Source organism: Streptomyces sp. NPDC004327, from assembly GCF_042873935.1.
Lineage (GTDB): Bacteria > Actinomycetota > Actinomycetes > Streptomycetales > Streptomycetaceae > Streptomyces.
Genome location: NZ_JBIAME010000009.1, coordinates 56,034 through 446,426, shown reverse-complemented (window position 1 = coordinate 446,426; position 390,393 = coordinate 56,034). Strand labels below are relative to the sequence as shown.

At 73.0% G+C, this 390,393-nt stretch carries 306 protein-coding genes, 3 tRNA genes, 1 rRNA gene and 2 riboswitches (1 of these 312 cut by a window edge); of the genes, 199 read left to right on the top strand and 111 right to left on the bottom strand.

Annotation, left to right across the window (positions count from 1 at the left end; genetic code table 11):
- Both rrf and ACFYU9_RS30065 read left to right on the top strand, forming a co-directional pair.
- A 5S ribosomal RNA gene (rrf, locus tag ACFYU9_RS30070) occupies positions 1–105 on the top strand; the annotation flags it as partial.
- A 5-nt stretch (positions 106–110) separates the two neighbouring features.
- Positions 111–183, top strand: a tRNA-Thr gene (locus ACFYU9_RS30065).
- Positions 184–335: 152 nt separating this feature from the next.
- Here ACFYU9_RS30065 and ACFYU9_RS30060 read toward each other — a convergent pair.
- The gene (locus ACFYU9_RS30060) at positions 336–2,990 is read right to left on the bottom strand and encodes a SpoIIE family protein phosphatase (RefSeq protein ID WP_389208019.1); all 2,655 of its coding nucleotides are present in this window, start codon (positions 2,988–2,990) and stop codon (positions 336–338) included.
- Positions 2,991–3,277: 287 nt separating this feature from the next.
- Between ACFYU9_RS30060 and ACFYU9_RS30055 the strand changes: the two genes are divergently transcribed.
- The 9 genes from ACFYU9_RS30055 (at position 3,278) to ACFYU9_RS30015 (ending at position 17,577) form a co-directional block, all read left to right on the top strand.
- Positions 3,278–8,779 carry a HAMP domain-containing protein gene (locus ACFYU9_RS30055; protein WP_389208017.1) on the top strand — a complete coding sequence of 1,834 codons (5,502 nt, stop codon included), beginning with the start codon at positions 3,278–3,280 and terminating at the stop codon, positions 8,777–8,779.
- A 293-nt stretch (positions 8,780–9,072) separates the two neighbouring features.
- A complete protein-coding gene (locus tag ACFYU9_RS30050) occupies positions 9,073–9,747 on the top strand; it encodes a two-component system response regulator (RefSeq protein ID WP_389208015.1) in 675 nt (224 codons plus the stop codon).
- A 117-nt stretch (positions 9,748–9,864) separates the two neighbouring features.
- On the top strand, positions 9,865–12,678 hold the full coding sequence (locus tag ACFYU9_RS30045) for a DNA translocase FtsK (protein WP_389346765.1): 2,814 nt from the start codon (positions 9,865–9,867) through the stop codon (positions 12,676–12,678).
- Positions 12,679–12,924: 246 nt separating this feature from the next.
- Entirely contained in the window at positions 12,925–13,773 is an 849-nt protein-coding gene (locus ACFYU9_RS30040) for a RodZ domain-containing protein (RefSeq protein WP_389208011.1), read from the top strand.
- Between the two features lie 94 nt (positions 13,774–13,867).
- Positions 13,868–15,373, top strand: coding sequence for a 30S ribosomal protein S12 methylthiotransferase RimO (rimO, locus tag ACFYU9_RS30035; RefSeq protein ID WP_389208010.1), 1,506 nt, complete (start codon positions 13,868–13,870; stop codon positions 15,371–15,373).
- Entirely contained in the window at positions 15,370–16,065 is a 696-nt protein-coding gene (pgsA, locus tag ACFYU9_RS30030) for a CDP-diacylglycerol--glycerol-3-phosphate 3-phosphatidyltransferase (RefSeq protein WP_389208008.1), read from the top strand. Before rimO ends, pgsA begins: the two co-directional genes overlap by 4 nt.
- A complete protein-coding gene (locus ACFYU9_RS30025; RefSeq protein ID WP_389208006.1) occupies positions 16,062–16,604 on the top strand; it encodes a CinA family protein in 543 nt (180 codons plus the stop codon). The genes pgsA and ACFYU9_RS30025 overlap by 4 nt, the downstream gene beginning before the upstream one ends.
- Positions 16,605–16,713: 109 nt before the next feature.
- Positions 16,714–17,097 (top strand): helix-turn-helix domain-containing protein, encoded by a 384-nt coding sequence (locus tag ACFYU9_RS30020; RefSeq protein ID WP_389208004.1) that lies wholly within the window; start codon positions 16,714–16,716, stop codon positions 17,095–17,097.
- Between the two features lie 225 nt (positions 17,098–17,322).
- Entirely contained in the window at positions 17,323–17,577 is a 255-nt protein-coding gene (locus ACFYU9_RS30015; RefSeq protein WP_389208003.1) for a hypothetical protein, read from the top strand.
- On the opposite strand, the gene ACFYU9_RS30010 is transcribed toward ACFYU9_RS30015, so the two are convergent.
- The 3 genes from ACFYU9_RS30010 to ACFYU9_RS30000 all read right to left on the bottom strand — a co-directional run bounded on the left by ACFYU9_RS30010 (position 17,525) and on the right by ACFYU9_RS30000 (position 23,844).
- Positions 17,525–18,298: an SDR family NAD(P)-dependent oxidoreductase gene (locus ACFYU9_RS30010; RefSeq protein ID WP_389346763.1), complete on the bottom strand. Its 774-nt coding sequence runs from the start codon at positions 18,296–18,298 to the stop codon at positions 17,525–17,527. The two genes, ACFYU9_RS30015 and ACFYU9_RS30010, sit on opposite strands and share 53 nt — an antisense overlap.
- Before the next feature lie 52 nt (positions 18,299–18,350).
- Positions 18,351–19,145 (bottom strand): DNA-formamidopyrimidine glycosylase family protein, encoded by a 795-nt coding sequence (locus tag ACFYU9_RS30005; RefSeq protein WP_389346761.1) that lies wholly within the window; start codon positions 19,143–19,145, stop codon positions 18,351–18,353.
- Positions 19,146–19,206: 61 nt separating this feature from the next.
- Positions 19,207–23,844, bottom strand: coding sequence for an ATP-dependent helicase (locus ACFYU9_RS30000; protein WP_389346759.1), 4,638 nt, complete (start codon positions 23,842–23,844; stop codon positions 19,207–19,209).
- A gap of 91 nt (positions 23,845–23,935) precedes the next feature.
- On the opposite strand from ACFYU9_RS30000, the gene ACFYU9_RS29995 reads away from it, so the two are divergent.
- From ACFYU9_RS29995 to ACFYU9_RS29985, 3 genes are all read left to right on the top strand, one after another.
- Positions 23,936–24,991, top strand: a complete 1,056-nt coding sequence (locus ACFYU9_RS29995; protein ID WP_389346757.1) for an AraC family transcriptional regulator — start codon at positions 23,936–23,938, stop codon at positions 24,989–24,991.
- Between the two features lie 248 nt (positions 24,992–25,239).
- On the top strand, positions 25,240–25,998 hold the full coding sequence (locus tag ACFYU9_RS29990) for an AzlC family ABC transporter permease (RefSeq protein WP_389346755.1): 759 nt from the start codon (positions 25,240–25,242) through the stop codon (positions 25,996–25,998).
- A complete protein-coding gene (locus ACFYU9_RS29985) occupies positions 25,995–26,303 on the top strand; it encodes an AzlD domain-containing protein (protein ID WP_389207992.1) in 309 nt (102 codons plus the stop codon). The genes ACFYU9_RS29990 and ACFYU9_RS29985 overlap by 4 nt, the downstream gene beginning before the upstream one ends.
- 41 nt (positions 26,304–26,344) lie before the next feature.
- On the opposite strand, the gene ACFYU9_RS29980 is transcribed toward ACFYU9_RS29985, so the two are convergent.
- A complete protein-coding gene (locus ACFYU9_RS29980; protein WP_389207990.1) occupies positions 26,345–27,280 on the bottom strand; it encodes a hypothetical protein in 936 nt (311 codons plus the stop codon).
- A 79-nt stretch (positions 27,281–27,359) separates the two neighbouring features.
- On the opposite strand from ACFYU9_RS29980, the gene ACFYU9_RS29975 reads away from it, so the two are divergent.
- The 4 genes from ACFYU9_RS29975 to recX all read left to right on the top strand — a co-directional run bounded on the left by ACFYU9_RS29975 (position 27,360) and on the right by recX (position 30,859).
- Positions 27,360–27,554 (top strand): DUF3046 domain-containing protein, encoded by a 195-nt coding sequence (locus tag ACFYU9_RS29975; protein WP_389207988.1) that lies wholly within the window; start codon positions 27,360–27,362, stop codon positions 27,552–27,554.
- Between the two features lie 264 nt (positions 27,555–27,818).
- Complete coding sequence (locus ACFYU9_RS29970; protein ID WP_389208077.1) at positions 27,819–28,934, top strand: AI-2E family transporter; 1,116 nt, start codon at positions 27,819–27,821, stop codon at positions 28,932–28,934.
- Between the two features lie 223 nt (positions 28,935–29,157).
- The gene (recA, locus tag ACFYU9_RS29965; protein WP_389207987.1) at positions 29,158–30,288 is read left to right on the top strand and encodes a recombinase RecA; all 1,131 of its coding nucleotides are present in this window, start codon (positions 29,158–29,160) and stop codon (positions 30,286–30,288) included.
- Between the two features lie 4 nt (positions 30,289–30,292).
- Complete coding sequence (recX, locus tag ACFYU9_RS29960; RefSeq protein WP_389207985.1) at positions 30,293–30,859, top strand: recombination regulator RecX; 567 nt, start codon at positions 30,293–30,295, stop codon at positions 30,857–30,859.
- Here recX and ACFYU9_RS29955 read toward each other — a convergent pair.
- The 8 genes from ACFYU9_RS29955 to ACFYU9_RS29920 form a co-directional block, all read right to left on the bottom strand.
- Positions 30,856–31,350 carry a rhodanese-like domain-containing protein gene (locus tag ACFYU9_RS29955; protein ID WP_389346753.1) on the bottom strand — a complete coding sequence of 165 codons (495 nt, stop codon included), beginning with the start codon at positions 31,348–31,350 and terminating at the stop codon, positions 30,856–30,858. The two genes, recX and ACFYU9_RS29955, sit on opposite strands and share 4 nt — an antisense overlap.
- The gene (locus tag ACFYU9_RS29950; protein WP_389346751.1) at positions 31,347–31,895 is read right to left on the bottom strand and encodes a cysteine dioxygenase; all 549 of its coding nucleotides are present in this window, start codon (positions 31,893–31,895) and stop codon (positions 31,347–31,349) included. Before ACFYU9_RS29950 ends, ACFYU9_RS29955 begins: the two co-directional genes overlap by 4 nt.
- Before the next feature lie 74 nt (positions 31,896–31,969).
- Positions 31,970–32,041 carry a putative leader peptide gene (locus tag ACFYU9_RS29945; RefSeq protein WP_372455820.1) on the bottom strand — a complete coding sequence of 24 codons (72 nt, stop codon included), beginning with the start codon at positions 32,039–32,041 and terminating at the stop codon, positions 31,970–31,972.
- A gap of 58 nt (positions 32,042–32,099) precedes the next feature.
- The gene (locus tag ACFYU9_RS29940) at positions 32,100–33,785 is read right to left on the bottom strand and encodes an FAD-dependent monooxygenase (RefSeq protein WP_389346749.1); all 1,686 of its coding nucleotides are present in this window, start codon (positions 33,783–33,785) and stop codon (positions 32,100–32,102) included.
- A 191-nt stretch (positions 33,786–33,976) separates the two neighbouring features.
- Positions 33,977–34,882 (bottom strand): amino acid ABC transporter permease, encoded by a 906-nt coding sequence (locus ACFYU9_RS29935; protein WP_389207978.1) that lies wholly within the window; start codon positions 34,880–34,882, stop codon positions 33,977–33,979.
- A complete protein-coding gene (locus ACFYU9_RS29930) occupies positions 34,879–35,526 on the bottom strand; it encodes an amino acid ABC transporter permease (protein ID WP_389346747.1) in 648 nt (215 codons plus the stop codon). The genes ACFYU9_RS29935 and ACFYU9_RS29930 overlap by 4 nt, the downstream gene beginning before the upstream one ends.
- A 127-nt stretch (positions 35,527–35,653) precedes the next feature.
- Entirely contained in the window at positions 35,654–36,571 is a 918-nt protein-coding gene (locus tag ACFYU9_RS29925; RefSeq protein ID WP_389207974.1) for a glutamate ABC transporter substrate-binding protein, read from the bottom strand.
- Positions 36,572–36,725: 154 nt separating this feature from the next.
- Complete coding sequence (locus ACFYU9_RS29920; protein WP_389346745.1) at positions 36,726–37,511, bottom strand: amino acid ABC transporter ATP-binding protein; 786 nt, start codon at positions 37,509–37,511, stop codon at positions 36,726–36,728.
- Positions 37,512–37,724: 213 nt separating this feature from the next.
- Here ACFYU9_RS29920 and ACFYU9_RS29915 point away from each other — a divergent pair, with 213 nt between their 5' ends.
- A complete protein-coding gene (locus tag ACFYU9_RS29915) occupies positions 37,725–38,432 on the top strand; it encodes a response regulator transcription factor (RefSeq protein WP_389207970.1) in 708 nt (235 codons plus the stop codon).
- Positions 38,433–38,449: 17 nt separating this feature from the next.
- Positions 38,450–39,883, top strand: a complete 1,434-nt coding sequence (locus tag ACFYU9_RS29910) for an ATP-binding protein (protein ID WP_389207968.1) — start codon at positions 38,450–38,452, stop codon at positions 39,881–39,883.
- Here ACFYU9_RS29910 and ACFYU9_RS29905 read toward each other — a convergent pair.
- The 4 genes from ACFYU9_RS29905 to ACFYU9_RS29890 all read right to left on the bottom strand — a co-directional run bounded on the left by ACFYU9_RS29905 (position 39,862) and on the right by ACFYU9_RS29890 (position 44,622).
- Entirely contained in the window at positions 39,862–40,860 is a 999-nt protein-coding gene (locus ACFYU9_RS29905) for a TAXI family TRAP transporter solute-binding subunit (RefSeq protein WP_389346743.1), read from the bottom strand. The two genes, ACFYU9_RS29910 and ACFYU9_RS29905, sit on opposite strands and share 22 nt — an antisense overlap.
- Positions 40,861–40,939: 79 nt before the next feature.
- Positions 40,940–42,154 carry an RCC1 domain-containing protein gene (locus tag ACFYU9_RS29900; protein ID WP_389346741.1) on the bottom strand — a complete coding sequence of 405 codons (1,215 nt, stop codon included), beginning with the start codon at positions 42,152–42,154 and terminating at the stop codon, positions 40,940–40,942.
- A gap of 40 nt (positions 42,155–42,194) precedes the next feature.
- The gene (locus tag ACFYU9_RS29895; protein WP_389346739.1) at positions 42,195–43,373 is read right to left on the bottom strand and encodes an RCC1 domain-containing protein; all 1,179 of its coding nucleotides are present in this window, start codon (positions 43,371–43,373) and stop codon (positions 42,195–42,197) included.
- A 16-nt stretch (positions 43,374–43,389) separates the two neighbouring features.
- Complete coding sequence (locus tag ACFYU9_RS29890; protein WP_389207960.1) at positions 43,390–44,622, bottom strand: RCC1-like domain-containing protein; 1,233 nt, start codon at positions 44,620–44,622, stop codon at positions 43,390–43,392.
- 648 nt (positions 44,623–45,270) lie between these two features.
- Here ACFYU9_RS29890 and ACFYU9_RS29885 point away from each other — a divergent pair.
- The 3 genes from ACFYU9_RS29885 (at position 45,271) to ACFYU9_RS29875 (ending at position 48,314) form a co-directional block, all read left to right on the top strand.
- A complete protein-coding gene (locus tag ACFYU9_RS29885; RefSeq protein WP_389207958.1) occupies positions 45,271–45,777 on the top strand; it encodes a hypothetical protein in 507 nt (168 codons plus the stop codon).
- A 45-nt stretch (positions 45,778–45,822) separates the two neighbouring features.
- The gene (locus tag ACFYU9_RS29880; protein ID WP_389207956.1) at positions 45,823–46,749 is read left to right on the top strand and encodes a hypothetical protein; all 927 of its coding nucleotides are present in this window, start codon (positions 45,823–45,825) and stop codon (positions 46,747–46,749) included.
- A 170-nt stretch (positions 46,750–46,919) separates the two neighbouring features.
- The gene (locus tag ACFYU9_RS29875) at positions 46,920–48,314 is read left to right on the top strand and encodes a hypothetical protein (protein ID WP_389346737.1); all 1,395 of its coding nucleotides are present in this window, start codon (positions 46,920–46,922) and stop codon (positions 48,312–48,314) included.
- Here the strand turns inward: ACFYU9_RS29875 and ACFYU9_RS29870 are convergent.
- Positions 48,307–49,209, bottom strand: coding sequence for a LysR substrate-binding domain-containing protein (locus tag ACFYU9_RS29870; protein ID WP_389346735.1), 903 nt, complete (start codon positions 49,207–49,209; stop codon positions 48,307–48,309). The genes ACFYU9_RS29875 and ACFYU9_RS29870 overlap by 8 nt on opposite strands.
- Positions 49,210–49,322: 113 nt before the next feature.
- Here ACFYU9_RS29870 and ACFYU9_RS29865 point away from each other — a divergent pair, with 113 nt between their 5' ends.
- The 6 genes from ACFYU9_RS29865 (at position 49,323) to ACFYU9_RS29840 (ending at position 55,179) form a co-directional block, all read left to right on the top strand.
- On the top strand, positions 49,323–50,408 hold the full coding sequence (locus ACFYU9_RS29865; protein ID WP_389346733.1) for a four-carbon acid sugar kinase family protein: 1,086 nt from the start codon (positions 49,323–49,325) through the stop codon (positions 50,406–50,408).
- A 166-nt stretch (positions 50,409–50,574) separates the two neighbouring features.
- The gene (gene pdxA / locus ACFYU9_RS29860) at positions 50,575–51,579 is read left to right on the top strand and encodes a 4-hydroxythreonine-4-phosphate dehydrogenase PdxA (protein ID WP_389346731.1); all 1,005 of its coding nucleotides are present in this window, start codon (positions 50,575–50,577) and stop codon (positions 51,577–51,579) included.
- Positions 51,579–52,283, top strand: coding sequence for a HisA/HisF-related TIM barrel protein (locus ACFYU9_RS29855; RefSeq protein WP_389346729.1), 705 nt, complete (start codon positions 51,579–51,581; stop codon positions 52,281–52,283). The genes pdxA and ACFYU9_RS29855 overlap by 1 nt, the downstream gene beginning before the upstream one ends.
- A 38-nt stretch (positions 52,284–52,321) precedes the next feature.
- On the top strand, positions 52,322–53,854 hold the full coding sequence (gene miaB, locus ACFYU9_RS29850) for a tRNA (N6-isopentenyl adenosine(37)-C2)-methylthiotransferase MiaB (RefSeq protein WP_389207944.1): 1,533 nt from the start codon (positions 52,322–52,324) through the stop codon (positions 53,852–53,854).
- Positions 53,855–53,884: 30 nt separating this feature from the next.
- Positions 53,885–54,370 carry a hypothetical protein gene (locus ACFYU9_RS29845; protein ID WP_389346727.1) on the top strand — a complete coding sequence of 162 codons (486 nt, stop codon included), beginning with the start codon at positions 53,885–53,887 and terminating at the stop codon, positions 54,368–54,370.
- A 101-nt stretch (positions 54,371–54,471) separates the two neighbouring features.
- Positions 54,472–55,179, top strand: a complete 708-nt coding sequence (locus ACFYU9_RS29840; protein ID WP_389207940.1) for a class III extradiol dioxygenase subunit B-like domain-containing protein — start codon at positions 54,472–54,474, stop codon at positions 55,177–55,179.
- 126 nt (positions 55,180–55,305) lie between these two features.
- Here ACFYU9_RS29840 and ACFYU9_RS29835 read toward each other — a convergent pair whose 3' ends face one another.
- Entirely contained in the window at positions 55,306–55,554 is a 249-nt protein-coding gene (locus ACFYU9_RS29835; protein ID WP_389207938.1) for an antitoxin, read from the bottom strand.
- Positions 55,555–55,623: 69 nt separating this feature from the next.
- A complete protein-coding gene (locus tag ACFYU9_RS29830; RefSeq protein ID WP_389207936.1) occupies positions 55,624–55,767 on the bottom strand; it encodes a gliding motility protein in 144 nt (47 codons plus the stop codon).
- Positions 55,768–56,000: 233 nt separating this feature from the next.
- Here ACFYU9_RS29830 and miaA point away from each other — a divergent pair, with 233 nt between their 5' ends.
- From miaA to hflX, 6 genes are all read left to right on the top strand, one after another.
- Entirely contained in the window at positions 56,001–56,939 is a 939-nt protein-coding gene (miaA, locus tag ACFYU9_RS29825; RefSeq protein ID WP_389207934.1) for a tRNA (adenosine(37)-N6)-dimethylallyltransferase MiaA, read from the top strand.
- Positions 56,940–57,050: 111 nt separating this feature from the next.
- The gene (locus ACFYU9_RS29820; RefSeq protein ID WP_389208075.1) at positions 57,051–57,515 is read left to right on the top strand and encodes a hypothetical protein; all 465 of its coding nucleotides are present in this window, start codon (positions 57,051–57,053) and stop codon (positions 57,513–57,515) included.
- 311 nt (positions 57,516–57,826) lie between these two features.
- Complete coding sequence (dapF, locus tag ACFYU9_RS29815; protein WP_389346725.1) at positions 57,827–58,723, top strand: diaminopimelate epimerase; 897 nt, start codon at positions 57,827–57,829, stop codon at positions 58,721–58,723.
- Between the two features lie 284 nt (positions 58,724–59,007).
- Positions 59,008–61,167: a RelA/SpoT family protein gene (locus ACFYU9_RS29810; protein ID WP_389346723.1), complete on the top strand. Its 2,160-nt coding sequence runs from the start codon at positions 59,008–59,010 to the stop codon at positions 61,165–61,167.
- A gap of 308 nt (positions 61,168–61,475) precedes the next feature.
- Positions 61,476–62,957, top strand: coding sequence for a M1 family metallopeptidase (locus ACFYU9_RS29805; protein ID WP_389346721.1), 1,482 nt, complete (start codon positions 61,476–61,478; stop codon positions 62,955–62,957).
- Positions 62,958–63,210: 253 nt separating this feature from the next.
- Positions 63,211–64,704 carry a GTPase HflX gene (gene hflX, locus ACFYU9_RS29800; RefSeq protein ID WP_389207926.1) on the top strand — a complete coding sequence of 498 codons (1,494 nt, stop codon included), beginning with the start codon at positions 63,211–63,213 and terminating at the stop codon, positions 64,702–64,704.
- 77 nt (positions 64,705–64,781) lie between these two features.
- Here the strand turns inward: hflX and ACFYU9_RS29795 are convergent, their stop codons facing one another.
- Complete coding sequence (locus tag ACFYU9_RS29795; protein WP_389207924.1) at positions 64,782–65,969, bottom strand: trypsin-like serine peptidase; 1,188 nt, start codon at positions 65,967–65,969, stop codon at positions 64,782–64,784.
- A gap of 185 nt (positions 65,970–66,154) precedes the next feature.
- Complete coding sequence (locus tag ACFYU9_RS29790; RefSeq protein WP_389207922.1) at positions 66,155–67,333, bottom strand: trypsin-like serine peptidase; 1,179 nt, start codon at positions 67,331–67,333, stop codon at positions 66,155–66,157.
- A 322-nt stretch (positions 67,334–67,655) separates the two neighbouring features.
- Between ACFYU9_RS29790 and ACFYU9_RS29785 the strand changes: the two genes are divergently transcribed.
- From ACFYU9_RS29785 to ACFYU9_RS29765, 5 genes are all read left to right on the top strand, one after another.
- Complete coding sequence (locus ACFYU9_RS29785; RefSeq protein WP_389346719.1) at positions 67,656–69,062, top strand: diaminobutyrate--2-oxoglutarate transaminase family protein; 1,407 nt, start codon at positions 67,656–67,658, stop codon at positions 69,060–69,062.
- Between the two features lie 49 nt (positions 69,063–69,111).
- Positions 69,112–71,022 carry an IucA/IucC family protein gene (locus ACFYU9_RS29780; RefSeq protein WP_389346717.1) on the top strand — a complete coding sequence of 637 codons (1,911 nt, stop codon included), beginning with the start codon at positions 69,112–69,114 and terminating at the stop codon, positions 71,020–71,022.
- Between the two features lie 77 nt (positions 71,023–71,099).
- Positions 71,100–71,813: a GNAT family N-acetyltransferase gene (locus ACFYU9_RS29775; protein ID WP_389207916.1), complete on the top strand. Its 714-nt coding sequence runs from the start codon at positions 71,100–71,102 to the stop codon at positions 71,811–71,813.
- Between the two features lie 354 nt (positions 71,814–72,167).
- On the top strand, positions 72,168–74,210 hold the full coding sequence (locus tag ACFYU9_RS29770; RefSeq protein WP_389346715.1) for an IucA/IucC family protein: 2,043 nt from the start codon (positions 72,168–72,170) through the stop codon (positions 74,208–74,210).
- Between the two features lie 86 nt (positions 74,211–74,296).
- Positions 74,297–76,270 (top strand): ATP-dependent DNA helicase, encoded by a 1,974-nt coding sequence (locus ACFYU9_RS29765; RefSeq protein WP_389346713.1) that lies wholly within the window; start codon positions 74,297–74,299, stop codon positions 76,268–76,270.
- 102 nt (positions 76,271–76,372) lie between these two features.
- On the opposite strand, the gene lexA is transcribed toward ACFYU9_RS29765, so the two are convergent.
- Entirely contained in the window at positions 76,373–77,164 is a 792-nt protein-coding gene (gene lexA, locus ACFYU9_RS29760) for a transcriptional repressor LexA (RefSeq protein ID WP_389207910.1), read from the bottom strand.
- A gap of 523 nt (positions 77,165–77,687) precedes the next feature.
- Here lexA and nrdR point away from each other — a divergent pair.
- Together nrdR and ACFYU9_RS29750 are read left to right on the top strand one after the other, a co-directional pair.
- A complete protein-coding gene (gene nrdR, locus ACFYU9_RS29755; protein WP_389207908.1) occupies positions 77,688–78,194 on the top strand; it encodes a transcriptional regulator NrdR in 507 nt (168 codons plus the stop codon).
- Between the two features lie 187 nt (positions 78,195–78,381).
- The gene (locus tag ACFYU9_RS29750; RefSeq protein ID WP_389346711.1) at positions 78,382–81,279 is read left to right on the top strand and encodes a vitamin B12-dependent ribonucleotide reductase; all 2,898 of its coding nucleotides are present in this window, start codon (positions 78,382–78,384) and stop codon (positions 81,277–81,279) included.
- Between the two features lie 87 nt (positions 81,280–81,366).
- Here ACFYU9_RS29750 and ACFYU9_RS29745 read toward each other — a convergent pair whose 3' ends face one another.
- Positions 81,367–81,891 carry a TerD family protein gene (locus ACFYU9_RS29745; RefSeq protein WP_389207904.1) on the bottom strand — a complete coding sequence of 175 codons (525 nt, stop codon included), beginning with the start codon at positions 81,889–81,891 and terminating at the stop codon, positions 81,367–81,369.
- A gap of 60 nt (positions 81,892–81,951) precedes the next feature.
- On the opposite strand from ACFYU9_RS29745, the gene ACFYU9_RS29740 reads away from it, so the two are divergent.
- Both ACFYU9_RS29740 and ACFYU9_RS29735 read left to right on the top strand, forming a co-directional pair.
- On the top strand, positions 81,952–82,794 hold the full coding sequence (locus tag ACFYU9_RS29740; RefSeq protein ID WP_389207903.1) for an arylamine N-acetyltransferase: 843 nt from the start codon (positions 81,952–81,954) through the stop codon (positions 82,792–82,794).
- Between the two features lie 32 nt (positions 82,795–82,826).
- Positions 82,827–83,432 carry a YdbC family protein gene (locus tag ACFYU9_RS29735; RefSeq protein WP_389207901.1) on the top strand — a complete coding sequence of 202 codons (606 nt, stop codon included), beginning with the start codon at positions 82,827–82,829 and terminating at the stop codon, positions 83,430–83,432.
- A gap of 205 nt (positions 83,433–83,637) precedes the next feature.
- On the opposite strand, the gene ACFYU9_RS29730 is transcribed toward ACFYU9_RS29735, so the two are convergent.
- Complete coding sequence (locus tag ACFYU9_RS29730; protein WP_389346709.1) at positions 83,638–84,315, bottom strand: TetR/AcrR family transcriptional regulator C-terminal ligand-binding domain-containing protein; 678 nt, start codon at positions 84,313–84,315, stop codon at positions 83,638–83,640.
- 104 nt (positions 84,316–84,419) lie between these two features.
- Between ACFYU9_RS29730 and ACFYU9_RS29725 the strand changes: the two genes are divergently transcribed.
- The 4 genes from ACFYU9_RS29725 to ACFYU9_RS29710 all read left to right on the top strand — a co-directional run bounded on the left by ACFYU9_RS29725 (position 84,420) and on the right by ACFYU9_RS29710 (position 89,475).
- Complete coding sequence (locus tag ACFYU9_RS29725) at positions 84,420–86,030, top strand: ABC-F family ATP-binding cassette domain-containing protein (protein WP_389346707.1); 1,611 nt, start codon at positions 84,420–84,422, stop codon at positions 86,028–86,030.
- A gap of 34 nt (positions 86,031–86,064) precedes the next feature.
- Positions 86,065–86,724, top strand: a complete 660-nt coding sequence (locus tag ACFYU9_RS29720) for a histidine phosphatase family protein (RefSeq protein ID WP_389207895.1) — start codon at positions 86,065–86,067, stop codon at positions 86,722–86,724.
- A gap of 12 nt (positions 86,725–86,736) precedes the next feature.
- Positions 86,737–87,648, top strand: coding sequence for an ADP-ribosylglycohydrolase family protein (locus tag ACFYU9_RS29715; RefSeq protein ID WP_389207893.1), 912 nt, complete (start codon positions 86,737–86,739; stop codon positions 87,646–87,648).
- 177 nt (positions 87,649–87,825) lie between these two features.
- The gene (locus ACFYU9_RS29710) at positions 87,826–89,475 is read left to right on the top strand and encodes a DUF4153 domain-containing protein (RefSeq protein WP_389346705.1); all 1,650 of its coding nucleotides are present in this window, start codon (positions 87,826–87,828) and stop codon (positions 89,473–89,475) included.
- 74 nt (positions 89,476–89,549) lie between these two features.
- Here the strand turns inward: ACFYU9_RS29710 and ACFYU9_RS29705 are convergent, their stop codons facing one another.
- Positions 89,550–91,103, bottom strand: coding sequence for an MFS transporter (locus ACFYU9_RS29705; protein WP_389346703.1), 1,554 nt, complete (start codon positions 91,101–91,103; stop codon positions 89,550–89,552).
- 171 nt (positions 91,104–91,274) lie between these two features.
- On the opposite strand from ACFYU9_RS29705, the gene ACFYU9_RS29700 reads away from it, so the two are divergent.
- From ACFYU9_RS29700 to ACFYU9_RS29690, 3 genes are all read left to right on the top strand, one after another.
- Positions 91,275–91,898, top strand: a complete 624-nt coding sequence (locus ACFYU9_RS29700; RefSeq protein WP_389346700.1) for a TetR/AcrR family transcriptional regulator — start codon at positions 91,275–91,277, stop codon at positions 91,896–91,898.
- Positions 91,899–92,107: 209 nt separating this feature from the next.
- Positions 92,108–92,818: a ribonuclease HII gene (locus ACFYU9_RS29695; protein WP_389346698.1), complete on the top strand. Its 711-nt coding sequence runs from the start codon at positions 92,108–92,110 to the stop codon at positions 92,816–92,818.
- Between the two features lie 178 nt (positions 92,819–92,996).
- On the top strand, positions 92,997–93,605 hold the full coding sequence (locus ACFYU9_RS29690) for a hypothetical protein (protein WP_389346697.1): 609 nt from the start codon (positions 92,997–92,999) through the stop codon (positions 93,603–93,605).
- Between the two features lie 97 nt (positions 93,606–93,702).
- Here ACFYU9_RS29690 and ACFYU9_RS29685 read toward each other — a convergent pair whose 3' ends face one another.
- On the bottom strand, positions 93,703–94,329 hold the full coding sequence (locus ACFYU9_RS29685; RefSeq protein WP_389207883.1) for a hypothetical protein: 627 nt from the start codon (positions 94,327–94,329) through the stop codon (positions 93,703–93,705).
- Between the two features lie 216 nt (positions 94,330–94,545).
- Positions 94,546–96,729 carry a RecQ family ATP-dependent DNA helicase gene (locus tag ACFYU9_RS29680; protein ID WP_389346695.1) on the bottom strand — a complete coding sequence of 728 codons (2,184 nt, stop codon included), beginning with the start codon at positions 96,727–96,729 and terminating at the stop codon, positions 94,546–94,548.
- Positions 96,730–96,862: 133 nt separating this feature from the next.
- On the opposite strand from ACFYU9_RS29680, the gene ACFYU9_RS29675 reads away from it, so the two are divergent.
- The 7 genes from ACFYU9_RS29675 (at position 96,863) to ACFYU9_RS29645 (ending at position 107,565) form a co-directional block, all read left to right on the top strand.
- Positions 96,863–98,296 (top strand): DUF4192 domain-containing protein, encoded by a 1,434-nt coding sequence (locus tag ACFYU9_RS29675; protein WP_389346693.1) that lies wholly within the window; start codon positions 96,863–96,865, stop codon positions 98,294–98,296.
- Between the two features lie 298 nt (positions 98,297–98,594).
- Positions 98,595–100,727 carry a glycogen debranching N-terminal domain-containing protein gene (locus ACFYU9_RS29670; protein ID WP_389346691.1) on the top strand — a complete coding sequence of 711 codons (2,133 nt, stop codon included), beginning with the start codon at positions 98,595–98,597 and terminating at the stop codon, positions 100,725–100,727.
- A gap of 139 nt (positions 100,728–100,866) precedes the next feature.
- Positions 100,867–101,637 (top strand): NUDIX domain-containing protein, encoded by a 771-nt coding sequence (locus ACFYU9_RS29665; RefSeq protein ID WP_389207876.1) that lies wholly within the window; start codon positions 100,867–100,869, stop codon positions 101,635–101,637.
- 167 nt (positions 101,638–101,804) lie between these two features.
- Positions 101,805–103,571 (top strand): ATP-binding cassette domain-containing protein, encoded by a 1,767-nt coding sequence (locus tag ACFYU9_RS29660; RefSeq protein ID WP_389346689.1) that lies wholly within the window; start codon positions 101,805–101,807, stop codon positions 103,569–103,571.
- A 106-nt stretch (positions 103,572–103,677) separates the two neighbouring features.
- On the top strand, positions 103,678–104,616 hold the full coding sequence (locus tag ACFYU9_RS29655; protein WP_389207872.1) for a FadR/GntR family transcriptional regulator: 939 nt from the start codon (positions 103,678–103,680) through the stop codon (positions 104,614–104,616).
- Positions 104,617–105,063: 447 nt separating this feature from the next.
- Entirely contained in the window at positions 105,064–106,608 is a 1,545-nt protein-coding gene (locus ACFYU9_RS29650; RefSeq protein ID WP_389207870.1) for an RNA polymerase sigma factor, read from the top strand.
- Between the two features lie 138 nt (positions 106,609–106,746).
- Positions 106,747–107,565, top strand: a complete 819-nt coding sequence (locus tag ACFYU9_RS29645; RefSeq protein WP_389346687.1) for a serine protease — start codon at positions 106,747–106,749, stop codon at positions 107,563–107,565.
- 157 nt (positions 107,566–107,722) lie between these two features.
- On the opposite strand, the gene ACFYU9_RS29640 is transcribed toward ACFYU9_RS29645, so the two are convergent.
- Positions 107,723–107,953, bottom strand: coding sequence for a hypothetical protein (locus ACFYU9_RS29640; protein ID WP_389207866.1), 231 nt, complete (start codon positions 107,951–107,953; stop codon positions 107,723–107,725).
- 433 nt (positions 107,954–108,386) lie between these two features.
- Between ACFYU9_RS29640 and ACFYU9_RS29635 the strand changes: the two genes are divergently transcribed.
- The 3 genes from ACFYU9_RS29635 (at position 108,387) to ACFYU9_RS29625 (ending at position 112,801) form a co-directional block, all read left to right on the top strand.
- Positions 108,387–110,504 carry a type IIA DNA topoisomerase subunit B gene (locus ACFYU9_RS29635; protein ID WP_389207864.1) on the top strand — a complete coding sequence of 706 codons (2,118 nt, stop codon included), beginning with the start codon at positions 108,387–108,389 and terminating at the stop codon, positions 110,502–110,504.
- Positions 110,505–110,684: 180 nt separating this feature from the next.
- Positions 110,685–111,197 (top strand): DUF485 domain-containing protein, encoded by a 513-nt coding sequence (locus ACFYU9_RS29630; RefSeq protein ID WP_389207862.1) that lies wholly within the window; start codon positions 110,685–110,687, stop codon positions 111,195–111,197.
- Positions 111,198–111,208: 11 nt separating this feature from the next.
- Positions 111,209–112,801, top strand: a complete 1,593-nt coding sequence (locus ACFYU9_RS29625) for a cation acetate symporter (RefSeq protein WP_389346782.1) — start codon at positions 111,209–111,211, stop codon at positions 112,799–112,801.
- A 22-nt stretch (positions 112,802–112,823) separates the two neighbouring features.
- Here the strand turns inward: ACFYU9_RS29625 and ACFYU9_RS29620 are convergent, their stop codons facing one another.
- Both ACFYU9_RS29620 and ACFYU9_RS29615 read right to left on the bottom strand, forming a co-directional pair.
- A complete protein-coding gene (locus ACFYU9_RS29620; RefSeq protein WP_389346685.1) occupies positions 112,824–113,570 on the bottom strand; it encodes a response regulator in 747 nt (248 codons plus the stop codon).
- On the bottom strand, positions 113,567–115,258 hold the full coding sequence (locus ACFYU9_RS29615) for an ATP-binding protein (protein WP_389207859.1): 1,692 nt from the start codon (positions 115,256–115,258) through the stop codon (positions 113,567–113,569). Before ACFYU9_RS29615 ends, ACFYU9_RS29620 begins: the two co-directional genes overlap by 4 nt.
- A gap of 143 nt (positions 115,259–115,401) precedes the next feature.
- On the opposite strand from ACFYU9_RS29615, the gene ACFYU9_RS29610 reads away from it, so the two are divergent.
- Positions 115,402–116,469: a CobW family GTP-binding protein gene (locus ACFYU9_RS29610; protein WP_389346683.1), complete on the top strand. Its 1,068-nt coding sequence runs from the start codon at positions 115,402–115,404 to the stop codon at positions 116,467–116,469.
- Here ACFYU9_RS29610 and ACFYU9_RS29605 read toward each other — a convergent pair.
- Positions 116,466–117,947, bottom strand: coding sequence for an FAD-dependent monooxygenase (locus ACFYU9_RS29605; protein WP_389346780.1), 1,482 nt, complete (start codon positions 117,945–117,947; stop codon positions 116,466–116,468). The genes ACFYU9_RS29610 and ACFYU9_RS29605 overlap by 4 nt on opposite strands.
- A 165-nt stretch (positions 117,948–118,112) precedes the next feature.
- Here ACFYU9_RS29605 and ACFYU9_RS29600 point away from each other — a divergent pair, with 165 nt between their 5' ends.
- Positions 118,113–118,775 carry a TetR/AcrR family transcriptional regulator C-terminal domain-containing protein gene (locus tag ACFYU9_RS29600; protein ID WP_389207855.1) on the top strand — a complete coding sequence of 221 codons (663 nt, stop codon included), beginning with the start codon at positions 118,113–118,115 and terminating at the stop codon, positions 118,773–118,775.
- A 99-nt stretch (positions 118,776–118,874) separates the two neighbouring features.
- Here ACFYU9_RS29600 and ACFYU9_RS29595 read toward each other — a convergent pair whose 3' ends face one another.
- Positions 118,875–121,331 (bottom strand): DNA topoisomerase (ATP-hydrolyzing) subunit A, encoded by a 2,457-nt coding sequence (locus ACFYU9_RS29595; protein ID WP_389346681.1) that lies wholly within the window; start codon positions 121,329–121,331, stop codon positions 118,875–118,877.
- A gap of 196 nt (positions 121,332–121,527) precedes the next feature.
- On the opposite strand from ACFYU9_RS29595, the gene ACFYU9_RS29590 reads away from it, so the two are divergent.
- The 4 genes from ACFYU9_RS29590 (at position 121,528) to ACFYU9_RS29575 (ending at position 126,271) form a co-directional block, all read left to right on the top strand.
- Entirely contained in the window at positions 121,528–122,889 is a 1,362-nt protein-coding gene (locus tag ACFYU9_RS29590; protein ID WP_389207851.1) for a M16 family metallopeptidase, read from the top strand.
- 26 nt (positions 122,890–122,915) lie between these two features.
- A complete protein-coding gene (locus tag ACFYU9_RS29585) occupies positions 122,916–124,283 on the top strand; it encodes a M16 family metallopeptidase (RefSeq protein ID WP_389208069.1) in 1,368 nt (455 codons plus the stop codon).
- A 195-nt stretch (positions 124,284–124,478) separates the two neighbouring features.
- Positions 124,479–124,643: riboswitch (cyclic di-AMP (ydaO/yuaA leader) on the top strand.
- A gap of 12 nt (positions 124,644–124,655) precedes the next feature.
- Positions 124,656–125,426, top strand: a complete 771-nt coding sequence (locus tag ACFYU9_RS29580) for a M23 family metallopeptidase (RefSeq protein ID WP_389207849.1) — start codon at positions 124,656–124,658, stop codon at positions 125,424–125,426.
- A 161-nt stretch (positions 125,427–125,587) separates the two neighbouring features.
- A complete protein-coding gene (locus ACFYU9_RS29575; protein ID WP_389346679.1) occupies positions 125,588–126,271 on the top strand; it encodes a GntR family transcriptional regulator in 684 nt (227 codons plus the stop codon).
- A 213-nt stretch (positions 126,272–126,484) separates the two neighbouring features.
- On the opposite strand, the gene ACFYU9_RS29570 is transcribed toward ACFYU9_RS29575, so the two are convergent.
- The gene (locus tag ACFYU9_RS29570; protein ID WP_389207845.1) at positions 126,485–126,766 is read right to left on the bottom strand and encodes an HPr family phosphocarrier protein; all 282 of its coding nucleotides are present in this window, start codon (positions 126,764–126,766) and stop codon (positions 126,485–126,487) included.
- Between the two features lie 91 nt (positions 126,767–126,857).
- On the opposite strand from ACFYU9_RS29570, the gene ACFYU9_RS29565 reads away from it, so the two are divergent.
- The 4 genes from ACFYU9_RS29565 to ACFYU9_RS29550 all read left to right on the top strand — a co-directional run bounded on the left by ACFYU9_RS29565 (position 126,858) and on the right by ACFYU9_RS29550 (position 132,438).
- Entirely contained in the window at positions 126,858–129,779 is a 2,922-nt protein-coding gene (locus ACFYU9_RS29565) for a GNAT family N-acetyltransferase (protein ID WP_389207843.1), read from the top strand.
- Between the two features lie 140 nt (positions 129,780–129,919).
- Positions 129,920–130,522: a DUF5998 family protein gene (locus ACFYU9_RS29560; RefSeq protein ID WP_389207841.1), complete on the top strand. Its 603-nt coding sequence runs from the start codon at positions 129,920–129,922 to the stop codon at positions 130,520–130,522.
- On the top strand, positions 130,522–131,727 hold the full coding sequence (locus tag ACFYU9_RS29555; protein ID WP_389207839.1) for an alkaline phosphatase family protein: 1,206 nt from the start codon (positions 130,522–130,524) through the stop codon (positions 131,725–131,727). The genes ACFYU9_RS29560 and ACFYU9_RS29555 overlap by 1 nt, the downstream gene beginning before the upstream one ends.
- A 63-nt stretch (positions 131,728–131,790) precedes the next feature.
- The gene (locus ACFYU9_RS29550) at positions 131,791–132,438 is read left to right on the top strand and encodes a thymidine kinase (RefSeq protein ID WP_389207837.1); all 648 of its coding nucleotides are present in this window, start codon (positions 131,791–131,793) and stop codon (positions 132,436–132,438) included.
- Here ACFYU9_RS29550 and ACFYU9_RS29545 read toward each other — a convergent pair.
- The gene (locus tag ACFYU9_RS29545; protein WP_389346677.1) at positions 132,379–133,422 is read right to left on the bottom strand and encodes a GlxA family transcriptional regulator; all 1,044 of its coding nucleotides are present in this window, start codon (positions 133,420–133,422) and stop codon (positions 132,379–132,381) included. The genes ACFYU9_RS29550 and ACFYU9_RS29545 overlap by 60 nt on opposite strands.
- 214 nt (positions 133,423–133,636) lie before the next feature.
- Between ACFYU9_RS29545 and ACFYU9_RS29540 the strand changes: the two genes are divergently transcribed.
- Genes ACFYU9_RS29540 through ACFYU9_RS29530 form a run of 3 tightly spaced genes read left to right on the top strand, consistent with a single transcriptional unit; the run spans position 133,637 to position 138,550 of the window.
- Positions 133,637–136,234, top strand: coding sequence for a YfhO family protein (locus ACFYU9_RS29540; protein ID WP_389207833.1), 2,598 nt, complete (start codon positions 133,637–133,639; stop codon positions 136,232–136,234).
- A 40-nt stretch (positions 136,235–136,274) separates the two neighbouring features.
- Positions 136,275–137,246, top strand: coding sequence for a glycosyltransferase family 2 protein (locus ACFYU9_RS29535; protein WP_389207831.1), 972 nt, complete (start codon positions 136,275–136,277; stop codon positions 137,244–137,246).
- A 2-nt stretch (positions 137,247–137,248) separates the two neighbouring features.
- Complete coding sequence (locus ACFYU9_RS29530) at positions 137,249–138,550, top strand: polysialyltransferase family glycosyltransferase (RefSeq protein WP_389207829.1); 1,302 nt, start codon at positions 137,249–137,251, stop codon at positions 138,548–138,550.
- Here ACFYU9_RS29530 and ACFYU9_RS29525 read toward each other — a convergent pair.
- Positions 138,547–139,332: a VOC family protein gene (locus tag ACFYU9_RS29525; RefSeq protein WP_389207827.1), complete on the bottom strand. Its 786-nt coding sequence runs from the start codon at positions 139,330–139,332 to the stop codon at positions 138,547–138,549. The genes ACFYU9_RS29530 and ACFYU9_RS29525 overlap by 4 nt on opposite strands.
- 180 nt (positions 139,333–139,512) lie before the next feature.
- Between ACFYU9_RS29525 and ACFYU9_RS29520 the strand changes: the two genes are divergently transcribed.
- Positions 139,513–140,346: a sulfurtransferase gene (locus ACFYU9_RS29520; protein WP_389207826.1), complete on the top strand. Its 834-nt coding sequence runs from the start codon at positions 139,513–139,515 to the stop codon at positions 140,344–140,346.
- A gap of 66 nt (positions 140,347–140,412) precedes the next feature.
- Here the strand turns inward: ACFYU9_RS29520 and sepH are convergent, their stop codons facing one another.
- A complete protein-coding gene (sepH, locus tag ACFYU9_RS29515) occupies positions 140,413–141,468 on the bottom strand; it encodes a septation protein SepH (RefSeq protein ID WP_389207824.1) in 1,056 nt (351 codons plus the stop codon).
- A gap of 474 nt (positions 141,469–141,942) precedes the next feature.
- Between sepH and ACFYU9_RS29510 the strand changes: the two genes are divergently transcribed.
- The gene (locus tag ACFYU9_RS29510) at positions 141,943–142,644 is read left to right on the top strand and encodes a hypothetical protein (protein ID WP_389207822.1); all 702 of its coding nucleotides are present in this window, start codon (positions 141,943–141,945) and stop codon (positions 142,642–142,644) included.
- Between the two features lie 4 nt (positions 142,645–142,648).
- Here ACFYU9_RS29510 and ACFYU9_RS29505 read toward each other — a convergent pair whose 3' ends face one another.
- Both ACFYU9_RS29505 and ACFYU9_RS29500 read right to left on the bottom strand, forming a co-directional pair.
- Complete coding sequence (locus tag ACFYU9_RS29505; RefSeq protein WP_389207820.1) at positions 142,649–143,998, bottom strand: D-arabinono-1,4-lactone oxidase; 1,350 nt, start codon at positions 143,996–143,998, stop codon at positions 142,649–142,651.
- Positions 143,937–145,199: an MFS transporter gene (locus ACFYU9_RS29500; protein WP_389207818.1), complete on the bottom strand. Its 1,263-nt coding sequence runs from the start codon at positions 145,197–145,199 to the stop codon at positions 143,937–143,939. The genes ACFYU9_RS29505 and ACFYU9_RS29500 overlap by 62 nt, the downstream gene beginning before the upstream one ends.
- 131 nt (positions 145,200–145,330) lie before the next feature.
- Between ACFYU9_RS29500 and ACFYU9_RS29495 the strand changes: the two genes are divergently transcribed.
- Positions 145,331–146,458, top strand: coding sequence for a ferrochelatase (locus tag ACFYU9_RS29495; protein WP_389207817.1), 1,128 nt, complete (start codon positions 145,331–145,333; stop codon positions 146,456–146,458).
- Between the two features lie 47 nt (positions 146,459–146,505).
- Complete coding sequence (locus ACFYU9_RS29490) at positions 146,506–147,306, top strand: inositol monophosphatase family protein (protein ID WP_389207815.1); 801 nt, start codon at positions 146,506–146,508, stop codon at positions 147,304–147,306.
- 111 nt (positions 147,307–147,417) lie between these two features.
- Here ACFYU9_RS29490 and ACFYU9_RS29485 read toward each other — a convergent pair whose 3' ends face one another.
- Positions 147,418–147,591: a hypothetical protein gene (locus tag ACFYU9_RS29485; RefSeq protein ID WP_389207813.1), complete on the bottom strand. Its 174-nt coding sequence runs from the start codon at positions 147,589–147,591 to the stop codon at positions 147,418–147,420.
- Positions 147,592–147,955: 364 nt separating this feature from the next.
- Between ACFYU9_RS29485 and ACFYU9_RS29480 the strand changes: the two genes are divergently transcribed.
- The 4 genes from ACFYU9_RS29480 (at position 147,956) to ACFYU9_RS29465 (ending at position 151,581) form a co-directional block, all read left to right on the top strand.
- Complete coding sequence (locus ACFYU9_RS29480) at positions 147,956–148,609, top strand: response regulator transcription factor (protein ID WP_389207811.1); 654 nt, start codon at positions 147,956–147,958, stop codon at positions 148,607–148,609.
- Between the two features lie 4 nt (positions 148,610–148,613).
- Positions 148,614–149,849: a sensor histidine kinase gene (locus tag ACFYU9_RS29475; protein WP_389207809.1), complete on the top strand. Its 1,236-nt coding sequence runs from the start codon at positions 148,614–148,616 to the stop codon at positions 149,847–149,849.
- A 397-nt stretch (positions 149,850–150,246) separates the two neighbouring features.
- Positions 150,247–150,543: a DUF4193 domain-containing protein gene (locus tag ACFYU9_RS29470; RefSeq protein WP_003955561.1), complete on the top strand. Its 297-nt coding sequence runs from the start codon at positions 150,247–150,249 to the stop codon at positions 150,541–150,543.
- A 12-nt stretch (positions 150,544–150,555) separates the two neighbouring features.
- Complete coding sequence (locus tag ACFYU9_RS29465) at positions 150,556–151,581, top strand: hypothetical protein (RefSeq protein ID WP_389207807.1); 1,026 nt, start codon at positions 150,556–150,558, stop codon at positions 151,579–151,581.
- Between the two features lie 78 nt (positions 151,582–151,659).
- Here ACFYU9_RS29465 and ACFYU9_RS29460 read toward each other — a convergent pair whose 3' ends face one another.
- Positions 151,660–152,187 carry a DUF3093 domain-containing protein gene (locus ACFYU9_RS29460; RefSeq protein ID WP_389346675.1) on the bottom strand — a complete coding sequence of 176 codons (528 nt, stop codon included), beginning with the start codon at positions 152,185–152,187 and terminating at the stop codon, positions 151,660–151,662.
- 58 nt (positions 152,188–152,245) lie between these two features.
- Here ACFYU9_RS29460 and ACFYU9_RS29455 point away from each other — a divergent pair, with 58 nt between their 5' ends.
- The 8 genes from ACFYU9_RS29455 to ACFYU9_RS29420 all read left to right on the top strand — a co-directional run bounded on the left by ACFYU9_RS29455 (position 152,246) and on the right by ACFYU9_RS29420 (position 159,844).
- Complete coding sequence (locus tag ACFYU9_RS29455) at positions 152,246–152,830, top strand: PaaI family thioesterase (protein ID WP_389207803.1); 585 nt, start codon at positions 152,246–152,248, stop codon at positions 152,828–152,830.
- Positions 152,830–153,342: a dUTP diphosphatase gene (gene dut / locus ACFYU9_RS29450; RefSeq protein WP_356691268.1), complete on the top strand. Its 513-nt coding sequence runs from the start codon at positions 152,830–152,832 to the stop codon at positions 153,340–153,342. The genes ACFYU9_RS29455 and dut overlap by 1 nt, the downstream gene beginning before the upstream one ends.
- A gap of 1 nt (position 153,343) precedes the next feature.
- Complete coding sequence (locus ACFYU9_RS29445) at positions 153,344–154,102, top strand: DUF3710 domain-containing protein (protein WP_389207801.1); 759 nt, start codon at positions 153,344–153,346, stop codon at positions 154,100–154,102.
- 258 nt (positions 154,103–154,360) lie between these two features.
- Positions 154,361–155,029, top strand: a complete 669-nt coding sequence (locus ACFYU9_RS29440; RefSeq protein WP_389346778.1) for an ABC transporter ATP-binding protein — start codon at positions 154,361–154,363, stop codon at positions 155,027–155,029.
- 157 nt (positions 155,030–155,186) lie between these two features.
- Positions 155,187–157,772, top strand: coding sequence for a DUF4118 domain-containing protein (locus ACFYU9_RS29435; RefSeq protein WP_389207799.1), 2,586 nt, complete (start codon positions 155,187–155,189; stop codon positions 157,770–157,772).
- Positions 157,773–157,863: 91 nt separating this feature from the next.
- A complete protein-coding gene (locus tag ACFYU9_RS29430; RefSeq protein WP_389207797.1) occupies positions 157,864–158,550 on the top strand; it encodes a response regulator in 687 nt (228 codons plus the stop codon).
- Between the two features lie 127 nt (positions 158,551–158,677).
- Positions 158,678–159,076, top strand: a complete 399-nt coding sequence (locus tag ACFYU9_RS29425) for an OB-fold nucleic acid binding domain-containing protein (RefSeq protein ID WP_389207795.1) — start codon at positions 158,678–158,680, stop codon at positions 159,074–159,076.
- 3 nt (positions 159,077–159,079) lie between these two features.
- The gene (locus tag ACFYU9_RS29420; RefSeq protein WP_389207793.1) at positions 159,080–159,844 is read left to right on the top strand and encodes a DUF3159 domain-containing protein; all 765 of its coding nucleotides are present in this window, start codon (positions 159,080–159,082) and stop codon (positions 159,842–159,844) included.
- A 247-nt stretch (positions 159,845–160,091) separates the two neighbouring features.
- Here ACFYU9_RS29420 and ACFYU9_RS29415 read toward each other — a convergent pair whose 3' ends face one another.
- On the bottom strand, positions 160,092–162,887 hold the full coding sequence (locus ACFYU9_RS29415; RefSeq protein ID WP_389346672.1) for a lysylphosphatidylglycerol synthase domain-containing protein: 2,796 nt from the start codon (positions 162,885–162,887) through the stop codon (positions 160,092–160,094).
- A gap of 171 nt (positions 162,888–163,058) precedes the next feature.
- Between ACFYU9_RS29415 and ACFYU9_RS29410 the strand changes: the two genes are divergently transcribed.
- The 7 genes from ACFYU9_RS29410 (at position 163,059) to nudC (ending at position 174,988) form a co-directional block, all read left to right on the top strand.
- On the top strand, positions 163,059–163,400 hold the full coding sequence (locus ACFYU9_RS29410; RefSeq protein WP_389208238.1) for an MGMT family protein: 342 nt from the start codon (positions 163,059–163,061) through the stop codon (positions 163,398–163,400).
- Positions 163,401–163,559: 159 nt separating this feature from the next.
- Positions 163,560–166,982: an ATP-dependent helicase gene (locus ACFYU9_RS29405; RefSeq protein ID WP_389346776.1), complete on the top strand. Its 3,423-nt coding sequence runs from the start codon at positions 163,560–163,562 to the stop codon at positions 166,980–166,982.
- Positions 166,983–167,104: 122 nt separating this feature from the next.
- Positions 167,105–167,914, top strand: a complete 810-nt coding sequence (locus tag ACFYU9_RS29400) for a hypothetical protein (RefSeq protein ID WP_389208240.1) — start codon at positions 167,105–167,107, stop codon at positions 167,912–167,914.
- A gap of 142 nt (positions 167,915–168,056) precedes the next feature.
- Positions 168,057–168,920 carry a hypothetical protein gene (locus ACFYU9_RS29395; RefSeq protein ID WP_389346669.1) on the top strand — a complete coding sequence of 288 codons (864 nt, stop codon included), beginning with the start codon at positions 168,057–168,059 and terminating at the stop codon, positions 168,918–168,920.
- Between the two features lie 151 nt (positions 168,921–169,071).
- Positions 169,072–172,545, top strand: a complete 3,474-nt coding sequence (locus ACFYU9_RS29390) for a UvrD-helicase domain-containing protein (RefSeq protein WP_389346667.1) — start codon at positions 169,072–169,074, stop codon at positions 172,543–172,545.
- 10 nt (positions 172,546–172,555) lie between these two features.
- A complete protein-coding gene (locus ACFYU9_RS29385; RefSeq protein WP_389208245.1) occupies positions 172,556–173,986 on the top strand; it encodes a dipeptidase in 1,431 nt (476 codons plus the stop codon).
- Between the two features lie 60 nt (positions 173,987–174,046).
- A complete protein-coding gene (gene nudC, locus ACFYU9_RS29380) occupies positions 174,047–174,988 on the top strand; it encodes an NAD(+) diphosphatase (protein WP_389208247.1) in 942 nt (313 codons plus the stop codon).
- 133 nt (positions 174,989–175,121) lie between these two features.
- On the opposite strand, the gene ACFYU9_RS29375 is transcribed toward nudC, so the two are convergent.
- Positions 175,122–175,379: a mycoredoxin gene (locus ACFYU9_RS29375; protein WP_389208249.1), complete on the bottom strand. Its 258-nt coding sequence runs from the start codon at positions 175,377–175,379 to the stop codon at positions 175,122–175,124.
- A gap of 171 nt (positions 175,380–175,550) precedes the next feature.
- On the opposite strand from ACFYU9_RS29375, the gene ACFYU9_RS29370 reads away from it, so the two are divergent.
- The 5 genes from ACFYU9_RS29370 (at position 175,551) to ACFYU9_RS29350 (ending at position 179,426) form a co-directional block, all read left to right on the top strand.
- Positions 175,551–177,746 carry an ATP-dependent DNA helicase UvrD2 gene (locus ACFYU9_RS29370; protein WP_389346664.1) on the top strand — a complete coding sequence of 732 codons (2,196 nt, stop codon included), beginning with the start codon at positions 175,551–175,553 and terminating at the stop codon, positions 177,744–177,746.
- A 188-nt stretch (positions 177,747–177,934) separates the two neighbouring features.
- Positions 177,935–178,282, top strand: a complete 348-nt coding sequence (locus ACFYU9_RS29365) for a hypothetical protein (protein ID WP_389208253.1) — start codon at positions 177,935–177,937, stop codon at positions 178,280–178,282.
- Positions 178,283–178,455: 173 nt separating this feature from the next.
- Complete coding sequence (locus ACFYU9_RS29360) at positions 178,456–178,824, top strand: WhiB family transcriptional regulator (protein ID WP_389208255.1); 369 nt, start codon at positions 178,456–178,458, stop codon at positions 178,822–178,824.
- A complete protein-coding gene (locus ACFYU9_RS29355; protein ID WP_389208257.1) occupies positions 178,821–179,144 on the top strand; it encodes a hypothetical protein in 324 nt (107 codons plus the stop codon). Before ACFYU9_RS29360 ends, ACFYU9_RS29355 begins: the two co-directional genes overlap by 4 nt.
- 99 nt (positions 179,145–179,243) lie before the next feature.
- On the top strand, positions 179,244–179,426 hold the full coding sequence (locus ACFYU9_RS29350; RefSeq protein ID WP_389208259.1) for a hypothetical protein: 183 nt from the start codon (positions 179,244–179,246) through the stop codon (positions 179,424–179,426).
- A gap of 27 nt (positions 179,427–179,453) precedes the next feature.
- On the opposite strand, the gene ACFYU9_RS29345 is transcribed toward ACFYU9_RS29350, so the two are convergent.
- Together ACFYU9_RS29345 and ACFYU9_RS29340 are read right to left on the bottom strand one after the other, a co-directional pair.
- Complete coding sequence (locus ACFYU9_RS29345; protein ID WP_389346662.1) at positions 179,454–180,815, bottom strand: ABC1 kinase family protein; 1,362 nt, start codon at positions 180,813–180,815, stop codon at positions 179,454–179,456.
- A 55-nt stretch (positions 180,816–180,870) separates the two neighbouring features.
- Entirely contained in the window at positions 180,871–182,028 is a 1,158-nt protein-coding gene (locus ACFYU9_RS29340) for a TOMM precursor leader peptide-binding protein (protein WP_389208263.1), read from the bottom strand.
- Positions 182,029–182,194: 166 nt separating this feature from the next.
- Here ACFYU9_RS29340 and ACFYU9_RS29335 point away from each other — a divergent pair, with 166 nt between their 5' ends.
- The 4 genes from ACFYU9_RS29335 (at position 182,195) to ACFYU9_RS29320 (ending at position 186,080) form a co-directional block, all read left to right on the top strand.
- Positions 182,195–182,770, top strand: a complete 576-nt coding sequence (locus ACFYU9_RS29335; RefSeq protein WP_389346660.1) for a M48 family metallopeptidase — start codon at positions 182,195–182,197, stop codon at positions 182,768–182,770.
- 153 nt (positions 182,771–182,923) lie between these two features.
- A complete protein-coding gene (locus ACFYU9_RS29330; protein WP_389346658.1) occupies positions 182,924–184,615 on the top strand; it encodes a TerD family protein in 1,692 nt (563 codons plus the stop codon).
- Positions 184,616–184,626: 11 nt separating this feature from the next.
- Entirely contained in the window at positions 184,627–185,307 is a 681-nt protein-coding gene (locus tag ACFYU9_RS29325) for an AIM24 family protein (protein WP_389208269.1), read from the top strand.
- Positions 185,308–185,324: 17 nt separating this feature from the next.
- Entirely contained in the window at positions 185,325–186,080 is a 756-nt protein-coding gene (locus ACFYU9_RS29320; RefSeq protein WP_389208271.1) for an AIM24 family protein, read from the top strand.
- 73 nt (positions 186,081–186,153) lie between these two features.
- Here ACFYU9_RS29320 and ACFYU9_RS29315 read toward each other — a convergent pair whose 3' ends face one another.
- A complete protein-coding gene (locus ACFYU9_RS29315) occupies positions 186,154–186,678 on the bottom strand; it encodes an NUDIX hydrolase (protein WP_389208273.1) in 525 nt (174 codons plus the stop codon).
- Complete coding sequence (locus tag ACFYU9_RS29310; RefSeq protein ID WP_389208275.1) at positions 186,675–188,108, bottom strand: zinc-dependent metalloprotease; 1,434 nt, start codon at positions 188,106–188,108, stop codon at positions 186,675–186,677. The genes ACFYU9_RS29315 and ACFYU9_RS29310 overlap by 4 nt, the downstream gene beginning before the upstream one ends.
- 232 nt (positions 188,109–188,340) lie before the next feature.
- Between ACFYU9_RS29310 and ACFYU9_RS29305 the strand changes: the two genes are divergently transcribed.
- The 4 genes from ACFYU9_RS29305 (at position 188,341) to ACFYU9_RS29290 (ending at position 191,755) form a co-directional block, all read left to right on the top strand.
- Positions 188,341–189,450: an SDR family oxidoreductase gene (locus tag ACFYU9_RS29305; protein WP_389208276.1), complete on the top strand. Its 1,110-nt coding sequence runs from the start codon at positions 188,341–188,343 to the stop codon at positions 189,448–189,450.
- A 109-nt stretch (positions 189,451–189,559) separates the two neighbouring features.
- Complete coding sequence (locus tag ACFYU9_RS29300; protein WP_389346656.1) at positions 189,560–190,036, top strand: molybdenum cofactor biosynthesis protein MoaE; 477 nt, start codon at positions 189,560–189,562, stop codon at positions 190,034–190,036.
- Positions 190,037–190,343: 307 nt separating this feature from the next.
- The gene (locus tag ACFYU9_RS29295; RefSeq protein ID WP_389209248.1) at positions 190,344–190,580 is read left to right on the top strand and encodes a hypothetical protein; all 237 of its coding nucleotides are present in this window, start codon (positions 190,344–190,346) and stop codon (positions 190,578–190,580) included.
- An 86-nt stretch (positions 190,581–190,666) separates the two neighbouring features.
- On the top strand, positions 190,667–191,755 hold the full coding sequence (locus ACFYU9_RS29290) for a PDZ domain-containing protein (RefSeq protein WP_389208278.1): 1,089 nt from the start codon (positions 190,667–190,669) through the stop codon (positions 191,753–191,755).
- A gap of 74 nt (positions 191,756–191,829) precedes the next feature.
- Here ACFYU9_RS29290 and ACFYU9_RS29285 read toward each other — a convergent pair whose 3' ends face one another.
- Complete coding sequence (locus ACFYU9_RS29285; protein ID WP_389208279.1) at positions 191,830–192,384, bottom strand: PPA1309 family protein; 555 nt, start codon at positions 192,382–192,384, stop codon at positions 191,830–191,832.
- A 189-nt stretch (positions 192,385–192,573) separates the two neighbouring features.
- Here ACFYU9_RS29285 and ACFYU9_RS29280 point away from each other — a divergent pair, with 189 nt between their 5' ends.
- The 4 genes from ACFYU9_RS29280 to ACFYU9_RS29265 all read left to right on the top strand — a co-directional run bounded on the left by ACFYU9_RS29280 (position 192,574) and on the right by ACFYU9_RS29265 (position 197,998).
- Positions 192,574–195,540, top strand: coding sequence for a UPF0182 family protein (locus ACFYU9_RS29280; RefSeq protein WP_389346654.1), 2,967 nt, complete (start codon positions 192,574–192,576; stop codon positions 195,538–195,540).
- 57 nt (positions 195,541–195,597) lie between these two features.
- Positions 195,598–195,671, top strand: a tRNA-Met gene (locus tag ACFYU9_RS29275).
- A 206-nt stretch (positions 195,672–195,877) separates the two neighbouring features.
- Positions 195,878–197,878, top strand: coding sequence for a tetratricopeptide repeat protein (locus tag ACFYU9_RS29270; protein ID WP_389346652.1), 2,001 nt, complete (start codon positions 195,878–195,880; stop codon positions 197,876–197,878).
- A 46-nt stretch (positions 197,879–197,924) separates the two neighbouring features.
- A tRNA-Met gene (locus ACFYU9_RS29265) sits at positions 197,925–197,998 on the top strand.
- A gap of 156 nt (positions 197,999–198,154) precedes the next feature.
- Here the strand turns inward: ACFYU9_RS29265 and ACFYU9_RS29260 are convergent.
- The 3 genes from ACFYU9_RS29260 to hisN form a co-directional block, all read right to left on the bottom strand.
- Positions 198,155–198,574 carry a Fur family transcriptional regulator gene (locus ACFYU9_RS29260; protein WP_389208282.1) on the bottom strand — a complete coding sequence of 140 codons (420 nt, stop codon included), beginning with the start codon at positions 198,572–198,574 and terminating at the stop codon, positions 198,155–198,157.
- Positions 198,575–198,739: 165 nt separating this feature from the next.
- Entirely contained in the window at positions 198,740–199,126 is a 387-nt protein-coding gene (locus ACFYU9_RS29255) for a cyclic nucleotide-binding/CBS domain-containing protein (RefSeq protein ID WP_389208283.1), read from the bottom strand.
- 189 nt (positions 199,127–199,315) lie between these two features.
- A complete protein-coding gene (hisN, locus tag ACFYU9_RS29250) occupies positions 199,316–200,128 on the bottom strand; it encodes a histidinol-phosphatase (protein ID WP_389208284.1) in 813 nt (270 codons plus the stop codon).
- A 146-nt stretch (positions 200,129–200,274) separates the two neighbouring features.
- Between hisN and ACFYU9_RS29245 the strand changes: the two genes are divergently transcribed.
- Complete coding sequence (locus ACFYU9_RS29245; RefSeq protein ID WP_389346650.1) at positions 200,275–200,913, top strand: TetR/AcrR family transcriptional regulator; 639 nt, start codon at positions 200,275–200,277, stop codon at positions 200,911–200,913.
- Here ACFYU9_RS29245 and ACFYU9_RS29240 read toward each other — a convergent pair.
- The 4 genes from ACFYU9_RS29240 to ACFYU9_RS29225 all read right to left on the bottom strand — a co-directional run bounded on the left by ACFYU9_RS29240 (position 200,805) and on the right by ACFYU9_RS29225 (position 204,286).
- Positions 200,805–201,128 (bottom strand): DMT family transporter, encoded by a 324-nt coding sequence (locus ACFYU9_RS29240; RefSeq protein ID WP_389208286.1) that lies wholly within the window; start codon positions 201,126–201,128, stop codon positions 200,805–200,807. The two genes, ACFYU9_RS29245 and ACFYU9_RS29240, sit on opposite strands and share 109 nt — an antisense overlap.
- A gap of 97 nt (positions 201,129–201,225) precedes the next feature.
- Positions 201,226–202,236, bottom strand: a complete 1,011-nt coding sequence (rsgA, locus tag ACFYU9_RS29235) for a ribosome small subunit-dependent GTPase A (protein WP_389208288.1) — start codon at positions 202,234–202,236, stop codon at positions 201,226–201,228.
- Between the two features lie 3 nt (positions 202,237–202,239).
- Positions 202,240–203,568: a 3-phosphoshikimate 1-carboxyvinyltransferase gene (gene aroA / locus ACFYU9_RS29230; RefSeq protein WP_389208289.1), complete on the bottom strand. Its 1,329-nt coding sequence runs from the start codon at positions 203,566–203,568 to the stop codon at positions 202,240–202,242.
- A gap of 31 nt (positions 203,569–203,599) precedes the next feature.
- On the bottom strand, positions 203,600–204,286 hold the full coding sequence (locus ACFYU9_RS29225) for a M50 family metallopeptidase (protein ID WP_389208291.1): 687 nt from the start codon (positions 204,284–204,286) through the stop codon (positions 203,600–203,602).
- A 219-nt stretch (positions 204,287–204,505) separates the two neighbouring features.
- Between ACFYU9_RS29225 and ACFYU9_RS29220 the strand changes: the two genes are divergently transcribed.
- On the top strand, positions 204,506–206,323 hold the full coding sequence (locus tag ACFYU9_RS29220) for an FAD-dependent monooxygenase (RefSeq protein WP_389346649.1): 1,818 nt from the start codon (positions 204,506–204,508) through the stop codon (positions 206,321–206,323).
- Positions 206,324–206,460: 137 nt separating this feature from the next.
- On the opposite strand, the gene ACFYU9_RS29215 is transcribed toward ACFYU9_RS29220, so the two are convergent.
- Positions 206,461–206,973 carry a hypothetical protein gene (locus ACFYU9_RS29215; RefSeq protein ID WP_389346647.1) on the bottom strand — a complete coding sequence of 171 codons (513 nt, stop codon included), beginning with the start codon at positions 206,971–206,973 and terminating at the stop codon, positions 206,461–206,463.
- A 265-nt stretch (positions 206,974–207,238) separates the two neighbouring features.
- Here ACFYU9_RS29215 and ACFYU9_RS29210 point away from each other — a divergent pair, with 265 nt between their 5' ends.
- From ACFYU9_RS29210 to ACFYU9_RS29135, 16 genes are all read left to right on the top strand, one after another.
- Positions 207,239–208,228: an alpha/beta hydrolase gene (locus ACFYU9_RS29210; protein WP_389346646.1), complete on the top strand. Its 990-nt coding sequence runs from the start codon at positions 207,239–207,241 to the stop codon at positions 208,226–208,228.
- Positions 208,221–209,567 carry an acyltransferase gene (locus tag ACFYU9_RS29205; RefSeq protein ID WP_389346645.1) on the top strand — a complete coding sequence of 449 codons (1,347 nt, stop codon included), beginning with the start codon at positions 208,221–208,223 and terminating at the stop codon, positions 209,565–209,567. Before ACFYU9_RS29210 ends, ACFYU9_RS29205 begins: the two co-directional genes overlap by 8 nt.
- Before the next feature lie 14 nt (positions 209,568–209,581).
- A complete protein-coding gene (locus ACFYU9_RS29200; protein ID WP_389208300.1) occupies positions 209,582–210,283 on the top strand; it encodes a class I SAM-dependent methyltransferase in 702 nt (233 codons plus the stop codon).
- A gap of 126 nt (positions 210,284–210,409) precedes the next feature.
- The gene (locus ACFYU9_RS29195; RefSeq protein WP_389208302.1) at positions 210,410–213,400 is read left to right on the top strand and encodes a BTAD domain-containing putative transcriptional regulator; all 2,991 of its coding nucleotides are present in this window, start codon (positions 210,410–210,412) and stop codon (positions 213,398–213,400) included.
- A 240-nt stretch (positions 213,401–213,640) separates the two neighbouring features.
- Positions 213,641–215,272: a 2-isopropylmalate synthase gene (locus ACFYU9_RS29190; protein WP_389208303.1), complete on the top strand. Its 1,632-nt coding sequence runs from the start codon at positions 213,641–213,643 to the stop codon at positions 215,270–215,272.
- Positions 215,269–216,678: a 3-isopropylmalate dehydratase large subunit gene (gene leuC / locus ACFYU9_RS29185; protein WP_389208305.1), complete on the top strand. Its 1,410-nt coding sequence runs from the start codon at positions 215,269–215,271 to the stop codon at positions 216,676–216,678. The genes ACFYU9_RS29190 and leuC overlap by 4 nt, the downstream gene beginning before the upstream one ends.
- Positions 216,679–216,688: 10 nt before the next feature.
- Positions 216,689–217,327 carry a 3-isopropylmalate dehydratase small subunit gene (gene leuD, locus ACFYU9_RS29180; protein WP_389208307.1) on the top strand — a complete coding sequence of 213 codons (639 nt, stop codon included), beginning with the start codon at positions 216,689–216,691 and terminating at the stop codon, positions 217,325–217,327.
- Complete coding sequence (locus ACFYU9_RS29175; protein WP_389208309.1) at positions 217,324–218,493, top strand: pyridoxal phosphate-dependent aminotransferase; 1,170 nt, start codon at positions 217,324–217,326, stop codon at positions 218,491–218,493. Before leuD ends, ACFYU9_RS29175 begins: the two co-directional genes overlap by 4 nt.
- Before the next feature lie 84 nt (positions 218,494–218,577).
- Positions 218,578–221,049: an amino acid adenylation domain-containing protein gene (locus ACFYU9_RS29170; protein WP_389346643.1), complete on the top strand. Its 2,472-nt coding sequence runs from the start codon at positions 218,578–218,580 to the stop codon at positions 221,047–221,049.
- Entirely contained in the window at positions 221,046–222,020 is a 975-nt protein-coding gene (locus tag ACFYU9_RS29165) for a TauD/TfdA family dioxygenase (RefSeq protein WP_389208313.1), read from the top strand. Before ACFYU9_RS29170 ends, ACFYU9_RS29165 begins: the two co-directional genes overlap by 4 nt.
- Positions 222,021–222,097: 77 nt before the next feature.
- Positions 222,098–223,135: a 2,3-diaminopropionate biosynthesis protein SbnB gene (gene sbnB / locus ACFYU9_RS29160; RefSeq protein WP_389208315.1), complete on the top strand. Its 1,038-nt coding sequence runs from the start codon at positions 222,098–222,100 to the stop codon at positions 223,133–223,135.
- Positions 223,136–223,185: 50 nt separating this feature from the next.
- Positions 223,186–224,184, top strand: a complete 999-nt coding sequence (gene sbnA, locus ACFYU9_RS29155) for a 2,3-diaminopropionate biosynthesis protein SbnA (RefSeq protein ID WP_389346641.1) — start codon at positions 223,186–223,188, stop codon at positions 224,182–224,184.
- 41 nt (positions 224,185–224,225) lie between these two features.
- Positions 224,226–224,441: an MbtH family protein gene (locus ACFYU9_RS29150; protein ID WP_389208318.1), complete on the top strand. Its 216-nt coding sequence runs from the start codon at positions 224,226–224,228 to the stop codon at positions 224,439–224,441.
- Between the two features lie 5 nt (positions 224,442–224,446).
- On the top strand, positions 224,447–225,433 hold the full coding sequence (locus ACFYU9_RS29145; protein ID WP_389346638.1) for a TauD/TfdA family dioxygenase: 987 nt from the start codon (positions 224,447–224,449) through the stop codon (positions 225,431–225,433).
- A 13-nt stretch (positions 225,434–225,446) separates the two neighbouring features.
- A complete protein-coding gene (locus ACFYU9_RS29140) occupies positions 225,447–226,436 on the top strand; it encodes an ATP-binding cassette domain-containing protein (protein ID WP_389208322.1) in 990 nt (329 codons plus the stop codon).
- The gene (locus ACFYU9_RS29135; RefSeq protein WP_389346636.1) at positions 226,433–227,257 is read left to right on the top strand and encodes an ABC transporter permease; all 825 of its coding nucleotides are present in this window, start codon (positions 226,433–226,435) and stop codon (positions 227,255–227,257) included. The genes ACFYU9_RS29140 and ACFYU9_RS29135 overlap by 4 nt, the downstream gene beginning before the upstream one ends.
- A 79-nt stretch (positions 227,258–227,336) precedes the next feature.
- On the opposite strand, the gene ACFYU9_RS29130 is transcribed toward ACFYU9_RS29135, so the two are convergent.
- Together ACFYU9_RS29130 and ACFYU9_RS29125 are read right to left on the bottom strand one after the other, a co-directional pair.
- Positions 227,337–227,999: a response regulator gene (locus ACFYU9_RS29130; protein ID WP_389208326.1), complete on the bottom strand. Its 663-nt coding sequence runs from the start codon at positions 227,997–227,999 to the stop codon at positions 227,337–227,339.
- Positions 227,996–229,258, bottom strand: coding sequence for a histidine kinase (locus tag ACFYU9_RS29125; RefSeq protein ID WP_389208328.1), 1,263 nt, complete (start codon positions 229,256–229,258; stop codon positions 227,996–227,998). Before ACFYU9_RS29125 ends, ACFYU9_RS29130 begins: the two co-directional genes overlap by 4 nt.
- A 224-nt stretch (positions 229,259–229,482) precedes the next feature.
- Here ACFYU9_RS29125 and ACFYU9_RS29120 point away from each other — a divergent pair, with 224 nt between their 5' ends.
- From ACFYU9_RS29120 to ACFYU9_RS29105, 4 genes are read left to right on the top strand one after another with little or no spacing between them, the layout of a single operon-like run.
- Complete coding sequence (locus tag ACFYU9_RS29120; RefSeq protein ID WP_389346634.1) at positions 229,483–237,750, top strand: amino acid adenylation domain-containing protein; 8,268 nt, start codon at positions 229,483–229,485, stop codon at positions 237,748–237,750.
- 55 nt (positions 237,751–237,805) lie between these two features.
- On the top strand, positions 237,806–245,725 hold the full coding sequence (locus ACFYU9_RS29115; RefSeq protein ID WP_389346774.1) for an amino acid adenylation domain-containing protein: 7,920 nt from the start codon (positions 237,806–237,808) through the stop codon (positions 245,723–245,725).
- Positions 245,725–251,298 carry an amino acid adenylation domain-containing protein gene (locus ACFYU9_RS29110; protein WP_389346632.1) on the top strand — a complete coding sequence of 1,858 codons (5,574 nt, stop codon included), beginning with the start codon at positions 245,725–245,727 and terminating at the stop codon, positions 251,296–251,298. Before ACFYU9_RS29115 ends, ACFYU9_RS29110 begins: the two co-directional genes overlap by 1 nt.
- Positions 251,295–252,011 carry an aspartate/glutamate racemase family protein gene (locus ACFYU9_RS29105; protein ID WP_389208333.1) on the top strand — a complete coding sequence of 239 codons (717 nt, stop codon included), beginning with the start codon at positions 251,295–251,297 and terminating at the stop codon, positions 252,009–252,011. Before ACFYU9_RS29110 ends, ACFYU9_RS29105 begins: the two co-directional genes overlap by 4 nt.
- Positions 252,012–252,075: 64 nt before the next feature.
- Here ACFYU9_RS29105 and ACFYU9_RS29100 read toward each other — a convergent pair whose 3' ends face one another.
- Positions 252,076–252,852, bottom strand: a complete 777-nt coding sequence (locus tag ACFYU9_RS29100; RefSeq protein WP_389208335.1) for a thioesterase II family protein — start codon at positions 252,850–252,852, stop codon at positions 252,076–252,078.
- A 165-nt stretch (positions 252,853–253,017) separates the two neighbouring features.
- Here ACFYU9_RS29100 and ACFYU9_RS29095 point away from each other — a divergent pair, with 165 nt between their 5' ends.
- Positions 253,018–254,196, top strand: a complete 1,179-nt coding sequence (locus ACFYU9_RS29095) for an NAD(P)/FAD-dependent oxidoreductase (RefSeq protein WP_389208337.1) — start codon at positions 253,018–253,020, stop codon at positions 254,194–254,196.
- 65 nt (positions 254,197–254,261) lie between these two features.
- Here the strand turns inward: ACFYU9_RS29095 and ACFYU9_RS29090 are convergent, their stop codons facing one another.
- The 7 genes from ACFYU9_RS29090 to ACFYU9_RS29060 all read right to left on the bottom strand — a co-directional run bounded on the left by ACFYU9_RS29090 (position 254,262) and on the right by ACFYU9_RS29060 (position 261,654).
- Entirely contained in the window at positions 254,262–255,452 is a 1,191-nt protein-coding gene (locus ACFYU9_RS29090; RefSeq protein ID WP_389346630.1) for a hypothetical protein, read from the bottom strand.
- Positions 255,449–256,447 carry a methyltransferase gene (locus tag ACFYU9_RS29085; protein ID WP_389346628.1) on the bottom strand — a complete coding sequence of 333 codons (999 nt, stop codon included), beginning with the start codon at positions 256,445–256,447 and terminating at the stop codon, positions 255,449–255,451. The genes ACFYU9_RS29090 and ACFYU9_RS29085 overlap by 4 nt, the downstream gene beginning before the upstream one ends.
- A gap of 4 nt (positions 256,448–256,451) precedes the next feature.
- Positions 256,452–256,628 carry a hypothetical protein gene (locus tag ACFYU9_RS29080; RefSeq protein WP_389208342.1) on the bottom strand — a complete coding sequence of 59 codons (177 nt, stop codon included), beginning with the start codon at positions 256,626–256,628 and terminating at the stop codon, positions 256,452–256,454.
- Positions 256,629–256,771: 143 nt separating this feature from the next.
- Complete coding sequence (locus ACFYU9_RS29075; protein WP_389346771.1) at positions 256,772–257,785, bottom strand: polyprenyl synthetase family protein; 1,014 nt, start codon at positions 257,783–257,785, stop codon at positions 256,772–256,774.
- Positions 257,786–257,907: 122 nt separating this feature from the next.
- A complete protein-coding gene (locus ACFYU9_RS29070) occupies positions 257,908–258,969 on the bottom strand; it encodes a terpene cyclase (RefSeq protein ID WP_389346626.1) in 1,062 nt (353 codons plus the stop codon).
- Positions 258,966–260,339: a cytochrome P450 gene (locus tag ACFYU9_RS29065; protein ID WP_389208345.1), complete on the bottom strand. Its 1,374-nt coding sequence runs from the start codon at positions 260,337–260,339 to the stop codon at positions 258,966–258,968. Before ACFYU9_RS29065 ends, ACFYU9_RS29070 begins: the two co-directional genes overlap by 4 nt.
- 22 nt (positions 260,340–260,361) lie before the next feature.
- A complete protein-coding gene (locus ACFYU9_RS29060; protein WP_389346624.1) occupies positions 260,362–261,654 on the bottom strand; it encodes a cytochrome P450 in 1,293 nt (430 codons plus the stop codon).
- 206 nt (positions 261,655–261,860) lie between these two features.
- Between ACFYU9_RS29060 and ACFYU9_RS29055 the strand changes: the two genes are divergently transcribed.
- From ACFYU9_RS29055 to def, 9 genes are all read left to right on the top strand, one after another.
- Entirely contained in the window at positions 261,861–263,111 is a 1,251-nt protein-coding gene (locus ACFYU9_RS29055; protein ID WP_389346622.1) for a glycosyltransferase, read from the top strand.
- Between the two features lie 116 nt (positions 263,112–263,227).
- Positions 263,228–264,043 (top strand): SOS response-associated peptidase, encoded by an 816-nt coding sequence (locus ACFYU9_RS29050; RefSeq protein WP_389346620.1) that lies wholly within the window; start codon positions 263,228–263,230, stop codon positions 264,041–264,043.
- A 38-nt stretch (positions 264,044–264,081) separates the two neighbouring features.
- A complete protein-coding gene (locus ACFYU9_RS29045; protein ID WP_389346618.1) occupies positions 264,082–264,738 on the top strand; it encodes an alpha/beta family hydrolase in 657 nt (218 codons plus the stop codon).
- Positions 264,739–265,048: 310 nt separating this feature from the next.
- Positions 265,049–265,705 carry a sigma-70 family RNA polymerase sigma factor gene (locus tag ACFYU9_RS29040; protein ID WP_389208353.1) on the top strand — a complete coding sequence of 219 codons (657 nt, stop codon included), beginning with the start codon at positions 265,049–265,051 and terminating at the stop codon, positions 265,703–265,705.
- On the top strand, positions 265,702–266,016 hold the full coding sequence (gene rsrA / locus ACFYU9_RS29035; RefSeq protein WP_389208355.1) for a mycothiol system anti-sigma-R factor: 315 nt from the start codon (positions 265,702–265,704) through the stop codon (positions 266,014–266,016). The genes ACFYU9_RS29040 and rsrA overlap by 4 nt, the downstream gene beginning before the upstream one ends.
- A 150-nt stretch (positions 266,017–266,166) precedes the next feature.
- A complete protein-coding gene (locus ACFYU9_RS29030) occupies positions 266,167–267,765 on the top strand; it encodes an HD-GYP domain-containing protein (protein ID WP_389346769.1) in 1,599 nt (532 codons plus the stop codon).
- Positions 267,762–269,009, top strand: a complete 1,248-nt coding sequence (locus ACFYU9_RS29025) for an HD-GYP domain-containing protein (protein ID WP_389346616.1) — start codon at positions 267,762–267,764, stop codon at positions 269,007–269,009. Before ACFYU9_RS29030 ends, ACFYU9_RS29025 begins: the two co-directional genes overlap by 4 nt.
- 79 nt (positions 269,010–269,088) lie before the next feature.
- Entirely contained in the window at positions 269,089–270,069 is a 981-nt protein-coding gene (locus ACFYU9_RS29020; RefSeq protein ID WP_132913622.1) for a hypothetical protein, read from the top strand.
- Positions 270,070–270,149: 80 nt separating this feature from the next.
- On the top strand, positions 270,150–270,800 hold the full coding sequence (gene def / locus ACFYU9_RS29015; protein WP_389346614.1) for a peptide deformylase: 651 nt from the start codon (positions 270,150–270,152) through the stop codon (positions 270,798–270,800).
- Positions 270,801–270,865: 65 nt separating this feature from the next.
- On the opposite strand, the gene ACFYU9_RS29010 is transcribed toward def, so the two are convergent.
- The 6 genes from ACFYU9_RS29010 to ACFYU9_RS28985 form a co-directional block, all read right to left on the bottom strand.
- Positions 270,866–271,882 carry a ribonucleotide-diphosphate reductase subunit beta gene (locus tag ACFYU9_RS29010; protein WP_389346612.1) on the bottom strand — a complete coding sequence of 339 codons (1,017 nt, stop codon included), beginning with the start codon at positions 271,880–271,882 and terminating at the stop codon, positions 270,866–270,868.
- Positions 271,882–274,245 carry a ribonucleoside-diphosphate reductase subunit alpha gene (locus tag ACFYU9_RS29005; RefSeq protein ID WP_389208362.1) on the bottom strand — a complete coding sequence of 788 codons (2,364 nt, stop codon included), beginning with the start codon at positions 274,243–274,245 and terminating at the stop codon, positions 271,882–271,884. Before ACFYU9_RS29005 ends, ACFYU9_RS29010 begins: the two co-directional genes overlap by 1 nt.
- A gap of 150 nt (positions 274,246–274,395) precedes the next feature.
- Positions 274,396–274,472: riboswitch (cobalamin riboswitch) on the bottom strand.
- Between the two features lie 72 nt (positions 274,473–274,544).
- A complete protein-coding gene (locus ACFYU9_RS29000; protein WP_389208364.1) occupies positions 274,545–275,063 on the bottom strand; it encodes a GNAT family N-acetyltransferase in 519 nt (172 codons plus the stop codon).
- An 80-nt stretch (positions 275,064–275,143) separates the two neighbouring features.
- The gene (gene mctP, locus ACFYU9_RS28995; protein ID WP_389208366.1) at positions 275,144–276,766 is read right to left on the bottom strand and encodes a monocarboxylate uptake permease MctP; all 1,623 of its coding nucleotides are present in this window, start codon (positions 276,764–276,766) and stop codon (positions 275,144–275,146) included.
- Entirely contained in the window at positions 276,763–277,017 is a 255-nt protein-coding gene (locus tag ACFYU9_RS28990) for a DUF3311 domain-containing protein (protein WP_389208368.1), read from the bottom strand. Before ACFYU9_RS28990 ends, mctP begins: the two co-directional genes overlap by 4 nt.
- Before the next feature lie 171 nt (positions 277,018–277,188).
- On the bottom strand, positions 277,189–277,962 hold the full coding sequence (locus tag ACFYU9_RS28985) for a GntR family transcriptional regulator (RefSeq protein ID WP_389209193.1): 774 nt from the start codon (positions 277,960–277,962) through the stop codon (positions 277,189–277,191).
- 304 nt (positions 277,963–278,266) lie between these two features.
- Between ACFYU9_RS28985 and ACFYU9_RS28980 the strand changes: the two genes are divergently transcribed.
- From ACFYU9_RS28980 to ACFYU9_RS28965, 4 genes are all read left to right on the top strand, one after another.
- The gene (locus ACFYU9_RS28980; RefSeq protein ID WP_389208370.1) at positions 278,267–279,550 is read left to right on the top strand and encodes an extracellular solute-binding protein; all 1,284 of its coding nucleotides are present in this window, start codon (positions 278,267–278,269) and stop codon (positions 279,548–279,550) included.
- Positions 279,551–279,628: 78 nt separating this feature from the next.
- A complete protein-coding gene (locus ACFYU9_RS28975; RefSeq protein WP_389208372.1) occupies positions 279,629–280,621 on the top strand; it encodes a carbohydrate ABC transporter permease in 993 nt (330 codons plus the stop codon).
- On the top strand, positions 280,618–281,457 hold the full coding sequence (locus ACFYU9_RS28970) for a carbohydrate ABC transporter permease (protein ID WP_389208374.1): 840 nt from the start codon (positions 280,618–280,620) through the stop codon (positions 281,455–281,457). The genes ACFYU9_RS28975 and ACFYU9_RS28970 overlap by 4 nt, the downstream gene beginning before the upstream one ends.
- Before the next feature lie 8 nt (positions 281,458–281,465).
- Positions 281,466–282,986 carry a glycoside hydrolase family 3 protein gene (locus tag ACFYU9_RS28965; protein ID WP_389346610.1) on the top strand — a complete coding sequence of 507 codons (1,521 nt, stop codon included), beginning with the start codon at positions 281,466–281,468 and terminating at the stop codon, positions 282,984–282,986.
- Positions 282,987–283,063: 77 nt separating this feature from the next.
- On the opposite strand, the gene nagB is transcribed toward ACFYU9_RS28965, so the two are convergent.
- Positions 283,064–283,849: a glucosamine-6-phosphate deaminase gene (nagB, locus tag ACFYU9_RS28960; RefSeq protein ID WP_389346608.1), complete on the bottom strand. Its 786-nt coding sequence runs from the start codon at positions 283,847–283,849 to the stop codon at positions 283,064–283,066.
- A 651-nt stretch (positions 283,850–284,500) separates the two neighbouring features.
- Here nagB and ACFYU9_RS28955 point away from each other — a divergent pair.
- A complete protein-coding gene (locus tag ACFYU9_RS28955) occupies positions 284,501–285,967 on the top strand; it encodes a sensor histidine kinase (protein ID WP_389209195.1) in 1,467 nt (488 codons plus the stop codon).
- 231 nt (positions 285,968–286,198) lie between these two features.
- Here the strand turns inward: ACFYU9_RS28955 and ACFYU9_RS28950 are convergent, their stop codons facing one another.
- Together ACFYU9_RS28950 and ACFYU9_RS28945 are read right to left on the bottom strand one after the other, a co-directional pair.
- Positions 286,199–286,456, bottom strand: a complete 258-nt coding sequence (locus ACFYU9_RS28950; RefSeq protein ID WP_004937597.1) for a WhiB family transcriptional regulator — start codon at positions 286,454–286,456, stop codon at positions 286,199–286,201.
- A gap of 319 nt (positions 286,457–286,775) precedes the next feature.
- Positions 286,776–287,744 (bottom strand): diacylglycerol/lipid kinase family protein, encoded by a 969-nt coding sequence (locus ACFYU9_RS28945; RefSeq protein WP_389208381.1) that lies wholly within the window; start codon positions 287,742–287,744, stop codon positions 286,776–286,778.
- Positions 287,745–287,832: 88 nt separating this feature from the next.
- Between ACFYU9_RS28945 and ACFYU9_RS28940 the strand changes: the two genes are divergently transcribed.
- The gene (locus tag ACFYU9_RS28940; protein WP_389346606.1) at positions 287,833–288,300 is read left to right on the top strand and encodes a hypothetical protein; all 468 of its coding nucleotides are present in this window, start codon (positions 287,833–287,835) and stop codon (positions 288,298–288,300) included.
- Between the two features lie 21 nt (positions 288,301–288,321).
- Here the strand turns inward: ACFYU9_RS28940 and ACFYU9_RS28935 are convergent, their stop codons facing one another.
- From ACFYU9_RS28935 to ACFYU9_RS28925, 3 genes are all read right to left on the bottom strand, one after another.
- Positions 288,322–289,302, bottom strand: coding sequence for an RNA polymerase sigma factor SigF (locus tag ACFYU9_RS28935; protein ID WP_389208385.1), 981 nt, complete (start codon positions 289,300–289,302; stop codon positions 288,322–288,324).
- Positions 289,299–289,712: an anti-sigma regulatory factor gene (locus tag ACFYU9_RS28930; protein ID WP_389208387.1), complete on the bottom strand. Its 414-nt coding sequence runs from the start codon at positions 289,710–289,712 to the stop codon at positions 289,299–289,301. The genes ACFYU9_RS28935 and ACFYU9_RS28930 overlap by 4 nt, the downstream gene beginning before the upstream one ends.
- 207 nt (positions 289,713–289,919) lie before the next feature.
- Positions 289,920–290,180 carry a UBP-type zinc finger domain-containing protein gene (locus ACFYU9_RS28925; protein WP_389208389.1) on the bottom strand — a complete coding sequence of 87 codons (261 nt, stop codon included), beginning with the start codon at positions 290,178–290,180 and terminating at the stop codon, positions 289,920–289,922.
- Between the two features lie 106 nt (positions 290,181–290,286).
- On the opposite strand from ACFYU9_RS28925, the gene ACFYU9_RS28920 reads away from it, so the two are divergent.
- Positions 290,287–291,885, top strand: coding sequence for a Na+/H+ antiporter (locus tag ACFYU9_RS28920; RefSeq protein WP_389208391.1), 1,599 nt, complete (start codon positions 290,287–290,289; stop codon positions 291,883–291,885).
- Here the strand turns inward: ACFYU9_RS28920 and ACFYU9_RS28915 are convergent.
- Both ACFYU9_RS28915 and ACFYU9_RS28910 read right to left on the bottom strand, forming a co-directional pair.
- Entirely contained in the window at positions 291,864–292,808 is a 945-nt protein-coding gene (locus tag ACFYU9_RS28915; RefSeq protein ID WP_389346604.1) for a 1-aminocyclopropane-1-carboxylate deaminase/D-cysteine desulfhydrase, read from the bottom strand. The two genes, ACFYU9_RS28920 and ACFYU9_RS28915, sit on opposite strands and share 22 nt — an antisense overlap.
- 43 nt (positions 292,809–292,851) lie before the next feature.
- Positions 292,852–293,442, bottom strand: coding sequence for an N-acetylmuramoyl-L-alanine amidase (locus ACFYU9_RS28910; RefSeq protein WP_389208395.1), 591 nt, complete (start codon positions 293,440–293,442; stop codon positions 292,852–292,854).
- A gap of 302 nt (positions 293,443–293,744) precedes the next feature.
- On the opposite strand from ACFYU9_RS28910, the gene ACFYU9_RS28905 reads away from it, so the two are divergent.
- The 5 genes from ACFYU9_RS28905 to ACFYU9_RS28885 all read left to right on the top strand — a co-directional run bounded on the left by ACFYU9_RS28905 (position 293,745) and on the right by ACFYU9_RS28885 (position 297,944).
- Positions 293,745–295,169 (top strand): family 2B encapsulin nanocompartment shell protein, encoded by a 1,425-nt coding sequence (locus tag ACFYU9_RS28905; RefSeq protein WP_389346602.1) that lies wholly within the window; start codon positions 293,745–293,747, stop codon positions 295,167–295,169.
- A gap of 85 nt (positions 295,170–295,254) precedes the next feature.
- Entirely contained in the window at positions 295,255–296,310 is a 1,056-nt protein-coding gene (locus tag ACFYU9_RS28900) for a family 2 encapsulin nanocompartment cargo protein polyprenyl transferase (RefSeq protein ID WP_389208399.1), read from the top strand.
- Between the two features lie 197 nt (positions 296,311–296,507).
- Positions 296,508–297,092 carry a dihydrofolate reductase family protein gene (locus tag ACFYU9_RS28895; protein ID WP_389346600.1) on the top strand — a complete coding sequence of 195 codons (585 nt, stop codon included), beginning with the start codon at positions 296,508–296,510 and terminating at the stop codon, positions 297,090–297,092.
- 39 nt (positions 297,093–297,131) lie between these two features.
- Positions 297,132–297,458, top strand: coding sequence for a hypothetical protein (locus ACFYU9_RS28890; protein WP_389346598.1), 327 nt, complete (start codon positions 297,132–297,134; stop codon positions 297,456–297,458).
- 42 nt (positions 297,459–297,500) lie between these two features.
- A complete protein-coding gene (locus tag ACFYU9_RS28885; protein WP_389346596.1) occupies positions 297,501–297,944 on the top strand; it encodes a DUF6304 family protein in 444 nt (147 codons plus the stop codon).
- A 65-nt stretch (positions 297,945–298,009) separates the two neighbouring features.
- Here ACFYU9_RS28885 and snpA read toward each other — a convergent pair whose 3' ends face one another.
- On the bottom strand, positions 298,010–298,639 hold the full coding sequence (gene snpA, locus ACFYU9_RS28880; protein WP_389208406.1) for a snapalysin: 630 nt from the start codon (positions 298,637–298,639) through the stop codon (positions 298,010–298,012).
- Between the two features lie 144 nt (positions 298,640–298,783).
- Here snpA and ACFYU9_RS28875 point away from each other — a divergent pair, with 144 nt between their 5' ends.
- From ACFYU9_RS28875 to ACFYU9_RS28865, 3 genes are read left to right on the top strand one after another with little or no spacing between them, the layout of a single operon-like run.
- The gene (locus ACFYU9_RS28875; RefSeq protein WP_389208408.1) at positions 298,784–299,734 is read left to right on the top strand and encodes a LysR family transcriptional regulator; all 951 of its coding nucleotides are present in this window, start codon (positions 298,784–298,786) and stop codon (positions 299,732–299,734) included.
- Positions 299,731–300,237 (top strand): GNAT family N-acetyltransferase, encoded by a 507-nt coding sequence (locus tag ACFYU9_RS28870; protein ID WP_389346594.1) that lies wholly within the window; start codon positions 299,731–299,733, stop codon positions 300,235–300,237. Before ACFYU9_RS28875 ends, ACFYU9_RS28870 begins: the two co-directional genes overlap by 4 nt.
- Entirely contained in the window at positions 300,234–300,752 is a 519-nt protein-coding gene (locus ACFYU9_RS28865; protein ID WP_389346592.1) for an SMI1/KNR4 family protein, read from the top strand. Before ACFYU9_RS28870 ends, ACFYU9_RS28865 begins: the two co-directional genes overlap by 4 nt.
- Positions 300,753–300,828: 76 nt before the next feature.
- Here ACFYU9_RS28865 and sodN read toward each other — a convergent pair whose 3' ends face one another.
- Positions 300,829–301,224: a superoxide dismutase, Ni gene (gene sodN, locus ACFYU9_RS28860; protein ID WP_389208412.1), complete on the bottom strand. Its 396-nt coding sequence runs from the start codon at positions 301,222–301,224 to the stop codon at positions 300,829–300,831.
- Between the two features lie 142 nt (positions 301,225–301,366).
- Between sodN and sodX the strand changes: the two genes are divergently transcribed.
- Positions 301,367–301,801, top strand: coding sequence for a nickel-type superoxide dismutase maturation protease (gene sodX / locus ACFYU9_RS28855; protein ID WP_389208414.1), 435 nt, complete (start codon positions 301,367–301,369; stop codon positions 301,799–301,801).
- Here sodX and ACFYU9_RS28850 read toward each other — a convergent pair.
- Positions 301,705–302,334, bottom strand: coding sequence for a CGNR zinc finger domain-containing protein (locus tag ACFYU9_RS28850; protein ID WP_389208415.1), 630 nt, complete (start codon positions 302,332–302,334; stop codon positions 301,705–301,707). The genes sodX and ACFYU9_RS28850 overlap by 97 nt on opposite strands.
- Before the next feature lie 95 nt (positions 302,335–302,429).
- Here ACFYU9_RS28850 and ACFYU9_RS28845 point away from each other — a divergent pair, with 95 nt between their 5' ends.
- Positions 302,430–303,188 carry a class I SAM-dependent methyltransferase gene (locus tag ACFYU9_RS28845; RefSeq protein WP_389208417.1) on the top strand — a complete coding sequence of 253 codons (759 nt, stop codon included), beginning with the start codon at positions 302,430–302,432 and terminating at the stop codon, positions 303,186–303,188.
- Between the two features lie 59 nt (positions 303,189–303,247).
- On the opposite strand, the gene ACFYU9_RS28840 is transcribed toward ACFYU9_RS28845, so the two are convergent.
- From ACFYU9_RS28840 to ACFYU9_RS28830, 3 genes are read right to left on the bottom strand one after another with little or no spacing between them, the layout of a single operon-like run.
- Positions 303,248–304,015, bottom strand: a complete 768-nt coding sequence (locus ACFYU9_RS28840) for an amino acid ABC transporter ATP-binding protein (protein ID WP_389208419.1) — start codon at positions 304,013–304,015, stop codon at positions 303,248–303,250.
- Positions 304,012–305,004: an amino acid ABC transporter permease gene (locus ACFYU9_RS28835; RefSeq protein WP_389208421.1), complete on the bottom strand. Its 993-nt coding sequence runs from the start codon at positions 305,002–305,004 to the stop codon at positions 304,012–304,014. Before ACFYU9_RS28835 ends, ACFYU9_RS28840 begins: the two co-directional genes overlap by 4 nt.
- Before the next feature lie 30 nt (positions 305,005–305,034).
- A complete protein-coding gene (locus ACFYU9_RS28830; RefSeq protein WP_389346590.1) occupies positions 305,035–306,000 on the bottom strand; it encodes an ABC transporter substrate-binding protein in 966 nt (321 codons plus the stop codon).
- A 544-nt stretch (positions 306,001–306,544) separates the two neighbouring features.
- On the opposite strand from ACFYU9_RS28830, the gene ACFYU9_RS28825 reads away from it, so the two are divergent.
- From ACFYU9_RS28825 to ACFYU9_RS28815, 3 genes are all read left to right on the top strand, one after another.
- The gene (locus ACFYU9_RS28825; protein WP_389208425.1) at positions 306,545–307,756 is read left to right on the top strand and encodes an NADP-dependent malic enzyme; all 1,212 of its coding nucleotides are present in this window, start codon (positions 306,545–306,547) and stop codon (positions 307,754–307,756) included.
- Positions 307,757–307,933: 177 nt separating this feature from the next.
- Entirely contained in the window at positions 307,934–308,899 is a 966-nt protein-coding gene (locus ACFYU9_RS28820) for a zinc-binding dehydrogenase (RefSeq protein ID WP_389208427.1), read from the top strand.
- 228 nt (positions 308,900–309,127) lie between these two features.
- Positions 309,128–310,492: a cellulase family glycosylhydrolase gene (locus ACFYU9_RS28815; protein WP_389346587.1), complete on the top strand. Its 1,365-nt coding sequence runs from the start codon at positions 309,128–309,130 to the stop codon at positions 310,490–310,492.
- A 50-nt stretch (positions 310,493–310,542) separates the two neighbouring features.
- Here ACFYU9_RS28815 and ACFYU9_RS28810 read toward each other — a convergent pair whose 3' ends face one another.
- Together ACFYU9_RS28810 and ACFYU9_RS28805 are read right to left on the bottom strand one after the other, a co-directional pair.
- Positions 310,543–311,433: a helix-turn-helix transcriptional regulator gene (locus tag ACFYU9_RS28810; RefSeq protein WP_389208431.1), complete on the bottom strand. Its 891-nt coding sequence runs from the start codon at positions 311,431–311,433 to the stop codon at positions 310,543–310,545.
- 1 nt (position 311,434) lies between these two features.
- Positions 311,435–312,313, bottom strand: a complete 879-nt coding sequence (locus ACFYU9_RS28805) for a DUF4097 domain-containing protein (protein WP_389208433.1) — start codon at positions 312,311–312,313, stop codon at positions 311,435–311,437.
- A 193-nt stretch (positions 312,314–312,506) separates the two neighbouring features.
- Between ACFYU9_RS28805 and ACFYU9_RS28800 the strand changes: the two genes are divergently transcribed.
- Positions 312,507–313,322 carry a hypothetical protein gene (locus ACFYU9_RS28800; protein WP_389346585.1) on the top strand — a complete coding sequence of 272 codons (816 nt, stop codon included), beginning with the start codon at positions 312,507–312,509 and terminating at the stop codon, positions 313,320–313,322.
- Positions 313,323–313,420: 98 nt separating this feature from the next.
- Here the strand turns inward: ACFYU9_RS28800 and ACFYU9_RS28795 are convergent, their stop codons facing one another.
- A complete protein-coding gene (locus ACFYU9_RS28795; RefSeq protein WP_389208437.1) occupies positions 313,421–313,603 on the bottom strand; it encodes a DUF6104 family protein in 183 nt (60 codons plus the stop codon).
- Positions 313,604–313,708: 105 nt separating this feature from the next.
- Here ACFYU9_RS28795 and ACFYU9_RS28790 point away from each other — a divergent pair, with 105 nt between their 5' ends.
- The 7 genes from ACFYU9_RS28790 to fxsT all read left to right on the top strand — a co-directional run bounded on the left by ACFYU9_RS28790 (position 313,709) and on the right by fxsT (position 325,369).
- Entirely contained in the window at positions 313,709–314,179 is a 471-nt protein-coding gene (locus tag ACFYU9_RS28790; protein ID WP_389346583.1) for a CU044_2847 family protein, read from the top strand.
- A complete protein-coding gene (locus ACFYU9_RS28785) occupies positions 314,176–316,257 on the top strand; it encodes a trypsin-like peptidase domain-containing protein (RefSeq protein ID WP_389346581.1) in 2,082 nt (693 codons plus the stop codon). The genes ACFYU9_RS28790 and ACFYU9_RS28785 overlap by 4 nt, the downstream gene beginning before the upstream one ends.
- A gap of 127 nt (positions 316,258–316,384) precedes the next feature.
- Positions 316,385–317,404, top strand: a complete 1,020-nt coding sequence (locus tag ACFYU9_RS28780; protein ID WP_389208443.1) for an AAA family ATPase — start codon at positions 316,385–316,387, stop codon at positions 317,402–317,404.
- Between the two features lie 25 nt (positions 317,405–317,429).
- Positions 317,430–320,639, top strand: a complete 3,210-nt coding sequence (locus tag ACFYU9_RS28775; RefSeq protein ID WP_389346579.1) for an SAV_2336 N-terminal domain-related protein — start codon at positions 317,430–317,432, stop codon at positions 320,637–320,639.
- Between the two features lie 90 nt (positions 320,640–320,729).
- Positions 320,730–320,936, top strand: coding sequence for a hypothetical protein (locus tag ACFYU9_RS28770; protein WP_389208447.1), 207 nt, complete (start codon positions 320,730–320,732; stop codon positions 320,934–320,936).
- A gap of 69 nt (positions 320,937–321,005) precedes the next feature.
- The gene (locus ACFYU9_RS28765; RefSeq protein ID WP_389208449.1) at positions 321,006–322,289 is read left to right on the top strand and encodes an aKG-HExxH-type peptide beta-hydroxylase; all 1,284 of its coding nucleotides are present in this window, start codon (positions 321,006–321,008) and stop codon (positions 322,287–322,289) included.
- Positions 322,290–322,348: 59 nt separating this feature from the next.
- Entirely contained in the window at positions 322,349–325,369 is a 3,021-nt protein-coding gene (gene fxsT / locus ACFYU9_RS28760; protein WP_389208451.1) for an FxSxx-COOH system tetratricopeptide repeat protein, read from the top strand.
- A gap of 100 nt (positions 325,370–325,469) precedes the next feature.
- Here fxsT and ACFYU9_RS28755 read toward each other — a convergent pair whose 3' ends face one another.
- From ACFYU9_RS28755 to surE, 5 genes are all read right to left on the bottom strand, one after another.
- The gene (locus tag ACFYU9_RS28755; protein WP_389346577.1) at positions 325,470–329,273 is read right to left on the bottom strand and encodes a multifunctional oxoglutarate decarboxylase/oxoglutarate dehydrogenase thiamine pyrophosphate-binding subunit/dihydrolipoyllysine-residue succinyltransferase subunit; all 3,804 of its coding nucleotides are present in this window, start codon (positions 329,271–329,273) and stop codon (positions 325,470–325,472) included.
- Between the two features lie 291 nt (positions 329,274–329,564).
- Positions 329,565–330,617, bottom strand: coding sequence for an ATP-binding protein (locus ACFYU9_RS28750; protein WP_389209197.1), 1,053 nt, complete (start codon positions 330,615–330,617; stop codon positions 329,565–329,567).
- Between the two features lie 89 nt (positions 330,618–330,706).
- Entirely contained in the window at positions 330,707–331,441 is a 735-nt protein-coding gene (locus ACFYU9_RS28745; protein WP_389208455.1) for a response regulator transcription factor, read from the bottom strand.
- 60 nt (positions 331,442–331,501) lie between these two features.
- Positions 331,502–332,203, bottom strand: a complete 702-nt coding sequence (locus tag ACFYU9_RS28740; RefSeq protein ID WP_389208457.1) for a spermidine synthase — start codon at positions 332,201–332,203, stop codon at positions 331,502–331,504.
- Between the two features lie 88 nt (positions 332,204–332,291).
- The gene (surE, locus tag ACFYU9_RS28735) at positions 332,292–333,377 is read right to left on the bottom strand and encodes a 5'/3'-nucleotidase SurE (RefSeq protein ID WP_389346575.1); all 1,086 of its coding nucleotides are present in this window, start codon (positions 333,375–333,377) and stop codon (positions 332,292–332,294) included.
- A 216-nt stretch (positions 333,378–333,593) separates the two neighbouring features.
- Between surE and ACFYU9_RS28730 the strand changes: the two genes are divergently transcribed.
- The gene (locus ACFYU9_RS28730) at positions 333,594–334,226 is read left to right on the top strand and encodes a TetR/AcrR family transcriptional regulator (RefSeq protein WP_389208461.1); all 633 of its coding nucleotides are present in this window, start codon (positions 333,594–333,596) and stop codon (positions 334,224–334,226) included.
- A gap of 33 nt (positions 334,227–334,259) precedes the next feature.
- Here the strand turns inward: ACFYU9_RS28730 and ACFYU9_RS28725 are convergent, their stop codons facing one another.
- Positions 334,260–334,763 carry a hypothetical protein gene (locus ACFYU9_RS28725; protein WP_389346573.1) on the bottom strand — a complete coding sequence of 168 codons (504 nt, stop codon included), beginning with the start codon at positions 334,761–334,763 and terminating at the stop codon, positions 334,260–334,262.
- A 221-nt stretch (positions 334,764–334,984) separates the two neighbouring features.
- Here ACFYU9_RS28725 and lon point away from each other — a divergent pair, with 221 nt between their 5' ends.
- Positions 334,985–337,396 (top strand): endopeptidase La, encoded by a 2,412-nt coding sequence (lon, locus tag ACFYU9_RS28720; protein ID WP_389346571.1) that lies wholly within the window; start codon positions 334,985–334,987, stop codon positions 337,394–337,396.
- A gap of 355 nt (positions 337,397–337,751) precedes the next feature.
- Here the strand turns inward: lon and ACFYU9_RS28715 are convergent, their stop codons facing one another.
- Positions 337,752–338,624, bottom strand: a complete 873-nt coding sequence (locus tag ACFYU9_RS28715) for a lytic polysaccharide monooxygenase (protein ID WP_389346569.1) — start codon at positions 338,622–338,624, stop codon at positions 337,752–337,754.
- 323 nt (positions 338,625–338,947) lie between these two features.
- On the bottom strand, positions 338,948–339,793 hold the full coding sequence (locus ACFYU9_RS28710; protein WP_389208470.1) for a lysozyme: 846 nt from the start codon (positions 339,791–339,793) through the stop codon (positions 338,948–338,950).
- Between the two features lie 221 nt (positions 339,794–340,014).
- Here ACFYU9_RS28710 and ACFYU9_RS28705 point away from each other — a divergent pair, with 221 nt between their 5' ends.
- A complete protein-coding gene (locus ACFYU9_RS28705; protein WP_384422350.1) occupies positions 340,015–340,500 on the top strand; it encodes a MarR family winged helix-turn-helix transcriptional regulator in 486 nt (161 codons plus the stop codon).
- Positions 340,501–340,519: 19 nt separating this feature from the next.
- On the opposite strand, the gene ACFYU9_RS28700 is transcribed toward ACFYU9_RS28705, so the two are convergent.
- Positions 340,520–341,305: a hypothetical protein gene (locus ACFYU9_RS28700; protein ID WP_389208472.1), complete on the bottom strand. Its 786-nt coding sequence runs from the start codon at positions 341,303–341,305 to the stop codon at positions 340,520–340,522.
- Between the two features lie 372 nt (positions 341,306–341,677).
- On the opposite strand from ACFYU9_RS28700, the gene ACFYU9_RS28695 reads away from it, so the two are divergent.
- The 5 genes from ACFYU9_RS28695 to ACFYU9_RS28675 are packed head-to-tail and all read left to right on the top strand — an operon-like array spanning position 341,678 to position 347,385.
- Positions 341,678–344,569 (top strand): nitrate- and nitrite sensing domain-containing protein, encoded by a 2,892-nt coding sequence (locus ACFYU9_RS28695; protein WP_389346566.1) that lies wholly within the window; start codon positions 341,678–341,680, stop codon positions 344,567–344,569.
- Positions 344,566–345,039 (top strand): roadblock/LC7 domain-containing protein, encoded by a 474-nt coding sequence (locus ACFYU9_RS28690; RefSeq protein ID WP_389208475.1) that lies wholly within the window; start codon positions 344,566–344,568, stop codon positions 345,037–345,039. Before ACFYU9_RS28695 ends, ACFYU9_RS28690 begins: the two co-directional genes overlap by 4 nt.
- Positions 345,036–345,458 carry a DUF742 domain-containing protein gene (locus ACFYU9_RS28685; protein ID WP_389346564.1) on the top strand — a complete coding sequence of 141 codons (423 nt, stop codon included), beginning with the start codon at positions 345,036–345,038 and terminating at the stop codon, positions 345,456–345,458. Before ACFYU9_RS28690 ends, ACFYU9_RS28685 begins: the two co-directional genes overlap by 4 nt.
- Positions 345,439–346,128, top strand: coding sequence for an ATP/GTP-binding protein (locus ACFYU9_RS28680; protein WP_389208479.1), 690 nt, complete (start codon positions 345,439–345,441; stop codon positions 346,126–346,128). The genes ACFYU9_RS28685 and ACFYU9_RS28680 overlap by 20 nt, the downstream gene beginning before the upstream one ends.
- A 21-nt stretch (positions 346,129–346,149) precedes the next feature.
- The gene (locus tag ACFYU9_RS28675; protein WP_389208481.1) at positions 346,150–347,385 is read left to right on the top strand and encodes a styrene monooxygenase/indole monooxygenase family protein; all 1,236 of its coding nucleotides are present in this window, start codon (positions 346,150–346,152) and stop codon (positions 347,383–347,385) included.
- On the opposite strand, the gene ACFYU9_RS28670 is transcribed toward ACFYU9_RS28675, so the two are convergent.
- From ACFYU9_RS28670 to ACFYU9_RS28655, 4 genes are all read right to left on the bottom strand, one after another.
- Positions 347,358–348,515, bottom strand: a complete 1,158-nt coding sequence (locus ACFYU9_RS28670) for an NlpC/P60 family protein (protein ID WP_389346562.1) — start codon at positions 348,513–348,515, stop codon at positions 347,358–347,360. The genes ACFYU9_RS28675 and ACFYU9_RS28670 overlap by 28 nt on opposite strands.
- Before the next feature lie 74 nt (positions 348,516–348,589).
- Complete coding sequence (locus tag ACFYU9_RS28665) at positions 348,590–348,901, bottom strand: hypothetical protein (RefSeq protein WP_389346560.1); 312 nt, start codon at positions 348,899–348,901, stop codon at positions 348,590–348,592.
- A gap of 25 nt (positions 348,902–348,926) precedes the next feature.
- Positions 348,927–349,649, bottom strand: a complete 723-nt coding sequence (locus tag ACFYU9_RS28660; protein WP_389208486.1) for a TetR/AcrR family transcriptional regulator — start codon at positions 349,647–349,649, stop codon at positions 348,927–348,929.
- Between the two features lie 29 nt (positions 349,650–349,678).
- Positions 349,679–350,614 carry a diiron oxygenase gene (locus ACFYU9_RS28655; RefSeq protein ID WP_389208488.1) on the bottom strand — a complete coding sequence of 312 codons (936 nt, stop codon included), beginning with the start codon at positions 350,612–350,614 and terminating at the stop codon, positions 349,679–349,681.
- 111 nt (positions 350,615–350,725) lie between these two features.
- On the opposite strand from ACFYU9_RS28655, the gene ACFYU9_RS28650 reads away from it, so the two are divergent.
- Complete coding sequence (locus tag ACFYU9_RS28650) at positions 350,726–351,841, top strand: ferritin-like domain-containing protein (RefSeq protein ID WP_389346558.1); 1,116 nt, start codon at positions 350,726–350,728, stop codon at positions 351,839–351,841.
- A 106-nt stretch (positions 351,842–351,947) separates the two neighbouring features.
- Here ACFYU9_RS28650 and ACFYU9_RS28645 read toward each other — a convergent pair whose 3' ends face one another.
- The gene (locus ACFYU9_RS28645) at positions 351,948–355,100 is read right to left on the bottom strand and encodes a DNRLRE domain-containing protein (RefSeq protein ID WP_389346556.1); all 3,153 of its coding nucleotides are present in this window, start codon (positions 355,098–355,100) and stop codon (positions 351,948–351,950) included.
- Positions 355,101–355,709: 609 nt separating this feature from the next.
- Here ACFYU9_RS28645 and ACFYU9_RS28640 point away from each other — a divergent pair.
- Positions 355,710–363,680, top strand: a complete 7,971-nt coding sequence (locus ACFYU9_RS28640; protein ID WP_389346554.1) for a ricin-type beta-trefoil lectin domain protein — start codon at positions 355,710–355,712, stop codon at positions 363,678–363,680.
- 73 nt (positions 363,681–363,753) lie between these two features.
- Complete coding sequence (locus ACFYU9_RS28635; RefSeq protein ID WP_389208496.1) at positions 363,754–364,317, top strand: hypothetical protein; 564 nt, start codon at positions 363,754–363,756, stop codon at positions 364,315–364,317.
- A gap of 57 nt (positions 364,318–364,374) precedes the next feature.
- On the opposite strand, the gene ACFYU9_RS28630 is transcribed toward ACFYU9_RS28635, so the two are convergent.
- The 7 genes from ACFYU9_RS28630 to ligD form a co-directional block, all read right to left on the bottom strand.
- Positions 364,375–365,856: a penicillin-binding transpeptidase domain-containing protein gene (locus ACFYU9_RS28630; RefSeq protein WP_389346552.1), complete on the bottom strand. Its 1,482-nt coding sequence runs from the start codon at positions 365,854–365,856 to the stop codon at positions 364,375–364,377.
- A gap of 10 nt (positions 365,857–365,866) precedes the next feature.
- Positions 365,867–367,231: an FtsW/RodA/SpoVE family cell cycle protein gene (locus ACFYU9_RS28625; RefSeq protein ID WP_389208500.1), complete on the bottom strand. Its 1,365-nt coding sequence runs from the start codon at positions 367,229–367,231 to the stop codon at positions 365,867–365,869.
- A 56-nt stretch (positions 367,232–367,287) separates the two neighbouring features.
- Positions 367,288–368,577, bottom strand: coding sequence for a histidine kinase dimerization/phospho-acceptor domain-containing protein (locus tag ACFYU9_RS28620; protein WP_389208502.1), 1,290 nt, complete (start codon positions 368,575–368,577; stop codon positions 367,288–367,290).
- Entirely contained in the window at positions 368,574–369,353 is a 780-nt protein-coding gene (locus tag ACFYU9_RS28615; RefSeq protein WP_389346549.1) for a hypothetical protein, read from the bottom strand. Before ACFYU9_RS28615 ends, ACFYU9_RS28620 begins: the two co-directional genes overlap by 4 nt.
- Before the next feature lie 69 nt (positions 369,354–369,422).
- A complete protein-coding gene (locus ACFYU9_RS28610; protein WP_389208506.1) occupies positions 369,423–371,513 on the bottom strand; it encodes a PBS lyase in 2,091 nt (696 codons plus the stop codon).
- Positions 371,514–371,931: 418 nt separating this feature from the next.
- A complete protein-coding gene (locus ACFYU9_RS28605) occupies positions 371,932–372,936 on the bottom strand; it encodes a DNA ligase (RefSeq protein ID WP_389346547.1) in 1,005 nt (334 codons plus the stop codon).
- On the bottom strand, positions 372,933–373,829 hold the full coding sequence (ligD, locus tag ACFYU9_RS28600) for a non-homologous end-joining DNA ligase (protein ID WP_389208510.1): 897 nt from the start codon (positions 373,827–373,829) through the stop codon (positions 372,933–372,935). The genes ACFYU9_RS28605 and ligD overlap by 4 nt, the downstream gene beginning before the upstream one ends.
- Before the next feature lie 42 nt (positions 373,830–373,871).
- Here ligD and ACFYU9_RS28595 point away from each other — a divergent pair, with 42 nt between their 5' ends.
- The 12 genes from ACFYU9_RS28595 to ACFYU9_RS28540 all read left to right on the top strand — a co-directional run bounded on the left by ACFYU9_RS28595 (position 373,872) and on the right by ACFYU9_RS28540 (position 388,430).
- Positions 373,872–374,969, top strand: a complete 1,098-nt coding sequence (locus ACFYU9_RS28595; RefSeq protein ID WP_389346545.1) for a Ku protein — start codon at positions 373,872–373,874, stop codon at positions 374,967–374,969.
- A gap of 530 nt (positions 374,970–375,499) precedes the next feature.
- Entirely contained in the window at positions 375,500–376,177 is a 678-nt protein-coding gene (locus tag ACFYU9_RS28590) for a response regulator transcription factor (RefSeq protein ID WP_389208514.1), read from the top strand.
- 118 nt (positions 376,178–376,295) lie between these two features.
- Positions 376,296–377,093, top strand: coding sequence for a hypothetical protein (locus ACFYU9_RS28585; RefSeq protein WP_389208516.1), 798 nt, complete (start codon positions 376,296–376,298; stop codon positions 377,091–377,093).
- 170 nt (positions 377,094–377,263) lie between these two features.
- A complete protein-coding gene (locus ACFYU9_RS28580; protein ID WP_389208518.1) occupies positions 377,264–378,019 on the top strand; it encodes a 4'-phosphopantetheinyl transferase family protein in 756 nt (251 codons plus the stop codon).
- Positions 378,020–378,347: 328 nt separating this feature from the next.
- Positions 378,348–381,113: an alpha/beta fold hydrolase gene (locus tag ACFYU9_RS28575; RefSeq protein WP_389208520.1), complete on the top strand. Its 2,766-nt coding sequence runs from the start codon at positions 378,348–378,350 to the stop codon at positions 381,111–381,113.
- Positions 381,114–381,235: 122 nt separating this feature from the next.
- A complete protein-coding gene (locus tag ACFYU9_RS28570; protein ID WP_389346542.1) occupies positions 381,236–382,162 on the top strand; it encodes an NAD-dependent epimerase/dehydratase family protein in 927 nt (308 codons plus the stop codon).
- A 12-nt stretch (positions 382,163–382,174) separates the two neighbouring features.
- Positions 382,175–382,624 (top strand): nuclear transport factor 2 family protein, encoded by a 450-nt coding sequence (locus ACFYU9_RS28565; protein WP_389208524.1) that lies wholly within the window; start codon positions 382,175–382,177, stop codon positions 382,622–382,624.
- Positions 382,625–382,638: 14 nt separating this feature from the next.
- A complete protein-coding gene (gene pheA / locus ACFYU9_RS28560; RefSeq protein WP_389208526.1) occupies positions 382,639–383,556 on the top strand; it encodes a prephenate dehydratase in 918 nt (305 codons plus the stop codon).
- Between the two features lie 521 nt (positions 383,557–384,077).
- Complete coding sequence (locus tag ACFYU9_RS28555; protein ID WP_389346540.1) at positions 384,078–384,752, top strand: FMN-dependent NADH-azoreductase; 675 nt, start codon at positions 384,078–384,080, stop codon at positions 384,750–384,752.
- A gap of 285 nt (positions 384,753–385,037) precedes the next feature.
- The gene (locus ACFYU9_RS28550) at positions 385,038–386,411 is read left to right on the top strand and encodes a class II 3-deoxy-7-phosphoheptulonate synthase (RefSeq protein ID WP_389346538.1); all 1,374 of its coding nucleotides are present in this window, start codon (positions 385,038–385,040) and stop codon (positions 386,409–386,411) included.
- Complete coding sequence (locus ACFYU9_RS28545; protein WP_389208532.1) at positions 386,408–386,716, top strand: chorismate mutase; 309 nt, start codon at positions 386,408–386,410, stop codon at positions 386,714–386,716. The genes ACFYU9_RS28550 and ACFYU9_RS28545 overlap by 4 nt, the downstream gene beginning before the upstream one ends.
- 250 nt (positions 386,717–386,966) lie before the next feature.
- Positions 386,967–388,430, top strand: coding sequence for a multicopper oxidase family protein (locus ACFYU9_RS28540; RefSeq protein ID WP_389208534.1), 1,464 nt, complete (start codon positions 386,967–386,969; stop codon positions 388,428–388,430).
- A 137-nt stretch (positions 388,431–388,567) separates the two neighbouring features.
- On the opposite strand, the gene ACFYU9_RS28535 is transcribed toward ACFYU9_RS28540, so the two are convergent.
- Positions 388,568–388,933: a winged helix-turn-helix transcriptional regulator gene (locus tag ACFYU9_RS28535; protein WP_389208536.1), complete on the bottom strand. Its 366-nt coding sequence runs from the start codon at positions 388,931–388,933 to the stop codon at positions 388,568–388,570.
- A gap of 137 nt (positions 388,934–389,070) precedes the next feature.
- Between ACFYU9_RS28535 and ACFYU9_RS28530 the strand changes: the two genes are divergently transcribed.
- Positions 389,071–389,538, top strand: a complete 468-nt coding sequence (locus ACFYU9_RS28530; RefSeq protein WP_389208538.1) for a luciferase family protein — start codon at positions 389,071–389,073, stop codon at positions 389,536–389,538.
- A 246-nt stretch (positions 389,539–389,784) separates the two neighbouring features.
- A protein-coding gene (locus ACFYU9_RS28525; protein WP_389208540.1) for an NADP-dependent oxidoreductase crosses the window boundary here: on the top strand, positions 389,785–390,393 show its 5' portion. Its footprint extends 321 nt past the window's final position; only the first 609 of its 930 coding nucleotides appear in the window; its start codon is at positions 389,785–389,787; its stop codon lies off the right edge, out of view.

The following is a 390,393-nucleotide window of genomic DNA, read 5'->3' as shown; positions in this document are numbered from 1 at the left end:
AGCGTTAGGGAAACGCCCGGTTACATTCCGAACCCGGAAGCTAAGCCTTTCAGCGCCGATGGTACTGCAGGGGGGACCCTGTGGGAGAGTAGGACACCGCCGAACAACCCGCCCTTTTAGCTCAGTCGGCAGAGCGTCTCCATGGTAAGGAGAAGGTCAACGGTTCGATTCCGTTAAAGGGCTCAGAGAAAAGGCCCCCGCCTGATGGCGGGGGCCTTTTTGCGTTCTCGGACAGCTGCCCGACGCCTCATCCGGCACGGGTGACAACGCAACGGCGACAAGGCGACAAGAAGAGGCCGGCCCCCGATTCGGGGGCCGGCCTTCCGGCTTCTCTCCTACTGGTGGTGCGGCTCCGGGATGCGCAGGGCGAGGATCGCCATGTCGTCGGAGGCCGGGGCCTGGGCGAAGCGCTCGACCGCCCGCAGGACCCGGGAGGCGACCGCGCCGGCCGTCAGGCCCGTACACGAGCGGAGGACCTCGGCGAGGCCGTCGTCGCCCAGCATCCTGGTGCCCTCGCGGCGCTCGGTGACGCCGTCCGTGACGCACAGGAGGACGTCGCCCGGGTCGAGGGTGACCGTCTGCTCGTACAGCTCCAGGTCGTCCATGACGCCGAGCAGCGGCTGCGGGTCGGCGGCCGGGCGGACCGTGCCGTCCTGGCTGAGGCGCAGCGGCAGCGGGTGGCCGGCGCAGACGACCTTGAGGACCGCCGAGCCGTCTTCCTGGGGGCGCATCTCGCCGTAGAGGAGGGTGAGGAAGCGGCTGCGGGCGCCCTCGTCGAGGATCGCCGCGTTGAGGCGCTCCAGGACGGCGGGGCCGCCGAAGCCCTCGCGGGCGAGCAGACGCAGGGCGTGCCGGGCCAGGCCGGTGACGGCGGCGGCCTCGGGGCCCGTACCGCAGACGTCGCCGATGGCGAAGCCGTACGCGCCGTCGCGGATGGGGAAGAGGTCGTAGAAGTCGCCGCCGACCTCGTTGCCCTCGCCGGCCGCGCGGTAGATGACGTCGACCTCGACACCGGGGACGTCCGGGAGGCCGGGCGGCAGCAGGCTGCGCTGGAGCGAGCGGCTGATGGCCATGCGCTCCGAGTACAGGCGGGCGTTGTCCAGGGCCAGGGCGGCTCGGCGGGAGAGGTCCTCGGCGAGCTCCAGGCTCTCCTGGCGGAAGTGGTCGTCGGTGGGCCGGCCGAGCGTCAGCATGCCGATGACGCGGTTGCGGGCCACCAGCGGCAGGACGACGGTCTCGCCGCCGACGGCGGCCGCCGTGGCGAGGGCCGTGTGGATGCCGGAGGAGACCGGGCCCGCGGGGCCGTCGAGTTCGCGCATCGAGGCGCTGAGCGCGGCGCGGTGGGCGGCGTCGCCCGGGGCGGTCCAGACGCGGGCGCCCGGGGTGGGCACCGGGTCCGGCGGGTCGATGGAGGAGAGCAGGGCCTTCAGACCGTCGATCAGGTCCTCGTCCTCGTGCAGGACGTAGGAGAGGTACGGGTCGGAGGCCTGGTCGGCGATGGTGTAGACGGCGCACCAGGTGGCCAGGGTGGGGACCGTCATCTGGGCCATGAGGGCCAGCGTCTGGTCCCGGTCGAGGGTGCCGGCCAGGAGGTCGGACGCCTCGACGAGGAAGCTGAGGGAGCCGCGGCGGAGCCGTTCGAGTTCGCCGAGGCGGGCGGACTCCACGGCCAGGGCGATGCGGTCGGCGGCGAACTGGAGGCGCAGGGCCTCCTCGTTGGAGTAGCGGTTGGCGCCCTCGGCCGCGACGCCGAGGGAGCCGGTGAGCCGGCCCTCGACCTTGAGCGGGACGGTGACGACCGAGCGCATGCCGGTGCCTTCGAGGAGCGGTACGGCGCCGGGGACGGCGGCCAGGTCCTCGTGGACGGCGGGCATGCGGGCGGAGCCGTAGCGGCTGGCGCCGGTCTCGACGGGGACGCGCGCGAAGCGCTGGCGGGCGGAGGGCAGGCCCGTGGTGGCCCGTACCTCCAGCTCGGTCTCGTCGTCGGTGGCGAGCAGGAGGAAGGCGGAGTCGCCGTCGAGCATGTCGCGGGCGCGCTCGACCGTGCGCTGCAGGAGCCCGTCGAGGTCGTCGGGGGCCGGGGAGCCGATGAAGACCTCGAAGGGGTCGGCGGCGTTGCCGCGGCTCTCGGCGCCGGCGTCGGCGCCCGCGGGGCGCTGCGGGGTCTGGAGGACGGCGCGCTCGTACTCGCGGACGAGGAGGCAGACGGTGGACGGCTCGCCCTGGGCGTCGCGGACGCGCAGGTGGGAGGCGTAGACGGGGATGACGCGGCCGTCGGCGCAGCGGATGCCGTAGCTGCCCTCCCAGCGGGAGAGGCGGAGGGCCTCGGCGAGGCCGGTGCCGATACCGGGGGTGTGCGGCCAGGCGGCGAGGTCGCCGAGGGGTTTGCCGGTGACCTGCTCGGAGCCGTAGCCGAAGAGTTCCTCGGCGTGCTCGTTCCAGGAGGTGATGGCGCCGCCGGCGTCGAGCTGGACGACGGCGACGCGGACCCGGCTGTCGGTGAGGGGCAGCAGCGCGTCGGGCAGGACGGGGCCCGCGGAGCGGGTGCCGACGGGGCGCTCGGGGAGGTCGAGGTGGAACCAGACGTGTTTGCGGGCGGGGCTGTAGTCGACGCCCCAGCGGGCGGCGAGCGCGGCGCACAGCAGCAGGCCGCGGCCGTTCTCGCGCTCGGGGCTGCTCGGGCCGCGGCTCTGCTGGACGGGGATCTCGCGTTCGGGGTAGCGGTCGGCGACCTCGATGCGGACGCCGTCGTCGCGGCGCAGGCAGAGCACGTCGGCGGCGGTGCCGGCGTGGATGACGGCGTTGGTGACGAGTTCGCTGGTGAGGACGACGGCGTCGTCGACGACCTCGGCGTATCCCCAGCCCTGGAGGGTGTCCCGGACGAAGGCGCGGGCGGTCGCCACGGACCTCCCGACGGGTTCGAAACTGGCAGCCGCCCGCGCGGTGATCACTGAACTCCTCGTACGCGTCTCGACGCCCGGCTCCGCCATGGTCGGTCTGCCCCTCCCGCTGTCCGTGCAATTTCGCGCCGTCCCGCCCCCGCCGGGCGGACCGGGGCGGTTGGACAGCCGGATGCCAGGTTACTTACCTTCGCTGTCCCGGCGGATGCCGGTCACGCACTTTGCGTCCCCGTTTGCGTCGCCGTCCGGGTCCCCCGGACGTGGGGACGTTGTGCGAAGCTGCCGATCTGTTATCGCCTGGTTCGGACCCGGTGAAACACTGGGCAGTCTGTAGCGAGTGACCGAACGGTCCGGTCGACCCCCTCGGGAGGGACACGGTGGAGTCTGGCACGACGACGCGGCGCGGTGGCGGTGCGCGGCCGAAGGGCGGCGGCCGGTCCCGGGGCGGGGGCACGGTGCAGGTGGACGCGGCGGCGCTGCAGCGGCTGCTGGCCGCTCTGGTGTCGATGCGCGACGGGAACTTCCGCAAGCGGCTCACGGTCTCCGGTGACGGGGTCATGACGGAGATCGCGGCCGTGTTCAACGAGGTCGCGGACCGGCAGACGCATCTGACCGGGGAGATCTCGCGGGTGCGCCGGGTGGTGGGCCGCGAGGGCAAGCTGTCGGAGCGCCTGGAGACGGGGGCCGGCGAGGGGGCGTGGGCCTCGGCGGTCGAGGCGGCGAACGCGCTGGTGGACGAGCTGGCGCGGCCGGTGTCCGAGGTGAGCCGGGTGCTCTCGGCGGTGGCCGAGGGTGATCTGGGGCAGCGGATGGAGCTGCGTTCGGAGGGTGCGGACGGGACGACGCGGCCGCTGCGCGGCGAGTTCCTGAAGGTCGCCCGTACGGTGAACAACCTGGTCGACCAGCTGTCGGTGTTCGCGGACGAGGTGACGCGTGTCGCCCTGGAGGTGGGCACCGAGGGCAAGCTGGGCGGTCAGGCCCAGGTGCGCGGGATGTCCGGTTCGTGGAAGGACCTGACGGACTCGGTCAACACGATGGCGAACCAGCTGACGGCGCAGGTGCGGGACATCGCCCTGGTGACGACGGCGGTGGCCAACGGCGATCTGTCGCAGAAGGTCACGGCGAACGTGGCCGGCGAGATGCTGGAGCTGAAGAACACCGTCAACACGATGGTGGACCAGCTGTCGTCGTTCTCGTCCGAGGTGACCCGGGTGGCCCGTGAGGTGGGCACGGAGGGCGAGCTGGGCGGTCAGGCCGAGGTGGCCGGGGTCGCGGGTGTGTGGAAGGACCTCACCGACTCCGTCAACACGATGGCGGGAAATCTCACCAATCAGGTGAGGGGGATCGCGGAGGTCACCACCGCGGTGGCCAACGGTGACCTGTCGCAGAAGGTACGGGTGTCGGCGCGCGGCGAGATCGCGCAGCTCGCGGACACCATCAACCAGATGACGGAGACGCTGCGGACCTTCGCGGACGAGGTGACGCGCGTGTCCGGCGAGGTCGGCGCGCAGGGTCTGCTGGGCGGTCAGGCGCAGGTGCCGGGCGCGGCGGGCACCTGGAAGGACCTCACGGACTCGGTCAACACGGTCTTCAGGAACATCACCACGCAGGTGCGGGACATCGCGCAGGTGACGACGGCGGTGGCCAACGGTGACCTGTCGCAGAAGGTCACCGTCGATGTGGCCGGTGAGATGCTGGAGTTGAAGAACACCGTCAACACGATGGTGGACCAGCTGTCCGCGTTCGGTTCCGAGGTGACCCGGGTGGCGCGGGAGGTCGGCGTCGAGGGTCTGCTCGGCGGGCAGGCCCATGTGCCGGGCGCGGCGGGCACCTGGAAGGACCTCACCGACTCCGTCAACACCGCGTTCCGCAACCTGACCGGTCAGGTGCGGGACATCGCGCAGGTGACGACGGCGGTGGCCAACGGTGACCTGTCGCAGAAGGTCACCGTCGATGTGGCCGGTGAGATGCTGGAGTTGAAGAACACCGTCAACACGATGGTGTCGCAGCTGTCGTCGTTCGCCGACCAGGTGACCCGGATGGCGCGGGACGTGGGCACCGAGGGCCGCCTCGGCGGCCAGGCGCGGGTGGACGGCGTGTCGGGGCGGTGGCGCGAGCTGACCGACTCGGTGAACTTCATGGCCGGCAACCTGACCTCGCAGGTGCGGCAGATCGCCCAGGTGACGACGGCCGTGGCGCGCGGTGACCTGTCGCAGAAGATCGACGTGGACGCGCGCGGCGAGATCCTGGAGCTGAAGAACACCATCAACACGATGGTCGACCAGCTGTCCGCGTTCGCGGACCAGGTGACCCGGGTGGCCCGTGAGGTGGGTACGGACGGCCGGCTCGGCGGCCAGGCGCAGGTGCCGGGCGTGGCCGGTGTGTGGCGGGACCTGACGGACTCCGTGAACGGCATGGCCGGGAACCTGACGGCTCAGGTGCGCAACATCGCGCAGGTCGCCACGGCGGTGGCCCGGGGCGACCTGTCGCAGAAGATCGACGTGGACGCGCGCGGCGAGATCCTGGAGCTGAAGAACACCCTCAACACGATGGTGGACCAGCTCTCCAGCTTCGCCGACCAGGTGACGCGGGTGGCCCGTGAGGTGGGCACCGAGGGCATCCTGGGCGGTCAGGCCGAGGTGCAGGGGGTCTCCGGCACCTGGAAGGACCTGACCCAGTCGGTGAACATGATGGCGAACAACCTGACCTTCCAGGTCCGGAACATCGCCGAGGTCACCACGGCGGTCGCGAAGGGCGACCTGTCGAAGAAGATCACCGTCGACGCCAAGGGCGAGATCCTGGAGCTGGTGACGACCGTCAACACGATGGTCGACCAGCTGTCGAACTTCGCCGACGAGGTGACCCGGGTCGCGCGCGAGGTGGGCACCGAGGGCATCCTCGGCGGCCAGGCCCGGGTGCGCGGGGTCACCGGCATCTGGAAGGACCTCAGCGACAACGTCAACCTGATGGCCAACAACCTGACCAACCAGGTGCGGAACATCTCCCGGGTCTCCGCGGCCGTCGCCAACGGCGATCTGACGAAGAAGGTCACGGTCGAGGCGCGCGGCGAGGTCGCCGAGCTCGCCGACACGGTCAACACGATGGTGACGACCCTGTCGTCGTTCGCCGACGAGGTGACCCGGGTCGCGCGCGAGGTGGGCACCGAGGGCGAGCTGGGCGGCCAGGCGCGGGTGCCCGGAGTGTCGGGCACCTGGAAGGACCTGACCGAGTCGGTGAACTCGATGGCCGACAACCTGACCGGTCAGGTGCGCCAGATCGCGGCCGTCACGACCGCCATCGCCAAGGGCGATCTCACCAAGAAGATCGACATCGACGCGCGCGGCGAGATCCTGGAGCTGAAGAGCACCATCAACACGATGGTCGACCAGCTGTCGAACTTCGCCGAGGAGGTCACCCGGGTGGCCCGTGAGGTGGGCACCGACGGCGTGCTCGGCGGCCAGGCCCGGGTCCGGGACGTCGAGGGCACCTGGTGGGACCTGACCGAGTCGGTGAACGAGATGGCCGGGAACCTGACGCGTCAGGTGCGGGCCATCGCCGCCGTCGCCACCGCGGTGACCCGCGGCGACCTCAACGTCAAGATCGACGGTGTGGACGCGGCCGGTGAGATCCAGGCCCTGCAGGACAACATCAACACGATGATCGCCAACCTGCGCGACACCACCCTCGCCAACGACGAGCAGGACTGGCTGAAGGGCAACCTGGCCCGGATCTCCGGCCTGATGCAGGGCCGGCGGGACCTGGAGGACGTCGCCTCGCTCATCATGAGCGAGCTGACGCCGGTCGTCTCCGCGCAGCACGGCGCCTTCTTCGTGGCGATGCCGACCGGCTCCGCCAACGGCGAGGCCGAACCGGTGGGGGAGGGCGAGGGCTCGTACGAGCTGCGGATGCGCGGCAGTTACGGGTACTCCGCCGGCTCCATGCCGACCTCGTTCCGGCCGGGCGAGACGCTCATCGGGACGGCCGCCGAGGAGAAGCGGACCATCCAGGTCAACGTGCCGCCGGGCTATCTGAAGATCTCCTCCGGTCTCGGCGAGGCCGCGCCGGCCCATGTGATCGTGCTGCCGGTGCTGTTCGAGGGCCGGGTCCTCGGCGTCATCGAGCTGGCGTCCTTCCAGCCGTTCACGCAGATCCAGCGCGACTTCCTCAACCAGATCGCCGAGCTGATCGCCACCACCGTCAACACCATCAGCGTCAACACCCGCACCGAGGTGCTGCTCAAGCAGTCGCAAGAGCTCACCGAGCAGCTGCGGGAGCGGTCGGCGGAGCTGGAGAACCGGCAGATGGAGCTGCAGAACTCCAACGACGAGCTGGAGGAGAAGGCCGAACTGCTGGCCCGGCAGAACCGGGACATCGAGGTGAAGAACACCGAGATCGAGGAGGCCCGGCAGGTCCTGGAGGAGCGCGCCGAGCAGCTCGCGGTCTCCATGCGCTACAAGTCCGAGTTCCTGGCCAACATGTCGCACGAGCTGCGCACCCCGCTCAACTCGCTGCTGATCCTCGCCAAGTTGCTGGCCGACAACGCCGACGCCAATCTGACGCCCAAGCAGGTCGAGTTCGCCGAGACGATCCACGGCGCGGGCTCCGACCTGCTCCAGCTGATCAACGACATCCTCGACCTGTCGAAGGTCGAGGCGGGCAAGATGGACGTCTCGCCCACCCGGATCGCGCTGGTGCAGCTCGTCGACTACGTCGAGGCCACCTTCCGTCCGCTCACCGCGGAGAAGGGGCTCGACTTCTCGGTGCGGGTCTCGCCCGAGCTGCCCGCCACGCTCCACACCGACGAGCAGCGTCTCCTCCAGGTCTTGCGCAACCTCCTGTCGAACGCGGTGAAGTTCACCGACACCGGCGCCGTCGAGCTGGTCATCCGGCCGGCCGGCGCGGACGTGCCGCAGTCGATCAGGGAGCAGCTCCTGGAGGCCGGGACGCTGCGCGACCCGGACGCCGACGTGATCGCCTTCTCGGTGACGGACACCGGCATCGGCATCGCGGCCGGCAAGATGCGGGTCATCTTCGAGGCGTTCAAGCAGGCCGACGGCACCACCAGCCGCAAGTACGGCGGTACGGGCCTGGGCCTGTCGATCAGCCGGGAGATCGCGCGGCTGCTGGGCGGCGAGATCTACGCGGCGAGCGAGCCGGGCCGCGGCTCGACGTTCACGCTCTACCTGCCGCTGAGCCCGAGCGAGCCCGCGCACCCCGGTTCCGGCCAGGACCCGCTGGAGGGGTACGAGGGTCCCGACGGCCAGGACGGCCGGTTCGGCTACGACGGCGGGGCCGGCCTCTCCGAGGGCCTGGTGCACTTCGCGCCGGCGCCCGCGCCCGCCGAGGTCCGGTCGGGGGCCGGCGCGCTGTTCCGGCACCGCCGCAAGACGGCCCCGCAGCGGGCGCAGCTGCCCGGGCAGTCCCCGCAGTCGGCGGGCGGCGAGCACGGCGTGGGCGACGAGCGGGCTGAGGCGCCGCGTCCGGTGTTCTCGTTCGCCGGCGAGAAGGTGCTGATCGTCGACGACGACATCCGCAACGTGTTCGCGCTGACCAGCGTCCTGGAGCAGAACGGGCTCGCGGTGCTGTACGCGGAGAACGGCCGGGAGGGCATTGAGGTCCTGGAGCAGCACGAGGACGTGTCCGTGGTGCTGATGGACATCATGATGCCGGAGATGGACGGGTACGCGACGACGACCGCGATCCGGCGGATGCCGCAGTTCGCCGGGCTGCCGATCATCGCGCTGACCGCGAAGGCGATGAAGGGCGACCGGGAGAAGGCCATCGACTCCGGCGCCTCGGACTACGTCACCAAGCCGGTCGACCCGGACCATCTGCTCACGGTCATGGAGCAGTGGATGCGCGGCGAGGGCCGCTCCTGAGGGCGGCGCCGGGGCCCGGCCCGCGGGCCCCGGCGGCGGCGGACCGCCGCCACCCGGGTGTGAGGGCCCGCGGGACGGGGAACCTTCTGGTCTCCCACCGCGTTCGACGTACCGGCAGGGCTTGTGTGCTCCGTGACAATGCGGTGACAGGGTGTGGCGACGGGTGGGGTGCGGCTACGATGACCGGCACAAGGACGGACGGCGCATGGGAGCCGTCAACTGGGGCGGCGCCCGGTGCTGTCCCCGGCTCACGGAGCCGGGGCGAGGCAGTGCCGGGACGAGGAGGACGGGGCATGGTGCAGAAGGCCAAGATCCTCCTGGTCGATGACCGGCCGGAGAATCTGCTGGCGCTGGAGGCCATTCTCTCCGCGCTCGATCAGACACTGGTGCGGGCATCGTCCGGGGAGGAAGCGCTCAAGGCGCTGCTGACCGACGATTTCGCGGTCATCCTGCTGGATGTCCAGATGCCCGGCATGGACGGATTCGAGACGGCCGCGCACATCAAGCGGCGCGAGCGGACCCGGGACATCCCGATCATCTTCCTCACCGCCATCAACCACGGCCCCCATCACACCTTCCGGGGGTACGCGGCGGGCGCGGTCGACTACATCTCCAAGCCGTTCGACCCGTGGGTGCTGCGCGCCAAGGTGTCGGTCTTCGTCGAGCTGTACATGAAGAACTGTCAGCTCCGCGAGCAGGCCGCGCTGCTCCGGCTCCAGCTGGAGGGCGGCGGCCCCGGCGGCCAGACCAAGGAGTCCGCGGGGCTGCTCGCCGAGCTGTCGGCGCGGCTCGCGGCCGTCGAGGAGCAGGCCGAGGCGCTGTCCAAGCAGCTCGACGACGACTCGGCCGACGCGGCCGCCGTCGCCACCGCCGCACACCTGGAGCGCAAGCTCACCGGGCTGCGCCGGGCACTGGACGCGCTGGAGCCGGGGGCGGGCGCGACGACGCCCCTGCCCTCGCAGAACTGACGCACGGTCACCTCGTGGGCGCCCGCCGTGAGCGGGCGTCAGTTTCGCGCCCCGGCAGGCACGACACGAACGGGTGAGCGTGTTTCCCCGGCGGCGTACACCGGTAACCTCAGCACCATGGCCTCACGTACGTCCGGCAAGGGTTCCCAGGGCACGGCGGGCACCGCGAAGCGAGCCGCCGGCCGTACGAGCGGCACCGCGAAGAAGGCGGCGCCCGCCAAGTCCCCCGCCAAGCCTCCCGCGAAGAAGGCGCCGGCCAGGAAGGCCGCGCCCGGCGGGCGGGCGCCCGCGCGCAAGACCGCCGCGAAGAAGCCCGCACCGCGCCCGGCGCCGTCCCCGACCGGCGGCGTCTACCGGCTGGCGCGTGGCCTCTGGCTCGGCCTCGCGCACGGCGTCGGCGCGATGTTCCGGGGGATAGGGCGTGGCGCCAAGGGCCTCGACCCGGCCCACCGCAAGGACGGCCTCGCGCTGCTGCTGTTCGGCATCGCCCTGATCGTCGCCGCCGGCACCTGGTCCAATCTGCGCGGCCCCGTCGGCGACCTGGTGGAGATGCTGGTCACCGGTGCCTTCGGCCGGCTCGACCTGCTCGTCCCGCTGCTGCTCGGCGCCATCGCCGTCCGGCTGATCCTCTACCCGGAGAAGCCGGAGGCCAACGGCCGGATCGTCATCGGCCTGTCCGCGCTCGTCGTCGGCGTGCTCGGGCAGGTCCACATCGCCTGCGGCTCGCCCGGCCGCGGCGACGGCACCCAGGCCATGCAGGACGCCGGCGGGCTCATCGGCTGGGCCGCCTCCAAGCCGCTCGAATTCATGACGGGCGAGGTCCTGGCCGTGCCGCTGCTCGTGCTGCTCACGATCTTCGGCCTGCTCGTCGTCACCGCCACCCCCGTCAACGCCATCCCGCGGCGGCTCCGCGCGCTCGGCGCCCGGCTCGGCATCGTCGAACCGGAGTACGAGCCCGAGGAGGCCGGCGGCTACGAGGAGTACGGCGACGACTGGCGCGACGACGCGCCGCGGGCCGCCCGCCCGCCCCGCCGCCGCGCCCCCGCGCCCGGGCCGGACTACGACCCGGACCGCGCGGAGTCCGACGCCCTGGAGCGGCGCGGCCGGCGCCGTACGCCGCCCGCGTCCGCGTTCGACACCGGCGGGCTCGACCCGGTCGACGTGGCCGCCGCCGCGGCCGCCGCGCTCGACGGCGCCGTGCTCAACGGCATGCCGCCGTCCCCGCTGGTCGCCGACCTCACCCGCGACGTCACCGCCGAGCGGGCCGCGGCGAAGGACGCGGCGAAGGCCGCGGCCGAGGCCGCGGAGGAGGCCGAAGCCCCGGTCGCTCCGGCCGCCGCGCCCGTGCCGACCGCGCGGGGCGCCGCCAAGGGCCGCTCCGAGGGCGGGGTGCCCGACCTGACGAAGCCGGCGCCCGAGCCGACCGACCTGCCGCCGCGCGCCGAGCAGCTCCAGCTCGCCGGCGACATCACGTACTCCCTGCCCTCCATGGACCTCCTGGAGCGCGGCGGCCCCGGCAAGACCCGCAGCGCCGCCAACGACGCCATCGTCCAGTCGCTGACCAACGTCTTCGCCGAGTTCAAGGTCGACGCGGCCGTCACCGGCTTCACCCGCGGCCCGACCGTCACCCGCTACGAGGTCGAGCTCGGCCCGGCCGTCAAGGTCGAGAAGATCACCGCGCTCACCAAGAACATCGCGTACGCCGTGGCCAGCCCCGACGTGCGGATCATCTCGCCGATCCCGGGCAAGTCCGCGGTCGGCATCGAGATCCCGAACACCGACCGCGAGATGGTCAACCTCGGCGACGTGCTGCGCCTGGCGGACGGCGACGACGACCACCCGATGCTGGTGGCGCTCGGCAAGGACGTCGAGGGCGGCTACGTGATGGCCAACCTGGCGAAGATGCCGCACATCCTGGTCGCCGGCGCCACCGGCTCCGGCAAGTCCTCGTGCATCAACTGCCTGATCACCTCGGTGATGATAAGAGCGACCCCGGAGGACGTCCGGATGGTCCTCGTCGACCCCAAGCGGGTCGAGCTCACCGCCTACGAGGGCATCCCGCACCTGATCACGCCGATCATCACCAACCCCAAGCGGGCCGCCGAGGCGCTGCAGTGGGTCGTGCGCGAGATGGACCTGCGCTACGACGACCTGGCCGCCTTCGGCTTCCGGCACATCGACGACTTCAACCAGGCGATCCGCGACGGCAAGGTGCAGCTGCCACCTGGCAGCGAGCGCGAGCTCAAGACCTACCCGTACCTCCTGGTGATCGTCGACGAGCTCGCCGACCTGATGATGGTCGCGCCCAGGGACGTCGAGGACGCGATCGTCCGCATCACCCAGTTGGCCCGCGCCGCCGGCATCCACCTGGTGCTCGCCACCCAGCGGCCGTCCGTGGACGTCGTCACCGGCCTGATCAAGGCGAACGTGCCGTCCCGGCTCGCCTTCGCCACCTCCTCGCTCGCCGACAGCCGGGTCATCCTCGACCAGCCGGGCGCCGAGAAGCTGATCGGCAAGGGCGACGGCCTCTACCTGCCCATGGGGCAGAACAAGCCGACTCGCATGCAGGGCGCCTTCGTCACCGAGGACGAGGTCGCCGCCGTCGTGCAGCACTGCAAGAACCAGATGACGCCCGTCTTCCGGGAGGACGTCACCGTCGGCACCAAGCAGAAGAAGGAGATCGACGAGGAGATCGGCGACGACCTCGACCTGCTGTGCCAGGCCGCCGAGCTGGTCGTCTCGACCCAGTTCGGCTCCACCTCGATGCTCCAGCGCAAGCTCCGGGTGGGCTTCGCGAAGGCCGGCCGGCTGATGGACCTGATGGAGTCGCGCAACATCGTCGGACCGAGCGAGGGTTCGAAGGCCCGGGACGTACTGGTCAAGCCGGACGAGCTGGACGGGGTACTCGCGCTGATCCGCGGCGGGGAGTGAGCGGCCGGGGGAGCGGGGCCGCGGCCCCGGTGCCGTAACGAGATCCGGCCGAGACTCACTCGTAAGGGAACGAGGGCAACCGTTTCCCTTGGCCGTACGTCAAGTTGGAGGGAGGGGGAACCCCCTGTCCCCGACGTCGGGCCGTACGAACGGCGTACAAACGACGCCCGCCCGGTTGCCCCACCCTTTCGTACCACCCATAGACTGAACATCCAGCAGGTGGCTACACGCTCGAAAGGCGCTCTCGTGTCCATCGGCAACTCCCCCGAATCCCCCGAGGACGACCGGAACTTCCCGGCAGATGACCGGGATTCGATCGGCCGTGCCCTCCAGCACGCCCGTGTCGCCGCCGGTCTCACCGTCGAAGAGGTCAGCGCCTCCACCCGCGTGCGCGTCCCGATCGTGCACGCGATCGAGGAGGACGACTTCTCGCGCTGCGGCGGCGACGTCTACGCCCGCGGACACGTCCGCACGCTCGCGCGCGCCGTAGGGCTCGATCCGGCCCCGCTGATCGAGCAGTACGACGCCGAGCACGGCGGCCGTCCCTCGCCCACCCCCGCCGCCCCGCTGTTCGAGGCGGAACGCATCCGCCCCGAGCCGCGCCGCCCCAACTGGACCGCCGCCATGGTCGCGGCCATCGTGGCCGTCGTCGGCTTCGTCGGCTTCACCATGTTCAACGGGACCGACGGGCCGGGCACCGGTGGCGCGGTCGCGGAGGGTCCGGCCCCGGCGACCAAGCCCGCCACCGCCCCGGCGCCCGCCAAGACCAAGCCGGCCCGGCCGGCCGACCCCAAGCCCGTGCCCTCCGAGAGCGCCATCGCGGCGGTCCCGGCGGACAAGGTCACGGTCAAGCTCACCGCGAACGGCGACAAGAGCTGGATCTCGGCCAAGGCCCACGACGGCAAGCTGCTCTTCGACGGGCTGCTCCAGGCGGGCGAGTCCAAGACCTTCCAGGACGACGAGCGCATCGATCTCATCCTCGGCAACGCCGGTCCGATCGAGCTCTACGTCAACGGCAAGAAGATCGGCGACACCTTCGAGTCCGGCCAGGTCGAGCGCCTGTCGTACACCAAGGGCGACCCCGAGGCGGGCTGAGCCCCGGCGGCTTCCCGCCACAGGATGTGACGGCCGTCGCGCAGGTGAACCCTGCGCGACGGAGTAACGGCCGGGACGAAGTAGTCTTGAGCCCATGCTTGAACGCCGTACCGTCGCCCTTGTCACTCTCGGCTGCGCCCGTAACGAGGTGGACTCGGAGGAGCTCGCAGGCCGCTTGGCAGCGGACGGCTGGGAGCTCGTCGAGAACGCCGAGGACGCAGACGTCGCCGTCGTCAACACCTGTGGCTTCGTCGAAGCCGCCAAGAAGGACTCGGTCGACGCCCTCCTCGAAGCCAATGATCTGAAGGACCACGGCCGCACCCAGGCCGTCGTCGCCGTCGGCTGCATGGCCGAGCGCTACGGCAAGGAGCTCGCCGACGCGCTGCCCGAGGCCGACGGAGTGCTCGGCTTCGACGACTACGCCGACATCTCCAACCGCCTCCAGGTCATCCTCAGCGGTGGCAGCGTCGAGGCGCACACCCCGCGCGACCGGCGCAAGCTGCTCCCGCTGTCGCCCGTCGAGCGCCAGGAGGCCGCGGCCGCCGTCGCCCTCCCGGGCCACGGGGACGCCGCCGAGGCACCCGAGGCCCCGCAGAACGTCCCCTCCGACCTCCCCGAGGGCCTCGCGCCCGCCTCCGGGCCGCGCGCGCCGCTCCGGCGCCGTCTGGACACCAGCCCCGTCGCCTCCGTGAAGCTGGCCTCCGGCTGCGACCGGCGCTGCTCCTTCTGCGCCATCCCGTCCTTCCGCGGCTCCTTCGTCTCGCGCCGGCCGTCCGACGTGCTCAACGAGACGCGCTGGCTCGCCGAGCAGGGCGTGAAGGAGATCATGCTGGTCTCCGAGAACAACACCTCGTACGGCAAGGACCTCGGCGACATCCGCCTCCTGGAGAGCCTGCTGCCCGAGCTGGCGGCCGTCGACGGCCTGGAGCGCGTCCGCGTCAGCTACCTGCAGCCCGCCGAGATGCGCCCCGGCCTGATCGACGTGCTCACCTCGACCGAGAAGGTCGTCCCGTACTTCGACCTGTCCTTCCAGCACAGCGCCCCGGACGTGCTGCGGGCGATGCGCCGCTTCGGCGACACCGACCGCTTCCTGGAGCTCCTGGAGACCATCCGCACCAAGGCCCCGACCGCCGGTGCCCGCTCCAACTTCATCGTCGGCTTCCCCGGCGAGACCGAGGCGGACTTCAAGGAGCTGGAGCGCTTCGTCACGAACGCCCGGCTCGATGCCATCGGCGTCTTCGGCTACTCCGACGAGGACGGCACCGAGGCCGCCACCTACGAGCACAAGCTGCCGCAGGACGTCGTCGACGAGCGCCTCGCCCACCTCTCCCGGCTCGCCGAGGAGCTCACCGCACAGCGTGCGGAGGAGCGGATCGGCGAGACCCTGGAAGTACTGGTCGAGTCCTTCGACGAGGAGGAGGACGGCTGGATCGGCCGCGCCGCCCACCAGGCGCCGGAGACCGACGGCCAGGTGCTGATCACGGCGGACTCGGCCGAGGGCCTCGGCCTCGCCCCGGGCCGCATGGTCAGGGCGGAGGTGGTCGCCACCGAGGGCGTCGACCTGGTGGCGGAGTGTCTCATCGAGGAGGCCGGCAGATGACCGGAGTCCCGGCATCCGCGACGGGCGGGACCGGAAGGCCCGCGCCCCGCGGGAAGCTGGGCGCTGCGGCCGTCAACCAGGCCAGCCTCTGGAACATCGCGAACATCCTCACCATGATCCGCCTGGTGCTCGTGCCCGGCTTCGTGGTGCTGCTGCTCATGGACGGCGGACACGATCCCGTCTGGCGGGCCTGGGCGTGGGCGGCGTTCGCGGTGGCCATGATCACGGACGTGTTCGACGGGCATCTGGCGCGGACGTACAACCTGGTCACGGACTTCGGGAAGATCGCCGACCCGATCGCCGACAAGGCGATCATGGCGGCCGGTCTGATCTGCCTGTCCTCGCTCGGCGACCTGCCGTGGTGGGTGACCGGGGTGATCCTCGCCCGGGAGCTCGGCATCACGCTGATGCGGTTCTGGGTGATCCGGCACGGGGTCATCCCGGCCAGCCGCGGCGGCAAGATGAAGACGCTCGCGCAGGGCACGGCGGTCGGCATGTACGTGCTCGCGCTCGTCGGTCCACTCGCCACCCTGCGCTGGTGGGTGATGGCGCTCGCCGTCGTGCTGACGGTCGTCACCGGTCTGGACTACGTCCGGCAGGCGGTCGTGCTGCGCCGCCGCGGACTCGCCGCGCAGCGCGCGGCGGCCGAGTCGGCCGCCGCGGGGACGTCCGGGGGGACGGAGACACGATGAGCCAGGCCGCCCGGGTGCTGGAGCTGCTCGCGGAGCGTGGTCACACGCTCGCCGTCGCGGAGTCCCTCACGGGTGGTCTGGTGGCCGCGGAGCTGACGGACGTGCCCGGGGCCTCGAAAAGCTTCCGCGGCTCCGTCACGGCCTACGCCACGCCCCTCAAGGAGCTGCTGCTCGGCGTGGACGGCACCCTACTGGCGGAGCGCGGCGCGGTGGACCCGGAGGTCGCCCTGCAGATGGCGGCCGGTGTGCGCGCCCGGCTCGGCGCCGACTGGGGCGTAGCGACGACCGGTGTGGCGGGGCCCGATCCGCAGGACGGACAGCCCGTGGGGACGGTCTACGTGGCCGTCGCGGGCCCGCAGGGCCGGGCCGCGGGCGCGGCCGCGGCGGGGAAGGTGGCCTCGTTGCGGTTGAACGGCGGTCGAGCGGAAATCCGTAGAGAGAGTGTACGGAGCGTGCTCGAATTGCTGTGTGAACTGCTCGCCGACGAACACTCGGAAAATGCGCGGGCACAGGATACGGAACAGAACGGGGGAGAATGATGTTTGCAGCCATGAGTGAACACGACATCGCTCCCCGCACGGCCGCGGCGCGAGGCGGTACGGTGGGGCGTGAAGGATGCGGCTACGCGGTCCGAGGAGGGAGCCACCGATGATTCTGCTCCGTCGCCTGCTGGGTGACGTGCTGCGTCGGCAGCGCCAGCGCCAGGGCCGTACTCTGCGCGAAGTCTCCTCGTCCGCCCGAGTCTCGCTCGGCTATCTCTCCGAGGTGGAGCGGGGGCAGAAGGAGGCTTCCTCCGAACTGCTCTCCGCTATCTGCGACGCGCTGGACGTACGGATGTCCGAGCTCATGCGTGAAGTGAGCGACGAGCTGTCACTGGCCGAACTGGCCCAGTCGGCGGCGGCCGGCGAGCCGATGAGGGCACCGGTGCGACCGATGCTCAATTCGGTGTCGGTGACGTCGGCGCTCGGCGTGCCCACCGAGCGGGTGACCATCAAGGCGCCCGCGGAGGCGGTCGACGTCGTCGCCGCCTGACGCCTGACGGCACAGCACGTGTGTGAAGCCCCGGTCGGTGCCCTGTGCGGGCGCCGGCCGGGGCTCTTCGCGTTGGAGATGCCGACTGAGGGCCTGCCGTGCCATGGTGGAGGACGTGCGCCTTGGAGGTGTGGGCCGCGATGCGGTCCGTGCGCCGGGCTTGCCTCTTGTGCGCCCTCCCGCCGGGTGATCCCGCGGGACTAGCGTCGACCGGAGGAGGCGGCCATGGTGCGGCGACGGGTTCCGCTGGTGACGCTCATGCTGGTCGCGGCCGGACTGGTGGCCGGCGGGCTCTGGTGGTGGGCGGTGCTGCGTCTGCTGCTGGTGCCGGGGGAGACGGGACCGGTCGAGGGGGCGGTGGCCGCGGGCGGCTGGGGGCTGAGCCTGTTGCCGGTGCACGTGGCCGCCTCTTCGGGGAAGCGCGGGGTCACCAGGGCATCGCGACGCCGCCGTTGGGGCGCAGGATCTGACCCGTCGTGAACGACGAGGCGTCACAGGCGAGATGGAGCACCGCGTGCGCGATGTCCGCCGGTTCGCCCACGCGGCCCAGCGGTGAGACGCGCACCATCGCCGCCTCGGCCTGCTCCTGCGCGGCCGGCTCGTGCCGGTCGGTCATGGGCGTACGGATCCAGCCCGGCGCGACCGCGTTGACCCGGATGCCGTGCCGCCCCACCTCGGCGGCGAGCGTCTTGGTCAGCTGCACCACGGCCGCCTTGGCGACGCTGTAGCAGAGCAGGCCCGGGCTCGCGGTGTCCATCGCGCCCGAGGCCATGGTGACGACGGAGCCGGGCACCCCGTGCTCGATCATCGAGCGGGCCGCTTCCTGGCAGGCGTGCAGCACGCCCTTGAAGTTCACCGCCAGGACCCGGTCCAGGTCCTCGTCGCGGGTGTCCAGGACCGTGCTGGTGTGCATGATCCCGGCGACGGCCGCCATCACGTGCAGCGGGCCCGCGGCGCGTACGGCGGCGGTGAGGGCGGCGCGGTCGGTGACGTCCAGGACATGGGCGTGCGCGGTGCCGCCCCGGCGGCCGATACGGGCCGCGGTCTCCTTCAGGCCGGGCTCGTCGAGGTCGGCGCAGTGCACGGTCGCCCCGGCCTCGGCGAGGAGTTCGGCGGTCGCGCGGCCGATGCCGCTCGCCGCGCCGGTGACGAACGCGGTGCGGCCGGTGAGGTCGTACGCCGTGCGGAAGTCGAGGGCCATGTCCGGACCGTACGACCGGATCTGACAGGTCGTCAATTGTGTTGCCCGGCTTTTACGGGGCCTGCCGCGGGCCGCGCTGGCAGCCCGGGCACCAGTACGTCACCCGGTCCGCGAGCTCGGCCTTGCGGACCGTACCCCCGCAGCGCGGACAGGGGCGGCCCTCGCGCCCGTACACGTACAGGCGCTCGCCGGAGCGGCGGGTGGTGGTCGTCCGGCGGTCGGGGCGGTCCTTGTTCGCCTCCAGGAGCCGGTGCGCCGTGGCCACCAGCCGCTCGGGGACACCCGGGTCCAGCTCGCCGACCGGGAGCCAGGGCGTCACACCGGCCAGGAACGCCAGCTCCGACTTGTAGACGTTGCCGATCCCGGCGAGATTGCGCTGGTCGAGCAGGGCCTCGCCGAGCGGGCGGGCCGGATCGGCGGCCAGCCGGCGCACCGCCTCCGCCGGATCCCAGTCCGGGCCGAGCAGATCGGGACCGAGATGGCCGACCGCCCGCCCCTCCTCGGCGGTGCGGATCAGCTCCAGGACGGGGAGCCGGTAGCCGTACGCCGTGAACTCCGCGTTCCCGAGGATGGCCCGGATCTGGTGCGCGGGGCCGCCGTGCGGGCGCTCGCCCGTGGCGTACACCCGCCAGACCCCGTCCATCCGCAGATGCGAGTGGAGCGTGAGCCCGCCCTCGACGCGGGCCAGCAGATGCTTGCCGCGCGGGGTGACGTCGAGGACCCGCCGGCCCGTGAGGTCGGCCGTCGCGAACCGGGGCACGCGCAGGTCCGAGCGGGTGAGGACCCGGCCGGCGAGCGCCGCGTCGAGCCGATGGGCCGCGTACCAGACGGTGTCTCCTTCGGGCATGGGCCCATCATGCCGCGCCGCCGGCCCCGGCCACGCAAGGAGCGGGCGCACGCCGCCCGGGTCAGGCGCGCAGCCGCAGGCCCCGGGGCGTGGCGTGGAAACCGGCGGCCTCCAGCGGGCGGGCGAGCGGCGAGGTCAGGGCCGTGGCGCCGTTGATCCGCTCCACCGTGACCGTGCCGAGCGAACCCGCCGAGGCCGCCGCCGCCAGGGCCTCGGCGGCCGCCCGCAGCGCCGGGGAGTCGGGCTCCACGGGCCACGAGAGCAGCGTCTTGCCACCGCGCTCCATGTAGAGCGTCAGCTCGCCGTCGACGAGGACCACCATCGCGCCGGCCTTGCGGCCCGGCTTGTGACCGGCGCCGGCCGGCGGCTCGGGCCAGGACAGCGCGGCCCCGTACGCGTTCGCCGGATCGGCCGCCGCGAGCACCACCCCGCGCGGGCCCGCGCCCTCCTCGGCGCCCCGGTCCCGGGCGTTCGCCGCCGCGCGCAGCCGGTCCACGGCCCCGTCCATGGCGAACTGGGCGGCGCCCAGACCCTCCACCACATAGCCTCGGCGGGCCTGCCCGCTGTCCTCGAAGGCCGACAGGATCCGGTACGTCGCCGAGAAGCCGCCCTCGACGCCCTCGGCGGCCACCGCGCCTCGGGTCACCACACCGTGCCGGTCCAGGAGCGTACGGGCCAGGGCGTGCGCGCGGTGGGTCGGCTCGGGCTCCAGGGGCGGCAGCAGCGACCAGCGGCCGCTCACCGTCGGCGGACCGGAGCGGGAGGCCGGGCGGGCGGCGGCGCTCAGCGTCCCGTACCGGCCGCGCGGGACCGTGCGGCGGGCCCGGTGGGCCGTCGAGCCGGCCGTGCGGCCCGAGCCCAGCAGGGAGCGCAGCGGGGCCAGGGTGTCGTTGGTGAGCCGCCCGGACCAGGCCAGGTCCCACACCGCGTCGGCGAGCTGCGGATCGGTGGCGTCCGGATGGGTGGTGGCCCGCACCTGGTCGGCGATCTGGCGGAAGAACAGCCCGTAACCGCCGGTGAGCGCGGTCAGCACCGACTCGTGGAGCCCGGTCTGCTCCAGCGGGTGCGGCGGCGGCAGGAGCAGCGGCGCGGCGTCGGCCAGATAGAGCGAGATCCAGCCGTCCTTGCCCGGCAGCGCCCCCGCGCCCGCCCAGACGACCTCGCCGGTCGTCGTCAGCTCGTCGAGCATGCCCGGCGCGTAGTCCCGCACCCGGGACGGCAGGATCAGCTTCTCCAGCGCGGAGGCGGGCACCGGCGCGCCCTGGAGCTGCTCGACCGCCCGGGCCAGGCCGTCGATCCCGCGCAGGCTGCTGCCGCCCAGATGCTGCCACTGGGGCAGGAAGGTGGCGAGCGCGGCCGGCGGGACCGGCTCCAGCTCGTGCCGCAGCGCGGCGAGGGAGCGGCGGCGCAGCCGGCGCAGGACGGTGGCGTCGCACCACTCCTGGCCGATCCCCGACGGATGGAACTCGCCCTGGACCACCCGGCCGGCGGCGGCCAGCCGCTGCAGGGCGCCGTCGGTGACCGCCGGGCCGAGGCCGAAGCGGGCGGCGGCCTGCGAGGAGGTGAACGGGCCGTGGGTGCGGGCGTGGCGGGCGAGGAGGTCGCCCAGCGGGTCCTTCACCGGCTCCGTGAACGCCTCCGGCACGCCCACCGGCAGCGCGGTGCCCAGCGCGTCGCGCAGCCGGCCCGCGTCCTCGATCGCCGCCCAGTGCCCGGCGCCCGCGATCCGCACCCGGATCGCCCGCCGGGACCGGCCCAGCTCCTCCGCCCAGCCGGCCTCCGCGCCGCGCTCGGCGAGCTCGGCGTCCGTCAGCGGCCCGAGGACCCGCAGCAGGTCCGCGACGCCCTCCGGATCCTTGATCCGCCGGTCCTCGGTGAGCCACTGGAGCTCCCGCTCCAGCTCGGCGAGCACGTCCGCGTCGAGCAGCTCGCGCAGCTCCGCCTGGCCGAGCAGCTCGGCGAGCAGCCGCGAGTCGAGCGAGAGCGCGGCCGCCCGCCGCTCGGCGAGCGGCGAGTCGCCCTCGTACAGGAACTGCGCCACGTACCCGAAGAGCAGCGAGCGGGCGAACGGGGACGGCTCCGGCGTGGTGACCTCCACCAGACGCACCCGGCGGGACTCCAGATCGCCCATCAGCTCGCGAAGGCCGGGCACGTCGAAGACGTCCTGGAGGCACTCGCGGACCGCCTCCAGGACGATCGGGAACGAGCCGAACTCGCTCGCCACCTGCAGCAGTTGCGCCGCCCGCTGCCGCTGCTGCCACAGCGGGGTGCGCTTGCCGGGATTGCGCTTGGGCAGCAGCAGGGCGCGCGCCGCGCACTCCCGGAACCGGGAGGCGAACAGGGCCGAGCCGCCGACCTGGTCGGTGACGACCTGCTCGATCTCGCCCTTGTCGAAGGCCACATCGGCCGCGCCGACGGGCGCCTGCTCGCTGTCGAAGGCGGTGTCGGCGAACCGGCCCGGGTCCACCGGCTCGCCGTCGAGCAGGTCCAGGCCCATCAGGTCGGCGTCCGGCAGGCGCAGCACGATGCCGTCGTCGGCGTGCATGACCTGCGCGTCCATCCCGTACCGCTCGGCGAGCCGGGCACTCAGGGCGAGCGCCCACGGGGCGTGCACCTGCGCGCCGAACGGGGAGTGGATGACGACCCGCCAGTCGCCCAGCTCGTCGCGGAACCGCTCGACCAGGATCGTCCGGTCGTCCGGCACATGGCCGCACGCCTCGCGCTGCTCGGCCAGATACGCGATCACGTTCTCCGCCGCCCAGGCGTCGAGCCCGGCGGCCAGCAGCCGCAACCGCGCGTCGTCCGGCGCCAGGGCGCCCACCTCGCGCAGGAACGCGCCGACCGCCCTGCCCAGTTCGAGCGGGCGGCCCAGCTGGTCGCCCTTCCAGAACGGCAGCCGGCCCGGCACGCCCGGCGCGGGCGAGACCAGCACCCGGTCGCGGGTGATGTCCTCGATGCGCCAGGACGTCGTGCCGAGCGTGAAGACGTCGCCGACCCGCGACTCGTACACCATCTCCTCGTCCAGCTCGCCGACCCGGCCGCCGCCCTTCTTCGGGTCGCTGCCGGCCAGGAACACCCCGAAGAGGCCCCGGTCGGGGATCGTGCCGCCCGAGGTGACGGCGAGCCGCTGCGCGCCCGGCCGGCCCGTGACCGTGCCCGCCACCCGGTCCCACACCACGCGCGGACGCAGCTCGGCGAAGGCGTCCGAGGGATAGCGGCCGGCCAGCATGTCCAGGACCGCCGTGAACGCCGACTCCGGCAGCGCCGCGAACGGCGCCGCCCGGCGGACCGTCGCGAGCAGGTCGTCCACCTGCCAGCTGTCCAGCGCGACCATCGCCACCAGTTGCTGCGCGAGCACGTCCAGCGGGTTCGCCGGCACCCGCAGCGACTCGATGGAGCCCACCCGCATCCGCTCGGTCACCACCGCCGACTGCACCAGGTCGCCCCGGTACTTCGGGAAGACCACGCCCGTGGACACCGCGCCCACCTGGTGCCCCGCGCGGCCCACGCGCTGCAGCCCGGAGGCCACCGACGGCGGCGACTCCACCTGCACGACCAGGTCCACCGCGCCCATGTCGATGCCCAGCTCCAGGCTGGACGTGGCCACCACGGCGGGCAGCCGGCCCGCCTTCAGGTCCTCCTCGACCTGGGCGCGCTGCTCCTTGGAGACCGAGCCGTGGTGCGCCCGGGCGAGCAGCGGCGGCGCGCCCTGCGCCGCTCCCGACTGCGCCATGATCTCGGCGGGCGGCGCGCCGTCCGGAAGGGCCTCGCCGGTCGCCCGCTCGTACGCGATCTCGTTCAGCCGGTTGCACAGCCGCTCGGCCAGGCGGCGCGAGTTGGCGAAGACGATCGTCGAGCGGTGCGCCTGCACCAGGTCGGCGATCCGCTCCTCCACATGCGGCCAGATCGACGGCCGGTCGCCGCCCTCCGCAGCGTCGGACGCGGGCGAGCCGCCCAGCTCGCCCATGTCCTCCACGGGCACGACCACGGAGAGGTCGAACTCCTTGCCCGACGGCGGCTGGACGATCTCCACCTTCCGCTGCGGCGACAGATAGCGCGCCACTTCCTCCACCGGCCGCACCGTCGCCGACAGGCCGATCCGCCGCGCCGGGCGCGGCAGCAGCTCGTCGAGCCGCTCCAGGGACAGTGCCAGATGCGCGCCGCGCTTCGTCCCGGCGACCGCGTGCACCTCGTCCAGGATCACCGTCTCCACGCCCGCGAGGGCGTCCCGGGTGGCCGACGTCAGCATCAGGAACAGCGACTCGGGCGTGGTGATCAGGATGTCCGGCGGCCGGGTCGCCAGCGCCCGCCGCTCGGCCGGCGGCGTGTCGCCCGAGCGGATGCCCACCTTGATGTCCGGCTCCGGCAGTCCGAGCCGCACCGACTCCTGGCGGATACCGGTGAGCGGCGAGCGCAGATTGCGCTCCACGTCGACGGCGAGCGCCTTCAGTGGCGACACGTACAGCACCCGGCAGCGCTTCTTCGCGTCGGCGGGCGGCGGTGTGGCCGCCAGCCGGTCGAGCGAGGCCAGGAACGCGGCCAGCGTCTTGCCGGAACCCGTCGGCGCCACGACGAGCACGTCGGCCCCCGCGCCGATGGCCCGCCAGGCGCCCTCCTGCGCGGCGGTGGGCGCGGTGAAGGCCCCGGTGAACCAGCTGCGGGTCGCGGGGGAGAACGCGTCGAGTGCGGACCTGACCATGTCCCCCATCGTGCACCCCGCCACTGACAACCGCCCGGACCTGGGGAAACCCGGCAGGAAACGGGTTGCGGAGGTGGCGCAGAATGAGGACATGGCGAGCGCTGACGCGGAGAACGGCGACGCGGGCGGAACCGGCCCGGCCGGAGCCCGCGGACGCCTGCCGGGCGCCGCGCCCTCGGGTGCCGGCCCCAAGGCCCGGGAGCCGATCGGTCGCGGTGACCCCGGGCGGGCCGGGCAGACCGCGAGGCGACCGCGCGGGCACTCCGTCGCCGAAGGCGACCGCAGTGGGGCGCCCGCTGACGGCGGCGGGGCCGGCGGCCCCGGCCGGGCCGGGGAGCGGGCGCGGTACTGGCAGCCGGCCGGGCTGCCCGGGGTGGACCTGCTGCACGCGCACTACGTGCGCAAGTCGTTCTCCCGGCACACGCACGAGAGCTTCGTCTTCGCGGCCATCACCGAGGGCGTCGAGGCCTTCCACTACGGCAGCGACCTCGTGCGGGCCGGGCCCGGGCAGATCGCGCTGGTCAACCCGGACACCCCGCACACCGGGCACGCGGGCGTGCCCGAGGGCTGGACGTACCGCACGATCTACCCCGACGCCGAGCTGATCCGCGCCATCGCCGACGACACGATCGCGCTGCGCGGCGACGTCGGCTTCACCACGCCCGTCGTGGACGACCCGTACGCGGCACGGCTCGTCGTCGGCGTGCACCGGGCCGCCGAGGAGGGCAACGCGCTGGCCGCCGACAGCCTGCTGCGCCTGGTCACCGCGCGGATGCTGCGCAGCCACGGCGGCCGGACCACCCCGCTGACCCCGCGCGCGGCCGGGGCTCGGGACGCGGCACGCGCGCGTGCCCTCCTGGAGGAGAGGATGGTCGAGCCGCCGACCCTGGAGCGGCTCGCCGCCGAACTCGGCACCAGCCCCTTCGCGCTGCTGCGGGCCTTCCGGGCCGCGTACGGGATGCCGCCGCACACCTGGCTGACCGACGCCCGGGTCCGGCGGGCCCGGGGCCTGCTGGACGCGGGGACGCCCCCGGCGGAGGCGGCCGTCATCGTCGGCTTCACCGACCAGTCGCACCTCAGCCGGCACTTCACACGGAGCGTCGGAGTGCCGCCGGGCGCGTACCAGCGGGCCCGCGCAGCACGCTGACCGGGCCGCGCAGCACGCTGACCGGGCCGCGTGGCGCGCTGACCGGGCCGCGCGGCGGGCGCGGGGTCTCGCCGGCCCGCCCCGAGGCAGGTCCCTGCCGGGCTCGTGCCAGGTCCGAGCCAGGTCCGCTCACGGCCCGCGCAAGAACGTACAAGACCGGTCGCCGGCCGCCTCGTAGCGTCGCTGACGTGGCCGAACAGACAGCACCTCCCGCAATACCCGCGCGCGGAGAGCCCCCCAAGCCCCCCGTGCCCGCCGCGCACGCGGCACCCGACGCGCACGCAGCGCCCTCCGCGCCCGCCGCCAAGAGCGACGCCGCCGTCGTCCGCGACGCCCTCGGGGTGGGCATCGCCGTCGGGCTCTCCGGCTTCGCCTTCGGCGTGACCTCGGCCGGCGCCGGACTCACCGTGCTCCAGACCTGTGTGCTGAGCCTGTTCGTCTTCACCGGCGCCTCGCAGTTCGCCCTGGTGGGCGCGCTCGCGGCGGGCGGGAACCCGTTCACCGCCGCCGCCGGGGCCTTCTTCCTCGGCACCCGCAACGCCTTCTACGGGCTGCGCCTGTCCCAGCTGCTCGCGCTGCGCCGCCTCGTCCGCCCGTTCGCCGCGCAGTGGGTCATCGACGAGACCACGGCCGTGGCCCTCGCCCAGCCCACCCGCCGGGCCGCCCGCATCGGCTTCACCGTCACCGGCCTCAGCCTGTACGTGCTGTGGAACGTCTCCACGCTGCTCGGCGCGCTCGGCGCGCAGGCCATCGGCGACACCGGCGCCTGGGGCCTGGACGCGGCCGGTCCCGCGGTCTTCCTCGCGCTGCTCGCGCCCATGCTCAAGACCGCCACCGAGCGGGCCACCGCCGCCCTCGCCGTACTGCTGGGCCTGGGCCTGCTGCCCGTGCTCCCGGCCGGCGTGCCGGTCCTGGCCGCCGCGCTCGCCGCACCCGCCGTGCTCTGGTTCCGGGGCCGCCACGACGGCCACGGCCACCGGGACCGCCGCAAGGAGACCGTCCGATGAACGTCTGGCTCGCCATCGCGCTGACCGCCGCCGGCTGCTACCTCGTCAAACTGCTCGGCCTGCTCGTCCCGGCCGGCACCCTGGAGCGCCCGCTGGTCCAGAAGCTCGCCGCACTGGTCCCGGTCGCCCTGCTCGCGGCCCTCACCGCCCAGCAGACCTTCAGCGCCCAGGGCGCCCTCACCATCGACGCCCGCGCCGCCGGCGTCGGCGCGGCGGCCGTCGCACTGCTCCTGAGGGCCCCGTTCCTGGTGGTCGTCGGCGCGGCCGTGCTCGTGACGGCCGGGGTGCGGGCGCTGAGCGGCTGACGGCGCGGCCGGCGGCCCCGCCGGGCACCCCGGCCGGCCGCTCAGCCGATCGTCCGGCCGTGCGCGCGCAGCGTCCGCAGCGCCTCCACCGTGACGATCGGGCGCCATTCCAGCGCCGAGCCCGGCGCCCACTGGCGCCAGCCGATCGGCCAGCCGCCGTCCTCGTCCTGAGTGGCCGCGAGGTGGTCGAGCGACCTGGACATCTCCTCCTCGGTGAACCAGCGGCGGGCGAGCGAGTCCGGTACGCGCGCGTAGTCGTGCGGATAGTGGTGCTCGCCCGGTGCGTAGCCCGCGGCGACCGGATAGTCCTCCGGCCGCCGCGGGTCGAGGACCGCGAGCCGCTGCTCGCGCACCATGCGGCCGAGCCGGTCGCTCGCCGCCTGCGCGCGGGCGCGGTCCGGGACGCCGTCGAGGAAGGCGACGGCGGCCTGGATCTCGTACGGATGGGACTTCTCCAGGCCGTCCACGGCGGCCCAGCAGAACTCGGTGGCCCGGAACAGCCAGGCGTGCCAGACCTGGTTGCGGTGCAGCAGGCCGACCACCGGGCCGGTGGCGAGCAGCTCGCTCGGCGGCGCGTCGACGACGGGCACGAACGGGGCCGCCGGATAACCGCGTTGCGAGGGGTGGACGGCGGGCAGCGCGCCGTCGTGGGTGGACACGTCGGTCAGATAGCGGCAGATCCGCTCGACCCGCAGCCCGCCGCACCGCCCGACGGAGTCGAGGACCCGCAGCGCGTGCGCGGTGTGCAGGGGCTGGCTGACCGGTCCGCGCAGATCGGGTTCGAGGGCGTGGCCGTAGCCGCCGTCCTCGTTGAGGTACGCGGTGAGCGCGGACTCGACCGGGTCGGCGCCGCCGCGCAGGAAGTGGTAGGCGAACCGGCGCTGTTCGAGCACGCGGGCGGTCAGCCAGACGAACCGCTCGGCCCGCGCGAGCGGTGACGCGGAAGGAGCGGGGATTTCTGGAGGATTTCCGGCCATGCTCCGACCGTAGGCGGGAAACCGCGTCTGACAAGGTCTTCGGCCCGGGCTGCACTCGTGAGGGCGGGATACTGGGGTCATGCGGTTGACGATTTTCTGGGAACGGATGGCCGACCACTTCGGTGCGGCCTACGCCGAGACCTTCGCCCGGGACCATGTGATGTCGGAGCTCGGCGGACGCACGGTGCACGAGGCGCTCGACGCGGGCTGGGAGGCCAAGGACGTCTGGCGGGCGGTCTGCGCCGCCGTCGGCGTGCCCGGCGAGAAGCGGTGATGTGACGGTCCGGGACGGATTGTCCGCGCGGTGCGCGAGACTGGCGGGGTGGCCCCGAATGACGCGAACGATGACGAGACCCGTGACGACACCCGCTCCGCACCCCGCTCCGACCTCCGGCCCGCCTCCGGCGGCGGCTCGACAGGGACGGTGACCGCCGACCCGGCCGCGACCGGCCCGGCCCCGGGCGGCTCCGCGACACCGGCGCCACCGGACCCGACCCCGGCCTCCGCCGATCCCGCCCCGGCCGGCGGCTCCGCGCGCATGCCGCGCTGGCTGCCCCGCGCCCTGATACTCGCGCTCGCCCTCTACGCCTGCTTCCAGCTCGGCAACTGGGCCTTCCACCAGCTCATCGGGCTGCTCGTCAACATCCTGCTCGCCTTCTTCCTGGCCCTCGCCATCGAGCCGGCCGTCGGGCGGATGGCGGCGCGCGGGATGCGCCGGGGGCTCGCCACCTTCCTGGTCTTCTTCGCCGTGCTGATCGCCGGCATCGGCTTCGTGGTGATGCTCGGCTCGATGCTCGCGGGCCAGATCGTCGACATGGTCGAGAACTTCCCCAAGTACCTCGACCTGCTGATCAACTGGATCAACCAGCACTTCCACACCGAGCTGTCCCGGGTCGCGGTCCAGGACAGCGTGCTGCGCTCGGGCTGGCTGCAGAAGTACGTGCAGAACAGCGCCTCCGGCGTGCTCGACGTCTCCGCGACCGTGCTCGGCGGCATGTTCAAGCTGCTGACGATCTTCCTCTTCGCGTTCTACTTCGCCGCCGACGGCCCGCGGCTGCGCCGGGCGCTGTGCTCCGTGCTGCCGCCGGCCAAGCAGACCGAGGTGCTGCGGGCCTGGGAGATCGCCGTCGACAAGACCGGCGGCTACCTCTACTCGCGCGGTCTGATGGCGCTGATCTCGGGCGTGGCGCACTTCGTGCTCTTCGAAATCCTGGGCGTGCCGTACGCGCCGGCGCTCGGCGTCTGGGTCGGCCTGGTCTCGCAGTTCATCCCGACCATCGGCACCTACCTCGCGGGCGCCCTGCCGATGCTGATCGCCTTCACCGTCGACCCCTGGTACGCGCTGTGGGTGCTGATCTTCGTCGTGGTCTACCAGCAGTTCGAGAACTACATGCTGCAGCCCAAGCTGACCTCGAAGACGGTGGACATCCATCCGGCCGTGGCCTTCGGCTCGGTCATCGCGGGCACGGCGCTGCTCGGCGCGGTCGGCGCCCTGATCGCGATCCCCGCCGTCGCCACCCTCCAGGCGTTCCTCGGCGCCTACGTGAAGCGGTACGACGTGACCGACGACCCGCGGGTGCACGGTCATCGGCGGTACGGGGAGGCGGTCGTCGCCCGGCTGCAGCGGGCGCTGCAGCAGCGCAGGGAGCAGTAGCCGCACGGCGGCCGTCCGGCCCTCGGGGGCGGGGCGCGCCACCTGGCGTGGTGCGCTTGACACCAAAATCGAACATCCATTCTTATGGGTCCACGGGCCTTGGAATCACCGGCTTGTCGCCGAGTTATCCACAGGCTGAGAGAGACGTCGGGGCCCATTGTCAGTGGCAGGGGTTAGCGTCTTTCACATGAAGCGATCGACTCAAGCAAACCGGGTGGAACCCATGGCAGGAACCGACCGCGAGAAGGCGCTCGACGCCGCGCTCGCACAGATTGAACGGCAATTCGGCAAGGGTGCCGTCATGCGCATGGGAGAGCGCTCGAAGGAGCCGATCGAGGTCATCCCGACCGGTTCGACCGCCCTCGACGTCGCGCTCGGCGTCGGTGGCCTGCCGCGCGGCCGTGTCGTGGAGATCTACGGCCCGGAGTCCTCCGGTAAGACGACCCTGACCCTGCACGCCGTGGCCAACGCGCAGAAGGCCGGCGGTCAGGTCGCCTTCGTGGACGCCGAGCACGCCCTCGACCCCGAGTACGCCCGCAAGCTGGGCGTCGACATCGACAACCTGATCCTGTCCCAGCCGGACAACGGCGAGCAGGCCCTCGAGATCGTCGACATGCTGGTCCGCTCCGGCGCCCTCGACCTGATCGTCATCGACTCCGTCGCCGCGCTCGTCCCGCGCGCGGAGATCGAGGGCGAGATGGGCGACTCCCACGTCGGTCTCCAGGCCCGACTGATGAGCCAGGCCCTCCGGAAGATCACCAGCGCGCTCAACCAGTCCAAGACCACCGCGATCTTCATCAACCAGCTCCGCGAGAAGATCGGTGTGATGTTCGGCTCGCCGGAGACCACGACCGGTGGCCGCGCCCTGAAGTTCTACGCTTCCGTGCGGCTCGACATCCGCCGCATCGAGACCCTCAAGGACGGCACGGAGGCGGTCGGCAACCGCACCCGCGTCAAGGTCGTCAAGAACAAGGTCGCGCCCCCCTTCAAGCAGGCCGAGTTCGACATCCTCTACGGCCAGGGCATCAGCCGCGAGGGCGGCCTGATCGACATGGGCGTGGAGCACGGCTTCGTCCGCAAGGCCGGTGCCTGGTACACCTACGAGGGCGACCAGCTCGGCCAGGGCAAGGAGAACGCCCGCAACTTCCTGAAGGACAACCCCGATCTCGCCAACGAGATCGAGAAGAAGATCAAGGAGAAGCTGGGCGTCGGCGTCCGGACCGAGGAGCCCTCGGCGGAGCCGGGCGCGGACGCCGCCAGCGGCACGGACGCGGCGGGCGACGAGGCGGGCAAGTCCGTCCCGGCCGCGGCCAAGGCCGCCAAGGTGACCAAGGCCACCACGGCCAAGAGCTGACCCGGTGACCGGTCGCACCGAATGGCCGGACGACAGCCCCGACTCGTCGAGGGCCGAGAAGGAGCTGTCGTCGCAGGACCCGGCTGAGCGGGCGCGGGCGATCTGCCTGCGCCTGCTCACCGGGACCCCCCGCACCCGCAAGCAGCTCGCCGACGCCCTGCGCAAGCGGGACATCCCGGACGAGATCGCCGAGGAGGTGCTGTCCCGCTTCGAGGACGTCGGGCTCATCGACGACGCCGCCTTCGCCGGCGCCTGGGTCGACTCCCGGCACCACGGCCGGGGCCTGGCCCGCCGCGCCCTCGCCCGCGAGCTGCGCACCAAGGGAGTCGACCCCACCCTGATCCAGGAGGCCGTCGACCGCCTCGACTCCGACCAGGAGGAGGAGCGGGCCCGCGAGCTCGTCGACCGCAAGCTGCGCGCCACCCGCGGCCTGGAGCGCGACCGGCGGCTGCGCAGGCTCGCCGGCATGCTCGCCCGCAAGGGATACCCCGAGGGCATGGCGCTGCGGGTGGTCCGCCAGGCCCTGGCGGAAGAGGGCGAGGACACCGAGGGCCTGGACGAACCCTTCTAGGGGGATTCCTCTCCAGCGGCCTCATGGGGCGGCGACGGCGGCACCGGCGGGGGCGGTGACGCAGGCGCCAGTACCGGCAGGCCCGCCGCCTTCCACGCCTGGAAGCCGCCGATGACGTCCGTCGCGCGGTGCAGGCCCAGCAGCCGCAGGGACGCGGCGGCGAGGGAGGAGGCGTAGCCCTCGTTGCAGAGGACCACGACCCGCAGATCGTGACTGCCGGCCTCGGGGAGGCGATGGCTGCCGAGCGGGTCGAGGCGCCACTCCAGCTCGTTGCGCTCGACGACCAGCGCGCCCGGGATCAGGCCGTCCCGCTCGCGCAGGGCCGCGTAGCGGGTGTCGACCAGGACCGCGTCACCCGCCCGGTGCGCCTCGTACGCCGTACGGGCGTCGATCCGGTCCAGACCGGCCCGCACCCGCTCCAGCAGCTCGTCGATGCCGATCGGCTCGGGAGCCCGTCCGGTGGTCCGTCCGCTGGTCCGCTCGTCGCTCACTGCCAGTCCTCCGGGCGCTCGATCTGCTCCAGGCTCAGGATCGCGCCGGTCCGGCTGAAGCGCCGGATCAGGGGGAGCGGCGGGTAGTAGGCGTGCACCGAGATCGCGTGCTCGTCCGGGGACTCGTTGAGCACCTCGTGCACATGGTGGCGGCCGAAGGCCCGGCCGCGGCCGGCCGGGAGGGCGCGGCTGCGGTCGACGTCGTCGGCGAGTTCGAGGTTCTTCCAGCCGTCCGCCGGGAGCCGCACGGCGAGGGAGTGCTCGCGCAGGGTGCCACGCGCGGTGGCGAAGGCGCCGAGCGACTCGGCGTGGTCGTGCCAGCCGGTGCCCGTGCCGGGCGGCCAGCCGATGAGCCATGCCTCGCTGCCGCCCGGTCCGTCGAGCCGTACCCAGGTACGGCCCTCGGGGTCGAGCGGGAGCGAGGCGATCAGCGCGGTGTCGGCGGCCGTGCGCCGGACGAAGTCGAGGAGCTCGGCCTGGGAAGGGGAGGGGGTGGGGGAGGGGGAGCCCGAAACGGGCGCGAGGGCGTGCGGGGGCTGGGGCACGGATGACCGTCCTGGAGGTTCGCGAAGCCGCGCACGACCGGTCCGGTGTGCGCGAGCGGGAAAGGGAGGCGAATTCAGCAGGACGGGCGACACACGCAGCCCGCGTAACGGATCAGGTCCACATGGACCCTCCGCCACAGGCGCACAGGGGTGTCGGTCACGCTCCGGAGTACACCATGCACGCCCGCGGCGGTCAATCGACCGTCAGTTTGCCTCGGCGCCCGCGTCCGCGCCGACCTCCTCGCCGGCCTCGTCCGCCTCGTCCTCCTCCGGCTCCTCGGCCCCCTCGCTCCCGCCCCGTACCGCGTCCGCCGCCGCGTGCAGCTCCTCCGGCCGCACCCCGGCGAAGGCGGCGGCCAGATGGCCGTCGGGGCGGACGAGCAGCACCGCGTGGGCCGGGGCGCCCGGGTAGGCCTCGGTGACCAGCAGTTCGGCCGGGGCGGGCAGCGCCTCCACGGCCTCGGCGAGCCGCGGCATCACGCCCGCGCTCACCCAGTGCCGGCGGTCCCACACCCCGGTGCCCGGGGCGACGAGCACGACGAGCAGCCGGCCCCGGCCGAGCCGGTCCCGGAGCCGCACGGTCGCGCCGTCGGGCGCGGTCACCCGCACATCCTCGACCGGAGCGCCGTCCGGCGTGCCCACCGGGATGCGGCCCTCGGCGGGCTCGGGCGCGAGCGGCGAGTGCGGATAGGCGGGCAGTGCGCCGAGCGGGCCGCGGCCCAGGTGCCCGTCGGTGAGCAGGGTGTCGTGGCTCCGTCCGCCGCCCGGCAGGATGGTGCGCAGCCCCCCGCCGCCGCGCAGCAGCGGCAGCGCCTGGTCGGCCGCGCGCAGCAGGCCGGCGACGGCGGCCCGGCGCTCGCTCTGGTAGCTGTCGAGCAGCACGGGCGAGGCATCCGGGTGGTGCCAGGTGTGGGCGAGCTTCCAGGCCAGGTTGTCGACGTCCCGCAGGCCCTCGTCGAGGCCCTGGGTGCCGACCGCGCCGAGCAGGTGCGCCGCGTCCCCGGCGAGCAGCACGCGGTCCACCCGCCAGCGCCGGGCGAGCCGGTGGTGCACGGTGTACACGCCGGTGTCGATCAGCTCGTACGCCGGGGTGGTGCCCTCGCACCAGCCGGCCAGGGTCTCGCGGATGCGGACGACGAGCGCGTCGGGGGTGACCAGGTCGCCGCGGGGCGGCAGCAGCCAGTCGATCCGCCACACCCCGTCCGGCAGCGGCCGGGCCGCGATCTCCTCGCCGACGCCCCGCCACGGCGGCTGACGGTGCAACAGGGCCTCGCCGGCCCAGGGGAGTTCGGTGCGCAGCGCGGCGACCGCGTGCCGTTCCACCGCCGTGCGGCCGGGGAAGCGGACGCCGAGCAGCTTGCGCACGATCGAGCGGGCTCCGTCGCAGCCGACCAGATGGCTGCCGCGCCACCAGCGGCCGGCCGGGCCCCGGGTGTGGGCGCGGACACCGAACGCGTCCTGCTCGATGGTGTCGACCCGGGAGTCGGTGACGAGGGTGACGAGCGGCTGCCGGGCGACGGCGTCGCGCAGGCCGCGGGCGAGCGCGTGCTGCGGGATGTGCAGCGGGGCGGCCGGGGCCTCCGGGCCGTCCCCGGCGCCGTCGTCGCCGGGCACGCCCAGACCCAGGTCGAGGGCGACGTACCGGGTCTGCTGCCGGCGGCGCCTCGCGCGCCAGCCGACCCAGCGCAGTCCCTCGTCACGCAGTGTGGCGCAGCCGAGCCGCTCCACCAGGGCGGCCATGTCGGCGCGCAGCACGACGGTGCGCGCGGGGCGGGGTTCCTCCTTGCCCGGGCTCTCGTCCAGGACGACGCTGGGCACGTCCTGGGCGGCCAGGGCGAGGGAGAGCGCGAGGCCTACGGGCCCCGCGCCCACGATGATCACCGGGTCCACGGTGCGGCTCCTGAACCTGAATGCGCGCAGGGCCGTACGGTGTCGGTCCGTACGGCCGCGCGGGAAGCACAGCAGAGGGTGGCGCGGGCCCGGAGCTTGATCACAGAACGTATGCAACCCACTGCGGGTGCGTGCGTCAAGTGACAAGGGCAGCGGCGGTCGCCACTGCCCCCGGATGATGTCACATGCCGTCAGTTCTTCGTGATGTCAGGTCCCCCGGCAGCGGCGCCGGCCGCGGCGTCGGCCGTCTCCGCCCCGGCGGCCGGGGCCTCGGCCGGCGCGGCCTTGATGCCGGTCTTCGCCCGCCGGCCGCGCTTCTCGATCCAGGTCGCGAGCGCGGACAGGGCGAGGCAGAGCGCGATGTAGAGGGCGCCGAAGACCACGATCACGGACACGTACGGGTACTGGCCGTTGACGAGGGTGTTCGAGGCGATCAGGCGGGCCGAGTAGAGCAGCTCGGGGTAGAGGATGACGAAACCGAGCGAGGTGTCCTTGAGGGTGACCACCAGCTGGCTGATGATCGTCGGCAGCATGGCCCGGACCGCCTGCGGCAGCAGGACGCTCGTCATCACCTGGGTCTTGGTCATGCCGAGTGCGTACGCCGCCTCGCGCTGGCCGCGCGGCACCGCGTTGACGCCGGCGCGCAGCACCTCGGCCTGGACGCAGCCGTTGTAGACCGACAGACCGAGGGCGAGCGCCCACATCGAGTAGTCGGTGAGGAAGCCGACCCACACCGCGAAGATCGTGATGAGCAGCGGGATGGAGCGGAAGACCTCGATGAAGGCGGTGGCCGCCCAGCGGACCGCCTTGTGGTCGGAGAGCCGGCCGACGGCGAGCAGCACGCCGAGGACGAGGGAGCCGACGGCGGCGAGGCCGAACGCCTTCAGGGTGGCGAGCAGCGCGTCGGCGATGTTCTGCCGGATGCCCGCGTAGTTGAAGATGTCCCACATCGCGTAGTCCAGATGGCCCTTGTCGCTCAGCCGCATGATGCTGACGGCGAGCAGGGCGAGGATGGCGAGGCTGCCGACGACGGCGTAGATCCGGTTGCGGACCTTGGCCTTGGGGCCGGGGGCGTCGAAGAGAACGCTGGCGCTCATCGGGCGACCTCCAGGTTGCGCTCAAGGAGACGGAAGAGTCCGCTGATGGCGAAGGTGATGACGAGGTAGGCGAGGGCGACCCAGATGAAGATCGGGACGATCGCGTAGCCCTGCTCGCTCATCAGGGTCTGCCAGCCGAAGAGTTCGGTGACGCTGAAGGCGCCGGCGATGGCCGAGTTCTTGGTCAGCGCGATGAAGATCGAGCTCAGCGGGGGCAGCACGGTGCGGGTGGCCTGCGGCAGCACGATCAGCCGCAGCGTCTGCGTGAAGCTCAGGCCGAGCGAGCGGGCGGCCTCGGCCTGGCCCAGCGGCACGGTGTTGATGCCGGAGCGGACGGCCTCGCAGACGAACGAGGAGGTGTAGAAGCCGAGCGCGAGCGAGGCGAGCACGAAGGAGCTCATACCCGGGAAGAGGATCTCCGGGACGACGAAGAAGAAGACCAGGAAGAGCAGCGTGAGCGGGGTGTTGCGCAGCAGCGTCACCCAGGCGGTGCCGAAGAAGCGCAACGGGGGGACGGGGGAGACCCGGAAGCCGGCGATGACGATGCCGAGGAGCAGCGCGATGACCGAGCTCACGGCGGTGATCTCCACGGTTCCTATGAAACCGTTGCGGAACTCCGCGAAATTGTCGAGCAGTACGTTCATGAGGACTCCGCGTCGGCGGCAGGCTTACGGGCGGGGGGCGTGCGGGCAGAGGTGGGGCGCCCCGTGGCACCGAGGGGAGGGGACGGTGCCACGAGGCGCTCACTCGGAGGTGGTTCGCAGGGGCCGCTCAGTAGCGGACGACCGCCGGCGGCTCGGTGTAGTCCGAGCCGGACAGGCCGAGGGTGGCCGCGTAGATCTTCTTGTAGGTGCCGTCCTTCTCGTGCGCCTCGAGGATGTCGTTCACCTTGTCGCGCAGCACCTTGTCGTCCTTGTTCATGCCGATGCCGTAGGGCTCCTCGGTGAACGGCTTGCCGACGACCTTGAGCTTGCCGGCGTTGGCGGCGGCGTAGCCCTTGAGGATCGAGTCGTCGGTGGTGACGGCGTCGACCTGCTTGGTGAGCAGCTGCTGGACGCAGTCGGAGTACTTGCCGAGCTCGACGGTCTCCGCGCCGTACTGCGGCTTCTTGATCTCCTGCAGCGGGGTCGAGCCCGTGATCGAGCAGACCTTCTTGCCCTTCAGGGCCGTCGGGCCGGTGATCGCGGTCTCGTCCTTGCGGACCAGGAGGTCGGCGCCGGCCTTGTAGTACGGGCCCGCGAAGCCGACCTGCGCCTTGCGCTTGTCGTTGATCGTGTAGGTGCCGACGTAGTAGTCGACCTGACCCGTGGCGATCGCCGTCTCACGGAGCTTGGAGTCGACCGTCTTCCACTCGATCTTGTCCTCGGAGAAGCCCAGGTCGGCGGCGATCATCTTGGCGATCTCGATGTCGAAGCCGGAGCGCTTCTTCGTGGCCTGGTCCTCGAAGCCGAGGTAAGGCTGGTCGGCCTTGGAGCCGATGATCAGCTTGCCGCGCTCCTTGGCCTTCTTGAAGACCGGGGAGTTCAGGTCGACACCGCTCGCGACGGTGTACGACGGGAGCTGCGGGGCGCCGGAGTCACCGGGCTTGGTGGCGGGCTTGTCGCCGGCCGAGCCCTCCTTGCCGCCACAGGCGGTCGCGGTCAGCGCGAGCACGGCAACGGCCACGGCCGCGGTCTTGCGGAGCTTCATCGTGAACATCCCTCAGGTCGTGGGTTGTTGATCGTCAGCGATCGACGGTGATCGTCAGTGTGCAGCACGTCGCGTGCCGTGACGAAGGAGTTCCGGACGCGTCGCGCCGGCGGGTGACAGCAGGTGACCGCAGATGACTGCGGGTGGAGCGAGGTCAGTGGTGCAGGATCTTGGAGAGGAAGTCCTTGGCGCGGTCGCTGCGCGGGTTGCTGAAGAACTCGTCCGGGGTGGCCTGTTCGACGATCCGGCCGTCCGCCATGAACACCACGCGGTTGGCCGCCGAGCGGGCGAAGCCCATCTCGTGGGTGACGACCACCATCGTCATGCCCTCCGCGGCCAGCTGCTGCATGACGTCGAGGACCTCGTTGATCATCTCCGGGTCGAGCGCCGAGGTCGGCTCGTCGAACAGGATGACCTTCGGGTCCATGGCGAGCGCGCGGGCGATGGCCACGCGCTGCTGCTGGCCGCCGGAGAGCTGCGCCGGGTACTTGTCGGCCTGCGTGCCCACGCCGACCCGGTCGAGCAGCGCGCGGGCCTTGGTCTCCGCCGTCTTCTTCTCCACGCCGCGGACCTTGATCTGGCCCAGCATCACGTTCTCGAGCACGGTCTTGTGCGCGAAGAGGTTGAAGGACTGGAAGACCATGCCGACGTCGGACCGCAGCCGCGCCAGCTCCCTGCCCTCCTGGGGCAGCGGCTTCCCGTCGATGGTGATGCTGCCGGAGTCGATCGTCTCCAGCCGGTTGATCGTGCGGCACAGCGTGGACTTGCCGGACCCGGACGGACCGATGACCACCACGACCTCGCCGCGCTGGATCGTCAGGTCGATGTCCTGGAGCACGTGCAGCGCGCCGAAGTGCTTGTTGACGGCGGACAGCACGACCAGGTCGTCCGTCGCCCGCACGGCGTCCTGCGAACCCTTGGTCACTGACACTCCGCTCATCGGCTTCTCGCTCCGTCCTGCTCGGTTGGGTTGGACACTAGAGATCGGGCGGGATGACCGTCATCACATCTGAGCGAAGTTTGAGCATAACGATAGGGTCGCGGGCGGATACTCTGCGTGAACGGTATGGCCCGTGACCTCCGCACCCTGATACACAGATAGTCATCACCCGCGTGGTGCGCACCCCCTGCCGAGACCGAAAGAGGAGGGCCCATGAGACTGCTGCTCGTCGAGGACGACGACCACGTCGCCGCCGCGCTCTCCGCGATCCTCGCCAAGCACGGCTTCTCCGTCACCCACGCCCGCAACGGCGAGGAGGCGCTGCAGGCCGTGCTGCCCGCCGCGCACGGCGAGCGCCCCTCGTTCGGGGTGATCCTGCTCGACCTCGGCCTGCCGGACCTGGACGGATACCAGGTCTGCGGCCGCATCCGTAAGCTCACCAGCACCCCCGTGATCATGGTGACCGCGCGCTCCGACGTGCGCTCCCGGATCCACGGCCTCAATCTCGGCGCCGACGACTACGTCGTCAAGCCCTACGACCCCGGTGAGCTGCTCGCCCGCATCCACGCCGTCAGCCGGCGCAGCGCCGCCGGCGAGGAGACCACCGGCACCGGCGAGGACAGCAGCGTCCTGCGGCTCGGCTCCGTCACCGTCGAGCTGCCCACCCGCCGCGTCAGCGTCGACGGCGAGGTCGTCCCGCTCACCCGCAAGGAGTTCGACCTCCTCGCCCTGCTCGCCCAGCGGCCCGGCGTGGTGTTCCGCCGCGAGCAGATCATCAGCGAGGTCTGGCAGACCAACTGGGAGGGCACCGGCCGCACCCTGGAGGTCCACGTCGCCTCGCTGCGCTCGAAGTTGCGCATGCCCGCCCTGATCGAGACCGTGCGGGGCGTCGGCTACCGCCTGGTCGCACCGGCCGCGTAACCCCGCCCCGCCCGACCGTGCGCACCCGTCTCCTCCCGCTCCTCATCGTCCTGATGGCCGGCGTCCTGCTCGCCCTCGGCTTCCCGCTGGCCGCCAGCATCGCCGCCTCCGAGCAGCAGCGGGTCGTCGTCGACCGGCTCGACGACGCCGCCCGCTTCGCCGCGCTCGCGCAGTTCGTCAGCGAGAGCCACTTCGCGCCCGACGAGCGCCGCACCACCCTCAGCGGCGAACTCGCCAGCTACCACGAGGTGTACGGGATCCGGGCCGGCATCTTCTACCGCGACAACCGGTCCATGGCCGCCGCGCCCGAGGACTGGGTCGTCCCGTACGACGGCGAGGCCCGGCGCGCCTTCAACGAGGCCCTGCTCGGCCGCCGCAGCCACGACCCCTCGCAGGTCTGGCCCTGGCAGGGCGGCGCCCGGCTGATCGTCGCCTCACCGGTGGTACGGGACGGGGACGTCGTCGCCGTCGTCGTCACCGACTCGCCCACCGGCGGGCTGCGCTCCCGCATCCTGCACGGCTGGCTGCTGGTCTTCGCCGGCGAGGCCGCCGCCATGCTGCTCGCCGTCGGCGCCGCCTTCCGGCTCACCGGCTGGGTGCTGCGGCCCGTACGGATCCTGGACGCCGCCACCCACGACATCGCCACCGGCCGGCTGAAGTCCCGCGTCGCCGCCGCCGGCGGACCGCCCGAACTGCGGCGGCTCGCCGACTCGTTCAACGAGATGGCCGACCACGTCGAGGACGTCCTCGAACAGCAGCGGGCCTTCGTCGCCGACGCCTCCCACCAGCTGCGCAACCCGCTCTCCGCACTGCTCCTGCGCATCGAGCTGCTCGCCCTCGAACTCCCCGAGGGCAACGAGGAGATCGCCTCCGTGCGCACCGAGGGCAAGCGGCTCGCGCGGGTCCTCGACGACCTGCTCGACCTCGCGCTCGCCGAGCACACCGCCGCCGACCTCAGACTCACCGACATCGGCGCGCTCACCGCCGAGCGGGTCGCGTCCTGGCGGCCGGTCGCCGAGGAGAAGGGCGTGGCGATCGTCGCCGACACCGCCGCCCTGACCGCCTGGGCCGATCCGGTGGCGCTGTCCAGCGCGCTCGACGCGGTGATCGACAACGCGCTGAAGTTCACCCCGGAGGGAGAGGCCGTCGACGTCGCCGTCCGCCTCACCCAGGGCGGCCGCGTCGTGGAGATCGAGATCGCCGACCACGGGCCCGGGCTCACCGACGAGGAGCTGGAGCGGGTCGGCGACCGCTTCTGGCGCTCGGGCCGCCACCAGAACGTCAAGGGCTCGGGCCTCGGCCTGTCCATCGCCCGGGTGCTGCTCGCGGCCGGCCACGCCACGATCACGTACGGGCGGAACGAGCCGCACGGCCTGAAGGTGACCGTCCGCGTGCCGCGCGACGACCCGCGCGACGCACGCCAGACGGCTCAGGGCTTCAGGGAGCGGTAGTACCGCCGGGCGCCCTCGTGCAGCGGGATCGGGTCGGTGTAGATCGCGGTCCGCAGGTCCACCAGCTGCGCCGGGTGCACCTGGCCGCCGATCCGGTCCCGGCTGCCGATCACCGTACGCGTGATCCCCTCCACCAGGTCGGGGTCGGCGGTGTCCATGGTGACCAGGATGTTCGCCACCGCCAGCGTCTCCACCGAGTTGCCGTCCTGGGCGAGCGAGTAGGCGTCGGCCGGGATCACCGCGGAGCGGTAGAAGCGGGTCGACTCGCCCACGTCGTGCAGGCTGTTCATCAACTTGGCGTCCAGCGGTACGAGCCGGATCGGCAGCCGCTCGGACAGAGACTGCACGGCCTGCGTGGGCAGCCCGCCCGACCAGAAGAAGGCGTCCAGCTTCCCCCGCTCCATGAGCCCCGGCATGGTGTCGATGCCCGCCGAGACGGGCTTCACGTCCACGTCCGGCGTGATCCCGGCGGCGGCCAGCACCCGGTCGGCGATCAGCCGCACGCCCGATCCGGGCTGGCCGACGCCGACGCGCAGCCCGCGCAGATCGGCCACCGACTGGATGGCCGAGCCCTTGCGGACGACGAGCTGGACGTAGTCGTCGTAGAGCCGTGCGCTGCCGCGCAGGTGCTCGAAGCCGGGCTTGCGGTCCCGCTGGTACTGGGCCACCGCGTCCGCCGTCGCCACCGTGAAGTCGGCCTCGCCCGAGGCGAGCCGGGCGAGGTTCTGCTGCGAGCCCTCGCTGTCCTTCAGCGTTATCGAGACGTCCGGCAGGTCCTTGGCCAGGGCGTTCTTGAGCAGCACCCCGTACTTCTGGTAGACGCCCGTCGGCACGCCGGTGCTGAAGGTGATGTGCCCGCTCGGCGTCTTCACGCCGAACGGAACCAGCCACCACACGAGCACGCCCGCGACCACGAGAAGCGCCGCCGAGACCTGGAGGAGGCGGCGGCGGACGAGGCGGGAGAACACGGGGGACATGGCGCGATCCTGCCAGCTCGGTCCCCGTCCTGGCCAGGACGGACCCTGGCCGGGACGGGGGGTGAGCCGCGGGTCGCGCTCAGTAGGCGAAGCTGGACTTGCCGGTCATCGTGGTCGTGACGTGCGTGACCTGGCTGCCCGGCGGCAGCGCCGTCACCGTGGACGTGCCGGTGGTCCCGGTCGTCGTGCCGTCGCCGAGCTGGGCGACGTCGTTGGCGCCCCAGCCGATCACCGAGCCGTTGTCGAGCGCGGCGATGGTGTAGTTCAGCCCGCCCGCGATGTCCTGCACGCCGACGAGCTGGTCGAGCACGACGGCGGTGGTGCGGTTGGCGGCCGTGCCGTCGCCGAGCTGCCGGTCGGTGTTCTTGCCCCAGGCGGACACGCTGCCGTCGTCCAGGACGGCGAAGCTCGTCGCGTTGGTCGCGAAGACCTTGGCGACGGCGTCGAGGTAGGAGACGTCCACGGGCTTGTTGCTGTCGACGAGGGTGTCGTTGCCGAGTTGGCCCTCGGTGCCCTTGCCCCAGGACTTGACCGTGCCGTCGGCGGTCAGCGCGAGGACGTACTCGCAGCCCACCGAGATCGACTCGATGTCGGTCAGGTCCGGCACCCGCTGCGGGGTGTCGCGGTTGGTGTTGGCGGGCAGGGGGCCGGTGCCGAGCCGCCCGTTGTCGCCCTTGCCCCAGGTCCAGACGGTGCCGTCCTGGCGCAGTGCCACGCTGAAGTCGCAGCCCGCGCCGACGTCCTTCACCTTGTCCAGGCTCTGCACCGGCAGCGGCGTCTTGGCCGGGTTGGTGGGGTCCTGGCCCGTGCCGAGCTGCTTGGAGGCGTTGCTGCCCCAGGAGAGGATCCGGCCGCCCTTCACCGCGAGGACGTGGTTGAGGCCGGCCGAGATCGCGCTGACGCCGGAGAGGCCGGCGACCGTGCCGGGGAAGCTCTGGCTGGTGAGGGTCCCGTTGCCGAGCTGGCCGGTGGCGTTGGAGCCCCAGGACTTCACCGTGCCGTCCTTGAGGAGCGCGACGGCGAAGCCGTTCGCCGCGGCGGCGGCCCCGCCTCCGCCGCCGGAGAGCTTGCGCACGTCGTCCCGTGCGATGCCGGTGACGGCCGCCGGGGTCTGCTGGGCGAGGACGGAGCCGTTGCCGAGCTGGCCCTGCGCGTTCTCGCCCCAGGCGCGCACCCAGGGGTCGGTGCCGCGAGCGGATGAGGAGGCGTGGGCGGGGGCAGTGAGGGAGGTGAGCGCGCCGGTGACGGCGAGCGCGGCGAGCAGGGTGGTGGTGCGGCGCAGTGGTGGGGTCATCTGCGTGCCTTTCGGTTCGGACGCGGGAGTGACCGTCGCGTCAGTAGGCGAAGTTCGTCCGCCAGGGGATGACGGCGGGGGCGCGGGTGGTGCCGCTGCCGGGCGGCAGGGCGGTGACGGGGGTCAGTGAGGCCGTGGTGGTGCCGTCGCCGAGCTGGCCGACGGTGTTGTCGCCCCAGGCGACGACGGACTGGTCGTCCAGGACGGCCACGGTGTGCCGCCAGCCCAGGGACAGGGCCTGGACGCCGGTGAGGCCGGGGACGGGGACGGGGGTGGCGCGGTCGGCCGTCGAGCCGTCGCCGAGCTGCCCGTCCGCGTTCCAGCCCCAGGCGCGGACACCGCCGTCGGCGAGCACCGCGAAGCTCTCGAGCCAGCCGCCGTAGACCGCCCTGACCTCGTCGAGCAGTTTCACGTCCACGGGCGACGGGCTCTGGTCGGTGCTGTCGTTGCCCAGCTGCCCCTTGGTGTTCTGCCCCCACGCCTTGACCGTGCCGTCGGCCGTCAGGGCCAGCGAGTGGTAGCAGCCGGCGGACACGGCCACGACGTCCGTGAGCCCCGGCACCCGCTGCGGGGTGTTCTTGTTGTCGAGACTGCCGGTCCCGAGCTGGCCCTCGCTGTTGCGACCCCAGCTCCAGACGGTGCCGTCCTCGCGCAGGGCGACGGTGTGGAAGCAGCCGAGGGCGATGTCCTTCACCTTGTTCAGGCTCTGGACGGGAACGGGCAGTGTCGCGGCAGTGTCCGAGGTCGCGCCGTTGCCGAGCTGACCGGCCCCGTTGGCGCCCCAGGCCCACACGCGTCCGCCGCGCACGGCGGTCGCGAAGTTGAGTCCGGCGCCGACCTCCGCGACCCCGGAGAGTCCGGCCACCGTCACGGCCACGGACCGGTTGGTGGTGGTGCCGTCGCCAAGCTGGCCGTTGCCGTTGCCGCCCCAGGACTTGACCGTGCCGTCCCGGAGGAGGGCGACGGCGAAGTTCTGGTTCTCGCCGCTGCCGCCGTTGGCCGCCAGCTGGCGCACGTCGTCGCGCCGGATGCCCCGGACGGAAGACGGTGTCTGCTGGTCCAGCGTGGTGCCGTTGCCGAGCTGGCCGGCGCTGTTCAGGCCCCAGGCCCGCACCCACGGATCGCTCGGCGCGGACGCCGCGTTCGCGGGCCCCGCGACTCCCAGGGCGAGTACGGCGGCCAGGGCGGCCGCCGCGCGTACGAAGGAGGAGTGCGTCATCGCGTACGCATCCCGCTCAGTACGCGTACGTCGTATTGCCGCCCAGCGACGCCACGACGTCCTTGATCTTCGAGCCCTCGTCGAGGACCTGCACCGGCGAGAAGCGGGACACGGTCGTGCCGTTGCCGAGCTGGCCCTCGCTGTTGTTGCCCCAGGTGTCGACCGCGGCCCCGATGATCGCGACGCCGTGGCGCGCGCCGGCCGCGAGGTGCTGGACGCCCTCCAGGCGCGGGATCTCGACGGGGGCGGTGCGGTTGGTCAGCGAGATGTCCGAGTCGGTGGCCTCGTCGGACTCCAGGAGCTGGCCGTACTGGTTGTTGCCCCAGCCCCAGACGTGGCTGTCGCTCATGATCGCGTAGTTGTGGAAGGCGCCCGCCTCGATGCGGGCGACGCCCTCCAGCCAGTCGACGTCGACCGGAACGGTGGAGGACTGGGTGCTGGAGTTGCCCAGCTGGCCGTAGAGGTTGTAGCCCCAGGACTTCACGGTGTCGTCGGAGGTCAGCGCGAGGGCGTGGTAGCAGCCGGCGTCGATGGAGACGATGTTCTCCAGGCCCTGCACCAGCCGGGGCACGGAGCTGGTGGCCCGGTTGCCGGTGCCGAGCTGGCCGTAGATGCCGCGGCCCCACGCGTAGACCTTGCCGTTCTCCAGGAGCGCGAGGCTGAAGTCGCAGCCGGCCGAGATCTGCTTGACCTTCGGCATGCCCTGGACCCGGTCGGGGTAGACGCGGCTGTCGCCGGTGCGGTTGTTGCCGAGCTGGCCGTAGGAGTTGTCGCCCCAGGAGTAGACCTGGCCGCTGGTGTCGAGCGCGAGGGCGTGTTTGCCGCCGGCCGCGATGTCCTTGATGTTGTTCAGGCGCGGGACGGTGACCGGCACGGTCTGGTTGTCGTTGCCGCCGTTGCCGAGCTGGCCCGAGGAGTTGTGGCCCCAGGCCTTCACGGTCTTGTCGGTGCGGGCGAGCACGAATCCGTCCGTCGACGAGGTGCCGCCGGCCGACATCTGGTCGACGTCGCCGCGGAACAGGCTGGTGACGGAGGCGGGGGAGAGGCTGTCGTTCAGGGTGCCGTTGCCGAGCTGGCCGGTGCGCCCGGCGCCCCAGGCGAGGACGGTCGGCGAGGCCTCGTTGGCCGTGGCGGCCGGGGCGAGGGCCGGAAGCGCGGTGAGCGCGGCGACCCCGGTGACGGCGGCCAGGCTCCAGCGGAGCCGGCCGCGCAGGGGAACGCGTCGGGACCGGGACGGTGATCGGGACATGGTTCTGCTCTCCTTCGTGGGGCCGTACGCGGGCGCACGGGCCGTGCGGGGGCGCACGGCATCGCACGGGAGGCGTACGGGGAGGGCTCGGCCCGCGGACATGGCGCGCCCGGGGCCGTCCGGACGGCCGGGAACGGGCCGTCGGACACACCAGCAGCCTTGCTGAGGGCGAACACCGGCGCGAACCGGGAGCAACGAAACAGCCGTATGGCGGACGACTGTTCGAGAGTGTGCGCGGGAGTGCGAATTCACCGGATCGTGGCGGCGCGCGCCGGGCCCGCGCGCCGTTCCGGCACCGCCGCCGATCGGCGGCGGCCGGGCGGGTGAACGGCCGGGGACGGGCGCTCCGCAGCCGTATCCGATCGGTCCGGAAACCATCCGGACGGGTTCCGCCCGGCCCGTCGGGCCGCTGCTCCGGGCGGGCGGGTCGCCGGGCCGTCCGGCGGACCGGGAGTGCGCTCCGCCGATGCGGTGAGCGGGGTGCGGGGCGGCCGCCGCGCCGTGTGTCCTGCCGGGGCGCCGGGACCGGTCCGATTAACGTCGGAACGGGCCTGGCGATCTTGAGGGCAGTCCGTGCCGCGATCGCCCCGCCCGTTCCCGCACCGCTGCACGTACCGCTCAATTCGCCTTTGCTTCCAGGGAGTTGCCATGCCTGCGACAGCCCGTATCCACCGTCACGGGTCCGTACGGAGAGTCCTCGGCGCCGCCGTCCTCGCCTCCGCCCTGCTCCTGTCCGGCGCCTCGGTCGCCGCCGCCGAGGAGTGCAAGCCCGACGACCAGGCGTGCATCGACAAGGAGACCAACGACAACGAGGCCAAGGAGATCGCGGCCGACAAGAAGAAGACCAAGGAGTCCGCCGACAAGGCCGACAAGGGCATCAAGGACATCGGCAAGGACCTGGAGAAGTGCAAGCCGGGCGAGTCGAGCGGGGACACCTGCATGTCCGGGCTCGCCAAGGGCAACAACGGCGAGCAGAAGGGCATGGACGACATGACGCAGACCGTCGGCAACTTCCAGCCCGACCCGAAGGACAACGCCCAGTCCGCCGTCACCACCACCTGCCACGACTTCCCGGCCTCCCTGCCCGCGGGCTCGACCGACCCGGGCACGTCCCCCTTCCCGGTGTCCCAGCTCTGCTCCCTCCTCGGTTCCTGACTCCCCCCTTCATTCCCTCCCCACCCCGTCCCGAAGGGATGTCCCATGCCCTCGCGCCGTCCCGCGCTGTTCCTCCTCCCCGCCCTGGCACTCGGCCTCGCCGTGCCCCTCGCCCCGCCCGCCGCCGGCGCGGACGAGGGGCCCGGTGAGCTGCCGACCCCGCGTGCCGTCACCGCCGACGGCCGCCCGGCGAAGATCGCCGACGTCCTCGAGCAGTGCGAGGCCAAGGCCGACGCCTGCCGCTTCGTCATCGACCCCAAGCAGGGCCGGGAGTTCGCGACCGCCGTACGCTCCCTCGGCAACGCGGTCGTCAACTGCACCGAAAGCGACATGAACGTCGACCGCACCGTCACCCTGCGCTCCTCCAGCACCGACAACATCGGCGGCGAGATCTCCGGCCAGATCACCGCCGAGGGCACCATCTCCGCCTCAGGCGAGGTCACCACCAACCTCACCAACGACATCACCAGCGAGCACAAGACGCCGAACCTCAAGGACGGCCCCACGTCCACCAACGGCAGCAAGACCAGCGTCGCGGCCGGCGGCAAGGTGGCCGGCTCGCTGAGCGCCCGACTCGCCTTCCAGGCCGCCTTCAAGGCCACGTACTCGAAGTCGTGGACGGTCGAGAACACCGAGGCGACGACCTACAAGACCACCGTCAAGGCCTACGACATGCTGGTGTTCGGGGCCAGCGCCGCCATGCGCCGGGTCGTCGGCAGCCTCGTCGCCAACTCCGGTTCGCAGATCTCCGGCATCGCCGTGGACAGCCCCTCCATGGTCAACTCCAGCACCTTCGTCGCCCAGACCTACGCCGCCCCGGCCAACCTCTGCGGCCGCACCCGCCCCACGGGCAACACGGCAGGCGGCAACCAGCCGCAGCCTGGCCCGCCGGCGGCCCCGCGCTCGATGCCCGCCCGTGACGCGCTCGCCCCCGGCGCCGAACCGAAGCGGACCGAAGTCATCAACCCCTGAGCATCCCTGAGCATCCCTGAGGATCCCTGAGCACCCCTGAGCAGCCCCCCCGGGGGCTGCTTGCGCCGCGGAGTCGCTCCACCCCGGAAGCCGCCCCGCACCCGCGCCGCTCACCTCCCCGTCCCGCCCCTGGCACGCACCACCTCCCCCCACACGAGGAGTCCGTCCCCATGTCTTCCTCTCTCCGCGCACTCGCCGCCGCGAGCCTGCTGCTCCCGGCCGCCCTCGCCGGCTCGCAGGCCGCAGCCGCCCAAGCCGCGGCCGCCTCCCAGCCCGTCGACGTCCTCAACGGTGACTTCATCTACCCCGCCACGACCCAGGCCGGCCCCACCACCGTCGGCCTCGACTTCTGGGACGGCCTCAACCAGCGCTTCTCGCCGGCCGCTTCCGGCCGCACCGACGACTCCTACGGCGTCGGCCTCGACAAGGGCGGCAACACCCTCAGCCAGCGGCTCAGAGGAGTCCGCAAAGGCGCCCAGGTGACGGTCAGTTACGAGGACAGCCCGTCCGTCTCCAAGGACTGCACCGGCGAAATGGTCGTCAACGGCCAGCCGTACAGCGTCCAGGGCTCCGGCGGCGCCGTCACCGAGATCACCACCGCCGGCGACCCGGACCGCGTCAAGGGCAAGCCGGGGTCCGGCGTCTGGACCAAGCGGACCTACGCCTTCACCGCCAACGCCAACGAGCCGATGCTCACCTTCACCTCCAGGCTCGCCGACGCCAAGACCCCGCCCGCGTGCAGCCCGATGATCGCCCACGTCAGCGCCGTCGAGGTCCCCGTCCCGCTCGACAAGACCGTCGACAAGACCGACCTCGGGCGGGCGGAGGCGTTCAAGGGCAACGAGCGCGAGGCCACCCTGTCCAACGCCGCCAAGGCGTGTTACGGCGAGAACGCCTGCGTCTTCCGCCCCGACTTCCGCACGTCCTTCCGCTACTACGACCGCGCCCGCGTCGTCGGCGAGGCGTTCGTCAACTGCACCCGCAACACCCTTCAGCACACCCGGGTCGTCTCCTTCTCCGAGCGCTCCTACGACAGCATTTCCCAGACGTACGCCGCCGACGGCATCGCCCTCGTCGACGCGGCCAAGCTGCCCACCACGGGCGACCGCACCGAGGACGAGAAGCGCATCAAGGCCACGCCGATCGCCGCCCAGTTCTCGCTCGCGTACGAGAAGGGCTGGCAGCGCGCCTGGCAGTGGTTCAGCGGCGAGCAGCGCAACGTCGTCGAGCAGATCCAGCCGGGCGAGGTCAGCTGGATCGAGCTCCAGCCGAGCCGGGAGCGCGTCGAGGGCTGGTTCCTCAGCAAGAAGGACGACTACCGGCTGCACGCCGTCATCGACGGCCCCTCGCGCGGGGTACCGGACCGGCTGCTCCAGCGCACCGGCCCCATGGCCGAGGCGGAGAAGCAGCGGTGCGCCGCCGAGCGGCCCATGACCACGACACCGGTCGGCGCCGGCGCGGCCGCCTACTCCACGGACAAGGGCACGCGCAGCCTCGTGCCCGTCCCGGTGCCCGCCGGCGGCCGGACGGAGGCGCGGGCCATCCGCACCGTCCCGCTCAGCTGATCACCAGATCGCGGGGCGGGACCAGGTCCGCCGCCTGCTCGCGCAGCCAGCCGAGCAGCGCCGCCGTCCGCGCGTCCCGCTCCGGCGGGCGCGGGCTGAGCAGCCCATAGCCCGTGCCGTCCGCGACGAAGCCGTACGGGGCCGCCAGCTGGCCCCGTACGAGATCGTCGCGGACGAGTGCGTACGGGCCGACGGCGACGCCCACGCCGGCGACGGCGGCCTGGAGCGCGAGGTAGAAGTGCTCGAAGCCCTGCTCGGCCCCGGCGGCCGGGTCGTGGCCGGTCAGGCGCCGCCAGTCGGCCCAGGCGGCCGGCCGGGTGCCGGTGTGCAGCAGGGTCACGGGCTCGCCCGCCCGGAGCCGGTCCGCGAGCTCCGGCCGGCAGACCGGGCCGATCCACTCGTCGAAGAGCGGCACCCGGCTCACCCCGTCCGGCACCGGGAAGTCGTCCCGGCGCAGCGCCGCGTCGACCGTGTCCCGCCCGAACGCCACCGGGCCGCCGCCCGCCGACAGGTGCACGGTCAGCTCCGGGTGCGCGGCGGCGAGTTCCGGCAGACGCGGGATCAACCAGCGCATGAGCAGCGTCGGTTCACAGGACAGCGCCAGCGGACCCGAGTCCCGCGCCCGCCCCGAGACCTCCCGGGCCGCCGTCTCGATCACGTCGAGCGCGTCCCGGACGGCGGCGGCGAGCCGGCGGGCCTGCGGAGTGGGCCGCAGCGAGCGCGGACCGCGCTCGAACAGCTCGGTGCCGAGGGCCTTCTCCAGGTTCCGCACCTGCCGGCTGACCGCGCCGTGGGTGACGTGGAGTTCCTCGGCGGCCCGGGTCATGCTCGCGTGGCGCACGGTCGCCTCGAAGGGCAGCAGGGTGGTCAGCGGGGGCAGCTCCGGCCGGCTCATGTGTGCAATCTAGTCACAGGTGGAGTGAGAAGGAATCGCTTGTCCTGCGGGTTCGTGCGACGTGATGGTTGATCCCGTCACGCACGCCCCGCCGAACGAGGGATCCTCCAGCGATGCCGCCCTCCACCGTCGTCGTCCTCGCCGACGACCTCACCAGCGCCGCCGACGGCGCCGCCCCCTTCCGCAGGTCGGGCCACCGCGCCCGCGTCCTCCTCGACCCGACGCCCGCCCCAGGGGAGGGCGTCACGGCCGTCGACCTCGGCACCCGGATCACCGGCGCGACCGAGGCCGCCGCCCGGACGCGGCGCGCGGCCCGCGCGTACGCCGGCGCCGACCTCCTGCTCAAGACGGTCGACTCGACCCTGCGCGGCCACGTCGCGGCCGAACTGCGCGCCGCGCTCGCCGGCTCCGGCCGTCGCGCCGCCATCCTGGCCCCCGCCTTCCCGGCCGAGGGCCGTACGACGGTCGGCGGCGTGCAGTACGTGCGGGGCGTACGGGTCGACGCGAGCGAGTTCGCCCGCGACCCGGCCCACCCGGTGCGCAGCGCCGACCTCGCCCGCGTCCTGCCGGAGGCCGTACTCCTCGAACCCGGCGCCCTCGCCGACCTGCCCCAACTGGTCGAGAGGGGCGGCGTGTTCGTCTGCTCGGCCGCCACCGACGCCGACCTCGACGCGCTCGTCGCCGCCCTGCCCCGCCCCGGGGACGCCCTCTGGGCCGGCTCCCCGGGCCTCGCCGACGCCCTGGCCCGCGCCTGCCCCCGCGACCCCGCCGCGCCCCTCCCGGAACTCCCGCCCGTACACCGGCCCCTGGCCGTCGTCGGCAGCGCCAACCCGGCCAGCAGGCGCCAGCTCGCCGCGCTGCGGCCCGTGGGCGCCGCGGCCGTGCACACCCCCGAGGAGCGCGCCGCCGACCCCGCCGCACTCCTCGGCCGGCTCACCGAGGAGGCACGGGAACGGGTGCGCGACGGGCACGCCGACGGGCTCGTCCTCACCGGAGGCGAGACCGCCGCCGCCGTCCTCGGCGCGCTCGGCGCCACCGGCATCGAGCTGTACGACGAGCCCGAACCCGGCATCGCCCGCGGCACCCTGCACGGGCCCGGCGTGCCCCGCCTCCCCGTCCTGGTCAAGGCGGGCGGCTTCGGCGACGACGGCACCCTCGTCCGCCTCCGCGCCCTCCTCACGCGAGGAGAGGCCCGGTGACCGACCCGTCCCTCGCGGTTCCTCAGCGGAGGAGAGCCCCGATGCCCGGCCGCCGCGCCGCCTCCTCGTACGAGGAGCGATGCGCTGAGCCGTCCCGTCACCGCTCCTGCGGCGAGGAGCGCCCGATGACCCGTCCCGTCACCGCTCCTGCGGCGAGGAGCGCCCGATGACCCGTCCCCTCGCCGTCACCATGGGCGACCCGCACGGCATCGGCCCCGAGATCACCGTCCGCGCCTGCGCCGACCCGCGCCGCCCCGCCCCCGTCCTCGTCATCGGCGACCCCGGCGCCCTCGCCCGCGCCTGCCGCACCACCGGCAGCCGCCTCCGCGTCCGTACGGTCGACCGCCCCGCGGGCGCCGGCCGCACCCCCGGCGTCCTCGACGTCCTCCCCGCCGGCCCGGCCCTGCCCGCCCGCCTCGCCCTCGGCACCGTCGCCGCCGACGCGGGCGAGGCCTCCTTCGCGTACGTCCGCGAGGGCATCGCACGCGCCCTCGCCGGGCAGGTGCGCGCGCTCGTCACCGCCCCCGTCAACAAGGAGGCCCTCCGGCTCGCCGGACTGCCCTACCCCGGCCACACCGAGATCCTGGCCGAGCTCACCGGCACCGAGCGCTACGCGATGATGATGGCCAACGAGGAGCTGAAGGTCGTCCTCGTCACCGTCCACCAGTCGCTGCGCGGCGCGCTCGACGCGCTCACCGTCGAGCGCGAACTGGACATCGTCCGGCTCACGCACGAGACCCTCGGCGGCCGCCCCCGGATCGCCGTCGCCGCCCTCAACCCGCACGCGGGCGAGAACGGCCTCTTCGGAACCGAGGACCGCGACGTCATCGCCCCCGCCGTGCGCGCGGCCCGCGCCGAGGGCATCGACGCGAGCGGCCCCTGGCCGGCCGACACCGTCTTCATGCGGGCCCGCGCGGGCGAGTTCGACGCCGTCGTCGCCCAGTACCACGACCAGGGGCTCATCCCGGTGAAGTACCTGGGCCTGGAACACGGCGTCAACATCACCCTCGGCCTGCCCTTCGTCCGCACCAGCGTCGACCACGGCACCGCCTTCGACCTCGCGGGCAAGGGCACCGCCGACCACACCAGCCTGCTGACCGCCCTGCGCCACGCCCACGAGCTGGCCCCCGAGCCCGCTGCCGAGCCTGCCCCCGAGAGGGATGACCTCTGATGGACTTCGTCTTCATGCTCACCCGGGACGACCGGACCGTCACCGACTGCCTCCACGTCCTCGACTCGATCCGCGAGCTCGGCATCACCCACATCGGCTTCAAGGACGTCGGCGTCGACCCGGCCACCCTGCGCCGGCTCCACGAACAGATCAGGGCGCTCGGCGCCACCAGCCACCTGGAGGTCGTCGCCACCGGCCGCGACCAGGCCCTCGACTCCGTCCGCGCCGCCGCCGACCTCGGCGTCGACTGGCTCATGGGCGGCACCTGGGTCGAGGAGACCCTCGACCTGCTCGCCGGGACGCAGGTCCGCTACCTGCCCTTCGTCGGCGAGCCCCAGGGCCACCCGACCCGCCTCGCCGGCGGCCCCGCCCGGATCGCCGCCGACTGCCGCAGCGCCGAGGCCGCCGGCTGCGCGGGCGTCGACCTGCTCGCCCACCGCGCCACCGAGGCCGAACCGCTCGACCTGGTCCGCGCCGCCCGCGCGGCGACCACCGGCCGGCTCGTCGTCGCGGGCTCCATCGACAGCCCGGCCCGCATCCGGGCCCTGGCCGAAGCGGGCGCGGACGCCTTCACCGTCGGCTCGGCGGCCTTCGCGGGCACGCTCCGGCCGGCCGCGGGCGGGCTGGCCGCCCAGCTCACGGCGGTGCTCGAGGCGAGCGGGATCCCGGCCCGGGCGAGGCCCTCGGGTGCCGGCCGGCCGTAGCGAGCGGGGCAGTCTCCGGGCCCCCTTACCCTTGTCAGGTGACCAGCAGCAAAGACGGGACCGGAGCCGTGACCGAGCAGGGCGTGACGCGAACCTACGAAGTACGCACCTACGGGTGCCAGATGAACGTCCACGACTCCGAGCGGCTCTCCGGCCTCCTGGAGGACGCCGGCTACGTACGCGCCCCGGAGGGCTCCAACGGCGACGCCGACGTCGTGGTCTTCAACACCTGCGCGGTCCGCGAGAACGCCGACAACAAGCTCTACGGCAACCTCGGCCACCTCGCGCCGATGAAGACCGCCCGCCCCGGCATGCAGATCGCCGTCGGCGGCTGCCTGGCGCAGAAGGACCGCGACACCATCGTCAAGCGGGCCCCCTGGGTCGACGTCGTCTTCGGCACCCACAACATCGGCAAGCTGCCGGTCCTCCTGGAGCGCGCCCGCGTCCAGGAGGAGGCGCAGGTCGAGATCGCGGAGTCCCTGGAGGCGTTCCCGTCGACGCTGCCGACCCGCCGCGAGTCCGCGTACGCCGCCTGGGTCTCCATCTCCGTCGGCTGCAACAACACCTGCACCTTCTGCATCGTCCCGGCGCTGCGCGGCAAGGAGGAGGACCGCCGTCCCGGCGACATCCTCGCCGAGATCGAGGCGCTGGTCGGCGAGGGCGTCTCCGAGATCACCCTGCTCGGCCAGAACGTCAACGCGTACGGCTCCGACCTGGGCGACCGCGAGGCGTTCAGCAAGCTGCTGCGCGCCTGCGGCGACATCGAGGGCCTGGAGCGCGTCCGCTTCACCTCGCCGCACCCGCGCGACTTCACCGACGACGTCATCGCCGCCATGGCCGAGACGCCGAACGTGATGCCGCAGCTGCACATGCCGCTGCAGTCCGGCTCGGACACCGTCCTGAAGGCGATGCGCCGCTCGTACCGGCAGGAGCGTTTCCTCGGGATCATCGAGAAGGTGCGCGCCGCCATCCCGCACGCCGCCATCTCCACCGACATCATCGTGGGCTTCCCCGGCGAGACCGAGGAGGACTTCGAGCAGACCATGCACGTCGTCCGCGAGGCCCGCTTCGCGAACGCCTTCACCTTCCAGTACTCCAAGCGCCCCGGCACCCCCGCGGCCACCATGGAGGGCCAGATCCCCAAGGAGGTCGTGCAGGCGCGCTACGAGCGCCTCGTCGCCCTCCAGGAGGAGATCTCCTGGGAGGAGAACAAGAAGCAGGTCGGCCGCACCCTGGAGGTCATGGTCGCCGAGGGCGAGGGCCGCAAGGACGGCGAGACCCACCGCCTCTCCGGCCGCGCCCCCGACAACCGCCTCGTCCACTTCACCAAGCCGGACGAGGACGTCCGCCCCGGCGACGTCGTGACCGTCGAGATCACCTACGCCGCCCCGCACCACCTCCTCGCCGAGGGCCCCACCACCGCCGTCCGCCGCACCCGCGCCGGCGACGCCTGGGAGAAGCGCACGGCCGAACCGGCGGCGAAGCCGGCGGGCGTGCTCCTCGGCCTGCCGAAGATCGGCGTGCCGGAACCGCTTCCGGTGGCGGACGCGCCGGCCTGCGGGAGCCACTGACACACGGAGCACCACCAACGGGGGGACCGCATGGGGAAGTGGGCCGTCGTCGCGCAGTACGGGCTCAGGCAGGTGTACGTCACGGAGATCCTCTCCCGGGTGGAAGGCACCCGGGAGGAGGCACGGGAGGCGCTGCTGGAGGCGACGCGTCGCTACCACCCGCCGAGGCGGGAGCATCGGCGCCAGGTCTACCGCCTCCCCGGCGGTGACAGCTACCTCCTCGTCGTCGAGGGCGCCGTGTCGAGGAGAGAGATCACTCTGAGTCTCGCCGAGCTCGTGTACGACTCCGCCGCCCCCTCCGCCGTGGACGTCCACGGCCCGGAGCAGGAGCCGGCATCGGCAACGGTCGCGCCCGAAGCGGAGCCCGAGGCCGCCGCGTCCGAGCAGGAGCAGGAGCCGGAGCCGCTGCCGGAAGGGGCTCGGCCCGCACCCGCACCCGAGCCGCGCGCCTGGGACGCCGACGTGCCGGAGCGGCCGGCCTGGTGGGGCCGCACGGACCTGCCGGAAAGCGGCTGACGAAGCGCCTGACGAAGCGCCTGACGAAGCGCCTGACGAAGCGCCTGACGAAGCGGCTGACACCGGGCGGCGGCCCGCCCGGTCCGGCTAGGCTGCGGATCATGCTTGTCGCCGCCGCCGTCTGTCCCTGCCCCCCGCTGCTCGTGCCCGCCGTCGCGGCCGGAGCCGCGGCCGAGCTCGCCGAGGCGCGCACGGCCTGCTCCGACGCCCTCGGGGTGCTCGCCGCCTCCCGCCCCGACCGGCTCGTGGTGGTCGGGCCCGCCGCCGAAGGGGCGCGCGGGGTGTTCGCGGCCGGATCCGCCGGGTCGTTCTCCGGGTTCGGGGTGGATCTGACCGTACGGCTGGGCAGCGGGCCCGGCGGGGAGCGGCCGCTGCCCGCGTCGCTGGCGGTGGCCGCCTGGCTCCTGGAGGCCACCGACTGGGCCGCCGCGCCCGTCGAGGGCCTCGGGGTCGGGGAGCGCCTGGAGGCGGACCGGTGCGCGGCGGCCGGGCGGGAGATCGCCGGGTCGGCGGAGCGGGTCGCGGTGCTCGTGATGGGCGACGGCAGCGCCTGCCGCACGGTGAAGGCGCCCGGCTACCTCGACGAGCGCGCCGAGGGCTTCGACGCGGCGACCGCGCGGGCGCTGGGCGAGGCCGACACGGCCGCGCTGCTGGCGCTGGACGAGCGGCTCGCGTACGAGCTGAAGGCGGCCGGACGGGCCCCGTGGCAGGTGCTCGCGGGCGCCGCCGAGGGCGCGGACCTGGCGGGCCGGCTGCTGTACGAGGACGCGCCCTACGGGGTCGGCTACTTCGTCGCCGCCTGGAGCTGACCCGCCGTAGCCCGGCCCCGTGGTCGACCCGTAGCTCCACCCCGTAGCCGACCCGCGGTCGACCCGTGACGGCGGACGGCCGCGGAGCGCGCTGCTCCGCGGCCGTCCGCCGTGGCGGAGGGGTGTTCAGGCGGCCGGCGGCGGCGTCGGGCCACTCGGACCCTCGTCCTTGTGGGCGAGCCGCTCGATGGCCTCCTTGGCCTTCCCGGTGCCGGACTCGATCTTGTCGCTGTACTTGCCCTTGGTCTTCTCGTCGACCATCCGGGCGGCCTTCTCCAGGCCGTGCCCGACCTTGTCCCCGTGCTGGGCGGCCAGGTCGGAGACCTTGCCCTTGGCGGGGCCGAGCTTGGCCTTCAGTGAATCCAGGAGACCCATGGGGTCACCGTCCCTCCGCGGGACCCTTGCCGGGTCCGTGCCGTGCCGTTCCGTGCCGTGCGGCCCTGCCTACGGGCGGGCGCCTTCGCCGGCCGGCTCGTTGTCCGCGGCCGCCTCGGCCGACTGCTGCCGGGGGATCTCGACCGCCTCGGCCGCGCCGTCGACGGCCTCGGCGGCCGCGGGAGCGTCCTCCTGCGGCGCCTCGTCCGTCACGGCCGCCGTTCCCCCAGCCTCGGCATCCGCCTCGGTACCGGCCTCGGCCGGGGTCACCGTCCCGGTCCCGGCCTCGACAGTGGCCGCACTCTTCCGGCGAAACAGCGCAAACACGCCCATATCTGCTCCTAGCGTACTCAGGGTCGTCATTCCGCAACAGGCAACGAACCCCGGACGAGGGCCGTCACGTAGCTCATTCGGGGACGCGCCGGGAGGTTTGGGAGACTGGGCTCGTGAGAAGTGCAGCTCCCGCTCCGCGGGTCATCGCCGTCGTCGGTCCCACCGCGGCCGGAAAGTCCGATCTGGGCGTCTACCTCGCCCAGCAGCTCGGCGGCGAGGTCGTCAACGCCGACTCCATGCAGCTCTACCGCGGGATGGACATCGGCACCGCCAAACTGACGCTGGAGGAGCGCGGCGGCGTCCCGCACCACCTCCTCGACATCTGGGAGGTGACCGAGGCCGCCAGCGTCGCCGAGTACCAGCGCCTCGCCCGCGCCGAGATCGACCGGCTGCTCGCCGAGGGCCGCACCCCGATCCTCGTGGGCGGCTCCGGCCTGTACGTACGCGGCGCCATCGACGTCCTCGACTTCCCCGGCACCGACCCGGAGGTCCGGGCCCGCCTGGAGGCCGAGCTGGAGGAGCACGGCTCCGGCGCGCTGCACGCCCGCCTGGCGGCCGCCGACCCCGAGGCCGGCCGCGCGATCCTGCCCAGCAACGGCCGCCGCATCGTGCGCGCCCTGGAGGTCATCGAGATCACCGGCAAGCCGTTCACGGCCAACCTCCCCGGCCACGACTCCGTCTACGACACCGTCCAGATCGGCGTCGACGTCGCCCGCCCCGAGCTCGACGAGCGCATCGCCACCCGGGTCGACCGCATGTGGGAGGCCGGGCTCGTCGACGAGGTCCGCACCCTGGAGGCGCGCGGCCTGCGCGAGGGGCGCACGGCCGCCCGCGCGCTCGGCTACCAGCAGGTGCTCGCGGCGCTCGCCGGGGAGTGCACCGAGGACGAGGCCCGCGCCGAGACCGTGCGCGCCACCAAGCGCTTCGCCCGCCGCCAGGACTCGTGGTTCCGCCGCGACCCCCGGGTGCACTGGCTCAGCGGCGCCGTCGCGGACCGCGGGGAACTCCCGCGGCAGGCCCTGACGTTGGTCGAACGAGCGGTTACAGCCTGATCACGTGATGGCATCGGGACGTCATGCCCGTCATTCGGAGGGCCGGGGGCGTGCCATCATCGAGCATCGTCGAACGACCAAGTGGAATCCGAGTGGGGAGGGCGCGTGGCGATGGAGGCCGGCCCTCGCGACACGGAACAGCAGGCCGCCGTCCGGGGTGAAGTCCCCGGTACGGCGCCCGGCCTGACGCCGGACGGACCCGACCAGGCCGAGGGCAGCGCCGTCGAGGTGGACCCGACGGAGGTCGAGGTGGAACTGCGCCCGCAGCGCCGCCTGCGGATCTGGCAGCTCGCCCCGATCGTCGCGCTCGCCGCCGTCGGCTCGCTGATGTTCGCCTTCCCGCTCGCCTTCGGCTCGGGCGACGGCGGCGCCGTCGTCGCCATGCTCGGCCTGCTGATCAGCTCCTGCGCGGCCGGCTGGGGCATGATGGCCGCCCGCCGCGTCGGCCACACCTGGCCGGGCCTCCCGGCCCGCGGCTCCGGCGAGCGCCCCAACTGGCGCGCCCTCGCCCTGTACGTCTCGCTGAGCGCCCTCCTGGTCGCGCTGGCGGTCTGGCGCGTCGCCCGCCTGCGCTGACCGCGCGGCCACGCGCCCCGGCCGGTGCGGGCCGGCCGCAGGGCGCTGCGGGCCGGCCGCAGGGCGCTGCGGGAGCGCCGTACCGCTTCTGGCGGCGCCTCGTACCGCCCTCGCCTGGACCCGTACCGCTCCCGCCAGGGACCCGTACCGCTCCCGCCGGGGCCTCCTACCGCCCCCGCCAGGGATTCGTACGCTCCCGCCGGGGCCTCCTACCGCTCCCGCCAGGGACCCGTACCGCTCCCCGCCGGGGCCCCGTACCGCTCCGTGGACCGTCGCGCCCGCCCGCGTACCCGACCCGTACAGTTGATCCCGTGACCAGCGCGCAGACCTCGCCCCACTCCTTCCCGGCGCCCCTCGGCTTCCTGAAGGGGCACGGCACCGAGAACGACTTCGTGATCGTCCCCGACGCCGACAACGACGTGGACCTGCCCCCGGCCCTCGTCGCGCGGCTCTGCGACCGGCGCGCCGGCATCGGCGGCGACGGGGTGCTGCACGTGGTGCGCAGCGCCGCCCACCCGGACGCGCGGCACCTGGCCGCCGAGGCCGAGTGGTTCATGGACTACCGGAACGCGGACGGCTCGGTCGCCGAGATGTGCGGCAACGGGGTGCGCGTCTTCGCCCGCTACCTGCAGCACGCCGGGCACGTCACCGCCGGCGAGGTCGCCGTCGCCACGCGCGGCGGGGTCAAGCGGGTGCACCTGGACAAGGACGGCTCCGTGACCGTCCGCATGGGCCGCGCCGTGCTCCCGGAGGACGGCGTCACCGTCACCGTGGACGGCCGCAGCTGGCCCGCGCGCAACGTGAACATGGGCAACCCGCACGCCGTCGCCTTCGTCGAGGACCTCGCCCACGCGGGCAACCTGTACGACGAGCCGCCCTACGAGCCGGCCGCGGTCTACCCGGACGGCGTCAACATCGAGTTCGTCGCCGACCGCGGCCCTCGCCACGTCGCCATGCGCGTGCACGAGCGCGGCGCCTCCGAGACCCGCTCCTGCGGCACGGGCGCCTGCGCCGTCGCCGTCGCCGCCGCCCGCCGGGACGGCGCCGACCCGGCCGCGTCCGGCGAGCCCGTCACGTACACCGTGGACGTCCTCGGCGGCACGCTCGTCATCACCGAGCACCCCGACGGCGAGATCGAGATGACCGGCCCCGCCGTCATCGTCGGCGAGGGCACCGTCGACCAGGCCTGGCTCACCGACCACGCCTGAGGACACCGGCCCGGCTCCCGGCTCCCGCCGACCGGGCCGTCCGTTACGGGCCAGGGCCGTCCGGTACGGGCCCCCGGTCCGGGCCTAGCGTGACGGGCCGGGAGACTGTCCGCGGGTGCCGGAATCGAAACCGTCAACGAGGGATTCATCCCTCGAATGGGTGATCCGGTTCACGCTCGGCGAGAGCGGGACTGCGCCACGTGGTGGGCTCGGTAGCATCAAGCACCGGCCCGCCGGGCACGCCTGCCCGGCTCTCCGCCGGTCGACGCCGCCGGAGGTGCCCCATGAGCGCAGAGGCCACCAACCCCGTGAGCGAGGCCGGGTCCGCCACCGGATCCGACGCTCCCGGCCGCAGACGAGGCCGCCCCAGGATCGATCTGCGCAGGCTCGGCCGTGCCGCCCTGCTCGGCGCGACCGCCGGGCCCGGCCCGCGCGACCGGCTGCCCGACGCCATCGGGCACGTCGCCGAGGCCCACCGCGCCCACCACCCGGACGCCGACCTCGCCGTGCTGCGCCGTGCCTACGTCCTCGCCGAGTCGTCCCACCGCGGCCAGATGCGCAAGAGCGGCGAGCCCTACATCACCCACCCGCTCGCGGTCACCCTGATCCTCGCCGAACTCGGCGCCGAGACCACGACGCTGACCGCCGCGCTGCTCCACGACACCGTCGAGGACACCGAGGTGACGCTCGAACAGGTGCACCGCGAGTTCGGCGACGAGGTCGCCTATCTCGTCGACGGCGTCACCAAACTGGAGAAGGTCGACTACGGCGCCGCCGCCGAGCCCGAGACCTTCCGCAAGATGCTCGTCGCCACCGGCAACGACGTCCGCGTCATGTCGATCAAACTCGCCGACCGGCTGCACAACATGCGCACCCTCGGCGTGATGCGCCCCGAGAAACAGGCCCGCATCGCCAAGGTCACCCGGGACGTCCTCATCCCGCTCGCCGAACGCCTCGGTGTCCAGGCCCTCAAGACCGAACTGGAGGACCTCGTCTTCGCGATCCTCCACCCCGAGGAGTACGAGGCCACCCGCGCGCTCATCGCCCGCAACGCGGGCGCCGGCGACACCCTCGCCGGCATCGCCGAACAGGTCTCCGCCGTGCTGCGCGAGGCCGGCATCACCGCCGAAGTCCTCGTCAGGCCCCGTCACTTCGTCTCCGTCCACCGGGTCCGGCTCAAGCGCGGCGAACTGCGCGGCCCCGACTTCGGCCGGCTCCTCGTCCTCGTCGGCGAGGACGCCGACTGCTACGCGGTCCTCGGCGAACTCCACACCTGCTTCACCCCGGTGGTCTCCGAGTTCAAGGACTTCATCGCCGCGCCCAAGTTCAACCTCTACCAGTCGCTGCACACCGCCGTCGCCGCGCCCGACGGCGCCGTCGCCGAGGTCCTCATCCGCACCCACCGGATGCACACCGTCGCCGAGGCCGGCGTGGTCGCCCTCGGCAACCCGTACGCGACCCCCGACGGCCCCGAGGGCCTCTCCGCCACCTCGCCCGACCCGTCCGCCGCCGAGGACGGCGAGCGGATCGACCCCACCCGGCCCGGCTGGCTCTCCCGGCTGCTCGACTGGCAGCAGTCCACCCCCGATGCCGACACCTTCTGGACCTCGCTCCACGCCGACCTCGCCCAGGACCAGGAGATCACCGTCTTCCGCGTCGACGGCGGCACCCTGGGCCTGCCCGCCGGCGCCAGCTGCGTCGACGCCGCCTACGCCGAACACGGCGAGGCCGCCCACAGCTGTCTCGGGGCGCGGGTCAACGGCCGGCTCGCGCCGCTCAGCACCGTGCTCCACGACGGCGACACCGTGCAGATCCTCCTCGCCCAGGACTCCACCTCCGGGCCCTCTCCGCAGTGGCTCGACCACGCCCGCACCCCCGCCGCCCGGATCGCCATCACCGCCTGGCTCCAGGCCCACCCCGAGGCCGCCAAGCCCCCGGCCGCCGCCCCCCGGCCACCCGCCAGCCACACCGCCGACCGCCGCTCCGGCGCCAAGCTCCACACCGAACTCCCCGAAGGGCCCTACGTACGGCCCGCCGGCTGCTGCACCCCCGTACCCACCGACGCCATCACCGGCTTCGTCGTCCGCGGCGGCTCCGTCACCGCCCACCGCACCGGCTGCGCCACCGCCGCCACCATGCGCCGGCTCGGCCGCGAACCCGTCACCGTCCACTGGGGCGACACCGCCGAATGCCGCGTCACCCTCCGCGCCGAGTCCTTCGGCCGCCCCGGCCTCCTCGCCGACCTCACCGAGGCCATCGCCGCCGAGGGCGCCGCCGTCGTCTCCGCCACCGTCGAACCGCCGAGCGAGCAGCGGGTCCGCCACACCTACACCCTCCAACTCCCGGACGCGGCGGGGCTGCCCGCGCTGATGAAGGCGATGCGGGACGTGCCGGGGGTGTACGACGTGAGCCGGGCGCGGCAGGCGACGCAGCCGGGCGGCTGAGCGGGCGGGGGAGCGGATCCAGCATCCGAACTCCCGGACCGTGGATCCAACCTCCAGGGTGGTGGATCCAACCTCCGGGATCTCGGATCCAGCATCCGAACTCTCCCGGACCGTGGATCCAAGCTCCGGGATGGTGGACCCAACCTCCGCCTCCGGCCTCCGGGATTTCGGATCCAGAACATCGGATGTCGGATCCAGGATCCCGGGCATCGGATGTTGGATCCAAGCTCCAGGATCCCGTGACCCCTTCGGGTGGCCGGCGTGCGCGCCGCCCCGGCCCGGCGGCCCCGTCCTGGTAGCCGTAGCCCATGCCGCACCCCTCCCGCTCCTCCCGCCCTTCCCGGTCGCCCCGCGCGCGCGTGCTGCGCGCCGCCGTCCTCGTGGCCCTCTCCGCCGGGCTCGTCGCCGCCGCCCTGCCCCCGCCCCCGCCGCTGGGCATCGGCGACCCGCTCTTCCCGCACCTGGGCAACCCCGGCTACGACGTCCTGTCGTACGACATCGACCTGACCTACCCCGGCCGCGACACCCAGCCGCTCGCGGGCGTGACCCACCTCCAGGCCCTGGCCACCGCCGACCTGGAGCGGATCAACCTCGACTTCACCCACGGCAAGGTCTCCGCCGTCACCGTCGACGGCGAGCCGGCCCGGTACGTCACCAGCGACGAGGACCTGGTGATCACCCCGGCCCAGGCGGTCGAACGGGGCGACACGCTCGACATCACCGTCACGCACACCAGCGACCCGAGCGGCCCGGCCGACTCCGGGGGCTGGGTGCGCACCGGAGACGGGCTGGCCATGGCCAACCAGGCCGACGCGGCCCACCGGGTGTTCCCGTCCAACGACCACCCGGCGGACAAGGCGTACTTCACCTTCCGGATCACCGCGCCCGACAACCTCACCGCCGTCGCCAACGGTCTGCCCGCCGGCCGCGAGCGGCACGACGGCGGCACCACCACCTGGACCTACAAGACCGTCCACCCCATGGCCACCGAGCTGGCCCAGGTCTCCATCGGCGACTCGGCCGTCGTGCGCCGCGAGGGCCCGCACGGCCTGCCCGTACGCGACGTCGTGCGCACCGCCGACCGGGAGCTCCTGGAGCCCTGGCTGCGCCGCACGCCCGGCCACCTGGAGTGGATGGAGGGCCGCGTGGGCCCGTACCCCTTCGAGACGTACGGGATCCTCGTCGCGGACGCCGACACCGGCTTCGAGCTGGAGACCCAGACGCTCTCCCTCTTCGAGCGGGGCATCTTCACCGAGCCCGGCTACCCCGAGTGGTACGTCGACTCCGTCCTGGTCCACGAGCTCTCGCACCAGTGGTTCGGCGACAGCGTCTCGCCGCGCGCCTGGTCCGACCTGTGGCTGAACGAGGGGCACGCCACCTGGTACGAGGCGACGTACGCCGAGGAGCACGGCGGTCCGACCCTGGAGCGGCGGATGAAGGCCGCGTACGAGGCCTCGGACCAGTGGCGCGAGGACGGCGGCCCGCCCGCCGCGCCGAAGCCGCCGGCGCCCGGAGAGAAGATCAGCCTGTTCCGGCCGGTGGTCTACGACGGCGCCGCCCTCGCGCTCTACGCGCTGCGCCACGAGATCGGCGACGAGGCCTTCGGGCAGCTCGAGCGCCGCTGGGTGGCCGAGCACCGGGACGGCACGGCGACCACCGCCGACTTCGTCGCCCTCGCCGGCGAGGTGTCCGGGCACGACCAGACCGCGTTCCTGCACGACTGGCTGTACGCGGCGAAGACCCCGCCCATGCCCGGCCACCCCGACTGGAAGAGCCGGACCCCGAGGTGAACCCGACGGCGAGTCCCCCAGCAAGTCCCCCAGCAAGTCCCCCAGCAAGTCCCGCGGGGAGCCCCCGCGGGGAGCCCGGGGTGAAACCCGCGTGACGGGCCGTGCCCGGCCGTGTCACCATCTTCAGGTCGGCGGCGCGGCCGGGCCCGGGAATTCCCCTACGGGAAACCTCGGGGACCAGCACCGGGAATTCTTTTCCGGCGTCACGCGTTGTGACCGGCGTAACGGAATTCTCTTCGACGTTAAGGATCCAATGACCTCCTCTTCATCCCCTTCCCAGGACGAGCAGAGCTTCGCGGACAACCGCCGCACCGAGAGCCTTCGGGCCGATGCCCTGATGGAAGAGGACGTCGCCTGGAGCCACGAGATCGACGGAGCGCGGGACGGCGACCAGTTCGACCGCTCCGAGCGCGCGGCCCTGCGCCGTGTCGCGGGCCTCTCCACCGAGCTCGAGGACGTCACCGAGGTCGAGTACCGGCAGCTGCGCCTGGAGCGCGTCGTGCTGGTCGGTGTGTGGACCTCGGGGACGGTGCAGGACGCGGAGAACTCGCTCGCGGAGCTCGCGGCCCTCGCCGAGACGGCGGGTGCCCTGGTGCTCGACGGCGTGATCCAGCGCCGCGACAAGCCGGACCCGGCCACGTTCATCGGCTCGGGCAAGGCGCAGGAGCTGCGGGACATCGTGCTCGAGACCGGCGCCGACACCGTCGTGTGCGACGGTGAGCTCAGCCCCGGCCAGCTCATCGCCCTCGAGGACGTCGTCAAGGTCAAGGTGGTCGACCGGACCGCCCTGATCCTCGACATCTTCGCCCAGCACGCCAAGTCCCGAGAGGGCAAGGCGCAGGTCGCCCTCGCGCAGATGCAGTACATGCTGCCGCGACTGCGCGGCTGGGGTCAGTCGCTCTCCCGGCAGATGGGTGGCGGCGGCGGTGGCGGCATGGCCACCCGTGGTCCCGGTGAGACCAAGATCGAGACCGACCGGCGCCGGATTCGCGAGAAGATGGCGAAGATGCGCCGCGAGATCGCGGAGATGAAGACCGGCCGCGACATCAAGCGGCAGGAGCGGCGCCGTCACAAGGTGCCGTCGGTCGCCATCGCCGGGTACACCAACGCCGGCAAGTCGTCCCTGCTCAACCGCCTCACGGGCGCCGGCGTCCTGGTGGAGAACGCGCTGTTCGCCACCCTGGACCCGACCGTCCGGCGGGCCGAGACGCCCTCCGGTCGGCTCTACACCCTGGCGGACACCGTCGGCTTCGTCCGGCACCTGCCCCACCACCTGGTCGAGGCGTTCCGCTCCACCATGGAGGAGGTCGCCGACGCCGACCTGATCCTGCACGTGGTGGACGGCTCGCACCCGGCTCCGGAGGAGCAGCTGGCGGCGGTGCGCGAGGTGTTCCGCGAGGTCGGCGCGGTGGACGTGCCGGAGATCGTCATCGTCAACAAGGCGGACGCGGCCGACCCGCTGGTGCTCCAGCGGCTGCTGCGGATCGAGAAGCACTCGCTCGCCGTCTCCGCCCGTTCGGGCGAGGGCATCGAGCAGCTGCTCGCCCTGATCGACGCCGAGCTGCCGCGGCCGCAGGTCGAGATCGAGGTCCTCGTGCCGTACACGCAGGGCGGTCTCGTCTCGCGGGCGCACGCCGAGGGCGAGGTGATCTCCGAGGAGCACACCCCGGAGGGCACCCTGCTCAAGGCCCGGGTGCACGAGGACCTGGCGGCGCTCTTCGCGCCGTACGTCCCCGCCGCGCACTGACCCGCGCGCAAGCGACACAAGGGCGCCGGCCGCCTCCCGCGAGGGAGACGGCCGGCGCCTTCGTCATACGCGCCCGGTCAGTGGGCGAACTTCTTGCTGATCATCTCGTGGGCCGCCTTGGCGCCCTGACCCAGCTGCGGTCCGGCCAGCCAGCCGCGGCTTCCGGCCGGGCCGATCGAGGTGTTCGACACCAGCGCCGTCTTGCCGTTCGCCATCACGTGGAACCAGCCGCCGCCCGACGAACCACCGGTCATGGTGCAGCCGATCCGGTACATCGTCGGCGTCGCCGGAGCCGTGGTCAGCCGCGCCGGACGGTCCAGGCACTTGTGCATGATCATGCCGTTGTACGGAGGCGCCGCCGGGTAGCCCCAGGCGCCGACCGTGCCGGCCCGCGCGGCCGACGGAGCGGAGAAGTCGACCGGCAGCGCCGCGCCCACCGTCTCCTCCAGCGACTTGCGGCCCTTCTGCGGCTGCACGTGCAGGATGGCGTAGTCGTACGGCCACGCCTGGTTGGTGCCGCCGCTCTGGAGCCACTCGCCGGAGGTCACGGCCCAGTCGGCCCAGTACTGGCCGTACGGGTAGACCTCGTACGGCTGCGCGTTGCGCAGCTGCGCCGGGGACTTGCCGAGGTCGTTGAAGGCCGGGACGAACATGATGTTGCGGTACCAGCCGCCGCGCTTGCCGGCGTGCACGCAGTGGCCGGCCGTCCACACCAGGTTGGACTTGCCGGGCCGGCGCGGGTCCTTCACGATCGTGCCGGAGCAGACCATGGAGCCCTCGGGCGAGTCGAAGAAGATCTTGCCGACCGGGGCCGCGTAGCGGTGGTACGGGGTCTTCTCACGCTGCGCGGTCACCGGCCGCGGCACGGGGTCGGTGCCCCCGGTGGCCGCCTGCGCGGTGATCGTCGGGTCGGGGCTCTTCGCGGACTGCATCCGCGTCGGGTCCCACAGGCCGTCGATGACCGGGTTGACGAAGTCGTCCGCCTCGCGCAGCCACTTGTCCTTGTCCCAGTTCTTCCACTCACCGCCCCGCCACTTGTCGACGTCGACGCCGTGCTTCTTCAGCTTGTCGGCGACGCCCTTGGCGAGATCGGACGCGGAATCGGAGCCGGCGTCGCCGGGAGCGGCGCTCACGGAGGCCGTCGTGCCGGCGGGCTTGTCGGAGGCCGGGGTGTCGGTGGGGCCGCAGGCGGTGGCGGTCAGCGCGAGCGCCGCCGCCAGGGCCGTGAAGGCCGGCAGGAGTCGTATGGAACGCTTGGAACGCATGGCAGTCGTTGTCCCCCTGGGATTCTGTCGCGCGTCCGGCCGGCCCGGGCACGGCCGCCACGGAGGGCCACCGCCGAACATTGCCATGGACGCGTCACTTGCAGTTGCACAGTATGCCCGCAACGGCCGGGCGGGATCCCCGGGGGGACCCCGCCCGGCGCATCACGGACGCACCGTCATCGGCCTTACTTGTTCGCGTACTTCTTGCTCATGCCGTCGTAGAGCGCCTTCGCCTCGGCGCCGAGCCGCGGGCCGGCCAGCCAGCCCGCCGACACCGGACCGATCGAGGTGTTCGACACGAGGGCCGGCTTGCCGTCCTGGCCCGCGGCCACCCAGCCGCCGCCGGACGAACCACCGGTCATGGTGCAGCCGATCCGGTACATCGTCGGCTGATCGGTCTTCACCGACAGCCGGCCCGGCTTGTCCGCGCACTGGTACATCAGCTGCCCGTCGAAGGGCTTGGCCGCCGGGAAGCCGGTCGCCGTCATGCTCGCGATCTTCGGCACGGCAGGCGCGTTGAACTGCACCGGAAGCGCCGAACCGACCGTCTCCTCCAGCGACTTGCCCGAGCCGCCCTTCTCCGGCGTCACGTGCAGCACCGCGAAGTCGTACGGAGCGCCCTGGCCGCCGGTCTGGCCGCCCTGGTCGATCCACTGCTGCGAGGTCTGCGCCCAGTCGCTCCACCACACGCCGTACGGAGCGATCTCGTCACGGCTCGCCTGCTCGAGGGCAGAGGTCGACTTGGCGTTGTTGTTGTACGAGGGGACGAAGGCGATGTTGCGGTACCAGCCGCCCTTCTTGCCGGCGTGCACGCAGTGGCCGGCCGTCCAGACCATGTTCGACTTGCCCGGGTGCGCCGGGTCCTGCACGACCGTCGCCGAGCAGACCATCGAGCCCTCGGGGCTGTCGAAGAAGACCTTGCCGGAGGCCGGCGCCGTCTCGTGGTACGGCGCCTGCACGGCCGTCGCCTTCACCGGCGCCGGCGTCGGGTCCGTCACGCCCTTGTCACCGGAGATGTCCTCCGGGTCGACCGGCTTGTCCGGACGCTGGGCGTCGCGCATGCGGTCCTTGTCCCACAGGCCCTCGATGATCGGGTTGACGTAGTCCTTGGCCTCGCGCAGCCACTTGTCCTTGTCCCAGTTCTTCCACTCACCGCCCCGCCACTTGTCCATGTCGATCCCGTGCTCCTTCAGACGCTTCTTCAGGTCGTCCGGAATGTGGATCTTGCCGTCAGTGGACGGGTTCGCGGAGGCGCTGGGCTGCTCACCGCCCGCGTTGTCCTCGGTCGGACCGCAGGCAGTCGCCGTCAGCGTCAGCGCCGCGACGGCGGATGCCGCTGCCAGCAGCGGACGAATCGATCGCATCTCGTGATCCCCCTGGGACTACGTCAACTTGTGCATCAGTGAACGGCGTGGGCACGCGAGGCCCCACGCCAGGTGAAGCCCCCACTATGCCGGTGCCGGACGAGACGGTACGACCCAGGTCCGCGGTTCCCGTCACCCGCGGCCGTTGCCATGCCGTGACCCCGTGTCCCGCAAGGATCTTGGCTCTCGCCCGTGATCCCGGGCAGGTGACGTCGTTGGTACGTACGGGGGACACAACGGCCGCTGTCGGGACGCGCCTTCGGGGCGCGCCCGCAACGTACCGATGTGCAACGCAACCGTTACAGCGGGAGGACACCGAGCAGTGGCCGTGACCGAACCAGCTCCGGCCGCAGGGCCGGGCGCGCGGAAGCGTGAGGAGCACCGTCCGCCCGGAGAGGGGGCCGCGCACGAGGGCATCCTGCGCCGGCAGGCGCAGCGCGAGTCCGCCGCGCGCACCTACGCGCGCTCGCTGCCGATCGTCCCGGTCCGGGCCCGCGGACTCACCATCGAGGGCGCCGACGGCCGCCGTTACCTGGACTGCCTGTCCGGCGCCGGTACGCTGGCCCTCGGACACAACCACCCCGTCGTCCTCGAAGCGATCCGCAAGGTCCTCGACTCCGGCGCGCCGCTCCACGTCCTGGACCTCGCCACCCCGGTCAAGGACGCCTTCACCACCGAGCTGTTCGCCACCCTGCCCGGCAAGCTCGCCGACGACGCCCGCATCCAGTTCTGCGGACCGGCCGGCACCGACGCCGTCGAGGCCGCCCTCAAACTCGTCCGCACCGCCACCGGCAGGCGCGGCGTGCTCGCCTTCAGCGGCGCCTACCACGGCATGACCGCCGGCGCCCTCGACGCCTCCGGCGGCGCCGGAGACGTCCGCGTCGCCCGGCTGCCGTACCCGCGGGACTACCGCTGCCCGTTCGGCGTCGGCGGCGAGCGCGGCGCCGAACTCGCCGCCCGCTGGACCGAGAACGTCGTCGACGACCCCAAGAGCGGCGTCCCCACCCCCGCCGGGATGATCCTCGAACCCGTCCAGGGCGAGGGCGGCGTCATCCCCGCCCCGGACAGCTGGCTGCGCCGGATGCGCGCGCTCACCGAGGCCCGCGGCATCCCGCTGATCGCCGACGAGGTCCAGACCGGCGTCGGCCGCACCGGCACCTTCTGGGCCGTCGAACACAGCGGCGTCGTCCCCGACGTGATGGTCCTGTCCAAGGCCATCGGCGGCTCCCTGCCGCTCGCCGTCGTCGTCTACCGCAGCGAACTCGACGCCTGGGAGCCCGGCGCCCACGCGGGCACGTTCCGCGGCAACCAGCTCGCCATGGCCGCCGGCGCCGCCACCCTCGCCTACGTACGGGAGAACGGGCTCGCCGCGCGGGCCGGTGTCCTCGGCGCCCGCATGCTCGGGCAGCTGCAGGGCCTCGCCGCCGCCCACCCCTGCGTCGGCGACGTGCGCGGCCGCGGCCTGATGATCGGCGTCGAGCTCGTCGACCCCGAGGGCGCGGGCCCGGACGACCTCGCCCCGCCACCCGACCCCGGGCTGGCGAGCGCCGTCCAGCGCCAGTGCCTCGACCGCGGCCTCATCGTCGAACTCGGCGGCCGTCACAACGCGGTGGTCCGTCTGCTGCCGCCGCTCACCCTCACCGACGAGCAGGCGGCCGCCGTCCTCGACCGCTTCGCCGACGCGCTGGCCGCCGCCGAACGGACCCACCGGACCCGGCCCGCCGGCTGATCCGTCACCGGACCCCGCCCGGCCCCTTCCCCCCTCCCAAGGAAGCCCCGTGAACCCCACCCCCACCCCCACCCCCACCGCCACGTCCGTCGCCGATGCGGCCGGCATCCGCACCGCCGCCACGTCCGTCGCCGACGCGGCCGGCATCCGCACCGCCGCCGAGCCCGCCGCCGCGCCCGTCGTCGAGACCGCCGACGACCCCACCGTCCCCCGGCAGTACGAGCACCGCTCCGCCGACCCGCTGGACGACCCCGACCCGGCGCGCGCCGCCGACGCCGCCGCCGTGGAGAACCTGCTGCGCTGCTGGGTACGCGAGACGAACCTCCCGGCCCCCGACGGCGCCACCCTGCGCGTCCCGCTCGACGCCTGCGGAACCGCCCTCCTCGTACCCGTCCGCCACTGGTCCCGCACCGGCTGGCACCGCTTCGGCACCCCCGCCCTCGAAGGACTCCCCGCCACCGCCCCGGCCGTCGACGCCGTCACCCTCGCCGCCCTGCTCAGCCGCGAGACCGGCGGCTCGGGCGGTGCCGAGGCCACCGAACTGGTCGGCCGGGTCGCCGACTCCGCCCGCCGCACCGCCGAGTTCATCGCCGTCCGCCGCCGCGACCCGCGGCCCCGCCCCGAGGCCGACCTCTTCCTCACCGCCGAGCAGTCCCTGCTGCTCGGCCACCCCCTGCACCCCACCCCCAAGAGCCGCGAGGGCCTCTCCGAGTCCGAGGCCCGGCTCTACTCACCCGAGGTGCACGGCTCCTTCCCGCTCCACTGGATGGCCGTCGACACCACCGTCCTCGCCACCGACTCGGCCTGGACCGAACAGGGCCGCCCTGTCGCCGCCGCCCAGCTCACCGCCGGCCTCGCCGAAGGCCTCGAACTCCCCGCCGGCACCACCGCCCTGCCCCTGCACCCCTGGCAGGCCCGCGAACTGCGCCACCGCCCCGCCGTCGCCGCCCTGCTCGACGCCGGGCTCCTCCACGACCTCGGCCCGCACGGCAGCGACTGGCACCCCACCTCCTCCGTGCGCACCGTGCACCGCCCCGGCGCGCGGGCCATGCTCAAGCTCTCCCTCGGCGTCCGCATCACCAACTCCCGCCGCGAGAACCTGCGCAAGGAACTCCACCGCGGCGTCGAGGTGCACCGGCTCCTCCGTACCGGCCTCGTCGACCGGTGGCAGGCCGCCCACCCGGGCTTCGACATCGTCCGCGACCCCGCCTGGCTCGCCGTCGACACCCCCGACGGCGCCCCCGTGACCGGCCTCGACGTCATGATCCGGCACAACCCCTTCGCCGCCGGCGACGACGCCGTCTGCCTCGCCGCGCTCACCGCCCCGCGCCCCTGGCCCGGTTCGGCCCGGATGCGCTCCCGGCTCGCCGACCTCGTGCTGCGGCTCGCCGCCCGCACCGGCCGCTCCACCACCGCCGTCGCCGCCGAGTGGTTCCTGCGCTACCTCGACGTCGTCGTCCGCCCGATCCTGTGGCTGGACGGCCAGGCCGGCATCGCCCTGGAGGCCCACCAGCAGAACACCCTCGTGCTGCTCGACCCCGACGGCTGGCCCGTCGGCGGCCGCTACCGCGACAACCAGGGCTACTACTTCCGCGAGTCCCGCCGCGAGGAACTGGAGCGCCGCCTGCCCGGCATCGGCTCCGTCAGCGACACCTTCGTCTCCGACCAGGTCACCGACGAGCGCTTCGCCTACTACCTCGGCATCAACAACGTCCTCGGCATGATCGGCGCCTTCGGCTCCCAGCAGCTCGCCGACGAGCGCGTCCTGCTCGCCGCCCTGCGCAGCTTCCTCACCGGCGCGACCACGCTCGGTTCCCCGCTGCCGCACCGGCTCCTGGAGGCCGCGACCCTGCGCTGCAAGGCCAATCTGCTCACCCGGCTGCACGGCCTGGACGAGCTGGTCGGCCCCGTCGACACCCAGTCCGTCTACGTCACCATCGGCAACCCCCTGCGCGGCTGAACCCGCGCCGCCCGCGCCGCCGACTCCCTCCGCCCCGTCCCCCGTCCCCGTCCACCCACCGAGAGGAGCGCACCTCCGTGCCTCCCACCGAAGCGCCGCACCCGGCACGCACCGGCGCCGACCTCGCCGCCGACGACACCCTGGACCTCCACCTGCCCGGGGACCTCATCGCCCTCCTGGCCGCCGGCGAACGGCCCCCCAGCGGCCCCGGCGACGGCGGCGACCTGCTCGACGGCCTCGCCGGCTGGGCACCCGCCGACACCCCGGCCGGCCGCTTTCGGCTCGTGCCCGTCCGGCTCGACCACGATCTGGCGCTCGTCGCCCGCTGGATGAACGACCCCGCCGTCGCCGCCTTCTGGGAACTCCAAGGCCCCGACAGCGTCACCGCCGACCACATCCGGGCCCAGCTCGACGGCGACGGCCGCAGCGTGCCCTGCCTCGGCGTCCTCGACGGTACGCCCATGAGCTACTTCGAGATCTACCGCGCCGACCTCGACCCGCTCGCCCGCCACTACCCGGCCCGCCCGCACGACACCGGCGTCCACCTCCTCGTCGGCGGCGTCGCCGACCGGGGCCGCGGCCTCGGTACGACGCTGCTGCGCGCCGTCGCCGACCTCGTCCTCGACCACCGGCCCCGCTGCACCCGCGTCCTCGCCGAGCCCGACCTGCGCAACACCCCGTCCGTGGCCGCCTTCCTCGGCGCCGGTTTCCGCCTCTCCGCGGAGGTCGACCTGCCCGACAAGCGCGCCGCGCTCATGGTCCGCGACCGCGCCCTGCGCCACCTCCTCTGAGCCCCGCCCGCGCCCCTGACCCAGCCCCGACGTGGCCCCCTGACCCAGCCCGACGTGGCCCCCTGACCCAGCCCCGACGTGGCCCCCGATCTCGCCCCGACATAGCCCTCGACCTCGCCGCGACGTGGCCCCCGACCCCGCCCCGACGCGGCTCCTGAGCCAGTGCCGCCTCGGCTTCGACCTCGCCCCGACCCGGTTCCTGACCCAGTCCCGACTCGGCCCCTGACCTCACCCCGACGCCGGATCCCCCTCCGGCTTCGGATCCCACTCCAGCCCGACCTCACCCCCGACTCTGCACACCCACACCTCACCTTCCACCGCCCACCCACAGCGGTCCCACCCCGAGGAGTCCCCGTGTCGACGTCCCCTGCACCGCTCGACTCCACCGCGCCCACCCCGACCGCCCCCTACGGCCCGCCCGAACTCAACCCGGACACCTGGGCCCGGGCCGGCGCCCGGCTGCTCGCCAAGGCCGTCGCCGAGTTCGCGTACGAGGAGATCATCCAGCCCCAGCCGCAGCCGGCCGACGGCCCGGGCCCCGCCACCCCCACCGCGGCCAACCCGGCCGACGGCCCCTCCGCAGCCTCCCCGACCGCCGCCAACCCGGCCGACGGCCCGGGCCCCGCCACCCCAGCCGACGACCCCTCCGCCGCCTCCTACCCGGCCGACGGCCCCTCCGCCGCCACCCCGACCGCCGCCACCCCAGCCGACGACCCCTCCGCCGCCACCCCGGCCGACGGCGCCCTCACACCCCCGGCGGCCGGACCCGGCCGCTACACGCTCACCCTCGACGACGGCGGCATCCTCGCCTTCACCGCCCGCCGCGGCGCCTACGGCCACTGGCGCGTCGCCGCCGACTCGCTCACCCTCGACGGCCGGCCCGCCACCGACCCGCTCGACTTCCTGGTCCGCGCCCGCCGTCTGCTCGGCATCGACGGCGCCACCCTCGGCCACCTGGTCCGCGAACTGACCACCACCCTGGCCGCCGACGCCCGCCTCGACCACACCGCCCTGCCCGCCTCCCGTCTCGCCGACCTCGGCTACGCCGAGCTCGAAGGCCACCAGACCGGCCACCCCTGGCTCGTCCTCAACAAGGGCCGGATCGGTTTTTCCGCCACCGACACCGCCCGGTGGGCACCCGAGGCCCGCCGCCCGGCCCGGCTGCCGTGGATCGCCGTCAGCAGCCGCATCGCCGCCTACCGGGGCGTGACCGGACTCGCCACCCCCGACCGGCTCTACGCGGGCGAACTCGACCCCGAGGTCCTCACGCGCTTCCACGCCGAGCTGCGGGGCCGCGGTCTCGACCCCGACGCCTACCTCCTGCTGCCCGTCCACCCCTGGCAGTGGGACGAGATCCTCCTCCCGCTCTACGCCCCCGCCGTCGCCGCCGGAGAGATCGTCCCGCTCCCCGAGGACGGCGACCTGCGCCTGCCGCAGCAGTCCATCCGCACCTTCCTCAACACCAGCCGCCCCGACCGGCACACCGTCAAACTGCCCCTCTCCGTCCTCAACACCCTGGTGTGGCGGGGTCTTCCCACCGAGCGCACCCTCGCCGCCCCCGCGGTCACCGCCTGGGTGCACGGGCTGCGCGACGCCGACCCCTTCCTGCGTGACGAGTGCGGGGTGATCCTGCTCGGCGAGGTCGCCTCCGTGACCGTCGAGCACCCGCTGTACGACCGGCTGCCGGAAGTCCCGTACCAGTACAAGGAACTCCTCGGCGCGATCTGGCGCGAGCCGCTGCGGCTGCCCCCGGGCGAACGCGCCCGCACCCTCGCCTCGCTGCTGCACACCGACCCGGCCGGCCGCGCCTTCGCCGCCGAGCTCGTCGAACGCTCCGGGCTCACCCCCCGGGCCTGGCTCCAGCGCCTCTTCGCCGCCCTGCTGCCGCCGCTGCTGCACTTCCTCTACCGGTACGGCACGGTCTTCTCCCCGCACGGCGAGAACGCCATCGTCGTCTACGACGACCGGGACGTGCCCGTCCGCCTGGCGATCAAGGACTTCGTGGACGACGTGAACATCAGCGCCGTACCGCTGCCCGAGCACGCCACCATGCCGGACGACGTGCGGGCCGTACTCCTCACGGAGGCGCCCGACTTCCTCACCCAGTTCATCCATTCGGGTCTGTTCGTGGGCGTCTTCCGCTACCTCGCGCCGCTGTGCGAGGAGCAACTGGACGTGCCGGAGGAGGAGTTCTGGGGCCTGGTACGCGCCGAGATCCTCCGCCACCAGTCGCGCTTCCCGGAGCTGAAGGAGCGCTTCGAGCTGTTCGACCTGCTCGTGCCGCGGATCGACCGGCTCTGTCTCAACCGCAACCGGCTGCACCTCGACGGCTACCGAGACCGCGCCGAGCGGCCCCACGCGGCCGTCCACGGGACCGTGCCGAACCCGCTCGCCTGACCCGCCCGCCCGGCCGCCCGTGTGATCCGCCCGGGACGGCCGAGGCGGCTCCGGGTGTCAGTGCCGACCCGTAGGCTGGGAGGGCTATGACGAAGCCATCCCTCCCCGATCTCCTCCACGCCGCCGTCTCCGCCGTCGGCGGTGTGGAGCGCCCCGGCCAGGTCACCATGGCCGAGGCAGTCGCCGAGGCCATCGACGACGGTTCGCACCTGCTCGTCCAGGCCGGCACCGGCACCGGTAAGTCCCTCGGCTATCTCGTGCCCGCCCTGGCGCACGGGGAGAGAGTGGTGGTCGCGACGGCGACGCTGGCGCTCCAGCGCCAGCTCGTCGAGCGCGACCTGCCGCGCACGGTCGACTCGCTCCACCCGCAGCTGCGCCGCCGCCCGGAGTTCGCCATGCTCAAGGGCCGGTCGAACTATCTGTGTCTCCACCGGCTCCACGAGGGCGTGCCGCAGGACGAGGAGGAAGGCCTCTTCGACCCCTTCGAGGCGGCGGCTCCCACCAGCAAGCTCGGCCAGGACCTGCTGCGGCTGCGGGACTGGTCCGACGAGACGGAGACCGGCGACCGCGACGACCTCACGCCGGGCGTGTCCGACCGCGCCTGGGCCCAGGTCTCGGTCTCCTCGCGCGAGTGCCTGGGCGCGAGCAAGTGCGCGTACGGTCCGGAGTGCTTCGCCGAGGCGGCCCGCGAGCGCGCCAAGCTCGCCGAGGTCGTCGTCACCAACCACGCGCTGCTCGCCATCGACGCGATCGAGGGCGCCCCGGTGCTCCCGCATCACGAGGTGCTGATCGTCGACGAGGCCCATGAGCTGGTCTCCCGGGTCACCGGTGTCGCCACCGGCGAGCTCACCCCGGGCCAGGTCAACCGGGCGGTGCGGCGCGCGGCGAAGCTGGTCGACGAGAAGGTGGCCGACGAGCTGCAGACCGCGGCCGAGGGCTTCGAGAAGCTGATGGAGCTGGCGCTGCCGGGCCGCCTGGAGGAGATCCCCGAGGACCTCGGCTACGCGCTGATGGCCCTGCGCGACGCCTCCCGCGCGGTGATCACCGCGCTCGGCTCCACCCGCGACCGCTCCGTGCAGGACGAGGACGCGGTGCGCAAGCAGGCCCTGGCCTCCGTGGAGACGGTGCACGGGGTCGCCGAGCGGATCACCCAGGGCTCGGAGTGGGACGTCGTCTGGTACGAGCGGCACGACCGCTTCGGCGCCTCGCTGCGGGTCGCGCCGATGAGCGTCTCGGGCCTGCTGCGCGAGAAGCTCTTCGCGGACCGCTCCGTCGTGCTGACCTCCGCCACCCTGAAGCTGGGCGGCGACTTCAACGGCGTGGGCGCCTCGCTGGGCCTGGCGCCGGAGGGCACCCAGGGCGACGACCTGCCGGTGTGGAAGGGCATCGACGTCGGCTCGCCCTTCGACTATCCGAAGCAGGGCATCCTCTATGTCGCCAAACATCTGAACCGGCCCGCCCGGGACGGCGAGCGCGGCGACATGATGGACGAGCTGGCCGAGCTGATGCAGGCGGCCGGCGGCCGCACGCTCGGCCTCTTCTCCTCGATGCGGGCCGCCCAGCAGGCGGCCGAGGAGCTTCGCGGCCGGATCCCCGAGCTGCCGATCCTGCTCCAGGGCGAGGACACCCTCGGCGAGCTGATCAAGAACTTCGCCGCCGACCCGAAGACCTGTCTGTTCGGCACGCTCTCGCTCTGGCAGGGCGTGGACGTCCCCGGGCCGAACTGCCAGCTCGTCGTCATGGACAAGATCCCGTTCCCGCGCCCTGACGACCCGCTGATGAGCGCCCGGCAGAAGGCGGTCGAGGAGGCCGGCGGCAACGGCTTCATGGCGGTCGCGGCGACGCACGCGGCGCTGCTGATGGCACAGGGCGCCGGCCGTCTCGTACGGGCGACGGGGGACCGCGGTGTGGTCGCCGTCCTCGACCCGCGGCTGGCCACGGCCCGGTACGGCAGCTATCTGAAGGCCTCGCTGCCGGACTTCTGGTACACGACGGACCGCAACCAGGTGCGGAAGTCGCTGTCGGCGATCGACGCGGCCGCCAGGGCCGCGGAGGGGTAGCCGGGGCGGAGAGGCGGCCGGCGCGGGGTCCTGGGGACACGGCAGGGCCCCGGGACCGGCGCAGTGGGTCCCGGGGCCCGGTTCAGGGCCGACGAGGTGCTGTCACACCCGTCGCAGCACGGCGACGACCTTGCCGAGGATGGTGGCCTCGTCGCCGGGGATCGGCTGGTACGCCGCGTTGTGCGGCAGCAGCCAGACGTGGCCGTCCTCGCGCTTGAAGCGCTTGACCGTGGCCTCGCCGTCGAGCATGGCGGCCACGATGTCACCGTTCTCGGCGACGGGCTGGCGGCGGACCGTCACCCAGTCCCCGTCGCAGATGGCGGCCTCGATCATGGAGTCGCCGACCACCTTGAGGACGAACAGCTCGCCGTCGCCGACCAGCTGCCGGGGGAGCGGGAAGACGTCCTCGACGGACTCCTCGGCCAGGATGGGGCCACCGGCCGCGATCCGGCCGACCAGGGGAACGTAGGACGCGGCGGGCTTGCCGGTGGTGTCGGTCGGCTGCGTGCTGGGCTGGTCGGAGCCGCGAACCTCGTACGCCCGGGGCCGGTGCGGGTCGCGACGGAGGAAGCCCTTGCGCTCGAGGGCCATCAGCTGGTGTGCCACGGAGGAGGTGCTGGAGAGGCCGACGGCCTGGCCGATCTCGCGCATGGACGGCGGGTACCCGCGGCGCTGCACGGAGTCGCGGATGACCTCGATCACCCGGCGCTGGCGGTCGGTGAGGCCGGAACTGTCGGCCCTGATGCCGGGAGGTCGTCCGGGGAGGGAGCGCGCGGGGCGGCCGGGCTCCCCCTCCCCGTTCATGACGGTGTCGTTCATCGCGTGTACCGGCTCGAATCGGCCCTGGGAGCGGTCCTGGGCGGTGATGGTGGCACTGTCTGCGGTGGTGGTCACGTCGGCGGCCCCTCTCGAATGGTCTCCCTGGCTGGCACAACGGTAGTAGCTTTCGAAAGGTTGCGCCAAACACACGTTCGAGTGAAAATTCGCAGTTCGCCTTACGTGTGTGCGCACGTAGGTGTATGGGCACTCACAGGCCGTCATCAGCCCCGCATCGGTCCGCATCGGCCGGACATCGCAAATCGGTCATTACGGTAGTCTTCGGCGTCGGCCCGAGGCGGTTCCGGCCGCCGTTCCAGTGTCGCACCGACGACCCCGGCGTCCGCGTCGCCGCGCCCTTCCCGTAGCTTTGTGGGCGGCTTCCAGGCCGGGCGGAGGCGCGACACGCGCAAGGCCCCCCAAATGCCGCCACCCCCAAGATCTAGTGGTTGTATGGCGTCAGCCACCTACCAGTAGTGGTCTCGGGTGTGGTCCTGGTCTGCCGAGGGTCTCCGAATCGCCTATGCTGGTGGTCGCTTCGAGGGGCCTTCACGGGCCCGCCGGGGCTATTCAGTCGTGCCATGAGGAGGGTCGGAAACACATGCACTGCCCCTTCTGCAGGCACCCCGACAGCCGTGTCGTCGACAGTCGCACCACCGACGACGGGACGTCGATCCGACGCCGCCGCCAGTGCCCCGACTGCTCCCGTCGTTTCACGACGGTCGAGACGTGCTCGCTCATGGTCGTGAAGCGCTCCGGAGTCACCGAGCCCTTCAGCCGTACCAAGGTCATCTCCGGCGTGCGCAAGGCGTGTCAGGGACGGCCCGTCACCGAGGACGCCCTCGCCAAGCTCGGCCAGCGGGTCGAGGAGGCGGTGCGTGCCACCGGGAGTGCCGAGCTGACCACCCACGACGTGGGTCTGGCCATCCTCGGCCCGCTGCAGGAGCTCGACCTCGTCGCGTACCTGCGTTTCGCGTCCGTTTACAAGGCTTTCGACAGCCTCGAAGACTTCGAGGCCGCCATCGCGGAGCTCCGCGTGCGGCCTCCCGCCGGTGGCGGGAGCGGAGCGGCCCCCGAGGTCCCCGTCCCCGCCACCGCCGCCGACTGAGCGGCGGTCCGGACCGGTCACGGTCCGGCGACCGGCCGCCGCGCGGCCGGAACAAGACGTGCCCCGAGCGGCCCCACGGGTCCGTGAGGCGTTCGTGGCAACAGCAGTAACCGACAGCAGTACAGAAACCAGAGCCCTGGGATTTTCCAGGCGCTCCACGGTGTTTTGCCCTTATATGGGAGGCGGCATGACAGAGACGGCGAGCGGTCCGGCACGTGGTTCCCGCGCCAAGGGAGCCAAGGCGGCGAGCAAGGGCCTGCGTATCGAGCGCATCCACACCACCCCCGGCGTGCATCCGTACGACGAGGTGGTCTGGGAGCGCCGTGACGTCGTCATGACCAACTGGCGCGACGGCTCGATCAACTTCGAGCAGCGCGGCGTCGAGTTCCCCGACTTCTGGTCGGTGAACGCGGTCAACATCGTCACCAGCAAGTACTTCCGCGGGGCCGTCGGCACCCCGCAGCGCGAGACCGGTCTCAAGCAGCTGATCGACCGGATCGTGAAGACCTACACGAAGGCCGGCGAGGAGCACGGCTACTTCTCGTCGCCCGCGGACGCCGAGATCTTCGAGCACGAGCTGACCTACGCCCTCCTGCACCAGATCTTCAGCTTCAACTCCCCGGTCTGGTTCAACGTCGGCACCCCGCAGCCCCAGCAGGTCTCCGCCTGCTTCATCCTGTCCGTCGACGACTCCATGGAGTCGATCCTCGACTGGTACAAGGAAGAGGGCATGATCTTCAAGGGCGGCTCCGGCGCCGGCCTGAACCTCTCCCGCATCCGCTCCTCCAAGGAGCTCCTCTCCTCCGGCGGCAACGCCTCCGGCCCGGTCTCCTTCATGCGCGGCGCGGACGCCTCCGCCGGCACGATCAAGTCGGGCGGCGCCACCCGCCGCGCGGCCAAGATGGTCGTGCTCGACGTGGACCACCCGGACGTCGAGGACTTCATCGCCACCAAGGTGAAGGAGGAGGAGAAGATCCGCGCCCTGCGTGACGCGGGCTTCGACATGGACCTGGGCGGCGACGACATCACGTCCGTCCAGTACCAGAACGCCAACAACTCGGTCCGCGTGAACGACGAGTTCATGACCGCCGTCGAGAACGGCACCGAGTTCGGCCTGCGTGCCCGCATGACCGGCGAGGTCATCGAGAAGGTCGACGCCAAGGCGCTCTTCCGCAAGCTGGCCGAGGCCGCGTGGGCCTGCGCCGACCCGGGCATCCAGTACGACGGTGTGATCAACAACTGGCACACCTGCCCGGAGTCCGGCCGCATCACCGCGTCCAACCCGTGCAGCGAGTACATGCACCTGGACAACACGTCCTGCAACCTCGCCTCGCTGAACCTGATGAAGTTCCTCAAGGACGACGGCAAGGGCAACCAGTCCTTCGAGGTCGAGCGCTTCGCCAAGGTCGTCGAGCTCGTCATCACCGCGATGGACATCTCCATCTGCTTCGCCGACTTCCCGACCCAGAAGATCGGCGAGAACACCCGCGCCTTCCGCCAGCTCGGCATCGGCTACGCCAACCTCGGCGCCCTGCTGATGGCGACCGGCCACGCGTACGACTCCAACGGCGGCCGCGCGCTCGCCGCGTCGATCACCTCGCTGATGACCGGCACCGCGTACAAGCGCTCCGCCGAACTGGCCGGCGTCGTCGGCCCGTACGACGGCTACGCCCGCAACGCCGAGCCGCACCAGCGCGTCATGAAGCAGCACGCCGACGCCAACGCCGCCGCCGTCCGCATGGACGACCTCGACACCCCGGTGTGGGCCGCGGCCACCGAGGCGTGGCAGGACGTCGTCCGGCTCGGCGAGAAGAACGGCTTCCGCAACGCCCAGGCGTCCGTCCTCGCCCCGACCGGCACCATCGGTCTGGCGATGTCCTGCGACACCACCGGTGTCGAGCCGGACCTGGCCCTGGTCAAGTTCAAGAAGCTCGTCGGCGGCGGCTCGATGCAGATCGTCAACGGCACCGTCCCGCAGGCCCTGCGCCGCCTGGGTTACCAGGAGGAGCAGATCGAGGCGATCGTCGCGCACATCTCCGAGCACGGCAACGTCGTCGACGCGCCCGGCCTGAAGACCGAGCACTACGAGGTCTTCGACTGCGCGATGGGCGAGCGCTCCATCTCCCCGATGGGCCACGTCCGCATGATGGCCGCGATCCAGCCGTGGATCTCCGGCGCCATCTCCAAGACGGTCAACATGCCGGAGACGGCGACCGTCGAGGAGGTCGAGGAGATCTACTTCGAGGCCTGGAAGCTCGGCGTCAAGGCGCTCGCGATCTACCGCGACAACTGCAAGGTCGGCCAGCCGCTCTCCGCCAAGAAGAAGGAGGACGAGAAGGCCGAGGTCACCTCGAAGTCCGAGGCGACGATCCGCGAGGCCGTCGAGAAGGTCATCGAGTACCGCCCGGTCCGCAAGCGCCTCCCGAAGGGCCGCCCGGGGATCACCACCTCCTTCACGGTCGGCGGTGCCGAGGGCTACATGACCGCCAACTCCTACCCGGACGACGGTCTCGGCGAGGTCTTCCTGAAGATGTCCAAGCAGGGCTCGACCCTCGCCGGCATGATGGACGCCTTCTCCATCGCGGTCTCCGTCGGTCTGCAGTACGGCGTGCCGCTGGAGACGTACGTCTCCAAGTTCACCAACATGCGCTTCGAGCCGGCCGGCATGACCGACGACCCGGACGTGCGGATGGCGCAGTCGATCGTCGACTACATCTTCCGCCGCCTGGCGCTGGACTTCCTGCCCTTCGAGACCCGCTCCGCCCTCGGCATCCACTCCGCCGAGGAGCGCCAGCGCCACCTGGAGACCGGTTCGTACGAGCCGGCCGACGACGAGGTCGACGTCGAGGGTCTGGCCCAGTCCGCCCCGCGCGCCCAGGAGCTGAAGGCGGTCGCCGCGCCCAAGGTCGAGGCCGAGGAGACGAAGCCCGCCCCGATGCAGGCGCACACCAACGCCGAGCTCGTCGAGATGCAGCTCGGTGTCAGCGCCGACGCCCCGCTGTGCTTCTCCTGCGGCACGAAGATGCAGCGCGCCGGCTCCTGCTACATCTGCGAGGGCTGCGGCTCGACCAGCGGTTGCAGCTGAGCGGCTGAAGGCTGAATGAGGGAAGGGGACCGGCCCGTGGGCCGGTCCCCTTCTCGCTGTGTCCGTTCTGCTCGCCGTGCGCGTTTCCTACGCGGCGCCCATCACGGTGCCGAAGGAGCCCGGGTCCGTGTCGAAGCCGCGGAGCAGGGGCTGCCAGCTCCAGTCCCCGGCGGGGTCCCGGGTGAACTCGACGACCGTCGCGGCGGTCGCCTGCGCCAGCACGCCGAAGTCGTCGACCAGCAGATCCGTGTAGCCCTCGCGGACCCGGACGCCGGTCCCGCCGACCTGGCCGAAGGCGATCCGCCCGCCGCCCTGCTGTATCGCCACGCCCACCACCACGCGCGCGTACACGGGCGCGAGCCGGGTCAGCTCAAGGACCATCGACTCGTCGAAGCCGAGGCCCTGGCCCGTGCGGCTGTCGCGCTGGAGGGTGATGGTGCCGTCGGGCGAACGGCTGTCGAAGTGCACGAGATAGGCCGGGGGGCCGAACGGGCCGTCCGCCGGGTAGACCCCCGCGACCAGGTCCAGGTCGTGCGCGGGGCTGCCTGCCGGGCTGGGGTCCCACTTGAGCGACACCTCGACCTTGCCGACCCCCTTGTTGAGTCCGCTCATCGCGAACCCCCTCTCTGTGGACGGTTCCTGACGGGGTGTTCATGGTGTCATGTGATCAACATGGCATCGTACGAGGGGGACTGGCGTATGTGGGGCGCGGAAGAGCTGGATCTGGACGCATATCTGGCGCGGATCGGACACTCGGGGGAGGTCGCGGCCGATCTCGCGACCCTGCGCGCCCTGCACCGGGCGCATGTGGCGGCCATCCCGTTCGAGAACCTGGACGTGGCACTCGGCCGCCGGATCTCTCTGGAGCCCAAGAGCCTGCAGGCCAAGCTCGTCGGGCGGCGGCGCGGCGGCTACTGCTACGAGCAGAACAGCCTCTTCGCCGCCGTCCTGGAGCGGATCGGCTTCCAGGTCTCGGGGCGCGGCGCCCGCGTCCGCGCGGGCGACGAGATCAGGCCCATAACCCACGCGGTCCTGGTCGTCACGGTGGAGGGCCGACCCTGGCTCGCCGACACGGGGTTCGGCTACCAGGGGATCATCGAGCCGGTGCCGCTGGCCGACGGATCGCGGGCCGAGCAGGACGGCTGGACCTTCGGCATCGGCGTGGACGCGTCGGGCGTCCACGCGCTGCGCTCGCTTCGCCCGGAGGGGTGGACCCAGCTGTACACGTTCGCGCCGCAGCCGCTGTACCCCGTCGACTTCGAATTGATGAACCACTACAGCTCCAGCCACCCCCGCTCGCGGTTCGTCGGCCAGATCGTGGCCCAGCAGCCCGGCCCGGAGGCGGGCAGGTCGCTGCTCCGTGACACGCTGACCGTCGTGCGGCCGGACGGCACGAGCGAGGAACGGAAGGTGGGGCCAGAGGAATTGGCCGCGACCCTCACCGAGGTCTTCGGAATCGAACTGGACGACGAGGAGGCCGCCGGACTGCTCAGGGTGCATCCGGTGGAGGTCTGACGGCGCGTCGCTTCGCCCCGTACCATGGCGCGGTGCTGGTCAAGTGGATTCGCTGCACCGTGGTGGACCGTCGAGGGTTCGAGCGGGGGCAGCGGAAGTGGGCGGGGCTGCTCGGTGAGCCGGGGTTCCGGGGGCAGGGCGGTGGGTGGAGCCGGCGGAGGCCGGACGTCGCCCACGTCTTCGCGTTCTGGGAGAGCCGGGCGTTCTACGACTCGTTCATGGCGCGCTCGCACGACCGGCTCGCCGCCGCGCAGGTCGGCACCTTCCGCAATCCGCAGGTCAAGCTGTTCGACCACCGCTTCGACGTGAAGACCGGCTTCGAGCCCCGGTTCGGCGACGCCGACGTGGCCCGGGTCGCCCACTGCCGGGTGCACGAGGAGCGGGTGGAGCACTTCGCCCTGATGCAGGAGAAGGTCTGGAACCCGGCGATGGCCGGGTCCCCCGGCATGCTGCGCGGCCTGTTCGGCGAGGCGCCGGGGAACGAGTTCGTCGTCCTGTCGATGTGGAACTCGGCCGCCGAGCACGGGAAGTACCGGGTCGAGCGGATCGAACGGCTGGGCCTGCGGGCGCAGACGATGGCCGATGTGGCGTCGATGACGGGCGATGTGGTGCAGCTCGAATCGGCCTGGACGGTGTGAGGGGTACGGGCCCGGGGCGGACGCCCTCCTGAAGCGTGGCCGGCGGCGGTGGCGACGGGAGCGGCCGGCGGGGAGGACCCGACCGGTCGGGGGCGCGCTCGGTAGCGCGCCCGGGCCCGGGCATCGGCCCGACCCGGCCTGGGTCCTCGCTCCCGGCGTGGCCCCGGGCCCGGTGTCCCGGCTCGCCGGTCGGCGCGGTCGCCGATCAGACGGCCGGGCCCGCCGCCGTGTCCGCTCTCTCCTCCTCGCGCCCGAACGCGCCTGCCCGCACCGCCGCCAGGACCGTCCGCGCCGCCTGGTCCGCGAGGGCCGTGTCCACCGGCTCGCGGGTGACGAACAACCGCAGGAACAGCGGGGCGGAGACCGCACGTACCACCGCGCCCGCGTCCGTCCCTGCGGGCGCCTCGCCACGGGCCACCGCCCGGTCGACCACGCTCTCGCAGCGCCGGAAGCGCTCCTCGTAGAACGCCCGCAGCGAGTCCGCCGCCTCGCGCGACTGGAACGCGGCCGCCACGAACGCCGTCGGCGCCGCCGCCCGTGCCGGATCGGCGAAGGAGTCCACCACCTCGCGGGCCAGCGCCCGCAGGTCACCGCCGAGGCTGCCGGTGTCCGGCGCCTCCCACCGGTCCTCGCCCGCGAGCGCGAGCGCGTCCGCGAGCATCCCCTCGACGCTGCCCCAGCGGCGGTAGAGCGTCGTCTTGTGCACCCCCGAGTGCTCCGCCACGTACTCGACGGTGAGAGCCGGATAACCGTGCTCGGTCAGGCCGGTCAGGACGGCGTCGCGCACGGCGGCGCGGGTGCGGGCGGTACGGCCGCCCGGGCGCCGGCTGCCGGGGGCGGGGGCGGTCTCGTCCGGGGCGGGCGGGTTCTGCGACGCGTTCAATTGCTACTCCCGTTGCGTTAGTGGCTCCGAGTGTGCCACACTCAACGTAACGCGACAACGGTTGCGTTAGTTCGATCCCTGATGCCGCCCGCCGGAGGTGCCCCATGCCCACGCAGATCGCTCTTCACGACGTGACCGTGACCCGCGGCGAACGGCTGCTGCTCGACCAGGTCTCGCTCACCGTGCGTCCCGGCGAGCGGATAGGCGTCGTGGGGGAGAACGGCGCGGGCAAGTCCACCCTGTTACGCGTGCTCGCCGGGCTCGACGCACCCGACTCCGGCGAGGTCGTCACCGAGACGGACGGCGGCGCCCGGCTCCTCGCCCAGACACCCGAACTGCCCGCGGACGCCACCGTCGCCGCGGCGATCGACGCCGCCCTCGCCGACCTGCGCGCCATGGAGCGCCGGCTGCGCAGCCTGGAGGCGGAGCTCGCCACGGCGGACGCGCCGGCGCTCGCCGCGTACGGGGAGCTGCTCACCGCCTTCGAGCTGCGCGGCGGGTACGAGGCCGACGCCCGGGTCGACAAGGCCATGCACGGCCTCGGGCTCGCCCGCATAGAGCGCGAGCGCCCGCTCGGCAGCCTCTCCGGCGGCGAGCAGGCCCGCCTCGGCATCGCCTGCGTGCTCGCCGCCGCCCCCGAGGTGCTGTTCCTCGACGAGCCCACGAACCATCTCGACGGCACCGCCCTCGACTGGCTGGAGGACACCCTCCTCGCCCACCGGGGCACGGTCGTCGCCGTCTCGCACGACCGCGTCTTCCTGGAGCGGGTGGCCACCGCGATCCTGGAGGTCGACGCCGACCGCCGCACGGTCGTGCGCCACGGCGACGGGTACGCGGGCTTCCGCGCCGAGCGGGCCGCCGCCCGGCGGCGCTGGGAGCAGGAGCACGCTCAGTGGCGCGCGGAGATCGCCGGCCTTGAGGAGTACGCCCGGACCACCGCGCACGGCGTCGCCGCCGGACGGGTCATCAAGGACAACAACAAGATGGCCTACGACCGCGCGGCCGGCCGGGTGCAGGCATCGGTCTCGGGCCGCGTCCGGGCCGCCAGGGAGCGACTGCGCCGGCTCCACGACGAGCCCGTGCCCGAACCGCCCAAGCCCCTCGCCTTCACCGCCCGGCCGGTGACGGGACGCGCCGAGGGCACCCTGGTCGCGCTCGGCGGTGTACGGATCGGGGGCCGGCTCGCCGTCGACGAGCTGACCGTCGCGGCGGGCGAGCGGCTGCTCGTCCACGGCGGCAACGGCGCCGGCAAGTCCACCCTGCTCCGGGTCATGGCCGGGCTCGTCGAGCCCGACGCCGGACAGGTCCTGCGCCGGGGCCGGATCGGCTTCCTCGCCCAGGAGATACCGTCCCACCGCCCCGCCGAGCGGGTCCTCGCCGCGTTCGGCCGCGGCCTCGCCCTCACCGACGACGAGCAGACCGAACTGCTCCTCTCGTACGGACTGTTCCGCCCCGCCGACCTCACCGTCCCGGTCGGCGCCCTCTCCGCCGGCCAGCGCCGTCGCCTCGCCCTCGCCCGGCTGCTCGCCCGCCCCGCCGACCTGCTGCTGCTCGACGAGCCGGCCAACCACCTGGCCCTCGGCCTCGTCGAGGACCTCGAGCAGGCCCTGGAGCAGTGGGACGGGGCCGTGGTCGTCGTCTCGCACGACCGGGAGCTGCGCCGCCGGTTCACCGGCCGCATACGCCGGATGGACTCCGGACGCCTGCTCGACTGAGCCGGCCGGCGGGCGGCCGACTAGGGTCATGGGCATGGCACGACCGCGGCGCATCGTCCTCGTACGACACGGAGAGTCCGAGGGCAATGTCGATGACACGGTGTACGAGCGGGAGCCCGACCACGCGCTCCGGCTGACCGAGACCGGGTGGCGGCAGGCCGAGGCGACGGGGGAGCGGCTGCGGGAGCTGTTCGGCGAGGAGCGCGTCAGCGTCTACGTCTCGCCCTACCGGCGCACCCACGAGACGCTGGGGGCCTTCCGGCTCGACCCGCGTCTGGTCCGGGTCCGGGAGGAGCCCCGGCTGCGCGAGCAGGACTGGGGCAACTGGCAGGAGCGGGAGGACGTGCGCCTCCAGAAGGTGTACCGGGACGCCTACGGGCACTTCTTCTACCGCTTCGCCCAGGGCGAGTCGGGCGCCGACGTGTACGACCGGGTCGGCGCCTTCCTGGAGAGCCTCTACCGCAGCTTCGAGGCGCCCGACCACCCGCCCAACGTCCTGCTCGTCACCCACGGGCTGACCATGCGCCTGTTCTGCATGCGCTGGTTCCACTGGACGGTCGCCGAGTTCGAGTCGCTGTCCAACCCGGACAACGCCGAGACCCGGATGCTGCTGCTCGGCGAGGACGGCAAGTACCGGCTCGACCGGCCCTTCGCGCACTGGCGTACTCCGGAACCGTACGGCCCCACCGGATAGAGTGGCAGGGCGATGACCGCTGACTCCTCTCTCGACCGGCGCTTCGACCGCGCCCTGGCCAGCCTGCGCGGGCTGTCCGTGGGAGACGCCCTGGGCTCCCAGTACTTCGTTCCCGCCAACTACCCCCTGCTGAAGCGCCACGAGCCGCCGGCCGGTCCCTGGCAGTGGACCGACGACACGGAGATGGCCTGCTCCGTGCTCGCCGTCCTGGTCGCCCACGACCGGATCGACCAGGACGCGCTCGCCCTGTCGTTCGCCCACCACCACGACTTCGACCGCGGCTACGGCCCCGCCGTCAACCGCATGCTCCGGCTGATCCGCGAGGGCGGTGACTGGCGGCAGCTCGCCGCCGCGCTGTTCAACGGGCAGGGCTCGTGGGGCAACGGCGCCGCGATGCGCATCGCCCCGCTCGGCGCCTGGTACGCCGACGACCCGGAGCAGGCCACCCATCAGGCCGAGATCTCCGCGTACACCACCCACCAGCACCGCGAGGCCGTCGTCGGCGCGATGGCCGTCGCCGCCGCCGCGGCGCTCGCCGCCGCGCCCTCGGGTCCGCCCACGCCCGAGGCGCTGCTCGACGGCGTCGTCGCGCTCGTCCCGCGCAGCGCCGTCGGTGCCGGACTGCGCCGGGCCCGCGACATGCTCGACTACGGCGACGCGGCGACGGTCGCGGCCGTCCTCGGCAGCGGCCGGCGCACCAGCGCGCACGACACCGTGCCGTTCGCGCTCTGGTCGGCGGCCCGGTCGCTCGGGGACTTCGAGCGGATGTTCTGGACCACCGCCGAGGTCGGCGGCGACGTCGACACCACCTGCGCCATCGCCGGCGGCGTCGTCGCCGCGAGCCCGGCCGGCGCGCCGCCCGCGGCCTGGCTGGAGCAGACCGAGGAACTGCCCGGCTGGGTGCCCACGGGAGCCCGCCCTTAGTCGTCGGGCAGTGTCACGGTCCTGCCACAGCTGCGGACGGGACGGTTCAGCGCGTCGAAGCGCAATTAAAGTCGGCCACTCCGCAGCGCTGATCATGGCATCAGCGTGTCGACGAGACACCCGGGACCGCCGCCGGAGCCGTTACGGCCGGGCGCGACCGGGTCGGGAGGGGGTCCCGTGACCGACACACCGTCCGCCGAACAGCCCCAGAGCGGCGCGCCGCCACAGGACGCCGTACCGGCGGCACCGGCCGCACCAGCGGCACCGGCCGTGGTGCCACCGCTCCGGGCGACGGCGGGAGCGTACTACCCGCCGCACCCGGCGTGGGCGGCACCGAGAAAGCCCCAGCCGAGCAAGCTGCGGCCGCCCGAGCCGGCGCGGCCGACCGCGGCGACGCTCGGGGCGATCGCGGCCACCGCTGTGCTCGCCTCCCTGCTGCTCGGCTCGGGCGCGGGGGCGAACCTGCTGCTCATCGCCGTGCCCGCGACCGCCGCCGGGGCGCTCGCCGCCCGCGCCGCGGGCCGCCGGCCGCGGCCGTGGACCGTGGCCTGGGCCGTCGGCGGCGCGGCCCTGCTGGCCGTGCCGATCGTCAGCGACGCCGGCTGGCCCACCTTCCTCGCGGTCGTCGCGAGCCTCGGGCTCACCGGCTTCGCCCTGCACGGCGGCCGCGGCTGGCCCAGCATGCTGTTCGGCCCGCTCGGCCTGTTCGACTCCATGGTCACCGGCGTGGTGTGGGCCGGGCGCGGGGTGCGCGAACGCGCGGACGCCTCGCAGGGCCGCTGGGGGCCCGCCCTGCGGACCGGCCTGATCGCCATCGGCCTGCTCGTCGTGTTCGGCGCGCTGTTCGCCGGCGCGGACGCCGCCTTCGCCGACCTGCTCGGCTCGCTCATGCCCGACGTCTCGCTCGCCCAGTCGCCCTGGCGGACGCTCTGCTTCCTGCTCGGTCTCTTCGGCGCCGCCGCCATCGCCCGCACCGCCGCGGCCCCGCTGCGCTGGGACCGGCTGAGCTTCGGCGCCGGAAAGGCCCGCGGCCGGGTGGAGTGGGCGCTGCCGCTCGTCGTGCTCGACCTGCTCTTCGCCGCCTTCAACACCATCCAGCTCACCGTGCTCTTCGGCGGCTACGACAAGGTGCTGCGCGAGACCGGCCTCACCTACGCCGAGTACGCCCGCCAGGGCTTCTGGCAGCTCCTCATGGCCACCCTGCTCACCCTCGTCGTGATCGGCCTGGCCCTGCGCTGGGCGCCCCGCGGTGACGCCCGCGACCGGCGGCTCGTCCGCGCCGTGCTCGGCACGCTGTGCGTGCTGACGCTGGTCGTGGTCGCCTCGGCGCTGCGCAGGATGGACCTGTACGTGGACGCGTACGGGCTCACCCGGCTGCGGATCTCCGTCGCCGCGATGGAGATCTGGCTCGGCGTGGCCATCGTGCTGATCATGGCCGCCGGGATCTGGGGCGCCCGGCTGCTGCCCCGCGCGCTCGCCGCGAGCGCCGCCGGGTTCGTGCTCGCCTTCGGCCTGATCCAGCCGGACGCCGTCATCGCCCAGCAGAACGTCGACCGCTACGAACGGCTCCACAAGATCGACGTGGACTATCTCTCCGGGCTCTCCGCCGACGCGGTGCCCGCCCTCGACCGGCTCCCCGGCACCCTGCGCTCGTGCGCGCTGTGGGACATCGAGCGGCGGCTGCGCGAGGACGACGACTCCTGGTACACGACGAGCCTCGCCGAGGTGCGGGCCCGGGACATCCTCGCCGCGCGCGGCTCGGGCCGCGGTGGCATGCCGTGCGACGGCCCGTCGCGCGAGGAGGACTACGACCCGTACGCGCCCTGACCCGCATCCGTACGGCGGCCGTACCGTGAGGTGGGCGCGCACCCTTCCCGTACGGGAGAGTGCGCGCCCACCGGTCATGCGGCCGGTCCCGTGACCTCCGCAGGGCCGCCGAGCGCGGCCAGGTCGCTCCTGCGGACCCGGATCACGACGGCGGCCGTGACGAGTGCGACGAGCGCCATCACCGTGGCGGCCGTGAAGGCGGCCGTGATGCCGGCCGTGAGCACGTCGTGCGACCACGGCGCGGGCAGCTGCCGGTCCTCGGCGAACGCGGCCCGCTGTTCCGGGCTCGCGTGGGCGAGGAAGTCCGGGGTCTGCCGCTTCCCCTCGTCCCTGCTGGCCGTGCCGTAGACCGTGACGAGGATCGACAGGCCGAGCGAACCGCCCACCTGCTGGGTGGCGTTGAGCAGCCCGGAGGCGGCGCCGGCCTCGTGCGCGGCGACCCCGGAGACCGCGGTCAGGGTGACGGTGACGAAGTTGAGGCCCATGCCGAAGCCGAAGGTGACCATGGGGCCGAGGACGCCGCCGAGGTAGGAGCTGTCCGGGGTGAGGAGGGTCAGCCAGAACAGCCCGGTGCCGGTGATCGTCGCGCCCGCCACCATGAACGGCTTCGGGCCGAGGACCGGCAGGAGCCGCTGCGCGATCCCCGAGGCCACGCCGATGGCGGCGGTGGCCGGCAGGAAGGCGAGGCCCGCCGCCATCGGGCTGAAGCCGAGCACGTTCTGCGCGAACAGGACCATGAAGAAGAACATGCCGAGCATGGCCGCGGCCAGGCTGAGCATGAACACGTACGTGCCCCAGCGGTTGCGGTCGGCGAACATCCGCAGGGGCGTGATGGGTTCGCGCGCCCGGGACTCCACGGCGGCGAACGCGGCGAGCAGCACCACGGCCGCGACGAACGCCCCGACGGCCGCCGCGTCCGTCCAGCTCTTCTCGGAGGCCCGGATGAAGCCGTAGACGAGCGCGGACATGCCGACGGTGGAGGTGAGCGCGCCGGCCAGGTCGAAGCGGCCCGGATGCCGCGCCGACTCGTCGAGGAAACGCGGCGTCAGAAAGGCGATGGCCAGGCCGATCGGGACGTTCACGAACAGCACCCAGCGCCAGTCGAGCCATCCGGTGAGCAGGCCGCCGGCCAGCAGTCCGATCGCGCCGCCGCCGGCCGAGACGGCCGCGAAGACGCCGAACGCCCGGTTTCGCCGCGGGCCTTCGGGGAACGTCGTGGTGATCAGCGCGAGCGCGGTCGGTGACGCGATCGCGCCGCCGGCGCCCTGGACGGCGCGTGCGGCGAGGAGCTGCCACGACTCCTGCGCGAGACCGCCGAGCAGCGAGGCGAGGGTGAAGACGAGGACGCCGGTCAGGAACACCCGCCGCCGGCCCAGGATGTCGCCGGCCCGTCCGCCGAGCAGCAGCAGACCGCCGAAGGTGAGGGTGTACGCGCTGAGCACCCACGACAGGCCGGTGGTGGAGAAGGAGAGGGCGTCCTGGATGTGCGGGAGCGCGATGTTCACGATCGTCGCGTCGAGGATGACCATCAACTGGCAGGCGGCGATGACGGCGAGGGCGATTCCCGGGCGGCCTGGACGGCGGGCGGTGCCGGGATCCGGCCGGGGGGCCGGCTGAGTCGTTGTCACGGTGTCTCCCCACGGGGAAGAATGCAGTGAACGCACACGTTCACTGTCCTTCACGGTAGTGAGTCCCACTCAAGGAACGCAACCGTTCACTGCGTGCTGCCGGAAGAGAACCGATTCGCCTCCTCGGTGGCCCCGCGCGAGGTCCGACGGAGAGTCAACAGAGAGGTCCGGATGCTTACTTCGCACCCCCCGGAGGCCACCGCGCGGCCGCAGGGCGCGCCGGCGCGCCGGCACGGTCCGGTACTGGAACGCGCCATCCTCGACGCGGCCCTGGAGCAGCTCGGCGCGGTCGGCTGGAACGCGCTGACGATGGAGGGCATCGCGGCCGCCGCCCGGACCGGCAAGGCCGCCGTGTACCGCCGGTGGTCCTCCAAGGAGGACCTCGTCGCCGAAGCGCTCAGGACCGGGCTGCCCGCGCTCGGCGAGGCGCCGGACCACGGCAGCGTCCGCGAGGACCTGCTCCGGCTGTGCCGCCGGGTGCGGTCCGCGATGTACTCGAAGCCCGGCACCGCCCTGCGCGCCGTGCTTCACGAGTGCGACAGCGAAGCCGCCGCCGAGCGCTTCCACGGGCTGATCGTCGACCGGGTCGTCGAGCCCTCGCAGCGGCTGCTGCGCGAGGTGGTGGAGCGCGGCATCGCACGCGGCGAGGTGCGCGCGGAAGCGGCCGACGAGATGGTCTACGACGTGGTCCCGGCGATGATGATGTACCGCGCGAAGGTGTGCGGCAGCGAATGGACCGAAAGCGAGATCACCGGGTTGATCGACCTGGTCATGGTGCCGCTTCTGCGAGCCTGAGCCGCCCCCCGGGCTCCCGCCGGAAGAGGGCCCCTGAGCCGGTTCCGGGCCCGTGAGCCGGCTTTGGCGAGGGTCCGGGCGGCGGTTCGCGGTGGGTGTGCGGGGCGGTCCTCGGTCGCGGTTCCCGGGCCGGTTTCGGCCGGTCGTGAACGGTCCCGGGGAAACCGGGTACCCAGGGAGGTATCCATCGGCGTAACCTGTCAGGCGCCATGCCGTACGAACCACCCACCCACAGCGTCGAACGATCGATCCGGGCCACCACCGGCGCCAGGATCGTCGCCGGGGTCGACGAGGTCGGGCGCGGGGCCTGGGCCGGTCCCGTCACGGTGTGCGCCGCCGTCACCGGCCTGCGCCGCCCGCCCGCCGGGCTCACCGACTCCAAGCTGCTCACCCCCAAGCGCCGCACCGCGCTCGCCGCGGAACTCGAGGGGTGGGTCACGGCGTACGCGCTGGGCGACGCCTCGCCCGCCGAGATCGACGACCTGGGCATGACCGCCGCGCTCCGGCTGGCCGCCGTCCGCGCCCTGGAGGGCCTGCCGGTCCGCCCCGACGCCGTGATCCTGGACGGCAAGCACGACTACCTGGGCAGCCCCTGGCAGGTCCGTACGGTGATCAAGGGCGACCAGTCCTGCATCGCCGTCGCCGCCGCCTCCGTGCTCGCCAAGGTCCGGCGCGACGCGATGATGGCCGAGCTGGAGGCCGACGCGGAGGAGTACGCCGCCTACGCCTTCGCGGCCAACGCGGGCTACCCTTCCCCGGTCCACAAGGCCGCGCTGGAGGAGCTCGGGCCCACCCCGTACCACCGGCTCTCCTGGTCGTACCTCGATGCCATGCCCCGATGGCGCCACCTCAAGAAGGTGCGCCTGTCCGCCGAGGCGGCCGCGCTCGAAAGCGGGGGCCAGCTCGGCTTCGACTTCTGACGTGCGGCCGACCACGGCCGACCCCTGAACTTCCGGCCTAAGGGCCCGGTTCCTGCGGTGGACGACGTACGGGGCGACCCGTGCGGAAGGCCTCCGCGGGCACCGTCCAGTGGCCGGGGCGCCCCTGTGCGCCCACCCGCCGGAGCCCCGTGCGACGGCGTTTGATAGACATCAGTCCATGCCTCTCATCCCCGAGGAGCCTCAGATTCACGAGAGTGCCCAGGGTCCCCGCGCGACCGCGGCCGCCGGCCGCCCCGTGCCGACCCCTCGACCCGTACCCGGACCGCGTTCCGCTGCGTCGCCCCGACCCGGGAGTCCCGGCCCCGGTCCGGCTCGGCCCGCGCCGCCGGCGCCGCGCCCGCCCGTCCGTGCGGAGAATCGTTCCGGCCAGCAGTCCGGACCGCAGATCCAGCTGATCCCCGCTCCCGCCGACGGTGCCGTCGACGCCGCCGAGGAGGCCGTGGACCTGCTGCTCGACTCCGGCCGCGCCCCCGGCGACGTGCTGGTGCTCACCACCGGCGAGCAGCACCCGTGGGCAGCGCACGAGCTGTCCTTCGGTGAGACCGCCTATTGGGCGCAGCAGGACGCCGGCGAGGACGTGTTCTTCGCGGACGCCGCCGCCGTGTCCCGGGCCGCCACCCGGCCCGTGGTGGTCGTCGCCGTCAACGGCGGCTCCGCCGAGGACGTCGCGCTCCGGCTGCCCGAGGCGATGAAGCGGGCGTCCGCCCTGCTGATCGTCTGCGGCGACCCCGAGCGCGTCAGCGCCGCCCTCGGCGCCGGCGTCTGACCCATCGTCCGCATCCCGGCCGCCTTCGGGCGGCCGGGCGGACGACCGGGGCCGGTGCGACCCGGTGCCACGCCGCCGGCGCGGCCGGACCGCCCGCTCAGCGGGCGGCGGCGCGGCGCAGCGGCTCGGGAGCACCGCTGGCGATGCGCGGCACCAGCTGTTCGACTGCGGAGTCCTCACCCAGCGGCGCCGGGCTCGTCTCGGAGCCGGGGCTCCGTCCGCCGCGTCCCTCGCCGAGTACCTGCCAGCCGCCGCGGGTCAGCGTGATGTACGCACCGCAGCGCAGACCGTGCAGCGTGCAGGCGTCCCGCAGCCCCCACATCCAGGCCCCGTCCTCCTCGGTCCACCGCTCGTCGCCCTCGCGGCAGTAGAGCAGCACCGCCGTGCGGACCGGGGCGCGCCGCCGCAGATCGTGCGGGATGACGCGGCGCAGGTGCGCGAGGAGCGCGTTGCGGAACTCCCAGCCGTCCGCGGGCGCGGGCCGGCGGACGAACGAGGCGCTCGCGATCAGCCGTTCCTCGTGGTCGAGCACGGCGAGGACCGCGGTCGAGGGCGTGGGCGTGTGACGGGAATGCAGGCCGCTGACGACCTCACGCGGACTGCGCAGCAGCGGGATCCCCGCGGCCGCCCACTCGGCCGGTTCGAGTATCCGGGCGAGGCGGCTTGCCGACCCGGACGACGGGGCGGACGGTACGGTCGAGGACGGAGCGAATCCGAGGGTCACGATCCTCCCTTCGGATACGCGCCCGCTCCGCGGGCAGGGTCGGACGAGGGTGCACCACGGCGCGGTCCCATAGGACCGCGTACGAACCGTGCGGGGTGGATTCCCAATTCTTCCTGGCGCGTGCGCGGGCGGCAACGAGCAATTGAGGCCGCTGACTGGAATGAACCGGTATGACTCTCATATCCCTGCCCAGTTACCCATTATTCACTCCCCGTTTCACGCTTGGACGGCAAGCACCAGCGGGAAGACCCCTTCGGCCCCCGCCCGGCGCAGCAGCCTCGCCGCCACCGCCAGCGTCCAGCCGGTGTCGGACAGGTCGTCCACGAGCAGCACCGGCCCGCCCGCGGCGGCCAGACGCTCCGTCAGACCGTCCGGCACGACCAGGGTCCGCTGCAGCCCGACCACCCGCTGCGCGCTGTTCGTACGGGAGAGCCGCAGGTCCTCCGTCTCCGGCGCGTACTCCACGGAACCGAGCAGCGGCATCCGGCCGATCTCGGCGATGCGCCGGCCGAGCGAGCCCACGAGCCGCGGCTTGCGGTGCGAGGCGACCGTCACCACACCGGCCGGCCGGGGCAGGGCGTCCGCGCCGCCCGAGGCCCAACCCCCGGGCCCCTTCGCCCAGTCGGCGAGCACCGTCACGACCGCCTGCACCACGTCGTCCGGCACCTCGGTGTCCGGCGCGGTGTCGGCGAGCAGCGGCCGCAGCCGGTTGCCCCAGCCGATGTCCGAAAGCCGCCCGAGCGCCCGGCCCGGGTACGACAGCTCGCCCGCGGGGATACGCCCCTTCAGATCCACGCCCACGGCCGCGAGTCCGGTCGGCCACATCTTCCGCGGCTCCACCTCCACGCCTGCCCGGCCCAGCTCGCCCCGGGCCGCGTCGAGCGCCGCGTCCGACACCTTCTCGTCGAACCTGACGCCCGCGCAGTTGTCGCAGCGGCCGCAGGGCGCCGCCGCCTCGTCGTCGAGCTGACGGCGCAGGAACTCCATCCGGCAGCCGCGCGTCGTCGCGTACTCCCGCATGGCCTGCTGCTCGCTGTCCCGCTGCCGGGCCACCCACGCGTACCGCTCCGTGTCGTACGCCCACGGCCGGCCCGTGCTCTCCCAGCCACCCTTCACCCGCTTGACGGCCCCGTCCACGTCGAGCACCTTCAGCATCGTCTCCAGCCGGGTCCGGCGCAGCTCGACCAGCGGCTCCAGAGCGGGCAGCGACAGCGGCCGGCCGGCCGCCGCGAGCACGTCGAGGGTGCGCCGCACCTGCTCCTCCGGCGGGAACGCCACCGAGGCGAAGTACTTCCAGATCGCCTCGTCCTCCTTGCCCGGCAGCAGCAGCACCTCCGCGTGCTCCACCCCGCGCCCGGCACGGCCCACCTGCTGGTAGTAGGCGATGGGGGAGGAGGGCGAGCCGAGGTGCACGACGAAGCCCAGATCCGGCTTGTCGAAGCCCATGCCCAGCGCGGAGGTCGCCACCAGCGCCTTCACCCGGTTCGCGAGCAGGTCCTCCTCGGCCTGCTGCCGGTCGGCGTTCTCCGTCCGGCCCGTGTACGAGGAGACCCTGTGCCCGCACTGGCGCAGATGGGCCGTCACCTCCTCCGCCGCGGCCACCGTCAGCGTGTAGATGATCCCGGACCCGGGCAGCTCGTCGAGATGGTCGGCCAGCCAGGCCAGCCGGTGCGCCGCGTCCGACAGCCGCACCACACCGAGGCTCAGGCTCTCCCGGTCCAGCGGCCCGCGCAGCACCAGCGCGTCCGTGCCCGCGCCGGTCCCCAGCTGCTCGGCGACGTCCGCCGTCACCCGGGCGTTCGCCGTCGCCGTCGTCGCGAGCACCGGCACGCCGCCCGGCAGCTCCGCGAGCATCGTCCGCAGCCGCCGGTAGTCGGGCCGGAAGTCATGGCCCCAGTCCGAGATGCAGTGCGCCTCGTCGACCACGAGAAGACCCGTCGCGGCCGCCAGCCGGGGCAGCACGGAATCGCGGAAGTCGGGGTTGTTGAGGCGCTCGGGGGAGACGAGGAGCACATCGACCTCGCCCGCCGCCACCTCCTGCTGGACCGTGTCCCACTCCTCGGTGTTCGAGGAGTTGATCGTGCGCGCGCGGATTCCCGCCCGCGCGGCCGCCTCCACCTGGTTGCGCATCAGAGCGAGCAGTGGCGAGACGATCACGGTCGGGCCCGCGCCGCGCTCGCGCAGCAGCGAGGTCGCCACGAAGTACACCGCCGACTTGCCCCAGCCCGTCCGCTGCACGACCAGGGCCCGGCGTCTGTCCGCCACCAGCGCCTCGATGGCGCGCCACTGGTCCTCGCGGAGTCTCGCCGTTCCTGTCGGGTCCGAGACGAGACGGGCGAGCACGGCGTCGGCGGCCGCGCGAAGGGCGGCGCGGTCCTCGGGGCGATCTGCGTGGGTCATGCCCCCATGCAACCCGATCGCTCGGACAATGCGCGAACGAGCCGCCCAGTCTGTGGATAACTCCGGCGAGCTCGGCGCGGGAGTTATCCACAGGGGTTTCGCGATCGGCGGTGGTCGCGGGACCGTCGTGACCATGAACACGAACCACCACGAATCCCACGGATCGTCCGCAGCCCAGCAGATCACCCTGCGCGGGCCCGCCGAGCTGGCCGACGCGCTGCCGTTCATGCTCGGCTTCCACCCCAGCGACTCCGTCGTCCTCGTCGCGCTCCACGGCGAGCGCGGCCGCTTCGGCGGCCGGGTCCGCGTCGGCATCCCGGCCTCGCCCCACGAATGGCCGGCCATCGCCGACCACCTGGCCGAATGCCTCGTCGAGGGCTGCACCCGGCGCGGCGACCGACCCGACGCCATCGTCGTCTTCCTCTGCCAGGACCCCAGGCCCGGCGAGAGCGGCCGCCAGGTGAGGGAGCGGCTGCGCCCCTTCGCCCAGCGCCTGCGCACCGCCTGCGGCGCGCTCGACATCCCCGTCCTCGAAGCCCTCTGCATCTCCGACGGCCTCTACTTCTCCTACGTCTGCCCCGACCCCGGCTGCTGCCCGCCCGACGGCACCCCGCTCTCCCTGTCCGGTACGTCGGTGATGGCGGCGTCCGCGGCCTACGCGGGCATCCAGGTACGCGGCACGCTCAAGGAGATGGAGGCCCGCCTGAAGCCCCGGGGCGCCGCGAACGACGCGGCGCAGCGCGCGGCGCTGAACGACGCCGCCACCGTCATCGTGCCCAGGATCCTCGACGGCTCCATCGGCACCCTCGCCCGCCAGGAGACCCGCGACACCACCATCGGCCTCATCCGCCGGCTCATCGAGCGGTACGCCGCACCGCCCACGACGCCTTCCGGCCCTGCGAACACCGCAGCCGCCCGCCGCGGCACCCTCCCGCCCGCCACGGCAGCGGCCGACGACAGGGACGACGAACTGCTCGGCGCCGACGAGGCCGCCACCCTCATCCTCGGACTGCAGGACCGCGAGACCCGCGACCAGGCCGCCGAATGGATGGAGGGCCCCGAAGCCGCCCCGGCCCTGCGCCTCTGGCGCGCCCTGGCCCGGCGCTGCGTCGCCCCCTACCAGGAGTACGCGGCGGCCCCGCTCACGCTGGCCGGCTGGGTCGCCTGGTCCATCGGCGACGAGCCCTCCGCCCGGGTCGCCCTCGGCCTCGCCCTGGAAGCCGACTCCCACTACCTCTTCGCACGCCTGCTCCACCAGGCGTGCAACGAGGGCCTCGACCCCGAGTCGCTCCGCGAGTGCCTGCGCACGGAGCGCGCCGCCCGCCTCGCCGCCGAACAGGAGACCCCCGGCGAGCCCGCGGGCCCCGAGCCCGAGCCCGAGCCCGACACAACCCCCTCCCGCCACCGGCGACGAGCCCGCACGCTCGCCCGACGGGCCGCACGGCAGGCCGGTCTGCGACCGGCCCCGACGGGCCCACGGGCCCCGCGCGCCCAGACGCGGCCCGCGCGGCCCGGAAGCACGGCGGAGCGCAGGGCCGGCAGGCGGGACGCGAGGAGCGGCGAATGACGGCCCTGATCAGCCGGACCGCGGCGGTGTTCGTCCTGCCCGTGCGGCCGGCCGCCGGCCGCTCGCCCCGGAACCACGGCCGTGCGCATGACCGGCCGGCGCGACGCAGGGGCGGGCGAGTGACGGCCGTGACCCGTCGGGCCGTGGCGGCGTTCACTTCTGTGGCGCTACCGCGGGAGTGGTGGCGCCCCACGGCCGGATCCGCGGACCGCCGGGACCGCCCGCGCGGACCCGAGCCCGGTCTTTGCCGGGCCCGGCCGAGCAGCCCGGACCGCACAGAGAGCGCCGCACACGCGACATGGCCCCCAGCTCCGCACAGGCCCCCGGACCCGCCGCCGGACCCCCGGCCCACCCGGGAGCCCCGCTCCAGGGACCGGGCCCCGGGGCGGCCCGTCCCGTCGAACTGCCCGCCGCGCACGACACGCTCGTCTGCGTCGCCCTGCCCGCCCTCGCCGTCAGTCCCCGGCACGGCCAGCTCACCGGCACCGGCCTCGACGGGGTGTTCCTCGGCGGGCGCCGGCTCCTCGCCCGCTGCGTCCTGCGGATCGCCGGGCGCGAGCCCGTACCGCTCCACGGCCGGACGACCGCGGCGGACCGCGCCGACTTCCTGGGCGTCCTGCGCACGCCCGGGGACACCGGGCCCGACCCCGGACTCGTCGTCGAGCGGACCCGCGAGGCGGACGGCACCGAGCGGATCACCCTGCGCAGCTCCGCCACCCGCCCGCTGCGGCTCCCCGTGGAGCTCGCTCTGGGCACGGATCTCGCGGACCTGGGCGCGGTGGCGGCCGGGCGGCCCGGGCCCGAACTCGCCGCCAGCGTCCACGGCACCGGGCTCCGCTGGACGGCAGGTGACGGCAGCGCCGTCGCCGTGGCGGCCGACCCGCCGCCCAGAGAATCCCTCGCGGCCGCCGGACTGCTCCGCTGGGAGGCCGTACTGGCCGCCGGGGGCAGCTTCGTCCTCACTCTCCGCATCCGGTCCGAGCGGGCCGGCCGCGCCCCCGGTGCCGGCACCGACTCCCGTCCCGGCTCCGGCCGCACCCACGGACCGGGACCCGGACTCGGACCTGGCTCCGGTCCCGGCTCCGGCGGCGGTCGGCCCGGCGGGCACGTCCTCGCCGACGCCGTCGCCGAGGGGGACGACCCGCGGCTCGGACCGCTGCTGCGGTCCTCCCTCGCCGACCTGCGCGCACTGCTCCAGCGCGACCCCGCACACCCCGCCGACGTCCATCTCGCCGCCGGAGTGCCCTGGCGCTGCGGACCCGTCACCGCCGAGGCCCTCTGGGCCGCCCGCATGGCCCTTCCCCTCGGCACCCGGCTCGCCGTCACCACCCTGCGTGCCCTGGCCCGCACCCAACTGCGCGGCCCGGGGCCCGAGTCAGGGCTCATTCCCGGGCCGCTCCGGGACGCGGGCCCCCACCTGCCACCCCGCTGCACCGGAATCGAAGCCACCCTCGCCTTCCCCGTCGTGCTCGCCGAGGCCCACCGCTGGGGGCTGCCCGAGCCGGACCTCGCGGAGCTGCTCCCGGTCGCCGAGCGCTGCCTCGACTGGCTGCGGCGGGCGCTGGACGGCGGCGGCTTCGTGCCGGACCCGTGGCCCGCCGGGCCGGCCCGTGCCGAGACCCAGGCCCACGCGCACCGCGCGGCCCTGCTCGGCGCCGATCTGCTCGACGCCGGCGGATGGCCCGGCGGGGACGCGTGGCGGGAGCGGGCACGGGCGCTGCGCGCGCGGTTCCGTGACCGCTTCTGGCTCGACGATCCGGCCGGCGGCAGGCCCGCGCTCGCCCACACGGCGGACGGCCGCCCGCTGCCCCAGCTCGGCGGCTGGGCCGCGCACCTGCTCGACACCGGGCTCGCCGGCGCGGGCCGGCCGGCGCCCGGACTCCTCGACAAGGCGCAGACCGAGCGGCTCGCCCGGCTGCTCGCGGCCCCGGGCCTCGACTCGGGCTGGGGGCTGCGCGGCCTCGGCGAGAAGGAACCCGGCTACAACCCGTTCGGCCACCGGTCGGGGACGGTCCGGCCGCACGAGACCGCCGTCGCGGTCGCCGGTCTCGCCGCCGCGGGGTACGAGCGTGAAGCGGCCGCGCTGCTGCGCGGGATGGTCGACGCCGCGGACGCCTTCGGCCACCGGCTGCCCGAGATGTTCGCGGGGGAGCGTCGGACGCCCGGGGCCGTACCGGCGCCGCACCCGGCGGCCTGCCGGCCCGCTGCCGTCGCCGCCGCGGCCGGGGTGCAGCTGCTGACCGCGCTCGTCGGCGTCCGCCCGGACGCACCCGGCCGCACCGTCGCCCTGCACCCGCTGCGCTCGGCGCCGCTCGGCGAGGTCCGGCTCTCCGGACTGCGGGTCGCCGGAGAGCCGTTCGCCGCCCGCGTCGGCCGGCTCGGCCTCGGCATGGTCGAGGAGGCCGCGCCCGGCCTCCAGCTGGGCGTCTGACCCGGCACGGGCGATGCCGTTGGCCGCGAGCGGAGCGCAACGAAGGGGCGGGGGAGGGGCGGGGCGGGGGAAGGAAGAAGTGGTGGCCGATCCTCCGCACGGGAGTGTTTATCGTCAGGGAGACGACTATGATCGCCGCATGCCTCCCTACGACCCGTCGGCCTTTCCGCCCTTTGCCGTCACCGTGGATCTGGTCGTGCTCACGGTGCGGCGCCACTCCCTGTGCGCCCTCGTCGTGAAACGGGGCGAGCCCCCCTTCCAGGGAAGCTGGGCGCTGCCGGGCGGCTTCGTCCGGGCCGACGAGGACCTCGACGCCGCCGCCGCGCGCGAGCTCGTCGAGGAGACCGGGCTCTGCGTCCACGACCCGGGCACCCCCGCGCCCGTTCCCGGGCACGGGGCGCACCTGGAACAGCTGGCGACGTACGGCGCGCCCGACCGTGATCCGCGGATGCGGGTGGTGAGCGTGGCCCACCTCGCGCTCGCCCCGGACCTGCCCGCGCCGCGCGCGGGCGGCGACGCCAACAGCGCGCGCTGGGCACCGGTCGAGGAACTTCTCGGCCGGGACGGGGCGGCAGAGCCGGCGGGCGAGCAGCCATCGCCGCTCGCCTTCGACCACACCCGGATCCTCTCCGACGGTGTGGAGCGCGCCCGTTCGAAGATCGAGTACTCCTCGCTGGCCACCGCCTTCTGCCCGCCCGAGTTCACGGTCGGCGAGCTGCGCCGGGTCTACGAGGCGGTGTGGGGTGTGGCGCTCGACCCGCGCAACTTCCACCGCAAGGTGACCGGCACGCCCGGCTTCCTGGTGCCGGCGGGTGGCACCACGACCCGTCAGGGCGGCCGTCCCGCCCAGCTGTTCCGTGCCGGCGGGGCCACGCTGCTGAACCCGCCCATGCTGCGGCCCGAGGTCTAGGAGGCGTCTCGCCGACCGGGCCGGATCCGATCGGCGGGAGAGCCCCGACGCTCGTTCTCCGGCGGACCCGAGTCGCCAACCATGCACCAAAAGTCCGAAATGGGACGTTATCTTGCTGGGACAGCCGCCCTGCCGCGGAGCGGTCTCACCTACCCGCGAGAGAAGCGATGCTCCAGGCCATCGGACTCACCAGCACCCCCCGCCGGGACCTTCCGCCCGCCGTGGACGATCTCACCTTCGAGGCCCGGCCGGGCACCGTCACGGCCCTGCTGGGGCCGGCCGGCGCCGGCAAGACCACCGCCCTGCGGCTGATGCTCCAGCTCGAACCGGGCCGTGGCGTCACCTACTTCCGGGGGCGCCCGCTGCACCGCGTCGCCCAGCCCGCGCGGGAGGTCGGCGTGCTGCTCGGCGACGTGCCGGGCCATCCGTCCCGCACCCTGCGCAGCCAGCTGCGCATGCTCTGCGCCGCCGCCGGGGTTCCCGGTGCCCGCGCCGACGACATCCTCCGGACCGTCGGGCTCACCGGCGTGCACGACCAGCGGATCGGCACCCTCCCACTCGGCATGGACCGCCGACTGGGCCTCGCCTCGGCCCTGTTGGGCGACCCGCACACCCTGCTCCTCGACGAGCCGGGTGCCGGGCTCTCCGTACGCGAGAGCGGCTGGCTGTACGAACTCCTGCGCACCCACGCCGACGAGGGCGGCACCGTTCTCTACACCACCGCCGACCCCAGGGACGCCGCCCGCAACGCCGACCGGGTCGTCACCCTCGACCGGGGGCGGCTCGTGGCCGACCAGGACGTCACCGAGTTCGCCCGCACCCGGCTGCGCCCCCGGGTCGCCGTGCGCAGCCCGCACGCGGCCCGGCTCGCCGCCGTCCTCGCCCAGGAGTCCCGCGCCGCCCGCCGCCCGGTGGAGGTGGTGGCGGAGGGCGGCAACCGGATCTCGGTGTACGGCAGCGACTGTGCCACCGTCGGGGAGACGGCGTTCCGCAACGGCGTACTCCTGCACCGGCTCGCCGACGAGACCGGAGAGGCGCGCCCACCGGCCTCCACCCCCGCCGCCGCAGGACCCCCCACCGCCGTCGACGTCCCCGCACGCCCCGACCCTCAGACCCCGGCCGTCCCCGCCCCCCGCTCGCGCGCCCCGCGCCGTGCGCCCCGCCGCTCCCCGCTCCGCCCGGTGCGCTACGAGATCCGCCGCCTGCTCGGCGTGCCGTCCACACCGCTGGTGGCCGCCGGAGTGCTGCTGGTCTCCGTGGTGCTCGCCGTGCTCCTCGCGCGCAGCGGGCGCACCCCGCTGCCCGCGGTCCTGGCCGGCTGGCCCGGGCTCTCCCCGCTCCCGCCCGCGGCGCTGGGGGCCGGGCTGCTCGGCGCGTTCTCGTTCGGCGAGGAGTACCGCTACCCGGCGCTCACCACCGGACGCGGCGCCGTCCCGCGCCGGCTCGGCCTGCTGCTGGCCAAGCTCGCCGTCGCGGCGGCCGTCGGCGCGGTGCTCGCGGTGCTCGTCGTGGTGGCCGATCTGGAGGCCCTGCGTCTCGTCTACGGCGGCGAGTTGATCCCCGTACCGCACAATTGGCCCACCCTGTGCGCCAATTGGTTCGGCCTGGTGGTCGGCTGCGCCTGGGCCGGGGTGCTCGGGGCGGGCGTCTTCCGGGCCGCGGCCGCCGGAGTCGCCGCGGTCCTCGCCGTACCGGTGATCTTCGCGCCGCCACTGCGGCAGCTGCTCTCCGGGGTGCCAGGCCGTTCGGTCGCCGGACTTCCGGCGCGGCTGCGCGAGTTCGCGCGCGTGGAGTGGTCGACGGCCGCGGACCGCTGGGTGATGGGGGCGGTGCGGGTGGTCGGGCAGCCCGTGGGAGTGGCCCTGGCCCTGACGTTGACGGTCCTGCTCTGCGCCTATGTGCTCACCGGGCTGCGCGGGAGGGCCCGTTGGTGATCACATTCGGATCAGAAGATTCCACTTCGTCGGCAACTGCCTTGAAAAATGCCGCCTATGCCCCATTAATCGTCAATTGTGTAGCAGGTGCCGATCACCCTTTCGTGTGCTTTTCACCAAAGACCTCAAGGGGCACGGGAGCCACGCCGACAAAGGATGCGTGACTACCCTTGCGCATACGATGATGTCCGCCGCCCGCCCCGTCGAGTCCGGCCTCGGCGCCACGGGCGATCTCGACCGCTACCCCTACGCGGAGGCCCCCGCCCCCGAGCGTGTGGGTCCGCCCTCCTGGGAGGGGGCGGACGACCTCGGCCGGGTCGGCCGCAGGGCCGCCGGCAGCCGCGGCCGCGGACTGCACGGGCAGCTCGTCCAGCAGCTCGGCCAGATGATCGTCTCCGGCGACCTCGGCGCCGACCGTCCCCTCGTACCGGAGGAGATCGGCCAGCGTTTCGAGGTCTCCCGCACCGTCGTCCGCGAGTCGCTGCGCGTCCTGGAGGCCAAAGGCCTGGTCAGTGCCCGCCCCAATGTCGGCACCCGGGTCCGGCCGGTCAGCGACTGGAACCTGCTCGACCCCGACATCATCGAGTGGCGCGCCTTCGGCCCGCAGCGCGACGACCAGCGGCGCGAGCTGAACGAGCTGCGCTGGATCATCGAGCCGCTCGCCGCCCGGCTCGCCGCCGGCCACGGCCGCGAGGACGTCCAGCAGCGTCTCGCCGACATGGTCGAGATCATGGGGCACGCGTACGCCCAGGGTGACGCGATCACCTTCTCCCGCGCCGACACCGAGTTCCACGCGCTGCTCATCCAGCTCGCCGGCAACCGCATGCTGGAGCACCTCTCCGGCATCGTCGGCGCCGCCCTCCAGGTCTCCGGGGCCCCCGCGACGGCCTGCGACCGCCCCAGTGAGGGCTGCCTCTCGCACCACGCCCGGATCGTCGACGCCCTCGCCGCCGGCGACGCCCTCGGCGCCGAGACCGCCATGCGCCAGCTGCTGACCGTCCACCCCGAGGTGGAGCGTGTCGTGCCGGCTCCCCGCGAGCACTGATCCACGCCGTGCCCGACAGCGCCGCGACGCCCGCATCGCGTGCCGCCGTAGCCGAGCGGAGCCCGGGGGCCCGATGCCGCCCCCGGGTGCCGGGGCCGGCGGCGCGGAGGCGCGCCCGCCGGGTGCGCCGGGCGGTGCGCAAGGGCGCGGGGCGGGGTGCGCAGGGCAGGCAGGGCGGGGTGATCATGCCGCTTCCGGATGTTTCCTGGCGGATTCGCCACAATTGAGGTGTGACTCGGGCCACGCGGATTGGGCGTAACGCTCCTCGAAGCCGCGCGATGACCTAAGAGGTGACAGCCGAGGAAGGAATACAGCAGCCGCTCACGGTGCTGTGCAGTTCCCCGGCCCAGCCCGCGCCGTCGGCTCATTCCCCGTCGACGGTCGTCGGCTCCAGCCTGATCCAGGGCGGGGCCGGAAGCCGTTTTCCATCGTTCCGAGAGGTTGTTCGTGTCGGCCAGCACATCCCGTACGCTCCCGCCGGAGATCGCCGAGTCCGCATCTGTGATGGCGCTCATCGAGCGGGGAAAGGCTGATGGGCAGATCGCCGGCGATGACGTGCGTCGGGCCTTCGAGGCTGACCAGATTCCGCCAACCCAGTGGAAGAATGTTCTGCGCAGCCTCAATCAGATCCTCGAGGAAGAGGGTGTGACGCTGATGGTCAGTGCAGCGGAGTCGCCGAAGCGCACCCGCAAGAGCGTCGCAGCGAAGAGCCCGGCCAAGCGCACCGCCACCAAGACCGTCACCGCCAGGACGACCGTGACGAAGACCGTCTCGGCCGCCACCGCGGCCTCGGCGGCCGAGAGCGCGGACCCGGCCGACGAGGCCGGCTCCCCGGCCAAGAAGGCCGCGGCGAAGAAGACCGTCGCCAAGAAGGCGGTGGCCAAGAAGACCGTCGCCAAGAAGACGGCCGCGAAGAAGACCACGGGCAAGAAGGACGACGAGGAGCTCCTCGAGGCCGAGGACCTGCTGGAAGACGTCGCGCCCGGCAAGGACGAGGAAGAGACCGAGGGCGAGAACAAGGGCTTCGTCCTGTCCGACGAGGACGAGGACGACGCGCCGGCCCAGCAGGTCGCCGTGGCCGGTGCCACCGCCGACCCGGTCAAGGACTACCTCAAGCAGATCGGCAAGGTCCCGCTGCTCAACGCCGAGCAGGAGGTCGAGCTCGCCAAGCGCATCGAGGCCGGTCTGTTCGCCGAGGACAAGCTGGCGAACTCCGACAAGATCGCCCCGAAGCTCAAGCGCGAGCTGGAGATCATCGCCGAGGACGGCCGCCGCGCCAAGAACCACCTCCTGGAGGCCAACCTCCGTCTGGTGGTCTCGCTGGCCAAGCGCTACACCGGCCGCGGCATGCTCTTCCTGGACCTGATCCAGGAGGGCAACCTCGGTCTGATCCGCGCGGTCGAGAAGTTCGACTACACCAAGGGCTACAAGTTCTCGACGTACGCCACCTGGTGGATCCGTCAGGCGATCACCCGCGCCATGGCCGACCAGGCCCGCACCATCCGTATCCCGGTGCACATGGTCGAGGTCATCAACAAGCTCGCCCGCGTGCAGCGCCAGATGCTCCAGGACCTGGGCCGCGAGCCCACCCCGGAGGAGCTGGCCAAGGAGCTCGACATGACCCCGGAGAAGGTCATCGAGGTCCAGAAGTACGGTCGCGAGCCGATCTCGCTGCACACCCCGCTGGGCGAGGACGGCGACAGCGAGTTCGGTGACCTCATCGAGGACTCCGAGGCCGTCGTCCCGGCCGACGCGGTCAGCTTCACGCTGCTCCAGGAGCAGCTGCACTCCGTGCTCGACACGCTCTCCGAGCGTGAGGCGGGCGTCGTCTCCATGCGCTTCGGTCTCACCGACGGCCAGCCGAAGACGCTCGACGAGATCGGCAAGGTCTACGGCGTGACGCGTGAGCGCATCCGCCAGATCGAGTCGAAGACGATGTCCAAGCTGCGTCACCCGTCGCGCTCGCAGGTGCTGCGCGACTACCTCGACTGATCGAGGACTGATCGAGGCACGCACGAGGGCCCGGTTCCCCGTTCGGGGGCCGGGCCCTTCGGCGTGCGCGCGTGTGCGCGGAGGGCGCGCCTGGACGACGCTGGGTGAAACGACATCACCGGAGAGTCAGGAGGCTCCATGCGTCGTCCCATCGCCCGAGCATTGACCGGTGCCGCGGCCCTGTTCGCCGCGGCCGTGGCACCACTCACCACCACGGCTCCCGCGTCCGCCGACAGCGTCGTGGTCGGCGGCACGCCGATCGACATCACGGAGGCGCCGTGGGTCGTGGCGCTGTCCAGCCGTGACCGGTTCGGTGGTACGCGGGCGGGGCAGTTCTGCGGCGGTGTGCTCGTCGCCCCCACCAAGGTGCTCACCGCCGCGCACTGTCTGGGGCGCGAGGCCCTGGGCGGCCGGCCGTGGCAGGTGCGCGACTTCGCGGTCATCGCGGGCCGCACCTCGCTGCGCGGAGAGGGCGGCCAGGAGGTCAGGGTCGCCGACACCTGGGTGAACCCCGACTACGACCCCTCGACCAACTCCGGGGACGTGGGCGTCCTCACGCTGGAGAAGGCGCTGCCCTCGTCGTGGGTGATCGAGGTCGCCGCACGTGACGATCCGGCGCTTACCGCGGGTACGCCGGCGGACGTGTACGGCTGGGGCGACACCACCGGCGACGGCGCGTACGCGACGTCGCTGCGCACGGCGCGGGTGCAGGTGCTGCCCGACGCGTCCTGTGAGCGGGCGTACTCGGGCGGCTTGGGAGTCGCGTACCGGGGCGACACGATGCTGTGCGCGGGCGATCCGCACGGAGGCAAGGACGCGTGCCAGGGCGACAGCGGCGGGCCGCTGGTCGCGGCGGGGCGGCTGATCGGCCTGGTGTCGTGGGGGAGCGGCTGCGGGCAGGCGGAGAACCCCGGCGTCTACACGCGGGTCTCCGCGGTGCTGCCGAAGCGTCTCTGACCCGCTGTCGCGAGCCGGCCCCGTCCCGTCACGGGTGACTCGCCGTCAGGACGGGGTCACGGCGCGAGAACGGGCGGCCACCCCCTGGTGCAGCGGGGGTGGCCGCCCGTCGGCCGGTCGTCAGGAACCGGCCCGTAGCTCGTCGGGATGCGAGGCGTCAGTGGTCGTCGCCCTGGGTGCGGGCCGGCACGTCGGTGAGCCGGTCCGTCTCATCCTGTATATCCGCGGCGATCTTCTTGAGTTCCGGCTCGAACTTGCGCCCGTGGTGGGCGCAGAAGAGCAAGTCACCGCCGCTGGTCAGAACGACGCGCAGGTATGCCTGGGCGCCGCAGCGGTCGCATCGGTCAGCGGCCGTCAGGGGGGTCGCGGGGGTCAGAACAGTAGTCACGTCGCCTCTTCTCTAGCTCGACGAGCTGTCGTACCAGGGTCAACATCCAACCAGGCCGAAAACGTTCCCGCTCGTGGCTTTTCCTCGAAACTTTTTCCCGAGGTGGCTGTCTGCTGCCGGTTGGCGGCGAATGAGCCGTATTGCGCTTGCTCTACGGGTTTCGCATTGCTGTGTGTGGTCGTGCCCTCCCGGCGGGTTGCCGGTTGTTCATGAGGACGTGCCCGGAGCCTAAATGGTTCATGCCTGGAAGGGAACGTGATGTTTGCGTCACCCCATCGAGGGATCGAACACCCATACGACTCTGGACTAGCATGAGTCATCAGGAGGGTGGCGTGACAACGGCTCTACCAGGCATCGGTACCCTCTGACCGGTGACCGACGCCGGGCCTTACCCCACTGGGCCAGATTTCAAATTCAGCGAGGAGCGAACCGCGTGACCGCCGAGACGTCCGTGCCGTCCAGTGCGCTGCTGACCGCAGACCGTGACGGTTCCAACTACACCGCGCGGCACCTGCTCGTCCTCGAAGGGCTCGAAGCCGTCCGCAAGCGCCCCGGTATGTACATCGGGTCGACGGACAGCCGCGGCCTGATGCACTGCCTCTGGGAGATCATCGACAACTCCGTCGACGAAGCCCTCGGTGGCTACTGCGACCACATCGACGTCGTGCTGCACGACGACGGCTCCGTCGAGGTCCGCGACAACGGCCGCGGCATCCCCGTCGACGTCGAGCCCAAGACCGGCCTGTCCGGCGTCGAGGTCGTCATGACCAAGCTGCACGCCGGCGGCAAGTTCGGCGGCGGCTCGTACGCGGCCTCCGGCGGTCTGCACGGCGTCGGCGCCTCCGTGGTGAACGCGCTCTCCGCCCGCCTCGACGTCGAGGTGGACCGCAACGGCGCGACGCACGCGATCAGCTTCCGCCGCGGCGTCCCGGGCATCTTCACCGAGGCCGGCCCGGAGAGCCCCTTCGATCCGACCGGCGGCCTCCTCAAGGGCAAGCGCGTCCCCAAGACCCGCACCGGCACCCGCGTGCGGTACTGGGCGGACCGCCAGATCTTCCTCAAGGACGCCAAGCTCTCCCTGGAGACGCTGCACCAGCGCGCCCGTCAGACCGCCTTCCTCGTCCCCGGCCTCACCATCGTCGTCCGCGACGAGCGCGACCTGCAGGGTGTGGGCAAGAGCGAGGAGACCTTCCGCTTCGACGGCGGCATCAGCGAGTTCTGCGAGTTCCTTGCCCAGGACAAGGCCGTCTGCGACGTGCTGCGCCTCACCGGCCAGGGCACGTTCAAGGAGACCGTCCCGGTCCTCGACGACCGCGGCCACATGACCCCGACCGAGGTCACCCGTGAGCTGGGCGTCGACGTCGCCCTGCGCTGGGGCACCGGCTACGACTCGACGGTCCGCTCCTTCGTCAACATCATCGCCACGCCCAAGGGCGGCACCCACGTCTCCGGCTTCGAGCAGGCGATCACCAAGACGGTCAACGAGGTGCTGCGCGCCAGCAAGCTGCTGCGCGTCGCCGAGGACGACATCGTCAAGGACGATGCCCTCGAAGGCCTCACCGCCGTCGTCACCGTCCGGCTCGCCGAGCCGCAGTTCGAAGGCCAGACCAAGGAGGTGCTCGGCACCTCCGCGGCCCGCCGGATCGTCGCCAACGTGGTCGCCCGGGAGCTCAAGGCGTTCCTGACCTCCACCAAGCGCGATGCCAAGGCGCAGGCCCGCGCAGTCCTGGACAAGGCCGTCGCCGCCGCCCGTACCCGGATCGCGGCCCGCCAGCACAAGGAGGCGCAGCGCAGGAAGACCGCGCTGGAGTCCTCCTCGCTGCCCGCCAAGCTCGCCGACTGCCGCAGCGACGACGTCGAGCGCAGCGAGCTCTTCATCGTCGAGGGAGACTCCGCGCTCGGCACCGCCAAGCTCGCCCGCAACAGCGAGTTCCAGGCCCTGCTCCCGATCCGCGGCAAGATCCTCAACGTCCAGAAGTCCTCCGTCTCGGACATGCTGAAGAACGCCGAGTGCGGAGCGATCATCCAGGTCATAGGAGCCGGCTCGGGCCGCACCTTCGACATCGACGCGGCGCGGTACGGAAAGGTCATCATGATGACCGACGCCGACGTCGACGGCTCCCACATCCGCACGCTGCTGCTGACCCTGTTCCAGCGCTACATGCGGCCCATGGTCGAGCAGGGCCGCGTCTTCGCCGCCGTGCCGCCGCTGCACCGCATCGAGCTGGTCCAGCCCAAGAAGGGCCAGGACAAGTACGTGTACACGTACTCGGACAACGAGCTGCGCCAGACCCTGCTGGAGCTCCAGCGCAAGGGCGTCCGTTACAAGGACGCCATCCAGCGCTACAAGGGCCTCGGCGAGATGGACGCCGATCAGCTGGCCGAGACGACCATGGACCCGCGCCACCGCACCCTGCGCCGGATCAACATCGGCGACCTGGACGCGGCGGAGCAGGTCTTCGACCTCCTCATGGGCAACGACGTGGCCCCGCGCAAGGAGTTCATCACCAGCTCCGCGGCGACCCTGGACCGCTCGCGCATCGACGCCTGACCTCCGCACGCTCCGGCCGACCGGCCCGCCCGATACGACTGTCGGACGGGTCGGTCCGTCATTCCCGGGATCCCGTCACCTGATGGGGTGAAGAAGGCGGGAGAAGAGTCCGAAATCCGCCCAGTCTGTCCATCCTTGGGCACGCGGCCGAAACGGTTCGCTGACAAGGAGAGTTCACCGGTGGAGAAGCAGGACGGGCGCGATCCCGCGACGGTGCGGATCGACGACCCCTGGTACGACGAGCTCGCCGCCGGCTGGGGCGAGCATGACGGGGAGGGGCCGGCGGCCGGCGCCGTCCCCCGCCAGCAGGCCCCGGCCGCCCAGCCCCCGGCCGCCTACGCCCCGGCCGCGCGGGCCCGGGTGCACACCGCGGCGGACATCTATCTGGAGGTCCAGCGGAGCCCCGCCTTCCAGGAAGTGCGCCGCCGCTACCGCCGCTTCGCCTTCCCGGCCTCGCTCGCCTTCCTGCTCTGGTACCTGGCGTACGTCGTCGCCGCCACCGCCGCCCCCGGCCTGATGGCCCGGCCGGTCGTGGGCGCGGTCAACGTCGCCATGGTCGCCGGGCTCGGCCAGTTCGCGACCACCTTCCTGCTCACCTGGGCCTACGCCCGGCACGCCCGGCTGCGCCGGGACCAGGCCGCTCTCGAACTGCGCTGGGACACCCAGGAGATGACCCGGGGGGTGCGGCGATGACCGGAGACCACATGACCGGCGGACACCAGACGCTGGCGCTCGTCCTGTTCAGCGTCTTCATCGCGGTCACCCTGGCGATCACCACCTGGGTCAGCCGCGACCGGCACGGCTCCGCCGAGGAGTTCTACGCCGGCGGCCGGCTCTTCTCCCCCATGGAGAACGGCTTCGCCATCGCGGGCGACTACATGTCCGCCGCCTCCTTCCTCGGCATCTCCGGCCTGATCGCCCTCTTCGGCTACGACGGCATGCTCTATTCCGTCGGCTTCCTGGTCGCCTGGCTCGTCGTGCTGATGCTGGTCGCCGAACTCGTCCGCAACTGCGGCCGCTTCACCCTCGCCGACGTCGTCGCGGCACGGATGGCCGAGCGGCCCGTCCGGATCGCCGCCGGCGCCTCCTCCGTGACCGTCTCGGTGCTCTACCTGGTGGCCCAGATGGTCGGCGCGGGCAGCCTGGTCGCCCTGCTGCTCGGCGGCACCAGCGGAGCCGCCCGCGCCTGGACCGTGATCGGGGTCGGCGCGCTCATGGTCGTCTACGTGTCGCTCGGCGGCATGCGGGCCACCACCTGGATCCAGATCGTCAAGGCCGTGCTCCTCATGGCCGGCACGATCGCGCTCACCGTGCTCGTCCTGATCCGCTTCCACGGCGACTTCGGACAGTTGCTCACCACCGCGGCCGAACGCAGCGGCCACGGCGCGGACTTCCTCGCCCCCGGGCTGCGCTACGGCGGCGACTGGACCGCCCGCCTCGACTTCGTGAGCCTCGGCATCGCCCTCGTGCTCGGCACCGCGGGACTCCCGCACATCCTGTCCCGCTTCTACACGGTGCCCACCGCGCGGGCCGCGCGCCGCTCCGTCGTCTGGTCCATCGGCCTCATCGGCGGCTTCTACCTGATGACGATCGTCCTCGGCTTCGGCGCCGCGGCCCTCGTCGGCCCCGACACCGTCCGCGCCTCCAACGCCGCCGGCAACACCGCCGTGCCGCTGCTCGCCCTCGACCTCGGCGGCGGCGCGGGCTCCACCGGCGGCACCGTCCTCTTCGCCGTCGTCGCGGCCGTCGCCTTCGCCACCATCCTCGCCGTGGTCGCCGGCATCACGCTCGCCTCCTCCGCGTCGGTCGCCCACGACCTCTACGCCACGCTGCGCCGCGGCCACACCAAGCAGTACAGCGAGGTGACGGTCGCCCGGGTCGCCGCCGCCGGCATCGGCGTCGCCGCGATCGGCCTCGGACTGCTCGCCCGCGACCTCAACGTGGCCTTCCTCGTCGGCCTCGCCTTCGCCGTGGCGGCCTCCGCGAACCTGCCGGTGCTGCTCTACTCGCTGTTCTGGAGGCGGTTCACCACCAAGGGCGCGGTCTGGTCTGTGTACGGCGGACTGATCCCCGCCGTGCTGCTCGTGCTGGTCTCGCCGGTGGTCTCCGGCAGCCCCGAATCGCTGTTCCCCGGCGTCGACTTCCAGGTGTTCCCATTGCAGAACCCGGGCGTGGTCTCCATCCCGCTCGGCTTCCTCGCGGGCTGGATCGGTACGGTCACCTCGACCGAGCCGCCGGACGAGGCCAAGCATGCCGAGACCGAGGTCCGGGCGCTCACCGGCGCGGGCGCGGTCTGACCACAGGCCGTGGCCGGGCGCGTCAGCGCGTGGCCGAGGAGGCCCACACGTACCGGTGCTCGGGGCGGCCCGTCTCGCCGTACTTCAGCGAGAGCCGCACTCGGCCGGTCCGCTCCAGGAGCTTGAGATAGCGCTGGGCGGTCTGCCGGCTCACGCCGGCCCGCTCGGCGATCTCCTGCGCCGACAGCGGCCCCCCGGCCGCGAGCAGCACCTGGCGCACCAGCTCGGCCGTGGTGGGGGAGTGGCCCTTCGGCAGCTCCGGTGCGACGGCGACGGCGGACAGCGCGCCGAAGATCCGGTCCACCTCGGCCTGTTCCGCCTCGCCGCCGCCGTCGAGCGTGCGGCGCAGGGCCGCGTACGCTTCCAGCTTGGCGCGCAGCCCGGCGAAGCTGAACGGCTTCACCAGGTACTGCAGCGCCCCGTGCCGCATCGCCGCCTGGACGGTCGCCACGTCACGGGCGGCGGTCACCATGATCACGTCGCACGGCCGGCCGAGGGCGCGCAGCTCGCGTACCACCCCGAGACCGTTGCCGTCCGGGAGGTAGTGGTCGAGCAGGATCAGATCCACCGGGGTGCCGGCCTCGGCGAGTGCGGCGATCCGGGCCAGGGCCTCGGCCGCCGAGTGGGCGACGCCCGCCACCCGGAAACCGGGCACCTTCTCCACGTACGCGGCGTTGATCCGCGCCACGTGCACGTCGTCGTCGACGACCAGGACCCTGATGACGCCGCTCGCGCCGGTCCCACCGCTCCCACCGGTCACGCCGTTCATCGTGCCTCCTCCGTGCCGGTCACGGGCGCGAGCGGCCCCTCGTGCCCGTGCGCGGGAGCGGCGGTGTCGCTCAGGGCCTCGGGCAGCAGCACGGTGAACTCCGCGCCGCCGTCCGCGCCGGTGCCGACCACGGCGCTGCCGCCCTGACGCTGCGCGAGCCGGCGGACCAGGGCGAGCCCGAGCCCGCGCTTGCCGTGCGCCGGCGGCTCCTTGGTGCTCCACCCCTCCGTGAAGATCAGCTCGCGCCGCTCGTCGGGCACGCCGGCTCCGCTGTCGGCGACCCGGAGGACGACCGTCCGCCCCTCGGTGCGCAGATCGACCTCCACGCGCGCGTGAGGCGTGCCGGAGGCGGCGTCCAGGGCGTTGTCGACCAGGTTGCCGACGACGGTGACCAGCTCGCGCGGATCGACGAGCCGGTCGGGGAGCAGCGAGCCGGGCGCGACGCGCAACGAGACACCCCGCTCGGCCGCGACGGTGGCCTTGCCGACGAGGAGCGCGGCGAGCAGCGGGTCGTGGACCTTCTCGGTGACCTGCTCGGCCGTCGCGCGGTGCACACCGACCACCTCGTTGACGTACTCCACCGCCTCCTCGTGCATCTCCAGCTCCAGGAGCCCGAGGAGGGTGTGCATCCGGTTGGCGTGCTCGTGGTCCTGGGCGCGCAGCGCGTCGATCAGGCCATGGGTCGAGTCCAGCTCGCGTCCGAGCCGTTCCAGCTCGGTGCGGTCGCGGAGGGTGGCGACGGCGCCGCCGTCGTCCGTGGGCATGCGGTTGGCGATCAGCACCCGGCCGCCGCGCACGGTCACCAGGTCCTCGCCGGTGGCCCGGCCGGCGAGCACGTCTGCGGTACGGCCCGCGCCCAGCGCCTCCTCCAGGGGCTGCCCGGTGGCCTCGGGGCCGAGTCCGAGCAGCCGCTGTGCCTCGTCGTTCATCAGCCGGATCCGGCCGGCCCGGTCGAGCGCCACGACGCCCTCGCGGATGCCGTGCAGCATCGCCTCGCGTTCGGCGAGCAGCGCCGAGATGTCGGAGAAGGCCAGGTCATGGGTCTGCCGCTGGAGGCGGCGGGAGATCAGGTACGCGGCGAGCGCGCCGGCCGCCAGGGCTCCGCCGGCGTACCGGAGCAGCCCGGGGATCGCGGCCACGAGCCGGTCGCGGACGCTGTCGTACTCGATGCCGACCGACACCGCGCCGACGATCTCGCCGCGCCCGTCGCGCAGCGGCGCCTTGCCCCGGGCGGAACGGCCCAGGGTGCCGCTGTCGATCTCCATCACCTCGTGGCCGGCGAGCACGTCGCTCGGGTCGGTGGAGACCACCTCGCCGATCCGGCCGGCGTCCGGGTGCGACCAGCGCACCCCGCGCGTGTCCATGACCACCACGTACTCGGCGCCGGTGGAGCGCCGTATCCGCTCGGCCTCGGTCTGCACCGGGCCCGCCGCCGTGGGCGGCGTGCCCGTCACGCCGGCGGCGATCCGCGGTGAGGCGGTCGTCTGCGCGATGGCGAGGGCCCGGCGCATGGCCTGATCGTCGAGCTGGGCGCTGAGCGGGGCCAGGAACAGGCCGGTCGCGAGCACCGTCACCCCGGTCGCGATGGCCAGCTGCATCAGCAGGACCTGCGAGAACATCCGCCGCGGCCACCCGAACCTGCGCCGGCGGACGGGTGGCCGCGCGGCCGTGGACGATGCGGGGCTCATGGCGCAAACCGTACGGCCACGAGCGCGCCGACCGGAAACGGTAGCCCCCGGCCCGGGGCGACGCCGCTGCCCGGATCCCCGCTGGGCCCTGCCTATCCTGGAGGCTTCGCACGCCCACCACCGACCGTCCGGAGGCATGACCCTTGAGCACCCAGCAGATTCCCGTCGTCGTCCTGGCGGGGTTTCTCGGGGCCGGGAAGACCACCCTGCTCAACCAGCTGCTGCGCAGCGCGCGCGGGACGCGGATCGGGGTCATGGTCAACGACTTCGGCGACATCGGCATCGACGCCATGACGGTGGCCGGCCAGGTCGGCTCGACCGTCTCGCTCGGCAACGGCTGCCTGTGCTGCGCGGTGGACGCCGGCGAGCTCGACGAGTACCTGGAGGTGCTGACCCGCCCCGAACTCCGGCTCGACGTGATCGTCATCGAGGCCAGCGGACTCGCCGAGCCGCAGGAGCTCGTCCGCATGATCCTCGCCAGCGACAACGCGCGGACCGTCTACGGCGGCCTGGTCGAGGTGGTCGACGCGGCCGAGTTCGCCGCCACGCGCACCCGCCACCCCGAGACCGACCGGCACCTGGCCGTCGCCGACCTCGTCGTCGTCAACAAGGCCGACCGGGTGGCGGCGGAGGAGCTGCGGGCCGTACGCGAGACGGTCACCGGGCTCGCGCCGAGGGCGGCGGTCGTGGAGGCGGCGCACGGGCGGATCGACCCGGAGCTGCTCTTCGACCGGGTGGTGCCGGACGGCGAGATCGCCGGGCAGATGTCCATCGAGGACGTCCTCTACGGTGACGACGACCCCCACGCCCACCCGCACGCCCACTACGACACCGTCTCTCTCGGCACGTCGGTGCCGCTGCACCCGCGCCGCCTGATGGCCTTCCTGGACTCGCGCCCCGAGGGCCTCTACCGCCTCAAGGGCTTCGTCGACTTCGGCGCCGCCGACCCGGACCACCGCTACGCCGTCCACGCCGTCGGCCGCTTCCTGCGCTTCTACCCCGAGCCCTGGCCGGCCGGCGAGGAGAGGCTCACCCAGCTCGTCCTCATCGGCAGCGGTGTCGACGCCGCCGCCCTGCGCAAGGAACTCGCCGCCTGCGAGCAGAACGGCCCCGAGGACATTCCCGAGGAGCACAGCATGTGGGGCGTGCTGCGGTACGTGCAGCAGCCGGAAGTGGACGGCGCGGAGCCGGACGAGGCCCCCTCGGTCTAGGCCGGCGCCGTCACCGGCGCGGGCGCGGCGCCGACCGCGGCCAGGTAGGCGTCCAGGCCGTCGGCGGTCGCGCCGGCCCAGCCGACGTAGCCGTCCGGGCGGATCAGGAAGAGCCCGGTGCCGTACGGCTCGTACGCGGCGATCCGGGCCGTGCGTATGCACGTGGGCGCCCCGGGCAGGCCGGGGAGTGCCGTGCCGACCGCGAGCAGGGTGAAGTGCGGTCCGCGGAAGAGGTCGAAGAGGCGGCGGCCGTCGCCGCACGGGCCGTCCGGCGCCCGGTCGCCCGCGCGCAGCGCGTCCTCGGCGAGCCCGGTGCGCGTCTCCGCGGCGAGCGCGGAGTCCCGGTAGCCGAGGCCGAGCTGCTGCACCTCCTCGCCGCGCTGGGTGCTCTCGCCCTCCGCGCTCGCCCGGTGGATGCGGGTGCTGATGCCGAGGACGTCGGCGGCGACGGGCAGCCGCTCGGCCTCGTACGAGTCGAGCAGCGCGGCCGGGGCGCCGTGCCGCAGTACCTGGCCGAGCTTCCAGCCCAGGTTGTAGGCGTCCTGGATTCCGGTGTTGAGGCCCTGGCCGCCGGCCGGGGAGTGGACGTGGGCCGCGTCGCCCGCGAGGAAGACCCGGCCCGCGCGGAAGCGGTCCGCCATCGCCGCCCGGGCGCGGAAGCCCGAGGCCCACACCACCTCGACGACGTCCTTCGCGGCGAGCGGAGTGCGCGCGGCGAGCAGATCGCGGACCGCCTCGGGCGCGGTGTCCACGACGGCCGCCGCGTCCTCGAAGGAGGCGATCAGCTGGAACACGTCCCCGCCGGGGAGCGGGCACAGCGCCACGCCGCCGCCCGGCGCCGTGGGCCAGACGTGCCAGTTGCCCCGGTCGACGCCGGCCTCGGGCGCGAGCCGGACGTCGGCGACGAGCATCGGGCGCGGGTCGACCGTCTCGCCCGTCATGCCGATGCCGAGCGCCCTGCGGACCGTGGAGCGCCCGCCGTCGGCCGCGACGAGGAAGGCTGCCCGCACGGTCTCGCAGGCCGCTCCGTCCCTGGAGAGCTCCGCCTCGACCCCGTCGGCGTACTCGCGGAATCCGGTGAGCTCCGCGCCGAAGCGGACCTCGCCGCCCAGCTCGACGAGGCGGGCGCGGAGCAGCTCCTGGGTGCGTGACTGGGGGATGAGCAGCGTGTTCGCGTAGGGGATCCGCGCGGTCGGCTCCGCGCGCTTCATCATGTCCCACTCGCCCCGCCGCTCGGTGCCCTCCCAGCGCAGCATCCGCGGATAGAGCGAGCCCGCCGCCTGGATCGCGGGCAGCACGCCGAGGTCGTCGAGCACCTCCTGGCTGCGCGGCTGGAGCCCCTTGCCGCGCGAGCCGGGAAACAGCCGGTCCGCCTTCTCGACAAGGAGCGCGCGCACGCCGCGGCGGGCCAGGTCGATCGCGAGCACCAGTCCGGTGGGCCCCGCTCCGGCGATCAGCACGTCCGCGTCCCGGCGCATGTCACTGCTCGTGCTCGTGCTCGTGCTCGTGCCCGTGAACCTGCCCGTGGCCGTGCTCGTGTCTGTGTCCGTGCTCATGACAGCCTCTCGTTCCTTAACGTCGTTAAGTTCCTACTCCGAGGGTTCCTTAACGCCGTTAAGCTGTCAAGGGGATAACGTGGCGGCGTGGCGACCAAGAAGACGACCCGGCTGGAACCCGAGACGGTGGCGGAGACGGCCCTGCGCCTGCTGAACGAGCGCGGCCTCGACGGGCTGACCCTGCGCGCGATCGCCCAGGAGCTGAACGTCCAGGCGCCCGCGCTCTACTGGCACTTCAAGAACAAACAGGCGCTGCTCGACGAGATGGCGACCGTGATGTACCGGCGGATGGTCGCCGACCCGGCGGCCCGGCCCGACGGCGAACTCACCTGGCAGGAACGGCTCCTCGCCGCCAACCGGGGCCTGCGCGCCGGGCTGCTGAGCTACCGCGACGGCGCCAAGGTCTACAGCGGCGCCCGCTTCACCGGCACCGACTTCGCCGCCGACATGGAGCAGCAGCTCGGGGCGCTCGTCGACGCGGGCTTCTCGCTGCGCGAGGCGGTGCGGGCCAGCACCACCGCGTACATGTTCACGCTGGGCTTCGTCACGGAGGAGCAGGGCACCGAGCCGGTGCCCGGAGAGCCACGCGAGGGCTTCGACGTCGACCAGCGCGCCCAGCGGCTCGCGGACTACCCGCTCGCGGCCGCGGCCGGAGCGGAACTCTTCACCGACTACGACGACCGCTTCGAGGAGGGGCTGCGGCTGATCGTCGCCGGGATCGAGGCGACGTACGCGCCTGGCCCCGCCTGACCGGCCGGCCCGGACGCGTACCGCGCTCGCGGCCCCGGAACGGCGAACGCCCCTGTCCCGTGCGGGACAGGGGCGTTCGTACGCGAACGGGCGGGCGGGTCAGCCGATCGGGCCCGCCAGGACCTCCACCGGCTGCGCCAGCGGCGTGCCCGAGCCGTCACGGCGCGGGTCCGGCTCCGGGAGCTCCACCGGGGTGCCGTTCTTCTGCGCGGCACGGGCCGGCATGGCACCCGCCCAGGCCAGGATCAGGACGTCCTCGCCCTTCAGGAAGCGCTGACAGCGCACGCCGCCGGTCGCGCGGCCCTTGCGCGGGTACTGGTCGAAGGGGGTCAGCTTGGCCGAGGTGGCCGCGCCGGCGTCCAGCGTGCCCGTCGAGCCGGCCACCGTGAACACCACCGCCTCCGCCGCCGGGTCCACCGCCGTGAAGGAGAGGACCTCGGCGCCCGCGGTCAGCTTGATGCCCGCCATGCCGCCGGCCGGACGGCCCTGCGGCCGGACCTGCGAAGCCGGGTAGCGCAGCAGCTGGGCGTCGGAGGTGATGAAGACCAGGTCCTCCTCGCCGGTGCGCAGCTCGGTCGCGCCGACGATCCGGTCACCGTCCTTGAGGGTGATGACCTCCAGCTCGTCCTTGTTCGCCGGATAGTCCGGGACCACGCGCTTGACCACGCCCTGCAGGGTGCCGAGCGCCAGGCCAGGCGACTCCTCGTCCAGGGTGGTCAGGCACAGCACCGTCTCGTCCGTCTCCAGGGACACGAACTCCGACAGCGGCGCGCCGCCCGCCAGGTTCGGCGCGGCGGCCGTGTCCGGCAGCTGGGGCAGGTCGATCACGGCGACCCGCAGCAGCCGGCCGGACGAGGTCACCACGCCGATGTCGCCGCGCTGGGTGGCCGCCACCGCGGAGACGATCACGTCGTGCTTGGCCCGCTTGCCGTCGTGCACGGCCGGCAGGGCCTCCGTCACCGTACGGGCGAGCAGGCCCGTGGAGGACAGCAGCACCCGGCACGGGTCGTCCGCGACCTCCAGGGCCGCGGCCGCGACCGGCGCGCCCGCCGACTCCAGGAGGACCGTGCGCCGGTCGGTGCCGAACTTCTTCGCCACCGCCGCCAGCTCCGCCGACACCAGCTTGCGCAGCTCCGCGTCGGACTCCAGGATCCGGGTCAGCTCCTCGATCTCCCCGGTGAGCCGGTCGCGCTCGCTCTCCAGCTCCAGGCGGTCGAACTTGGTGAGCCGGCGCAGCGGGGTGTCCAGGATGTACTGCGTCTGGATCTCGCTCAGCGAGAAGCGCTCCATCAGGCGCGCCTTGGCGTCCGCCGAGTTCTCGCTCTCCCGGATCAGCCGGATGACCTCGTCGATGTCGAGGAGCGCGACGAGCAGGCCCTCCACCAGGTGGAGGCGGTCGCGCCGCTTGGTGCGGCGGAACTCGGAGCGGCGCCGGACGACCTCGAAGCGGTGGTCGAGATAGACCTCCAGGAGCTCCTTGAGGCCCAGCGTGAGCGGCTGGCCGTCGACCAGCGCCACGTTGTTGATGCCGAAGGACTCCTCCATGGGCGTCAGCTTGTAGAGCTGCTCCAGGACGGCTTCCGGCACGAAGCCGTTCTTCACCTCGATGACCAGGCGCAGGCCGTGGTTGCGGTCGGTCAGGTCCTTGACGTCGGCGATGCCCTGGAGCTTCTTCGAGCCCACCAGGTCCTTGATCTTGGAGATGACCTTCTCGGGGCCGACGGTGAAGGGCAGTTCGGTCACGACGATGCCCTTGCGGCGGGCCGTGACCGTCTCGATGGTGGTCGTCGCGCGGATCTTGAAGGTGCCGCGGCCCGACTCGTACGCGTCGCGGATGCCGGACAGGCCGACGATCCGGCCGCCGGTCGGCAGGTCGGGGCCGGGCACGAAGCGCATCAGCGCTTCCAGGTCCGCGTTCGGGTGGCGGATAAGGTGGCGGGCGGCCGCGACGACCTCGCCGAGGTTGTGCGGCGGCATGTTGGTCGCCATGCCGACCGCGATCCCGGAGGCGCCGTTGACCAGCAGGTTCGGGTACGCGGCGGGCAGCGCGACCGGCTCCTGCTCCTGGCCGTCGTAGTTCGGCGCGAAGTCGACGGTGTCCTCGTCGATGGACTCCGTCATGAGGAGCGCGGCCGGGGCCATCTTCGACTCCGTGTACCGCATGGCGGCCGGCGGGTCGTCGTTGCCGAGCGAGCCGAAGTTGCCGTGGCCGTCGACCAGCGGCAGACGCATGGAGAACGGCTGCGCCATGCGCACCATCGCGTCGTAGATCGACGCGTCGCCGTGCGGGTGCAGCTTGCCCATCACCTCGCCGACGACGCGGGCGCACTTGACGAAGCCGCGCTCGGGGCGCAGACCCATCTCGCTCATCTGGTAGACGATGCGGCGCTGTACGGGCTTCATGCCGTCGCGGGCGTCGGGCAGGGCGCGCGAGTAGATCACCGAGTACGCGTACTCGAGGAAGGAGCCCTGCATCTCGTCGACGACGTCGATGTCGAGGATTCGCTCCTCGAACGAGTCGTCCGGCGGCGTGGTCTTCGTGCTGCGGCGGGCCATCGCGGCTGCGGCTCCTTCACCAACAAGGGTTGATCTGACGCCGACCATTGTGGACCGTGCCACCGACAACGCCGACCGCGACCCGGACGAGGGACATCCGAAGCGATCGGGAACTTCGCCAGGTGGTGGCGCGCTTGCATACAGTGGCAGGACTTTTCCGCACCGCACTTTCCGCACAGCGATCGAAGGGACGTACATGCCCATGGGTCACACGGCCACGGCCTCGGCCGGCTCCGGCGGCCTGACAGCGACCGAGCACCGGCTGTCCAACGGCCTGCGCGTCGTGCTCTCCGAGGACCACCTGACCCCGGTCGCCGCGGTCTGCCTCTGGTACGACGTCGGCTCGCGCCACGAAGTCAAGGGCCGCACCGGCCTCGCCCACCTCTTCGAGCACCTGATGTTCCAGGGCTCGAAGCAGGTCCACGGCAACGGACACTTCGAGCTGGTGCAGGGTGCCGGCGGCTCGCTCAACGGCACCACGAGCTTCGAGCGCACCAACTACTTCGAGACCATGCCCGCCCACCAGCTGGAGCTCGCGCTCTGGCTGGAGGCGGACCGCATGGGCTCGCTGCTCGCCGCTCTGGACGACGAGTCCATGGAGAACCAGCGCGACGTCGTCAAGAACGAGCGCCGCCAGCGCTACGACAACGTGCCGTACGGCACCGCGTTCGAGCGCCTCACCGCCCTCGCCTACCCCGACGGCCACCCGTACCACCACACGCCGATCGGCTCGATGGCCGACCTCGACGCCGCCACGCTCGAGGACGCGCGGAACTTCTTCCGCACGTACTACGCGCCCAACAACGCGGTGCTCTCGGTCGTCGGCGACATCGACCCGGAGCAGACCCTCGCCTGGATCGAGAAGTACTTCGGCTCGATCCCCGGCCACGACGGCAAGCCCGAGCCGCGCTCCGGCGAGCTGCCCGAGGTCATCGGCGAGCAGCTGCGCGAGGTCGTCGAGGAGGAGGTCCCGGCCCGCGCGATGATGGCCGCCTACCGGCTGCCGCACGACGGCACGCGCGCGTGCGACGCGGCCGACCTGGCCCTGACCGTCCTCGGCGGCGGCGAGTCCTCCCGGCTGCACAACCGGCTGGTCCGCCGCGACCGCACGGCCGTCACCGCCGGCTTCGGCCTGCTGCGGCTGTCCGGCGCGCCCTCGCTCGGCTGGCTGGACGTCAAGACGTCCGGCGGCGTCGAGGTGCCGGAGATCGAGGCGGCCGTCGACGAGGAGCTGGCCCGGTTCGCCGCCGAGGGCCCGACGCCCGAGGAGATGGAGCGCGCCCAGGCCCAGTTGGAGCGCGAGTGGCTGGACCGGCTCGGCACCGTCGCCGGCCGCGCCGACGAACTGTGCCGGTACGCGGTGCTGTTCGGCGACCCGCAGCTGGCGCTGACCGCCGTCGACCGGGTCCTCGACATCACCGCCGAGGAGGTGCAGGAGGTCGCCAAGACCCGCCTGCGCCCGGACAACCGCGCCGTCCTGGTCTACGAGCCCGTGAGCCAGGCCGACGACGCCGACGACGCCGACGACAGCGACGAGGAAGAGGGAGCGGAGCAGTGACCGACGCTGCCGCGTCTTTGACGAGCATGGACTTCCACCCGCAGCCCCAGCCGGGCATCGCCAAGCCCTGGGCCTTCCCGGCCCCGGAGCGCGGCGCGCTCGACAACGGCCTGACCGTGCTGCGCTGCCACCGTCCCGGCCAGCAGGTGGTGGCCGTCGAGATCTTCCTCGACGCCCCGCTGGACGCCGAGCCCGAGGGCCTCGACGGCGTCGCCACGATCATGGCCCGGGCGCTGTCCGAGGGCACCGACCGGCACTCCGCCGAGGAGTACGCCGCCGAGCTGGAGCGCTGCGGCGCCACGCTCGACGCGCACGCCGACCACCCCGGCGTCCGGGTCTCCCTGGAGGTCCCGGTCTCCCGGCTGCCCAAGGGCCTCGGCCTGCTCGCCGAGGCGCTGATCGCCCCGGCGTTCGCCGAGTCCGAGGTCGAGCGCCTGGTCAACAACCGGCTCGACGAGATCCCGCACGAGACGGCCAACCCGGGCCGCCGCGCCGCCAAGCAGCTCTCCAAGGAGCTCTTCCCGGCCTCCGCGCGGATGTCCCGGCCGCGCCAGGGCACCGAGGAGACCGTCCGGGCGATCGACGCCGCCGCCGTCCGCGCCTTCTACGACGCGCACGTGCGGCCGGCCGCGGCCACCGTCGTGGTCGTCGGCGACCTCACCGACGTCGACCTGGACAAGGTGCTCGCCGAGACCCTCGGCGCCTGGAGCGGCGCGCCCGCCGCGCCCCGCCCCATGCCGCCCATCACGGCCGACGACACCGGCCGGGTCGTCATCGTGGACCGCCCGGGGGCGGTCCAGACGCAGCTGCTCATCGGCCGCGTCGGCGCCGACCGCCACGACCGCGTCTGGCCGGCCCAGGTGCTCGGCACGTACTGCCTCGGCGGCACCCTCACCTCCCGCCTGGACCGCGTCCTGCGCGAGGAGAAGGGCTACACGTACGGCGTGCGCGCGTTCAGCCAGGTGCTGCGCTCGGACGGCGCGGGCCACGGTGCCTCGATGCTCGCCATCAGCGGCTCGGTGGACACGCCCAACACCGGCCCGGCGCTCGACGACCTGTGGAAGGTGCTGCGCACCCTCGCCGCCGACGGCCTGGACGACGCCGAGCGCGACGTGGCCGTGCAGAACCTGGTGGGCGTCGCCCCGCTGAAGTACGAGACCGCGGCCTCCGTCGCGGCCACGCTGGCGGACCAGGTCGAGCAGCACCTCCCGGACGACTTCCAGGGGCACTTGTACGCGCGCCTGGCCGAGACCGGCACGGTGGAGGCGACCGCGGCCGTGGTCAACGCCTTCCCGGTGGACCGGCTGGTCACCGTCCTGGTCGGCGACGCGTCGCAGATCGAGGAGCCGGTGCGGGCGCTCGGCATCGGTGAAGTGACCGTGGTCACCGGCTGATTGAGCCGCTGTCACGAGGACCCTGGCGACCTGGTTCGTCAGGGTCCTTGCCATTTGTCCGTATTACGGCTAATGATCTTGAATGCCCTGTGGCATGTCTTACAAACTCACGAGTCTGTTTGGTGATTGACGGAAGATCCGCCTAGCGTCGACGCGACTGTTCGCCCGTTGCACGACGCCGCGCCCGCGGCAAACGGACAGTCATCGCCGAGTCCCCGCAAGGCGCGAGCCTGGGGAGCCGGGGACCCATACGCAGTCCCTGGGGTGAATCGGACGCCTTCGCGCACGCGGAGGGGCCCGTAGGAGACCTTCCTGCTCCGAACCCGTCAGCTAACCCGGTAGGCGAGAGGGAAGGAAAGGATCAGCCACTACATGGCGTTCACCCGTGCCACCGGGAAGCATCGTGCTCCGAGTCGTCTGACGCGCCGTGGCGCGGGCATCGCCGGCGTGGCGACCCTCGCGACCACCGGCGTCATCGGCACCCTCGCCTCCCCGGCGCTCGCCGCCGACACGGAGAGCACTTCCCTGGAGGACACCGGTCTCACCCAGGTGATCACCGAGGAGTCCCTCGCCGAGCACGTCGACGCCCAGGCGGCCGCGCAGGAGAAGGAGGCCTACGAGGCCGCCGCCCGCGTGAAGGCCGCCGCCGAGGCGAAGCGCAAGGCCGAGGCCCGCGCCAAGGAGATCCGCGAGGCCAAGGAGCGTGCCGCCCGTGAGGCCGAGCGCAAGCGCCTGAACTCCTTCCAGGCCCCCGTCGCCCACTCGTACGTGTCCACCGGCTACAACACCGGCGGCTCGCTCTGGTCCTCCGGCCACCACTCCGGCATCGACTTCCACGCCGCCTACGGCACCACGGTCGTCTCCGTCGGCTCCGGCACCGTCGTCGAGGCCGGCTGGGGCGGGGCGTACGGCAACAACATCGTCATCCGGATGAACGACGGCACGTACACCCAGTACGGCCACCTCTCCGCCATCCGCGTGTACGTCGGCCAGAAGGTCACCCCGGGCGAGCAGATCGGCGTCTCCGGCTCCTCCGGCAACTCCACGGGCCCGCACCTCCACTTCGAGGCCCGCACCAGCCCCGAGTACGGCTCGGACATCAACCCGATCACGTACCTGCGCGCCCGCGGCGTCGACGTCTGACGTCCCCCGGCCCAGCGTGAGGAAGCCCCGGCTCGAACGAGCCGGGGCTTTTTTCGTCCCCGAATTACCGGCCGGCATCGGAAATTCCCGCGTCCTGCAATAGAGTCGCCGGACAGGCGCCACCCGACGGGGTTTCGCGCGGAGAAAAGCGGAGGTCGGACATGCGCATTCCCGCGCACTCGGTATGCACGGCGATCCGGGACGACATCGTGTCCGGGGTGTACGCGCGGGGAGCCAGACTGACGGAGGAACAACTCGCCCGCCGCTACGGCGTCTCCCGCGTCCCGGTCCGCGAGGCGCTGCGCACCCTGGAGTCCGAGGGCTTCGTCGTCACCCGCAGGCACGCCGGTGCCCAGGTCGCCGAACCCGGCGAGCAGGAGGCCGCCGACCTCCTCGACATGCGCTCCCTACTCGAACCCCTGGGCGCCGCCCGGGCCGCCCAGCGCCGCACCGACGCCCACCTCAAGGTGCTGCGCGGCCTGGTCAGGCTGGGGCAGGAGCGGGCCCGGCACGGCCGGAGCGAGGACCTGCGTGCGCTCGACGGCTGGTTCCACGAGACCCTGGCGCAGGCGTCCGGCAGCCCGCCGCTCACCGCGCTGCTCACCCAGCTGCGGCACAAGATCGCCTGGATGTACGCGGCCGAGCCGGCCGACCGGCCCGCGGACTCCTGGGCCGAGCACGGCGCCATCGTGGACGCCGTCGCGCGCGGCGACGCCGAACGTGCCCGGGCCCTCACCGCGCTGCACGTGGAGCGCGCGGCGCCGCGGCTCCGTCTGAAACGCCCGGAGCGGGCGCGTGTGAGGGTTTCGCAACATGCCGTAAACAATGCGGGAGCACGGAATTAACGAGCCCACCGTATACAAAGAGGCGGGCAATTCGGCAGGCCCTTTTTCATGCTGCCCGAAACCGCCAGAATGAATTCCGTGCGGCGAATCCGGATTCCCGGATTTCCGTGGCGGCGTCCGCGGCGCTGAAAAAGAGCCGCGCCCGCCGGATGACCGGGGGCGCGGCTCTCTGTGATCCGTCGTCGGGGAGGCGACGAGGCGGACGGTGACGGGTCAGACGGTCTCGGGGAGCTCGTCGAGACCCTCGGCGACCAGCTTCGCGAGGCGGTCCAGCGCCACCTCGGCGCCGTCGGCGTCGGACGCCAGCACGATCTCCTCGCCGCCCTGCGCGCCCAGGCCCAGCACCGCGAGCATCGACGCGGCGTTGACCGGGTTGCCGTCGGCCTTGGCGATCGTCACGGGGACGCCGGAGGCCGTGGCGGCACGGACGAAGATGGAGGCGGGGCGGGCGTGCAGGCCCTCGGCCCAGCCGACGTTGACGCGGCGCTCAGCCATGGTGGTAGCCCTTCAACATTCAGCGGTTGTCTAGACCAGTCTCTCACACACGACCGGTGCCACTGTCGTACCCCGGCCGTACGCTTTCCCCATGCAGAGCGCGTCGGAACAGCCCGAACAGCCGGAGCACGCGTACCCCGACCACTGGGAAGCGGACGTGGTCCTGCGCGACGGCGGCACCGCGCGCATCCGCCCCATCACCTCCGACGACGCCGAGCGTCTGGTCAGCTTCTACGAGCAGGTGTCGGACGAGTCGAAGTACTACCGCTTCTTCGCGCCCTACCCGCGGCTGTCCGCCAAGGACGTCCACCGCTTCACCCACCACGACTTCGTGGACCGGGTCGGCCTCGCCGCGACCGTCGGCGGCGAGTTCATCGCCACCGTGCGCTACGACCGGATCAGCCCCGACGGCCGCCCGGCCTCCTTCCCCGCCGACGAGGCCGAGGTCGCCTTCCTGGTCCAGGACGCGCACCAGGGGCGCGGGGTCGCCTCCGCCCTGCTGGAGCACATCGCGGCCGTCGCGCGCGAGCGCGGGATCCGGCGGTTCGCCGCCGAGGTGCTGCCCGCCAACACCAAGATGATCAAGGTGTTCACGGACGCCGGCTACACCCAGAAGCGCAGCTTCGAGGACGGCGCCGTCCGCCTCCACCTCGACCTGGAGCCCACCGACCGCTCCCTCGCCGTCCAGCGCGCCCGCGAACAGCGCGCCGAGGCCCGCTCCGTGCAGCGCCTCCTCACCCCCGGGTCCGTCGCCGTGATCGGCGCCGGCCGCGCCCCCGGCGGCGTCGGCCGGACCGTGCTGCGCAACCTCCTCGACAGCGGCTTCACCGGCCGCGTCCACGCCGTCAACGCCGCCCTGGGGGACGGGCGGCACGAGCTGGAGGGCGTGCCCGCCTTCCGGTCCGTCGCCGACATCGGCGAGCCGGTCGACCTCGCCGTCGTCGCCGTCCCCGCCGAGCGGGTCCCCGACGCCGTGGCCGACTGCGGTGAGCACGGCGTGCGCGGCCTCGTCGTGCTCTCGGCCGGATATGCGGAGAGCGGCGCGGAGGGCCGCGAGCGCCAGCGCGCGCTGGTGCGCCAGGCCCGCTCGTACGGCATGCGGATCATCGGCCCCAACGCCTTCGGGATCATCAACACGGCCGACGCCGTCCGGCTGAACGCCTCCCTCGCCCCGCAGATGCCGGCCGCCGGGCGCATCGGGCTCTTCGCCCAGTCCGGCGCCATCGGCATCGCCCTGCTCGCCGGCCTGCACCGGCACGGCGCCGGGGTCTCCTCCTTCATCTCCGCCGGCAACCGCGCCGACGTCTCCGGCAACGACCTCCTCCAGCACTGGTACGACGACCCCGCCACCGACGTCGTCCTGCTCTACCTGGAGTCGATCGGCAACCCGCGGAAGTTCACCCGGCTGGCCCGCCGCACCGCCGCGGTCAAGCCCGTCGTGGTCGTCAAGGGCGCCCGCCACAGCGGCAGCGCCCCGCCCGGACACCGCGTCCCCGTCACCCGTATCCCGTACGCCACGGTCTCCGCGCTGCTGCGGGAGGCCGGGGTCATCCGCGTCGACACCATCACCGAGCTCGTCGACGCCGGACTGCTCCTCGCCGACCAGCCGCTGCCCGAAGGGCCCCGGGTCGCCATCCTCGGCAACTCCGAGTCCCTCGGCCTGCTCGCCTACGACGCCTGCCTCACCGAGGGCCTGCGCCCGCTCCGCCCCCTCGACCTGACCACCGGCGCCACCCCCGACGACTTCCGCGCCGCGCTCGCCGCGGCCCTCGCCGACGACGCCTGCGACGCCGTCGTCGTCACCGCCATCCCCTGGGTGGGGGAGAACGGGGCCACCGAGTCCGGCGACGGCCAGGTCCTCGCCGCGGCCCTGCGCTCCGCCGTCGCGGCCGCACCCGGACCGGCCAAGCCCGTCGTCGTCGTCCACGTCGAGATGGGCGCCCTCGCCGAGGCGCTGTCCGCCGCCACCCGCACCCGCCCGCCGAGAGCCACGAGACCGGCAGCGGCAGCCGAGCCCACCCCCGTGGCTCCCGACGCCCCGGCCGCCCCCGATGCCCCGGCCGCCCCGGAACCGGCCCATGCCCCGGCCGCCCCTCCCGCCCCGGAACCGGCCGAGGTCCCGGCGGCGCCCGCGCCCCGCGCCATCCCCGCCTATCCCGCCGCCGAGCGCGCCGTCCGCGCCCTCGCCGAAGCCGTCCGCTACGCCCAGTGGCGCCGCCAGTCCGCCGCCGACCCCGGCCGGGTGCCCGAGTTCGAGCGGATCGACGAGGCCGGGGCCGCCGCCCTGATCGAACGGGTCCTCGCCGAGCGCGCCGCCGACGCCCGCGGCGTCACCCTCGGCGCCGACGAGACCGCCGAGCTGCTCGGCCGGTACGGGATCGAGGTCCGCCCCACCCTGCCCGCGCCCACCCCCGACGACGCCGTCCGCGCCGCCGCCCGCCTCGGCTTCCCGGTCGCCCTCAAGACGACCGCGCCCCATCTGCGCCACCGCCCCGACCTCGGCGGCGTACGCCTCGACCTCGCGACCGAGGGACAGCTGCGCACCGCCTACGCCGAGCTCACCGAAGCCCTCGGCAAGCCCGAGGAGCTCCAGCCGGTCGTCCAGGCGATGGTGCCGCGCGGTGTCGACACCGTCGTGCGCGCCGCGATCGACCCGGCGGTCGGCGCCGTGCTCTCCTTCGGCCTGGCCGGAGCCGCCTCCGAACTCCTCGGCGACATGGCCCACCGGCTCGTCCCCGCCACCGACCGGGACGCGGCCGAGCTCGTCCGCTCCATCCGCACCGCGCCGCTCCTCTTCGGCTGGCGCGGCTCCGCCCCCGTCGACACCCCCGCCCTCGAAGAGCTGCTGCTCCGCGTCTCCCGGCTGGTCGACGACCACCCCGAAGTCGTCGCCGTCTCCTTCGAACCCGTCGTCGTCGCCCCCCGCGGCCTCTCCGTCCTCGGCGCGACCCTCCGCCTCGCCCCGCCCGCGCCCACCACCGACCTCGGCCCGCGCCGCCTGCCCAGCTACTGACGGGCCGGGCTCCCGACGGAACCACCGATCGACCGAACCGCCGATCGACCGAACCGCCGATCGACGGAACCGCCGATCGACGGAACCACCTCTTGACGGGCAGGCCGGAAGGGGCCCCAAGGCCCCGTAGGATGGAGTCCATGGCGAAGACCGGTACGACGACCCAGGGGCTGCGCGCGGCGATCGAGCGCAGCGGCTATTACCCGGCCCTCGTGGCCGAGGCGGTGGAGGCCGCCGTCGGTGGCGAGGCCGTCTCGTCGTACGTGGTCCACCAGGAGACCACCTTCGATGCCAACGAGGTGCGGCGTCACGTCACCGTGCTCGTCCTGACGGCCAACCGGTTCATCGTCAGCCACACCGACGAGCAGGCCGCCGACGGCAGCTCGCCGACGCCGTACGCCACGACCTCCACCGAGTCCGTGAACCTCGACCGGATCTCCTCGATCGTGGTCAGCCGGGTCGTCGCCAACCCGGAGTCGTACACCCCCGGCACCCTGCCCCGCGAGGTCGTCCTCACCATCGGCTGGGGCGCGGTCTCCCGCATCGACCTGGAGCCGGCCGCCTGCGGCGACCCCAACTGCGACGCCGACCACGGCTACACCGGCAGTTCCACCGCCGACGACCTGAGCCTGCGGGTCAGTGACGCCGGTGACGGCCCGGACACCGTCCGGCAGACCCTCGCCTTCGCCCAGGCCCTGTCCGCGGCCACCGCCGCGGGCCCGTCCAACCCCGCCACCCGCTGATGGTGCAGCCCACCACCTTCGCGCAGGGCTGGCCGGACGAACCGGTTCCGCTCGATCCCGCCACCGCACCGCTGCCCGCGTACGGCTCCGGCGCCCTCGGCGACCTGCTGCCGACGCTCGTCGCCGGTCAGGGTGTGCCCGGCTTCGACGCCCGGATCACCGAGCTCACGCCCGCCGACCGCAACTGCGTCTTCCTCATCGACGGGCTCGGCTGGGAGCAGATCAAGGCCCATCCCGACGAGGCGCCCTATCTGACCTCGCTGCTCGCCGGCTCGCGCGGCGGCACCGGAGCGCCCCTCACCGCGGGCTTCCCCGCCACCACCGCGACGTCGCTCGCCTCGGTCGGCACCGGTCTGCACCCCGGCGTCCACGGCCTGCCCGGTTACACCGTGCGCAACCCGGAGACCGGCGAGCTGATGAACCAGCTCCGCTGGAAGCCCTGGACCGCGCCGCGCGTCTGGCAGCCGTACCCCACCGTCTTCCAGCTCGCCCACGAGGCCGGCATCCACACCGCCCAGGTGTCCTCGCCGATATTCCAGGACACCCCGCTCACCAAGATCGCGCTGAGCGGCGGCAGCTTCCACGGCCGCCTCTCGGGCGAGGAGCGGATGGACTTCGCCGCCGAGCAGCTCGCCGCCGGCGACCGCTCGCTCGTCTACACGTACTACAGCGAGCTCGACGGCGCCGGACACCGCTTCGGCATCGACTCCGACGCCTGGCGCGGCCAGCTGATGTTCGTCGACCGGCTGGTGCAGCGCCTCGCCGAACAGCTCCCGCCGCAGGCGGCGCTCTACGTCACCGCCGACCACGGCATGGTCGACATCCCGTTCGACGAGGACCACCGGATCGACTTCGACGAGGACTGGGAGCTGCGCGCCGGCGTCGCCCTGCTCGGCGGCGAGGGCCGTGCCCGGCACGTCTACGCCGTCCCCGGCGCCGAGGCCGACGTCCTCACCTGCTGGCGCGAGGTCCTCGGCGACCGCTTCTGGGTGGCCGGCCGCGACGAGGCCATCGCGCTCGGCTGGTTCGGCGAGCACGTCGACGACCGGGTCTACGGCCGGATCGGCGACGTGGTCGCCGCGGCCCAGGACGACCTCGCCATCACGGCCTCCGTCAACGAGCCGAACGAGTCCGCCATGGTGGGCATGCACGGGTCGATGACCCCCGCGGAGCAGCTGGTACCGCTCCTCGAAGTCCGCTCCTGAGCCCTTCCCGCGCCTTCCCGCCCTTCCCCTTCCTCCCTCTTTTCGAAAGGTCCTCGACCTCCCATGCCCGAGCTGGTGTTCTTCTCCGGAACGATGGACTGCGGAAAGAGCACTTTGGCGCTCCAAATCACCCACAACCGCTCGGCCCGCGGCCTCCAGAGCGTGATCTTCACGCGCCAGGACCGGGCCGGCGAGGGCAAGCTCTCCTCCCGTCTGGGTCTGGTGACCGACGCGGTCGAGGTGACGGACGAGATGGACCTGTACGCGTACCTGGTCGGCGAGCTGTCCGGAGGCGGGAAAGCGGACTACGTGATCGTGGACGAGGCCCAGTTCCTGGCGTCGGAGCAGATCGACCAGCTGGCGCGGATCGTGGACGACCTCGACATGGACGTCTTCGCCTTCGGGATCACGACGGACTTCCGCACGAAGCTCTTCCCGGGCTCGCAGCGCCTGATCGAACTCGCTGACCGTATCGAGCAGCTGCAGGTGGAGGCGCTGTGCTGGTGCGGCGCACGGGCCACCCACAACGCCCGCACCGTCGACGGGGAGATGGTCGTCGAGGGCGAGCAGGTCGTCGTGGGCGACGTCAACCGCCCCGTGGAGGTCGGCTACGAGGTCCTGTGCCGACGACACCACCGCCGCCGGATGACCTCAGCCTCCGCCCGCGCCGCCGCCCTCTCCCCTGACGTCCTCCCCGTCACCCCCGCCTGACCCGGTCCGGAAGCGCCGCCGGTACTCCATCGGGGTCGTGTCGAGCCGCCGCCGGAACGCCCGGAGGAGCGTGTCGGTCGTGCCGAAACCGCAGACCGTGGTGATCCGCTCCAGGGTCGCGTCCGTGGACTCCAGCAGGTGGCGGGCGCGTTCGACGCGTGCCGACTCGACGTACGCGCTCGGGGTCGTGCCGAGTTCCGCCTTGAAGACGCGGGTGAGCTGGCGCTCGCTGACGTGCGCGCTCGCGGCGAGCTCCGCGAGGGTGAGCGGGCCGGCGAGGTGGCGCGTGATGTAGTGGCGCAGGTCCTCGACCCGCCGGGTCGTCGAGACCGGCTCCAGCGGCACGCTGAACTGGCTTTGACCGCTGGGCCGCTTCAGGTACATCACCAGCTGCCGGGCCACCCGCAGCGCCGTGGGCTCGCCGAAGTCCTCGGCGACCAGGGCGAGGGACAGGTCCAGACAGGAGCTGATCCCGGCGCCGGTCCACACGTCGCCGTCCCGGATGAAGATCGGGTCGGCGTCGACCTCGACTTTTGGGTGCTCGTCGGCGAGTTGCCGCGCCGTCGACCAGTGGGTGGTGGCCCGCCTGCCGTCGAGCAGCCCGGCGGCGGCCAGGATGTGCGCGCCGACGCAGACGGAGGTGACCCGCCGGGTCCGCCCGGCGAGCGTCCGCACCCAGCGGACCACCCCGGGATCGACCACGGCCCGCACCCGGCGCTCGGCGTCCGTCTCGACGGAGCCGGGCACCAGCAGGGTGTCGATGCGCCGCGCCGCCGCCTCCGCGAAGGTCAGGTCGGGCAGCACGCGCACCCCGGCGGAGGTGGTGACCGGCGCCATCGACTCTGCGGCGAGCACGACCTCGTAGCCGTCCGCGTCGTCCGTCTCGCGCCGCAGCAGGGCGAACACCTCGGGCGGCCCGGTGACGTCGAGGAGGTCGACGCCCTCGAAGAGGACGATGACGAGGAGCCGTCCGACGGTGGTCACTGGCTTCTCCTCCTGGTTGCCGGCGCGACGGCCGCCGATGTGATGTCCGGATCGGCATGTTAGATGACGATGCCGACACGCCAAGACGGCGCCGGACACCGGCTGTTCACCTCCGGTGAACCCCCGGACCTCCTGCTGATCGGTCGCGGGTCGCACGGCTCGGAGGTAATGCGTCAATACGCCGATCACCGAGCAGAGCAGTCCTGGAGGACGTGTGCCACCCGCAGCCGAGACCGAGCCCTCCCCGTCCCGGCCGTCCCGGCCGCGACTGCGGGCGGCGGCCGGCGCGGCCGCGCTCACCGGCCTGCTGTTCTGTCTCGCCGGCCGGCTCGCCGGGAGCTACCCGTTCGGCCCCCGGACCCGGAACATCGTCGACCTGGGCCAGCAGTACCTCCCGTACCACGCCTACTGGCGCAAGCTGCTCCTCGGACAGGCCCACGGCGATCTCTTCCTCAACTGGACATCGGGTTTTGGATCCAACTTCCTGGGCGACTTCGGCACATATCTGAGCAGCCCCTTCGACCTGCTCGTCGTCCTCTTCCCGGCCGACCGCACCGAACTCGCGCTGTACGTGATCACCGCCGCCAAGATCTCCACCGCGGGCGCGGCGATGGCGGCCCTGCTGCTCACGCTGCGGCGCGGGCCCTGGCCGGTCGCGGCCGTGCTCGGCACCGCGTACGCCCTGTCCGGCTGGACCTTCAACTACGGGGCCACCGTGCCGATGTGGCTCGACGGGCTGGTCGCCTTCCCGCTGCTCTGCCTGGTGGGGGAGTGGGCCCGGAAGGGACGCCGGCCGGTCCTCGGGCCGCTGGTCGTCGCCTTCGCCTGGTTCGCCAACTTCTACACCGCGTACATGGCGACCCTCGGCGCCGCCGCCGTCCTCGTCGTCCGCCTCCTCACGGCCGACGACACCGGCAGCGGCATCGAGCACGCCCCCGGGCGACGCCCGCGCCTGGCCGGGCTGCTGCGCGCCGCCCGTACCGTCCTCATCGGCATCGGGCTCGCCGCCCCGCTGGTCACCGTCATCTTCCTGGCCACCAAGGTCGCCGACCCGACGCCGCCGACCGCGTTCGAGCCGGCCGTCTGGACCGACGTCCTCGCTCGCTTCCTGCCGGCCACCGCGAGCGTGGCCACCCCCGCCCTCTTCATCGGCACGCCCGCGCTCGCCCTCGCGCTCACCCTGCCGTTCAACAGCGCGGTGGCCGTCCGGGTCCGGGCCGGCTGGACCGCGGCCGTAGTCCTGGTCGCGCTCTCCCTCCAGTGGGAGCCGACCCATCTCCTCTGGCACGCCGGGGCCTCTCCCAACGGCATCCCCTACCGTCAGACCTTCGTGCTGTGCGGGCTGCTGCTGATGGCCGCCTGGCTCTCCGTCGCCCGGGGCCTGCCCGGGATCTGCGCGCTGCTCGGCGGCGCCGGACTGGTCGCGTTCGTCTCGCGGGCGGCCGAGGACAGCGTCGACATCGACCGCTGGACCTACCCCGCCGTCGCCGCGGCCGCCGTCCTGGCCGTGCTCGCCGCGCTCTTCGCCGCTCTCGGCCGGCGCCGCGGCGGCCGGCTGCTCCCGCTCCTCGCCGTCGTGCTCCTCCTCGCCGCCCAGGCCGGCGAGACCCTGGTCACCGGCAAGCGCATCGAGGAACAGCAGCTCGGCGAGGTCTCCTGGGCACCCCGGATCGGCCCCTGGCACACCGACATGACCCGCGAGGTCGCCGCCAAGGACGCCTGGCCGCGCCACCGCACCGACCCCGGCGAGGTCCCCGGCGGCAACGACGTGCTCCTCGTCGGCGGCGAGGGCGCCGACTACTACAGCAGCCTCACCGCGGACACGTACTCCCGCCTCCTCGCCGACCTCGGCTTCGGCTACTACGCCAAGGGCCGGCACCCGGTCAGCCTGGACAACCCGGTCACCGACGCGATCTTCTCCATCGGCACCCGGATGCGCTCCACGCCCACGGCCCCGCTCGCCCCGGACCGGCTGCCCGAGGCCGCCATCACCGTCTCCGACACCCCCGTACCGCCGCTCGTCACGGTCCGTCCGCAGGGCGACGAGCGGCCCGCCGACTCGGCCTTCACCCGCCAGGAACAGCTCCTCGGCCACCACGTGTACGACGTCCCGGCCGCCCCGCGCCGTACCGGCGCCGCCGACGGCACCGCCACCCTCACCGCCGCCTGCCCGGCCGGCTCCCAGGTGTGGCTGTGGGCGCCCGAGTACCAGGGCACCGCCGCCCTCCACGGACGGACCGCAACCGGCTTCACCGGCAAGCTGCCCGCCGTCCTCGGCCCCATGCAGCCGCTCGGCACCACCCCGGCCGACGGCACCGTCCGCATCGACCTGCGCCCCGAGCCCAAGGCCCTGCCCCGGCTCAGGCTCCCCGAGCACCCGGTCGGCTGCCTGGTCACCGCCCGCCTCACCGCCGCCGTCGCGCAGCTCACCGCCACCGGCGCCACCGACGTCCGCACCACCGGCCACACGATCACCGCGCAGCTGCCCCCGGGCAGCACCGGCACCGCCGTCGTCGCCGTCCCGCGGATCTCCGGCTGGCGCTGCGCGGCCGGCGACGCGCCCCTCGCGCCCGCGCGCGACCGCCTCGGCCTGCTCGCCGTCCCCCTCGACGGCAAGGCCACCTCCGTGACCTGCTCCTTCCGGCCGCCGGGCGTCGAGCTCGGTGGCGCGGCCGGCGCGGCCGCCCTCGTGGCGCTGCTCGCCACCGCGGCGCTCCACCGACGCCGCCGCCACTCCCGTGAACCCGCAGGACGGCAAGAGTTCACCGTTCGTGCAGCCGCGGCTCGTTCAACGGAGAAGAGCGCTGTCTAGTCTGCCCGCCAGTACCCGTATGCGAGTTGGGGATTTCCGAGTGCCGAAACTGTCCGTCATCGTGCCCTTCCACAATGTCGGGCCCTACGCCCCCGACACCCTGCGCAGCCTCGCCGACAACGCGGACCCGGACACGGACATCGAGTTCCTGCTGGTCGACGACCACTCCACGGACGACACCCCGGACTTCCTGGACCGCTGGAAGGACCGCATCCCGCAGGCCACGGTGATCCGCCACGAGACCAACCTCGGCGTCGCCCAGGCCCGTAACACCGGCATCGACGCGGCGACCGGCGACTACCTCACCTTCCTCGACGGCGACGACTGGTACGCACCCGGTCATCTGCGCGCAATGGTCGACGGCATCCACCGCCTGGGCTGCGACTTCGCGCGCACCGACCACGTCCTGTCGACCGACCGGAACCGGCAGATCCGCTACGCCCCGGCGAAGGAACGCGACACCGTCATGGACCCCCGGGACGGCATCGCCCCGGCCAGCATGGTGACGATGGTCGACTACCCCTTCGTCCCCTTCGGCATCTACAGCGCCCGGCTCTTCGAGAACGGCGCCTCGCGCTTCGAGACGAAGCTGCGCACCGCCGAGGACCGGCTCTGGATCTGGCGTCTGCACCTCAACGCCCGCTCCTACGCCGCGCTCTCCCTGCACGGCGTCTTCTACCGGCGCGGTGTCACCACCTCGCTGACGCAGATCACCGACAACCGGCAGCTGGACTTCATCCCCTCCTACGACCTGCTGCTCGACGAGGTCTCCCGGGACCGCGACGCCGACCGCTTCCTGCCCAAGGCCGTCCGCACCTACTGCGCCATGATCGCCTTCCACATGGCGAAGGCCGACCAGTACGAGCCGGCCGTGGCCAAGCGGCTGCGGCGCGACGTCGCCGACGCGCTGCGCCGGATGCCGCAGGCCGTCCTCGACGAGACCCTCGCGACCATGGACACCACCCGCAGCACCCTCCTGAAGAGCCTGCGCGACACCGGAAAGGCCGCCTGAGCATGCCGACCACGGAACGCGAGCGCGTCCAGATCTTCCAGGTGTCGACGCTCTACGGAGCCGCCACCGCGGCCGCCGCGATCGACGCGGGACAGTTCGGCGGCCCCGGCCACGCCCGCCGCCTCCTCCTCGTCTCGAACAACGCCGAGATCCCCGAGACCGCCGTCCGCCTCGCCTCGATGACCGGCTACGACCGGATCGCGCGCCGCTTCGACCAGGTCGTCGACTGGAACGAGGCCGTCCACCCGCACCACCCCAGCTCCTGGTCGCCCCGCCCGGAGGAGGCGCCGCTCTGGCAGCGGGTCTTCCGCACCGCCTGGGGCCTCGGCACCGCCACCGTCGAGGTGGTCGTCGAGTCCATCCAGGTCAACCCCGCCAAGGCGCTGGCCGCCGTCTTCGCCGAGAGCGCCGTCCACGTCTACGCCGACGGCCTGATGAGCTACGGCCCCACCCGCGACGAGCTGCCCCAGTCGATCGCCTGCCGGGTCCGCCGCGTCCTCCACCTCGACCTGGTGCCCGGACTGCGCCCGATGCTGCTCACCGAGTACGGCGTCGGCGCCGAACTCGTCCCCGACGACGCCTTCCGCGCGGTGCTGCGCGAGATCGCCGACGCCGCGGCCGACTCGGCGCAGGCGGCGCTGCTCGATCAGGCGGCCGCCACCGCGCCCGGCGCGCTGCTGCTCGGCCAGTACCTCGCCGTCCTCGGCATCCTCACCGTCGAGGAGGAAGAGGATCTGCACGTCAGGATGTTGCGCGGGGCCGCAGCGGCCGGTCACACCTCGATCGTCTTCAAGCCGCACCCGACCGCGCCGGCCAGCTACTCGACCGCGCTGCACGAGGAGGCCGCCCGGGCCGGCGTCACGCTCACCGTCCTGGACGGGCCGCTGCTCGCCGAGACCTTCTACGAGCGCTGCCGTCCCGAGCTCGTCGTCGGCTGCTTCTCCACCGCCATGCTCACGGCCGCCGTCTACTTCGGCGTGCCCATCGCGCGCGTCGGCACCGGCACCGTCCTCGCCCGCCTCACCCCGTACGAGAACAGCAACCGCGTCCCGCTCACCGTCGTCGACCACCTCGTGCCCGACCTGGAGGGCGACGCGGAGCCCCGCGTCCCCGGCGCCGCGCCCGACACCCTGGCGCCGCTGCTCCGGGCGGTCGGCTACTGCATGCGGCCGACCGCGCACCCGGGACTGCGGGCCGAGACGCTGCGGTACGTCACGGAGCACGCCACCGGCCCGGCGGCCGCGCTCCACTTCCCTGAAGAGCGCCTCGCGGAGCTGGAGCTTCCCGTTCCGGTGCGGTCCTAGGAGCCGCCGCCGCGGTTGACCGACCGTACGAGGGTGAAGACAGCGCCCTCCGGGTCCGACACCAGGGCGAGCCGCCCCGCCGTGCCCTCGCGCGGCGGGCGGACCACCTGGCCGCCGAGGTCCGTGACCAGGCGGGCGGACGCGTCCACGTCGTCGACCTCGAAGTACGTCATCCAGTGCGCGCCCCGGTCCCGGGGCAGCGCGGTGCCCACCCCGTGCAGGGAGGCGACCGGGCGGCCGTCGAGGTGCAGGGTCAGGTAGTCGAAGTCGGCGGAGACGAGGGGCTCCACCGCGTAGTCGAAGACCGACCCGTAGAACTTGCCGACCGAGGCCGTCTCGTACGTCAGCAGTTCGTTCCAGACGGGCGTCCCGGCCGGTCCGGCGGCCGCCGTGCCGTGGTGGGCCTCGGCCTGCCAGACGCCGAAGACGGCGCCGGCCGGGTCCGCGCAGATCACCAGGCGGCCGGCCTCGCCCGCGTCCAGCGGGCCGACCGCGACCGTGCCGCCGCAGCAGCGGATGGTCTCCGCCGTCTCGTCGGCGTCGCCGGTCGCGAGATAGGGGGTCCAGGCGATCGGCAGGTGCCGGTCCGGCGGCAGCTGGCCGATCCCGGCCACCTCCTCGCCGTCGAGCAGCGCGCGGACGTAGGGGCCGAGCTGCTGCGGGCCCGGCTCGAACTCCCAGCCGAACAGCTCCGCGTAGAACTCCCGCGTCGCGTCAAGTCCATGCACCATCAAGCTCACCCAACAGGGTGTGCCCGGTGTACGCCGAGTCGCCTCGGTCATCGTCACTCTCTCCTCGCCAGTGGCCGTACGAGGTGGGGCCGGCGGGCCGTACGAAGCTCCCCGGCCGGTCACTGCCCGCCGCGGGCCCTCCGTACACATGCGGTGGTGGTTCGCCCCTCGCCGATGTTCGCACCCCGAAGCCGGCCACGCGCCCCCGGGCGCTGAGCGAGGATGGCACCTATGAAGCCCATCATCTCCGCAACCGAACTCTTGAGCGAGTCGGCAGGGGTGGCGCCCCCGGTCCTGCTGGACGTCCGCTGGACCCTCGGCGGCCCGCCCGGCGGCCCCGAGTACGCGGCCGGACACCTTCCCGGCGCCGTCTACGTCGACCTGGACACCGAGCTGGCGGGCCCGCCCGGGAAGGGCGGCCGGCACCCGCTGCCCGACCCGGAGGCCTTCGGCGCGGCGATGCGCCGTGCCGGTGTCCGCGCGGACACCCCGGTCGTCGTCTACGACGGCGGCCTCGGCTGGGGCGCGGCCCGCGCGTGGTGGCTGCTGCGCTGGGCGGGTCACCCGAACGTGCGGGTCCTCGACGGCGGTCTCGCCGCCTGGACGGGTGAGCTGTCCCGGGAAACGCCGGCGCCCGCGCCGGGCGACTTCACGCCGGAGCCGGACGCCGGCCCCCTCGCACTGCTCGACGCGGACGGCGCGGCCGCCCTGGCCCGCTCGGGCCTGCTCCTGGACGCGCGGGCCGCGGAGCGCTACCGCGGTGACGTGGAGCCCATCGACCCGGTCGGCGGCCACATCCCGGGCGCGGTCTCGGCGCCGACGACCGAGAACGTGGGCCCGGACGGGCGCTTCCTGCCGGCCGCGGAGCTGACCGGCCGTTTCACCGCCCTGGGCGCGGCCGAGGCGCCCGAGGTCGCGGTCTACTGCGGCTCCGGCGTCTCCGGCGCCCACGAGGTGCTCGCCCTGGAGCTCGCCGGCTTCCCCGCCGCCCTCTACGCGGGCTCCTGGTCCGAGTGGTCCGCCGACCCCGGCCGCCCGGTGGCCAAGGGGCCGGACCGGGGATAGCCGGACACGACGGAGGGGCCCGCGCCACCGGTGTGGCGCGGGCCCCTCCTCGTACGGCTGCCGGGGCTACTCCTGCTTCTTGCGGCGCGTGCCGAAGACGATCTCGTCCCAGCTGGGGACCGCCGCGCGGCGGCCCGGTCGGACGCCGTCCGCCTCGGCCTGGCGGTCGGTGGCACCGTGCAGCCGGTCGCGGTGGCCCGAGACCGCGCGCGGCATGAGGACGTCCGCGTACGCGGAGCCCGCGCCCGCCGAGGCCGCCGGGGCCGGGGGCTCCTCGGCCTCGACCTCGTCGGAGGGCTCGCCGCCGGGCTGCTCCGGCACGACCATGTCGCCGCGGAAGCTCGGCACGGCCTCCAGGAGGCTGGTGAGCGAGTCGCGCTCCTCCTCGGGCTCGGGCGCCGGGGCGGGTGTCCGGTCGATCTGGCGGTCGAGCGCGCGGTCCAGCGGCCGGTCGCGGGGGAGCCGGGCGATCCGCGGGACGAAGGGGAAGCTCGGCTCCGGCACGGCGGCCAGCGTGTCGTCGGTCTCGCCGATCAGCGCGCGGGCCTCGTCGTCGACGGCCTGGACGAGCCGCCGCGGCGGGTCGTACGTCCAGCTCGCCGTGTGCACCTCGCCGGCCACCCGGTAGACGAGCAGCACCTCCCAGGTGCCGTCGTCCCGGCGCCAGGAGTCCCACTGCACGGTGTCCTTCTCGGCGCCGCGCAGCAGCAGTCGCTCCTGCACCGCCTCGCCGAGCTGCGGACCGGTGTTCTCGCCCGGCCGGCGCACGGGGGTCTTCCGGGCGCGCTCGGCCATGAACGCGCGCTCCGCGAGCACCGGGCCCTCGAAGCGGCGCACCCGGTCGACGGGGATGCCGGCGAGCTGCGCGACCTCCTCGGCGGAGGCACCGGCACGTATCCGGGCCTGGATGTCGCGGGGGCGGAGGTGGCTCTCCACCTCGATCTCGATCTGGCCGAGCCGGGCGCGGTCGTTGCGCACCGCTGCCCGCAGCCGCTCGTCGATCGGAAGCGTGTACTCCGTGCTGTCCGCAGCCTTCAGCACCAGTCGTGTGCCGTCGTTCGAGACGGCCACGACACGCAGTTCGGGCATGGGAACCTCCCGGGTGGTGCCTGCCGACGTCACGTGCGTCGCTGCTTCCGCTAGTCGAGTGTGGCCTGCCCGGGTGCAGCCTGCCACAACCCTGCCGAGTTGCCCGGCGTGTCGGGCCTGGACCCTGGAACGCCGTTATGGCACGGTTACCAGTTCACGACGCAGAGTGACGGATCGTCACGCTGAGTCGCGGGTCGCCGTGCGGTGCCGCGGCGCCGCCGGTTCGAGTGCCACCTTCGGCCCCCTTCCGTCGATTCCGGACACCCGTGAGGGGATCCGGACCCAGGGCTCGCCACAGTACTCCATTCGGGCCACCTGGGTGGACCGGCGCGCCGCCCAACTTCTCGGGACGTACGGGAGTTGAGTCTGGGAGTTCTCGCCCGCCGAGTGTCGCTCTTCACAGAACCACCGGAAACGGAACTAATCCCTTCGCCTATTTGTCCCTTCTGGGTGCACGTGGGAACACACGTGGGAACAGATGGACAAGCAGGGGCTGGAGACACGGAAGTGAAGAAACGGTTCGACCTGAGCGTCCCTCAAGTCGCGGGCAGCGCGGTCGCCGCCGTGGCCGCCGCCAAGCTCGCCTCCAGCCTCGGCGTCTACGGCACCATCCTCGGCGCCGGCGTGATCAGTGTCATCGCCACCTGTGGCGGCCCGGTCCTCCAGCACCTCTTCAAGCGCACCGGCGAGCAGATGCGCGAGGTCGCCGCGCAGCCGAAGCAGCCGGCCCGCCCCCAGGCGGTCGGGGAGTTCGGCGAGGCCACCACCCACGGCACCCGGATGCGCGGCTGGAAGCGCCCCGCCCTCGGCGCCGCCGCGGTCTTCCTCCTCGCGATGGGCGGCATCACCGCGTACGAGCTGACCTCCGGTCAGGACTTCAGCGGCACGCAGGGCAGTACGACCTTCGGGTCGGCGGTCCGCGGCGGCGACCGTGCCGCCGACGAGCCCGCGACGCCCCAGCGCGAACGCGGCGGCGCGGCGACGCCGACCCCGGGCGACTCCCCGGGCGGCGGTGGCACCGGCACGGCCACCCCCGACCCCACCCGCACCGGCACCGGCACCGCGACGCCCGCGCCCACGGGCTCCGCCGACCCCACCGACGACCCCGGCGGCACTCCGACGGCCGAGCCCCCGGCCACCCCGCCGGCCACGCCGCCCGCCACCGCGCCCGTGTCGCCGCCCGCCGCGGGCGGCGCGAGCGCCGGATGACCCGTCAGTCGCCCAGTACCCGCCGCAGATAGTCGTTGCCGAAGCGCCGCTCCGGGTCCAGCCGGTCCCGCAGCGCCGTGAACTCGGCGAAGCGCGGGTAGACCTTCGCGAAGTAGCCCGCGTCCCTGGTGTGCACCTTGCCCCAGTGCGGCCGCCCGCCGTGCCCGGTCATGATCCGCTCGACCGCGGTGAAGTAGCCGTGGTGGGGCGTGCCCCTGTAGAGGTGCACCGCGATGTACGCGGTCTCCCGCTCCGAGGCCGTGGACAGCGTGATGTCGTCGGCCGGCGCCGTGCGCACCTCCACCGGGAAGCTCACCTTCAGCGGCGAGCGTTCGATCATCGCCTTGAGCTCGCGCAGCGCCGGGACCGCCGCCGCCCGCGGCAGCGCGTACTCCATCTCCAGGAAGCGCACCCGGCGCGGCGAGGTGAAGACCTTGTACGCGATGTCCGTGTACGTACGGGCCGACAGCGCCCGGCTGGAGATCCTGGCCAGCGACGGGACGACCGGCGGCACCGCGCGGCCGAGCGCGCAGGCGACCCGGAAGACGCCGTTGGAGAGGAACTCGTCCTCGAACCAGCCGCCGATCCTGCCGACCGGGGCGGCGGGGCCCTGGCTGCGGTTGTTGCGCTTGGTGTTGCAGTTGTCGGTGTGCGGGAACCAGTAGAACTCGAAGTGCTCGTTCTCCGCGTGCAGCGCGTCGAACTCCGAGGTCACCCGGTCGAAGGACATCGGCTCCTCGCGCGCGGTGAGCAGGAAGACCGGTTCGACGGCGAAGGTGATCGCGGTGACCACGCCGAGCGCGCCCAGGCCGATCCGGGCCGCGGCGAAGACCGCGCGTTCCTCTTCGGTCCCCGTCTTCGAGCAGGTCATCAGGCGGCCGTCGGCGGTGACCAGTTCCAGCGCGCGGATCTGGGCGGCGATGGAGGCCGAGTCGCGGCCGGTGCCGTGGGTGCCCGTGGAGGTGGCGCCGGCGACCGTCTGCTCCATGATGTCGCCCATGTTCGTGAGCGAGAGGCCCTCGCGGGCCAGCGCCACGTTGAGCCGCTTGAGCGGGGTGCCGGACTCCACGGTCACGGTCATCGCCTCGCGGTCGATCCGGCGGATGCCGGTGAGCAGTCCCGGCCGGATGAGCACGCCGTCCGTGGCGGCGATCGAGGTGAAGGAGTGTCCGGTGCCCACCGTCTTCACCGGGAGGCCGTCCTCGGCGGCCCTGCGCACCGCGTCGGCCACCTCCTCGGCGGACGCCGGGCTGACCTCCCGCACCGGGCGGGAGGTGACGTTCCCCGCCCAGTTACGCCACGGGCTGCCCGTCGTCCCGGCGCTCCCCGACCCCTGTGTGCTCGTCCTGCTCACGCTGCCCCTCCCGCGTCGGCGCCGGCGCGCTCAGCCGGCGGTGGCCGAGGAGGGCCACCGCGACCGCGAGCGCACCCGACAGCACGGGCACCACGTACCCCGACTCCGCCCCGGACGCGTCGACCACCCAGCCGGCGGCCGAGGAGCCGAGCGCCACACCGATCGCCAGCCCGGTACCCGTCCAGGTCATGCCCTCGGTCAGCTTGGTCTGCGGTACGTGCGCTTCGACGAGGGCCATCGTGGTCACCATCGTCGGCGCGATGGACAGGCCCGCGACAAAGAGCGCCACGGCCAGCAACGGCAGGTTCCCGGCCAGTAGGAGGGGGATCATACTCACGGCCATCGCGCAGACCCCCACGAGCCAGCGCCGCGACGGCTCGCCCTTGAGGTGCAGCAGCCCGAAGACGGCGCCGGCGACACAGGAACCGAGCGCGTAGACGGCCAGAACCAGGCTTGCCGCGGCCTTGTGGCCCTGCTCCTCGGCGAAGGCGACCGTCACGACGTCGACCGAGCCGAAGACGGCGCCGGTGGCCACGAAGGCGAGGGTGAGGATCTGCAGGCCGGGGGAGCGCAGCGCGGAGCCGCCCGCCTGCGCCGCGTGCGGGTGCGGGGCGGGCTCGGTGGCGCGCTGCGCGGTCAGCCAGAAGACGCCGATGGCGAGGAAGACGCCGGCCAGCAGCGGACCGGCCTCCGGGAACCAGACGGTGGACAGGCCGATGGAGATGATCGGGCCGAAGATGAAGCACACCTCGTCGACGATCGACTCCCACGAATACGCGGTGTGCAGCTGCCGGGCCTCGCCCCGGTAGATGTTCGCCCAGCGGGCGCGGGTCATCGCGCCGAGGCTCGGCACGCAGCCGACGAAGGCCGTGAACACGAACAGCGTCCAGTCCGGTGCCTCGAACTTCACGCACAGGAGCAGGCCGGCGGCGGCCACCAGCGAGATCAGCGTCGCCGGGCGCAGCACCCGGCGCTGGCCGTGCCGGTCGACCAGTCGGGATATCTGCGGGCCGAGCACGGCGGCGGACATGGCGAGGGTCGCGGAGAGCGCGCCGGCCAGCCCGTACCGCCCGGTGACCTGGGAGATCATCGTGACGATGCCGATGCCCATCATGGACAGCGGCATCCGGCCGAGGAAGCCGGCGACGGAGAAGGACCGGGTGCCGGGTGCCGCGAAGATCGCGCGATAGGGACTGGGCAAGTGGATCTCCGGGCTTCCGTGGCTCGTGTAATTAATAGCTAAAGCCTACGGTGTTGAACTGATTTGGTCACTCGCCTTTTTCGGTCGGGCCGCGCCCCCGGCCGTCAGAGCCGGGTGGGAGGATCGGTGCCATGTCCGACGAGCTCGATCCCGCCCCGTACGACGCCCTGCTGCTGCTCTCCTTCGGCGGCCCCGAGGGCCCCGACGACGTGGTCCCGTTCCTGGAGAACGTGACCCGCGGCCGCGGCATCCCCAAGGAACGGCTGAAGGAAGTGGGCCGGCACTACTTCCTCTTCGGCGGCGTCAGCCCCATCAACGGCCAGAACCGAGCCCTGCTCGACGCGCTGCGCGCCGACTTCGCCGCGGCCGGCCTCGACCTGCCGGTCTACTGGGGCAACCGGAACTGGGCGCCGTACCTCACCGACACCCTGCGCGAGATGGTCACCGACGGCCGCCGCCACATCGCCGTCCTCGCCACCAGCGCGTACGCCTCCTACTCCGGCTGCCGGCAGTACCGCGAGAACCTGGCCGACTCCCTCGCCGAGCTGGAGGCGGAGGGGCTGCCGCTGCCGCGCGTCGACAAGCTGCGGCACTACTTCAACCACCCCGGCTTCGTCCGGCCCATGGTCGAGGGCGTCCTCGCCTCCCTCGCCGAGCTCGACGAGTCCGTCCGGGACGGCGCCCACCTGGCCTTCACCACGCACTCCATCCCCGAGTCCGCCGCCGACGCCTCCGGGCCCCTCGCCGACCACGGCGAGGGCGGCGCCTACGTGAAGCAGCACCTCGACGTCGCCCGGCTGATCGCCGACGCGGTCCGCGAGGAGACCGGCGCCGACCACCCCTGGCAGCTCGTCTACCAGTCCCGCAGCGGCGCCCCGCACATCCCGTGGCTGGAACCCGACATCTGCGACCACCTGGAGGAGCTGCACGGCGCCGGGGCACCGGCCGTCGTCATGGTGCCGATCGGCTTCGTCTCGGACCACATGGAGGTCCTGTACGACCTCGACACCGAGGCCACCGCCAAGGCGGCCGAACTCGGGCTCCCGGTACGGCGCTCGGCCACCGTCGGGGCCGACCCGCGGTTCGCCGCGGCCGTGCGCGAGCTCGTCCTGGAGCGCGCCGCCGGCGAGCGCGGGCAGCGGGTCGAGCGCTGCGCACTCGGCGCGCTCGGGCCCTCCCACGACCTCTGCCCGATCGGCTGCTGCCCGGCCCGCGCGGAGCGCCCGGCCGCGGCCGGCGCCGACAGCCCGTACGCCTGATCCGCCCCCCCCCTGATCCGCAGGTTCCGTACGCCCAAGGAGACCTCGTGACCGATCCCCTGCTGCAGGAACTCCTCGACCTGGCCCTGGCGGCCGGGCGCCACGCCGGCGCGCTGCTGCGCGACGGGCGGCCCGACGACCTGGCCGTGGCCAAGACCAAGTCGAGCGCCATCGACGTGGTCACCGAGATGGACATCGCCGCCGAGAAGCTCATCACGGGCTTCCTCGCCGAGCGCCGCCCGCACGACGGCTTCCTCGGCGAGGAGGGCGCGGCCACCGAGGGCACCAGCGGGGTGCGCTGGGTGATCGACCCGCTCGACGGCACCGTGAACTACCTCTACGGGCTGCCGACCTGGTCCGTCTCCATCGCCGCCGAGCGGGACGGCGAGACCGTCGTCGGCGTCGTCGAGGTGCCGATGCGCGGCGAGACCTTCCACGCGGTCCTCGGCGGCGGCGCCTGGCTCGGCGACCGCCGGCTGGCCACGCGCCCCTCGCCGGAGCTCGGCCAGGCCCTCGTCGCCACCGGCTTCGGCTACATCCAGGCCCGTCGTGCCCACCAGGCCGACGTCGCCCAGCGCCTGCTCCCGCAGGTCCGCGACATCCGCCGGGCCGGCTCGGCCGCCATCGACCTCTGCGACGTCGCGGCGGGCCGCCTCGACGCCTACTACGAGCGCGGCCTCAACCCCTGGGACCTCGCGGCGGGCGACCTGATCGCCCGCGAGGCCGGCGGCCTGACCGGCGGCCGCCCCGGCGAGCCGCCGTCGGGCGAGCTGGCGCTCGCCGCCTCCGCGGGCCTGTTCGGGGTGCTGCAGGAGTTCCTGGAGGAAGCCGGGGCCTGGCACGACTGAGCGGGCGCGAGGGCCGCAGCGCGGCCCTCAGGGCCGGGAAGCGCACGGAACGCGGGCGGGCCCCGGGAGTCTCGGTGACTCCCGGGGCCCGCCCGCGTGCGTTGCGGTGGGTCAGGCGCTGGCCGCGCCGACCTCCACGCCGTGTTCGGCGGCCAGGCGGTGCAGGTCGTCAAGCTCGGCCAGCTCGACCTCCACCAGGAAGTCGTCGCCCGCCTCACGAGCGCGCGTGAGGTCGGACTGCGTGGTCCTGATGCGGTGCAGCAGCCCTGCGGTGAAAGCGTCCATCGTGCGCCCCCTCGTCGTGGGTCGTGGCACGAAGAGTGCCCGGGGTGGGTGGACCACGCACCGCAACCTCTGGGGGACAGAGAGTGGTGGACGGCAGGCCGTCCACGGGGCGTGATCGCGGGGTTGCTAGTCGTCCTCCCCAACGCCTTTCGCGGGGAAACCTCAACTGGCCCGCGAATCAGGTGAATTCTTCGGAGCGCGCCCCCGGCCGCCTGTCCCGCGGCCGCTCGCGGAAGCCGTACACCGCCGTCTTACAGCCGGTTTACGCGCGTTCGGGGCAGGATGGACACGCACAGTCAGTGCGTGAAACCGCCCGTCCGCGTCCAGACCTCAAGGACCGGGGCCCAGGAAAGGATCTACAGACGTGCGCGTACTCGTCGTCGAGGACGAGCAGCTGCTCGCGGATGCGGTGGCGACCGGCCTGCGCCGTGAGGCCATGGCGGTCGACGTCGTGTACGACGGCGCCGCCGCCCTGGAGCGCGTCGGGGTGAACGACTACGACGTCGTCGTCCTCGACCGTGACCTCCCGCTGGTCCACGGCGACGACGTCTGCCGCAAGATCGTCGAGCTCGGCATGCCCACCCGGGTCCTGATGCTCACGGCCTCCGGCGACGTCAGCGACCGCGTCGAGGGCCTGGAACTGGGCGCCGACGACTACCTCCCCAAGCCCTTCGCCTTCACCGAGCTCATCGCGCGCGTCCGCGCCCTGGGCCGGCGCACCAGCGTCCCGCTCCCGCCCGTCCTGGAGCGTGCCGGCATCAAGCTCGACCCCAACCGCCGCGAGGTCTTCCGCGACGGCAAGGAGGTGCAGCTGGCGCCCAAGGAGTTCGCCGTCCTGGAGGTCCTGATGCGCAGCGAGGGCGCGGTCGTCTCGGCCGAGCAGCTCCTGGAGAAGGCGTGGGACGAGAACACCGACCCGTTCACCAACGTGGTCCGCGTCACCGTGATGACGCTGCGCCGCAAGCTGGGCGAGCCCCCGGTCATCGTCACCGTCCCCGGCTCGGGATACCGGATCTGACCCGATGGCCCAGTCCCCGGCGCCCCTGCACGCGCCCCCGAAACCGACCTGGGACCCCCGTGACCCGGTCCGCCCGCTGCTGCGTCCGACCATCCGGATAAGGCTCACGCTGCTCTACGGCGGGATGTTCCTGATCGCCGGCATCCTGCTGCTCGCGATCATCTACCTGTTCACCGCGCAGGCCCTGCGGGAGAGCACCTCCGAGCTGCCCTTCAAGGTGGTCAGCGGCACGGTCACGGCCACCACCGACTGGTGCAACCTGCCCGACAAGTCCACCGGCGAGCAGATCAACAACGCCGCCTCGATATGTCTGCGGCACCAGAGCGACCTCGCCCTGGACGACCTGCTGCGCCGCTCGCTGTTCGCCCTGCTAGGCCTGAGCATCATCGCCTTCGCCTTCGGTTACGCGATGGCCGGCCGGGTGCTCTCCCCGCTCGGCCGGATCACCCGGACCGCCCGCCAGGTGGCCGGTTCCGATCTGTCCCGGCGGATCGAGCTGGACGGCCCGGACGACGAGCTCAAGGAGCTCGCGGACACCTTCGACGAGATGCTGGAGCGCCTGGAGCGAGCCTTCAGCGCCCAGCAGCGGTTCGTCGCGAACGCCTCGCACGAGCTGCGCACGCCGCTGGCGATCAACCGCACGCTCCTGGAGGTCCAGCTGTCGGACCCCGGGGCGCCGATGGAGCTCCAGCAGCTCGGCAAGACCCTGCTCGCCACCAACGAGCGCAGCGAGCAGCTCGTCGAGGGCCTGCTGCTCCTCGCCCGCAGCGACAACGAGATCGTCGAGCGAAAACCGGTCGACCTCGCCGAGGTCGCCTCCCGGGCCGTGGACCAGGTGCACGCCGAGGCCGACGCCAAGGGCGTGGAGTTCCGCGGCGAGCGGGCCCCCGCCGTGGTCCAGGGCAACGGTGTGCTGCTCGAACGGATCGCGCTGAACCTCGTGCAGAACGCCGTCCGGTACAACGTCCCGGAGGGCGGCTGGGTCGAGGTCCTCACCTCGACGGAGAACGGCCAGGCCGTCCTGGAGGTGTCCAACACCGGGCCCGTGGTCCCCGCGTACGAGATCGACAACCTTTTCGAGCCATTCCGGCGTCTCCGCCAGGAGCGCACCGGCAGTGACAAGGGCGTCGGCCTCGGACTCTCGATCGCGCGCTCCGTCGCGCGCGCCCACGGCGGCCGTATCATCGCCGAGCCCCGTGAGGGTGGAGGCCTCGTGATGAGGGTCACCCTGCCCGTCTAGCTACACTGCATGTGCCGACCGGATTTGTTCGCCTTGGGCTAAATTTCCGGTTCTCATTCCTGAGACGATCCTGTGTGATCGATCACAGGATTGAGTGTCCGGTCCTCCACTCTCCGTGATCGCGAATTCTCTAGGAAAAGCCGGAAAAGTCCGGGTTTCCGGGGGTCCGAATGACGGGAAGTACACGGGGTGGCACCCGCGAAGGAGGGCCGACGGACCGTGTACGGTCCGGTTCGTCACCCAAAGCCGATCACTCGTGAGAGGGCGGATTGGGTGTCGATTGAGTAACAGACCTTGATGTGAGGCAAAATCTCCGCCTCGGGTCGGGCACAAGTCCGGCCTCTCACGCGTTACGTGCGCTGGAGACACCGCAAACCACCCAGAGGGGGAGAGCGACATGGCAACGGATTACGACACCCCACGCAAGACCGACGACGACGTCGACTCGGACAGCCTTGAAGAACTGAAGGCCCGGCGCAACGACAAGTCGACCTCGACCGTCGACGTCGACGAGTTCGAGGCCGCCGAGGGCCTGGAGCTCCCGGGCGCCGATCTCTCGAACGAGGAGCTGGCGGTCCGAGTGCTGCCCAAGCAGGCTGACGAGTTCACCTGCATGAGCTGCTTCCTCGTGCACCACCGCAGCCAGCTGGCTCGGGAGAAGAACGGCCAGCCGATCTGCCGCGACTGCGACTGAGATCGAGCGGCCGTGGCAGGCGACACACCGTCTCGACCGTCTCGGAAGCGACGGCTCCGGCTCCCCGGGAGGCCGGAGACGTACCAGGGCGGCTCAGGCTCGGCAGAGGACGTCCAGGACGCACCCTCCGCCGAGTACTCCGCCCACCTGCCCACACCTGGCGCACGTGACGACGAGCGAGGCCATCCGGCCTCGCTCGAAGCAGCGGACGCCGTCGACCGGGCCGACCCGTGGCCCGTCCCGGACCGTCCGGACGACGCCCCTGAGGCCCCCAAGGCCCGCAAGGGCGGTGTCCTGAGGCGCGTGGCCAACCCCGCGCGCGTCCAGCTCGACCGCATCAAGCTCGACAACGCCCGCATCGAAGCAGTGCGGCGCGGGGTCAAGCGCGGCGGTCAGGGCGCCAGGGCCGGCCTCGGCTATCTCGCGGACCGGCTCATCGAGCTCGCCCCGCGCGTGCCCGTACGGGACCTGCCCACCCTGCGCCGGCAGTTCCCCGGGCTCGGCCCGGAACAGCTCGCCGACAAGCTCGTCCTCGGCGCGGCCAACGCCAGCGCCACCGTCGGTGCCGGCATCGGCGCCGCCGCGATGCTGCCCGTACCGCCCGCGATGCCCGCCGAGCTGGCCGCGGAGATCACCGGCGTCGCCGCAGTCGAGCTCAAGCTCATCGCCGAGCTGCACGAGGTCTACGGCCTCCGGCCGCCCGGCACGCTGGCCCAGCGCTCGACCGCGTACCTGACCTCCTGGGCGGAGGAACGCGGCATCGACCCCACCAGGCCCACCACCGTCAACGCGGCCCTCGGCGGCCAGCTCAAGCGCGAACTGCGCCAGCAGATCATGAAGCGCATGGTGCGCAACCTGCCGAACCTCACCCCGTTCATGGTGGGCGCGGCCGTCGGCGCCGTCATGAACCGGCGCGACACCAGGAAGGTCGCCGGACACATCCGCAAGGACCTGCGCGCCCGCCAGATCCCCTGGGACGCCCTTCCGGAGCTGCCCCCGCTGGAGCAGCCGCAGAACCCCAAGGAGATCGACTTCTAGCCCCTGAAGGGCCCCTGAGGGCCCTCACGGGGCTGACGCGCGCCGCGGGCAGGTCCCGGCGGGATCCCGGCGGGGCCCTTACGCGTTCTCGGCGCGGGCCGACTCCAGGGCCGTCACGAGGCCCTCCGGGTTCCGGCTGGACAGATAGACGTACGGCGTCGGGTCCGCCGGGTCCGTCACCTCGATCCGTACCGCCTGCGGCACATAGCTGCGCATCAGCATGAAGGCGCGCGGATCGGCCTTGTACGTGCGCCAGGCGCGCGCCTCCTCGGCGTCGAGCACCTCCGGCGCCCCGAGCGCCGACACCGGAATCCGCGCGTCCCCGGCGACCAGCGAGCCGGCCACCACCCGCACACGGGCCGAGCCGTACGAGGAGACCGCCGCCGAGGCCAGCGCCGCCACCACGATGAAACCGGCCAGCGTCGGCACCGGACCCAGCGGGAACATGACCAGGGCCCCGGACAGGCCGAACAGACCCGCGATCAGCCACCACGAGCGTGGCGCGGTCAGGCGCTCGTCGAAGCTCGGCGCGGCGGACTGTGCGGCGGACTGTGCGGCGGACTGTGCGGCGGGCTGTTCGGGGGACGGTGCGGAAGGCTGCTGCATGCGTCCAAGCTTGGCACGGCGCGACCCGCGCCCGGCCGCGCGGGTAAGGTCTGCGCCTGTGACAGGAACATCCCCCGCTCTCACCCCGCCGGCCGACGCCATAGCGCCGGTACGCCACCCCGACGCGCCCGCCCCCGGCGAGCTCCTCGGCGCTCACTACGCGTACTGCTTCGGGTGCGGCGGCGGGCAGCCCCACGGCCTCCACCTGGAGGCCCGCGCGGGCGAGGGCGTGACCGTCACCGCCGAGTTCACCGTGACCGCCGACCACCAGGGCGCGCCCGGTCTCGCCCACGGCGGCGTCCTCGCCACCGCGCTCGACGAGACCATCGGCTCCCTGAACTGGCTGCTCCGCGTCATCGCCGTGACCGGACGCCTGGAGACCGACTTCGCCCGGCCCGTCCCGGTCGGCACCGTGCTCCACCTGGAGGCCGAGGTCACCGCCGTGCACGGCCGCAAGATCTACTCGACCGCCGTCGGCCGGATCGGCGGGCCCGAGGGCCCCGTCGCCGTCCGCGCCGACGCCCTCTTCATCGAGGTCAAGGTCGACCACTTCATCGACAACGGCCGCCCGGAGGAGATCCAGGCCGCCATGTCCGACCCCGACCAGGTCAGGCGCGCCCGCGCCTTCGAGGTGAACCCCTGATGCGCAATCCCGTCGACGTACTCATCCGCCGGCTCGACCCGGACGTGCCGATCCCGGCCTACGGCCACCCCGGCGACGCCGGCGCCGACCTGGTGACCACCGAGGCCGCCGAGCTCGCCCCGGGAGAGCGGGCCGTGCTGCCCACCGGGGTCTCCATCGCCCTCCCCGACGGCTACGCCGCCTTCGTCCACCCGCGCTCGGGCCTCGCCGCCCGCTGCGGCGTCGCCCTCGTGAATGCCCCGGGGACGGTCGATGCCGGGTACCGTGGAGAGATCAAGGTGATCGTGGTCAATCTCGACCCGCGCGAGAGCGTGCGGTTCGAACGATTCGACCGGATTGCCCAGCTGGTCGTCCAGCAGGTCGAGAAGGTGCGCTTCCACGAGGTGGCGGAGCTTCCCGGCTCCGCGCGGGCCGAGGGGGGCTTCGGGTCCACCGGCGGCCATGCCGCCGTGGACGGCACAACGGGTGGGAATCGATACGCTTCGGTCGTATCCGACCGGGAAGGACAGTGACGTGTTCGGACGTCGCAAGAAGAGCGGTACCGCTGACGCAGCGGGCGAGGCCGAGCAGGTCGTCGATGCCGTCGACACCGATGACGCGGCCGATGAGTCGCGCCGGGTGAACCTTCCGCCGGCGCCGCGGCCCGACGGGCCCTGGGACATCTCCGAGGTCGGCAAGCCGGAGGAGGGCCGAGTGGACCTCGGCGGCCTCTACGTGCCCGGCGTCGAGGGCATGGAGCTGCGCGTGGAGGTGGCGGGCGACGCGATCGTCGCGGCCACCGTCGTGCTCCGCGACAGCGCCGTCCAGCTGCAGGCGTTCGCCGCGCCCAAGAAGGAAGGCATCTGGGGCGAGGTCCGCGACGAGATCGCCGAGGGCATCACCCAGCAGGGCGGCGTCATCGAGGAGATCGAGGGCCCGCTGGGCTGGGAGCTGCGCGCGCAGGTCCCGGTGCAGCTGCCCGACGGCAACCGGGGCGTCCAGCTGGTGCGCTTCGTGGGTGTCGACGGCCCGCGCTGGTTCCTGCGCGGTGTGATCTCCGGGCAGGGCGCCGTGCAGCCCGAGGCCGCCGGCCTCCTGGAGCAGATCGTGCGCGACACCGTGGTCGTCCGCGGCGAGGGCCCGATGGCCCCGCGCGACCCGATCGTCCTCAAGCTGCCCAACGACGCCCAGATGGTGCCGGACGGCGTGCAGCAGGAGGACCAGGCCGGCTCCCGGTTCTCCGGCGGCATGGGCCAGCTCCAGCGCGGACCGGAGATCTCCGAGATCCGCTGACCTGCTGACCTCCGGCTGAGCTCGGCCGGGTTCCGTCGAGTTCCGCCGAGTTCTCAGAACCTCGACAGATGGGCCGCTTCCCGATCGGGAAGCGGCCCATCGCGCGTTGTCCACAGGTGCTCGTCCACAGGTCTGGCACAGGTCCTGGTGATCGGCACATACTGGCGGCGCACACGTTCGAACCAGGGGGGTTTCACGGTGAGTGAGAGCAATGCGCGGACCGGCACGGCCGTCATCGAGGACCCGGCGGGCACGCCGATGGTCCGGGTGGAGGACCTGCGCCGCTCGTACGGGACGGGCGACGCCGCCGTGCACGCCCTGCGCGGGGTCTCCTTCGGCATCCCGCGCGGCGAGCTGATCGCCCTCAAGGGCCGCTCCGGCTCCGGCAAGACCACGCTGCTCAACCTGGTCGGCGGCCTCGACAGCGCCGACGGGGGCCGCATCGTCATCGACGGCGTCGACCTCGCCGAGCTGGGCGAGGAAGGACTCCTGGAGCTGCGCCGCGACAAGATCGGCTTCATCTTCCAGTCCTTCGGACTGATACCGATCCTGTCCGCCGCCGAGAACGTCGGCGTGCCGATGCGGCTGCGCAAGGCCGACCCCAAGGAGCGCGAGGAGCGCGTCGCCCTGCTGCTCGCCCTGGTGGGACTCGCCGACCACGCCGCCCAGCGCCCCGGCGAGCTCTCCGGCGGCCAGCAGCAGCGGGTCGCCATCGCCCGCGCCCTCGCCAACCGTCCCGCGCTGCTGATAGCCGACGAGCCGACCGGACAGCTGGACGCCGAGACCGGCCTCGCGGTCATGCAGCTGCTGCGCGCCGTGGTCCGCAGCGAGGGCTGCACGGCCCTGGTCGCCACCCACGACTCCCAGCTCCTCGGCCTGGCCGACCGCGTCCTCGAACTGAGCGACGGCGAGATCATCGAGCACTAGGACGTGTCCGGCCGATCAGAGCGGCGGAGGCCCTGGGGGCCGGGAGAAGGCGTCCGGCCGCCGCTCCTCGGCCGCGCGCATCAGGATCACGTCAATACGGCGCCCGGCCTCCCACACCCGTGCGGAATGTCCGTTTCGCTGGACGTAAGGTCGAGCCATGGGACGCGGCAGACTACGCATCTACCTGGGAGCGGCACCGGGCGTCGGCAAGACGTACGCGATGCTCTCCGAGGCGCACCGGCGCGTGGAGCGCGGTACGGACTGCGTGGTCGCGTTCGTGGAGCACCACAGCCGGCCGCGTACGGAGGTGATGCTGCACGGCCTGGAGACGGTGCCGCGGCGGGAGCTCACGTACCGGGGTGCCGGCTTCACCGAGATGGACGTCGACGCGGTCCTGGCCCGCAGGCCGGCCGTCGCGCTCGTCGACGAGCTCGCCCACACCAACGTGCCCGGTTCGCGCAACGCCAAGCGCTGGCAGGACGTGGAGGAGCTGCTCGCCGCCGGGATCGATGTCGTCTCGACCGTCAACATCCAGCACCTGGAGTCGCTCGGTGACGTGGTCGAGTCGATCACGGGTGTGCGGCAGCGGGAGACGGTGCCGGACGAGGTCGTGCGCCGGGCGGACCAGATAGAGCTGGTCGACATGTCGCCGCAGGCGCTGCGGCGGCGCATGGCGCACGGGAACGTCTATCAGCCCGACAAGGTCGACGCGGCCCTGTCCAACTACTTCCGCCCGGGCAACCTGACCGCGCTGCGGGAGCTGGCGCTGCTGTGGACGGCGGACCGGGTCGACGAGTACCTGCGGCAGTACCGCGGCGAGCACAACATCCGGTCCACCTGGCAGGCACGCGAGCGGATCGTCGTCGGGCTCACCGGGGGCCCCGAGGGCCGCACGCTCATCCGCCGGGCCACCAGGCTCGCCGAGAAGGGCGCCGGCGGCGAGGTGCTCGCCGTCTACATCTCCCGCAGCGACGGCCTCACCGCCGCCTCGCCGAAGGAACTCGCCGTCCAGCGCACCCTCGTCGAGGACCTCGGCGGCACCTTCCACCACGTCATAGGCGACGACGTGCCCGCCGCCCTCCTGGAGTTCGCCCGCGGCGTCAACGCCACCCAGATCGTCCTCGGCTCCAGCCGCCGCCGCTCCTGGCAGTACGTCCTCGGGCCGGGCGTCGGCCAGACCGTCGCCCGCGACTGCGGGCCCGACCTCGACGTCCACATCGTGACCCACGAGGAGGCGGCCAAGGGCCGCGGCCTGCCCGTCGCCCGCGGCGCCCGGCTCGGCCGCGCCCGCATCGTCTGGGGCTGGCTGGTCGGCGTCGGCGGACCCGCGCTGCTGACCCTGCTGCTCACCCATGTCGACGCGCAGCTCGGGCTCGCCAACGACATGCTGCTCTTCCTCGCCATGACCGTCGGCGCCGCCCTCCTCGGCGGATTCCTGCCGGCCCTCGCCTCGGCGGCCTTCGGCTCGCTGCTCCTCAACTGGTTCTTCACCCCGCCGCTGCACCGGATCACCATCGCCGACCCCAAGAACATCGTGGCCATCGCCGTGTTCTTCGGCGTCGGCATGTCCGTGGCCTCCGTCGTCGACCTGGCCGCCCGCCGCACCCAGCAGGCCGCCCGGCTGCGCGCCGAGTCCGAGGTGCTGTCGTACCTCGCCGGCAGCGTGCTGCGCGGCGAGTCCAGCCTGGAGGCCCTGCTCGAACGGCTCCGGGAGACCTTCTCCATGGAGTCCGTCGCGCTCCTGGAGCGCTCCGGCGACCTCGAACCCTGGAGCTGCGCCGCCGCCGTCGGTTCCCGGCCGGTGACCCGGCCCGAGGACGCCGACGTCGACATGCCGGTCGGCGACCACCTGGCGCTCGCCCTCACCGGCCGCGTCCTGCCCGCCGAGGACCGCCGCGTCCTCGGCGCCTTCGCCGCGCAGGCCGCCGTCGTCCTCGACCGCCAGCGGCTCGTCGACGAGGCCGAGGTGGCCCGCAAGCTCGCCGAGGGCAACAAGATCCGCACCTCGCTGCTCGCCGCGGTCAGCCACGACCTGCGCACCCCGCTCGCCGGCATCAAGGCGTCCGTCTCCTCGCTCCGCTCCGACGACGTCGAGTGGTCCGAGGAGGACCAGGCGCTCCTCCTCGAAGGCATCGAGGAGGGCGCCGACCGGCTCGACCACCTCGTCGGCAACCTCCTCGACATGTCCCGGCTCCAGACCGGCACCGTCACCCCGCTCATCCGCCCCACGGACCTCGACGAGGTCGTGCCCATGGCCCTCGGCGGCGTCCCCGACGGCAGCGTCGACCTCGACATCCCCGAGACGCTGCCCATGGTCGCCGTCGACCGCGGCCTCCTGGAGCGCGCCGTCGCGAACATCGTCGAGAACGCCGTCAAGTACAGCCCGCCCGGCATGCCCGTCACCGTCGGCGCCAGCGTCCTCGGCGAGCGCCTCGAACTACGGGTCACCGACCGCGGCCCCGGCGTCCCCGAGGACAGCCGGGACGGCATCTTCGAGCCCTTCCAGCGCCTCGGCGACGCCCCGCGCGGCTCCGGCGTCGGCCTCGGCCTCGCGGTCGCCCGCGGCTTCGTCGAGGCCATGGGCGGCACCATCACCGCCGAGGACACCCCCGGCGGCGGCCTCACCATGGTGCTCACCCTCAGCACCGCCCCGAGCCCCGAAGCCGCCCCCGCCCCGGACCCCGAAGCCGCCCCGGCCCCGGAACCCGGCGCCGCGACGACGAGTGTGCACACCTTCACGTAGCGCGCCGAGGTCACCTCACGCACCGCACCCGGAACCCGCCCGCACGGGATCCCGTCCCACAGAACGCCCCAACGACAAGGAAGGCCCCTCCATGACCCGGGTCCTCGTGGTCGACGACGAGCCACAGATCGTCCGCGCCCTGGTGATCAACCTCAAGGCGCGGAAGTACGAGGTCGACGCGGCGCCCGACGGTGCCACCGCCCTCCGGCTCGCCGCCGAGCGCCATCCCGACGTCGTCGTGCTCGACCTCGGGCTGCCCGACATGGACGGCGTCGAGGTGATCAGGGGCCTGCGCGGCTGGACCCGGGTCCCGATCCTGGTGCTCTCCGCCCGGCAGACCTCCGACGAGAAGGTCGAGGCCCTCGACGCCGGCGCCGACGACTACGTCACCAAGCCCTTCGGCATGGACGAGCTGCTCGCCCGGCTGCGCGCCGCGGTCCGCCGCGCCGAGCCGGTCGGCGGCGCCGAGGACGGCGCGGTGGTCGTCGAGACGAACGGCTTCACCGTCGACCTCGCGGCGAAGAAGGTCCACCGCGACGGCAAGGACGTCCGGCTCACGCCCACCGAGTGGCACCTCCTGGAGGTCCTGGTCCGCAACAGCGGCCGCCTGGTCAGCCAGAAGCAGCTGCTCCAGGAGGTCTGGGGGCCCTCGTACGGCACCGAGACCAACTACCTGCGCGTGTACATGGCGCAGCTGCGGCGGAAGCTGGAGCGCGACCCCTCGCACCCGCGCCACTTCGTCACCGAACCGGGCATGGGCTACCGCTTCGAACACTGACTCAGGTGCCGGCCGACCATGGGTTCGGTGCCCGGCCGGCCAGGGTTTCGGTGCCGGGTTCAGCACCACGTTCGGCGCCGTGTTCAGCGCCGGGTTCGGTGTCGGCAGGGGCCGGTACGCTTTCTGTATGAGTGCTGCACCGCGTACAGAGAAGCCGGCCGGTCGCTTCCGCCGTATGCTCGACCGCCTTTCCACCTCGCAGGAGGAGCTGGAGTCGGTGGAGCTCCAGGAGGACACGGCCGCGTCGGGGTGCACGCGCATCTCCGACTGTTCCGACCGCCAGATAGTCAAGGTGACTGGTACGTTGCGCACGGTCACCCTGCGCCCCCGGGCGGGTGTGCCCGCGCTGGAGGCTGAGCTGTTCGACGGCACGGCACCGCTGGACGTCGTCTGGCTGGGCCGCCGGTCCATCGTGGGCATCGAGCCGGGCCGCAAGCTGATCGCCTCCGGCCGGATCTCCATGAGCCACGGCCGGCGGGTCCTCTTCAACCCCAAATACGAGCTGCGACCGCTCGGACAGGAGTAGCCGGTGACCTCAGTCGACAAGCCGACCACCGACCAGTCGACCCACGGCCGGCACGCCCGGGTCCAGGACCCGCAGGCCCAGGCCGACAAGGCGGTGACCGAGGCGGCCCTCTTCGAGGCGTTCGGCGGAGTGCGCGGCATGGTGGAGACGGTCCTGCCGGGGCTGCTCTTCGTCACGATCTACACGATCAACAAGAACCTGCACTCCTCGGCGATCGCCGCGCTCGCGGTCTCCCTCGTGCTCGTGCTCGTCCGGCTGGTCCGCCGCGACACCGTGAAGCACGCCTTCAGCGGCGTCTTCGGCGTCGCCTTCGGTGTCGTCTTCGCGATGATGACGGGCAACGCCAAGGACTTCTATCTGCCGGGCATGCTCTACACGCTCGGCATGGCCGTCGCCTACATCGTCACGACCCTCGCCGGCGTGCCCCTGATCGGCCTGATCCTCGGCCCGATCTTCAAGGAGAACCTCTCCTGGCGCACCCGTAACCCGGGCCGCAAGAAGGCGTACGCCAAGGCCAGCTGGGCCTGGGGCCTGATCCTGCTCGCCAAGTGCGCGATCCTCTTCCCGCTGTACTGGTGGGCCGACACCACACAGCTCGGCTGGGTCCTGGTCGCCCTGAAGATCCCGCCGTTCCTGCTCGCGGTCTATCTGACCTGGGTCTTCCTCGCCAAGGCGCCGCCGCCGATCGACGTCTTCGCCGAGATGGAGGCCGAGGAGAAGGCCGAGAAGGAGCGCAAGGCCGCGGCCGAGGGCCGTACCGAAGCCTGACCCGGCGCACCGGGCGAAGGCTGATCCGACACCGGCGAAGGCTGATCCGGCACCGGCGAAGCCTGATCCGGCACCGGCGAAGCCTGATCAGGCAGCGGCGAGGGCCGTACCGAAGCCTGACCGTGCACCGCGCCGAAGCCTGGTCCGACACCGCCGAAGCCCGATCCGGCACCCCTGACGCGGGGGGGGGGGGGGGGGGGGGGGGGGGCGGGGCCCGCGCCCCCCCCCCCCCCCCCCCCCCCGACCGCTACAGGGCTTCCCGCTTCGTCAGCCAGTTGAAGGCCAGCCAGCCCGGCAGCACGGGCAGCCACAGCGTCAGAAGGCGGTAGAGCAGCACCGCCGGCGTGGCGACCTCCAGGGGGAGGCCCACCGCCACCAGGCCGAAGGTGAGCGCGCCCTCGACCGCGCCGACGCCGCCCGGGGTCGGGGCCGCCGAGCCGAGCGCGTTGCCGGCGAGGAAGACGACGGCCACGCTCGCGTAGCTGAGCGTCGTGTCGCCGTGCCCGAAGGCGCGGATGGAGGCGTCCAGGCAGAAGACGAAGCAGGCGGTGAGCAGCAGCATGCCGCCGATGCCCGTGACCAGCTTCATCGGCCGCTGGAGCACGTCCAGCATGCGCGGCACCACGCCCGCGAAGAGCGACCGCAGCCGGGTCGAGACGAACTTCCGCATGAACGGGATGGCCGTCACGACGAGCACGAGCACCGCGACCGTCAGCAGGCCGGCGATCACCGTCCTCGACGGGGTGAACGACTGCGACCGCTCCGTCCCGGTGAGATAGCCGAAGGACAGCAGGAGCAGGATGTGCGCGCCGAGGCCGAAGAGCTGGGAGGCGCCGACGCTCGCCACGGCGAGCCCCGGGCGCACGCCCGCGCGCTGGAGGAAGCGGGTGTTCAGGGCGACACCGCCGACCGCCGCCGGAGCGACGATCTTCACGAAGGAGCCGGCGACCTGCGCCACCACCGTGCGCCAGAAGCCGACCCGCTCCGGCACGAAGCCGAGCAGGGCCATCGCCGCGGCGACGTAGCTGAGCGCGGAGAAGACGACGGCGGCCGACACCCAGGCCCAGTCGGCCTGGCTGATCGTGGACATCGGGGTGCGGGCGATCTGCGAGAGCAGGAAGTACGCGGCGACCGCGCCGGCGATGAGCGAGACGAGGGTGCGCGGCTTGATGCGTTCGAGCCGGACCGGCTCCACCGGGGCCTGCGGCCGGATCAGCAGCACCTGCTGCCGGATCTGGGCGAGCAGGTCCTCCTCGCGGGCCTCGTCCAGGGCGGTGTCGAGGGCCCGCTTCTCGGCCTTCTTGTCGGCCTGCTTCTCAGCCCGGGCCGCCTTGCGGTCGGTCTCCAGGTTGGCCTGGGCCCGCGCCTCCGCCCGGGCCTGCTTGGCCGCCTCGGAGGCCGCGAGGACCGCCTCGCGCTCGCGCGCGGAGCGCTCGCGGGCGAGCCGGCGCAGTTCGGCGCGGGTCGACCGGCTGAGCGCGATGGGCTGGAGCAGCGGCAGGCAGTCGGCGATCGCGTCCGGGCCGAGCACCTCCACGGCCGCGGCGACGGCCCGCTCGGCGCCGACCCGCAGGCCGAGCGTGGTGAGCAGCTGCGCGATGTCCATCCGCAGGACCAGGTCGCCGGCCGCGATCTCGCCGCCGCGCAGGTCCGTGAGGATCACCTTGCCGGAACGATCCACCACGATCGCGTCGCCGGCGAGCCTGCGGTGCGCGATCCGGCGCGACTGGAGCGCCTTCACCTGCTCGTACGCGCTGCGCACGAGGTCGTCGGTGATCTCCTTGTCGTCGAGCGAGTCCAGGGTCCGGCCGCCCAGGTGCTCGTACACGAGCATCACGGCGTCGGGGCCGAGTTCGGAGGTGGCGATGAGCTTCGGCGCGTTCGCGCCCGCCGCGATCGCCGCGTACGCGAGCAGCGCCTCCTGCTCCAGGGCCTGGCGCAGGGAGACGATCGAGCGGCGGGTGGTGATGGTGCGCAGGGTGAGGCGCCGCCAGGCCCGGTAGAAGAAGCCGTGCGCCTGCTGCTCGCGGTCGACGACGGTGACGTCGAGCGGCGGCCCGTCCTCCAGGGTCACGATGTAGCGGCGGCCGCGATCCCCGCTGTCCTTGTCGCGGTCCTTGTCCGCGGACTCCGGCACGCCCTCGGCGCGCAGCGCCGTCACCGGCCGGAAGCCGACGCGGCGGAGCCCGGCGAGCAGCGTCTGGCCGGTCGGCCGGACGTTCGGCGAGCCGACCGCGTAGAGCGTGCCGTACGCCACCGTCCAGCCGATCAGCACGGTGAGGATGATCGAGAAGGCGGTGGTGTAGCCGGCGACCAGCATGGTGAAGGCGTCGAGCAGCAGCACGCCCCACAGCGCCACCCGCCAGCGCGGTCTGCGGGCCATGCCGACGGCGGTCATGTACGCGATGACCGGCGCGAGGTAGTTGTGCACGGGGTCGGTCAGGCCGCCGCCGGACTGCGGCTGGGTCAGCGCGTCCTGGATGGTGCCGGGTGCCGCGTTCGCCACCCACAGGTCCGTGGCGAGGGTCACGCCGTGCGCGAGCACCGCGGCGAGGACGCCGTCGGCGATCCGCAGCCCGTCCCGTTTGACCAGGCGCTCGATCGCGAAGGCGACCGGCACGAGCAGGACGGCGATCGACGACACCAGGCCGGCGATCTTGACGAAGACGTCGGGGGCGCCGCCGGCGCCCTTGTTGATGTCCTGCTCCAGGCCGGAGGTGGTGCCGTGGGCGAAGGCGGCGATGGCGAGGACGAGGGCGATGGCCAGGACGCCGACGAGCAGCCGCATCAGGTCGGACGGTCGGTGCACGCGTGCGGCCAGGAGCGGCTCGTCGCCGGAGACGCGCTCCGGGGTGCCGTCCGGGGCCGGGCCGGCGTTCCGCCCGGGGTCCTGCGCGGGGGCGTGCCCGGGCTCCTGCCCGGTGCCGTGCCCGGTGCCGTGCACGGGTTCCTGCCCGGGGCCCTGCTCCGGATCAGGCTGAGGACCACGCTCCCGAGCGGGCTCGGGCCCTGGCCCGCCCTCGGGCGGGCTGTCGTGCGTCATCACCATGTCCGTCTCTGCGTGCTGTGCCGTGGCCGTCCTGGCCGTCGTCTCCATCGTGGTCTCTTGTTCTTGTTCTCGTATCACCAGTCACCGCCCGGACGATGGTGGCACGAAGCGGGGCCGAACGGAGGCATCAGGGGGTTGTCGGTCGGGTGAGGCAGGATGACCCGAATGGAGACACAGGAGCTGCCCGAGCTGCCCGAGTACGCGGAACGGGTCCTTCAGGTCGCCGAGGAGATCCCGCCCGGCCGGGTGATGACCTACGGCGACGTCGCCGAGTGGCTGGGCGAGGGCGGGCCGCGGCAGGTCGGCCGGGTCATGGCACTGTACGGGGGCTCCGTGCCGTGGTGGCGCGTGGTGCGGTCGGACGGGGCGCTGCTGCCCGGACACGAGCGACGTGCGCTCGGTCACTACCGGGCGGAGGGCACGCCGCTGCGCGAGGCCAAGGGAGGCCCGGTCAAGCTGGACATGCGGGCCGCGCGGTGGGACGGCGGAGCCGGCACGGAGGGGTGAGGCACGGCGTGAGGTACGGGGTCCGGGCGCGCCGAATCGCGTAACGTCGAGGTTCGCGTTTCCACGCGCCCTCACTCCGCAGACCCAGCAGGACCGGCTACCCACGTGACTTCCTCCTCCACCCTCGCGTCGACGCGGGGCCCCGGTGCGTACCGGCTGGTGCGGGCCGTCCCGGCGCAGACCCGGCCCCCTGTGCTTGACGCAGGCCAGCGGGCGGTGGTTGAGCACGCGGAGGGACCGCTTCTGGTCCTCGCCGGACCCGGCACCGGGAAGACGGCGACGCTGGTCGAGGCGGTCGCCGCGCGCCTGGAGCGGGGCGCCGACCCGGAACGGCTCCTCGTCCTCACCTTCAGCCGCAAGGCCGCCGTCGAACTCCGCGACCGGATGGCGGCCCGGCTCGGCGGCCGCCGCCCGCCGCAGGCCACCACCTTCCACTCGTACTGCTACGCCCTCGTCCGCGCCCACCAGGACGCCGACCTCTTCGCCGAACCGCTGCGGCTGCTCTCCGGACCCGAGCAGGACCTGGCCGTGCGCGAGCTGCTCGCCGGGCAGATCGACCTGGAGAAGGCCGGGCTCGGCAAGGTCGGCTGGCCCGACGAACTGCGGGCCTGCCTGACCACGCGCGGCTTCGCCGACGAGGTCCGCGCCGTCATCGCCCGCTCCCGCGAGCTGGGCCTCGGCCCCCGCGCCCTGGACGCCTTCGCCCGCCGGGTCGGCCGGCCCGACTGGCGGGCCGCGGCCGGCTTCCTCGCCGAGTACCTGGACGTCATGGACCTCCAGGGCGTCGTCGACTACACCGAGCTGGTGCACCGCGCGGTGCTCCTCACCGAGTCCGCCGCGCCCGGCAGCCTGCCCGCCTACGACGCGATCTTCGTCGACGAGTACCAGGACACCGACCCGGCCCAGGTCCGGCTGCTGCGCGGGCTCACCGCCCCGACGGTCGTCGCGTTCGGCGACCCCGACCAGTCGATCTACGCCTTCCGCGGCGCCGACGTGAACGGCATCCTCGACTTCCCCGCCACCTTCGGCGGCCGCGTGCACGTCCTCGGCACCTCCCGCCGCTCCGGCGAGGACCTCCTCGCCGCCACCCGCCTGCTCGCCGCCCGCATGCCGCTGCCCCGCCTCCCCGCCGACCGCGTCCGCGCCCACCGCGCGCTCGCCCCGGTACGGGACGGCGGCCGCGCCGAGGCCTACACGTATCCCACGCCCTCCACCGAGACCGACAACATCGCCGACCTCCTCCGCCGCGCCCACCTCGAAGACGGCCTCCCCTGGCACGCCATGGCCGTCCTCACCCGCTCCGCCACCCCCCTGCCGACCCTCCGCCGCGCCCTGACCTCGGCCGGCGTCCCGGTCGAGACGGACGCGGCGGACATCCCCCTGCGCCACGAGCCCGCGGTCGCGGCCCTGCTGCTCGCACTGCGCGCGGTGGCGGGGGGAGCGGCGGCGGGCCCGGTTGGTGCGTCCGGTGCGTCCGGTGTCGACGCGCCCCGTGCCGATGCGCCCGGTGCCGACGCGCCCGGCGCGGGCAGCGCCGTATCCGGCACCGAGGACGAGGCCCCGGTCGGCGACGTGCCCGGTGTCGACGCGTCCGATGCCGATGCGCCCGGTGCCGATGCGCCCGATGCCGATGCGCCCCGCGCCGACGCGTCCGGCGCCGGTGCCGGCGCCCCGGTGGGCCCCGGCGGCGGGGCTCCCGCGCTCAGCTGGCTCGACACCGAGACCGCCGTCGCGCTGCTCGCCTCGCCGCTCGCCGGGATGGACCCCGCCGATCTGCGGCGGCTCGGGCGGGCGCTGCGGGACGAGGAGCGGGCCGGGGGGAACAAGGTGCCGGCGCCGTCGGACGTGCTGCTCGCTCGGGCGGTGGCCGAGCCGGAGCGGCTGGTGGCGCACGATCAGGCGTACGCGCGCGGGGCGCGGCGGCTCGGGGAGCTGCTGCGGGCGGCGCGGAACAAGCTGGCCGGCGGCGGCACCGCCGAGGAGGCGCTGTGGCTGCTGTGGGACGGCACGCCGTGGCCCGGGCGGCTGGAGCGGGCCTCGCTGCGCGGCGGTCCGGCGGGCCGGAACGCCGACCGGGACCTCGACGCCGTGTGCGCGCTGTTCGAGACGGCCGCCCGCGCGGAGGACCGGGTCGGCGGCCGGGGCGCGCTGAACTTCCTGGAGGAGCTCGACGCGCAGGACATCGCGGCGGACACGCTGACCCGCCGTCACACCCGCCCCGACGCCGTACGCCTGATGACCGCGCACCGGGCCAAGGGCCTGGAGTGGGACCTGGTCGTCGTCGCGGGCGTGCAGGAAGGCGTCTGGCCCGACCTGCGCCGGCGCGGTTCGCTCCTCGAAGCCGACCGGATCGGACGGGACGGGCTCGCCGAGCCGCTCACGCCCGGCGCGCTGCTCGCCGAGGAGCGCCGGCTGTTCTACGTCGCGGCCACCCGGGCCCGCGAGCGCCTCGTCGTCACCGCCGTGAAGGCCCCGGCCGAGGACGGTGACCAGCCCTCCCGCTTCCTCGCCGAACTCGGCGTCGAGCCGAAGGAGGTCACCGGCCGGCCCCGCCGCCCGCTCGCCGTCTCCGCGCTCGTCGCCGAACTGCGCGCCACCACCGTCGACCCGGACGCCTCGCCGGAACTGCGCGCAGCCGCCGCCGAGCGGCTCGCCGCGCTCGCCGGGCTCACGGACGACGACGGCAACCCGCTCGTCCCGGCGGCCCACCCCGACCGCTGGTGGGGCCTCGCCGAGCCGACCCGCAGCGAGGCACCGCTGCGCGAGCGCGACCGCCCGGTCGCGCTGTCCGGCTCCGCGCTCGACCAGCTGGTCAACACCTGCGCGCTCCAGTGGTTCCTGGGCCGCGAGGTCAAGGCGGACGCCCCGGCGACCGCCGCCCAGGGCTTCGGCAACGTCGTCCACGTCCTCGCCGACGAGGTCGCCTCCGGCCGTACGCCCGCCGACCTCGGCGTCCTGATGGCCCGCCTGGACTCCGTCTGGGACGCGCTCGCCTTCGACGCGCCCTGGAAGTCCGCGCAGGAGAAGGAGAACGCCCGGATCGCCCTGGAGCGCTTCCTCCACTGGCACGTCATGAACCGCGGCGCGGGCCGCACGCCCGCCGCGACCGAGCACGAGTTCGACGTGACGCTGGAGGCAGGCGCGTACCAGGTGCGCATCCGCGGCTCCATGGACCGCGTCGAGGCCGACGAGCACGGCCGCGCCTACGTCGTCGACTTCAAGACCGGCAAGTCCGCGCCCACCAGGGACGAGGTCGCCCACCACCCGCAGCTCGCCGTCTACCAGCTCGCCGTCCGCGAGGGCGCCGTCGACGAGGTCTTCGGCGGCCGCACCCCCGAGCCCGGCGGCGCCGAACTCGTCCACCTCCGCCAGGCCGCGGCCAAGAAGGAGGGCGGCGACGCGCTGCCGAAGGTCCAGGCCCAGGAGCCGCTCTCCGGCGAGTGGGTCGGCGACCTGCTCGCCAGTGCCGCCGGCCGTGTCCTCGACGAGCGCTTCACCCCGACGACCGGTCAGCACTGCACCACGTGCGCCTTCCGCGCCTCGTGCAGCGCCCGCCCGGAGGGCCGTCACATCGTCGACTGATCGGGCACCAGTTCGTACGCGAGGGCGCCCGGACGTGACGCGCGCCCTTTCCTCGTACACCTCCTGTCGCATATGACTTAACCCTTCTGTAAAGAAAGCCTGCGAGGAGTACGGGAGTACGCATGGCCACCAGCCGAAAGTCCTGGATCACGGCACTGGTCTGCGCCACCGCCGCCACCGTCGGTGTGACCGGCTGCGCCACGGGCGCCGCCACCGGGTCGAAGGGCCACCGCGGCGCCCCGGCCGCGGCCCCGGACCCGCGCACCGGAACCGACGCCGACGCGATCGCCGAAGAGGCCGTCCGGGTCACGAAGGAGGCCATCGGGCTGCGCGTCACCGGGGGTCCCGACGACGCCCTGCAGGAGGGCCTGCGGATCGACGTCGCCGCCGACGAGCGCGGCGCCTGCGCCGGCACGATGGACCGGCAGGGCACCAGCGCCGACCTGATCGGCGCGGACGGCGCCCTGTTCGTCCGGGCCGAGGAGCCCTTCTGGCGGGCCGCCGTCACCGCCGGCAAGCACGGCTCCGACGCGGCCGAGACCGAGGCCATGGTCGGCTACCTCAGCCTTCCGGGCCGCTGGCTGTACGTCGCCGCCGCCGACCGCACCCGCGACCTCGACCTCGGCACTGTCTGCGACTTCGACACCCTGCGCGACCACGTCGACCAGGACCGTGCCGCGCGCACCGGCCTGACCCGGGTCGCCGACAGCAAGGTGAACGGGCAGAAGGCCATCGTGCTCAAGAACAGGACGCTCACCCTGTACGTGGCGAAGGACGGCGCGCCCTACCTCCTCAAGTCCGTCCGGGCCGACGCCGCCGACCCGGCCTCCACCAGCACGTACACCTTCAGCGACCACGGCAAGCCGGTCAACGCCGACCGGCCGGCCGAGCGCGACGTCGTCAACCTGCAGTCGCTGGACGCGGGCTTCTGACACGGGCCTCCCACGCGCGCGTGGTCAGGCGCCTCGCGACGCGCGCGTGGTGACGTGCGCCGCGTGACGTGCGGTCGCGGGGCACGGCCCGCTCCGGCACGCTGGAAGACCGGGGGTACGGGAGAACCGCGAGGAGGCTCGCATGGCGTCCCACACCAAGCCGCCCGTCAAGCCGTCCGCCGGACCGTCCACCGGGCCGTCCACGAGGCCGCGCGTCCGGCTGCCCCGGCTCCGCGTCGCCGCCGTCACCGGCACCCTGTGCGCCGCGCTGGTCGCCGGAGCCGGGCCCGCCGCCCTGGCCGCCCACGCGGCGCCGACGCCCCCGCCCGACCCCTTCAAGGGCCTGACCGCCGACCAGATCGCCGACAAGGCCGTCACCGCCACCCAGTCCGCGACCTCGCTCCGCCTGGCAGGCCGGGTCGTCTCCGGCGGCCAGCCGCTGGACGTCGACTTCTCCGTGAACGACCACCACCAGTGCACCGGCGTGGTCCGGCTGAGCGGCGGCGCCGCCGAGCTGCGGCAGACCGGCACCGTCACGTACATGAAGGGCGACGAGGCGTTCTGGCGCGCCTCCATGACCTCCCAGGGCATGCCCGAACCGCAGATCGAGGCCACGATCGAGCTGCTCAAGGGCCGCTGGCTGAAGATCCCGCAGGGCCAGCCCGGTACGGAGGACCTGACCGGCGTCTGCGACCTCAAGGCCCTCCTCGCCGACCTCGGCCGGAACAAGGCCGAGCGCACCGGACTCACCCGCGGCCCGGACGGCCAGGTCAAGGGCACCCCCGTCGCCACGGTCGTGAAGCGGAAGACCACCGGCGAGACCACCACCGTGTCCGTGTCGCAGCGCGGCAAGCCGTACATCCTCCGGATGGTCAAGCGCGGCGGCAGCGAGCCCGGCGTCGTGGTCCTCTCGGACTACGACAAGCCCGTGAAGGTCGTCGCCCCGCCCGCCGACCAGACCGTCGACCTCTCCAAGCTGGAGCAGGGCAACAGCACCCCGGCCTGACGCGGGCCCGGCGGCGACGCCCCCGCCGGCCGCAGGCGGGGGCCGGCCGGGCGACCGGCTCCCGCGCGGGCCCGGCGGGCCGGACCGGTGTGTCGGGCCCGGCGGGCCGGACCGGCCGGGATTGTCAGCGCGTCCGGTTAGCCTTTTTCGAGTGACCGCACGCATCACCGACCCCGAGCAGCTCAAGGAGCTGCTCGGCATCCCGTTCACCCCGGAGCAGACGGCCTGCATCACCGCGCCGCCCGCCCCGCAGGTCATCGTGGCCGGAGCCGGTTCCGGCAAGACGACGGTGATGGCCGCCCGGGTGGTCTGGCTGGTCGGCACGGGCCAGGTGGCCCCCGAGCAGGTCCTCGGCCTGACCTTCACCAACAAGGCCGCCGGCGAGCTCGCCGAGCGCGTGCGCACCGCCCTCGTCCGCGCCGGCGTCACCGACCCGGACCCCGTCCCGGAGCCCGGCGGCGCCCCCGACGACCTGCCCGGCGAGCCGCGCATCTCCACGTACCACGCCTTCGCCGGCCAGCTCCTTACCGACCACGGCCTGCGCATCGGCCTGGAGCCCACCTCGCGCCTGCTCGCCGACGCCACCCGCTACCAGCTCGCCGCCCGCGTGCTGCGCGAGGCCCCCGGCCCGTACCCCGCGCTCACCCGCTCCTTCCCGACCCTCGTCGGCGACCTCCTCGCGCTCGACGCCGAGCTCGCCGAGCACCTCGTCCCGCCCGAGCGCCTGCTCGCCCACGACACCGAGCTGCTCACCGACCTCGCCGGCGCCAAGCTCACCAACGCCGACCTGCGCAAACTCCCCGAGGCCGGCGCCGCGCGCCGCGAGCTGCTCGACCTCGTCGTCCGCTACCGCGCGGCCAAGCGCTCCCGCGACCTGCTCGACTTCGGCGACCAGATCGCGCTCTCCGCCGAGCTCGCCACCACCCGCCCCGAGGTCGGCGCGATCCTCCGCGACGAGTTCCGGGTCGTGCTGCTCGACGAGTACCAGGACACCTCCGTCGCCCAGCGGCTGCTCCTGTCCGGCCTCTTCGGGCAGGGCACCGGGCACGCCGTCACCGCCGTCGGCGACCCCTGCCAGGCCATCTACGGCTGGCGCGGCGCCTCCGTCGCCAACCTCGACGACTTCCCCGAGCACTTCCCGTACGAGGACGGCAGCCCCGCCACCCGCTTCGCGCTCTCCGAGAACCGGCGCAGCGGCGGCCGCCTCCTCGACCTCGCCAACGGCCTCGCCGCCCCGCTGCGGGCCATGCACGAGGGCGTCGAGGCGCTGCGGCCCGCGCCGGGCGCCGAGCGGGACGGCAGCGTGCGGATCGCGCTCCTGCCCACGCACGCCGAGGAGCTCGACTGGCTGGCCGGCTCCCTCGCCCACCTCGTCCGCACCGGCACCCCGCCCGGCGAGATCGCCGTCCTGTGCCGCACCGCCACCGACTTCCCCGCGATCCAGGCCGCCCTCGTCGCCCGCGACGTCCCCGTCGAGGTCGTCGGCCTCTCCGGGCTGCTCCACCTGCCCGAGATCGCCGACCTCGTCGCCGTCTGCGAGGTCCTCCAGGACCCGGGCGCCAACGCCTCCCTGGTCCGCCTCCTCACCGGCCCCCGCTGGCGCATCGGCCCCCGCGACCTCGCCCTCCTCGGCCGCCGCGCCCGGCTCCTCGTGCACCGGCCCGGCGAGCGGGCCGACGCCGACCAGCGGCTCGCCGCCGCCGTCGAGGGCGTCGACCCGGCCGAGGTGATCTCGCTGGCCGACGCGCTCGACACCTTCCTCGACCCGGGCGGCGAGGACGACGGCCTGCCGTTCTCCGCCGAGGCCCGCGTCCGCTTCGCCCGCCTCGCCGCCGAGCTGCGCGCGCTGCGCACCTCGCTCGCCGACCCGCTGATGGACGTGCTGCACCGGGTGCTCGCCGCCACCGGCCTGGAGGTCGAGCTGTCGGCCTCCCCGCACGCCCTGGCCGCCCGCCGCCGCGAGACCCTCGGCAACTTCCTCGACATCGCCGCAGGCTTCGCCTCCCTCGACGGCGAGGCCACCCTGCTCGCCTTCCTCGGCTTCCTGCGCACGGCCGCGCAGTACGAGAAGGGCCTGGACAACGCGCTCCCCGGCGGCGAGGACACGGTCAAGGTGATGACCGCCCACAAGTCCAAGGGCCTGGAGTGGGACGTCGTCGCGGTGCCCGGTCTGGTCACCGGCCAGTTCCCGTCCACCCGCGCCCGCGAGTCCTGGACCGCCCAGCCCCAGGTCCTCCCGCACGCCCTGCGCGGCGACGCGGCGACCCTGCCGGCCCTCGACGTATGGACCCCGGCCGCCATGAAGGCCTTCAAGGAGGAACTCCGCGACCACCAGCACACCGAGGAGCTCCGCCTCGGCTACGTGACCTTCACCCGCCCCCGCTCCCTCCTCCTCGGCTCCGCCCACTGGTGGGGTCCCTCCCAGAAGAAGCCGCGCGGCCCGTCGGACTTCCTGACGGCCCTTCACGACCACTGCGCGGCCGGCCACGGCGAGATCGAGGCATGGGCGGACGAGCCGGCGGAGGGCGAGGAGAACCCGGTCCTTGCGGCGGAGACGAGGGACCAGGCATGGCCGCTGCCGCTGGACAAGGAGAGCCTGGAGCGGCGGCGGGCGGCGGCGGAGGCCGTCCTGACCCGGCTGTGGGCGCGGGAAGCGCCCACCCCCGCCCCCGTCCCGGAGGACCCGGACGGCCTCTGGTTTCCCGACGACCTGACGGACCCGCACGAGCCGCCGAACGACCCGGAGTGGGACGAGCCCGCCCCGCACGAGCCCGCCCCGCACTCGCCGGCCCCGCGCGCGCCCGCCCCGCACGCGGACGTCCCGCACGCGGACGTCCCGCACGCGGACGTCCCCGCGCCCCGCGCCGAGGCCCGGCCCGCCCTCACGCCCGAAGACGCCCGCACCATCGCCTCCTGGGACCGCGACCTCACCTCGCTCACCGCCGAGCTCCACCGCTCCCGCGCCACCACGCGTGACGTCCTGCTGCCCGCGTACCTGTCCGCCTCGCAGGTGCTGCGGCTCGCCGCCGACCCCGACGGCTTCGCCAAGGAGCTGGCGCGGCCGATGCCGAAGCCGCCGCAGCCGGCGGCCCGGCGCGGCACCCGCTTCCACGCGTGGGTGGAGTCGCGGTTCGACGAGCTGCCGCTGCCGATGCTGGGCCCGGAGGAGCTGCCCGGCGGCGAGGAGTTCGCCGGGGAGCCGGAGATCCTGGACGAGCGGGACCTGGAGACGCTGAAGGAGGCGTTCGGCCGCACGCCGTACGCCCGCCGCAGCCCGTACAAGGTCGAGATACCGGTCCACCTCTCGCTCGCCGGCCGGGTGGTGCGGGGCCGGATCGACGCCGTCTACCGGGACGCGGACACCGGCGCGTACGAGATCGTCGACTGGAAGACGAGCAGGCTGCGCAACGCGGACCCGCTCCAGCTGGCGATCTACCGCCTCGCCTGGGCCGAGCAGCACGGGCTCGACCCGGAGGAGGTGGCCGCCGCGTTCGTCTACGTGCGGACCGGCGAGGTCGTGCGGCCCCGGCGGCTGCCCGGCCGGGCTGAGCTGGAGGCGATCCTGCGCGGGGAGCCCGGTGAAGGTGACCCGGCCGGGGACGGAGCGCCGTTCGGCGCCGGATAGGCTCGGTGCCATGAGCGAGACCCCGGACAACGCCGTCCACGCCGTATCGACCGACGCCGTGCGCGCGTACATCGCGCGGCACCGCACCGCCTTCCTCGACGACCTCGCCGAGTGGCTGCGGATCCCGTCCGTGTCGGCGCAGCCCGAGCGGGCCGGCGACGTGCGGCGCAGCGCCGAGTGGCTCGCCGCCAAGCTGACGGACACCGGGTTCGCGACGGTCGAGGTGTGGGAGACGGACGGTGCTCCGGCCGTCTTCGCCGACTGGCCGTCCGGCGAGCCCGACGCGCCGACCGTCCTGGTCTACGGACACCACGACGTGCAGCCCGCCGCCCGCGAGGACGGCTGGCACACCGAGCCGTTCGAGCCCACGGTCGTCGACGGCCGGATGTACGCGCGGGGCGCGGCCGACGACAAGGGCCAGGTCTTCTTCCACACGCTCGGCGTGCGCGCGCATCTCGCCGCGACCGGCCGCACCGCGCCCGCCGTCAACCTCAAGCTGCTCGTGGAGGGTGAGGAGGAGTCGGGTTCGCCGCACTTCCGCGCCCTGGTGGAGAAGCACGCGGACCGGCTCGCCGCCGATCTGGTGATCGTCTCCGACACCGGCATGTGGTCGGAGACCACGCCCACGGTGTGCACCGGCATGCGCGGCGTCGCGGACTGCGAGATCGACCTGTTCGGACCCGACCAGGACATCCACTCCGGTTCCTTCGGCGGCGCCGTGCCCAACCCGGCGACCGTCGCCGGCCGGATCGTCGCCGCGCTGCACGACGCCGACGAGCGGGTCGCGATCCCCGGTTTCTACGAGGGTGTCACCGAGCTGTCCGAGGCGGAGCGGGCGCTCGTCGCCGAGCTGCCCTTCGACGAGGCCGGCTGGCTGACCACGGCCAAGTCGCACGGCACCCTCGGCGAGGCCGGCTACTCCACCCTGGAGCGCGTCTGGGCCCGCCCGACGGCGGAGGTCAACGGCATCGGCGGCGGCTACCAGGGCCCCGGCGGCAAGACGATCGTCCCCGCCTCCGCCCATCTGAAGCTGTCGTTCCGGCTCGTCTCGGGCCAGGACCCGGCGCGGATCGAGACGCTCGTCCGCGCGTGGCTGGCCGGACTGGTCCCGGCGGGCGTCCGGTACGAGATCGTCTTCGGCGCCCCGACCCGGCCCTGCCTCACCCCGCTCGACCACCCGGCCCTCAAGGCCGTGGCCGGCGCGATGAGCCGGGCCTTCGACGGCGCCAAGGTCCGCTACACCCGTGAGGGCGGCTCGGGACCGGCCGCCGACCTCCAGGAGGTGCTCGGCACGCCGGTGCTGTTCCTGGGCATCTCGGTCCCGTCCGACGGCTGGCACGCCCCCAACGAGAAGATCGAGCTGGATCTCCTCATGAAGGGCGTCGAGACGACCGCCCATCTGTGGGGCGAGCTGCCCGCCGCCGTCCGCCCGGTCCACTGACCGCCCAGTCCACTGACCGCTGAGCCCACTGCACATGATCCGGGGGAGTTGGAAGCACCTGTGAGCACCTTGAACAACGCGTTCGCGGACCGCCCGATCTCGCTGACCGCCCCGAGCGGGATCGACCGGGCCGCTCACCACCGCCTCGACGAGGCGTGGCTCGCGGCCGCCTGGAGCCACCCGACGACCAGGGTCTTCGTGGTCTCGGGCGGCCAGGTGCTGATCGACGACACGCCGGACGGCCGGACCGAGCTGGTCATGACCCCGGCCTTCGAGGCCCCGCCGACCGAGACGCACCGCTACTTCCTCGGCACGGACGAGGACGGCGTCTCCTACTTCGCGCTGCAGAAGGACAGCCTGCCGGGCCGCATGGACCAGTCCGCGCGGCCGGCCGGGCTGCGCGAGGCGGGGCTGCTGCTCTCGGCGCGGGACGCCGGCCTGATGACGCACGCGGTGGCGCTGGAGAACTGGCAGCGGCTGCACCGCTTCTGTTCGCGCTGCGGCGAGCGCACGGTGGTCGCGGCCGCCGGGCACATCCGGCGCTGCCAGGCCTGCGGCGCGGAGCACTACCCGCGTACCGACCCGGCGGTGATAATGCTGGTCACCGACGACCAGGACCGGGCGCTGCTCGGCCGCCAGGTGCACTGGCCGGAGGGCCGCTTCTCGACGCTCGCGGGCTTCGTCGAGCCGGGCGAGTCCATCGAGCAGTCCGTGGCGCGCGAGGTCTTCGAGGAGGCGGGCGTCACGGTCGGCGAGGTCGAGTACGTGGCGAGCCAGCCGTGGCCGTTCCCGTCCAGCCTGATGCTGGGCTTCTTCGCCAAGGCGACCTCCTCGGAGATACACGTGGACGGCGAGGAGATCCACGAGGCCCGCTGGTTCTCCCGCGAGGACCTGGCCGCGTGCTTCGAGTCGGGCGAGGTGCTGGCGCCGTACGGGATCTCGATCGCCTCGCGACTGATCGAGCTCTGGTACGGCAAGCCGCTGCCGAAGCCGGGCGTGTGAGCGCGGTTCCTGCCTGAGCGGAAGCCCGAGTGGAAGCCCGAGCGGAAGCCCGAGCGGAAGCCCGAGTGGAAGCGGAACAGCCCCCTCCCGGCCTGCCGGGAGGGGGCTGTTTTCAGTCAGCGGGCGCCGTCGGTCAGACGGCCAGGGCCTGCTTGACCTGCGCCAGGCTCGGGTTCGGCATGGCGACCTGCTCGGCGCCGGAGGCCGGGACCACGACCACGGTCGGAACGAGCTGGTTGCCGCCGTTGACGCTCTCGACGAACTTCGCCGACTCCGGGTCCTGCTCGATGTTGATCTCGGTGTACGCGATGCCCTCGCGGTCCAGCTGGCTCTTCAGCCGGCGGCAGTAGCCGCACCACGTCGTGCTGTACATCGTCACAGTGCCCTGCATGGCCTGGCGCTCCTCGTGTCGGGGTTGCTCGGGGTCGGTGCCGAGAAGAAGAACGTACGTCGTCACCCGGCCATTCCCGGAACGCGACTGCCCCGGATTCGTATGACCAAAGCCTCACACCTGTGGACAACGCGCCGCACCGACCCCGTGCGACCTGGCAGCATTGACCGGGTGACAGCAGCAACGCACTCCACTCTCTTCCCGCAGGTCCCGGACACGGCCGACGCGGTGCTCGACGGGCTCGACCCGGAGCAGCGCGAGGTCGCCCTGGCGCTGAGCGGCCCGGTGTGCGTCCTCGCCGGTGCCGGCACGGGCAAGACGCGGGCCATCACCCACCGCATCGCCTACGGGGTCCGGGCGGGCGTGCTCGCGCCCGCCAGTGTGCTCGCCGTCACGTTCACCAACCGCGCCGCCGGCGAGATGCGCGGCCGGCTGCGGCAGCTCGGCGCGGGCGGCGTGCAGGCCCGCACCTTCCACTCGGCCGCCCTCCGCCAGCTCCAGTACTTCTGGCCGAAAGCCGTCGGTGGCGAGCTGCCCCGGCTCCTGGAGCGGAAGGTCCAGCTGGTCGCCGAGGCCGCCGCGCGCTGCCGGGTCCGGCTCGACCGCAACGAGCTGCGGGACGTCACGAGCGAGATCGAGTGGGCCAAGGTCACCCAGACCGTCCCCGCCGACTATCCGGCAGCCGTCGCCAAGTCGGTGCGCGACGCCCCGCGCGACCCCGCGGAGATCGGGCAGATCTACGCGATGTACGAGCAGCTGAAGCGCGAGCGCGACGTCATCGACTTCGAGGACGTGCTGCTGCTCACGGTCGGCATCCTCCAGGACCGGCACGACATCGCCGACCAGATCCGCCGCCAGTACCAGCACTTCGTGGTCGACGAGTACCAGGACGTCTCGCCGCTCCAGCAGCGGCTGCTCGACCTGTGGCTCGGCGACCGGGACAACCTGTGCGTGGTCGGCGACGCCAGCCAGACGATCTACTCCTTCACCGGCGCCACCCCCGACCACCTGCTGAACTTCCGCACCCGTCACCCGGGCGCGACCGTGGTCAAGCTGGTGCGGGACTACCGCTCCACCCCGCAGGTCGTGCACCTGGCCAACGGGCTGCTCGGCCAGGCCCGCGGCCGGGCCGCCGAGCACCGCCTGGAGCTGGTCTCCCAGCGCGAGTCCGGCCCCGAGCCCGTCTACACCGAGTACGCGGACGAGCCCGCCGAGGCCGAGGGCACCGCCCGCCGGATCCGCGACCTCATCGCCGCCGGCGTGCCGGCCGGCGAGATCGCCGTGCTCTACCGGGTCAACGCCCAGTCGGAGGTCTACGAGCAGGCCCTCGCCGACGCCGGCGTGCCCTACCAGCTGCGCGGCGCCGAGCGCTTCTTCGAGCGCCAGGAGGTGCGCGAGGCGGGTGCCGCGCTGCGCGGCGCCGCCCGCTTCGGGGCCAACGACTCCCTCCTCGACGGCGTCGAGGAGCTGCCGTCCCAGGTCCGGGCCGTGCTCTCCGGCAAGGGCTGGACCAGCGAGCCGCCGGCCGGCTCCGGAGCCGTGCGCGACCGCTGGGAGTCGCTGGCCGCGCTGGTCCGGCTCGCCGAGGACTTCGCCCGGGCCAAGCCCGGCGCCACCCTCTCCGACCTGGTCGCCGAGCTCGACGAGCGGGCCGCCGCCCAGCACGCCCCCACCGTCCAGGGCGTCACGCTCGCCTCGCTGCACGCCGCCAAGGGCCTGGAGTGGGACGCCGTGTTCCTGGTCGGCCTCACCGAGGGCATGATGCCGATCACGTACGCCAAGACCGACGAGCAGGTCGAGGAGGAGCGCCGGCTGCTCTACGTGGGCGTGACCCGGGCCCGGGTCCACCTCCGGCTGTCGTGGGCGCTGTCCCGCTCCCCGGGCGGCCGCGCCAACCGGCGACCCACCCGCTTCCTCAAGGGCCTGCGGCCCGGCTCGGGCCCGCTGGGCGCGGCCGGCGGGGCCGGTGCCGGTGGCGGGGGAGTCGAGCGGGGCGCCGGCGCCGGCGCCGCCGCCGGGCGGCGCAAGCGGCGCGGGCCGGTGCTCTGCCGGGTCTGCGGCGCCACGCTCACCGAGGCCGGCGAGATGAAGCTGATGCGCTGCGAGGACTGCCCCTCGGACATGGACGAGGCGCTGTACGAGCGGCTGCGGGAGTGGCGCGCGGTGCAGGCCCGCGCACTGGGCCAGCCCGCCTATTGCGTGTTCACCGACAAGACGCTCATGGCGATCGCCGAGCAGCTGCCGGGCTCCGGCGGAGAGCTCGCGGCGATCCCCGGAGTGGGCGCCCGCAAGCTGGACCGCTTCGGCGTCGATGTTCTCGCCATCTGCGCAGGTGAGGAGCCCGGAGGAAGCGACGACGAGGGCTGAGGAAAACTCGTCGGAAAAATAGTTTGCGCCCGCCCCGTCAAGCCCCATAGGTTCTTAACCACGGGAACAGCGGCTTCTTTGAAGCCCTGTCTTCGTGCTGTACTTGTCCAAGTGGCTGTACATGTCCTAAAAGCATGAGGGTCCGGCTCACCCCGAGCCCTCCGAGACGCCGAAGGGAGGCGATTCCAGTGATCAGCATCATCAACATCAAGACCAGCACCGCCAAAATGACCGATCTCTCGGTCGTCGCCTCCGCATGCTCGCTCGGCCTCTCCGCCTTTACGTCCTCCAGCCTCCGTGGCACCGGTCTGTCCGGCGCCGGACTGCCTCTCGGCATGTCCGGTCTGCTGATGGATCGCCCGGAGCGCAATGAGCGACCGACCAAGGCACTGGAAGCAGGAGTAGTGGGCAAGGCCCAGGCCACGGCCTATGGCATTGCGGCCACCGCGACCGGTGCCGGTATCCAGCAGCAGACGACGCAGCACCACACGATGTGGGCCTTCCGTGGGCTCGAACCCTGGAGTGATCCAGCCTGATCGACGATCAGGCCGGCGCCTTCAGGGCCGCGGAACCCCATCAGGGATCCGCGGCCCTTCTGTTTGTCCCCGAACGGGGCTGACGGAGCGAAGGGGCCTCGGGACCAGCAGCGACCGGTACCACCGAGAACCCGGCCCACCAGGCCGGAACGACCAGACGAGGAAGAAAACCCGTGCAACTCGAAGCGCACGCCCCGTCCGTACCGCCTTCCGAAACGATCCCCCCGCCCGGCCTCACGGAGGACTTCGCCTTGACCCCCCTCACCTCGCTCACCGCGCTCGACGACGCCATCGAGAACCTCGGCGTACCCGTCCCCTGCCGCGCATTCGACCCCGAGGTCTTCTTCGCCGAGTCCCCGGCCGACGTCGAGTACGCCAAGTCGCTCTGCAAGACCTGTCCGCTCATGGAGGCGTGCCTCGCGGGCGCCAAGGAGCGGCGCGAGCCGTGGGGCGTCTGGGGTGGCGAGCTCTTCGTCCAGGGCGTGGTCGTGGCCCGCAAGCGGCCCCGTGGCCGTCCGCGCAAGAACCCGGTCGCGGCATGAACGCCATCGGAACCATCGACCGCCCCCTCACGCACGATCCCCAGAAGCAGGCCCCGATGACCTCGTCCGCCCCCGAGCCGGCCGGCTCCGCGACCCCCGAACTTTCGATGAACGGCGCGATGCGCTCGCGTCAGAACAGGACCCGTGAGATGCAACTCATTCCAGAAGCCCTGGCTCGTGCCCATATGCATGAGCGCCTGCGGGAAGTCGAGGCGGAACGCCAGGCCGTGCGCCTGGTCGCCGCCCGGCGGATGCAGCGGCGCGCCGAGCGCGTGTCGATGCGCGCCCGCCGCGCGCTCGCCATGGCCGTCATGCACTGATCCAGGCAGCCACCCGATCCGCGGGGGCCGGTCCGAACGGACCGGCCCCCGCGGTGCGTTGCACCGGCCGCGGCTGCCCGCCGGGTTATCGTCACCAAGGTGAACGACGACCCCGCCGCCGAGCCCCGCTTCGTCTGTGACCGCTGCGGCAAGACCGCCCGGGAACTCCCCGTCACCTGGACCTGTTCGGTGGAGAACGGCTCCCGCCGCTACTTCTGCGAGGACTGCGCCCGCGCCAACATCAGGGCCATCGAGGGCCGCCTCGACTCCTCCTGGTGGTGACCGGGCGCCGGCCCGGACCCCGGCGCCTCAGGCCTCCGCCGCCTGCGGCTCCGTGAACCCGGGCAGCCACCGGGCCAGCTCGTCCCGCAGCCGTACGGTCGCGCCCAGCTGGCACAGCACCCCGATCGTGCTCAACGTCACACGGTGTATCAGCAGATACGAGGGCGGCAGATTCATCTGCTTGCCCAACTGGTGCGCGGGCGAGCGGGGATCGGCGATCCGGGCCGCCTGGGAGCGCATCCAGCCGCGGGTGAAACCGAACGCGTCCACCTCGGCCGGCTCGATGATCGGCAGCAGGTACTCCAGGACCGCGTCCGGGTCCAGCGCGATGGACTTCTTCACGAAGCCCTCCGCGCACAGCAGCTCGTACACCGTCTCCGCCTCACCGGCCAGCGTCATCCGCAGACAGGTGCCGATCGTCTCCGGCAGCCCGCCCGGCAGCCGGTCCACCGTGCCGAAGTCCAGCACGCCCAGCCGCCACGAGCCGGCCCCGGCCTCGTCGTCGCCGGCCGGGCCGGGCAGCAGCCGGAAGTTGCCCGGGTGCGGATCGGCGTGGAGCAGCCCGGTGCGTGCGGGACCCGAGAAGAGGAACCGGGCGAGGAGCTGCCCGGCCCGGTCGCGCTGCTCCGGCGTGCCGTCCGCGATCACCTCCGACAGCGGCACCCCGTCCATCCACTCCGTCACCAGGACCTGCTCCGACTGGTGCACCACGTCCGGCACCACCACGTCCGGGTCGCCCGCGAACTCCTGCGCGTGCCGCCGCTGTGCCTCGGCCTCGAGCCCGTAGTCCAGCTCCTCCGCGACCCGGTCCCGCAGCTCCGTGATCAGCGGCTTGAGGTCCATGCCGGGGATCAGCGGGCCGAGCAGCCGCGCGAACCGGCTGAGCTGCGTCAGATCCGAGAGCAGCGCCGCCCCGGCCCCCGGGTACTGCACCTTGACCGCGACCTCGCGGCCGTCGTGCCACACCGCGCGGTGCACCTGACCGATCGAGGCCGCGGCCGACGGCTTGTCCTCGAACTCCAGGAACAGCTCCCGCCACTCCTTGCCGAGCCGCTCCGCGAGCACCCCGTGCACCGTGCCCGCAGGCAGCGGCGGCGCGGCCTCCTGAAGCCTGGTCAGCGCCGCCCGGTAGGGCCCGGCGACCTCCTCGGGCAGCGCCGACTCGAAGACCGACAGGGCCTGCCCGAGCTTCATCGCCCCGCCCTTCAACTCGCCCAGCACCTTGAACAGCTGATCGGCCGTCCGCTGCTGGAGCTCCCGCGTCACCAGCTCCGCGGACTTCCCGCCGATCCGCTTGCCCAGGCCCCAGGTGGCCCGGCCGGCGAAGCCGAGCGGCAACGCGGCCAGCTTGGCGGTCCGGGTGACCGCCTTCCGGGGAAGATCAGACATGCGCCCTCCAGGTCCCGAGTACGTGAAGTCCCAGCTGTCGTGCTGCACAGGCTCGTTACCCCGCCATTGTGTCCCGCGCGGCTTTCCGGGGTGCCACCGCCGCCGGGGCATGCTCTCCCCGCGGGGCGAGCCGCGCCCCGCACGGACACGCCGGGTGCGGCCGGACCGGCGCCGAGCGCCACTCCAGCAGCGGCAGCGACACCTCCCAGCGCGCCCCGGTGCTCGACGGCAGATCGCCGTCCAGGAACGCCAGGGCGTGCGCCGCGGCGAGCCCCGCGACCGCGGCCGCCAGCGACACGTCACAGGCGGGCAGCGGATGCGGCGCGCCCGAGCGCCACTGGGCCGGCAGCCGCGGCCAGACCGGCTCCCGGTCGGCCTGCTCCCGCTGTATGCAGCCCGCGCAGGCCGTGCCGCCGGGCAGCACGAGCGGACCCACCACACCGGTCGCCTCCAGCACCCCGGCGTACAGGTGCGGGATGCCCGCGGCGAGCCAGCTCTCGGCCGGCAGCGGGTCCGGCACATAGGCGCCGAGCCCGTCCCTGGGCGTCACCACCACGAGCGAGAGCCCCGGCTCCGCGCCGCCGTCCGCGCTTCCCGGCGGCCGCCCGCCCGGCGCCGCCCGGCCCACGAGCCGCCGCGCCGCCACCGCCCGGCGCTCGCCGACCGCCTCGGCCGGCACCCCGCCCGGCGCCACCTCCCACGGCGCGACCGTCCCGGAGTCCAGGACCTCCACCCGGCCCACCCCCGCCGCCGACAGCAGCGCCGCCACCGCCGCGCCCACCCGGCCCGTGCCCCGCACCTGCACCCGCAGCGCCCGGCGCGCGGCCATCGCCCGCGCCGCCCCGTCCGGCGCCCGGTGCACCACGGAGAGTGAGGCCAGGTCCGCCCGCAGCGGATCGAGCTCCGGGTCCGCCCGCCCCGCCGGCGCGCCCGGAGGCCCGCCGCCCGGTGGCCGCACGGACGCGTCGGCGATCAGCCCGGCCGCCTCGAGCCGCCCGAGCAGCGCCTCCAGATGCCCCTCCGGCAGCCCGAGCCGCCGGGCCTCCGCCCGCAGCAGCTCCGTCCCGCGCGTCCCGTCGAGGAGCCCGATCAGACTGCCCGTCGCCGGATCCACCGGTCCGAGCACCACCGCGTGCGCGGGCGTCACCCCGAACTGCACGCACCGCAGATTGCGCCAGGCGCGCCGCAGCGCCGGCTTCACCATCGGATGCACGACCCACCCCCGTGAACCACGTGAACGATCTCGGTTCGCCGTTCCCGGATCCAGGTTGCCCGGGCCGCGCCGGCGGTGCGCCGAGTTGTCCACAGGGTGCGGCCGATAATCATCCGAATGCGGGGGTGCGGGACTTCCGCCGCGCACAGCGGGTAACGTCGGGGCCGTGCCGGCCGACCCGAAGCCCAGCGTGACCAGCGGACCGCCCCACGGCTCGGGGACGAGCGCGGTCGAGGTGCGCAGAAGTTCCCGCCGCAGCAGGACGGTCTCGGCCTACCGCGAGGGCGACCGGACCGTGGTGCTCATCCCGGCCCGGATGTCGGAGGCGGAGGAGCGCCGCTGGGTCACCGTCATGCTGGACAAGCTGGCGGCCCAGGAGAGCAGGAAGGTCCCCGGCGACCGGGAGCTGACCGAGCGCGCCGAGCGGCTGTCGGAGCAGTACTTCGGCGGCCGGGCCCGGCCCGCGTCCGTGCGCTGGGTGACCAACCAGAACAGCCGCTGGGGCTCCTGCACCCCCGCCGAGGGCAGCATCCGGCTCTCCCACCGGCTCCAGGGCATGCCCGAGTACGTCGTCGACTACGTGCTCTGCCACGAGCTCGCCCATCTCCTGGTGCCCGGTCACGGGCCGCGGTTCTGGCGGCTCCTGGACGCGTATCCGCGCACCGAGCGGGCCCGCGGCTACCTGGAGGGCGTGGCCGCCGCGGCCCGTCTGCCGCGGCTGCCGCACGCGCGCGAGGAGTGACCCCGGCCGGGCACCGCTGCGAGGGCCGGTCCGCGTCGCGGTCCGCGTGCCGGTTTCGTACCGATCGCGTACGCGCCTGCCGCGATGTCACGGCCAGCCGTTAGCCTGGCGCGACGCACTCGTACGTTTCGGGATGGGGGACGGTCGTCACACATGGCCAGGGAATTCCAACGCGGCCACAAGGCCAAGATCAGTGATCTCACGGCGGGGACCGATCTGTACGTGGGCGTGCAGATCGCGGCGCCCGGCCTGACCTTCGACATCAGCTGCTTCGGCCTCGACGCGGACGAGCGGCTCTCCGACGACCGCTACTTCGTCTTCTTCAACCAGCCGAAGTCGCCCGAGGAGTCCGTCCAGCTGCTCGGCGCGCAGGCCGGTGACACCGAGTCCTTCCGCATCACCCTGGACCGCGTGCCCGCGCACATCCACAAGCTGTCGTTCACCGCGACGATCGACGGCGCCGGACAGATGTCGCAGGTCGGCCCCGGCTGGATCCGGATCGTCGCGGGCGGCGAGGAGGTCGCCCGCTACGCCTTCACCGGCACGGAGTTCTCCACCGAACGCGCGGTCATGCTCGGCGACTTCTACCTGAAGGACGTGTGGCGCTTCGCCGCCGTCGGCCAGGGCTTCGACGGCGGGCTCGAGGCGCTGCTGAAGAACTTCGGCGGCGAGGTCGTCGAGGAGGAGCAGGCCCCGCAGCAGCAGCCGGCCGACGCGCCGGGCTTCGCCCCGCCGGCCCAGGCCGCCGCGCCGCCCGCGTTCGCCCCGCCCGCCGCGCCCCAGGCCCCGGCGCCCGCGCCGGCGTTCGGCGCACCGCCCGCCCCCGCCCCCGCCCCGGCCCCCGCCCCGGTCCACGCGGCGCCGACGATGGTCGGTCCCCTGGTGCCGCCGGCCCCGCACGCGCCGACGCCGCCGCCGGCTCCGCACGCGCCGACGCCGCCGCCGGCTCATCACGCCCCGACTCCGCCGCCCGCGCCGTACGGACAGCAGCCCCAGCAGCCCGCTCCGTACGGGCAGCAGCCCCAGCAGCCCGCGCCGTACGGGCAGCAGCCGCAGCAGGCCCCGCAGTACGGGCAGCCCGCCCCGGCCCCGTACGGCCAGCCGCAGTTCGGCCAGCAGCCCGCTCCGTACGGGCAGGTACCGGGACAGCAGCCCTATGGCGCGCCGCAGGGCTCACCCCAGGGCCCCGGCGTGACGGCCGCGCTCCAGGTGTTCAAGGAGACTCCGACCGGGCAGCGTTGGACGCCACAGAACGCCAAGCTCGTCCGCGTCGACCTCGGCGTCGGCGGCCAGCCGGTGCTCGCCAGGCAGGGCAGCATGGTGCTCTACCAGGGCAAGGTCGACTTCAGCTACAAGGGAGCCGGCTTCGCCGGCCGCATCGTCGGCAGCGCCACCGGCCAGGAGATGCAGCTGATGCGCTGCACCGGCCACGGCCAGGTGTTCCTCGCCGAGGGGGCCACCCATCTGCACCCGGTCGAGCTCCAGGGCGACGCCATCTGCGTGTCCGCCGAGAACGTGCTCGCCTTCGACGAGTCGTTGCAGTACGAGGTCCGCCGCATCGAGGGACACGGCATTCCCGGCGGCGCCCTGTTCACCATGCAGTTCCAGGGCGTGGGTACGGTCGTCGTGAAGACCCACGGCGTGCCCGTGGTCCTGCCCGTCACACCGACTACGTTCGCCGACTCCAACGCGGTGGTCGCCTGGTCGGCCGCCTCCCAGGTCATCGTCTCCAGCCAGGTGCGGATGCGCCGCAACGCCTATCCCGGCGACACGGGAGAAGGCGTCAACCTCCAGTTCCGGGGCGCACCCGGCAACTTCATCGTCGTCCAGCCGTACGAGGTCTGAGGGAGCCCGTCATGAACCAGTCGATCGCGGGATACGCCCCCGCCCCCGTCACCGCTCGCATGGAGAACCACGGCAACCACATGCTCAAGGTCGCCCTGCAGAGCGGGCACGACCTCCTCGCCCGCGTCGGCTCGATGGTCGCCTACGAGGGCTTCATCCAGTACGAACCCAACCCGCCGGCCGTGCGCCAGATCGCCCGTGACTGGATCACCGGCGAGGGCGCGCCCCTCATGAAGTGCACGGGCGACGGTCTGCTGTACCTCGCCGACTACGGCGCCAACGTCGTCGTCATCCAGCTCAACGGCGACGGCATCTCCGTCAACGCCACCAACCTGCTCGCCTTCGACGCCCATCTGACCTGGGGCGTCGAGCGGGTGAAGGGTCTGGCGAAGTTCGCCGGACAAGGGCTGTGGAACACCACCATCTCCGGACAGGGCTGGGTCGCGCTGACCTCCCGGGGCAAGCCGATCGTCGTCGACTGCGGCGGCGGGGAGGACGAGACGTACGTCGACCCGGACGCGCTCGTCGCCTGGTCCCCGAACCTCAAGGTGAAGGGCAAGCGCAGCTTCAAGGCCCAGTCTCTGATCGGCCGCGGCAGCGGTGAGGCGTTCCAGATGGCCTTCTCCGGCCAGGGCATCGTCGTCGTCCAGCCGAGCGAGGACAGCACCGACCGTCTCCGCGTCCGGGGCTGAAGGAGAGTCAGAGGATCATGCAGAGCCCGATTTTCGCCTTCAACGACCAGCAGACCCAGGAGCGCTGGAGTCTGCAGAACAAGCAGATGCTGCGCGTCACCCTGCAGGGCCACGACGACGTGCTCGCCCGCAAGGGCACGATGATCGCCTACCAGGGGCTCGTCGAGTTCGACGCCGAGTACCGCAGCAACAGCCAGGCGCGCGCACGCGCGCGCACGGGCGAGGGCCTGGACCTCATGCGCTGCCATGGGCAGGGCACCGTCTACCTCGCCAACCTCGCCCAGCACGTCCATGTGATGGACGTGGAGCCCGAGGGGCTGACCGTGGACAGCAGCTACGTGCTTGCCATGGACTCCTCGCTGCACCACGAGGTCATCGCCGTCGACAGCCTGTACGGCATCTCCGGCTCGGGGAAGTACCAGCTGAACATCACCGGCCAGGGCAAGGTCGCCCTCATGACCTCCGGCGCGCCGCTGCTCATGCGGGTCACGCCGGACCGGTACGTGAACTGCGACGCCGACGCCATCGTCGCCTGGTCCACCGGGCTGCGCGTGCAGATGCAGGCACAGACGCACTCCTCCGGAGTGTGGCGGCGGCGCGGCAACACGGGCGAGGGCTGGGAGCTCAGCTTCATGGGCACCGGCTTCGCCCTCGTCCAGCCCAGCGAGCTGCTGCCGCCGCAGCACGCGGTGATCGGGCAGGGCATCGCCGCCCAGTACGGCGTGGGCCAGCACGGTGCGCACGGCCAGAACCAGGGCAACGTCTGGAGCTGACGCGTCCGGACACACATGCGTAAGGGGCGGTCTCCAAGGGAGACCGCCCCTTACCGCTGCCGCACCGGCCGGGTTACCCGAGCCGCGCCAGCGTGCGCTCCACGAGCTGCACCACCGACGTGTCCGCCACGCCGGCCACCTCGTCGTACGCGAACCAGCGCAGGTCCAGCGACTCGTCGCTGATCTCCGCCGCCGCGCCCGCCGGGGCGAGCGCCGCGTACTGCACGTCCAGGTGCCAGTTGCAGGGCGCCGGGATCGGATGCCGGTCGAGGCGCACCGGGCCGCCCGGAAGCAGCGTCAGGCCCGCGATGCCGGACTCCTCCGTCGCCTCGCGCAGCGCCGCCGCCTCGACCGTCGCGTCGCCCGGCTCGCAGTGGCCGCCCATCTGCAGCCACATGTTCAGCTTCTTGTGCAGGGTCAGCAGCACCTGCCCGCGCGAGGGGTCGATCACCAGCGCGCTGCTGGTGAGGTGACCGGCCGTGCAGGGCTTGTACATGCCGTCCTCGTGCTCCGCGAGGTGCGCCAGATAGGCGTCACGAAGCTCCGGCTGGTCCTCGTACCGCTTCAGCACCGAGGCCGCGTCGTCGTACAGGCTCACTTCTCGGTGTCGTCCTTGCCCTCGTCGTCCTTGGCTTGCGGGGAGCGGCCCTCGGCCGCCTCGCCGAGCATCTTGTCCAGCTCGGAGAAGTCCAGGTGCTCGCGGTGGACGAAGCCGTCCGGGTCGTCCAGGTCCGTCGCCGTCGGCAGCATGTCCGGGTGCTCCCACAGACCGTCGCGGCCGTCCACGCCGCGCGCGTCGGTGAGCGAGGCCCACAGGCGCGAGGCGTCCCGCAGCCGGCGCGGCCGCAGCTGGAGGCCGATCAGGGTGGCGAAGGTCTGCTCGGCGGGGCCACCGGTCGCCCGGCGCCGGCGCAGCGTCTCGCGCAGCGCGTCCGCCGAGGTCAGCCGGGCCTTCGCGGCCTCGTGCACCACCGCGTCGACCCAGCCCTCGACGAGCGCGAGCGCCGTCTCCAGACGGGCCAGGGCGGCCTTCTGCTCGGCCGTGTCCTCCGGCTGGAACATGCCCTGCTGGAGCGCCTCCTGCAGCTGCTCCGGATGCGTCGGGTCGAGCTGGCCCACGGCCTCCTCCAGCTTGGAGGTGTCGACCTTGATGCCACGGGCGTAGCCCTCGACGGCGCCGAACAGGTGCGAGCGCAGCCACGGCACGTGCGCGAAGAGCCGCTGGTGGGCGGCCTCGCGCAGGGCCAGGTACAGCCGGACCTCGTCGGCGGGGACGCCCAGGTCCTTGCCGAAGGCCGCGACGTTCAGCGGCAGCAGGGCGGCCTTGCCGGCCGGGCCGAGCGGCAGGCCGACGTCGGTCGAGCCGACGACCTCGCCCGCGAGCACGCCCACGGCCTGCCCGATCTGCTGGCCGAACATGGCGCCGCCCATGGAGCGCATCATGCCGATCAGCGGACCCGCCATGGCCTGCATCTCCTGCGGCAGCACCTCGCCCATCGCCGCGCCGACCCGCTCGGCGACCGGGTCCACGAGCTGCTTCCAGGCCGGCAGGGTCGCCTCGACCCACTCGGCGCGGCTCCACGCCACGGCCGTGTTCGCGCCCGAGGGCAGCGAGGTCACCTGGTCGAGCCACAGGTCGGCCAGGCGCACCGCCTCCTCGACCGCGGCCTTCTCGGCGGCGCCGACGCTCGCGTCCTTGGTGCCGTCGGCAGTGCCCTGCGCCACCACCTGGCGGGCGATCTGCTTGGCCATGTCCCAGTTGACCGGCCCGCCCTCGTAGCTGAGCATCTGGCCGAGCTGCTGGAAGGCCGCGCCCAGGTCCTGGGGGTTCAGCGAACCGAACATCGCGGCGAACGGATTGTCCGCGCCGCCCGGTCCGCCCATGCCGGGCAGCCCGCCGAAACCGAACGGGTTGCCGCCCTGTCCTCCGGACCCCTGGCCACCTCCGGCGGGGTCCTTCTTCTTGCCTTCGTCGCCGTTCTCCGGCTCCTCCGGCGGAAGGCCGAATCCGAATGGGGTGTCACTCACAGGTTTCCTCGGCTCGTAGGGCCGCCGGCTTGCTGCCGACAGCGGACTCTCACCACCAGCGTAGGCGGTGGCCCGCCGGTCAGGCCGGGCCGACCGGCGGGCCGCCGCCCCGACATCCGCACAGGATCCGGGCTCGGTGCTCCGCCGGGCCGTGGCCTGGGGCAGGATGGACGCCACCTGGTACGTACGCGTCATTCGGGTACGTACTGAAGACAACCGCTGGAGACGCCCGGTGAGTTCCCCAGATCCTCAGGTTCGCGCAGCGCGAAACCCGTCAACCCGCCCCGCCGCGCGCGGACCCGTCGTCGCGGTCACCGGTGCCGCGTCCGGCGTCGGTGACCTGCTGACCCGGCGGCTCGCCGAGTCCGAGGAGATCAAGCAGGTCATCGCGATCGACGAGCGCCGGGGGGAGGTGCCCGAGGCGCAGTGGCACATCCTCGACGTGCGCGACCCGGCCATCGCCGAGAAGCTGCGCGGCGCGGACGTCGTCGTGCACCTCGCGGTCGACCTCGACCTGGAGACCGACCCGGCCGCGCGCACCGCGTACAACGTGCGCGGCACCCAGACCGTGCTCACCGCCGCCGCGGCGGCCGGGGTGCACCGGGTCGTGCTGTGCACCTCCGCCATGGTCTACGGGGCGCTGCCCGACAACGACATCCCGCTCTCCGAGGACGCCGAGCTGCGCGCCACGGCCGAGGCGACCGGCGTCGGCGACCTCCTGGAGATCGAGCGCCTGGCCCGCCGCGCGCCGCGCGCCCACCCCGGGCTCAACGTCACCGTGGTCCGGCCGGCGGTCCTGGTCGGCGGCACGGACACGGCGCTGACCCGCTACTTCGAGTCGCCGCGGCTGCTGGTCGTCGCCGGATCGCGCCCGACCTGGCAGTTCTGCCACGTCGAGGACCTGGTCAGCGCGCTGGAGTACGCGGCCCTCGAGAAGGTCGACGGGGAGTTCGCGGTGGGCTGCGCGGGCTGGCTGGAGCAGGAGGAGGTCGAGGAGCTGTCGGGCATCCGGCGCATGGAGCTGCCCTCGGCGGTCGCCCTGGGCGCGGCGGCCCGGCTGCACCGGATCGGGCTCACCCCGTCGCCGGCCGGTGACCTCGCGTACACGATGCACCCCTGGGTGGTCAGCGTCGGGCGCCTGCACGACGCGGGCTGGCGGCCGAAGTGGACCAACGAGGAGGTGCTGGCCGCGCTCCTGGAGGAGGCCGCGGGCCGGCACACCGTCGCCGGGCGCCGGCTCGGCCGCAAGGACGCGACGGCGGCGGGCGCGGCCGGTGCGACCGTGGCGCTGCTCGGCACGGCGGCGCTGGTCCGGCAGATGCGCAAGCGGCGCGGCCTGTAGGACGCACGCCCTGTGGGACGCGCGCCCTGTAGGACCCTCCTACGGAGGGTCCGTCTCGCCGGGCGAAACCGCTATTCCGGCTGTCGGTGCCGTACGGCACGATGGGTCCATGGCAGAGAACCACGCCCACCCGGCCAGCGACCACCCCGGCGAGCGGGCCGCGGCAGACCCGATCAAGCTCCTCGCGATCCGGGACACGCCGCTCTCGGTCGACGAGGTCTTCCGCGCGGTCGGCGACGACGCGGCGGGCGGCACGACCCTCTTCGTCGGCACGGTCCGCAACCACGACGGCGGCGCGGACGTCGACGCGCTCGGCTACTCCTGCCACCCCACCGCCGAGGCGGAGCTGCGCCGCGTCGCCGAGAAGGTCGTCGCGAACTACCCGGTCCGCGCCCTCGCGGCCGTCCACCGGGTGGGTGACCTCCATGTGGGTGACCTCGCGGTCGTCGTCGCGGTCTCCTGCCCGCACCGGGGCGAGGCCTTCGAGGCCTGCCGGAAGCTGATCGACGACCTCAAGCACGAGGTGCCGATCTGGAAGCACCAGACGTTCTCGGACGGCGCCGAGGAGTGGGTGGGGGCCTGCTGAGACGTCTGCCCCGAGTCTGGGGGTCCCCCCGGCCGAAGGCTGGGGGAGGGTGGGCGCCTGCTGAGACGTCTGCCCCGAGTCTGGGGGTCCCCCCGGCCGAAGGCTGGGGGAGGGTGGGCGCCTGCTGAGACGTCTGCCCCGACTCTGAGGGCTTGCCGAGACTCTTGCCTCTGGCAAGGCGCCACGCCGACGACTCGTAGTCGAACGCCCCGATTTGCGTAACCGCCCCCCAGGCGTGAGCGTTGATTCCGCGGATGAATAATCTGCTGATCGACTCACTGGGGATCATTGGGGATGGGAGGTCGGGATGGCAGCGCTGGCCTGGTTGCTGATTCCGGTTTTCGCTGTCGTCGGCGCGGCGATATGGGCGAGCTGGGCTTCACGGAACAAGACCATCGGGGACGTCGCCGAGCTCGCGGGCTACGCGCGGTTCCGGGACGCCATGGAGCGGGCCCACCCCACAGCCTCTCCGCAGCCCTCCGCTTCCGCGCGGACGGAGCGCGAGACGGCGCCCGCGACCGCCGCGACGACCAGCACCGGCTGATCGCTCGGGTCGCTCCGATCATCGGCTGATCCTCGTACGGACCGCCCCGGGGGTGCACTCACAGGCCGGTCCCGTACTGTCGTTCCATGCCACGCCGCACCGCGACGATGCTCGCCTCCACCCTGGTCCTGATCACGCTGCTCTGTGTCGGCGTCCTCATTCCGGTGCCGTACGCGGAGATGAGCCCGGGGCCGACGGTGAACACCCTCGGCGAGGCGCGCGGCGAGCCGGTCCTGAGCATCTCGGGACACCAGACGTACCCGACCACCGGCAACCTCAACATGACGACGGTCCGGGTCACCAGCGCGGACTACAAGATGAACGCGGTCGAGGCCGTCTACGGCTGGCTGGCCCACGACAGCGTGATCGTCCCGCACGAGACCCTGTACCCGGACGGCAAGACCGAGGAGCAGTCCAGCCAGGAGAACGCCGAGGAGTTCAGCCAGTCGCAGGAGAGCGCCAAGGTCTCCGCGCTGGACGAGCTCGGCATCCCGGTGACCACCCGGGTCGTCGTGGCCACCGTCGTCAAGGGCACCCCCGCCGAGGGCCGGCTGCACGCCGGCGACGTGATCCGGGCGGTGGACGGCACGGCCGTGAAGCAGCCCGGCGACGTGGCCAAGCTGGTCACCAAGCACAAGCCGGGCGAGAAGGTGACCTTCACGATCGTCCCGGCCAAGGCGGCCGCCGCCGCGGAGAAGGCGCACAAGGACACCACCGTGTCCGAGGACGTCGTCCTCACCACGACGAAGTCGCAGGAGGGCGACCGGGCCATCGTCGGCATCCAGGCCGGCACCGACCACGTCTTCCCGTTCACCATCGACATCAAGCTCGCCGACGTCGGCGGCCCCAGCGCCGGTCTGATGTTCTCGCTCGGCATCGTCGACAAGCTCACCCCGGGCTCGCTCACCGGCGGCAAGTTCATCGCCGGCACCGGCACCATCGACGACGACGGCAAGGTCGGCCCGATCGGCGGCATCGAGATGAAGCTGGTCGGCGCGCGCAACGCCGGCGCCGAGTACTTCCTCACCCCGGCCGAGAACTGCGCGGCCGCCGCGGCCGACACCCCCGACGGCCTCACCCTGATCAAGGTGAACACCATCGACGACGCCACGAAGTCGCTGGAGAAGCTCCGCACGGGCGACACCGCGTCCCTGCCGAGCTGCTCCAAGAGCTGACCGGCCGCCGGCACGACGAGGCACGGCGAACGGGGCGCCCCGCGGGGCGCCCCGTTCGCCGTGTCAGCGGGAACTCACGAGGCGAACGTCGCCGCCAGCGCCTCCGCGAGACCCGGCACCAGGTCCGGGCCGGTGAGGACCTCGTTCGGCGAGTCCTTCTCGCGCAGCCGGATCGCCGCCTCGCGCTTGCCGTTGCGCAGCACCGCGACCGTCATCCGGACCTCCTGGCGGTCCGGGTGCGCGGCCACCCACTTGGCGAGCGCGGCCTCGTTCAGGCCCTTCGGCACGGACGCCTCCGCCGACGGCGGCAGCATCAGCCGCTCCACGGTGAGCGCGCAGCCCGCGACCGCCTTGGGCCAGGCGATGGTGCCGAGGAACTCGTCCAGCGGCTTGCCGGCCGGCAGCTGGTCCTGCTCGATCGGGGTGTAGCCGGGGGCTTCGTCGCTCTTGCCGCCGAGCTGGCCGGCGAGGGACGGCGCGGTCTTGCGCAGCTTGGCGGTCTCGACCAGGGCGAAGAGCCGGGCCGGCCGGTCCCAGCCGAGGCCCGAGGCGTACTCGTCGATCTCCAGCACGGCGCGGGTGAGGGGGCTCGCGGCCATCGGGGGACCGGAGGGGGAAAAGTTGGACATGGGCAATATCCTGCCTCCTCTTCACCGGAAGTCGGGAACTAGGTAAACCCTCAGTAAGTTGCATCAGTGGGCTCTACGATCGCGGACACGGTCATGGTCACGATCGCCGAGCCCGCCCATGGACGCGTCGATCGGCTTGACCGACGCATCTCGGCTTTCAACCACGAGGGGCGCACGTTGGCTTTCCAGATGCCGGACCGCGGAGGCGGCACGGGTCCGTCCGGACCGAGGGCGAGAGTCGGCCGGCCGTCCCGCCGTGCCCGCACGCTGCTGATGACGCTGGGTGTCCTGGCCGTCCTCGGCATGGTGTTCGTCATGTTCGCCGGCTTCTGGACGGACTGGCTCTGGTTCCGCTCGGTCCACTACTCGTCGGTGTTCACCACGACGCTGTGGACCAAGATCGGCCTCTTCCTGGTCTTCGGCCTGCTGATGGCGCTGGCCGTGGGGCTGAACGTCTGGCTGGCGTACCGGCTGCGGCCGCCGCTCAGCGCGATGTCCGTGGAGCAGCAGAGCCTCGACCGGTACCGGATGGGGATCGCGCCCTTCAAGAAGTGGCTGCTGCTCGGCATCACCGTCCTGGTCGGCCTGATCTCCGGAGCCTCCGCCTCCGGCCAGTGGCGCACCTGGCTGATGTGGGTGAACGGGGTCTCCTTCGGTGAGAAGGACCCGCAGTTCCACCTGGACGTGTCGTTCTACGCCTTCGACCTGCCCTGGTACCGCTTCCTGCTGGCCTTCGGCTTCGCCGCCACGGTCCTGTCGCTGATCGCCGCCGCCCTCACGCACTACCTGTACGGCGGACTGCGCATCACCAGCCCGGGCGCCCGCGCGACCGCCGCCGCGACCGGACACCTCTCCGTCCTGCTCGGCGTCTTCGTGTCGCTGAAGGCCGTGGCGTACTGGCTCGACCGGTACGGGCTCGCGGTGAAGTCCAGCGACTTCAAGGCGACGGGCAACTGGACGGGTCTGCGGTACGTGGACGCCAACGCCTTCCTGCCCGCCAAGACGATCCTGTTCTGCATCGCCGTGATCTGCGCGCTGCTGTTCTTCGCGACGCTGTGGCGGCGCACCTGGCAGCTGCCGGTGATCGGCTTCGGCCTGATGGTGCTCTCGGCGATCCTGATCGGCGGCCTGTACCCGGCCATCGTCCAGAAGTTCCAGGTCCAGCCGAACGAGCAGGCCAAGGAAGCGCCGTACATCCAGAAGAACATCGACGCGACCCGCAGGGCGTACGCCATCGACTCCACCGATCCGGAGGAGTACTCGGGCAAGTCGACGGTCAAGGACAAGAGCCGGCTGCGCGCCGACGCCGACACGGCCGCCGCCTACCGCCTGATCGACCCGAACATCGTCTCGCCGACGTTCCAGCAGCTGGAGCAGAAGCGGAAGTACTACCAGTTCCCGCTCACCCTCGACGTCGACCGCTACCAGGGCAAGGACACGGTCGTCGGTCTGCGTGAGCTCAACATCCGGGGCATCCCGAAGCGGAACTGGATCAACGACCACTTCACCTACACCCACGGCTACGGCGCCATCATGGCGGCCGGCACCCAGACGGACGCCAACGGCTCGCCGGTCTTCACCGAGTCCGGGCTGCCGACGACCGGCATGCTCCCGAAGTACGAGCAGCGGGTCTACTACGGCGAGAAGACCGACCAGTACTCGATCGTGGGCGGGCCCCAGAAGGAGCTCGACTACGAGGAGAACGGCGAGAAGACCACCAGCTACGCGGGCAAGAGCGGCGTCAGCCTCTCCAGCGCCTTCAACCGGGCCGCGTACGCGGTCGCGTTCAGCGAGCCGCAGATCCTCTACTCGGGGGCCATCGGCGACGGCTCGCGGATCCTCTACAACCGCACCCCCAAGGAGCGGGTCGAGGCCGTCGCGCCCTGGCTGACCATCGACGGCGACGCCTACCCGGCGGTCGTCGACGGCCGCATCCAGTGGATCGTCGACGCGTACACCACCACCAACGGCTACCCGTACGCCTCGCGCACGACGCTCGGCGAGACCACGGCCGACGCGCTGACGGTCGGCAACCAGCAGCGCGCGGTGGTCGCCCAGCAGAACCAGGTCAACTACATCCGCAACTCGGTGAAGGCCACCGTCGACGCCTACGACGGCACGGTGAACCTCTACCAGTGGGACACGAAGGACCCGGTCCTCAAGACCTGGATGAAGGCGTTCCCCGGCACGGTCAAGGAGAAGGCGCAGATCAAGCCGGAGCTGCTCGCGCACCTGCGCTACCCGCAGGACATGTTCAAGGTCCAGCGCGAGCTGCTGACCCGCTACCACGTGACCGACCCGGCGCAGTTCTACAGCGGCTCGGACGCCTGGCAGGTGCCGGACGACCCGACCAACAAGGACGGCAACGCGGTCCCGCCGTACTACCTGAGCATGAAGATGCCCGGCGACCCGGCGGAGCGCTTCTCGCTGACGACGACGTTCACGCCGAACGGCCGGCCCAACCTGGGCGGGTTCATGGCGGTGGACGCCGACGCCACCAGCAAGGAGTACGGCCGGATAAGGCTGCTGCGGGTCGGCGAGGACGTGCCGGGGCCCGAGCAGGTGCAGAACAAGCTGAACGGTCTGCCGGAGGTCGCGACCTTCGTCCGGGACATGAAGGGCGCCGACTCCGACATCGAGTACGGCAACCTGCTCACCGTCCCGCTGGACGGCGGCTTCCTGTACGTGGAGCCGGTGTACGCCCAGGGCCGCAACGCGCACTACCCGCTCCTGAAGAAGGTCGCGGTGTCGTACGTGGACGCGGACCAGCCGAAGGGTGACACCACCAAGGACGTCACGGTCTTCGAGGACACCCTCGCGCAGGCGCTGAACAAGGTCTTCGGCGTCGAGGGCACCACCCCGCCGCCGGTCCAGCCGCCGGGCACCACGACGCCGCCGCAGCCGACGACCACCGACGCCGCGCTGAAGCAGGCCATCGCGGACGCCCAGAAGGCGTACGACGACGGCCAGGAGGCGCTGAAGAAGGGCGACTGGGACGCCTACGGCAAGGCGCAGTCGGACCTGCAGAGCGCGCTCCAGCGGGCGGCCGACGAGGGGGCGAAGCTCAAGAGCCCGGCCCCGGCCCCGTCGGCCAAGCCGTCCGCGCCGCCGGCGGCCAAGCCGTCCACGCCGCCGTCCCCGGGCACCGGCGGCTGACCCCGCTGGACCGTCGGCAAAGTTCCCCTCCGCGTCGTGATACGGTTGTTTCACCGACGCGGGGTGGAGCAGCTCGGTAGCTCGCTGGGCTCATAACCCAGAGGTCGCAGGTTCAAATCCTGTCCCCGCTACTGAAGTTCGAGGGCCCGAATCCATAAGGATTCGGGCCCTCGGCGTGTTCCGGGACACGGCACGCCCTCCGAAGGCAGCCTTGGATGGGGCGAGTTGGGGCGAGACGTGTTTGACTTATCTCTCTGTGGGCATGTCGACAAAACGCTGAAGTGACCTCACTGGGTTGCGGTATACCAGGTGTACGCGGGTTGCAGGTGGTGCGACGATGGTATTTATGGGGGACAGGGCAACTCTGTTGGAGACAGGGCGGTTTGTGCAGCGGCATTCCAAGAGCGCCGCGGACGAGATCATCGAGGCCGGACCGGCCGTCGGTGCAGCTGTCGACACCACCACCGCCGAGCAGGAGACCGAGGCCGAGACCGAGGCCCGCCACCGCCTCGCCGCCGAGAAGGGTGACGCCGGCTCCATGAGCGTCCTCGGCGCGCTGCTGCTGCGCCGCGGCGACCTGGACGGCGCCGAGCGCTGGCTGCGCGCGGCCTCCGCGCACGGCGACCGCGCCGCCGCCAACAACCTGGGCGTCCTGCTGCACCAGCGCGGCTACCCGGACGAGGCCGCCGGCTGGTGGCGGGTCGCCGCCGTCGCGGGTTCCGCGCCGGCCGCGCACGCCCTCGGCCGGCACCACCGGGAGCGCGGCGACGAGCCCGCCGCCGAGTACTGGCTGCGCCAGTCCGCCGAGCAGGGCCACGCCCTCGGCGCCTACGCGCTCGCCGACCTCCTGGAGCACCGCAGCGACGTCGGCGCCGAGCGCTGGCTGCGCGCCGCCGCCGAGCAGGGCCACCGCGAGGCCGCGTACCGCCTCGCCCTCGCCGTGGAGCGGCGCGCCACGGCCCCGGTCCGCGGCCCGCACGCCTACGACACCGGCACCGGCCTGCGCACCTCCCTGGCCGGCACGGAGCCGGGCGCCGGCCCCGCCACCGGCACCGGCCTTCGCACGGCCGCCGCGCTCGCCGGCGCCGCCGGCCCCGGCCCCGGCGAGCGGCCGGCCGCGGCCACGGACGGGCTGGGCGAGGCCGAGCAGTGGTTCCGGCAGGCCGCCGCGCGCGGACACCGCCGGGCCGCCCTGCACCTGGGCGCGATCCTGGAGAAGCGCGGCGACCTCAAGGAGGCCGGCCGCTGGTATCTGATGTCCGCCAAGGACGGCGAGGCCAAGGCCGCCTGCGCGCTCGCCTTCCTGCTGCGCGACGCCGGTGACGAGGAGAGCGCCGCCGTGTGGTGGCTGCGCGCCGCCCAGGACGGCGACGGCAACGCCGCCAACGCGCTCGGCGCGCTGCACGCGGCCCGCGGCGAGCAGCAGACCGCCGAGCGCTGGTACCGCGCCGCCATGGACGCCGGCGACGTGAACGGCGCCTACAACCTCGGGCTGCTCTGCGCCGCCCAGGAGCGCACCGCGCAGGCCGAGCAGTGGTACCGCCGGGCCGCCTACGCCGGCCACCGCGAGGCCGCCAACGCGCTCGCCGTGCTGCTGCTCCAGGCCGGCGACGCCGGCGGCGCCGAGCCCTGGTTCTCCAAGGCCGCCGAGGCCGGCAGCGTCGACGCCGCCTTCAACCTCGGCATCCTGCACGCCGGCCGCGACGACGACCGCACCGCGCTCACCTGGTACGAGCGGGCCGCCGCCGCCGGGCACACCGAGGCCGCCCTCCAGGTCGGCATCGCCTACCTGCGCGACGGTGACGAGCAGGCCGCCGAGCGTCATCTGCGGTGCGCGGCGGGCGGCGGCAGCGCCGAGGCCGCGTACCGGCTCGCCACCGTCCTCGACGCCCGCCGCCCGGACCCCGGCCCGCCGGTGCTCGGCGCCCCGCGCGCCGAGAAGAGCGAGTGCGAGGAGTGGTACGAGCGCGCCGCCCAGCAGGGGCACCGCCGTGCCCAGGTGCGGGTCGGGATGCTCGCCGCCGCACGCGGCGACGTCGCCGAGGCGGCCCGCTGGTACCGCGAGGCGGCCGAGGCCGGCTCGCGCAACGGCGCCTTCAACCTCGGGCTGCTGCTCGCCCGCGAGGGCGGCGAGCGCGAGGCCGCGCTGTGGTGGACCCGCGCCGCCCACGCCGGCCACGGCCGCGCGGCGCTCCGGCTCGCGCTGCTCGCCGCGCGCCGCGGTGAGCTCACCGAGGGGCGCCGCTGGTGCGCCCGCGCGGTCGAGCTCGGCCCGGCGGAGGTCGCGGAGCGGGCGGCGCGGCTGAGCGAGGCGCTGCACCAGGAGCTCACCGCTTAACGAATTTGCGCTGGTGGGGGCGGTCCCGTAAGGTTGGGTTCACCGACGCGGGGTGGAGCAGCTCGGTAGCTCGCTGGGCTCATAACCCAGAGGTCGCAGGTTCAAATCCTGTCCCCGCTACTCAGTAGCACGAAGGCCCGGATCGTCTCGACGATCCGGGCCTTCGTCGTACCCGGGCGCAGTGCCGGGGCAATGCCCGGGGCCCGGGGCAGCGCGCGGGAGCATACGGAAAAGGCCCCCGCCCGGTGGGCAGGGGCCTTCTCGTCAGGCACGGGGTCAGGCGGTGGCCGCGCAGCCCGGGCAGACGCCCCGGTAGGTGACCTCGACGTTCGAGATCGTGAAGCCGAAGCGCTCCGAGGCCGGCAGGTCCGCCAGCGGGTCGCCCGCCGGGTGGACGTCACGGATCGCGCCGCAGCGGGCGCAGACCAGGTGCTGGTGCGGGCGGTGCGCGTTCGGGTCGTACCGCTTGGCGCGGCCGTCCGTCGCGACCTCGATCACCTCGCCGAGGGTGACCATCTCGCCCAGCGTGTTGTAGACGGTCGCCCGCGAGATCTCCGGCAGGCGGGACACCGCCCGGGCGTGGACCTCGTCGGCGGTCAGGTGTACATGGTCTCCGTCGAGCACCTCGGCCACGACACGACGCTGCGCGGTCATCCGCCAGCCGCGGCCGCGCAGTCGTTCCAACAGGTCACTCATGGGGGTCAGCCTAACAGTCGGCGCAAGAGTGTCCCGAATCGGTGTGAGTTAGGACATGGGTCAAACCTGGATGGCAGATCGATCTGGAACGGATCCAATACGAGGTGGGGCGAGGGCCGGAGCCCCTTGTCCTTACGGGGCTCCGGCCCTCCCGTAGCCGGCCGGTCAGGCCGCCAGCCGGGCCGGGACCCAGCAGCGGATGATGTCGCGCACGGACACGATGCCGACCGGCCCGTGGTCGTCCAGGACCACGAGGTGGCGGAAGCCGCCGCGGGTCATCGCCTCGGCGGCCTCCTCCAGGGTCCAGGTCGGGGCGGCGAAGACGACGTCCCGGGTGGTGTGGGCGTCGGCCGTCTCGAGGTCGGGGTCCCGGTCGAGACCGATGGCGTCGAGGATGTCGCGTTCGGTGAGGATGCCGAAACCGCCGGAGTCGCCGTCCTGGACGACGGCGGCGCCGACGCGGCGCGCCGACATGAGGCGGGCGGCCTGGCGGAGGGTGTGGGCCGGGCCGATGGTCACGGTCACGGTGCTCATGGCGTCACGGACGAGCATGGAGGAGACCACCTCCTGTTCGAGGCTTCGAGGCTTCGATGACTTCGAGAGCCGGGAGGACTTCGTGAACCGAGGAGGACTTCGAGAACGAATTCACAAGTTCACAAAGTGGGGGAGTCTCAGAGTGGCATCGGGGGAAGGGGACGACAAGGGGGCGCGCGGAGCGCCCCCGGGAGCGCTGAGGGGCGGTCAGGCCTCGGTGGTGGTCCGCTGGTTGAGGTAGCTGAGCAGCTCGCCGTGGAGCAGACCGTTGGACGCCGCCGCGTTCCCGCCGTGCGGGCCGTGCCGCCCGTCCAGGCCGGTGAAGGTGCCGCCGGCCTCCTGCACCACGATCGCCGTGGCCGCCATGTCCCACAGCGACAGCTCCGGCTCCGCGCACATGTCCACCGAGCCCTCGGCGACCATCATGTACGGCCAGAAGTCGCCGTACGCGCGCGTCCGCCAGACCGCCCGGCTGAGGTCGAGGAAGCCGTCGAGCCGACCCCGCTCCTCCCAGCCGCTCAGGCTGGAGTACGCGAACGAGGCGTCCTCCAGCCGGCCGACCTTGGACACCCCGATCCGGGTCGCCGACGCCAGGCTGCGGCCGGTGTACGCGCCGAGCCCCTTCGCCGCCCACCAGCGGCGGCCCAGCGCGGGCGCCGACACCACGCCCACCACCGGCTGGAAACCGGTCTCCCCGGCCTCCATCAGCGCGATCAGGGTCGCCCACACCGGCACCCCGCGCACATAGTTCTTGGTGCCGTCGATCGGGTCGATCACCCAGCGGCGCGGGCCCGAGCCCTCGACCCCGAACTCCTCGCCGAGGATGGCGTCCCGCGGCCGGGCGCGCTGCAGCTGCCCGCGGATCAGCTCCTCGGCGGCCTTGTCGGCCTCGCTCACCGGAGTCATGTCGGGCTTCGTCTCGACCTTCAGGTCGAGCGCCTGGAACCGGTCCATCGTGGCCGCGTCCGCGGCATCCGCGAGGACATGGGCGAGACGCAGATCGTCGTGGTAATCGGCCATGGTCGAAACTCTATCCCCCGAAGGTGCCCCGCCCGGCGGCGGGCCTTGACAGTGCGTGGCCGGCTGCCGACGCTGAGCACAGGCCCACTGCACACCTGAACACCTGCACACCTGCACACCGTTCCGTACGGTCCGGGGAGGCGCCCATGCCGACCGCCCGCGACGCGCTGCTCGACGCCGCGCTCACCGCCCTCGCGCACGACCCCTGGTCCGGTGTGCGGATGGTCGACGTGGCGAAGGCCGCCCGGGTCTCCCGGCAGACCCTCTACAACGAGTTCGGCAGCAAGGAGGGGCTCGCCCGCGCGCTGGCCCGCCGCGAGGCCGACGCCTATCTCCAGGGCGTACGGCGGATGCTCGCGGCCGACGCGCCGCCCGCGCGGAAGCTGGCCGCCGTCGCCGAGTGGACCGTCACCCGGGCCGCCGAGCGCCCGGTGCTCCGGGCCCTGCTCACCGACGCCTGGAGCGAGCGGCTGCCCCGGCCGCGGCCCGCCCGGCCGGGCTCCCGGCTCGCGCCCGTACCGGCGCAGCGGCGCGCCGACGCCGGGCCGCCCGCGCCCGGCGAGCTGGTCGCCGAGACCGCGGCCTGCGCGGGGGAGCGGTGGGCGGCCTGCTGCGAACTGGCCGTACGGCTCGCCCTCAGCCATGTCGTGGCGCCGCCCGTGGGCTGGGCGGGCGGTCAGTGCGCGGAGCCGGAGAGCTGGAGGCCGATGACGCCGGCGATCACCAGGGTGATCGAGACGATCTTGAGCGTGGAGACCACGTCACCGAGGAACACCATGCCGTAGATCGCCGTCCCGGCCGCCCCGATGCCCGTCCACACCGCGTACGCCGGGCCCACGTCGAGCTTCTTCAGCGCGAGGGTCAGCAGACCGAAGCTGCCGAGGGCGAAGGCGGCGAACGCGATCGTGGGCCAGAGGCGGGTGAAGCCGTGCGAGAGCTTGAGACACACGGCGAAGCCCGTCTCAAGGAGGCCGGCGACCACCACGAGCAGCCACGCCATCGTCAGTGCCTCCCACGCCTCGACTGACCGCTCCGCACTCGGTGCGATTATGCACTTACCAGTCGTGTCGGGCCGTAAACGCGCGCGACGCGCGCGATCAGTCGCCCTCGCGCCGCTCCCGCGTCGCCAGCAGCCGCCGCAGCGAGTACAGCCGCGCCGGATCGGCGTGCCCCTCGGCGACCCAGGCGTCGAGCGCGCACTCCGGCTCGTCGTGCGAGCAGGCCCGCGGGCAGTTCTCGGTGCCCGGCTCCAGGTCGGGGAAGGCGTGGATGACCCGGGACGGGTCGACGTGGTGCAGGCCGAAGGAGCGCACGCCCGGCGTGTCGACGACCCAGCCGTCGGCCTTGTCGAGCGGCAGCGCGAGCGCCGAGGTGGTGGTGTGCCGGCCGCGGCCGGTCACCGCGTTCACATGACCGGTGATCCGCCGCCGGTCCTCCGGGACCAGCGCGTTCACCAGCGTCGTCTTGCCGACGCCCGAATGGCCGACGAACGCCGTCACCCGGCCGTCCAGGTGCTCCCGCACCCGGTCCGCCGCCCCGCCGTCGTACAGCTCGTCGCGGTTCACGACGACGTACGGGATGTCCAGGGCGCCGTACAGCTCCAGCAGCTTCTCCGGCGGGGCCAGGTCCGACTTGGTCAGGACGAGGAAGGGTTCGAGGCCGCCGTCGTAGGCCGCGACCAGACAGCGGTCGATGAGGCGCGGGCGCGGCTCGGGGTCGGCGAGCGCCGTCACGATCGCCAGCTGGTCGGCGTTGGCGACGACCACGCGCTCGTACGGGTCGTCGTCGTCGGCCGTGCGGCGCAGCACCGAGCTGCGCTCGCCGATCCGCACGATCCGCGCCAGGGTGTCCTTCTCGCCGGACAGGTCGCCCACCAGGGAGACCCGGTCGCCGACCACGGCGGCCTTGCGGCCCAGCTCGCGGGCCTTCATCGCGACCACGGTCCGGTCGTCGACCAGACAGGTCAGCCGGCCCCGGTCGACGGTGAGGACCAGGCCCTCGACGGCGTCCTCGTGCTTGGGGCGGATGTTCGTACGGGGGCGGCTGCCCTTGCGGTTGGGCCGCTGGCGGATGTCGTCCGCGTCCGTGTGCTTGCCGTAACGCCGCATGGCTCAGGCTCCGAGCATTTCGGTCCACATCCTCGGGAAGTCGGGCAAGGTCTTCTCCGTCGTCCGCACGTTCTCGATCTCCACGCCCTTGACCGCCAGGCCGATCAGCGCGCCCGCGGTCGCCATCCGGTGGTCGTGGTACGTGTGGAAGACGCCGCCGCGCAGCGGGCGCGGGCGGATGCGCAGTCCGTCCTCGGTCTCGGTGACGTCACCGCCGAGCCCGTTGATCTCCTTGGTGAGCGCGGCCAGCCGGTCGGTCTCGTGCAGCCGCAGGTGGGCCACGCCGCGCAGGGTGGACGGGGAGTCGGCGAGCGCGGCGACGGCCGCGATGCCCGGGGTCAGCTCGCCGACCTCGCTCAGGTCCACGTCGATGCCGTGGATCGCGCCGGTGCCGGTGAAGGTCAGGCCCCGGTCGGTCAGCTCGCAGGAGCCACCCATCTCGGTGAAGATCTCCCGCAGCGCGTCACCGGGCTGGGTGGTCCTGGACGGCCAGTCCGGCACGGTGACCCGGCCACCGGTGACCAGGGCCGCCGCCAGGAACGGCTGGGCGTTCGACAGGTCCGGCTCCACCACCAGGTCGCGGCCGAGCAGCGCGGACGGGGCGACCCGCCACACGTCGGGCCGGCCGCCGTGCTCCGGCTCGTCGATCTGGGCGCCGACCGCGCGCAGCATGTCGACCGTCATCCGGATGTGCGGCATGGACGGCAGCCGGCCGCCGACGTGCCGCACCTCCACGCCCTGGTTGAAGCGCGCGCCCGACAGCAGCAGGGCGCTGACGAACTGGGACGAGGAGGAGGCGTCGATCTCCACGACCCCGCCCTCCAGACCGCCGCCGCCGTGCACGGTCATCGGCAGCGCGCCGCGGCCGTCGTCGTCGATCCGGGCGCCGAGCGCGCGCAGCGCGTCGATGACGCCGTGCAGCGGGCGCTCGTGCGAGCGCGGGTCGCCGTCGAAGCGGACCGGGCCGTCGGCGAGGGCCGCGACCGGCGGCAGGAAGCGCATGACCGTACCGGCGTTGCCGACGTCCACGGTCGCGCCGCCGCGCAGCCCGGCCGGGATGATCCGCCAGGCCTCGCCGGTGCCGTCCGGGCCCACGCCCTCCTCGATCCGTACGCCCAGGGTGCGCAGGCCCTCCGCCATCAGCAGGGTGTCGCGCGAGCGCAGCGGGCGGCGGATCCAGCCCGGCTCGGCGGCCAGCGCGGCGAGCACGAGGGCGCGGTTGGTGACCGACTTCGATCCGGGCACGGTGACGGTGGCGTCGACGGCGCCGCCCGCGTACGGGGCGGGCCAGAGGCCGGTGAGCGGATCGGTGGACGCGGAGCTTTCGGTCATGCCCTCACTTTACGGGGGCGAACAGCGGCCGCTACACGCCGAGCAGCCAGCGTCCGCCGCCGATCAGGCAGCAGATCGACACCGCGTGGAAGAAGAGCAGCCACAGCGTCGGGGGTACGTGGGTGAGCCGGCCGAGCTGGTCCGCGTCGGAGTCCCCGGCCCCCTCGCGGCGGCGCCTGGCCTGGAGCTCGAAGGCCGGGCGGACGCCGCCGAGGAGCAGGAACCAGACGGCCGCGTACGCGAACACGGACTGCACGTCCGGGCCGGTCAGCCAGGACACCAGGACGAACAGGCCGCCGGTCAGCACCACGGTGAAGATCCCGTAGACGTTGCGGACCATCACCAGGAGCGCGAGGAGCAGGGCGGTGGCCACCCAGAGCAGCAGGGTGACGTGGTGGGCGGCGAGCAGCGCGGCGCCGCCGAGGCCGAGCAGCGGGGCGGCGGGGTAGCCGGCGGCGGCCGTGAGGATCATGCCGAGGCCGGTGGGGCGGCCGCGCGAGACGGTGAGCCCGCTGGTGTCCGAGTGCAGCCGGATCGACTGGAGGCGGCGGTTGGTGGCGACGGCGACGAGGCCGTGGCCGCCCTCGTGCGCGATGGTGATCGCGTTCCGGGACAGCCGCCATATCGGGCGGGGCAGCACCGCCACGAGGGCGGCGATCGCCGTGGCGATCACGATCCACCGCTCGGGCGCGGGCTGGGTGCCGAGGAGCTCAGTCATGTCGGGCAGTGTGGCACTCCTGTGCGGACCGGAGTCCGGGGCGGAGGGGAAGCGGCGGCCGGTCCCGTGGCCGGTCCGGCTGCCGGCGCGCCGGCCGATCCGTAGGGCGTGGGCCCGATTTCACCGTTTGTAAAAAGGCGTACCGCGACTTCGGCCCTTCATTTCGGCCTGCTACGTTGACGATTGAATCGGACCTGGATCGACGGGGGTTGTACAGGGATGCCGGACCGGACTGCCGCGAAGGTCGATATCTGCGTCGTGGGTTCCGGCCCGCCCGGACTGGCGCTGGCGAAGGCAATGGCCGACGCCGGCCGGAATGTCGCCGTCGTCGGCGGCGACGACATCGGAGAAACCGGCGCGCTCGCGATGACGGTGCTTCAGCCGGGCGCTTTGCAGGCGCTCGACGCGCTCGGTCTCCGGCGGGGCGTGGAGGCGAGAGCGCAGCGGCTCGATGGCTATGACACGTATGTCAATGGTGAGCGGATCGCCGCGCTGCGTTACGCGGACCTGAGCGAAAGCCCGGCGCCGTACGGCCTGGGCGCCACCGGTGAGATGCTGCGGCGGGTCTTCCTGGAGGAGCTGGCGGACAACCCGCGCTTCACGTGGTTCGAGGGCTCCCGGGTGCGCTCGCTGCTGCGGAGAGCGGACGGCGGACTCGACGGCATCGCGCTGACCTCGAAGGACGGCGAGCCGTTCGTCGTCGGCTGCCGGGTCGTGGTGATCACGGAGGGGGACTGCGCGGCGGCCGGGGCGCTCGCCGGCATCGCGACCCACCCGGTGGAACGCGGCGACGAGGCGCTGACGTTCAGCGTGCCGCGGCCGGCGGGCTGGCCGGACGTGCTCAGCAACCATTACCGCGACGACAACCGATATCTGAGCATTGCCCCGTCCGGTCCGGACCGGTTGAGTGTGCTGTGGGGAATCCGCAGTGGAACATTCGACGAAGTCAGGGATCGGGGTTTCGAAGCGCTGAGGAAGCGCATTCTTTCGGTCGAGCCGCGCCTTGAGCAGGTATTCGACGAAATTCGGGGCTGTGAGGACGCGGAACACCACGCGCTCACCGGTTACCTCGCCGACCGCTGGGTGGCAGACGGCCTGTTGTTGGCCGGAAACGCCGCGTACAGTCTGCCCGCATTCGGCGGACAGGATCACAATCTTCCGTTGCACGACGCCGTTTCCGCGGCCCGGGTGATCGAGAAGGCGCTGCGCGGCAACGATGTTTCGGCCACATCGCTGGGCGAGTTCGAGCGGGAGCGCCGGCCGCTGGTGGAGAACATCGCGGCCTTCTGGGGGCGCGGCAGCGGCGCCGGCACCGCGCTGCCGTCCGGTCCGGTCAGCGGGGCGGTCGTGGCGGCCCTGAACCGGATGTTCCGGTCCATGGCGCTCGGTCCGGAGGCGTGGCGGAGCTCCGCCGCCCCGGCGGCCGCGGCCCCGCTCGCGGCGGAGCCGGGCCGGGATCCGTCGCTCGACCGGCCGGCGTTCCCCCGGACCGCGAGCCTCGACCAGGCGGCCACCCTCGACCTGGCCTGGCTGGGCTCACCGCAGGACGACGCCCCGGGCATCGGGCGGCTGCTGTGGCAGCTCGCCAAGGTGTCCGGCACCCACCGGGTCTTCGACTTCGGCTCCGCGAGCGGCTCCTCGACCGTCTGGCTGGCGCGCGCCGCCGGTCCCGAGGGCAGGGTCTACCGCAGCGAGCCGGACGCGGTGTCGGCCGCGAAGGCGCGCGAGCTGGTCGACCGGGCCGGCGTCGGCGGCCAGGTGGAGATCCTGGTGGCGGACGCGGCGGCGAACCTCCGGGCGGTCGAGGGCGCGTTCGACCTCATGCTGTGCGACGTGGCCCGCGAACCGCGCCCGGGCCTGCTCGCCGAAGCGCTGCGGCGACTGCGCCCCGGCGGGCTGTTCATCGCCGACAACGCGCTCCTGGGCCGGGGCCGGGCCCGGCACGGCGGCATCCTGGACGAGATGTTCGCCGAGCGCTCGCTGTTCACCACCCTCATCCCGCTCGACGCCGGGCTGGCCGTGGGCGTCAAGCAGTAGGCCCCGCCGCGAACGGGGCGCGGCACGGCGAGCGGTGGACGCCCCCTCGGGGTGTCCGCCAGGTCCTGTCCGGCGGATCATGGCCGGGGTCGCGACGCCTGGCACGGCCTGTCCGGCCCTGATCCGCCGGACAGGACCTAGACCTGCCGGAACCAGGCGGCGACGAGCACCACCACGCCGATCCCGAGCAGGACCGACAGCGGGACCGGCCACCAGCGGCGCCGCCCGCCGGACAGCGACTGCTCGTTGGCCCGGTCGACGGCGGCCACCCCGCGCAGCACGAGCAGCGTGGCCACGGCGAGGGCCAGCGCGCCCGCGGCGTGCACCAGCCAGGCGCCCGCAAGCGTGGGTCCGCCCCACGAGTGCTGGTAGTCGTGCGCGTCGACCAGCGGATACAGCAGTCCGTTGACCAGTCCCTGGGCGGCGAGCAGCACCACCGTCCAGCCGAAGAGGCCCAGCGCGATCCCGCATCCGGCCCGCACCACGTCCGCGGAGCGGGACCGTCTGACCCCCATCGCCAGCCGCCGGGCCGAGGCGGGGACGAGGAGGATCCCCGTCGCCGCCTCCGTCCAGGCGGAGGCGCCCACCAGGTGGCCCGGGAGCGCGGCCAGACCGTTCCTCCGCGCACCGTTGCGTCGATTCGTACCCATATCTCCCCAATCGAGCGGGATGTGCAGTGGGACTCCATCACGCCGGGAGCGGGTCCGCACGCGCTTCGCCGGCACAGTCACCGATCGGGTGACGGGCGGGCGGACCGAGGACGCCGCCCCCGTGCCGGTCCGGACCGGGAGGGCAGCCTTCTCATACTTGAGAGCTACGCGCCGGAAGCCCTCCTGAGAGCGATGTGTGCCAGGGGCACCGAGATCTACCGTCCTTCCTGGATCGCTCGAAACGGGGGAAGGGAGACCGTCCGTGATGACGGAACGGCTGAGGCGCTGGTCGACGGTTGTCGTCGCCGGAGCCATCGTCCTGTCGGTCACCGCCGCCGCCCGGTCCGCGGTGCCCGGCGCCCCCGCGGCACCCCGGCTGCCCGCCGTCCGGGCCGCCACGCTCCACGAGCGCTACGAGGCCAACCGCCGCTTCCTCGCCGAATCGCGCGATGCGGCGCAGCGCCTCGACGACACCTCCCGGAGCCAGGTCCTCGACCGGCTCGCCGCGCCGGACCGGCAGTTCCTCACCGTCAGCACGGAGGGGGACGGACTGGCCGTGGAGGTCTTCGGCGATCTCGCCGGGGCCGACCGGATCGCCGTCGTGGTGCCGGGCTCCGACACCACCATCGACACCTTCGACGAACTCGGCACCAAGAGCGCCTCGCTGAACGGCGGAGCCCGCGCGCTCTACGCCGAGATGCGCCGCACGGCGCCCGGCACCCCGGTGGCCGTGGTCGCCTGGCTCGGCTACCACGCGCCCCGGACGATGAGCCGGGACGTCGCCGAGAACGGCCGCGCCGCCGCCGGCGGCAGCGAACTGCGCGAGTTCCTCGCCCAGCTGAGGTCGGCCAACGCGACCGCCCCCGTCGCCCTGGTCTGCCACTCCTACGGCTCCGTGGTCTGCGGCAGCGCCGTGCGGGACCTGGACCGCGCGAGCCGGCGGCAGCTCTCCGGCGTCGCCGTCGTCGGCAGCCCGGGCATGGGCGTGGCCTCGGCCGCCGAGCTGCGCACCGACGTGCCGCTCTGGGCGGGCCGCGGCGCGCAGGACTGGATCACCGACGTCCCCCACGTCGAGGTGAACATCCTCGGCCGCACCTTCGGCTTCGGCGCCGACCCGGTGGCGCCCTCCTTCGGCGCCCGCCACTTCGCCACCGGAGCCGGCGGCCACAGCGACTACTTCCTCCCGGGCAGCGTCCCGCTGCACAACCTCGCGCTGATCGGCCTCGGCCGGGACGGGCAGGTCTCCCATGACTGAGCGCCCCGCCCGCGCCGGCGGCCGGATCCACGCCGCGGTCCTGCGGATCGACGCCGCGACCCCGGCCGGCCGGGACCGTTCGATCGACGCGCTGCGCGCGCTGGCCGTCCTCGGCGTCGTCCTCGGCCACTGGCTGGTGACCGGCGTGGTCCTGCGGGCCAGCGGCCACCTGATGGGCGACAGCCCGCTCGCCCACATGTCCGGCTTCACCCCGCTGTCCTGGGTGCTGCAGCCGCTCGCCGTCTTCTTCTTCATCGGCGGCCGGGTGGCGGCCCAGGGCTACGCCACGGCACGCTCCCGCGGCGACGGCTACGGCACCTGGCTCGGCCGGCGGATGCGCCGGCTGCTGCAGCCGGTGGCCGCCCTGCTCGTCGTGTGGACGCTGGTGACGCTCGGCCTCGTCGCGGCCGGCATCGCCCACGAGACCATCCGCACCCTGCTCAACCTGGTGCTCTCGCCGCTCTGGTTCATCCTGGTGTTCGCCGCGATCACCGCCGTCACGCCGCTCGTGTACCGGGTGGGCGGCCGGGTGGCCCTCGCGGCGGGTCTCGTCGTGGCCGTCCTCGACGTGACGTACTTCGCCTCCGGCGGCAGCGACTGGGCCGCGACGCTCCGCTACGCGAACGTCCTCGCGGGCTGGCTGGTCCCGTACTGCCTCGGCGCCTTCTGGGCCGCCGGCGGACTCGCCCGCCGCCGGCACGCGGCGGCGCTGCTCGCGGCCGGAGCCGCCGGCATGGCGGCGCTGATCCTCTGGGGCGGCTACCCCGCCAGCATGGTGGGCGTGCCCGGGCAGGAGCTGTCCAACCTCGACCCGCCCAGCCTCGCCGCCCTCGCCTTCGGCTCCGCCCAGTGCGGTGCGGCGCTGCTCCTGCGCGGACCGCTGCGCCGGATCACCGGCGGCGATCCGGCGGCGGCCGGGGCGGCCGCCCGTCGGCCGGGCCGGGCCGCTCCCGCGCAGTTCGTGTGGGCGGGCGTCGCGCTGATCAACCTGTCGGCGGTCACGGTGTTCCTCTGGCACCAGACCGCGATGCTGGAGACCACGGTGGCCCTCCTCGGCTTCGACGAGCCGCTGTTCGGACTGCACACCAGCCCCGACCATCCCGCCTGGGCGCTCGCGCGCCTCGGCTGGCTCCCCGTCTTCGCCCTGATGCTGCTCGTGCTGTGCGCCGTCTTCCGCGGTCTGGAGAGCAGCTCCCGGACCCGCCCCGCCTCCCGGACCCGCCCCGCCTCCCGGACCCGCCGGGTCGCCGAGGGGCGCCCGGCCGCCGGGAACCCTCCCGCCCAGGCGGAACCGGCGTCCGTCCGGACCCCCAGTAGTTCCCCGTCGTCCTCGATATAGCCCCCGGAGGGGTCGTGCACTCCATAACCGTCGACTCGCTGACCGCCCTGTACGTCAAGTACGCGTCCGACCTGGGCGCGGTCAGGGACGCCCAGCGGAAGTTCCTCCAGGACCGGGGGAAGACGATGAAGGCCCAACTGGACGACCTGGAAGCCGAGATCACGTACCTGCTGCTGCGCGACCGCTGCCCCGAGGTGGTCGTCGAGATCGGCACGTTCTACGGCTGGTCGACCATGTGGATCCTCAGCGCCCTGCGCGACAACGGCACCGGCCGGCTCCACTCGTACGACATCGTGGACCGGGTGGTGAGCAACGTTCCGGAGGAACTGTCCTGCGGGCGCTGGCAGTTCACCAAGGGCGACGTCCGCGAGAGCCTCGCCGGCATGCCCATCGCGAAGACCGACTACCTCTTCATCGACGCGGACCACGGCGCCCGCTTCGCCCGCTGGTACATCGAGAACCTCTTCCCCGAGGTCCCCGCCGGCACGCCGACCAGCGTCCACGACGTCTACCACGGCCGCTGGCCGAAGCCCCTCAGTGAGGGCTCCGTCATCGTCAAGTGGCTGCGCGACAACGGCATCGAGTTCTTCACGCCGTCCCCGGCCAAGGCGCCCGAGGTCCGGGAGCGGCTGACCGCCGTGAAGCAGGAGCTGGGACTCGGCGAACCGGTGCGCGCCAAGGGCGACAACCCGATGATCTTCTTCACTCTCACGTAGCGCTCACCACCGCCGACGGACCGCACACGGGCCGGTCCGGGCACGTCGAAACGGGCTGGTGACCCTCCTCAGCGCATGCCTATAGTGATCGACTGATCATGCATGTGGCTGAGTACGGGGGACTCGATGACGGGCATGACTTGCGGCGGTGCGACGTCCGGCTGGCTGAGGCTCACCATCCTCGGCTCGTTATCGGCGACCGTCGACGGCAAGGCCGTGGCCATCGGCGGTCCCCGCCAGCGGACCATCCTGGCGATGCTCACGCTGGCCTGGGGACAGGTCGTCTCGGTCGACAGCCTGGTCGACGCCGTCTGGGGCGAGCGGCCGCCGAACACCGCGCGGACCCAGGTCGCCATCTGCATCGGCGGCTTACGCAAGGCGTTCTCGGCGGCGGGCATGGACGACGACTTCATCGTCACCGTCCATCCGGGCTACCGGCTCGGCACGGACCAGGGCCGGCTGGACGCGGCCGAGTTCGCGCGCCTCGTGAAGGACGCCGGCCAGCAGGCCACGCGCGGGAACCTGCTGGAGGCCTCGAAGCTGTACAAGGAGGCGCTGGACGTCTGGCGCGGCCCCGCCCTGGCCGGCGTGGTGGGCCAGCCGATCGCGGACGAGGCCACCCGCCTGGAGGAGCAGCGGCTGGTCGCCTACGAGGCCTGGACCGAGGTGGAGCTCGCCCTCGGCCGTCACCACGAACTGATCCCCGAGCTCTCCGTCATGGTCCGCGACCACCCGCTGCACGAGCATCTGCGCTACAGCCTGATGCTCGCCCAGTACCGGGCCGGCCGCCGCATCGAGGCGGCCGAGGGCTACCGGATGTGGCGCAAGGAGTTCGTCGACGAACTCGGCCTGGAACCCAGCCCGGCGATCCAGCAGCTCCACCAGGCGATCCTGCGCGACGACCCCACGCTCGCCCTGCCCGGCGCCGGCCGCTCGCCCGAGCCGCGCGCGGTGCCCGCCGAACTCCCTTCCGACATGGCTGACTTCACCGGCCGGGAGACCGCGCTCGCGGCCCTGGACCGGCTCCTCGACCCGAGCCCCGAGGGCTCGCCGCCGATGACCACGGCCTTCGTGACGGGCGTGGCCGGCGGCGGCAAGACCAGCCTCGCCGTGCACTGGGCGCACCGGGTGGCCGGGGAGTTCCCCGACGGCCAGCTCTACGTCGACTTCTCCGCCTACGACTGGAAGGAGGAGTCGGCGACCGTCCACGCCCTGCTCGGCCGCTTCCTGCGGGCCCTCGGCACGCCTGCCGAGCGGATCCCGGAGGACCTGGCCGACCGCATGGCGCTGTACCGCAGCGTGCTCGTCGACCGCCGGCTCCTCGTGGTGCTCGACAACGTTCGCATACCGGCCCACGTCATGCAGCTGCTGCCGGGCAGCGGGCGCTGCCGGGTGGTGGTGACCAGCCGTGAGCAGCCCAGCCACCCGACCGTCGGCCCGGGCACGCTCCGCATCAACCTCGACCTGCTGCCCGCCCGGCAGGCCGCGGAGCTGATCGGCCGGATCGTCGGCCGCGACCGGATCGCCGCCGACCCGGCGGCGGTGGAGGAGCTGTGCCGGCTGTGCGACGGGCTGCCGCTGGCGCTGCGGATCGCCGCCGCGCGGCTGGCCTCCAAGCCGCACTGGTCCGTCCGCCACCTGGTGCACCGGCTCTCCGACGAACGGCACCGGCTCGACGAACTCAGCACCGGCGGCGTCGAGGTGCGCGCCAGCTTCGCGCTGAGCTACCACGGCCTGACCGAGAGCGCCGCCCGCATGTACCGCAGGCTGGGGCTGCTCGACGTGCCCGACTTCGCCGCCTGGGTCGGCGGCACCCTGCTCGACGTGGGCTCGGCCGAGGCCGAGGACCTGATGGAGCAGCTGGTCGACGCCCACCTGCTGACGGTGGTCGGCAGCGACGCCACCGGCCACCTGCGCTACCGCTTCCACGACCTGCTGCGGCTGTACGCCAGGGAGTGCGCCGACTCGGAGGAGCCGGAGTCCGCGCTCGGCGCGGCCCGGGACCGGGCGCTGCGCACCTGGCTGACCCTGGCCGAGGAGGCGCACCGCCGCGAGTACGGCGGCGACTTCGCGATCATCCACGGCACCACTCCCAGACGGCCCCTGGAGCGGCGGCTGACCGACGAACTCCTCGCCGCGCCGCTCAGCTGGCTGGAGTCCGAGCGGATGAACATCGCCGCGCTCATCGTCCAGGCGTGCCGGCTGGGCAAGGACGAACTGGCGTGGGACCTGATGATGTCCAGCGTCGTGCTGTTCGAGACCCGGAACTACTACGAGGACTGGCGGCGCCTGAGCGAAACGTGCCTGCAGGCGACCCGCAGGGCGGGCAACGTCCGCGGCGAGGCCGCCATGTGCTTCGAGCTGGGCTCCGTCGACATGTTCCAGCGCCGCTTCGAGCAGGCGATGCCGCTCTTCGCCACCTCCCTGCGGCTCTTCGGCGACGTCGGCGAGATGCACGGGCGGGCCCTGACGCTGCGGAACATGGCCATCGCCGACCGGGTCAGAGGCCAGCTCAGCTCCTCGCTGCGCCGCCTGTCCGAGGCGCGGCGGACCTTCCGGGCGATCGGGGACTCGTCCTCGGAGGCCCACACGCTCAGCCAGCTGGCGCAGATCGAGCTGGACCGGGAGCGCCCCGACGCGGCCGTCCGGCTCTCGCTGGAGGCGCTCCAGATCATGACCGGCGTCGGCGAGACCCGCGGCATGGCCCAGACGCTGTACCGGCTGGCCGCCTCGTACGCGCAGCAGGGCCGGTTCGACGCCGCCGAGGAGACGTACCGGCGGGTGCTGCGCGCGGTCCGCGCCAAGGGCGACGCCCCCGGCGAGGCGCACGCCCTGCTGGGCATCGGCGAGCTGCGCATCGCCTCCGGCCGGCCGGCCGAGGCGGAGACGGCCATCCTGCAGTCGCTGCCCATCGCCCGGCGGATCGGCGACCGTCTTCTCGTGGCGCGGATCGGGCTCGGGCTCGGCCGGTGCTACCAGGGCCTGAACCGCCCGGCCCAGGCACACCAGTACCTGACCGCGGCCCGCGACCTGTTCCGCGAGCTGGGCTCGGCGACGGGGGAGCGGCAGGCCGAGGCCGAGCTCGCCGCCCTCGTCATCGGCTGGAGCGTGCTCTGAGGAGACGGCGGCGGTGACCTCGGCGCGTGGCTCCCCGGGACGGCTTCCCCGGGGAGCCACTCGCTTGCCTGCGGCCGTCCGCCGGGCCGGGCGGTGTCGAAGTGATATCCCGTCAATAAGGCCGCTCTCTAGCGTGCTGCGTATCAGGAATCAATGACTCGCAGCGATGAGCCAAGAACAGCAACGGTCTTGGAGTGGCGGAGAAACATGGCGGATCGAGGAATCCAGCAGGGAAGTCCGATGCCGTTCGCGAAGTATCCCCCTTATCGGCCCATCGGGCTGACCGGGCGGACCTGGCCGGGGCGGGTGCAGCGGCAGGCGCCGCTGTGGTGCAGCGTCGACCTGCGGGACGGCAACCAGGCGCTGATCGACCCCATGGACGTCGGCCGCAAGCGGCGGATGTTCGACCTCCTGGTCGCCATGGGATTCAAGGAGATCGAGGTCGGATATCCGACGGCTTCCCGGGACGACTACGAATTCGTCCGCCATCTCATCCAGAGCGACGCGATTCCCGATGACGTCGTCATCCAGGTGATGACGCCGATTCGCGGTGAATTCATCGAGCGCACGGTGAAATCCCTCGAGGGCGCCCGGCAGGCGGTGCTCCAGATCTTCAACCCGACCTCGGAGATCCAGCGCCGGCTGGTGTTCCGCAAGAGCCGCGAGGAGACCCTCGCGCTCGCGATGGCCGGCGCGGAGCAGGGACTCCGGCTCCAGGACTCGCTCCCCGGCACCGAGATCTACCTCCAGTACGCCCCCGAGTCCTTCACCCAGACCGAACCGGACTTCGCGCTGGAGATCTGCAACTCCGTACTGGACTTCTGGGCCCCCCGTGCCCGGCACACCCTGCGGGTCAACCTGCCGGCGACCGTCGAGGTCTTCCCGCCCAACGAGTTCGCCGACCGCATCGAGTACATGAGCCGGAACCTCGCCCACCGCGAGCGCACCCTGCTCGGCGTCCACCCCCACAACGACCGCGGCAGCGGCGTCGCCGCCGCCGAGATGGCGGTGCTCGCCGGCGCCGACCGGGTCGAGGGCACGCTCTTCGGCAACGGCGAACGGACCGGCAACGTCTGCCTCGTCACGCTGGCGATGAACCTCTTCTCCCAGGGCGTCGACCCGATGCTCGACCTCACCGACATCGACGGGATCCGCCGGGTCGTCGAGAGCTGCAACCAGCTGCCGGTCGGCAGCCGCCACCCCTGGGCCGGCGACTTCGTCTACACCTCGTTCGCCGGGGCCCACCAGGACGCCATCGCCAAGGGACTCAAGGCCCGCCGCGAGACGGACGACGACACCTGGGACGTGCCGTACCTGCCCATCGACCCGCGCGACATCGGCCGCGACTACCAGGCGCTGATCCGCATCAACACCCAGTCCGGCAAGGGCGGCATCGCGCACCTGCTGCGCGCCGAGTACGGCGTCGAGCTGCCCCGCCGCCTCCAGATCCACTTCGCCGCGGCGATGCAGCAGGAGTGCGAGCGCACCGGCGGCGAGATCACCGCCGCGCAGCTGTGGCTCGCCTTCGAGGAGCGCTACGTCCGGCCCGGCCTCGCGGACGAGGTGCGCGAGGAGCCCGCGCCGGCCGCGGGCGGCGCCGAGCAGTGGACGGCCTACGCGGCCGACGTGCTCGCCGCGCACGGCGACGCGCTGGTGCAGGAGATCACCGTCACCGGCGGCGGCGAGACGGCGGAGACCGTCACGGCCTTCTGCGAGGTCGTCACCGAGACCGGGACGCTGTGGGGCGTCGGCATCGACGAGACCCGGCGCGACGCCGTACGCGCGGCCGTGCACTCGGCGGCCCGGCAGGTCCGCCGCACGGACGCCGCCCGAAGAGACAGCCTGGTCGGCCAGGGAAGCGGTGCGCGATGACCGGGCCCGCCACCCTCGCCGACAAGCTCTGGTCCGCCCATGTCGTCGCCGCCGCCCCCGGCGACCCGGACCTGCTCTACGTCGACCTGCACCTGACGCACGAGGCCACCTCCCCGCAGGCCTTCGCCGGCCTCGAACAGGCCGGGCGGGCCGTGCGGCGCCCCGGACTGACCCTCGCCCTGGAGGACCACAACGTCCCCACCGACTCGCCGGTCATCGAGGACCCCGTCGGGCGCGCCCAGATCGGCGCGCTGCGCGCCAACTGCGAGCGGTTCGGCATCGAGCTGTACTCGCTGGGTCACCGGCGCCAGGGCATCGTCCACGTCGTCGGCCCCCAGCTCGGCCTCGTCCAGCCCGGCATGACCGTGGTGTGCGGCGACAGCCACACCTCCACCCACGGCGCCTTCGGCGCCCTGGCCTTCGGCATCGGCACCAGCGACGTGGAACACGTCATGGCCACCCAGTGCCTGGAGGTCCGGCGGCCCAAGACCATGGCCGTGGAGTTCGAGGGCACCCTGCGGCCGGGCGTCGAGGCCAAGGACCTGGCCCTGGCGCTGATCGCCGAGATCGGGGCCAACGGCGCCCAGGGGCACATGGTCGAGTACCGCGGCGAGGCCGTCCGGGGGCTGTCCATGGAAGCCCGCATGACGCTGTGCAACATGAGCATCGAGGCGGGCGCCCGCGCCGGTCTCGTCGCCCCCGACGAGACCACCTTCCGCTACCTCGCCGGCCGCCCGCACGCCCCCGCCGGCGCGGCCTGGGACGAGGCGGTCGCCCACTGGCGCACGCTGTCCACCGACCCCGGAGCCGTCTTCGACCGCACCGTACGGCTCGACGTGTCGGAGCTGACCCCGTTCGTCACCTGGGGCACCAACCCGGGACAGGCCGTGCCGCTCGGCGAGCGGGTGCCCGACCCGGACGACACGGACACCTTCGCCGGCCCGCAGGAGCAGGCCGCCGCGCGCCGCGCACTCGCGTACATGGACCTCGCGCCCGGCACCCCGCTGCGCGACGTCCCCATCGACGTGGTCTTCCTCGGCTCCTGCACCAACGGCCGGATCGAGGACCTGCGGTCCGCCGCCGAGGTGCTGCGCGGCCGCCGGGTGGCCGGCTCCACCCGGATGCTCGTCGTACCGGGATCCATGCAGGTGCGCGAGGAGGCCGAACGGGAGGGCCTGCACGAGGTCTTCGCCGCCGCCGGCGCCGAATGGCGGCTGCCCGGCTGCTCGATGTGCCTGGGCATGAACGCCGACCGGCTGGCCGGCGCCCAGCGCACCGCCTCCACGTCCAACCGCAACTACGAGGGCCGGCAGGGCGACCGCACCCGCACCCACCTCGTGTCACCCCAGGTCGCCGCCGCGACCGCGGTGACCGGACGACTCGCCGCCCCCGCCGACCTCTCCTGAGGGAACTCCCATGGAACCCCTGATCAGACACACCGGCCGGGCGGTGGCGCTGCGACGCGACGACATCGACACCGACCAGATCGTGCCCGCCGAGTTCTGCAAGCGGATCACCAGGACCGGCTACCACGACGCCCTGTTCGCGAACTGGCGCGCCGAGGGCGGCTTCGTCCTCGACCGCCCGGAACACGCCGGCGCCACCGTCCTGCTGACCGGCCGGAACTTCGGCATCGGCAGCTCGCGCGAGCACGCCGTCTGGGCGCTGCGGGACGGCGGCTTCACCGTCGTCGTCGCGAGCGGCTTCGGCGACATCTTCCGCCGCAACGCCCTGAACAACGGCCTGCTCCCGGTCGACCTGCCGCATCCGCTGGTCCGCGAACTGATGGACCTGGCCGACGCCGACCCCGCCCTGGAGGTCACCGTCGACCTGGAGCAGCGCCGGCTGTCCTGCGCGGGACACGAGGCCCCCTTCCCGATCGACGACCGGGCCCGCCGCCAGCTGCTCGACGGGCACGACGCGATCCAGGCGACGCTGCTGCGCGACGACCTCATCACCGCCTACGAGCAGCGCCGCGCGCCCTGGCTGCCCACCATCCCCCGCGGGGCCTTCGCCGAGGCCGCCCCGCTGACCGTCCCGGAGGACCGCCGATGAGCCGCCCAGCGGAACGGGTCCGGCACCTGCCCGGCGGCGGCCTCGCCGCGCTGCTCGTCGGCGGCCGCACCGACCTGGTCAACCTGGCGGTGGGCACCCCGGCCTACCCGCCGACCCCGCCGGAGCTCGTCGAACGGGCCTGCGCCGCGCTGCGCGGCGGCGCCAACCAGTACGCCGACCCGGTCGGCGACCCCGTACTGCGCGAACGCATCGCCGCGTCCCTGCCCGGCGCCCCCGACCCGGCCACCGAGCTCACCATCACGGTCGGCGGCAGCGAGGGGCTGTGCGTGGCCCTGCTGACGACCGTGGACCCCGGCGACGAGGTCATCGTCCTGGAGCCCTTCTACGAGAACTTCGTCAGCGCCATCGCCATGGCCGGCGGCCGCCCCCGCTTCGTGAAGCTGCGCGAACCGGACTGGTCGCTCGACGAGGACGAACTGGCCGCCGCCTTCAACGAGCGCACCCGGGCCGTCGTCATCAACAGCCCGAGCAACCCGACGGGCGCCCTGCTCGACCGCGCCCAGCTGGAGTTCCTCGGCGAGCTGTGCGCGCGCTGGGACGTCACCGTCATCTCCGACGAGGTGTACGCCCCCTACGTCTACGACGGCCGCGCGCACTGCTCGGCCGCCGAGATCCCGGCCCTCGCCGACCGCAGCATCGTCGTCGGCAGCCTGTCGAAGACCCACACCGTCAGCGGCTGGCGCCTCGGCTATCTGCGGGCCCGGCCGCACTGGACGAGCCTGCTGCGGCAGGTGCACGTGGCCACCACGGCCGGCGCGCCGGCCCCGCTGCAGCGCGCGGCGGCCGACGCCGGCCTCTTCGGCCCGGCCGCCTGGGACCCGGCGCCGCTGCTCGGCGCGCAGCGCGACCGCACGGTCCGGATGCTGCGGGAAGCGGGCTTCGACTGCGCCTTCCCGGCCGGCGGCTGCTACGTGATGGCCGGCATCCGCGGCCTCACCGACGAGGACAGCCCCGACTTCACCCGCGCCCTCGCGGCCGACGCCGGTCTGCTGCTCGCGCCCGGCACCGTCTTCTTCGCCGATCCGGCGCGCGGAGCGGCGTACGTGCGGGTGGCCTTCAACCGGCCGCCGGACGTCCTCGACCAGGCGGAACAGCGGCTGCGCGACTTCGCGCGCGACCGGACGGCCCAGCCCGTCACCCGGTGATACCCCCCCAATAATGCGCCCCTCTAGCGTCCCTCGGGGCGCTTGAGAAGTGCGGCATCCGCGAAACGGAAGGTAGTTCTCGTGATGGCTAGGCAGGAAGGCCGTGGCGGCCGGCGGGGCGTGCTCGCAGCCGGTACACCCCTGCCGGGATGGTCACGGCAGACCCCGGCCACGGCCGGGACCGCCGGCCGTCGGGCGGCGCTGTCCCCGGCGACCGCGGCCGCGCTGCGCGGCCGGGCCGGCGAGCTGTCGCTGAGCCTCGACGCGCTCGCGCTCGGCGCGTACGCCAGGGTGCTGGCCGCGCTCACCGGCGACGGCGACGTGACCACCGGCTATCTGCCGGACGGCGCCGCCGATCCGCTGCCGTGCCGCATCGCCGTCCCCGACGCCCCCTGGACGGCGCTGCTCGCCCGCGCCGCCGACGCCGCCGCGGACGCCGTACGGCAGCCGCCCGCGGAGCCCGTCGCCTTCCACACCGTCTACGCCGCGGGCCGCACACCGCGCGAGCCCGGCCTGCCCGAGGGCACCGTGCTCGCCGTCGCCCTCACGGCCGGCCCGGACGACGGCCTCGAACTCGCCCTCACCCACCGCACCGACGCGCTGGACGAGGAGCAGGCCGGACGGATCGCCGGCTACCTCCTCGGCGCCCTGGACACGATCGCCCGCACGCCCGAAGCCGACCACACCGACTGGCACCCGGTCTCCGACGAGGAAGCCGCCTGCCAGCGCGAGGAGTTCGCCGGACCGCGGCGGGAACTGCCGGACCGGCGCGTCCACGAGCTCTTCGAGGAGCAGGCCCGGCTGCGCCCCTCGGACGTCGCCGCCGTGCACCGCGACGCCTCGCTCACCTACGGCGAGCTGAACCGGCTCGCCAACCGCGCCGCCCACGCCCTGCGCGCCCGCGGCATACGCGACGAGAGCACCGTCGCCGTGGTCATGGAACGCCACCTGGACTGGCTCGTCGCCGTCCTCGCGATCTTCAAGGCCGGCGGCGTCTACGTCCCCGTCGAACCGCAACTGCCCGCCGACCGCGTCGCGTACATGATGGAGAAGGCGGACTGCGTCCTCGCCCTCACCGACCGCACGGCGCAGGGCCCGGCCGGGACCGCGACCGAGACCCTGGACGCCCTCCTCGCCGAGGACCGGCCGGACACCGACCCGGGCCTGCCGGTCGCGGCCGGCCAGGGCGCCTACATCTACTTCACCTCCGGATCGACCGGCCTGCCCAAGGGCGTGCTGTGCGAGCACGAGGGGTTCCTCAACCACCTGCTCGCCAAGATCGAGGACCTGGACGTCACCGAGGGCCGGGTCGTGGCGCAGACCGCGCCGCAGTGCTTCGACATCTCCCTGTGGCAGCTGGTCGCCGCGCTCGCCGTCGGCGGCCGCACGCTGATCGTCGGACAGGACGAGATCCTCGACGTGGCGCGCTTCGCCCGGACCGTCGACGAGGGCCGGGTCGAGGTGCTCCAGGTCGTGCCCTCCTACCTGGAGGTCCTGCTCACCGAACTGGACGCGAACCCGCGGGCGCTCTCCGCGCTCCGCCACGTCTCGGTGACCGGCGAGGCCCTGAAGCGGGAGCTGGCCGAGCGCTGGTTCGCCGCCTTCCCGGACATCGCGCTGGTCAACGCGTACGGACTCACCGAGACCTCCGACGACACCAACCACGAGGTCATGCGCCGCCCTCCCGAGGGCACGTCGGTGCCGCTCGGCCGGCCCGTCCGCAACGTCCACGTGTACCTGGTCGACGAGCGGCTGCGGCAGGTGCCGCTCGGCGCGCCCGGCGAGATCGTCTTCTCCGGCGTCTGCGTGGGCCGCGGCTACGTCGGCGACGAGGAGCGCACCCGGGCCGCCTTCCTGGCCGACCCCCACCGGCCGGGCAACCGCCTCTACCGCTCCGGCGACTTCGGCCGCTGGCAGCCCGACGGCCGGCTCGAGTTCCTCGGCCGCCGCGACGCCCAGGTGAAGATCCGCGGCTTCCGGATCGAGATCGGCGAGGTGGAGAACCGCCTCCTGGAGGTGGCGGGCGTCCGCGACAGCGCCGTCGTCGTGACCGGCGAGGGCGAGAACCGGCAGCTGGCCGCGTTCTTCACCGGCCCCGCGGCACCCGCCGACATCCTGGCCGCGCTCCACGGGACGCTGCCCGACTACATGGTGCCCCAGCGCCTCGACCACCTGCCGGCCCTGCCGCTCACCCCCAACGGCAAGACCGACCGCAAGGCGCTGACCCGGCTCGCGGCCGGGAGCGGCGACGGTGAGCACCGGGCCGCGCCGCCGCTCACCGCCACCGAACGCGACCTGGCCAGGCTGTGGACCGAGGTGCTCAAGGTGCCGGCCGGACGGATCGGCCGGGACACGGACTTCTTCGCGGTCGGCGGCACCTCCCTGACCATGCTCCGGCTGGCCGTCGCCCTCGACGGACTCGTCCCCCCGGCCGAGCTGAAGCGCACCCCGGTCCTCGCCGACCTGGCGACCCTGCTCGACCGCCGCCGCACCACTCCCACCCCCACCCCCACCCCCACCTCCTCCCCGTCGGAATCCAGGAAGGCAGCCCGATGACAGCCACAGTCGAGGGAGCGCCGGGCGGCGCGCCGGTGCTCGCCGACGGCCGGATCCCCCTGATCGCCCTGCCCGGCGGGGCCGGCGGCGACCTGCCGGCCGACACCGTGCGCACGCTCGTCGAGCGGCACGGCGCGGTGCTGGTGCGCGGCCTCGGACTGAAGGTCCCCGCCGACCTGGCCGCCGCCGCGCGCGCCCTCGGCGTCACCGGCGTCCCCGAGCGGGAGGGCTTCACCTCCCGCGGCGACCTCGGCGGCGGTGTGTACACCTCCTCCGAATGGCCCTCCGACGAACCGATGTGCATGCACCACGAGCTGAGCTACGCGGCCGAGGTGCCCCGCGTCGCCCTGTTCGGCTGCCTCACCGCGCCCCCGAGCGGCGGGGCGACCGGCGTCGCCGACGCCGAGGAGGTCCTCGCGGCACTCCCCGCCGACGTCGTCGACCGCTTCGCACGCGAGGGATGGCTGCTGACCCGCACCTACCGCGAGGTGGGCATCAGCTGGGTCGAGTCCTTCGGCACCGAGGACCCCGAAGAGGTCGACGCGTACTGCGCGGCGCACGGCATCGAGCGCGAGTGGCTGCCCGACGGGTCGCTGCGCACCGTGCAGCGCCGCGCCGCGGTGATCCGCCACCCGCGGACCGGGCGGCGCCTGTGGTTCAACCAGGTCGCGTTCCTCAACCAGCTGACCCTGGACCCGATGGTGCGCGAGTACCTGACGGACCTGTACGGCCCGGACTCGCTGCCCTTCGACACCCGCTACGGCGACGGCGAACCCATCCCGGAGCCGGTGATCCAGACCATCAACGACGCGTACACGGCGGCCACCCGGCGCGAGCCGTGGCAGGCGGGCGACCTCCTCGTCGTCGACAACCTCCGCGCGGCGCACAGCCGGGAGGCGTACGAGGGCGACCGCCGGGTGGTGACGCTGTTCGGCGACCCGGTGCGCCTCGAAGGCCACCTGCCCTCCTGAGGGGCTCCCGCCCCTCCAGCCCACGCGCCCCGGCGCCCACCGCGCCGCCCACCGCCCCCATCGTCACGGAGCCCAGCATGTCCCAGCCGCACGAGGTGCCCACCTTCGCCGTCGTGCCCGGTGCCCAGGTGCACCGGGTGCTCGACGGCCAGTACAAGGAGGTGGTCGACATCGTCGAGACCGCCTACCGCCTGCACGGTGAGGGAGACACGGTCAACCCGGCCTCCTACTTCCTGCGATTCCCCGACCGGCCCTCGTCCCGGATCATCGCGCTGCCCGCGTCGATCGGCGGCGAGATCCGCACCGACGGCCTGAAGTGGATCTCCAGCTTCCCGGAGAACGTCGAGGCCGGCATCCCGCGGGCGTCCGCCGTCCTGATCCTCAACGACCAGGCCACCGGATACCCGCTCGCCTGCCTGGAGAGCTCCATCATCAGCGCCGCCCGCACCGCCGCCTCCGCGGCCCTCGCGGCCGACCGGCTCAGCGCCGGCCGGGGCGAACGGCCCACCCGGGTCGGGTTCGTCGGCGTCGGCCTGATCGCCCGGTACATCCACGACTACCTGGCGGGCACCGGCTGGACCTTCGACGCCATCGGCGTGCACGACCTGTCCGCCGAACACGCGGCCGGCTTCGCCGACTACCTCGGCCAGGCCGGCGCGAGCGGCCGGGTCACCGTCCACGACACCGCCGAGGAACTGATCCGCTCCTGCGACCTGGTCGTCTTCGCCACCGTCGCCGGCACCCCGCACGTCACCGACCCCGGCTGGTTCGCCCACAACCCGCTGGTCCTCCACGTGTCGCTGCGGGACCTGGCCCCCGAGGTCGTCCTCGACGCGTTCAACATCGTCGACGACGTCGAGCACTGCCTGAAGGCGAACACCTCGCTGCACCTCGCCGAACAGCTCACCGGCCACCGCGAGTTCGTGAACGGAACGCTGCACGAGGTGCTCTCCGGCCAGGTGCGCCCGCCCGCCGACCGCCCGGTGGTGTTCTCCCCGTTCGGCCTCGGCGTGCTCGACCTGGCGGTCGGCCGGCACGTCTACGACACGGTCCGCGCGTCCGACGACCTCGCGGTCGTCGACGGCTTCTTCCACGAGCTGCGCCGCTACGGCTGACCTGCCGCGCGGCCGACAACACCAGCGTCTTCAACGGCGGGAGGTCCACGGTGCCGATCATCTCGGCCCCCTACGAGTTCAACGAGGAAGACCTGTACGTCGACCTCGAGTCCGTGCTCGGCAGCCCCCTCTACCTCAAGTGCGAGGGGTTCAACTTCACCGGCTCCATCAAGCAGAAGGCCGCCGTGGAGATGGTGGAGGCCGCCGAACGCTCCGGGGCGCTCGCGCCGGGCAGCGTCCTGGTGGAGTCATCCTCCGGCAACCTCGGCGTCGCGCTCAGCGCCATCGCCGCCAGCAAGGGCTACCGGTTCGTGTGCGTCACCGACTCCCGGTGCAACCTCGCCTCCCGGCGGCTGATGGAGGCGCTCGGCGCCACCGTCCACACCGTGACCGAACCGCTCGTGGACGGCGGCTTCCTCGCCGCCCGGCTCGGCTACGTACGGTCGCTGTGCGCCTCCGACGAGCGGTACGTCTGGCTCAACCAGTACACCAACGACGCCAACTGGCACGCCCACTACCGGACCACCGCGCCCGCCGTCGACCGCGCCTTCCCCCACCTCGACGTGCTGTTCGTCGGCGCCGGCACCACCGGCACGCTGATGGGCTGCGCCCGCTGGTACAAGGCGCACCGGCCCGGCGTGCGGATCGTCGCGGTGGACAGCGTCGGCTCGGTCGCCTTCGGGCATCCGCCCGCGCCCCGCATGATCCCCGGCCTCGGCTCCGGCGTCCGGCCGCCGCTCCTGGACGAGAGCTACGTCGACGACGTGGTCCTCGTGCCCGAGCCGGCCACCGTCAACACCTGCCGGCGCCTCGCGGCGCGCGGCTTCCTGTTCGGCGGCTCCACCGGGACGGTCGTCAGCGGCGCCGCCCGCTGGCTCGCCGAACACGCCGACGGCGAGCGCCCCACCGCCGTCGCCGTCTCGCCGGACCTGGGCGAGCGCTACCTCGACACCGTCTACCACGCCAACTGGGTGCAGGGCGTCTACGGCGCCGACGCCCTCGACCCGGAGCACCCGCCGATGGTCCTGCCCCTGCCGTCCGGCAGCTGAGCAGCAGACACCGCGACCCGACACCGAAGAGAGGCACGACCATGACCAACCCCTTCGAGGACACCGAGGCCCGCTACCTGGCCCTGGTCAACGACGAGGGCCAGTACTCCCTGTGGCCGGCCTTCGCCGAGGTCCCGGCCGGCTGGCACGTCGCCCTCGGCGACGCCAGCCGCGCGGAGGCCCTCGACCACATCAACGGCGAGTGGACCGACATGCGCCCGAAGAGCCTGGTCCGCGCGATGAACGGTGAGGACTGATCACGGTGTCCGTGACACTGGAGACCGGCGCGCGCGTGCCGGTGACGGCACTCGGCCACGACGACGCCCTGCTCACGGAGCTCGTCGCCCGCCGCCTGGTCGGCACGGCCGGCGGCCGGGTGGACGACGCCGGCTGGGTCGCGGCCGCCCGCGACAGCTGGTCCCGGCTGCCCGCCGGGCTGCGCGGCGCCCTGCACGACTTCCGCCGGGACTCCGGCCCCACCGGGGCGCTGCTCGTCCGCGGGCTGCCGGTCGACGAGGGCACGCTGCCCGACACCCCCGCCGTCGCCGGCTCCGTGCAGCGCGAGACCAGCGTCCCGGCCGCGGTCCTCACGATGATCGCCTGCGGCCTCGGCGACCCCGCCGCGTTCCGCGCGGAGAAGGACGGCGCGCTCGTCCAGGACGTGGTGCCGGTGCCCGGCCGGGAGGAGTTCCAGGGCAACGCCGGCTCGGTGCTGCTCACCTTCCACAACGAGAACGCCTTCCACCCGCACCGGCCCGACTTCGTGATGCTCTTCTGCCTGCGGGCCGACCACGAGGGAGTCGCCGGACTGCGCACGGCGGGGATCCGTCAGGCGCTGCCGCTCCTCGACGAGACGACCGTCGAGGCGCTGCGCGCCCCGGAGTTCGTCACCGCGCCGCCGCCGTCCTTCGGCGCGGGCGCGGACGCCACCCCGGCACCGCACCCGGTGCTCTTCGGCGCCCCGCACGACCCCGACCTGCGCGTCGACATGGCGGCCACCGAGCCGCTCACCCCGCGCGCCGGACGCGCGCTGACCGAGCTGAACACGGTCTTCGAGCGGATCGCGCAGAGCACCGTGCTCCTCCCCGGAGACCTGGCCGTCGTCGACAACCGGGTCACCACTCACGGCCGCAGCGCCTTCCGCCCGCGGTACGACGGCCGGGACCGGTGGCTCCAGCGCACCTTCGTCCTCGCCGACCTGCGCCGCTCCCGCGCCAGCCGGCCCGGCGACGGCTATGTGATCGACTGAGGTGACGGACCAGATGACCCCTGCCATCCGGATCGAGGGTCTGGAGAAGAGCTACGCCGGCGTCCCGGCCGTCCGCGGCGTCCACCTGGAGGTGGCGGCCGGGTCCGTGCTCGGCCTGCTCGGTCCGAACGGCGCCGGCAAGACCACCCTCGTGCGCATGCTGGCCACCCTGGTCAGGCCGGACGCCGGCCGGGCCCGGATCCACGGGTACGACCTGGTCCGCCAGGCCGCGAAGGTCCGCCGGCTGATCGGCCTCACCGGGCAGTACGCGGCGGTGGACGAGGACCTGTCGGGCCGCGAGAACCTGTACCTGATCGCCCGGCTGTTCGGCCGCTCCGGCCGCGCCGCCCGGACCGCGGCCGACGACATGCTGGAACGCTTCGGCCTCACCGAGCCCGGCGGCCGGGCGGTGGGCACCTACTCCGGCGGCATGCGGCGGCGCCTCGACCTGGCCGCCAGCCTCGTCGGCGAGCCACGGGTGCTCTTCCTCGACGAGCCCACCACCGGCCTCGACCCGCACAGCCGCAACAGCCTGTGGGCCGAGGTGCGGCGGCTCGCCGACGCGGGCACCAGCGTGCTGCTCACCACGCAGTACATGGAGGAGGCCGAGGCGCTCGCCGACTCCGTCGTGGTGATCGACCGGGGCCGGGTGATCGACTCCGGGACCAGCGCCGAACTGCGCGAGCGCATCGGCGGCCAGGTGCTGCGGGTCCGGCCGGAGCCGCCGTACGGGCCGGCCGCGCTCGCCCGGGCCCTGGCCGCGACGGGCCACGCGGTCACCGTCGACGAGGCGGCGGGCTGCCTCACCCTTCCGCTGCCCGGCGGCGGCGACGGGCTCACGACGCTCCTGCGGGAGCTGGGCGGCGCCGGCGTCCCGATCGCCGCCGTGGAGACCCATGTACCCAGCCTCGACGAGGTGTTCCTGATGCTCACCGGCACCGCGGCCCGGGAGCCGCGCGAACCGGCGGCGGCGGGATCGAACGCGACAGGGAGTGCGATGTGAGTACGGTTCCCACCGTGCCGGCCGGAGTGCCGGGCGCCTTGGAGCCGGCCGTGGGGGCGAGGGTGCGGGAGGTGCTGCGGCACGTCCTGGTGCTCACCCGCCGCAACCTGCGCAGGTCCGTGGCGAGCCCCGGCCAGATCATCGACGCCACCCTGATGCCGGTGACGCTCGCGGTGATCTTCCTGTACGCCTTCGGCGGCGCCATCGCGGGCGACAGCGCGCAGTACCGCCAGTACCTGATCCCCGGCATCATGGCGCTGACCATCACCATCACCTGCCGGACCGCGGGCCTCGCCCTCCACGGGGACTTCGCCTCCGGCATGATGGACCGCTACCGGTCGATGCCGGTGGCCCGCTCCGCGGCGCTGGCCGCCCGGATCCTCGCCGACGCCGTCCGGATGCTCGCCAGCCAGCTGATCATCCTGGCCTTCGGCCTCCTGATCGGGTTCCGGGTGCACACCGGCGTGCTCGCCGCGCTGGCGGCGGTCGGGATCGTGCTGCTCTACGGCATGGCGCTGTGCTGCCTGCAGGCGTTCATCGGGCTCGCCGCGCGCGGCATCGAGACCGTGCAGAGCGTCAGCACCCTGGTCATGGTGCCGTTCCAGTTCGGCAGTTCCATCTTCGTGGCCCCGGCCACCATGCCGGGCTGGCTGCGGCTGTTCGTCGAGAACAACCCGATGACCGCCGTCGTGGACTCTGCCCGCGCCCTGCTGACCGGCGGCCCCGTCGCGTCGAGCGCCGCCCTCGCCGTCGCCTGGAGCGTGGGCCTGATCGCGGTCTTCGCGCCGCTCAGCGTCTGGAAGTACCGCACCCACCGCTGAGCCCGGCGCCCCACCGCTGAGCCCGGCGCCCCACCGCTGAGCCCGGCGCCCCGCCGGGGAGCGGCGGGGCGGCTCCCGTTCAGTCGCCCGCGACGACCAGCCCCGTCTCGTACGCGAAGACGGCGGCCTGCGTCCGGTCGCGCAGCCCCAGCTTCACCAGGATGCGGCTGACGTGCGACTTCACCGTGTGCTCGGCGATGGTGAGCTGGGCGGCGAGCTCGGCGTTGGAGTAGCCCTGGGCGATCAGGCAGAGCACCTCCGTCTCCCGCTCCGTCAGGTCCGCGACCTGCTTGCGGCGCGGGGCGCGGGGCGCCACCTCAAGCCGCGAGAACTCCTCGATGAGCCGCTTGGTCACGGTCGGCGCGAGCAGCGCCCCGCCCGAGGACACGGTCCTGATGGCGTCGGCCAGTTGGTGGGCCGAGGAGTCCTTCAGGAGGAAGCCGCTCGCGCCGGCGCGCAGCGCCTCGTAGACGTACTCGTCCAGGTCGAACGTGGTCAGCACGACGATCTTCGTGCCGAGGTCGCTGCCGGTGATCCGGCGGGTGGCCTCCAGGCCGTCGAGCACCGGCATCCTGATGTCCATCAGCATCACGTCCGGACGCAGCTCGCCGGCCTTGCGGACGGCGTCCTCGCCGTGCACCGCCTGGCCGACGACCTCGATGTCCGGCTGTGCGTTGAGGACGATCGAGAAGCTCTCCCGGATCATCGTCTGGTCGTCCGCGATCACGACTCGGATCGTCATCGGTTCTCGCTCCCGTGCTCGTCGATGGGTAGGTGCGCCGTCACCTCGAACCAGCCGCCCCGGCCCGGGCCGGCCCGCAGCGTCCCGCCGAGACTGGCCGCCCGCTCCCGCATGCCCACCAGGCCGTGCCCCGACCCCTCCTGCGGCCCGACCGCGTCCGGCACCGGGCTGTTGGCCACGAGGACGCCGACCTCTTCGGCGCCGTAGCTCAGCCCGACCCTGACCTCGCAACCGGGCGCGTGGCGCACCGCGTTGCTCAGTGCCTCCTGCAGGATCCGGTACGCCGACAGCTCGACGCGCTGCGGCAGCGGCCGCGGCGTGCCGGACAGCTCCGTCTCGACCCGCAGCCCCGCCGCGCGGACGTTCGCCACCAGTTCGTCGAGGTTCTCCAGTGTGGGCTGCGGCGCGTACCGGCCCTCCGCGCTCTGGTCCACCGAGCGCAGCATGCCGAGGATGTGCCGCAGTTCGGTGAGGGCCGCGACCGCGTTCTCGCGGATGCGCGCGAAGCTCTCCGTCAGCTCCTGTGGCGGGTCGGCGACCCGGTACGGGGCGGCCTCGGCCTGGACGGCGACGAGCGACATGTGGTGGGCGACGACGTCGTGCAGCTCGCGGGCGATCCGGGTGCGCTCCTCCAGGAGGGTGCGCCGCGAACGTTCGATCTCCGTCAGGTTCTCCTGCCGCCGCAGCTTGCGCTGCGCCTCCCGGCGCCCGCGCACCGTGGCGAGCACCACGAGGCCGACGGCGGAGAGCACGGCGACGGCCGGCAGGGTGGTGTCGGTGAGCGGCGGGCGCAGCCACGCCGTCAGCAGGGCGCCGGTCAGCAGGACGACGAGCCACTGCGCCGCGTACACCACCGGCTCGGCCCACGCCGCCACCAGCAGCATGACCGTCACCTGGGCCAGCGACCCCGACTCCGTCCACGGCCACGGCGTGCCCGGGGCCGGCGTCACGGATCCGGTGCCGACGATCAGCGCGTACGGCAGTGCCGACAGCAGGGACAGCCACCAGGCGGCCACCGGCCGGGCCAGCGCCAGCGGCACCGGCACCGCCTGGGCGAGGGCGAGGCCCGCGCAGGCCCACAGCGGCAGCGGCAGCCGCTCCTCGAATAACGACGTTCCGGTGAAGGCGAGATAGGCCGCCAGCGCGACCGCGCCGATCAACGGCAGCCGGCGGGGCAGCGGATGACGGAAGCGCGACAGGTGCGGCACCGACCGGCGGGCCGAAAGGCCGAACAGGCCCTGCCGCAGCGGCCGGAACATGGATAAGGAGTCATGTCGCGTGCGATCAGGGCTACTTGTCACCGGGCCATCGTAGGTCGTCAGAGCCCGTGAGCGCGGGGCTCCCGTCCCTGGTGGACGGCCGGCATCCCTCGTATCCGGTATCCGAAAACACGCCGATAACGCATTGAAGTCCGGCCCGGCTACTTTCCGCAGCGGTGCTGGCCGGGTTTCTGATGCATATGGATCCACGAGGAGTCGGAAGAATGAACCGTCCGAGGACAGTCGATTCGGTGGAGACCGGCTTCCAGGCGGAATCCCCGGGGATTCCGGCGCAATGGCAGGGCCGGACGACCCCCGCCGATCCGATGGCGCCGGAGCCCGCCGGACTGCTTCCCGGACTCTTCGAGACCCAGGCCCGGCTCACCCCCGGCGCGCCCGCGCTGAGCCTGCGCGCCGACCACCTCGACTACCGGGAACTGAACGAGCGCGCCAACCGCCTCGCCCGCCTCCTGGTGTCCCGGGGAATCGGCGCCGAGCAGATCGTCGGCGTGCTGCTGCCCCGCTCCGTCGACCAGGTCGTGGCGCTCCTCGCGGTGGCGAAGACCGGTGCCGCCTATCTGCCGCTGGACGTCGAGTACCCGGCGGACCGCATCGCCTTCATGCTCGCCGACGCCCGCCCGGTCTGCCTGCTCACGACGAGCGCCGCCGACCGCTCCGCCCAGGACGGCACCGCCGTACACCTCGACGACCCGGCCGTGGCCGCCGCGCTCGCCGCGCTGCCGGCCGGCGACCTGACCGACGACGAGCGCGTCGCCCCGCTGCGCGCGGCGCACCCGGCGTACGTCATCTACACCTCGGGCTCCACCGGGACGCCGAAGGCGGTGGTGATCGAGCACCACGCCCTCGCCGACTACCTCGGCTGGGCGTCGCGCACCTACCCCGGCGTCCGCGGCACCTCGCTGTGGCACTCCTCCGTCTCCTTCGACATGACCGTCACCTCGCTCTTCGCCCCGCTGACGACGGGCGGCCGGGTGTGGGCCGGAGCGCTGGAGAACGACGAGTCCACCGCCTCGGAGAAGTGCACCTTCCTGAAGGCGACCCCGAGCCACCTCCCGCTGCTCGGCGTGCTCCCGGAGGGCTTCTCGCCCACCGCGGAGCTGATGCTGGGCGGCGAGGCGCTGCTCGGCGCGGCCCTCGACGAGTGGCGCCGCGAGCACCCGGCGGTCACCGTGCTCAACGTCTACGGCCCCACCGAGGCGACCGTGAACGTGGCCGAGTTCCGCCTGGAGCCCGGCGAGCCCACGCCCGACGGCGTGCTGCCGCTGGGCCGGCTGATGGACAACGCGCGCGGCTACGTGCTCGACGCGGAACTGCGCCCGGTCGAGCCGGGCACCCCCGGCGAGCTGTACCTGGCCGGCCCCGGCCTCGCGCGCGGCTATCTGAACCGCCCCGGGCTCTCCGCCGAGCGGTTCGTCGCCGACCCGTTCGGCGCGCCCGGCGGCCGGATGTACCGCACCGGCGACCTGGTGCGGTGGAGCGAGGACGGCCGGCTGGAGTTCCTCGGGCGCACCGACCACCAGGTGAAGGTCCGCGGCCACCGGATCGAGCCCGGCGAGATCGAAGCGGCGCTGACCCGGCACGAGCGGGTGTCCCGGGCGATGGTGCTGGTCCGCGAGGACCGCCCCGGCGACCAGCGGATCGTCGCCTACCTGAGCGCCCCGGACGGCACCACCGTGCCCGAGGCGGCGGCGCTGCGCACCCACCTGGCGGCCGTGCTGCCCGACTACATGACGCCCTCGGCCTTCGTCGCCCTCGACCGCTGGCCGCTCACCCCCAACGGCAAGGTCGACCGCGCCGCGCTGCCCGTCCCCGACTACGCCACGGCCGGCGGCTCCGGCGGCCGCGCTCCCCGTACCCCCGACGAGGAGACCCTGTGCCGGCTGGTCGCCGAGGTCCTCGGCGTGCCGTCGGTGACCGTCGACGACGACTTCTTCGCGCTCGGCGGGCACTCGCTGCTCGCCACCCGGCTGCTGAGCCGGGTGCGGAAGGCGTTCGGCGTGGAGCTGTCGGTGCGCGCGGTGTTCGAGGCGCCGACGGTGGCGGGCCTGGCCGTCCTGGTGGCCCGCGCCGGTGCGGCGCGCGCGCCGCTGGTGCGTGCCGAGGCCCGTCCCGCGTCGCTGCCGCTGTCGCCGGCGCAGCGCGGACTGTGGTTCGCCTTCCGCCTGGAGGGCCCGAGCCCGACGTACAACGTGCCGCTCGCGGTGCGGCTTTCGGGTGAGCTGGACCGGGACGCGCTGGCGGCGGCGGTGGACGACGTGGTGGCGCGGCACGAGGTGCTGCGGACCCGCTTCGCCGAGGTCGGCGGCGAGCCCGTCCAGGTCGTCGAGGACGGTGCCTCGGCCGCGGTCGAGTACGTGGAGCTGCCGGAGAGCGAGCTGCCGCGGGCGCTGGCCGAGCGGGCCGCGTACGCCTTCGACCTCGCCGCCGAGATCCCGCTGCGCGTGACGCTGCTGCGCGTCGCGGAGCAGGAGCACGTCCTGCTGCTCCTGGTGCACCACATCGCGGGCGACGGCTGGTCCATGGGCCCGCTGGCCCGGGACCTGTCGGTGGCCTACACGGCCCGCTGCCGGGGCGCGGCCCCGGACTGGGCGCCGCTGCCGGTGCAGTACGCCGACTACGTGCTGTGGCAGGAGGGCGTGCTGGGCGCGGCGGACGACCCGTCGAGCGTGCTGGCCGAGCAACTCGACTTCTGGCGCCGGGAACTGGCGGGCACGCCCGAACTCCTGGAGCTGCCCCTCGACCGGCCGCGTCCCGCCGTCGCCAGCCACCAGGGCGACACGGTCCGCTTCACGATCGACGCCGCCGCGCACAACGCGCTGCTCTCGCTGGCCCGCGAGACGGACGCCACCCCCTTCATGGTCGTCCAGTCGGCGCTCGCGGTGCTGCTGTCCCGGCTCGGCGCGGGCACGGACATCCCCCTCGGCACGGCGGTCGCGGGCCGCACGGACGAGGCGCTCGACGACCTCGTGGGCTTCTTCGTCAACACGCTCGTGCTGCGTACGGACGTGTCCGGGGATCCGACCTTCCGCGAACTCCTGGCCCGCGTACGGGAGACGGACCTGGCGGCCTACGCCCACCAGGACGTGCCCTTCGAGCGCGTCGTCGAGGCGGTCAACCCCGGCCGCTCCCTCTCCCACGCCCCGCTCTACCAGACGATGCTCACCTCCCAGAACATCCCGGCCCACGCCACGGCCCTGCCCGGCCTCGGCGCCGCCGACGAGGACGTCCCCAAGGGCACGGCCCGGCACGACCTGTCGTTCCACACCTGGGAGCGGACCGCCGAGGACGGCAGCGGCGCGGGCATCGACGGACGGCTGGAGTACGCCACCGACCTGTTCGACGCGGCCACCGCCGAGGCGCTCGCCGCCCGCCTGGTCCGGCTGCTCGGCGAGGCCTGCGCCACGCCGGACCTGCCCGTCGGCGACCTGGAGATCCTGAGCCCCGAGGAGCGCCGCCTCCTGCTGTCCGACTGGCAGGGCGAGCAGCACGCGCCCTCCGGCGAGCTGCTGCACGACCTGATCCAGGCGCAGGCCGCCCGCACCCCGGACGCCCCGGCCGTCGAGGCCGGTGACACGGTCCTGAGCTACCGGGAGCTCAACGAGCGGGCCAACCGGCTCGCCCGGCTCCTCGTCGACCGCGGCGCCGGCCCCGAGCAGTACGTGGCCGTCGCCCTGCCCCGCTCGGCGGACCTGGTGGTCGCCCTGCTGGCCGTGGTCAAGTCCGGTGCCGCGTACCTTCCGCTGGACCCCGCCTACCCGGCCGACCGGCTCGCCTTCATGCTCGACGACGTGGCGCCGGTCCTGCTCCTCACCGATCGGGAACTCCTCGCCGGCCTCCCGGCGGGCCGCCCCGCGCTCTGCCTCGACGAGCCCGAGACCGCCGCCGAGCTGCTCGGCCGCTCCGGCGCGGACCTCACCGACGCCGAGCGCGCGCTGCCGGTGCGCCCCGACAACGCCGTCTTCGTGATCTTCACGTCGGGCTCCACCGGCCGCCCCAAGGGCGTCACCGTGCAGCACCGCTCCCTCGACGGCTACCTCTCCTGGACCCGCGCCGCCTACCCCGGAGTCGCGGGCCGGGCACTCGTGCACTCCCCGGTCGCCTTCGACCTCACCGCCACCGGCCTGTTCGCGCCCCTGACCTCCGGCGGCTGCGTCGAACTCGTCGAACTCGACGAGACCGGCCGGGCGGCGGCCGACGGCGCCCGGCCCACCTTCGTGAAGGCCACCCCCAGCCATCTGCCGCTCCTCATCGGCCTCCCGGACCGCTTCTCGCCCACGGAGCAACTGGTGCTCGGCGGCGAGTCGCTGATGGGCGAGGTCCTCGACGAATGGCGGGCCCGGCACCCGCGGGCGACCGTGATCAACGAGTACGGCCCCACCGAGACCACCGTCGGCTGCTCGGAGTACCGCATCGAGCCCGGGGACGTCGTCCCGGCCGGCGTGGTCACCATCGGCCGGCCGGTCTGGAACACCCGCATGTACGTCCTCGACGCCCGGCTGCGCCCGGTCCCGGTCGGCAGCCCCGGCGAGCTGTACATCGCCGGTGACCTGGTGACGCGCGGCTACCACCGCCGCCCGGACCTCACCGCCGGACGCTTCGTCGCCGACCCCTTCGGCCCGCCCGGCAGCCGCATGTACCGCTCCGGCGACCTCGGCCGCCGGCGCGCCGACGGCCGCCTCGAGTTCATCGCCCGCGTCGACGACCAGGTCAAGCTGCGCGGCTTCCGGATCGAGCTCGGCGAGATCGAGGGCGTCATGGGCGCCCACCCGGACCTCGCCCAGACCGCCGTCGTGGTCCGCGAGGACCAGCCGGGCGACAAGCGCCTGGTCGGCTACGTGGTGCCCGCGCCGGGCAGCGACCCCGACCCCGCCGAGCTGCGCCGGTACGCCGCCGAGCGGCTGCCCGACTACATGGTGCCCGCCGTCTTCGTACCGCTCGCCGAACTGCCGCTCACCGCCAACCGGAAGCTCGACCGCAAGGCGCTGCCCGTGCCCGACTACGGCTCGGCGGCCGCCGCCGGCCGCGGACCGCGCAACGCCCGCGAGGAGATCCTCTGCGGTGCCTTCGCCGCCACCCTCGGCGTCGACCGGGTCGGCGTCGACGACAACTTCTTCGACCTCGGCGGCCACTCGCTGCTCGTCACCCGGCTCATCGGCGGACTGCGCACCGCGCTCGACGTCGAACTGCCGATCCGCGCCGTCTTCGAGACCCCCACACCGGCCGGCCTCGCCGCCCGGCTCGCCGAGGCCGAGACCGCCCGCCCGCCGCTGCTCGCCGCCGAGCGCCCGGACCGGGTGCCGCTCTCCTTCGCCCAGCGCCGGCTGTGGTTCCTGCACAAGCTGCAGGGCTCCAGCGTCACCTACAACATCCCCACCTGGATCCGGCTCACCGGTGAACTGGACCGGGACGCCCTGGCCGAGGCCGTGGCCGACGTCGTCGAGCGGCACGAGACGCTGCGCACCGTCTACCCGGAGGAGGCCGGCGAGCCGTACCAGCTCGTGCTGCCCGCGGGCGAGCTGCGGCCCGAGACCGCCTTCCACCGGGTGGCCGACGAGGCCGCGCTGACCGAGGCGCTGGCGCGGGCCGCGAAGCACTCCTTCGCCCTGACCGGCGAACTGCCCCTGCGCGTCGCCGTCTACTCGCTGTCCGACCGGGACCACGTGCTGTCGATCGTGAAGCACCACATCGCCAGCGACGGCTGGTCGATGGCGCCGCTGGCCCGGGACCTGTCGGTGGCGTACGGGGCGCGGTGCGCCGGACACGCGCCGGACTGGGAGCCGCTGCCGGTGCAGTACGCCGACTACGCGCTGTGGCAGCGCGCCATGCTCGGCTCCGAGGACGACCCGGACAGCATGCTCGCGGGCCAGCTCGCCTTCTGGGAGCGCGAACTGGCGGGCGTGCCCGAACTGCTCCAGCTGCCGACGGACCGGCCGCGCCCGGCCGTCGCCAGCCACCGGGGCGGCACCGTCGGGCTTACCCTCGACGGCGCCCTGCACCGCTCGCTGACCGCCCTCGCCCAGCAGGCGGACGTCACGCTCTTCATGGTGCTCCAGGCCGCGCTCGCCGCCCTGCTGTCCCGGCTCGGCGCGGGCACGGACATCCCGCTCGGCACGGTCGCCGCCGGCCGCACCGACGAGGCCCTCGACGACCTCGTGGGCTTCTTCGTCAACGCGCTCGTGCTGCGCACCGACGTCTCCGGCGACCCGACCTTCCGCGAGCTGCTCGCCCGGGTGCGGACCACCGACCTGGCCGCCTACGACCACCAGGACGTGCCGTTCGAGCGGGTCGTGGAGGCGGTCAACCCCGACCGGGTCCTCTCCCACTCGCCGGTCGTCCAGGTGATGCTGACGCTGCAGAACTACGACCGCCGCGGCCTGGACTTCCCCGGCATCCGCGCGACCGCGCCCAAGGTCACCAACGAGGTCGCCAAGTTCGACCTGATCTTCTTCTGGGAGGAGCGGCACGACGAGCGGCTCCGCCCCGAAGGGATCGACCTGGAACTGAAGTACGCGACCGACCTGTTCGACCACGACACCGTCCGCACGCTCGCCGAGCGGCTGGTCCGGGTCCTGCGCGAGGTCGCCGCCGACCCCGACCGCCCGCTCGGCCGGGCCGAGATCCTCGCCCCGGCCGAGCGCCGGGAGCTCATCGAGGGCCGCAACGACACCGCCCGTGACCTTCCCGCCCTGACGCTGCCGGAGCTGTTCGAGGCGCAGGCGGACGCGCGGTCGGACGCGCCGGCGGTGGCGTCCGGCGACGTGGTCCTGTCGTACGGCGAGGTGGAGGAGCGGGCGAACCGTCTGGCGCGCCTCCTGGTCGCTCGCGGCGCGGGAGCCGAGCGCGTGGTGGCGCTGGCGTTGCCGCGGTCGATCGACGCGGTGGTGGCGGCGCTGGCGGTGCAGAAGGCCGGCGGCGCGTACGTGCCGGTGGACCCGGAGTACCCCGTCGACCGGATCGGGTTCATGCTCGCGGACGCGGCTCCGGTGTGCGTGGTGACCTCGTCGGGCGTGGTGCTGCCGGAGGTGGACTGTCCTTCGGTGGTGCTGGACGATCCGGAGGTCGTGCGGGAGCTGGCGGACCTGCCGTCGGCGCGGCTCTCGGACGCCGAGCGGGGGAGCGCGCCGGACGTGCGGCATCCCGCGTACGTGATCTACACGTCGGGTTCGACCGGCCGGCCCAAGGGCGTGGTCGTCAGCCACACCGGCATCGCCTCCCTGTCCGCCTCGGCGACCGAGCACTACACCGTCGACCGCGACAGCAGGATCCTCCAGCTCTCCTCGCCCAGCTTCGACATCTCCGTCCTGGAGACCTGCATGGCCTTCACCAACGGCGCCACGCTCGTCGTACCGGACGCCCAGCCGCTCGCCGGCGACGCGCTCGCCGCGGTCCTCGCCGGCGAACGGATCACCCACGCCATCATCCCGCCGGCCACCCTCGCCACCGTCCCCGCCGACGGCCTCCCGCACCTGCGCACCCTGGTCACCGGCGCGGACACGGTCAGCGCCGAACTCGCCACGCGCTGGTCCGGACGGGTCCGCTTCAGCAACTCGTACGGCCCCACCGAGGTCACCGTCGCCACGACCATGGGCCGCCCGCCGGCCGACGACGGCGTGCCGCCCATCGGCGGCCCGATCCTCAACCTCTCCGTGTACGTGCTCGACGCGGCCCTGCGCCCGGTGCCGGCCGGCGTGGCGGGCGACCTCTACGTGTCGGGTCTCAGCCTGGCCCGCGGCTACCTGAACCGGGCCGACCTGACCGCCGAGCGGTTCGTCGCCGACCCGTTCGGCGCGCCCGGCGGCCGCATGTACCGCACCGGCGACCTGGTGCGCTGGCGGAGCGACGGCCAGCTCGAGTTCGCCGGCCGCGCCGACACCCAGGTGAAGGTGCGCGGCTTCCGCATCGAGCTCAGCGAGATCGAGACCGTGCTCGACGCCCATGAGCAGGTCCGGGCGAGCGCGGTGATCGTCCGCGAGGACCAGCCCGGCGACAAGCGCATCGTCGCCTACGTCGAGGCGCTGCCCGGCGCCCCGGAGGCGGAGCGGCTCGCCGAGGACCTGACCGGGCGGTGCACGGACCGGCTGCCCGCCTACATGGTGCCGTCCCACGTCGTCGTCCTCGACGAGTGGCCGATGACGCCCAACGGCAAGGTCGACCGCAAGAAGCTGCCCGCCCCCGGGCAGCCGGCCACGGCGAGCGACGGCCGGCCGCCCCGCAATCCCCGGGAGGAGAAGCTCTGCGAGATCTTCGCGGAACTCCTGGGCGTCCCCCGGGTCACCATCGACGACAACTTCTTCAAGCTCGGCGGCCACTCGCTGCTCGCCACCCGGCTGATCAGCCGGGTCCGCACGGACCTGGGCGCCGAGATCACGGTCCGGACGATCTTCGAGAACCCGACCGTCGCCGCCCTGGCCGAGCAGTCCGGCAGCGCCCGCCCGGCCCGCCGCTCGCTGCGGTCCATGCGCCGCTCCTGACCCGCCGCCTCCGGTTCCCTTGCGCACACCCCAAGAGGAGTTCCCTGTGTACCCCATGTCGTTCGCGCAGCGTCGGCTGTGGTTCGCGTTCCAGATGGAGGGCCCCAGCCCGACGTACAACGCCCCGCTGTACGTCCGGTTGTCGGGTGCGCTGGACCGGGCCGCGCTGCTGACGGCGGTGGACGACGTGGTGGGACGCCACGAGGTGCTGCGCACCCGGTTCGCCGAGGTCGACGGCGAGCCGGTGCAGGTGGTGGAGCCGGCGGGCCCGGTCGCGGTCGAGTGCGTCGAGGTCGACGGCGAGCTGGACGAGGCGCTGGCCGAGCGGGCGGCGTACGGCTTCGACCTGGCGAGCGAGATCCCGCTGCGCGTGACCCTGTTCCAGCTGGCCGAGCGGGAACACGTCCTGCTGTTCATGCTGCACCACATCGCGGGCGACGGCTGGTCCATGGGCCCGCTGGCCCGGGACCTGTCGGTGGCGTACGGGGCGCGGTGCGCCGGACGCGCGCCGGACTGGGAGCCGCTGCCGGTGCAGTACGCCGACTACGTGCTCTGGCAGGAGGAGGTGCTGGGCTCGGCGGACGACCCGTCGAGCGTGATGGCCGAGCAGCTCTCCTTCTGGCAGAAGGAGTTGGCGGGCGCCCCGGAGCTCCTTGAGCTGCCCCTCGACCGGCCGCGCCCCGCCGTCGCCGGCCACCGGGGCGACACGGTCCGCTTCACGGTGGACGCCGGCGTGCACGACGCGCTGGTGTCGCTGGCCCGTGAGGCGGACGCGACCCCCTTCATGGTGGTGCAGGCGGCCCTGGCCGTCCTGCTCTCCCGGCTCGGGGCCGGCACGGACATCCCGCTCGGCACGGCGGTCGCGGGCCGCACCGACGAGGCGCTCGACGACCTCGTGGGCTTCTTCGTCAACACCCTCGTCCTGCGCACCGACGTCTCCGGCGACCCGACCTTCCGCGAACTCCTCGCCCGGGCACGGGAGACGGCCCTGGCCGCCTACGCCCACCAGGACGTGCCGTTCGAGCGCGTCGTCGAGGCGGTCAACCCCGGCCGCTCCCTCTCCCACGCGCCCCTGTTCCAGGTGCTGCTGACCCTCCAGAACAACGCCGCCGGCGAGTTCTCCATCCCCGGCGTCGACGCCTCCTTCGGCGAGGTGGAGACCGGTGTCGCCAAGGTCGACCTCACCTTCTACCTGGAGGAACGCCACACCCCCGACCGCGCTCCCGCGGGCCTCGCCGGCGAGATCCAGTACGCCGTCGACCTGTTCGAGCGAGACAGCGCGCAGGACATGGCCGCCCGCTTCGTCCGCGTGCTCGGGGCCCTCGTGGCCGCGCCCGACCGCGCCGTGAGCGCCGTGGACGCCCTGTCGGCCGACGAGCGCCGGACCCTGCTGCGGAGCCGCAACGACACCGCCCGTGACGTTCCCGCCCTGACGCTGCCGGAGCTGTTCGAGGCGCAGGCGCAGGCGCGGTCGGACGCGCCGGCGGTGGTGTCCGGCGACGTGGTGGTGTCGTACGGCGAGGTGGAGGAGCGGGCGAACCGTCTGGCGCGCCTCCTGGTCGCTCGCGGGGTGGGGGCCGAGCGGGTGGTGGCGCTGGCGTTGCCGCGGTCGATCGACGCGGTGGTGGCGGCGCTGGCGGTGCAGAAGGCCGGCGGCGCGTACGTGCCGGTGGACCCGGACTACCCGGCCGACCGGATCGGGTACATGCTGGCCGACGCCGGCCCGGTGTGCGTGGTGACCACGTCGGGCGTGGTGCTGCCGGAGGTGGACTGTCCTTCGGTGGTGCTCGATGACCCGGAGGTCGTGCGGGAGCTGGCGGACCTGCCGTCGGCGCGGCTGTCGGACGCCGAGCGGGGCTCCGCGCCGGACGTGCGGCACCCGGCCTATGTGATCTACACGTCGGGTTCGACCGGCCGGCCCAAGGGCGTGGTCGTCAGCCACACCGGCATCGCCTCCCTCTCCGCCGCCCAGCAGGACCTCTTCGCCGTCGGCCCCGGCGCCCGCGTGCTCCAGTTCGCCTCGCCCAGCTTCGACGCCGCGGCCTGGGAAATGATCATGGCGCTCACCACCGGCGCCGCGCTCGTCGTCGCGCCCCCCTCCCACCTCGCCGCCGGCGAACCCCTCGCGCAGCTCCTCGCCGCGCAGCGGGTGACCCACGCGACCCTGCCCCCGGCGCTCCTCGGCGAGCTGCCGTCCGGCGCCCTCCCGCCCGGGATGACCCTGGTCGTGGCCGGCGAGGCGTGCGCCCCGGAACAGGTGGGCCGCTGGTCGGCGGGCCGCCGGATGATCAACGCCTACGGGCCGACCGAGACCACCGTCTGCGCCACCGCCGGCCGGCCGCTGTCGGGCGCGGTGACCCCGCCCATCGGCGGACCCATCGCCAACGCCCGGGTGTACGTCCTCGACGCGGGCCTGCGCCCCGTGCCCGCGGGCGTGGCCGGCGAGCTGTACGTGTCGGGCCACGGCCTGGCCCGCGGCTATCTGAACCGGGCCGGGCTCACCGCCGAGCGGTTCGTCGCCGACCCATTCGGCGCGCCCGGCGGCCGCATGTACCGCACCGGCGACCTCGTGCGCTGGCGGGGCGACGGCCAGCTGGAGTTCCTCGGGCGCACCGACCACCAGGTGAAGGTCCGCGGCCACCGGATCGAGCCGGGCGAGATCGAGGCGGCGCTGACCGCCGCCCCGGACGTCGCCGAAGCCCTGGTGACCGTACGCGAGGACGGCCCCGCGGGACCCGGCCTGGTGGCGTACGTGACGCCGTCCGGCGACCGCGGCCCGGACCCGGCCGAGCTGCGCGCCCGCGTCGCCTCCGCCCTGCCCGGCTACATGGTGCCGTCCGCCGTCGTCGTCCTGGACCGCTGGCCGCTCACCCCCAACGGCAAGGTCGACCGCAAGGCGCTGCCCGCCCCCCGCTTCGAGGGCGCCGGCGCGACGGGCCGGGCCCCGCGCACCTCGCGCGAGGAGATCCTGGCCCGGGTCTTCGCCGACGTCCTCGGCGTGGACGCGGTCGGCGTCGACGACAACTTCTTCGACCTCGGCGGCCACTCCCTGCTCGCCACCCGCCTCGTCAGCCGCGTCCGCGGCGTCCTGGGCACCGAACTCACCGTCCGCGCGGTGTTCGAGGCGCCCACGCCGGCCCGTCTGCTGGCCCTCCTCGACGCAGGACCGGGGCCCGTGCGCGCGCCGCTGGTCGCGGCCGCCCGCCCGCAGGCGCTGCCGCTGTCGCCGTCGCAGCGCGCGCTGTGGTTCGCCTTCCGCCTGGAGGGCCCGAGCCCGACGTACAACGTGCCGCTCGCGGTGCGCCTCTCGGGCGCGCTCGACCGGCCGGCGCTTGCGGCCGCCGTGAACGACGTGGTGGCGCGGCACGAGGTGCTGCGGACGCGCTTCGCCGAGGTCGGCGGCGAGCCCGTCCAGGTCGTCCAGGCCGAGGCACCGGTCACCGTCGAGTACGTGGAGCCGGAGGAGAACGGGCCCGCGGAGGGCGGGCTCTCGCGGGCGCTGGCCGAGCGGGCCGCGTACGGCTTCGACCTGACGGCCGAGTTCCCGCTGCGCGTGACCCTCTTCAAGGCGGCCGGGGACGAGCACGTCCTGCTGCTCCTGCTGCACCACATCGCCGGCGACGGCTGGTCGATGGGCCCGTTCCTGCGGGACCTGTCGGTCGCCTACGCGGCCCGCTGCGAGGACGCCGCCCCGTTGTGGGCGCCGCTGCCGGTGCAGTACGCCGACTACGTGCTGTGGCAGCGCGAGCTGCTGGGCTCGGCGGACGACCCCGACAGCCTGCTCGCGGGCCAGCTCGCCTTCTGGCAGCGGACGCTGGCGGGCGCCCCGGAACTCCTGGAGCTGCCGCTCGACCGGCCGCGCCCCGCCGTCGCGAGCCACCGCGGCGCCGCCGTCGGCCTGGACCTGGACGCCGAGCTGCACCGGCGCCTCGTGTCGCTGGCCCGCGACGCGGACGTCACCCTCTTCATGGTGCTCCAGGCGGCGCTCGCCGTGCTGCTGTCCCGGCTCGGCGCGGGCACGGACGTCCCGCTCGGCACGGCGGTGGCGGGCCGCACGGACGAGGCGCTCGACGACCTCGTGGGCTTCTTCGTCAACACCCTGGTCCTGCGTACGGACGTGTCCGGGGATCCGACCTTCCGCGAACTCCTCGCCCGGGTACGGGAGACGGACCTCGCGGCCTACGCCCACCAGGACGTGCCCTTCGAGCGCGTCGTCGAGGCCGCCGGGGTGACCAGGGCGCTCTCGCACATCCCGCTCGCCCAGGTGATGCTGCACCTCCAGAACAACGCCGAGGGCCGGCTCGCCCTGCCCGGCGTCACCGTGACCGCCGAGCCCGCCGAGGCCGGCGTCGCCAAGACGGACCTCTCCTTCGGCTTCCGCGAGCGGTTCACCGCCGACGGCGCGCCCGCCGGACTCACCGGCTCCCTGGAGTACGCGACCGACCTGTTCGAGCCCGCCGGAGCGCGGACGCTGACGGAGCGGCTGCTGCGCGTGCTGCGGGCCGTCGCCGAGGATCCCGACAGCGCCGTGGCCGGGATCGAGATCCTGGACCCGGCCGAGCGCGCGCGCATCCTGCACGAGTGGAGCGGCACCGCCGGCGGCGACGAGGTCACGGCCACGCTCCCGGAACTCTTCGAGGCCGCGGCCGCCCGTACGCCGTCCGCGCCCGCCGTCACCTTCGAGGACACCACGCTCTCGTACGGGGAGCTCAACGACCGCGCCAACCGGCTCGCCCGGCTGCTCCTCGCCCACGGCACCGGCCCGGAACGGCTCGTCGCCCTCGCCCTGCCGCGCACCGCCGACCTCGTGGTGGCCGTGCTCGCCGTGGTGAAGGCCGGCGCCGCGTACGTGCCGGTCGACCCGCGCTCGCCCCGCGACCGCACGGCGTACCTGCTCGACGACGCCCGGCCCACGCTGCTGCTGACCACCTCCGAGGTGGCCGCCGGGCTGCCCGCCACCGAGGTGGACACGCTCCTGCTCGACGCCCCCGGCACCCTGACCCGGCTCGCCGGCCGGCCCGCCGGCGACGTGACCGACGCGGAGCGCGCCGGCACCCTGCGGCCCGGCAGCCCCGCGTACGTCATCTACACCTCGGGCTCCACGGGACGGCCCAAGGGCGTCGTCGTGCCGCACCGCAACGTCGTGCGGCTGTTCGACGCCACCGAGCCGTGGTTCGGCTTCGGCCCGGACGACGTGTGGACGCTGTTCCACTCCTACGCGTTCGACTTCTCCGTCTGGGAGCTGTGGGGCCCGCTGCTCAGCGGCGGCCGCCTGGTCGTCGTGCCGTACGAGGTGAGCCGCTCGCCCGGCGAGTTCCTGCGGCTGCTGGCGAAGGAGGGCGTCACCGTCCTCAACCAGACGCCGTCGGCCTTCTACCAGCTGATCCACGCCGACGCCGAGGACCCGGAGACGGGGCGCGCACTGGCGCTGCGCCAGGTGGTGTTCGGCGGCGAGGCGCTCGACCTCGGCAAGCTCGCCGACTGGTACGCCCGGCACGCCGACGACGCCCCGCTCCTGGTCAACATGTACGGGATCACCGAGACCACCGTGCACGTCAGCCACCTGCCGCTCGACGCGTCGGCGGCCGCCGCCGCGCAGCAGCGCAGCCCTATCGGCCGGGGCATCCCCGACCTGCGGATGTACGTGCTCGACCAGCGGCTGCGGCCCGTGCCGCCCGGCGTGTCCGGCGAGATGTACGTGGCCGGAGCGGGCCTGGCCCGCGGCTACCTCGACCGGGCCGCGCTCACCTCCGAGCGCTTCGTCGCCGACCCGTTCGGCGCGCCGGGCACCCGGATGTACCGCACCGGAGACCTCGCGCGCTGGACCCCCGAAGGCACGCTCGACTACCTCGGCCGCGCCGACCACCAGGTGAAGATCCGCGGCTTCCGCATCGAACTCGGCGAGATCGAGGCGGCCCTGGAGTCGCACGCGGCGGTGGCGCAGGCCAGGGTCGTCGTCCGCGAGGACCGGCCCGGCGACCGGCGGCTCGTCGCCTACGTGGTGCCGGCCCGCCCCGGGACGGAGGCGGAGCCGTCGGCGCTGCGCGAGCACGCCGGCGCGATCCTCCCCGAGTACATGGTGCCCACGGCCGTCGTCACCCTGCCGGAGCTGCCGCTGACCACCAACGGCAAGCTCGACCACCGCGCCCTGCCCGCCCCCGACCACTCCGGCCGCCCGGCCGGCCGGACGGCGCGCACCGACCGGGAGCGGACGCTGTGCGCGGTCTTCGCCGAGGTCCTGGGCGTGGACGGGCCCGGCATCGACGACAGCTTCTTCGAACTGGGCGGCGACAGCATCAGCTCCATCAGGCTGGTGTCGCAGGCCCGCGCCGCGGGCCTCGCCCTCACCGTCCAGCAGGTCTTCCAGCTCCGCACCGTCGCCGCGCTCGCCGCCGCCGCGGCCGAGGCCGACGTGCGGACGGCGCCCGACTCCGCGGACGGCACGGGCGGCTTCCCGATGACGCCCGTCATGCACTGGCTGCGGGAACTGGACGGCCCCACCGCCGGGTTCAACCAGAGCGTCGTCCTGCACGTGCCGGCGGACCTGGGGGAGGCCCGGCTGACCGGGGCGGCGGCCGCCTGGCTGGACCGGCACGACTCCCTGCGGCTGCGGATCGCCACCGGTGAGGACGGCTCCTGGCAGCCCGTCGTGGACCCGCCCGGATCGGTGCCGGCCGACGCGGTGGTCCACCGCGTCGACGTCGCCGGGCTGACGCCCGAGGCCCGCGACGAGGCCCTCGCCGAGCACGGCGAGAAGGCCCGCCTGCGGCTCTCCCCGGCCGACGGCTCGATGGTGCAGCTGGTCTGGTACGACGCCGGGCCGGACCGCAGCGGCCTGCTCCAGGTCCTCGTCCACCACCTGGCCGTGGACGGCGTGTCCTGGCACATCCTGCTGCCCGACCTGCGCGCCGTCTGGGAAGCCGCCGCCACCGGGCAGGGCCCCGGCCCCGCTCCCGCGCACACCTCCCTCCGCGCGTGGGCGCACCGGCTGGACGAGGCCGCCCGCGAGCCGGTCTGGGAGGCCGGACTGCCGCTGTGGACCGGCATCCTGGCCGGCCCGCCCGGCACGGCCGAACCGACCCTGGGCAGCCGGCCGCTCGATCCCCGCCGGGACACCGCCCGCACCGCCCGGGAACTGAGCCTCGACCTCCCGCCCGCGCAGGCCGAACCCCTCCTCACCACGGTGCCGGCGGCCTACAGCGCCGGTGTGCAGGACGTCCTGCTGACCGCGTTCGCCCTCGCCTGCCGCGAGTGGCGCCGGCGGCGCGGGCAGGGCCCGGCGGACAGCGTCCTCGTCGAGCTGGAGGGCCACGGCCGGGAGGACATCGTGCCGGGCGCCGATCTCTCCGGCACCGCCGGCTGGTTCACCAGCCTCCACCCGGTCCGGCTGACCCCCGCCCCGCTCGGCTGGGACGAGGTCCGCGCGGCCGGCCCGGGCGTGGGCGACTCGCTCAAGCGCGTCAAGGAACAGCTGCGCGCGCTGCCCGGCAACGGCGTGGGCTACGGCATGCTCCGCCACCTCAACCCGCGCACCGCCGCACAGCTGGCGCCCCTGGCCCCGCCGCAGCTGGGGTTCAACTACCTGGGCCGCTTCACCAAGGCGGCCGACGCGCCCGCCGGCGCGCCCGGGAACCTCCCGGCCGGCGCCGCCGACGCGCTGTGGACCTGGGCCAGTGGTCTGCCCACGCCCGCCCCGCGGGACGCCGACATGCCCGTCAGCCACGCCCTGGAGGTCAACGCCATGACCGAGGACCGGCCCGACGGGCCCTGGCTGCGCGCCACCTGGTCCTGGCCCGGCGAGCTGCTGACCGAGCCCGACGTCCGGGAGCTGGGCGAGCTGTGGTTCACCGCGCTCGACGCCCTCGCCGCCCACGCCGGGAGCGCCGGCGCCGGTGGCCACACCCCGTCCGACCTCGTCCTCGGGCTGTCCCAGGAAGAGATCGACGAACTTGAAGCCGAACTGAGGTCGCTGTGATGAACCAGTCCGCGTTCGAAGACGTCCTTCCGCTGACGCCGCTCCAGGAAGGCATGTACTTCCACTCCCACTACGACGACCAGGCGGTCGACGTCTACAACGTCCAGGTGGTCCTCGCCCTGGAGGGACCGCTGCGGGCCGACGTGCTCAAGTCGTCCCTGGAGGCCCTGATCAGGCGCCACCCCAACCTGCGGGCCGGCTTCCGGCAGCGCGGCAACGGCCAGCCGTTCCAGGTCGTCCACCGCACGGTGCCGCTCCCGTGGGAGGAGACCGAGCAGACCGCCGAGGAGTTCGAGCGGTTCCTCGCCGACGACCGGGTACGGCGCTTCCCGCTGGAGCGGCCGCCGCTCGCGCGGTTCACCCTGGTGCGGCTCGGCCCGGACCGCCACCGCCTGGTGATGACCAGCCACCACCTGCTGCTCGACGGCTGGTCCAACCCGGTGCTCGTGCGGGAGCTGTTCACGCTCTACGAGAACGGCGGCGACGACGCCACGCTGCCGCCGCACGTCCCCAACCGGCGCTACTTCGAATGGCTCGCCGCACAGGACGACGCCGCCACCGAGCAGGCCTGGCGGCGCGCCCTCGACGGACTGCCCGGCCCCAGTCTGGTGGCTCCGGCGGACCACGGCCGGGCCCCGGTCCTGCCCCGCCGGGTGACCGCCGCGGTCCCCGCCGGATTCGGCGCGGAGCTGGTCCGGCTGGTCCGCGGGACCGGACTGACCGTGAACACCCTGGTGCAGGGCGCCTGGGGCATCGTGCTCGGCCGGCTCACCGGCCGTGACGACGTGGTCTTCGGCACCGTCGTCTCGGGCCGGCCGGCCGAACTGCCCGGCATCGAGACGATGATCGGGATGTTCATCAACACCATCCCGGTGCGCGTCCGCCTCGACCCCCGACGGTCCGTCCTGGACGACCTCGCCCGGCTCGGCGGCGAGCAGAGCGCGCTGCTCGGCCACCACCACATGAGCTTCGGCCGGCTCCAGCGCATGGCCGGCCCGGGCGACCTCTTCGACACCTTCGCGGTCTTCGAGAACTACCCCGGCGACGCGGCGGCCCGGCCCTCGTACGCCGGTGTCCGGGTGGAGGTGGAGCAGGGCCACGACGCCGCCCACTACCCGCTCCGGCTCATCGCCGCGCAGACCGGCGAGCGCTTCGAGGCCGAACTCGAGTACCGTCCGGACCTCTTCGACGAGGACGAGGCGGGCGCCGTGCTGGCCGCCGTCGTCCAGGTGCTGTCCGGCATCATCGCCGACCCCGGCCGCCCCGCGTCCGCCGTCGAGTGCGTGCTGCCGGACGGCTTCCGCCGGTTCGCCCCGCTCGGGGACGCCGGCCCGGCGGCCGAGCCCGTCGCCGCCGCGAGGGCGCCGCAGACGCCGGTCGAGGACATCCTGTGCGGCCTGTTCGAGCAGATCACCGGCCGCCCCTGCCGCAGCGTCGACGACGACTTCTTCACGCTCGGCGGCCAGTCGCTCACCGCGATCCGGCTGCTGAGCCGGGTGCGCAAGGTGTTCGGCGTGGAGCTGTCGGTGCGTGCCGTGTTCGAGGCGCCGACGGTGGCCGGCCTGGCGGCGCTCGTGGCCCGCGCGGGTGCGGCGCGCGCACCGCTGGTGCCGGCCGAGCGCCCGGAGGCGCTGCCGCTGTCGCCGTCGCAGCGCGGCCTGTGGTTCGCGTTCCGGCTCGACGGCCCGAGCCCGACGTACAACGTGCCGCTCGCGGTGCGCCTTTCGGGCACGCTGGACCGGGACGCGCTGGTCGCGGCGGTGAACGACGTGGTCGGGCGGCACGAGGTGCTGCGGACCCGCTTCGCCGAGGCCGACGGCGAGCCCGTGCAGATCGTGGAGCCCGAGGCCCGGGTCGCGGTGGAGTTCGCCGACCTGACGGGCGACGTGGAGCGGGCGCTGGCCGAGCGGGCCGCGTACGGCTTCGACCTCGCCGCCGAGATCCCGCTGCGCGTGACCCTGCTCAGGGCCGCCGAGGACGAGCACGTCCTGTCGGTGGTGATGCACCACATCATGAGCGACGGCTGGTCGATGGGCCCGTTCCTGCGGGACCTGTCGGTCGCCTACGCGGCCCGCTGCCGGGGCGCGGCCCCGGACTGGGCGCCGCTGCCGGTGCAGTACGCCGACTACGTGCTGTGGCAGCGCGAGGTCCTCGGCTCGGCCGACGACCCCGACAGCCTCCTCGAAACCCAGCTCGCGTTCTGGCAGCAGACGCTGGCGGGCGCCCCGGAGCTCCTGGAGCTGCCGCTCGTCCGGCCGCGTCCCGCCGTCGCCAGCCACCACGGCGACACGGTCCGCTTCACGATCGACGCCCCGGTCCACCGGGCGCTGCTGTCGCTGGCCCGCGACGCGGACGCCACGCTGTTCATGGTGCTCCAGGCGGCGCTCGCGGTGCTGCTCTCCCGGCTCGGCGCGGGCACGGACATCCCCCTCGGCACGGCGGTCGCGGGCCGCACGGACGAGGCGCTCGACGACCTCGTGGGCTTCTTCGTCAACACCCTGGTCCTGCGTACGGACGTGTCCGGGGATCCGACGTTCCGCGAACTCCTCGCCCGGGTACGGGAGACGGACCTGGCGGCCTACGCCCACCAGGACGTGCCCTTCGAGCGCGTCGTCGAGGCGGTCAACCCCGGCCGCTCCCTTTCCCACGGACCCCTCTACCAGGTCTCCCTCATCCTGCAGAACACCGCGGGCGGGACGCTCAGCCTGCCCGGCCTGACCGCCGGATTCGTGGGCGACCCGAGCAACGGCGCCAAGGTGGACCTCGCGTTCAGCCTCCGCGAGACCCGCACCGACGAGGGCGAGCCGGGCGGACTGGAGGGCATGCTCGAATTCGCCACCGACCTCTTCGAGCCCGGGACCGCCCGGGCGCTCGCCGAGCGCCTGACCCGGGTGATCACCCAGGTGGCCGAGGACGGGCAGCAGCCGGTCGGACGGCTGGAGATCCTCGCCCCCGACGAGCGCCGCGAACTCCTCGGGACCGGCCCCGGCACCCGGAAGCCCGTGCCCGCCGCGCCCTTCCCCGACCTCTTCCAGGCCCAGGTCGCCCGTACGCCCGACCTCCCGGCCGTCGAGGCCGGTGACGTGACCCTGACCTACCGGGAGCTCAACGAGCGGGCCAACCGGCTCGCCCGGCTCCTCGTCGACCGCGGCGCCGGCCCCGAGACGTACGTGGCCGTCGCCCTGCCGCGCTCCGAGCAGCTGATCGAGACCGTCGTCGCCGTCCTGAAGGCCGGCGCCGTCCACCTGCCGCTCGACACCGAGTACCCGGCGGAACGGCTCGCCGCCATGCTGGCGGACGCCCGCCCCGCCCTGCTCGTCACCACCACCGCCCTGGCCGCCGGACTGCCGGGCACGCCCGGCGCCGACGACGTCCCGCTGCTCCTCCTCGACGACCCGGCCGTCCGCGCCCGGTGCGCCGCCGAGGACGGCACCGACCTCGACGACACGGCACGCCTCGCGCCGCTGAGCGTGACCAATCCGGCCTACGCGATCTTCACCTCGGGCTCCACCGGCCGCCCCAAGGGCGTCGTGGTCACCCACACCGGCCTCGCCGCGCTCGCCGCCCACCAGGCCGCGGACTACGGCGCGGGCGCCGGAAGCCGGGTGCTGCAGTTCTCCTCCCCGAGCTTCGACGTCTCCATGGCGGAACTGTGCGTCTCCGTGCTGACCGGCGGCTGCCTGGTCGTCCCGGAACGCACCCCGGCCGGGCCCGAGCTCGGCGGGCTGCTGGCCGCCCGGCGCATCTCCCACCTGCTCATCGCGCCCTCCGTGCTGGCCGAGATCCCCCGCGTACCCCTGCCCGACCTGCGCACGGTGATCACCGGCGCCGAGACCTGCTCGCCGGAACTGGCCGCCTTCTGGGGCCGCGACCGGACGCTGATCAACGCCTACGGCCCCACCGAGGCCACCTGCGACGTGTCCTTCACCCCGCACGACGGGGCCACCGCCACCGGCCCCACGCTCATCGGCCGCCCCATCGACGGCGTGCGGACCTACGTCCTCGACCGCGAACTGCGGCCCGTGGCGCCCGGCGTCACCGGCGAGCTGTACGTCTCCGGCACCGGCGTGGCCCGCGGCTACCTCGACCGCGGGCTGACCGCGCAGCGCTTCGTCGCCGACCCCTACGGCCCGCCCGGCGGCCGCATGTACCGCACCGGCGACCTCGCCCAGTGGGACGCCGAGGGACGGCTGCGCTTCTGCGGCCGCGCCGACACCCAGGTCAAGGTGCGCGGCTTCCGCGTCGAGACGGGAGAGGTCGAGGCGGTCCTGACCCGGCACGCCGGCGTCGCCCGCGCCCTGGTGATGGTCCGCGAGGACCGGCCCGGCGACCAGCGCCTGGTGGCCTACGTCCAGCAGGACCCCACGGACCCCAGCCCGCCGAGCCCCGCGGCGCTGCGCGCGCAGGCCGCCGAGTGGCTGCCGGCGTACATGGTCCCCAGTGCCTTCGTCGTCGTCACCGACTGGCCGCTCACGCCCAACGGCAAACTCGACCGCCGCGCGCTGCCCGCCCCCGCCCCGGCCGCCGGCCGGTCCACCAGGCCGCCGCGCTCCCCGCAGGAGGAGCTGCTCTGCCGCCTCTTCGCCGAGGCGCTCGGCGCCCGGGACGTCGGCGTGGACGACAACTTCTTCGAACTGGGCGGCCACTCGCTGCTCGCCGCCCGGCTGGTCAGCCGGATCGGCGCCGTCCTCGGCCGCACCCCGGCGCTGCGCGACGTCTTCGCCGCGCCCACCCCGGCCCGGCTCGCCGCCCAGCTGACCGACGGGGCCGACAGCGCCTTCGAGGTGCTGCTGCCGCTGCGCACCGAGGGCGCCGCCCGCCCGCTGTTCTGCGTCCACCCGGTCGCCGGCCTCGGCTGGCGCTACGCCTCCCTGCTCACCGGACTCGACGCCGACCACCCGGTCTACGGCCTGCAGGCCCGGGGCCTGCGCGGCACCGAGCCGCTCGCCGCCTCGCTCGGCGAACTCGCCGAGGACTACGTGCGCGAGATCCGCCGGGTGCAGCCCGAGGGCCCGTACCACCTGCTCGGCTGGTCCCTCGGCGGGATCCTCGCGCAGGCCGTCGCCACCACCCTGCAGGACCAGGGCCACGAGGTGGCCCTGCTCGCCCTGCTCGACGCCTATCCGGCCGCGCCCGGCGCGGCGGGGACCGGCACCCCGGAGCAGATCCTCACGCAGATGCACGACGGCTACGCCGAGGTGTACGGACTCCCCGAGGGCGCCTGCCGGCAGCCGGCCGACCTCGCCGAGGCGCGGGCCCGGATCGTCGGCTGGCTCGGCCGCGGCGAGAGCGAACTGCGCCACCTCGACGACGCGCAGCGGGCCGCCGCGCTCGACGTCATGGTCAACACCGTGGCGATCACGAGCGACCACGTGCCGCGGAGCTTCCGCGGCACCCTGACCCTGGTCGTCGCGGGACGCAGGCGGGGGGAGTGGGCGCAGCCGGAGGCGTGGAAGCAGCACCTCGACGGCGAACTGGAGATCCACGAGGTCGACTGCGAGCACCACCGGATGCTCGACCCGGTGCCCGCGGCCCGGATCGGCGGCATCCTCGCTCCCCGGATCGCCCGATGAGGACGCTTCCGAGCGGCGGCGTGCTCGGTGTGCTCGGCGGCATGGGGCCGCTGTCCTCGGCCGAGTTCCTGCGCACGGTCTACGCCTCCCGGTGGGCGGGTCCCGAACAGACCCGCCCGAGGGTGCTGCTCGACTCCGACCCGGCCTTCCCCGACCGCACCGAGGCCATCCGGCTCGGCCGGGTGCGGGAGATGACCGAACGCCTGGAGGCCCGGCTGCGCGACCTGCTGGCGCAGGGCGCCGACCAGGTCGTCGTCATCTGCTTCACCGCCCACCACTTCCTGCGGCTGATCGATCCGGCCCTGCGCGAGCGCGTGGTGTCCCTGGTGGACCTCACGGTCGCCGAACTGGCCGCCTCCCCGGGCCGGTTCCTGCTGCTCTCGACCGAGGGCAGCAGGCTCGCAGGCGTCTTCGAGCGGGCGCCGGGCTGGGACGAGGTCGCCCACCGGGTGGTCCGGCCCGACCCGGAGGACCAGGCGCTCGTGCACCGGCTCATCTACCGGATGAAGCACGAGGGCCCGCTCCCCGACGAGGTGCTGCCGCCGGTGGACCGGCTGCTGCGGCGCTACGCCTGCTCGGGAACGGTCCTCGGCTGCACCGAGTTCCACCTGGTCTCGCGGGAACTGACGGCCCGCTACGGCCCGGACCGCACGGTCGACGCGCTGCGCACCCTGGCCCTCGGCCTGGCCGCCGAACCGGCCGTCACCGGCTAGACGGCCCTGACGGCCCTGACACCGAGCCGCCGTACGGCGCCAATCCGCCGTACGGCGCCGGTCGTCAGACGGCGGCCAGCAGCTTCGTCAGCTCGCCGGCCAGCCGCTGGACCTCGGGGATCAGATAGAAGTGGTCGCCCGGCAGGACCGACAGCGTGAAGCCGCCCGTGGTCGACTCGGCCCACGGGCCCATGCTCTCCGCGGTCACCTGCGGATCCCCGTCGCCGATGTACCCCACCACCGGCGCGGCGAGCCGCGGCAGCTCACCGGGCCGGTACGCGTCGAGCATCCGGTAGTCGGCGCGGATCACCGGCAGCATCAGCTCGCGCAGCTCCGGGATGTCGAGCGCGGCGGCGAACGTGCCGCCGAGCTCGGCCACGTCGCGCAGCAGCGCCTCGTCGTCCTCCGGCGAGACCTTGCGGCCGCCCGGGTACGCCGGCGCGGTCCGGCTGGAGACCACGAGCCCGCCGAGGACCGGCCCGTACCGCCGCTCGATCCGCAGCGCCACCTCGTGCGCGACGGAAGCGCCCATGCTGTGCCCGAAGAGCACCACCGGGCGGTCGAGCAGCGGCGCCAGCGCCTCGGTCACCCGGTCGGCGAGCTCGTCCAGGTCCTCGGCGCAGTCCTCCATGATCCGGTCCTCCCGGCCCGGGTAGCAGACCGCCTGCACCTCGACGTCGGCCGGCAGCAGACGCGGCCAGTCACGGAAGAAGCTGGCGGCGCCCCCGGCGTGCGGGAAGCAGATCAGCCGGGCACGCGGGCTCGCCACGGGCCTGGGCCTGCGCAGCCAGGTCTCCTGCAGGTCGGCGGCCGGCAGCGGATGGGGCCTGGGACCGGTCATGGGCACACTCCTCGGGTATACGGATCGGGCCGGGACCGTACCGGCCCGCCTTATCGGCGCCGTATCGGCTCCGGCCCCGCCGCCGCCCCGGGGATAACGGCTCAATGGCGGCCGCTCCTAGCCTGCGGGAAGCCATCACTCGCCCAGAGGGACAAGGAGCCCCCCGTGTACGACGTCATCGTGGTCGGAGCGCGCTGCGCAGGCGCCCCCACCGCCATGCTCTTCGCCCGCGCCGGATACCGGGTGCTGATGCTGGACCGGGCCGAATTCCCCAGGGACACCCTCAGCACCCTCTACATCCATCAGCCCGGCGTCGCGCTGCTGCGCCGCTGGGGGGTGCTCGACAAGGTGATCGCCACCGGCTGCCCGCCGGTGGACCGGGCGGTGTACGAGGTCGCGGACATCCGGATGGAGGGCTGCTCGGTCCCGGTCGACGGCTTCCGCACCGCCTACGCGCCGCGCCGGCACCTCCTGGACGCGGTCCTCGCCGACGCGGCGGTCGCCGCCGGGGCCGAGTTCCGCCAGGGCTGCGCCGTCGACGCGGTGCTGTCCGACGGCGACCGCGTCGCCGGGGTCCGCTACCGCACCGCGGACGGCAGGCACCACGAGGAGCGGGCCCGGCTGGTGGTCGGCGCCGACGGCATGCGGTCCCGGTTCGCCACCCTCGTCGACGCCGAGGTGATGACCGAACACCCGCCGCTGACCTGCGCCTACTACACCTTCTACGAGCCCTTCACCGACCGCTTCGAGCTGCACCAGGCACCCGGCCGCTGGGTGGGCACCATCCCCACCAACGACGCCACCCTGGTCGCCGCGTACTTCCCGCAGTCCGAGTTCGAGCGGGTGCGCCGGGACGCCACGAGCGCCTACCGGGAGGCGCTGCGCGACACGTCCCCGGAGCTGTTCGGGCGGATGGAGGCGCTGACCCCGCTGGAGCGGCTGCGCGGCACCGGCGACCAGCAGAACTTCTTCCGCGAGCCCGTCGGACCCGGATGGGCCCTCGTCGGCGACTCCGGCCACCACAAGGACTCCATCACCGCGCGCGGCATCACCGACGCCTTCCGGCAGGCGCAGCTGCTCGTCGACACGATCGGCGACGGCCTGGAGGACCCGGAGGAGCTCGACCAGTCGCTGGCCGAGTACGCGGACCTGCGCGACGAGATGCTGTTCGACCCGTACTACGCCACGCTCTCGGTGGCCGAACTCCAGGTCCCCGCCGACCGCTTGGACGTGCTCCGGGTGATCGCGGGAAGCCAGGAGCTCACCGACCGCTACTTCGGGACCCTGGCCGGCGTGCTGAGCGTCGAAGAGCTGTACTCGGAGGACCTGCTCGCCCTGCTGTGAAGCCGGGGCCGGCCCCCGGTCCACCTGGGGGCGGCCCCGGCCGCGCAGCCTTCGCCGGGAGGGGATCAGCGGAAGAGGAAGCCCGACAGCAGTTCCCGGGCACTGACCGGGTCCTGCCCGGGCAGGCAGGCGTCCTTCTTGACGAACTTCTTCACGTAGGCGGCGCCCTCGGTGCCGCCGGACGCCTCGACCCCGGACGGCAGATAGGTCCGGGCGAAGCGGTAGTGCGAGCCGCGCCACCGGGACAGGCTGCGGTCCAGCCGCGTCCAGCCCTCCGCGAGCGCCGGGTCCCCGGTGCCGGCGACGACGGCGGACAGCGCCCGGTATCCGGTGACGGCCGGCGAGTTGAGGACGTCGAGGTGGCCGATGGAGTCGTACACCTCGCCCTTGCGCGGGTCGAAGCCGTAGACCGCGATCTCCATCGAGTTGTAGCCGAGCGACTGCACGGCACTGGCCTGCCCGGTCTGCTCCCGGAAGGTCATGAACCCCTCGGGGGACAGGGTGAGCAGGACCCGGAAGATCCCGTTGAGCAGCTCCGCGCAGTCCGCCGCCTGCGCCAGCCGGCGGGCCGCGCCGGCCGGGTCCTCGCCGGCCGCGTCGGCGACCTCCACGGCGAGGTGCCGGACCAGGAAGAACACCGACTCGCACGCCTGGACCGCGCGCAGGAACACGTGCTCCTCGTGCCGGTCGGAGCGGGGGAAGCGGGTGCACTCGGCGAGCAGCGCGACCCGCCGCGCCGACTCCGGGTCGAGCGCCGCCCGGTCCACCAGCTCCCCGGCCGGGGTCAGCGAGAACGGGTCGGCGGTCGTCCCGCGCACGGTCCCGATGAGGCTCTCCAGGAGGGCGACGCGCTCGGCGACGTGGTCCGGCCGCGGCACCGGCCCGCCGACCGGCCAGACCGCCCGCTCGACGTCGAGCAGGTCCACCAGCGTGGTGTGCAGGGCGAGGAGCCCGGCGCCGACCGGGTCCTTCGGCCAGTGCTCCAGGAACCAGGCGTACACGTGCATGCAGGTGTACTGGTAGTACTCCGGGACGGTCACCTCCCGGCTGAACGGGCGGGTGAGCAGCCGCAGCACCTCGCCCTCGTCCCCGGCCGCGTCCGCCGGAGTGCCGTCGTACAGCGAACCGAGGGCCTCCCGCTCGGCCGGTTCGAGACCGGAGCGGCCGCGGACCCGCTGCATCAGGGCTATCTCCCGGTGCCGCGCCGTGAGGGGGGCGACGCCGGGCGGGAGCGCGCCGGACGGGTTCGCGCTCATGGCCGGCTCCCGATGACGAGGTGCTTGTCCCAGCTCGACCGGCGGGTGACGCAGTCGGTGAAGCCCGCCTCCTCCAGGAGCGCGGTGTACTCCGCCGCGGTGCGGTGCCGCCCGCGCGTCTCCACGTGCATCGACAGGTTCATGGCCGCGGTCGGCAGCGGACCGCCGTCCTCGTCGAACAGCCGCTCCATGATGAGGACCCGGCCGCCGCTCGCACACGCCTTGTGGGCCTTGCGGAGCAGTTCGAGACAGAAGTCGTCCTCCCAGTCCGAGAGGATGTAGCCGAAGGACACGCAGTCCGCCGCGGGCAGCGGGTCCCGGAAGAAGTCGCCCGCCGCGAAACCGAGCCGGTCGCCGAGGCCCCGGGCGTCGCGGGTGCGTTCCAGGTGCGTCCCGACCTCCGGCAGGTCGAAGACCGTGACGCGCAGCTCGGGGTACCGGTCGAGGGCGGCGACGGCGAAGGCTCCGCTGGCGCCGCCGACGTCCACCAGGCGGCGCGTGCCGTCCAGTCCGGCGAGGCCGGCCAGCTCCTTCGAGGGCTCGAAGCTCAGCTGCCACATCGCCCGGAGGAAGGACTCGGTGGCCTCCTCGTCCCGGTAGATCGTCTCGAACGGCGACGGAAGAGCCGCGTCGACGGCTTCCTTTCCGCGCTCCAGATAATGGTGCAGCCGGGTCAGCTGACCGGTCGTATTGGTCACCAGATGGTCGACGAATCCCCCGAGATAACGGGGATCGCGGGAGTCGAGAAAGGGTGCGGTCTCCTCCGCCACGCGGTATCTGCCGTCCGCGTCACGCTCGACGACCGACACGGCGGCCAGGACCAGCAGCAGCCGCTCCAGGGTCTCCGCGTCGATCGTCAGCGCCGCCGCCGTCTCGGCGGCCGAGGACGGTCCCCGCTCGATCAGATGGGCGAGGACGCCGTGTCTGTCCGCCAGATGCAGGGCGTGGGTCGAGAACAGCCCGTAGACGACGTTGTCGAGAGTGCCCGGGGCCATCGACTCAGGTCCAGTCCTGGTTGTCCGCGTGCACGGCGATCTCCGTGGTCGTCGTGACGGCGTCGAGCCGGCCGGTGGCCCGCACGTCCGATTCGGCCGCCGCCATTCCGCCGGCCAGGGTCATCAGAATGAATGAGGCAACGAACGTCCGGAATATATTGCGCCCGGTGATGAGTTTCATGCGTCCTTCTCGGCGTAGTCCCTTGTCCCTTTTCCTCGGAAGAGGCTATGCCGAAGCGAATTCAAATCATTATTGCCTCGATTTCGCGTGCGGATCGGGGGCCCGGACCGGGACCGCGGGCCGGGGCCGCCCGGGGCCGCGGATCAGGAGTCGCGACGGGTGATCAGGTCGGCGAGCAGGCTCAGCGCCCGCGCCCCCTCCCGGTCCGGGCCCGCCACCGTCAGGCAGTCCAGCGCCGCCCGGCGTTGCCGCGCCGCCTCCCGCGACGCCCAGCCGCGGCCCCCCGCCTCCTCGACGAGCCAGGTCGCCTCGGCCACCTCGTCGTCGGTCAGCGGCTCCGGCCGGTGGTACAGCGCCGCGAGCCGGGCGCCGGCCTCGGTGCCGCTGGAGAGCGCGGCGACCACCGGAAGGGACTTCTTGCGCGAGCGGATGTCCGAACCGACCGGCTTGCCGGTCACCACGGTGTCGCCCCACAGGCCGAGCACGTCGTCGACGAGCTGGAACGCGAGCCCGAGATGCCGGCCGAACGCCCGCATCGCGTCCACCCGTTCCGGTGCCACGTCCGCCACCAGCGCGCCGAGCGCGCAGGCCCGGGCGAGCAGGCCGGCGGTCTTCCCGTCCGCCATCGCCAGGCACTCCTCCAGACCGACGTCCCGCCGCGCCTCGAAGGACACGTCGGCGGCCTGGCCGGCGACCAGTTCGAGCAGCGCCCCGCACAGTTCCCGCAGCGTGGCCGCGCTCCGGTCCGGACACCTGCGGGCGATCACGTCCAGGGCCAGGGCCAGCAGGGCGTCCCCGGTCAGCACCGCCTGGGAGCTGCCGAAGACCGACCAGACCGTACGGATCCCGCGGCGGGTGACGTCACCGTCCATCAGGTCGTCGTGGACGAGCGAGAAGTTGTGCACCAGCTCCACGGCCGCGGCGGTGGCCACGGCCTGCTCGGCCGGGGCGCCGAGGGCCCGGGCGGTCGACAGGACCAGGGCGGCCCGCACCCCCTTGCCCCAGCCGGTGTCCGCCGGCCGGCCGGCCTCGTCCGCCCAGCCGAAGTGGTAGCCGGCCACCGAACGGACCGGTTCGGCGAGCCGGCCGACGGCGTCGCGCAGCTCGGGACCGACCAGGGCGCGGGCCCGGCCGAGCAGCTCCCGGCTCTCCCGGATCCGGTCCGCGGCGGACTCGTCCGCCGGACCGCCCGGCGCACCGGGCCCGTCCCAGGCGATGCCGGCCCGCTCGGTCCCGGACCGGCCCGCGGCCGGCGGGACCGCGGTGCGTGGCGTCGTGGTCACCGGTCGACCCCCATCACGGCCGTCTCCAGATACTCCTGCGGCCGCTCCCGTACGGAGGCGTCCGACGACTGATAACGCTTGGTGGCCCGGGACCAGTCCAGGTTCCCGCGCATCCAGCTCCGCATGCCCGCGAGATAGGGCCGCAGGACCGCGGCGTGGCCGGGGAAGGCCCGCAGCAGCTCCCGCTCCTTGACCAGGAAGCGCTCCGTCTCGGCGTCGACGGCGTCGCGCACCCGCACCAGGGCCGGGTCCCGGTCGAGCGCGTGGTGGTGCCGGACGATGTGGACCAGGTTGTGGACCTCGCCCAGCGAGCGCTCCTTCTCGTACGAGTAGAGGTCGTTGGTCCAGCAGACGACGTCGCAGGCGGCGTTCAGCGCGTCCGTGAACGGCCCGGAGCCGTAGAGGTCCTCCGGGACGTCGAGCCGCTCGACGACGTCGATGAAGTCCATGCACACGTAGATGGCGCCCGTGTGCCGGCGCCTCGGTATGTACTCCGCCTCGTCCGGCACGATGCCGGCGAGCCGGTTCCCGGCCTCCCAGACCGCCGCCGTCGCGAGGCAGTCCTCCAGGTGCCGGACGAACCGGCGGCGCCAGGCGGCGGTGGTGTCCGGGGCGGTGCGCGACCACAGGTCGGCCAGCGAGGAGACGGCCACCGGGAGTTCCCCGCCCGGGGCGGCCGCGGACGCCCCGAAGTCGTCGCTGCCGAGGACCGCGCGCATGCCGTCCACCACGGCCCCGAAGTGCTCCGGGTCCCGCCCGACCGCGCCGTCGTCCAGCTGGTCGTCGACGAGGAAGAGCCAGGCGAACCAGTCCGCCATCAGGTCCACGTGGGCCGGGCTCGCGGTGGGGTACACCATCGCCGCGAACCAGCCGAAGTCGGCGCGCTCGAAGCGCTCGCGGGCCCGCTCCTGCCGGACCAGACCGGTCCGCCCGGTCCACTCGGTGAGGTGCGCGCGGGCCTGCTCCACCCGGGGGCTGACCCGGTACGGGAAGGGGCTGGACGGCTCCGGCACGGGCGGGTGCGCGCGGTCCGTCAGGGCGTGGGGGGCGTTGTTCATCGGCGCCTTTCGGGACGCAGGCGGATGCCGCCCTTGGGGTGCAGGGTGATGAGGGCCTCGGGGTGCACCTCGGGCGCGCCGGCCGGCAGGACGAGCCGGTGCGTGCGGGCGACGGTGGCCAGCACCAGGACCAGTTCGGTGAGGGCGAAGTGCTTGCCCACGCAGATCCGGTGGCCGCTGCCGAAGGGGATGTAGACGTGCTTGGGGCGCTTCGCCACCTCCTCCGGGGCGAATCGCTCGGGCACGAAGCTCTCGGGGTCGTCCCAGAAGTCCGGGTGCCGGTGCAGCAGGTAGCTGTTGATCAGGACGTTGCTGCCGGCGGGCATCCGGAAACCGCCGATGTCGTCGTCCTCCTTCGCCCGGCGCATGAACTGGTAGGCGGGGGAGTAGATGCGCAGGGTCTCCTCGGCGATCATGCGGGTGTACGCCAGCTTCGGCAGGTCCGCGAACTCCGGGACCCGGCCGCCGAGCACCTCGTCGACCTCGGCGTGCAGCTTCGCCTCGACCTCGGGATGCCGGGCCAGCAGGTAGAAGGCCCACGACAGGGTGTTGGTCGTCGTCTCGTAGGCGCCGATGCAGATGTTGAGGACCTCGTGGTGCAGCTGCTCCAGGTCCATCCCCTTGCCGTCCTCCTCGTCCACGGAGGTCAGCAGCAGCGTCAGCAGGTCGGTCGCGTCGTCCGCGGACACCTCTTCGGCCAGCCGCTTCTTGATGAAGCCGGAGACGAAGTCGTCCATGTCGTCGATCGCCCTGCGCAGCCGCCGGTGGCGCGGGATCGGCACGTCGAGCGGCGGGAAGGGGAAGCGGAAGAAGGCGCCCAGGATGCTGTTCGCCTCGCCGAAGGCGCGCTCGAAGGCCTGGGCGGACTCGCTCACGTCGGCGCTGAACAGCGACCTGTTGACGATCCGGAGGGCCAGCTGGCCGATCTCGTCGGTGACGTCGAGGGTGCCGCCGGGCCCGCTCGGGGCCGGGCCGGACTCCCAGCGCCCCAGCATCTGCTCGGTCTCGTCCGTCATGTTGCGGGCGAACCGGGCGACCGTACGGGGCGTGAAGTGCGGGGCCATCATGCGGCGCTGGCGGCGCCACAGCTCCATGTCGGCGTTGGCGATGAGCCCCTTGCGCAGCACCGGGCGGACGATCCGGAAGAGCGCCGCGTCCTTGTCGTACCCGTCGCTGTTGTCCACCAGGACGTGCTTGATGTGATCGGGGTGGTTGACGAGCACCATCGGGATGCCGAGCGGCCTGAAGCGGAAGATGTCGCCGTGCTGCCGGATGCCGTCGTCCAGGAAGCGCAGCTGGTCGCGCTTGAAGGCGAGCGTTCCGCCGACGCCGCCCAGCGCTCCGACGGTGGGGATCTCTGTCAGGGTCATGCGGGACCTCGTTCGTCGGGCGTCAGCGACGCGTGAACCGCAGATGGATGCCGCCCTTGGGATGCAGGGTGACCAGGGGGGCGAAACCCGCCGGGGGCTGGCCGGGCGGCCGGGTGGCGTGCAGCGTCTGCGCGAGCATGGCCGTGATGATGTGCAGTTCGGTCAGCGCGAAATGCTTGCCGAGGCAGTGCCGGGGCCCGCTGCCGAAAGGCTGGTACACGTTCCGGGGGCGCTTGGCGACCTCCTCCGGGCGGAAACGCTCGGGGTCGTAGCGGTCCGGTTCCGGCCAGAATTCCGGATGGCGGTGGAACGTGAACATGTTGAGATAGACATCCGTGCCGCGCGGGATGTGATATCCGCCGATCACGTCGTCGTCGATCGCGTGCCGCATCGTCTGCCACGCCGGCGTGAACATCCGCAGCGTCTCGTCGATCACCATGCGGGTGTACGTCAGTTTCGGCAGGTCCTCGAACGTCGGCACCCGCCCCGCGAGGACGCCGTCCACCTCCTCCTGCACCCGGCGCTGGACGTCCTGGTGCGCGGCGAGCTGGTAGAAGATCCAGGCGATGGAATTGCTGGAGGTCTCGTAACCCGCGATGATCATCGAAAGGATCTCGCTCGCGAGCTGGTCGTGGGTCAGCCCGGTGCCCGTCTCCTCGTCCATCGCGTTCAGCAGCAGCGTGAACAGGTCGACCTCGTCGGAATCGCTGTTCATCCGCTGGTCGATCAGATCGGCGATGAAGGCGTCCAGGCTGCGGATCAGCGCGCGCAGCCGGTTCCGCTTGGGCGAGTACCAGGACAGCGGGGGGAACGGGAAGCGGAAGAAGTCACCCGCGATGGAGTTGACCTCGACGAAGTCCTCGGCGAAGCGCCGGCCCCGGTCCGGGGAGACGATCCCGAACAGCGAGCGCAGCACGATCTGCAGGGCCAGATCGGCGGTCTCGGTGCTCACGTCCACGACGGTGCCGTCGCCGAACCGCGTCTCCCACCGCCGCAGCATGTCACCGGTCAGGTCGCTGATGTTGGTGGAGAAGGACGCGACGCTGCCATGCTGGAAGGACGGCTGCATGAGCCGGCGGTGCCGGCGCCATTCCGCGCCGCCCTTGTTGGCGACCAGACCCTCCCGCAGCACCGTGCGGGTCGCCCGGTAGAGGAAATTGTCCTTGTCGTAGTTCTGGTGACGGTCGACCAGGACGTGCTGAAGGTAATCCGGATGGTTGACCATCACCGTCGGCAGACCGCCGAGGCGCATGTGGAAGATATCGCCCTTGTCACGGACCGTGCGGATCAGGAATCCGAGCTGATCGCGGCGCATGGCGGCGATTCCCGCGAGATTCTCCCGAAAACTCAGTCGGGGTACGGGAGTCGCTTCGGGCGTCGCGGACGGTCGGTGCGATGCTAATTCGGACATCAGACCCCTCTGAAGTGTTCCGCTGTCGCTCGAACGAGGCTATGCACCGCGGATTTCAAAGCGTTATCAGCGCATGGTCTTCGGACACCGGGTCCGATTACCATGCCGCCATGACCGTGCTGATCCTGACGACGGGCACCCATGGCGATATCGCACCGTTCATCGGCCTGGGAAGACGCCTCAAGGAATCCGGATACGACGTCGCCATCGCGACCTATGAAGCCTTTTCCGAGCAGGTGCGCGCCGGCGGCTGCGAGTTCCGCCGGCTGACCGGCGACCCGAGCCGGCTCGGCGTCGCCGAACAGGGCCGGTTGAAGAAGCCGGGACCCGGCGACACCCTGCGCACCGCGCGCTGGCTCAAGGACATCGCCCGGCACGTGGACGAGCTCAGCGGCGACCTCGTCGCCGCCGCCCGCCAGGGCGCCGACATCCTGCTGTGCTGCGGCCTGACCACCTTCTACGGCTACCACCTGGCCAAGGCGCTCGGCATACCGAGCATGGGGCTCGCCCTGCAACCGCTGCACCCCACCGGCGAGTTCCCGCCCCCGCTCGGCACGCCCTCCCTGGGCCGCCGCGGCAACCACGCCCTCGGCCGGCTCATGTTCACCACCGGACTCCACCCGTGGCGCAGCTCGCCGCGCTTCTGCCGCGAGCTCGGGGTGCCCGCGCTGACCACCGCCCAGACCCTCCGGCAGACCGCCCGCGAACGCTGGCCGGTGCACTACGGCTTCAGCCCCACGGTCGCCCCCCGCCCCGCGGACTGGCGGCCCGGCATCGAGGTCGTCGGCTACTGGTGGCCGCACGAGGAACCCGGCTGGCGGCCGCCCCGGGAACTCGCCGACTTCCTGGACGCGGGCCCCGCGCCGGTGCGGGTCGGCCTCGGCAGCGGCGGGGACCCGCGCGACCGCGAGGAGATCAGCGCGCTCCTCGCCGCCGCGCTGCGCAAGGCCGGTGTGCGCGGCATCGTGCAGTCCGGCTGGGCCGGCCTCCACGCCACCGGGGACGACCTCCTCACCATCGGCGAGGCCCCGCACCACTGGCTCTTCCCGCGCACCGCCGCCGTCGTGCACCACGTGGGCGCCGGCACCACCGCGGCCGCGCTGCGGGCCGGCGTGCCCGCCGTCACGCTGCCCACCTTCGGCGACGCGCCGTTCTGGGCCCGCCGGCTGGTCGCCCTGGGCGCCAGCCCCGGCTACGTACCGCTCAACCAGGCGGATCCCGACCGGCTCGCCCGGCTGATCCGGGCCGCCGTCGACCAGCCCCGCTACCGCGAGCGCAGCCGCGGCCTGGCGACCGCCCTCGCCGCCGAGGACGGCGCCGCCCGCACCGTCGAGACCGTGCGGCGCCTCCTCGGCGGCTGACCGGACCGCCCGGCGCCGCCGCGCCCCGCGGCGGTCTGCCACCCTTGGAAAGCAGCAGTGGAGACAGCGGCACGGACACGGGACGCACGCGTCGCGGGTCGGAGGGGCGGATTCGGATGTGCGGACGGTACGCGTCGAGCAGGCGCCCCGAGGACCTCGTGGACGTCTTCGAGGTGGAGAAGTGGGAGCCCGAGGAGACCCTGGCCCCCGACTGGAACGTGGCCCCCACCAAGGAGGTCTACGCGATCCTGGAGCGCCCGCTGAAGGACGCGGAGTCCCGGCGGCCGGTGCGCCAGATGCGCGTCCTGAAGTGGGGCCTCGTGCCCTCCTGGGCGAAGAACCCGGAGGGCGCCGCCCGGATGATCAACGCCCGCTCGGAGACCCTGCACGAGAAGCCCTCCTTCAAGCGGGCCTTCGCCCAGCGCCGCTGCATCCTGCCCGCCGACGGCTACTACGAGTGGGTGACCGGCTCCGACGAGCGCGACCTGGAGGTCGAGGGCAAGAAGAAGCGGCCCCGCAAGCAGCCGTACTTCGTGAGCCCGGCCGACGGCTCCGTCTTCGCCATGGCCGGTCTCTACGAGTTCTGGCGCGACCGGACCCTGCCCGACGACCATCCGCAGGCCTGGTGGGTGACCTGCTCGGTCGTCACCACGGAGGCGGAGAGCGGCCCGCTGGGCGTCGCGCCCGCCGAGGGCCCGCGCACGCTCGCCGACATCCACCCGCGGATGCCGCTGATGCTCACCCCGGACCGCTGGGACGCCTGGCTCGACCCGGCCCGCACCGGGCTCGACGAGCTGCGCCCGCTGCTCGCGCCGCCGCCGGAGGGCCTGATGCGCGCCTACCCGGTGCCGACGGCGGTCAGCAACGTCCGCAACAACGGGCCCGAACTCCTGACGGAGCTGTCCGGCCCGGAGGTCGCCACGCTCTTCTGAACGCTCCCGTGATCCTCTCCGGAGGAGAGGATGGAGACGTGACGAAGAGCGAGACGAAGAGCGAGACGAAGAGCGAGACCGTTCCGACCGGGGCCGGCGACGCCCGGATCACCTGGTGCGCCGCCGGGAAGCCGCGCACCGTGCTCGCCGTGAGCCACGGCGCCGGCGGCGGCATCGAGGCCCGCGACCTCCAGGCGCTCGCCGCGGCGCTGCCCGGCCAGGGCGTGACCGTGGCGCTGGTCGAGCAGCCCTGGCGGGTCGCCGGCAAGAAGGTGGCACCCGCCCCCAAGACCCTCGACACCGGCTGGCGCGGCCTGTGGCCCGCGCTCGCCGCGCCCGGCCTCCCGGTGATCGCCGGCGGGCGCAGCGCCGGCGCCCGGGTGGCCTGCCGCACCGGGCACGAGCTCGGCGCGAGCGCCGTGCTCGCGCTGAGCTTCCCGCTGCACCCGCCGGGCAGGCCGGAGCGCTCCCGGGCCGACGAGCTGCTCGGCACCGGCCTGCCCACGCTCGTCGTGCAGGGCGGCAACGACCCCTTCGGCAGGCCCGACGAGTTCCCCGCCGGCGACCACGCCCTCGTCGAGGTCCCGTACGGCGACCACGGCTTCGCCGTGCCCAAGCGCGCCCCGGTCACCCAGGAGGAGACGCTCGACGCGATCGTCCGCGCGGTCTCGGCGTGGATCACGTCCCTGAAGTGACCGCGCGGAGCGGCCCCGTACGGCCTGAAGACGGTCCGGAGACGGCCTGAAGACGGTCCGGAGACGGCCCGGGAATGTTGTGGGCGGGGCCGCTGTTGTGTCGGACGTCGGTGCGTGAAGAGCGAAGGAAGAGGGAGTCCGTCGAATGGGTTCGATCATCTGCCCGCAGCGCCCGCAGGCGGCTGACCTGGACTGGACGGTGCTGCCCGCGCCCAGGACCAGCCCTATTCGGGCGGCGGGCGAAGCGGTTCCTCGTCTATCCTCCGAAGCGAGCGGGTCCGCCTTCGGATTCGCCGCAGCGCTGGAGGAGGTGGGTCCGGTCACTGGGACCGACACAGGGACCGACGACGGCCCCGAGGAGACGACCGCGGAGCGCAACGCGCGCTTCGAGCGGGACGCCCTCGGATACCTCGACCAGATGTACTCGGCCGCGCTGCGCATGACGCGCAACCCCGCGGACGCGGAGGACCTGGTGCAGGAGACCTACGCGAAGGCGTACGGCTCCTTCCACCAGTTCCGCGAGGGCACCAACCTCAAGGCGTGGCTGTACCGGATCCTGACGAACACGTTCATCAACTCGTACCGCAAGAAGCAGCGCGAGCCCCAGCGCTCCGCGGCCGACGAGATCGAGGACTGGCAGCTCGCCCGCGCCGAGTCGCACATGTCGACCGGCCTGCGGTCCGCCGAGTCCCAGGCGCTCGACCACCTGCCGGACTCCGACGTCAAGGAAGCGCTGCAGGCGATTCCCGAGGAGTTCCGCATCGCCGTCTACCTCGCGGACGTCGAGGGCTTTGCGTACAAGGAGATCGCCGACATCATGGGTACTCCCATCGGTACGGTGATGTCCCGACTGCACCGGGGCCGCCGCCAGCTGCGCGGCATGCTGGAGGACTACGCCCGCGACCGCGGGCTGGTCCCCGCGGGCGCCGGTGAGTCGTCGCACGATCTGAAAGGTTCGGGCTCATGAGCTGCGGAGAGCCGCACGAGACGGACTGCTCGGAGATCCTGGACCATCTCTACGAGTTCCTCGACCACGAGATGCCGGACAACGACTGCAGCAAGTTCGAGGTGCACTTCGAGGAGTGCTCCCCGTGCCTGGAGAAGTACGGCCTGGAGCAGGCCGTGAAGAAGCTCGTCAAGCGCTGCTGCGGCAGTGACGACGTGCCGGTCGACCTGCGCGCCAAGGTCATCGGCCGGATCGAGCTGATCCGCTCGGGCCACCTCGTGCCCGAGCAGGACCCCGTGGCCGAGCAGGCCGCCACCCCGCAGGAGCAGTAGCCCCGCACGCGGAGCAGGGCCGGGCGACACGCGTCGCCCGGCCTTTCGCGTGTCCATTCGTGTGCCCATCGGCTTGTATCACCCGATGGTGCGAATCGGGCCCCGCCACGCCGGAGCGCACCATCCCAACTCGCTAGCGTGGCGGGCGTGATGGGCGTGAAGGTCATTCCGCGCGGACGGGGCGTGCCGCGCGCGGCACGCGGATTCGTCGCCTGTGCCGTGCTCGCCGCCGCGGCGCTCGCCCTGCCCGCGGCCCGCCCCGGCGCGGCCACACCCTGGCCGACCGTGCTGCTCCTCGCCGTCCTCTACGCGCTGTGCGAGCTGCCCGCCCTCTCCCGGGCCCGCCTCCGCCCGCCCGGGGGCCTGCTCGCCCGGTTCGCCGGCCGCGCCCTCGCCGGCCCGGTGCACCGCGCCGACGCGCCCCGCGGCGCCGGCTCCTTCTTCCCGGTGCTGCTCGCCGCCGCGCTGCTGCTGCCACCGGCCGCCGCCGCGCTCACCGCCGTGCCCGGCGCCCTCCTCGCCCGCGCCGACGAGCCGCCCGCCGCACTGCGCCGGGCCTGGCGGGCCGCCTCCCTCGCCCTCGCCGTCTGGGCCGCCGCCGCCACCGGCCGGCTCCTCGAATGCCCGGGCGCCCTCGGCCGCGGCCAGGTCCTCCCCGACTTCCCGTACGTCCTGCTGCCGGCCGCGGCCGGCGCGCTCGCCTTCTGCCTGGTGCTCACCGCCCTCGACGGCGCCATCCGCGCCACCGCCGAACAGCTCCCGCTCCGCAGCGCCTGGCGCGGACTGCTCGGCCGCTCCCTCGCCCCGCACGCCGTGCACGGCCTCGCCGGGCTGATGATGGCCGTGCTCTGGCGCAGCGACTACGGCCCGGTCGCGGCGCTCTTCGTGCTGCTGCCCATGTACATCTCCTCCTGGGGCTTCGCCCAGTACCACCGCGAGCGGGCCGGCCACCAGGCCACCATCCGGGCCCTCGTCCAGGCCGTCGACATCAAGGACCGCTACACCCGCGGCCACAGCGAACGCGTCGGCCGCGCCTCGCTCCTGATCGCGGCGGAACTCGGCATGGCCGAGCCCCGCCTGGAGGTCGTCCGCTTCGCCGGCATCCTCCACGACGTCGGCAAGCTCGGCGTGCCGACCCGGGTGCTGCGCAAGGACGGCCCGCTCACCCCCGAGGAGCGCAGGATCATCGAGCTGCACCCCGAGTACGGGCACGAGATGGTCCGCGGCATCGGCTTCCTCGGCGAGGCCCGCAGCGCGATCCTCCACCACCACGAGCGGATGGACGGCACCGGCTATCCGTACGGCCTCAGGGGCCACCAGATCCCCGAGTACGCGCGGGTGGTCGCCGTCGCCGACGCCTTCGACGCCATGACCTCCACCCGCTCCTACAGCCGCGCCCGCCCGGTCGGCACGGCCCTGGCCGAACTGGAACGGTGCGCCGGCAGCCACTTCGACCCGCGCATGGTCGCCGCGCTCGTCCGCGCGCTGGACCGCCACGGCTGGCAGACCGAGGTCACCGCCGACGAGACCGCCGTCCCCGCGCCCCGCCCTCCGGCACCGGGAGCGGCGCCCGCGCCCGTGCCGGAACCCGCACCCGCGCCCGCGCCCGGCAGCGCCGCGCCCGTGCCGGGACCCGCCTCCGCGCCCGGCACCCCCGCGCCCGTGCCGGCCACCGCACCGGAACCCGCCCCCGCGCCCGCCCCCGCACGCGCGCCCGCCCCCGAAGCCGTGCCCCAGGAGCAGACGTGAGCCCCGCGCGCGCCACCGTCGCCACCGTGCGCGCGGCCGCCCTGCTGCTCACCCTCGGCGGCCTCGGCGCCACCCTCTGGTACGGCCTCGCCGACCCGGCCGCCGCCGTCGCCTTCGGCACCCTCATCGCGCTCGGCGAACTCACCCGGCGCGGCGCCGCGCCCGAGGAGAGGGAACCCGCGCCGCTCGCCGCCGCCGGAGCGCTCGCCTACGCCCTGTTCGGGCAGAACGGCGGCCACGCCACCACCCACGGCGTGCTCCAGACCGTCGCCGTCGTCGTCGCGGCCGGCCTCGCCGGCACCGTGCCCCACGTGGCCCGGGGCAACGGCCCCGACCTCGACCAGCTCGCCCGGCGCATCCTCACCGTCGGCTTCGCCGCCGCCTGCTTCCAGCCCCTCTACAACCGCGGCACCCTCACCGCCCACCTCGGCCAGGGCCCCTCGTACGCCCTCTTCCTCGCCGTGCTGCTGCTCCTCACCGCCCTGTGCGACGCCGTCCTCGCCGCCGTGCTGCACCGCGCCCGCACCGGCCATCCCTTCGGCCCGCTGCTGCGCGACGAACTGCGCGCCCTGCTCGGCATCGGCTCCGCCGTCGGCGCCACCGGCGCCGTCATGGCACTCGGCGTGGCCGCCGCCGGACTGTGGGCGCTGCCCGTCTTCGCCGTACCGCTGCTGCTCACCCAGGTCTCCTTCCGCCGCTACGCGGCCGTGCGCACCACCAACCGGGAGACCATCGCCTCGCTCGCCCGCGCCACCGAGATCGCCGGCTGCACCCCGCCGGGCCACGCCCACCGGGTCGCCGCGCTCAGCCGGGCGGTCGGCCGGGAGCTGGGCCTGTCCGGGTCCGAGCTGACCGTCCTCGAATACGCGGCGCTCATGCACGACATCGGTCAGCTCTCCCTCGTCGACCCGGTCGACGGCGGCGCCACCGCGCTGCTGCCCGCCGCCGAGCAGCGCCGGATCGCCCTGCTCGGCGCGGCCGTGGTCCGCCAGACCGGCGTCCCGGCGGCCGTCGCCGTGGTCGTCGAGCGGCAGGCCGACCCGTACCGCGAGCAGCCGCTGCCCGCCCGGATCGTCCGCGCCGTCAACGCCTACGACGACCTCGCCGCCGGCAGCGCGTGCGGCGGCCTCGGCGCTCTCGAACGCCTCCGGCTCGGCACCGCCCGCGACTACCACCCGGACGTGGTGGAGTCGCTCGCCAGGGTTCTCGCGAGGGGCGGCGTCGCCCCAGCTCCTTCGGGGTAACCCACGGGTAATGAGCGCGCGTCCGACCGGGCATGGTTGGATGCGAACAAGAGGGTGAAGCGACCGGCAGGCGGGAATCGTGAGGATCTTCGGGAAGGTACGGCATCGGCCCTCCGCCTCGTGGCGGCAGGCCACCGACCGCGCGTTCACGCTGATCGGCGACGGCCGGTACGAGGACGCGGGCGCGCTCCTGACGCGCGCGGCGGACCTGGAGCCCTGGCTCTCCGAGTCCTGGTTCAACCTGGCCCTGCTGCACAAGTTCCGGCACGACTGGGAGCAGGCCCGGGCCGCCGGCCTGCGGGCCGTCGCGCTGCTCGACAAGGAGACCGGCGCCCCCGACTGGTGGAACGTGGGCATCGCCGCCACCGCCCTGCAGGACTGGCCGCTGGCCCGCCGCGCCTGGCAGGCCTACGGGCTGAAGGTGCCCGGAGCCTCCGCCGGCACCGGCGAACCGGCCGGCATGGAGCTGGGCAGCGCGGCCGTGCGGCTCTCCCCGGAGGGCGAGGCCGAGGTCGTCTGGGGCCGCCGGCTCGACCCGGCGCGGATAGAGGTCCTCTCCATCCCGCTGCCCTCGTCCGGGCGCCGCTGGGGCGAGGTCGTCCTCCACGACGGCGTGCCCAACGGCGAGCGCACCACCAGCGCCGGCCCCTCCTACCCGGTCTTCGACGAGATCGAGCTCTGGGCGCCCTCGCCCGTGCCCACCTGGGTGGTCCTCCTGGAGGCCGCCACCGAGGCCGACCGGGACGCCCTGGAGCAGCTCGCCGCCGACGCCGGCTTCGCCGCCGAGGACTGGTCGTCCTCCGTGCGGCTGCTCTGCCGCGCCTGCTCCGAGTCGACCATGCCCAGCGCCGAGGGCGAGGGCGAGCACCTCGACCCGCACGACCACAGCGAGCCGGGGCACCCCGGTCCGCTCGGCCACCGCTCGCCGGGCGAGCTGTGGGTGCCCGAGCGGGAGTGCGGCATAGCGGCCCCGGCGGGGCTGGTCCGCGGGCTGCTCGACGGCTGGGTGGCGGACAGCCCGGACAGCCGGGAATGGCGTGATCTGGAAGAAGTCTGCTGACCGCTGCCCGTAGGCTGTACTCCCACCCCCGTATCGACCGTCGGGGTGTACCGGTTCGAGGAAGAAGGCGTACGGCGGACATGTCGCAGCAGGGCACTGAGCAGGAGCAGACGGGCGTGTACGCCGTGGACGACGAGGGCTACATCGTCGACACCGAGGACACCGAGGCCCGCGAGGCCGCCCACCGCGAGCGCGGCACCTCGCGCCCCATCACGGTCGTGGGCAACCCCGTCCTGCACCGGGAGTGCAAGGACGTCACCGACTTCGACGACGAGCTGGCCCGGCTGATCGACGACATGTTCGCCAGCCAGCGCACCGCCGAGGGCGTCGGCCTCGCCGCCAACCAGATCGGCGTCGACCTCAAGGTCTTCGTCTACGACTGCATGGACGACGAGGGCAAGCGCCACGTCGGCCACGTCGTCAACCCCCTCCTCGTCGAGCTGCCGGCCGAGCTCCGCGTCCTCGACGAGTCCAACGAGGGCTGCCTGTCGGTCCCGACCGCCTATGCCGAGCTGGCCCGCCCTGACTACGCCGAGGTCACCGGCCAGGACCTGAAGGGCAACCCGATCAAGGTCCGCGGCACCGGCTACTTCGCCCGCTGCCTCCAGCACGAGACCGACCACCTCTACGGCTTCCTGTACATCGACAAGCTGTCGAAGCGGGACCGCAAGGACGCCCTGCGCCAGATGGCCGAGGGCACCCCGCGCTACCCGGTCGTCCCGAACGAGTGACGTCTCTCGCAGAGACGTGAAAGGGCCCCGCACTCCGAGGAGTGCGGGGCCCTTTCACGTACCGGCTAGAAGTCCTCGTCGAGGTCCACCGAGCCCTCGACCGCCACCTGGTAGGCGGACGGCCGGCGCTCGAAGAAGTTGGTCAGCTCCTGGACGCCCTGGAGCTCCATGAACGCGAACGGGTTCTCCGAGCCGAACACCGGGGCGAAGCCCAGGCGGGTGAGCCGCTGGTCGGCGACGCACTGGAGGTACGCGCGCATCGACTCGGTGTTCATGCCCGGCAGGCCGTCGCCGCACAGGTCGCGGCCGAACTGCAGCTCCGCCTCGACGGCCTCCTTCAGCATGTCCGTGACCTGCTGGCGGAGCTCGTCGTCGAAGAGCTCCGGCTCCTCCTTGCGGACGGTGTCCACGACCTCGAAGGCGAAGTTCATGTGCATCGTCTCGTCGCGGAAGACCCAGTTGGTGCCGGTCGCCAGGCCGTGGAGCAGGCCGCGGGAGCGGAACCAGTAGACGTACGCGAAGGCACCGTAGAAGAACAGGCCCTCGATGCACGCGGCGAAGCAGATCAGGTTCAGCAGGAAGCGGCGGCGGTCGGCGGCCGTCTCCAGCTTGTCGATCTTCTCGACCGAGTCCATCCACTTGAAGCAGAACTGCGCCTTCTCGCGGATGGAGGGGATGTTCTCGACGGCGTCGAACGCGGCGGCGCGGTCGTCCGGGTCGGGAAGGTAGGTGTCCAGGAGCGTCAGATAGAACTGGACGTGCACGGCCTCCTCGAAGAGCTGGCGCGAGAGGTACAGGCGCGCTTCCGGGGAGTTGATGTGCTTGTAGAGCGTCAGGACCAGGTTGTTCGCCACGATCGAGTCGCCCGTCGCGAAGAAGGCGACGAGGCGGCCGATCATGTGCTGCTCACCGGGGGTGAGCTTGGCGAGGTCGGCGACGTCCGAGTGGAGGTCGACCTCTTCCACGGTCCAGGTGTTCTTGATGGCGTCCCGGTAGCGCTCGTAGAAGTCCGGGTAGCGCATCGGACGGAGCGTGAGCTCGAAGCCCGGGTCCAGGAGGTTCTTCTTCTCGGTCGAGCTCATTACTGGCAGGCCTCGCAGGACTCGGGGTTCTCAAGGGAGCAGGCGACGGCGTCCGCGTCGGGGGCGGCCTGCTGGACGGGGATCGTGGCGGCCTGGGCGGCGCGGGCGATCCGGGTCGCCGGGCGCGAGCGCAGGTAGTACGTGGTCTTCAGGCCCTGCTTCCAGGCGTACGCGTACATCGACGACAGCTTGCCGATGGTCGGCGTCTCCATGAACAGGTTCAGCGACTGCGCCTGGTCCAGGAACGGGGTGCGGGCGGCGGCCATGTCGATCAGGCCGCGCTGCGGGATCTCCCAGGCCGTGCGGTACAGCTCGCGCACCTCGGCCGGCACCCAGCCGAAGTCCGCGACCGAGCCGTTGGCCTCGCGCAGCGCCTCACGGGTCTGCGCGTCCCACACGCCGAGCTCCTTGAGCTCCGCCACCAGGTACGAGTTGACCTGGAGGAACTCGCCGGACAGCGTCTCGCGCTTGAACAGGTTGGAGACCTGCGGCTCGATGCACTCGTAGACGCCCGCGATCGAGGCGATCGTCGCGGTCGGGGCGATGGCGAGCAGCAGGCTGTTGCGCATGCCGACGGCGGCGATCCGCTCGCGCAGCGCGGCCCAGCGCTCCGGCCAGTTCAGCTCGACGTCGTAGTGGTCGGGGTGCAGCACACCACGGGCCGTACGGGTCTTGTCCCAGGCCGGCAGCGGGCCGTTGCGCTCGGCGAGGTCGGCGGACGCCTCGTACGCGGCGAGCATGATCCGCTCGGCGATGCGCGTGGACAGGGCGCGCGCCTCGGCCGAGTCGAAGGGCAGCCGCAGCTTGAAGAAGACGTCCTGGAGGCCCATCGCGCCCAGGCCCACCGGGCGCCACTTGGCGTTGGAGCGGCCGGCCTGCTCGGTCGGGTAGAAGTTGATGTCGACGACCCGGTCGAGGAAGGTGACCGCGGTGCGCACGGTCTCGTCGAGCCGGTCCCAGTCGATCTCCGAACCGACCACGAAGGCGCCGAGGTTGACCGAGCCGAGGTTGCAGACGGCGGTCTCGCCGTCGTTGGTGACCTCGATGATCTCGGTGCAGAGGTTGGAGGAGTGGACGACCGTGCCGGGCTCGGCGGTCTGGTTCGCGGTGCGGTTGGACGCGTCCTTGAAGGTCATCCAGCCGTTGCCGGTCTGCGCGAGGGTGCGCATCATCCGGCCGTACAGGTCGCGGGCCGGCATGGTCTTGCGGGCCAGGCCCGCCGCCTCGGCCTTGCGGTAGGCGGCGTCGAACTCCTCGCCGTACAGGTCGACGAGCTCGGGCACGTCGGCCGGCGAGAACAGCGACCACTCGGCGTCCGCGTTGACCCGGCGCATGAACTCGTCCGGGATCCAGTGGGCCAGGTTGAGGTTGTGCGTGCGGCGGGCGTCCTCGCCGGTGTTGTCGCGGAGCTCCAGGAACTCCTCGAGGTCCGCGTGCCAGGTCTCCAGGTAGACCGCGGCGGCGCCCTTGCGACGGCCGCCCTGGTTGACGGCGGCGACGGAGGCGTCGAGCGTCTTCAGGAACGGCACGATGCCGTTGGAGTGGCCGTTGGTGCCGCGGATCAGCGAGCCGCGGGCGCGGATGCGGGAGTACGACAGGCCGATGCCGCCCGCGTGCTTCGACAGCCGCGCGACCTGGTGGTAGCGGTCGTAGATGGAGTCCAGCTCGTCCTGGGGGGAGTCCAGGAGGTAGCAGGAGGACATCTGCGGGTGGCGGGTGCCGGAGTTGAAGAGCGTGGGGGAGGACGGCAGGTAGTCGAGCCGGCTCATCAGCCCGTACAGCGCCGTCACCTCGTCGAGCGCGCGCACCGAGTCGTCCTCGGCGAGGCCGGCGGCGACGCGCAGCATGAAGTGCTGCGGGGTCTCGACGACCTTGCGGGTGATCGGGTGGCGCAGCAGGTAGCGCGAGTAGAGGGTGCGCAGGCCGAAGTAGCCGAAGCGGTCGTCGGCCGCCGCGTCGATCGTGGCGTCGAGCCGCTCGGCGTGCCGGGCGACGAACTCGGCGGTGCGGTCGGCGATCAGGCCCTCGCGGTGGCCGACGGCGACGGAGGCGGAGAAGGAGACGGCGCCCTGCCCGGCCGCCTCGCGGGCGATCGTGATCGTCAGGAGCCGGGCGGCGAGCCGGGAGTACGCCGGGTCCTCGGCGATCAGACCGGCGGCGGCCTCCGTGGCCAGCTCGCGCAGCTCCGCCTCGTCCGAACCGGGATGCCGGCCGCGCAGGGCGGCGGCGGCGACCCGGCCGGGGTCGGTGTCCGGGAGGTCGGCGGTGAGGTCGGTCAGGGTGCGCAGCAGCGCGGTCCCGGGGCCGTCGGTCTCGACCGCGGAAGCCTCGGCGGAAGCCGGATCGGCGGGCGCGATGGTCACGTGGGGGCTCTCCCTCGCTCGGCACGGGGCCAGGACGGGGAGGCGGGCAACGGGCGCCGTACGCACGGCGGCGCCGCGTCCACCGGCCCACTCCGCGAGGCCCGGACGTCAGTGGCACCCGGGCCGGACGGACCGGGCGCGCTGTCGGCAGGTCCTCGGACTCACGTCGTACGGAAACGCACTTAGTACACCGTTGCGGGACAGTTCCGGATTTTCACCGGATTCCCCTGCGGCGACAGCGAGGACGAGCATACATGTGGGGGGCGCCCCTCTGAGCACCCCCCACATGTTGTGTGTCGTCAGCTCGCGTTCAACTCCAGGGAGTAGCAGAGCAGGAGGAAGTCGGGCAGTTCGGGGATCGGGGCCCAGTCCCGCTCCGGGGCGCGGTGGAAGCCCAGACGCTCGTAGATGCGGTGCGCCGTGGTCATGTCGGGCTGGGTGGAAAGGACGATCCGCAGGCAGCCCGGGACGGCCCGTGCGCGCTCGATACAGGCCCGGACGAGCGCCTCGCCGACGCCGCGGCCGCGGGCCGCGCGGCCGACGGCCAGCATCCGGATCTCGGTCTCGCCCTCGGTGGCGCGGTCGCCCATCACGCCGGGGGCCGGGACGAAGGTCACGCCGCCGAGGACGGTGCCGTCCTCGGCGACGGCCACCAGCACCTCGGCCAGCTCGGCCCGCCCGGCCACGTTCTTCAGGTGGCCGAAGTACCAGTCGTCCTCGCCCTGGAGGAGGTGGCCGTCGTCGAGGTAGACCCGGGCGGTGAGCTCGCCGAGGGCCTCGTACTCCTCCGGCCGTACGTCTCTGATCATGAAGTCCATGCCCGGCAGTCTGCCGTGCGCACGACCGCGCCCGCCGCCGGGATCCCGGCGGCGGGCGCGGTCGTGCGGCGCGGGGCGGGTCAGTGGCCCGTGCCGACCTTCGGCAGTTCGGTGACGACGCCGGCGTCGCCCGCGTCGGCCGTGTAGTCCTCCGGCGAGGTCTCGTCGACCCCGTCCGGCGTGCCGACGGCGCGCAGCACCAGGGTGAGCACGACGGTGACGAGGACGTTGAGGACGAAGGCGGTGAGGCCGATGTAGCCGATCTCGCCGATGCCGGGGATCTCGGCCGCGGAGCCGCCGAAGTGCTTCTGGGTGGGGCTCGCGACCCCGTACGCGGCGGCCGTGCCGTAGACCATGCCGACGGCCCAGCCGGCGAGCAGCGCCCAGCGGTGCATCCAGCGCGTGAACAGGCCGCCGACCAGGGCCGGGAAGGTCTGCAGGATCCAGATGCCGCCGAGCAGCTGGAAGTTGATGGCGACGGTCTTGTCCATGGTGAGGACGAAGACCAGGGCGCCGACCTTCACCAGGAGCGAGACCAGCTTGGAGACCTTGGTCTCCTGTGCGGCGGTCGCGTCCGGCTTGATGAAGTCCTTGTAGATGTTCCTCGTGAAGAGGTTGGCCGCGGCGATCGACATGATCGCGGCCGGCACCAGCGCGCCGATGCCGATGGCGGCGAAGGCCACGCCCGCGAACCAGTCCGGGAACATGTCCTCGAAGAGCTGCGGGATGGCGAGCTGGCCGTTGGTCACCTTCACCCCGGCGGCGATCGCCATGAAGCCGAGCAGCGCGAGCAGGCCCAGCATCAGGGAGTACAGCGGCAGGATCGTGGTGTTGCGGCGGATCACCTCGCGGCTCTTGGAGGAGAGCGTCGCGGTGATCGAGTGCGGGTACATGAACAGCGCGAGCGCCGAGCCGAGGGCGAGCGTCGCGTAGGTCCACTGGCCGGCCTCGCCGGGCACCAGGGCGCCCTTGGGCTTGCCGGTCTTCGGGTTGAGTGCCTCGTAGGCGTGGGCCGCCTTGCCGAAGATCTCGTCGAAGCCGCCGAGCTTGATCGGGATGTAGATGATCGCCACCGCGATGACGATGTAGATCAGCGCGTCCTTGACGAACGCGATGAGCGCGGGCGCGCGCAGACCGGACGAGTAGGTGTACGCGGCGAGCACGCCGAAGGCGATGAGCAGCGGCAGGTCCTTCACGAACCAGTTGGTGTTCTCGCCGCCGCCGACGCCCATCACGTCCAGGACGGCCTGGATGCCGACCAGCTGGAGCGCGATGTACGGCATGGTGGCGAGGATGCCGGTGACGGCGACCGCGAGCGACAGGCCCTTGGAGCCGAAGCGGCCGCGGACGAAGTCCGAGGTCGTCACGTACCCGTGCTTGTGCGACACCGACCACAGGCGGGGCAGGAAGGTGAAGATCAGCGGGTAGACCAGGATCGTGTACGGCACGGCGAAGAAGCCGGCCGCGCCCGCCGCGTAGATCGCCGCCGGGACGGCGACGAAGGTGTACGCGGTGTAGAGGTCGCCGCCCAGCAGGAACCAGGTGATCCAGGTGCCGAACGAGCGGCCGCCGAGACCCCATTCGTCGAGGCTGTGCTCGTTCTCGGCCCGGCGCCACTTGGCGGCCAGGAAGCCCATGACCGTGACGGCCAGGAAGAAGAAGACGAAGACGCCGAGCGCGACGCCGTTCACGCCGTCCTTCATCGCGCGTCACCTCCCTTGCGGGCGCGCTGGTCGCGCTTCCAGAGCTGGTGGGCCAGCACGGTGAGCGCGGTGGAGACGAGCACCCAGAGCATCTGGTACCAGTAGAAGAACGGGATCCCGATGAAGGTGGGGTCCACCTTCGCGTAGGAGCTCACCCAGAGCATCGCGACGAACGGCGCGAAGAGGCAGAGCGCGATCACCACCCTCACGGGTGTGACGACCGGTTGTTTCCCTTGTGCGGCTTGTGACATGGCAAAACCGTCCCCTCGTGATCACCTCGTCGTGCCGAGGAAATCTAGGGGACGGTTTCGGTTCTCGGAACCCCCGTCCGTATAACGGATCGGGTTGTCGTGGTCCTGCCAGTCTTTCGGGCCGGTTTCGCCCCGGCCGTTCGGGTCAGCCGTTCGGGCCGGCCGTTCGGGTCAGCCGTTCGGGCGCTGGAGGCGGGCCACGAACTTGTAGCGGTCGCCGCGGTACACCGAGCGGACCCACTCGACCGGTTCGCCCTGGGCGTCGAGCGAGTGCCGGGAGAGCATCAGCATCGGCAGGCCGACGTCCGTGCCGAGCAGGCCGGCCTCGCGCGGGGTGGCGAGCGAGGTCTCGATGGTCTCCTCGGCCTCGGCGAGGTGCACGTCGTACACCTCGGCCAGCGCCGTGTAGAGCGAGGTGTACTTCACCAGCGAGCGCCGCAGCGCGGGGAAGCGCTTGGCGGACAGGTGGGTGGTCTCGATGGCCATCGGCTCGCCGCTCGCCAGGCGCAGCCGCTCGATGCGCAGCACCCGGCCGCCGGGGGAGATGTCGAGCAGGCCGGCGAGGGTGTCGTCGGCCGTCACGTACCCGATGTCGAGGAGCTGCGAGGTGGGCTCCAGGCCCTGGGCCCGCATGTCCTCGGTGTACGAGGTGAGCTGCAGGGCCTGTGAGACCTTGGGCTTGGCCACGAAGGTGCCCTTGCCCTGGATCCGCTCCAGGCGGCCCTCGACGACCAGTTCCTGCAGGGCCTGGCGCACCGTGGTGCGCGAGGTGTCGAACTCCGCGGCGAGCGTGCGCTCCGGCGGGACCGGCGTGCCGGGCGGCAGGGTCTCCGTCATGTCGAGCAGATGCCGCTTCAGCCGGTAGTACTTGGGCACGCGCGCGGTACGGGTGGCCGGGCCCCCCTCTGTCTCCGTGCTGCCCGCGCTGCCCGCGTCCGTGGCCATGGCCTGCCTTCCCGACTCCTGTGCTGCTGCCGTCACCGGCTCCTCCGTCTGTCGCGGCTCACATGGTGGCACGGACCGCTCACAGGTCGTCGTCCCCCCTCAGGTGTCGGTCCGATAACGGACCCGACTGCCCTTCTTATACACCCTTGACACCCCTAAAGGTCTAGGCCAAGCTCCGGGTACTGGTCTACACCATTAAAGACCAGGTCCCAGCCCCACAGCATTACTCGACGTATGACTCGACGTAAGTCTTCGCGTCTTCGCGCGGTGGGAGGGGGGAGCGAGCATCCCTGAGGAGGGTGGCGTGAAGCGCAAGCTCATCGCGGCGATCGGCGTCGCGGGCATGATGGTCTCTATCGCTGCGTGTGGTTCCGACAGCGGTGACAAGGGCGGGGCGAAGGGCGGCGACGCCAAGGAGATCACCGTCTGGCTGACGGTCGACGCCCAGAACAACTGGCCCGAGCTGGTCAAGGCCGCCGACGACGCGGTCGCCAAGAAGCACCCGGGCATCAAGGTCAAGCACGAGTACTACGGCTGGCCGGACAAGAACACCAAGCTCGACGCGGTGCTCGCCACCGACAAGGCCCCGGACGTTGTCGAGATGGGCAACTCCGAGATGATCAGCTACATGGCCAAGGGCGCCTTCGCCGAGGTCGACCCGTCGAAGTTCGACAACTCCGACAAGTGGCTGGACGCCCTCAAGGACTCGGTCACCTACAACGGCAAGACCTACGGCGTCCCCTACTACGCCGGTGGCCGCGTCGGCACCTGGCGCAAGGACATCGCCGCCGAGGCGGGCGTCAAGGCCGCCCCGAAGACCTGGGCCGAGCTGACCGCCGCGCTCGACGCCATCCAGAAGAAGAAGGGCGACAAGTTCAGCGCCTGGTACCAGCCGTCGCCGGACTGGTACGCCGCGATGTCCTTCGTCTACGAGCAGGGCGGCTCCATCGCCAAGCAGGACGGCGAGACCTGGAAGGCGAACCTCTCCTCGCCGGAGTCCCTCAAGGGCCTCACCGAGTACAAGAACATCGTCGACAAGTACATGCACGGCGACAAGACGAAGGACGAGTCCGACCGTCCCGTCGTCTTCGGCCAGGGCAAGTCCGCGACGATCTTCGCCGCCGGCTGGGAGGGCGCCACCTCCGCCGACCCGAAGAACGACAAGGTCGGCGGGCTCAAGGACAAGCTCGAGAACTTCGTCATGCCCGGCCCGACGGGCAAGAACCTCCCCGTCTTCCTCGGCGGCTCCGACCTGGCCGTCCCGGTCAAGTCCAAGGCGCAGGACGTCGCGGCCGAGTGGATCGCCGCCTTCACCGGCGCCGAGGGCCAGAAGGGCCTCATCGCCAAGGGCAACCTGCCCAACAACAAGGCGGACCTCGCCCCGCTGAAGAACGACCCGGCCACCGCCGTCCCGGCGACCGCCGCCGAGTCCAGCTGGTTCGTCCCGACCGCCCCCGGCTGGGGCCAGGTCGAGAAGGCCCAGACCCTCAAGACGATGCTCATCGAGATCGCCAACGGCAAGAAGTCGGTCGAGCAGGCGGCCAAGGACGCCGACGCCGCGATCGACAAGGTCATCAACACCAAGTGACCTGACGCGCAGGGCCCCGTCGTCACGTGACGGGGCCCTGCCGCCCGTACCACGAGAGGGATCGCTGAGGAGCACGGGATGAGTGCCGCAGACACAACCACCGCGAAGGTGCCGCCGGCGCGGCAATCGCCACCATCCGGCTCCACGGCCGGTATGCCCGCCCCACGCGGCGGGAAGTCCAAAGGCGGGGCCGGGGTTCCCTGGCTGCTGCTCGCACCATGCCTGCTCGTCCTGCTCCTGGTGCTCGGCTACCCGCTCGTCCGCCTGGTCACCCTCTCGTTCCAGCACTTCGGCCAGCCACAGCTGTGGGGCTTCCAGGAACCCGAGTCGGCGGGCCTCGGCAACTTCACCAAGATCCTCGGTGACGGCGAGTTCTGGGCCGTCGTCCTGCGCACCGTGATCTTCGCGGCCGGCGCCGTGATCGTCACCATGGTCGTCGGCATGCTGATCGCGCTGCTCCTCCAGCGCGTCTCCGGCTGGGTCAAGGTGCTGATCAACATCGTGCTCGTGGCGAGCTGGGGCATGCCCATCATCGTCGCCACCGCCATCTTCAAGTGGCTCTTCGACGCCGACTACGGCGTCCTCAACTGGCTGCTCAGCCGGCTGCCCGGCGTCGACATGATCGGCCACAACTGGTTCGCCAGCGGCCCCCAGGGCCTGGCCGTCATCATGCTCCTGGTGGTCTGGGGCGCCGTGCCCTTCGTGGTGATCACCCTGACCGCCGGCCTCACCCAGGTGCCCAAGGAGCTGGAGGAGGCCGCCCGCCTCGACGGCGCCGGCGCGTGGAAGGTCTTCCGCTACGTCACCCTGCCGATCCTCAAGCCGGTCCTCGTCATGCTGACGACGCTCTCGGTGATCTGGGACATGGGTGTCTTCCCGCAGGTCTACGTGATGCGCAACGGCCACCCCGAGGCCGAGTTCCAGCTGCTCACCACCTACTCCTTCGACCGGGCGTTCGTCGTCAACGACTACGGCACCGGATCGGCCATCGCACTCGTCACGGTCCTGCTGCTGCTCGGCGTCGTGGCGGTCTACATGCGCCAGATGCTCAAGATCGGAGACGTCGAGTGAGCGCCGTGACCCCTCGCCCGCGCAAGTCCAGGCTCGGCTGGAACCTGCTCGGCCTGCTCGTCTTCGTCACCGCCGGCTTCCCGGTCTACTGGATGCTCAACACGGCCTTCAAGCCGGCCAAGGACGCCATCGACCCGGACCCGCACTTCTTCCCGACCACCTTCACGCTGGAGAACTTCAAGCGCGCCCTGGACATCGCGGACTTCTGGGGCCCGGTCGCCCGCAGCCTCGTCGTCTCGGCCGTCGTGGTCGTCATCGGCATCGCGGTCGGCCTGCTCGCCGCCCTCGCCATCTCCCGCTTCGCCTTCCGCGGCCGCAAGATCGTCATCGTCGGCATCCTCGCCGTCCAGATGGTCCCGCTCGTCGCGATGATCATCCCGGTCTTCCTGCTGCTCAACGACCTCGGGCAGTACGACAAGCTCAGCGGCCTGATCATCACCTACCTGACCTTCATCCTGCCCTTCACGGTGTGGACGCTGCGCGGCTTCATCGTCAACATCCCCAAGGAGCTGGAGGAGGCCGCCCAGGTCGACGGCTGCACCCCGACCGGCGCCTTCCTGCGGGTCGTCTTCCCGCTGCTCGCGCCGGGCATGGTCGCCACCTCGGTCTACGGCTTCATCCAGGCCTGGAACGAGTACCTGTACGCCCTCATGCTGATGAGCCAGCAGAACCAGACCGCGACCGTCTGGCTCTCCAACTTCATCACCAAGAACGGCACCGAGTACGCCCCGATGATGGCCGGCTCGACCATGATGGCCGTCCCCATCGTCATCCTCTTCCTCCTCGTCCAGCGAAAGATGGCCGCGGGCCTGACGGCCGGCGCGGTGAAGGGATAACGGCGCCCATGACCACGCTCGCAACCGGCACGGACACCCTGACCCGGGACGCGCTCACCGTCCTGCAGCCCGGGTTCGTCGGCACCACCGCCCCCGACTGGCTGCTCCGCCGGATCGGCGAGGGCCTCTCCTCCGTCGGCCTCTTCGGCCGCAACGTCGTCAGCCCCGCCCAGCTCGCCGCGCTCACCGCGCGGCTGCGCGCCGAGCGGGACGACGTCCTGGTCGCCATCGACGAGGAGGGCGGCGACGTCACCCGCCTGGAGGTCAACGAGGGCTCCTCGTTCCCCGGCAACTACGCCCTCGGCCACGTCGACGACGTCGAGCTCACCCGGGCCGTCGCCCGCGAACTGGGCCGCCGGCTCGTCGCCTGCGGCGTCGACCTCAACTGGGCGCCCTCCGCCGACGTCAACTCCAACGCCGAGAACCCGGTCATCGGCGTCCGCTCCTTCGGCGCCGACCCCGGCCTGGTCGCCCGGCACACCGTGGCCTACGTCGACGGCCTCCAGGCCGTGGGCGTCGCCGCCTGCACCAAGCACTTCCCCGGCCACGGCGACACCAACGTCGACTCGCACGACGCGCTGCCCCGCATCGATGTGGACCTCGCCACACTGCACGCCCGTGAGCTGGTGCCTTTCCGCGCCGCCATCGCCGCGGGTTCCAAAGCCGTGATGAGCGCGCATATCCTGCTCTCCGCGCTCGACCGGGACGCTCCGGCCACCCTGAGCCCGCGGATCCTCACCGGTCTGCTGCGCCAGGAGCTGGGCTTCGAGGGCCTGATCGTCACCGACGGCATGGAGATGCAGGCCGTGGCGGCGACCTACGGCATCGAGCGCGGATCCGTCCTCGCGATCGCCGCGGGCGCCGACGCCATCTGCGTCGGCGGCGGGCTGGCCGACGAGGAGACCGTACTGCGGCTGCGCGACGCGCTGGTGACGGCGGTACGGACCGGTGAACTGCCCGAGGAACGGCTGGCCGACGCCGCCGAGCGCGTCCGCGCGCTGGCGGCCTGGACCCAGGCGCACCGGGCCAGGGGGGCTGGATCGGGGCCGGGCGCGGCGACACAGGAGGGGACCGCGCCCGGCACCGACGTCGGACTCGTCGCGGCCCGCCGGGCCCTCACGGTCACCCCGGACGGGCGGCCCTTCACCCCGGTGACCGGCGCTCCGTACGTGGCCTCCTTCACGCCCGCCGCCAACTTCGCGGTCGGCGACGAGACCCCGTGGGGCATCGGCGCCGAGCTGGAGCGGCTGCTGCCCGGCACCCGCACCGGCTCGTACGGGGCGGACGCCTCGGCCGGGGCGGTCCTGGCCGCCGCGGGGGAGCGGCGGGTGGTCGCGGTCGTCCGCGACGCCCACCGGCACCCGTGGATGGCCGGCACCCTGGATGCCCTGCTCGCCGCCCGCCCGGACACCGTGGTGGTCGAGATGGGCCTCGCCATGTCGGAGCCCCGCGGCGCCCTGCACATCGCCACCCACGGCGCCGCCCGCGTCTGCGGACAGGCGGCGGCCGAGGTGATCGCGGGCCGCTGAGCCCGCTCCCGCACGGCGAAGGGGCCCGGCACCTGGATCAGGTGCCGGGCCCCTTCGCCGCAAGGGTCTCGCTGCCCTCAGATGCCCTGCCAGGCGGGCTTGTTCGCGTAGGTGTGGCGGAAGTAGCCGGCCAGCTTCAGCTTGGACGCGGCGGCCTCGTCGACGACCACGGTGGCGTGCGGGTGCAGCTGCAGCGCGGAGGCCGGGACGAGCGCGGCGACCGGGCCCTCGACGGTCTGCGCCACGGCCTCGGCCTTGCCCTCGCCGGTGGCGAGCAGCACCAGGTGGCGGGCCTCCAGGATGGTGCCGATGCCCTGGGTGATGACGTGGTGCGGCACCTGCTCGATGTCGTCGTCGAAGAAGCGCGCGTTGTCGATCCGGGTCTGCTCGGTGAGCGTCTTGATCCGGGTGCGGGAGGCGAGCGAGGAGCACGGCTCGTTGAAGCCGATGTGCCCGTCGGTGCCGATGCCGAGGATCTGCAGGTCGACCCCGCCGGCCTCGCCGAGCGCGCGGTCGTACGCCTCACAGGCCGCCTGGACGTCCTCGGCCGAGCCGTCGGGGCCCATGAAGGCGTCCTGGGAGAGCCCGAGCGGCTCCACGACCTGGCGCAGCACCGTCGAGCGGTACGACTCCGGGTGCCCGGCCGGCAGCCCCACGTACTCGTCGAGCTGCGCGATCCGGGCCCGCGAGGCGTCCACCTCGCCCGCGCCCACCTTGGCGATCAGCGCGTCGTAGATGGGCAGCGGGGTCGAGCCGGTGGCCACGCCGAGCAGCGCGTCGGGCTTGCGGCGCAGGAGGCCGGCGATGCCGTCCGCGATGAGCTCGCCGCCCGCCTTGGCGTCCTTGACGATGACAACTTCCACGCTGTGCCTGCCGATCTGGTGAGGGGCTGGTGGTATAGACCAATCTAGTGCCAAATCTAGCAGAGCGCAGGCCCTCGGCCCATGCCGATCCGCCCCGCGGACGGGCTCTTCTCATGGTCTTCCGGGCCGTACCGGGCGGCCACCCGGAGCGCGCCCGGTCCCGGCCTTGGGCGCCCCGTGGCAGGGCGCACGGGGAGGGGGAAGGGGGGAAGGGGGGAAGGGGGATGGAGGGGAGGCGGGTGCGCGGGGCGCGACGGCGGCGACGCGGGGCGGGAGACGCCGGACGCGGCTCGGGAGGCCCTTGGGGGCGAGCGGCGCAAGGGGGAGGGGGTACCCGCGGGCCGCGGCGCCGGGACGGGACCCTCAACCCGTCCGGCACCGCAGCCCGGAGTTGCCCGGCCGGGGGTGTGCGGTCCCGCGGCCGTGTGGGAGGTCTCGGCGCAGTCAGGGCAGAGAGCGCCGGGTACCTCGTCCATCCTCCTGTGCGGGGAGGATGGAGGCTCTGATGTCAACAGCATTGTGGACTAGACCATTCTCGTCTGTCCATCCGCGTGCACGCGGTCGCCGCGCGCCCATCCTCCACCACGGACGCCCGGAGATCCAGGTTCACCGGCCGTTAATTCCACGGGTACGCTCGCACACGTGCCCTCCATGAACGACCTCGTGCGCCAGCACACCGCCCTGAGCGAGTCCGACCTCGACTGGCTCCACCTGCTGGTGTCGGAGTGGCAGCTGCTCTCCGACCTCTCCTTCGCCGACCTCGTCCTGTGGGTGCCCACCCTCGACGGCGCCCGCTACGTCTCGGTCGCCCAGATGCGGCCGAACACCGGCCCCACCTCCTACCAGGACGACATGGTCGGCCACCTGGTCCCGCGCGGCCGCCGGCCGCTGCTCGACGCCGCGCTCGACGAGGGCCGGATCGTGCGCGAGGGCGACCCCGAGTGGCGCGAGGAGGTCCCGGTCAGGGTCGAGTCCATCCCCGTCCGCCGGGAGGGCCGCGTCCTCGGCGTCATCGCCCGCAACACCAACCTGCTCACCGTGCGCACCCCCTCCCGGCTGGAGCTCACCTACCTCCAGTCCGCCTCCGACCTCGCCCAGATGATCGCCGCCGGCTCCTTCCCCTTTCCCGGCGAGCAGGTCGACATGGACTCCTCGCCGCGGGCCGGCGACGGGCTGATGCGCCTCGACGCCGACGGCATCGTCCAGTACGCCTCGCCCAACGCCCTCTCCGCCTACCACCGCCTCGGCCTCGCCGCCGACCTGGTCGGCCAGCACCTCGGACAGATCACCGCCGAGCTCGCCCCCTCCCGCGGCCCGGTGGACGAGGCCCTGGTGACGATGGCCTCCGGCTACGCCCCGCGCGAGTTCGAGGTCGAGGGCAACGGCGGCGTGATCCAGCTGCGCGCGATCCCGCTCAAGCCCAAGGGCACCCGCATCGGCTCGCTCGTGCTGCTGCGCGACGTCACCGAACTCCGCCGCCGCGAGCGCGAGTTGATCACCAAGGACGCCACCATCCGGGAGATCCACCACCGGGTGAAGAACAACCTCCAGACGGTGGCCGCCCTGCTGCGGTTGCAGGCCCGCCGGATGGACTCCGACCGCGGCCGCGAGGCCCTCAACGAGGCCGTCCGGCGCGTCGGTTCGATCGCCATCGTCCATGAGACGCTGTCCCAGAACCTGGACGAGCGGGTCGAGTTCGACGACATCGCCGACCGCGTGATCGCGATGGTCGCCGAGATCTCCCCGGGCAAGGTCACCTGCCGGCGCAACGGCCGCTTCGGCATCCTCGACGCCGAGGTCGCCACCCCGCTCTCCATGGTGCTCACCGAGATCCTGCAGAACGCCCTGGAGCACGCCTTCGCGCCGGGCGAGACGGGCACCGTCGAGGTCACCGCCGTCCGCGGCGAACCCCGTGCCGACGCCCGGCTGCTGATCACGGTCAAGGACGACGGCCGCGGGCTGCCCGAGGGCTTCGACCCGCAGCGGGCCGGCAACCTCGGCCTCCAGATCGTCCGCACCCTCGTCGAGGGCGAGCTCGGCGGCAGCTTCGACATGCAGCCGGGCGCGGAGCGCGGCACCCGGGTCGTGCTCGACATCCCGGTCCACCCCCAGAAGTGACTCCCTCAGAAGCAACTCCCTCAGCAGTAACTCCCTCAGAAGTGACCCCCCAGAAGTAACTCCCGCATAAGCAACTCCCGTCGACTGAGAGGGAGTTCACAGCAGCGAGCCCCGGACCGAAGGAAATCGGTCCGGGGCTCGAATGCTGTGGGTTACTGCGCGCGCTGCGGCTCGGGGGCGGTGAGTGCGTACACGACGTACGCGCCGCGTGCCTCAGGCTGTGCAGGTGGCTCAGGCGGTCGCGTTGCGCGCCCGGTTGCGGGCGGCGCGGCGCTTCATCGCGCGGCGCTCGTCCTCGCTGAGGCCACCCCAGACGCCGGAGTCCTGGCCGGACTCGAGCGCCCACTGCAGGCACTGCTCCATGACGGGGCAGCGGCGGCAGACGGCCTTGGCTTCCTCGATCTGCAGCAGCGCAGGACCGGTGTTGCCGATGGGGAAGAAGAGCTCGGGGTCTTCCTCGCGGCAAACGGCGTTGTGACGCCAGTCCATGGCTGCTACCTCTCTCAGGTGTTACGTGCAAGTTGCTTGTGAATGTGAACGCTTTCACGAATCCCCCCGCAAGGGAAGGGCCGACTGCCAGGTGAACTGGTGTGGTCCTTGTTACAGAGGAGGGGTTCTGGCTCTCAGTGGAGGCCGGTCCTGCGGGCCGTCCCGATCGCCAAGAAGAGACTCCCAAACCCCAGCAACGGATACAACCCCTTCCGGAAAGTTTTTTTTGATTCCTCGGTGTCGGCTCGGTCACAGCCGTACTTCTGGGGGGTGGAGGGCAGCCTAAACGTTCGAGTAGAAGGACTTTCGGTCCTTCTGGTCACACAATCACACGCAGTGCACGGCGTACGCCTGTGAACGTCACGCTCGTACGCAGTCCCAGGTGGTCTCCGTCCATCTGCAGGGGGAGCGGGACCTTCGAATGCAAGGTGAAGTCGGTCAGATCGTGCAGGGTCAGCGCGTGCTTGCCGTGCGGCCCGCGTTCGGGCGTCGACGTCAGCAGCTGGGTGGCGTAGCGGGCCACCGCCGGGGTCGACAGACGGGTCAGTCCGAGCACGTCGAGCGCCGTCTCGAAGGACGCCTCCGGTGACGCGTACACCGGACGATTGCCCAGGTAGGTCCAGGGAGACGTGTTGCAGATTATGGAGAGGACAAGATCCTCCACAGGATCCTCACCCGGGCGCTCCAGGGAGATCGTCCCGTGCCGCCGGTTCCGCTCGCCCAGGAACTGGCGCACCACCTGGCGCAGATAAAGGGCGTGCGTCGAACGCTTGCCCATCTCGCGCTGCTGTTCGACCCGGCCGATGACGCTCGCGTCGAAGCCGAAGCCGGCGCAGAAGGTGAACCAGCGTTCGGGAACCGCTTCGTCGTCCGTGCCCGGCGTCCCGGACGCGAGCCCGAGGCTCACCGTCCGTGTCCGGCGCTCGCGCAGCGCGTCGAGCAGGACGCCCGTCGCCTCCACGGCGTCGTTCGGCAGTCCGAGGGCCCGCGCGAAGACATTGGTCGAGCCGCCCGGCACCACCGCGAGCCGCGGCAGCCGCTCCGGGTCGGGCCCCGCGTGCAGCAGCCCGTTCACCACCTCGTTGACGGTGCCGTCGCCGCCGAGTGCCACCACGAGATCGATGTCGTCCGACTCCGCAGCCTGGCGCCCCAGGTCGCGGGCGTGCCCGCGGTACTCCGTGGTCACCGCCTCCAGCTTCATCTCGCTGGCGAGCGCGTGGATCAGCACATCCCGGGTGCGGGCACTGGTGGTGGTGGCTGCCGGGTTGACCACGAGAAGCGCGCGCATGGTCGCCAGCGTACCTACCCGGCGGTACCGAGCGCGTCCCGGTCCAGGGGCCGGGCACCTCCCGGCGGCCCCCCGCTACCCTTCCAGCATGAGCAGTGCGAGCAGTGCCGACACGAGCAGTACGGAGCAGGGAGCGGAACCGGCCGCGGAGCCGGGCGCCCGGCGCGGGCGGCTCACCGCCGCCGCGGTGGTGGCCGGCGTCGAGGGCCTCGCCCTGGTGGCGGGCGGCCTCTACCTCCTGGTGACCAGCCTCACCCACACGTCCGGCGACCTCACCTCGGCGCTGATGGGCGGGGCCACCCTGATCGCGCTCGGGCTCATCCCGCTCGCCGCCGCGCGCGGGCTGCTGCGCCGCCGCTCCTGGAGCCGCGGCCCCGCGGTGATCACCCAGATCCTCGCGCTGCCGGTCGCCTGGCAGCTGCTCCAGGCGAACAGCGTCATGATCCCGGCGGGCATCGCCCTCGCGGCCCTCGCCGTGACCGGCCTCGTGGTCCTGGTGAACCCGGCCACGACCGAGGCGCTCGGCATCAAGCGCCCCGGCCAGGGCAACGCCTGAGCCTCCGCTTCCGGGCGGCCGTCACTCCTCGACGAGGAGCTTCTCGCGCAGCTGCGCCAGTGTGCGCGCCAGCAGCCGGGAGACGTGCATCTGCGAGATGCCGACCTCCTGCGCGATCTGCGACTGCGTCATGTTCCCGAAGAAGCGAAGCAGCAGGATCCGCTTCTCCCGCGGCGGCAGGTCCTCCAGGAGCGGCTTGAGCGACTCCCGGTACTCGACGCCCTCCAGGGCCTCGTCCTCCGCGCCCAGCGTGTCCGCGACCGCCGGCGACTCGTCGTCCGTGTCCGGCACGTCCAGCGAGAGCGTCGAATAGGCGTTCGCCGACTCCAGACCCTCCAGGACCTCCTCCTCGGAGATCCCGAGCCGCTCCGCCAGCTCGTGCACGGTCGGCGAGCGCCCGTGCTGCTGGGAGAGCTCCGCCGTCGCCGTCGTCAGCGACAGCCGCAGCTCCTGGAGCCGGCGGGGCACCCGTACCGCCCAGCCCTTGTCCCGGAAGTGGCGCTTGATCTCGCCGACCACCGTCGGGGTCGCGTACGTGGAGAACTCCACCCCGCGGTCCGGGTCGAACCGGTCCACCGACTTGATCAGGCCGATCGTCGCCACCTGCGTCAGGTCGTCGAGCGGCTCGCCGCGGTTGCGGAACCGCCGGGCCAGGTGCTCCACCAGCGGCAGGTGCATCCGGACCAGCCGGTCGCGCAGCGCCGCCCGCTCCGGCGAACCCTCCGGCAGGGTGCGCAGCTCGACGAAGAGGGCCCGCGCCCCGCTGCGGTCGTGCGGGTCGGGAGCCTTCTGTGGCCCGGCCGCCCCGGCGGCCTCTTCGTGTTGCCCGTGCTCGCTCATCTGGTCCGCCTGCTCCGCGTGATCCGTAGCGACCTCGATCTCGGCCCCGGCCTCGACCTCTGCGTCGATGCCGGTCCCCGGAGCTCCCGGGGTTTCCGGAGCCTCCGGATGCGGCCGGGCCTGCTGCTCAGGGATGCCGGCCGTCGCGTCCCCGCGCCTCACGCCGGGCCTGGCCCCGCGCCGCGCTGTTTGTACAGGCTGATGGAGACCGTCTTGTCGTCCGCCACGGACGACTCCACCTTCCCGGCCAGCGCCGACAGCACCGTCCACGCGAAGGTGTCGCGCTCGGGTGCCCGGCCGTCGGTCGTCGGCGCCGACACCGTGACGTCGAGCGAGTCGTCGACCAGGCGGAACACACAGCTCAGCACCGACCCCGGCACCGCCTGCTGGAGCAGGATCGCGCACGCCTCGTCGACGGCGATCCGCAGGTCCTCGATCTCGTCGAGGGTGAAGTCCAAGCGCGCCGCGAGGCCGGCCGTGGCCGTACGCAGCACGGACAGGTAGGCACCCGCAGCGGGCAGCCGGACTTCCACGAAGTCCTGGGTCCCGGGCTCGCCTGCGATCTGGGACACCCTCACCTCCAAGGTGGCACATGCTCTTTCGGGGCCCGGAGGGAAGGCCCCCCGAACCAGGCGGTACGCAGTGGTTGCGCAGTCCGCCGAGACGCTATCGCGATCCGTCCCGCCGTGTCGCCGGGGGCCTGGTAGGACCGCCCCCGCCCGGCGGCCGCGGAGAACCCGCGGAGGGGTGACGTACCCAGCCGCCGGGCGGTCGAACCGTCAGACGATCGAAGCGTCCACGAAGCACCAGCGCCAGCGCTCGTTCGGCTCGAAGGTCCGCATCACCGGGTGACCGCTCGTCGAGAAGTGCGCCGTCGCGTGCCGTCCCGCCGACGAGTCGCAGCAGCCCACGTGCCCACAGCTCAGGCAGAGCCGCAGCTGGACCGGGTTCGTCCCGTCCGCCAGACACTCCGGACAGGTGGCGTGCAGCGGCACCGGTTCGGGGCGCGGCAGTTCGGCAACGTGCGGGCACTCGCTCATGATGGCCAGGTTACGACGTGGCACCGACAGCGCCGACCAGGACGGCCGCGGCCGGGGCGGACGGCCACGGCGGCCGCGACGAAGGACGACAGGGGACGGGACGGGCATGGACGCACTGCAGCTGGTGGCACTGGTGGCGGCGAGCACCGCCGTGGCGGGCTTCGCCCGCAGGACCCCGGTGCCCGCGCCGCTGCTCCTGGTCGCGGTCGGCCTGATCGCCTCGTACGTGCCGAGGGTGCCGGACTACACCCTCGACCCGCACATCGTGCTGCCGCTGGTCCTGCCGCCGCTGCTCTACACGGCCGCCGTCGAATCCTCGTACCTCGACCTGCGCGCCAACCTCAGGCCCGTCGCCCTGCTCTCCGTCGGCTACGTCCTCTTCGCGACCGTCGCGGTGGGCTGGCTCGCCTACGTCCTCGTGCCCGACCTGCCGCTGACCGCCGCCCTGGTCCTCGGCGCGGTCGTCGCGCCGCCGGACGCGGTCGCCGCCACCGCCATCGCCCGCCGGCTCGGCCTGCCGAACCGGATCACCACGATCCTCCAGGGCGAGTCGCTGGTGAACGACGCCACCGCGATCACCGCCTACAAGGTCGCCCTCGCCGCCGCCGTGGGGGAGGGCATCAGCTGGGCCGGCGGTTTCGGGGAGTTCCTGCTCGCCGCGGCCGGCGGCATCGGCGTCGGCCTGGTCCTGATGGTGCCCATCCACTGGATCCGCACCCATCTGACCGAGGCGCTGCTCCAGAACACCCTCTCCCTCCTCATCCCCTTCGTCGCCTACGCGGCCGCCGAGGAGGTCGGCGCCTCCGGAGTGCTCGCGGTGGTCGTGGTCGGCCTGCACCTCGGGCACAAGGCGAGCCAGTCGGTGGACTTCGCGACCCGGCTCCAGGAGGAGGCCGTGTGGAAGATGGTCGCCTTCGTCCTGGAGTCCGCCGTCTTCGCGCTGATCGGCCTCCAGCTGCCCTTCGTCATCCGGGGGCTCGGGCCGTACGGAATGGGCGAAGCGGCCTGGTACGCGGTCGGGGTCTTCGTCTTCGTGGTCGTCGTCCGCTTCGTCTGGGTCTTCCCCGCGACCTTCCTGCCCCGCTGGCTCTCCGCCCGGATCCGGGAGCGCGAACCCGGTGTGGACTGGCGGGCGCCGGTGGTGATCGGCTGGGCCGGCATGCGCGGGGTGGTCTCGCTCGCCATCGCCTTCTCCATCCCCGAGTTCGCCGGCGGCGCCCCGTTCCCCTCCCGCAACCTGATCCTCTTCCTCACCTTCACCACCGTCATCGGCACCCTCGTCGTCCAGGGCCTCACCCTGCCGCCGCTCATCCGGGTCCTGAAGCTGCCCGGCCGCGACCGCTACCAGGAGACCCTCGCCGAGGCGCAGGCCCAGAGCGAGGCGTCCCGGGCCGCCGAGGAACGCCTCGACGTCCTCCTCGCCGACCCGCGCAACGCCCTGCCCGAGCCGATCGCCGACCGGCTGCGCACCGTCATGGAGCGGCGCCGCAACGCGGTCTGGGAGCGGCTCGGCGCGGTCAACGAGCTGACCGGGGAGACGGCGGACGACACCTACCGGCGCCTCGCGCGCGAGATGATCGACGCGGAGCGCGAGGTCTTCGTGAAGCTGCGCGACGCCCGGAAGATCGACGACGAGATGATGCGCTCGCTGCTGCGCCGGCTGGACCTGGAGGAGGCGGCGGCCTACCGGGAGGAGGTCGTCTGAGGCCCTTGCCGGGGTTCGGGAGCGCCCGTGATCACGGCGGCGATCCTGGTGCCGGACGGGAACGCGCCCTCCTCCGCGAGCGTCAGCACGCCGAGGAGCATTTTGGCGACATACAGTCGCTCGATGGCGAGTCCGTGCCAGGAACCGTGCCGCGCCTCGAAATCCTGTGCGAAGGCGTCGAGCTCGGGCGTCGTCCGGGCGTAGCCGCCGCCGTGGAAGCGCTCGTCCAGCCACCAGTCGCCGCGCCGGCCGCCGAACGCGTCCTCCTGCAGGGCCAGCACCTCCGCGCCCAGGAAGCCGCCCTTGAGGACCGGGACGCCGAGGGCCCGCCGCCCGGGCCCGAGCCCGGCCGCGAGGCCCGCCAGGGTGCCGCCGGTGCCGACCGCGACCGCCGCCACGTCGGCCTCGCCGGCGAGCTCGCGCCCGAGCTCCACGCAGCCCTGGACGGCGAGCGCGTTGCTGCCGCCCTCGGGGACCACGTACACGTCACCGGGCGCCCCGGCCCGCGCCAGGATCCGCGCCAGCACCGCGGGCTCGTGCTTCGCCCGGTACGTGGCGCGGTCCACGAACACCAGCCGCATCCCGTCCGCCGCGCAGCGCGCCAGCGAGGGGTTCGGCGGGCGGCCGGCCAGCTCCTCGCCGCGCACGACGCCGATCGTGGCGAAGCCGAGCAGCCGGCCGGCGGCGGCCGTCGCCCGCAGGTGGTTGGAGTAGGCGCCGCCGAAGGTGAGCACCGGGCGCCCGGCGGCCGCCCGCAGGTTGAGCGCCAGCTTGCGCCACTTGTTGCCCGGCAGGCCGGGGTGGATCAGGTCGTCCCGCTTGATCAGCAGCGTCAGGCCGTGCCGGGTGAAGCGCTCGTCCTCGACCGGCTGGAGGGGGGAAGGGAGCCGGGGCCGCAGGAGGGCGGGATCGAACGCGTTCACCCGGCCATTGTCGCCGGTCAGGAGGACGGCTGTGAGTGCGCGGTCACCTCAGCCGGTCGGCGATCTGCTCCCGCAGCCACCCCATGGTGAAGCCGCGCGGGTCCACCTTGCCCGGTTGCCACTCCTTGTGGCCGATGACCGAGCGCTGGGTCCAGCCGTGCACCCGGCACACCGCCGCCGCGGCCTTGGCGATGGCCTCCAGCTGCACCTTGGGCCACGGGTCGGCGCCGTCGCCCAGGTTCTCGCACTCGAAGCCGTAGAAGTGCCGGTTGCCGTCCGTGGTGGCCTGGTCGTCGACCGGCAGCCGCTGTTCGGCGATCACCGCCCGCAGTACGTCGGGGTCGCCGAGGCCCGCGTGGTTCGCCCGGCCGTAGCCGACCAGGTGGACCGTGCCGTCCTTGGCGATGACGCCGTGGCAGAGCGGCCCGGGCAGCGACTCGTAGCCGTCCCGGCAGATGCGGACGGTGGCGTCGGTGCCGCGGGTGACGGTGTGGTGGATCATCACGCCGTTGACGGGACCCCAGGGGCCCTTGTGGTTGCGGTTGTGGGTGCGCCAGTCGCCGACCTCGACGACCGTCAGACCCTCGCCGCGCAGTGCGTCGAGGAAGCGGCTCGCGGACATGGGTGGGGACATGACCGGCTCCTTTCGGACACGCGAAGTGCGGTGGTTCCGCAGGGGATTCGGCGTGCCTTCGCAGTGCTTCCGGAGTACCGGAGGCACCTGCTCCGCTGCCATCCCTTCGTACGGTGTGCGAGCCGATCCGGACAGCGCGCCGGCCGGAGGCCGGATCCGTCCGGGTCGGCTTCCCGGAGACAGGGGAGCGCGCGCGATGCCCAGTCCGGCGCGATCCACACCCACTCTTTTGTGTAATGGCGCGAGCACGCTCCGTGCTGAAAGGCTTCCTCTCGCAGCTTTGTCGTACGAGAGGGAGTTCCATGTCCGTTGGTTCGGTCGGCTCGGCCGGCGGCGAGGTCCGTGCGGATCAGGCACCACCGCAGCAGAGCCTCGGCACCGATGCCGCGCGGAACCTGTCGACCACCACCAAGTCGGCCCCGCAGATGCAGGAGATCACCTCCCGGTGGCTCCTGCGGGCGCTGCCGTGGGTGCAGGTCCAGGGCGGCACCTACCGGCTGAACCGGCGCCTCAGTCATGCCGTGGGCGACGGCCGCGTCACCTTCGTGCAGACCGGTGAGCGGGTCGCCGTCATCCCCGCGGAGCTCGGCGAGCTCCCGGCCCTGCGCGGGTTCGACGACGAGGACGTCCTGACCGAGCTGGCCGCCCGCTGCCACCAGCGCCACTACGCGCCGGGCGAGGCCGTCGCCACCCGCGGCGCCGCCACCGACCGGGTCCACCTGCTCGCCCACGGCAAGGTGGAGAAGATCGGCGAGGGGCCCTACGGCGACGAGACCGTCCTCGGCGTCCTCGCCGACGGCGCCTACTTCGGCGAGGCCGCCCTCGTCGACCCGGACGCGAGCTGGGAGTGGACCGCCCGCGCCGCCACCGCCTGCACGGTCCTGGAGCTCACTCGCGCCGACGTACTGGCCCTCGCCGCGCGGGCCGGGGCGCTGGCCGGCCATCTCGCCGAGTTCGCGGCGCTGCCCGAGCGCCCCACCAACACCTTCGGCGAGGCGGCCATCGACCTCTCGGCCGGCCATGTCGGCGAGGCCGTCATCCCGCACACCTACGTGGACTACGAGGCCTCCCCGCGCGAGTACGGGCTGAGCATCGCCCAGACCGTCCTCAAGGTCCACACGCGCGTGGCCGACCTCTACAACCAGCCGATGAACCAGACCGAGCAGCAGTTGCGGCTCACCGTCGAGGCGCTGCGCGAGCGCCAGGAGCACGAGCTGGTCAACAACCGGGAGTTCGGCCTCCTCGCCAACTGCGACTACGGCCAGCGGATCCAGTCCCACGACGGCGCCCCCGGCCCCGACGACCTGGACGAGCTGCTGTCGATGCGCCGCGACTCCCGGCTCTTCCTGGCCCACCCGCGGGCCATCGCCGCCTTCGGCCGCGAGCTCAGCCGGCGCGGCCTGGTCCCCGACACCGTCGACGTCGACGGCACCCGGGTCACGACCTGGCGCGGACTGCCGATCTACCCGTGCGACAAGATCCCGGTCTCCGACACCGGCTCCACCTCGATCCTCTGCATGCGCACGGGCGAGGCCGACCAGGGCGTGATCGGCCTCAACCAGACCGGCCTGCCGGACGAGATCGAGCCCGGCATGTCCTGCCGCTTCATGGGCATGGACGAGCAGGCGATCATCTCCTACCTGGTCACCGCCTACTTCTCGGCGGCCGTCCTGGTCCCCGACGCCCTCGGCGTCCTGGAGAACGTGGAGCTCGGCCGCCGGCGATAGGACCTGTCCGGGTGCGGGGCCACGCCGACAGGCCCCGCCCCCGGACGTCCGACTCTCCAGGGCCATCGGGAAGGTGACTGTGAACATGACCACGACCAGCGTGGACGCCGGGACCGGGACCGAGGGGCAGAGCGCCGTGCTGCTCCTGGACCGGACGCGCGGCGTCGTCGAACCCCAACTGCGCACGACCGTGGCGTCCCTGCCCGGTTCCATACGGCGTATCGCCGCGTACCACTTCGGCTGGGAGGAGGCCGACGGCAGCCCTGCCGGCGGGCAGGGCGGCAAGGCCATCCGGCCGGCCCTGGTGCTCGCCGCGACCCGCGCGTTCGGCGCGGACCCGGCCCCGGCCGTGAAGGCCGCGGCGGCGGTGGAGCTGGCCCACAACTTCACCCTGCTCCACGACGACATCGTCGACGAGGACCCGACCCGCCGTCACCGGCCCACCGCCTGGGCCGTGTTCGGCATCCCGGACGCGCTGCTCGCGGGCGACGCCATGAACGCGCTCGCGCTGCGGCTGCTCGCCGAGGACCCGCACCCGGCCGCCATGGCCGCCTCCGCCCGGCTCGCCGCCTGCGTCATCGAGCTGTGCGCGGGCCAGCAGGCCGACTGCGCCTTCGAGCAGCGCGGCCCGCACGAGGTCACCCTGGACGAGGTGGTGGCGATGGCCACCGCCAAGACCGGCGCCCTGCTCGGCTGCGCGTGCGCGCTCGGCGCGCTGTACGCGGGGGCGGGGGAGGAGGCCGTCGCGGCGATGGACGCCTTCGGCCGGGAGGCCGGGCTCGCGTTCCAGCTGATCGACGACCTCATCGGCATCTGGGGCGACCCGGGCCGCACCGGCAAGCCGGCCGGCGCCGACCTCGTCGCCCACAAGAAGTCGCTCCCGGTCGTCGCCGCCCTCACCTCCGGCACCCCGGCGGGCGAGGAGCTGGCCGCGCTGTACGCCCGCCCGGTGCTCGACGCCGACGCGGTCCGCGCGGCCACGGACGCGGTCGAGCGGGCCGGCGGCCGGGACTGGGCGCAGAACCAGGCGGCCGAGCGGATGGCCCGCGCGGTGGAGCAACTCTCCCGGGCGGTGCCGGACTTGTCGGCGGCCGGGGATCTGCTGGCGCTGGCGGAGTTCGTGACGCGGCGCAGCCGCTGAGCGGAGCCGGGCCGGCGCACGGGGCCGGAGGGGCGGGCGGCACGGCACACGAGGAGCCATGCGGAGGGGCGTGCGAAGACGCGTACGCAGAGGATGCGAAGGGGTGTGCGAGAAGGGCTTGCGCTGACCACTACATGTGAAGCACTATGGGCGCAGTGGTCAACGGACCGCATCCGCCTACGGAAAGAGATTCCGGCTTGCGCAAGCTCACGTACTACGTCGCCTGCTCCCTCGACGGCTTCATCGGCGACCCCCACGGCGACGCCTCGTCCATGTTCACGTTCATGGACGAGGAGTACGCCGCCTTCATGAACGCCGAGTACCCGGACACGATCCCGACCGCCTTCCGCGCGGCCTTCGGCGTCGACGGCGTGCCCAACAAGCGCTTCGACACGGTCATCCAGGGCCTCGGCTCCTACCGCCTCGCCCTGGACTCCGGCGTCACCAGCCCGTACGCCCACCTCCGGGAGATCGTCGCGAGCAGCTCGCTCACCGAGTCGCCCGACCCGAACGTCGAGCTCGTCGCCGGCGACCTCGCCGCCCGGGTCCGCGAGCTCAAGGCCGAGGACGGCTCGCTGGGCATCTGGCTCTGCGGCGGCGCCCGGGTCGCCGGGCAGCTCGTCGACGAGATCGACGAGCTGGTCATCAAGTCGTACCCGCAGGTGTACGGCTCCGGCATGCCGATGTTCGGCGCGGACTTCGACGTGCGGGACTTCGCGCTCGAGGGCGTACGGAGCTTCGGCAACGGGGTCGTCGTGCGCACGTACACCAGGAAGCGGTGACGGGAAGCGCCCCCGGGCGCCGGGTCCTACGCTGGAGGCGTGAGCGAGGAGCCTTACCGGACCACCCGGGACCCGCGGGCCGAGCATCCCTGCCCGGCCTGCGGACAGCCACGCCAGGTGGTGGCGCGCCGGCACAAGGTCCTCGGGGCCTGGGTGCCGGAGTGGGAGGTGCAGCCGTGCCGCAACCCGGAGTGCGAGCTGTACGAGCCGGGTGACGAGGGTCCCGCGCAGACCCTGCCCGAGGCCGCGCCGGGGAGCTCGCCGGAGGCCTCGGCCGCGGCCGCTTCCGAAGTCGCCGCGGAAGCCGCGACACCGCACGTGACCGGCAAGAACGGCGAGACCGGGAGAAGTCCGGCCGCCGGGTGACCGGCCGCGCGCCGGAGCCGGTCATACCGCTACAGTCCGCCCATGTCATCGGAGTCGACAGAAGTCTGGACCGGTTGGTACCGGGACCGCCGTGGTGCGGAAGCGATCGTCATCACGGCCGACGGGGGCCATGTGGCCACCCGCATCAGGGGAATCGAGTACAGGGGCGCGAGCTTCGCCACGCTCAGCGCCGTGGGCGCGGGTGAGGGCGACGGCGACGGCGACGGCGGCCAGACCCTCGGCGGGTGCGTCCTGGAATGGGACCTGCCGCTCCCCGTCGTCACGGACGGCGTCAGCCGGCCGGCCACCCTCAGCTGCCTGCTGACCCTCGGCGACCGCGCCGACCTCAGCCTCACGCTGCACTACGCCGGCGCGGCCTTCGAATCGGGCATCGCGGGCGGTGACTTCGAGGAGGCACTGGTCCGGGTCCGGCGCCAGCTGCCGCCGGGCACCGAGTTCGGCCGCCGGCTGCCGCAGGCGGCCTGACCCGTCGTACCCGGGGAACGGGGCGGCCCTCCCGGGCCGCCCCGCAGGTGTGCTCGGGGAAGGGATCAGGGGTTCTTCAGGGCCGAGGCGAGGCCGTAGCGCCACAACTGGTCGACGCGGGACCGCTCCTGGCTGTTCGGGTAGGCGTTCTGGCACGACGTACCGGGCCCGCCGCCGGACATCAGCTCGCTGCACGGACCGCTGTAGTGGTCGGGGAGACCGAGGACGTGACCGGTCTCGTGGGCGGTGACGCGGGTGGAGTTGTACTGCTGGTTCTGCTGGTAGTCGAGGAAGATGTAGCCGTTGCCGTGCCCGTCGGTGCTCGCGTACGAGCCCCGGGAGTCGCTGCCCTCGTAGTAGGCGAAGTCCGCGTTGGACCCCTCCACCAGGCGGACGTTGACCACCGAGCCGTTCCATATCTGCGCCGAGCGGGCTATCTGCGTGCGGAAACTGGGTGCGTTGGCGGTGCTGTAGACCACGGTGACGGCGGTGGCACCAGGCGTGGCGGCCCGCTTCTTCGCGACCGACTTCATGACGGCGTCGAAGAACGCCTGGTTGGCCTTGGCCTCCGCGGACGAACCGGCGTACGCCACCGAGGGGGCGGAGGCGGCGGCCGGAGCGGCGGAGAGGGAGAGCGTGAGGCCGGCGCCGAGGGCGGCCGTCAGTAACGAGGTGAGCAACTTCGGGTGTCGCATGTGGGGGCTCCTCCTGTGGGGTTGAGGAGAGTGTCGGGGGAGCCGGGACGCCGGGGGAATGATGCCAATCCCCGATAACACGGCTCAATCACCGGCCGATCGACGCTCTGGTGCGCACGTGGGGACCGGCCCTAACCTCGTCCCATGGAGCTGGAGGTGAGGCACCTGCGGGCGCTGTGCGCCATCGCCGACACCGGCAGCCTGCACAAGGCCGCCCGCCAACTCGGCGTCAGCCAGCCCTCCCTGACCACCCAGCTGCGCCGCATCGAGAACGCGCTCGGCGCCGAGCTCTTCTCCCGCGGCCGCACCGGCTGCCACCCCACCCCGCTCGGCCGCTCCGTGCTCAGCCGGGCCCGTCCGCTCGTCGACGGCATGGCCGCGCTGATCACCGACACCCGGGCCGCCGCCGCCCGCACCGGCGGCCCGGCCCTGCGCGTCGGCTCCACGGCCAGCCGCGCCCTGCCCGGCTGGCTGCGCCGGCTGCGCCGCGACATCGCCCCCGAGATCGCGCTGCGCGTCGACGTCTCCGCCCACACCCTGCTGCGCTCGGTCGCCGCGGGCCAGCTCGACGTCGCCTTCGTCCACGAGGTCGAGGGCTGCCCGCTGCGGGTGCCGGACGGACTGCGGGCGCGCGTCCTCGTCGAGCGCGAGCCCCAGTTCGTCTCCATGGCCCCCGACCATCCGGCCGCCGCGCAGGAGGTCGTGGACCTCGCCGACCTGGCCGACGACCGCTGGACCGTCGACCCGGCCGTCGACGGGGAATGGGACGGCCTGCGGCGCGTCCTGACCGCCGCCGGCCTCGACCCGCCGGTGCTGCACGCCGACTACCACACGGCCTCCTCCCTCATCGCCCTCGGCGAGGCCGTCGCCCCCTGCCAGCCCACCTCCGGCCCCCGCGACGACATGGCCGTCCGCCCCCTCCGCGGCGACCCCCTCGCCGTCCGCCTCCTGCTCTTCGCCGCGCCCGGCACCGCCCTCGACCGGCCCTACGCCGCCCTCGCCGCGGCCTACCGCGAGGTGGCGCTGCGCGCGGCGCCGTACCGGAGGTGGCTGCGGGGAGGGGGGACGGCGGGGCCGTGCATCATGACGGCATGAACGATCACGCGGAGCGGCGGGACGCGGTACGGGCGGCAGCCCCGCCCCTGGCCCGTCACGCCCACCCCGAGGACCTGCCCCGGGTCGCCGAACTGGCCGCCGAACACGCCGCCTACGAACAGGCCGCGCCCCCGCCCGGCGACCTGGCCGCCCGCCTCCACCGCCTCCTCTTCGCCGCCGAGGCCCCCCGCCTGCGCTGCCTGGTCGCCGAACTCCCCGACGGCACCCTCGCGGGCTACGCGACCTGCGCCCCCGAACTCTCCACCTGGGACGCCGCCGAGTACCTCCACATGGACTGCCTCTACCTCACCGCCGAGGCCCGCGGCCACGGCCTCGGCGCCCTCCTGATGGCCGCCGTCCGCCGCGAGGCCCGCGCCCTCGGCCTCACCGAGATCCAGTGGCAGACCCCCACCTGGAACGACGGCGCCATCCGCTTCTACGACCGCCTGGGCGCGACCTCGAAGGAGAAGCGCCGCTACTCCCTCCCGTCCGGCCAGGAATGAACGCCGACGGCCCGGCCCGGCTGAGGGCACTGCTGGGGGAACCGGAGACCTGGGGCTGGGCCCGCCCGTCCCTCTGGCAGGCCGCGGAAGCCCATCTGGGCCTGTCGCTCCCCTCCGACTACAAGACATTCCTCGACCTCTACGGACCCGGCGCCCTCGACGGAGTCCTCCACCTTGAGCGCCCCGTGCACGGAACCCCGGAAGAGGCCCAAGACCTCTGGCCCCCGCACCCTGCGCAGTCCCCCGGCACCGACCCATGGCCGCACCACCCCGAGCCCGGCGGCCTCCTCGCATGGGGCCACGACGAGCACGGCAACACGTACTACTTCCTGCCCCTGGAACCGGACCCCGACGACTGGCGCATCGTCGTCCACACCGAATCAGCCGACTGGTTCGAAACCGGCGGCACCTTCACCGACTTCCTCCTCCGCTGCCACGACGGCATCGACCTCCCGCCGGGACTGCCACGGGGTTGGCCCACCTGCTACGACCAGAGGCCCCCGGACACCTGGTGACCGGCGGCCGCCCGACACGCCGAAGGGGCCCGGCCGCCGAGCGGTCGGGCCCCTTCGGGGCACGTGGGGAGGAAGGTCAGGCCTTCTTGGTCTCCCAGAAAATGCGGTCGATCTCGGCGATGAGCTCCAGCGCCTTCTCGCCCGTCTTCGGGTCCGTCGACGCCTTGGCGGCCGAGAGGGCCTTCAGGGTGTCGTTGACCAGCTGGTTGAGCTCGGGGTACTTCTCGAAGTGCGGGGCCTTGAAGTAGTCGCTCCACAGCACCGAGACGTGGTGCTTGGCGAGCTCCGCGCGCTGCTCCTTGATGACCGTGGCACGGGCCTGGAAGTGCGGGTCCTCGTTCGCGGACATCTTCTCCTGGACGGCCTTGACCGACTCGGCCTCGATGCGGGCCTGGGCCGGGTCGTACACGCCGCAGGGGAGGTCGCAGTGGGCGCTGACCTTGACCTTGGGGGCAAACAGGCGGGAGAGCATGCTGCTGTCCTTCCTCGTGATCGTCTTCTCAGGTGGGACATTACTCGGTGAGAAGCGGGTTTTCGCGAGCGCCCCCAGGGGCTTAGGACAAAAGTCCAGGGTCACCATGGGACTCGTGGACGATCGGACCGGGAGGTACCGAATGGTGGAATCGGGGCAGCAGCCGGGGCGGGAGCCCGGGGCCCCGTTCGGGATCGCCGAGGTCACGGGGGTGTCGATGGTGCCCACGCTGCTCCACGGGGACCGGTTGTTCGTGCACTACGGGGCGCGGCTGCGGCCCGGGCAGGTGGCCGTGCTGCGGCATCCGCTGCAGCAGGATCTGCTCATCGTGAAGCGGCTGGTGGAGCGGCGGGACGACGGCTGGTGGGTGCTCGGGGACAACCCGGACACGGAGGGCGACAGCCGGGTGTTCGGGGTCGTGCCGGAGCAGCTGGTGCTCGGGCGGGTGCGGGTCCGGTACCGGCCCGTCACCCCCGGGCGTCAGCGGTCGGCCGGTGTGGTGCTCTCCTGGCTGCTCACGGCCGTGCGGCCGGTGCGCTCGGCCTCCGCGGCCTCCTGGCGCTTGCGGGCCCGGTAGGCGGCCACGTTGGCCCGGGTCGCGCAGCGGTCGGAGCAGTAGCGGCGGGAGCGGTTGGTCGAGGTGTCGAGGTAGGCGTTGCGGCAGGGCGCGGCCTGGCACAGGCCGAGCCGGTCCGCGCCGAACTCCGTCAGGTGGAAGGCGAGGCCCATCGCGGCGATGGCGGCGAAGCCCGCGGTCGCGTTCGACGGGTGATCGGCGAGGTGCATGTGCCAGCGCGGCCGGCCCTCGTCGTCGAGGTAGTCGTGGCCCGAGATCTGCGGGCTGACCGGGAACTCCAGGAGCAGCGAGTTCAGCAGGTCCACGGCGCCGGTGTGGTCGCCCTCGTCGGCCGCCGTGAAGACCGCGCGCAGCCGGGCCCGTACCGAGCGGAAGCGGGTCACGTCGGCGTCGGTCACCCGCCGCGCCATCTGGGACGCCTCGCCGAAGAGTTCGCGGACCGCCTCCACGGAGGTGAGGGAGTCCTTGTTGCGGGCCGGCTCCTCGGTGTTGACCAGACGCACGGCGTAGTCCGAGTAATAGGCCAGTTCCACTTGTAGTCCTTACGCCGGCGGGCTAGGGTCAAGGCGGGGAAGGGTAAGCGACGCTTTCCCTTCGAGGGTATTACGAACCGAGTGGAGGCAGAAGCATGACCGACACGACCCGCACCGACTGGACGGCCTGGCAGCAGAGCTGGGACCGCCAGCAGGAGTGGTACATGCCGGACCGCGAAGAACGCTTCCGCGTGATGCTCGACATGGTCGAGGCGGTCGTGGGACCGGAGCCCCGCGTGCTCGACCTCGCCTGCGGTACGGGAAGTATCACGGACCGGCTGCTCCAAAGGTTCCCGAAGGCGACCAGCACCGGCGTCGACCTCGACCCGGCCCTGCTCGCGATCGCCGAGGGCCACTTCGCCGGCGACGAGCGCGTCACCTTCGTCACCGCCGACCTCAAGGACCCCGCCTGGGCGCGCGAGCTGCCCCATGACTCGTACGACGCCGTCCTGACCGCCACCGCCCTCCACTGGCTGCACAGCGAGCCCCTGGCGGCCCTCTACGGGCAGCTGGCCGGCCTCGTCCGCGACGGCGGCGTCTTCATGAACGCCGACCACATGATCGACGAGACCACCCCGCGCATCAACGCCGCCGAGCGCGCGCAGCGGCACGCCCGGATGGACGCCGAGAAGGCCGCCGGCGTCCTCGACTGGGCCGACTGGTGGGCGCTCGCCGCCAAGGACCCGGTCCTCGCCGGGCCCACCGCCCGCCGCTTCGAGATCTACGGCGAGCACGCCGACGGCGACATGCCCTCGCCCCGCTGGCACGCCGACACCCTGCGCGCCGCCGGCTTCGCCGAGGCCCGCGCCGTATGGGCCTCCCCCTCGGACACCCTCCTCCTCGCCGTGAAGTAGGCGGGGAAGCGAAAGGGCGGTACGGGTCTTCCCGTACCGCCCTTTCGCGTGCGTACGCGCTACAGGACCTTCGAAAGGAACGCCTTCGTCCGGTCGTGCTGCGGGTTCGTCAGGACGTCCCTCGGGTGGCCCGACTCGACCACCACGCCGCCGTCCATGAACACCAGGGAGTCGCCCACCTCGCGGGCGAAGCCCATCTCGTGCGTGACGACCACCATCGTCATGCCCGACTCGGCCAGGTCCCGCATGACGTCGAGGACGTCACCCACGAGCTCCGGGTCGAGCGCCGAGGTCGGCTCGTCGAAGAGCATCAGCTTCGGCTCCATGGCCAGCGCGCGGGCGATCGCCACGCGCTGCTGCTGGCCGCCGGAGAGCTGCGAGGGGTAGTTCCCCATCTTGTCGCCGAGGCCGACCCGCTCCAGCAGGCTCGCGGCCCGCTCGCGGGCCACGGACTTGGACTCGCCCTTCACCTGGATCGGCGCCTCCATGACATTGCCCAGGGCCGTCATGTGCGGGAACAGGTTGAAGCGCTGGAAGACCATGCCGATGTCGCGGCGCTGGAGCGCGACCTCGCTGTCCTTCAGCTCGTAGAGCTTCTCGCCCTTCTGGCGGTAGCCCACCAGGTGGCCGTCGACCGAGAGCCGGCCGCCGTCGATGCGCTCCAGGTGGTTGATGCAGCGCAGGAAGGTCGACTTGCCGGAGCCGGACGGGCCGACCAGGCAGAACACCTCGCCGTTCTGGACCTCCAGGTCGATGCCCCGGAGGATGTGCGCCGCGCCGTAGGACTTGTGGACGCCTTCGGCCTTGACCATGGGCTGACCGGTCATCGGGTCGCCTCCGGGGAACGCTTGAACGTGACGAGGTTCTTCTTGACGCGCTGCCACGGCGTGGCCGGCAGGTTGCGCGTGGAGCCGCGGGCGAAGCGGCGCTCCAGGTAGTACTGGCCGACGCTGAACACGCTGGTGAGCGCGAGGTACCAGATGGAGGCCACGAAGAGCATCTCCATCACGGCGCCCGCCGTGGTGCCGATGTTGGACGAGGCGCGCAGTAGTTCTGTGTACTGCACGGCCGAGACCAGGGACGAGGTCTTCAGCATGTTGATGAACTCGTTGCCGGTCGGCGGCACGATCACGCGCATGGCCTGCGGCAGCACGATGCGCCACATGGTCTTCGTCTGGGACATGCCGAGCGCGTGCGCGGCCTCGGTCTGGCCCTCGTCGACGGACTGGATGCCGGCGCGGACGATCTCCGCCATGTACGCGCCCTCGTTGAGGCCGAGGCCGAGCAGCGCGACCATGAACGGCGTCATGACGTCGACGGTCTCGTTCTTGTAGATCGGCCCGAGGTTGATGTACTCGAAGATCAGCGACAGGTTGAACCACACCAGCAGCTGCACGTACACCGGGGTGCCGCGGAAGAACCAGATGTACAGCCAGGCGACCGCGCCCGTGACCGGGTTCTTCGACAGGCGCATCACGGCGAAGAGGATGCCGAGGACGAGGCCCAGCGCCATCGAGGCGACGGAGATGACGACCGTGCTCCACAGGCCGTGGAGCACCGACGGGTCGAACAGCTTGTCCCAGACGGTGTTCCAGATGATGTTGCCCTGCGAGAAGGCGTACAGCAGCCAGCCGAGGAGCGCGACGACCACGACGGCGCTGATCCAGCGGCCGTAATGGCGGACCGGGATGGCCTTGATCGCCTCGTAGGGGACGCCCGACGGGGTGCCGGCCGGCGTGGCCGGCGGGTTGTCCGTGGGGCCGGAGCCGGAACCGGCCGGAGCGGCGGCCGGTTCCTTGCGGATCTTGTCAGTCATGACGACTGCCCTTCAGGTGGAGCGGGGAGGTCACTTGCCGGCGTTGACGGTCGCCTGCTTCACGGCGCTGTCCTCGACGTTCCACGTCTTGAGGGCCTGGGCGTAGGTCCCGTCCTTGATGGCCGCGTCGAGTGCTTCCTTGATGGCGTCGCGCAGCTGGGTCTTGTCCTTGGAGACGCCGATGCCGAAGAGGCCGACGTCGCTCTGGTTGCCCGTGACCTCGAAGTCGTTGCCGCCGCCGGAGGTCTTCGCGATGTACGAGGCGACCGGGTAGTCGTTGAGGTCGGCGACCGCACCGCCGGCCTTGACGCGGGTCTGGGCCTCGGCGTCGGTGTCGAACGCCTGGATGGTCAGCTTCTTGTCGCCACACTTGGCGGCCTGTGCCTTGAAGGTGTCCTCGTAGATCGTGCCGCGCTGGACGGCCACGGTCTTGCCGCACAGGTCGTCGAGGGAGTTGACGCCCTGCGGGTTGCCCTTCTTGACGAGCAGGGAGACGCCGGAGCTGAAGTAGTCGACGAAGTCGATGCCCTTGCCGATCTTCTTCCCGCTGTCGTCCAGGCCCTCCTGGCGCTTCTTGTTGTCGGTCATCGAGGACATGATCAGGTCCTGGCGGCCGGTGTAGATCGAGGTGATCAGGCCGTCGAAGGTGCCCGAGGTGAACTTGAAGTCGACGCCGAGCTGCTTGCTCAGGGCCTTGGCGATGTCGGGGTCGACACCGACGATCTTCTCGCCCTCGGTGAACTCCATCGGGGCGTACGAGGCGTCCGTGCCGACCTTGATGACGCCGGCCTTCTGGATGTCGGCCGGGAGCTTGGAGAACAGCGGCGCCTTGGTGGAGACGCCGGAGGACTGGCCGCCCTCGGGCTTCGTGCTGTTCGTCTGGTCGCCGCAGGCGGTCAGCAGCATCGAGCCGGCGACCGCGACGGCGGCGACCGCGGCAAGACGGAACGTGCGGGTCTTGGCGGCGGTCGTACCGAGCGTGGAGCGTGCGGTCATGGTCGGGTTCCTCCGGCGTGTGAGGGGAGTTGCCTACGTTGCCTAGGGGTCGCGTACGCAGCTTCGAGTGCCGCGACCTCGTGTGATTTGGCATCTTGCCATTCGGACTGCCCGAATCCGACGGCCAAGGATGTCAAAATCGGATAACGGGTGGCCTGGGATGGGGCTCGCCCAGTCGCCCCTAGCGAAATCTTCTGCGGGCGGGGGGTGCCTCCACCGCAAATTCTTCCGTCCATCTCGCCATTCGGACGACATGAAGACCGCTATTCGGGTCGGGAAAGTATGTTTCCGGACATGGAGTGACGTGTCGTTCTCCTCCGCGTCCGGTAGCGCTCGGTATGAGTCGCGTCACCGCGGCGGTATCGACTCGTCTCCGGACCCGTCCGTCCGGTAAGAAGGATCCTTACACCCCTCATCCGGGGCTCAGGGCGCGTTGTGCGGCGCGCCCGCGCGGCTACCAGACAGGGCGGCCGCGGGACCCGCCCACCCCTCCTTACCAGGGAGTGGCAACCCTCAAATGAAGAAGACTTAAGGGGTCAACCCAATGGCAGCGGAGATCGTCAATCCTCGCAGCGAGAGCGGTACGGAAGGGGCTCCCGGCGAGCCCTTCGATCCGGCCTTCGCGCTGCACCGCGGCGGCAAGATGGCCATCACGGCCACGGTGCCGCTGCGTGACAAGGACGACCTGTCCCTCGCGTACACGCCCGGCGTCGCCAAGGTGTGCACGGCAATCGCGGAGCAGCCCGAGCTGGTCAACGACTACACCTGGAAGTCCCAGGTCGTGGCCGTCGTGACCGACGGCACGGCGGTGCTCGGCCTCGGCGACATCGGCCCGGAGGCGTCGCTTCCGGTCATGGAGGGGAAGGCCATCCTCTTCAAGCAGTTCGGCGGCGTGGACGCGGTTCCGATCGCCCTCGCCACCACCGACACCGACGAGATCGTCGAGACCGTCGTCCGGCTCGCCCCGTCCTTCGGTGGCGTGAACCTGGAGGACATCTCGGCGCCCCGGTGCTTCGAGATCGAGCGCAAGCTCCAGGAGCGCCTGGACATCCCGGTCTTCCACGACGACCAGCACGGCACGGCGATCGTCACCCTCGCCGCCCTGCGCAACGCCGCGAAGCTGACCGGCCGGACCCTCGGCGACCTGCGCGCGGTCATCTCCGGCGCCGGCGCGGCCGGTGTGGCCATCGCCAAGTTCCTGCTGTCGGCGGGCATCGGCGACGTCGCCGTGGCCGACCGCAAGGGCATCGTCAGCCAGGACCGCGAGGACCTGACGGACGTCAAGCGCGAGATCGCCGGGCTGACGAACAAGGCCGGCCTCTCCGGCTCCCTGGAGACCGCCCTCGCCGGCGCCGACGTCTTCATCGGCGTCTCCGGCGGCACGGTCCCCGAGGAGGCCGTCGCCGCCATGGCGCCGAAGGCCTTCGTCTTCGCCATGGCCAACCCGAACCCCGAGGTGCACCCGGACGTCGCGCACAAGTACGCGGCGGTCGTGGCCACCGGCCGTTCGGACTACCCGAACCAGATCAACAACGTCCTCGCGTTCCCCGGCATCTTCGCCGGCGCGCTCCAGGTCCGGGCCTCCCGGATCACCGAGGGCATGAAGATCGCCGCGGCCGACGCCATCGCCGGCGTCGTCGGTGACGAGCTGTCCGCCGACTGCGTCATCCCGTCGCCGTTCGACGAGCGGGTCGCCCCGGCCGTCGCGGCCGCGGTCGCCGCCGCCGCGCGCGCGGAGGGCGTCGCCCGCCGCTGAGGCCGGGACCGGTACACCTTCTGGGGCCCCGTCAGGTTCGTTCGCGCGAACCGGGCGGGGCCCCCGTGCGTGCGCGGCGGGGTCCCGCGGGCGCCGGACGCAAGATCGCCGCGAGGGACGCGCGTCACACCCGGGCGTGGTTCCGCGAGCTCCCCGTCCGCCCCTAGGGTCGGGGACATGTTCGCTGCCTACGCCGCCCGAATCGACCGCGACCAGCCCCTGAACGGCCTCGAACTGGGCGAACGGCCCGAGCCCGAGGTCCGGCCCGGCTGGACGACCGTCACCGTCAAGGCCGCCTCGCTCAACCACCACGACCTGTGGTCGCTGCGCGGGGTCGGACTGTCCGAGGACAAGCTGCCGATGATCCTCGGCTGCGACGCCGCGGGCGTCGACGAGCACGGCAACGAGGTCGTGCTGCACTCCGTCATCGGCCAGACCGGCCACGGCGTCGGCCCCGACGAGCCGCGCTCGATCCTGACCGAGCGCTACCAGGGCACCTTCGCCGAGCGGGTCTCCGTGCCCTCGTGGAACGTGCTGCCCAAGCCCAGGGAGCTCTCCTTCGAGGAGGCCGCCTGCCTGCCGACCGCCTGGCTCACCGCGTACCGGATGCTCTTCACCAACGCCGGTGTGCGGCCCGGCGACTCGATCCTCGTGCAGGGCGCGGGCGGCGGTGTCGCCACCGCCGCGATCGTCCTCGGCAAGGCGGCCGGCCTGCGGGTCTTCGCCACCAGCCGCGACGAGGCCAAGCGGAAGCGGGCCGTCGAGCTCGGCGCCGTGGAGGCGTACGAGCCCGGGGCGCGGCTGCCGCAGCGGGTGGACGCGGTCATCGAGACCGTCGGCGCCGCCACCTGGTCGCACTCGGTCAAGTCGCTGCGGCCCGGCGGCACGCTGGTCATCTCCGGCGCCACCAGCGGTGACCGGCCCTCGCACGCCGAGCTGACCCGGATCTTCTTCCTGGAGCTGAAGGTCGTCGGCTCGACCATGGGCTCCAAGGACGAGCTGGAGGACCTGCTGTCCTTCTGCGCCGCGACCGGTGTGCGGCCGGTGATCGACGAGGTGCTGCCGCTGGACCGGGCGCGCGAGGGCTTCGCGAAGATGGCGTCCGGCGAGCTCTTCGGCAAGATCGTCCTGACGAACCCCTGACGAACCGCCGAGGAGCTCCTGACGAGCTCCTCGCGACATCCCGGCCGGCCCGTGAAGGGCCGGCCGGGCCTGTTTCCGGGCCTGTTTCCCGGCCGGCTCCCGGCCGGCTCCCGGCTGGTTTCCCGGATGACTTTTCTCCCGGCCTCTTGAAGTAGGTCGGGTGACCTGATGGGATCTCCGGCACGCGAAACGTGAACAACGCTCACCTCGTCGTGCCGGAGGCCCTCCTTGTTGCGAACCACCCTTACGGCGACCGCCGTCGTCGCCGCGCTCCTCGCCCCGACCGCCGCCCACGCCGACACGTATGAGGCGATACCAGCGCTCACCGACGCCAGGGGCCGCGCCCTGACGCTGCGCGGCTGGAACCTCGCGGACAAGTCCCACCGGGGCGACCAGGCCCTCTCGGCGATCACCGAGAAGAGCATCCGCGACATGCGCGCCAAGGGCTTCAACTTCGCCCGGCTGCTCGTCTTCTGGGACGACCTGGAGCCCAGGCCCGGCCAGTACAGCAAGGACTACCTCCGCAGGATCGAACGGGTCCTGGACTGGGCCGAGAAGTACGACGTGAAGGTCGTCCTCGACGCCCACCAGGACGTCTTCGGGCCGGCGTTCGGCTCCCGGGGCATTCCGGCCTGGGCGACCAGGACCGACGGGCTGCCCTTCACCCCGCACCCCGAGGACTGGTTCTCCGAGTACTTCGAGCCCGCCGTGCAGCGCGCCTTCACCCACCTCTACGAGGACGCCGACCTGCGCCGCTCCCAGGCCCGGATGTGGCGGGTGCTGGCCGAGCGCTTCCGCGACCACCCGGCCGTCCTCGGCTACGACCCCATCAACGAGCCCATGGGCGAGATGCGCGAGGGCGAGGACCTGCCGTCCGCCGCCCGCCGGATCGAGAGCGAGCAGCTCACCCCGATGTACAACCGGATCGCGGACGCGATCCGCGCCGTCGACCGGGACGGCTGGATCTTCGTCGAGCCCACCCCGATCGTCGGCGAGGGCGTGCCCACCGGCCTCGGCCGGATCGACGACCCGAAGATCGTGTACGCCCCGCACTTCTACAACTCCGGCATGGAGGCGGGCGCCGACTACGACCCGTCGGCCGGCTGGATCGAGAACTACGAGGCCGCCGTCACCCAGTACCCCAAGGAGTACAAGGTCCCCGTGGTCGTGGGGGAGTGGGGCCCGCTCAACAACTCCCTGCCGAACATGAACCGCTTCTTCCGCGAGGCCATGGCCTCGCTCGGCCGCTACAGCTCCGGCTGGGCGGGCTGGGAGTGGTGCTACGGCGGCGGCTACTGCGCGGTGGACGCCGACGGCGCCTTCCGTACGAACAAGGAGCTCACCGCCGAGCCCTACGCCGAGGCCGTCGCCGGCAACGTCCGCTCCGCCGCCTACGACTCCGGAGCCGGCGCCTACCGCCTGGAGTACGACGCCGCCCGCCGCGGCCCCCGCGCCACCGAGCTGTCCCTGCCCCCGGGCGCGTGGCAGGTCGCGGCCCGGGGCAGGGCGATCGTGCTGCGCCCGCAGCCGGGCCGCGCCCTGGTCCTGGCCGCCCCGGGCGCGCGGGTGACGGTCACGGTCACGCGCCGCTGAGGCGGGCTGGCGAGACGGGGCGGGGTGGGCCCGCGGGCCCACTCCTACCGCTACCGCTTCTTCGCCGGCCTGCCCAGGAGCGACAGGATGCTCTCCGCCGCCGCGCCCAGGTGGCGGCGGGTCTCGGTGAGCTGGGCGGAGGTCACGCCGTGGTCGCGGGCCGCGTCGCGCACGTCGTCGCGGAAGCGGTCGAGGAGGCGGTCGAGTTCGCGGGCGGGGTCGGCCGGGTCGGCTATGTCGGCGGCCCAGTCGGAGACGGCCTGCTCCGGGGTGGCGGGGCGGGCGTGGGAACTGCCCGAGATCAGGTCGCCCAGCTGGGCCGTGATCCCCGAGATGCCCTCCCAGACGGCCTTCGGCCCCTCACCGCGGCTCATCCCGTCCAGGATCTGCTGCTGCACCTGCTCCTGGACCCGCTTGGCGATCCGCTGGTACTCCTTCGCCTCGCGCTTGGCCGACTGGGCCTCGGCGCGCGCCTGGCGGGCCTGCTCCTTCCACTCCTGCTTCGACTTGCGCAGCTCCTCCCTGGCCTCGGCGAACGACGAGGCCCCGGTGGAGCGCGAGGCGGTCGCCGCCGCCCGCATCTCGCTGCGCAGCTTGCCGGCGGCGCCGCGCACGTCGTCCCGTATCTCGGCGGCCAGCTCGGAGACGGACTCGCGGATCTCCACCTCCAGGTCGGCGAGTTCGCCGCCGCGCCCGGCCAGCTCGGCCCGGCCGGCGTCGGTGATCGAGTAGACCTTGCGGCCGCCCTCGGTGGCGTGGGTGACCAGGCCCTCGGCCTCCAGCTTGGCGAGCCGCGGGTAGACCGTGCCCGCCGACGGGGCGTAGAGGCCCTGGAAGCGCTCCTCCAGGAGGCGGATCACCTCGTACCCGTGGCGGGGGGCTTCGTCGAGCAGCTTGAGCAGGTACAGACGGAGGCGGCCGTGGGCGAAGACGGGCGGCATGTCAGAGGACCTTTCCGGACGGGGAGGAGGGGGTCGTCCAGTCGTCGCCACCGGGCTCGGGGTCGGCGTCGGGGCGGCGCAGCAGGGCGATGGAGCCGGTGACCGTGGTGGCCTTCAGCGTGCCGCGTCCGGCACCGAGGGTGCCGGTGATGGACTTGGTGCCCCACTGGCCGCCGACCCGCAGGTCCTCGAAGGCGTTGGAGACCGCGCCGCTGGTGGTGCTCGCCTCGACCGTGGCGTCCGCCGGGTGCGGCAGCCGGATGGCGACCTCGCCGGAGACGCTGGCGAGCCGGATGTCCGCGGGCAGGCCGTCCAGGCCGGCGGCCGGGTCGAGGTCGACGAGCAGGTCCCCGCTGACCGTCTCGGCCTTCACCGCCGTGCCGGCGTCGACGACGGTCACGTCGCCGGTCACCGAGTTGATCTGCAGCGCGCCGGTGACCGTCTGGGCCTCCAGGGCGCCGGAGACGGTCTCGGCCCGGACCGGTCCGGCGAGGCCGACGAGCGTGGTGTCGCCCGTGACACCGCGGACGGCCGTGCGGCCCTTGATGCCGGAGATCACGGTCTCGGCGGCGACCGCGCCCACCTCGACGTCGGCCCCGGCCGGGACGACGACGGAGACGACCGCCCGGCGCTTGTGGCCCTTGGGGTCGAGCCACTTGAGGAAGCCCTTCCAGTGCAGGTCCTCATAGGTCACGGTGAGGGTCGAGCCCTCCTGGGTGACGATGAGCGGCGGGCCGTCGATCTCGGTGATCTCCAGGCGCGCGGAACTGTCGGCGGTGCCCACCACGTTCACCACACCGTTGACCACGCGGATCTGAAGCCGGGTCACGGGGTCGGTCAGTGGGATCTTCCTGGGCTCGGTGACGGACCACTCTGTCATGGTGCTGGCCTCCCCTGTCGTCGGCGCGCGCCGGCGGTCTGCGCCGTCGCAACATATCGCGTCTCTCGATAGACACGATATATCGCGGTCCGGTCAAGTCAACCCTGATTCACCCCTGACAGGGCCGCCTCAGGGTGGCGACGGAAGGGCAGATTTCACTACTTACTGGGGCGAATTGCCCTAGCGTGGGGCCATGAACGCGACACCCGGACCCCGCTCCACCGGGGCGCTGCTGCTCTGCCGTGCCGACGCGGAGGCGGTCCGCCCGCCGGCCGGGCTGCTCCGCGAGCAGCTGCTGCTCGCCCCGGCAGGACCCGACTGGAGCGTCCTCGTGCCCGAGGGCAAGCCGTGGCTCGACGACGGCGAGCCCGTCGACCGGGTGGTCACCGGCTGGGCCACCGCCCTCGCCGTCGCCGCCGCGGGCTGGCCCGTCCTCGCGCTGTGGTGGGACCGGGACCGCGCCGGGTTCACGCTGGCCGCGGGCTTCCGCCGTACGGTCGGCTACGTCTGGCTCGCCGACGGCACCCCGGCCGGCGAGGACGAGGCCATGCGGACCTTCGCCGCCCGCCTCGCGCTCGACCCGGTGCTCGACGTCCAGGCCCTGGAACCGCTCACCCGACCCGATCCGGACGCCGACGCGCACGCCCGGCTCGTCGGCCTCACCGCCGTCCTCGCCCGCACCGGACTCGCCCTGCCCGCGGGGCTCGCGCCCGGCGAGAGTGCCGACCGGCTGCGGTCCGTGGCCCGCGCCCAGGGCGCCGAACCCCTCGAACGGGCCGGCTGGCGGGACGCCGTGCGCGCCGAGCTCGACGCGGTCGAGGGCGGCCGGCTCGGCCCGTACCTCCGCGGCCCGCGGGCCCGGCTGATCGGCGCCGTCCAGCTCGCGGCCGGCGTGCCGCTGCTCGTCTGGGGCATCGCCAGGCGCAGCGGCGGCTGGACGACGGCGGGCGCGCTCCTCGTCGCCGACGGGGCGCTCGGACTCGCCTACGACCGGCTGCGCGGCGCCTGATCCGAAGCCGGCCGTCCTACGCGGCCCGGGCTGCTCCGGTCGTCCTGGCTGCTCCGGCTGCTCCGGCTGCTCCGGCCGCCCCAGTCGCCCCGGTCGTGCTACTCGTCCTCGTCCTCGTCGTCCAGGCGTGCCAGCCAGGTCGCGAGGCGCTCGACCGGCACCTCGAAGTCGGGGTTGAGGTCGACGAAGGTCCGCAGCTGCTCGGCGAGCTCACCGAAGGTGATCTCCTCCTCGCCGCGCCTCTTGTCCAGTTCCTCGATGCCACGGTCCGTGAAGTACATGCGATCAGAATAGGCCGTGGTCGCGGACCGGGGCCGCGTCCCCTGTTCCTCTCCGGCACCACGGTCTAGCCTCGTTCATCATCGTTTCGGGGAGCGGGGGCCGCTGTGACGCATGGGATCGCACGCATTCGGCTGGACGACGGCACGCCCGTCTGGGCCCGGATCAGCGAGCCGGAGGAACTGGACCGCGGCAGCGGCTTCCAGGACACCGGCTTCGGCGACCGGGTCGTGTCGATGGCCGGAGGCCTGACCGACGTGGTGCGCGGGGTGGTCGGCTCGCTGCGCGCCGGGCTCGACCCGGAGGGCTCGGTCGAGGTCGCCGTCAGCTTCGGCATCGAACTGTCCGCGCAGGCGGGCAAGGTGATCGGCGTCCTCGCGGACGGCGGCGGCACGGCGTCCGTCAACGTCTCGCTGACCTGGACCGAGCCCGGCCGCCGGCCCGCCGCCGCGCCCGCCCCGGCCGCCGCGCCCCCCGCCGTGCCGCCGGCTCCGCCCCTCCCGCCCGCCGCCGTGCCGCCCGCCCCCACCCTGCCGCCACCCGCCGTCTCCCCGGAGAACGGCCCGCGCGCCGTATGAGCGCCTTCGACGCGCTGGTGCGCCCCGCGCTCGTGCGCATCACGGCGCCCGGTGACGGGTATGACCCGCACGGCGACCGGTTCTGGGGCACCGGCTTCTTCATCGCCCCCGGCTGGGTGCTGACCTGCGCCCATGTCGTGGCCAAAGGGGGAAGCGCGGTGTGGAGGAGGGAAGCGGCCGTCGGCATCACCTGGGCGGGCGGCGAGACCGTCGGCCGGGTCGCGCTGGCCAAGCCGCGTCCCGCCACGCCCGAGGACCGGCTCGACACCTGGCACTTCCCCGACCTGGCCCTCGTCCGGGTCGAGGGCGCCGACCACGCCCCGTGCGTACGCATCGGCGACCGCCCGCCGGTCACCGAGGCCCCCGTCCGGCTGTACGGCTACGCCCACCAGACCGGCGAGCTGGGCCTGCGGATCGAGACGGGGGAGACGAGCGGCTTCTCGAACAAGGCCCTGCTGCTGCGCTGGTCCCTGCCCGTCGAGGGCTGCTCCGGCGGCCCCGTCGTCGACGTGCGGCGCGGCGCCGTCATCGGCGTGAGCAAGGGCAGCAACGCGCGCGAGGGCGCCGCCGCCCCGCTGACCCTGCTGCGCGAGCTCTTCGACCAGCCGGGCGGCGAGCTGCTGCACGAGGTGCTGCGGGCCCACGACCGCCACCACTTCACCGCGCAGACCGGCTCCGGGAACACCTGGGTCGACGCCGAGACGCGGGCCTGGCCCGCCACCGCGCGCGGGGTCAACCCCGTCCAGCGCAACCAGCTCTACGGACACCTCGCCGAACTCCCGCCGCCCACCAGCTCCGGCGAGGTCATGGCCCTCGTCGACGAGGTCAAGGACCGGGTCACGGAGGACGAGTTCCAGGACGTCCTGGAGACCGAGGCGAAGGCCTGGACGGACGGAGTGGTCCGGCTCCACCAGCTGCACGCCACCCAGCAGCCGAGCGGTGCCGAGGCCGGCGACCTCGGGATCGACGCCGTCCTGCTCTACGCGGCCCACCTCGCGCGCCACCTCACCGAACGCTACGGGGCCGACCCCGACGTCGCCCCCGCCGTCCGCGCCCTGAGCGACTGGACCCGCAACGAGTCCGGCCACGCGCGAGCCCGCATCCGCAAGGACATCGTCGCCCTGCTCGATCCGGCCGCCCCGCGTCCCGGCGCCCGCCCCGGGGGAGAGCCGCGCGCCCGCGCCGACGTCCGCATCGAGATCGACGCCGTGCCCTACAGCGACCCGCCGCGCTACACCTGGCAGGTGCTGCTGCTCTTCGACGGCCGCACCATGAACGCGGTGCGGGCCGGCACCGAGGGCCTGCGCCCCGCCGAGCTGGAGCAGGCGCTGCGCGGCCCGCTCGCCCAGGCCCTCGGCCTCGGCGACAAGGGCGAGCACCTCGCCGGCGTCGAGGCCGTGCTGCCGCGCGAGCTGTTCGACCTGCCCATCGACACCTGGCGGCTCGCACCCGACGACGAACCCTTCGGCGAGGGCTCGCTGCCGCTCGGCCGACGGCGCACGGTCGTCATCCGCGACCGCCACCGCGGCCACCGCGGGCCCTTCCCGGAATGGCGCCAGCGCTGGCGCGGCTGCCAGTCGGGGCCGCTGCGGGCGGTGCCGCTGCGCGCCGAGGTGCTCGCCCCCGGCACGGAGGACGGACACGCCCCGAACCGGCGCAAGGAGAGCCAGAACGCGGTGTACGCGCGGCTGCGCGAGGTCGAGGGCGGCAGCGTGCCGGTCTACTGCGGGCCGGTCGGCAGCGGCGACGGCCAGCGCGCGATGGAGGCCGCGCTCGCCGCCGGGCACCCCGTCGCGCTGTGGCGGCACTCGGCCCGCGAGCACGCCGACTGCGCCGAGTTCCACAAGCGGGCCGGCGAGCTCTTCGCCGTCGTCGACGCCGCCGATGGCCTGCACGGCCCGGTGCGCGCGCTGCGGCTGCGCGCCGGCGACACCGAGGCCGATCCGCGCGACCGGGCCGAGCACGCCTGGGCCGAGGGCCTCGCCGTCCTCTACGACCCGCCCGACCGGCCGCCGCACGACGCGCCCCTGCAGGGCCCGCTGCTCCTCGGCGAGGACGACCCGGGCGGTGACCGGTGACCCGCGCCTCGTACGCAAGTCCCCCACAAACGGACCGGTTTGAGCGTCGGCAGACCGGTGCGGCGAGCGGTACGGTCGACGCGCCCGGCGAAGTCACCCGTGTGTCAGCGGCCAGGAGGGGTCAGGCGTGAACGATTGGCGGATCTACCGTGGTGCCGGCCATCCGCACGACGAGATAAGGCGGTTGCCCCCGCCGCCGCCCTGGCGCGACTTCTCCGCCGGCGGCGCCGACGACACCCTGGCCGGCTCCGACCGGCGGCTCGGGGTGCGCCGCCGGCTGGTGCAGAACCACCACCCCAGGCCCGCCGAGACCGACGCCGTCAACGCCGCCCTGTATCTGCGCCGGCCGCTCCTGGTCACCGGCAATCCCGGGACCGGCAAGTCCACCCTCGCCCATGCCGTCGCCCACGAGCTGGGCCTGGGCCGGGTGCTCCGCTGGCCCATCGTCAGCCGCTCCACCCTGCAGGACGGGCTCTACCGCTACGACGCCATCGGCCGCCTCCAGGACGTGCAGCTGGAGCGGGCCCGCGCCGACGCCGGGGCCGACGCCCAGGGCACGGCGGCGAGCCCGGCCGGCATCGGCTCGTACCTGCGCCTCGGCCCGCTCGGCACCGCCCTGCTGCCCTCCGAGCTGCCCCGGGTGCTGCTCATCGACGAGCTCGACAAGAGCGACCTCGACCTGCCCAACGACCTGCTGAACGCCCTGGAGGAGGGCGAGTTCGCGATCCCCGAGCTGGAGCGGCTCGCCGACCGCGAACCGGTGGTGGAGGTGCTCACCGACGACGGCCGCAAGGTGCCCGTGTACGGGGGCCGGATCCGCTGCACCACCTTCCCGTTCATCGTGCTCACCTCCAACGGCGAGCGGGACTTCCCGGCCGCCCTGCTGCGCCGCTGCATCCGCCTGGAGCTCGAACCGCCCGGCGAGGAACAGCTCTCGGCCATGATCGAGGCCCATCTGGGGCCGGACGCGGCGGCCGCCGAGCCCGGTCTCGTCGACCGCTTCCTCGACCGCGAGCCCGGCGAGGTGATCGCCACCGACCAGCTGCTCAACGCGCTCTATCTGACCCGGCACGCCCCCCGCACCGAGCGGGTGACCCGGGAACGCATCGCGGACATGCTCATGCAGCCACTCGATCAGCCGAGGTGATGGCCGGATGCACCGGAGCCGCCGGATGCAGCTGGAAGAACTCACCCGCAGACTGCGGGCCGCCGGGCAGGACCTGACGGCCGAGGAGGTCGCGGACGCCGTCTGGCTCGCCCGGTGGCTGCCGCGCGCCGAACCGGAGGACCGGGCGGGGGAGGGGCGGCCGGGCCCGCCGCCGTCCGCGGACCCCGGCCGGTCCGGCGACCTGGGCGGTGCGGACGGCTCCGACGGCCCCGGCGCCGCCGGCCACCGTCGAGATCCGGCCATCGGCGACACCGCCCCGCCCGACGCTCCCGACCCGGCCGCCGCACCGGCCCGGCGCGCCGAGTCCGTCGACCTCCGGCTGCCCGGCGGCGCACGCCCGCGCACCGGCGCCGGCCTCGGCGCCGCCCTGCCCGTCCGGGCGCCCGGCGCGAACGCCCTGCCCGGACTCCTCGGCCTGCAGAAGGCGCTCCGCCCGCTGCGCCGCTACGCCACCGGGCTGCCCGTCCGGCCCGGCGAGGGCCGCCTGGACGAGGAGGCCACCGCCGAGCACAGCGCCGCGTCCGGCATCCTCACCCCCGTGCTGCGCCCCGCCGCCGCCCCGCGCCCCGACATCCAGCTGCTCATGGACACCGGGCCCGCCATGGTCGTCTGGCAGCGGATGGTCGAGGAGCTGCGCCAGGCGTGCCAGCAGTCCGGCGCCTTCCGCGACGTCCAGGTCCACCGGCTGCACGACGCCGGCGAGGGCCCGCCGCTGGTCACCACCACCTCGGGCCCCGACGGCCACCCCCGGCTCCGCCCCGCCGACCAGCTGCACGACCCCACCGGCCGCCGCCTCACCCTCGTCGTCAGCGACTGCGTCGGCCCGCTCTGGCAGCGCGGCGCCGCCCAGATGCTCATCACCCAGTGGCCCCGCCACTCACCACTCGCCCTGGTCCAGCCGCTGCCGCCGCGCCTGTGGGCCCGTACGGCGCTGCCGGCCGAGCCCGGCACCCTGCTGCGGCCCGCCACCCCCGGCGGCCACGTCCGCTTCGAGCCCGACGAGGAGGTGTGGGAGCCCGTCACCGCCGAGCCCCGGGCCGTGCCCGTGCTCACCCCCACCCCCGAAGCCTTCGCCTCCTGGGCCCGGCTGCTCACCGGCCACGGCGGCGGAACGGTCCGCGGCTGGGCCGCCCGCGTCGGCCCCGCCCCGGTCCGGCCGCCCGCCCCCGCCCGCACCCCCGGTACCACCGGAGCCGCCCGGCGCGGCGGCGACGACGACCTCCTGCGCGCCTTCCGCGCCGGAGCCTCCCCCGGCGCGGTCCGGCTCGCGGTCCATCTCGCCGCCGCCCCGCTCGCCCTGCCCGTGATGCAGCTCGTGCAGCGCGCGATGCTCCCCGACACCGGCCCCATGGAGCTGGCCGAGGTGCTGCTCAGCGGTCTGCTGCGACGACTGCCCGGCCCCACCCCGTACCCCTGCTACAGCTATCCGCCGGCCGTGCAGGAGCACCTCCTCGGCTCGCTCGACCGGGGCGCGGCCGCGCTCGTGCTCAAGCACTGCTCCGAGTTCGTCGAGCGCCACTTCGGGCAGGGCATGCGCAACTTCCCGGCCCTCGCCGCCGCCCGCCTCGCCGGGCACGGACCCGACGACACCGCCGAACAGGAGACGGCCGCGACCGGACCCGGCGAGGAGCCCGACCAGCCGGCCGGCGCCGCCTCCGAGCTGTTCGCCCGCATCCCCTCCCGGGTGCTGCGCTTCTACCAGCCCGACCTCGTCACGCCCGAACCGCTCGCCGCCGCCCGCCGCCTGCTCGCCCAGTGGCGCGGCCAGTCCGACCCGTCGCTGCTCACCACCGCCCGTGAGATGGCCGAGGCCGCGCTCGCCGGCCAGGGCCCGGGCGGCCCGCCCGGCGGTCCCGACGACACCGCCGGCGCCCGGCTCGTCCTCGGCCAGGTGCTCCACGCGCAGGCCGGCACCGCCGCCGTACGGGACCGGGGACAGCGCCAGGAGCTGCTCACCCTGGCCCTCGCCGAACTCGTGCGGGCCGCCGGGGCCGCCGAGCCCGGCAGCCCCGAGTGGGCCGAGGCCCGGCTCGAACAGGCCGCCGCCCTGCACGCCCTGTGGCAGCACACCGGCGACCGGGCCCGCCTCGACGCGGCCGTCGCCGCGCTCGCGGGGGACCCGGCCGACTGGCCCGGGTCCCGGCGCCACGCCCTGTTCGTGAGGCGCGGGCGCCTGCTGCTGGCCCGCGGCGGGCACGGCGACGGACCCGAGGCGGTGGCCGCGTTCACCGCCGCGCTCGCCCTCGGCGAGACCGGGCCCGTGCTGCTCGACCTCGCCGACGCCCTGTACCTCGCCGCGGCCGCCCCCGGGGCGATCGCCGACGCCCTCGACCGGGCCGAGCCGCTGCTCGGCGACTCCACCGCGCTCCGGCTGCGCTGGACCAGCGCCCGGGCCCGGCTCTACGACGCCGTCGGCGACGGGCCCTCCGCCGACGCCGCGTACGAGATCGCCACCCTGCTCGCCCCGGCCGACGGCGAGAAGCGCGGCCTGCTGCTGCTCACCTGGGGCGAGTCACTGCTGCGGCGGGCGGCGGCGGGCAGCGGCACCGAGCCCGTCGACCGCGCCGAGTCCGTGCTGCGCGAGGCCTTCACCTGCCTGCCCGTCGACGCCCGGGCCCGCGACCGGGCCCGGGTGCTGATCGGCAGCGTGCTCGCCCTGCGCTACGGCCGGGCCGGCTTCCTGCCCGACCTCTTCGAGAGCCGCCACCTGCTCGACCAGGCCGTCCGCACGGCCGACGGGCCCGCCGAGCGCGCCGAGGTGTGGCTGCAACTGGGCTGGGTCCGGCTCCAGCTGAGCGAATCGGCCCGGGACGGGCGGCTCGGCGACGCGCTCACCGCGTACCAGCGCGCCGCCGAGGACAGCCACACCGCGCACGGCGACACCCCGGGCACCGTCACCCTGGCCCGCGCGCTGCACGCGCAGGGCGCGGTGCTGCGCCTGATGGGCCGGACCTTCGGCGCCAGGACCGCCCTCGCCGCCGCCGCCGAGCAGTGGCGGCGGCTCGACGGCGCGCTGGTGCCGCTGGACCGGGCGGACCAGGAACGGACCCGGTCCCTGCTCGCCGAGGTGAGCGCCGGCTCCCGTCCGCAGCCGGACGGCCTCCTGCGCGAACCCTCCCGCGAGGAGCGCCGGCGGATCGCGCCGCCCTGGTGGGAGTGGCGCGACCCGGATGCGGAACGGCCGGATAACGGGGGCGCACATGGGCGCAGTTGAGTCGAACGGGTTTCTGACTTTCGGCCGTCGGGAAGAACCGCTCCGCCGCTACGACCGTGGGGGACAAGGGTCGGTGAGGAGGAGCCGAGGGTGTTGGAGCACATGGAGTGGGTGGCCGGCGTCGACAGGGCCGACGGGCGGCCGCGCCGGCTGCCGGATCTCACCGGCGTGGACCTGCGGACCTTGCGCTTCATGGACGATCCGGACCTGGCCGCGGCCGTCGAGCGGGTGCTCTGGCAGCCGCGGGACCTGTCCGACTCCTGGCTGGAGGAGGCCGGGGAGAAGGCACGCGACTGAACCGCGGGCCGGCGGCCGCGCCGACCGGTCGTTTCCGGCCAGATGGCCCGGGCGGACAAGGGGACGGGAGTGAGCGCCGTGCCCCTGTCCGCCGCCGTCTTCGCGCGGCTGGCCCGGACCAGCCCCGATCCGGCCGGGCTCACCTTCCTGAACACCGCCCTGCACCACCGGCGGCTGCTGCTCCTCAAGGCGCTCCTGGTCCGCGTCCACCGGCACCGCGCGTCCGTCGAACCGGGCGCGCTCGCCGGCTTCGAGCGCTCATGGGAGCTGCTCGAACGGGTCGAGCGGCGCCGTCCCGGCGCGGTCCGCGACGTCCTCGACTACCCGACCACCGGCGCCTGGCTGGCCGGCGCGCTCACCGCGCCCGCCGGGCCGGCCCTCGACCGGCACCTCGCCCGCCTCGACGCCCTCGCGGCCACCGCCGCCCTGCGCTGCGGCGGCCCGCTCGACCTGACCGTGCGCACCCCGGACGGCCTGCTCTCGCTGCCCGGCACGGGCCGGCTGCGGGTGGCCGCCGAACGCGTCCGGTTCGTCGCGGACGACCGGACCGTACGCTTCCACCCGTCGGGCGCCGGCCCGGCCGCGCCCGCCGCCCTCACCCTCGCCCGCCGGCCCGGCGGCGCCCTCGCCGACCGCGGCCACGGGCCCGGCTGGAGCGCGGTGCGCGCGCTGCCCCGCGGCACCGCCCGGCTCGACGACCTCGACCCGTACCGGGTGCCGGCCGACGCCGGCGGCGCCTTCGTCGGCACCGCGGCCGAGCACGCCGACACCGACCACGCCGCCTGGTCCGCCCGCTGGAGCGCCGCCCGGGACCTGCTGCTGCGCACCGACCCCGGCCGGGCGGCCGAGGTCGCCCGCGCGGTCCGGGTCCTCGTCCCGCTCGTCGGCCGCGGCCCCCGGCACCTCGGCGCCACCCTGAGCGCCGCCCCCGGAGCCGTACTGACCTCGCTGCCCGCCGACGGGCGCGGGATGGCCGGCACGCTCGTGCACGAGCTGCACCACAGCAAACTGGCCACGCTGCACGAGATCGTGCCGCTGTACGGCCCCGGCCGGGACGCCGTGCACCAGGTCGGCTGGCGGCCGGACCCGCGTCCGCTGGCCGGCGTGCTGCACGGCGCCTACGCGCATCTGGCCCTCGCCGACCTGTGGCGGCGCACCGCCACCGCCGACGGAGTGCCGGGCAGCTGGCGGTCCGCCGCCGGGCAACAGTTCGACGACATCCACGATCAGGTGGGTGAAGCGCTGGCGATCCTGCTTGAATCCGATGAACTGACTGCGGAGGGCCGGGAGTTCGCGGACCAAATGAGGCAGCACCATGCGAGCCTCGGCGCGGCTCCCCTCGCCGCTGGGTAACACTGTGCCCACGGCATATCACACTGCGTTGCGCGGGAGCGGGACGGGAGACACGACAGATGGCGGAACAGCGGTCGGGCCTTGCGGCGGACCTCGGAGCCAGGAGAGCGCCGGAACACGTCCTCGTGGTCTTCCCCGGCTATCACCGGCCGTGGGCGACCTGGATCAACCAGCGACTCGACGCCCACGGCGTGCGCGCCAGCCTCCAGCGCTGGGACCCACCGCGCGAGGTGGCCCTGGAGGACTCCCTCGGCGACCTGCTGCTCGCCCGCGGCCAGGTGCTGCTCGTCCTGGACGACTGGTTCTTCCAGCTCGGCCCGCGCGCGGCCGGCGAGTGGAACGACGTGCTGCGCGGCTTCGTCGCCGCCCACGCCGAGCGCTTCGCCGCGGTCAACCTCACCAACCGGACCCTGCTCCCGGCCACCGCCGTCCTCGAACCCGTCAGCCTGTGGGGCGTCGGCGAGGAGGAGGCCGAGGCCCGGCTGCTCAGCCGGCTCGGCGTCGACCCGGCACGCGTCACCGGCCGCCGGCTGCCCGCCGGCGCACTCGTCCGCTTCCCGGACACCCCGCCCGACATCTGGGGCGAGATCCCGCGCCGCAACCCGCGCTTCACCGGCCGGGACGACCTGCTCACCACGCTCCAGACCCGGCTCATGGACGCCGAACGCGGCAGCGCCGCCTGCACCCTCCTCGGCATGTCCGGCATCGGCAAGACGCAGATCGCCGCCGAGTACGCCCACCGCTTCAGCTCCGACTACGACGTCGTCTGGTGGGTCAGCTCCGACGACCGCAACGTCCAGCGCGACCGCTTCGGCGAACTCGCCGCCCAGCTCGGCCTCACCACCGGCAACGAGCCCGGCGAACGCATCCGCGCCGTCCGCGAGGCGCTGCGCCGCGGCGACCCGCACTCCCGCTGGCTCGTCGTCTTCGACGGCTGGGACGACACCGACGGCGCGAACATCATGCTGCCCCAGGGCCCCGGCCACGTCCTCGTCACCTCCCGCAACCGCGGCTGGGGCGACTACACCGACATCCTCGACGTCCCCGGCTTCGACCGGGCCGAGTCCACCGCCTACCTGATGCGGCGCGCCCCGCACATCACCGCGTCCGAGGCCGACGAGGTCGCCGCCGAGTTCGGCGACGTGCCGCTGCCGCTCGTCCAGGCCGCCGCCTGGCTCGGCGAGTCCCGCATGGAGGTCCCCGAGTACCTGCGGATGGTCCGCGACGGACGCATCTCCGCCGTGGACGAGCCGTCCGGCGACGGCATCCCCAACGCCTCCCTCACCTCCTGGTCGATACTGATCAACCGGCTCCGACGCTCCCAGCCGCAGGCCATCGACGTGCTCAGCCTGTGCGCCTCCTTCGCCCCCGGCCGCATCCCGCTCGGCATCGTCCGCGCCTACCCGCAGGCCGACCTCCCCGAGGACCTCCGCTGGATGGTCACCGACCTCGCCGCCTGGTCCCGGGCCCTGGACACCCTCGTCAACTACTCCGTGCTCAGCCGCGAGTCCCGCGGACCGGTCACCAGCGGGGACGTGGTGCCCCACCAGGAGTCCGTCCAGATGCACCGGCTCGTCCACGACATCGTGTCCCGGCTCACCGACGGCGAACACCGCGAGGCGCACCGCAAGGCCGTCCGCACCCTGCTCGCCGAGGCCGACCCCGGCAACCCCCTGGACAGCCGCAACTGGCCCCGCTACGCCGAACTCCTGCCGCACCTGGAGCCCTCCGGCGCCCTGGCCAGCCGCAACCCGCGCGTGCAGACCGCCGTGCTCAACTGCCTGCGCTACTGCTTCCGCAGCGGCGAGTTCAGGGCCGGCATCCGGCTCGCGGAACGGATCCGCGAGAACTGGTCCGGCTTCATGGACCCGGTCAGCCCCGAGATGCAGGAACTCACCAGCCAGGAGAGCTACATCCTGCGCCGCTACGGCCGCTTCCGCGACGCCCACCAGCTCGATCTCGCGCTGCGCGCCCGCCTCGACGAGGCCGAGAACCCCGACCCGCTCGCCATCCTCCGCTCGTCCGTCTCCATCGCCAGCGACCTGCGCTACCTCGGGCAGTACCAGGACGCCGAACGGATGCAGCGCGACGTGCTCGCCGAGGCCCAACGACTGCTCGGCGACAACGAGTTCCTCACCCTCGTCGCCGGGAACAACCTCGGCATCGCGCTCCGGCTGCTCGGCCGCTACAAGGAGGCGTACGAGCAGGACATCGCCTGCCTCGCCCGCTCCGAGAACGTCCTCGGCGCCCGGCACTCGCAGACCCTCGTCATCGGCAACAACGTCGCCCAGGACCTGCGCCTGCTCGGCAACTACCGGGAGGCGCTGGCCCGCCAGGAGGCCAGCGTCCGCGTACACGTCAGGATCCTCGGCCCCCAGCACCTGCAGACCCTGTACGCCCGCACCCAGCTGGCCCTGTGCCGGCGCCGCGAGGGCGGCTTCCAGCAGGACCTCGGCGCCACCATGGCCAGCCTCCTCGAACAGCTGGAGCAGGTGCACGGCCGCACCCACTACGTGACCCTCGCCTCCATCAACAACTACGCCAACTACCTGCGCGAACACGGCGACCTCGACCACGCCAGGGAACTCAGCCACGAGGCCGAGGTCGCCTACCGCACCCTCCTCGGCCCCGCCCACCCCGTCGCCACCGGCGTCCTCGCCAACACCGCCCTCGTCCTGCAGGCGTCCGGCGAACGCGCCGACGCCCTCGCCATCCTGGAGGCCGCGCTCGCCGGCCTCACCGCCTCCCTCGGAGCCGACCACCCCTGGGTCCTCGGCTGCGCCCTCAACGCTTCCGCCGCGCGCAACTTCAACGGCCGGGTGGCCGACGCGGCCGAGCTCAGCCGGGACACCCTGCGCCGGGCCCGGCACACCCTCGGCCACGAGCACCCGCTCACCCTGTCCTGCCAGGTGGCGCTCGCCACCGACCTGCGCGGCCTGAGGGAGAACGAGGAGGCGGGCAAGCTGGAGGAGGACGCCCTGCTGACCCTCACCCGGACGCTGGGCGCCCAGCACCCGCACACCCTGTCGGCGCGCCAGCGCAACCGGCCCTACTGGGACTTCGAGGCGAACCTGGGCTGACGGCCCGGACGACCGCGGGACGTCCGCGAAAAGGCCGGAGGCCCGGCACCCCGAGTGGGGTGCCGGGCCTCCGTACGCACAGAGCCTTCCTCACGCCGGATCAGGCGTCGAAGACCTCCGCGACCAGCTGCGCCTGCTCCGCCTGGTGGCGCTTGGCCGAGCCGACCGCCGGGGAGGAGGAGTGCGGCCGGGAGATCCGGCGCAGTCGCTCGCTCGCCGGGATGTCCGCGCCGACCGCCAGGTCCAGGTGGTCGATCAGGTTGAGCGCGATGAACGGCCAGGCACCCTGGTTCGCCGGCTCCTCCTGGGCCCAGATGTACTTCGCGGCGTTCGGGTACTTGGAGATCTCGGCCTGGAGCTCGGCACCCGGCAGCGGGTACAGGCGCTCCAGACGGATGATCGCGGTCTCCGTGTCGCCGCGCTTCTGCCGCTCGGCCTCCAGGTCGTAGTAGACCTTGCCGGCGCAGAAGACGACCTTGCGGACGTCGGCCGCGTTGACCGTCGTGTCGCCGATCACCGGGCGGAAGCCGCCGGTGGTGAACTCCTCCACCTTCGACGCCGCGGCCTTCAGACGCAGCATCGACTTCGGGGTGAAGACGATGAGCGGCTTGTGGTGCGGGTTGTGGACCTGCCAGCGCAGCAGGTGGAAGTAGTTCGACGGCAGCGTCGGCATGGCGACCGTCATGTTGTCCTGCGCGCACATCTGCAGGAAGCGCTCCGGACGGGCGGACGAGTGGTCCGGGCCCTGGCCCTCGTAGCCGTGCGGCAGGAGCAGGGTGACGCCGGAGGTCTGGCCCCACTTCTGCTCGGCCGAGGAGATGAACTCGTCGACGACGGTCTGCGCGCCGTTGACGAAGTCACCGAACTGGGCCTCCCAGATGACCAGAGCGTCCGGGCGCTCCAGCGAGTAGCCGTACTCGAAGCCCATCGCCGCGTACTCGCTGAGCATCGAGTCGTAGACGTTGTAGTGGGCCTGGTCCTCGGCGAGGTACAGCAGCGGGGTGTAGTCCTCGCCGGTCTCCTGGTCGACGAGCACCGCGTGGCGCTGGCCGAAGGTGCCGCGGCGGGAGTCCTGGCCCGACAGGCGGACCGGGGTGCCCTCCATCAGCAGGGAGCCGATGGCGAGGGTCTCGCCGAAGCCCCAGTCGATGGTGCCGTCGTCGATCGAGGCCGCGCGGCGCTGCATCTGCGGCAGCAGACGCGGGTGGACCGTGATCTGCTCCGGGATGTTGACCTGGGACTCGGCGATCCGCTTCACGACCTCCTGGGAGACCGCGGTGGTGACGGCGACCGGGAACTCGGGCCGGGCGTCCGGGACGAGCGTCGGAGCCGGCGCCGCGGTGGCCTCGCGGACCTCCGCGAAGACCTTCTCCAGCTGGCCCTGGAAGTCCTGGAGCGCCTGCTCGGCCTCTTCCAGGGTGATGTCGCCGCGACCGATGAGCGACTCGGTGTAGAGCTTGCGCACCGAACGCTTCTTGTCGATCAGCGTGTACATCTGCGGGTTGGTGAACTGCGGGTTGTCGCCCTCGTTGTGACCGCGGCGGCGGTAGCAGATGAGGTCGATCACGACGTCCTTGTTGAACGTCTGGCGGAACTCGAAGGCGAGCCGCGCCACGCGGACGCACGCCTCCGGGTCGTCGCCGTTCACGTGGAAGATCGGCGCCTCGATCATGCGGGCCACGTCCGTGGCGTACATGGAGGAACGCGAGGCCTCGGGGGCCGCGGTGAAGCCGACCTGGTTGTTGATGACGACGTGGACCGTGCCGCCCGTGCGGTAGCCGCGCAGCTGCGACATGTTGAGCGTCTCGGCCACGACGCCCTGGCCCGCGAAGGCCGCGTCGCCGTGCAGGGCGATCGGCAGGACGGTGAAGTCCGTGCCGCCCTTGTTGATGACGTCCTGCTTGGCGCGGACGACACCCTCGACGACCGGGTCGACGGCCTCCAGGTGGGAGGGGTTGGCGACCAGGGAGACCTTGATCTGCTCGCCGTCGAGACCGGTGAAGGTGCCCTCGGCGCCCAGGTGGTACTTGACGTCGCCGGAGCCGTGCATCGACTTCGGGTCGAGGTTGCCCTCGAACTCGCGGAAGATCTGCGCGTACGACTTGCCGACGATGTTCGCGAGGACGTTCAGACGGCCGCGGTGGGCCATGCCGATGACGACCTCGTCGAGGCGGGACTCCGCCGCGGAGTCGATGACCGCGTCGAGCAGCGGGATGACCGACTCGCCGCCCTCGAGCGAGAAGCGCTTCTGGCCGACGTACTTGGTCTGCAGGAAGGTCTCGAACGCCTCGGCCGAGTTCAGCCGGCGCAGGATGCGCAGCTGCTCCTCGCGCTCCACACGGGCGTGCGGGCGCTCCACGCGGTCCTGGATCCACTTGCGCTGCTTCGGGTCCTGGATGTGCATGAACTCGATGCCGGTGGTGCGGCAGTACGAGTCGCGGAGCACGCCGAGGATGTCGCGGAGCTTCATCATCGACTTGCCGGCGAAGCCGCCGACGGCGAACTCGCGCTCCAGGTCCCACAGGGTGAGGCCGTGCTCGGTGATGTCCAGGTCGGGGTGCTTGCGCTGCTTGTACTCCAGCGGGTCGGTGTCGGCCATGACGTGGCCGCGGACCCGGTAGGAGTGGATCAGCTCGAAGACACGGGCGGCCTTGGTGACGTCGTCGTCGTGCGAGGCGTCGATGTCCTTGAGCCAGCGGACCGGCTCGTAGGGGATGCGCAGCGACTTGAAGACGTCGTCGTAGAAGCCCTCCTCGCCGAGGAGGAAGTTGGCGACGATGCGCAGGAACTCGCCGGAGGCCGCGCCCTGGATGACCCGGTGGTCGTAGGTCGAGGTCAGGGTCATGACCTTGGAGATGCCCAGCTTGTTCAGGGTGTCCTGGGAGGTGCCCTGGAACTCGGCCGGGTAGTCCATCGAGCCGACGCCCATGATGACCGACTGCCCGGGCATCAGACGCGGCACGGAGTGGACGGTGCCGAGGCCACCGGGGTTGGTCAGGGAGACCGTAACGCCGGTGAAGTCCTCCATCGTCAGCTTGCCGACGCGGGCCCGCTTGACGATGTCCTCGTACGCCTGCCAGAACTCGAAGAAGGTGAGCGTCTCGGCCTTCTTGATGCCGGCGACGACGAGCTGGCGGTCGCCGTTCGGCTTCACCAGGTCGATGGCCAGACCGAAGTTGACGTGCTCCGGCTTCACCAGGGTCGGCTTGCCGTCCTTCTCCGCGAAGGAGTGGTTCATCGTCGGCATGGCCTTGATCGCCTGCACCATCGCGTAGCCGATGAGGTGCGTGAAGGAGATCTTCCCGCCCCGGGCGCGCTTCAGGTGGTTGTTGATGACGATCCGGTTGTCGAAGAGCAGCTTCACCGGGACGGCGCGGACGGACGTGGCCGTCGGCATCTCCAGCGAGGCGTTCATGTTCTTCGCGACCGCGGCGGCCGGGCCGCGCAGGGTGATGAACTCGGGGCCGGCGGGGGCCTCGGTGGCCGGGGCGGCGGCCGGCTTCGCGGCGGCGGGCTTGGCCGGAGCGGCCTTCACCGGAGCCGGAGCGGCGGCGGCGGGCTTCGCCGGGGCCGGGGCGGCCGGGGCGGCCGGAGCAGCCGGGGCGGCCGGAGCGGGCACGGCGGCGGCAGGCGCGGCCTGTGCGGGGCCCGCCTGCGGCGCGGCCGGCGCGCTCGGAGTGCTCGGGGTGGTGGCGGCCGGGGCGGCCGGGGTCTCCGGTGCGCCGGGCTTGTAGTCGGCGAAGAAGTCCCACCAGGCACGATCGACCGAATTCGGGTCCTGGAGGTACTGCTGGTAGATCTCGTCGACGAGCCACTCATTGGCACCGAAGGCGGCTGCGGGGCTCACGCCCTGCCCGTCTTGGTCGGCCGGGGAGCTCGGGGTACTGGGGGACTGAGACGACACGGCGGCAACCGCCCTCTTCCGCTTCGCAAGGTGATGGACAGCGGAAATAAAGGCTACGCCTCCCTGGCCTGGAGGTGCAGGCCAGGCACTCCAACGTCGCGCAAGTCACACTTGACGCGGTGTTTCGGTGCCATGAATGGCGGGAAACAACCGTGGTTCCGCCTTGTGAGGGTACGAGAAAGTACAGGCTGCGGCCCTGTTCGGCCGCATCCCTGACCACGTCACGTGCGGTTCTTCCGGATCTCTCCTGAAGAGACACGCAGAACGTGTGCTTCCGGTTCGAACCCTACGTCAATCCCGCGGCGGAAGGCTGCCCGGAAGAGTGAGCCTGATGCGGCACCCGCGTGACGATTCGGCCACACCGATGTGACCGCCGTGCAGATCCACCGCCCAGCGGGCGATCGCGAGCCCCAGACCGGTGCCGCCGTCGCTCCCCGGGCCCTGCTGCGCCGGGACCGTGCCCCGGTTGAAGCGCTCGAAGACCTTGTGCCGCTCCGCCTCCGGAATGCCCGGGCCCTCGTCCTCGACCTCCAGCTCCACGCTGTCCGGGTGCGGACCCCGGCGCGCCCGCACGGTCACGCGGCCGTGCGGCGGCGAGTGCTTCACCGCGTTGTCGATCAGGTTCGCCATCACCTGGTGCAGCCGCTCCGCGTCCGCGTGCGCGGTCAGCTCGGGCGGCGACACGTCCAGGTGCAGGTGCACGTCCGTGCGGCGGTGCAGGCCCGAGGTGGAGGACAGGCCGCGCTGGGACGCGGCCAGGTTCGCCTCGCGCAGGATCCCGGAGAGGTACGGCCACACCTCGAAGCGGCCGCGCCGCAGGGACACGACACCGTTGTCGAGCCGCGACAGGTCCAGCAGCGTCTCCACCAGCCGGCCGAGCCGCTCGGTCTGCTTCAGGGCCGTCCGCATGGTCTCCGGATCGGCCTGCGAGACGCCGTCCACGACGTTCTCCAGGAGCGCGCGCAGCGCCGCGATCGGCGTGCGCAGCTCGTGCGAGACGTTCGCGACCAGCTCCTTGCGGTGCCGGTCCACGGCCTCCAGGTCGTCCGCCATGCGGTTGATCGTGGAGGCCAGGTCGCCCAGCTCGTCGCGGCGGTCCGCGCCGCGCACCCGGCGGCTGAAGTCGCCGCGCGAGATCGAGCCGGCGACGTGGTTCATCTCGTCCAGCGGGGCGGTCAGGGACTGGGCCACGAACTGGGTGATCAGCAGCGTGGCGATCATCGCGAAGATCGTGATGTAGCGGAACTCGGTCGAGGTCCGGATCGCCACGAGCGCGAGGCCCGAGGTCAGCAGCACGGCGCCGACGACCAGGGTGCCCAGCTTGGTCTTGATCGAGATCGCTATCCGGCGCCGGCCGTCACTCCGGCCGCCGGACCCGGCGCCGCCCCGGCCGCCCTGCCGCACGTTCCCCCGGGCCTCCCGCCCCGCCCGGCTCACGGCGCCGGGGTCTCCAGCGCGTATCCGACGCCGTGGACCGTGCGGATCCGCTCGGCCCCGATCTTCCGGCGCAGCGCCTTGATGTGGCTGTCCACGGTCCGGGTGCCGGAGGCGTCCGCCCAGTCCCACACCTCGGCGAGCAGCTGCTCGCGCGAGAGCACGGCCCGCGGGGTGTTCGCCAGGCAGACCAGGAGGTCGAACTCGGTCGGCGTCAGGTGCACGTCCTCCGCGCGGACCCGGACCCGCCGCTGCGCGTGGTCGATCTCCAGCTCGCCGAGGCGCAGGATCCCGCTGCGCGGGGTCGCCGCCGCGAGCGTGGCCCGCTCGACCCGGCGCAGCAGCACGTGCACCCGGGCGGCCAGCTCGCGCATCGAGAACGGCTTCGTCATGTAATCGTCGGCGCCGACGCCGAGGCCCACCAGCATGTCCGTCTCGTCGTCACGCGCGGTGAGCATCAGCACCGGCACCGGCCGCTGGGCCTGCACCCGGCGGCACACCTCCAGGCCGTCGAAGCCCGGCAGCATCACGTCGAGCACCATCAGGTCCGGCTGCCACGCCTCGGCGGCGTCCACGGCCGCCGGGCCGTCGCCCGCCGTCTGCACGAGGAAGCCCTCGGCGCGCAGCCGGGCGGCGATCGCGTCCACGATCGTGGCGTCGTCCTCGACCACGAGCACTCTGCGCTGGGCCCCTGGAGTCGTCGCACCGTTGTTCGTGGTGTGTGTCTGCTCCATTGCCCCGCCTCGCGTCGCCGATGTCGGTGCAGCAGCCTAGAGGTACCTGCGGCGTCAAGGCTACGCAGGCGGGGAGCCGGGCCGGACGGCGAGGTGGACCACGTCGGGGACGCCCCGGGCAACCGTGACCTCTTCGGTCCGTACCCCGCTGAATCCGGCATTCCGCAACGACTCTTCGAAATCGGCGGACGGCCGGGCCGACCAGACGGCGAGGATTCCGCCCGGGTTGAGGCGGGCCGCGCAGGTGGCCAAACCCTCGCCGGAATAAAGGGATTCGTTGTCCTCGGTGACCGTCCAGTCGGGCCCGTTGTCGATGTCCAGGCAGAGGGCGTCGTAGGTGTCGGTCGTGGTGCGCAGGTAGGTCACGAGGTCCGTGTGCAGGATCACGGTGCGCGAATCGGCGAGCGCCGCACCGGAGATGGCCGAGAGTGGACCCTTGCGGTGCCAGTCGATGATCGCGTCCTCACGCTCCGCGACCACGATCCGGCCCCAGCGGTCGTCGGCGGCGGCGTGCGCGAGCGAGAAGCCGACGCCGAGCCCGCCGATCAGGACGGAAGCGCGGGCGCGGGGCGGCCGCAGGGCGTCCATGGCCGCGTCGACGAGGAGGCGCTCGGAGCGGCCGTCGGAGGTGTCCATCAGGAAGGTGCCGTTGGCGATGATCTCGTAGTGCGTGGTGCCGTCTGTGCCGTCTGTGTCCCGCCGTCGCAGGACGACTTCTCCGTGCGGGCCCTCGCGGCGGTCGAGGGTGACGGGGCTGCTCATTGCTCACTCCCTTGCTCGCGTGGACGTACGTGGCCGTACGTGCCTGTCCCGGCCATCCTCGGAGGGTGCGGGCGGCCGGGACAACCGCTTAACGAGCCTCGTTCGTGACGTAGCGCTCGATCGCCCGGAGCGTGTTCCGGGCGCCGATGGGCGTGCCGTAGGTGCGGTCCCAGGTGATCGGGGCGACCGTGACGTGACCCCGGCCGAGCAGCCAGGTCGAGTCGGCGTCCGCGCGGCCCTCGGCGCACTCGCCCTCGCCGGTGCCGTCCACCGGGCACAGCCCGGTCGTGATGTCGAACGCGTCGCCGTCGCCGCGCTGTTCGTACGCGTGGTAGACCACGGCCCCGTCGCCGACCCGGGTCCACACCGGGGCCTTGGCGCGCTGCCCGGCGCTGACGTCCGGGTAGTCGACCTTGAGCGCGAAGGCCGAGGTCAGCAGTCCGCGGGTGCGCAGCCCGGCGACGAGGCGGGCGCCGAACTCGGCGCCCGCGCGGTAGTTCTCGCGCGGGAAGTACGTGTTGCTCTCGTCGCCCGCGGAGGAGAAGGCGAGCGCCGGCACGTCCTGGTCGATCGCGGCGACGGCCGCGCCCACGGTGCCGGAGTCGTTGACGTTCGCCGAGACGTTCGGGCCCGAGTTGATGCCGGTGAGCACCAGGTCGGGGCCGTCCTGCCAGCCAGCCTTCGCTCTCAGTCCGCCGCGCAGCGCGAGCTTGACCGTGTCGGCGGGCGTGGCGCTCGGGGTGTCCTTGCCGCACGGCCCGGCCGACAGGCACACGCCGAACACGGCGCCCCGCGCGGGCGCGTCCGCGCAGTCGCCCTCGTACCCGGAGGGCAGTTCGGCGGCGGTGCGGCGCTGCGCGGTCAGCACGCCGCCGTTGGTGACGGCCGTGCCCTTGCCGGACTGCACCTGCCACGGCGCCATGACGACGACGTCGGCGCCGGCGGCGCACATCGCGCGGCGGAGCTCGTAGAGGCCGAGGCCGTCGGAGTTGCCGGGCTTGGCCGCCTGCATGGAGTCGTCGTTGGAGATCAGGACGCGCAGGCCGGCGAGGGGCCGCGCGGGGGAGGTGGGCGTGGCGGGAGTGGTGGGCGAGCCGGGCGAGGTGGCGTAGGCGGTGGCGCCGAGGCCGGCGAGCAGTGCGGCGGCCGTGGAGAGGGCGAGGTACGTGCGCATGGCGGTGCGTCCCTTCAGGTACCTGACGCAGGGGAGGAAGAGGCGGTCCGGGGCCCGGCCCCCCACGGGCAGGCCCCGGACCGGGCGCGGGACGCGTCAGGGCGACCCGTCCGGCCGAAGGCTAGGGGTGAAAACCGAGTGGGTACTAGGTTTGTGCGATGTGACCTGGGTCACGGAGCGGAGAAGGGGCCGGAAGGGCGCGGTTAGGGTGGGCCCATGCCGGAGAAGAAGGTCACCGCCAGCGGGAAGGCCGCAGGCCGGGGCGGCTACGCGGTCGGCGACGCGCGGCGCAGGAAGATCCTCGACACCGCCGTCGAGCACTTCGGGCAGTGGGGCTTCCACGCCTCCTCGCTCGCCCGGATCGCGCACGACTGCGGCATCACCCAGGGCGGGCTGCTCCACCACTTCCGCAGCAAGGAGGACCTGCTGCTCTCGGTCCTCGCGCAGAGCGAACGGCACGACATGGAGCGGCTCTTCGCGGACGAGCCGGACTCCTACGCCGGCTATCTCGACACCCTCGTCGCCCTGATCGAGGACAACACCCGGCGGCCCGGCATCGTCCGCATGTTCAACGTCCTCGTCGGCGAGTCCGGCAACCTCGGCCACCCCGCCCACGCGTACTTCAAGGAGCGCTACGCGCGCGTGCTGCGCGACACGGTCGCCCTCCTGGAGCGGGCCGTGGAACGCGGCGAACTGCGGGCCGACACCGACTGCCTGGCCGTCGCGCAGGAACAGCTGGCCGTGATGGACGGCCTGCAGATCCAGTGGGCGCTCGACCCGGAGTCGATGGACATGCCGGCCCGGGTGCGCGACTTCCTGCGGCGACGGTACGAGGAGATCCGCGCCTAGAGGGTGTCTTGCCGATCGGGCCCGGTCGGGGCGCTACGGCGCCGTCGGCGGGCCGCCGCCGGGCAGGGCGTCGAAGACCCGCTGGAGCGCGGGCGGGCGCGCGGCGCCGTCCTGGGTGACGACGAGCCGGTGGCCGTACGTGACCTCGTACGTGAACCCGTCCCTGACCGAGTCGCCGGTGGACCGCTCGGGGACCTTGGCATAGGCCGGGTCCTCCAGGGCGGCGCGCAGCTCGGCGGCCTGCGCCGGTGTCAGCCGGCCCGGGACGGGCGGCTTGGTGCCGTGGCGGACGGTGTAGGCGCCGTCGTAATGGACCACCAGCTTGTTGCCGACCCCGGCGAAGCCGCCGCTGACGCCGACCTCGACCAGCACGTCCTGGGGTGCGGGCTCCCGGGTCGCGCCGGTGGCGGCGCCGCTGGTGGCCGGGCTCGCGTCCGGGGGTGCCGCCGGGGCCTGGCCGCAGCCGCTCACGGCGACGGCCGCGGCGAGGACGGCCGCGGCGCCGAACCTGCGCCCGTACCGCTTCACGTACTCCATGGCCCGAGCATGCCCGCTCGTACGGGGTGCGCGCAGCCCGAAACGCGTGTCCGGTGGTTCGCGTCACCGCATCCGCACCTCCTTTGTTCGCGATCCGCAGGCGGGTGATCGCTCAGAGCGAACAAGCGACGGGGAACAATCCTGGGCTCACATGCATTGAGTCGGCATAGCTCAAGTTGCTTGACTGCGAGATTCCGCGAATGACTGCCGAAGGGGAGATCATGGCTTCCGAGTCCATGGCGTCCGCGCCGCTCACTCTGCCTGTGCTGCCGCTCGACGACGAGGTCGTGCTGCCCGGAATGGTCGTGCCGCTGGACCTGTCCGACAACGACGTGCGGGCCGCGGTCGAGGCCGCGCAGGCCGCCGCGCGCGGTGGCACCGGGAAGCCCCGGGTGCTGCTCGTGCCCCGGGTGGACGGGACGTACGCGGGCACCGGTGTGCTCGGCACGGTCGAGCAGGTCGGCCGCCTGTCCGACGGTGATCCCGGTGCGCTGATCCGCGGCCGCGGCCGGGTGCGCATCGGCGCCGGGACGACCGGGCCCGGCGGGGCCCTGTGGGTCGAGGGCACCGCCGTCGACGAGGCGCTGCCGGAGCCGGTGCCCGGCGCGGTGACCGAGCTCGTCAAGGAGTACAAGGCGCTGGCCACCAGCTGGCTGAAGAAGCGCGGCGCCTGGCAGGTCGTCGACCGCGTGCAGCAGATCGACGGCGTGGGCGCGCTCGCCGACAACGCGGGCTACTCGCCGTTCCTGACCGTCGAGCAGAAGCTCGCGCTCCTGGAGACCGCCGACCCGGTCGCCCGCCTGAAGCTCGCCACCGCGCAGCTGCGCGACCACCTCGCCGAGCAGGACGTCGCCGAGACCATCGCCAAGGACGTCCAGGAGGGCGTCGACAAGCAGCAGCGCGAGTTCCTGCTGCGCCGCCAGCTCGAAGCGGTCCGCAAGGAGCTGCGCGAGCTCAACGGCGAGGCCGAGGGCGACGAGTCCGACGACTACCGCGCCCGCGTCGAAGCCGCCGACCTGCCCGAGAAGGTCCGCGAGGCGGCCCTCAAGGAGGTCGAGAAGCTGGAGCGGGCCAGCGACCAGTCCCCGGAGGGCGCCTGGATCCGCACCTGGCTCGACACCGTGCTCGAACTGCCGTGGAACGAGCGGACCGAGGACGCCTACGACATCCAGGGCGCCAAGGCCGTCCTCGACGCCGAGCACGCGGGCCTGGAGGACGTGAAGGAGCGCATCACCGAGTACCTGGCCGTGCGCAAGCGGCGCGCCGAGCGCGGCCTCGGTGTCGTGGGCGGCCGGCGCGGCGGCGCCGTCCTCGCGCTCGTCGGCCCGCCCGGCGTCGGCAAGACCTCGCTCGGCGAGTCCGTCGCGCACGCGATGGGCCGGAAGTTCGTCCGCGTCGCCCTCGGCGGCGTCCGGGACGAGGCCGAGATCCGCGGCCACCGGCGCACGTACGTCGGCGCGCTGCCCGGCCGGATCGTCCGCGCGATCAAGGAGGCCGGGTCGATGAACCCGGTGGTGCTGCTCGACGAGATCGACAAGGTCGGCTCCGACTACCGGGGCGACCCGGCGGCGGCGCTGCTCGAAGTCCTCGACCCGGCGCAGAACCACACCTTCCGCGACCACTACCTGGAGGTCGAACTCGACCTGAGCGACGTCGTCTTCCTCGCGACGGCGAACGTCCTGGAGGCCATCCCGGAGGCCCTGCTCGACCGCATGGAGCTGGTCCGCCTCGACGGCTACACCGAGGACGAGAAGGTCGTCATCGCCCGGGACCACCTGCTGCCCCGGCAGCTGGAGAAGGCCGGCCTGGAGAAGGGCGAGGTCGTCCTGGAGGAGACGGCGCTGCGCAGGCTCGCCGGCGAGTACACCCGGGAGGCGGGCGTCCGCACCCTGGAGCGCTCGATCGCCCGGCTGCTGCGCAAGGTGGCCGCCCAGCACGAACTGGGCCAGCGGGAGCTGCCGTTCACCATCGGCGAGGGCGAGCTGCGCGGCCTGATCGGCCGTCCGCACCACGTGCCCGAGTCCGCCCAGGACCCGGCCGAGCGCCGCACGTCCGTGCCCGGTGTCGCCACCGGCCTGGCGGTGACCGGCGCGGGCGGTGACGTCCTCTTCGTGGAGGCGTCGCTCGCCGACCCGGAGACGGGCGCGGCGGGGCTGACCCTCACCGGTCAGCTCGGCGACGTGATGAAGGAGTCCGCGCAGATCGCGCTCTCCTTCCTCCGCTCGCACGGCGCGGAGCTGGAGCTGCCCGTCACCGGTCTGAAGGACCGCGGCGTGCACATCCACTTCCCGGCGGGCGCGGTCCCGAAGGACGGCCCGAGCGCCGGCATCACGATGACGACGGCCCTGGCCTCGCTCCTGTCGGGCCGGCTGGTCCGCACGGACGTCGCCATGACCGGCGAGGTCTCCCTCACCGGCCGGGTGCTGCCGATCGGCGGCCTGAAGCAGAAGCTCCTCGCCGCCCACCGCGCGGGCATCACGACCGTCGTGATCCCCAAGCGGAACGAGGCCGACCTCGACGACGTCCCCGCCGAGATCCTGGAGAAGCTGGAGGTCCACCCGGTCACGGACGTCCGCCAGGTCCTGGAGATCGCCCTGACCCCGGCGGCGGTGGCGGTGAGCGCGGCGGCGTGACGCGCGCGTAGTACGGCGGTGGGCGCCCTCCGTTGAGGAGGGCGCCCACCGCCGTCCCGGACGCTTCGGCCTCCTGAACCCCGTTCGGGGGAATTTCCGGCTTCCGCGTACCCGGGCCGCGAGTGGACCGTACAGCCCGGAGAGCTACTGGGGTGGCAACTGAACCGGTGGGTTGGGGAGTTGGGCCACGACTCAGGCCAAGCGGCAGGAAGCGTGGGAGTTCTCCGGCGAGCTGCTGAAGGAGCTCCGGGAGGCGACGGGGGCGTCTTTCGTGAGCGCGCTCAAGGCCTGAGAGAAGCGCACGGAGGCGGGGTGTCCCCCGGGGCACCCCGCCTCCGTCATGTCAGGACTCGCGTCAGGACTGGTTGCCGCGGCGGCGGGCCAGCAGCACGCTGCCCGCGCCGAACGCGGCCAGTGCGCCCGCGCCCGCGAGGGCCAGCGGGAGCGGGGAGTCGGGCGCCTCGGCGGTGTCGGCGGAGAGGGCCGGCGGCTGCTCGTCGCCGCCGTGGCCCGCGTGGCTGACCGTGGACAGGGTGGCGCCCGCGGCGATCTTGGCCTCGGTCGGGGCCTGCGCGGTCGTGGCCGCAGCGGCGCCGAAGGTGACGTCCGAGCAGCTGTAGAACGCCTCGGGGCTGTCGTTGCGCTGCCACACCATGTAGACGATGTGGCGGCCGGTGCGGGCCGGGAGGCTGCCGTCGAAGGCGTAGTAGCCGTCGGTGGAGGTGCGGGTGGTGTTGTAGACGGCGACCGGGGTGGCGTCGAGGTCGGACCACTTGAGCGGCTGGGTCGGGTCGAAGCCCGGCTTGGTGATGTACATGGTCATCGTGCCGGAGTGCGGGGCGGTGACCCGGATCTTGAAGCCGAAGGTGCCGGACTTCACGGCGGTGGCCGGCCAGTCGGTGCGGGCCCAGTCGAGCGCGCGGTACTTGTCGCGGTTCGCCGAGCAGAGCTTGCCGTCCGGGATGAGGGTCCGGCTGTTGCCGTCGGCGTTGGCGATGTTGACCTCGTTCCAGTCGTACAGCGGCTGGGTGCCCGAGTCGGCGACGAGGTCCTTGCACACCTGTGACTTGGGGGTCTCCGGCCCCTCCGCGTAACAGGCGGCGATCCGGCTGACCGGGTTGAACACGGCGCCGTGGGCCTGCGCGACGGTGGGCGTGAGGGCGGTGAGCGCCGCCGCCGCGGACGCTGCTGCGGCGACGAGGGCGGGGATGCGGCGGGAGGACGGCATGCGGGGGCTCTCTCTCGTGCGTGGGGGAGTACGGGGCGAGCAACACATGTGCGGCGCACGGCAGTTGCGGTTGCCGGCGCCACCAGAGGGTCGCATTGGTCCATACCAATGGGCAAGAGGGAGGGCGGAAGCTACCTCGGAGTACGGATCGGGAGGCCACGGGCTCCGGTCGAGGCGTGCGGATCGGGCGTGCGGGCCGGGAGCGCGGGCCGGGCCTGCGGGCCGGGCGTGCGGGCCGGGCGTGCGGGCCGGGCGTGCGGGCCGGGAGCGCGAAGAGGCCGGCGGGACCCCCGGCCCGCCGGCCTCTCGTCGTGTGCGTCGCGTCAGCCGTTCGCGAGCGCCTGCACCCGCGAGTAGTCGCCGTTGAAGTGGTTGTGGTCGCCCACCGTCGGGCCCGTGGAGGTGTACTGCCACATCGTGTAGTACGGCCAGCCGGCCGGCAGCGTGCCGACGTCCGAGGCGTAGCGCGCGATCCACAGCGGGTTGGTGGAGGCGAAGCCGCCGTAGTTGCCGGTGCACTGGGTCCACCAGCTCGTCGCCGTGTAGATCACCGCGTCCCGGCCGGTGCGGTACTTGTACTGGTTGAGGAAGTCCCGGATCCAGGCCACCATCCCGGCCTGGGTCTTGCCGTAGCAGGTGTCGCCGTACGGGTTCCACTCGATGTCGAGCGCGCCCGGCAGCGTCCGGCCGTCCTGGGACCAGCCGCCGCCGTTGTTCACGAAGTAGTCCGCCTGCGCGGCGCCGGTCGTCGTGTCGGGCGTCGCGAAGTGGTACGAGCCGCGGATCATGCCGACGTTGTACGAGCCGTTGTACTGCTGGGCGAACGAGGTGTTCTTGTAGTACGTGCCTTCCGTCGCCTTGACGTAGGCCCACTTCACTCCGCTGTTCCACAGCGTCGACCAGGCCACGTTGCCGTTGTGGCTGGAGACGTCGACGCCCTCGGTGGCCGCGAGCAGCGAGTCGGTGTCGGTGTTCTCGCCCTGCCCGTCGTGGGCGATGACGCCCATGCCCATCCAGGCGGTGCCGCGCGCGGGGACCTTCTTGGCGGCGGGGGCGGCGGCCGGGTCCTGGGCGGCGTCGGCCGCGCCGGCGAGGGAGAGGGGGAGGAGGAGGGCCAGGGCCGCGAGGGCGGCGCCGGCGAGGGTCGTTCCCGATCTGTGCACACGCATCGCGTGCCTCCGGAAGGCTCGGTGGGGGGAGCGAGATGACATGTTGTGAACATGTCAGGCGGGGTCGCCGACAACGACGCTACGCACGTAGACCGCCCGGCGGAAGGGGGTCTGGATGCTGCCGATGGTCTACGCCTGCGAAATACTGCAACGAGCTGCGGCGATGGCCGTGGCGCTGGAAGAAACTTTCAGCGAGCGGAAAGCGCGCGAGGGGTGCTGACGTGCACGGAAGCGGTACGGGGAGTGAATCCGGACCCAAGGGCGGGAGTGGTGTGGACCAGGAATTCCTCGCCCTGGAGCGCGAGCTGGCGGTCTTTCTGCGCCGCGCCCGCGCCCAGTCCGGAGAGATGGCCCGCGAGGTCCACCCCGAACTGGAGCCCGCGGCCTACGGACTCTTCGTGCGGCTCGACGAGGCCGGGCCCCAGCGCGCCACCGACCTGGCCGGCTGGTTCGGCGTCGGCAAGGCCACGATGAGCCGCCAGCTGCGCGCCCTGGAGGATCTCGGCCTGGTCGCCCGCGACCCCGACCCCGCCGACGGCCGCGCCTCCCTGGTCCGGCTCACCGAGGAGGGCCAGGGCCGCTTCCGGCACGTCCGGGACGCCCGGCGCGAGCGGTACGTGCGCAAGCTCGCCGACTGGGACCGCGCCGAGGTCGCGGAACTGGCCCGGCTGCTCCACCACTTCAACGTCCGCTCCGCCGAGGGCTGACCCGCTCCCGACCGGGCGCTCACAGCTCCGCGTACACCGCCGTCGCGTCGTCGTGGAGCTTCCACCGCCGGGCGGGACCCCCGGCCCCGGCGTCGGCCGCCTCCAGCGCCCGCACCCGCCCGAGCAGCCCGTGCGGGCCCTCCTTCGCGAGCACGGCGAACAGGTCCGCCCAGTCGCCCGCCCCGAACAGCTCCACCCACCGGGTCGCGCCGTCCGAGAGCGCCGCGAGGGCCCGCACCCGGGACCTCGGGGTGGTGCCGGTCACCGCCCGGGCCGCCACGGACGGGTCGGCGGCGGCCGTGAAGAAGCCGCCCTCGCGGTTGCGCAGCCGGTCGGTGGCCTCCAGGGAGCGCAGCACCTCGTCCGGGACGCGGTCCAGCCGGTCGTCGAGGACCGCCCGGACCGCACCGTCCGGGGAGCACAGGAGCAGGGCCGCGTCGGACAGCACGAGGTGTTCCACCGTCAGCTCGTCCCAGCGGGCCATGGCAACCGTCGCCTGCGGAGTGCGCACGTGAGAAAGGTCACAGGTGTCCCGGTGGGCGTCCGCGGTGCGCCGGATTGCCAGCGACAGAATCTCGGACAGCGTCAGATCGGCGCGCGAAGCGGACAGTTCCGTCAAAGCGCCGCCGAGCCGGGCCGTGAACCAGGGCACTCCGTGCACACAACCGTCATCGCCCTCCGGGGGCGTCACCCCGTCCAGGACGACCACCGTGCCGCCCGCCCCCGAGGCGGGCAGGGCCGTGGCCGACCAGTCCTCGTTGGGGCGTTCGGGACTGCCGGGGAGGGTCGCCGCTTCCGTCCGCATGATCCCCAGTCTGCCCCCGCCCGCGCCCGCTCTGCATCACTCCTTCACAACGCCTCCAAACGGCCGAATCTGGCCTGTACCAAAGGAGCGTGAAGGGTGCGGACGGCCGGAAGGGGGACCTCCGGGAAGCTGCGGGCGGGCATCCTGCCAAAGCCCGCGCGGAAGATCCAACCGGCGGTAAGCCCGGCGCCCCGGCCGTCGCCGGGGAGAGTTGTTCGCCAACTACTGAGTGTTGTTCACTCGTTCGGGTGGCGCAACGGCCGATGCCAGTCCCCCGACCAGAACCGCTGAAATGGTCGGAAGACACACCAGGGGTGGGGGCTCTTACATGTGACCGGTCGTCACCTCTGCTTCATGGGCGGACGATCAAGAATGCGAGCACCGGTGCAGAACAAGCGGCCTCGGAGCAACAACGGCGCGCGGAGCCAGACGACCGGTGACCCGCAGGCCACCGGCCTGCCCGCGCAGCCCCCGATGCCGGTGGCCGCCGAGCCCCCGGCCCCGGCCGGCCGTCCCAAGCGGGTCCGCAACCGGCTCGTCGCCGGTGTCGCCCTGGTCGGCGTCACCGTCCTCGCCGCCGGCGCGCCCGCCGTCCTCGCCGCCTCCGGCGACCTCGACGAGTCCGTCAACCTGGTCGCCCTCGCCGAACTCGACCAGCAGGCCGTCACCCTCGCCCACTCGCTCTCCGACGAGCGCGACGAGGTCGTCGCGTACATCGCCGCCGGCCGCGACGACCAGCAGAGCCGGGGCAGCGGGCAGGGCGGCGACGAGCGCGCGGACAAGAAGCGGATCACCGCCGCCAAGTCCGCCCGCGTCGACCGCCAGATCGACGAGATCCGCGCCGACGCCCCCGCCGACCTGCGCCGCGAGCTCGCCGCGCTGCCCTCCATCCGGCGCACCGCGCTGACCGGCAAGGGCACCGCCCTGGAGGCGCACAAGGCGTACACCGACATCATCGGCAAGCTCCAGGCGCTCTCCGACCAGCTCGCCGAGCGCACCCCGGCCCGCGCCGCCGAGGCCGTCCGGGCCCCCGCCGCCCTCGGCCGGGCCACCGAACAGGCGTCCGCCGAGCGCGGGCTGCTGCTCGCCGCGCTCGCCGTGCCCCGCCCCGAGTCCACCGGCACCACCACTCACTACGACCCGGCCACCGGCACCTACGTCACCGAGCGGGCCGAGGGCGCCGACGAGGCCGACCGCGAGCGCAACGCGCTCACCGCCGCCGCCTCGCAGGCCCGCATCCGCGAGCTCGCCGCCCTCGCCGACTTCGACCAGGCCGCCACCACGCCCGCCCGCGACTCGCTCGCCGCCGGCGTCACCGGCCCCGACGTCAAGAACGCCGAGCGCTACCTGGCCCGGCTCACCGACCGGCCCGAGCTCTCCGAGTCCGAGCTGAACACCGACCCGGCCAAGCTGGAGGCCGCGCTCTCCGCCCGCATCGAGCAGATGCGCGGCGTCGAGTCCGCCCTCGCCACCCAGCGCGCCGAGCGGCTCACCCAGCTCCGCGACGACGACGTCACCGCGCTCGAACTGCGCGTCGCCTTCCTCGGCGGCTGTCTGCTCGTCGCCGTCGGCATCGCCACCTACGCGGCCCGCACGCTCACCCGGCCGCTGGCCGTGCTGCGCATCGGCGCGGCCCGGCTCGCCAGCGCGGCCGAGCCGCAGCACGAGGAGCCCATCCGCTTCACCGGCCGCAACGACGAGTTCGCCCAGGTCGTACGGTCCCTCAACACGCTCCAGGGCAAGCTCGCCGCCCTCGCCGCCCGGGTCGAGCAGCTCGACGGCGAGCGCGCCGACCTGGCCGGCGCCCGCGAGGCCGTCACCGCCGAGCTGGCCGCCCAGCGCGCCGAACTCCAGGGCCAGAACGCGCTGCTCACCGCCGAGCTGGAGCGGCTGCGCGGCACCGTCCAGCACACCTTCGTCAACCTCTCGCTGCGCAGCCTCGGCCTCGTCGAGCGCCAGCTCGGCGTCATCGAGAAGCTGGAGGAGCGCGAGCAGGACCCGGACCGGCTCGCCACCCTCTTCAAGCTCGACCACATGGCGACGGTCATGCGCCGGCACAGCGAGAACCTCCTCGTCCTCGCCGGCCACGAGCACCACCACGGCCACCCCGGCCCGGTCCCGCTCGTCGACGTGCTGCGCGCCGCCGTCAGCGAGATCGAGCGCTACGAGCGGGTCAGCATCCAGTCGCTGCCGCCGCACGCCCAGGTCGCCGGCTTCGCCGCGGACGACCTGAGCCACCTGGTCGCCGAACTCCTGGAGAACGCCACCTCCTTCTCGCCGCCCGACACCCAGGTCCAGCTCTCCGGCTGGCTCCTGGAGTCCGGCGAGGTCATGCTCTCCGTCCAGGACGGCGGCATCGGCATCGCGCCCGACCGCCTCGCCGAGCTGAACCAGCGGCTCGCCGACGCCCGGATCACCGACACGGACGGCGAGGGCCTCGGCATCCGGGTCACCGCGCTGCTCGCGGCCCGGCACGGCGTACGGGTCGAGCTGCGCGAGCAGAAGCAGGGCGGCGTCGCCGCGGTCGTCGTGCTGCCGCTGCCGCTGCTCCCCAGCGCCCCGCCGGCCGCCGTTCCTCCCGCGGTCACGGTCGCCGGCGCCGCCCCGGCCCTCACCCTCCCCGGATCGGTCGCCGAGGCCAACTCCAACACCCTGCCGTCGCGTCACCGCGACCCGCTGGTCGAGGCCGCGGAACGGGCGATCGCCGAGGCGGAGGCGCAGGCGGACGCGGAGCCGGCGGAGCTCGCGGAGCCCGCGCCCGCCGAGTCCCTCGCCGAGACCACGCTGGAGATCCGGCTGCCCCAGCCGCCGCCCGAGCCCGACGCCCACGAGCGCGTGGCGGACGCGGCCGGCGCGGCGGCCCCGGCCCCCGCGCCCGTACCGCAGCCGGAGCCGGCGCCCGAGCCCGTACGAGAGCCCGAGCCGACCCCCGAGCCCGTACGGGAGCCCGAGCCCGAGCCGGAGACCGCACCCGAGCCCGCGTCCGCAGCCGAGCCCGAGCCCGGGCCCCGGCCCGGTCAGTGGGAGCGGGTCACCGACAAGGGACTTCCCAAGCGCACGCCCCGGATAGTGCGCCAGGAGAAGACGACCGCCGCGCCGATACGCCGTGGCGGCGTGGACGCCGAGGCGCTGCGCCGCCGGCTCGGAGGCTTCCAGCGGGGGGCCGCGAACGGCCGCCGCGACGTGGCCGACGAAATCCGGGCCGCACAGACAGCACGTACCGAGGAGAACACGGGGGACACAGTCGAGGAGGCACGCAGTTGACTGCGACCGGAACATTCGGACTGAGCAGCGAGGCCCGCAACCTGCAATGGCTGCTGGGCAACCTGGTCGAGGAGGTGCCCGGCGTCCGCTCCGTCGCCGTGGTGTCCTCCGACGGGCTGCTCCTGCTCTCGTCGGACCCGGACGTCCAGAACGTCGCCGACCGGCCCACCGGGCCGCGCGGCTCCACGGCCGACCTCGCCACCATCGTCTCGGGCATCGGCAGCCTCACCATCGGCGCCGCCCGGCTGATGGACGGCGGCGGGGTCAAGCAGACCATGGTCGCGATGGACGAGGGCAGCGTCTTCGTCATGTCGATCAGCGACGGTTCGCTGCTCGGCGTGCACGCCGAGCCGGACTGCGACATGAGCGTCATCGCGTACCACATGGCGCTCTTCGTGGGCCGCGCCGGACACGTCCTGACGCCCGAACTCCGCAGCGAACTGGCGAGGTCGATGGAGAGCGCCCAGTGACGTCCGCGAGCCATGCCCAGCGGCTGCCGATACGCGGGGAGGGGCGCCGCCCCTCCCGGGTCCGTCCCTACTCGCTCACCGGCGGCCGCACCCGCTTCGGCCACGTGCTCCTCGTGGAGACCTTCGTGGCCGCGCTCGACGTCCTGGAGGCGGCGCCCGAGCGCAAGGTCCTCACCGACGGGGGGCCCGCAGCGCGCGGCCTGATGCCGGAGATGCGGGCCATCGTCGAGATCTGCCGCCGGATGCGGACCGTCGCGGAGATCTCGGCGCTTCTGAAGATGCCGTTGGGTGTCGTCCGGGTGCTGCTCAGCGACCTGGCCGACCAGGGAAAGATCCGTGTGTACGGGACCGGTCACGGCACCGACCGTCCCGACCGCGCGCTCCTCGAAAGGGTGCTGAGTGGACTCCGTCGTCTCTGACGCAACCGACGCGCCGGTGCTCACCGGCATCCCCGCCCAGCCCACCGGGGCCGAGCCCGATACCGGGGCGGCCGCGCCCGATCCGGAGGACGGCGCGCAGGACTGGCAGCTCGACCACAGCCGTGCCCCGATCGCGACCAAGGTCGTCGTCGCGGGCGGCTTCGGCGTCGGCAAGACCACCTTCGTCCGCGCGGTCTCGGAGATCACCCCGCTCCAGACCGAGGCGCTGATGACGCGGGCGAGCGAGGACACCGACGACCTCACCGCCACGCCGGACAAGCTGACCACGACCGTGGCCATGGACTTCGGCCGGATCACGCTCGACGACGACCTGGTCCTGTACGTCTTCGGCACGCCGGGCCAGCAGCGCTTCTGGTTCATGTGGGACGACCTGGTGCGCGGTGCGATCGGCGCGATCGTGCTCGCCGACACCCGCCGGCTGACCGACTGCTTCCCCGCGCTCGACTACTTCGAGAGCTGCGGCCTGCCGTACATCGTGGCCGTCAACCACTTCGAGGGCACCGAGCGCTTCGACGAGGCGGACGTCCGGGAGGCGCTGACCGTACCCGAGCGCGTACCCGTCATGATCATGGACGCGCGCAAGCGGTACAGCGTGGTCGAGACGCTGCTCGCGATGGTCGAGCACGCGCTCGAAGCAACCCCCGAGTAAACCCCAGGAGCCCTCCCCGCCATGCGGAAGATACTCATAGTGGGAGCCGGTCAGTCCGGTCTCCAGCTCGCCCTCGGACTGCAGTCCAAGGGCTACGAAGTCACCCTCATGTCCAACCGGACGGCGGACGAGATCCGCTCCGGGCGGGTCATGTCCACGCAGTGCATGTTCGACACCGCGCTCGGGCACGAGCGCGACCTGGGCATCAACTTCTGGGAGTCCCAGGCCCCGAGGATCGAGGGCCTCGGCGTCTCCGTCGCCGCGCCGGACGGCGCTCGCGCCGTCGACTGGGTGGGGAGGCTCGACGGGTACGCGCAGTCCGTCGACCAGCGCGTGAAGATGGCCGGCTGGCTGGAGACCTTCGCCCAGCGCGGCGGCCAGCTGGTCATCCACGGCGCGGCCGTCGGCGACCTGGACTACTTCGCGCGCGGCTACGACCTGGTGCTCGTCGCGGCCGGCAAGGGCGAGCTGGTGTCGATGTTCGGCCGGGACGCCGACCGCTCCCCGTACGCCGAGCCGCAGCGCGCGCTCGCCGTCGCCTATGTGCACGGGCTCGGCCCGCGCCCCGAGCACCCGGACTTCGACGCCGTGCGCTGCAACCTGGTGCCGGGCGTCGGCGAGCTGTTCGTGATGCCGACCCTCACCACCTCCGGCCGCGCCGACATCCTCTTCTGGGAGGGCGTCCCGGGCGGTCCGGTCGACGCCTTCCAGGGCGTGAAGGACCCCTCCGACCACCTGGCGCTCACGCTGGAGCTGATGGAGAAGTTCACGCCGTGGGAGTACGCGCGCGCCACCAAGGTCGAACTGACCGACGCGGGCGGCACGCTGGCGGGCCGTTACGCCCCGACCGTGCGCAAGCCGATCGGCCGGCTGCCCGGCGGCGGCCTGGTCCTCGGCGTCGCCGACGTCGTCGTTGCCAACGACCCGATCACCGGCCAGGGCTCCAACTCGGCCGCCAAGTGCGCCGCCGCCTACCTCGCCTCGATCGTCGAGCACGGCGACCGCCCGTTCGACGAGGCGTGGATGCAGGCCACCTTCGACCGCTACTGGGACACCGGCCGGCACGTCACCAAGTGGACCAACGCGATGCTCGGCGTCCCGCCGGAGCACGTGCTGAACCTGATCGGCGCGGCCGGGCAGCTCCAGCCGGTCGCCGACCGCTTCGCGAACGGCTTCGACAACCCGGCGGACTTCGAGGACTTCTTCTTCGAGCCGGAGAAGACCGCCGCCTACCTGGCCTCGGTCTCCGGAGCCTGAGCCCGCTCGCCCGAGAACCCCTCGTCCGCGCCGTCCGTTGCTCCCGCCGGGAGCGCGGGCGGCGCGAACGTCTTCAGGGGCGGGCCGTCCGGATCGGGGCGGACCGCGCCGAGGAGCGGGTTGGCGGCGAGCGGGGAGACCTTGATCCGGGCGCCGGGGCGCGGGGCGTGGACGACCAGGCCGTCGCCCAGGTAGAGGGCGATGTGGGTGGCCTCGGGGAAGTAGACGACCAGGTCGCCGGGGCGCAGGGCGCTCAGCGGGACGCGCGGGAGGGTCTGCCACTGCTCCTGGCTGGTGCGCGGCAGGGTGCGGCCGGCCGCCGCCCAGGAGCTCTGGGTGAGGCCCGAGCAGTCGTACGTGTCGGGGCCCTCCGCGCCCCACTCGTACGGCTTGCCGATCTGCCGCACGGCGAAGCGCAGCGCCTCGGCGCCCTCGGCGGAGGGCATGCGGGGGCCGGCGAGGGCGCCGGAGCCGAGGAGCTGGCTCTGGGCGCCGGCGGTCTGGGCGGTCTCCAGGGAGGCGAGCCGGGCGAGCTGGTCGGGCCCGAGCGAGGCGAGCAGTCCCTCGACCTCGCGGAGCTTCGCCCGGACCGCCTCCTGCTGCTTCTTCCGGCCGTCGAGGAGGGCCTTGCGCCGCTCCAGTGCCGCGCGGGAGGCCGTGGCGAGGGCGTCGGCCTTCTTCTCGGCGGCCTGGAGGCGGCCGACGAGGCCGGCGCGCTCGCGGGCCGCGCGGGCCACCAGGTGGCTCTCGTCCAGGGCCCGCTGCGGGTCGGGCGCGAGCAGCAGGCCGAGGTACGGGGAGAGTTCGGAGCGGCCCTGGTACTGCTTGCGGGCGAGGCGGCCGGCCTCGTCGCGGCCCTTTTCCAGGGCCCGGCGGGCGGCGGTGAGCTCGGCGCCGGTGCGCCGGGTGTCGGCCGTCTGCCGCTTGAGGGCCTCGTCGGCGGCGTTGTAGGCCTCGCTGGCCCGCTCGGTCTCCTGGTAGAGGGTGCGCAGCCGGGTGAGCAGGCCGCTGACGGAGCCGGCGGGGTCGGCCGGCGCACCGGGCACGCCCGGTGCGGCGGTGGCCGTCCCGGCCAGCGTGGTCAGGGCCCACAGGCTCGTACAGACCGTGCGCAGCAGTCGTCCCGGCACGTCACCACCTCCAGGTGGATGATGACGCGACCATTCATGCGATTACCGGACCATCGGGGCGGTGTTCCCCGGACTCACTCCTCCGGAGCAGCCGGAGCAGCCGGAGCAGCCGGGCCGTCGGCCGACGGCTTCGTCCACGGCCACTTCAGCTCCCTGCGCTCGCGCCCCTCCGGCGCGTACTCGTACACCCAGCCGCGCTGCAGCCCGAGCCGCTTGGTGTAGCCGGCCGGCTCGCGGCGGTACGCGTACACCGTCGCCGGGTGTCCGTCGTGGGCCGGGACGGGCACCTCGTACCACTTCGGCGGATGCCCGGTCGGGCCGGTCAGGATCGGCAGCACCTTGCCGTCGAGGGGGCCGCCACGGAAGGCTGTGTTCTCGCTTCTCACCCCACCAGTGTCCGTCAGGCGCGGGTCACAGCAGGTGCGCGGCCTCGGCGACCACCGGGAGCACACCGCGCGCGAGCCGTCCCACCGGCCCCGCCGCCCGCTCCTGGGCGAGCAGCCGGGCGACCACACCGGCCGTCTCCGGGTCGCTCGCGGCCGTCGCCGCGAGCAGCGCCACCAGATGGTCGACCATCCAGTCGCGCAGCTCCGCGGCCGCCGGCCGCTTGCCCTCGTCGACCCAGATCAGCGACGCCGCCTCGACGGCCGCGATCCAGGTCCGCACCACCATCCCGAACCGCGCCCCGGGCCGCTCCACGCCCAGGTGGAAGAGGATCTGCTCGGCCGCGGCCCGCCGCACCTCGTCGACGATCGCGCTGGTCCGGGAGGTCTCGGCGACGCTGCCGCCGCGCAGCAGGGCCGCGAAGCCGGCGTCGTGCCCGTCCACGAAGGCGAGATAGCGGTCCAGGACCCGGGCCAGCCGCTCGGTCGGCGGTCCGGCCGGCGGCTCGGCGAAGCAGCGCTCCAGGGCGTCGGCGGAGGAGCGCAGGGCGGCCTCGTACAGCTGCTGCTTGCCGCCCGGGAAATAGCGGTAGACGAGCGGCCGGGAGACCCCGGCCGCCTCGGCGACGTCGTCGAGCGACACGTCCTCGGGCGGCCGGTGCGCGAAGAGCGTCAGGGCCGCGTCGAGCAGCTGGATCCGCCGCTCCTCGACGCTGAGCCGGCGGTACGCGGGCGAGGCGGGACTCGTCATGCCCGCAGCGTAACGCCGCCATCGGCTCCTCAGGCCAGCAATCCGGACGACTTCCACAGCCGCCGCCCCGCGCCCCGCAGCACGCCGACGTCGTCCAGGAAGTCGGTGAGCCGCCTGGCGCCCGACTGCATCACCTCGCGGCGGTGGCCGCTCGCCCTCACCTGGGCCACGGCCTCGCGCCGGTCCAGGCCCACGTTCTCGTACACGGCCGGGTTGACGAAGCAGACGGAGAAGACCCGGGCCGCCTCGCCGCAGCTCAGCCGGGTGAACTCCTGCTCCCAGCGGGGCGCGGTGGCCATCTGGCGGCGCAGCTCCTCGCGCGCGTAGCGGACGTGGCGGGCCTCCTCGACCACGTGGATCCGGGTGACGCCGCGCACCAGGGGCTGGACCCGCTCGTCCGGGAAGGTCAGCCGCTGCATCCAGTCCAGGATCTCCTCGCCGAGCAGGGTCGCGGCGAAGGAGCCCGGGGTGGTGGAGACGGCCTTCAGGACCCGGCCGAGGTTGTGGTAGACCCGCGGCACCGGGTACGCGGGCGTCCCGCCGCGCCGGATCAGCCGGGCGAACATCATCGAGTGCCGGCACTCGTCGGCGATCTCGGTGAGCGCGTAGCGGACGTGGTTGCTGACGAGTGACTTGTCGTAGACGTGCCGGACGAGCAGCTGCATCAGGATGATCTCGAACCAGATGCCGAGCGAGGCCAGCGAGGCGGCCTCGTGCCGCGAGAGCTCGATCCGCTGCTCCTCGGACATCGTGCGCCACAGCGGGGTGTCGTAGAGCGAGACCAGTTCCGGCGGCCAGAACCACGTGCCGTCCTCGAAGGGCGCGTCCCAGTCGAGCTCGGTGTCGGGGTCGAAGGAGTGCCTGGCGGAGGACTCCAGAAGCCGCTCGGCGACCTGCTCGCGGTCGCGCAGCGGGCCCAGGGCGTCCGCCAGGAGGGCGAAGTCGGGCTCGGTGAGGCGAGACATGCCATTTATAAGACTCCTCGTCAGTAACGTCGTCAATCCCTCACGCACGACTTGTTGACCCTGCGTCTACCAACGTGTGAGCCTGCTGGAAACCGTAGGAAGGAGCCGTCAGTGTCGACGCACGACCTCTACGCCCAGGCCCCCCGGGAGCCGCTCTGGCAGGTGCCGGCGAGCGGCGCCGCCCGCTTCAACTGGGAGTACGACGACGGCCGCGACCGTCTCCTCGCCCTCTACCAGAAGGGCAAGGACAAGCAGTGGGACGGCGCCAAGCGCATCGACTGGGACCTGGAGGTCGACCCCTTCGACCCGCTGGGCACCCCGGACGAGGCCATGGCGCTCCACGGCACCCGGCACTGGGCGAAGATGACGGAGAAGGACAAGGGCGAGCTGCGCCGGCACTACACCTCGTGGCAGTTCAGCCAGTTCCTCCACGGCGAGCAGGGCGCGATGATCTGCGCCGCCCGGATCGTGGAGTCCGTGCCCGACCTCGACGCCAAGTTCTACTCGGCCACCCAGACGATGGACGAGGCCCGGCACGCCGAGATCTACGGCCGCTTCCTGCACGAGAAGGTCGGGATGCTCTACCCGATCAACGACAACCTGCAGAGCCTGCTCGGCGACACCCTGCGCGACTCCCGCTGGGACATGCCCTACCTCGGCATGCAGGTGCTCATCGAGGGCCTCGCGCTCGCCGCCTTCGGCATGATCCGGGACACCACCGACAAGCCGCTGCCCAAGCAGATCCTGGCGTACGTGATGCAGGACGAGGCCCGGCACGTCGCCTTCGGGCGGATGGCGCTGCGCGACTACTACCAGCAGCTCACCGACGCCGAACTGCGCGAGCGCGAGGAGTTCGTGATCGAGGGCTGTTATCTGATGCGGGACCGGCTGCGCGGCGTCGAGGTCCTGGAGAACTTCGGCATCCCGAAGAAGGAGGCCGAGGAGCTCAGCGAGCAGAGCGAGTTCCTGCACCTCTTCCGCAAGCTGCTGTTCAGCCGGATCGTGCCCTGCGTCAAGGACATCGGACTGTGGGGCGAGCGGCTCCAGAAGGCCTACCTCGACATGGGCGTCTTCGAGCTGGGCGACTCCAACCTCGACCTGCTGATGACCCAGGACGAGGAGATCGCCGAGGCGCTCGACCGCGAGCGGTTCGCGGCGGAGGAGCGGGAGCGGGTCGCGGAGGTCGAGGAGGCGATCGCGGAGGCGATGGAGCAGGGGTCCGCCTAGCGCGCGCGTACGGGGAGCCTTACGGGAAAGGGGTGAGCCCCCGGTGCCGGTGTGCGGCGCCGGGGGCTCACCCCTTTCGGGCTTCCGGGACTTCGGACTTCCGGGGCTACCCGAACGCCTTCTTGTCCATCCAGCCCGACGAGATCACGGTCCGCACCGGGGCGTTGGTGTTCGACGTGGACGGGTTGTAGATCGCCATGTGGCCGTCCGAGACGAACAGCGCCCAGATGTCCGGGACGCCGTCGCTGTTGAGGTCCGGGACACCGATCGCGTACTTGACGTTGGCGTCGGTCCAGCCGGTGCCGAAGGACTCGTCGCCGGCGACGGAGTTGGCGGCCAGCGCGATCGAGGTGAGGTCGACGCTGCCCGTACCCGTGCCGGGCTTGCCGCGGCGCAGGTACATGTTGCCGTTGTCCAGGTTCCGCCAGAGCAGGTCGGGCACGCCGTCCTTGTTCATGTCGGCCACGTTGACGATGTCGCGGCGGGCCCAGGCGGTGCCCTCCTCCAGCGTCGCGGTCTGGATGGTGCCGCCGCTGTAGCCGGAGAGGATCCAGAAGGCGGGACCGGCCTTCACGGCGAAGTCGGGCGCCTTGTCGCCGGTGATGTCACCGACGGCCTTGAGCGTGTCCCAGGTGGACGGCGCGGGCGCGTTGGCGGGGAGGCGCACCTTCATGCGCTTGCCGACGTCGAAGGAGCCGTAGCCGTCGCCCGGGTAGAGCCAGAAGCCGCCGTCCGGGGTGCGGGCGAACAGGTCCGTGGTGCCGTCGCCGGGGTAGGCGTCCGCGTAGTGCGCGATCAGGGCGGCCTTTCCGGTGGCCGGGTCGTACCAGTGGCCGGCCGGGTCGAGCGCCGGCTTGCCGTCGGTGCCCATCACGTACGAGGACGACAGCTTCTGGTACAGCTCGCCGTTCGTCTGGCCCGGGTACGTCTTCAGGTTGCCGTTCTCGTCGACGACCAGCAGGTCGGCGATGCCGTCGCCGCCCACGTCGCCGGGGGTGTCGGCGGTGTTCTTCGGCGGCACGTAGAAGGTGTAGTCGGTCCGTACGCTCGGGTTGTTGAGGTTGTCGTACGCGTACACCTGCAGCGTGTTCGGGCCGGAGTTCGGCGGCCGCAGGTCGGGCACGGTGGCGACGCCGTTGGTGGCGTTGACCGTGACGGGCGCGACGCCGCCCCAGGCCCAGGTGAACTTGACGGCCTCGGGCGACTCGAAGGTGGCCGGACCCGTGGTGCCGAAGGGCTGGGTCGCCCAGGCCGTGCCGTCGTCGTTCACCGGCAGCCACACGTCACTGGTGACGACGGGCTTGGACGGACCGCTCGGGTCGACGGTGATGCGGCAGGGCTCGGTGCCCGGCGGATAGTTGGTGGAGGTCGCCGGGGTGGGCGAGTTGGAGTCCTGGGCCATGGCGTCCCAGGAGAACGTGGTGGTGGTCGTGATGTCCTTGAGCAGCGGGTCGGTGACCGGGATCGTCAGCGACTTGGTGTCGCCGCCCGCGGCGAACGTGACGTAGGTGCCCGCCGGGACCGTGCCGCCGGTCTTCCAGAAGCGGAAGCGGACCTTGCTCAGGTTGTTGTCGGGGTCCTTGGCGGTCACCGTCAGGGTGATGCCGGTCTTGCCGACCGTCACGCCCGCGCCGGGGCCGGGCGTGCAGGCGCCACCGGGCTTCGAGGTGCCGTTGTAGGGCTCGTTCGGATTGCGGTTGTACGTGGCCTCGATGCGCGCGTCGGTCGCCTTGAACTTGCGCCAGGTCTGGACGTCCGACTCGCTCGTGGCCCGCATGCCCAGGGTCAGGGTCGAGTAGCCCTTGTCCGTGACGTACTGGGCGGCGGACTTGACGTTGAACGCCTCGTAGTCGTCCGGGCAGGAGGACGACCAGCCGTGCGCGAAGGACTTGCGCTGGATCTCGTCGGACCAGCTCGGCTGCGCGTTCCACGTGGTGCTCGACGAGATCGAGCCGGTGCGCCACAGCTGGAACTCGCGGGCGGTGCAGGACCAGGAGTGGTTGTTGAGCACCTTGAAGGTCGCGGAGGTGATGTCCGCGCCCTTGATCTTGCTGTCCCAGTCCATGCGCCAGAACGAGCGGGCGGTGCCGCCGGTCTCGCTCTCGTGGCCGACGCGGGCGTCGGAGGTGCCGGAGGAGAAGTTGGTGCCGTTGAAGAAGCTGGTGCTCGGGTACGGCTTGTAGGCCACCGTCCACGCGTTGTAGCCCGGGTTGAGGCCCGGGTCGACGAACAGCGGGTAGGTGACGCCCTCGCGGCCGGCCAGGCCGGTCGCGGCGAAGCCGACCTTCAGGTGGGCACTGCCGGTGCCCTCGCCGTCCAGGCCCATGGGCAGCGGCGCGGACTTGGCGCCCGGCTCGACGCCGGTGAGGCCGGAGAGCTTCAGGACCTCGGCGGGGCTGCCGGTGGCCGTGCGGCGCTCGGTGCCGGCGGGCAGCTCGGGGTCACGGCCGCTGGAGTCCCACGCGAACGGCGTGGGGACCGAGCCGATCTCCTTGCCGGCCTTGTCGAGCACCTGGACGCGCTGGGCCTTGCCGTCGCGGCGGAAGACGGCGTCCTCGGCGCGCAGCCCGTAGGTGACGGTGGCGAGCGCCTCGCTCTGCGCGGCCTCGGGCGTCTTGACGATCAGGACCTGAGCCAGACCGCCCTCCTCGCGGGCCACGACGAGCAGGTCGACGCCCGGCAGCACCTCGGAGTAGAGGGCGCGGGGGCCGTCGAGCACCGGCTCGGGCAGCTGACCCGGCCAGGTGTACGCGACGGTGTGACCGGCCAGTTCCACCTCGGCGAGCAGGCTCTCGCCCGGCGCCTCGGCGCGGGCGAACGAGCGGTTCGCGCGCGTATGCGGAGCGTTGCCGCTCGCGAAGCGGATCGGGACGGCCGCGTTCACCGGTGCGATGCCAAGGCCCCGGGGAGCCTTGGCCGTCCGCTTCAGGGTGTTGTCGACCGGGGCCCAGTGGCCGGCGGCGTTCTTCGCCCGGACCGGGGCCGCGTTGATCCGGACCTTGAACTGCCCATTGGGCAGCGCCCAGGTGAGCGAGGTGGCGCTGGTCGCGGTGTCGACGAGCACCTGCTTGTGGGTGCGCAGCGCTTCGGTCATGGCGGCTGCTTCGTCGCGCGGACCGGTCGAGGCGGGGGTGGCGTCGGTGGCGCCGCCCGCGGTGGTGGGGGTCGTGCCGGCGGGCTGCCACCAGGGCAGCAGGGCGGCGAGCACGGCGGCCAGCACGAGGCCGAGGGTCAGTGACAGCCGCGTGCGCGTGCGCACGAACGGGCTGAGATATCGGGGATATCGGGGCGGCGCGGTCACGGCGGTCTACTCCCGTGGGAACCAAGCGGATTGAGGACAGCACAGACAGCCCCGATCGGCAGGCCGCGGGGCAGAAGGCGCGCACACGATCACACATGCGAAGCGGCCCGTCCACGCGGAGCGATTTTGGGAATTTGTTATGTAAATGCGGAACCGATGCGACGCCGCGTCGACTCCACCCCTTTCAGGGCTTTTCAGTGGTTGTAATGATCACGTTCAGGTCCTTTCTCACTCAAGGATCTGAATGATCGTTGGCGGAACGATCTGATCCGTTTCGCCGCGTGACGAAGATCACCAAGACCCCGCGCAACCCTTCCGAGCGATCTTGAATTCTGCGCCGGACATGACAGAGAGTGCGCACGCACGCGCCTGAGCCAGACGTGTGCCCTTTGGTGTTTCCGCACCTCGTCCGTTGAAGATCCACCAGCGTGGGAGTCGACGCGTATGCGTGCTTCAGGTCCGCTGTCATGGCTGGGGCGAGGACGCCCAGCCCTGACAGAGTCACAACGAAGGCGACGGCGCCGAAGCCGCACCGCCATCGTGCTCTTGCTGTCCTCGACACTGACCGTGACCAGCCTGGGCGGCGAGGCACTCGCCGCGCCCGGCCCGGGCATGAACCGCACGGAAGACACGGCGAAGGTCGACCTGCCGGACATCCCGCCGAGCAGCGAGACCGACGGCGACGCCGGCGCCTCGACGACCCTCGACCTGGCCCCGCAGACCCCGATCGACCCGTACGGCCCGACGGCCGTCGCGCCGTGGAACTCCACCGCGCCGGCGGGACTCCCGGTCACCCTCCAGTCGACCGACACACCCGGCACCACCAAGGCCGTCGGCACCACGCCGGTCGCCATCGGCGTGCCCGAGGGCGGCGATGCGAACGCGCTCGCCGGTGACTGGACCGTCGGTGTCGCCCCGCAGACCACCTCGGTCGACGCGGGTGCGGCCGGCGTCGTCATGAAGGTCACCCCGCCGGCCACGGTCGACCCGAACGCCGAGGTGGCGATCAGTGTCGACACCACCAGCTTCGCCGACCTCTACGGACCGCAGGCCGCCGACCGCTTCGGTCTGATGCTGCTGCCCGACTGCGTCTACTCCTCGCCGACCACCGGCGACTGCGCCGACGGCGGCGGCACCGCCCCGATGTCCCTCGCCGACGGCGACAAGGACGTCAAGAACGGAAAGCAGCACTTCCAGCGGCTGCGCAGCACCGTGAAGATGGTGGCCGCCAAGGACGCGCCCACCAAGGCCCCCGCGCCGAAGAACGCCACGGTCCACAAGATCGTCACGGGTACCGTCCCGGTCTCCAGCCTCCTCGACGCGGGCTTCGCCTCGCAGACGGCGGACAAGACGGCGACCACGGCGTCCTACCGGGACGGCGTGCAGCCCGCGGTCGCCGCGAACGGCGGCGCCGCCCTCGGCATGCTCGACACCGGCTCCTCGGCGTCCGGCGACTTCACGGCCTCGCCGCTGCTGTCCTCCGGCTCCTGGTCGGCCGGCTCCTCCTCGGGCGCCTTCACCTACAACTACGACATCCAGGTCCCGGAGACCGCCGGCGGCCTGATGCCGAAGGTGTCCCTGGGCTACTCGTCGCAGACCGTGGACGGCCGCACCTCCTCGTCCAACAACCAGGCCTCCTGGATCGGTGACGGCTGGGACTACAACGCGGGTTCCATCACCCGTACGTACGCCAACTGCCGCCAGGACTCCAAGAAGGCCGGCTCCAACAACTCCACGCACCGCACCGCGGACCTGTGCTGGGGCTCCAACAACGCCACCCTCTCGCTCGGCGGCATGACCACCGAGCTGGTCTGGGACGACACCAAGGGCCCGCTCGGCAGCGACGGCAAGCCCGTCGGCCAGTGGTTCACCGCCAACGGCGACGGCTCCAAGGTCGACCAGGTCAAGGGCGAGGCCACCGGCAACGGTGCCAAGGACGGCGAGTACTGGCGGGTCACCACCAAGGACGGCACGAAGTACTACTTCGGCCTGAACAAGCTGCCCGGCTGGTCCGACCACGGCACCGACCCGGACGACCCGACCACCGACTCGGTGCTCACCGTCCGCGTCTACGGCAACCACAGCGGCGAGGACTGCTACAAGGGGCCGACGACCACCGACTGGACCAACTCCTACTGCACGCAGGGCTGGCGCTGGGGCCTCGACTACGTCGAGGACGTCCACGGCAACGCCATGTCGCTGTGGTGGAACAAGGACCAGAACTACTACGCGCCGAACTTCAACTTCAAGGACCCGGTCGTCTACGACCGGGACGGCTGGCTCGACCACATCTACTACGGCCAGCGCAACGACAACATCTTCACGGCGACCGCCCCCGCCCGGGTCGGCTTCACCGTCGCCGAGCGCTGCTACACCGTCGGTTCGGTCACCTGCACCGACGCCAACTTCGCGTCGAAGGACCCCGGCCAGTACCGGCCCTGGTTCGACACCCCGGCCGACCTGCGCTGCGAGGCCAAGAAGAAGTGCTGGAACGCGGGCCCGTCCTTCTGGACCCGCAAGCGCCTCGACAAGATCACGACCTCGGCCCAGCGGCGCACCGACACCACCGCCCGCCAGGTCGTCGACACCTACCAGCTCACCCAGAGCTTCGCCCAGCTGAAGACCGGCCCCAACACGGCCCTCTGGCTGGAGTCGGTCCAGCGCACCGGCTACGCCCGCAACGGCTCCACCGACGCCAGCGTCACCATGAACCCGGTCCGGTTCGAGCCCAACGCCGAGGACATGCCGAACCGCGTCAAGGCGGTCCACCCCAACCGGCCCGGCTTCTCCCGACTGCGCATCGGCCACGTCGTCAACGAGTACGGCGGCGAGACCTTCGTCACCTACAAGCCCATCGAGGGCGACTGCCTCTCCGGCAACCTGCCCGCCAAGACGGACACGGCGGCGCTGAAGGCCAACAACCGGCTGTGCTACCCGGTGTACTGGAACCCGGACCCCGAGGTCGAGGACATCGACTGGTTCCACAAGTACGTCGTGGACTCCATCGAGGAGTCGCCGAACATCGACGGCGCCATGCCGATGCAGACGCAGTACGTGTACGCCAACCCGGCCTGGAAGCTGGCCGAGGCCGAGTTCACCAAGAAGTCGACGCGCACCTACTCGCAGTTCGCGGGCTTCGAGCAGACCACGGTCCTCACCGGCCAGGCGCCCAGCACCGAGCACCCGGAGCTGAAGCAGTCCAAGGCCGTCACCCGCTTCTTCCGCGGCCTCGGCAACACCGTGTCCGTCAAGGACATCACCGGCGCCGAGATCGCCAAGGACGAGGAGCCGTTCGCCGGCCGGATCGCCGAGGAGCTCACGTACGCCGACTCCTCCAAGGCCGACTCCGACTGGCTCTCCCGCTCCATCACCGTCCCGGAGGCCACCGAGCTGGCCAAGCGCAACCGCGACGACGGCCTGAGCCCGCTGCGCTCCTGGCGGGTCACGGAGCCGACGGAGATCGCGTGGAGCAAGGCGTCGGGCACCAACACCGACGACCCGCGCACCGTGCGCCAGGTGAAGACGACCACGACGTACGACCCGACCTACGGTTACCCGACCCAGGTCGAGTCGCTCGGCGACACCGGGAAGACCGGTGACGAGTACTGCACCCAGTCGACGTACCTGAACCGGACCGACAAGAACCTCATCGGTCTGTCCAAGGAGGTGCTGATCTCGCCGACGACGTGTGCGGCGGCGAACTTCGGCAACCTCGCCTCGCTGAGCGGCGGCACCCGCACCGCGTACGACGGCACGGCCTACGGCACCGCGCTCGGCGCCGGCACCAGGGGCCTGGCCAGCGAGTCGTGGACGCTCAACGGCACGGGCACCGGCTTCCAGAGCGGCGGCACCAAGGAGTTCGACGCCGTCGGCCGCGTGGTCAAGCAGACCCCGCCGGACCAGCTGGGCCAGCAGACGCCGAAGTCCGACACGATCAGCTACGAGCCCATCGGCCCGGCCACCGGCCAGGTCTTCAAGGTCACCACGACCAATGTGCTCGGGCACAGCCAGATCCTGGAGCTGGAGCCGGGCCGCTCGGTCACGCTGAAGACGACCGACGCCAACAACCAGGTCAGCGAGGCCCTGTACGACCCGCTGGGCCGGCTGGCCGAGGCATGGTCCCCGGGCCGTACCCCCGGCAGCGGAGTGCCGGACTTCCGCGCGGTCTACACGGTCCCCGCCGAGGAGACCGACCCGGACAACAGCAACAGGAAGATCCGCAAGCCCCCGTACGTCACCACCTACTCGCGTGGCTACGAGGACCGGATCGAGCAGTCCGTCACGCTCTACGACGGCCTCGGCCGTGAGCGGCAGACGCAGGAGGAGGCGGACAACGACGCCGGCTGGCTGATCACCGACACCCTCTACGACGGGACCGGCGAGGTCTACCAGACCAACAACGCCTACCTCACCCAGGAGGCCACGCCGGGCCTGCTCTTCACCCCGGTCTCCGACCTCCAGATCCCCAACATCACGCGCTACTCCTACGACGGCCTCGGCCGTGTGACGCAGGAGACGCCGTGGATGAAGTGGGTCGACCCCGCCGACGGCAAGGACTACTCCAAGCCGTACGAGGACCGGGCCGTCAAGTACGAGTACGGCGAGGACTGGTCGAAGGTCATCCAGCCGGAGGGCGATTCGTCCTATCGCGTCTGGACCGACGCGACCGGTCGCACCGTCCGCACGGACACCTTCGACCCGGCGGCCCCCGGCGGATTCACGTCGACGCGTTACGAGTACGACGCGCGCGGCCAGGTCGTCAAGGCGACCCCGTCGGCGGACCAGACGCACCCGTGGTCGTGGACGTACGACCACACCGGCCAGGTGGAGACGGCGACCGACCCCGACTCGGGCACGGTCCGCAACACGTACGACTCCTTCGGCCGGCTCCAGTCGGTCACGACCGACCGTGGCATCAAGGTCTGGAACACCTACGACGAACTGTCGCGGCCGAAGGAGCAGCACGAGAACGACGCCGCCGGCAAGGTGCTCGCGTCGTTCACGTACGACACCGCCCCGGGCGGCAAGGGCATGCCCGCCACCGCCACCCGCTACACCGACGGCCTGGCGTACACCCAGACGGTCAACGGCTACACGAAGGACTACCAGCCGACCTCGACCACGCTGTCCCTGCCGCAGTCCATCGCCACCACCTGGGGCCTGAACAAGGACTACACGTACAGCTACACGTACAACGACCAGGGCATGCTGGACGAGAGCACCGTTCCGGCGGTGGGCAAGTTCGATGCCGAGAAGCTGGTCGTCCGCTACAACAAGGACGGCAAGCCGCTCTCCCTCTCCGGCAAGGACTGGTACGGCTCGGAGACCACCTACGACCCGTTCGGCCAGGTCCTGCGCTCCACCATGGGCGCCCAGCCCTACCGGGTGTGGACGCAGAACAACTACGACGAGTCCAGTGGTGAGCTGAAGGACCAGCAGGTCTACCGCGAGAAGGGCGGGGACCCCAACGACACCACCGTGGACCGGACCGTCGTCGGCGGCAACCTCGTCTCCAACCGGGCGTACACCTACGACCCGGCCGGCAACGTCACCTCGATCCAGGAGAAGTCCACCGGGATCGCGGAGCGTCAGTGCTTCGTCTACGACCCGCTGGGCCAGCTGAAGTCCGCCTGGACCTCGAAGGACCAGACGACCTGCGTCAACCCGAGGAACCCGGACGGCACGTTCAACAGGGACGCGACCGGCTCGCTCCGGGTCGCCGCGGGCGCCGACAACTCCGGCTACTGGCAGGAGTACGAGTACGACCTGCTCGGCAACCGCACCAAGCTGACCGAGAACAACCTCAGTGGCGACACCACCAGGAACGCGGTCACCACGTACGCGTACGGCAAGAACGCCGCCAAGGACCAGCCGCACACGCTGACCAAGGTCACCAAGACGTACAAGACGCCCGCGGGCGCCGACGTGACCGCCGAAGCCACGCGGCTGTACGAGCTCACCGGCGAGACCAAGACGGTCACGTCGACCGAGAACGGCGACAAGCAGGACCTGACCTGGACGTACGACGGCCAGGTCGACCGGATCACCGGTGCGGGCACCGGCGGCAAGACCCCGTACGTGGGTCCGGCGCAGAAGTGCCTCGACCTGAAGAACGGCCTCGCCGCCGCCGCGCAGCCGATCCAGTTGTACGGCTGCAACGCCTCGGCGCCGCAGAACTTCAAGTTCACGCCCACCCCGAACACGACGGCGGTCCCGAACCACGACCCCAACCGGGGCACCCTCTCCGTCTCGGGCGACTGGTGCCTCCAGCCGACCGCGAACACGGTCGGATCCGCGGTGCAGGTCCAGAAGTGCGACGGCACGTCCAAGCAGGAGCTGCTCCGCAACGCCGCCGGCCAGCTGACCCACCGGGACTCCAACCTGTGCCTCGCGGCGCAGGGTGGGGCCACGGCGAACGGCACCGCGATCGTGCTCGCGACCTGTAACTCCGCCGACGCCGCGCAGCTGTGGCAGCCGCAGAACGACACCCGTCACATCTACGGCCCCGACGGCAACCGTCTGCTGACCATCAAGGGCAAGCAGGCCACCCTGTCCCTGGGCGAGGCCGAGGTGACCGTCCAGCAGGGCGGCGTCCTGGTCAACACCCAGCGCACCTACGCCACGGCCGGCGGAGCGGTCATGCGCTACGCCTACGGCACGGGCTCCGAGACCCTGGTCGCCCAGACCTCGGACCACCAGGGCAGCGCGTACACGGAGGTCGCCCTCTACGGCGGCATGTCGGTGCGCATCCGCAAGCAGGACCCGTTCGGCAACGAGCGCGGCACCACCGCGGGCAACCTGCAGAGCCACAAGGGCTTCCTGGGCAAGACCCGGGACGACGCCTCCGGCTACCAGCCGCTGGGCGCCCGGCTCTACGACCCGGCGGTCGGACGCTTCCTGTCCGCCGACCCGGTGCTCGACGTGAACGACCCGCAGCAGGCCAACGGGTACGTGTACGCCCAGAACAACCCGGTGACGTACTCCGACCCGTCGGGTATGTCCATCGCCCTGACCGCCTCCGAGCGGGCCGCGGCCCTCGCGGGCGCGGGCCTGTCGGCGGCCGAGGTCGCCCAGGCGCAGTCGATGCAGGGCAAGTCCCTGACCTCGGTGATCCTCGCCGTGGCCTGGGAGACGCTGAAGGACTTCATCGGCATCAACGACGCCATCGCCTGCTTCGGCGGTGACATGTGGTCCTGCGCCAGCGTCATCATGGACGCCATTCCGTGGGGCAAGCTCGGCAAGATCCCGGCCGTCATGAAGGCCGTCGACCGCACGATCGAGGCCATCAAGGCGTTCAAGGTCGCCAAGCGGGCCGCGGAAATCGTCCTCAAGGCGGCCAAGGCGGCCGAGACGGCCGCGCTACGGGCCAAGAAGCTGGCCATCGAGAAGGCCAAGAAGGAGGCCATCCAGAGAGCGCGCAAGAAGGCCGCCGAAGCCGCCAGGAGAAAGGCCGACGAGGCGGCGGCCCTGAAGCGCAAGACGGGTAACCCCGTCCACAAGCAGGCCCAGTCCAAGGCGGCGCCCAAGGTCTCCTCGCACCCGGGCGGCGGCGGCAAGGGCGGCGGCGGCAAGGGCGGCGGTGGCGGCGGCAAGGCCAGCGGCTCCGCCCGCAGCCACGGCGGTTCGAGCGGCGGCCATGGCTCCGGCAAGGCCGGCTGCAACAGCTTCGTGCCCGGCACGAAGGTGCTGATGGCCGACGGCTCCACCAAGCCGATCGAGAAGGTCAGGAACGGCGACAAGGTTCTCGCGACCGACCCGGAGACCGGGGAGACCCGGAGCGAGACGGTCACCGCCGAGATCAAGGGCCAGGGCCTCAAGCACCTGGTCACGGTCACCATCGACACCGACGGCAAGGCCGGCGCGAAGAGCGCGCAGTTCACGGCGACCGACGGCCACCACGTCTGGGTGGCCGAGCTGCACCGCTGGATCAAGGCCACCGACCTGAAGTCGGGCCAGTGGCTCCGGACCAGTGCCGGCACGTACGTGCAGATCACGTCCGTCCGGCGGTGGACCGCCCCGGCGGCGACCGTTCACAACCTCACCGTCAGCGAAATCCACACGTACTACGTGCTGGCGGCGAAGACCTCGCTCCTGGTTCACAACGACTCCTGCCCGAGCGGCGGAGGCGGCTCGAACGCGGGTGACGACGGGATCGAGAACTGGGCGCCGGAGCACTACGCGGACGAGGAGATCTCGGCGCGGGCACAGGACATGCGCGATCTCGGAGAGTTCTTCTCCGTCGATTCCGACACGCACGACCTCGTGGCCGCGTACCGGGCGAATCCCAACATGCCCGCGCGGCACGGGTCCGCTTCCGACGGGCTCGACCATTTCACCGGGGGCGATCTCAATCCCCGGCAGCGGGCCCAGTGGGCCTCTTGGTACGGGAACGACACCGACGGAGCGCTGATCTACTGGAACCGCGTGGAAGGAAGTCAGACCAGGATCATGGTCCATCCGACGACCGGCCAGATCGCCTACTTCCCCCTGAGGAACGGCGTCCACAACTACGGGTCGCCACGCATCTACCGCTGGTAGTAGGTTAGAAAGAAACCAGTGCACGGCACCCTGCGGGGTGCCGTGCACTGCTTTGTCCAGAAAGGTTGAAGCAATGGACCACGCAGGGCGACTCGCCCCCGCCGGACTGGTCTTCCTGGGGCTGATGGACGTGGAGCTCCCGCTCATCCCGCCGCCGCTGGCCAACATGGCCACGGGATACAAGCCGCCGTCCGGGGAATGGCCGCGTTCGGTCGTCGGCCGCGACACCCCGGATTTCGTCACCAGGGCGAACGAAGGCTGGTTCGAGCTCTGCCGCGAAGGGGGCCTCTTCGGGGACGACCGGGAATTCCTGGTCACCGCTCCGCTCCAGGAGGACGGGAAAGACCTGTGGTGGGCGCGCGTCAGGCTGGCCGAATCCTGGGACCTGGTGGGGGCCGGTTCCGCCGCCGCGCTCGGCAGCGGTTTCGGTGAACCCGAGTTCACCACTCTGTCGTTGAGCGGAGACGTCGTCGCCTTCTGCTATGCGCACGGGGCCGCGGTCGGCACCGTCCTGGCCACAGAATTCGCGGATCTCGCGGATCTTCGGAAAATGGCGGAATGGACGGCGGACTATCCGAGAACGCCGAGGCAGCAGAAGGCGGCTGCCCGGAGATGGCTCGACGCCACCGGCGGCTGACCATGCCACCAAGGGCCTCCCCCACCACCACAGTGGTGGGGGAGGCCCTTTCCCGTATCAGCGGTTCGACCGCGCCTCCGCCTCCAACCTCAACCCCTCCGCCATCACCGCCCGCGCGATCGGCGCCGCGCTCCCGCCCCCGCTGATGTCCGTCCTGTTCGCCTCCGCGTCCTCCACCACCACCGCGACCGCCACCGCCGGCTGCGCCGAGTCCGTCGCCTGGGCCCAGGCGATGAACCAGGCGTAGGGGGTGCCCGCGTTGCCGAGGCCGTGCTGGGCCGTGCCGGTCTTGCCGCCGACGAGGGCGTCGGGGAGGGCGGCGTTGGTGCCGGTGCCGTCCTCGACGGCGCGGACCATCAGTTCGCGCAGGCGGGTCGCGGTGGAGGGGGACATCGCCTGGCGGTAGGTGCGGCGGGCCGGGGTGTCGACCGTCGTGCCGCCGGAGGTGGTGGTGCGCTCGATCAGGTGGGGCTGGGCGATCTCGCCGTTGTTGGCGACGGCCGAGGCGACCAGGGCCATCTGGAGCGGGGTGGCCGCCGTGTCGAACTGGCCGATGGAGGAGAGGGCCAGCTGGTCGTCGCTCATGCCGGTGTCGAAGTTCGACTTCGCCACCCATGACGGGATGCGAAGCCCGGTGTCGTCGAAGCCGAAGCCGTGCACCGCCTCCACCATCCGGTCCAGGCCCACCTTCACGCCGAGCCCGGCCATCACGGTGTTGCACGACCACTGGATCGCGTACGCGAGGGACGCGTTCTCGCAGCCGGTGGCCTCGTTGGGCAGCACCTGGCGGGTGCCCGGCAGGACGAACGGGTCGGGTGTCACGGTCGGCGCGTCGACGTCGGTGACCACGCCCGCGTCGAGGGCCGCCGCGGCGGTCACGATCTTGAAGGTGGAGCCGGGCGGATAGGTCTGCCGGATCGCGCGGGCCAGCATCGGCTGGTTCGGCGAGGCGTTGAGCCGCTGCCACGCGGCGGCGACCTCGCGGCCCGTACCGGACAGCACGCCCGGGTCGTACGACGGCGAGGAGACGAGCGCCAGGATCCGGCCGGTCGACGGCTCGACCGCCACCACCGCGCCCCGCTTGCCGGCCAGGCCCCGGAAGGCGGCCCGCTGCATCGTGGCGCGGATGGTGGTGACGACGTCCCCGCCGGGCCGCCGGCCGTGGCTCAGGTCGTTCCACAGCGGGAACGGCGCGAGCATCGGGTCGGTGCCGGAGAGCAGGTCGTCCTCGGCGCTCTCCAGGAGCGTGGTGCCGTAGGTCTGCGAGGCGTAGCCGGTCACCGGTGCGTACAACGGGCCCTGGGTGTAAGTGCGTTCGTAACGCAGCTGCTCGCCGCTGTCCCGGGAGCCGGTGACGGGGCGGCCGTCCACGACGATCTCGCCGCGCGGCTGGCCCCAGCGGGTGATGGCGATCCGCCGGTTGGCCGGGTTGTCGTCGTAGGAGTCGGCCTCGAAGACCATCACCCGGGCCGCGTTCACGAGCAGCGCCACGAGCAGCACGAGGCAGAGCGCGGCGGCCCGCCGGATGTACCGGATCACCTGGTCTCCTTCACTGCGCGTCCTCCGTGATCGGGGCGATGACCCCGGTGTCGGCCATGTCGGGGCGCGGGGCGCGCGCCGAGTCCGAGACGCGTACGAGCAGGGCGACGATGACCCAGTTGGTGACGACCGAGGAGCCGCCCTGGGCGAGGAACGGCATCGCCATGCCGGTGAGCGGGATCAGGCCCATCACGCCGCCGGCGATGACGAAGACCTGGAGCGCGAGGATCGAGGCGAGGCCGATCGCCAGCAGCCGGCCGAAGGGGTCGCGCAGCGCGAGTCCGGCGCGGTAGCCGCGGGCCACGAGCAGCGCGTACAGCAGGAACACGGCGGTCAGGCCCACCAGGCCCAGTTCCTCGCCGACGGTGGCGAGGATGAAGTCGGACTTGGTGGCGAAACCGATGAGCACCGAGTGGCCGAGGCCCAGGCCGGCGCCGAGCATCCCGCCGGCGGCGAAGGCGAACAGCGACTGCGCGAGCTGCCCGGGCCCGTCGCCCGCCCGGATCGAGGCGAAGGGGTCCAGCCAGTCCTGCACCCGGCTGTGCACATGCGGTTCGAGCGAGCCCACCAGGAACGCGCCGGCCGCCGCGAGCAGCAGCCCGACCGCGATCCAGCCGGTGCGCCCGGTCGCCACGTACAGCATGATCACGAAGATGCCGAAGAACAGCAGCGAGGTGCCGAGGTCCCGCTCCAGGACCAGCACGCAGACGCTCAGGCCCCAGATCGCCACGATCGGGCCGAGCACCCGGCCGGTGGGGAACTGGACGCGCCACACCGTGCGGCCGGTGAACGCGAGCGCGTTGCGGTTGGCGGCCAGGTAGGCGGCGAAGAAGACGGCGAGCAGGATCTTGGCGAACTCGCCGGGCTGGAAGGAGAGTCCGCCGATCCGGATCCAGATCTTGGCCCCGTTCACGGCCGGGAAGAAGATCGGCAGGATCATCAGGGCGAGCGCGCCGGCGACGGAGAGGTACGCGTACCGCTGGAGCAGCCGGTGGTCCCGGATCAGCACGATCACCGCGATGAACAGGCCCACGCCGAGCGTCGACCAGACCAGCTGGGTCGGTGCGGCGACGTCGCCGGGCGTCTCCAGGTCGAGCCGGTAGATCAGCGCCAGGCCGAGCCCGTTGAGCAGCACGGCGATCGGCAGCAGCAGCGGATCGGCGTACGGGGCGCGCCAGCGCACCGCGAGATGCGTGACGAGCGCGAGCGCGCCGAGCCCGGCGCCGTAGCGCGCGGCGTCCGGCGGCACGGCGCCGTTCTTGGCGAGACCGACCTCGGCGTAGCCGAGCACGGAGATCAGCACCGCGCCGACCAGGAGGGAGAGCTCCACGCCGCGCCGTTTGGGCACGGTGTCGGTCGGCGGCGGTGCGGTCATGGTCCGCAACGTAGCAAGCAGTAAGCCCTATGTCCCTTTTGTGTGACGGTGAGCCGTCACTCGCCACGCTCGCCGGGCCCGTCGGGCTCGGCGAGCGGGAGCGTCAGCCGGGCCACCGCCCCGCCGCCCGCCGTCCCGCGCGCGTTGCCGAAGACCAGCACGGCGCCGATCGCCTCCGCCTGGCCCACCGCGATCGTCAGCCCGAGACCGTGGCCCTTGCCGCCGCTCTCCGTACGGAAGCGCTGCGGGCCCGACTCCAGGAGATACGCCGGATAGCCGGCGCCGTGGTCCCGGACCGTCACCACCGGCCCGTCCACGGTCAGCACCACCGGCGGCGCCCCGTGCCGGTGCGCGTTCGCCACCAGATTGCCCAGCACCCGCTCCAGCCGCCGCCGGTCCGTCTCCACCCGGGCGTCCCTGACGACCCGCACCTCGGTGTCCGTGCCCGAACCGCGCACGACCCGCTCCGCGAGCGGCCCGAGGTCGTGCACCGCAAGGTCCACCCGCTCGGTGCCGGCGTCGAGCCGCGAGATCTCCAGGAGGTCCTCGGTGAGCGAGCGCATCGCCCGCACCCGGTCCCGCACCAGCTCCGACGGCCGGCCATCGGGCAGCAGCTCGGCCGCCGCGGACAGGCCGGTCAGCGGCGTGCGCAGCTCGTGCGCCACGTCGGCGGTGAACCGCTGCTCGGTCTGCAGCCTGCGCTGGAGCGAGGACGCCATGGTGTCGAGCGCCGCCGCCACCGTGGCCACCTCGTCGAACGGCCGCGAAGGATCCTTCGTACGGGGATCGTCGACGCGCGCGTCCAGATCGCCCGCGCTGATCCGGCTGGCCACCTGCGCCGTCGTGTGCAGCCGCCGGGTGACCCGGGTGACCGCGAACGCGCCGACCAGCAACGTCGCACCGATGGCGAGCGCCGAGGACCAGAGGATCGAGCGGTCGAGGCCGTCGATGGTGGCGGCGGACTGCGTGTAGTCGATGCGGACGGCCAGCGCGCGTCCGTCCGCCGGGCCCGCCGCCCACATCGTCGGCCGGCCGTCGAAGTCGGCCACCATCGTGCCCCGGTCGCCGCGCACCGCCAGGTCCCGCAGCCCGTCCGGCAGCCCCGCCGGGTTCACCCCGGCGAACCGCGGCAGCGGCTCGCCCGCCTCGTACAGCAGGCTCACCTCGGCGAGCCGGGCCAGCGCCTTGTCCCGGGAGTCCCGCACCGTCTGGCCGGCCACCGACACGTGCACCAGGATGCCGAGCAGCGCGGCGAGCGCGCAGCACATCACGGTGATGAAGACCGCGGCCTTCCAGGTGAGCGTGGCCGTCCAGGCCGGCAGCCGGGGCGCCCGGAGCGGGCTCACTGGCCCACCTCGGGCGAGGCCGGCACGGCCGGCGCCGCGGGCGTGAGGGACGGGCTCGGGCTGACGAACTCCGGCGCCGGCACCAGCGAGGCGCCCCGGCCCGGCGGCTTGGTCCGGACGATCTCGTCGCGGGCCGGCAGCATCGCCCGCTGCTGCTCGTCCCAGGACCAGGCCGTGCGGTACTCGTAGCCCGGGATCCCGGCCGAACTCGCCCGCACGATCAGGTCCCGGCCCGCCACGTCGACGCTGACCACCTGGTCCACCGTGGACATGATCCGCGTCAGACCGTCGTTCTCGGCGAGGTAGACGCGGACGCCGAGCTGCTGGTCCGGCATCCGGATGCCGACGATCAGCTCGTCGCGGCCGTTGCCGGTGAGGTCGCGGTAGTACGGCGCGAGCACCGGGCAGTGCGCCCGGTCCTTGGTGCAGGCCAGCACCGCCCGGACGGTCTCCGCGTACAGCCCGTCCTGGCCCGAGCGGTCGTTTCGGTGCGCGCGCACCTCGGCCTGCACGACCGCGAGGGGATCGACCCGGCGGATGTCGTTGTCGGGGACCGGGATGCCGGGCACGCGCTGGGTGTCGGTCTCGCCGTAGTCGATCGGCGGGTTCGTCGCCGGCGGCAGATCGGGCCACAGCCGCACCGGCCCGATGGCTGCGGGGGAGGGCCCGGCGCTCCGCAGGCCGCCCTGGCCGCCGCAGCCGGTGAGCACGGCGGAGCCGAGGGCGAGCAGGCCGACGAGGGCGGCGGGCAGGAGCGGGGAACGGTGGTGTCTCACTCCCCGCTCCTTCCGGCCCGGCATCGGTCTTCCCCTAGACCTTATTCGTAGGGAAGTCCTTTTTGCCTTTCAGAAGAGCGGGCGCTCCATGTGGGCGAGGGCCGCCCGGCACAAGGTGATCAGCTTCTCGTCCTCGTGGACGTCATGGGAGCCCGAGCCGTCGTCCCGGGCGTTGTGCCGGCGTCTTCGGGACAGCTCCGCGCGGATCGCCGGCTCGGCGTCCGCGGCCAGCGGCCCCATCTCGGCCAGACACTCGGCCACGGCCACGCGCGCGTGCCGGTTCTCCTCCCAGGCGGCGAGCAGCACCGGCAGGACGGCCGCCGCCTCGCCGGACACCCGCCACAGCGCGGCCGCCGAGCGCACCCGGACCCACAGGTCGCGCGCGCCCAGACCGGCCCGGAGCGCCGGAGCCGCCTCCGCCGCCGCCGGGCCGATGGCGCCGAGCGCCTGGGCGGCCGCGCACCACTCGGCACCGGTCGTGCCCGGGCGCAGCCAGCGCTCCAGGGCGGCGAGCGCCTCGCCGAGCGAGCCGTCCAGGGACCACACGGCCTGCGCGGCCACCGCCGACACCGCCGCCGACCCGTCGCCGAGCAGCGCCCGCACGTCCGGCAGCGCCTCCCGGGCCACCGGCCCGAACGCGGCGAGCGTCCGCAGACACGCCTCGCGCACCCAGTCCCGCCGGTTCGGCGGCGCCTCGCGCAGCAGCCGCAGCACCTCCGGCAGCGCCTGCGCGCCCCGCACCGCCCCGAGCGCGAAGAGCAGCGGCGCCGCCCGGTCGTACACCAGCTCGTCGAGCTCCACCTCGGCGAGCCGGCGCCGGAGCACCGGCGCGAGCGGCAGCGCGGCCGGACCGAGCGCGTCCACCGCGTACAGCAGCTCGCGCCGCACCTCGCGCTCCTCCAGGGCGCGCGCGAGCAGCGGGATCGCCCGGGCATCACCCGAACGGGCGAGGGCTAGCAGCGCGCCGCCGCGCCCCGCCCGGGCACCGGGACCGGGCAGACCGAGCGGGCCCGCCGGCCACGCGGCGAGCCGGGCCGCGAGCGCGTCGGCCGCCGGCGCGGCGAGCTCGAAGAGCCGCTCCAGGAACGAGGTCGCGGCCTCGCGCAGCCGCGGCTCCGGGTCGCCGAGCTGCTCGCCGACGAGCCGTACGACCTCCTCGTACCGCCCGCGCCAGGCCCGTATCAGACCACCGCACAGCCAGATGGCATCCGACCGCTGCCCCCAGTCGGGGCTGCGCAGCTGCGCCAGGATCAGCGCGATGCGGTCGTCGACGCGGTCGTCGAGCGCGGTGTGCAGGGTGCGCAGCAGCTCCTCCGTCCAGGGCGTGGGGCGGCCCGCGGAGTGCTCCTCCAGCAGCTCGCGGACCTGGCCGATCAGCGTCGGGGCGGCGGCCCGGGGAGTCTCGGCGGGGCGGTCCGGCGGGCAGGCGCGGACCTCGTCGAGCAGGCCCGTGACCCGCTCCACCACGTCCGCGGGGATCTCGGCGGGCGCGCAGCGGGCGAGCTGGGCGAGCGCGGCGAGCCGCAGGCCGGGCGCCTGCGCCACGTACGACAGCCAGCTCAGCCAGTCGACGGTCTCGGCGCGCAGCGACTCGTGCCGCAGCGCGATCCGCCCCACGGCCTCCACCAGCGCCAGGCGCACCTCGGTGTCCCGCTCGATCGTCAGCCGCTCGCGCAGCAGGTTGAGCACATGGCCCGGGTCGGGGTGCAGGGAGGCCAGTGCGCACGGCGCCGCGAGCCGCACCTCGGGGTCGGGGTCGTCGACGAGACAGAGGAACACGTCGGCGCCGGCCGCGATCGCCGCCGCGGCCATCGCGTAGTTTCCCGCCGGGATGAACTCCTCGTCGTCCGGGTCGAGTTCGTCGAGCTCCTCGTCACCGCACAGGTCGATGCCGCCGATGCTGGTCAGCAACTCCACGATGCCGCCCCGGTCCTGCACCGCGGGGTCGGCGACGAGTTCGAGGAGGAAGGGGATGCAGGCGAGCGTCGAGTCGTACACGTCGCCCTGGTGGTGCACCGCGCCGTACATGCCGTCGAGGGCCTGCTCGCGCTCGGCGGGGTCGTCGGAGGCGAGGCCGCGCAGCAGCTCCGGCACGTCGTCCGCGGGGCCGTACGCATGACCCAGCGAGGCCCAGTCGACCTCCTCGATCCCCGTCAGCATGCCAAGGCCGCCTTCCCCGTGAGCGCTGTACCAGGACGCAAGTGTGCACCAACGCACCGACAACAAGGCCCTGCCTGTCGGAGCCTGCCCGGTAAGCCCCGCCCGGGCGTTCGCTTTGCGCCACGTCCGGGCGGGCGCGGGACCCCGGCCGGCCCCCGGCCCGGCGTTCCACCGCACCCCTTACACCCCCTCCGGCCCGTCCGGACCACGCTCCGCGCCCGGCCTACCGGCGCACTTGTGTGCCGGGGCGCGTCACGGGGCGCGCGCGCCGGGCTCACAGGGAGTTTGTCCTGAACGGAGCGGAGCGGAGGGGGAGTCGGGATTCAGCCGTGTGGACGCTTGTCGGCCTGGGGCGGCGTCGTCGGCGTGTCGGGCGGCGCGTCGGGCGGCGTGCCGGGCCCCCCGTCCGCCGCCGTCGTCACCGTCCGCCGCCGTCGTCACCGTCCGCCGGCTCGTCCCGCACCCGTACGTAGCGCGCGATGTCCTGCCGGGTGCGGATCAGCAGCAGCTCCACCGGCAGCGGGTCGGCGAGCGGCCGGACCGGCCCGTGCTCCGGGTCCGTCACCGGCGCGGCGAGCCGCCCGGCCGTCCACTCGGCGACCTCGCGGGCCTGCGGGCCGGTCAGCCGCGGCGTGGTGCGCAGCGCGCGGCCGTCGGGGAGACGGGCGAGGACGGCGTGCGGGCGGTCCGGCGGGCCGAACACCCCGACGAGCAGGGCGTCCTGGGTGTCCGCGTGCCGGACCTTCCGCCACGACCAGGTGTGGCCCGGCCGGTACGCCGAGTTCCACGCCTTCGCCACGATCCCCTCCACGCCCGCCTCGCGCAGCGCGCCGAACCACTCGCGCGCCGTCGCCTCGTCGTCGGTGGCGAGCACCCGCTGGAGCGGCGGGCCGGTGCCGGCGAGGGCCGCGCCGAGCAGCTCCCAGCGCTCGCGCAGCGGCCGGCCGCGCAGGTCGTGGCCGGGCAGGGCGAGCAGGTCGAAGGCGATGTACGAGACGGGGACGCCGGCCCGCTCGCGGTCCCGGTGCGAGCGCAGCAGGTCGGTGAAGCTGAGCCGGCCCTCGCGGTAGGCGCAGAGCTCGCCGTCCAGGACGATGCCGGGCGGCAGCCGCTCGCCCAGGTACGCGGCGACGGCGGGGAACTCGGGGGAGAGGTCGCGGCGGTTGCGGGACTGCAGGAAGACCTGGCCGCCGGCGAGCACGAAGGCGAGCGCGCGGAAGCCGTCGAGCTTCAGGGAGTACTGCAGGCCGCCGGGCGTCGAGCCCTGCGGGGGGATCGCGTCGGCGGCCCTCGGCCGCATGACCTCGACGGGCGGCCGCAGGACCACCTCGCCGTCGTGCCCTGTGCCGCCGTCGTGCCCTGTGCCTCCGGTGTTGCCGGCGTTTCCGGGGTTCCCGGTGTTCCCTCTGTTCTTCGCGCTCATGGCAGCGCTCCCGCCACCGCCGGGTCGAAGAGCGGGGCGAGCAGGTCGCCGCCGTACGCGTCCAGGCGGGGCGGGATGTCGGCCATCAGCAGGAGGAGCCGGTCCGGGTCCCCGGCCGCGGCGGTCTCCTCGACCTCCTCCCAGGTCACGGGCGCGGAGACGGCCGGGAGCCGGCGGGCCCGCAGGGTGTAGGGGGTCGCGGTGGTCTTCGCGGCGGCGTTCTGGCTGTGGTCGACGAAGACCTTGCCCGGCCGCAGCACCTTGGCCATCTTGTGCACCACGAGCCCGGCGAGCTCGGCCTCCGCCTCGACGGCGAGCCGCCGCGCGTAGGCCGAGACCTCCGGCGACGGGGCCGGCTCCAGGGGCGCGAGGAGGTGCAGGCCCTTGGCGCCGGAGGTCTTCGGGTACGCCGTGAGGCCGTCGGCCGCGAGCCGTTCCCGCAGGTGGAGGGCGACCCGGCAGCACTCGACGACGGTCGCGGGCGGGCCCGGGTCGAGGTCCAGGACCAGCCGGTCGGCGACGCCCGGGGAGCCCTCCCGCCACTGCGGGGTGTGGAACTCCACCACCAGGTTCGCCGCCCACATCAGCGACGGCAGGTCCTGGACGAGCACCTGCCGGGCGCGCGGGGCGTCGGAGCGCGGCACCGGGGCGGTCTTCACCCAGGCGGGCGTGCCGGGCGGCGGGTTCTTGGTGAAGAACAGCTGGCCGTCCGGGCCGTCCGGATAGCGCAGGAAGGACACCGGCCGGTCCCGCAGATGCGGCAGGATCACGGCCCCGACGGTGGCGTAGTAGTGCAGCAGCTCGCCCTTGGTGGTGCCGGTGGCCGGGTGGAGGACCTTGTCCAGGTTGCTGAGGGCGATCCGCCGTCCCGCCACCTCTGTGATGGGCGTCATACGATGAGAATCCCACGGTTACCGGTACGAAGGGGTTGAAGCGTGCGATCCATCTGGAACGGGGCCATATCCTTCGGGCTGGTCAGCATCCCGATCAAGCTGGTCAACGCCACCGAGAGCCGCTCGGTCTCCTTCCGCCAGATCCACACCGAGGACGGCGGACGGATCCGCTACAAGAAGGTGTGCGAGCTGGACGGCGAGGAGGTCGCGCAGGCCGAGATCGGCAAGGCGTACGAGGACGCCGACGGGACCATGATCCCGATCACCGACGAGGACCTGGCCGCGCTGCCGCTGCCGACGGCGAAGACGATCGAGATCGTGGCCTTCGTGCCGGCCGGTGAGATCGACCCGCTCCAGATGGACGCCGCCTACTACCTCTCCGCCAACGGCGTGCCCGCCGCCAAGCCGTACACCCTGCTGCGCGAGGCGCTGAAGCGCAGCGACCGGGTGGCGGTGGCGAAGTACGCGCTGCGCGGGCGCGAGCGGCTCGGCATGCTGCGGGTGGTCGACGACGTGATCGCCATGCACGGGCTGCTCTGGCCGGACGAGATCCGCGCCCCGGAGGGCGTCGCGCCGGAGACCCCGGTGACCGTGCGCGAGGCCGAACTCGACCTGGCTGACGCCCTGATGGCCACGCTCGGCGAGGTCGACATCACCAGCCTGCACGACGACTACCGCGAGGCCGTCGAGGAGATGATCGCCGCCAAGGCGGAGGGCGGCGCCGGACTGGTGCCCGCGGAGCCCGCGGAGGCGGGCGGCGGCAAGGTCATCGACCTGATGGCGGCCCTGGAGAGCAGCGTGCGCGCGGCGAAGGAGGCCCGCGGCGAGTCGGCCGAGGTCACCGAGCTGCGGCCGCGGAGCCGGACGGCGGCGTCCCGGGCCGAGCCCAAGGAGACCGGGGCGAAGAAGTCCACGGCGAAGACCGCGGCGAAGAAGACGGCGGCGCCGGCCCGCAAGTCCACGGCGAAGACCGCGGACACGGGGAAGACGGCGAAGAAGCAGCCCGCGAAGGCCGTGAAGTCCACCCGGGCCGCGAAGTCCGCGAAGACCGCGAAGACCGCGAAGACCGCCAAGTCCTCCTCGGCCGCCGCGGCGAAGGAGCCCGCGAAGAAGGCGACCCCGCGCAAACGGACCGCCTGAGCCCCGAACCTCCGGTTCCGACACTATGGCCGGAAGTGACCCCCACCACACCCCTTCGCGGCCTCCGGTAAAGAACCTCCCATGCCGGATCCAGGAAGTCTCAATATGTGGAACGGAGGTTCGGCGCACATGCCTGTGGGCAGCGCACACGGATGTTCCTGACTGTTTTCGGCCGAGCCTCGGAACGCCCTGACCGGCGGGGCCGCCCCGATGTGCCGTCCGGGCCCTGCCCAAAGAACCACGGAGGGTGTCCGGAACGTTTCGTCCGACACTGTCCGCACACCCGCGCCGTGTATCCTCGGAGATTAAAAAAATTCACCGAACATTCCCGAGCGATTCGATGATCCGCGTTACTCCGTCGACATGACGTGTTTACGTCGGGGATCTTTGACAAAGCGAAGCGGCGGTTTTTAGACTCCTGGGGACACTAGTCCATGGGGGAGATGATGAGTCAGCGTACGCAAGAAAAACCCGCACCTCACATACCTGCACCTCGCATATCGGAAAACCTATTTCCCGTCGCCGCCGCGGTGGCCGCCGCGACCGGCGAAACCTGGCGGATCCTGGTGGTGGAGCGCGACCTCACGTACGCGGAGTCGCTGATGGCGGGCCTCCGCCGGCACGGCCACCAGGTCACCCGGGTCGAGACGGGCGGCGCCGCCCTCCAGGTCTACGGCAACACGGACCTCGTCCTCATCGACCTCGAACTGCCCGATCTGGACGGCCTCGAGGTCTGCCGGGCCATCCGCGCCGCGGGCGACACCCCGGTCATCGCGCTCACCGCGCGCGGCACCGAGCTCGACCGGGTCCTCGGTCTGCAGGCCGGCGCCGACGACTACATGGTCAAGCCGTACGGCTTCCACGAGCTGATGGCCCGCATGCACGCCGTCATGCGCCGCTCCCGTCCCCGGCCGCAGACCGTGGACGTCATCGACCAGGGCCCGCTGCGCATCGACGCCGGCGCCCGGCAGGTCAGTCTGGACGGAAAGCGGATCGACGTCACCCGCAAGGAGTTCGACGTCCTTTATCTGCTCGCCTCCAATCCCGGAAACGTCGTGCCCCGTAAAAGGCTCATGCAGCAGATCTGGGGGGATTCCTGGTCCCGGCGGACCGTCGACACGCATGTCAGCAGCCTGCGCAGCAAGCTCGGCTGTCCTGACTGGATCGTCACCATTCGCGGAGTCGGATTCCGACTCGGCCACGGGTGAAAATCCGGTGGGTTTCGGTATCCATTCCGCTCATTGCGCATTTCGGCAGGCTTCGGAACAGGACGGGAAAAAGAAAATGACTCACCCGGGAACGCACATTCCCGCACGGACGGTGTGCGTGGGCGAGGAATGCAGGCGAAACGCCGCCGACGGCGGCACGAAACGACCGGCGCGGCCGGGGCTCCGGCTCTGCCCCGCCTGTCTCACCCGGCTCGTCGCCACGGTCGAGGAGCTGCCCGGCCTGTACGCCGAGTGCGAGCGGCTGCTCGCCGGCGGCCCCGCACGCCGCGGCGGCGAACGGCGCGGCACCGGCGGCGCACCCGCCGGGATCCCCCTCAACGGCCCGGCGGCCGAGGTGCGTTCGGCGATCGTCGCCACCCTCGCCTCCTGGAGCGGACTCATCGCCGACGAGCGCCGCTTCCCGGCCCCCCGGCGGACCCCGGCGCACCTCGCGGCCTTCGTGCTGCGCAGCACCGAGTGGCTCGCCGCCCACCCGGCCGTCGCCGACGCCACCCGCGAGCTGCACCGGCTGGCCGGCGCGGCCCGCCGGGTGGCCCGCGCCGAACCCGCGCGCGAACTGCCGGTCGGGCCCTGCGTGGAGCCCGGCTGCACGGGACGGCTCGCCGTGCCGCCCGGCGCCCGGCACATCGAGTGCGACGCGCACCCGGCGCACCGCTGGGGCGCGCCCGACTGGTCCCGGCTGCGCCGCGCGGCCGCCCCGGAATCGGGCGAACGCTGGCTCACCGCCCGGGACATCGCCGAACTCTTCGGCGCGCCCACCGGCACCGTGTACCGCCTCGCCAGCGAACAGCGCTGGCGCCGGCGCAACCACAGCGGCCGCACCTACTACGCCGAGACCGACGTCCACGGCAGCTTCAGCCGCCGCACCCCGGCGACGACGACCTGCCGCGGCTGACCGGGGCGCGCCGCGCCCCCGCGTCCGGCCACAGCCCCGTCACCCCGTAGCCGCGACGGCGGCAGCCACCGCGACCGCACCACCGCGACCCCGTCGCCCCGCCCGCCCACGAGGCCGGCGGGGCGACGCCGTACCCGTGCCCGTCGCCCCGCCCGTGAGGACACCGAACGATGCAGGCCGAAGCCTGGCTCCTGGAACTCCCCGAGCACGCCCGCACCCACACGCCCGCCCCCGACCTCGACACCTCCACCCTCGACGCCCGGGAACGCGAGCGCGCCGCCGCCTTCCTGCGGCCCGCAGACCGCCGGCTCTACACCGCCGCGCACCTCGCGCTGCGCGCCGTCCTCGGGCGGCTGCTCGGCGAGCGGCCCGGAGACCTGGTCTTCGCCCGGGAGCCGTGCCCGTGCTGCGGGGCCGCGCACGGCCGCCCCGTGCTCGCCGTGCCCGAACCGCCGGTGCACTTCTCGCTCTCGCACACCGAGGGCCGGGTCCTGATCGCGACCGCGCCCGTCCCGGTCGGCGCCGACGTCGAACGCGCCCCCGGCCCCCCGGCCGTACGGGACCTGCTGCCCGCCCTGCACCCGCGCGAGCGCTCCGAGGTCGAGGCCGCGGCCGACCCGGAGCGGGCCGCCGCCGTCCTGGGCCGCGTCTGGGCGCGCAAGGAGGCGTATCTGAAGGGCATCGGCACCGGCCTCGGCCGGTCCACCACGCTGGACGACCTCGGCGGCGACCCGGCCCGCGAGCCCGGCCGTCATCCGGCCGGCTGGAGCGTGTACGACCTGCCGTGCGGCCCCCGCCACCACGGCGCCCTCGCCGTCCGCGCCGCCCGGCCGGCCGACGGCGCGCCCCGCCTCCACCTCCTCGCGTCCCCGACCGAAATCCCCGAGCGAGCCGACGACAACCCGCACACTCCGACCGGGATTTGAGAATCCCGACACTTCTCTGACATGGTGCCCATTGAACCCGGCGGCCCGTCCGAAGAAGCTGGTTGTCAAGGTCCGGTGCGTTGCCTCCACCGTGTGACCCGCCTCGCCGGAAGCACCCTTTCGGCCCGGCCGATCCCCGTTCCCCCCACGAAGCCCGACGCCGCCGTCGTGCCGCTCACCCCGCGGCCGGCGGCGGCCGTGTTTGACGGACCCGTCACACACGCCCGTCACACACGCCCGTCACAGGGACCCGCACGCGAACCGTCGACACGGCCCCGCGCGGAGCACCCGCACCGCACACCCCACTCAGCCGAGAGAGGACATCGCCATGACCGTGGCCATCCCATCGATACGGACCGTCGCCGACCTGCTGCTCCAGGCGGCGGAGGACCACCCCGGCAACGGCGTCCTCTACCACGAGGGCGATGCCACCTCCCAGGACAGCCACCTCCAGCCGTACCCCGAGCTGGTCCGCGAGGCCCGCCGGGTCCTCACCGGCCTGCGCACGCGCGGCCTGGAGCCGCAGGACAAGGTCGTGCTGCTCCTGGACCGCCCGCAGGAGTTCCTCACCGCCTTCTGGGCCTGCCTCCTCGGCGGCTACATACCCGTGCCGATGGCCCCGCTCGGCGGCGACCCGGAGCGCTGGGCGGCGCAGCTCGGACACGTCAACACCCTCCTGGACCAGCCGCTTGTCGTCACCAGCGAGTCGCTCGCCGCCGAACTGCCCCGCGTCGAGGGCCTGGCCGTCACCGCCCTGGAGACGCTCTACGCGGACGACCCGGCCGACACCGCGACGCTGCACGAGGCCGCGCCCGAGGACACCGCGCTGCTCGTCCTCACCTCCGGCTCCACCGGCAACTCCAAGGCCGTCATCCTCACCCACGCCAACCTGCTCGCCTCCATGGCCGGCAAGAACAGCGCCCACCGCATCGGCGCCGACGACATCTCGCTCAACTGGGTCTCCTTCGACCACGTCGCCGCGCTCCTGGAGTGCCACCTGCTGCCGCTGTCCGTCGGCGCCACCCAGCTGCACGTCCAGGCCGCCGTCGTCCTCGGCGAGCCGCTGGACTTCCTGCGGCTGATCTCCCGCTACGGCGTCACCATGACGTTCACCCCGAACTTCCTGCTCGGCCTGCTCAACGCCGCCGCCGACCGGCTCACCGAGCACGGCCCGGTGGACCTGTCGAAGCTGCGCCACATCATCAGCGGCGGCGAGGCCGTCGTCCGCACCACCGGCGAGAGCTTCCTGGAGCGCTTCGCGCCGCACGGCCTGAAGAACGACACCCTGTGGCCCGCCTTCGGCATGACCGAGACCTGCGCCGGCTCCATCTACTCCCGCGAGTTCCCGCTCTCCGACCAGGGCCAGGAGTTCGCCAACCTCGGCCGCCCCGTCGAGGGCCTGCGGATCCGCGTCGCCGACGAGCAGGACCGGCCGCTCGGCGAGGGCGAGGTCGGCGAACTCCAGCTCACCGGCGGGATGATCACGCCCGGCTACCACAACAACGAGCAGGCCACGAAGGACGCCTTCACCGCCGACGGCTGGTTCCGCAGCGGCGACCTCGGCCGGATCGACGAGGGCCGGCTCACCCTGGTCGGCCGCAGCAAGGACAGCATCATCGTCAACGGCGTCAACTACTTCAGCCACGACATCGAGACCCTGCTCCAGGAACTCGACGACGTCGCCCGCTCCTACGTCGCCGCCTTCCCGACCCGCGCCCCCGGATCCGACACCGAGCAGCTGGTCATCGCCTTCCACCCGGAGACCGAGGAAGGCGACGAACTCGCCCTCTACCGCGTGCTCTCCGCCGTCCGCTCCAGCGTCGTCATGCACTGGGGCTTCCGCCCCTCGCTGATCCTGCCGCTGCCCAAGGACGCCTTCCCCAAGACCAGCCTCGGCAAGATCCAGCGCCCGCTCATGCGAAAGCGCCTCGAGTCGGGCGCGTACGCGCAGACCGCCGACGCCGTCGCCGACCTGATCCTGCGCCGCCTCGGCGGCTACACCGCGCCCGAGGGCGAGACCGAGACGGTCCTCGCCGGGATCTACGCCGAGATGTTCGACACCGACCCGGCGAAGCTGAGCGCCACCGCCAACTTCTTCGACCTCGGCGGCACCTCGCTCGACATCCTGCGGCTGCGCAGCCTGGTCGCCCAGCGCCTCGGCGCGAAGGACCTCCAGATCATCACCGTCCTCACCAACCCGACCGTGCGCCGGCTCGCCGCCCGGCTCGCCGAGGACGCCGGGGGCGTCGTGGAGCGCCCGTACGACCCGATCGTGCCCATGCAGGTCATCGGCGACAAGACGCCGCTGTTCTGTGTCCACCCCGGCGTCGGCGAGGTCCTGGTCTTCGTCAACCTCGCCAAGTACTTCGTCGGCGACCGGCCGTTCTACGCGCTGCGCGCCCGCGGCTTCAACCCCGGCGAGAAGCCCTTCGAGAGCTTCGACGAGATGGTCTCCACCTATGTGGCGGCCATCCGCGAGAAGCAGCCGCACGGCCCCTACGCGCTGGCCGGCTACTCCTACGGCGGCGCCGTCGCCTTCGAGATGGCCAAGGTCCTGGAGGCCGAGGGCGAGAAGGTCGACTTCGTCGGCAGCTTCAACCTGCCTCCGCACATCAAGTACCGCATGGACGAGCTCGACTTCGTCGAGACCGCCGCCAACCTCGCCTTCTTCCTGGCGCTCATCGACAAGAAGCAGTCGCTGGAGCTTCCGAAGCAGCTGCGCCACCTGTCGAAGGAGGACCAGCTCGCCTACTTCATCGACAACGCGCCGCAGGCCCGGCTCGCCGAACTCGATCTGGACCTGACAAAGTTCACGGCCTGGGCCGAGCTCGCCGACGGCCTCACCAACCTGGGCCGCACGTACTCCCCGTCCGGCCGGGTGCGGGGCATGTCGGTGTTCTACGCGATCCCGCTGCGCGGCACCAAGGAGGACTGGCTCAACAACGAGCTGAGCCGCTGGAAGGAGCACTCCGACGACGTCAACTTCATCGACGTCCCCGGCGAGCACTACACGCTCATGGGCCCGCAGCACGTGGCCGGCTTCCAGTCGATCCTCCGCAAGGAACTCGACCGGGCGCTCGGCGACGGCAAGTAAGCCACCGCGCACTCCACGCACTGCGCGCACTGCGCGCGGCCACGCGCTTCACGCACTCCCGCGTTCCGCGCGTTTCACGCACTTTTCAGCACGTCAGATCAATCTGAGGGGATTGAACCACCATGCAGGGCAAGAAGATCCTGGTCACCGGCGGCACCGGGCAGGTGGCCGGCCCGGTCGCCAAGGCGCTGGCCGAGGACAACGACGTCTGGGCGCTCGGCCGCTTCGGCACCCCGGGCGCGGAGGACGCGCTGCGCGAGCACGGCATCACCACCTTCCGCTGGGACATGAACGACACCGGCGAGGGCGGCCTCAAGGGCCTTCCCGAGGACTTCACGCACGTCATCCACTCCGCCGTGAACCGCGGCGAGGACGGCGACTTCAACACCGCCATCGAGGTCAACACGGTCGCCGCCGGCCGCCTGATGACCCACTGCCGGACCGCCGAGGCGTTCCTGTACGTGTCGACCGGCGCGCTCTACAAGCGCCAGACGCTCGACCACAAGTACAAGGAGACCGACCCGGTCGACGGCGTCGCCGACTGGCTGCCGGCCTACCCGGTCGTCAAGATCGCCACGGAGGGCGCGGTCCGCGCGTACGCGCAGACGCTCGGCCTGCCCACCGTCATCGCCCGCCTCAACATCGCCTACGGGCCCGGCGGTTACGGCGGCGTGCCGATGATCTACTTCAAGCGGATGCTCGCCGGCGAGCCCATCCCGGTCCCCGTCGAGGGCCAGAACTGGTGCTCGCTGCTCTACACCGACGACCTGATCGAGCAGGTCCCGCACCTGTGGAACGCGGCCACCGTGCCCGCCACTCTCACCAACTGGGGCGGCGACGAGTCCGTCGGCATGACCGACTGCGTCCGCTACCTGGAGGAGCTCACCGGCGTCGAGGCCAAGCTCGCGCCGAGCGAGGTCACCCGCGAGACCTACCAGTTCGACCCGACCCTGCGGAAGCAGCTCACCGGCCCCTGCAAGGTCGACTGGCGCGAGGGCATCCGCCGCACGGTCGAGTCCATGTATCCCGAGTACGCGAAGAAGGCCTGAGGCAGCACGCACATGACCACCACGACCACCACCACGACTCCCACCACGAACGCGGCCCCGAACCCGGCCGCGAGCAACCTGGACCTGATCCACGCCGCCTACGCGGCCTTCCGCGACCGTGACGTCGACGCGCTGGTCGCGACCATGGCCGAGGACATGCAGTGGATCCACCCCGAGACCATGGAGAAGTACGGCCTCGGCGGCACCAAGCACGGCCACGCCGGCGTCCGCGCCTTCCTGGCCCACGTCCCCAGCGTGCTCGGCGGCATGAAGCTCCAGCCGCTGGAGTTCCTGGACAACGGCGACCGGGTCGTCGTCTTCGGCGTCCGTGACGTCACCTCCCGCTCCGGCCACACCGAGACGCTGCAGTTCGTCCACTCCTGGACGTTCCGCGACGGCAAGGCCGTCCGCATGGAGGACATCTTCGACACGGTCGCGTTCCACCGGGTGATCGAGAGCTGACGGGTGCCCCGGCCATGACCTTCGCCTCATACGGCTATCTGGGCCCGGAGGGCACCTTCACCGAGGCGGCGCTGCGCAGGCTGCCCGGCTACGCGGACGAGCTGCCGCGCCGGCCGTACCCCAGCGTGCCGGCGGCGCTCGACGCCGTCCGGCGCGGTGACTGCGCGGTCGCCGTCGTCCCGCTGGAGAACTCGGTGAAGGGCGTCGTGCCCGCCACCATGGACCAGCTGGCCGAGGCGGAGCTGCACATCACCGGCGAGGTGGAACTCGCGGTGACGTTCGCCCTGATGGCGCCGGAGGGCACGGAGCTCGCGGACGTACGGGAGGTGGTCAGCCACCCGCACGCGCTCGCGCAGTGCGCCGGATGGCTGGCCGAGCACCTGCCGGCCGCCCGCACCGTGCCCGCCGACTCCACGGCGGCCGCGGCGGCGGGCGTCGGCGGCACGGCCGGGGCGGCGGCCATCGCCGCCCCGCAGGCGGCCGAGCGGTACGGTCTGACGGTCCTGGCCGAGGGCCTCGGCCGCCGCGGCGGAGCGGTCACCCGCTTCGTCGCGGTCGCCCCGGCCTGGCTCCCGCCCGCCCGCACCGACCGCGACCGCACCTCCCTCGTCGTCAGCACCCCCGACGGCGGCCCCGCCCGCCTCGCCGACGTCCTCGGCCTCTTCTCCGGCCGCGGCATCGAGGTCAGCCGCGTCCACTCCTGGCCCACGGGCGAACGCCTCGGCAGCTACCGCTACTTCGTCGACCTCGACGGCCACGTCGAGAACCCGGCCCTCCGCGGCGCCCTCTCCGCCCTCCCCGAAGTCGGCGCGGGAGCCCGCTTCCTCGGCAGCTACCCCCGCTGGTCCGGCACGGCCGCCACCACACCGAAGGGCCCCGGCAACGGCGCCGGCCCCGAGTACGCCTTGTCGAGCACGCGAACGGCCGCCTGAGGGAGGGGCCGTCGGGCGCCTCACGCGGGGGCGGAAGGCGGGTTGCCCCGGTAGGCGCTCCGGAAGGTGCTCCGGCCGGTGTCCCGGCAGGTCTCCTGGAAGGTGTCCTGGTGGGTCTCCCGGCAGGTGTCCCGGCAGGTGTCCCGGTCGGGTTCGTGGCTGCGGGGTGGTCCGGCAATGGCGCCGGTTCCGCCGCGGGGCCGGTGTCCGGGGCGCGGTGGGCCCACGCGGTCCGCACGTTGTCCTCACGCCTGGCGCGGGCCGGGCGCCCGGCCGCGGCCGGGGTCTTGGCCGCGGAGTCCGGCAACGGCGCCGGTTCCGCCGCCTCGTACGGCTCCCGGCCGTGCGGCAGGTCATCGGCTCCCGCCCTCCCGGGAGCCGGCCCGCCCCCGTCCGTCAGGCGGGCCAGGTCGGGCGCCACCTCCCCGGCGCCCGGCCGCCCGGGCACCCCGGGGGGCCGGACCGGCCCTCGCCCCACCCATCCCACCCGCCCCACCCCGGACCGTCAGGAGAGATCACCCATGTCCACGCTCCTCCACATCGACACCAGCGCCCGGCTCGGGTCCACCACCCGGCGGGTCACCGCCGAGTTCGCCGCGTCGTGGCGGGCCGCGCACGAGGGCGGGGCGATCGTGTACCGCGACCTGGGGCGCGCGCCCGTGCCGCACGTCGACGGCGCGCAGATGGCCGTCATGCAGCGGATCGAGACGGCCGGCGTGCGTGACCTCGACGAGGCGCGCGGGGCGGCGCGGACGGTGGAGGAGAAGGAGAGCTGGGACGTCACCTGGGAGCTGGTCGACGAGCTGCTCGCGGCCGACACGATCCTTCTGGGCCTGCCCATGCACAACTTCTCGATGCCGTCCACGTTCAAGGCGTGGCTCGACCGGGTCGTCGTCCCGCCGCTGGTCGTCGACCCCGAGACCGGCACCGGCCCGCTGGCCGGGAAGCGGGTCGTCGTGGTCACGGCGCGCGGCGGCGCGTACGGCCCGGGGACGCCCCGGCACGCCTACGACTTCCAGGAGCCGTATCTGAGAGCCGCGTTCAGCATGATCGCGCTCGCGGACGACCTGACCTTCCTGCACGCCGAGATGACCAAGTCCGGCCACGTCCCGCGGCTCGCCGGCTTCCAGCAGATGGCCGCCGAGTCGTTGAAGGCGGCGCTCACGGGCGCGCGCGAGCACGCCCGCCGCGCCTGACCCGTACCGGCTGCTCCGTACACACGTACACACGTACACACGTACACACGTACACACGTACACACGTACACACGGGCCTATGCGCCCACGAGCACCACACGCACCAAGCGCACTTCACATGCACCACGCGCACCCCACATGCACCCCGTGCACCACGTACCGCCCATGAACCTGCGGCGCTCCCCTCCGCCGCAGCCCGGCGGTCCCGGCCGGGCGTCCCCTCGCGCGGGCGCCCGGGCGGGACCGGCCGCACCTCGCCTCGCTACCTCTCCGGGAGGTTCCGCCATGGAGACCTTGAAGCCCGACACACAGACCCTTGAATTCGAACTGGTGAACACATGGGGCGGGCTGCCCGCGGCCCAGCAGCCCGACTACCCCGACCCCGCCGCCCTCCTCCGCGTCACCGCCGAGCTCGCCGCCGCCCCGCCGCTGGTCTTCTCCGGCGAGTGCGACCGGCTCAAGGACCGGCTCGCCGCCGTCGCGCGCGGCGAGGCGCTGCTGCTCCAGGGCGGCGACTGCGCCGAGACCTTCGACCGGGTCTCCGCCGAGACCGTGCACAGCAAGCTCAACACGCTGATGCAGATGTCCGCGGTGCTCACCTACGCCGCCGCCATGCCGGTCGTGAAGGTCGGCCGGATCGCCGGCCAGTACGCCAAGCCGCGCTCCAAGCCCACCGAGACCCGCGACGGCCTCACCCTCCCCACCTACCGCGGCGACGCCGTCAACGGCCTGCCCTTCACCGCCGAGGCCCGGGTCCCCGACCCGGAGCGGCTGCTGCGGATGTACCAGGCGTCCTCCAACACCCTCAACCTCGTCCGGGCGTTCACCGCCGGCGGCTACGCGGCCCTCGGCCAGGTCCACGAGTGGAACCGCGACTTCCTCGCCACCTCCCCGCAGCGCGAGCAGTACGGGGCGATCGCCGACGGCATCGACCGCGCGCTGAAGTTCATGCGGGCCACCGGCGCCAGCCCGCGCGCCTTCGACGACTCCGAGTTCTACGTCTCCCACGAGGGCCTGCTGCTCGACTACGAGGCCCCGCTCACCCGCCGCGACCCCGACGCCGGCCGCGTCTACGCGACCTCCGGCCACATGCTGTGGATCGGCGAGCGCACCCGCGACCTCGACGGCGCCCACGTCGAGTACTTCTCCCGCATCGACAACCCGATCGGCGTGAAGCTCGGCCCCACCACCACCGCCGACACCGCGCTGCGGCTGATCGACCGGCTCGACCCGCACCGCGAGCCGGGCCGGCTCACCTTCGTCGTACGGCTCGGGGTCGACCGGGTGTACGACGTGCTGCCCGGCCTGGTCGAGCGGGTCACGGCCTCCGGCGCCCGGGTGGCCTGGGTCTGCGACCCGATGCACGGCAACACCGTCGAGGCCCCGTCCGGCCACAAGACCCGGCACTTCGACGACATCCTCGGCGAGGTCCGCGCCTTCTTCGAGGTGCACCGCTCGCTCGGCACCTACGCCGGCGGCATCCACGTCGAGCTCACCGGCGACGACGTGACCGAGTGCGTCGGCGGCGGGCACGACCTCGGCTTCCCCGACCTCGTCGAGCGGTACGAGTCGGCCTGCGACCCCCGGCTCAACCGCAGCCAGTCGCTCGATCTGGCCTTCCTGGTAGCGGAGTTCCTGCACCGCGAGGAGCGGGCGTGACGACGCGGGAGGCCCGGCTGGAGCTCGCGCGGCTGCGGGCCAGCATCGACAACCTCGACGCGGCCGTCGTGCACCTGCTGGCCGAGCGCTTCACGCACACCCGCCGGGTCGGCGAGCTGAAGGCCGCACACGGCCTGCCGCCGGCCGACCCGGCCCGCGAGGCCCGGCAGACCGCCCGGCTGCGGGCGGTCGCCGAATCGGCCCGGCTCGATCCGGAGTTCGCGGAGAAGTTCCTGGGCTTCGTGGTCGCCGAGGTCATCAGGCACCACGAGTCGATCGCGATGGAACGACGAATTCCGGCCTAGAGCACCCGGACGACCTCCGGTCCTTCCTGGCGGAATCTTGACATTCGCTTTCCGAAAACCGACCGAGCACCCGCACGACCTGCGGAATTGCACGTACCCCTGAATGTTCCTCCATTGATCACGTCCTGGACCCAACGGAGAATTATGGCCATGATCCGGCCCCGATTCTCCGCGGCCGGCATCCCGTTCACGACGGACTTCCGGACGCCGGTCTCGGCCGTATTCCCGGGAGCATCATGGGGGATTTTTCGTGATCACTCGTCGAAACGTACTCAAGGCGGGCGCGGTGGTGGCCGGCGCGGCCGGTGCCGCCGGTCTGGCGATACCGGCCGTCAGCGGCACGGCCGAGGCGGCCGACCTCGATCCGGCCACCGTGCCCAAGTTCACCCGGCCCATGCCGATCCCGCCGACGCTCACCCCGACCTCCTCCACCGGCACCGCGGACTACTACGCGATGACCATGCAGGAGGCGGACGTCGAGATCCTGCCGGGCCGCCTCACCCGGGTCCGCACCTTCAACGGCAGCTTCCCGGGCCCGGTCATCAAGGCCAAGTCGGGCGTGCGGACGGTGGTGCAGCAGACGAACAACCTGCCCGTCGCCACCTCCGTCCACCTGCACGGCGCGCACGTGCCGCCGGACAGCGACGGCGGCCCGATGGACCTCATCGCGGCGAACGGCGGCACCAAGACCTACACGTACCCGAACGACCAGCCGCACGCGAACCTCTGGTACCACGACCACGCGCACCACGCGGAGTCGGAGAACAACTTCCGCGGCCTGAGCGGGATGTACCTGCTCACCGACGACGTCGAGAAGGCCAACGTCCTGCCGACCGGCGCGTACGACGTGCCGATCATGCTGCGCGACGCCCGCTTCGACGACCAGGGCCAGCTCGTCTACGCCATGGACGACTTCCTCAACCGGAACGTCATCCTCGCCAACGGCAGGGCGTGGCCGTACTTCGACGTCTCCCACCGGCAGTACCGCTTCCGGATCTTCAACAGCGCGAACATGCGCTACTTCAAGCTCAGCCTGTCCACCGGCACGCCGTTCACGCTGATCGGCACCGACGGCGGCCTCCTGGAGAAGCCGCAGGACGTCACCAGCGTGCAGCTCTCCCCGGGCGAGCGCGTCGACATCCTCATCGACTTCTTCGAGTTCCCGCGCGGCAGCACGGTGGAGCTGGTGAACGCGGCCGACGCCATGCCCGGCGGCCCCGCGGACCAGATCACCAAGGTGGTCCAGTTCAAGGTCGGCGCGACGGGGTCGCAGGACTTCGGCACCATCCCGTACCAGATGCGCACCTTCCCGGCCCTGCCGCAGGCCACGGTCAACCGTTCCGTCGCGCTGAGCATGGACGAGAACGGCCTGGCCACGGACATGGGCTTCATCAACGGTGTCAGCTACGACATGGCCCGGATCGACACCGAGATCGTCTACGGCACCACGGAGATCTGGACCGTCACCAACACCAACAAGATCATCCCGCACAACTTCCACATCCACCTCGTGCAGTTCCGGGTCCTGGAACGCAACGGGCAGCCGATCACCTCGGGCCCCGAGGTCGGGCTCAAGGACACGGTCAACCTGAACCCGGGGGAGACGGTCAAGCTCCAGGCCACGTTCACCGGTTACCGGGGGACGTACCTCTACCACTGCCACATCTTCGACCACGCGGCGATGGGCATGATGGCCCAGATGCGCATCTCCTGACGTCGGCGTCGGCGTCCGGCGTGCGTCGGACTTCAGGCAGACACGAAACGGCCGGCGGCCCGCTCCCTGCGGACCGCCGGCCGGTCGTATGCGTCCGGGCGTCTCAGGTCGTATGCGTAGGGGAGTCTCGGTCCGAGTCAGTCCGAGTCGAAGGTGAGCCGGGACATGCTGATGTACTCGCGGTGCTCCTCGGACCACTTGATCAGCGAGGCCACCTCACGGGACAGCGTCTGGCCGACCGGCGTCAGCTCGTAGTCCACCCGCGGCGGCGTGCTCGGCGTGACGGTCCTGATCACCAGGCCGTCCCGCTCCAGGCTGCGCAGCGTCAGCGTGAGCATCCGCTGCGAGATGCCGTCGATCGAGCGGCGCAGCTCCGAATAGCGCCGCGGCCCGTCACCGAGCAGCGCCATGATCAGGACGCTCCATTTGTCACCGACCCGGTCGAGCACATCCCGCAGCTGACAGGTGGTGATGCCCTCTCCGACGGGGTCGGGAACATTCATGTGCGTAGGTGTTTTTGAAGTGCCGTCTTCTGCCACAGCAGAAGGATCGCCCAGAATTCAAGCGGAAACAAGAAGTAACCAGCGCACTGAAAGTGCGTGGCTTCGTCGCACCCCGCACCGCACCGGAGGAATATCCCATGGCCGTCGATCTGAGCGTTCTGCCCCCGCGCAAGGGGACCCGTCCCGCGACGACCGGCCGGGAGATTCCGCACGACCAGCTCGAGGACTTCTCGCCGCGGGAGATCCGCGACGCGCTCGTCGCCCGCGCCCAGGCCCTGCCGGGCGTCTTCACCGGCCCCAGCCTGGTCTCCGAGCCCGGCTCGCTCGCCCTGCGCCTCAACCGGCAGAACCGCGCGTTCGAACACTTCCTGCACCCGTCGGTGGACGAGTTCGGCCACATCCACCGCTCCGGGTTCATGCACGTGTGCGTGCCGCTGGACGCACTGGGCCCGCTGACCGACCTGGGCTGGACCGAGCCGCACCCGATCACCCGCCGCGCCGAGTTCCCGAACAGCATCGTGATGCTGTACGCGCCGCGCGACGAGGACGAGCTGGAGGTCGCGGCGACGGTGCTGCGGGCCTCGTACGAGCAGGCCGTGGCCTGACTCCGGCCGTGGCCTGCCCACTGACAGTGGGCTGACGCCGGCCGTGGCCCGCTCACCGGCCGAAGCCCGCTCATCGGCAGTGGCCTGCCCACTGACGGTGGCCGGACGCCGGCCGTGGCCTGCTCGCCGGCCGTTGCCTGACGCCGGCCGTGGCCCGATGCCAGTCGCGGCCTGGTGCCGGCCGCGACTCGCAGCCCTCCGTTCGCTTTCTGTTCCAACTGCTTTCACCGGAAAGAGGAAACACCCATGCGCGCAGTGACCATCGACGAATTCGGCGCGGCCCCGACCGTCACCGAGGTGGCCAAGCCGGCCCCCGGTCCCGGCGAGATCCTCGTCAAGGTCAGCCACTCCTCCCTCAACGGCTTCGACGGCGCCGTCATCTACGGCTTCCTGAAGGACGTCCTTGAGCACAAGTTCCCGGTGACCCTCGGCAAGGACTTCGCCGGCACCGTCGAGGCCGTCGGCGAGGGCGTCGAGCGCGCCGCCGGCGACCGCGTCTTCGGCGTCGTCATGAAGCCCGTCGTCCAGGACGGCGCGCTCGCCGACTACGTGGTGGTCGGCGAGGGTTACGGCATCGCCGCCGCCCCCGAGGGCCTGGACGCCGCCCACGCCGGCGCGCTCGGCCTGGCCGGCTCGGCCGCCGTCGGCGTCGTCGACGCCCTCGCCCCGAAGCAGGGCGAGACCGTGCTGATCGTCGGCGCGACCGGCGGGGTCGGCGCGTACGCGGTGCAGCTCGCCGCCCGGGCCGGCGCCACGGTCATCGCCACCGCCAAGCCGGGCGAGGAGACCGAGTTCGTCAAGGGCCTCGGCGCCGCCCACGTCGTCGACCACACCGGCGACCTGGCCGCCCAGGTC

Coding starts and splice junctions, on each gene's coding strand:
- def (WP_389346614.1), top strand. CDS start 270,150: ATGTCGCAGCAGGGCACTGAGCAGGAGCAGACGGGCGTGTACGCCGTG.
- ACFYU9_RS29765 (WP_389346713.1), top strand. CDS start 74,297: ATGACGAAGCCATCCCTCCCCGATCTCCTCCACGCCGCCGTCTCCGCC.
- ACFYU9_RS29690 (WP_389346697.1), top strand. CDS start 92,997: ATGCCTCTCATCCCCGAGGAGCCTCAGATTCACGAGAGTGCCCAGGGT.
- ACFYU9_RS28675 (WP_389208481.1), top strand. CDS start 346,150: ATGCGGAAGATACTCATAGTGGGAGCCGGTCAGTCCGGTCTCCAGCTC.
- ACFYU9_RS29000 (WP_389208364.1), bottom strand. CDS start 275,063: ATGGACTTCATGATCAGAGACGTACGGCCGGAGGAGTACGAGGCCCTC.
- ACFYU9_RS28820 (WP_389208427.1), top strand. CDS start 307,934: ATGTTCGCTGCCTACGCCGCCCGAATCGACCGCGACCAGCCCCTGAAC.
- ACFYU9_RS29400 (WP_389208240.1), top strand. CDS start 167,105: ATGGCCACCAGCCGAAAGTCCTGGATCACGGCACTGGTCTGCGCCACC.
- ACFYU9_RS29820 (WP_389208075.1), top strand. CDS start 57,051: ATGGAGGCCGGCCCTCGCGACACGGAACAGCAGGCCGCCGTCCGGGGT.
- ACFYU9_RS28710 (WP_389208470.1), bottom strand. CDS start 339,793: ATGCGTGTGCACAGATCGGGAACGACCCTCGCCGGCGCCGCCCTCGCG.
- ACFYU9_RS28740 (WP_389208457.1), bottom strand. CDS start 332,203: ATGAGCAGCCCCGTCACCCTCGACCGCCGCGAGGGCCCGCACGGAGAA.
- ACFYU9_RS29750 (WP_389346711.1), top strand. CDS start 78,382: ATGACAGAGACGGCGAGCGGTCCGGCACGTGGTTCCCGCGCCAAGGGA.
- ACFYU9_RS28555 (WP_389346540.1), top strand. CDS start 384,078: ATGTCCACGCTCCTCCACATCGACACCAGCGCCCGGCTCGGGTCCACC.
- ACFYU9_RS29470 (WP_003955561.1), top strand. CDS start 150,247: ATGGCAACGGATTACGACACCCCACGCAAGACCGACGACGACGTCGAC.
- ACFYU9_RS29590 (WP_389207851.1), top strand. CDS start 121,528: ATGCCCATGGGTCACACGGCCACGGCCTCGGCCGGCTCCGGCGGCCTG.
- ACFYU9_RS29130 (WP_389208326.1), bottom strand. CDS start 227,999: ATGACGATCCGAGTCGTGATCGCGGACGACCAGACGATGATCCGGGAG.
- ACFYU9_RS29245 (WP_389346650.1), top strand. CDS start 200,275: ATGCCGACCGCCCGCGACGCGCTGCTCGACGCCGCGCTCACCGCCCTC.
- ACFYU9_RS30045 (WP_389346765.1), top strand. CDS start 9,865: ATGGCCTCACGTACGTCCGGCAAGGGTTCCCAGGGCACGGCGGGCACC.
- ACFYU9_RS28575 (WP_389208520.1), top strand. CDS start 378,348: ATGACCGTGGCCATCCCATCGATACGGACCGTCGCCGACCTGCTGCTC.
- ACFYU9_RS29615 (WP_389207859.1), bottom strand. CDS start 115,258: ATGAGCCCCGCATCGTCCACGGCCGCGCGGCCACCCGTCCGCCGGCGC.
- ACFYU9_RS29665 (WP_389207876.1), top strand. CDS start 100,867: ATGCCTCCCTACGACCCGTCGGCCTTTCCGCCCTTTGCCGTCACCGTG.
- fxsT (WP_389208451.1), top strand. CDS start 322,349: ATGGCGGAACAGCGGTCGGGCCTTGCGGCGGACCTCGGAGCCAGGAGA.
- ACFYU9_RS28870 (WP_389346594.1), top strand. CDS start 299,731: ATGAACGATCACGCGGAGCGGCGGGACGCGGTACGGGCGGCAGCCCCG.
- ACFYU9_RS29225 (WP_389208291.1), bottom strand. CDS start 204,286: ATGACTGAGCTCCTCGGCACCCAGCCCGCGCCCGAGCGGTGGATCGTG.
- ACFYU9_RS28785 (WP_389346581.1), top strand. CDS start 314,176: ATGAGCGCCTTCGACGCGCTGGTGCGCCCCGCGCTCGTGCGCATCACG.
- ACFYU9_RS28730 (WP_389208461.1), top strand. CDS start 333,594: ATGCCGGAGAAGAAGGTCACCGCCAGCGGGAAGGCCGCAGGCCGGGGC.
- ACFYU9_RS29985 (WP_389207992.1), top strand. CDS start 25,995: ATGAACGTCTGGCTCGCCATCGCGCTGACCGCCGCCGGCTGCTACCTC.
- ACFYU9_RS29215 (WP_389346647.1), bottom strand. CDS start 206,973: ATGGGTACGAATCGACGCAACGGTGCGCGGAGGAACGGTCTGGCCGCG.
- ACFYU9_RS29410 (WP_389208238.1), top strand. CDS start 163,059: ATGGAGACACAGGAGCTGCCCGAGCTGCCCGAGTACGCGGAACGGGTC.
- ACFYU9_RS29920 (WP_389346745.1), bottom strand. CDS start 37,511: ATGAGCGGAGTGTCAGTGACCAAGGGTTCGCAGGACGCCGTGCGGGCG.
- ACFYU9_RS29495 (WP_389207817.1), top strand. CDS start 145,331: ATGTCCGACGAGCTCGATCCCGCCCCGTACGACGCCCTGCTGCTGCTC.
- ACFYU9_RS29175 (WP_389208309.1), top strand. CDS start 217,324: ATGAGCCGCCCAGCGGAACGGGTCCGGCACCTGCCCGGCGGCGGCCTC.
- ACFYU9_RS29625 (WP_389346782.1), top strand. CDS start 111,209: ATGACCGGCGGACACCAGACGCTGGCGCTCGTCCTGTTCAGCGTCTTC.
- ACFYU9_RS29280 (WP_389346654.1), top strand. CDS start 192,574: ATGCCGGACCGCGGAGGCGGCACGGGTCCGTCCGGACCGAGGGCGAGA.
- ACFYU9_RS29715 (WP_389207893.1), top strand. CDS start 86,737: ATGACCGCTGACTCCTCTCTCGACCGGCGCTTCGACCGCGCCCTGGCC.
- ACFYU9_RS29745 (WP_389207904.1), bottom strand. CDS start 81,891: ATGAGCGGACTCAACAAGGGGGTCGGCAAGGTCGAGGTGTCGCTCAAG.
- surE (WP_389346575.1), bottom strand. CDS start 333,377: ATGCGCACGTACCTCGCCCTCTCCACGGCCGCCGCACTGCTCGCCGGC.
- ACFYU9_RS29560 (WP_389207841.1), top strand. CDS start 129,920: ATGGCGAAGACCGGTACGACGACCCAGGGGCTGCGCGCGGCGATCGAG.
- ACFYU9_RS28775 (WP_389346579.1), top strand. CDS start 317,430: ATGCAGCTGGAAGAACTCACCCGCAGACTGCGGGCCGCCGGGCAGGAC.
- ACFYU9_RS28660 (WP_389208486.1), bottom strand. CDS start 349,649: ATGACGAGTCCCGCCTCGCCCGCGTACCGCCGGCTCAGCGTCGAGGAG.
- ACFYU9_RS29325 (WP_389208269.1), top strand. CDS start 184,627: ATGAACCAGTCGATCGCGGGATACGCCCCCGCCCCCGTCACCGCTCGC.
- ACFYU9_RS28845 (WP_389208417.1), top strand. CDS start 302,430: ATGACCGACACGACCCGCACCGACTGGACGGCCTGGCAGCAGAGCTGG.
- ACFYU9_RS28940 (WP_389346606.1), top strand. CDS start 287,833: ATGAGCAGTGCGAGCAGTGCCGACACGAGCAGTACGGAGCAGGGAGCG.
- ACFYU9_RS29170 (WP_389346643.1), top strand. CDS start 218,578: ATGGCTAGGCAGGAAGGCCGTGGCGGCCGGCGGGGCGTGCTCGCAGCC.
- ACFYU9_RS28945 (WP_389208381.1), bottom strand. CDS start 287,744: ATGCGCGCGCTTCTCGTGGTCAACCCGGCAGCCACCACCACCAGTGCC.
- ACFYU9_RS29375 (WP_389208249.1), bottom strand. CDS start 175,379: ATGCAGGGCACTGTGACGATGTACAGCACGACGTGGTGCGGCTACTGC.
- ACFYU9_RS28900 (WP_389208399.1), top strand. CDS start 295,255: ATGACCACGACCAGCGTGGACGCCGGGACCGGGACCGAGGGGCAGAGC.
- ACFYU9_RS28800 (WP_389346585.1), top strand. CDS start 312,507: ATGAACGCGACACCCGGACCCCGCTCCACCGGGGCGCTGCTGCTCTGC.
- ACFYU9_RS29440 (WP_389346778.1), top strand. CDS start 154,361: ATGGTCCGGGTGGAGGACCTGCGCCGCTCGTACGGGACGGGCGACGCC.
- ACFYU9_RS28535 (WP_389208536.1), bottom strand. CDS start 388,933: ATGAATGTTCCCGACCCCGTCGGAGAGGGCATCACCACCTGTCAGCTG.
- ACFYU9_RS29855 (WP_389346729.1), top strand. CDS start 51,579: ATGGACTTCGTCTTCATGCTCACCCGGGACGACCGGACCGTCACCGAC.
- ACFYU9_RS28715 (WP_389346569.1), bottom strand. CDS start 338,624: ATGCCGTCCTCCCGCCGCATCCCCGCCCTCGTCGCCGCAGCAGCGTCC.
- ACFYU9_RS29460 (WP_389346675.1), bottom strand. CDS start 152,187: ATGCAGCAGCCTTCCGCACCGTCCCCCGAACAGCCCGCCGCACAGTCC.
- ACFYU9_RS28885 (WP_389346596.1), top strand. CDS start 297,501: ATGTCATCGGAGTCGACAGAAGTCTGGACCGGTTGGTACCGGGACCGC.
- ACFYU9_RS29270 (WP_389346652.1), top strand. CDS start 195,878: ATGGTATTTATGGGGGACAGGGCAACTCTGTTGGAGACAGGGCGGTTT.
- ACFYU9_RS29580 (WP_389207849.1), top strand. CDS start 124,656: ATGGCGTTCACCCGTGCCACCGGGAAGCATCGTGCTCCGAGTCGTCTG.
- ACFYU9_RS29585 (WP_389208069.1), top strand. CDS start 122,916: ATGGACTTCCACCCGCAGCCCCAGCCGGGCATCGCCAAGCCCTGGGCC.
- ACFYU9_RS29880 (WP_389207956.1), top strand. CDS start 45,823: ATGCCCTCGCGCCGTCCCGCGCTGTTCCTCCTCCCCGCCCTGGCACTC.
- ACFYU9_RS29140 (WP_389208322.1), top strand. CDS start 225,447: ATGACCCCTGCCATCCGGATCGAGGGTCTGGAGAAGAGCTACGCCGGC.
- ACFYU9_RS29290 (WP_389208278.1), top strand. CDS start 190,667: ATGCCACGCCGCACCGCGACGATGCTCGCCTCCACCCTGGTCCTGATC.
- ACFYU9_RS29890 (WP_389207960.1), bottom strand. CDS start 44,622: ATGTCCCGATCACCGTCCCGGTCCCGACGCGTTCCCCTGCGCGGCCGG.
- ACFYU9_RS30020 (WP_389208004.1), top strand. CDS start 16,714: ATGATTCTGCTCCGTCGCCTGCTGGGTGACGTGCTGCGTCGGCAGCGC.
- ACFYU9_RS28625 (WP_389208500.1), bottom strand. CDS start 367,231: ATGACCGCACCGCCGCCGACCGACACCGTGCCCAAACGGCGCGGCGTG.
- ACFYU9_RS28825 (WP_389208425.1), top strand. CDS start 306,545: ATGGCAGCGGAGATCGTCAATCCTCGCAGCGAGAGCGGTACGGAAGGG.
- ACFYU9_RS29240 (WP_389208286.1), bottom strand. CDS start 201,128: ATGGCGTGGCTGCTCGTGGTGGTCGCCGGCCTCCTTGAGACGGGCTTC.
- ACFYU9_RS29840 (WP_389207940.1), top strand. CDS start 54,472: ATGCTTGTCGCCGCCGCCGTCTGTCCCTGCCCCCCGCTGCTCGTGCCC.
- ACFYU9_RS30025 (WP_389208006.1), top strand. CDS start 16,062: ATGAGCCAGGCCGCCCGGGTGCTGGAGCTGCTCGCGGAGCGTGGTCAC.
- ACFYU9_RS29105 (WP_389208333.1), top strand. CDS start 251,295: ATGAGGACGCTTCCGAGCGGCGGCGTGCTCGGTGTGCTCGGCGGCATG.
- ACFYU9_RS29835 (WP_389207938.1), bottom strand. CDS start 55,554: ATGGGTCTCCTGGATTCACTGAAGGCCAAGCTCGGCCCCGCCAAGGGC.
- ACFYU9_RS29720 (WP_389207895.1), top strand. CDS start 86,065: ATGGCACGACCGCGGCGCATCGTCCTCGTACGACACGGAGAGTCCGAG.
- ACFYU9_RS28725 (WP_389346573.1), bottom strand. CDS start 334,763: ATGGAGTACGTGAAGCGGTACGGGCGCAGGTTCGGCGCCGCGGCCGTC.
- ACFYU9_RS28570 (WP_389346542.1), top strand. CDS start 381,236: ATGCAGGGCAAGAAGATCCTGGTCACCGGCGGCACCGGGCAGGTGGCC.
- ACFYU9_RS29195 (WP_389208302.1), top strand. CDS start 210,410: ATGACGGGCATGACTTGCGGCGGTGCGACGTCCGGCTGGCTGAGGCTC.
- ACFYU9_RS29935 (WP_389207978.1), bottom strand. CDS start 34,882: ATGAGCGCCAGCGTTCTCTTCGACGCCCCCGGCCCCAAGGCCAAGGTC.
- ACFYU9_RS29670 (WP_389346691.1), top strand. CDS start 98,595: ATGGCCCCCAGCTCCGCACAGGCCCCCGGACCCGCCGCCGGACCCCCG.
- ACFYU9_RS29220 (WP_389346649.1), top strand. CDS start 204,506: ATGCCGGACCGGACTGCCGCGAAGGTCGATATCTGCGTCGTGGGTTCC.
- ACFYU9_RS29550 (WP_389207837.1), top strand. CDS start 131,791: ATGCCCGAGCTGGTGTTCTTCTCCGGAACGATGGACTGCGGAAAGAGC.
- ACFYU9_RS29575 (WP_389346679.1), top strand. CDS start 125,588: ATGCGCATTCCCGCGCACTCGGTATGCACGGCGATCCGGGACGACATC.
- ACFYU9_RS29975 (WP_389207988.1), top strand. CDS start 27,360: ATGCGGTTGACGATTTTCTGGGAACGGATGGCCGACCACTTCGGTGCG.
- ACFYU9_RS29210 (WP_389346646.1), top strand. CDS start 207,239: ATGACGGAACGGCTGAGGCGCTGGTCGACGGTTGTCGTCGCCGGAGCC.
- ACFYU9_RS29660 (WP_389346689.1), top strand. CDS start 101,805: ATGCTCCAGGCCATCGGACTCACCAGCACCCCCCGCCGGGACCTTCCG.
- rimO (WP_389208010.1), top strand. CDS start 13,868: ATGCTTGAACGCCGTACCGTCGCCCTTGTCACTCTCGGCTGCGCCCGT.
- ACFYU9_RS28955 (WP_389209195.1), top strand. CDS start 284,501: ATGAACGACCTCGTGCGCCAGCACACCGCCCTGAGCGAGTCCGACCTC.
- mctP (WP_389208366.1), bottom strand. CDS start 276,766: ATGAAGGACGGCGTGAACGGCGTCGCGCTCGGCGTCTTCGTCTTCTTC.
- ACFYU9_RS29285 (WP_389208279.1), bottom strand. CDS start 192,384: ATGTCCAACTTTTCCCCCTCCGGTCCCCCGATGGCCGCGAGCCCCCTC.
- ACFYU9_RS29060 (WP_389346624.1), bottom strand. CDS start 261,654: ATGCGCCGCGATCAGCTCGGATTCCTGATCCGCACGGTCCGTGACAAG.
- pgsA (WP_389208008.1), top strand. CDS start 15,370: ATGACCGGAGTCCCGGCATCCGCGACGGGCGGGACCGGAAGGCCCGCG.
- ACFYU9_RS29605 (WP_389346780.1), bottom strand. CDS start 117,947: ATGCGCCGGGACGCGGACGTGCTGATCGCCGGAGCGGGGCCCACCGGA.
- ACFYU9_RS30010 (WP_389346763.1), bottom strand. CDS start 18,298: ATGGCCCTCGACTTCCGCACGGCGTACGACCTCACCGGCCGCACCGCG.
- rsgA (WP_389208288.1), bottom strand. CDS start 202,236: ATGCGGCGTTACGGCAAGCACACGGACGCGGACGACATCCGCCAGCGG.
- ACFYU9_RS29070 (WP_389346626.1), bottom strand. CDS start 258,969: ATGAACAACGCCCCCCACGCCCTGACGGACCGCGCGCACCCGCCCGTG.
- ACFYU9_RS29120 (WP_389346634.1), top strand. CDS start 229,483: ATGAACCGTCCGAGGACAGTCGATTCGGTGGAGACCGGCTTCCAGGCG.
- ACFYU9_RS28610 (WP_389208506.1), bottom strand. CDS start 371,513: ATGCTGACGGGGATCGAGGAGGTCGACTGGGCCTCGCTGGGTCATGCG.
- ACFYU9_RS29415 (WP_389346672.1), bottom strand. CDS start 162,887: ATGACGCACGACAGCCCGCCCGAGGGCGGGCCAGGGCCCGAGCCCGCT.
- ACFYU9_RS29905 (WP_389346743.1), bottom strand. CDS start 40,860: ATGTCCCCCGTGTTCTCCCGCCTCGTCCGCCGCCGCCTCCTCCAGGTC.
- ACFYU9_RS28530 (WP_389208538.1), top strand. CDS start 389,071: ATGGCCGTCGATCTGAGCGTTCTGCCCCCGCGCAAGGGGACCCGTCCC.
- recA (WP_389207987.1), top strand. CDS start 29,158: ATGGCAGGAACCGACCGCGAGAAGGCGCTCGACGCCGCGCTCGCACAG.
- ACFYU9_RS29320 (WP_389208271.1), top strand. CDS start 185,325: ATGCAGAGCCCGATTTTCGCCTTCAACGACCAGCAGACCCAGGAGCGC.
- ACFYU9_RS29565 (WP_389207843.1), top strand. CDS start 126,858: ATGCAGAGCGCGTCGGAACAGCCCGAACAGCCGGAGCACGCGTACCCC.
- aroA (WP_389208289.1), bottom strand. CDS start 203,568: ATGACCGAAAGCTCCGCGTCCACCGATCCGCTCACCGGCCTCTGGCCC.
- ACFYU9_RS29865 (WP_389346733.1), top strand. CDS start 49,323: ATGCCGCCCTCCACCGTCGTCGTCCTCGCCGACGACCTCACCAGCGCC.
- snpA (WP_389208406.1), bottom strand. CDS start 298,639: ATGCGACACCCGAAGTTGCTCACCTCGTTACTGACGGCCGCCCTCGGC.
- ACFYU9_RS29790 (WP_389207922.1), bottom strand. CDS start 67,333: ATGCGATCGATTCGTCCGCTGCTGGCAGCGGCATCCGCCGTCGCGGCG.
- ACFYU9_RS29345 (WP_389346662.1), bottom strand. CDS start 180,815: ATGTCTGATCTTCCCCGGAAGGCGGTCACCCGGACCGCCAAGCTGGCC.
- ACFYU9_RS29435 (WP_389207799.1), top strand. CDS start 155,187: ATGGGACGCGGCAGACTACGCATCTACCTGGGAGCGGCACCGGGCGTC.
- nrdR (WP_389207908.1), top strand. CDS start 77,688: ATGCACTGCCCCTTCTGCAGGCACCCCGACAGCCGTGTCGTCGACAGT.
- ACFYU9_RS28965 (WP_389346610.1), top strand. CDS start 281,466: ATGACCACGCTCGCAACCGGCACGGACACCCTGACCCGGGACGCGCTC.
- ACFYU9_RS29980 (WP_389207990.1), bottom strand. CDS start 27,280: ATGGCCGGAAATCCTCCAGAAATCCCCGCTCCTTCCGCGTCACCGCTC.
- ACFYU9_RS28810 (WP_389208431.1), bottom strand. CDS start 311,433: ATGCCGCCCGTCTTCGCCCACGGCCGCCTCCGTCTGTACCTGCTCAAG.
- ACFYU9_RS29530 (WP_389207829.1), top strand. CDS start 137,249: ATGCCGACCACGGAACGCGAGCGCGTCCAGATCTTCCAGGTGTCGACG.
- ACFYU9_RS28985 (WP_389209193.1), bottom strand. CDS start 277,962: ATGGCCACGGACGCGGGCAGCGCGGGCAGCACGGAGACAGAGGGGGGC.
- ACFYU9_RS29885 (WP_389207958.1), top strand. CDS start 45,271: ATGCCTGCGACAGCCCGTATCCACCGTCACGGGTCCGTACGGAGAGTC.
- pdxA (WP_389346731.1), top strand. CDS start 50,575: ATGACCCGTCCCCTCGCCGTCACCATGGGCGACCCGCACGGCATCGGC.
- ACFYU9_RS28990 (WP_389208368.1), bottom strand. CDS start 277,017: ATGTCACAAGCCGCACAAGGGAAACAACCGGTCGTCACACCCGTGAGG.
- ACFYU9_RS29845 (WP_389346727.1), top strand. CDS start 53,885: ATGGGGAAGTGGGCCGTCGTCGCGCAGTACGGGCTCAGGCAGGTGTAC.
- ACFYU9_RS28830 (WP_389346590.1), bottom strand. CDS start 306,000: ATGACCGCACGCTCCACGCTCGGTACGACCGCCGCCAAGACCCGCACG.
- ACFYU9_RS29525 (WP_389207827.1), bottom strand. CDS start 139,332: ATGACCGAGGCGACTCGGCGTACACCGGGCACACCCTGTTGGGTGAGC.
- ACFYU9_RS29260 (WP_389208282.1), bottom strand. CDS start 198,574: ATGAGTGACCTGTTGGAACGACTGCGCGGCCGCGGCTGGCGGATGACC.
- ACFYU9_RS29395 (WP_389346669.1), top strand. CDS start 168,057: ATGGCGTCCCACACCAAGCCGCCCGTCAAGCCGTCCGCCGGACCGTCC.
- ACFYU9_RS29385 (WP_389208245.1), top strand. CDS start 172,556: ATGAGCGAGACCCCGGACAACGCCGTCCACGCCGTATCGACCGACGCC.
- ACFYU9_RS29675 (WP_389346693.1), top strand. CDS start 96,863: ATGAACACGAACCACCACGAATCCCACGGATCGTCCGCAGCCCAGCAG.
- ACFYU9_RS29300 (WP_389346656.1), top strand. CDS start 189,560: ATGGCAGAGAACCACGCCCACCCGGCCAGCGACCACCCCGGCGAGCGG.
- ACFYU9_RS29165 (WP_389208313.1), top strand. CDS start 221,046: ATGACAGCCACAGTCGAGGGAGCGCCGGGCGGCGCGCCGGTGCTCGCC.
- ACFYU9_RS28700 (WP_389208472.1), bottom strand. CDS start 341,305: ATGCGGACGGAAGCGGCGACCCTCCCCGGCAGTCCCGAACGCCCCAAC.
- leuD (WP_389208307.1), top strand. CDS start 216,689: ATGGAACCCCTGATCAGACACACCGGCCGGGCGGTGGCGCTGCGACGC.
- sodX (WP_389208414.1), top strand. CDS start 301,367: ATGGTGGAATCGGGGCAGCAGCCGGGGCGGGAGCCCGGGGCCCCGTTC.
- ACFYU9_RS30000 (WP_389346759.1), bottom strand. CDS start 23,844: ATGGTCAGGTCCGCACTCGACGCGTTCTCCCCCGCGACCCGCAGCTGG.
- ACFYU9_RS29090 (WP_389346630.1), bottom strand. CDS start 255,452: ATGAGCGCGAACCCGTCCGGCGCGCTCCCGCCCGGCGTCGCCCCCCTC.
- ACFYU9_RS28975 (WP_389208372.1), top strand. CDS start 279,629: ATGAGTGCCGCAGACACAACCACCGCGAAGGTGCCGCCGGCGCGGCAA.
- ACFYU9_RS28925 (WP_389208389.1), bottom strand. CDS start 290,180: ATGAGCGAGTGCCCGCACGTTGCCGAACTGCCGCGCCCCGAACCGGTG.
- ACFYU9_RS29150 (WP_389208318.1), top strand. CDS start 224,226: ATGACCAACCCCTTCGAGGACACCGAGGCCCGCTACCTGGCCCTGGTC.
- ACFYU9_RS29875 (WP_389346737.1), top strand. CDS start 46,920: ATGTCTTCCTCTCTCCGCGCACTCGCCGCCGCGAGCCTGCTGCTCCCG.
- ACFYU9_RS28865 (WP_389346592.1), top strand. CDS start 300,234: ATGAACGCCGACGGCCCGGCCCGGCTGAGGGCACTGCTGGGGGAACCG.
- ACFYU9_RS29425 (WP_389207795.1), top strand. CDS start 158,678: ATGAGTGCTGCACCGCGTACAGAGAAGCCGGCCGGTCGCTTCCGCCGT.
- ACFYU9_RS29085 (WP_389346628.1), bottom strand. CDS start 256,447: ATGGCCCCGGGCACTCTCGACAACGTCGTCTACGGGCTGTTCTCGACC.
- ACFYU9_RS29915 (WP_389207970.1), top strand. CDS start 37,725: ATGAGACTGCTGCTCGTCGAGGACGACGACCACGTCGCCGCCGCGCTC.
- ACFYU9_RS28905 (WP_389346602.1), top strand. CDS start 293,745: ATGTCCGTTGGTTCGGTCGGCTCGGCCGGCGGCGAGGTCCGTGCGGAT.
- pheA (WP_389208526.1), top strand. CDS start 382,639: ATGACCTTCGCCTCATACGGCTATCTGGGCCCGGAGGGCACCTTCACC.
- ACFYU9_RS30015 (WP_389208003.1), top strand. CDS start 17,323: ATGGTGCGGCGACGGGTTCCGCTGGTGACGCTCATGCTGGTCGCGGCC.
- ACFYU9_RS28580 (WP_389208518.1), top strand. CDS start 377,264: ATGCAGGCCGAAGCCTGGCTCCTGGAACTCCCCGAGCACGCCCGCACC.
- sbnB (WP_389208315.1), top strand. CDS start 222,098: ATGTCCCAGCCGCACGAGGTGCCCACCTTCGCCGTCGTGCCCGGTGCC.
- lon (WP_389346571.1), top strand. CDS start 334,985: ATGGCTTCCGAGTCCATGGCGTCCGCGCCGCTCACTCTGCCTGTGCTG.
- ACFYU9_RS29125 (WP_389208328.1), bottom strand. CDS start 229,258: ATGTTCCGGCCGCTGCGGCAGGGCCTGTTCGGCCTTTCGGCCCGCCGG.
- ACFYU9_RS29100 (WP_389208335.1), bottom strand. CDS start 252,852: ATGACCGGTCCCAGGCCCCATCCGCTGCCGGCCGCCGACCTGCAGGAG.
- ACFYU9_RS29970 (WP_389208077.1), top strand. CDS start 27,819: ATGCCGCGCTGGCTGCCCCGCGCCCTGATACTCGCGCTCGCCCTCTAC.
- ACFYU9_RS29700 (WP_389346700.1), top strand. CDS start 91,275: ATGCTTACTTCGCACCCCCCGGAGGCCACCGCGCGGCCGCAGGGCGCG.
- ACFYU9_RS29895 (WP_389346739.1), bottom strand. CDS start 43,373: ATGACGCACTCCTCCTTCGTACGCGCGGCGGCCGCCCTGGCCGCCGTA.
- ACFYU9_RS28635 (WP_389208496.1), top strand. CDS start 363,754: ATGGACCACGCAGGGCGACTCGCCCCCGCCGGACTGGTCTTCCTGGGG.
- ACFYU9_RS29190 (WP_389208303.1), top strand. CDS start 213,641: ATGCCGTTCGCGAAGTATCCCCCTTATCGGCCCATCGGGCTGACCGGG.
- ACFYU9_RS29065 (WP_389208345.1), bottom strand. CDS start 260,339: ATGACCCTGACAGAGATCCCCACCGTCGGAGCGCTGGGCGGCGTCGGC.
- ligD (WP_389208510.1), bottom strand. CDS start 373,829: ATGACGCCCATCACAGAGGTGGCGGGACGGCGGATCGCCCTCAGCAAC.
- ACFYU9_RS28655 (WP_389208488.1), bottom strand. CDS start 350,614: ATGTCTCGCCTCACCGAGCCCGACTTCGCCCTCCTGGCGGACGCCCTG.
- ACFYU9_RS29430 (WP_389207797.1), top strand. CDS start 157,864: ATGACCCGGGTCCTCGTGGTCGACGACGAGCCACAGATCGTCCGCGCC.
- ACFYU9_RS30050 (WP_389208015.1), top strand. CDS start 9,073: ATGGTGCAGAAGGCCAAGATCCTCCTGGTCGATGACCGGCCGGAGAAT.
- ACFYU9_RS29995 (WP_389346757.1), top strand. CDS start 23,936: ATGGCGAGCGCTGACGCGGAGAACGGCGACGCGGGCGGAACCGGCCCG.
- ACFYU9_RS29110 (WP_389346632.1), top strand. CDS start 245,725: ATGAACCAGTCCGCGTTCGAAGACGTCCTTCCGCTGACGCCGCTCCAG.
- ACFYU9_RS29475 (WP_389207809.1), top strand. CDS start 148,614: ATGGCCCAGTCCCCGGCGCCCCTGCACGCGCCCCCGAAACCGACCTGG.
- ACFYU9_RS29645 (WP_389346687.1), top strand. CDS start 106,747: ATGCGTCGTCCCATCGCCCGAGCATTGACCGGTGCCGCGGCCCTGTTC.
- ACFYU9_RS28745 (WP_389208455.1), bottom strand. CDS start 331,441: ATGGAGCAGACACACACCACGAACAACGGTGCGACGACTCCAGGGGCC.
- ACFYU9_RS29115 (WP_389346774.1), top strand. CDS start 237,806: ATGTCGTTCGCGCAGCGTCGGCTGTGGTTCGCGTTCCAGATGGAGGGC.
- ACFYU9_RS29055 (WP_389346622.1), top strand. CDS start 261,861: ATGACCGTGCTGATCCTGACGACGGGCACCCATGGCGATATCGCACCG.
- ACFYU9_RS30060 (WP_389208019.1), bottom strand. CDS start 2,990: ATGGCGGAGCCGGGCGTCGAGACGCGTACGAGGAGTTCAGTGATCACC.
- hisN (WP_389208284.1), bottom strand. CDS start 200,128: ATGGCCGATTACCACGACGATCTGCGTCTCGCCCATGTCCTCGCGGAT.
- ACFYU9_RS29570 (WP_389207845.1), bottom strand. CDS start 126,766: ATGGCTGAGCGCCGCGTCAACGTCGGCTGGGCCGAGGGCCTGCACGCC.
- ACFYU9_RS29805 (WP_389346721.1), top strand. CDS start 61,476: ATGCCGCACCCCTCCCGCTCCTCCCGCCCTTCCCGGTCGCCCCGCGCG.
- ACFYU9_RS28565 (WP_389208524.1), top strand. CDS start 382,175: ATGACCACCACGACCACCACCACGACTCCCACCACGAACGCGGCCCCG.
- ACFYU9_RS30005 (WP_389346761.1), bottom strand. CDS start 19,145: ATGCCCGAAGGAGACACCGTCTGGTACGCGGCCCATCGGCTCGACGCG.
- ACFYU9_RS29050 (WP_389346620.1), top strand. CDS start 263,228: ATGTGCGGACGGTACGCGTCGAGCAGGCGCCCCGAGGACCTCGTGGAC.
- ACFYU9_RS28840 (WP_389208419.1), bottom strand. CDS start 304,015: ATGACCGGTCAGCCCATGGTCAAGGCCGAAGGCGTCCACAAGTCCTAC.
- rsrA (WP_389208355.1), top strand. CDS start 265,702: ATGAGCTGCGGAGAGCCGCACGAGACGGACTGCTCGGAGATCCTGGAC.
- ACFYU9_RS28550 (WP_389346538.1), top strand. CDS start 385,038: ATGGAGACCTTGAAGCCCGACACACAGACCCTTGAATTCGAACTGGTG.
- ACFYU9_RS28805 (WP_389208433.1), bottom strand. CDS start 312,313: ATGACAGAGTGGTCCGTCACCGAGCCCAGGAAGATCCCACTGACCGAC.
- ACFYU9_RS28910 (WP_389208395.1), bottom strand. CDS start 293,442: ATGTCCCCACCCATGTCCGCGAGCCGCTTCCTCGACGCACTGCGCGGC.
- ACFYU9_RS29900 (WP_389346741.1), bottom strand. CDS start 42,154: ATGACCCCACCACTGCGCCGCACCACCACCCTGCTCGCCGCGCTCGCC.
- ACFYU9_RS29695 (WP_389346698.1), top strand. CDS start 92,108: ATGCCGTACGAACCACCCACCCACAGCGTCGAACGATCGATCCGGGCC.
- dut (WP_356691268.1), top strand. CDS start 152,830: ATGCGCAATCCCGTCGACGTACTCATCCGCCGGCTCGACCCGGACGTG.
- hflX (WP_389207926.1), top strand. CDS start 63,211: ATGACCTCCTCTTCATCCCCTTCCCAGGACGAGCAGAGCTTCGCGGAC.
- ACFYU9_RS29930 (WP_389346747.1), bottom strand. CDS start 35,526: ATGAACGTACTGCTCGACAATTTCGCGGAGTTCCGCAACGGTTTCATA.
- ACFYU9_RS28920 (WP_389208391.1), top strand. CDS start 290,287: ATGGACGCACTGCAGCTGGTGGCACTGGTGGCGGCGAGCACCGCCGTG.
- ACFYU9_RS29925 (WP_389207974.1), bottom strand. CDS start 36,571: ATGAAGCTCCGCAAGACCGCGGCCGTGGCCGTTGCCGTGCTCGCGCTG.
- ACFYU9_RS29555 (WP_389207839.1), top strand. CDS start 130,522: ATGGTGCAGCCCACCACCTTCGCGCAGGGCTGGCCGGACGAACCGGTT.
- ACFYU9_RS28605 (WP_389346547.1), bottom strand. CDS start 372,936: ATGAGCGCGAAGAACAGAGGGAACACCGGGAACCCCGGAAACGCCGGC.
- ACFYU9_RS28950 (WP_004937597.1), bottom strand. CDS start 286,456: ATGGACTGGCGTCACAACGCCGTTTGCCGCGAGGAAGACCCCGAGCTC.
- ACFYU9_RS29205 (WP_389346645.1), top strand. CDS start 208,221: ATGACTGAGCGCCCCGCCCGCGCCGGCGGCCGGATCCACGCCGCGGTC.
- leuC (WP_389208305.1), top strand. CDS start 215,269: ATGACCGGGCCCGCCACCCTCGCCGACAAGCTCTGGTCCGCCCATGTC.
- ACFYU9_RS29795 (WP_389207924.1), bottom strand. CDS start 65,969: ATGCGTTCCAAGCGTTCCATACGACTCCTGCCGGCCTTCACGGCCCTG.
- ACFYU9_RS29030 (WP_389346769.1), top strand. CDS start 266,167: ATGGGCGTGAAGGTCATTCCGCGCGGACGGGGCGTGCCGCGCGCGGCA.
- ACFYU9_RS29255 (WP_389208283.1), bottom strand. CDS start 199,126: ATGCTCGTCCGTGACGCCATGAGCACCGTGACCGTGACCATCGGCCCG.
- ACFYU9_RS29010 (WP_389346612.1), bottom strand. CDS start 271,882: ATGAGCTCGACCGAGAAGAAGAACCTCCTGGACCCGGGCTTCGAGCTC.
- ACFYU9_RS28835 (WP_389208421.1), bottom strand. CDS start 305,004: ATGACTGACAAGATCCGCAAGGAACCGGCCGCCGCTCCGGCCGGTTCC.
- ACFYU9_RS28875 (WP_389208408.1), top strand. CDS start 298,784: ATGGAGCTGGAGGTGAGGCACCTGCGGGCGCTGTGCGCCATCGCCGAC.
- ACFYU9_RS29520 (WP_389207826.1), top strand. CDS start 139,513: ATGAAGCCCATCATCTCCGCAACCGAACTCTTGAGCGAGTCGGCAGGG.
- ACFYU9_RS29295 (WP_389209248.1), top strand. CDS start 190,344: ATGGCAGCGCTGGCCTGGTTGCTGATTCCGGTTTTCGCTGTCGTCGGC.
- ACFYU9_RS29355 (WP_389208257.1), top strand. CDS start 178,821: ATGAACGCCATCGGAACCATCGACCGCCCCCTCACGCACGATCCCCAG.
- ACFYU9_RS28695 (WP_389346566.1), top strand. CDS start 341,678: ATGCGAGCACCGGTGCAGAACAAGCGGCCTCGGAGCAACAACGGCGCG.
- ACFYU9_RS29725 (WP_389346707.1), top strand. CDS start 84,420: ATGCCCACGCAGATCGCTCTTCACGACGTGACCGTGACCCGCGGCGAA.
- ACFYU9_RS29485 (WP_389207813.1), bottom strand. CDS start 147,591: ATGGACGCTTTCACCGCAGGGCTGCTGCACCGCATCAGGACCACGCAG.
- sodN (WP_389208412.1), bottom strand. CDS start 301,224: ATGCTCTCCCGCCTGTTTGCCCCCAAGGTCAAGGTCAGCGCCCACTGC.
- ACFYU9_RS29620 (WP_389346685.1), bottom strand. CDS start 113,570: ATGAACGGCGTGACCGGTGGGAGCGGTGGGACCGGCGCGAGCGGCGTC.
- ACFYU9_RS28795 (WP_389208437.1), bottom strand. CDS start 313,603: ATGTACTTCACGGACCGTGGCATCGAGGAACTGGACAAGAGGCGCGGC.
- ACFYU9_RS29595 (WP_389346681.1), bottom strand. CDS start 121,331: ATGGCCCGCCGCAGCACGAAGACCACGCCGCCGGACGACTCGTTCGAG.
- ACFYU9_RS29080 (WP_389208342.1), bottom strand. CDS start 256,628: ATGAAACTCATCACCGGGCGCAATATATTCCGGACGTTCGTTGCCTCA.
- ACFYU9_RS29740 (WP_389207903.1), top strand. CDS start 81,952: ATGGCATCGTACGAGGGGGACTGGCGTATGTGGGGCGCGGAAGAGCTG.
- ACFYU9_RS29330 (WP_389346658.1), top strand. CDS start 182,924: ATGGCCAGGGAATTCCAACGCGGCCACAAGGCCAAGATCAGTGATCTC.
- ACFYU9_RS29870 (WP_389346735.1), bottom strand. CDS start 49,209: ATGAGCCGGCCGGAGCTGCCCCCGCTGACCACCCTGCTGCCCTTCGAG.
- ACFYU9_RS29810 (WP_389346723.1), top strand. CDS start 59,008: ATGAGCGCAGAGGCCACCAACCCCGTGAGCGAGGCCGGGTCCGCCACC.
- ACFYU9_RS29680 (WP_389346695.1), bottom strand. CDS start 96,729: ATGACCCACGCAGATCGCCCCGAGGACCGCGCCGCCCTTCGCGCGGCC.